392 protein-coding genes, 2 tRNA genes and 6 pseudogenes (1 of these 400 running past the window's edge) are annotated in these 455155 nt (G+C 70.1%); 219 read left to right on the top strand and 181 right to left on the bottom strand.

The genetic code is table 11. The features are described 5' to 3' along the window. Together O1Q96_RS20770 and O1Q96_RS20765 are read left to right on the top strand one after the other, a co-directional pair. On the top strand, positions 1-268 hold the 3' end of the coding sequence (locus tag O1Q96_RS20770; protein WP_269249638.1) for an alpha-L-fucosidase. Its footprint begins 2081 nt before the window's first position; the window shows 268 of its 2349 coding nt (coding positions 2082-2349); the start codon falls outside the window, past its left edge; it ends in the stop codon at positions 266-268. Positions 269-538: 270 nt separating this feature from the next. Further along, positions 539-973 (top strand): MerR family transcriptional regulator, encoded by a 435-nt coding sequence (locus O1Q96_RS20765; protein ID WP_331276105.1) that lies wholly within the window; start codon positions 539-541, stop codon positions 971-973. A 2-nt stretch (positions 974-975) separates the two neighbouring features. On the opposite strand, the gene O1Q96_RS20760 is transcribed toward O1Q96_RS20765, so the two are convergent. Together O1Q96_RS20760 and O1Q96_RS20755 are read right to left on the bottom strand one after the other, a co-directional pair. Continuing rightward, positions 976-1902, bottom strand: coding sequence for an NADP-dependent oxidoreductase (locus tag O1Q96_RS20760; RefSeq protein WP_269249636.1), 927 nt, complete (start codon positions 1900-1902; stop codon positions 976-978). 313 nt (positions 1903-2215) lie between these two features. Continuing rightward, positions 2216-3061, bottom strand: coding sequence for an SDR family oxidoreductase (locus O1Q96_RS20755; protein WP_269249635.1), 846 nt, complete (start codon positions 3059-3061; stop codon positions 2216-2218). Positions 3062-3126: 65 nt separating this feature from the next. Between O1Q96_RS20755 and O1Q96_RS20750 the strand changes: the two genes are divergently transcribed. The 4 genes from O1Q96_RS20750 (at position 3127) to O1Q96_RS20735 (ending at position 5226) form a co-directional block, all read left to right on the top strand. Beyond that, positions 3127-3462, top strand: a complete 336-nt coding sequence (locus O1Q96_RS20750; protein WP_217458532.1) for a winged helix-turn-helix transcriptional regulator — start codon at positions 3127-3129, stop codon at positions 3460-3462. A gap of 365 nt (positions 3463-3827) precedes the next feature. After that, positions 3828-4208: a VOC family protein gene (locus O1Q96_RS20745; RefSeq protein ID WP_269249634.1), complete on the top strand. Its 381-nt coding sequence runs from the start codon at positions 3828-3830 to the stop codon at positions 4206-4208. Between the two features lie 125 nt (positions 4209-4333). Beyond that, positions 4334-4726: a nuclear transport factor 2 family protein gene (locus O1Q96_RS20740; RefSeq protein WP_269249633.1), complete on the top strand. Its 393-nt coding sequence runs from the start codon at positions 4334-4336 to the stop codon at positions 4724-4726. 74 nt (positions 4727-4800) lie between these two features. After that, positions 4801-5226, top strand: coding sequence for a PPOX class F420-dependent oxidoreductase (locus tag O1Q96_RS20735; protein ID WP_269249632.1), 426 nt, complete (start codon positions 4801-4803; stop codon positions 5224-5226). 84 nt (positions 5227-5310) lie between these two features. Here O1Q96_RS20735 and O1Q96_RS20730 read toward each other — a convergent pair whose 3' ends face one another. Continuing rightward, positions 5311-5826: a MarR family winged helix-turn-helix transcriptional regulator gene (locus O1Q96_RS20730; protein ID WP_269249631.1), complete on the bottom strand. Its 516-nt coding sequence runs from the start codon at positions 5824-5826 to the stop codon at positions 5311-5313. 559 nt (positions 5827-6385) lie between these two features. On the opposite strand from O1Q96_RS20730, the gene O1Q96_RS20725 reads away from it, so the two are divergent. From O1Q96_RS20725 to O1Q96_RS20715, 3 genes are read left to right on the top strand one after another with little or no spacing between them, the layout of a single operon-like run. Next, the gene (locus O1Q96_RS20725; protein WP_269249630.1) at positions 6386-6748 is read left to right on the top strand and encodes an ArsR/SmtB family transcription factor; all 363 of its coding nucleotides are present in this window, start codon (positions 6386-6388) and stop codon (positions 6746-6748) included. Next, positions 6732-7268 carry an SRPBCC family protein gene (locus tag O1Q96_RS20720; protein WP_269249629.1) on the top strand — a complete coding sequence of 179 codons (537 nt, stop codon included), beginning with the start codon at positions 6732-6734 and terminating at the stop codon, positions 7266-7268. Before O1Q96_RS20725 ends, O1Q96_RS20720 begins: the two co-directional genes overlap by 17 nt. Next, positions 7268-7933 carry a dihydrofolate reductase family protein gene (locus tag O1Q96_RS20715; RefSeq protein ID WP_269249628.1) on the top strand — a complete coding sequence of 222 codons (666 nt, stop codon included), beginning with the start codon at positions 7268-7270 and terminating at the stop codon, positions 7931-7933. The genes O1Q96_RS20720 and O1Q96_RS20715 overlap by 1 nt, the downstream gene beginning before the upstream one ends. A 510-nt stretch (positions 7934-8443) precedes the next feature. Here O1Q96_RS20715 and O1Q96_RS20710 read toward each other — a convergent pair. After that, the gene (locus O1Q96_RS20710; protein ID WP_269253665.1) at positions 8444-9370 is read right to left on the bottom strand and encodes a DUF6215 domain-containing protein; all 927 of its coding nucleotides are present in this window, start codon (positions 9368-9370) and stop codon (positions 8444-8446) included. On the opposite strand from O1Q96_RS20710, the gene O1Q96_RS20705 reads away from it, so the two are divergent. Together O1Q96_RS20705 and O1Q96_RS20700 are read left to right on the top strand one after the other, a co-directional pair. Further along, entirely contained in the window at positions 9287-9541 is a 255-nt protein-coding gene (locus O1Q96_RS20705; RefSeq protein WP_269253971.1) for a hypothetical protein, read from the top strand. The two genes, O1Q96_RS20710 and O1Q96_RS20705, sit on opposite strands and share 84 nt — an antisense overlap. 404 nt (positions 9542-9945) lie before the next feature. Then, the gene (locus tag O1Q96_RS20700) at positions 9946-10380 is read left to right on the top strand and encodes a hypothetical protein (RefSeq protein ID WP_269253664.1); all 435 of its coding nucleotides are present in this window, start codon (positions 9946-9948) and stop codon (positions 10378-10380) included. A 376-nt stretch (positions 10381-10756) separates the two neighbouring features. Here O1Q96_RS20700 and O1Q96_RS20695 read toward each other — a convergent pair whose 3' ends face one another. Further along, positions 10757-11206: a spore-associated protein gene (locus tag O1Q96_RS20695; RefSeq protein WP_269249627.1), complete on the bottom strand. Its 450-nt coding sequence runs from the start codon at positions 11204-11206 to the stop codon at positions 10757-10759. Positions 11207-12054: 848 nt separating this feature from the next. On the opposite strand from O1Q96_RS20695, the gene O1Q96_RS20690 reads away from it, so the two are divergent. The 3 genes from O1Q96_RS20690 (at position 12055) to O1Q96_RS20680 (ending at position 15705) form a co-directional block, all read left to right on the top strand. Then, positions 12055-12564 (top strand): SigE family RNA polymerase sigma factor, encoded by a 510-nt coding sequence (locus O1Q96_RS20690; protein ID WP_269249626.1) that lies wholly within the window; start codon positions 12055-12057, stop codon positions 12562-12564. A gap of 640 nt (positions 12565-13204) precedes the next feature. Continuing rightward, entirely contained in the window at positions 13205-14422 is a 1218-nt protein-coding gene (locus O1Q96_RS20685) for a bifunctional glycosyltransferase family 2/GtrA family protein (protein ID WP_269253663.1), read from the top strand. A gap of 89 nt (positions 14423-14511) precedes the next feature. After that, complete coding sequence (locus O1Q96_RS20680) at positions 14512-15705, top strand: hypothetical protein (RefSeq protein ID WP_269253662.1); 1194 nt, start codon at positions 14512-14514, stop codon at positions 15703-15705. A gap of 280 nt (positions 15706-15985) precedes the next feature. Here the strand turns inward: O1Q96_RS20680 and O1Q96_RS20675 are convergent. Beyond that, positions 15986-16856, bottom strand: a pseudogene (locus O1Q96_RS20675) (alpha/beta fold hydrolase). Positions 16857-17528: 672 nt separating this feature from the next. Beyond that, on the bottom strand, positions 17529-18128 hold the full coding sequence (locus O1Q96_RS20670; RefSeq protein WP_269249625.1) for an LURP-one-related family protein: 600 nt from the start codon (positions 18126-18128) through the stop codon (positions 17529-17531). Positions 18129-18504: 376 nt separating this feature from the next. Here O1Q96_RS20670 and O1Q96_RS20665 point away from each other — a divergent pair, with 376 nt between their 5' ends. Both O1Q96_RS20665 and O1Q96_RS20660 read left to right on the top strand, forming a co-directional pair. Continuing rightward, the gene (locus tag O1Q96_RS20665; protein WP_331276053.1) at positions 18505-20199 is read left to right on the top strand and encodes a sensor histidine kinase; all 1695 of its coding nucleotides are present in this window, start codon (positions 18505-18507) and stop codon (positions 20197-20199) included. A 128-nt stretch (positions 20200-20327) separates the two neighbouring features. Continuing rightward, complete coding sequence (locus O1Q96_RS20660; protein WP_269249624.1) at positions 20328-20990, top strand: response regulator; 663 nt, start codon at positions 20328-20330, stop codon at positions 20988-20990. 198 nt (positions 20991-21188) lie between these two features. Here the strand turns inward: O1Q96_RS20660 and O1Q96_RS20655 are convergent, their stop codons facing one another. Together O1Q96_RS20655 and O1Q96_RS20650 are read right to left on the bottom strand one after the other, a co-directional pair. Then, a complete protein-coding gene (locus O1Q96_RS20655) occupies positions 21189-22043 on the bottom strand; it encodes an alpha/beta fold hydrolase (protein WP_269249623.1) in 855 nt (284 codons plus the stop codon). An 868-nt stretch (positions 22044-22911) separates the two neighbouring features. Beyond that, the gene (locus tag O1Q96_RS20650; RefSeq protein WP_269249622.1) at positions 22912-23481 is read right to left on the bottom strand and encodes a hypothetical protein; all 570 of its coding nucleotides are present in this window, start codon (positions 23479-23481) and stop codon (positions 22912-22914) included. A gap of 377 nt (positions 23482-23858) precedes the next feature. Between O1Q96_RS20650 and O1Q96_RS20645 the strand changes: the two genes are divergently transcribed. Both O1Q96_RS20645 and O1Q96_RS20640 read left to right on the top strand, forming a co-directional pair. After that, entirely contained in the window at positions 23859-24593 is a 735-nt protein-coding gene (locus tag O1Q96_RS20645; protein ID WP_269249621.1) for a GntR family transcriptional regulator, read from the top strand. 117 nt (positions 24594-24710) lie between these two features. Continuing rightward, positions 24711-26366, top strand: a complete 1656-nt coding sequence (locus O1Q96_RS20640) for a purine-cytosine permease family protein (RefSeq protein WP_269249620.1) — start codon at positions 24711-24713, stop codon at positions 26364-26366. A gap of 1424 nt (positions 26367-27790) precedes the next feature. Here the strand turns inward: O1Q96_RS20640 and O1Q96_RS20635 are convergent. Then, positions 27791-28873, bottom strand: a complete 1083-nt coding sequence (locus O1Q96_RS20635) for an epoxide hydrolase family protein (RefSeq protein WP_269249619.1) — start codon at positions 28871-28873, stop codon at positions 27791-27793. A gap of 140 nt (positions 28874-29013) precedes the next feature. Between O1Q96_RS20635 and O1Q96_RS20630 the strand changes: the two genes are divergently transcribed. The 5 genes and pseudogenes from O1Q96_RS20630 (at position 29014) to O1Q96_RS20610 (ending at position 33139) form a co-directional block, all read left to right on the top strand. Further along, positions 29014-29496 carry a MarR family winged helix-turn-helix transcriptional regulator gene (locus O1Q96_RS20630; protein ID WP_269249618.1) on the top strand — a complete coding sequence of 161 codons (483 nt, stop codon included), beginning with the start codon at positions 29014-29016 and terminating at the stop codon, positions 29494-29496. Between the two features lie 392 nt (positions 29497-29888). Further along, entirely contained in the window at positions 29889-30563 is a 675-nt protein-coding gene (locus O1Q96_RS20625; RefSeq protein WP_269249617.1) for a 2-phosphosulfolactate phosphatase, read from the top strand. Position 30564: 1 nt separating this feature from the next. After that, a pseudogene (locus O1Q96_RS20620) lies at positions 30565-30900 on the top strand (response regulator); the annotation flags it as partial. A 219-nt stretch (positions 30901-31119) separates the two neighbouring features. After that, positions 31120-32007, top strand: a complete 888-nt coding sequence (locus tag O1Q96_RS20615; RefSeq protein ID WP_269249616.1) for a bile acid:sodium symporter family protein — start codon at positions 31120-31122, stop codon at positions 32005-32007. A gap of 151 nt (positions 32008-32158) precedes the next feature. Continuing rightward, positions 32159-33139: a hypothetical protein gene (locus O1Q96_RS20610; protein WP_269249615.1), complete on the top strand. Its 981-nt coding sequence runs from the start codon at positions 32159-32161 to the stop codon at positions 33137-33139. 180 nt (positions 33140-33319) lie between these two features. Here the strand turns inward: O1Q96_RS20610 and O1Q96_RS20605 are convergent, their stop codons facing one another. The 8 genes from O1Q96_RS20605 to O1Q96_RS20570 all read right to left on the bottom strand — a co-directional run bounded on the left by O1Q96_RS20605 (position 33320) and on the right by O1Q96_RS20570 (position 43625). Continuing rightward, positions 33320-35134: a PE-PGRS family protein gene (locus tag O1Q96_RS20605; RefSeq protein WP_269249614.1), complete on the bottom strand. Its 1815-nt coding sequence runs from the start codon at positions 35132-35134 to the stop codon at positions 33320-33322. A gap of 152 nt (positions 35135-35286) precedes the next feature. Further along, positions 35287-35919, bottom strand: coding sequence for a DedA family protein (locus O1Q96_RS20600; protein WP_269249613.1), 633 nt, complete (start codon positions 35917-35919; stop codon positions 35287-35289). A 166-nt stretch (positions 35920-36085) separates the two neighbouring features. Then, positions 36086-37192 carry an FAD-dependent oxidoreductase gene (locus tag O1Q96_RS20595; RefSeq protein WP_269249612.1) on the bottom strand — a complete coding sequence of 369 codons (1107 nt, stop codon included), beginning with the start codon at positions 37190-37192 and terminating at the stop codon, positions 36086-36088. Between the two features lie 723 nt (positions 37193-37915). Continuing rightward, positions 37916-39007, bottom strand: coding sequence for a hypothetical protein (locus O1Q96_RS20590; protein WP_269249611.1), 1092 nt, complete (start codon positions 39005-39007; stop codon positions 37916-37918). A gap of 187 nt (positions 39008-39194) precedes the next feature. Beyond that, entirely contained in the window at positions 39195-39431 is a 237-nt protein-coding gene (locus tag O1Q96_RS20585; RefSeq protein WP_269249610.1) for a hypothetical protein, read from the bottom strand. 334 nt (positions 39432-39765) lie between these two features. Then, positions 39766-40797 carry a Clp protease N-terminal domain-containing protein gene (locus tag O1Q96_RS20580; protein WP_269249609.1) on the bottom strand — a complete coding sequence of 344 codons (1032 nt, stop codon included), beginning with the start codon at positions 40795-40797 and terminating at the stop codon, positions 39766-39768. Positions 40798-40940: 143 nt separating this feature from the next. Next, positions 40941-41630 carry a response regulator gene (locus O1Q96_RS20575; protein ID WP_269249608.1) on the bottom strand — a complete coding sequence of 230 codons (690 nt, stop codon included), beginning with the start codon at positions 41628-41630 and terminating at the stop codon, positions 40941-40943. Positions 41631-41636: 6 nt separating this feature from the next. Then, complete coding sequence (locus O1Q96_RS20570) at positions 41637-43625, bottom strand: sensor histidine kinase (RefSeq protein ID WP_269249607.1); 1989 nt, start codon at positions 43623-43625, stop codon at positions 41637-41639. A gap of 679 nt (positions 43626-44304) precedes the next feature. Here O1Q96_RS20570 and O1Q96_RS20565 point away from each other — a divergent pair. Continuing rightward, complete coding sequence (locus tag O1Q96_RS20565) at positions 44305-45246, top strand: TauD/TfdA dioxygenase family protein (RefSeq protein ID WP_269249606.1); 942 nt, start codon at positions 44305-44307, stop codon at positions 45244-45246. A 58-nt stretch (positions 45247-45304) separates the two neighbouring features. Here the strand turns inward: O1Q96_RS20565 and O1Q96_RS20560 are convergent, their stop codons facing one another. The 3 genes from O1Q96_RS20560 to O1Q96_RS20550 form a co-directional block, all read right to left on the bottom strand. Continuing rightward, on the bottom strand, positions 45305-45991 hold the full coding sequence (locus tag O1Q96_RS20560; RefSeq protein WP_269249605.1) for a response regulator: 687 nt from the start codon (positions 45989-45991) through the stop codon (positions 45305-45307). Beyond that, entirely contained in the window at positions 45988-47319 is a 1332-nt protein-coding gene (locus O1Q96_RS20555; RefSeq protein ID WP_269249604.1) for a sensor histidine kinase, read from the bottom strand. Before O1Q96_RS20555 ends, O1Q96_RS20560 begins: the two co-directional genes overlap by 4 nt. A gap of 165 nt (positions 47320-47484) precedes the next feature. Beyond that, on the bottom strand, positions 47485-48045 hold the full coding sequence (locus O1Q96_RS20550) for a DM13 domain-containing protein (RefSeq protein WP_269249603.1): 561 nt from the start codon (positions 48043-48045) through the stop codon (positions 47485-47487). Positions 48046-48436: 391 nt separating this feature from the next. On the opposite strand from O1Q96_RS20550, the gene O1Q96_RS20545 reads away from it, so the two are divergent. The 4 genes from O1Q96_RS20545 (at position 48437) to O1Q96_RS20530 (ending at position 52170) form a co-directional block, all read left to right on the top strand. After that, the gene (locus tag O1Q96_RS20545; RefSeq protein ID WP_269249602.1) at positions 48437-48958 is read left to right on the top strand and encodes an SRPBCC family protein; all 522 of its coding nucleotides are present in this window, start codon (positions 48437-48439) and stop codon (positions 48956-48958) included. A gap of 35 nt (positions 48959-48993) precedes the next feature. Continuing rightward, entirely contained in the window at positions 48994-51306 is a 2313-nt protein-coding gene (locus O1Q96_RS20540) for an FdhF/YdeP family oxidoreductase (protein WP_269249601.1), read from the top strand. Positions 51307-51553: 247 nt separating this feature from the next. Further along, complete coding sequence (locus O1Q96_RS20535) at positions 51554-51793, top strand: hypothetical protein (protein ID WP_269249600.1); 240 nt, start codon at positions 51554-51556, stop codon at positions 51791-51793. Beyond that, positions 51793-52170: a toxin Doc gene (locus O1Q96_RS20530; protein WP_217458482.1), complete on the top strand. Its 378-nt coding sequence runs from the start codon at positions 51793-51795 to the stop codon at positions 52168-52170. The genes O1Q96_RS20535 and O1Q96_RS20530 overlap by 1 nt, the downstream gene beginning before the upstream one ends. A gap of 127 nt (positions 52171-52297) precedes the next feature. Here O1Q96_RS20530 and O1Q96_RS20525 read toward each other — a convergent pair whose 3' ends face one another. Beyond that, on the bottom strand, positions 52298-53425 hold the full coding sequence (locus O1Q96_RS20525) for an FAD-dependent oxidoreductase (protein ID WP_269253660.1): 1128 nt from the start codon (positions 53423-53425) through the stop codon (positions 52298-52300). Between the two features lie 82 nt (positions 53426-53507). Between O1Q96_RS20525 and O1Q96_RS20520 the strand changes: the two genes are divergently transcribed. The 6 genes from O1Q96_RS20520 to O1Q96_RS20495 all read left to right on the top strand — a co-directional run bounded on the left by O1Q96_RS20520 (position 53508) and on the right by O1Q96_RS20495 (position 59030). Further along, complete coding sequence (locus O1Q96_RS20520; protein WP_269249599.1) at positions 53508-54200, top strand: TetR/AcrR family transcriptional regulator; 693 nt, start codon at positions 53508-53510, stop codon at positions 54198-54200. A 208-nt stretch (positions 54201-54408) separates the two neighbouring features. Continuing rightward, positions 54409-55602, top strand: a complete 1194-nt coding sequence (locus O1Q96_RS20515; RefSeq protein ID WP_269249598.1) for an NAD(P)/FAD-dependent oxidoreductase — start codon at positions 54409-54411, stop codon at positions 55600-55602. Further along, a complete protein-coding gene (locus O1Q96_RS20510; RefSeq protein WP_269249597.1) occupies positions 55599-56507 on the top strand; it encodes an RNA polymerase sigma-70 factor in 909 nt (302 codons plus the stop codon). Before O1Q96_RS20515 ends, O1Q96_RS20510 begins: the two co-directional genes overlap by 4 nt. A gap of 316 nt (positions 56508-56823) precedes the next feature. Then, the gene (locus O1Q96_RS20505) at positions 56824-57597 is read left to right on the top strand and encodes a hypothetical protein (protein ID WP_269249596.1); all 774 of its coding nucleotides are present in this window, start codon (positions 56824-56826) and stop codon (positions 57595-57597) included. A 164-nt stretch (positions 57598-57761) separates the two neighbouring features. Beyond that, positions 57762-58280, top strand: coding sequence for a DUF6153 family protein (locus O1Q96_RS20500; protein WP_331276052.1), 519 nt, complete (start codon positions 57762-57764; stop codon positions 58278-58280). A gap of 120 nt (positions 58281-58400) precedes the next feature. Continuing rightward, positions 58401-59030: a DUF305 domain-containing protein gene (locus O1Q96_RS20495; RefSeq protein WP_269249595.1), complete on the top strand. Its 630-nt coding sequence runs from the start codon at positions 58401-58403 to the stop codon at positions 59028-59030. A gap of 63 nt (positions 59031-59093) precedes the next feature. On the opposite strand, the gene O1Q96_RS20490 is transcribed toward O1Q96_RS20495, so the two are convergent. Further along, positions 59094-60461: a hypothetical protein gene (locus tag O1Q96_RS20490; RefSeq protein ID WP_269249594.1), complete on the bottom strand. Its 1368-nt coding sequence runs from the start codon at positions 60459-60461 to the stop codon at positions 59094-59096. Positions 60462-60908: 447 nt separating this feature from the next. Between O1Q96_RS20490 and O1Q96_RS20485 the strand changes: the two genes are divergently transcribed. Both O1Q96_RS20485 and rph read left to right on the top strand, forming a co-directional pair. Beyond that, positions 60909-61859, top strand: coding sequence for a phosphotransferase (locus tag O1Q96_RS20485; RefSeq protein WP_269249593.1), 951 nt, complete (start codon positions 60909-60911; stop codon positions 61857-61859). A 1502-nt stretch (positions 61860-63361) separates the two neighbouring features. Continuing rightward, positions 63362-65959 carry a rifamycin-inactivating phosphotransferase gene (gene rph / locus O1Q96_RS20480; RefSeq protein WP_269249592.1) on the top strand — a complete coding sequence of 866 codons (2598 nt, stop codon included), beginning with the start codon at positions 63362-63364 and terminating at the stop codon, positions 65957-65959. A gap of 234 nt (positions 65960-66193) precedes the next feature. On the opposite strand, the gene O1Q96_RS20475 is transcribed toward rph, so the two are convergent. The 3 genes from O1Q96_RS20475 to O1Q96_RS20465 all read right to left on the bottom strand — a co-directional run bounded on the left by O1Q96_RS20475 (position 66194) and on the right by O1Q96_RS20465 (position 68465). Then, positions 66194-67156: a phosphotransferase family protein gene (locus O1Q96_RS20475; protein WP_269249591.1), complete on the bottom strand. Its 963-nt coding sequence runs from the start codon at positions 67154-67156 to the stop codon at positions 66194-66196. 159 nt (positions 67157-67315) lie between these two features. Then, positions 67316-67744 (bottom strand): VOC family protein, encoded by a 429-nt coding sequence (locus tag O1Q96_RS20470; protein WP_217453330.1) that lies wholly within the window; start codon positions 67742-67744, stop codon positions 67316-67318. 220 nt (positions 67745-67964) lie between these two features. Next, positions 67965-68465, bottom strand: coding sequence for a hypothetical protein (locus O1Q96_RS20465; RefSeq protein ID WP_269249590.1), 501 nt, complete (start codon positions 68463-68465; stop codon positions 67965-67967). A 372-nt stretch (positions 68466-68837) separates the two neighbouring features. On the opposite strand from O1Q96_RS20465, the gene O1Q96_RS20460 reads away from it, so the two are divergent. After that, a complete protein-coding gene (locus O1Q96_RS20460; RefSeq protein ID WP_269249589.1) occupies positions 68838-69515 on the top strand; it encodes a DUF4232 domain-containing protein in 678 nt (225 codons plus the stop codon). Positions 69516-69631: 116 nt separating this feature from the next. On the opposite strand, the gene O1Q96_RS20455 is transcribed toward O1Q96_RS20460, so the two are convergent. Continuing rightward, complete coding sequence (locus O1Q96_RS20455; protein WP_269249588.1) at positions 69632-72172, bottom strand: sigma-70 family RNA polymerase sigma factor; 2541 nt, start codon at positions 72170-72172, stop codon at positions 69632-69634. A 134-nt stretch (positions 72173-72306) separates the two neighbouring features. On the opposite strand from O1Q96_RS20455, the gene O1Q96_RS20450 reads away from it, so the two are divergent. After that, positions 72307-72729, top strand: a complete 423-nt coding sequence (locus O1Q96_RS20450) for a hypothetical protein (RefSeq protein WP_269249587.1) — start codon at positions 72307-72309, stop codon at positions 72727-72729. Positions 72730-73980: 1251 nt separating this feature from the next. Continuing rightward, positions 73981-74358 (top strand): hypothetical protein, encoded by a 378-nt coding sequence (locus O1Q96_RS20445; protein WP_269249586.1) that lies wholly within the window; start codon positions 73981-73983, stop codon positions 74356-74358. Between the two features lie 193 nt (positions 74359-74551). Here O1Q96_RS20445 and O1Q96_RS20440 read toward each other — a convergent pair whose 3' ends face one another. After that, entirely contained in the window at positions 74552-75001 is a 450-nt protein-coding gene (locus O1Q96_RS20440; RefSeq protein WP_269249585.1) for a DUF6336 family protein, read from the bottom strand. A 384-nt stretch (positions 75002-75385) separates the two neighbouring features. Between O1Q96_RS20440 and O1Q96_RS20435 the strand changes: the two genes are divergently transcribed. The 5 genes from O1Q96_RS20435 to O1Q96_RS20415 all read left to right on the top strand — a co-directional run bounded on the left by O1Q96_RS20435 (position 75386) and on the right by O1Q96_RS20415 (position 82201). Further along, positions 75386-76855 (top strand): FG-GAP repeat protein, encoded by a 1470-nt coding sequence (locus tag O1Q96_RS20435; protein ID WP_269249584.1) that lies wholly within the window; start codon positions 75386-75388, stop codon positions 76853-76855. A gap of 397 nt (positions 76856-77252) precedes the next feature. Further along, positions 77253-79496 (top strand): MMPL family transporter, encoded by a 2244-nt coding sequence (locus O1Q96_RS20430; protein WP_269249583.1) that lies wholly within the window; start codon positions 77253-77255, stop codon positions 79494-79496. A 7-nt stretch (positions 79497-79503) separates the two neighbouring features. Next, positions 79504-80835, top strand: coding sequence for a sensor histidine kinase (locus O1Q96_RS20425; protein WP_269249582.1), 1332 nt, complete (start codon positions 79504-79506; stop codon positions 80833-80835). Further along, positions 80832-81530, top strand: a complete 699-nt coding sequence (locus tag O1Q96_RS20420; RefSeq protein ID WP_269249581.1) for a response regulator transcription factor — start codon at positions 80832-80834, stop codon at positions 81528-81530. The genes O1Q96_RS20425 and O1Q96_RS20420 overlap by 4 nt, the downstream gene beginning before the upstream one ends. Positions 81531-81703: 173 nt before the next feature. Continuing rightward, positions 81704-82201: a peptidylprolyl isomerase gene (locus O1Q96_RS20415; RefSeq protein ID WP_269249580.1), complete on the top strand. Its 498-nt coding sequence runs from the start codon at positions 81704-81706 to the stop codon at positions 82199-82201. 217 nt (positions 82202-82418) lie between these two features. Here O1Q96_RS20415 and O1Q96_RS20410 read toward each other — a convergent pair whose 3' ends face one another. Together O1Q96_RS20410 and O1Q96_RS20405 are read right to left on the bottom strand one after the other, a co-directional pair. Then, positions 82419-82808, bottom strand: coding sequence for a hypothetical protein (locus tag O1Q96_RS20410; RefSeq protein ID WP_269249579.1), 390 nt, complete (start codon positions 82806-82808; stop codon positions 82419-82421). Between the two features lie 93 nt (positions 82809-82901). Beyond that, positions 82902-83048 carry a hypothetical protein gene (locus O1Q96_RS20405; protein WP_269249578.1) on the bottom strand — a complete coding sequence of 49 codons (147 nt, stop codon included), beginning with the start codon at positions 83046-83048 and terminating at the stop codon, positions 82902-82904. Between the two features lie 190 nt (positions 83049-83238). On the opposite strand from O1Q96_RS20405, the gene O1Q96_RS20400 reads away from it, so the two are divergent. Next, positions 83239-83514 (top strand): GlsB/YeaQ/YmgE family stress response membrane protein, encoded by a 276-nt coding sequence (locus O1Q96_RS20400; protein ID WP_269249577.1) that lies wholly within the window; start codon positions 83239-83241, stop codon positions 83512-83514. 171 nt (positions 83515-83685) lie between these two features. Here the strand turns inward: O1Q96_RS20400 and O1Q96_RS20395 are convergent, their stop codons facing one another. Both O1Q96_RS20395 and O1Q96_RS20390 read right to left on the bottom strand, forming a co-directional pair. Next, a complete protein-coding gene (locus O1Q96_RS20395) occupies positions 83686-84798 on the bottom strand; it encodes an ABC transporter substrate-binding protein (protein WP_269249576.1) in 1113 nt (370 codons plus the stop codon). A 123-nt stretch (positions 84799-84921) separates the two neighbouring features. After that, complete coding sequence (locus O1Q96_RS20390; protein WP_269249575.1) at positions 84922-85272, bottom strand: hypothetical protein; 351 nt, start codon at positions 85270-85272, stop codon at positions 84922-84924. Between the two features lie 316 nt (positions 85273-85588). Here O1Q96_RS20390 and O1Q96_RS20385 point away from each other — a divergent pair, with 316 nt between their 5' ends. From O1Q96_RS20385 to O1Q96_RS20375, 3 genes are all read left to right on the top strand, one after another. Then, entirely contained in the window at positions 85589-86038 is a 450-nt protein-coding gene (locus tag O1Q96_RS20385; protein WP_217455827.1) for a spore-associated protein, read from the top strand. Positions 86039-86385: 347 nt separating this feature from the next. After that, positions 86386-86631 (top strand): DinB family protein, encoded by a 246-nt coding sequence (locus O1Q96_RS20380; RefSeq protein ID WP_269249574.1) that lies wholly within the window; start codon positions 86386-86388, stop codon positions 86629-86631. A 750-nt stretch (positions 86632-87381) separates the two neighbouring features. Further along, complete coding sequence (locus O1Q96_RS20375; RefSeq protein ID WP_269249573.1) at positions 87382-88656, top strand: alginate lyase family protein; 1275 nt, start codon at positions 87382-87384, stop codon at positions 88654-88656. 103 nt (positions 88657-88759) lie between these two features. On the opposite strand, the gene O1Q96_RS20370 is transcribed toward O1Q96_RS20375, so the two are convergent. Continuing rightward, entirely contained in the window at positions 88760-89701 is a 942-nt protein-coding gene (locus O1Q96_RS20370; protein ID WP_269249572.1) for a phosphotransferase family protein, read from the bottom strand. Between the two features lie 233 nt (positions 89702-89934). Then, a complete protein-coding gene (gene pdxR, locus O1Q96_RS20365; RefSeq protein ID WP_269249571.1) occupies positions 89935-91395 on the bottom strand; it encodes a MocR-like pyridoxine biosynthesis transcription factor PdxR in 1461 nt (486 codons plus the stop codon). Positions 91396-91441: 46 nt separating this feature from the next. On the opposite strand from pdxR, the gene O1Q96_RS20360 reads away from it, so the two are divergent. From O1Q96_RS20360 to O1Q96_RS20350, 3 genes are all read left to right on the top strand, one after another. Continuing rightward, positions 91442-92380: an aldo/keto reductase gene (locus O1Q96_RS20360; RefSeq protein WP_269249570.1), complete on the top strand. Its 939-nt coding sequence runs from the start codon at positions 91442-91444 to the stop codon at positions 92378-92380. Between the two features lie 643 nt (positions 92381-93023). After that, complete coding sequence (locus tag O1Q96_RS20355) at positions 93024-94463, top strand: glycoside hydrolase family 43 protein (RefSeq protein ID WP_269249569.1); 1440 nt, start codon at positions 93024-93026, stop codon at positions 94461-94463. Positions 94464-94826: 363 nt separating this feature from the next. After that, positions 94827-95879: a Rieske 2Fe-2S domain-containing protein gene (locus tag O1Q96_RS20350; protein WP_269249568.1), complete on the top strand. Its 1053-nt coding sequence runs from the start codon at positions 94827-94829 to the stop codon at positions 95877-95879. Between the two features lie 54 nt (positions 95880-95933). Here O1Q96_RS20350 and O1Q96_RS20345 read toward each other — a convergent pair whose 3' ends face one another. Beyond that, positions 95934-96737, bottom strand: coding sequence for an SAM-dependent methyltransferase (locus O1Q96_RS20345; protein ID WP_269249567.1), 804 nt, complete (start codon positions 96735-96737; stop codon positions 95934-95936). A 276-nt stretch (positions 96738-97013) separates the two neighbouring features. Then, complete coding sequence (locus tag O1Q96_RS20340; protein ID WP_269249566.1) at positions 97014-98270, bottom strand: hypothetical protein; 1257 nt, start codon at positions 98268-98270, stop codon at positions 97014-97016. 440 nt (positions 98271-98710) lie between these two features. On the opposite strand from O1Q96_RS20340, the gene O1Q96_RS20335 reads away from it, so the two are divergent. Further along, positions 98711-99100, top strand: coding sequence for a DUF6083 domain-containing protein (locus O1Q96_RS20335; protein WP_269249565.1), 390 nt, complete (start codon positions 98711-98713; stop codon positions 99098-99100). Positions 99101-99147: 47 nt separating this feature from the next. Here the strand turns inward: O1Q96_RS20335 and O1Q96_RS20330 are convergent, their stop codons facing one another. From O1Q96_RS20330 to O1Q96_RS20315, 4 genes are all read right to left on the bottom strand, one after another. Continuing rightward, the gene (locus O1Q96_RS20330; RefSeq protein WP_269249564.1) at positions 99148-99780 is read right to left on the bottom strand and encodes a hypothetical protein; all 633 of its coding nucleotides are present in this window, start codon (positions 99778-99780) and stop codon (positions 99148-99150) included. A gap of 102 nt (positions 99781-99882) precedes the next feature. Beyond that, positions 99883-100851 carry an alpha/beta fold hydrolase gene (locus O1Q96_RS20325; protein WP_269249563.1) on the bottom strand — a complete coding sequence of 323 codons (969 nt, stop codon included), beginning with the start codon at positions 100849-100851 and terminating at the stop codon, positions 99883-99885. Beyond that, positions 100851-101084, bottom strand: a complete 234-nt coding sequence (locus O1Q96_RS20320; protein WP_217455842.1) for an acyl carrier protein — start codon at positions 101082-101084, stop codon at positions 100851-100853. Before O1Q96_RS20320 ends, O1Q96_RS20325 begins: the two co-directional genes overlap by 1 nt. A gap of 36 nt (positions 101085-101120) precedes the next feature. After that, on the bottom strand, positions 101121-102161 hold the full coding sequence (locus O1Q96_RS20315) for a beta-ketoacyl-ACP synthase III (protein ID WP_269249562.1): 1041 nt from the start codon (positions 102159-102161) through the stop codon (positions 101121-101123). 514 nt (positions 102162-102675) lie between these two features. Between O1Q96_RS20315 and O1Q96_RS20310 the strand changes: the two genes are divergently transcribed. Then, entirely contained in the window at positions 102676-103665 is a 990-nt protein-coding gene (locus O1Q96_RS20310) for a hypothetical protein (protein ID WP_419587054.1), read from the top strand. 148 nt (positions 103666-103813) lie between these two features. Here the strand turns inward: O1Q96_RS20310 and O1Q96_RS20305 are convergent, their stop codons facing one another. Continuing rightward, positions 103814-104080, bottom strand: coding sequence for a hypothetical protein (locus O1Q96_RS20305; RefSeq protein WP_269249560.1), 267 nt, complete (start codon positions 104078-104080; stop codon positions 103814-103816). Between the two features lie 393 nt (positions 104081-104473). On the opposite strand from O1Q96_RS20305, the gene O1Q96_RS20300 reads away from it, so the two are divergent. Continuing rightward, positions 104474-105853, top strand: coding sequence for a chloride channel protein (locus O1Q96_RS20300; RefSeq protein WP_269249559.1), 1380 nt, complete (start codon positions 104474-104476; stop codon positions 105851-105853). A gap of 239 nt (positions 105854-106092) precedes the next feature. Here the strand turns inward: O1Q96_RS20300 and O1Q96_RS20295 are convergent. Next, a pseudogene (locus tag O1Q96_RS20295) lies at positions 106093-106821 on the bottom strand (TetR/AcrR family transcriptional regulator); the annotation flags it as partial. Positions 106822-107061: 240 nt separating this feature from the next. Between O1Q96_RS20295 and O1Q96_RS20290 the strand changes: the two are divergent. Continuing rightward, positions 107062-108036: an ADP-ribosylglycohydrolase family protein gene (locus tag O1Q96_RS20290; protein ID WP_269249558.1), complete on the top strand. Its 975-nt coding sequence runs from the start codon at positions 107062-107064 to the stop codon at positions 108034-108036. Positions 108037-108229: 193 nt separating this feature from the next. Here O1Q96_RS20290 and O1Q96_RS20285 read toward each other — a convergent pair whose 3' ends face one another. Then, positions 108230-108634, bottom strand: coding sequence for a nuclear transport factor 2 family protein (locus tag O1Q96_RS20285; RefSeq protein WP_269249557.1), 405 nt, complete (start codon positions 108632-108634; stop codon positions 108230-108232). 142 nt (positions 108635-108776) lie between these two features. Here O1Q96_RS20285 and O1Q96_RS20280 point away from each other — a divergent pair, with 142 nt between their 5' ends. After that, a complete protein-coding gene (locus O1Q96_RS20280; RefSeq protein ID WP_269249556.1) occupies positions 108777-109244 on the top strand; it encodes an SRPBCC family protein in 468 nt (155 codons plus the stop codon). Between the two features lie 556 nt (positions 109245-109800). On the opposite strand, the gene O1Q96_RS20275 is transcribed toward O1Q96_RS20280, so the two are convergent. Then, the gene (locus O1Q96_RS20275; protein ID WP_269249555.1) at positions 109801-110094 is read right to left on the bottom strand and encodes a hypothetical protein; all 294 of its coding nucleotides are present in this window, start codon (positions 110092-110094) and stop codon (positions 109801-109803) included. A 341-nt stretch (positions 110095-110435) separates the two neighbouring features. Between O1Q96_RS20275 and O1Q96_RS20270 the strand changes: the two genes are divergently transcribed. Both O1Q96_RS20270 and O1Q96_RS20265 read left to right on the top strand, forming a co-directional pair. Beyond that, positions 110436-110843, top strand: a complete 408-nt coding sequence (locus tag O1Q96_RS20270; RefSeq protein ID WP_269249554.1) for an excalibur calcium-binding protein — start codon at positions 110436-110438, stop codon at positions 110841-110843. A 394-nt stretch (positions 110844-111237) separates the two neighbouring features. Beyond that, positions 111238-111693: an ankyrin repeat domain-containing protein gene (locus O1Q96_RS20265; protein WP_269249553.1), complete on the top strand. Its 456-nt coding sequence runs from the start codon at positions 111238-111240 to the stop codon at positions 111691-111693. Between the two features lie 13 nt (positions 111694-111706). Here the strand turns inward: O1Q96_RS20265 and O1Q96_RS20260 are convergent, their stop codons facing one another. Next, positions 111707-111910, bottom strand: coding sequence for a hypothetical protein (locus O1Q96_RS20260; RefSeq protein ID WP_269249552.1), 204 nt, complete (start codon positions 111908-111910; stop codon positions 111707-111709). A 470-nt stretch (positions 111911-112380) separates the two neighbouring features. Between O1Q96_RS20260 and rox the strand changes: the two genes are divergently transcribed. Beyond that, positions 112381-113811, top strand: coding sequence for a rifampin monooxygenase (gene rox, locus O1Q96_RS20255; RefSeq protein ID WP_269249551.1), 1431 nt, complete (start codon positions 112381-112383; stop codon positions 113809-113811). Positions 113812-114060: 249 nt separating this feature from the next. Then, positions 114061-114453, top strand: a complete 393-nt coding sequence (locus O1Q96_RS20250; protein WP_269249550.1) for an SH3 domain-containing protein — start codon at positions 114061-114063, stop codon at positions 114451-114453. Between the two features lie 85 nt (positions 114454-114538). On the opposite strand, the gene O1Q96_RS20245 is transcribed toward O1Q96_RS20250, so the two are convergent. The 4 genes from O1Q96_RS20245 to O1Q96_RS20230 all read right to left on the bottom strand — a co-directional run bounded on the left by O1Q96_RS20245 (position 114539) and on the right by O1Q96_RS20230 (position 119014). Further along, on the bottom strand, positions 114539-115189 hold the full coding sequence (locus O1Q96_RS20245) for an MOSC domain-containing protein (RefSeq protein WP_269249549.1): 651 nt from the start codon (positions 115187-115189) through the stop codon (positions 114539-114541). 98 nt (positions 115190-115287) lie between these two features. After that, complete coding sequence (locus tag O1Q96_RS20240; protein ID WP_269249548.1) at positions 115288-117051, bottom strand: ABC-F family ATP-binding cassette domain-containing protein; 1764 nt, start codon at positions 117049-117051, stop codon at positions 115288-115290. Between the two features lie 482 nt (positions 117052-117533). Further along, positions 117534-118121 (bottom strand): carboxymuconolactone decarboxylase family protein, encoded by a 588-nt coding sequence (locus O1Q96_RS20235; protein WP_269249547.1) that lies wholly within the window; start codon positions 118119-118121, stop codon positions 117534-117536. 158 nt (positions 118122-118279) lie between these two features. Continuing rightward, the gene (locus O1Q96_RS20230; RefSeq protein ID WP_269249546.1) at positions 118280-119014 is read right to left on the bottom strand and encodes a haloacid dehalogenase type II; all 735 of its coding nucleotides are present in this window, start codon (positions 119012-119014) and stop codon (positions 118280-118282) included. Positions 119015-119397: 383 nt separating this feature from the next. Here O1Q96_RS20230 and O1Q96_RS20225 point away from each other — a divergent pair, with 383 nt between their 5' ends. Both O1Q96_RS20225 and fxsT read left to right on the top strand, forming a co-directional pair. Continuing rightward, entirely contained in the window at positions 119398-119856 is a 459-nt protein-coding gene (locus O1Q96_RS20225; protein WP_269249545.1) for a hypothetical protein, read from the top strand. Between the two features lie 152 nt (positions 119857-120008). Continuing rightward, positions 120009-122213 carry an FxSxx-COOH system tetratricopeptide repeat protein gene (gene fxsT / locus O1Q96_RS20220; RefSeq protein ID WP_269249544.1) on the top strand — a complete coding sequence of 735 codons (2205 nt, stop codon included), beginning with the start codon at positions 120009-120011 and terminating at the stop codon, positions 122211-122213. Positions 122214-122277: 64 nt separating this feature from the next. On the opposite strand, the gene O1Q96_RS20215 is transcribed toward fxsT, so the two are convergent. From O1Q96_RS20215 to O1Q96_RS20195, 5 genes are all read right to left on the bottom strand, one after another. Beyond that, a complete protein-coding gene (locus O1Q96_RS20215; protein WP_269249543.1) occupies positions 122278-122706 on the bottom strand; it encodes a cupin domain-containing protein in 429 nt (142 codons plus the stop codon). 332 nt (positions 122707-123038) lie between these two features. Beyond that, positions 123039-124400 carry an NAD(P)/FAD-dependent oxidoreductase gene (locus tag O1Q96_RS20210; RefSeq protein ID WP_269249542.1) on the bottom strand — a complete coding sequence of 454 codons (1362 nt, stop codon included), beginning with the start codon at positions 124398-124400 and terminating at the stop codon, positions 123039-123041. Positions 124401-124686: 286 nt separating this feature from the next. Beyond that, a complete protein-coding gene (locus O1Q96_RS20205) occupies positions 124687-125598 on the bottom strand; it encodes an SGNH/GDSL hydrolase family protein (protein WP_269249541.1) in 912 nt (303 codons plus the stop codon). Positions 125599-125958: 360 nt separating this feature from the next. Then, the gene (locus O1Q96_RS20200; protein WP_269253658.1) at positions 125959-126546 is read right to left on the bottom strand and encodes a tellurite resistance TerB family protein; all 588 of its coding nucleotides are present in this window, start codon (positions 126544-126546) and stop codon (positions 125959-125961) included. 361 nt (positions 126547-126907) lie between these two features. Further along, positions 126908-128188, bottom strand: a complete 1281-nt coding sequence (locus O1Q96_RS20195) for an MFS transporter (protein ID WP_269249540.1) — start codon at positions 128186-128188, stop codon at positions 126908-126910. Between the two features lie 1111 nt (positions 128189-129299). Between O1Q96_RS20195 and O1Q96_RS20190 the strand changes: the two genes are divergently transcribed. Next, positions 129300-129953 carry a DNA-binding response regulator gene (locus O1Q96_RS20190; protein ID WP_419586922.1) on the top strand — a complete coding sequence of 218 codons (654 nt, stop codon included), beginning with the start codon at positions 129300-129302 and terminating at the stop codon, positions 129951-129953. Positions 129954-130051: 98 nt separating this feature from the next. On the opposite strand, the gene O1Q96_RS20185 is transcribed toward O1Q96_RS20190, so the two are convergent. The 3 genes from O1Q96_RS20185 to O1Q96_RS20175 all read right to left on the bottom strand — a co-directional run bounded on the left by O1Q96_RS20185 (position 130052) and on the right by O1Q96_RS20175 (position 133363). Beyond that, positions 130052-131752 carry an alpha-amylase family protein gene (locus O1Q96_RS20185; RefSeq protein WP_269249538.1) on the bottom strand — a complete coding sequence of 567 codons (1701 nt, stop codon included), beginning with the start codon at positions 131750-131752 and terminating at the stop codon, positions 130052-130054. Then, the gene (locus tag O1Q96_RS20180) at positions 131743-132747 is read right to left on the bottom strand and encodes a TIGR03885 family FMN-dependent LLM class oxidoreductase (protein WP_269249537.1); all 1005 of its coding nucleotides are present in this window, start codon (positions 132745-132747) and stop codon (positions 131743-131745) included. The genes O1Q96_RS20185 and O1Q96_RS20180 overlap by 10 nt, the downstream gene beginning before the upstream one ends. A gap of 542 nt (positions 132748-133289) precedes the next feature. Continuing rightward, positions 133290-133363: transfer RNA gene (locus O1Q96_RS20175), tRNA-Met, on the bottom strand. Positions 133364-133745: 382 nt separating this feature from the next. On the opposite strand from O1Q96_RS20175, the gene O1Q96_RS20170 reads away from it, so the two are divergent. The 4 genes from O1Q96_RS20170 to O1Q96_RS20155 all read left to right on the top strand — a co-directional run bounded on the left by O1Q96_RS20170 (position 133746) and on the right by O1Q96_RS20155 (position 137226). After that, positions 133746-133901, top strand: coding sequence for a hypothetical protein (locus O1Q96_RS20170; protein WP_269253970.1), 156 nt, complete (start codon positions 133746-133748; stop codon positions 133899-133901). An 888-nt stretch (positions 133902-134789) separates the two neighbouring features. Beyond that, positions 134790-135599, top strand: coding sequence for an alpha/beta fold hydrolase (locus O1Q96_RS20165; RefSeq protein ID WP_269249536.1), 810 nt, complete (start codon positions 134790-134792; stop codon positions 135597-135599). After that, complete coding sequence (locus O1Q96_RS20160) at positions 135599-136870, top strand: PP2C family protein-serine/threonine phosphatase (RefSeq protein ID WP_269249535.1); 1272 nt, start codon at positions 135599-135601, stop codon at positions 136868-136870. The genes O1Q96_RS20165 and O1Q96_RS20160 overlap by 1 nt, the downstream gene beginning before the upstream one ends. Beyond that, entirely contained in the window at positions 136867-137226 is a 360-nt protein-coding gene (locus O1Q96_RS20155) for an STAS domain-containing protein (protein ID WP_269249534.1), read from the top strand. The genes O1Q96_RS20160 and O1Q96_RS20155 overlap by 4 nt, the downstream gene beginning before the upstream one ends. 85 nt (positions 137227-137311) lie before the next feature. On the opposite strand, the gene O1Q96_RS20150 is transcribed toward O1Q96_RS20155, so the two are convergent. After that, positions 137312-137812 carry a PaaI family thioesterase gene (locus O1Q96_RS20150; RefSeq protein WP_217455871.1) on the bottom strand — a complete coding sequence of 167 codons (501 nt, stop codon included), beginning with the start codon at positions 137810-137812 and terminating at the stop codon, positions 137312-137314. Positions 137813-137904: 92 nt separating this feature from the next. Between O1Q96_RS20150 and O1Q96_RS20145 the strand changes: the two genes are divergently transcribed. Beyond that, positions 137905-138372, top strand: coding sequence for a winged helix-turn-helix transcriptional regulator (locus O1Q96_RS20145; RefSeq protein ID WP_269249533.1), 468 nt, complete (start codon positions 137905-137907; stop codon positions 138370-138372). 64 nt (positions 138373-138436) lie between these two features. On the opposite strand, the gene O1Q96_RS20140 is transcribed toward O1Q96_RS20145, so the two are convergent. The 4 genes from O1Q96_RS20140 to O1Q96_RS20125 form a co-directional block, all read right to left on the bottom strand. Further along, positions 138437-139660: an acyltransferase family protein gene (locus O1Q96_RS20140; protein WP_331276051.1), complete on the bottom strand. Its 1224-nt coding sequence runs from the start codon at positions 139658-139660 to the stop codon at positions 138437-138439. Positions 139661-140131: 471 nt separating this feature from the next. Further along, positions 140132-140545 (bottom strand): peptidase inhibitor family I36 protein, encoded by a 414-nt coding sequence (locus O1Q96_RS20135; RefSeq protein WP_269249532.1) that lies wholly within the window; start codon positions 140543-140545, stop codon positions 140132-140134. 128 nt (positions 140546-140673) lie between these two features. Then, positions 140674-141576, bottom strand: a complete 903-nt coding sequence (locus O1Q96_RS20130) for a hypothetical protein (RefSeq protein ID WP_269249531.1) — start codon at positions 141574-141576, stop codon at positions 140674-140676. Between the two features lie 280 nt (positions 141577-141856). Further along, entirely contained in the window at positions 141857-142597 is a 741-nt protein-coding gene (locus O1Q96_RS20125) for a class I SAM-dependent methyltransferase (RefSeq protein ID WP_269249530.1), read from the bottom strand. A gap of 171 nt (positions 142598-142768) precedes the next feature. On the opposite strand from O1Q96_RS20125, the gene O1Q96_RS20120 reads away from it, so the two are divergent. The 3 genes from O1Q96_RS20120 to O1Q96_RS20110 all read left to right on the top strand — a co-directional run bounded on the left by O1Q96_RS20120 (position 142769) and on the right by O1Q96_RS20110 (position 144427). Beyond that, positions 142769-143263, top strand: a complete 495-nt coding sequence (locus tag O1Q96_RS20120; protein ID WP_269249529.1) for a GNAT family N-acetyltransferase — start codon at positions 142769-142771, stop codon at positions 143261-143263. Positions 143264-143418: 155 nt separating this feature from the next. Further along, complete coding sequence (locus tag O1Q96_RS20115) at positions 143419-143928, top strand: SRPBCC family protein (protein ID WP_269249528.1); 510 nt, start codon at positions 143419-143421, stop codon at positions 143926-143928. Between the two features lie 73 nt (positions 143929-144001). Next, the gene (locus tag O1Q96_RS20110; protein ID WP_269249527.1) at positions 144002-144427 is read left to right on the top strand and encodes a hypothetical protein; all 426 of its coding nucleotides are present in this window, start codon (positions 144002-144004) and stop codon (positions 144425-144427) included. 118 nt (positions 144428-144545) lie between these two features. Here the strand turns inward: O1Q96_RS20110 and O1Q96_RS20105 are convergent, their stop codons facing one another. Continuing rightward, on the bottom strand, positions 144546-145139 hold the full coding sequence (locus tag O1Q96_RS20105; protein ID WP_269249526.1) for a DUF6328 family protein: 594 nt from the start codon (positions 145137-145139) through the stop codon (positions 144546-144548). Between the two features lie 116 nt (positions 145140-145255). On the opposite strand from O1Q96_RS20105, the gene O1Q96_RS20100 reads away from it, so the two are divergent. From O1Q96_RS20100 to O1Q96_RS20070, 7 genes are all read left to right on the top strand, one after another. Continuing rightward, a complete protein-coding gene (locus tag O1Q96_RS20100) occupies positions 145256-146107 on the top strand; it encodes a class I SAM-dependent methyltransferase (protein ID WP_269249525.1) in 852 nt (283 codons plus the stop codon). Between the two features lie 200 nt (positions 146108-146307). After that, entirely contained in the window at positions 146308-146844 is a 537-nt protein-coding gene (locus O1Q96_RS20095) for an HAD domain-containing protein (RefSeq protein ID WP_269249524.1), read from the top strand. A 140-nt stretch (positions 146845-146984) separates the two neighbouring features. After that, positions 146985-148493, top strand: coding sequence for a HEAT repeat domain-containing protein (locus O1Q96_RS20090; RefSeq protein ID WP_269249523.1), 1509 nt, complete (start codon positions 146985-146987; stop codon positions 148491-148493). Positions 148494-148708: 215 nt separating this feature from the next. After that, positions 148709-150169 (top strand): hypothetical protein, encoded by a 1461-nt coding sequence (locus O1Q96_RS20085; RefSeq protein WP_269249522.1) that lies wholly within the window; start codon positions 148709-148711, stop codon positions 150167-150169. Positions 150170-150222: 53 nt separating this feature from the next. After that, a complete protein-coding gene (locus O1Q96_RS20080; protein ID WP_269249521.1) occupies positions 150223-151485 on the top strand; it encodes an AAA family ATPase in 1263 nt (420 codons plus the stop codon). After that, positions 151482-152741: a vWA domain-containing protein gene (locus O1Q96_RS20075; RefSeq protein ID WP_269249520.1), complete on the top strand. Its 1260-nt coding sequence runs from the start codon at positions 151482-151484 to the stop codon at positions 152739-152741. The genes O1Q96_RS20080 and O1Q96_RS20075 overlap by 4 nt, the downstream gene beginning before the upstream one ends. Continuing rightward, positions 152738-153154, top strand: a complete 417-nt coding sequence (locus O1Q96_RS20070) for an outer membrane protein assembly factor BamB family protein (RefSeq protein WP_269249519.1) — start codon at positions 152738-152740, stop codon at positions 153152-153154. Before O1Q96_RS20075 ends, O1Q96_RS20070 begins: the two co-directional genes overlap by 4 nt. Positions 153155-153244: 90 nt before the next feature. On the opposite strand, the gene O1Q96_RS20065 is transcribed toward O1Q96_RS20070, so the two are convergent. The 3 genes from O1Q96_RS20065 to O1Q96_RS20055 all read right to left on the bottom strand — a co-directional run bounded on the left by O1Q96_RS20065 (position 153245) and on the right by O1Q96_RS20055 (position 155594). After that, positions 153245-154255 (bottom strand): winged helix-turn-helix domain-containing protein, encoded by a 1011-nt coding sequence (locus O1Q96_RS20065; protein WP_269249518.1) that lies wholly within the window; start codon positions 154253-154255, stop codon positions 153245-153247. A 126-nt stretch (positions 154256-154381) separates the two neighbouring features. Further along, a complete protein-coding gene (locus O1Q96_RS20060) occupies positions 154382-155032 on the bottom strand; it encodes a peptidoglycan recognition protein family protein (protein ID WP_269249517.1) in 651 nt (216 codons plus the stop codon). Between the two features lie 196 nt (positions 155033-155228). Further along, positions 155229-155594: a peptidoglycan-binding domain-containing protein gene (locus O1Q96_RS20055; protein ID WP_269249516.1), complete on the bottom strand. Its 366-nt coding sequence runs from the start codon at positions 155592-155594 to the stop codon at positions 155229-155231. Between the two features lie 419 nt (positions 155595-156013). Here O1Q96_RS20055 and O1Q96_RS20050 point away from each other — a divergent pair, with 419 nt between their 5' ends. The 5 genes from O1Q96_RS20050 (at position 156014) to O1Q96_RS20030 (ending at position 162374) form a co-directional block, all read left to right on the top strand. Continuing rightward, entirely contained in the window at positions 156014-156478 is a 465-nt protein-coding gene (locus O1Q96_RS20050; RefSeq protein ID WP_269249515.1) for a hypothetical protein, read from the top strand. Positions 156479-156541: 63 nt separating this feature from the next. After that, positions 156542-158824 (top strand): protein translocase subunit SecD, encoded by a 2283-nt coding sequence (gene secD / locus O1Q96_RS20045; protein ID WP_269249514.1) that lies wholly within the window; start codon positions 156542-156544, stop codon positions 158822-158824. A gap of 182 nt (positions 158825-159006) precedes the next feature. Next, positions 159007-160266 (top strand): saccharopine dehydrogenase family protein, encoded by a 1260-nt coding sequence (locus O1Q96_RS20040; protein ID WP_269249513.1) that lies wholly within the window; start codon positions 159007-159009, stop codon positions 160264-160266. Positions 160267-160447: 181 nt separating this feature from the next. Then, a complete protein-coding gene (locus tag O1Q96_RS20035) occupies positions 160448-161941 on the top strand; it encodes an APC family permease (protein WP_269249512.1) in 1494 nt (497 codons plus the stop codon). A gap of 1 nt (position 161942) precedes the next feature. Beyond that, on the top strand, positions 161943-162374 hold the full coding sequence (locus tag O1Q96_RS20030; RefSeq protein ID WP_269249511.1) for a universal stress protein: 432 nt from the start codon (positions 161943-161945) through the stop codon (positions 162372-162374). 155 nt (positions 162375-162529) lie between these two features. On the opposite strand, the gene O1Q96_RS20025 is transcribed toward O1Q96_RS20030, so the two are convergent. Together O1Q96_RS20025 and pepN are read right to left on the bottom strand one after the other, a co-directional pair. After that, positions 162530-163630, bottom strand: coding sequence for a hypothetical protein (locus O1Q96_RS20025; protein WP_269249510.1), 1101 nt, complete (start codon positions 163628-163630; stop codon positions 162530-162532). Positions 163631-163860: 230 nt separating this feature from the next. Continuing rightward, entirely contained in the window at positions 163861-166299 is a 2439-nt protein-coding gene (pepN, locus tag O1Q96_RS20020; protein ID WP_269249509.1) for an aminopeptidase N, read from the bottom strand. 122 nt (positions 166300-166421) lie between these two features. Between pepN and O1Q96_RS20015 the strand changes: the two genes are divergently transcribed. Beyond that, positions 166422-167198 carry a hypothetical protein gene (locus tag O1Q96_RS20015; RefSeq protein WP_269249508.1) on the top strand — a complete coding sequence of 259 codons (777 nt, stop codon included), beginning with the start codon at positions 166422-166424 and terminating at the stop codon, positions 167196-167198. Positions 167199-167328: 130 nt separating this feature from the next. On the opposite strand, the gene O1Q96_RS20010 is transcribed toward O1Q96_RS20015, so the two are convergent. From O1Q96_RS20010 to O1Q96_RS19985, 6 genes are all read right to left on the bottom strand, one after another. Continuing rightward, complete coding sequence (locus O1Q96_RS20010; RefSeq protein WP_419586921.1) at positions 167329-169719, bottom strand: ATP-binding cassette domain-containing protein; 2391 nt, start codon at positions 169717-169719, stop codon at positions 167329-167331. Between the two features lie 306 nt (positions 169720-170025). After that, positions 170026-170445: a VOC family protein gene (locus tag O1Q96_RS20005; RefSeq protein WP_269249506.1), complete on the bottom strand. Its 420-nt coding sequence runs from the start codon at positions 170443-170445 to the stop codon at positions 170026-170028. Positions 170446-170647: 202 nt separating this feature from the next. Next, a complete protein-coding gene (locus O1Q96_RS20000) occupies positions 170648-171196 on the bottom strand; it encodes a TetR/AcrR family transcriptional regulator (protein WP_269249505.1) in 549 nt (182 codons plus the stop codon). An 11-nt stretch (positions 171197-171207) separates the two neighbouring features. After that, the gene (locus O1Q96_RS19995) at positions 171208-171789 is read right to left on the bottom strand and encodes a sugar O-acetyltransferase (RefSeq protein ID WP_269249504.1); all 582 of its coding nucleotides are present in this window, start codon (positions 171787-171789) and stop codon (positions 171208-171210) included. Positions 171790-171854: 65 nt separating this feature from the next. Continuing rightward, a complete protein-coding gene (locus O1Q96_RS19990) occupies positions 171855-173063 on the bottom strand; it encodes an MFS transporter (RefSeq protein ID WP_269249503.1) in 1209 nt (402 codons plus the stop codon). Between the two features lie 250 nt (positions 173064-173313). Next, entirely contained in the window at positions 173314-173898 is a 585-nt protein-coding gene (locus tag O1Q96_RS19985; RefSeq protein WP_217456726.1) for a TerD family protein, read from the bottom strand. Between the two features lie 254 nt (positions 173899-174152). Here O1Q96_RS19985 and O1Q96_RS19980 point away from each other — a divergent pair, with 254 nt between their 5' ends. Then, on the top strand, positions 174153-176582 hold the full coding sequence (locus O1Q96_RS19980; RefSeq protein ID WP_269249502.1) for a penicillin acylase family protein: 2430 nt from the start codon (positions 174153-174155) through the stop codon (positions 176580-176582). A gap of 48 nt (positions 176583-176630) precedes the next feature. Here the strand turns inward: O1Q96_RS19980 and O1Q96_RS19975 are convergent, their stop codons facing one another. Continuing rightward, positions 176631-178241, bottom strand: a complete 1611-nt coding sequence (locus O1Q96_RS19975) for an amidase (protein WP_269249501.1) — start codon at positions 178239-178241, stop codon at positions 176631-176633. Positions 178242-178609: 368 nt separating this feature from the next. Here O1Q96_RS19975 and O1Q96_RS19970 point away from each other — a divergent pair, with 368 nt between their 5' ends. Together O1Q96_RS19970 and O1Q96_RS19965 are read left to right on the top strand one after the other, a co-directional pair. Then, positions 178610-178771: a hypothetical protein gene (locus tag O1Q96_RS19970; RefSeq protein ID WP_331276050.1), complete on the top strand. Its 162-nt coding sequence runs from the start codon at positions 178610-178612 to the stop codon at positions 178769-178771. 146 nt (positions 178772-178917) lie between these two features. Then, positions 178918-179850: an aminoglycoside phosphotransferase family protein gene (locus O1Q96_RS19965; RefSeq protein ID WP_269249500.1), complete on the top strand. Its 933-nt coding sequence runs from the start codon at positions 178918-178920 to the stop codon at positions 179848-179850. A 189-nt stretch (positions 179851-180039) separates the two neighbouring features. On the opposite strand, the gene O1Q96_RS19960 is transcribed toward O1Q96_RS19965, so the two are convergent. Beyond that, on the bottom strand, positions 180040-181020 hold the full coding sequence (locus O1Q96_RS19960; RefSeq protein ID WP_269249499.1) for a helix-turn-helix domain-containing protein: 981 nt from the start codon (positions 181018-181020) through the stop codon (positions 180040-180042). Between the two features lie 110 nt (positions 181021-181130). Here O1Q96_RS19960 and O1Q96_RS19955 point away from each other — a divergent pair, with 110 nt between their 5' ends. Together O1Q96_RS19955 and mraY are read left to right on the top strand one after the other, a co-directional pair. After that, entirely contained in the window at positions 181131-182162 is a 1032-nt protein-coding gene (locus O1Q96_RS19955; protein WP_269249498.1) for a saccharopine dehydrogenase family protein, read from the top strand. 213 nt (positions 182163-182375) lie between these two features. After that, positions 182376-183443, top strand: coding sequence for a phospho-N-acetylmuramoyl-pentapeptide-transferase (mraY, locus tag O1Q96_RS19950; RefSeq protein WP_269249497.1), 1068 nt, complete (start codon positions 182376-182378; stop codon positions 183441-183443). 90 nt (positions 183444-183533) lie between these two features. Here mraY and O1Q96_RS19945 read toward each other — a convergent pair whose 3' ends face one another. Together O1Q96_RS19945 and O1Q96_RS19940 are read right to left on the bottom strand one after the other, a co-directional pair. Next, positions 183534-184394: an SDR family oxidoreductase gene (locus O1Q96_RS19945; RefSeq protein ID WP_269249496.1), complete on the bottom strand. Its 861-nt coding sequence runs from the start codon at positions 184392-184394 to the stop codon at positions 183534-183536. A 208-nt stretch (positions 184395-184602) separates the two neighbouring features. Continuing rightward, positions 184603-187206: a PA14 domain-containing protein gene (locus tag O1Q96_RS19940; protein ID WP_269249495.1), complete on the bottom strand. Its 2604-nt coding sequence runs from the start codon at positions 187204-187206 to the stop codon at positions 184603-184605. A 157-nt stretch (positions 187207-187363) separates the two neighbouring features. On the opposite strand from O1Q96_RS19940, the gene O1Q96_RS19935 reads away from it, so the two are divergent. The 9 genes from O1Q96_RS19935 to O1Q96_RS19895 all read left to right on the top strand — a co-directional run bounded on the left by O1Q96_RS19935 (position 187364) and on the right by O1Q96_RS19895 (position 197423). Continuing rightward, positions 187364-188377, top strand: coding sequence for a LacI family DNA-binding transcriptional regulator (locus O1Q96_RS19935; protein WP_269249494.1), 1014 nt, complete (start codon positions 187364-187366; stop codon positions 188375-188377). Positions 188378-188541: 164 nt separating this feature from the next. Continuing rightward, complete coding sequence (locus O1Q96_RS19930; RefSeq protein WP_269249493.1) at positions 188542-189633, top strand: ABC transporter substrate-binding protein; 1092 nt, start codon at positions 188542-188544, stop codon at positions 189631-189633. Between the two features lies 1 nt (position 189634). Further along, a complete protein-coding gene (locus tag O1Q96_RS19925) occupies positions 189635-191152 on the top strand; it encodes a sugar ABC transporter ATP-binding protein (RefSeq protein ID WP_269249492.1) in 1518 nt (505 codons plus the stop codon). Then, positions 191145-192107, top strand: a complete 963-nt coding sequence (locus O1Q96_RS19920; RefSeq protein ID WP_269249491.1) for an ABC transporter permease — start codon at positions 191145-191147, stop codon at positions 192105-192107. The genes O1Q96_RS19925 and O1Q96_RS19920 overlap by 8 nt, the downstream gene beginning before the upstream one ends. After that, positions 192104-193135: an ABC transporter permease gene (locus tag O1Q96_RS19915; protein ID WP_269249490.1), complete on the top strand. Its 1032-nt coding sequence runs from the start codon at positions 192104-192106 to the stop codon at positions 193133-193135. Before O1Q96_RS19920 ends, O1Q96_RS19915 begins: the two co-directional genes overlap by 4 nt. Positions 193136-193462: 327 nt before the next feature. Continuing rightward, on the top strand, positions 193463-195109 hold the full coding sequence (locus O1Q96_RS19910; protein ID WP_269249489.1) for a serine/threonine-protein kinase: 1647 nt from the start codon (positions 193463-193465) through the stop codon (positions 195107-195109). Then, complete coding sequence (locus tag O1Q96_RS19905) at positions 195106-195804, top strand: hypothetical protein (RefSeq protein ID WP_269249488.1); 699 nt, start codon at positions 195106-195108, stop codon at positions 195802-195804. The genes O1Q96_RS19910 and O1Q96_RS19905 overlap by 4 nt, the downstream gene beginning before the upstream one ends. A 345-nt stretch (positions 195805-196149) precedes the next feature. Beyond that, entirely contained in the window at positions 196150-197238 is a 1089-nt protein-coding gene (locus tag O1Q96_RS19900) for a glutamate--cysteine ligase 2 (protein ID WP_269249487.1), read from the top strand. A gap of 110 nt (positions 197239-197348) precedes the next feature. Further along, positions 197349-197423, top strand: a tRNA-Ser gene (locus O1Q96_RS19895). A gap of 33 nt (positions 197424-197456) precedes the next feature. On the opposite strand, the gene O1Q96_RS19890 is transcribed toward O1Q96_RS19895, so the two are convergent. Next, positions 197457-199271 (bottom strand): ABC transporter ATP-binding protein, encoded by a 1815-nt coding sequence (locus tag O1Q96_RS19890; protein ID WP_269249486.1) that lies wholly within the window; start codon positions 199269-199271, stop codon positions 197457-197459. 50 nt (positions 199272-199321) lie between these two features. Between O1Q96_RS19890 and O1Q96_RS19885 the strand changes: the two genes are divergently transcribed. Next, the gene (locus O1Q96_RS19885) at positions 199322-200740 is read left to right on the top strand and encodes an FAD-dependent oxidoreductase (protein WP_269253656.1); all 1419 of its coding nucleotides are present in this window, start codon (positions 199322-199324) and stop codon (positions 200738-200740) included. A gap of 89 nt (positions 200741-200829) precedes the next feature. Here O1Q96_RS19885 and O1Q96_RS19880 read toward each other — a convergent pair whose 3' ends face one another. The 12 genes from O1Q96_RS19880 to O1Q96_RS19825 all read right to left on the bottom strand — a co-directional run bounded on the left by O1Q96_RS19880 (position 200830) and on the right by O1Q96_RS19825 (position 213006). Continuing rightward, a complete protein-coding gene (locus O1Q96_RS19880; RefSeq protein ID WP_269249485.1) occupies positions 200830-201546 on the bottom strand; it encodes an SDR family oxidoreductase in 717 nt (238 codons plus the stop codon). Between the two features lie 31 nt (positions 201547-201577). Continuing rightward, positions 201578-203200: an MFS transporter gene (locus tag O1Q96_RS19875; RefSeq protein WP_269249484.1), complete on the bottom strand. Its 1623-nt coding sequence runs from the start codon at positions 203198-203200 to the stop codon at positions 201578-201580. Between the two features lie 187 nt (positions 203201-203387). Then, positions 203388-204311 (bottom strand): NAD-dependent epimerase/dehydratase family protein, encoded by a 924-nt coding sequence (locus O1Q96_RS19870; protein WP_269249483.1) that lies wholly within the window; start codon positions 204309-204311, stop codon positions 203388-203390. Positions 204312-204314: 3 nt separating this feature from the next. Next, entirely contained in the window at positions 204315-204905 is a 591-nt protein-coding gene (locus O1Q96_RS19865) for a hypothetical protein (RefSeq protein WP_269249482.1), read from the bottom strand. Further along, positions 204902-206572 (bottom strand): class I adenylate-forming enzyme family protein, encoded by a 1671-nt coding sequence (locus tag O1Q96_RS19860; protein WP_269249481.1) that lies wholly within the window; start codon positions 206570-206572, stop codon positions 204902-204904. The genes O1Q96_RS19865 and O1Q96_RS19860 overlap by 4 nt, the downstream gene beginning before the upstream one ends. After that, positions 206559-207461: a beta-ketoacyl-[acyl-carrier-protein] synthase family protein gene (locus tag O1Q96_RS19855; RefSeq protein ID WP_269249480.1), complete on the bottom strand. Its 903-nt coding sequence runs from the start codon at positions 207459-207461 to the stop codon at positions 206559-206561. Before O1Q96_RS19855 ends, O1Q96_RS19860 begins: the two co-directional genes overlap by 14 nt. After that, on the bottom strand, positions 207458-208798 hold the full coding sequence (locus O1Q96_RS19850; RefSeq protein WP_269253655.1) for a beta-ketoacyl-[acyl-carrier-protein] synthase family protein: 1341 nt from the start codon (positions 208796-208798) through the stop codon (positions 207458-207460). The genes O1Q96_RS19855 and O1Q96_RS19850 overlap by 4 nt, the downstream gene beginning before the upstream one ends. Then, the gene (locus O1Q96_RS19845; RefSeq protein WP_269249479.1) at positions 208788-209102 is read right to left on the bottom strand and encodes an acyl carrier protein; all 315 of its coding nucleotides are present in this window, start codon (positions 209100-209102) and stop codon (positions 208788-208790) included. Before O1Q96_RS19845 ends, O1Q96_RS19850 begins: the two co-directional genes overlap by 11 nt. Continuing rightward, complete coding sequence (locus O1Q96_RS19840; RefSeq protein WP_217456695.1) at positions 209099-209374, bottom strand: acyl carrier protein; 276 nt, start codon at positions 209372-209374, stop codon at positions 209099-209101. Before O1Q96_RS19840 ends, O1Q96_RS19845 begins: the two co-directional genes overlap by 4 nt. Before the next feature lie 109 nt (positions 209375-209483). After that, positions 209484-210866 carry a class I adenylate-forming enzyme family protein gene (locus tag O1Q96_RS19835; protein WP_419587052.1) on the bottom strand — a complete coding sequence of 461 codons (1383 nt, stop codon included), beginning with the start codon at positions 210864-210866 and terminating at the stop codon, positions 209484-209486. Between the two features lie 77 nt (positions 210867-210943). Beyond that, complete coding sequence (locus tag O1Q96_RS19830) at positions 210944-212173, bottom strand: 3-dehydroquinate synthase II family protein (protein WP_269249477.1); 1230 nt, start codon at positions 212171-212173, stop codon at positions 210944-210946. Then, complete coding sequence (locus O1Q96_RS19825) at positions 212170-213006, bottom strand: 2-amino-3,7-dideoxy-D-threo-hept-6-ulosonate synthase (RefSeq protein ID WP_419586920.1); 837 nt, start codon at positions 213004-213006, stop codon at positions 212170-212172. Before O1Q96_RS19825 ends, O1Q96_RS19830 begins: the two co-directional genes overlap by 4 nt. A gap of 550 nt (positions 213007-213556) precedes the next feature. On the opposite strand from O1Q96_RS19825, the gene O1Q96_RS19820 reads away from it, so the two are divergent. From O1Q96_RS19820 to O1Q96_RS19810, 3 genes are all read left to right on the top strand, one after another. After that, positions 213557-214909 (top strand): MFS transporter, encoded by a 1353-nt coding sequence (locus O1Q96_RS19820; RefSeq protein ID WP_269249475.1) that lies wholly within the window; start codon positions 213557-213559, stop codon positions 214907-214909. Between the two features lie 257 nt (positions 214910-215166). Then, positions 215167-216285 carry a hypothetical protein gene (locus O1Q96_RS19815; protein ID WP_269249474.1) on the top strand — a complete coding sequence of 373 codons (1119 nt, stop codon included), beginning with the start codon at positions 215167-215169 and terminating at the stop codon, positions 216283-216285. Positions 216286-216893: 608 nt separating this feature from the next. Further along, complete coding sequence (locus tag O1Q96_RS19810) at positions 216894-217511, top strand: hypothetical protein (RefSeq protein WP_269249473.1); 618 nt, start codon at positions 216894-216896, stop codon at positions 217509-217511. 207 nt (positions 217512-217718) lie between these two features. Here the strand turns inward: O1Q96_RS19810 and O1Q96_RS19805 are convergent, their stop codons facing one another. Beyond that, positions 217719-218276, bottom strand: a complete 558-nt coding sequence (locus O1Q96_RS19805) for a GNAT family N-acetyltransferase (protein ID WP_269249472.1) — start codon at positions 218274-218276, stop codon at positions 217719-217721. 151 nt (positions 218277-218427) lie between these two features. Here O1Q96_RS19805 and O1Q96_RS19800 point away from each other — a divergent pair, with 151 nt between their 5' ends. Further along, on the top strand, positions 218428-219327 hold the full coding sequence (locus O1Q96_RS19800) for a Vgb family protein (protein WP_269249471.1): 900 nt from the start codon (positions 218428-218430) through the stop codon (positions 219325-219327). A 130-nt stretch (positions 219328-219457) separates the two neighbouring features. Here the strand turns inward: O1Q96_RS19800 and O1Q96_RS19795 are convergent, their stop codons facing one another. Continuing rightward, entirely contained in the window at positions 219458-220282 is an 825-nt protein-coding gene (locus tag O1Q96_RS19795) for an alpha/beta fold hydrolase (RefSeq protein WP_269249470.1), read from the bottom strand. Between the two features lie 78 nt (positions 220283-220360). Here O1Q96_RS19795 and O1Q96_RS19790 point away from each other — a divergent pair, with 78 nt between their 5' ends. Beyond that, on the top strand, positions 220361-220963 hold the full coding sequence (locus O1Q96_RS19790; protein ID WP_269249469.1) for a helix-turn-helix domain-containing protein: 603 nt from the start codon (positions 220361-220363) through the stop codon (positions 220961-220963). A gap of 90 nt (positions 220964-221053) precedes the next feature. Here the strand turns inward: O1Q96_RS19790 and O1Q96_RS19785 are convergent, their stop codons facing one another. Further along, positions 221054-222766 carry an IlvD/Edd family dehydratase gene (locus O1Q96_RS19785; protein ID WP_269249468.1) on the bottom strand — a complete coding sequence of 571 codons (1713 nt, stop codon included), beginning with the start codon at positions 222764-222766 and terminating at the stop codon, positions 221054-221056. Between the two features lie 49 nt (positions 222767-222815). Between O1Q96_RS19785 and O1Q96_RS19780 the strand changes: the two genes are divergently transcribed. From O1Q96_RS19780 to ligA, 3 genes are all read left to right on the top strand, one after another. Next, complete coding sequence (locus tag O1Q96_RS19780) at positions 222816-222968, top strand: hypothetical protein (RefSeq protein ID WP_269249467.1); 153 nt, start codon at positions 222816-222818, stop codon at positions 222966-222968. A gap of 163 nt (positions 222969-223131) precedes the next feature. Next, positions 223132-224166, top strand: coding sequence for a zinc-dependent alcohol dehydrogenase (locus O1Q96_RS19775; protein WP_269249466.1), 1035 nt, complete (start codon positions 223132-223134; stop codon positions 224164-224166). Between the two features lie 175 nt (positions 224167-224341). After that, on the top strand, positions 224342-226450 hold the full coding sequence (gene ligA, locus O1Q96_RS19770) for an NAD-dependent DNA ligase LigA (protein WP_269249465.1): 2109 nt from the start codon (positions 224342-224344) through the stop codon (positions 226448-226450). Positions 226451-226588: 138 nt separating this feature from the next. Here ligA and O1Q96_RS19765 read toward each other — a convergent pair whose 3' ends face one another. Beyond that, positions 226589-226960: a RidA family protein gene (locus O1Q96_RS19765; RefSeq protein ID WP_269249464.1), complete on the bottom strand. Its 372-nt coding sequence runs from the start codon at positions 226958-226960 to the stop codon at positions 226589-226591. A 268-nt stretch (positions 226961-227228) separates the two neighbouring features. On the opposite strand from O1Q96_RS19765, the gene O1Q96_RS19760 reads away from it, so the two are divergent. The 3 genes from O1Q96_RS19760 to O1Q96_RS19750 all read left to right on the top strand — a co-directional run bounded on the left by O1Q96_RS19760 (position 227229) and on the right by O1Q96_RS19750 (position 229085). Continuing rightward, the gene (locus O1Q96_RS19760) at positions 227229-227801 is read left to right on the top strand and encodes a dihydrofolate reductase family protein (RefSeq protein ID WP_269249463.1); all 573 of its coding nucleotides are present in this window, start codon (positions 227229-227231) and stop codon (positions 227799-227801) included. Positions 227802-228232: 431 nt separating this feature from the next. Next, entirely contained in the window at positions 228233-228805 is a 573-nt protein-coding gene (locus O1Q96_RS19755; protein WP_269249462.1) for a hypothetical protein, read from the top strand. A gap of 133 nt (positions 228806-228938) precedes the next feature. Beyond that, positions 228939-229085, top strand: coding sequence for a hypothetical protein (locus O1Q96_RS19750; protein WP_269249461.1), 147 nt, complete (start codon positions 228939-228941; stop codon positions 229083-229085). Positions 229086-229401: 316 nt separating this feature from the next. Here the strand turns inward: O1Q96_RS19750 and O1Q96_RS19745 are convergent, their stop codons facing one another. Further along, on the bottom strand, positions 229402-230037 hold the full coding sequence (locus O1Q96_RS19745; protein WP_269249460.1) for a maleylpyruvate isomerase family mycothiol-dependent enzyme: 636 nt from the start codon (positions 230035-230037) through the stop codon (positions 229402-229404). Positions 230038-230385: 348 nt separating this feature from the next. Between O1Q96_RS19745 and O1Q96_RS19740 the strand changes: the two genes are divergently transcribed. Further along, positions 230386-230826, top strand: coding sequence for a hypothetical protein (locus O1Q96_RS19740; protein WP_269249459.1), 441 nt, complete (start codon positions 230386-230388; stop codon positions 230824-230826). A gap of 457 nt (positions 230827-231283) precedes the next feature. Then, positions 231284-232213 carry an endonuclease/exonuclease/phosphatase family protein gene (locus tag O1Q96_RS19735; protein ID WP_269249458.1) on the top strand — a complete coding sequence of 310 codons (930 nt, stop codon included), beginning with the start codon at positions 231284-231286 and terminating at the stop codon, positions 232211-232213. 60 nt (positions 232214-232273) lie between these two features. Here O1Q96_RS19735 and O1Q96_RS19730 read toward each other — a convergent pair whose 3' ends face one another. Together O1Q96_RS19730 and O1Q96_RS19725 are read right to left on the bottom strand one after the other, a co-directional pair. Then, positions 232274-233299: a DUF6745 domain-containing protein gene (locus O1Q96_RS19730; RefSeq protein ID WP_269249457.1), complete on the bottom strand. Its 1026-nt coding sequence runs from the start codon at positions 233297-233299 to the stop codon at positions 232274-232276. A 159-nt stretch (positions 233300-233458) separates the two neighbouring features. Then, positions 233459-233785 carry a hypothetical protein gene (locus O1Q96_RS19725; RefSeq protein ID WP_217456673.1) on the bottom strand — a complete coding sequence of 109 codons (327 nt, stop codon included), beginning with the start codon at positions 233783-233785 and terminating at the stop codon, positions 233459-233461. Positions 233786-234063: 278 nt separating this feature from the next. On the opposite strand from O1Q96_RS19725, the gene O1Q96_RS19720 reads away from it, so the two are divergent. The 12 genes from O1Q96_RS19720 to O1Q96_RS19665 all read left to right on the top strand — a co-directional run bounded on the left by O1Q96_RS19720 (position 234064) and on the right by O1Q96_RS19665 (position 245573). Further along, positions 234064-235032, top strand: coding sequence for an STM4015 family protein (locus O1Q96_RS19720; RefSeq protein ID WP_269249456.1), 969 nt, complete (start codon positions 234064-234066; stop codon positions 235030-235032). Positions 235033-235065: 33 nt separating this feature from the next. Next, a complete protein-coding gene (locus tag O1Q96_RS19715; protein ID WP_269249455.1) occupies positions 235066-236253 on the top strand; it encodes an STM4014 family protein in 1188 nt (395 codons plus the stop codon). A gap of 76 nt (positions 236254-236329) precedes the next feature. After that, positions 236330-237136: an STM4013/SEN3800 family hydrolase gene (locus O1Q96_RS19710; protein WP_269253654.1), complete on the top strand. Its 807-nt coding sequence runs from the start codon at positions 236330-236332 to the stop codon at positions 237134-237136. Then, positions 237133-238488, top strand: coding sequence for an STM4012 family radical SAM protein (locus tag O1Q96_RS19705; RefSeq protein WP_269249454.1), 1356 nt, complete (start codon positions 237133-237135; stop codon positions 238486-238488). Before O1Q96_RS19710 ends, O1Q96_RS19705 begins: the two co-directional genes overlap by 4 nt. Positions 238489-238494: 6 nt before the next feature. Then, entirely contained in the window at positions 238495-239394 is a 900-nt protein-coding gene (locus O1Q96_RS19700; protein ID WP_269249453.1) for an STM4011 family radical SAM protein, read from the top strand. Positions 239395-239585: 191 nt separating this feature from the next. Further along, on the top strand, positions 239586-239867 hold the full coding sequence (locus O1Q96_RS19695) for a zinc-ribbon domain-containing protein (RefSeq protein ID WP_269249452.1): 282 nt from the start codon (positions 239586-239588) through the stop codon (positions 239865-239867). A gap of 83 nt (positions 239868-239950) precedes the next feature. Further along, on the top strand, positions 239951-240421 hold the full coding sequence (locus O1Q96_RS19690; RefSeq protein WP_269249451.1) for a hypothetical protein: 471 nt from the start codon (positions 239951-239953) through the stop codon (positions 240419-240421). A gap of 449 nt (positions 240422-240870) precedes the next feature. Next, complete coding sequence (locus O1Q96_RS19685) at positions 240871-241944, top strand: glycoside hydrolase family 5 protein (protein ID WP_269249450.1); 1074 nt, start codon at positions 240871-240873, stop codon at positions 241942-241944. Positions 241945-242151: 207 nt separating this feature from the next. Then, on the top strand, positions 242152-243354 hold the full coding sequence (locus O1Q96_RS19680) for a hypothetical protein (RefSeq protein WP_269249449.1): 1203 nt from the start codon (positions 242152-242154) through the stop codon (positions 243352-243354). A gap of 1 nt (position 243355) precedes the next feature. Then, the gene (locus O1Q96_RS19675; protein ID WP_269249448.1) at positions 243356-243952 is read left to right on the top strand and encodes a hemerythrin domain-containing protein; all 597 of its coding nucleotides are present in this window, start codon (positions 243356-243358) and stop codon (positions 243950-243952) included. A gap of 335 nt (positions 243953-244287) precedes the next feature. Beyond that, positions 244288-244650: an STAS domain-containing protein gene (locus O1Q96_RS19670; RefSeq protein WP_269249447.1), complete on the top strand. Its 363-nt coding sequence runs from the start codon at positions 244288-244290 to the stop codon at positions 244648-244650. Continuing rightward, positions 244647-245573: an anti-sigma factor RsbA family regulatory protein gene (locus O1Q96_RS19665; protein ID WP_269249446.1), complete on the top strand. Its 927-nt coding sequence runs from the start codon at positions 244647-244649 to the stop codon at positions 245571-245573. Before O1Q96_RS19670 ends, O1Q96_RS19665 begins: the two co-directional genes overlap by 4 nt. A gap of 87 nt (positions 245574-245660) precedes the next feature. Here O1Q96_RS19665 and O1Q96_RS19660 read toward each other — a convergent pair whose 3' ends face one another. Both O1Q96_RS19660 and O1Q96_RS19655 read right to left on the bottom strand, forming a co-directional pair. Next, positions 245661-246521 carry an alpha/beta fold hydrolase gene (locus tag O1Q96_RS19660; protein WP_269249445.1) on the bottom strand — a complete coding sequence of 287 codons (861 nt, stop codon included), beginning with the start codon at positions 246519-246521 and terminating at the stop codon, positions 245661-245663. Positions 246522-246694: 173 nt separating this feature from the next. Beyond that, positions 246695-247153, bottom strand: a complete 459-nt coding sequence (locus O1Q96_RS19655) for an SRPBCC family protein (RefSeq protein ID WP_269249444.1) — start codon at positions 247151-247153, stop codon at positions 246695-246697. A 180-nt stretch (positions 247154-247333) separates the two neighbouring features. On the opposite strand from O1Q96_RS19655, the gene O1Q96_RS19650 reads away from it, so the two are divergent. Then, positions 247334-248374 (top strand): YihY/virulence factor BrkB family protein, encoded by a 1041-nt coding sequence (locus O1Q96_RS19650; protein WP_269249443.1) that lies wholly within the window; start codon positions 247334-247336, stop codon positions 248372-248374. A 91-nt stretch (positions 248375-248465) separates the two neighbouring features. On the opposite strand, the gene O1Q96_RS19645 is transcribed toward O1Q96_RS19650, so the two are convergent. Further along, the gene (locus tag O1Q96_RS19645) at positions 248466-249806 is read right to left on the bottom strand and encodes an aminotransferase class V-fold PLP-dependent enzyme (protein ID WP_269249442.1); all 1341 of its coding nucleotides are present in this window, start codon (positions 249804-249806) and stop codon (positions 248466-248468) included. 281 nt (positions 249807-250087) lie between these two features. On the opposite strand from O1Q96_RS19645, the gene O1Q96_RS19640 reads away from it, so the two are divergent. From O1Q96_RS19640 to O1Q96_RS19625, 4 genes are all read left to right on the top strand, one after another. Continuing rightward, positions 250088-251020 carry a hypothetical protein gene (locus O1Q96_RS19640; RefSeq protein ID WP_269249441.1) on the top strand — a complete coding sequence of 311 codons (933 nt, stop codon included), beginning with the start codon at positions 250088-250090 and terminating at the stop codon, positions 251018-251020. A gap of 320 nt (positions 251021-251340) precedes the next feature. Next, positions 251341-253884 (top strand): discoidin domain-containing protein, encoded by a 2544-nt coding sequence (locus O1Q96_RS19635; RefSeq protein ID WP_269249440.1) that lies wholly within the window; start codon positions 251341-251343, stop codon positions 253882-253884. 218 nt (positions 253885-254102) lie between these two features. Then, positions 254103-255548, top strand: coding sequence for a glyceraldehyde-3-phosphate dehydrogenase (locus O1Q96_RS19630; protein ID WP_269249439.1), 1446 nt, complete (start codon positions 254103-254105; stop codon positions 255546-255548). Positions 255549-255826: 278 nt separating this feature from the next. Further along, on the top strand, positions 255827-256639 hold the full coding sequence (locus O1Q96_RS19625; protein ID WP_269249438.1) for an SAM-dependent methyltransferase: 813 nt from the start codon (positions 255827-255829) through the stop codon (positions 256637-256639). 61 nt (positions 256640-256700) lie between these two features. Here O1Q96_RS19625 and O1Q96_RS19620 read toward each other — a convergent pair whose 3' ends face one another. From O1Q96_RS19620 to O1Q96_RS19605, 4 genes are read right to left on the bottom strand one after another with little or no spacing between them, the layout of a single operon-like run. Further along, on the bottom strand, positions 256701-259082 hold the full coding sequence (locus tag O1Q96_RS19620) for a bifunctional salicylyl-CoA 5-hydroxylase/oxidoreductase (RefSeq protein WP_269249437.1): 2382 nt from the start codon (positions 259080-259082) through the stop codon (positions 256701-256703). A gap of 10 nt (positions 259083-259092) precedes the next feature. Next, complete coding sequence (locus O1Q96_RS19615) at positions 259093-260763, bottom strand: AMP-binding protein (RefSeq protein WP_269249436.1); 1671 nt, start codon at positions 260761-260763, stop codon at positions 259093-259095. 43 nt (positions 260764-260806) lie between these two features. Further along, positions 260807-261733 carry an acyl-CoA thioesterase gene (locus O1Q96_RS19610; protein ID WP_269249435.1) on the bottom strand — a complete coding sequence of 309 codons (927 nt, stop codon included), beginning with the start codon at positions 261731-261733 and terminating at the stop codon, positions 260807-260809. Next, a complete protein-coding gene (locus tag O1Q96_RS19605; RefSeq protein WP_269249434.1) occupies positions 261730-262212 on the bottom strand; it encodes a cupin domain-containing protein in 483 nt (160 codons plus the stop codon). Before O1Q96_RS19605 ends, O1Q96_RS19610 begins: the two co-directional genes overlap by 4 nt. A gap of 324 nt (positions 262213-262536) precedes the next feature. Between O1Q96_RS19605 and O1Q96_RS19600 the strand changes: the two genes are divergently transcribed. The 6 genes from O1Q96_RS19600 to O1Q96_RS19575 all read left to right on the top strand — a co-directional run bounded on the left by O1Q96_RS19600 (position 262537) and on the right by O1Q96_RS19575 (position 270160). Then, a complete protein-coding gene (locus O1Q96_RS19600) occupies positions 262537-262956 on the top strand; it encodes a RidA family protein (RefSeq protein ID WP_269249433.1) in 420 nt (139 codons plus the stop codon). Positions 262957-263035: 79 nt separating this feature from the next. Next, entirely contained in the window at positions 263036-264535 is a 1500-nt protein-coding gene (locus tag O1Q96_RS19595; protein WP_269249432.1) for a metallophosphoesterase family protein, read from the top strand. Positions 264536-264686: 151 nt separating this feature from the next. Then, a complete protein-coding gene (locus tag O1Q96_RS19590; protein ID WP_269249431.1) occupies positions 264687-265049 on the top strand; it encodes a cupin domain-containing protein in 363 nt (120 codons plus the stop codon). A gap of 277 nt (positions 265050-265326) precedes the next feature. Then, complete coding sequence (locus O1Q96_RS19585; RefSeq protein ID WP_269249430.1) at positions 265327-267633, top strand: serine/threonine protein kinase; 2307 nt, start codon at positions 265327-265329, stop codon at positions 267631-267633. Beyond that, positions 267630-268856 carry a hypothetical protein gene (locus O1Q96_RS19580; protein WP_269249429.1) on the top strand — a complete coding sequence of 409 codons (1227 nt, stop codon included), beginning with the start codon at positions 267630-267632 and terminating at the stop codon, positions 268854-268856. Before O1Q96_RS19585 ends, O1Q96_RS19580 begins: the two co-directional genes overlap by 4 nt. 8 nt (positions 268857-268864) lie before the next feature. Continuing rightward, positions 268865-270160 carry an alpha-glucoside ABC transporter substrate-binding protein gene (locus O1Q96_RS19575; protein WP_269249428.1) on the top strand — a complete coding sequence of 432 codons (1296 nt, stop codon included), beginning with the start codon at positions 268865-268867 and terminating at the stop codon, positions 270158-270160. 135 nt (positions 270161-270295) lie between these two features. Here the strand turns inward: O1Q96_RS19575 and O1Q96_RS19570 are convergent, their stop codons facing one another. The 3 genes from O1Q96_RS19570 to O1Q96_RS19560 all read right to left on the bottom strand — a co-directional run bounded on the left by O1Q96_RS19570 (position 270296) and on the right by O1Q96_RS19560 (position 273010). After that, positions 270296-270484, bottom strand: a complete 189-nt coding sequence (locus O1Q96_RS19570) for a YbdD/YjiX family protein (RefSeq protein WP_269249427.1) — start codon at positions 270482-270484, stop codon at positions 270296-270298. Continuing rightward, positions 270481-272658, bottom strand: coding sequence for a carbon starvation CstA family protein (locus O1Q96_RS19565; RefSeq protein ID WP_269249426.1), 2178 nt, complete (start codon positions 272656-272658; stop codon positions 270481-270483). Before O1Q96_RS19565 ends, O1Q96_RS19570 begins: the two co-directional genes overlap by 4 nt. 130 nt (positions 272659-272788) lie before the next feature. Then, positions 272789-273010, bottom strand: coding sequence for a DUF3311 domain-containing protein (locus tag O1Q96_RS19560; RefSeq protein ID WP_269249425.1), 222 nt, complete (start codon positions 273008-273010; stop codon positions 272789-272791). 168 nt (positions 273011-273178) lie between these two features. On the opposite strand from O1Q96_RS19560, the gene O1Q96_RS19555 reads away from it, so the two are divergent. Genes O1Q96_RS19555 through O1Q96_RS44480 form a run of 3 tightly spaced genes read left to right on the top strand, consistent with a single transcriptional unit; the run spans position 273179 to position 275807 of the window. Next, positions 273179-274741, top strand: a complete 1563-nt coding sequence (locus O1Q96_RS19555; RefSeq protein ID WP_269249424.1) for a sodium:solute symporter family protein — start codon at positions 273179-273181, stop codon at positions 274739-274741. Then, on the top strand, positions 274738-275415 hold the full coding sequence (locus tag O1Q96_RS19550; RefSeq protein WP_269249423.1) for a sigma-70 family RNA polymerase sigma factor: 678 nt from the start codon (positions 274738-274740) through the stop codon (positions 275413-275415). The genes O1Q96_RS19555 and O1Q96_RS19550 overlap by 4 nt, the downstream gene beginning before the upstream one ends. Continuing rightward, positions 275412-275807 (top strand): hypothetical protein, encoded by a 396-nt coding sequence (locus O1Q96_RS44480; protein ID WP_419586919.1) that lies wholly within the window; start codon positions 275412-275414, stop codon positions 275805-275807. The genes O1Q96_RS19550 and O1Q96_RS44480 overlap by 4 nt, the downstream gene beginning before the upstream one ends. A gap of 57 nt (positions 275808-275864) precedes the next feature. On the opposite strand, the gene O1Q96_RS19540 is transcribed toward O1Q96_RS44480, so the two are convergent. Next, on the bottom strand, positions 275865-276053 hold the full coding sequence (locus tag O1Q96_RS19540) for a hypothetical protein (protein WP_269249422.1): 189 nt from the start codon (positions 276051-276053) through the stop codon (positions 275865-275867). A 199-nt stretch (positions 276054-276252) separates the two neighbouring features. Here O1Q96_RS19540 and O1Q96_RS19535 point away from each other — a divergent pair, with 199 nt between their 5' ends. Then, the gene (locus O1Q96_RS19535) at positions 276253-276774 is read left to right on the top strand and encodes a bifunctional DNA primase/polymerase (protein WP_269249421.1); all 522 of its coding nucleotides are present in this window, start codon (positions 276253-276255) and stop codon (positions 276772-276774) included. Between the two features lie 484 nt (positions 276775-277258). Here the strand turns inward: O1Q96_RS19535 and O1Q96_RS19530 are convergent, their stop codons facing one another. The 4 genes from O1Q96_RS19530 to O1Q96_RS19515 form a co-directional block, all read right to left on the bottom strand. Beyond that, complete coding sequence (locus tag O1Q96_RS19530; protein WP_269249420.1) at positions 277259-277909, bottom strand: DUF4360 domain-containing protein; 651 nt, start codon at positions 277907-277909, stop codon at positions 277259-277261. Positions 277910-278326: 417 nt separating this feature from the next. Beyond that, positions 278327-278860 carry a GNAT family N-acetyltransferase gene (locus tag O1Q96_RS19525; protein ID WP_269249419.1) on the bottom strand — a complete coding sequence of 178 codons (534 nt, stop codon included), beginning with the start codon at positions 278858-278860 and terminating at the stop codon, positions 278327-278329. A 150-nt stretch (positions 278861-279010) separates the two neighbouring features. Next, entirely contained in the window at positions 279011-279826 is an 816-nt protein-coding gene (locus O1Q96_RS19520; RefSeq protein WP_269249418.1) for an SAM-dependent methyltransferase, read from the bottom strand. A 117-nt stretch (positions 279827-279943) separates the two neighbouring features. Continuing rightward, positions 279944-280948, bottom strand: coding sequence for a winged helix-turn-helix domain-containing protein (locus tag O1Q96_RS19515; protein ID WP_269249417.1), 1005 nt, complete (start codon positions 280946-280948; stop codon positions 279944-279946). A gap of 416 nt (positions 280949-281364) precedes the next feature. Between O1Q96_RS19515 and O1Q96_RS19510 the strand changes: the two genes are divergently transcribed. Both O1Q96_RS19510 and O1Q96_RS19505 read left to right on the top strand, forming a co-directional pair. After that, entirely contained in the window at positions 281365-282399 is a 1035-nt protein-coding gene (locus O1Q96_RS19510; protein ID WP_269249416.1) for an alpha/beta hydrolase family protein, read from the top strand. A gap of 174 nt (positions 282400-282573) precedes the next feature. Further along, entirely contained in the window at positions 282574-284052 is a 1479-nt protein-coding gene (locus O1Q96_RS19505) for an alpha/beta hydrolase (protein WP_269249415.1), read from the top strand. A 173-nt stretch (positions 284053-284225) separates the two neighbouring features. Here O1Q96_RS19505 and O1Q96_RS19500 read toward each other — a convergent pair whose 3' ends face one another. Beyond that, positions 284226-285146 (bottom strand): hypothetical protein, encoded by a 921-nt coding sequence (locus tag O1Q96_RS19500; protein WP_269249414.1) that lies wholly within the window; start codon positions 285144-285146, stop codon positions 284226-284228. Positions 285147-285434: 288 nt separating this feature from the next. Continuing rightward, entirely contained in the window at positions 285435-287678 is a 2244-nt protein-coding gene (locus tag O1Q96_RS19495) for an MMPL family transporter (protein ID WP_269249413.1), read from the bottom strand. Positions 287679-287891: 213 nt separating this feature from the next. Here O1Q96_RS19495 and O1Q96_RS19490 point away from each other — a divergent pair, with 213 nt between their 5' ends. After that, entirely contained in the window at positions 287892-288383 is a 492-nt protein-coding gene (locus tag O1Q96_RS19490; RefSeq protein ID WP_269249412.1) for a carboxymuconolactone decarboxylase family protein, read from the top strand. A gap of 93 nt (positions 288384-288476) precedes the next feature. Here the strand turns inward: O1Q96_RS19490 and O1Q96_RS19485 are convergent, their stop codons facing one another. The 6 genes from O1Q96_RS19485 to O1Q96_RS19460 form a co-directional block, all read right to left on the bottom strand. Further along, positions 288477-289271: an aminotransferase class IV gene (locus tag O1Q96_RS19485; protein WP_269249411.1), complete on the bottom strand. Its 795-nt coding sequence runs from the start codon at positions 289269-289271 to the stop codon at positions 288477-288479. 91 nt (positions 289272-289362) lie between these two features. Next, the gene (locus tag O1Q96_RS19480; protein WP_269249410.1) at positions 289363-290538 is read right to left on the bottom strand and encodes an FAD-dependent monooxygenase; all 1176 of its coding nucleotides are present in this window, start codon (positions 290536-290538) and stop codon (positions 289363-289365) included. A 1-nt stretch (position 290539) separates the two neighbouring features. Further along, the gene (locus O1Q96_RS19475) at positions 290540-292132 is read right to left on the bottom strand and encodes a class I adenylate-forming enzyme family protein (protein ID WP_269249409.1); all 1593 of its coding nucleotides are present in this window, start codon (positions 292130-292132) and stop codon (positions 290540-290542) included. A 41-nt stretch (positions 292133-292173) separates the two neighbouring features. Further along, positions 292174-293760: an AMP-binding protein gene (locus O1Q96_RS19470; RefSeq protein WP_269249408.1), complete on the bottom strand. Its 1587-nt coding sequence runs from the start codon at positions 293758-293760 to the stop codon at positions 292174-292176. Continuing rightward, positions 293757-295904, bottom strand: coding sequence for an aminodeoxychorismate synthase component I (pabB, locus tag O1Q96_RS19465; protein WP_269249407.1), 2148 nt, complete (start codon positions 295902-295904; stop codon positions 293757-293759). The genes O1Q96_RS19470 and pabB overlap by 4 nt, the downstream gene beginning before the upstream one ends. Positions 295905-295932: 28 nt before the next feature. Next, on the bottom strand, positions 295933-296565 hold the full coding sequence (locus O1Q96_RS19460) for an antibiotic biosynthesis monooxygenase (protein WP_269249406.1): 633 nt from the start codon (positions 296563-296565) through the stop codon (positions 295933-295935). A gap of 243 nt (positions 296566-296808) precedes the next feature. On the opposite strand from O1Q96_RS19460, the gene O1Q96_RS19455 reads away from it, so the two are divergent. After that, positions 296809-297579 carry a DUF3050 domain-containing protein gene (locus O1Q96_RS19455; RefSeq protein WP_269249405.1) on the top strand — a complete coding sequence of 257 codons (771 nt, stop codon included), beginning with the start codon at positions 296809-296811 and terminating at the stop codon, positions 297577-297579. Positions 297580-297675: 96 nt separating this feature from the next. On the opposite strand, the gene O1Q96_RS19450 is transcribed toward O1Q96_RS19455, so the two are convergent. After that, on the bottom strand, positions 297676-298755 hold the full coding sequence (locus O1Q96_RS19450) for a LacI family DNA-binding transcriptional regulator (RefSeq protein ID WP_419586918.1): 1080 nt from the start codon (positions 298753-298755) through the stop codon (positions 297676-297678). A gap of 193 nt (positions 298756-298948) precedes the next feature. Between O1Q96_RS19450 and O1Q96_RS19445 the strand changes: the two genes are divergently transcribed. The 6 genes from O1Q96_RS19445 (at position 298949) to O1Q96_RS19420 (ending at position 308442) form a co-directional block, all read left to right on the top strand. Next, complete coding sequence (locus O1Q96_RS19445) at positions 298949-299875, top strand: carbohydrate ABC transporter permease (RefSeq protein ID WP_269249404.1); 927 nt, start codon at positions 298949-298951, stop codon at positions 299873-299875. Between the two features lie 4 nt (positions 299876-299879). Continuing rightward, a complete protein-coding gene (locus O1Q96_RS19440; RefSeq protein ID WP_269249403.1) occupies positions 299880-300827 on the top strand; it encodes a carbohydrate ABC transporter permease in 948 nt (315 codons plus the stop codon). Positions 300828-300910: 83 nt separating this feature from the next. Beyond that, on the top strand, positions 300911-302248 hold the full coding sequence (locus O1Q96_RS19435) for an ABC transporter substrate-binding protein (RefSeq protein ID WP_269249402.1): 1338 nt from the start codon (positions 300911-300913) through the stop codon (positions 302246-302248). Positions 302249-302296: 48 nt separating this feature from the next. Next, a complete protein-coding gene (locus tag O1Q96_RS19430; protein ID WP_269249401.1) occupies positions 302297-304339 on the top strand; it encodes a beta-galactosidase in 2043 nt (680 codons plus the stop codon). Between the two features lie 125 nt (positions 304340-304464). Beyond that, the gene (locus O1Q96_RS19425) at positions 304465-306519 is read left to right on the top strand and encodes an RICIN domain-containing protein (RefSeq protein ID WP_269249400.1); all 2055 of its coding nucleotides are present in this window, start codon (positions 304465-304467) and stop codon (positions 306517-306519) included. Between the two features lie 201 nt (positions 306520-306720). Beyond that, on the top strand, positions 306721-308442 hold the full coding sequence (locus tag O1Q96_RS19420; RefSeq protein ID WP_269249399.1) for a dolichyl-phosphate-mannose--protein mannosyltransferase: 1722 nt from the start codon (positions 306721-306723) through the stop codon (positions 308440-308442). Between the two features lie 140 nt (positions 308443-308582). Here O1Q96_RS19420 and O1Q96_RS19415 read toward each other — a convergent pair whose 3' ends face one another. Further along, positions 308583-308759 carry a hypothetical protein gene (locus tag O1Q96_RS19415; protein ID WP_269249398.1) on the bottom strand — a complete coding sequence of 59 codons (177 nt, stop codon included), beginning with the start codon at positions 308757-308759 and terminating at the stop codon, positions 308583-308585. Between the two features lie 316 nt (positions 308760-309075). Between O1Q96_RS19415 and O1Q96_RS19410 the strand changes: the two genes are divergently transcribed. Further along, positions 309076-309510, top strand: coding sequence for an ATP-binding protein (locus tag O1Q96_RS19410; protein ID WP_269249397.1), 435 nt, complete (start codon positions 309076-309078; stop codon positions 309508-309510). Positions 309511-309637: 127 nt separating this feature from the next. Here O1Q96_RS19410 and O1Q96_RS19405 read toward each other — a convergent pair whose 3' ends face one another. Both O1Q96_RS19405 and O1Q96_RS19400 read right to left on the bottom strand, forming a co-directional pair. Continuing rightward, entirely contained in the window at positions 309638-310090 is a 453-nt protein-coding gene (locus O1Q96_RS19405; RefSeq protein ID WP_419586917.1) for an ATP-binding protein, read from the bottom strand. A gap of 239 nt (positions 310091-310329) precedes the next feature. Further along, positions 310330-310701 (bottom strand): PRC-barrel domain containing protein, encoded by a 372-nt coding sequence (locus tag O1Q96_RS19400; RefSeq protein ID WP_269249396.1) that lies wholly within the window; start codon positions 310699-310701, stop codon positions 310330-310332. A gap of 272 nt (positions 310702-310973) precedes the next feature. Between O1Q96_RS19400 and O1Q96_RS19395 the strand changes: the two genes are divergently transcribed. Together O1Q96_RS19395 and O1Q96_RS19390 are read left to right on the top strand one after the other, a co-directional pair. Next, complete coding sequence (locus O1Q96_RS19395; protein ID WP_269249395.1) at positions 310974-311144, top strand: DUF5670 family protein; 171 nt, start codon at positions 310974-310976, stop codon at positions 311142-311144. A 76-nt stretch (positions 311145-311220) separates the two neighbouring features. Then, a complete protein-coding gene (locus O1Q96_RS19390; RefSeq protein ID WP_269249394.1) occupies positions 311221-311793 on the top strand; it encodes a Dps family protein in 573 nt (190 codons plus the stop codon). A gap of 60 nt (positions 311794-311853) precedes the next feature. Here O1Q96_RS19390 and O1Q96_RS19385 read toward each other — a convergent pair whose 3' ends face one another. From O1Q96_RS19385 to O1Q96_RS19375, 3 genes are all read right to left on the bottom strand, one after another. Continuing rightward, positions 311854-312795, bottom strand: coding sequence for a sensor histidine kinase (locus O1Q96_RS19385; protein WP_269249393.1), 942 nt, complete (start codon positions 312793-312795; stop codon positions 311854-311856). 283 nt (positions 312796-313078) lie between these two features. Further along, complete coding sequence (locus O1Q96_RS19380) at positions 313079-313360, bottom strand: DUF5133 domain-containing protein (protein WP_269249392.1); 282 nt, start codon at positions 313358-313360, stop codon at positions 313079-313081. Positions 313361-313455: 95 nt separating this feature from the next. Then, positions 313456-314376: a SigB/SigF/SigG family RNA polymerase sigma factor gene (locus O1Q96_RS19375; RefSeq protein WP_269249391.1), complete on the bottom strand. Its 921-nt coding sequence runs from the start codon at positions 314374-314376 to the stop codon at positions 313456-313458. 390 nt (positions 314377-314766) lie between these two features. On the opposite strand from O1Q96_RS19375, the gene O1Q96_RS19370 reads away from it, so the two are divergent. The 4 genes from O1Q96_RS19370 to O1Q96_RS19355 all read left to right on the top strand — a co-directional run bounded on the left by O1Q96_RS19370 (position 314767) and on the right by O1Q96_RS19355 (position 323763). Then, on the top strand, positions 314767-315645 hold the full coding sequence (locus tag O1Q96_RS19370; protein ID WP_269249390.1) for an RNA polymerase sigma factor SigF: 879 nt from the start codon (positions 314767-314769) through the stop codon (positions 315643-315645). Between the two features lie 479 nt (positions 315646-316124). Then, positions 316125-320405, top strand: a complete 4281-nt coding sequence (locus tag O1Q96_RS19365) for a HAMP domain-containing protein (protein ID WP_269249389.1) — start codon at positions 316125-316127, stop codon at positions 320403-320405. 94 nt (positions 320406-320499) lie between these two features. Continuing rightward, complete coding sequence (locus O1Q96_RS19360) at positions 320500-323043, top strand: SpoIIE family protein phosphatase (RefSeq protein ID WP_269249388.1); 2544 nt, start codon at positions 320500-320502, stop codon at positions 323041-323043. A gap of 336 nt (positions 323044-323379) precedes the next feature. Beyond that, positions 323380-323763 carry an STAS domain-containing protein gene (locus O1Q96_RS19355; RefSeq protein ID WP_269249387.1) on the top strand — a complete coding sequence of 128 codons (384 nt, stop codon included), beginning with the start codon at positions 323380-323382 and terminating at the stop codon, positions 323761-323763. Between the two features lie 238 nt (positions 323764-324001). Here O1Q96_RS19355 and O1Q96_RS19350 read toward each other — a convergent pair whose 3' ends face one another. Beyond that, a complete protein-coding gene (locus O1Q96_RS19350; protein ID WP_269249386.1) occupies positions 324002-324433 on the bottom strand; it encodes a MarR family transcriptional regulator in 432 nt (143 codons plus the stop codon). Positions 324434-324634: 201 nt separating this feature from the next. Here O1Q96_RS19350 and O1Q96_RS19345 point away from each other — a divergent pair, with 201 nt between their 5' ends. From O1Q96_RS19345 to O1Q96_RS19320, 6 genes are all read left to right on the top strand, one after another. Further along, entirely contained in the window at positions 324635-325807 is a 1173-nt protein-coding gene (locus O1Q96_RS19345) for a PP2C family protein-serine/threonine phosphatase (protein ID WP_269253650.1), read from the top strand. Positions 325808-325955: 148 nt separating this feature from the next. Next, positions 325956-326855: an STAS domain-containing protein gene (locus O1Q96_RS19340; protein ID WP_269249385.1), complete on the top strand. Its 900-nt coding sequence runs from the start codon at positions 325956-325958 to the stop codon at positions 326853-326855. Further along, a complete protein-coding gene (locus tag O1Q96_RS19335; RefSeq protein ID WP_269249384.1) occupies positions 326852-327271 on the top strand; it encodes an STAS domain-containing protein in 420 nt (139 codons plus the stop codon). The genes O1Q96_RS19340 and O1Q96_RS19335 overlap by 4 nt, the downstream gene beginning before the upstream one ends. Then, a complete protein-coding gene (locus O1Q96_RS19330) occupies positions 327271-327711 on the top strand; it encodes an anti-sigma regulatory factor (protein ID WP_269253649.1) in 441 nt (146 codons plus the stop codon). The genes O1Q96_RS19335 and O1Q96_RS19330 overlap by 1 nt, the downstream gene beginning before the upstream one ends. Beyond that, complete coding sequence (locus O1Q96_RS19325; protein WP_269249383.1) at positions 327711-328784, top strand: ATP-binding SpoIIE family protein phosphatase; 1074 nt, start codon at positions 327711-327713, stop codon at positions 328782-328784. Before O1Q96_RS19330 ends, O1Q96_RS19325 begins: the two co-directional genes overlap by 1 nt. Next, positions 328781-330541 carry a PP2C family protein-serine/threonine phosphatase gene (locus O1Q96_RS19320; protein ID WP_269249382.1) on the top strand — a complete coding sequence of 587 codons (1761 nt, stop codon included), beginning with the start codon at positions 328781-328783 and terminating at the stop codon, positions 330539-330541. The genes O1Q96_RS19325 and O1Q96_RS19320 overlap by 4 nt, the downstream gene beginning before the upstream one ends. 18 nt (positions 330542-330559) lie before the next feature. Here O1Q96_RS19320 and O1Q96_RS19315 read toward each other — a convergent pair whose 3' ends face one another. Both O1Q96_RS19315 and O1Q96_RS19310 read right to left on the bottom strand, forming a co-directional pair. Then, complete coding sequence (locus O1Q96_RS19315) at positions 330560-331063, bottom strand: MarR family winged helix-turn-helix transcriptional regulator (RefSeq protein ID WP_269249381.1); 504 nt, start codon at positions 331061-331063, stop codon at positions 330560-330562. Positions 331064-331418: 355 nt separating this feature from the next. After that, positions 331419-332387, bottom strand: a complete 969-nt coding sequence (locus O1Q96_RS19310; RefSeq protein ID WP_217456602.1) for an alpha/beta hydrolase — start codon at positions 332385-332387, stop codon at positions 331419-331421. Positions 332388-332598: 211 nt separating this feature from the next. On the opposite strand from O1Q96_RS19310, the gene O1Q96_RS19305 reads away from it, so the two are divergent. Both O1Q96_RS19305 and O1Q96_RS19300 read left to right on the top strand, forming a co-directional pair. After that, on the top strand, positions 332599-333054 hold the full coding sequence (locus tag O1Q96_RS19305) for a MarR family winged helix-turn-helix transcriptional regulator (protein WP_269249380.1): 456 nt from the start codon (positions 332599-332601) through the stop codon (positions 333052-333054). 314 nt (positions 333055-333368) lie between these two features. Then, complete coding sequence (locus tag O1Q96_RS19300; RefSeq protein WP_269249379.1) at positions 333369-336176, top strand: beta-L-arabinofuranosidase domain-containing protein; 2808 nt, start codon at positions 333369-333371, stop codon at positions 336174-336176. A 117-nt stretch (positions 336177-336293) separates the two neighbouring features. Here O1Q96_RS19300 and O1Q96_RS19295 read toward each other — a convergent pair whose 3' ends face one another. Beyond that, a complete protein-coding gene (locus tag O1Q96_RS19295; RefSeq protein ID WP_269249378.1) occupies positions 336294-337952 on the bottom strand; it encodes an amidohydrolase in 1659 nt (552 codons plus the stop codon). A gap of 26 nt (positions 337953-337978) precedes the next feature. Beyond that, positions 337979-339490 (bottom strand): APC family permease, encoded by a 1512-nt coding sequence (locus O1Q96_RS19290; RefSeq protein ID WP_269249377.1) that lies wholly within the window; start codon positions 339488-339490, stop codon positions 337979-337981. A gap of 220 nt (positions 339491-339710) precedes the next feature. Between O1Q96_RS19290 and O1Q96_RS19285 the strand changes: the two genes are divergently transcribed. Then, positions 339711-340415, top strand: coding sequence for a TetR/AcrR family transcriptional regulator (locus O1Q96_RS19285; protein ID WP_269249376.1), 705 nt, complete (start codon positions 339711-339713; stop codon positions 340413-340415). An 88-nt stretch (positions 340416-340503) separates the two neighbouring features. Then, positions 340504-341454, top strand: coding sequence for a TauD/TfdA dioxygenase family protein (locus O1Q96_RS19280; protein ID WP_269249375.1), 951 nt, complete (start codon positions 340504-340506; stop codon positions 341452-341454). Positions 341455-341634: 180 nt separating this feature from the next. Here the strand turns inward: O1Q96_RS19280 and O1Q96_RS19275 are convergent. Both O1Q96_RS19275 and O1Q96_RS19270 read right to left on the bottom strand, forming a co-directional pair. Then, positions 341635-342270: pseudogene (locus O1Q96_RS19275) on the bottom strand (SDR family NAD(P)-dependent oxidoreductase); the annotation flags it as partial. A 105-nt stretch (positions 342271-342375) separates the two neighbouring features. Continuing rightward, positions 342376-342678, bottom strand: coding sequence for an SCO4225 family membrane protein (locus tag O1Q96_RS19270; protein WP_269249374.1), 303 nt, complete (start codon positions 342676-342678; stop codon positions 342376-342378). Positions 342679-342995: 317 nt separating this feature from the next. On the opposite strand from O1Q96_RS19270, the gene O1Q96_RS19265 reads away from it, so the two are divergent. Beyond that, positions 342996-344750 carry an acyltransferase gene (locus tag O1Q96_RS19265; protein WP_269249373.1) on the top strand — a complete coding sequence of 585 codons (1755 nt, stop codon included), beginning with the start codon at positions 342996-342998 and terminating at the stop codon, positions 344748-344750. Here the strand turns inward: O1Q96_RS19265 and O1Q96_RS19260 are convergent. Next, the gene (locus O1Q96_RS19260; protein WP_269249372.1) at positions 344720-345622 is read right to left on the bottom strand and encodes an endonuclease/exonuclease/phosphatase family protein; all 903 of its coding nucleotides are present in this window, start codon (positions 345620-345622) and stop codon (positions 344720-344722) included. The genes O1Q96_RS19265 and O1Q96_RS19260 overlap by 31 nt on opposite strands. Positions 345623-345707: 85 nt before the next feature. Beyond that, a complete protein-coding gene (locus O1Q96_RS19255; RefSeq protein ID WP_419586916.1) occupies positions 345708-347441 on the bottom strand; it encodes an ArnT family glycosyltransferase in 1734 nt (577 codons plus the stop codon). Positions 347442-347614: 173 nt separating this feature from the next. Between O1Q96_RS19255 and O1Q96_RS19250 the strand changes: the two genes are divergently transcribed. Next, positions 347615-348424, top strand: coding sequence for an NPP1 family protein (locus O1Q96_RS19250; protein ID WP_383207663.1), 810 nt, complete (start codon positions 347615-347617; stop codon positions 348422-348424). Positions 348425-348431: 7 nt separating this feature from the next. Here the strand turns inward: O1Q96_RS19250 and O1Q96_RS19245 are convergent, their stop codons facing one another. Beyond that, positions 348432-349313 (bottom strand): alpha/beta fold hydrolase, encoded by an 882-nt coding sequence (locus O1Q96_RS19245; protein WP_269249370.1) that lies wholly within the window; start codon positions 349311-349313, stop codon positions 348432-348434. A 306-nt stretch (positions 349314-349619) separates the two neighbouring features. Between O1Q96_RS19245 and O1Q96_RS19240 the strand changes: the two genes are divergently transcribed. From O1Q96_RS19240 to O1Q96_RS19215, 6 genes and pseudogenes are all read left to right on the top strand, one after another. Continuing rightward, the gene (locus O1Q96_RS19240; protein ID WP_419586915.1) at positions 349620-351830 is read left to right on the top strand and encodes an RICIN domain-containing protein; all 2211 of its coding nucleotides are present in this window, start codon (positions 349620-349622) and stop codon (positions 351828-351830) included. Positions 351831-351865: 35 nt separating this feature from the next. Next, positions 351866-352693, top strand: a pseudogene (locus tag O1Q96_RS19235) (ThuA domain-containing protein); the annotation flags it as partial. Positions 352694-352825: 132 nt separating this feature from the next. Next, a complete protein-coding gene (locus tag O1Q96_RS19230; protein WP_269249369.1) occupies positions 352826-354730 on the top strand; it encodes an AMP-dependent synthetase/ligase in 1905 nt (634 codons plus the stop codon). A gap of 102 nt (positions 354731-354832) precedes the next feature. After that, the gene (locus O1Q96_RS19225) at positions 354833-355429 is read left to right on the top strand and encodes a hypothetical protein (protein ID WP_269249368.1); all 597 of its coding nucleotides are present in this window, start codon (positions 354833-354835) and stop codon (positions 355427-355429) included. Positions 355430-355601: 172 nt separating this feature from the next. Continuing rightward, entirely contained in the window at positions 355602-355862 is a 261-nt protein-coding gene (locus O1Q96_RS19220; protein ID WP_269249367.1) for a UBP-type zinc finger domain-containing protein, read from the top strand. Between the two features lie 168 nt (positions 355863-356030). Then, positions 356031-359036, top strand: a complete 3006-nt coding sequence (locus O1Q96_RS19215) for a glycosyl hydrolase (protein WP_269249366.1) — start codon at positions 356031-356033, stop codon at positions 359034-359036. Between the two features lie 82 nt (positions 359037-359118). On the opposite strand, the gene O1Q96_RS19210 is transcribed toward O1Q96_RS19215, so the two are convergent. After that, a complete protein-coding gene (locus tag O1Q96_RS19210; RefSeq protein ID WP_269249365.1) occupies positions 359119-359703 on the bottom strand; it encodes a pep a2 in 585 nt (194 codons plus the stop codon). A gap of 306 nt (positions 359704-360009) precedes the next feature. Here O1Q96_RS19210 and O1Q96_RS19205 point away from each other — a divergent pair, with 306 nt between their 5' ends. The 6 genes from O1Q96_RS19205 (at position 360010) to O1Q96_RS19180 (ending at position 368858) form a co-directional block, all read left to right on the top strand. Continuing rightward, a complete protein-coding gene (locus O1Q96_RS19205) occupies positions 360010-360303 on the top strand; it encodes a DUF5133 domain-containing protein (protein ID WP_269253646.1) in 294 nt (97 codons plus the stop codon). 56 nt (positions 360304-360359) lie between these two features. Further along, on the top strand, positions 360360-362408 hold the full coding sequence (locus O1Q96_RS19200) for an alpha-1,4-glucan--maltose-1-phosphate maltosyltransferase (RefSeq protein WP_269249364.1): 2049 nt from the start codon (positions 360360-360362) through the stop codon (positions 362406-362408). Next, the gene (treS, locus tag O1Q96_RS19195; protein WP_269249363.1) at positions 362405-364135 is read left to right on the top strand and encodes a maltose alpha-D-glucosyltransferase; all 1731 of its coding nucleotides are present in this window, start codon (positions 362405-362407) and stop codon (positions 364133-364135) included. Before O1Q96_RS19200 ends, treS begins: the two co-directional genes overlap by 4 nt. Before the next feature lie 14 nt (positions 364136-364149). Continuing rightward, positions 364150-365559, top strand: a complete 1410-nt coding sequence (locus O1Q96_RS19190; protein ID WP_269249362.1) for a maltokinase N-terminal cap-like domain-containing protein — start codon at positions 364150-364152, stop codon at positions 365557-365559. 127 nt (positions 365560-365686) lie between these two features. After that, complete coding sequence (glgB, locus tag O1Q96_RS19185; protein WP_269253645.1) at positions 365687-367849, top strand: 1,4-alpha-glucan branching enzyme; 2163 nt, start codon at positions 365687-365689, stop codon at positions 367847-367849. Between the two features lie 106 nt (positions 367850-367955). After that, positions 367956-368858: a Gfo/Idh/MocA family protein gene (locus O1Q96_RS19180; protein ID WP_269249361.1), complete on the top strand. Its 903-nt coding sequence runs from the start codon at positions 367956-367958 to the stop codon at positions 368856-368858. Between the two features lie 22 nt (positions 368859-368880). Here O1Q96_RS19180 and O1Q96_RS19175 read toward each other — a convergent pair whose 3' ends face one another. After that, positions 368881-370212: an MFS transporter gene (locus tag O1Q96_RS19175; protein WP_269249360.1), complete on the bottom strand. Its 1332-nt coding sequence runs from the start codon at positions 370210-370212 to the stop codon at positions 368881-368883. 162 nt (positions 370213-370374) lie between these two features. After that, positions 370375-370980: a TetR/AcrR family transcriptional regulator gene (locus O1Q96_RS19170; RefSeq protein ID WP_269249359.1), complete on the bottom strand. Its 606-nt coding sequence runs from the start codon at positions 370978-370980 to the stop codon at positions 370375-370377. A gap of 105 nt (positions 370981-371085) precedes the next feature. Here O1Q96_RS19170 and O1Q96_RS19165 point away from each other — a divergent pair, with 105 nt between their 5' ends. Further along, positions 371086-372129 (top strand): DMT family transporter, encoded by a 1044-nt coding sequence (locus O1Q96_RS19165; protein WP_269249358.1) that lies wholly within the window; start codon positions 371086-371088, stop codon positions 372127-372129. Here the strand turns inward: O1Q96_RS19165 and O1Q96_RS19160 are convergent. Further along, positions 372029-372649, bottom strand: coding sequence for a LysE/ArgO family amino acid transporter (locus tag O1Q96_RS19160; protein WP_269249357.1), 621 nt, complete (start codon positions 372647-372649; stop codon positions 372029-372031). The two genes, O1Q96_RS19165 and O1Q96_RS19160, sit on opposite strands and share 101 nt — an antisense overlap. Before the next feature lie 67 nt (positions 372650-372716). Here O1Q96_RS19160 and O1Q96_RS19155 point away from each other — a divergent pair, with 67 nt between their 5' ends. After that, positions 372717-373643, top strand: coding sequence for a LysR family transcriptional regulator ArgP (locus O1Q96_RS19155; protein ID WP_269249356.1), 927 nt, complete (start codon positions 372717-372719; stop codon positions 373641-373643). Positions 373644-373670: 27 nt separating this feature from the next. Here the strand turns inward: O1Q96_RS19155 and O1Q96_RS19150 are convergent, their stop codons facing one another. Next, positions 373671-374204, bottom strand: a complete 534-nt coding sequence (locus O1Q96_RS19150) for a hypothetical protein (protein WP_269249355.1) — start codon at positions 374202-374204, stop codon at positions 373671-373673. Positions 374205-374840: 636 nt separating this feature from the next. On the opposite strand from O1Q96_RS19150, the gene O1Q96_RS44475 reads away from it, so the two are divergent. The 3 genes from O1Q96_RS44475 (at position 374841) to O1Q96_RS19135 (ending at position 378169) form a co-directional block, all read left to right on the top strand. Next, positions 374841-375113 (top strand): DUF485 domain-containing protein, encoded by a 273-nt coding sequence (locus tag O1Q96_RS44475; RefSeq protein WP_419587051.1) that lies wholly within the window; start codon positions 374841-374843, stop codon positions 375111-375113. After that, positions 375110-376759, top strand: coding sequence for a solute symporter family protein (locus O1Q96_RS19140; protein ID WP_419587050.1), 1650 nt, complete (start codon positions 375110-375112; stop codon positions 376757-376759). The genes O1Q96_RS44475 and O1Q96_RS19140 overlap by 4 nt, the downstream gene beginning before the upstream one ends. A gap of 123 nt (positions 376760-376882) precedes the next feature. After that, complete coding sequence (locus O1Q96_RS19135) at positions 376883-378169, top strand: DUF4032 domain-containing protein (protein ID WP_269249353.1); 1287 nt, start codon at positions 376883-376885, stop codon at positions 378167-378169. On the opposite strand, the gene O1Q96_RS19130 is transcribed toward O1Q96_RS19135, so the two are convergent. From O1Q96_RS19130 to O1Q96_RS19100, 7 genes are all read right to left on the bottom strand, one after another. After that, a complete protein-coding gene (locus tag O1Q96_RS19130; RefSeq protein WP_269249352.1) occupies positions 378130-378978 on the bottom strand; it encodes a universal stress protein in 849 nt (282 codons plus the stop codon). The genes O1Q96_RS19135 and O1Q96_RS19130 overlap by 40 nt on opposite strands. A 73-nt stretch (positions 378979-379051) precedes the next feature. Beyond that, positions 379052-380191 carry a glycoside hydrolase family 88/105 protein gene (locus O1Q96_RS19125; RefSeq protein ID WP_269249351.1) on the bottom strand — a complete coding sequence of 380 codons (1140 nt, stop codon included), beginning with the start codon at positions 380189-380191 and terminating at the stop codon, positions 379052-379054. 118 nt (positions 380192-380309) lie between these two features. Further along, positions 380310-381536 (bottom strand): SGNH/GDSL hydrolase family protein, encoded by a 1227-nt coding sequence (locus O1Q96_RS19120; RefSeq protein ID WP_269249350.1) that lies wholly within the window; start codon positions 381534-381536, stop codon positions 380310-380312. Next, a complete protein-coding gene (locus tag O1Q96_RS19115) occupies positions 381533-383902 on the bottom strand; it encodes a glycosyl hydrolase family 95 catalytic domain-containing protein (RefSeq protein ID WP_269249349.1) in 2370 nt (789 codons plus the stop codon). Before O1Q96_RS19115 ends, O1Q96_RS19120 begins: the two co-directional genes overlap by 4 nt. A gap of 28 nt (positions 383903-383930) precedes the next feature. After that, positions 383931-385748, bottom strand: coding sequence for an alpha-galactosidase D (locus O1Q96_RS19110; RefSeq protein ID WP_269249348.1), 1818 nt, complete (start codon positions 385746-385748; stop codon positions 383931-383933). 107 nt (positions 385749-385855) lie between these two features. Further along, entirely contained in the window at positions 385856-387040 is a 1185-nt protein-coding gene (locus O1Q96_RS19105; protein WP_269249347.1) for an ROK family transcriptional regulator, read from the bottom strand. Positions 387041-387192: 152 nt separating this feature from the next. Further along, a complete protein-coding gene (locus tag O1Q96_RS19100) occupies positions 387193-388650 on the bottom strand; it encodes an aminotransferase class V-fold PLP-dependent enzyme (RefSeq protein WP_269249346.1) in 1458 nt (485 codons plus the stop codon). Between the two features lie 357 nt (positions 388651-389007). On the opposite strand from O1Q96_RS19100, the gene ligD reads away from it, so the two are divergent. After that, positions 389008-390018 carry a non-homologous end-joining DNA ligase gene (ligD, locus tag O1Q96_RS19095; protein WP_269249345.1) on the top strand — a complete coding sequence of 337 codons (1011 nt, stop codon included), beginning with the start codon at positions 389008-389010 and terminating at the stop codon, positions 390016-390018. Between the two features lie 146 nt (positions 390019-390164). Here the strand turns inward: ligD and O1Q96_RS19090 are convergent, their stop codons facing one another. The 3 genes from O1Q96_RS19090 to O1Q96_RS19080 all read right to left on the bottom strand — a co-directional run bounded on the left by O1Q96_RS19090 (position 390165) and on the right by O1Q96_RS19080 (position 392538). Then, positions 390165-390851 carry a HemK2/MTQ2 family protein methyltransferase gene (locus O1Q96_RS19090; RefSeq protein WP_269249344.1) on the bottom strand — a complete coding sequence of 229 codons (687 nt, stop codon included), beginning with the start codon at positions 390849-390851 and terminating at the stop codon, positions 390165-390167. Between the two features lie 231 nt (positions 390852-391082). Beyond that, a complete protein-coding gene (locus O1Q96_RS19085; protein ID WP_269249343.1) occupies positions 391083-391256 on the bottom strand; it encodes a CsbD family protein in 174 nt (57 codons plus the stop codon). A gap of 415 nt (positions 391257-391671) precedes the next feature. Then, a complete protein-coding gene (locus O1Q96_RS19080) occupies positions 391672-392538 on the bottom strand; it encodes an RNA polymerase sigma factor SigF (protein WP_269249342.1) in 867 nt (288 codons plus the stop codon). Between the two features lie 320 nt (positions 392539-392858). Between O1Q96_RS19080 and O1Q96_RS19075 the strand changes: the two genes are divergently transcribed. The 6 genes and pseudogenes from O1Q96_RS19075 (at position 392859) to O1Q96_RS19050 (ending at position 396236) form a co-directional block, all read left to right on the top strand. Further along, complete coding sequence (locus tag O1Q96_RS19075; RefSeq protein ID WP_269249341.1) at positions 392859-393029, top strand: hydrophobic protein; 171 nt, start codon at positions 392859-392861, stop codon at positions 393027-393029. Between the two features lie 265 nt (positions 393030-393294). Beyond that, a complete protein-coding gene (locus O1Q96_RS19070) occupies positions 393295-393663 on the top strand; it encodes a DUF6479 family protein (protein WP_269249340.1) in 369 nt (122 codons plus the stop codon). Positions 393664-393701: 38 nt separating this feature from the next. Further along, positions 393702-393965, top strand: a pseudogene (locus tag O1Q96_RS19065) (flavodoxin family protein); the annotation flags it as partial. 30 nt (positions 393966-393995) lie between these two features. Then, on the top strand, positions 393996-394997 hold the full coding sequence (locus O1Q96_RS19060) for an iron-containing redox enzyme family protein (protein WP_269249339.1): 1002 nt from the start codon (positions 393996-393998) through the stop codon (positions 394995-394997). 67 nt (positions 394998-395064) lie between these two features. Then, positions 395065-395283 (top strand): CDGSH iron-sulfur domain-containing protein, encoded by a 219-nt coding sequence (locus O1Q96_RS19055; protein ID WP_269249338.1) that lies wholly within the window; start codon positions 395065-395067, stop codon positions 395281-395283. Positions 395284-395609: 326 nt separating this feature from the next. Next, positions 395610-396236 carry an alpha-ketoglutarate-dependent dioxygenase AlkB gene (locus O1Q96_RS19050; protein WP_269249337.1) on the top strand — a complete coding sequence of 209 codons (627 nt, stop codon included), beginning with the start codon at positions 395610-395612 and terminating at the stop codon, positions 396234-396236. A gap of 35 nt (positions 396237-396271) precedes the next feature. Here O1Q96_RS19050 and O1Q96_RS19045 read toward each other — a convergent pair whose 3' ends face one another. Both O1Q96_RS19045 and O1Q96_RS19040 read right to left on the bottom strand, forming a co-directional pair. Then, on the bottom strand, positions 396272-396667 hold the full coding sequence (locus O1Q96_RS19045; protein ID WP_269249336.1) for a DUF6114 domain-containing protein: 396 nt from the start codon (positions 396665-396667) through the stop codon (positions 396272-396274). Next, positions 396667-397359 carry a DUF6230 family protein gene (locus O1Q96_RS19040; protein WP_269249335.1) on the bottom strand — a complete coding sequence of 231 codons (693 nt, stop codon included), beginning with the start codon at positions 397357-397359 and terminating at the stop codon, positions 396667-396669. Before O1Q96_RS19040 ends, O1Q96_RS19045 begins: the two co-directional genes overlap by 1 nt. A 714-nt stretch (positions 397360-398073) precedes the next feature. Between O1Q96_RS19040 and O1Q96_RS19035 the strand changes: the two genes are divergently transcribed. Further along, the gene (locus O1Q96_RS19035) at positions 398074-398739 is read left to right on the top strand and encodes a Tat pathway signal sequence domain protein (protein ID WP_269249334.1); all 666 of its coding nucleotides are present in this window, start codon (positions 398074-398076) and stop codon (positions 398737-398739) included. A gap of 87 nt (positions 398740-398826) precedes the next feature. Here the strand turns inward: O1Q96_RS19035 and chvE are convergent, their stop codons facing one another. Then, on the bottom strand, positions 398827-399924 hold the full coding sequence (chvE, locus tag O1Q96_RS19030) for a multiple monosaccharide ABC transporter substrate-binding protein (protein WP_269249333.1): 1098 nt from the start codon (positions 399922-399924) through the stop codon (positions 398827-398829). Between the two features lie 1032 nt (positions 399925-400956). On the opposite strand from chvE, the gene melC1 reads away from it, so the two are divergent. Together melC1 and melC2 are read left to right on the top strand one after the other, a co-directional pair. Then, the gene (melC1, locus tag O1Q96_RS19025; protein ID WP_269249332.1) at positions 400957-401313 is read left to right on the top strand and encodes an apotyrosinase chaperone MelC1; all 357 of its coding nucleotides are present in this window, start codon (positions 400957-400959) and stop codon (positions 401311-401313) included. Positions 401314-401340: 27 nt separating this feature from the next. Then, the gene (gene melC2 / locus O1Q96_RS19020; protein WP_269249331.1) at positions 401341-402165 is read left to right on the top strand and encodes a tyrosinase MelC2; all 825 of its coding nucleotides are present in this window, start codon (positions 401341-401343) and stop codon (positions 402163-402165) included. Between the two features lie 76 nt (positions 402166-402241). Here melC2 and O1Q96_RS19015 read toward each other — a convergent pair whose 3' ends face one another. Beyond that, positions 402242-405433 (bottom strand): amidohydrolase family protein, encoded by a 3192-nt coding sequence (locus tag O1Q96_RS19015; RefSeq protein ID WP_269249330.1) that lies wholly within the window; start codon positions 405431-405433, stop codon positions 402242-402244. A 78-nt stretch (positions 405434-405511) separates the two neighbouring features. Next, entirely contained in the window at positions 405512-406729 is a 1218-nt protein-coding gene (locus O1Q96_RS19010; RefSeq protein WP_269253643.1) for an FAD-dependent monooxygenase, read from the bottom strand. 167 nt (positions 406730-406896) lie between these two features. Between O1Q96_RS19010 and O1Q96_RS19005 the strand changes: the two genes are divergently transcribed. Both O1Q96_RS19005 and O1Q96_RS19000 read left to right on the top strand, forming a co-directional pair. Continuing rightward, positions 406897-407172, top strand: coding sequence for a YkvA family protein (locus tag O1Q96_RS19005; RefSeq protein WP_269249329.1), 276 nt, complete (start codon positions 406897-406899; stop codon positions 407170-407172). A gap of 60 nt (positions 407173-407232) precedes the next feature. Beyond that, complete coding sequence (locus tag O1Q96_RS19000; RefSeq protein WP_269249328.1) at positions 407233-407979, top strand: MBL fold metallo-hydrolase; 747 nt, start codon at positions 407233-407235, stop codon at positions 407977-407979. 140 nt (positions 407980-408119) lie between these two features. Here O1Q96_RS19000 and O1Q96_RS18995 read toward each other — a convergent pair whose 3' ends face one another. Beyond that, positions 408120-409103 (bottom strand): aldo/keto reductase, encoded by a 984-nt coding sequence (locus O1Q96_RS18995; protein WP_269249327.1) that lies wholly within the window; start codon positions 409101-409103, stop codon positions 408120-408122. A gap of 269 nt (positions 409104-409372) precedes the next feature. Here O1Q96_RS18995 and O1Q96_RS18990 point away from each other — a divergent pair, with 269 nt between their 5' ends. The 5 genes from O1Q96_RS18990 to O1Q96_RS18970 all read left to right on the top strand — a co-directional run bounded on the left by O1Q96_RS18990 (position 409373) and on the right by O1Q96_RS18970 (position 414394). Beyond that, complete coding sequence (locus O1Q96_RS18990; protein ID WP_269253642.1) at positions 409373-410623, top strand: serine hydrolase domain-containing protein; 1251 nt, start codon at positions 409373-409375, stop codon at positions 410621-410623. Between the two features lie 100 nt (positions 410624-410723). Then, the gene (locus tag O1Q96_RS18985; protein ID WP_269249326.1) at positions 410724-412211 is read left to right on the top strand and encodes a CAP domain-containing protein; all 1488 of its coding nucleotides are present in this window, start codon (positions 410724-410726) and stop codon (positions 412209-412211) included. A 153-nt stretch (positions 412212-412364) separates the two neighbouring features. Next, a complete protein-coding gene (locus O1Q96_RS18980; protein ID WP_269249325.1) occupies positions 412365-413375 on the top strand; it encodes a cation diffusion facilitator family transporter in 1011 nt (336 codons plus the stop codon). A gap of 108 nt (positions 413376-413483) precedes the next feature. Next, positions 413484-413915 carry a hypothetical protein gene (locus O1Q96_RS18975; RefSeq protein WP_269249324.1) on the top strand — a complete coding sequence of 144 codons (432 nt, stop codon included), beginning with the start codon at positions 413484-413486 and terminating at the stop codon, positions 413913-413915. Between the two features lie 71 nt (positions 413916-413986). Continuing rightward, entirely contained in the window at positions 413987-414394 is a 408-nt protein-coding gene (locus tag O1Q96_RS18970) for a helix-turn-helix domain-containing protein (RefSeq protein ID WP_269249323.1), read from the top strand. Positions 414395-414448: 54 nt separating this feature from the next. Here the strand turns inward: O1Q96_RS18970 and O1Q96_RS18965 are convergent, their stop codons facing one another. The 4 genes from O1Q96_RS18965 to O1Q96_RS18950 all read right to left on the bottom strand — a co-directional run bounded on the left by O1Q96_RS18965 (position 414449) and on the right by O1Q96_RS18950 (position 418791). Further along, positions 414449-415054 carry a ClpP family protease gene (locus O1Q96_RS18965; protein WP_269249322.1) on the bottom strand — a complete coding sequence of 202 codons (606 nt, stop codon included), beginning with the start codon at positions 415052-415054 and terminating at the stop codon, positions 414449-414451. A gap of 1 nt (position 415055) precedes the next feature. Beyond that, the gene (locus tag O1Q96_RS18960; protein ID WP_269249321.1) at positions 415056-415733 is read right to left on the bottom strand and encodes an ATP-dependent Clp protease proteolytic subunit; all 678 of its coding nucleotides are present in this window, start codon (positions 415731-415733) and stop codon (positions 415056-415058) included. 130 nt (positions 415734-415863) lie between these two features. Beyond that, on the bottom strand, positions 415864-416562 hold the full coding sequence (locus O1Q96_RS18955) for a GntR family transcriptional regulator (protein ID WP_269249320.1): 699 nt from the start codon (positions 416560-416562) through the stop codon (positions 415864-415866). A 66-nt stretch (positions 416563-416628) separates the two neighbouring features. Further along, complete coding sequence (locus O1Q96_RS18950) at positions 416629-418791, bottom strand: alpha-N-acetylglucosaminidase (RefSeq protein WP_269249319.1); 2163 nt, start codon at positions 418789-418791, stop codon at positions 416629-416631. Between the two features lie 200 nt (positions 418792-418991). Here O1Q96_RS18950 and O1Q96_RS18945 point away from each other — a divergent pair, with 200 nt between their 5' ends. The 4 genes from O1Q96_RS18945 to O1Q96_RS18930 are packed head-to-tail and all read left to right on the top strand — an operon-like array spanning position 418992 to position 422828. Next, positions 418992-419726, top strand: coding sequence for a sugar isomerase domain-containing protein (locus tag O1Q96_RS18945; protein WP_269249318.1), 735 nt, complete (start codon positions 418992-418994; stop codon positions 419724-419726). 42 nt (positions 419727-419768) lie between these two features. Continuing rightward, positions 419769-421115, top strand: a complete 1347-nt coding sequence (locus tag O1Q96_RS18940; RefSeq protein ID WP_269249317.1) for an extracellular solute-binding protein — start codon at positions 419769-419771, stop codon at positions 421113-421115. After that, complete coding sequence (locus tag O1Q96_RS18935; RefSeq protein WP_269249316.1) at positions 421105-422004, top strand: carbohydrate ABC transporter permease; 900 nt, start codon at positions 421105-421107, stop codon at positions 422002-422004. The genes O1Q96_RS18940 and O1Q96_RS18935 overlap by 11 nt, the downstream gene beginning before the upstream one ends. Then, positions 422001-422828 (top strand): carbohydrate ABC transporter permease, encoded by an 828-nt coding sequence (locus O1Q96_RS18930; protein WP_269249315.1) that lies wholly within the window; start codon positions 422001-422003, stop codon positions 422826-422828. Before O1Q96_RS18935 ends, O1Q96_RS18930 begins: the two co-directional genes overlap by 4 nt. Before the next feature lie 28 nt (positions 422829-422856). On the opposite strand, the gene O1Q96_RS18925 is transcribed toward O1Q96_RS18930, so the two are convergent. The 3 genes from O1Q96_RS18925 to O1Q96_RS18915 all read right to left on the bottom strand — a co-directional run bounded on the left by O1Q96_RS18925 (position 422857) and on the right by O1Q96_RS18915 (position 425808). After that, entirely contained in the window at positions 422857-423081 is a 225-nt protein-coding gene (locus O1Q96_RS18925) for a hypothetical protein (protein WP_419586914.1), read from the bottom strand. 100 nt (positions 423082-423181) lie between these two features. Next, on the bottom strand, positions 423182-424405 hold the full coding sequence (locus O1Q96_RS18920) for an IS110 family RNA-guided transposase (protein ID WP_269253641.1): 1224 nt from the start codon (positions 424403-424405) through the stop codon (positions 423182-423184). Positions 424406-424641: 236 nt separating this feature from the next. Then, entirely contained in the window at positions 424642-425808 is a 1167-nt protein-coding gene (locus O1Q96_RS18915) for an ROK family transcriptional regulator (RefSeq protein ID WP_269249313.1), read from the bottom strand. 163 nt (positions 425809-425971) lie between these two features. On the opposite strand from O1Q96_RS18915, the gene O1Q96_RS18910 reads away from it, so the two are divergent. Genes O1Q96_RS18910 through O1Q96_RS18895 form a run of 4 tightly spaced genes read left to right on the top strand, consistent with a single transcriptional unit; the run spans position 425972 to position 430512 of the window. Further along, positions 425972-426943: a carbohydrate ABC transporter permease gene (locus O1Q96_RS18910; protein WP_269249312.1), complete on the top strand. Its 972-nt coding sequence runs from the start codon at positions 425972-425974 to the stop codon at positions 426941-426943. 18 nt (positions 426944-426961) lie between these two features. Further along, positions 426962-427891, top strand: coding sequence for a carbohydrate ABC transporter permease (locus tag O1Q96_RS18905; protein ID WP_269249311.1), 930 nt, complete (start codon positions 426962-426964; stop codon positions 427889-427891). 10 nt (positions 427892-427901) lie between these two features. Beyond that, entirely contained in the window at positions 427902-429263 is a 1362-nt protein-coding gene (locus O1Q96_RS18900) for an ABC transporter substrate-binding protein (protein WP_269249310.1), read from the top strand. A 46-nt stretch (positions 429264-429309) separates the two neighbouring features. After that, positions 429310-430512, top strand: coding sequence for a Gfo/Idh/MocA family protein (locus tag O1Q96_RS18895; RefSeq protein WP_269249309.1), 1203 nt, complete (start codon positions 429310-429312; stop codon positions 430510-430512). A 48-nt stretch (positions 430513-430560) separates the two neighbouring features. On the opposite strand, the gene O1Q96_RS18890 is transcribed toward O1Q96_RS18895, so the two are convergent. After that, positions 430561-431256 carry a L,D-transpeptidase family protein gene (locus O1Q96_RS18890; protein ID WP_269249308.1) on the bottom strand — a complete coding sequence of 232 codons (696 nt, stop codon included), beginning with the start codon at positions 431254-431256 and terminating at the stop codon, positions 430561-430563. A 189-nt stretch (positions 431257-431445) separates the two neighbouring features. Between O1Q96_RS18890 and O1Q96_RS18885 the strand changes: the two genes are divergently transcribed. Continuing rightward, a complete protein-coding gene (locus tag O1Q96_RS18885; protein WP_269249307.1) occupies positions 431446-432870 on the top strand; it encodes a pyridoxal phosphate-dependent decarboxylase family protein in 1425 nt (474 codons plus the stop codon). Here O1Q96_RS18885 and O1Q96_RS18880 read toward each other — a convergent pair. Beyond that, on the bottom strand, positions 432827-434110 hold the full coding sequence (locus tag O1Q96_RS18880) for an MFS transporter (protein ID WP_269249306.1): 1284 nt from the start codon (positions 434108-434110) through the stop codon (positions 432827-432829). The genes O1Q96_RS18885 and O1Q96_RS18880 overlap by 44 nt on opposite strands. 196 nt (positions 434111-434306) lie before the next feature. Between O1Q96_RS18880 and O1Q96_RS18875 the strand changes: the two genes are divergently transcribed. Then, complete coding sequence (locus O1Q96_RS18875) at positions 434307-435272, top strand: SGNH/GDSL hydrolase family protein (protein WP_269249305.1); 966 nt, start codon at positions 434307-434309, stop codon at positions 435270-435272. A 99-nt stretch (positions 435273-435371) separates the two neighbouring features. Here the strand turns inward: O1Q96_RS18875 and O1Q96_RS18870 are convergent, their stop codons facing one another. The 3 genes from O1Q96_RS18870 to O1Q96_RS18860 all read right to left on the bottom strand — a co-directional run bounded on the left by O1Q96_RS18870 (position 435372) and on the right by O1Q96_RS18860 (position 437948). Further along, complete coding sequence (locus O1Q96_RS18870; RefSeq protein WP_269249304.1) at positions 435372-435854, bottom strand: VOC family protein; 483 nt, start codon at positions 435852-435854, stop codon at positions 435372-435374. Between the two features lie 145 nt (positions 435855-435999). Further along, a complete protein-coding gene (locus O1Q96_RS18865; protein WP_269253640.1) occupies positions 436000-436521 on the bottom strand; it encodes a DinB family protein in 522 nt (173 codons plus the stop codon). Positions 436522-436676: 155 nt separating this feature from the next. Further along, positions 436677-437948 (bottom strand): DUF6777 domain-containing protein, encoded by a 1272-nt coding sequence (locus O1Q96_RS18860; RefSeq protein WP_269249303.1) that lies wholly within the window; start codon positions 437946-437948, stop codon positions 436677-436679. Positions 437949-438111: 163 nt separating this feature from the next. Between O1Q96_RS18860 and O1Q96_RS18855 the strand changes: the two genes are divergently transcribed. Next, a complete protein-coding gene (locus O1Q96_RS18855) occupies positions 438112-439389 on the top strand; it encodes a streptophobe family protein (RefSeq protein ID WP_269249302.1) in 1278 nt (425 codons plus the stop codon). 205 nt (positions 439390-439594) lie between these two features. Here O1Q96_RS18855 and O1Q96_RS18850 read toward each other — a convergent pair whose 3' ends face one another. The 4 genes from O1Q96_RS18850 to O1Q96_RS18835 form a co-directional block, all read right to left on the bottom strand. Further along, complete coding sequence (locus O1Q96_RS18850) at positions 439595-440596, bottom strand: serine/threonine-protein kinase (protein WP_269249301.1); 1002 nt, start codon at positions 440594-440596, stop codon at positions 439595-439597. Then, positions 440596-441369 carry a hypothetical protein gene (locus tag O1Q96_RS18845; protein ID WP_269249300.1) on the bottom strand — a complete coding sequence of 258 codons (774 nt, stop codon included), beginning with the start codon at positions 441367-441369 and terminating at the stop codon, positions 440596-440598. The genes O1Q96_RS18850 and O1Q96_RS18845 overlap by 1 nt, the downstream gene beginning before the upstream one ends. 12 nt (positions 441370-441381) lie before the next feature. Further along, on the bottom strand, positions 441382-443718 hold the full coding sequence (locus tag O1Q96_RS18840) for an ABC transporter ATP-binding protein/permease (RefSeq protein ID WP_269249299.1): 2337 nt from the start codon (positions 443716-443718) through the stop codon (positions 441382-441384). Positions 443719-443820: 102 nt separating this feature from the next. Further along, the gene (locus O1Q96_RS18835) at positions 443821-444231 is read right to left on the bottom strand and encodes a hypothetical protein (protein ID WP_269249298.1); all 411 of its coding nucleotides are present in this window, start codon (positions 444229-444231) and stop codon (positions 443821-443823) included. Positions 444232-444853: 622 nt separating this feature from the next. On the opposite strand from O1Q96_RS18835, the gene O1Q96_RS18825 reads away from it, so the two are divergent. Continuing rightward, the gene (locus O1Q96_RS18825) at positions 444854-445141 is read left to right on the top strand and encodes a DUF1905 domain-containing protein (RefSeq protein ID WP_217457553.1); all 288 of its coding nucleotides are present in this window, start codon (positions 444854-444856) and stop codon (positions 445139-445141) included. Between the two features lie 129 nt (positions 445142-445270). Here the strand turns inward: O1Q96_RS18825 and mgrA are convergent, their stop codons facing one another. Further along, positions 445271-446272 (bottom strand): L-glyceraldehyde 3-phosphate reductase, encoded by a 1002-nt coding sequence (gene mgrA, locus O1Q96_RS18820; protein WP_269249297.1) that lies wholly within the window; start codon positions 446270-446272, stop codon positions 445271-445273. 113 nt (positions 446273-446385) lie between these two features. On the opposite strand from mgrA, the gene O1Q96_RS18815 reads away from it, so the two are divergent. After that, positions 446386-447297: a LysR family transcriptional regulator gene (locus O1Q96_RS18815; RefSeq protein WP_269249296.1), complete on the top strand. Its 912-nt coding sequence runs from the start codon at positions 446386-446388 to the stop codon at positions 447295-447297. A 66-nt stretch (positions 447298-447363) separates the two neighbouring features. Further along, positions 447364-448860 carry a carotenoid oxygenase family protein gene (locus O1Q96_RS18810; protein WP_269249295.1) on the top strand — a complete coding sequence of 499 codons (1497 nt, stop codon included), beginning with the start codon at positions 447364-447366 and terminating at the stop codon, positions 448858-448860. A 49-nt stretch (positions 448861-448909) separates the two neighbouring features. On the opposite strand, the gene O1Q96_RS18805 is transcribed toward O1Q96_RS18810, so the two are convergent. Beyond that, the gene (locus O1Q96_RS18805) at positions 448910-449974 is read right to left on the bottom strand and encodes an adenosine deaminase (RefSeq protein WP_269249294.1); all 1065 of its coding nucleotides are present in this window, start codon (positions 449972-449974) and stop codon (positions 448910-448912) included. A gap of 56 nt (positions 449975-450030) precedes the next feature. Continuing rightward, entirely contained in the window at positions 450031-450441 is a 411-nt protein-coding gene (locus O1Q96_RS18800) for a VOC family protein (RefSeq protein ID WP_269249293.1), read from the bottom strand. Positions 450442-450668: 227 nt separating this feature from the next. Between O1Q96_RS18800 and O1Q96_RS18795 the strand changes: the two genes are divergently transcribed. Beyond that, complete coding sequence (locus tag O1Q96_RS18795) at positions 450669-451379, top strand: dienelactone hydrolase family protein (RefSeq protein WP_269249292.1); 711 nt, start codon at positions 450669-450671, stop codon at positions 451377-451379. Between the two features lie 130 nt (positions 451380-451509). On the opposite strand, the gene O1Q96_RS18790 is transcribed toward O1Q96_RS18795, so the two are convergent. Then, on the bottom strand, positions 451510-452874 hold the full coding sequence (locus O1Q96_RS18790) for a phosphoinositide-specific phospholipase C-related protein (protein ID WP_269249291.1): 1365 nt from the start codon (positions 452872-452874) through the stop codon (positions 451510-451512). Positions 452875-453095: 221 nt separating this feature from the next. On the opposite strand from O1Q96_RS18790, the gene O1Q96_RS18785 reads away from it, so the two are divergent. Further along, complete coding sequence (locus O1Q96_RS18785; RefSeq protein ID WP_269249290.1) at positions 453096-453584, top strand: DUF5709 domain-containing protein; 489 nt, start codon at positions 453096-453098, stop codon at positions 453582-453584. A 184-nt stretch (positions 453585-453768) separates the two neighbouring features. Next, positions 453769-454479, top strand: a complete 711-nt coding sequence (locus O1Q96_RS18780) for a GAF and ANTAR domain-containing protein (protein ID WP_269249289.1) — start codon at positions 453769-453771, stop codon at positions 454477-454479. A gap of 88 nt (positions 454480-454567) precedes the next feature. Here the strand turns inward: O1Q96_RS18780 and O1Q96_RS18775 are convergent, their stop codons facing one another. Beyond that, positions 454568-454960 carry a DUF3662 domain-containing protein gene (locus O1Q96_RS18775; RefSeq protein ID WP_269249288.1) on the bottom strand — a complete coding sequence of 131 codons (393 nt, stop codon included), beginning with the start codon at positions 454958-454960 and terminating at the stop codon, positions 454568-454570. Positions 454961-454963: 3 nt separating this feature from the next. Further along, positions 454964-455134, bottom strand: coding sequence for a hypothetical protein (locus O1Q96_RS18770; RefSeq protein WP_269249287.1), 171 nt, complete (start codon positions 455132-455134; stop codon positions 454964-454966). Positions 455135-455155 lie beyond the last annotated feature (21 nt).

Raw genomic sequence — 455155 nt, 5'->3', positions numbered from 1 at the left:
GTCCCGGATGGCCGAACTGGGCGAGGACCTGCGGTTCACCATCCGCCCGGACCAGGCCTTCTACATCCACTCCCTCGCCAAGCCCGGCGCCACACTCACCGTCGAAGCACCGGTCCCGATCCGCAGCGGCGACAAGATCACAATGCTCGGCCACGGCCGGCCCTTGACCTGGACTCTCAGCAAAGGAGCGCTGGTGATCGACGTTCCCGAAGCAGCACGCAAGGCGGGGCAGCACGCGTGGGTCTTCAAAGTGCACTGGCGTGCCTGAGACCCCAGGGGCCCCCTGAGCGCGACCGGCGGCCGCGACGGCATCACGCTGCTCGCGGCACCGGTTCCGCCACGGAGAGCTGCGGGTCGGCTTCGACCGGGTGGGTCGCCTTCCCCTCCGCGGCGAACGTCGACGGCGGGCACGCACACCCGGCCGACGACGATGAGAATGGCGCGTCATGAAGCAGGCCCTTTCCTGGAGGCACCGCCGGCCACGTGCTGGCTAGACTGTCGCCATGCGGAACTGGCTGATGTGCGGGAGGGGCGTCTCATGACTTTGACATCTCCCTCTGTGACAATGCGGATCGGAGAAGTGGCCCGGCTGACGGGGGCCAGCGCCCGATCACTGCGGTACTACGAGCAGCAGGGTCTGATCCGCAGTGCACGATCCGGTGGCGGGCAGCGGCACTACGCCGCGACGGAGGTCGCGCGGGTCCATCTCATCCGGCGGCTGTTCGACGCGGGACTGGGGAGCAAGGTGATTGCCCAGTTGCTGCCCTGTGTGGAGAGCGACGACGCCGACGTTCACGAGGATGCGTTCGAAACGATGGTCAAGGAACGGGACCGCCTGACCGCCGACATCGCCCGACTCGTCGAGACCCGGGACTCTCTCAATGCCGTGATCGAAGTGAACACCCGGCACCGGCTCGGCGCGGGCCGGGCCGGTTCCGTTGCTGCCGGGGGCGGTCATCACTGCGAAGCGTGAGTTCAGAGCCGCATGTCGATGACGAGCTTGCCCGACGCGTGGCCCGACTCGACGAGCGCCAGCGCCTCCTCCGCCCGCGCCAGAGGATAGGTCGCCGTGATGTTGGGATCGAGTCGCCCGGCGACCATCAGCTCGGCGACACGCTCAAGACTGCTCCGGTCGAGACGGCGGTTGACCATCGCTCCGCCGAGCTCGCCGACAGACAGGTCCCCTACCGAAACAAGTGCGTCAGGCCTGGCCACCAGTGGGGCGACGCTCCGCAGGGAATCGCCGCCGACCGTGTCGACGACGGCGTCGAAGCCGTCCGGGGCCTGCGCTCGGAGCCGGGCCACGACATCGCCTGCGGTGTACTCGACGAAGGTTGCACCGGTTGCCGTCGCGCGATCCCGCTTGGCCGCACTGCCGGTGCCGACCACGACCAGACCGCGGTCCCGTGCAATCTGGGCGAGGGCGATTCCGACGCCGCCGCCGATGCCGTTCACGAGCAGCGACGCCCCGGCGGGCAGGGCGAGTTGGTCCAGGACGTCGAGCGCGGTGGTGCCGGCGACGGGGATGGTCGCCGCCCAGGTCTCCGAGAGCGTGTCGGGTATGCGGGCCGTGGACTCGGCGAGCAACAGAGTCGTCCTCGCGTACGTGCCGGCACCGGTCAGGGCGAATCCGGTGACCCGGTCGCCGACGGCCAGGTCAGTCACATCGTCCCCCACCGCAAGGACGGTGCCTGCCGCCTCCATTCCCAGGACCTGCGGAAAAGGCACATGGCCGTTCAACACCTGGATGTGTCCGGACCGGAGTAGGTGATCGAGCGGGTTGACTCCCGCGGCCGCGACGCGCACGAGGACTTCGAGAGGACCGGGCGACGGAACGGGCCGATCGAAGAACTCGTGGACGTCGGCGCTACCGAAGGTGCGATACCCCAGGGCTGTACTCATCAAGAATTCCTTTCGCAGCGTCCTCGTCCGGCGTTCGGCGGGGACATCGCCAAGCTAATTCTTGACATCAATGTCAGGTTCAAGCGGATGTGACGCGAGTAACATCCTTGAACCCGCAGCCACCGAACCCACGGCTGATGCAAGCTGTGCCCTCGGAAGAGCCAAGGTCTGATCGCCTGTTCAACAGGCCGAAGTCGACAGGGAAGACGGGGTGGGCCGGCCTCTGTCCGGCGGGCCCGCACAGCCCGGACGAGTACTTGCGTGGGCGTTCAGCAGTACTTGAGGACTTGGCCGGCCCCGATCGTGGTTACGGTCAGAGGCCGATGCCGGTCAGCCACTGCCCGGTAGTGCGAGGGGTGATGCCGAGCAGCTTCTGGGCGGAGTTCTCAGGTGTGATCGAGCGGTGCGGAAGTGTGCTCATGGCCGCGTAGAATCCGGCGACGTCGGCGGCGGGGCCCTCGCCCAGCAACGGTGCAACGGAGCTGCGGAACTGCTCGGGGGTGATCTGCTCGAAGACCACGTCCTTGCCGAAGTGGGCGCCGAACGCCTCGGCCAGGTCGGGCCCGGTGATCGCCGGGTACTGGCCGACGGAGATCACGCCGGTGATGTCCGTGCGGTCGAACAGGGCGGCGACCGCGTCGCCGATGTCCAAGTGTGACGCCCAAGAAGCCGGGAAGTCGGCGCGGATCGGATAGGGCAGCACGCCTTGCTCGCGGACCGCGTCGAGGACGTACGGCATGAGCAGGTTCTCCAGGTAGAACGTGGGCGCGATGACCGCATGGGACACCCCGCTGCCCGCAAGACCGCCAACCAGTGCCGCCGCCGCGCCACCGTTTTCCGGGTCGATCGGGGCGCCGCTGGTCGAGAACACCACCCGGTCCGGACGGGCCGCGCGGACAGCAGCGACGATGTTGCGCGCATAGGTCAGGCGGTCCTCTTCGGAGACCACCGGCAGGTGGACGAACACTCCGTCAGCGCCGCGGTACGCCTCAGTCAGTTCGGCTGTGGAGCCGTAGCCGGCGGCTACGACGCGCTGCGCGCCGTCCACGGCTACATCGGCGGATCGAGTCAGAGCGGTCACGGACTTGCCCGCGGCGGCGAGAGCGGAGACGACGGGGGCACCCTGGGCGCCGGTGGCGCCGTGAATCACGTAGGTCATGGACGCCATTAGTGCATGGGCAGCACCAGTTACATCAACTGCACTATTGGGGTACGGTCAAAACTGTGACCGATCCCTGTCTCCCCGAGTGCGGCGTCGCCCGGTTCCTCACGCTGCTCAACGGCCCGTGGGCCACTCTGATCGTGCGTGAACTGCTGCACGGACCCCACCGCTTCACCCGGCTGCGCGAGGCTCTGCCCGGCATCAGTCCGCACACCCTGACCAGCCGGCTGCGCCAGTTCGAGCGGCATGGCATCGTCACCCGCACGACCTACGCGGAGATCCCGCCGCGCGTCGAGTACGCGCTGACCCCTCTCGGTGAGGGGTTGCGCGATGTCCTGGACGCCATGGGCACCTGGGCCATGGCAGTGCCCGATCCCGAGGCCGACGTCACCGCGTGATGCGGGCCCGATCACGTAGTCGTTCGACGGGGTCTTCGACCTCTGGATCAGGGTCTTCGCCTCGATCTCGACCGGCTCCATGACCGCTTCCTCCCGACTCGGCCGTCCGCTTCCGAGCCGCCGGGCTCCTGTGATGTCCACGGTTCGGACGACTGAGGACCACCGAACCCATACCCATGGAACAACAATTCATGGAAGTTGCTTCCATGGAATGTAAATGGTTTGCTGGGCGCCGGATCGATGCGCAGCCCTCATTCGTGCCGGTTCCGGCAAGGTGCCCCGCCGCGGGATGCGGTCACCGCCTGGAATCCACCTGACACGAAGAGTCACACGTCTCGCCCCATGAGGCCTAAGGAGTGAGTGCCATGACCGTTCCCGCCTTCAACTCGGTCGCCTGGTTCGAGTTCGGTACCGACCAGCCGGAGAAGGTCAAGGAGTTCTACGGCGAGCTCTTCGACTGGAAGTACGTCCTCAACACCAACACCCCGGGTGTCACCTACCACTCGGTGATGACGCCGGACGCCCAGCAGCCGGCGGGCGGTGTGTGGGAGTCGGAGGGCGGCTTCCCCAACTACGCGATCTTCCACGTCCTCGTCCAGGATGTCGCCGCGACCGTCGAACGCGGCCAGGACCTCGGCGCCGAGGTCCTCATGGAGCCGGTCTCCGACGCTGCGGGCTTCACCTTCGCCCGACTGCAGGACACCGCAGGCAACCACTTCGGCGTCTTCTCCGCGCCCGCCGCCTGACCGGTTCCGCAGGGCCGCATCTCCCCCGTTCACCGCCTGGAGACTCACCGAAGCCTGCCTCGCCGACCGCCTCGACTTCGCCGTATGGCCAACATCCCCGCGCAAGACACCAAGGAGCAAGAGACATGACCAGCGCCAACATCGAGATCGCCCGCACCTACTTCCAGGCCGTGCAGACGGCAGACATGGCCACCCTCGGCGAGCTCCTCGACGAGGGAATCGTCTGGCACCAGCCGGGCGCCCATCAGTTCTCCGGCGAGCACAAGGGCCGGGGCGCCGTCTTCCAGATGCTCGGCGGGATGATGGAAGCCAGCCAGGGCAGCTTCGCCATCGACACGATCCACACGCTCATGGCCAACGGCGACCTGGTCACCGCCACCATCCACTTCAGCGGCCGTCGCGACAACGCGTCGATGAGCATGAACGGCGTCGACCTCCTGCGCATCGCAGGCGGCAGGATCACCGAGATGTGGCTCTTCTCCGAGGACCCGGCCACCGAAGACGCCTTCTGGGGCTGACCTCATGGGTGTCCGGGGCCGAGTCGGCCCCGGACACCCGCAAGTCAAGCCGTACACATGCGAAAGGCACCCCCATGCGGAAGATGACCGAGCAGCAGTGGCGGGCCTTCGCCACGCACGGCACTCGCACCGGCAAGCTGTCCACCGTCCGCGCCGACGGCAGCCCTCACGTGACACCGGTCTGGTTCCTCCTCGACGGCGACGACATCATGCTCACCACGGAGAAGAACGGAGTCAAAGGCCGCAACCTCGCCCGCGACGGACGGTTCGCCCTCTGCGTCGACGAGCACCGGCCACCGTACGCATTCGTCCTGTTCCAAGGACGCGCAGAGATCTCCGAGGCCCCTGACGACATGCTGCGCTGGGGCGGACTGCTCGGCGCCCGCTACATGGGCAACGGCCGCGCCGAGGAGTACGCCACACGCAACGGCGGCCCCGGCAACCTCCTCGTCCGAGGCCGTATCGACAAAGTCATCGCCTTCGCCGGTATCGCCGACTGAATCGTGAACCGAGAGGCCGGGACCGGTGCCCTGTTCGTCCGGCCCTGGCCTGTCGACCCACCGGCACGGCCGACCCGTCGCGGCTCACGGTGCAGGTCGGCCGGGCTGCTTCGGCGCCCGCACAGCCGGTACCGGTGTCTTCGCGGCGGCCTTCCGCTCCGCGTCCAGGGCGCGTCCGGCTGCCCGCAGCGTGCTGAGGACCGCGGTCACCTCGCGTACGGACTGCTCGGTGATCACCGACCCGATCCGCAGTTCCAGCTCCTCCTCGAAGACCTTCAGCGCCCCGCTCACCAGCTTCCGCCCCTCGGATGTCAGCTCGACGATCGAGGAACGGCGGTCGTTCGGATTGGCCCGCCGCTCGCACAGGCCCGCCGCCTCCAGGCGATCGACCACCTTGCTTGTGCCGCCCACCGTGATCGAGAACTTCTCCGCGATGTCCTGGATGCGCCGCCCGGGCCGCTGCAGCAGCAGGTGCAGCACCTCGAACGAGGTCAGCGGCAGGTCGTACTCGGCCCTCAACCGCCCCTCGACGCCGTCCCACAGCTCGATCTCCAGCGAGACCAGCTCCCGGTACAGCAGCTTCAGGTCAGCGTCAGCCATCACTCATCTTCCGAAGAACCATCTTCCATGGATAGATAATTGTAGGCCATCGGTACGGGGAGTCCCGGCTGACACCAGGTGAGGCATGACGCGCGGGTTCATGGTCAGCGCATTCACTCCGCTCCACCTCCTCTCGTTCAGCGCCCACCCTGCTCATTCCCACGAGCCGTTGGACGGACATTTCCGAGCGGGGAGGACGGCAGCGATACCGCCAGCGAAGTCCCCCACATGGTCCGCGACCCATTCGCGGTATGTGCGTGCGGGCCGACCGGTGATCTCGGCCACCGCCGGCGACACCTGCTCCGGCTCCGCCTCCATCAGCCCGTGGGCCCCGACGATGGCACGGGCGTATTCCGGGGGCGGGCCCTGTGCCTCCAACGCGGCGGCCGCCGCGTCTTCGTCCAGTTCTGCAAAGACCAAGGGGCGGCCGAGGGCGTCGCCGATCGTACGGACCTGCTCAGTCAGCGACTGCGGACCGGTCAGGTTGGCGGGACCGGACCGAGCGGGTCGGTGGTCACACAGCCGTTGACGTATTCCGATATGGGCATACGATGGTGTCATGGCACGAGCGGCGACGACCTCGGACGCGTTCAACGCGATCGCCGAGCCGCAGCGGCGGGAGATCCTGATGCTGCTGCGGGGCGGCGAACGACCTGTGACCGAACTGGCGCGGGACCTGGGGATGAGCCAGCCGCAGGCGTCCAAGCACCTGCGGGTGCTCCGCGAGGTCGGGCTGGTGCATGTCCGCGGAGCGGGCAAGCAGCGGCTGTACGGCCTGGACGCCCGCGGGCTGCGGCCGATCCACGAGTGGGTGGGCGGCTTCGAACAGTTCTGGAACGAGACCTTCGACCGGCTGGACGAGTACGTGCGAGATCTGAAACAGGCAAGGCAGGAGGAACCCCCGGATGACGAAGACCAGTAGCAGCGGCGAGCCCGACCACACGACCGCGGACCGCGAGATCGTGATCTCCCGGGCCATCGGCGCTCCGAGGGAGCTGGTGTTCGAGGCGTTCACGCAGGTGCGGCACCTGTCGCGGTGGTGGGGACCGGATGGGTTCACCACCACGACGCGGTCCTTCGAGTTCCGCACGGGCGGGGCCTGGGCCTTCGTGATGCACGGGCCGGACGGGACCGACTACCAGGAGTGGATCACCTGGACAGAGATCGTCCCGCCGACACGAATCGCGCTGGTGCACGGCGAGTCCCGCGACGACCCCAACGCCTTCGAGTCGGTCCTGACCTTCGAGTCGGCCGGCGAGGAGACCCGGATCGTGATGCGCACGGTGTTCCCCACCAAGGAACTGCGCGACGAGGCGGCGGAGAAGTACCACGCGGTCGAGGGCGGCGAGCAGACGCTGCGCAACCTGGCGGCCTACGTCGTTGGCCTCACCCGGAACGACACCGGCCGGAACGAAACCCCACCGAAGGGAGCGGAAGGCTGATGGGCGGGAAGGTGTTCTTCAGCGTGACGATGTCGCTCGACGGCTTCATGGCCCCGGAAGCCGTGCCCGTCGAGCTCGCATTCTCGCCCGAAGGTCAGAACGACCCGAGGGTCCAGCGCTGGATGACGAAGTGGTCGGAGCTGCAGGCGTGGCTGTTCCCGCAGCGGTGGTTCCGGGAGAACCTCAAGCTCGGCGAGGGCGGCGAGGAAGGCATCGACAACGACATCGCACGGGCGACGTACGAGCGCACCGGCGCGAGCGTCATGGGCAAGCGCATGCTCGACGCCGGCGAGTTGGCGTGGCCGGAGGAGGCGCCGTTCCACACCCCGGTGTTCGTCGTCACCCACACCAAGCGTGATCCGTGGGAGCGGCCGGGCGGCACGACCTTCCATTTCGTCAACGACGGCATCTCCAGCGCGCTCGACCAGGCCCGCGAGGCCGCCGGCGACCGTGACGTCCGCATCTCCGGCGGCGCCGAGACGATCCAGGAGTACCTGGACGGCGGCCTGATCGACGAGTTCTCAATCACCCTCGCGCCCGTGCTGTTCGGCACCGGTATCCGCCTGTTCGACCGCGTGGACCCGACCCGCCTCGCCCTCGACCAGTCCCGTACGGACGCATCATCCCGGGTGACCCACCTGACCTACACCGTCGGGAAGCGGTAGCGGGCGCACCACGCCCAGCCGGCGAACCCTGCGACCCTGGTCGCACGGCTGAGGAGGCACTGGTCCGGTCGCCGCACAGTCACAAGGCTCCGTCTTCGGCCACCCTCTCGCGGTACGACTGAAGCGAGGGTCTTCAATCGTCATTCGGGTCGACCGGGCTCAGCAGTGGCATGGCCGGTACCAGGTCATCGCCACGTCGAAACCACATGGCCGTGCGGTGTCTGGCGAACTTCGGTTCCGTTGCCCCTTGGCAGGCAGAGCAGGGTGTCCACGGTGGCAGGGACCATCGACTCGGGCGAAGACCGCGTCATGCAGTGCCTTCCCTGCCGGTCACCGGCAGGGAAGGCACAACCAGTCGCTCCGCCGCCGGTTGGGGATGGCAGTGCCCCTGCACCGCCGTTCGGACTGTGCCTCAAGAGAATCGCGGCACGAGTCCCGTCACGAGACGAATGCCATCGCCGACGGAGCGATCGGATCAGTCTTTTCACGGCCCAAGTTCGCAGCGCCTCATCAAACAGGCCGTTCGGGGATCGTCGGGAGAACCTTCTCAGCGATGTCGAGGAGAACGCTGTCGTTCGGGAGGGCTCCGGACTTGCTCCATACGGTGATGTCGCAGTAGCCGCCGTGATCCTGGCGGTCGAGGGCCACGGTAAGCGTCCTGGCCAGAGGGCCTTGTTCGACCGGTCCGCCGGATCCGCCACCCCCGAGGTTGATCTCGATCTTCATGGTGTGGTCCGAGGCGAAGACCGCGGGCCGTCCGAGAACCTTGAGGGTCCTGACGTCTATCTCATTCCCGTACTTCATCAGCTTCACGTACTGGTCAGTCGTCAGCTTGTTGTAAGTGGCCGAGACATTCACTGAGTACGTGTCGAACGTGACCTCGGCCTCCGGCTGGGCAACCTTCCCATCCGTCAGGGGAGCCGTGTTGCTGCTACCGGAAGCAGCGGTCGCAATCTCTCCAGGCGTTCCGAGGAGCTTGGCCAGGTCCGGCCGGTTGAGCGCCTCGCACAGCTCTTCACCGGTCACCGGCCGAGGCGTCTTCTTGTAGGTCTTCGGAAGCTCCTCGTGTTCTCCGTCCGAACACGAGGCGGGTTGCGGGGTGCTGTCACCGGACGGCATCACGCTCGGCCCCAACCACACCGCGGCCGCCAGTGCCCCGAACACGGCCACGGCCGCGAAGGCCTGGCCCCACGCGTTGGGCTCCTTCTCCAGAGTGTTCGGGCCGGGACGCGGCCCAGCTCCGGCCTGGGCCTGGGCCTGGGGCTGGGGCTGGGCGGCAGCATCGACCGCCGCCCCGCCGGCGGCAACCGCCGGACTCGAGTTCCGGCGTGCACGCAGGGCACGGACCACCACGTGGACGCGCACTGCGGTGAACACGAGGAACACCACGCTGAGACCGGCCGCAACCCGGTCGTGATCGCTGACGGCGAGATACATGATGCGTACGCCGAGGACGGATCCGACCGCGATGAGCAGCGGCTCGCGGACCCAGAACGGCAGGAGACGGAGAAGGAAACCGAGCATCCGGCGATCTCACCAGGTCAAGACCACATTCGCCGTGGTGGAGGCCACAATTCCGGGTACGCGCAGGGCCTGTCGCAGGAATAGCCGCCAAGTCGATACTTCCGGGACCGCTATCGGGGGTGGCAGCTCATGCAAGCGCTTGGAGCCAGGTCCTCGCCTTCGGCTCCTCCCCTGGTCTGGCTCCGCCGTCAGACCGTCCAACTTCACTGCCGATGTCCTGCGACACCGGAGTTGGACCGGTTGTCATGAAGTACGACGGCGGACGACGAGGAGCCCCGGCACGATTGAACAAGGCGACGCCGGCCGAGAGCCTCTTCCGGCCCAACTCGTGTCGCACCTCGATGCCCGGCAACGGCGGTCTGCTCCGGCGCGGAGTACCCGCAACCGACGTCTGCCTGGAAGAATTCGCCTGTGGGGCACGGACCGGGCGAGATTGCGGGCCCTGTCCCGCACCCGCACAGGAAAGCGAACAGAGAGGCGCCATGGGCATGATCGAGTGGGTACGGCTGAGCACAGGTGCCAGAGCAGTTCCGCAGCCCGTCGCGACCCGGCTCGTCTGGTTCGCGGCCTCCATCGGCGCCCTGCTGCTGGTGGCGCTCACCAGCCACCTCGACGGTCGGGGACACCCCACCACGGCGCTGATCGCGCTGTCCCTCCTGGCTGCCCTGCTCGGGCTGTTCGCCCGCCTCACCGCGGCCCCTGGAACCGCCGTACTGTGCTGGCTCTTCCTCAACGGCTTCGCCATCCCACCTGCGGGACAACTCACCTGGGCCGGGCACCGCGACACCACCTGGCTCTCGTGCCTGCTCGCCGCAGCAGTCGCCGGAACCGCCGTCGCCCGCATCGTCAACGCCCGCGCCGCGTACCGGCGCATCCCCGCTCCGGCCGCACCTCATGATCACGAGACGCGTCGTCGCTGGTAGCGGCTGTCGCGGTTTCATCGACCCGTACGGAGAAGGATCACCGACCGCCGAATCGGAGCACGACAGCCACGTACAGACTCCGGGGTACCGTCAGGGCGCCGAGCGGCGAACACCGCGGGGTCACCACTTGCACGGCGAAGACGGGATTCACCCCGCCTGGTGGGACACGCGGAGCACCAAGCGGTTGCGTGTCGTGATCAGCCCGCGCTCGTGGTGGAAGAAGGCACAGCCCCGGCCCCTGGCGGGAAAGTCCACCGACATCGCCCGCCAGGGGTCTTCGTACTCAACTCGGCCTACTCCCAGGCGCGTTGCCCAGCCACATCGGCGGCTGTCACTCAAGGAGAACTACGTGGACGTGTGGCCGTCAAGCAGCAGGTCAGCGGGTGGTGGTGACCCGGTGCTCCTTGCGTGCGGCGCAGTTGGAGTCGTTCACCTGCACGTACACGTTGTTGATGCCGCCGCCCCAACTGACGCAGTATCCCTTGCCGTACACGTAGGCCGGACCCGCGTATGAGGTGTACCGCCCGTAGTCCTCGGCGTACTCCTGGGTGTCAGGAATGTGGACCCAGGTGGACATGTCCACGGCGGTGCCGGGGTTGTTGCGGATGGTGGCCACGCAGTTCTCGCCGTTGGCGGGGTTGTACGTCAGGTAGACCGTGCCCAGCGAGCCGACGGCCGCCGAGTTCACGGTCTTGTAGGCGCTCCCGCAGACCTTCTGCGGCGTGGTGTTGGGTGCCGCGGAGGCGGGTGCCGCCAGGGCGGTCGTGGTTCCCACCGCGAGAGCGGCAAATGCGGCTGCAGTCAGGACTGAACGGTTGAATCTCATATTTCCCCCTTGTGTGCTTCGGAGTTGGTCACTCCCGCCTGATGGGACACGCGGGACAACCAAACAGCTATGCGTCGTGTGCGTGGGGCTGCTCGGACCATCGACGGCCCTGACGGACGGACCGTCAGCCGACCGTGGCCGTGGCTTGCGCATCTCCGGAGCCGGTCAATGGTCCCAGCAGTAGCCGTTCCCGACGGACAGGACCCCGTGGCTGCTGCCAGCAGATACACAGCACTCCCCCAGAACGAGTACCGGCTGATCTTCTTCCCCGTGGACACCCAGATGTCATTGGAGTGGCCGTTGACGGTGATGGTCGCGCCGCCGTACCAACACAGGCCGAGGACTGTTTTGTTGGCGGCGAGGGTGCCTTCCCACCCTCTGTCCGTTCACCGGTCGGGAGAACAGTGGCACACGTCTGTCGGGGCGGCCATGTTTTCAGCAGTCGCCAAAAGGCTGGACTCGACGGGCGACAGAGGCGTATGGCGCGGCGTGGTTCGATCGGGCAACGGTGTTCATCCGATGCTTCATCCATTACGGACCAGTGCGGTGCCGGGACGGAGGTCGCCTCCCGAGACCCGGCGCGCGCCGTACCTGTGGCGGCGAGTCCGGCTTGGTCGTCCTCTGTCGCAGTCACCGGTGAGGAGTCGGACTCCGCATGATGCACCCCCTGGAGGCGGGAGCAGGCCGTGGCCCACACGGCACTCAGAGCGGTGGCGGAGATCGTACCGAGAGCGATCATCCCTCAGCTGAAACGCGATGTGACCCGGATCACGAGGTTGAAGTGAATCGTGGCGCGGTGTCCACAGTCTTTCCCCAAGTAGCGGGCTGACGAGAACGGGGAGGGTGGGATGGAGGAGCAGAGTCGAGCCGAGGGGTTCGACGGGTTTGTGGCAGCCCGCTGGCCCGGCTTGCTTCACCTCGCTCATCTGCTCGTGGGCGGCGACCGGCATCGGGCCGAGGATCTGCTCCAGGAGGCTCTGGTCAAACTCTGGTTCGTCTGGCCCAAGATTGCGGAGGAGGCCCCGGAAGCGTACGTACGCCAGGTCCTGGCACGAGCGGCGGCGCGTTCGGCGCGGCGGCGCTGGTGGGGCGAGCGGCCGGTCGAACAGCTGCCCGACCTGGCTGCGGCCGGTGACATGTCCTCTGCGGTGGCCGAACGTTCGCGTCTGGAGGCCGCGTTGGCGCAGTTGCCGCCGCGGCAACGAGCAGCCGTCGTGCTGCGCTATTACCAGGATCTGCCTGAGAGGCAGGTCGCGGAGGTGCTGGGGTGCCCGGTGGGCACCGTACGGACCCATGCGTCGCGTGGTGTGGCGCGTCTGCGTCGGATTCTGACCGACGTCATCGAGCCGGTGGGGTGAGGAGGAGACCATATGGACCACTTCGAGCGGGAGTTGGCGCGGATGATGCGCGACGCCCAGGAACACACTCCCTTCGAGTCGCGACACAAGGCGCGACTGCGGTCCGCCGTTCGAGCCCGGCGCCGTGTCCGCGCAGCACAGAAGGCCGTCGGCTCGGTAGTGGCCGTCGCCGGAGTGGGCCTTGGCTTCTTTCTCCTGCCCCATACGTCCGACGAGGTCAGGCCGCAGGCTCCCGCTCCGCGGCCTGTGGTGAGCCCGGCACCTTCGGATACAGGCGCTGAGCCGACATCGGACGCGACCTCCACAGCCAACTCCACCCCGACCGCCGAGGGAACCTCCGCTCCTGCCACGGCGCCGGCCACCACCGGGAGTTCGACCACAGGGTCCTCGGATCCGACCGCGCCCCGAACCACGAATCCGCCGCCCTCCACCACCGGAGCACCAAGCGGGCCGACGACGGTGACAAGTCCGCCGACAACACCGCCCACGACGTGGGAGCCGTCTACGTCCGCGGACTCCGGATAGCCGGGGCCGCACCGACCACAACCCACTGCCGGCAATCCCGGCTCGCAGCACTGCCGTGGGCGGCCCCGGCATGCCTGCGACGAACACCCCAATGGATCGAAACGTGACAAACCTGATGGATCAACTGCCGCTGCGCACGCCGCTGTCGGCACACCACCGTGAGCCCGTTCTGAATGTGGTCGTGCCGGTGTACAACGAGCAGCAGGATCTGGAGGCGAGCGTACGAAGACTTCACGCGCACCTGCGCGAGACCTTCCCGTACCCCTTCCGCGTCACCGTCGCGGACAACGCCAGCACCGACGCAACCCCGCTGATCGCGGCCCGGCTCGCTGCCGAACTCCCCGAGACGCAGTGGCTGCGCCTGGCGGAGAAGGGCCGGGGCCGGGCGCTGCACGCCGCCTGGTCCCGGTCGCGGGCGCCGGTCCTCGCGTATCTGGACGTGGATCTGTCGACAGACCTCACCGCGCTGCTGCCGCTGGTCGCCCCACTGATCTCGGGGCATTCCGACATCGCCATCGGCACCCGTCTGGCCCCCGGCTCCCGGGTGGTGCGCGGCCCCAAGCGGGAGGTCATATCGCGCTGCTACAACGCCCTGTTGCGCTCCACGCTCGCGGTGCAGTTCTCCGACGCGCAGTGCGGGTTCAAAGCGGTCCGGCGTGACGTGGCCGAGCGGCTGCTGCCCCTGGTGAAGGACTCCGAATGGTTCTTCGACACGGAACTGCTGGTGATCGCCGAGCGGGCGGGGCTGCGCATCCACGAGATACCGGTCGACTGGGTGGACGACCCCGACAGCCGGGTCGACATCTTCGCCACGGCACTGGCGGATCTGCGCGGCATCGCCAGGATCGGCCGGGCCCTGGCCCGCGGCATGCTCCCGACGACCGCTCTGCGACAGGGCGACGGCGAACCGACGGGTGGACTGGCCGGTCAGTTGCTGCGCTTCGGCGCCGTGGGCGCGGTCAGCACCATCGGCTACGTCCTTCTCTACGCGGCTCTGCGTCCGACAGTGGGCCCGCAGGCTGCCAACGCGCTGGCGCTGCTGGCCTGCGCGATCGCCAACACGGCCGCGAACCGACGGCTCACCTTCGGGCTGCGCGGTCGCGGTGGCGCGCTGCGCCACCAGGCCAAGGGGCTGCTGGTCTTCGGGATGGGCCTCGCTCTCACCAGCGGCTCGCTCGCCGCGCTGCACCACGTGGCGCCCGGCGCCGCCCGCTTGGCGGAGATCGCGGTGCTCGTCGCCGCCAATCTGGCGGCCACTCTGCTGCGCTTTCTGCTCCTGCGGGCCTGGGTGTTCCCCGCCCGACTCCGTGGGACGGAGCACACCGCCGCGTGAACGACACGACAACGCTGACGTCCCTCGCCGATACGGACGCCCCTCATCTCCCCACCCCGCACACGGGCACCGGTACAGAGACAGGCAGGGTGTTTCGCATCCGGCTGCGCCGCGCGGCCAGGCACTACCTGCCGGTGCTTGCGCTGTACGGCGTACTGAAGCTCATCGGCTTCATCGTCTTCATGTACCTGCTGGACTCCGCCGGGGACTTCCGCAAGAAGGACCCGCGTTTCGGTGGCGGCACCCACGCCTGGGACGTGCTGGCCAGCTGGGACGGATGGTGGTACCAGCAGGTCGCCGCACACGGCTACGACCCCGCGCTGGTCCCCGTCCCCGGCGCCACGGGACTGATCACCCTCGAAGGCAACTCAGCAGCGTTCTTCCCGCTCTACCCGGCGACCATGCGACTGGTCTCCGAGTGCACTGGGCTCGGCCTGTACGGCTCCGGCATGCTGGTCTCCGTCGTCGCCTCGTTCGTCGCCGCCCTTGGCATCCACGCCGTCACCGCCCAGCTCGGCGGCAGACGCGCCGGACTCGCCGCGGCCGGACTGTGGGCCGTCTGGCCGGGCTCCGGCGTGGAGTGGGCGGGCTACTCGGAGTCCCTCTACGTCGCCCTCGCCGTCTGGACCTGCCACTCCGTCATGAACGACCGCTGGCTCACCGCGGGCGTCCTCACGTTCACCGTAGGACTGAGCCGGCCCACCGCCGTCGCGCTCATCGCCGCCCTCACCGTCGCCGCGCTCCTGGCACTGCATCGCCGCCACGACGACATCGCCCGCCCCTGGACCGCGGTGCTGATCGCGCCACTCGGGCTCCTTGGCTACCTGCTCTGGGTCGGCAACGCAATGGGCGACCTGGGCGGCTACTTCGAGCTTCAGGACCGTGCCTGGGCCCACTCGTTCGACTACGGCAAACACACGGTGAACGTCTTCACCTCCATGGCGGTGGGCCACTTCGACTACCTCTTCGCCTACCCCTTCGCAGACGTCATCGGCGCCATGGTGACGCTGCTGGCGCTGCTCCTGATCCCCCTCCTGATCCGCCAGCGCCCACCGCTCGTCCTGACCGTCTACACCGTCCTCACCTTCGCCATGGTGATGGGAAGCCAGCAGATCTTCGGCAACGTCTCCCGGTACTTGCTCCCCGCCTTCCCCCTCTTCGTCTCCCTCGCCATCCGACTCCGCAACGTCCCCTTGCCCCTGCTGTGCTGCCTGCTCGGCATCATGGCGGTCGCGTCAGGCTCGTACGCGGGATACGTCCTGTTCGAACTGGGGGTCCCCTAACGGTCCGGGGCCCGTAAACCCCGAGACCCGGGCGGGGCTGCTCTGCTCTGCTACCTCGGCGTGCACGAAAGGCTCCTTCCGCAGCAACACGCCTGCGAACGGGCTCCCTCGGCGCGCAGCATGGCGACGGTGTCGTTGGCGACTTCGACCCAGTGGCGGAAGAACTCGGTCGCGTGCGGGCTGAGAATGAGCAGGGGCTCAACGACGACGCCACACCTCATGCGGACAGCCTCGCGACGTCCTTACTCAAGTCCTCGGAGCTACCCGTCCTGCGCCTGACCTACGAGGCCCCGTCGAGAACCTCCCGCAGGCCGATGCGCGAACTCGTCCGGCTTCCCCGGATATCCGAACTCTCCGTCGCAGAAACCGCCGTGATGGCTCGGGAACACGCTCACCTGCTGCCCGAGAAGGTCAGCAGCCGCAACGGAGGTGCGCTCAGTCAGCACGCCTTCGGACTCCTCACCCACAGCGATCACGACGCGGGTCGGCGCGGCGGTGATCGCTTCGGCATCGGGCCGATAGCTGCTGACGGCCCATGACCGGTCGGACAGCAGCGGATCGTCACGCGAGCCGTCGTCCTGCGTGGGCATCCCGAAAGCGGCGGGATCAGCCTCTGGCTGTGCGAAGTACGCGTCGGTGAACTCTCCCTCCCACGAGGTCATGGCCACGAAGGCGGCCATTCCTGCCCCCCACCCTCGCCTTTCGTACGCCTCCCGGACACCGGCTCGCGCCCGCACGGCCGCCGGGCCGTCCGGCGTGAGTGTGATGAGCGGTGGCTCGTGCGCAACCAATGTGGTCACGTCCTCGGGATATTTCGCCACGACCGCGAGCGCGGTGATCGCTCCACCACTGCTTGCGAACATCTCCACCGGCCCGACCCCGAGAGCCTCGATGACGGCGTGCACGTCGTCAGCCTGGACGTGCGGCGTATGGTCGACCCGACCGTCCTTACGAGTGCTGCGACCGAGCCCGCGCGGGTCGTAGGTGGCAACGGTTCGTTCGGGGAAGCGCGCCGCGAGCGCGGCAAAACCACTGGCGTCCATCGGCTGCCCGATCATGAACAACGGCGGACGTCCATCTGTGGTCGGCAGCGGCCCTCGAACGTCATAGACGAGGTCCGCGTCGGCTGTCTCGAGTGTGTGAGTCTCCATACCCTTACAGACCGGCGCCGGCCCGAAAACTAATCGGCGCGGCGGGCGTCGTCTCACCATGATGTTTTCCCCTCGCCCTGGAGTGCGCCCCACCTCATGGTGGACGGTCAAACGCAAACTCCATCGCCGCTGCGGCCGGGGAACCTGGGGTCACCTCCATCCATACCCGACTCGGTACTGTCGCGCGCACGCCGACAGCCCTGTGCACCGCGCCCTGTGGGCACCTCGGGGTGGCAGGCGACGACTGCTTGCTGCGTAGACGCGCTGTCTGGGCTCCGTCCGCTTTGACGGACGACGAGATCAGGAGGTCGGGCTCGGAAGGCTGCCGGGCGCCCGAACCATCCGGTCACCGAAGAGTCCTCGCTGCCGCCTGCCGACGAGTGGCGCAACTCCCCGTACTTCGTCACGCCGACCGACGCTTCTCTTGCCGGTGGCAACGGCCAACACCTGTCTGACCGACGTGCGAGCGTTTCGTACCCGGTCGTCACGGTGCAGACGAACTGCCGCACGTGCCTCAGGCGCCAGCCGGTCTCCTCCTCGACCACACCTGCGAGGACTTCTGGTCACCTCGGATCGGCGCAAAGGCAGGGTTGCGGAGCATGAGCCGCGCCTGCCCGTTGTGCCGTCGTGCAGCACCTCGATGGTGGCCTCATTACAAGGAGCGCTTGGCCGTCAGCGTGACTGCAGGGCGTCCAGGGCCACGGCCTGTGCGATGGCGAGGCGGCGGTCGAGGTCGGGGGCCGCGATGTCGAGGACGTACCGGTCACGCAGTCCGAACTTCTTGTCGAATGCCATCAACCGCTTGTCACCCACGCCGAAATCGAAGTGGTACGGCCAGATGAACGGCACGAAGTCGGTGAACGGAAGCAGTTCCCAGACCCGGCGCACCACGGCCACCACCCAACTGCGCTCGCGCCCGGTGAGCTCCGTCGTGCCCGGCTGGTCCATGCTCCACGTGGAGCGCAGCAAGGAGGCCACCGGCCTTTTCTGGAACGATCCGATGGTGTTGCCCAGCGCGTCCCGTACGTCGTAGACGGCGTTGAGATCGACGATCTGGCGGGCCTCGAAGGTGCACAGGACGTGGTCCATGGACTCGTCGGTGTAGATGGCCACCTGCTCCTTGAGCGTCATCCGCTTCTGCTCGGCGAAGGCGACGACCTCGCCCTCGGAGCCGTCGGGACGGGCCGCGGTCACCACATACCGGTTCACCATCAGGGCCGTCTTCTGCCGGATGTTGAACCGCTCGTGCCCCTGGAGGTGTGCGTTGTCCACGTGACGTCTCCCGCTTTCCTTCTCTGGCACTGCCCGGCGTACTCGGTCCAGGAGTGCACTGCTCTCGCTGCTGTTCGTGCTCTGCACCATCGTCGCCACGACAGGCGCCCCGGTTCAGTCCCCGAAAGTCGCGGCCCGCAGCTACCAACGACAACAACGCGGGAGCCCTCAACCACGCCTGTCCTGGACGGGGTTGTTCACTTTCGTCGTCCGCCGGCACGACGCAGGGATGATGCGGGCGCTCCCGGAGGCTGTCTATCGTCGGCCCGTGAGAGTGGACGAATCAAACACCGCCCGCGTCGCCCGGACGCTCCGACTCCGGCTCCGGCCTGACGCCGCGATTCCCTGGAGTCGCAGTCGGATCGCCGGAGAGACCGTGCTCGCCGTTGTCCTTGCCGGACTGGCGGGTCTGTTCGATGCCGTGGGGAGCGGGTTCGGCGTGCGAACCGCCGCTGTTGTCACGGGCGTTGCCCTGCTGTCGCTGCTCCGGCGCGCGCGGCCGGCGACCGTCCTGGTCCTCTCGGCGGCCGCTGCCGGGGCGTCGGCCGCCACGGTGCCGCTACTGGTCTACGCGAGTTGGTCGGCGGGCAGCCGCATCATGCGGCCCCGACGCGTGGTCGCCACGTACGCCGTCGCGCTCGTGCTGCATACCGCTGTATTGGCCCGGAACGAGCTCGACGCGGACCCCACTATGTCGCTGGCCGCCGCCGGTGCGCTGGGTGCAGGCGTGTTCCTCGCACTGGCGATCGTGCCAGGGCTGGCCGCCCGGTACCGGGCGCAGCGCCGAGCGCTGCTGGACGCCCTGCAGCGGAACAACATCCAGCTCGTGCGCGAGCAGACCATGGTGGCGCAGCAGGCGCGCCTGCTGGAGCGCGGCCGCATAGCCCAGGACATGCACGACAGCCTTGGTCACCAACTCGCCCTGATCTCCGTACATACGGGCGCCCTGCAGGTCGATCCGGACCTGACCGACCGCCAGCGTGAGGGGGTGCGCATCCTGCGGGACGCCTCGGTGAACGCGATGGCGGAACTTCGCGAGGCCGTTGGCATCCTCCACGAGGACCGGGTCGACAGAGACCGGCCGGACAACCGCACCGAGCGCGTCGGAACAATGGCCGGGCACCCGCCGGGCGCGGAAGCCGGCTCCGGCGGCGGACGTCCGCACTCCCGGTCGGTCGCCTCCCTCGACGGCCTCATCGCGTCGTCCCGGACCGCAGGCGCGACCGTGGACCTGCACCGGTCCGGCACCGTGCGGCCGCTGGCGCCCGCCGCCGACCACGCGGCGTACCGCATCGCCCAGGAGGGCCTGACCAACGCCCACAAGCACGCCCCGGGCGCCCCGATCACCCTTTCCCTGCGCTACGAACTGGACAGCCTGGTCGTCGAGGTCGCCAACGGGCCCGCGCCCGCCCGGACACCGGACGTCCCGGCAGCGGTGAGCGGCGGCCAGGGACTGAGAGGACTGCAGGAGCGAGCCCGGCTCGTCGGCGGCATGGTGCACACCGGGCCCACCCCGGACGGCGGCTTCCGCATCGCGGGCATGCTGCCCTACGGCAGCGGTGTCGGCGAGTCACGGCCCCACCCGGACGGCGCGACCTCCGTATACCAGGACGACGACTTTGGAGGGCAGCCCGGGGCCGGTACGGCGGATCACAGTGGAGCGGTCATCAACCGCGCTGATCCACAAGGGGAGTTCGCCGCCACCATGAGCAGCAGGAAGAACATGGCCATCGGCTGCGGCATCACCGCCGTCGTCCTCGTCGTGAGCCTGATAACTCTGGCCGTCTGGGGGGTGAGCGCGCTGATGGACGAGATGGACAAGGCCATGATCCCGCCGAGCGTCTACGAATCGGCCGAGCCCGGGTCTCCCGAGGCCGACGTGCAGGACAAACTGCCCGACGACGACTCGGTGCTGACCGAGGACTACAAGAACATGGGCCCGCGGCCCCCGGAGGGCGCGACCTGCCGTCACTTCGGGTCCGATGACCCCGATGACGTCACCACCGTCTTCCGCTTCTGCTTCCGCGGCGGAAAGCTGGTCGCGAAACAGACCTTCCAGGACAAGAGCTGACCCACAGGACCGGGACATGACCCGGCTCACGCCTCCTCCCACCATCCGCGCGACGCATCCCACCGGATCAGGGCATGATGGCCGGGCCCAACCATCCCCACCCCGACCGATACCGCCCAGGAGGCCGCGTGATCCGGGTCCTCGTCGCCGACGACGAGCCGCTCATCCGGGCCGGCATCAGGATGATCCTCACCTCGGCCGACGACATCGACGTGGTCGCCGAGGCGAGTGACGGCCGCGAGGCGGTGGACACCGCCCGAAGCACCGCCGTCGACGTGGCCCTGCTGGACATACAGATGCCGGTGATGGACGGCCTGACAGCCCTGGCCGAACTGCGCCGGACCGCACCCGACGTACGAGGACTCATCCTCACCACGTTCGGTGAGCGCGACAACGTGCTGCGCGCGCTCGGCCACGGCGGCGCGGGCTTCCTCCTCAAGGACTCCGCACCCGACGAGCTGATCAACGCGGTGCGGGCGGCGGCAGCGGGCAACGCCTATCTCTCGCCGGCCGCCACCCGGCACGTCGTGGACGCCCTCGCCTCCCCCGGTGCCACCGCCCGCGCGGAGGAGGCCAGGCACCGCCTCGAAGGGCTCACCGCACGGGAGCGCGATGTGCTCGCCCTGCTCGGAGAAGGCCTGTCCAACGCGGACGCGGGCCGACGGCTGCACATGAGCGAGGCCACGGTGAAGACGTACGTGAGCCGGATCCTCACCAAGCTCGGGTGCGACAACCGGGTCCAGGCAGCCCTGCTCGCTCACGACGCCGGCCTGAACCCGGACGGGGTGTGACCGGCCCTGCTCGAATTCGGCAGGTCTCTCCCGATGCTCCGACGGACCGCCGCGGCCACTGGTCGCGGCGCCCACCCTGCGGACGTGTCCCGTCGCGCACAACTGCGGGCGTGGTGGGACTCTGACCTGCGGTACCTACGGTTGAGTGGACGAGCGACTGCCTGCGATCCCACTCGGCCGTAGGCAGTCGCTGGAGTGTCAGCGTGCTGCGAGGCTTGCGAGCAGCTCGGCGGCGGGCTTCGGGTGGACGAGCCAGCGCAGGTGGCTCCCCTCAAGTGTCTGGACGTCGAAGGGGTTGTCAGGTGTGAGCGCGTTGGCTTCGCGAATCATGCGGTCCTGCGCGGCGGGCGGCATGCTGGCATCGGCGGCCAGGCGCACATAGGTCTTGGGAATTCGGCCCCAGGTCGTGGCCTGTGCCCGGTCGGCAGACGTACCGACATCCAGGTTCTCGTCGGGCTGGAAGGTGTTCAGGAAGGTCCGGAACTCGTCATCGGTGAGGTCGGCGGCGAACGCTCGCTTGAAGGCGGCGAGCGACGCAGGGTCGGCGGTGCGGAAGTTGGTCCGGAGCAGACCGAGTTCGGCCGGGTTCCCGACGAGCGTGGCGGCAAAGGCTCCCGCGTCGACGTCCGCCATTTCCGGCTGGGCGTAGTAGTCGGCCACGTCCAGATCGACGGGGCACCAAGCGGAGACGTAGGCGATCCGGTCGATCAGCTCGGGCCGGGCGTTGGCAACGGCGGTGGTCGTGATGCCGCCCCTGCTGTGAGCGACAAGGATCGTGGGCCCGTTCCGCTTGGCCCGTTCAAGGACTTCGATCACGCGGACGACGTTGTCTGCGAGCGTGACTCCCTTGATGCTCCCCGGTTCTGCAGCGAGGGCGTCGAGGTCCTGGGGAGCCTGGTAGGTCGCGGGGAAGGTCGCCTCGAATCCGTGTCCCGGAAGATCGACCGCGACCGAGCGGTGGCCCAGCAGGGCGAGCTCGGCCTGCAGCGGCGCGAACGAGAACGAATTGGCGAAGGCCCCATGGACGAGGACGAATGTCGGAAGATTCTGCATGCCTCAGCCTCCAACAGAACGATCTTCATCACAAGATCAAGGAACCCGGAACCTGCACACCCACGACCGGGACAGCCGCACCTGCCCGCGGCGGAGTCGGACTTGCTCCTCATCGCAGAGCCAGAACAGGACGGGCCCGAACGGCTTGAACGGGCCCGCAAGGAGGCGACGAGAGAGTCACCCTGGCCGACCAGACACCGGTTCGCCGACCAGACACCGGTTCGCCGACCGCACCGGGTGCCGACACGCACCGGCGCCGCCCGCGCTCCGTGACCGACGCAGGGTGAGGGGCCCCGAGGCACCTTCTCGTACTGGCCGATCACGCTCCCGGGCATGGATGTCGGCGAGCCAGGACGAGGATCGCAATGTAGACCGCATCCAGGAGGGTGGCACGGAAGGAGTGGAGCAGCAGGAGAGAATAAGGCCATGGCGATATGCAAGAAGTGCCGTGCGCGCAAGCGCCGTTGGCCCCTTTCCTGCTCCCGGTGCCGTTCCAGGTCGAACCGGACGGACGCTGCGGCCGACGTCGCTGATATTGCTGTGGCGGGAGGGCTGCTCAACTGGATCTGGCGAGGAGTCATGGCAGTTGTACGGCTGGTGCTGCGGGCGCTCAACTGACCGCCCTGTATAGCCCAGTTCGTGCTCCTGATGATGTGGTGCAACGTTTCCCACCAGCGAGCCAACTCGTACATCCGGTTCGCGCCCGTGAGGTCAGTGACTGCCATCCGCAGCGGCGGCCGGCGAGGCACGCCCTGTAAGGCGCCCTGGAAGAGCGAGGCACCCCTTTGTCGCCTTCAGGAAGGCGCCGAAAGCGAGGTGCCGAGGCGCCCTCGACCGCTCAGCACGCCCCGGTCGACCCAGCCAGGAACTACAGCGCGCCCCTTCCCTGGTCATAGAGAATTCCGACCCTGGTAGCGACAAGCGTGCCGTTGACAGCAGGATCCTGGGGCGGAGGAAGGACCTTTTCGCTGCTGCATACCAACTGGACCTTGCCCTCGCTCGACAAAGTGACGGTCCCCGTCGCACTGAGCGAAGCCTCGTTGTAGCCGCTGCCGCGAGGCGTTGCCATGTTGGGGCCACCAGTCACCCTGCAGTTCCCCTTGTCCGCGTAAAGCAAGAATGCGGATCCGGTCAAGGTGTACGTCCCGGCAGGAAGCGACAGAGCGACGACCTGCGTGTCCGTTCTGCCGATGGACTGCACTGCCGAGGCCTTGTAGACGTCGCCCGGAGCCGCAGACGCAGCGGCGGCCGACTGGGAAGCATTTGCTGTGGCTCCCGTATAGGCGGCTCCCAGCGCGGCTATGACGATGGCTGGTATCCCAATGGCCCTGATCTTCGCGATCCTACTCACGGCCGACTCCCCCTGATGAAGTTCCGGATCAACGTCCGCCTCAAAGTACAGGGCGCGCAGCCTTAATGGGCACAATATGGCTCGCACGCTCCGACCGTAACCTGTCCGTAGATGACAGTTTCAACAATGTTCACCAACTCACCTCGCGATTTCATCGGGCAGGCTGTGCAATGCCTTTCCATAAAAGGGAGTTCGTGACGCGCATCCTGACCAGTTCCATTGAACCTGCGGAAGGAACGGCCGCGCCTCGACGCCCTTTTGCGTCTGCCCGACGTAGATCTGCACGCCAGTTGCGGAGAGGGCCCAAGAATCGAGCAGCCTACTCCCACAACTGGTGAAGCAGGACTCTCCGATGCGCAACGCCGACAACGAGAATCTGCTGGCCGCCCGGTGAGATCCAGGAAACGGGCCGTTCACCACGCGAGAGACTTCCAGGAAACAAGCGGTTTCTAGCGTGTCCGGTCATGGATTCGGAGCTGTATACGCAGCCGGACACAACCGCCGCACGGGAGTCGCCACCTGCGCCCTCCCTGCGCGATGCGGTCTACGCCAAGCTGCGCGCATCCGTACTCGACGGCAAATTCGGCCCGCGCGAGCGGCTGGCCGAAATGCGGCTGGCCGGTCAGTTCGGGGTGTCGCGAACCCCGGTGCGCGAGGCGTTGGCGCGTCTGGCCTCCGACAGTCTCATCGAGCGGGGCGCCGACGGCTACTTCGTCACGATCCCCAACCTGACCCAACTGAGCCACTTCTACGAGCTGCGGATCACCCTGGAGCTGCGTGGGATAGCCCGCGCGATCGAGGACTCCGCCCTACGGCACGATCCGGAGATCCTCGACGCAGAGCTGGACCGCTGGTACGCGATGCGTGAGCACCCGCCGACACCGGACCCGCGTTTCGTCGTCCAGGACGAGAGGTTCCACGCCGAGCTCTCCCGTGCTTCCGGCAACCCTGCCCTCACCGGGTCTCTCGTGACGGTCAGTGAGCGCATACGCCGCGTGCGGATGTACGACTTCCTCACCCAGGACCGGGTCGAGACGACCATCACCGAGCACATCCAGATCATGGAACTGGTCCGCGACGGCCGCCTCGACGACGCCTACCGAGCCCTGCACGCCCACGTCGGCGACTCGATGGCCGTAGTCATGGAACACGCCCGCCGCGCCATGACCCAGATGGCCCTGCATGCCGAACTCCTCTGAGACCCCGTCGTTCCCCACCCGGCCCTTCGACTGCTTGGCCAGGCGCCGACCGGGAGTGCCCAACCGCTCACCATTCCCACACCCGCACGCAGCACCCCCCACCCCGAAGGGCTGACCATGAGCGCCACCGAGTCACGTCTGACATCCCCAGAAGCGAACTCCCCGACGAGTCAGGCGACGAAGGAGACACTGGAGGACTACACCCTCCGCTTCGCGCCCCGCAGTTACCGCCGCTGGACCCCCATGGTCGTGGCGACGACCGCACTCGGCGGCATCGCCTACATGGCCGACTTCTCCATCGGCGCCGGCATCGGCCTGGCGCACGGCACCGGCAACGCGCTCGTGGCGATCGCCGTCGCCGCGGTGGTCATCTTCATCACCGGTTTCCCGCTCGCCTACTACGGCGCCCGCTACAACATCGACCTCGATCTGATCACCCGCGGCTCCGGCTTCGGCTACTACGGCTCGGTACTCACCAGCGTCATCTTCGCCAGCTTCACCTTCATCTTCTTCGCCCTGGAGGGCTCGATCATGGCCCAGGGCCTCAAACTCGGCCTCGGCCTGCCACTCTGGCTCGGCTACGCCGTCTCCACCCTGATGGTCATCCCGCTGGTCATCTACGGCATGAAGGCACTCAGCAAGCTCCAGGTGTGGACCACTCCGGTCTGGCTCGTGCTGATGGTCGCCCCGCTGGTCTACCTGATATCGACCGACCCGGGCACCGTCGACCGCTTCCTCTCCTACGCGGGCACCGACGGCGAGGGCGGCATCAACACCGCATCCGTGCTACTCGGCGCCGGTGTCTGTCTCTCGCTCATCGCGCAGATCGGTGAGCAGATCGACTACCTGCGCTTCATGCCTCCCAAGACCGAAGCGAACAAGCGCAGTTGGTGGACCGCGGTCATCATGGCCGGCCCCGGATGGGTGGTGCTCGGTGCCCTCAAGCAGGCCATCGGTGTCTTCCTCGCCGTGTACATCCTTGCCAAGGTCGGCCCGGAGGCCGCGCCGGAGCCGATCCAGCAGTTCCGCAGCGCCTTCGACGCGATGATGCCGTCCTGGCTCGTCCTCCCGCTGGCCGTCGCACTCGTCGTGATCAGCCAGATCAAGATCAACGTGACCAACGCGTACTCCGGCTCCCTCGCATGGACCAACTCCTTCACCCGCGTCACCCGGCACTACCCCGGCCGCATGGTCTTCGTCCTGGTCAACCTGGGCTTCGCACTCGCTCTGATGGAAGCCGACATGTTCAGCTTCCTCAACAGCATTCTCGGCTTCTACTCGAACTGCGCGATCGCCTGGATCGTCACCGTCGCCACCGACATCGGCATCAACAAGTACCTGCTGAAGCTGTCCCCGCTCCAGCCCGAGTTCCGCCGCGGCATGCTCTACGCGGTCAACCCGGTGGGCGTCGTGGCCTTCGTCGCCGCCTCGGGCCTGTCCATCGCCATGTACTTCCACGCCCTCGGCGACACCCTCCAGCCGTACTCCCCCGTCGCCGCGGCCGTCATCGCCTTCGCGCTCACCCCGCTCATGGCCATCGTCACCAAGGGCAAGTACTACCTGCGCCGCACCGACGACGGCATCGACGAGCCCCTGCTCGACACGGACGGCAACCCCAGCGCCACGACGTACGGCTGCCACGTCTGCCACCAGGCGTACGAGCGCCCCGACCTGGCCGCCTGCCAGACCCACGACGCACACGTCTGCTCTCTCTGCCTGAGCACGGACAAGGTCGGCGACCACGTGCTGCCTGCACAACCGTCGGCGGCCTGATCCCGCCGACCGGGCGGCGACGGACATCTTGACGTTCTCTCGCCGCCCGCCCATTCCTCTCGGCCGAAGCACCTCGCCGACGGCATCTGGCTTCTGAGCCGGTCGGGGTATATCCGGCAGCGGGAGGTGGTCGAACCCGGTGTTCAGGCGGGCGGGGTGCTGTCGAGCAATGCGTCGAAGGCCCGGCGACGGTGGGCAGACGGGGTTGCGGATCACCGGCCGGCGTCCCCGAGAACAGATCCCGAACATCGCGATTCTCCAGTTCGCGAGGGCGTCACACGCCGACGACGCGAGCGGCTGACACCGGCCGAGAACCCGCAGCGCGCGGGCGACGCCGCACGCCCCGCCTCAGACAGCCGGAACCGGTCTACGAAACCGCGGTCACAGCAGTCACCGGCACGCATATTCCACCTTGGCCGGGCTGGAACGTAGCCTATGACGCTGCGGCTAGTACGCATTAGAATTCCTGAACTGAAATACTGGTTACCCGTCCGGAAGAGCGGCGGGCCGGCTGTCCTCGCTGCCTCACCGGCACCGGGGTTATCAGTCGGCCGGAGCCCGCCTCCCGCAGCGAACGGTCCGCGGGCTCCGGCTGTGTCCTCGCGGCCGGTTTCGAGTGGGGCGAACTCCCGCACGCCCCAGGCCGCAAGGACGACCCCGCGCGGGTGCTTGCGTCACCGTCGACGCGAGCACTCGTGCACGGCGGTCGTCGCCCGTCACCAACAGAGGGCGGCGGCCGCCCCGTCAACTCTTGCAGCCCCAGCCCGTTTACGCCCCATTCCCTCTCAGCCGATCCGCCGTACATTCTCTCCGTCTGCGTGTCATACACACCAGACACCACCCCGGCACGGCAGGAGTCCGTCACAGGACCACAGTTGGCAGCGACGGCATGATTGCGACGGGATCGGCCGGGCACGTCTCGCAGCTGACGTCGCCCGCCTCGCGCCCCGGCCCATACAGCGCCTTTCCAGCCATGCCATGGCCGCATCATTTCCCTCGTCTGTACGCGTGGCATATGCGGGCGGGATCTCTGGCAGCATCCCGGTGGTAGTGATCTCGTCTCTCGCGTTCGGGACCCACCGCAGGCGACGAAAGGGGCCGGCCAGGACGACGGTGAGACGTCGTCCGCCGGTTCGAGGGGCAAGCCAAGACTGGTCCGTACCGTGGGGCCGGCTCACGTACTCACAGGCGATGGACCTCGCCTGTCGCAGGCGAACAGTCGTTGTCGTAGGTAGCGCGGACTGGCTTCCCTGCGCGGGAGCGCTTCGTGGGGGCCTCAACCCAGTTCGGGCTCGGGCCCGCTTGCACGGAGCGCAGTGCGCGGTGTGGTGTGGCTGGTGCCGCGGACAGGGCCCGGCAGACAGTGCTGAGCGGACGCTTCGCGAGCTCGCGGCCGGCGGTGCCTCCTGGCGGGTCGGGTGGTCCTACTTGGCGTGGGCAAGGAAGAAGTCCCGGACGTCGTCGGCGAGCAGTTCCGGCACCTCCATCGCGGCGAAGTGGCCGCCGCGCTCGAACTCCGACCAGTGCCTGATGTCGTAGAGCCGTTCGGCCAGCGGTCGCACCGACTGCGTGATGTCGTGTGCGAAGACCGCCACGCCGACCGGTACCGGGCACGGCTCGATCCGCCGCGGAGCATCGTGGTGCAGCCGCGCCGAGGAAGCCGCGGTGGCGGTCAGCCAGTACAGCGAGATGTCGGTGAGCATCCGCTCGTCGCTGACCGGTGAGCGAGGGTCGGTCCACTGGGCGAAGCGCTCGGCGATCCAGGCCAGCTGACCGACCGGCGAATCGGTCAGCGCGTAGCCGATGGTCTGCGGAGTGGCGGCCTGAAGAGCCTGGTACGGCGGACGATTGGCCATCAGCTGCCGGACTTTGTCGAGTCGCGCTTCGTCCTTCTCGGACAGTTCGATGCCGGCGTCCGGAACCGGCCGGGTCGGCAGGTAGTTGACGTGGACGCCGACGACCTGGTCGGGTGCCGCCGCGCCGAGCGCCAAGGAGATGCCCGAGCCGAAGTCGCCACCCTGCGCTCCGTAGCGCTCGTAGCCGAGACGGCGCATCAGCTCAGCCCAGGCGTCCGCGACCCGGACCATGTCCCAGCCGCGTTCGTGGGTAGGCCCGGAGAAGCCGTATCCCGGTATGGACGGAATCACCAGGTGGAAGTCACGTGACAGCGGATCGATCACGTCGAGGAACTCCAGGAACGAACCGGGCCAGCCGTGGGTGAGGATCAGCGCGAGCGCGTCCGGCTTCGCAGAGCGGACGTGCACGAAGTGGATGTTCTGCCCGTCGATCTCGGTGGTGAAGTGCGGAAGCTCGTTGAGCTTCTCCTCGTGCTCGCGCCAGTCGTAGCCGGTTCGCCAGTATTCGGCGAGTTCCTTGAGTCGCGCCAGCGGAAAGCCGTAGTCCCATCCCGCGTCGGCGACCTCGTTGGGCCAACGGGTGCGGGCCAGCCGGTCGGTCAGGTCGTCGAGGTGGGTCTGGGGGACGTCGATGCGGAACGGCTTGATCATGGTCTCGACTCCAGGGGTTGCATTCGGCGTTCAGCGTCGGACAGTCAGCGCTTGACGCACCGGATCGTTAGTGACACTAACGCTTCTGTCGCTGGCGAGCGTAGTTTGTTAGTGGGACTAACGCAACGTACGATCTCGGCATGAGCGACAGCACCCCCGACATGACGGGTCCGAGCGGCCGGCAGGACACTGCGGCGCGGCTCCAGAATCTGACGACCCGCCTCCTGTCGCTGGCCGCGATCCATTCGGATCGCCTGGTCAACGAGGAGTTGGCGCGCGCGGACGCCCGCAAATGGCATTACGCGGTGCTCGCCACGCTGGACGAGTTCGGACCCGCCAGCCAGGCCGACCTCAGCCGCCGCACGGGCATCTATCGCGGAGACATGGTCACGGTGATCAACGAGCTAGCCGATCGCAGGCTGGTGGAACGCTCACCGAACCCTGCCGATCGCCGACAGAACGTCATCACCGTCACCGAGCAGGGACATCGGCAACTACTGACGTTGGACAAGATCCTTAGCCAGGTGCAGGACCGGACGCTTGCGCCACTGACCACACCGGAACGCGAGCAGTTGGCCCGGCTCCTCACCACCCTTGTGAATCACCACGGCCAGAGCATGTGAAAGAGGCCGCGCAGGAGGGGTCCGCGACTCCAACATCCCGCACCATCACTCCGGGCCAGTGGCTGTGGGTACGCCCCGGATACACCCAGTCCTGGCACCCACCCGGCAGCGCCCGCGGCCCCTGCATTCCTGTTCGAGAGGGTCGCCCTGCAGGCTCACACCGCCCGCCTGCTTACCCACGTCGCCCCACACGACGCCGCCTTTTCCGCGACCGTACCGGCCCAACCCCGCCGCTTGTGCAGTGCGCGAAGAACATCAGAAGGTCCGATCCAGCGCACCTGGGAGATGTTCCAGCGCCTGCCCGTGAGGGGCCGAACTCAGCGGATCCCGAGTCGCCGATAGATCGTCAATGTGCCTTGTGGACCGCTTCATCGGGCTGCGACCATCCCGACATGGACTCGCGAACAGTCGGAATACCCGAGGTGGACGGCTCCGAGCAGGTGGCCGTTGTGATCGATGTGATGCGTGCGTTCACCACCGCCGCGTGGGCTTTCCACCGCGGGGCAGAAAAGATCGTTCTCGCCGCTGACGCAGACGAGGCACTGGCGATCAAGGCCTCCCACCCGGGATGGCTTGCGCTCAAGGACGGGGCGCCGGTCAGTGGATTCGACCTGGTCAACTCCCCTGGACTGATCCGGGAGGCCGACTTGGCCGACCGCACCGTGATCCAGAAGACCACTGCGGGAACGGTCGGGGCTCTGGCTGTCGTCGAGGCGAAAGTGGCACTGTGCGCCAGTTTTGTCGTGGCCGACGCGACGGCCCGGGCCCTGGCGGATGCCGGCGCGGGCCCGGTGACGTTCGTGGCCACCGGCGATGACGGCCGGGCCGCCGAGGATCTGGCCTGCGCCCAGTACCTGGACCGGCTTCTGGCCGGGGATCGTCCCGACCCCGGCCCTTATCTGCACCGCGCCCGCGCCTCCCAGGCCGCAGACGACCTTCGCCTCGAACGACGCCGCGGTGCTCACCCCACGGATGTGGACTTGTGCTTGGAGGTGGACCGCTTCGACTTCGCCATGAAGGTCGGACTCGAGGCAGGGATGGCAGTGCTGCGGCCACTCCGGAACTGACGCTGTCGAGGAGCACGGTCCCGACATCGTGGTGACGGACGTACGCATGCCGCCGGGCTTCCAGGACGAGGGACTGCATGCCGCGGTGCGGCTGCGCGAGAAGCGCCCCACACTCCCGATCCTGCTCCTCAGTCAGTACGTGCAACGGACGTACGCAGCGGAACTCCTTGACTCCGGAGACGGATCGGGCGTCGGCTATCTGCTCAAGGACCGGGTCGGCCAGGTCGAGGATTTCGTGGAAGCACTCCACAAGGTGGCGAGCGGCGGGACGGTGGCCGATCCCGAGGTGGTGCGCCAGTTACTGCGCCGCCGCCACGATCCCCTGGAGCAGCTCACAGCGGGCCGGTTCAAGCCTTTCGTCGTGCCACCGCCGACCGTGCACATGGGCTCGTGAGGCGTCATGCACCGGGCGCCCCGCCGGCGCCCCGGATCGCCTGTCACACGGCCCAGCTCAAACCTTGTATTAGATGCTGAACAGCTGCTTCACTATGGCGACCTGCGGCCATGCAGCGGCTTTGCCGGCCTTTGCCGCCCGTCATCCAGGAAGGCCTCAGGCATGAGCGATTCAGCGCTGATCACGACTGGCTTGCCCATCGCTCTCGCCATCATCATGTTCGGCCTCGGGCTGTCGCTCACCCCTGCCGACTTCAAGCGCGTCGCCCGTTCGCCCAAAGCGGTCGCCTTCGCTCTGACCGTGCAGATCGTGGTGCTCCCGCTCCTCGCTTTCGGCCTGGTCGAGATCTTCGACATGGACCCGCTGCTCGCCGTGGGCGTGATGCTGCTGGCCGCGTCCCCGGGTGGCACCACCGCCAACCTCTTCAGCCACCTGTTCCGCGGGGACGTGGCGTTCAACATCACTCTCACCGCGATCAATTCCGTGCTGGCGGCCGTCACCATTCCGCTCATCACCAACCTGGCCATCAGCCACTTCGACGCCGAGGGCGACCTTGGACTGCAATTCGGCAAGGTTTTGCAAGTCATCGCCATCGTGCTCATCCCGGTCGTGATCGGCATGCTCGTCCGGAACCGTTCCGCGGACTTCGCCGCCCGAGCGGACCGCCCGGTCCGTGTGTTCTCCATCGCCGTCCTGGTTGCGGTGTCCCTCGCCGCACTCCTGGGAGAACGGGAGAACCTTGCCGACTACGTCCGCCAGGTCGGGCTGGTCACCGGCATCTTCTGCCTGGCAAGTCTCAGCATCGGCTACGGCGGTGCCAAGGCCCTTCGCCTGAATGAGGGGCAGGCCGTCGCCAGTGCCATGGAAGTGGGGATCCACAACACCACCGTGGCCCTCACCATCGCACTGAGCGTCCTGGACAACACCGAAGTGGCAGTTCCCAGTGCTGTCTACTCCGTTCTCATGTACGTACTGGCGACGGCCTTCGGCTACGCCATCACCCGGAACCGCTCGGGGAACTCCTCCACGGCGGAGCAGACCGTCGGCTGACTCCCCGAGGCTCGCGGAAGCGACGTGCATGAGGCACGAACACGACGCGTCTTCCCGTTCCGTGGCACCTACGTACTGCGGTCGACGTGGCTTCTCGGGCTTCTCATGGGAACGGGATACGACGGGCTGCCGTAGGAAAGGTGGGGCGTGCATGCGGCACATGCTGGTCTGGCTGGTGCGTCTGAGCGGGCTCGCTGCGTGGGGAGCAGCCGCCGTCGCCTGCTGGCAGCTGCTCGGGAGCGGGCCTGTGCCGCGGCCCGTTCGTGAGCCCCTGGTGTGGGGTGCCATCGCCATGGGGTGCGCTGTGGTGCGGGTGGTGGCGTTGTGGGCGCTGCGAGTGCCGACAGTAGCGGCATGGTGGAGGCGGTACACCAGCGTCACAGTTCCTCTCACCAAGGCGCCACATGCCTGGAGCGATCCCGGCGCGCTTGCATTCCACGACTCCGTGCTCTGGGTCAAGCTCCGTACCGCCGCTGTATGGCTGCTCGTGGCCTTCTGCGCGGGAGTTTTCCCAGCCGCGATGATGACCTCACCCGACGGAGAGGAACGCATCGACGTGCTACAGGATGCGGGTGCCGAGGTGAGCACCGCGACCGTGGTGGCCCAGCCGGGGCAGGTGCGCAAGGAATTGAGCGACGGTGACCTGGAGGGGTACACCAGTCGCCTCGTCGTCGCCGTACCCGGTGGCCCCGGACGGCTCGCCGTGCCGGACGCGTTCACGTACGACAAGCCCGTCGAAGGGACTGCGGTTGACGTTCTGTGGGCGCGGTCGGACGGTTACATCGACGAGCGAAAGCACCTGCCCACGCTCACGGCGGGACAGTGGGCGGCCTTCCCGGACGACGAGAACGGCGACGCCGCGCTGGCGGCGTTCGTCGTCCTTGCCGTCATCGGGGGTGCCGTTCTGACCCCCTGCTTCACCATCGGGGCCCACGCCGACCGCCTCCAGCGGCTGGCCTGGTCGCCGCTCGCGCAGACCATCCGGGCCGGGCTCGCGGTGGGGGTGTTCCTCGGCTGGCGGCCCCTGCTGCTGGGGCGGGAGCCGACCACAACGGAGATGGCGTTCGCCGGAGGCGGCTTCCTGCTCGTCCTGGCCGTGTACATCGGCACGTCCATGCGCACGCTGCGGTGAGGCCGCACCCACAGTGCGTCCGCCCGGCACACCGACCAGCCAGAGCCGACGGAGACACCCGCCCCTTGTCGTCGCCCAGGCCCGAGGCCGCTGTGCCTTTCGACCTGCCTGCCCAGAGGGCCGCCCCCTGAAAGCCCACCTGCCTGCGGGCGGATCCTTCGGGCAGCCGAACGCCGTTCGTCAGGATTTCGGCTGTGCTCGTGGGCCGACCAAGCCTTGGTACAGGGCCCGCCGTTCCCGGGAGCCGTCCTCGGTCTCCGCCAGTGCGGCGTCCCACTGCTTCTTGATCTCGTCCAAGAAGGTGCGCCAGTTCCCGCTGGCGTGAGCCTTGCCCAACTCCCCCAGCTCGACCAGGCGTTCGTTCTTGCCCAGCCCGCCCGAGCCGACCTTGTCGCCCTTGTGCCCGTGCAGAACCGACTCCGGGTTGGCGGTGGCCTCGGTGGAGCGGAAGTCGCGCTGGTAACCCACCAGGCTGGGGGCGTCCGGCGCGAGGGTCTCGATGCCGATCTGCAGCGAGCCGTCCCTTTTCGTGGTCGGCCGGTGATGGACGAGCAACATGTGGCCGTACGACCCGTTCGGCGGTACCACGTCGCCGTTCCAGTCCTTGGAGCCGAGGCCGCCACCGGAGATGTCCTGACCCCACAGGTCGGGGCGGTCGGCGCCGACGGAAACCATGTTGGTGAGCGATGCGCCAACGCCGCCCTTCTCCTTGAACGCGCCGGGCTTGCCCTCCTTGTTGGCCCCGATGGAAGTACGGTGCGTGGCGAAGCCACGGTCGACGACATCCCCCGCGAGGGTGTTCGTCCGGTCGTCCTGCGTCACGCCCAGGAACTCCGGCAGCGAGTAGGCCGGCTCGGCCGCGGAACTCAGCGCGGGGATACGGATGTTGACCCGTCCGCCGTGGGCGAGGGCGCGGATGACGTCCTTTTCGTAGTCGGCTGCGTGCGCCCCGGCCTCCGGGTCGTACAGCTTCAGCCCGTTCTGCAGGATGAGCAGCACCTTGGTGAGCATCTCGCGGGCCCGCGCGTCCTTCGCCACGAAGTCCGGTGCCGTACTCCTGCCCTTGCCCTTGCCCGTCGTGGGGCCCGTCTCGGGGATGCCGTCCGGGTGCAGGCGCTCGGGCGCGATCCCGGCCGGGTGCAGGGTGTCGATGGCCGTCTCCCGGATCTGCTCGTCGCGCTCCCGCTCCAGGTCCTGCTTCTCCTCCGGCGAGGTGCTGGGCGCCTGAGTGAGCATGAACCGGCCAAGCGTGTAGTCCGGCGAGATCGGCGTGCTCCGGCCCGCCTCCCGCACGGCCGGGTGGTTGGCGCGGACGGCCAGGGTGGCTGTGAGGACGCGCTTGCCCGCAGGAAGCGTCAACCAGTCGTCGAACCGGCCCTTCGTGTAGCTCTCTGCCTGCTCGTAGGTGCCGATGCCCACTTTCTCGAGCCACTGCGCGTTCACCGCGGAGAGGTGCTTGATGTCGTCCAGGTCCTGGTTGTTGAAGGCCTCGCCGCGCATCACCCGCCGGTCAAGGATCTTCCTGAGCCGGGCCGGGCCCTCGACCATCCACTGCTCGGGCCACCAGGTACCCGGCGCGAAGACGCTCTTCTTCATCTTGCTCTGAACCGTGTGCTGTTCGATCGACTGGCTCAGGCGGGCGATGGCCTCCGCCCCCTCGGCCTGCTGCCCGGCCTGCTCGACGGCAGGGTCCTCGGTCCCGGCGCTCTGGTGCATCCGCTGGACGGACACCTGACCGGCGTGCGGGTCTGCGGGGTCGTGGGGCCGTGACGACGACTGCAGGCCTTCGTCCACCGGGGCCCGCTGCACCCGGGGCGGGTCGGCAACCTCGGCCTCCCGGCCGGCTCCGGAGGGCGACGAGGTGGCACCGTCCGCGGCCACTCGCTGCAGATGCCGTACCCACGCACTGCTCATGGCCGTGGGCGGGGGTGTCTGGCGCGACGCGCCCGATGTCCGCTCACCGGCCTGACGGTGCTCCCGATCGACGGAGCGCACAGGTGGTCCTCCTTGGTCACTGGAGTGGTCTGCCTACCCGTTGCAGGCGAGGCTCTTGTCCCGGCGGAAGGGCCTGCGGGGCAGGATCCGATGTCCTCGGGGCCTGGTCTCCGCCCCACGCCCCGAGGCATTCTCGGTGCCGGTGCGGCAGTTCAGCGGTGTCCGGCAGCCATGTCATCCGACGCGACAGGATTCCTGCGGCGCCGAACATGTCGTGAAACCTCCACCGCGCCGGTTACGACCAATGCGAGCCCGACACCGACGGCGATGGCGAGGAGAGTGTTCTCCTGGAAGAAGACGCCCCCTAGATACCCCGACAGGGCGGTGTAGGCGCTCCATGTAGCGGTGGAAAGTGCAACGTACAGCATGAACTTGCGCAGCGGATACCGCACCACGCCCGCCGTACCCGTAGCAAGATAGCGCCCGACCGGAATGAACCGAGTGGAGACGAGTACAAAGCCGCCGCGTGATGCGAGTTCTCGATCGAACCAGTCGTATGCGGACCGGCGTTTGGTCCCCACTGGCAGACGCTTGACCACCCGCTCCCCCATCAGCCTGCCGATGGAATAGGGGACGAGGTCGCCGAGAAAGGCACCGGCCGTCGTAGCGGCGATGACGAGCATGATATTCGCCTGCCCGGTTGCACTGGCGACGCCTGCGAGGATCACGACGGGTTCACTCGGGATCAACGGGAGGAAGGAGTCGAGTAAGGAAACCGCGATGAGTACGGCGTATAGAGCGGGAGACGCCAGTAAGGACTCTGCGAGGCCTATCCAGTCCGGCATTTACTGCCCGCCCCCTGCAATACGAGTATGGAATTTCACAGCTGATCCCTTGATTGATGGAGGGGCTCCTGGGTGGCGGATGGTCAGTCCCCAGGGCTTGGTCCAGATTCGCGCTGGTGTGGCGCGCCCCGCCCGCACAGTGAGCGGCTTGTCCTGCTGAGTGATGTCAGGTGCTGGGTGCCGTGGTGAGCATCCAATGACTGAACGCGGCATAGCGTTGTGCGAATTCGGCTGCGTCACCGGCGTGTTCGATGGCTGCGGAGTGCTCGCGTACCGTCTCGAAGCGGGCGCGGCGGGCTTGCTCGTAGGTCGTGAGGGCCTTTTCCAGGTCGTCCTCGGCTGACAGGCTGCTGCGCAGTACGCCGACGTCTTCGATACCGAGCGTGCCGCCGGAGGCGATGTGGGGGGACAGTCCGTGCGCGGCGTCGCCGATCAGGGCGACGCGCGCGCTGGTCCAGTGGGGCAGCTCCGGGACCAGCGTGACCTGGTTCTCCAGGATGGATTCCTCCGGCGTTTCGGCGATCATGGACAGGAGATCGGCGTTCCATCCCACCTCAGCCAGTTTCCGTGCTCGTTGCAGTGCCCGTTCACGCTTGGTTCCGGTGAGCGGTCCGGCATCGAACTGGTTGACCATCCATACGGTCCGGTCACGATCGATTCGCGCGTACCCGCCGCGGGTCCGGTCGCTGCCGACGGTGAGCACGGTGGATTCTGAGTCCTGGCTGCCGGTCGGCACGATCGCGCGCCAGGCGTGGTGCCCGAAGTGCGGGACGGCGTCGCTCCCCGGTACCAGTTGCTTGCGCACGTGTGAGTAGACGCCGTCGGCACCGATGAGGAGGTCGGTACGAAGTGTCTCGCCATTGGCGAGGTGCACAATGACGTCGGATTCGGTCTCGGTGTATCCGGTCACGTGGGCATCGAGGCGGATTCGGTCGCGACCGACGGTGTCGGCCAACAGGTTGTTCAACTCTGCGCGCGGCACGAGCAGGAACTGGTGATCACTGTCGGTGTAACCAGGAGCGCGGACCGGATCGCCGGCCGGGTTGAAGAACCACGTGTTCTGTTCGACGCCCATGTCGCGGATTGCTGAACCGATACCGAGGTGGTCGAACTCTCTGAACGCGTTGGCCCACAGGCCGATACCGGCACCGACGGCTCGAACCTGCGGGGCCTGTTCCAGCACAATGACGTCGTGGCCGATGAGTTTGAGGGAGGCGGCGGTGGTGAGTCCTACGAGGCCTCCGCCGACTATCACCGTGGTATTCGTCGACACTTCTGTACTCCTTCATGCGATGGACAGGGGGTGCCGGAGTTTCCGCCCACTGGAAGGGCCTCCAAAGGCTCCCGACGACAGCTCAGTTGCCGGTTCGTCGGGGAGTACCTGTACGGCAGGCAAGAATCTTCTCTGCCACCGAAGTGCGGCGCCGAAGCACGTCTCGACACTACGAGCAGACCATCGTTGACTTCAAATGCAATGTAATCAATGAGGCATTTACTCTCATGCAATTGACGCCCGGCACTTGCGCGGCAGCACGCTGCTCGTCCGCGGCGGCACACGGAGGGACCGTCCTGGACCGGAGAGCTCGCGAAGGCGGTTGTTCTGGCTGCGGCCGTGCCCTGCGCTGCATCGAGCATGGCGGGCGAGTCACCACCGCGCCGCCTGCGTGGACAGCTGTGCGCAGCCTCAAGTGCACGCCTCAGAAGCGTCGGCAGCTCGCCGCCAAGCCGACCTCGGCCACCTCACTCGGGCCGCGCAGACGCTGCCACGCAAGCGTGCCGATCACGAAGAGGCCCTACCTGTACCGACCACTACGAGCCGCGGCCTGTCGGGCACGGCAACGCGGTGCCCCGGAGCTTCGTGCGACTTCCGGAACGAGAGGAGCGCCGGGCCGCTGGTCACCCGGACGCCGTCCGCTGAGGGCTGCCGCCCCACTTCGCAGCGAAGACCGGTGGACACGACGCTTCGACGTCCCGTCGAGCCGAGCGCCACCACCGGTCACGCAGTCCAGAGACGGACCACGCCGTCAGCGAGCTGCAGGAACTGCCGGGCGCCCGGGTGGTGATGTGTGGGGGATATGCCGGGGACGACGCCCAAGAGCTTCCCCTCGACCGGGTCCCATATCGACATCGACAGTCCGGCGTCGCCGCAACTGAACAGGTGGGTTCCATCGCTGAAGAAGGGCCCGGTGGGGCCCTCGAACGCAAGGAGTTCAGCGGCCATTCCGTTCTCACCGGTTCGACTCATGTCGAAGATCCGCGCCCCCTGCCGCATCGTACTGCTGGTATCGCCGATTCCCTCCACGGCGACCCGGACCGAGTCGATCCAGGTCATGCCGTGATCCCAGTAGTCCGCTCGGCCGCACACATCGACCCGGCTCGGGCCGTCCTCCGACTCCCACATGTTGCTCTCGATCCATGGGGCAAGGTCCCATACGGAGGGGAAGCCGATCGGATGCCATATCCAGCCGTCGTCCAGGATCCGCTTGCCATCGGGGCTGACATACAGTGCGCCGTGGAAGTAGTCGAGGTGATGCTTCGGCAGGGAATCTCCGTCTGCGGGCGCAGGGAACGACCGATCCGTCAGCAGGACCCCTGACTCCGCGTCCGACACGTCCAGCCGGTTCCAGTCCGTGCGGTGGATCACGACGCAACGTCCAAGGCTCTGCCCGAACGCCAGTGAGAACGGCACGGTCTCTTCCTCGTAACCCTGGTTGTCCAAGGCCAGCGTGACCTCGCCGGTCCGCAGGTCGATCACCTCACCGAACCGCCCGTAGTCGTTGACCACCGCGGCGAACATCCCGTCGTGGGAGGCGTGCAGGCGCCTGCGAAGGAGGCGACCGTCAAATGGTTCGTGGTCGGGTTCTTCCGGAACGATCGTGGTCCCGACAGCCTCGTGATCACCGGTTGCCACGTCCCACCGGCTGATCGTTCCGTCCTCGCCCAGCGCCAGCCACGCCGGCCGCTCACCATCGCGCACCGGTGCCAGAGCGACGACTGCTCCCAGGCGCGGTGGCACGCGCACCTGACGCACACCGTCATAGCTACCGACCACCGTTGCCCCCACCCCCGGTACCAGAGTCGTCAGCATATCCGGGCGCAAGTTGCTGGTTGGCGTTGTGCAGGGTGCCCTCCGTAGGGACTCCCAGGACTTCTCCGAGCGCGCGAGACATCCTGCCGCGGCCAGGAATCCGGCACCACCAGTCGCGTGTGCAAGGGGACCTGGCCGGCCGTCAAGCAGCAGTCGGAACACCTCATCCCCCAGCACCGGATCCGCGTCAGACCCTCTGCCGGGCAGCTTCGGCCTGCGCCCGCTGGGAACGCTCGACCAGCATCCTGGCAAAGCCCCTGGCCCGGTCATCGCTCGTGTACTTGGCGCCGACTGCGTTGACGCTCAGCACGGTTGTGCCCACCAAGATCTCGACATCCACCTGGGCGTCCTTCTGCGCTGCCTTCAGCGTGCCGCGCCGGGCGGCACGCCGCTCCCCGATCGAGCCAACCGATACCTCCCTCATCTCCCGCGTGGCCTGCCTCTTTTCAGACTGTTCCGATACGCGCCGTACGCGGCAGCAGCTGCCTCACTGTCCTTGTAGGCGTACAGAGAGAACGAGACCTGCCCCTCAGCCTTCTTTACGAATTGCGACAATCCAACAGAAACGACATCGACGCACAGTTCCTTGTTCATCTCCCCCCGCAATGCACCCACCCGTGTCATCGTTGATGACCGGAAACGCCTGTCTCAATCTGCCACTCCCCATGTCCACCCCTTGTCTCGAGCCGCTGATCATTGGACAGGCCTGATCAGGCCGCGGACCGGGGATCAACAGTCATCCAATGCCCCGCGATGGCTCACTGTGACTGCGTGGTGGTGGTCAGCGCGTCGATCAACTGCCGTGCGCGTGTCTCCTCCTTGAGGAGGGTCTCGACCAGCGGGCCGGTGCCCGGATCGGCCGTACCCACCAGGTTCGGACCCGCGGATTCGTCGATGTACTGCTCAGCGGGCCGGGCGTCGGCCGTCAGGTGAACGCGATCATTGGTGGTCAGCGCACCGTGAACCATGGCGTAGTCGATGCCCAGGCGTGCCAGTCGCTCGCCGCCCGCGTACTGGGACTCCTGGCCGGGGACGCTCTCCCCCGACAGATGCGGGTACTGGAGTGCGACCTCGTGGGTGGCCACGATCGCAAGCAGTACATGCTCGGTGCCCACCACTCCGTGGCCGAGACGACGCGCCTGCTCGTAGGACTCCTGCCTGACCCAACCTGCGGGCATGGAGGCCCAGTTGACGCCGCCCAGTCTGATCATCCACCGCATCCAGAAGGACATCCGACGGTAGTGGCTACGGCCGAGGAGAACGTCACGGGTGGCGTGCAGCAGAGGGTTGAGGGCATCCACCTGGCTCCCGGAGCCACCATCCATGCGGGCCCGTACGGCCTGCGGTGAGATGCCACACGCCCCCAGCAACTCCACAGCGCGGTTGTCCTCCTCCAGCAGGCCCCTCAGCAGATGCTCGGCGCCGAACTTCACCGCGTCCTGCCGCTGCGCGTGTCCCATTGCGGCGTTCAGCGCTCGGGCCGCCGCGCCCGTGAAGTGGGTGTGCTGATCACCGTCGTCCCCCAGGACGTCCTTCGACGCGACACCTGCGTCCGCGTCGTCGCCGGCGGTCCACGCGTCGTCCCTGTGCATCCTGTTCCGCAACACCGTCAGCAGCACGAGCTTGGTGGCACCTACATCCGCGAGTGCTTCACGTGCCGGTCCCTTGGCCGTGGTGATTCCGGCCAGTAGATGCTCCGTGCCGATGGCTCCCCCGGCGTCCCCCTGCGCGCCCCGAGCTGCCCCCAGAATTCCCACGATATTCCAGTCGGGCGACGTGATCGCTTCCATACGGCGCTTCCCCTTCTTCCTGGTCCTGCGTATCAGCCTCCCTGACCAGGGCAGAAGACCGCGTCGCTCCACGGAAGGATCCGCTCCTGCACCCTGAGGTACACCCGGAGCCCTGCTGGACGACCGGCGCCGCGCCGCCTCCGTCAGCCGAACGACGGTCTCGGCCGCACCAGGCCGACGTCGTACGCGAAGATCGTCGCTTGCACGCGGTCGCGCAGGTCCAGCTTGTTCAGGAGAGCGTTGACATGGGTCTTCACGGTGCCCGTGGCGACGCCCAGGCGGGCTGCGATCTCGGCGTTGGCCAGGCCGGTCGCGATCAGGGACAGGACCTCGCGTTCACGTGGTGTGAGAGCGTCGAGGGCCGCGGGGGCAGTCGATGGTGCGGGGGCGGCGGCCGTGAACGTGTCGATGAGACGGCGGGTGATCGCGGGGGCCAGCATGGCCTCGCCGGTGAGCACCACCCGAAGCGCCATGAGCAGTTCGGCCGGCTGGGCGTCCTTGAGGAGGAAGCCGGAGGCGCCGGCGCGCAGGGCCTCGTAGACGTAGGAGTCGAGGTCGAAGGTCGTCAGGACGAGGACCCGGGGTACGTGGCCCGATGTCGGGCCGGTCAGCAGGCTCGTCGCCGTGAGGCCGTCCATCTCGGGCATGCGGATGTCCATCAGGACGACGTCCGGGGTCAGTCTGCCGGCCAGCGTGACCGCCTCGGCACCGTCACCTGCTTCGCCGACCACCACGAAGTCCGGCTCCGCGTCGATGATGGCCGCGAATCCCGCGCGGACCACGGCCTGGTCGTCGACGACCAGGACCCGGGCGGGGGTGGAGGGTGAGGTCATGGGGCGTCACTTTATCGAGCCCTCGGCGGGAATCGTGAGCGGGACGTCGGCAGGGGTGCCGTCGCGCAGTTTGCCCAGAAGTTCACGCATCGCCGCCAGCGACTCACGGGCCGCCGGGGCCACGTCGTCGAGGCGGCCCTCCTCGGCGGCACCGACCACTTCCGCGGTCCGGTCGAGGACCGCGGCGCGCAGCCCGGCGGCGACCCGCTGCCGTTCCCCATGCGCCGCGGCCAGCGCCTCGTGGACAACCGCGCCCAGTTCGCCGTCCTCGCGGCGGGCGATCCGCCCGCGCCGGGACCGGACGAGAAAGCCCGCCAGCCACGCGCAGACGAACAACGGCAGCAGTATCACCGCCTGGGCGAACACGCTGCCCCCCACGGTGAAAGCTCCGGCCGGCTCTCCGTCGATCATGCCGTCCCGCGCCGCGGTCACGGTCACCGCACCGGCCAGCATCAGCACAGCCAACGGCACCGATGCCCAAGTCGCCCAGGGATCACGGCCGTACGCCCCCACCGCGTACACCCCGCCCACCAGAGCGCCAGTGCCCGCGGTCAGAGCCAGCCAGGGATCCACGGCGGAGCCTGGCGCCACCGGCCACAGCCAGGCCCCCGCCAGCAACGCGGCCAGCACCGGCCAGGGCATCGACCGCCGCCACAGCAACGGCAGCAACTGCACGATCAGCAGCGCACTCAGCAACAACAGGCCGGGCGCGTCACGCTCCGCGGTGAACAGCATCACCGCCGGGACGATTCCGGCCGCCGGCAGCAGGGCGTGGGAGGCGAGGCGCCAGTCCAGCGCCCTGCCGCGCCCGGTCGAGGGACGTGCCGTCTGCCCCGGGTGGGCGGGCAGTTCCGCCCGTACCGACCAGCCGCCGGTCGGCCCCGGCCCGGCCGCCACCGTGCCACCGACCGCCTCGGCGCGCTCGCACATACCGGTCGTCCCCCGCCCCGATCCGAGGCCCCGGCGGCCGGCGCCTGGTACGCCGGTCCCCTGGTCCGTACGGGATCCTCCGTCGTCGTCGACGGTGAGTGCCAACCACCCGTCGCCGAGGTCCCGCAGGCCCACGCGTACGACCGCCCCCGGGGCGTAGCGCAGCGTGTTCGTCAGGGCCTCTCTGGCAATGCCGAACACTGTCTCCGCCACCTGCTTGCCGACTGTGGCCGCGCCCACGTCGCTCGTGATCTCCACTCGCTGCCCGAGGCGGATGAAGCCGCTGGCGAGTTCCTCGATCCGGGGGCCCAGTGGAATGTCGTCACTCTCCTCGGCCGTCCCCAGAGAAGTGACCAGACGCTGCACGGTGGTCAGCGTCTCGCGGCCGGTGCGGGCGGCGAAGTCGAGGGCCTCGGCGGCCAGTTCGGGGCGGCTGGCGGCGAGGTGCCGGGCGGCCTCCGCAGTGACGACCACGGAGGTGAGGTGGTGGGCGCTGACGTCATGCAACTCCCGCGCCAGCCTGCGCCGTTCACTTGCCGCAGCGCCCTGCCCCTCGGCCCGGGCCCGGGCCAGCCGGGCGGCGGCCAGGGCTCGTGCGGCCGACTGGTGGGCGCGGCCCCGGCCGAGCCCGACAACGCCCAGGTGAAACGCGACAGAGACGAGCAGCCCGGCAGCGGCCAGCAGGCTCGCGCCGTCGACGGACACGTCGACCATGCCCTGGTAGCAGACGAGGACCCCGACCGCGCGCAGGGTCACCGGCAGGGTGGTGCGGGCTGCGACCGAGTACACGGCCACCAAGTCGGCCACGATGACGAACGCCAGGAGCGTGTCCGAGGCCACCGTGAACAGGGCCAGTCCGTAGAAGACGGCAACCCCTGCCAGCGCCACCAGCGGCACCCGACGTCGCAGCCCGAGAGCGGTGGTCGTCCCGGCCGCCACCACCAGGATGAGCTCGAGGTCCGCACGCAGGACGTCGTGACCGCCGTCCAGGACCTCCGGTCCCGGCCACACCAGGAGGCAGGCCGTGATGGCCAGGGGCAGCAGCCAGTTCCGTAACGTTTCCATGAGGGCATGAGCCTACGACGGGCCGTCTCGCCGATACCTCCTGCGCCGGACCGACCTGCCCCCGGCCGCCTCCACCTTTCGATAGAGACGGCCGCCGGGGCAACCACCCTCCGGCGGCGGCGAGGTAGGTGCCACCGCACGACGACCTTCCCGCGACGCGACGATGCTCGCGGCATGCAGCTCGATGGCGCCGGCGACCCCATCTCGTCACCGCCGTCGTCGCCGCCTCGCAGGCGCTGAACGTCACCCGGCACTGCCCCGGGCGGAGCACGTCGTGTCACACCGTCACGGGCGGTGACCTGGCAGGTGTCCCCCACTGCGGTACCCCGGGGCCCCGTTGACACGGCGCAGCGGGCCTCGCAGACTCATCGGCATGACCGGGCACTGGTTCGACGTGATGACGGGGCCTCCGCGCGTCCCGAATCGGACCGGGTGCGAACGCTCCGGGCGCTAGCCGGGCATTCGCCGTGACGCTCGCCGCGCCGCAGTCCAGTCGAGCGGTCATCTCCATGATGACCAGGGGAATCCGGACACCTCGTCGTTCTTGCCCGTCCCCACCGTCGGGCAACGACTGATTCATCCACTCCTCATGCCGGACTCGCGCGTTCGCGGCGCCCAGGCACACACGTCTCGTGTCTGTCTGGACTGCCGTCGGGCCATGCGAACGAGGAGGATCTTCATGACGATGACCGCGGCACAGACCGGCACACCGACACTGCGAGAAGCACGCATACCGGACGGCGGGATCTACGAGGGGGTTCGTGAGCTGAGGCGGCTGCCCGAGGACTGGCAGGCACGACCCTACGACCACTTCGAACTCGTCCCCCAGGGCTGCACGATCGGAGCCGAGATCAAAGGCCTCGACCTCGCGCGCCCGCTCAGCCCAGCCCTGCGTGAAGAGCTCAGCCGAGCCCTGCTGGAATGGAAGGTGCTCTTCTTCCGCGCACAGCACCTCACGTCCGCGCAACAGAGCGGCTTCGCCCGCAACTGGGGGGAGTTGGAGACCAACCCGCTGCTCGCCCGCGGTTCCAGCGCCGACGTGGTGCGCTTCGACAAAGGCGCCGGCGCCACGCCGACCTTCGAGAACGTGTGGCACGCAGACGTCACCTTCCGTGAAAGGCCCGCGCTCGGTGCCGTGCTCCAACTGCGCGAGGTCCCGCCCTTCGGCGGCGACACCATGTGGGCGGACATGTCCGCCGCGTACGACAACCTCACGCAGGAAGTGAAGGACCGCATCGACGGCGCCACCGCCGTGCACGACTTCATCGCCGGCTTCACACGCTTCTACGGGCCCGAGCGGCTCGCCCCCTTCCAGGACACCTTCCCGCCCGTGGAACACCCGGTCGTACGCACACACCCGGAGACGGGCCGGCCGTTGCTGTTCGTCAACACCTCCTTCTCCACCCGCATTACCGGCCTGGCACGCGAGGAGAGCGACGCACTGCTGCGGCACCTCGTACAGCAGGCGCACGTTCCGGAATATCAGGTGCGCTTCCGCTGGCAGCCGGGAGACATCGCCTTCTGGGACAACCGTGCCACGCAGCACTACGCGGTCAACGACTACGGCTCGCACCGTCGAGTGGCGGAACGCGTCGCCATCGCCGGTGACCGCCCGTACTAGACACTGCTGCCCGGATCTCCTTACGTGAGGCGGTGTTGGGGGGAATGGGTGGCGGGGGCTACCGATCGCCGGGGGTGACCAGACCGGACTCGTACGCGAGCACCACAGCTTGCGCACGGTCGCGCAGGGAGAGTTTCGCGAGCAGCCGTCCGATGTGGGTCTTCACCGTCTGCTCGGCGAGCAGCAGCGCCGCCGCGATCTCGGAGTTCGAAAGCCCGCGCGCCACCAGCTCAAGCACCTCGGTCTCGCGCGGGGTGAGCGCCTTGAGGCGCAGCTGGGGGTTCTTACGCGGTGACGGGCGCTGCTGCAGGGCGAAGTCGGCGATGAGCCGGCGCGTTACGGACGGTGCAAGCAGCGCGTCGCCCGCCGCCACGATCCGCACCGCCGAGATCAGATCGGCGGGCGGAGCGTCCTTGAGCAGAAACCCGCTCGCGCCCGCGCGCAGTGCCTCGTACACGTAGTCGTCCACGTCGAAGGTGGTCAGCATGAGCACCCTGGGCCGGTGCTCCGCATCGGGACCGGCCGGAGGGCTGAGCAGTTGCCGGGTGGCCTCCAGACCGTCCATTTCAGGCATCCGTACATCCATCAGCACCACATCGGGTTGCGTGCTTCGGCCGATCGCGACGCCCTGTCTCCCGTCGGCGGCCTCGCCGACCACGTCGATGTCGCTCTGTGCGGCCAGCAGGGCCGCGAAGCCCGCCCGCACCATGGCCTGGTCGTCGACGATGAGCACGCGGATCGTCATGCGCTGTGGGTTTCCCTTTCGGTGAGGCCGTCGAGGGGCAGACGTGCAAGGACCTGGAAGCCGTCCGCGGTGGGGCCGGTGTGAAGCGTGCCGCCGAGCAGCCGTACACGTTCACGCAGTCCGACGAGGCCGTGGCCGGTGCCGCTGTTTTCCAGAGGTGGGGAATCCACCGGAGGTGGCCCGTTGATGACGGTTACGGTCAGGTTCTCGTCGTCGTCCAGGCCGACGAGGACGCGGGTGACCGCTCCTGGAGCGTGTCGTACCACGTTCGCCAGTGCCTCCTGCACGATGCGGTAGACGGACAGTTCCACCGCGTGCGGGAGCGAATACCCGGCCCGGGTGACGTGCACCTCGGTGGGCACCCCAGCGCGTTCGGTCGCTTCGGCGAGCTTCGGGATGTCGTCGAGTCCTGGTTGCGGGGCGAGCTCGCCGCCGTCGGTGGTCTCGTTGCGCAGTACGCCCAGCAGCCGCCGCATCTCGGACAGCGACGAGCGCGCGGCCGCCGCTATGCTCCCGAACTCCTCCTTGGCGCCGGACGGAAGGTCATCGATCCGGTACGGGGCGCTGTCGGCCTGAACGGCGATCACCGACATGTGGTGGGCGACCACATCGTGGAGCTCGCGTGCGATCCTGGCTCGCTCCTCCAGCAGGGTCCGGCGCTCTCGCTCGGTCTCGCTGATGGTCTCCTGCTCGGCGAGCTGCTGCCGCGCCTCCTGCCTCTCGCGCAGCGCGCCCCCGACGAGCAGAGCCATGCCGCTCAGCACGAACAGGAGCACGTGGATGCCGTCGCTGCGATCCTGCGAGATCAGCTCGAAGCACAGTCCGGCCACGCCGGTGACCAGCCAGACGGCGATGAGGGTACGGCGGGGCTCGCGCAGTCCGAGCGACAGCATCAACAGGAGGTAGCCCACGACGATCATGGGTGTCCACGGCCAGGACCGGTCCCCGATCACGCCGGTGGGGACGGTCAGCAGCACGAGCGCGCCGACGACATCGGCCGTGAACACGATCCACCACGCCTGCAGCGGGCGGGTCACCGCGAGCAGCAGCGGCGCTGCCTGCCCGACCGCCAGCACACCGGCGATGCCGCCGTTGACTCGGTAGTCCTGGGACAGCACCTGCACGGTGACCGGCAGCAGGATCGCGGTGAAGAGGACGGCCACTTGGTACGGCAGCCTGCGCACGAACCGGCTGTGTGCTTGGGCAAGCAGCGGGGTCGGGGGATGCGACGGGTGCGACAGGTCGTGCACGAGGGCGCGCAACTGCCGATTGAAAACGCCGCCGCGGCGCACCGCGGGCGGCTCGATGTGCGGTGACGGAGCGTTCATGACCCGATCAGCCTAGAGGTGCGGCCCCACGCCTGACGTCATACCTGGGGCCTGGCACTGGGTCATACCTGGGTACCTGATGTGGCCCGGCACCTCGACGCCTGCCCCCACGCCCCGACGTACGCGGAGTCGGGCGTCGGAGGCTTCAGCAGCCCCGGGCCATCGTCAGGCGCGAACGAGTTCAGCGGCTCCGAAGGACACGTCGAAGCGGTCGCACCAGATGCTGACGCTGGTGTAGCGGGATGGGTCGACGTCGGTGGGCAAGGGGTAGTTCTGGCTTCCCTTGTTGCCCTTGAGCTTGCCCAGGCTGACGTATGCGCCGTCGTCGAAGACGTGCCAGCCCGCCCTTCCCTGCTTCACCGGCGAGTCGGTCAGCCACACGCGCAGGTCCGGGCCGTTGCTGGTGTCGAGGTTCTCCAGCCGGACGACGTGGGAGCCGTCTGCGAGCCGGACGAGCTTCACCGTGCCCGACGTCGTGTGCTCGTGGCTGATCAGCCCGCCGCCGGCCAGCGTCTTCGGAACGGGCACCGGGGTGGAGGACGCGGAAGGCTCCGTCACGGGCGCAGCGGAGGTCTTCACAGCCCCGGGCAGGGCCTCCTCCACCGTCTGGTCCTGCCACAACTTCCACGGCTGGAACCAGTACAGCCCGAATCCGGCACCGGCGACAGACACCGCCAGCACCCCGATGACCAGTGGCCTGCCCACTAACATCCGCACACGCCCCATGCCCGCCTCGCTTCCTGAAAGTTCCGTCGCTCCCTCCATTCAACGGGGCGGACGGCCGTCATGTGGGCCGAGGGAGATGACGAAACTCTTACGCCGCCGACACGAAGGGTGCTCGTACATCCGTGGCCAGTCGGCTGAGGACCCGGCAGTCACTGCGGTGTACCGGGGGGTCTCCCTCGCTCCATCGGATCACGTCTCAGCCCGCGTTATGAACCTCGGATGGGGGGTAACCGATGCCCGGCGCAGGACAAGGCGGAGGAAGGACCAGGCACGCAAGAGGTCGGGGCAACCCCAGTCACTCCTGGTCATCGGCGGCGGGAGACGTGGCGTGTGGCGACCGGTCGGACGTGCGGTGAGACTGGGACAAGCGGCGCCTGACGATAGGTGGACCATGCATACCGTTGAGGAAACGATCGAGGTCGCGGTTCCCGTACGTACCGCGTACAACCAGTGGACGCAGCTGAAGAGCTTTCCCCGGTTCATGAGTGTGGTGCAAAAGGTCGAGCAGGTCAGACCCGCCCTCACTACGTGGACCCTCGCGGTCGGACCGCTGCACCGCGAGTTCCAGGCCGAGATCGTGGAGCAGGAACCCGACTCTCACGTGGCCTGGCGCAGTCTCGGCCGGAGCTTTCCGCACCGGGGCGAGGTGTCCTTTCGGCCCACCGCGGCAGACAGTGCGGCGATCACGGTGCGCATCCACATCGAGTCGCGCGGCGCCACCGGAACCCTCTCCGGCCGCGCCCTGAAGCTCGTCGGCCGTGTGGTGCAAGGGGAGCTGCGGCATTTCAAGGCGTACGTCGAAGGGCTGGGCGAAGAGAGCGGGGCCTGGCGGGGCACGATCCGCGACGGACGCGTACGGCCCGAGGAACCGAAGCCGCACCGGAGCCGGGTCGCTTGCTGGCCCGTCGGCTGATCCCAGTGGCAGCAGCGTGACTGAGAGGCAAGTTGATGAAGAAGGCGCCCGGCGATGAGCCGAAAGAGGCTCTGACCGTTTCTCCGCCCAAGAAGTGGGCTGCGGGTGTACCCGCGGTGGTGCACGCGCTGGAGTACTCCCTGGAGGAAACGTCGCCCCGGCGCACCGGGGAAACGCTGCTGACCATGAACCAGGTCGACGGCATCGACTGTCCCGGCTGCGCATGGGCAGACCCTTCGCCGGGCCACCGGCACCGCAACGAGTACTGCGAAAACGGTGCCAAGCACATCAACGACGAGGCGACGACGCGACGCATCAACGCCGACTTCTTCCGCAAGCACACGGTCTCCGAGCTGGGCCGGCGATCTGACGCCTGGCTCAATCAGCAGGGCCGCCTCACCGAACCGATGGTGAAGCGGCCGGGCTCCGACTCCTACGAGCCGATCAGCTGGAACGACGCCTTCGGGCTGCTGGCTTCGGAGTTGAAGTCCCTGGAGTCCCCCGACGAGGCTGTGTTCTACACCTCGGGCAGGGCCAGCAACGAAGCCGCGTTCGCCCTCCAGCTGTTCGCCAGGGCGCTCGGCACCAACAACCTGCCCGACTGCAGCAACATGTGCCACGAGTCCAGCGGCTACGCCCTGCACGAGACGCTGGGCACGGGCAAGGGGACGGTCAGCCTCGACGACCTGCACAACGCCGACCTGATCTTCCTGGTTGGGCAGAACCCCGGGAGCAACCACCCGCGCCAGTTGTCCGCGCTGGAGCAGGCGAAGCTCAACGGCGCCCGAGTGATCGCGGTGAACCCGCTGCCGGAAGCGGGACTTCTGAGGTTCAAGAATCCGCAGAACGCCCGCGGGGTGATCGGACAGGGCATCCAGATCGCCGACCGGTTCCTCCACATCCGCAACGGCGGTGACCTGGCTCTGTTCCAGGGGATCAACCGGTTGCTGCTGGAGGCCGAGGACGCCCGGCCGGGCGAGGTACTCGCCCACGACTTCATCCAGTCCGACACCAAGGGCTTCGAGGAGTTCGCCGAGCACGCCCGCGGCATCGACTGGGACGACATCCTCGCCGCGACGGGCCTGACCCGCGAGGAGGTGGAGCAGGTCCGCGACGAGGTGCTGCGCAGCGACCGCGTCATCGTCTGCTGGGCCATGGGCATCACGCAGCACAAGCATGCCGTCCCCACTATCCGGGAGATCGTGAACTTCCTGCTGCTGCGCGGGAACGTGGGCAGGGCAGGCACCGGCGCCTGTCCGGTGCGCGGGCACAGCAATGTGCAGGGTGACCGCACGATGGGCATCTGGGAGCAGATGCCGGACGACTTCCTCGACGCGCTCCAGGCGGAGTTCGGCTTCGATCCGCCGCGCCCCCACGGGCTGGACTCCGTGAACTCGATCAAGGCGATGCGCGAGGGCCGTATCAAGTTCTTCCTCGCTCTGGCGGGCAACTTCGTCCGCGCCGCTCCGGACAGCGAGATCACCGAAGAGGCGATGCGCAACTGCCGCCTGACCGCGCAGATCTCCACCAAGCTCAACCGCTCCCACACCGTGTGCGGTGAGACCGCGCTCATCCTGCCGACCCTCGGTCGCACCGAACGGGACATCCAGGCCGACGGGGAACAGTTCGTCACCGTGGAGAACTCGATGAGCGAGGTACACACCTCCCGCGGGCGCCTGGAGCCGGCCTCCCCACTGCTGCTCAGCGAAGTCGCCATTCTGTGCCGGCTCGCCCGCCGCACCCTCGACGGCACCGCCGACATCCCATGGGAGCGGTTCGAGGCCGACTACGGCACAATCCGGGACCACATCTCCCGCATCGTCCCCGGACTGCACGACTTCAACCGGCGCGTGACACGCCCCGGAGGCATCCAGCTGCCGAACCCGGTCAACGAGGGCGTCTACCACAACGCTGTCGGCAAGGCCCTGTTCACTGCCAACGCCTGGGAGATGCTGCACGCCCCCGAGGGGCATCTGCTGCTGCAGACGCTGCGCTCCCACGACCAGTGGAACACCATCCCCTACACCTCCAACGACCGCTACCGCGGCATTCGTGGAAGCCGCCGGGTGGTTCTCGTCAACCCGCAGGACGTGGCGGAGCTCGGCCTGGCCGAGGGGCAGCACGTCGACCTGATCAGCGTGTGGTCCGACCAGGTCGAGCGCCGGGTCGAAGATTTCCGTGTCGTGTCCTACCCGACCACCAAGGGGTGCGCCGCCGCGTACTACCCCGAGACGAACGTCCTGGTACCGCTGGAGAGCGTGGCCGACAAGAGCAACCAACCCACTTCGAAGGGGATCGTTGTCCGACTCGAACCCGCGACTCCGCGGCCGGACACAGCCCAGGGCTGACCTCGAGCCGACCCCACCCGCGCCGGCGGCGAGCACTGGGTCTGCCTGAGCCGCTCCTGCGGCCCTGCTCGTCGGACACGAGCACGGCCTGCGCACCGCCAGTCGGCGACGACACCGTCGGCGCCCGCGTACTCACGCTGCAGCGCGGGCGTCGAATTCCGAGCGCCCCTCCCGCCCGATGGCCCGGCCCGATGGCCCGAACAAGAAGAGAGTGGCCACCTTGGCACCAACTAGGTACCATCGAGGTATGCCATCACTCAACGTGTCCTTCTCCGACGAGGAAATGGAAGGCGTCCGCGCGGCCGCCGCAGCTGAGGGCAAGAGCCTGAAGCAGTACCTCCACGACCTCGGTGTGCGCGAGATGCACCGCAAGCAGTTCGTCGCCGGCGCCGCAGCCTGGGCCGACAGGCTGCGCGGCGAGTTCGACGAGGCGTTCCCCGAGGAGGTCCCGCCGACTCGGCGCGCCGATGGAGCCGCGGCCGCCTGATGGTTCTTCATATCGACGTCTCATGGCTGCTCGACGTCCAGGAGGCCGCCCTGGAGCATGAGGACGTCACGGTGACCGACTACTCTGCGCTGGTCGCAGCCGTCGCCCGGCACAAGACCCGCATGCCGACGCTGGAGTCCTCGGACCCCGACGCCGCCTGGCGCGCTGCCGCGCTTCTGCACACGATCGTGCGCCTCGAGCCCTTGCCGCACAGGAACAGCCTTTATGCCGCGTTTGTCGCAGCCCAGTACATGGATCAGTCCGGCGAAGGCATCGACCCGCCCTACGGGGTCCTGTCGGACCTCGTCCGCAAAGTCCGCGACACCCGCCTGAGCGTGTACGCGGTCGCCGAGACACTGCGCTCCTGGAGGATCTGACGCCGATCAGGAGCTGCCCAGCCGATCATGTGGCTACCTCCGCACCTGGTCATTGCTTCCGGCATGGGCGGGGAGGGTCGTCCCGGTGAACAACCGCGAGGGCTGAACCCGTCGGCGGCAGCTGCCCTCACGCCGGCTGTTCGCCCTCGCTCATCATGGCGACCCAACTGTGGGGTGCGTCGTCACCGAGCATCATGCCGTAGACGTCTTCACTCACCGCTTCAGCGGCGCGCGCGAACATGCCCTGCTCGTAGTCGGCCAGCGCCTTCTCGATGTCGTCAGGATGCGCGGCGATGGCCTGGCCGAGTTCAGCGCCGTCCAGCATCGCGAGATTCGCCCCTTCGCCGCTCGGGATTGCGAGGTGGGCAGCGTCCCCGAGCAGAGTGACCCCGGGCGTTCGATCCCAGCGGTGCCCGAGCGGAAGGGTGTAGAGACGTCGCAGGAACGGGGCGGTGTCGCTGTCGGTGAGGAACGCGGTGAGCTGAGGGGCCCAGCCGTCGAATTCTGAAGCGACCCGTGCCGTCACGGTCGCGGCGTCGGTGAGATCGGTGTCGGCGAGCCAGTCGAGTGGCTTCACGAGCTGCGCGTAGGAGTGAAGGGTTCCATCGCCTTCCCGCATGACCAAGAATCCCTTCCCCGGCGCGAGCGCGAACAACGAGCCGGCGCCCACCGCTTCCGCGGCGGCACGATGACGGGCGGCCCCGTCGTACAAGAAGGTTTCGACGGACGTGACGCCCGCATACGTCGGGGTGGCGTCGGACAGCACCGGCCGGACCCGTGACCACGCTCCGTCGGCCCCGATCAGCAAGCTCGTGGTGATCGTGCTGCCGTTGGCGAAGCGCACCTCGTGGCGGCCCTTTTCGAGGGGCTGCACACCAGTGACCTTGTGACCCCAGCGGACGGTGCCGTCCGGGAGGGAGTCGAGCAGCAGTTGCCGCAACTGACCACGTTGCACTTCGGGACGCGAGCCCGTCCCGTCGTCGGGCTGGTCGAGCAGTACGGTTCCCGTCCGATCAAGGACTCGGTAGGACTCACGGCCCTCCAGGACGAGGCCACGGAACTCCTCGAGCAGCCCGGCTGCCGCGAGTGCCGGCAGGCCGTTCCAGGGGTGGATGTCGAGCATGCCGCCCTGGGTTCGTGCGGTCGCCGAGGCGTCGGCCTCGTAGACCCTGACCGATATGCCGCGAATATGCAGAACGCGGGCCAGCGTGAGGGCGCCGAGCCCGGCTCCAATGACCGTGACCGGTGTCGTCATCTCGTTCTCCAAGGTTGACTGGATTGCCACTCCAACAAGCTAGCCCCTTTGGATCGACAATCCAACATGGCAGAATGAGCGTATGGCGACCAAGGACAGCGGGCGACAGCGACGCACTGACGCGCTGTCCAAACAGCTGATCGTCCGGGCCGCGATCGAGATCCTCGACGCCGGCGGCGAGGCTGCGCTGACCTTCAGCGTGCTCACCCGACGCCTGAACACCGGCTACGGGGCGATCTACCACTACGTGGCCAACAAGAGCGACCTGCTCGCGGCGGCCACCGACGACGTCATCACCCGCGTCGCAGCCGGACCGGTCACCGATCCGAAGCCCCGGGAAGGGCTACGTGCCCTCGCGCTCAGCCTGTTCGATGCAATCGATGCGCACCCGTGGGTCGGCGCTCAGCTCACCCGCGAGCCGTGGCGACCTACGCTGCTGGACGTCTACAAGAGCATCGGCGAGCAGCTACAGGCACTCGGTGTGCCCACAGAGGCCATATTCGACTCAGCAGGCGCGCTGATGAACTACATTCTCGGAGTCGCCGGGCAGAACGCTGCGAACGCCCGCATGCTCGCGAGCAACCAAACCGAGCGAGACGCCCTTCTCGCGGACATCGCCGCGCAGTGGGCCCAACTCGACCCCGTCCGACACCCATGGGCACACAGCACGGCGAAGCGCCTGCGTGAACACGACGACCGTGCGCAGTTCCTCGTCGGCGTCGATCTCATCCTCGCCGGTATTGAGGCAGTGAATCGTGAGCGCGAAGGCAGCTGAACCCTCAGCATCGCTCGCCACCAGGGCATAAGGACGTTCCTCAACGCCTGTCGCGTTGCGGTGCCCGGGAGTACTGACGCCGCCCGTCCACCCCAACTCAGGATATGACGCGGGTCACATCCACCCCATGTCACGAACAGAAGGGCAGCTTGCGTCTGGTGGTCGTCCGCACGGCGGGAACGACCGACTCGAAAGAGGCAGCAGAGCGATGAACGCGACAGCAGTGGAGCAGCACGAGGTCCTGGTCCTGGGCGCCGGCTACGCCGGGCTCTCCGCCACGATGCAGCTCGCGGCCCGCACAAGGAAGCGTGGGGACCTGCGAGTGACACTGGTCAACCCCTATGACACCTTCACCGAGCGGCTCCGACTCCACATGACCGCCACAGGCCAGGACACGACCGAGATGCACATCCCGGAACTGCTGGACAACACCGGCGCCGGCTTCGTCCGCGGCTGGGTTACCGCCATCGACGCCGAGGAGAAGACCGTACGGATCGACGACGACCGCGTCCTGCGCTACGACACCCTCGTCTACGGCTTGGGCAGCATCGCGGACACCGTCTCCGTCCCTGGCGTGGACGACCACGCCTACACCCTCAACAGCCCTCAGGACGCTGCCCTCTTCGCCGACCGGCTGACCCGGGCCGGCGGCGGAACCGTCGTGGTCGGCGGCAGCGGACTCACCGGCGTCGAGGCCGCCGCGGAGATCGCCGAGCGGCACCCGGAGCTCCAGGTCGTGCTGTTGGGCCGACAGGAGCCGGGCGCGAGAATGCACCCGAAGGCCAAGGCCCACCTGGCCGCGGCGCTCGACCGGCTCGGTGTGCGGGTACTCAGCGGCGTCGAGGTGGCCAAGGTGCTACCGGACAGCGTCGAGTTCGCGGACGGCACCAACATCCAGGCGACCGCGGTGCTGTGGACCAGCGGCACCCGCGTCTCACCGATGGCTGCCGCCGCGGGCCTGCGCGCCGACGAGCGCGGCCGTGTGATCACCGACAGCGCGCTGCGCTCGGTCTCCCACCCGGACGTCTACGCCGTGGGCGACGCGGCGGCGATCCGCCAGGGCTACGGCGTGATGCACGGGACATGCCAGGGCGGCATGCCCACCGGGGTACACGCGGCCCTTTCGATCCTGCGGGTGCTGGCCGGCAAAAAGCCCAAGCCCTTCCGCTTCGGCTACTACCACACACCTGTCAGCCTGGGCCGCAACGACGCCGTCGTGCAGTTCACCCACCCCGACGACAGCCCGCGCCGAATCGTGTTGACCGGCAAGCGGGCCGCGAAGTACAAGGAGACGGTCACCGCCGCACCGTGGCCGACCTTCGCCCGCATGAAGAAGATGCCCGCCTCGGGCGCGTTCTGGCCGCGCGGCGGCCGCTACACCCGGATACGGAGCGTCAAGTGACCCGGACCGACACCGACCAACTCGCATTCCAGCAGTACCGCACCCTGCTCTTCTCCGTCGCCTACCGCATCCTCGGCACCGCCGCCGACGCCGAGGACGCGGTCCAGGACGCCTGGCTGAAGTGGTCGGCGGCCGACCGTTCTCTTGTCGCCGACCCCAAGGCCTACTTGGCCCGGATCGTCTCCAACCTGGCGATGGAACGGCTGCGTTCGACCCGCCACCAGCGCGAGACCTACGTCGGACCCTGGCTCCCCGAACCGATCCTCACCGGCCCGGACACCGCCGACGGCGTCGCTGCGGCGGATTCGGTCTCCATGGCTCTGCTCGTCGTTCTGGAGACACTGAGCCCCCTGGAGCGCGCGGTCTTCGTGTTGAAGGAGGTCTTCGCCTTCAGCTACGGGGAGATCGCGGAGGCGGTCGAACGTACGGAGCCGGCGGTTCGGCAGGCCGCGCACCGCGCCCGCGCGCACGTCCAGGCCCGCCGGCCCCGTTTCACCGCGGACCGATCCCGCCAACGCGACGTCACCGAGCGCTTCTTCGCGGCGGCGACGGGCGGCGACATCAACACCCTCATGGAGCTGCTCTCACCGGACGTGACGCTGTGGACCGACGGTGGCGGAAAGGTCCGCCAGGCCCTCAAGCCGGTTGTGGGCCTGGAAACCGTGGCCGGTTGGTTCGCCGCACTCGGAACCGTGACCTACCAGGGCATCGAGCCTGGACAGATGCGGGGAGAGCTCACCTGGATCAACGGCGGCCCGGGCGTGGTCTTCCGCGGCCCGGACCGAGTGGTCGCCACACTGACCTTCGATTTCGACCCGGAAGGCCGCATCTCGACCATCCACAACGTGGCCAATCCCGACAAGCTCCACGCCGTCACCGACGGCACTCTGCACGAACTCTCCTGACCGCTGATCGGGTTGCCTGTCTCCTCTGTTGCCGCCGCGCGCGCCACGGGCAGTTCGACGGTGTTCGGACCGAACGCGAGGTCGACCAGTCGGTCCTGACGAGAAGGCCGACTTCCTCGCACGCACGGACACGCCACGCCAGCTCGTGGAAAGGCACAGGGCCCAGCCGAAGCCGACCAGGGCGGCGCGCACGTCGGTGACCGGGCCGGTACGGTCCTCGACGCCTGCACCGCCTTCCATCCGGGCAGCCACTCGTCACGGTCACGCGTGGGCCAATCAGGTGCCGCTCTTGCTGGGCCGCTGCTATAACCCCTTCATGACCGACGTCACACTTGCGAGCGACATAACCGATCTGGTGGGCGCGGTGGTGGCTATAGCCGGAGTCGCCGTGTCCCTCACCGGCATCGTCTACGGATGGCGGGCCGCCGTGCCACAACGAAAGGTGGCGTACTCCTTCGACGTCACACCGCTCCTCAATGGACGTGCGGGCAATGTGGACGATGTGATGGTGTACCGAGGAACGGAGCGCCTCGCACACCCGCACACAGCCACGTTGAAGTTGATCAACGTGGGGAATCGGGAGATCGAGGCTGCACACTTCAACGGTGCGCCGGTCGAGTTTTCACTGAACGCTCGCGTGATTGCCGAACTGGATCGGGAAACCGGGGACAATCGACGGATTCCTCCGACGGAAACCAACGGCAGCGCCTTGTACGTCCAACCCTTCGTGATCCACAAAGGGCAGGAGATCGCGTACAAACTGCTTCTCGACGGCCCTTCTCCGGCAGCGCAACCGCGCCACTCCCTGAGCGCGGACCTCAGGGTTGACCACCGATTCGCGAAGAGTCTTGCAAGCTGGGCGCTTGTCATCCTTGTCGCCTTCGGAGCAGTGTTCGTGTGGGCGGACTGGCAAATCGACAAGCGCCGCTCCATTGAGCGAGTCGTAATTCAGGAAGCCATGCACAAGGCGTACCTGCAGGGGAAGGCGGACGCAGAGCGCCTCCATCGTCTGGCAACCGCCTCGCCTTCCGCCCCGCGCGCTCCCGATTCCGTGGGAAGCCCGCCCACGTCTGTCGGAGGCCCTCCGTAGGCGCTGCCCTCGGTCCGGTCACGGACAGCCGATTTCGGAGATGTCCTGGGCCAGTTCCGCCAGGGTGACCTCTGCGTTCAGTGACGACACAAGTTCGTGGTCCAGGGATCGGTGCGGTCGGCACCGAGTTGCTCGGCAACCGTGCGGGCGACCAGCCGTCTCCCGTGACGAACCTGTATGCGCCCCGGCCAGAGGGCGCGCGGAGCGCTGGTCTCGCGGAGCGCGGCGCGGAGGTCAAGTCCGCACGCCAGGAGCGCTGTTCGACCGCCGCGGCTGCACCCGTACGATGGGGGTATGACAGCAGCATTCGATCGAGCCGCCGCCCCACCGGGCCGCTGTTCGCGCTGCTGGTCCTGACGGTACTGACCGGCATCCTGGGCATGCACGCCCTGGCTCCCGGCGGAGCACCGGCTTCCGAACACACCATGACCATGGCCTCAGCTTCTGCCGCGGTGCAGGTGACCGCGGAATGCTCGCACACCGCCGACGGCTCCGGGCACCTCGCACACGCGGACGGTACGTGCGTGGCAGCCGGTCTCGGTTCCGCCTATGCGCCGCCTGCGCCGGCCGATGACCTGACCCATGCCCCGGTCACTGCTGGTGTTCCGATCGCCGCGCCGGCGTCGGCCGTACAGGGCCGGGCGCCCCCTGACCTTTCCGAACTGCAACTCCTGCGGATATAGAGCGACCTCCACGGCACTCCCTCACGCCCTTTCCGGCGAGGGTGCCGTGTCTTCGCCCGCTCTCACATCCCTGTGATCCCGCGCGCCTGAGACGGGCGTGCGCGAAGGAGTTGCACCACCATGATCCGCACGCGTTACCTGACCCGCCGCGCCACCGCCGTGGCAGCCACCGGAGCGGCCGCAATCATTCTGGCCGCCTGCGTCGGAAGCGGCGACAGCTCGACCGGGCACGACGGCCACAGCGGCGGCTCTTCGCCCGCTTCCACCTCGACGTCCAGCTCGCAGAAGCGGCACAACGCCGCTGACGTCGCGTTCGCCCAGGGAATGATTCCCCACCACCGTCAGGCCGTCGAGATGGCCGACCTGGCACCCGGCCGGGTGCAGTCGGCTGAGGTGAAGAAGCTCGCCGCCGACATCAAGAAAGCTCAGGACCCGGAAATCAGGACGCTGTCCGGCTGGCTGAGCGCCTGGGGCGAACAGGTTCCCGCGGCAGGGACCGATCACTCCATGCACGGCAACAGCGGGATGATGCCCCCCGAGGACATGAGGAAGCTGAAGAAGGCCTCGGGTGCCGCCTTCGACACCGCCTTCATGCAGATGATGATCGGGCACCATGAGGGTGCCGTCTCCATGGCCAGGACCGAGCAGGCCGACGGTTCCTACGCACCTGCCAAGAAGATGGCCGGGCGGATCGTCAGCTCCCAGACGACCGAGATCCAGCAGATGAACGAACTGCTCGACAACCGCTGACCGAGGCACCCGCTGGGGGCGTGCACGCGTATGCGTTCGCCCCCGGCGGGGGCGAGCGCGCCGTCAGTCTCGCCTGCGGGAGCGCCGGACGCCGTAGAAGACCGCTGCCGCCAGAGCGAGGGCACAGACAACCCCGATGCCCGCGGCAAGGCCCCACGAGAGCCCACCGCTGCGGCGGGCGACGCTGCGGCCCCGCCCATCATCCGCACCGGCAACCCGCACCGCGATCTTCGCAACGTTGTTTCCCTTGTCGGAGTCCCGCTGCGCATAGCCTCCCTTGAGGACGACCTTGACCTGGCCCGTACCCGTGGTCCTCTCGTCGATACGGAACCTCAGCACCTGTGTCTCGGACGCGCCCGGCTTCAAGCTCTTGCTCCCGCAGGTGTACCGCTCCTCACCCTGCTCCCACGGACTACAGATCCAGTAGGGAGCCTCGTCGGCCTCCGGGTCCGGCGAGGGCTTCTCCGGCGGGATCAGGGTGACGCCCCGGGGTGGGACCACCTCGTAACGGAGGTAGCGGGCGTCGACACGCCCCGCGCCCCCGTTGCGCAGCCCCACCGCCAGCTGAACGATGTCACCGGGACGCCCCCGGAGGTCCCCCGCCACGGCCCTCACGTCGACCCGTTGGTTCGTGTCGATCGGGATGTGCCCGGACATCTGTGCAAAGCCCTTGGGCTCGGTCGGCTTCAGGCCGAGCTTCGGTCCGGTCCCGGGGACCGTGTACTCGTCCTCGTCGAAGTACGGTCCGGCGTCCTGGCCCGGCGCGAAGATCCGCAAACTCACCGAGCCCTTCGTCAGTTCCGCCGCGCCCTCCACGACGAACGGTGCGTCGAACGCGTAGGCCTCACCCGGCTCCACCTGTGTGTCGAAGTAGCAGTACGCGCGGGACTCGCCGCTCTCGGCGTAGCGGCAGTTGGCGTACCTGCGGTCGATCTCCATACGCGAGGCCACCAGGGTCACGCCGATTCCGCTCGCCGCGACAGGCCCGCGGTTGAGGACCCCGCCCCACAGTTCCACGGGCTTGCCGGCCGCAGCGTCTTCGATGGCGATCTTCTTGCCCCAGAGTTCCGGCGTCCCCGCCGTCATCACCGTTTCGGCCTCTGCCCGTTGTCCGTTCGGGCCGGTGGCGGAGAACCGCACGGTGCCGTGCGCTCCCGGCTCGGCCGCCCTGTCGGCGCCGAGGACGACCAAATCGTAGAGGCGGTAGCGCCGGCTGGATGAGGTGAGGCGGCAGGTGAAGACGTACCCCGTACCCTCCGTGCAGATCCGCTTGGCATCCAGCCGCACCTTGCCGCGGACCTCCGAGGCGTCCACGGTGAGCGTGATGCCACGCACGGAGGAGCCGCTCCCCGCGTCGACCGTCACCGGCAGTTGAACACGGGTCGGATCGGTCACCTGCGTGTGGTACGTCGCCGGGGCATCGACCGTCACGCGTTCTCCATCGGCCTGCGGTGCACCCGCAGCGCCGGGTGCCGAAGCCCCCACCAGCACAGCGGCGGCCGCGACAAGCCCTTTCCATCGCCTCATCCCCTGATCATGCGCAGTCCAGGACACGGAGGAATCACGCCGTCGCCTCAGTACCGCTCCGATAGGAACGGCAGCCAGGAAGCCTGCCCGATCGCCGTCATGGACCTCCCGGCCTCCTGGCACCGCCATGACATCCCCCGGACCGAAGACGTCACGTCACGAACGACGTCCTCGTGCATCCCCGGCCAGTCGATGCGGAGCATCGTCGACCTCGCCGCGCGGGCCCATGGCCAAGGAACAGCCGTCGCAGGTGCCAACCCCTCGATCGTTCTCTTGCGCGGAGCACCCCTCGGCCCTTCCCGCCTCGTTCCGATGTGCCCAACACCCGGAATGTCACTGGAACATAAAGCCATGACCACCTTCCTCACACCACAACAGCTCGCAGGCCGCACCTCAGCCGCCGTGGACGCGGCCGTCGCGGCAGGGCGCGAGCTCGGCCTGACCGTCACGGACCCCGCGGTGCTCCACGACGTCTTCTCCGTCGTCGTCCATCTGGCGCCCTCGCCGGTCGTGGCCCGGATTCCCACTGTCCTGCCGCGCCGGAACGACCTGACCGCCCTCGCGCGCCGCCAGCAGGATGAGCTGGATGTGACCCGTTGGCTCGCCGACCAGGGAACCGCCGTGATCGCGCCCAGCCCGCTCCTGCCGCCAATGCCCGTGCAGCGCGACGGTTTCTCAATGACGTTCTGGCCGTTCGTCCCGGAGAACCAGGACAAGGAGCCCGACTACGTGGCGAACGCCGAGAGTGTCGCCGATCTGCACGCGGCCATGCGCACCTACCCGGGCCGCCTGGAGTTTCTGACAGCGGCCGATCCGCGGTTCATCGCGGAAAGCCTCGCCCAGCTCGACCAACACCCCACCTTGATCGGTGCGGCCGACCTGGACCGTGCCCGCCGAGAGTGGCCGATTCTCCAACCCCTCGTACGCTCACGCACGGCCTTCGAGGCCCGGTTCCCGGGCATCGACCTCCAGCCCATCCACGGCGACTCCCCGCCCGCGAACATCTTCTCCGGGGTCGACGGCGACCTGTACGCCGACTTCGAACTGGTCACGCTGGGGCCCGTCGAATGGGACCTGGCCGCTCTCCGACCCGAGCACGAAAGCGCCTACAACCGTGGCGCGCGACGCAACGGCACGAGGCCGCTCAACGAGGAGGTCCTGAACTTCGTCAACGCCGTGGGCATGCTGCGCGTCGTCGCCACTCTCACGCTGGTCCCGCAGCTGCCCGAGCTGATGGAGTACCTGGAGCCTGCCGTCGACCAATGGCGGACGATGCCCTTCGCGGGCGGCATGAACACCTGACACAGCGCGACCGGCCCGCACCCCGCCACGCGGGGGCCGTGCCATATTCACCACCAGACGCACCGCGCTGCCCGCCGCGCCAAGGACCCAGGCGGAGTCCTCGGCGCGTGGGCTCCGCCTGCTTGACGAGCGCACTCGAGGCCTCGACGGCAAACAAGATCTTCCGCGCTGCGCGAGGATCAGGTGCGGCCGGCCCGCCTGAGCAGAGGTTTCCTCGCAGCCTCAATGGTCGGCACGTACAGACACCCACGGGACTCACTACCGTCGGGACAGGGCACCGCGGTGCATGCGAGTGAGTACAACGGGAACTCGCACGCCATGACGAAATCCAATGACGAAACGCACACGTCCCACGCTCCTGGATCCCAGCCGAGCGTCCGCCCGGATTCCGACGAACCGCAGACGATCACGGCGCCGACACCGCCCGTCGCGTGGAGCGACGACTCCCCGGACCAAACCGACCCGGCCGACGAAGAGAACGGATCGGATCGTCCCCATCCTGCCGAAGAACCGAAGGCGACGTCTCAGGACGACTGAGTCCCGTCTGGGGATGCACTGGCAGATTCCGCAGCGTGCAGTGAAGGGCCGGGCCCCCAGCGGGGAGCCCAGGCCCTCCAGCGCCCAGCAGAACGGCGGACAGCCACCGGACGGCGGGCAGCAGCCTGACCGGACGTTCCGCATGGCAGGAACACGTCACCACTCATCATTTGCAGCCGTAGCTGCCGGTCTCCGCGTTTGGGACGCCCGCCCGTCGGCCGGTGGCAGCTGATCAACAGGATTCGCCGATGAGTGCGGACAGGTCGAGGCACTTTTCGGCCACTGCCCACTGAATCGTCGTCCGGAATCCTTCCAGGAGGCCCCGCCCGCCGAGCGGTGACCAAGGCTCGATCAAGGCGCCGCAAGCGTCGGACACATCACTCCGGTGTGGGGAGACAGCGGCTCACGCTGCCGCGTCCGGGCCTGCCGACAACGGAAGACCTTCTGCATCCACGATTTCGTCCGTAGGCCGTCGGGAGTCCCGCTCGAGCCGACGCCGCGTACCCGTAGGCCAAACGTCACCTCTTCGCGCGCAGTGCGTCAACGCCCAAGGGACGGCAAAAGCAAAAGGCAAGGAAATCGCTCCCCTTGCCGTTCTCAACTTATAGCGCACCCGGGGGCTTGCGGCAAGGCCCAGGTGGTAGCGCAAAATCGTCGACCGAGGCCACAACCTGCGGAAATGGGGAGCACGAGGTGCGTGTGTTGTCGACGTATGGGGGACGCGGTGACGTCGAACCAGGGGTCGGGCCGGCAGTGCGGTCGCGAGCGCTCGGGACGGTGGCGCGGGAGTGCACGTCGCCCGGCTGGACGGAGCGGTCGGCCGACGCGTCACAGGAAGGGCAGCCGGAGACGAGGACACGCCTTTCAAGAGACTCGACGGAGCTCTCGATCCGGGTGAAAACGCCGGTGATGCGCTCGGCCAGCGCACTACCGCCCCGGAAAACGACCCTCTCGGAGGCATCACGATGACCGGGCCGTACGTGTGCGACCTGCAAGAGGTTGACGAGACACAGGTCGCGGTCGTCGGCGGCAAGGCCGCGCACCTGGGCGGGCTGTCGCGGATCGACGGCATCCGTGTGCCAACCGGCTTCTGCGTGACGACGAACGCCTTCCGGCGAATCATGGCGGAAGCGTCGTCGATCGACGATCAGCTCGACCAGTTGTCGCGCCTCGACCCGGACGACCGCGAGGCGATCCGCACTCTCAGCGCGCAGATCCGCCGGACCGTCGAAGGGATCGCCATTCCAGGCGATCTCGCGGAGGCGATCACCCACTCGCTCACCCGGTTCGGCGAGCGGTCCGCCTACGCCGTCCGGTCCAGCGCAACGGCGGAGGACCTGCCGACGGCCTCCTTCGCCGGCCAGCAGGACACGTACCTGAACGTCGTGGGACCGGCAGCGGTCCTCCAGCACATCAGCCGCTGCTGGGCCTCGCTGTTCACCGAGCGGGCCGTGGCCTACCGCCGGCGGAACGGCATCGACCACCGTACGGTCCACATGGCGGTGGTCGTCCAGCAGATGGTCATCCCCCATGCGGCCGGCATCCTGTTCACGGCCGACCCCGTCACGGGCAACCGGAAGGTCGCCACCGTGGACGCGGGCTTCGGCCTCGGCGAGGCCCTGGTCTCCGGACTGGTGAACCCGGACGTGTTCACAGTGCGGCACGGCGAAGTCGTCGCCAAGACGATTGCTGCCAAGCAGCGTGCCGTGCACGCCCTGCCCGCCGGCGGTACGCACGAAGTGCCGATCGACCTGCGGCAGCAGGAGCAGCCGTCGCTGACCGATGCGCAGGTTGTGCGGCTCGTGCAGCTGGGGCGGCGGATCGAAGCACACTTCGGCCGCCCGCAGGACATCGAATGGTGCCTGCTCGATGGTGACTTCCAGATCGTTCAGAGCCGTCCGATCACGACGTTGTTCCCCATCCCCGAGACCGACGACCAGGACAATCACGTCTACGTCTCCGTCGGCCACCAGCAGATGATGACCGACGCCATGAAGCCCCTGGGGTTCTCCATGTGGCAGTTGACTGCCATGGCGCCGATGCACGAGGCCGGCGGGAGGCTGTTCGTCGACGTCACCCAGCGCCTCGCCTCACCCGCGACCCGCGTCGGCCTCCTGGACCTCATAGGGAGAGGTGATCCGCTGGTCAGGGACGCGCTGGAGACCGTCCTCGACCGTGTCGATTTCGTCCCGACACTTCCGGACACGCCTCCCGCCGGGCGGTCGGCCGGCAGCGCGCCGACCCCGATCGAGACCGATCCGGCCATCGTCACCGAGCTGATCGAGCGCAGCCAGGCGTCCATCGCCACCCTGGAACGTGACATCCGGACGAAGACCGGAGAGGCACTGTTCGACTTCCTGCGGGAAGCCTTCGAGGAGCACAAGCGAGTCCTCAGTGACCCGCTGAGCATGCAGGTGATCATGGCCGGCATGGAGGCCACGTGGTGGCTCAACGACAAGCTGCAGGAGTGGCTGGGCGAGAAGAGCGCGGCTGACACGCTCACGCTGTCCGCCCCCGACAACGTCACGTCGGAGATGGGCCTGGCGCTGCTCGACGTCGCGGACGTGATCCGCCCCCATCCGGAAGTGGTGGCGTTCCTGCAGGGCGACCGGGACGAGGGCTTCCTGGACGAACTGGCGAAGCTCGCGGGCGGGGCCGAAGCGCGCGATGCCATTGGGGCCTATCTCGACCAGTACGGCATGCGCTGCGTCGGGGAGATCGACATCACGAGGCCTCGCTGGCGCGAGCGCCCCGCCACGCTCGTCCCCGTGATCCTCGACAACGTCAGGAACTTCGAGCCGGGCGCCGCCGAGCGTCGTTTCGAGGAAGGCCGGCAGAAGGCGTGGGAGAAGGAACAGGATGTGCTGTCACGCCTGCGGTCCCTGCCGGACGGGGACCAAAAGGCCGGTGAAGCCAAGCGGATGATCGACCGGGTCCGCACCTTCATCGGATACCGGGAGTACCCCAAGTACGGCATCGTCAGCCGCTACTTCGTCTACAAGCAGGCTCTGCTCGAGGAGGGCAAGCGCCTCGTGCAGGCCGGCGTCCTTCCTGAGAAGGAGGACATTTTCTACCTCACGTTCCAGGAGCTCCATGACGTCGTGCGCTCGCAAGAGGTGGATGACCAGCTCATCCAGCAGCGCAAGGACGCTTTCCGGTCGTACGAGGCGCTCACCCCGCCCCGGGTCCTCACCTCGGACGGCGAGGCTGTCACCGGGTCGTACCGGCGCGAAGACGTGCCGGCCGGCGCCCTGGTCGGGCTCCCTGTTTCTGCCGGGACCGTCGAGGGCAGGGCGCGCGTCATCCTCGACATGGCGGAGGCCGATCTTGAGGCGGGCGACATCCTGGTCACGACGTACACGGATCCCAGCTGGTCGCCGCTGTTCGTCGGAATCGCGGGCCTGGTGACTGAGGTGGGCGGGCTGATGACCCATGGGGCGGTGATTGCCCGGGAGTACGGCTTGCCGTCCGTCGTGGGCGTGGAGCAGGCCACCCGGCTGATCCGGGACGGGCAACGCATCCGTGTGCACGGGACTGACGGGTACGTTGAGATCCTGGCGTGACGGACCACACCGAGAAGGCCCGCCGGTAGCGTCCGGCGAAAGCAACGCCATCAGTTCATGGCCGTCCCACGCTCGCCGCCCGCCGTGCGCACACGACCCGTCATGGCTCTGAGCCTGGAGAGTGTCTTACGGGGAGTGGCAGCGTCGTTCGACGGTGTGGGATCCGCTCCGCTGCCGGACGTGGCAGCCCGGGTCGGCGCTCGCCGCCGTGCCCGGGCCCCGAGTTGTTTCGGCTCAGTCCGGCGCGTCCATCAGTGCGGTGACATAGGAGTCAAGCCGCTCCACCACGGCTCGCGTCGTCAGCTCGGTCCTCCCCGCCTCGCGCCATGACTGCGCCACCGACTGCACTTCTTCCGAGCACGCCAGCCCGTCCCGCACCCGCCAGTACAGACGCTCGTTCGCGGCCGCGGCCAGCATCCCGCCGGCCTCCTCATACGCCTCAGCGAACCGCAGACCCCACGCCGGGCCGTGCAACAGTGCGAGATTGGTGGAGCAGTGCGCGACATCGAGGTCCGCCGGGCCCCAGGAGGTCGTCGCCCAGTCCACGACCCCGGTGATCCGGGCATCTGCCGGGCTTTCCGGCGGCACGTCGAACAGCACGTTCCCGGGGTGGAAGTCCCGGTGCAGGAATCGCCCTTCGTAGGGCGGCGCGGGTTTGCGGATCACGTCGATCGCCGCGGCCCACAGCGCCGCGTCGGCGCCCTTCGGAACTACCACTGTGTCGGCGGTCGTCAACGCCACATACTCCGGGGGCCGTTCCGCGGGCCGCACCTCGTGGATCGCCACGAGTTGCCGGGCCAGCAGAGGGACGCGCGCCTCCAGTCCCTCGTCGTCGAGGACCGTCCGGCCCGTCAGATGTGTCATGAGGAGCGAGGGATACGCGCATTGCGCGCCGGTCGGATCCACCGCGACGAGTCGAGGCGCCGGCACACCGGTCTCCGCGAGCAGGGGCAGAGCGTCGGCCTCCCTGTTCAGCCAGTCCTTTGCGCGCTCCACGGAGAACGGATCGACGAAGCTCCGCAGCACCAGGTCGCGGGTGCCACCGTCCCGAATGGCGATGGTCAGCCGCCGCGTTTCGGCGGTGATGCCGCCGTGCAGCGCCTCGGTTCCGACGATCCGTTCCCCGGCCGCCAGATGCCGGGCGACCCAAGCCGAGGTCAACGGCCGGACGGCAGCCGCCTCGTCATGGTTGCTCACCGCGCCACCCCATCATCCTGCCGACGGCAGGCACAAGGACTTTTGTCACGGCCCGCGAGCACCAGGCAGCTGCACTGCGGAAACGTCAGGTGCTGCCGCGTCGGTAACACCGCCCTGTGGGACATGGCCGATGACCGACCGGGGCAGGCTCTCGGACCATCAGTCGATACAGAACTCGTTCCCCTCGATGTCCAGCATCGGGATGCACGCATCATTGCCGTCATACAGCGTTCGCACATGTACCGCTCCGAGCGGGACCAGTCGTGCGCACTCGGCCTCAAGTGCGGCGAGGCGCTCTTCACCCACGAGTCCGGTGCCGACCCGCACATCGAGATGCAGCCGGTTCTTGGCCGCCTTCCCTTCGGGGACCCGCTGGAAGTACAGGCGCGGGCCCACCCCTGAGGGATCACTGCAGGCGAACCACGCGTCCTGCTGCTCGGGAGGCTGGGCGCGCTTGAAGTCGTCCCAGGTGGCAAACCCCTCCGGTGGCGGCGGTACGACGTATCCCAACACCTCGCACCAGAAGCGGGCGAGGCGCTCAGGTTCCGCACAGTCGAAGGTGACTTGGAACTTCTTGATCGACATCACCTGGCCACCGTATGGGCACGTGCTCCTCGGCGAAACCCCCGACGGGCATCGCCTCGCTGGTGGATCATCTTGCGCGCGCACCCGTCGGTGCGGGCCGTGCTCGTCCGGCGCGCGCGGCAGGCGCCAGACGCCGGGGAATTGCATTCGATGCGTGAATCGGGGGTGAGCGGAGGGCTACATCCGCACGCTCCACACCGAGGCAATGGCCACGGACAGGCGGTCAGTCATGCCTGCCGGTCTCCATCCGCTGGTCGTCTGCCAGCTCGATCAGGGCGAGCACCGCGGCGTGGCGGTCCTCCTCGGCGCCGAGCCGCTGGGCCTGGGCCGCCTCGGCCTGGATCTGGTGGAGGCCGTGCAGACGCTCCGTCCAGTCGCGCAGGATGGCGCGGGACTCGTCCGGTGTGATGTCGATCGCGGCCGCGACCTCGGACCAGGTGGCTCCGAGCAGGATGGCCTCACGGATGTCGCCCGCGCGGCAGGCAGTGAGGTCGCGCCGGATCGACTCCGACAAGGCGAGCACAGCCAGCACGTCGCCGGCACCTCCACGCTCGACCGGGTCCGGGAAGTCCGCGGGCAAAGTCCTGTTCATCAGCCGGTCGACGTGCCCGGCGCGCTTCTCCATCTGCCAGGAAAGCGGGACCCGTCTACCAGAGATCATGCGGACGTCGTCCGGGCGGCGGACAGCACGGTCGGCCCAAAGCTCGTACTCGGGTGTGCTCATGCGCCCCCCCTTAGGCGGCCGGGCCCGGCCGCGTCGGCGTCCGTTGAACACCCTAGGAGGGAAAGGGGGGACACAGGAATCGGTGGATATCCAATTGACGTTCTTTACGGCGCCATCATGATCGTTAGCAGCCGCTGCAGCCTACGACGGCATGAACGCGAGCATGCCCGGTCGGCGCCGCCCGGCACTCGCACCCTGATCACGATGCGGCCAGGCGTGGCCTCTGTGATCATGTCACCGGCTTGTGACAGCGTTGTCCTGGAACGAACACGCCGGGATCCCTTCGGCCCGCAGCCCTCTCATAGTGATCAAGCAAACGCCGAGAAGCCGACAGCGCTTCGACCTCAACTCACCGATCACCAAGGGGATTCAATGTCCGGCAACCGTCGCAAGGCCTTCCTCGTCTCCGCATCCCTCGTGGGCGGCGCCATGCTGATGACAGCGTGCCAGGACACGGCCAAGGCCACGGACAACGGCGCCGCGAAGGGTTCTTCGTCCGCCACTCCGGCCGGCGACGCGGCCACCCCGTCCGGCTCGTCGACCACGGGCAGCAGCCAGGGCACCGACAAGGGTTCCGATGCCACAGGCAATGGAACCGAGGACGGGGCCGGCTCCGGCGTCGACACCGGCAACGGCGAGCGGAAGCCGGTCGAGCAGGGCTGCGGTGCCAACGACATCTCCTGGAGCACCAAGTCCCAGTCCCAGGCCGGCGGATACGTACTGATCACGGCGAAGGCGAAGTCGGGCATCACCTGTTACCTGCCCGCCGCGCTGCCGACCGTGGCGTTCGGATCCGACGGCACCGAGGCGGGCCCCGCGGAGCAGGCCGTCGGCGAGCAGATCAAGCTGAGCGGGAACACCACCGCCTACGCCGGGGTGAACCCGAAGACCACCAACGCAGACGGCGGCAAGGAACTGGACTTCATCATCGTCGCCGTCGGCAACGATGACCCCAACCCTGTTTCCCTGCCGGTCGACACCATCACCGTCGACAAGCCGGTCGTGACCAACTGGCACACCGCCCCGGCCGACGCCGTTCCTTTCAGCTGAACGGACCCACGCCTCTGGATCCACGCTTGAACCGCTCGACGCGGGAAGCGCCAGGCCCGGAATCGGTTGAGGCGGCACCGTGTCGGACCGAGGCGACTGACGACATCCAGCGTTGTTCAGCCTGTGCACACGTTCATGTACCGGCTCTCATCGAAGCGCTCGTTGCGCTGCGGATGGAACCAGCTGACCTTCCGGTAGGTCCGGACGCCAAAGCAGTCCCCCAGGTCGAAGGCGACGACGGTGCTCTTCTCCCAAGGGCTGTCGGCCACGGACGCCTCACCGGTGACGTAGATGGCCTCTCCCGTGCCGGTGGCCCGCTCACCACCCCAGGACGTCCAGGTCACGTCACGGACCATCCCTGACGGACTGCCGCCGTTGTAGACCGTGGTGGGCTTGGGCAGCCCGTACCCCTTCTGGTACGGGCCCCACAAGGTCCCCAGAACCGGGGCGGGTTTCGAGTCGCTTGGAGCCCAGGCGAAGACCGTGACGGAGTCGTCGAGAGGAACCCGCTGATTCTTGGAGTTGGTGACGACAAGCGGTGAGGCCGGCGGCCGGTAGTCGTTGAGCCCTGCGGTCCCGGCGCGCCGGGCGCTCCACCCGTCCTCGGCCGGCTGGGCCATGACTGCTTCCTGATCGGACTTGGTCCAGGTCCCGTCGTCCAGGCGGTAGACGACTGTGCGCTGCCGTCGGGCCGCCGCCTCTTCCCCGTACGCGACGCAGGCCTCGGCCGGCTGCCGGAAGGCGCTGGCCCACACCTCGCCCTTCGGGCCGAACCAGACTCCTGTGATCCGCAGACGACGGGACGCGTCGTCGTCGGCCAGGGCAGTGGTGGTGTGTTTGCCGGTGTCGAGGTCTACGACGGTCACACCGTCCGAGGCCACACAGGGGTCGCCGCCCGAGTCATTGCCCCCGTAGGCGAACTGTGCGCCGTCCCGGCTGACCACCGTGTACTGGCCGGCCTGACGGGCGCCGCCGGGAATGTGACGGAGAGCGTCGTCGACGACCGTCGTCACCATCTTGTTGGCGGCCATCCGGAACAGCTTGTTGGCGTCTGCCCCACTGACGTTGTCGTCCATCGCGAAGATCAGCAGTGCGCTGTCGGCCGCCGTGCTGCCGACGAGGAACAGTTGCCAGGTGGTGGTGGTGTCTAGGCCCTGGAGTTCCAGGGTCTTGGGGGCCTTGCCGGTGGGCGGGTGGGACAGGATTTGAGCGCCCTGCTGAACGCTGACCAAGTTCGCGCCCTGAAAGGCGATTCCGGAGCAGTTCTGGCAGTCCCAGGTGCGGTTCCGGCCGGTGGACAGGTCCCTGGTGTGCAGGGTGGCGGCCGTGCCCTGGGCGGGTCTGACGAGCCAGCCCAGGCGGCGGCGGTCGGCTGACCAGATCAGATCGGTGACGGTGCTGCCGGCCGGCACCCTGTCGACGGTGGTGTTCCTTTCCCTGGTCTGGACGCGGACCTCCTTGTCCGTGGCGTACGCGATGGTCGGCATGGTGGCGGCCACCGGGGCCGTCTGCGGCGAGGAGTTCGTTTCGGGGCGGGTGAGCAGCAGCGCTCCCGCGACGACGGCCGCGGTGGCCACAGCTGCTGTGGCGACCTTGGCCGTCCTGGCCGCAGGGCGGCGCAGCGGACCGACGGCAGACGGTGGCCCGGGAGGGCTGCTGGGCGGGTTGGCCGGCGGTGACGACAGCACGGAGATGGCCTCGGACCAGGCCTGATTGACGGCTTGGAGGACCACGGTCCGGACCGGGCGGAGGAACAGGAGAAGGACGAGGGCCGGCGCCCACTGGGCCTTCAGATCCACTCGCTCGCTGTCGCACACCAGGCAGCGCCGGCAGCCGGTGGACTTCTCGCACGTGCTGATGGCCAGGACGTCCCGCACCCGGCAGGTGGGACACACCGTGCAGCTTCCGCAATCGGCGCATTTGCGAGCATGTTTGAGCACGTGATCCCGCACTTCGCTGCCGAACTCCTGCGGGTACCGGCCGATGATGGCGGTCAGCCGTCCGCACGACGTTCGGTCGTGCTGCACAAGGAGATACGCCTCGAAGCCGGTCGCGACGACCGCCGCCACCCGCGTGACCTTGTTCTGGACGGTCTTCTGCGACAGCTTCCGGCCGGAGAGGGTGAGCTGCTCCGTCACCTCCGCGACCGAGAGCTCCTGCTCGTAGTAGAGCCGGTAGATCTCCTGCTCGTCCGCCGCGAGCGTGCGCGCCACCCGGCCGGCGATGCCCCGGGCCTGAGCCAGTCGCTCCTCGTCGTCACGCGCCACCCCCACCCGGGAGACGCCCGAACCGAACTCATCGTCGTGGTCATCGGCCGGGCGAGAACGTTCCCGGGTCGCCTCACGGCGCTTGTAGTGGTTGCGTTCGCGGTTGCGGCTGAAGTTGTGCAGCCAGCCACCGAGGCGATCCGGATTCTGCGGGCCCTCCCCCTTCATCAGCTTGTCGCAGACATCGGTGAAGGTCTGCTGTGTGACATCGGACGCCGCCTCCGCGTCCCCCATCCGGCGCGCCGTCGACACCATCACGTCTTGTAAATAGCGTTCTGCGATCATCTCCAGCGCCTTCTTGCGGCGTCGTGGCTGGGACGCGTCCAGCGCCCAGCCGACCAGTTCCCGGTCGCTGACGGGCTCGTTGTCCGGCTCTGCACGGTCCCCCACGGTCACTCCCCTCGTGTGAGCCGCGACAGCAACTCACGAACTCCCGCAAAAGAATCTTCGTGAACTCCGGGAAACGCCCCGTTTCTCGGCCCTGGGCCTCCGTCCGATACCTCACGGCATCAACGGAGGACTCCATGTCCCGTCGCATCCAGCACAACCGCACCGCCTCCCCCGCCGAGGGCGAACAGCACTGCTCCCACCGCCCGCAGCGATTCGTCCACGTCACCGCACTGGCCGGCTCCGGCCTCTCCAGCGCGGCCCTCTCCTGGAGTCTGCTGAGCCACAGCCCGGTGTGGGCCGCGGTCGTGGCCGGGAGCGTCGGCGTCGTCGCGGTGACCGGCACCATCGCCCCTCACACTCCCCACCTCGTCCGTGCCTTGATCTGGCGCCTGACCCTGCGCACAGTGCTGCGGGAAGTACGGCAGTTCGCACGCGAGGACCTCCTGTCGGAGAAGATCACCCCCAAGGACCTGACAAAGCTCGCCGCAACGGTCCACCGGAGCACCTTGGAGAACCACCCCACGCAGTCACGGGACAACCACGGCAACGACAGCTGATCGCCGCGGTCGTGGGGCCCTTCACCCTGAAGGGCCCCACGACCGGCGAGGCCGCCTCCCGTATCCACCCCAACGCCCACACAGGGCCGACAAGAGGACAGATACGGTACAACCGCTCCCAAGAACGAAAGGGCAAATTCGCGAAAGAGCAGTCCTGGACACAGGGCATTCGCTAGGCATGCCGGTCAGGCGCGCGGGACGTGCTCGCACCCGCGCGGCAGTTGTGTGGAGGCGCGCGCTTGCGATGGAGCCAGTTACGTCCGCGTCACTTGGACGACTTGGCTGATCGACGCCTCGTCACATATCCGGTAGGAGAAGCCAGACTTCGGAAAAGGCGAGGCCGTGCTCGTGGGTCGTCATCCCGCATTGGCAGCCCAGCGAGATCAGCCGCCAGTCGCTCGTCACGGTCCACGGACCGTCTGTACCTCCACACGCCGGGCAGGCGACGGTCTCAGCCGTCCACACCCCGGCAGCGGGTCTGCCATAACGACGGAATCGGCCGGCGTATGGGAGCTGCCAGGACTCGGCCGGGGGCGTGAGCGAAGCGGTGCCGGGCCCGCTCGTGGCGGCCAACGCAGCGAACAGTGCGGTCAGATCGGGGAGCAAGGCCTCGCCGGCCGCCGTCGGTGGCCCGGCCGGGCCGTCTGCCGTTCCCGCCGGAGCCCCGTACCTCGGGGCCGCCGCTGCGCCCGGCGGGTTCGGGGTGGCGTACCAAGGCAGGAATGCGCGGGCGACCGCGGCCAGGAGAGCGGCTGAGGGCGGGCTCACGGCTCCTGCGTCGAGGTGGTGGAGGGTCGTGCGCAGGAGACGTTGAAGTCGCCGGTCCCGGTCTGTGGCCGGCATTGATGCGGTCGTTGCCCGCCGGTCAGGGAGCGGGGCCGCGAGGCGGTCCAGGACGGACGCCGCGGCTTCGGAGTCCGCCGTGGAAGGGCGCCACTCCCCCGCTGCCAAGAGCCGCTTCGCCTTCCCGGCCTCGCGCATCAAGGCGCGCGTCTGCAGCGACCTCAGGCCGAAGGCTGTTCCTTGGCTCTCGTGTCCGTTCATCGTCTCCCCCGCTAAGCCGCCCTCTTTTGTCCTCGTCCCGGCGACCGGCGCGATGCACCCCCGTGCCCGCCACCGAGCACCCACCGGCATCCCATCACACCGACGCATAGGACCTCTTGGAGCCACTGCTGAGGTTCGCGTCAGGTCGCCTGACCAGAACTTCGTCAGCCGTCGACGGGCGGAGACGCGGCCTGCGATGATCAGCGTATGCCCCGCCTGCCCCTGCGACCTCGTCCGTTGAGCGACCTGGAGCGAACCGTGCTGGAGCACATTCTCTCGGCCGACTTCGCCGGAGCTTCCGCGCTCCGCAGCCAGCTGGACCGGACGGAAGTGGTAGCCCTCTGGGCTCCTGGGTCCGCGAGCGTCAACCTGCGGGTACGGGAACCCGCGCACCACGCGGCCATGTCCGCCGAACTGGTGCCTGTCGACGCCCATGTCCACGACCAGTCCGGCGAGTACATCGGTGAACTACTGGTGTGGACGGACAGGGGCGCCACCCTGGCAGCTCTGGAGTACTCCTGGCTCACCGACGAGATGCCCAGTTCCCTCCCGCGTGTCGACCAGGTGATGGTCAGCGTGCGGTGACCGGCTCATGTGTGGAAGGGAGGAGGCCAGTGCGCGAGGTCCACCGCTCGCTCTGCCTGACGGCTCACTCGACCCAGGGGGGTCGGCTCATTCAGGCCGTATCACTGCTTGGCCGGGACCTCCAGCCGGCCGGACCCACGGCCGCGAACCACGAGCCCGCAGCACGAGACGCATCGGGCATCAGGCGTCGGGCTCAACTCCCGTACAGCCAACTGTCGTACGCCGCGTCGTCGACGAGGTGGTAGAGCCCGAGGGCACCGGGAAAGAGCACCAGGGCGAGGACACCGACCCGCACGAGGGTCGGTGCCATGATCATGACGCCGCCTGTCTGGCCGGTGATCGTTCGCCAGTCCCGCCATCGCCGGATGTCACCACCGCAGGCCGTCCAGAAGAAGACCCCGAAGACGATCCCCGTACCCGCGAGCACTGCGGAGAAGCCTGCGGTCACGGCGAGGAACGTTTCGCGGTCGTGGTGATCAGCGACGAAGAGCATGCCTACGACGAGCAGGGCGACGGCGGCGATCCCCTGGACCGTCCCCCGTAGCACCACGTCCGTGAAGCGCAGCCGCGGCAGGCGTACTCCATCCTCGTCGGTGGCCACCTGCGAGGTCTGCGCTGCATCGGTGCGTTGTGTCCGCGTCATGGGCGGCACGTTATCGGCTCGCTCAGCCCTGAGGGTTCGTCGTACAGGGCAGCCGGGACAAGGGCTGGGAACCGCCAGCACATCCGCCCCCGGAACAGCACAAGCAGAAGCCCGAAGACCAGGCGGTCGGCAACTCGCCGTTGTCGTGGCCTGTTGGCGCTGCTCCGGGCGCGCCTCATGGGAGAGGTCAGCCGTGTCACGGATCCATGGCCACTGTCACAGCCGTGCCACAGGCCCCCGCGCCACGCCCCGGGAGTACAACTTCTGTTCAGGTTCCCGGGTCTCATCTCCCGCAAAGGCAGCACGCCGTTCACGACCGGTTCGGCGTGCTGCCCGACTCACCGGACTGCGAATTCGACGCAGTGACATACAGGGGGAACTTCCATGCGCTCCACACGCTCTGTGGCCGCCCTGGCGGTAGCACTGCTGGCCGTCACCGGCACAGCGATCGTCAGCGGGCCCGCCTTCGCGGCGGGCGACCAGCGCGCCAAGGCTGTGGCCCACGACGACTTCAACGGCGACGGCTACCCGGACCTGGTGGCCGCGACGCCCGCCGCAGGGGTGGGTGGCAAGGCGGGAGCCGGGCTCGTTTCCGTGCTCTACGGCTCGTCGAGCGGCATCGACACCGCTCGGAGAGTGGTCCTGACGCAGAGCTCAGCAGGTGTGCCCGGCACCCCGGAGGCCCACGACGCCTTCGGCTCGGCCGTCACCTCCGCGGACCTCGACGGTGACGGCTACGCCGACCTGGCCGTCGGATCGCCCGGCGAGGACATCGGCAACGTCGTCGACGCAGGGGGCGTCACCGTCCTGTGGGGCTCGGCCCGCGGGCTGACCGGTACGAGCTCGTGGCTGGAGAGCGGCACCCTGGGCCCGTCCAGCGCGAGGGAGTCGTACGGGACCGGGCTCACCACCGCCGACGTCGACGGCGACGGACGCCCGGAGCTCGCCCACCTCAACGCGGAGGGCACCCTCTACGTGCACGACTTCAGCAACTCCCGCACGCCCGCCGATCCGGAGCAGCTCCACGACCTCCCCTCCGAGAACGGCTTCCGGCCCAGCGGGCTGACCGGCGCCGACTACGACAAGGACGGCTACGCCGAGCTCGTGATCACCGGTTCCGAGCAGCAGCTGGAGCAGCGTCAGGGCCGCTCGATCCTGCTGCGCGGCACCGCGAGCGGGCTCGACCTGGACCGCTCTTTCGGAGAGGGCTGGGTGGGCGCCTCCGGTGACATCAACAAGGACGGATACCCCGACCTCGTGCTCGGCTCCCCCTACACCCTGGAACACGGTGAATGGGATCTGTCCGCCGGCGCTGTGTTTGTGCGCTTCGGAGGTCCGGACGGCCTGTTCGCAGGCAACACCGAGGCCCCCGACCAGGTCTTCGAGCAGGGACAGGGCGGTGTTCCCGGCAGCTCCGAGGTCGGCGACGACTTCGGCGCCGACCTCAGCCTGGGCGACGTCGACGGCGACGGCTACCCCGACCTCGCGATCGGCTCACCGGGCGAGGGTATCGGTGACCTCGGGGACGCGGGCGCGACGTGGCTCCTGCGCGGCTCGGCCCAGGGCCTGCGGTCGGCCGGCGTGCAAACCCTCAACCAGGACACCGCCGGTGTGCCGGGTGCGGCCGAAGCGGGCGACCGCTTCGGTGCACAGGTCCGGCTCATCGACTCCGACCGCGACGGTCGCGCCGAGCTCGTCACCACGGCTCCGTACGAGAACGACTCCGCGGGCTTCGCCTGGGTCTTCGACTCGACGGCGTCGGGCCTGACGACCAGCGGCTCCTGGTCGTTCGGCGCCGCCGCACTCGGCGCGTCGCCGGACAACGCCTTCTTCGGCTACGTCCTCGGCAAGTGACACCCACCGCACCGACTGCCATCGAGCGCTGCACAACGCCCATCGCCTGAACCCGGGGCCCCGCCGACGCACAACTGTCGGCGGGGCCCCGGGCCATGGGCCGCCGACGGCAGCCCCGTCCTGCCACCACGTGGTGAATCGTCGAGACCGCTCCCGCACCCTGCCGCCGAGGGCGTGACATTCCGGCCGTAGCGAACCCAACAGCGGATCGAGCCCCGTTGAGGCCCAGGCCCGCCTGTAGTGCGGTGGCACCAGGGCACCTCAGAGGCTGGTGCGGATGCACCGGGGGAAGACGGCGGCGGGGGACGATGCCCGGCGGGACGCCCGAGGGAAGTCTGGGAGGCGCGTTGAATCTCGCGCATTCCCCTTGCCTAGCGGTGTCTGGAGTGATCTACAGGTGGCGACAATTCTTTACCGGATCGGACGGTGGGCCTTCCGGCGGCGCCGGCTCGTGGGCGGTCTGTGGATGGGCGCCCTGGTGCTGGCCGTCGTGGCCGCCGCCCTGGCGCCGGCCGGGGAGGAAGAGGACATCTCCATGCCCGGCACCGAGTCGCAGAAGGCGTTCGACCTGCTGGACGAGCGCTTCCCCCGCGGCAACTCCCAAGGTGCCGAGGCCCGCTTGGTGTTCCAGGCCCCGGACGGGCAGCGGGTGACGGCCACGGAAAACAAGGCGGCCGTCGAGGACGCGCTCGGCTCGCTGGACGGGGACGCTCAGGTCGCGTCGACCACCGACCCCTATGAGACCGGCGCTGTCAGCGAGGACGGCACCATCGCCTACTCCACGATCACCTATTCCGCGGACGCCGTCGACCTCACCGAGCCGACGAAGAGGGCGCTGGAGGACGCCGCGAGCCAGGCCCGGGGCGCGGGGCTGACCGTGGAGATCGGCGGCTCGGCTCTGGATGCGGAAGAGTCACCGGGCGGCACGACGGAGATCATCGGCGTGACGGTGGCGGCGGCGGTGCTCATCCTCGCTCTCGGATCGCTGGTCGCGGCCGGACTGTCCCTGCTGACCGCCTTCTTGGGTGTGGCCATCGCCTTCGGCCTGATCTCCGCACTGGCCGTGCCGCTGGGCCTGACATCCACCGTGGCCATCCTGGCGCTGATGCTGGGACTGGCGGTCGGCATCGACTACGCGCTCTTCATCACCTCCCGCTTCCGCGACGAGCGCGCCCAGGGCCGCGAGCCGGAGGAGGCCGCCGGCCGGGCGGTGGGCACGGCCGGATCCGCTGTCGTGTTCGCGGGCGCGACCGTCTGCATCGCCCTGGTCGGGCTGGGAGTCGTCGGAATCCCCGAACTCACCAAGATGGGCATGGGCGGCGCGGGCGCCGTGGCTCTTGCCGTACTCGTCTCGCTGACCCTGGTTCCCGCACTGTTCGGCTTCTTCGGCCGACGCGTCCTGTCCCGCGCCGTCCGCAGGACCACCCTGCCGGGAAGCGGGCGCCCGCACCCGGTGCCCGCCACGGCCGGCCGTCCCGGGCTCGGCATCCGCTGGGCACGGTTCGTGCTGCGCCGGCCGGTGGCCGTGCTGCTCGTCGCCGGTCTCGGTCTCGGCGCCGTCGCCCTACCGGCACTGACCCTCGAACTCGGGCTGCCCGGAGACGAGTCCAAGTCCGTGGAGACCACCCAGCGCCGAGCCTACGACCTGCTGTCGGAAGGCTTCGGCCCCGGCTTCAACGGCCCGTTGACCGTGGTCGTGGACCTGTCGGAGTCCACGGACGCGCGCGCCACCACGGACCTGGTCGTCAGGACCGTACGGGGAGTGGACGGGGTCGAGTCGGTCGGTGCGCCGGTCCTCAGCCGGACCAAGGACACCGCCGTCCTCACAGCGGTCCCGCAGACCGCGCCGAACAGCGGTGAGACCAAAAACCTGGTGCACACGATCCGGGGCGCGGTCTCGGACACCGAGGCCTCCACGGGCGCCGGAATCCTGGTGACCGGCACCACCGCGCTGAACATCGACATCTCCGAAGCCATGTCCGACGCCCTCATCCCCTATCTGACCGTGGTCATCGGCCTGGCGGTGCTGCTGCTGATGGTCGTCTTCCGCTCGGTCCTGGTCCCCGTCAAGGCCGCGCTCGGCTTCCTGTTGTCGGTGGGCGCCGCCTTCGGCGTCCTCGTCGCCGTCTTCCAGTGGGGCTGGGCCGCGGACCTGATCGGCATCGAACAGACCGGGCCGGTCATGTCGCTGATGCCGATCCTCATCATCGGCATAGTCTTCGGCCTCGCGATGGACTACGAGGTCTTTCTCCTCACCCGCATGCGGGAGGCCTACGTCGATGACGCGTCCCCCGACGAGGCGATCGTCAACGGGTTCCGGCACAGCGGACGTGTGGTGGCCGCGGCGGCGATCATCATGATCAGCGTGTTCGCCGGATTCATCGGAATGAACAGCCCGACGATTCAGACGATGGGTGTCGGCCTGGCCTCCGCGGTCGCGTTCGACGCCTTCGTGGTCCGGATGGCGATCGCACCCGCGGTCCTGGCACTGCTGGGCCACCGGGCCTGGTGGCTGCCCCGTATCCTGAACCGCGTGCTGCCGAACGTGGATATCGAGGGTGTGGCACTGAGCAGGCATGCACCGGCCTCCTTGACCGAGCAGGACGCGGCGATGCGACGGCTCCCCGTCGGCCGGCGCTGATCCGGCCATGACGAACACGGGTGGCGGCGGCCCGCGACCACGCGGCAGGTGGTGGCGGGAGGCAGCGATCACGGCGACGGCGTTCGCGCTCTGTCTGTTCGGCGGCGTGGTACAGGAGGACGGCAGCACGCTGTCACCGCCGTCCGCCCTCGCCTACTTCATCGCCGTGGTGTCCTGTGCCGTGCTTCCGGTGCGGCACCGGGCGCCCCTGGCCGCCATGGCGATCACGACCGCGAGTGGCATGTTGGCGCCGTTTCTGGGCCTCCTGCTGAGCCCGCTCATTGTGGCCCCCGCCATGGTCACCGCCTATTCCTACGCGCTCACCGCGCGCTCCGAACGGCGCGTGGCGAGCGCGGTGGCGCTCATATCCGTGGCGCTGCTGGTCGCCTCGACCCCCTTGTTCGGGGCCCTGTCGTGGAAGGACGCAAGCAGGGTGGGAGCGGTGGCGGCGTTCCCACTGGTGGCAGGCGTACTCGGGCACTCGGCGCAGAACAGGCGCGCCTACCTGGCGGCCGTGGAGGAGCGGGCCCGGCGGGCCGAGGAGAGCCGGGACAGCGAAGCACGCCGGATGGTGGCCGAGGAACGGGTACGCATCGCCCGGGAGCTTCACGATCTGGTGGCCCACCAGATCACCCTGGCCAACGCACAGGCCACTGTCGCCGCCCATCTCTTCGACACCCGCCCCGAGCAGACCCGCAAGAGCCTCAAGGAACTCGTCGAGACAACCGGCGACGCACTCGACGACCTACGGGCCACGGTCGGTCTGCTGCGCCAGGCCGGAGACGCGGCCGCGCCCGCCGAACCGGCTCCCGGGCTGGAGCGGCTCCCCACACTCTTCGAGTCCTTCCGCCGCGCGGGGCTGGAGGTGGCGGTGCACCAGGAGGGCACCGCCAGGCCGCTGCCGCCGGGAGTGGACCTCACCGCCTATCGCATCGTCCAGGAGGCTTTGACCAACGTGACCAAGCACGCCGGTACCGGCAGCGCCCGGGTGCGTCTCGCCTGGAACGGCGACCAGGTGACCCTCACCGTCGCCGACGACGGAAGGGACGTCCGTACGTCGCCCGCCGCATCCACGCAGGCGCACGGGGCCACAGCAGCAGACCGCCCACCCGGCTACGGGCTGATCGGGATGCGTGAACGTGCCACCGCGGTCGGGGGGCACCTCTCCGCGGGCAGGCGCCCGGAGGGCGGCTTCCTCGTCTCCGCCCACCTGCCCCTCCCACCCGTCAAGGACACGACGCCGACAGCCGGCGGGACAACAGCCACCGGGGGGCGAACGGCCGACGCAACGACAGGCGACGCACGGACGGACGGCGGAGCGCCCGGGGAGGCGCCGTGACGCTCCGGGTACTGCTCGCCGACGATCAGGCCCTCCTGCGCGGCGCCTTCCGGCTGCTCCTCGACAGTGCCGACGACATCACGGTCGTCGGCGAGGCCGCCGACGGCAGAGAGGCGGTGAGACTCACCCGGGAACTGCGCCCGGACGTGGTCGTCATGGACATCCGGATGCCCGAGATGGACGGTCTCACCGCCACGTCCGAGATCTGCGCGGACCCGGAACTGCGTGCCAGCCGCATCCTGATCCTCACCACGTACGAGACCGACGAGTACGTCGCCCAGGCACTGCGGGCGGGAGCCGGCGGCTTCATCGGCAAGGGCATCGGGGCCGAGGCCCTGCTGGACGCCGTGCGCACCATCGCCGACGGCGACACTCTCCTGTCCCCCGCCGCGACCCGCTCCCTGGTCGCCCGCTTCCTGGCCACACCGGACACCGTCACGCCGCACCGGCACCGTCCCGAACAACTCGCCGCCCTCACCCCGCGCGAACGCGAGATGGTCGCTCTGGTGGCGACCGGACTGTCCAACCAGGACATAGCCGAGCAGATGTTCCTCAGTCCTTTCACCGTACGCGCTCACGTGCAGCGCGCCATGACGAAACTGGAGGCCCGCGACCGGGCGCAACTCGTCGTCATCGCCTATCGGACAGGCCTGGCCCGCGCCGCCCCTGACGGCGGCACCGACCGTCTGCCCTAGAAGGGGAGGCGGCAGGGGGCGCGCGTCCTGGGGCGAGCGGCCTGACGCCGCGCGCCACCACGGCGGCATCACGGCAGGGAAGCCCATCCCGATGATGGGGCTGTCTGGTTCTCCTGGCGGACGAACCGGGGGTGGCTCCAAGGCAGTGCGTCGCGTCGTGACAGGATCTCCTCATGTCTACCAACGTCTTCTTCGACATCACCATCGACGGCGCCTCCGCCGGCCGGATCGTCTTCAAGCTGTACGACGAGGTCGTCCCCAGGACGGCGCAGAACTTCCGTGAGCTGGCCACCGGTCAGCACGGCTTCGGATACGCGGGCTCGGGCTTCCACCGTGTCATCCCAGACTTCATGCTCCAGGGTGGCGACTTCACCCGTGGGGACGGCACCGGCGGCAAGAGCATCTACGGCACGAAGTTCGAGGACGAGAACTTCAAGCTCAAGCACGACAAGCCGTTCCTGCTCTCCATGGCCAACTCCGGCCCGGACAGCAACGGCTCGCAGTTCTTCATCACCACGGTTGTCACGTCGTGGCTGGACGGCAAGCACGTGGTCTTCGGTGAAGTCGTCGAGGGCCAGGACCTGGTGACGAAGATCGAGTCCCTGGGTTCGCGTTCCGGCGCCACCCGCGCGAAGATCGAGATCGCTTCCTCGGGCGCCGTGGAGCAGTAGGACCCACGCCCCGGGCCGCTGCGGGGTCGGCTCCACGCCGAGTGATCCCTGCCTCTCCCCCCGCTCGTCCCGGGGCCTCCCACGATCCGACGCACGCAACATCCGGCACCCCGGCGCCTTGGCACGCAGACGCCCGTCGACGTGAGCACGGGTTGTCCGTGGCGAACGACAGGGATCTCCTCCGTCGTCCTGCCGCCTTGAACGTCTCGTCGAGGACTCAGGGATCGACGGCGTTCCGAGCACGGGCCGCGAGCCATACGGCGATCCGCGCCTTGAACTCGCGGTTGACGTAGGGGCTGTCGTGCACCGTGATCCACTGCAGGTGCCGCAGGATGTTCTCCGAGCGGCCCGGGTGGGCTACCGCGAGCACACCGACGCCGGTCTCGCCCGTCGATCCGTGGACGTACACGCTGCTGTCGAGCGCCATCATCGCGAAGCCCGGACGGCCCGCGCCCACGCCGAGAAACGCTGACCCCGCGCCCCGCCCCATGATGTCCCAGCGCTCCAGCAGCCGCACCCGGGTCCAGACAGACGGCGCGGCATCACTGTCGCTGTGCAGGTGCCGCAGGGCAACCCGGTGCGTCCGAGTCCCCTGAGGCAGCTGCACGAGGCACTCGCGTCGACGATCGAGAAGGCCAGAGGAGACGGCGAGGTCGTACCAGTCCTCGTTGAGCCTCTCGACGAGCCGTGGGGTGTCGTATCAGTGGGAGAAGCCGCCGTTCACATCCTCGGCGCCGTATCCGTGGACGAAGGGCATCGTGCCGTCCGGCACTGCGTCCGAGATCACCTCGAGGCCGACGCGCCGCAGCGGTCGGTACACCTTACGGTCACGCTCTCGGATGCCCATCGATGACTGTTCCAGCAGGCTTCAAGGCACACGCCCCGGGCGGCCACCCGAGCCTGCGGGACTCCGGCGTCCGGGCCACCGCACCATCGGCTGCGTACGAACATGCGCGCGGCGCCGCGTTTGAAAACGGCGGCACGGTAAACCCGAAGGCCTTGACACAGTCTTTATACGACCAGCTAGGAGCACAGTCATGGGCATCATCGCCTGGATACTCATCGGTCTGCTCGCGGGCCTCATCGCCAAGGCGCTCATGCCGGGCAAGGACCCGGGCGGCATCATCATCACGATGCTCATCGGGATCGCCGGCGGCCTCCTGGGCGGCTGGCTCGGCAAGGTCCTCTTCGGCGTCGACTCCATCGACGGCTTCTTCGAGATCTCCACCTGGATCGCCGCCATCGTCGGCTCGGTCATCCTCCTCGCCCTCTACCGGGTCATCACCGGAAACCGACGCCGCAGCCACGCCTGACCCCCACATCCCACCATCGGCTCCGCCCCCACCCGGGGCGGAGCCGATTCGCGTACCGCGAGCACCAGCCCTTCCCGGACCCTCTCCCCGGGCATCAGCGTCTGACAGTGGGCCTCGGCTTCGGTCAGACGCGGTTCGGACAGACCCGGTCGGTCGGATCTCCGTGCTGTATCAGCCGGCGTGAAGGATTCGAAAGCGATCGGGCCGTACCGGATCACGGTCAACGATCTGGACCGGCGCCGAGGCCCACTGCCAGACGCTGATGCCCGGCACGCGGGAGAACTGGATCTGGCCGCGGGTCCCCTCGACTGCGACGCGCGGCCAGGATTCGGCGGTGCGCGCCCGGTCCGCGCCGTGAGAACGCAGCACGTCAGCGAGGACGACAACCGTGTCATAGCCCTCGTAGGCGACGAAGGAGGGCGGGTCGGTCAGCCGCTCGCGCAGAGCCGTCTCGACTCGTGCACCGAGAGGGCTGAGACGCTCGGGCAAGTAGCGCAGGAACGGGATCGCGGCGCAGTCGTCGCCCAGCGACGTCGCCCATGCGGCGAACTCCGGTTGCCCCGCCGGCGCGCCGATCATGAGCTCGGCGAGGCGCTGGTCGCGGCGGACGGACTTGACGATCTCCACGGCCGGATCGGGGTGGCCCACCAGAAGGAGGAGGGCTGTCGCACGATGGTCGACGAGTTCGTCGCACACGGCCGCAGGGGTGAGCTCGCTCATGTCGAGCTCGATGACGGTGCCACCGCGTGGAGTGAGGTGCTCCCGCAGAACGCGGGTCCCGGATGCCCAGTACACACTCGGCTGGGTCGCTACGGCGATGCGGTCGTGGCCCTCGCCCAGGAGGAAGTCCGCGTAGATCTGCCAGCCGTGGGACTGCGGCGGGGCGAGCCGCGCGACCCATTCCGTGGGCTGTTCGGTGAGCGCGTCGAGAACCGCGGACGAGCAGAGGAACGGCAGTCCGAGGGCGTCGGCCCTGACGGTAGCGGCGCGAGCGACGACACTGTGGTACTCCCCTGCCAAGGCGGCGACGCCCAGGCGAGCCAGTTCGTCCACCGCCGCGGTGGCCTTCCGCGGATCAGCCGCGGTGTCTCGTACCAGCAGTTCGAGTGGCCTTCCGGCGATGCCGCCGGCGTCGTTGACGTCGCCCATGGCCAGCTCGAGACCGGCGAGCAGATGTCGGCCTGCCTCGACCCAGCCGGGACGGGTGAGCGGGACGAGGGCGCCGATCCGGACCGTTGATCCGTCAGTCCGCTGCGTTTGAGGGGCCACTGGTGGCGTGTTCATGCGTGGGCGTCTCCCGTGTCGCGACCTGTCGGTCTCTCCCGCATCGGCCGGTTCCGCTCCGACCGCGTGATGCCGTTCCCGAAGCCGTCGCAGGTGACACAGGATGCGACCGGACAGCGGAATTCAGAGCCAGCGCTGTGCGGCCTCGACGCTGTCCTCGCCACTGGTGTTGAACGCGATGGCGGCCTGGGGCGCATGGCGGCGGATCAGGTTCACGATCTGCTCGAAGAGCAGGAACAGTTGCTCGGCCTTGCGGATTCCGCCGCCGACGACCACGACATCCCATGGGTGTTCGGTCAGCGACGCAACAAGGGTCGGCGCAGCCGTTTCGTCGAACACGACCAGCGTCATGGCCGCGTCGATGCCATGTTCACCAAACCGGCCCAGCTCCGCATCGAGGGCCCCGCGAAGGGCCTCGCTGTCCACGCCGGGTATCGAGTGCGGGTCGTAACCGACGACGAGTGCAGAGGGCATACGGGCAACCTACCGTGCTCTGCGCATACAGAACCCGCCGGACAGGCCGTGGAGGGCGACGCGGCTTGGTACCGCGCCGTCTGCGGGAACAGCCGTAACGCTGGGGACACGAATCTGCGTCGAGGACCCTCCCCCGACTTGGTCAAGAAGACCCGCCGACTGCCGCATACGGCCTTCGCGCAGCGGAGTCCAAATCCCCCTGCACGGACGGATGTTCAGAACCTCGCATCTTCTGCGGACGGTGCACAACCCTTCCGATGGCTCGCGTGTCACACCAAGCAGGAGCAACCAACTCCAAAGATCACAAGGGGGAAAAATGAGATCCAACCGTTCCGTTCTGACCGCCGCCGCCTTCGCCGCTCTGGCGATGGGCGCGACCACGGCTCTCGCGTCGCCCGCGTCAGCCGCACCCAACACCACCCCGCAGAAGGTCTGCGGAAGTGCCTACAAGACCGTGAACTCGGCTCCCATCGGCTCGCTCGGCACCGTCTACCTGACGTACAACTCCTCCAACGGCAAGAACTGCGTCGCGACCATCCGCAAGAACCCCGGCGCGGCCGTGGACATGTCCACCTGGATCTACATCCCGGACACCGGGGACTCGGCTGAGGACTACGGGCACTACACCTCGTACGCGGGTCCGGCCTACGTGTACGGCAAGGCCCTCTGCGTCAACTGGGGCGGCCACATCAACAACATCTACACCCAGGTATCCGGCTCCAACTGCGCCGCCCTCAAGGAGAACCGGGTCACCTTCACCCGCTGAGTCTCTCCTCCTGACCACCACACTCCAGCGCTGTGCTCACCCCTCGCCGGGCGCACGGGGCCGACTGTCACCGGTAGACCGTCCGCGGTCCCGGTGACCGTACGGGAGTGCAACTGGTCCGGCTCGCCCTGGCAGACTCACTGAGTTCTGCCAGGGCGAGAGCGCGTTCGAGACCCCACTGCAGGGGAGCGTGAGGGTGCGGCGACTCGTTCACGGGGACGTACTCCTGGAGCCGTACGCGCCGACCGGGTGTTCTCGTATGCAGTACCGGCCAACCTCTCATCGGCTGTGCGAGGCAATGACGAACTTCCGCCAGGACCGCGGGACATGAGGAATTCCGAGTGGCCATGACCGCCGACATGCACGACACAACTCCGGACCTCGAGGACAGGACACTTCTCAGGGTCGTGTACGGGCAGCGCCGCCACGTGCTCGGCATCCTCGACGGGCTCGACGCGGAGGCCTTGCGGCGGCCCGTACTGCCGGCCGGGTGCCACTGTCTCTGGGGCTGGCCCAGCACCCCGCGCTGGACGCCGAGCGGTTCTGGTTCCGTGCAGTCGTCGACTGGGACGATGCCGTCATCCATGGTCTGACGAGCGGCGACGAGGCCTGGAACGGCCTGCCGTCACGGCCGACCGTTCGCGACACACCCCGAGCCCAGACCCCCACCACGGTGGCCGGGCCGTGCCCTCTTCAGCTGCCACAGCGACGCCGCAGCGCCTCTCCTGCGCCCGGGACTGCGAGCCTCTGACAGTGCACGCCGGATGCTCGCCGTCGAGTTCGGCCATGCACACCTCTTCCCGCTCCAGGTTGGACGTGGCATGCTCACGCCCGACGCATTCATGAACCTTGTTCATCTACATGAATTCCAGTGTAGGAGCGAGCACCTATGAGCCAAGCAGTCCGCAGCGGGAGCGGAGCCGGCCGGGCCGACTGCCGCCGCGGGACGGCGCGTTCCCGCCGTCTCCCACGCCCGCTGGGCGAGACCGAACGCCATCACCCACCCCACCCTCACAAGCGACCGCGCCAACGCCCCTGACGGCAGGACTGGCGGTGACCTGGCCACCATCCGCCCCGGACACTCAAGGCCACCGCCGCGCCCTGCCAGGCCCGGCCTTACCCATTCCCCCGGCCCGCCACCGACCAGGACGTCGACCGGTCCACCTCCGCGGCCCTGGCGACACCCAAGACGGCGGACGGGCGCGAGAAACGGCACTGCGCACAACATCGCCGACGGATGCCCGCCCGTAGACGCCAGGCCTCTCGTGGCGGCGATGGACCACCGTCCTGGCCCGCCGCAAGAAGCTCACCTCTGCGATTCACATACATGATTGGAGTACCTGATGAGTACTCGCTCGCGCCTGGCTGTCCTCCTGGCGGCCTTGGCCGTGATCAGCGCCGCAGCAGTACCCTCTGCCTCGGCGAAGGTGACGCACCCCGTGCCCGACGCTCCGCACACCGCCGTCCTCGACGGCACCCGTCTGCAGCAGGCGAAGACGCGGCTCGACCGCGGCGACCCACAACTGCGCCGAGCCGCCCAGGCGTTGACCGCCCGCGCCGACCGGTGGTTGAGCCAGGGCCCCTGGACGGTCGTCGACAAACCCAGGCCGGCACCGAGCGGCGACGTCCACGACTACCTCAGTCAGGCTCCGTACTGGTGGCCATCACAACCGCCGACGTCCGGAAATCCGTGGGGTTGCCCGTACGTCCAACGTGACGGACAGCGCAACCCCGAGGTCGACTCCGGTACCGATCGCCGGGATGTCGAGAAGGTCTTCGATTCCACGTACGACCTCTCCCTCGCCTGGTACTACACCGGCGACGAGCGGTACGCCGGAAAGGCCGGACAGATACTGCGCACCTGGTTCCTCGACCCTGCCACGAGGATGAACCCGCACCTGAACCACGCACAGTTCATCCCCTGCACGTACGACGGCCGCGCCATCGGCATCATCGACTTCTCGCAGTCGTACACCGCCGTCCTCGACGCGCTCGCCATCCTGAACTCCGGCGCCCCCAACTGGACCAGGACGGACCGCACCGGCATGGCGAAGTGGAACAAGGACTTTCTCAGCTGGCTCAGGTACAGCGACTTCGGCAAGCAGGAGGCCGCCGCCACCAACAACCATGGCACCTTCCACGACATGCAGGTCGCAGCCCTCGCCCATGCGACCGGCGACAGGCATCTCGCCCGCCGAACAGTCCTCGACGCGCGGAGCCTGCGTATCGCCCCGCAGATCGCCGCCGACGGCAGCCAGCCCCAAGAGCTGACCAGGACGCGCAGTTGGCACTACTCGACCTTCGACCTGGTCGCCTACACGCGGCTCGCGGCCATCGGCAAGCACCTCGGCGTGAACCTGTGGAAGTACCGGGGCCCCGACGGCCAGAGCCTGTTCAAAGCGGTGCACTACCTTCTGCCCGCGTCGACGGCTGCCGCTGTCTGGCCGCACACGGAGCTCGAGTTCCACCGGTACGCGGCCACTGATGTGGTGCATGCGGCCGCCGATGCGGGTGACAGGCAGGCGCAGAAGGCCGTGCCCTCCCTGGAGGAGCCTCCGGGCGGCGACCTGTGGCTCTTGCGCCCGGCAGCGGAGCAACTGGACTCCATCACGGGCTGAGGCCGACCATCGACCGACCACCGGCACGGCATGCCAACTGTTCGCCCTGCCCTGTCTCCTGGACGGCGTGGACAGCTGGAGAGCACACGTCATCGCGAGAAGATCATGCCGTCATACGCCGGATGTCGTCGGTGATGCCCTCCAGCGGAGGCGTGTTGCCGATGGAGGCGAACCAGTCCCACAGCTCCAGAGCGTGGTAGAGGCGGTAGAGGCCGACCCGCTCGCTCCAGTCGGCGGGCAGCGTCCCGTATCCGTCGCAGAGCGCTTCGCGCTTGTCCTGGTCGTCGCGGACGGAGTAGTAGTCGGTCTTGGCCACGTCCATCAGGGGATCCGCCGCGATCGCGTTCTCCACGTCGATGAAGCCGCTGACCTGCCATCCGCCGCCGTCGTCGGCGACCAGGACGTTGCCCTCGTGAAAGTCGTTGTGACACAGCACGGCATGCGGGCACGCGCCGAGCAGCTCGATCTGCCGAGCAACCTTCGCTTCGACGGCCGTCGTGAGCGCCGTATCACCCCCGTGACCGGCGTACTCCCTGAGCTTCTTGTGGAACTGCCGTGTCATATAGGCGGTGTTCGTCGGCTCGGGATCCAGAACATGCGTGGTGAGGTATCCGTAGCTGTCCTGCGGGATCTGGTGGACCGCAGCCATGCAGCCCCCGATCTGACGGTAGATCTCCCGCAGCGATGCCCTCTCCAGGGCATGGCTGACAGCGGACAACGGCTGCCCCCTGAGCATCGTCATCACCGTGTAGCAGCGCCCAAGCACGTTGTCGGCGTCCCCATGGTGCAACACGGCAGGCACCGGCCCGACAGCGTGCTGCTGAAGCAGTCGGTAGACGTAGATCTCCTTCTCCTGTTTCCATCGCCACTGATCGTCATAGATCTTGATGACGACCGGCTCGGCCACCCCGGCGAATCGGACCTCGAAGATCGTGCTCAGCTCCCCGCCAGTACGCAGAACGGTCTCCCCGACGGACGTGGCGGGAAGGACGGGATGCAGGAGTTCCTCGGCCATCGCCGGCGGCAGCACTGCTGTGGCGGTCACGATGAAACCGTAGATGTGCCAGGGCGGTCGTCGCGAGCGAAATAATGGGTGGTTCGGAGAGGCCCAACTGGTGCCTGCTCATGTCGTACGGCAAGGCTGAAGAAGTATCAGCGCGCGCCGCATCGCTGGCCCCCGAACACGGACTCGTCCGCTTCGATCCGCAGGGTGAGTGTCTGCGGCCGTGAGCTGCGTGCCGTCCTCAGCGGACGGACGGGAGGTGGGTACGTGCGGCGTCAGAGACCGTCATCACCCGACTGCGCTGTTCCAGGCGGCCGCGAGGTCGACGGCGAACTCAGTGCCTCACGGAGGAGCGCGACGGCTGGGGCGATGTCCGTGTCGCTGATGTTGCCGTACCCGAGGACGAGCGCGCGCTCCGCCGACCCGTGCACCCGGTAGTCGTCGAGGTCCGTAAGGCGCAGCCCGGCGGCGGCCGCGGCCCGGACCGTCCCGCGGGTGTCGGCGTCGTCCGGTAGGTGCAGCAGGACGTGGAGTCCGGCGGCGGTGCCGGCGACCCGGCCTTGCGGTACTTGGGCGGCGAGCGTGCGGGTCAGCAGGTCGCGCCGCGAGCGGAACCGGCGCCGTGCCGCGCGCAGATGGGCGTCGTACCATCCACGTTCGATGAAGGTGGCGAGTGCGAGTTGGTCCAGTACCGGCGGCGCGACGGTGACCGGGTTGGCGCTCCGGAGCGCCTGGGCCATCGCGGTGGGCGCGACCATCCAGCCCAGACCGAGGGCCGGTGACAGCGTCTTGCTGACCGAGCCGAGGAGGAAGACCCGGCTCGGATCCATGCCCTGCATGACGGCGACCGGATGGCGGTCGTAGCGGAACTCGGCGTCGTAGTCGTCTTCGATGACGAAGCCGTCCGTCTCGCGCGCCCAGCGCACCAGGCGGGCCCGGCGTCGCGGCGACAGAACCGTGCCAGTGGGAAACTGGTGGGCCGCGCCCACGACGACCGCCCTGGCCGGCGTACGTACGAGGTCCTCGACCCGGAGGCCGTCGTCGTCCACAGGCACCGGATGCACACGCAGTCCGGCGCTGGTGGCGGCGTCCCGCAGTCGCCCCCAGCCTGGGTGCTCCATCGCCAGGTCGGTGATCCCCCGGGCGTGCAGCGCGCGGCATGTGCGGACCAGCCCGTCGGTGACACCGGCGCACACGGACACCGATGTGGGGTCGGCGTCCGCGCCGCGCGAGCGCCGAAGGTACTGCGCGACGGTGGTACGCAGCACCGCGTGCCCGGCTGGGTCGGGCAGGCCGAGGTCGTAGTGGACGGCCGAGCCGGTGACCGCCCGGACGGCCTCCGCCCAGCGACGCCGCGGAAACGCCCGCAGATCCGGCAGACCGGGCGCGAGGTCGTACCGGATCGCTGTCTGCGCCGGAACGCGCCGCACACGAGGCCGAGTCGGCGAGGCGTCCGGTGACCACGAGACACGCGTGGCGGAACCCACCCGCGCGGAAAGGAACCCCTCCGCGATGAGCTGCCCGTACGCCTCCGTCACGACCCAGCGGGAGCAGCCGAGTTCCTCGGCGAGCGCCCGGCTCGGTGGCACGGCGGCACCCTCCGTCAGTCGGCCGTCCCGGATCGTGGTGCGCAGCGCGAGCGCCAGACGATCGTGCAGGCGGAAGGCGCCACCGTGCTCCGAAGGGCCGATGTCCAGCAGCGTCGCCCACGCGAGATTGGTCTGGGAAATGGCCACAAGATTGGAGCGTACCGCCGATCCGAATCGGCCTATCGTGAGGGACATGATTACCAACCTGGCTCTTGGCGCCATGATGTTCGGCACGGCTCAGGACGAGCGCCGATCGTTCGAGATCCTGGATCACTTCGTGGACGCCGGGGGCGTCTGGATCGACACTGCCAACTGTTACGCGTTCTGGGCGGATCCGACTGGCTTCGGCGGCCAGAGTGAGGAGTTGCTCGGCCGCTGGCTGGCAAGCCGCCCGGGCGTCCGCGACCGTGTGAAGATCAGCACCAAGGTGGGCTGTGAGCCGACCGTGGCCGGGCGGTTCCCGGAGACGGCCGAAGGCCTCTCGGCCGGAGCCGTGAAGAACGGGATCGAGGGCAGCCTGCGGCGACTCGGTACGGATCACATCGACCTGTACTGGGCCCACAAACCCGATCCGGTCACGCCGCTGGAAGAGACGGTCGCGGCCTTCGACGAGCTCGTCTCCGCGGGTACGGTCGGCCGCCTCGGCTGCTCCAACTACCCCGTCTGGCAGGTCGAGCGGGCCCGGCAGATCGCGCGGGCCCACGGCGGTACCGGTTTCACCGCGGTGCAGCAGCACCACACCTACCTACAGCCGCGGCCCGCGACCCGGCCCACCGTGGTGCACCGGTTCGGTGCGGTCACCGACGAGGCGCTCCACTATCTCGAACACCACCCGGACATGGCGCTGTGGGCGTACACCCCGCTGCTGAGCGGCCGTTACACCCGTACGGACAGGCCGCTGCCGGCCGAGTACGACCATCCGGGCACCGCCCGCCGTCTCGCGGCGCTCGACGAGGTCGCCGCCGAGACCGGCACGAACCGCAACCGGGTGGTGCTGGCATGGCTGACCGGAGGGCCGGCCGCCACGCCGATCGTCGGCGTCAGCACGGTCGAGCAGTTGGACGAGGCCATCGCTGGAGTGTCCCTCGAGTTGACCATCGAGCAGCGCGATCGTCTGGACTCCGCTCTCTGAATCCAGCACATGGTGCCTGGTCAGCCGTGATGGCGGGCGCTGCTCCCCGACTTGCTGAGGAGGCGCAGGTCGACGAGGTCGCTGTCGGGGTACCACGGCGGCGTCCTCGCCGCGGCCGGGCGCAATCGAGGCTGCGGCCACCGAACAGACAGCCCTGCCCGGCATGCTCCGGAGCAGGGCTGTCTGCGGTCAGGATTCCCGGATCAGCGGTTGCAGGTCCTCACGACGCCTCGGCGAGCGTTTCGGCGAAGCCGCTGTTCTCACGCACTTCGGCGACAATCATCATGCTGTCGAGAAGTCCGACGAGGCCCGCACGTCATGGCAGCAGGTCCTGACCATTTTTGACGACCTCGACCACCCCGAATCCGCGCAACTCCACCCCACATTGGGCCACTTGGCGTGATCACCGCCAGCTGAACGAGTTGCGGTCCACGTCGTGTCCGTCAGGACAGGCGCGATCCATCTGGAACCGTACCGGCCAGTTCCATTGACGCCCTCGAGCCTGAAATCTATCTTCTGGCCGAAGCTTCGCACATCGTTCGACATTTCGAACACCAGGCACGCCTCTCGATACGGAGACCGACCCCACCCTCCGCCCTCGCTGCCACCAGAGGCGGCACTCGCAGAACGACAGGAGACATACATGTCCGCGGTTCTCGCCCGGCTGTCGGCGATATTGGTCGCCGCCTGCCTCCTCCTCACCGGCCAGGCCGGGATCTCACCGGACCGGGCCGCGGCCGCCGACCCGGGCTACCTGATGACGCACTTCATCGGGGAGGGGGCGACGGGCCAGCAAATGTACTTCTCCTACAGCACGGACGGTCTGAACTGGAACGATCTCAACAGTGGCGGGATGACCCTGCGTTCCACCGTGGGTACGCGCGGAGTGCGCGACCCGGCACTCGTCCGCTCACCCGACGGCAACAAGTACTGGATCATCGCGACCGACCTGTGCATCGGCTGCGGCCAGTCCTGGGACGACGCCATCAACAACGGCAGCCGCAACCTCGTGGTGTGGGAGTCCACGGACCTGGTCACCTGGTCCAAGCCGTGGCTTCTGAACGTGGCAGGCGCGATTCCCGAAGGACGCAACGCGTGGGCGCCGGAGGCCATCTGGGACTCCGCCACCAACAGCTACGTCCTGTACTGGGCAACGAACGGGAGCCGGAACGGCATACAGAAGCACCGCATCTACTACTCCCGCACGACCGACTTCCGCACGACCACCACTCCCCAGGTCTACATCGACCGTCCTGGCACTCAGGAGATCATCGACACCCAGATCGTCGAGATACCGTCGGGTGTCGGCAACTACCGTTATGTGCGGGCCTCCGGCGACGGCCAGATCACGATCGAAGGCAGCAACTCGATCCTCGGCACCTGGACCAGCCTCGGCAACCTCTCCGGAATCGGTCTTACCGGCTCGCAGGTCGAGGGCCCGATGTGGCTGAAGTTCAAGAACCGTGACGAGTGGGCTCTGTACCTCGATCAGTACGCGGCAGGTAAGGGCTACATGCCGGTCCTGACGACCAGCCCGTCCACCCCGTCCGCCTCCGGCTCCTACCGGCTTCCGGCCGCCGGCACCTTCAACCTGGGCGGAACGAAGAAGCGCCACGGTTCGATCCTGAACCTGACGGCCGCCGAGGACGCACGGATCCAGGCGCGTTGGGCCAATGTCCCGGGCAAGAGGCTGCAGTCCTTCAATTTCCAGGACCGCTACGTGCGGCACAGCAACTTCGACGTGCGCATCGACCAGAACGTCACCAACGAGGACGCCCAATTCCGGCAGCGACCCGGCCTGGCCGGCTCCGGCACCGTCTCCTTCGAGTCGGTGAACTTCCCCGGCCACTACCTGCGGCACGACGGAGTCGACTTCCAACTGGCCCACAACGACGGCACCACCGCCTTCGCCGGGGACGCCACCTTCCGCCAGGTCGCCGGGCTCGCCGACTCTGCCTGGTCCTCGTTCCAGTCGTACAACCACCCCGACCGCTACATCCGCCACTACGCCTTCCAGTTGAAGCTCGAACCGATCACCACCGCCACAGGACGAAGCGACGCCACCTTCCGCCTGACGAGCTGACCTGAGGGTCTTACCGGCGCCCTCTCGCCAACCTCGCACCCACGAGAGGGCGCCCCCGCCACACTCGCGCGACAAACAGGCATCCCAAGAAGGTTCCGTGCCGGAGACGCCGCGCAGGAGATCAGCGCTCCTGGCCGCACCGGCGGCGTCGGTCGCTGGTGGGGCCGCGCCTTCGCGGGGCGGTCGACGGACTGACCGTGGAGGGACGACCGCCTCGGACGACGCGACGCTCCTCCTGATCGGCGATGATCGCCTTCGCCGGTGCGCAGCTCCTGCGGCAGCTAGCATCAGCGCATGCGTCTCCGTCGCAGTCATGACAAGTTGGCGGGCTTGCCCCGCGATCCGCGAGCCGACCAGTATCCGATGCCGACAGTTCCGCACGGGTGGTACGCCGTCCTCCGCAGCAGCGAACTGCGACAGAACCGGGTGGTCAGCCTGCACTACTTCGGACGGGCGCTGATCGCCTTCCGCGGGAGCGACGGACAAGCGGCCGTGAGAGACGCACATTGCCCCCACTACGGTGCACATCTGGGCGTCGGCGGAAAGGTCGTGGGCGGGACTGTCGAATGCCCCTTCCACGGATGGCGATTCGGTGCGGACGGCCGCTGCGTGAACGCCCCGTTCTCGGTCCGGACCCCCAAAGTGTCCCTCGAAGGCTTCCCGGTCCGCGAGCACAGCGGCCTCATCTTCGTCTACACAGGCCCTGCCGCGCCCTCCTGGGAAGTACCGGAAATCCCGGAGACAGAATCCAGGAACTTCGCCCAGCCGATCGACGACACCTGCAAGGCGCGCATCCACGTCCAGGAAATGCGCGAGAACATCGTCGACGAGTCCCACTTCCACTTCATCCACGGCCAGAGCGAACCCCCCGTCCAGGACTGGAGGACGGACGGCCCCTTCGCCGAGGTCCGCGGCCGGATCAGCCGGCGCGTATTCGGCTGGGACATCGACAACACCTTCGACGCCTTCATGTACGGACCCGGTGTGATGGTGGTCCGCACCCATGGGCCGGTCCTGTCGGTGACCGCAGTCGCGCTCTCCACTCCCATCGACGACCACACCAGCGAACTGCGGATGCTGTACTACCTCCGTAAACCGGCCCGGGCCCCGTTCCTGACACCCGTGCTCAAACTTGTCTTCCGCTCAGAAGCCCTGGACGAGGTACGCGAAGAGGTCAGGATCTGGGATCACAAGATCCACCAACCTCGCCCGGTTCTGCTTCCGCACGAGAAGGGCATCAAGGCCCTGCGCCGCTGGTACGCCCAGTTCTACCCGCCCGGCCTTCCCGTCGCGCAGCCGCGCGACGTCAGCCCGCCCGTCGCCGAAGCCGCTGCCGAAGCCGATGGAAGCGATCACCACCGGCAGACGCTGCCGATCGATGGTGACCTCACGTCGTCCTGGCCACTCCGTGGGTGAGCTGTGTCCCAGCAGACAGGCGCGGGACGGGGTACCGGTATCTCTGCCGAGGGTTCAGACCTTGCGAGCGACCCCGGCGTACAAAGGTATCCGCTCATCATGACCGTCCGGTTCGCCGAGCTCGGGGTGCCAGAGCATGGCGAGTTCCACGCCCGGGTCGACGAGTTCAAGTCCGTCGAAGAACGTGGCGAATTCAGTGCGTGACCGCACTTGGGCAGGCGTACCGCCACTGCGGTATATCTCGACGATGCGCTCCCAGGTCTCAGGGTCGAAGTCCCCGGTCGCGTGAGACAACGCCAGGTAGCTACCGGGTGCGAGTGGCCTGAGCAGTTCGGTCACGATGCGGTGGGGATCGTCCTCGTCCCCGACCAGATGGAGGAGGGCTACCAACGACAACGCGATCGGCTGGTCGAAGTCGAGGGTCTCCCTGGCTGCTTCGATGATCTTTTCAGGCTCTCGCACGTCCGCGTGGACGTAGGTCGTACTCCCTTGCCGGGTGCTGTGGAGAAGCGCCTCGGCGTGCCGCAGCACGATCGGGTCGTTGTCCGCATACACGACACGTGCGTCAGGAGCGATCTCCTGGACGACCTGATGCAGATTCGGCCGGGTGGGAATTCCCGTCCCTATGTCGAGGAACTGCCGGACACCTCGCTCGGCCAGCAGGCGTGAGGCCCGGTGCATGAACCTGCGGTTGGTCCGCGCCATCTCCGAGACATGGGGGAAGACGGAAATGACCTTCTCGGCAGCCTCCTGGTCGACTTCGTAATTGTCCTTCCCACCGAGGAAGTAGTCGTACATGCGCGCCGAATGAGGCTTACTGGTGTCGATACCACTCGCGCCACTGCGGGTGTCTGTCATTTCGCCCTTCACCTGTTGCCGTGACATGTTGCATTCGCTCTCCTTGAGATGGCAGGAGAGTCACCCAGACAAGCCGTCGTTGCTCGCGTTTCGACCCTCCCGCATGCCCGCCTTCGGGGTCTTCTTCCTCCGCTTCCCCCGCTGCTGCCCGATGAGCGGTCATGGGGCCATCCTCCCCCGCAAGGTCACGCCCTGAGTGGGATTTCGTTCAGGCTCTTCGAACAACTGCGCCCCGAGGTCGCGGCGGCCGACGGACTCAGGCTCGACTCCGCGAGGTCAGAGCTGCTGGAACAGGACGGGTATCAAGGCAGGCACCGCGGGGACCAGCAAGTAGAGAATGATGCCGGTCATGGCCTTGCGAGTCGTGACCGGAAGCACGGGATCGGCCCAGACCCGCGCGATGGCCGCGTCGCACTCCTCGCTTGGAAGGTTCATCTCGTACAACGACTTGACGTGATCCTGCTTGACCTTCAGTGCGGAGTGATAACCGATCGACGACGGGTAGACGATCACGAGCATGTCGACCAGCATGACTCCCAGCACGATGAACACCATCCATGGTTCGGCCGGCAGCCAGACCGTGAAGAGGACCAGTAAGCCGATCAGGTGGGCCAGCGCGGAGCCGTAGGTCCACAACATGAACTGACGCAGTGGCCGCAGTCCCTGATATCCGTCGCTGTCGAACCGCATGTTCGGCGTGACCCCGAAGCCGAGTGCCTCCGACCGATGCAGGTAGGCGGTGAAGACCACCCCCATGACCAGTTGCTTGGCCAAGAAGTAGAAGGCGTACGTGCCGGCCACGCACAAGGCCACTGCGAGTTCACGGTGGGCGTGCCAGTTCGCCCACCAGCCCGCGTAGACCTCCGAGCGCCAGACCGGATCGGGCAGCCCGGTCGGGTTCCACGTCTCCATGAGGCCATGGGCATTGACGAAGCCGTACAGCGCGGCCGTGCCGATCCCCATGGCCACCGCGATGGCCGCGGACACCTCTCGACCCCCCAACACCTCGAACCACCGGTTGGTCTTGCGGACCAGATCGTTGAGTTCGCGAATCTCATCGACGGTACGCTCCACATCGACAGCGTTACGCTCGTTCATCTGCACGAAGTCCGAGATGGCCAGCACTTGCTGACAGCAGAAGACGGGCGTGATGAAGACGACCGCCAGCACGATCAGCCCGGCCGGGTCCTGGAGCAGAGACAGGCTCACGCCGCCCAGGTCCACGTTGTCCGAGAACACGTAGTCCAGAGCCCACCGTCGGTCGGGCCCGGCCGGCGGTCCGAGCACGCCACCGGCGTGGGCCAGGATCAGCAGCGTCACCGAAAAGACGAAACTGACCAGCAGAACCTTGGTCTTTGCCCTCAACGGCCAGTACGACAAGTGGATCCACAGACGCCACAGCGGGCGTAACACTCTTCGCAACAACCTCGGCACCCTGCGCAGCCGGCACATCGAGGCGCGGATATCGACGGATTCTGACGCACGGAACACTCGTCCGATCAACTGCGGTTTCAGAGCTACCAGTTGCTCCACATCCGCCCCCGATGGTCACACCACGCGATGGTCTTCACAGCCGACACGGGACCCAGCGCCCGGCAGGCCACCCCGTGAGAATTCCGCGGGGCCCCACTGCCGATCGGGCCTCCACCGCTTCCTGACAGCTGGGCATCAGCAACTCCCACTGCCGGAACCGGCGCGCGGCACATGACAGTTCAATGCCCCCGCGCCCCTCCGGATATCCCGACGTCCGACCACCCGATCCGCCGATGTCCACCGCGCCTTCACAGGACGATGACTGTCAATCCCGGGCAGCGTCCTGTTGTCTACGACACCTGTCCGGCCGCTGCAGACGGGACGTATGCGCAAGGAGCGTCCAGGAGTTGCCTCGCCTGTCGTTGCCTGTCCGTGTGGGCGCGTGGGTCCCGTCCGATTGGCGACGTGTGGCGCGCCCTGCCAGGCCGCACGCTCAGAGTATGGGGGCTGTCGACAAGGAGCCACGGCGATGGGGCGACGGACAGGCATCTGCCTGCCCGTACTGCAGGCTGCCGCAGGACCGAGTGCCGACACTGGATCACGACTGGGTGCTCCTGGAACCGGGGCTCGATGTGCTCGCGCATCTGGTACCGGCGGAGCGTCGGTGGATCACGTTGTCGGACGGACGGGTGGCGGTGTACGCCGTGTGTCCGCCGGATCCGCTGCAGCGATGCCGGATCGAGCACCGTCTGGCCTGCTCCGGGCAGCAACTACCGGATCTGTGGCCTTGGTTGACGGCGGTGCGACAGGAGAACGCGCGCCAGGTCGAGCGACGTGCGGGCGCGGAACCAGCGCTGTGGCCCGACATCGAGCTGCCGGACACCGGGTAGGCAAGCCGAAGTGATGCTCCTCGTTGGCCGCCCCCCACAGCACAGCGTCACGTGTCGAGTGGTCTCGCGGCCAGGCGTACGACTGCGTCGACCAGTGTGTCCACCGCCGTGGGCGACGGCGGCCAGCCCTCGAACCGTACGCGCAGCTCGTGGCCGTCCGTCTCCACCGAGTCCACGCCCTGTGGCAGGTCCAGTCGGCGTATGTCCCGGCGACGCAGCTGTGCGGTCGGCCGCTGTTCGGACAGACGGAGCAGGACTGCCGTGATTGACGTGCCCACCTCGCCGACGTCCTCTATGGAGCAGGCGACGCCCACCTCGATGCCCTGGCAGCGGCCCACGGCGAGCAGCTCACCACGAAACCGAGGGCTCGCCGGCAACTCCCACCGCTGCACGTCGCCGGTCAACGCCGCCGAGGTGGTAACGAAGGACCCGCCGTTGCGGCCGGCCCATGTGACCAGGGCCCCTTGAGTCATGGCTCTCCGCTGTGCGGCGCGTTGCACGTCGGCCAGCGTCATGACGGTGATCAGGCCACTGACCGCGACCGACGCCACAACGAACAACACCAACGCTTGCCAGGGAAAATCCCAGACAAGGCCGATCACCACGAGCAGCACCGTTGAGAACACCGCGAGATGGACCCCGCTCGTCAGCACTTCCCGTTCATCGTCCGTGGACGGCATGTAAAGCAGTACACCACCCACCGGGACGTACGGACCCGCCCTTGCGCCTGGCTCCGCCCGAGAGCATCAATGAATCTCCGTGGACGAGAAGCGCCGACGGTGTCAGCCACGCCCGAGGCGTTCCGGTGTGGTCGTGTACTGAAGGCCTTCGAGTGAGAGGTCGGTGAGGAAGCGCAGGACCAGGTCGGCGTACTCGGCTTCCCGTTCGAGGTGCACCATGTGGTCGGCGTCTCGGACGAGCACGAAGGTCGAGCCAGCGATGGCGGCCGCCACGGCGCGGTTCTCGTCCGGAGTGCTGACGTCGTCGTGCTCACCGGTGAACACCAGGGCGCGCACAGCGTCGATGTTCTCGGAGGGCAGCGGATCCGATCCGAGCAGCCGCTGGTGACAGACGGCGTGGCGGCGGGCCTCGGCCGGGGTGATGCGGGCGAACTGCCGGTGCAGCAGCCTTGCCACTGTGGGTGCCTGGCAGACCTGGTCGCCGAGGGCGGTGTTCAACAGCGTCGTGACGGCGCGGGCCGCGATCTCCTGCGACCCGGAGTCCGACAGCGTCCCATCGATGTCGTCCGCGAGTGCGGCGCGGGCGCGCCACACCTGCTCGCACTCGGACACCAGACCCGGGTTCATCCGGTGCGTGGCGCCGGCCAGGACGAGCCGCGCGATCCGCGCCGGTCTGCTGAGGGCGGCACGGTAGGCGATCGGCGCGCCGTAGGAGGCGCCCAGCAGATTGATCCGGTCGAACCCGAGCCGGTCGGGGACGAGCAGAGCGGCCTCGGCGAGCGCGTCGAAACCGTGCTCGGAGGACAGGTCGTCGGCTGTGCCGACACCGGGCAGGTCGACGAGCACCAACGTCATGTGGGCGCTGAGTCTGCGCTCCAGCCGGGGCCAGGCGTACATGTCCTGCAGTGCGCCGCCGAGCAGGAGCAGGGGTTCGGTGACCGGCGGCCGGCCCGAGGTGATGACACGGCAGGTGTAGCGCAGGCCGCGCCATTCCAGGGGGACGAGTTCCTCCTTCGTCTGCTCGGGCGCGTTCCATTCGGGCGGGTTCCACGCGATGGGAGCGGTCGGCATCACGGTTTCCCGGCGGCTCGGCTCGCGATGAGGTCGGCCAGGGCGTTGACGGTGGGGGCGCGCGAGAGTTCGTCCTCGGTGAGGAACAGGCCCATGCGGTCCTCCAGTTGCATGGACAGCACCGTCACGGCCATGGAGTCGACACCTGCGTCGGCCAGGGTCGCGTCGGCGGTGATGGGCGCGGCGGGCAGTCCGGCCTGTGTCGTGAGGATGCCCTTGAGTTCTTCCAGCACGTGCTTTGTTCCTTACGTTCCTGGGCAGGTGGATCTCTACAGCTCAGCGGTGATGCCCGGCGGCCACACGAGGGTGGTGGCGGCCCAGGCGAGCCCGCTGCCGAAAGCGACAACGAGCACGCGGTGCCCGGGTTTCAGCTGACCCTCGTCCGCGGCGTGGGCGAGCAGCAACGGCACGGACGCCGCCGCGGTGTTGCCGACGTGGGCGATGTTGGAAGGCGTGCGCTCGGGCGGGATGCCTAGTGCGTCGGCGACGGAGGCGCCGATGCGTCCGTTGGCCTGGTGGACGATCAGCCGGTCGACCTCGTCGAGGGCCCACCCCGCGGCTTTCACCGCGTCCCGGGCGGCCTGGCTCATGCGACGCACCGCGTGACGAAAGACCTCGTTCCCGCGCATGTGAACGAAGAAGTCACCCGCGGGCGCGCTGTCCCGCCGGTCACGCTCACGGGCTCCGCCGGCCGGGATGACGATGGCGTCGGCGAGTGAACCGTCGCTGCCCCAGACGAAGGGTCCGAGGCTGCCGTCCTGTTTCCCGGATCCGGCTTCCAGGACCACCGCTCCGGCGCCGTCGCCGAAGAGAGGGGCCGTGGAGCGGTCGTCGGAGTCGATGATGGCCGACATCGTCTCCGCCCCCACGACCAACACCTTCCGGGCGCTCCCCGCGCTGATGAGCCCAGCGGCGACCGCCGAGGCGTGTACGAAGCCCGCACAGCCGGCGGTCACGTCGAAGGCGACCGCGTCGCGCAGCCCGAGCCGGTGGGCGACCGCGGGCGCGGTGGCCGGGCAGTGGTGGTCCGGGGTGGTCGTGGCCAGGACCAGGGTGTCGACGTCCGCCACGTCCGCAGAGCGCATCGCCCTCCGCGCGGCTTCCAGGGCCAGATCTCCCGTGGACACCACCGCGTCCGCCCGGCGGCGCTCCTGAATGCCGATTCTCTCCCGGATCCACGCGTCGCTGCTGTCCAGCCGGGAGCACAGCTCGTCATTGGTCACGCGGCGGGGAGGAAGATAGGAACCCACGCCCGTCACCACGGCCGTCGGCCCCGGCGCTGCACGGAGTTCCGCGCTCGAAACGTTCATTGACTAAGCGTACTTGAGTGAAGTCGGAGAGTTATCGATGCGCCGGGAGCCTCGTGAGCCCGAGTTCGCCTCGGTGCGCGGCGTTTCGCTGCACAAGTCGCCGAACGCGCCGGGGAGATCGGACCGTCCGCGGGCGCGGCAAGGCACTCTGAGAAGGTCGCGACCACCGCATCAGAGGGCACTCAAACCATTGCGAACAGGTTCATATAGGCTGCCTGCGCTGCCCTTTGACGCCTCGTTCTTCCTCAGGCCCCAGGAGAGTCTCCCAGTGACCGTAGTGACCGCTCAGCCCGAACCGGCCGTCCCTCCCGTCGACCAGGTGCCCGGACAGGCGACAGCAGAAGCCGAGGAGTTCTGGGTCGAGCCCGGAACATCCGTCGACCCGGTTCCGACGGCCGACACGCAAAACCCGGCCCCGGCGGACGAGACGCTCGACGCGGAGGCCCAGCACGCTGAGACCCACGCCGCTGAGACCCAGGGCACCGAGACCCAGGACGCTGGGACCCGGGACGATGTGCACGCTGATGTCGCGCAGGACGCCAGCGACTTCGGGGCGTACGTGCGGGCCGGCGGCTGGGCGTTCGCGCTCAAGGTGGCGCGCAGCGTGCGGCCCGGCGGAGAGCTGGCGGGGGAAACATCGAAGGTCTCCGCGAAGGGCTTCGCCGAACTGGCCGGGTGCTCGCCCGAGCGGGTCATGCGTTACTACAAGGCGTGGGACAAGGCGGCCGACGACGGCCTCGTCCCGTACTTCGAGGCGCTGACCCCGGGCCAGGACGTGGAACTGCCGGACTCAGACGTGTGGCACTCGTACTACACCTCCCGTTCCAGCGCCGCCTCCGAGCGGGGCACGGCGATCGCCGCGGCGGCCGAGGCCGAGGGCATCCGGCCGACCAAGGCCCTGGAGGTCGCCGAGAATCCCACCGCGCTGCGGGCCGCCATCCTCGCCGACCCCTCCACGGCCCAGGCGGCCCGGACGGCACTTCTCGACCGGCTCCAGGAGGACCCGGCGCTGCAGACGGAACTGGCCCGTGACATCGCCCGCACCGACGACCTGAAGAAGGCGGTCGCCTCCGAGACGCAGGCTGCCAGCCGCATCGGCTACGTCCGGCAGATCGTGGAGAACGGCCAGGTCAAAACCCCTGCCGGACAGACCATCGACGCCCCTGCGGAGCTTCGTGCCGAGGCCGAGCGCCACCTTTCCCTCATCGACGAACTCGACGAGGGTGAAGAGACCAGCGAGTGGGCCTCCGAGGCGTACGACTCCGTGAAGGACCTCGTCGCCCAGACCATCCAGGCCAACCCCGAACTCCGCCTCCAGGAACGCCGCACGAAGTTCTACAGCAGCCTGCAGAAGGCGACCAAGGTCTTCGAGGAGCTGACCTTCGACGACGTCGACGACCTCGACACCATCTACGAGGACGACATGCTGCAGCGCCTGGAGGAACTCCAGGACGCCATCACCACCTGCATCACCGCCCTGCGCAAGGCGGCACCGGGAGAGTGAACGCGGGCGCGCGGTCCGAGCACCACCTGCCCGGGAGGCGGGCCGCGCGCCTCAGCAACGGTCGTGGGCCGTCCTCACGTCCAGAGGATCCGAACTCCTCGCCGACAGCTCTGGGCGACATAGGGGCGTGATGACACTCAGCGTGACGTCACCTCGAGTGCCGATGATGTCGGTGCGAGCGTCGACGCACGGTGAAGAGGCAGGCGAGCATGCCGAGTCCCCAGGCGATCAGAAGGGCACCCCACAGGGGCATGGTCACCTCCGGGACGAGGAGACGGATCTTGACGCTCGAGCGGTTCTCGAAGATGAAGACCAGAGCGATCGCACTGATCAGAAGGAACGGTGCGAACCGGCGGACGCCAGGGCGGGAAAGAAACGGCGTGTGCGCCTTGTGGTCCGTGCCGGTCTGAGCCATGGCGTGTCTCTCCCAACGTTGGCCCCTCGTCCAGCGTCCTCTCCCAGCACGCGACGCGCGACCGATGACCGTTCCTGGGCAGTCCTGGCCGCTGAAGACAGCGCCGCAGGCAAAAGCGGGGTCCGCTGTCCGTGCCCTGCTCCGATCACGGACGCACTGCCTCGTTCACACGGTCGGAGCAAGAGCACCGCACGTCAGTGCACCTATGTCTGTGTTGCACCGGGCGGAAACCACGGGTAGCGATGGACCTGAGCGGCTGTGACACCTGGTTTTGGGCCTGACCCTCGCTCTGCCCACTCAGGCTCCCGGTTCCGAGGCCGACAGCACCGCACTCACCGCAGGTCCGCAGCGGGCTGCGCCCGGGGCACCGGGCCGATGAGGAAGGAAGCACCGATGGCGGAGCCCAGCCCACGATCCGATCCGGCGGTCAGCGGGGCACAGCCTCAGGAAACAGACCGCCTGCGGGATCTACTGCTCGCTCCCGGCTATCTGAAGTTGCTCGTCTTCTGCGCGCTCCTCGGTATCCCGGTTTCCCTCGCGGCGTTCTGGTTCTTGGTCGGGCTGCACGAACTGGAACACGTGTTGTGGGCGGATCTCCCGCAGAGCCTGGGGTGGGGCACTCCCCCGTGGTGGTGGCCGCTGCCGCTCTTCCTCGTTTCGGGCGTGGTCGTCGGCCTGGCCGCCGCGCACCTTCCCGGTGGGGCCGGTCACGCACCGGTCTCCGGCCTGCATACCGAAGGCACCTCACCGAGGGCGCTGCCGGGGGTGGTCCTCGCCGCGACCGCGAGCCTCCCGTTCGGCGCCGTCCTGGGTCCGGAAGCACCACTCATCGCCCTGGGAGGTGGTCTGGCCCTGCTCTTCCGCGACCTCGCACGCGCACCTGCGACCGTGCAGAGCACAGCACTGCTGGGTGCGGCCGGAGCCGGGGCGGCCATCGCGGCGATCTTCGGAAGCCCACTGGTCGCCGCCGTGCTCCTCATCGAGGTCGCGGGCGTCGGCGGACCGCGACTGTTCGCGGTCATGCTGCCCGCCCTGCTGTCCAGCGGGGTGGGTGCCCTGGTATTCACCGGCTTCGGCCGCTGGACCGGACTGGAAACAGGAAGCCTTCGCCTGAAGCTCTCCTCGCCGTTCCCCCGTCTGGACGCCGGAGACGTGTTCTGGTCCCTGCTCCTGGCCGTCGCCATCGCCTTCGTGATGCACCTGGCACTGGCCGCGGGACGACTGGTGGCGGCATACGTCCGGACGGGCGTACGCGTACGCACCGTCCTCTGCGCGCTGGGCGCGGCGACCTGCGCCGCGCTCTACACGCTGTTCACCGGCCGCTCACCTGCCGACGTCGCCTCGTCCGGCCAGGCCACCCTGAGCGAGCTGACCGCCGACCCGCATTCCTGGGGTGTCGGTGCGCTGCTTGCCATTCTGCTGTTCAAAGGCATCGCATACGCCCTGTGCCTGGGCAGCCTGCGGGGCGGCCCCATCTTCCCCGCCCTCTTCCTGGGAGCCGCCACCGGTGCACTGCTGGCGCCTCTGCCGTATCTGGGGCTCGTCCCCGCGATGGCCGCCGGCATGGCGGCGGCCATCGCGTCCACCCTGCGGCTCCCCGTGAGCAGCGTGGTGCTCGTGGCCCTACTGCTGGGCAGCCCCGACATGATGCCCGTGGTGATTCTGGCGGCAGTGGTCGCCTTCGTCACCACCGAGCTCCTGCCCAAAACCCTGCGCCGTCGCACCGGCCGGCGTTCCCGCCCCATGGACAAGTCCGCTGGGACCACCGGATGAAGAAGCGGCGGCCGACAGTGAGCATCCTCGTCCGGTTGCTGCGGAACGCCCGGAAGTTCTCCTGCGGCCCGGTAGCAGCAAACCCGTGCTCACAGTGGCGACCTCTGACCGGCTCCCACGCACAGGTCCCGTCCCTCGTCACCACGCCCACCAGCGGCCGAACCGGAGGGCCGAGTGTGAACACTGTCGTCCGTACTGCGATGGCCGTCTCCCGGTCCCTTGTCCCCCTCCCCCGGCCCGGCGGCAGGGATCCGGCGGTGGATGTCCTCCACCAAGTTCCGCATCGCCATGCGGAAGATCTCGGCCTGATGGTCGCCGAGGAACGAGGTGTGCCCGAACACCTCCAGAACGACGAGTCCATGCATGTGTCCCCACGCGCTCATGACGAGCGCGGTCGCGGGAGGCGGTAGCTCTCGCCGGCCGGTGGGCGGCAACTGACTCAGATACGCCAAGAGCTCAGGCGAGAGAGCAGGGGTATCGGCCGCGGCAAGTTGTGCCGGGGCGAAACCACCGAAGATCTCCCGCTCGAAGATCGCACTCATCCGGCGCAACGCCTGAGTGGTCGGTCCGTCGACAGGAGCCTCGTAGTGCCGCAACGGCGCTCCGTAGAGGAGCTGGAATCGCCCAGGATGAACGAGGGCCCACTGGCGATACCCCTCGGCCGCGATCACCACACGCTCCAGGGACGAGCCGTGCTCCGCGGCGTCGACAGCAGCCCCCACGGCCTCGGCCAGCGCCTCGTACGCCTTGGCGATGAGCGCCGTCACAAGATCGTCCCGGCTGGGAAAGTAGTGGTAGAGCGCCTGCACGGTCATCCCCAGACTCCGGGCCACCGCGCGCAGGGACAGGGCCGCGGGGCCGTGTTCGGCGATATGGCGCTCAGCGGCGTCCAGGATCTCCTGGGTGGCGGCTGCTCGACGCCGTTGGCGCAGGGAGAGCGGGGCAGCTATGTGCTCTTCGACGGGCATGGAACGACCGTACGACGACAAGTCTCCTGGTGTACCGAGAAGTTGCTGATCGTCAGAGAAATCTGACGGTGTCAGATCTTCTGCCGCCTCACCAACGTGGTCCTGGAGATGACAAGCGCCGTCCCACCGCACCTGCTCCATCGGGGACGGGCATTCCTGGCGGAGCACCGCCACATGAACTGCCGGGACCGGTGGCGGTCTCGTACACGTCTTGCACATGGGGTCTCGTACTCTGACGCGATGAGCGCCCCCTTCGCCGACGCCTCTGTCCGCACACGACGAGCCGTCGCCACCATCCTGGGTTCCGCCGTCGGGGACGCGCTCGGCGCGCCTTTCGAGTTCGGCCCGGAGGGCTCCTTCTCCGAGCGATTCCCAAGGGCGGGCAGCGGGGGTGAGATGTGCGGAGGAGGCGGGTGGGAGCCGGGCGAGGCCACCGACGACACACAGATGGCAGTGCTTGTCGGAGAGTCGTTGCTGCAATGCGGCGGACTCGAACTTCCCGATGTCTTCGCCAGGTTCAGGCGCTGGGCAACCGCCGAGCCGAAGGACATCGGCCTGCAGACCGAAGCGGTCCTCTTCAGCGGCGATCCCTGGGACCTGGCCGCGTCCCTGCATTTCCAGGTCAACCAACGAGCCGCGGGCAACGGCGCGTTGATGCGCGCCGCCACGTCCAGCGTGTACTTCGCACCCCACGGCCGGGATGTCACCATGGACGCCGGCCGTCGCCTGGCCGCACTGACCCACGGTGATCGAGCTGCATGGGAAGGCACCGCGATCTTCCACGAGTTGATCCGCGTCGCACTCACCGGAGAGGACCCGCTCTCCGCCCTACCGGACACACTCGCAGAGGTGCACCCGGACCACCGCGCCCGGTACGCCGCCGTACTCGCGCCCGGCTGGCACCCGGACCTCGCCACCGAGTTCAACGCAGCGGTCTGGCCCTGTCTCGGCTCCGCCGTCTGGGCAGTACGGACGACGTCGTCCTACGAGGAAGCCGTGCGCGCAGCGATCGACCTGGGCGGCGACACGGACACCGTGGCCGCGGTGTGCGGAGCGCTGGCCGGGGCAGTGCACGGACTCGACGCCATCCCTCGACGGTGGGCCGAGGCGCTGCATGTCCCCCTACCCGGCTTCGGCGACCGTGTCCTGCACGCTCCCGAACTCACGGAGCTGGCACGGAAACTGGCCGCAAGCGCCGTCTCCACAGGGCGCTGATCCGGACGGGCACGAGTGCCGCGAGCACCGCTCGAACGACGTGAACCACAGGCAGCTTCGCGCGCCGACCGGGGTACTGTCTGCCGTGCCTCGTCCAGGGCACGACGACGCCCTCGGGGCCGGGCGGAGCAGGTGGTCCCGGGCGGACTGCCACGGCCATGTGGTCCGGCTGAGCCGCAGGTCCGCCGGGTGATCAGTCGTCGAAGTAGGCCTTGGCTACAGCATGGGTGTCCTCGTAGAGGTGGTAGCGGGTGATCCGCCCGTCCCGGACCGTGGTGTGCAGGGCGAACGCGGTGTCGATGTCCCGGCCTGTCTTCTTGACCTCGGAGACCATGCGGCCGAGGAGGACCACGTCGTCGCCCTCGGCGATGACCTGACGGAGGTCGAACTCCTTGGCTTGCACATGGCTCTGCAGGAGGTCGAAGAACGTCCGCATGCCCTCCGCCGAGTCGACCTCCGGTACCCATGGAATGCCCGGCGGGTGCGGGATCGAGAAGGACACCGAGTCGGCGAACAAGGCCACCGCCTCCGCGCTCTTCCCCTCGGCCAGCAGCGGGAACAAGCGTTGCACAGTCTGCACCGGTGACTCTGCTGTCATGCGCGTCGACTCTACCGGTTGGGTTTCGCCGTGCAAGCCCCGTCAAAACCTGCGGGAGGCTGAGGCGGAGCAGGCCGATTCGCCGGGGTCTGCCATCGATGACGACGCGCCCAGAAAACCTCCTCGGCCGTAGACTCGGGCCATGGACAGGACCGACCGCGCCAGTCGCAGGATCGCGGCACCCCCGGCGGCTGTGTACGGCGCTCTACTCGACCGAAAATCGCTCGAGACGTGGTTGCCGCCGGACGGTATGAGTGGGCGGGTCGAGCGCTGGGATCCACGACCTGGTGGCGGGTTCCGGATGGTTCTCACCTATCTCGATCCCACCGACAGCCCCGGCAAGTCGTCAGACGCGACGGATGTCATCGACGTCGGGTTCGCCGAACTCGTGCCATCGGAGCGCGTGGTGCAGCGAGCAGAGTTCGAGGCCGACGACCCCTCGTATGCGGGAACCATGACGATGACCTGGCATCTCGCCGCCGCGGGTTCCGGGACCGAGGTGACCGTCACGGCCACGGACGTGCCACCCGGCATCGAGCAGGCAGCCCACGAAGCCGGAATCGCCTCCTCGCTGGCCAACCTGGCGTCGTACGTCGAAAGGGCCGGCTGACACTCGGATCCGCTGCCCCCGAGCCCTGCCACGCCGCCTCCACTCAACCCACGACGCGCCTCGCAGCCCGGCAGCACCAAGAAGGCGACTCCCGTCACGTTTCGTGATTCCTGCGCCGCGCAGACCGGTTGGCGAGCAAAAGGCCGCCCCATAAGAGCACCTGACAAGCTGCCACCGCGACTCTAGTCGCGCCGTCACCGTCGATGATCCGCCACACCAAGAGCCCGATGCTTATGCAGAGCATCGGCCAGTACAACCACGGCCCCCAGCGATTTCCTGCCTTGGCCCATGCCGGCGGGGACTGGGAACGCGAACGCTGCCGCATGTACCTCACTCTCCCTCGGCAGCGCCAGGACTCAACGCACCTAGCGGACTGCCCTCGAAACCGATACCCGCCAGAGCCGACACGATCCCCTCCTCCTCTGCGTCATAGCCTTTGCCGCTTCAACACGACGAGAGCGGTGAAGACTTCGAGTGAAGCCTTCACCGCCAAAGGCCCAACTGCCGTAGGAGCAGAACTCCTCAGCCGGCAGGGCCGCCGGTCAAATTCCAGATTTCAGGCGTTCACGTGCCGGCCAGCAGGCATCCTTCGAGGAGCGGCGTGATGCGCGGGCTTGTCCGCGCCGCTGTCCTGAAGGCGCCGCAGCCACAAGGACGTCACGGTCAGCAGGCCGGCGAAGACCAGCAGGAAGAGCGCGGACACCCACATCTGTCGGCTTCCCGGGTGCGCCCATCCCGCCCAGGCAGCTGACGCCGCCCACAGCAGAACGGCCGCCGCGTAGAAGGCGCGCATCCGATGCAGCTGCCGCACGGCCCGCAAGGACATGGAGTGATCATTCTTCGGTGCCATGCCGCCCCGTGTACCCCCAACGCTCCCGCATTCACCCGACATCCACGGTCCATAACCGAACCGGGCTGGAGCGGTCGGCCCTGCCGCTGTGCCCCTGCGGGATCGATGAGGCTCTGGGGCTCCCGCAAGTCGTACGAAGCCGAGGCACTTGGGCTCAGTCACTGGGAGGCGGAGTTCGTCTTCCGTCCGCCGAGCCGCGTTGCGCCGGGAGCGTGATCAGGCAGGTCCAGCGGCGGCGTGTGTGCCGGCTTCGGTCACCCGTACGGCCCGCCGCCGCGCGCCGCCACACCGAAATCTTTCTAGCGTAGGGATACAAGTCGCCCAGCCAGGAGGAGGCGCTCATGTCACGTCATGCAACCATCGCGGGCATAGCCGCGGCATTCGTGTCCATCGTTCCGCTCGCCGGTCTCGCGCACGCCCAAGACCTCGACTGCCGCGACTTCACCTTTCAGGAAGACGCGCAGGCCGTGTTCGAACAGGACACCAGCGACCCCAATCGGCTCGACGAAGACCAGGGCCCTGACGACAGCATCGCCTGTGAAGTTCTACCCCGGCGCACGTCGGCCCTCGCCACACCAACAGTCAGCACCCCTGCCTCTCTTCTGCCCACTCGCGGCGCACGGGCCGGTACCGGCGGCGCCTCCGCCACCGGCCCGACCCACTGGGACGTCAGCATTGGCATCAGCCTCGCCGCCAGCGGGACACTCGCTGCTGCCGGCTATACGGTGCTGCGCCGCCGACGACGCTGAAGCCAGCCCGAGTGGTCGCTGTCGGCTTTCTGCTTCCCTGACGGCCCGCGCAGAGCGTGAGCTCAGTGCCGCACCCTGCGAACGCCTCCGCGAAGCCCGGCCGAAGCCGTGAGTGTCGCCTTCACCGTAGAGCTGACCTCAGGCAACGCACTTCGTCGTCGACCGGCCTACGATGCCATACGCCCTCCCCGGCCATCTGCAACGCTGCCCCAGCACCCTGCGATGCTCGCGGACAGCATCCGGACTTGAACGTGCCACCGCCAGATGGCGGTCTCCCTCCATGCCCGCAATGCAGTTGTTGCTCCTGCTGGAGCTGCCCTGAAGCAGTGGAGCGGCCGAAGGCGCCACGTTTCCGGTGGCTGCGCCGCACGCCCAGTCGTTAGCCTCGGCACTCATGAATCAGCGGCAGCGCAAGAAGCTTGGCCAGCGCCTGTTCGTAGCAGCTCTCACGGGCGACACCGCCCGGGTGAAGGAGCTTCTCGGGGCCGGAGCCGACCCGGAGTGGTCGGACAGCGATGGGACCACTCCGCTCTATGCCGCGTCCGTGAGCGGGAAGACAGAGATCGCCCGCATGCTCCTGGCGGCCGGGGCCCTGCCGAACGCCGAGAGCAGCGGGCTCGGATCAGAAGGCACACCCTTGTGCGCAGCCGCATGCTGGGGGTACACCGAAACGGTACGCGAACTCTTGGCGCACGGCGCTGATCCGAACCTCAATGAGGATCACGGCACGGGCTGGTCGCCCTTGAAGTGGGCTGTCCACGGCTCCCATGCCGAAACTGCCGAACTTCTCATCGAGGCCGGAGCCACCCCCACAGAGAGCACTGCTCAGCATCAGCATCCGAGAGGCTGATGCCACAGGCCCTTCACATGTAGTCGAAGTACCGGTCGCGCCAATCCGACTTGCCCAACTCCTCCTCGTCGTCCTCGGCCAAGCCCGCAGACACGAGCACCGCCGACAACTCCAGGTCTCCTGCCGCCGGCAGCGTCGACGGCCTGTCGTACGGCTCACGCAGCAGCTCGGTCGGGACGAAGGTGCACCCCATGCGGTACAGACACCGTCGAGCCATGTCACGAACTCTGCGGGCGTGCTTGCTCCTATGTCGGAGTCCCGCTCACCGTGTGCCTACCGTGGCCGCGGTCCGCGGTCCGCGGTCAGGGCTCCTTGCGAAGGGGAGCCCAGATCGTCGACCGCACGCGGTGTACCACTGCCCCGTAAGGTGCTCGTCCGTCCGTACAGGACGCCGAAAAACAACAAAGGCAAGGAGGTTACGCGCTCCTTGCCACTCCTAAGGTATAGCGCACCCGGGGGCTTGCGGCAAGGCCGGGGGCATGCCGCAGAATGACCGGCCAAGGCCAGGACCTGCGCAAATGACTGCTGTACGAAGGACGGGGATGTTGTCGACGCACGGGCTGGGCGGGGGTTGCCGGGAGCTCGCGGCGCCGGCTGGGTCCGCCCGGCTCGAGCGTGCGGGTTGTGGGTGCCGTCGGGCTCCTCCGTGCTGTTGGCCGAAATCCAAACTCTTGAATGGGCGTTGTGATGATTGACGTGATCGTGGTCGGTGGTGGACCGACCGGTGTGATGCTTGCCTGCGAGTTGCGGCTGCACGGCGTGCATGTGGTCGTGCTGGAGAGGTTGACCGAGCCGACCGATCAGTCCCGCGGGCAGGGCCTGCACGCGCGCAGTGTGGAGATCATGGACCAGCGGGGCCTGCTGGACCGGTTCCTCGCAGTCAACGAGAAGTTCCAGGTCGGCGGGCTTTTCGGTGGCATCGTCAAGCCGTGGCCGGCGAGTTTGGACACGGCTCACCCGTACGGCATCGCGACCCCGCAGCCGGTCACCGAGCGGTTGCTCAATGAACGTGCGGTCGAGCTCGGTACCGAGATCCGGCGCGGCTGCGAAGTGGTTGGACTGCAGCAGGACGAGGACGGGGTGACCGTCGAGCTGGCCGACGGCACACACCTCCGCTCGCGTTATGCCATTGGCTGCGACGGTGGCCGCAGTGTGGTGCGCAAGCTCCTCGGTGTCGGTTTTCCCGGTGAGCCCGCCAAGGTCGAAACGCTGTTGGGCGAGCTGGAGATGACCGAGGATCCGACGACGATCGCCGCCGCGGTCGAGGAAGTCCGCAAGACCCAACTGCGGTTCGGGATCGCCCCTCTCGAGAACGGGGTGTACCGCGTCGTCGCGCCTGCCGACGGCGTGGCCGAGGACCGGGCGACGGCGCCGACGCTGGAGGAGTTCCAGCAACAGCTGCGGGCGTTCGCGGGCACCGACTTCGGCGCTCACTCACCGCGTTGGCTGTCCCGGTTCGGCGACGCCACCCGGCAGGCCGAGAGATATCGGGTCGACCGGGTTCTGCTGGCCGGCGACGCGGCACACATTCACCCGCCGACCGGCGGGCAGGGCCTCAACCTCGGAGTCCAGGACGCGTTCAACCTCGGTTGGAAACTGGCCGCCGAAGTCAAGGGATGGGCGCCGCAAGGGCTGTTGGACAGCTACCACACCGAGCGGTACCCGGTGGGCGCCCGCGTACTCGACAACACACGCGCGCAGATCACACTGCTGGGAGCCGATCCGGGCGCGACCGCGTTGCGGGAGCTGTTCTCGAAGCTGATGGACTTCGAGGAGGTCAACCGGTACGTGACGGAGATGATCACTGCCGTCGGGGTTCGCTACGACTTCGGTGAGGGTCACGAACTGCTCGGTCGGCGGATGCGGGACGTGAAGCTGAAGACGGGGCGTCTCTACGAGCTGATGCATGGCGGCCGCGGACTGCTGCTCGATCGGACCGGCCGGCTCTCGGTGGCGGGCTGGGCAGACAGGATCGACCATGTCGTCGACGTCAGCGACGAACTCGGCGCCCCTGCTGTGCTGTTGCGGCCCGACGGGCACGTGGCATGGGTGGGCGAGGACCAGCAAGATCTGCTCGACCGGCTGCCGACGTGGTTCGGCAGCGCTGCCGTCAACTGAACCCACAGACACTGCACGAGCTGATGTGCCCCTGCTGCGACCGAGTCCGGCGCCGTGCCGTCCCCTCCGCCCTGAGTAGTACCGATCCGGCCAGGGGATGAGACCTGTGGTCGGTACTGCACGTCGGACGGAATCCGAGACGTTTCGAAGAAATCCGAAGAGCTGGAGCGGTGGCCCGCGAGAGGCAACGCTGGTCCCACAGGGAAGCCGCCACCTCGGGGGACTCCCGGAACGCAGGGAGAGACGGATATGCAGGGAATCAGCTCGCACTCGATGACCAAGCTCATGATCACGGCAGCGGTGGGCGTCATGGCGGCGGCCGGTATGGCCGCTCCGGCTGCCGCGGCGGAACACCAGCCGGCCGACCGGTCCACGTCCCAGAGCGCGGGCGTCCAGGCTCAGACCGTCACGACCTGGATCAACGGCAACGTGCGGATCGGACCTGACACGGGCTACAGCATCGCCTACACCGTCGCGGCCAACCAGAACCTCTCCGCCGAATGCTGGCTCGAGGGCGGCTTCGTCAACGCCAACGGCGTCTACCACGACAAGTGGGTTCTCCTCTCCGACGGGAACTACATCTGGGGCGGACTGCTGAAGGGCAACGAGGTCGGCAACGTATCCCGGTACTGCTGGGCCTGACACACCGCCCGGAAGTCACGACGCGCGGGCCGCCACGTCCTGGCAGGACGTGGCGGCCCGCGCGTACGTCCCTGGATCGGGTCACCTATGCGGTGGTGCGCCTGCGCACCAGGTTCTTGTCCTCCTCCGGCAGCGCGTCGGCGATCAGAAGCCGTGGCAGCAGTTCCGGTTCGCGTGTCATCGCGCGGAAGACCAGTGCGACCGTCACGTCGTGATCGGGCCGGTGGACGATCTCGACCGGGTCGTCAGCACTGATGTCCCCCGGCTCGATCACGCGAAGATACGCGCCCGGCCGGGCGGCCTGCATGAATCGCCTCATCCAGCCGTCACGTTCCAGCCAGCCTTCAAACGTCGCGCACGGGATCCGAGCGCATGAGATCTCCAGAACGACATCGGGCCCGATGCGCCAACGCTCACCGATCAGGGCGCCGTTGACATCGAGGCCGGCAGTCGTCAGATTCTCCCCGAAGACACCGTTCACCAGCGGCCTGCCCAACTCGGCCTCCCAGCCGTCGAGATCCTCGCGGGCGTAGGAGTAGACGGCCTGGTCGGTGCCGCCGTGGTGCTTCACGTCGTACACCCGGTCCCCGGCGAGACCGACCGCGCCGGTTCCCTTGGGGCCGGGGGCGGCGACGGCGACCGGGCCGTCGACCGGCCGCTTGTCGATGCCTGTGGCGCTGAGGCCCTTCCAAGGGTTGGGACGAGGCTTGCCGACATTGACGGAGAGCAGCTTCATGGGGCGACGGTACGTTTCCGCCGTACCCGGTGGCGACACAATTTCCCTCCGGTGCCGCGTGTCCGGCTGCACGTCACTGGTGTTCGTCCGGCGGCCGGTCAGGGGGCCACCGGGCGGCCCGCCAGCAGATGCAGGTATTCGCCGGAGAAGGCATCCCGTAGTACCTGGTCATGGGTCACCAGGACGATCGCCCCGGAGTAGCGGGTCAGAGCCTCCTGGAACTCGTCCGTGAGCGCCGGGGAGATGTGGTTGGTGGGTTCGTCCAGGACGAGCAGCTCGGTGGGGCGGGACACCAGTCGGGCCAGTTCGATCCGACGGCGTTGACCGGCCGACAACCCTGCGGCGGGGATCAGCAGGTCCTCCGCGCGGAACAGTCCCATGGCGAGGAGTTCCTCCGCGTACTCCTCCGACGGGCCGAGCCGGCCGGCCGCGTACGCGCAGAGCAGGGTGGCTCCGGTGGCGGCGGGCAGCGGCGCCGGTTCCTGTGGGAGGTAGCCGACTCGGGCCCGCACCCGGACGTCGCCCTTGTCGGCCCGTCGTACACGCGCGAGCAGCCGCAGAAGTGTCGACTTGCCGGCCCCGTTGGGTCCGGAGACCAGGAGACGGCCACCGGCCGGGACCCGTAGCTCCGGCACCTGGAGCCGGTCCCCGACCACTACGCCGTCGACCTCGACCCGGGGCGGAGCCGCCACGGGTGGCGCCGGCAAAGGTGAGTCCGCCGGTGTCGAGGAACGGTCCACGAGCGGCTTCGCCGAGCCTGTCCGCAACGCGACGGTGAATCGGAGCGGTTCCGGGGGCGGCGGCACCGGGTGGGTTCTCAGGTGTTCCAGTCGGGCCCGAGCCGCCCGGACCCTGCCGGACAGTTTGGCTTCCGAGGACCGCCGATGTTTGCCGAAGCCCTGCCGGGGGTCCTTGCCGGTACTCGTGAGGCGGGTACCGGTCATGTCGACCAGGGCTTCGGCCCGAGCCGTCTCCTCCCGCCACTCACGGTGTTCCTGGGCCAGTCGGCGCCGTTCGGTCTCGCGGACGGCCCGATAACCGTCCCAGCCGTCGCCGTAGCGGCGCACCGTCCGTGTGTCCGCGTCGACCTCCAGGATCGTCGTGGCGTACTCCCGCAGGAACGCACGGTCGTGGGTGACGACCACGACCGTTTCCTGGTGGGTGACGAGGCGCCGTCGCAGCCATGTGACGGCATCGGCGTCGAGGTGGTTCGTCGGTTCGTCCAGGAGGAGGAGTTCGGCCCCCGCACACAGTGTGCCGGCGAGGGCCAGCCGGGAGCGTTCGCCGCCGGACAGGGTGCCCAGGGTCCGCTCCCGGTCGAGTCCGCCGATTCCCAGCCCGTCGAGGGCGGCGGCGACCCGCGCGTCCGCCTCGTATCCGCCGCGTTCGGCGAAGGTCTCCAACAGCTCGCCGTAGCGGCTGAGTTCGTCGGCGGAGGCGTCTGCGAGGGTTTCCTCGGCCCGGCGCAGGTCGCGCTCGAGTGCGCGCAGTTCAGTGAGGTCGGCGTCGATGGCGTCTCGGACGGTGGCGGTGGCCGCCAGGGCGGAGGTCTGGGCAAGGTGAGCGACCCCGCCCGGGGCACGAAGCGTGATCTCTCCTTCGTCGGGGGTGTCGAGCCCGACAAGGAGACGGACCAAGGTTGATTTACCGGATCCGTTCTCGCCCACGACCGCGACCCGCTCGCCGGGGCGGACGGTGAACGAGACCCGGTCGAGGACACGGCGAGGTCCGTAGTCCTTGGAGAGATCACGGACCGCGAGCTGGAACCGGTCGGCGCCGGCCGGTCGGGGAACAGCCGCCGGAACGGAGGCAGTCGTGGCACCGGCGAAGGCCGACGAGGGCTGATGGGCGCGTTCGCGCATAGTGGTACTTCCCTGACATGGGGCGGCCGGTCCGGATGAAGGGGGCATCGGCCGTGATGGGTACGGGACATGTCGGGGGAACGTGGAGAGCCCCGGCGCACATCACCTGAACCTGACGCGCGAGCGCCGCTGGCCGGTCGCCGCGGAGCGGGCCTGGCACACGACGCGAGAGCGCACACGGAACGGCGTTGTGCAGCACGCTACGCGGCCGTCTGGTCAGGTGGCCGGTACGTCGGTGCGCGGCCGGGGGTCGGCGTGTTCCCGGACCCGGGAATCAGAGGAAGAAGTACAAGCTACCCATATGCCCACCCTAACCGACGGCCACGCAGCCCGGCATTCGATATTCCGGCGGCCTGTCTTTCACGCCCCGCGTCCGTGTCACGGGCGCATGGGGCCTTCGGCCGTGCCGCAGGCCAGGCGCTTGGTCGCCGATCGTCGTCCGCGTGCGGCGCAGGCTGCGTGCCGGACCGTGTCCGGAGAGATCAGAGCATGGGAGGCAGGCCCGGCTCCGGCAGCACCTGCAGGGAGTTCAGCGTGAATGCCAGCAGGTGATAGTGGCCCACCAGCATCGGCAACTCGATCAGCTGGCGCTCCGTCAGGTGACCGCTCAGCCCCTCCCACGTCGAGCCGCTGATCCGTGCCTCGGAGCGCAACTCGTCGGTCGCCCGCAGCAGCAGCGACTGCCTTTCCGTCCAACCCGGTGCGTCAGGACCCGCCGCCACCCGGTTCATGTCGTCCGGCGACAGCCCGGCCTTCGCAGCGATCCCCACATGCTGCCCCCACTCGTAGGGCGAACCGCAGTTGCGCGCCACCCGGAGGATGACCAGCTCGCGGTCAGCGAAGGGGAGTTCGCCCGCGAGCAGCAGCTGGCTGCTGAACGGCAGCCAGGCTGCGAACAGCTCCGGGTGACGAGCGAGCGTGGTGAAGACGTGCGCCTCGCCGAGCGAGGACACACCGAGTCCGAGCGAGCCGATGTCCGCGGACAGCGTCTCCCGCACGGATTCTGCCCATTCCTCGGCAGGCTGCGGAGGAATCCGGGGCGCGGCGGACGGCATCGGCGACTCTGGCACGCGGCCACGCTACGCCACACCCCGGCCGGAGGATACGCCCGCGACAAGCCGCATCGGCGGCGCCGCCGTCGAGTCAGCGCTGCCGCTTCGCGTACGCGGCGACGGGACAACCCGGCCCCGAGGTACAGGAATCGTAGGACTGCGGCGTTCGAGGCTGCCTACCCATCGGGATCGACAACGCCTACCGTCGGAGCGTCACTCCGTGCGCCCGTCAGCGCGTCGGCCAGCTCGTACAAGCTGTTGGCCCGGCAATCGAACGCGTCGGACTCCCTGGGCGGGTCCCCAACTGGTCGTTGCACGTACGCAGTTCGCATGCCGAGCGCCTGAGCCCCGCGAAGGTCCCAGGCGTGGGCTGCGACCATCAGCACGCGCCTTGGCGGGCATCCCGCCGCGTCGATCGCGAGCCGGTAGACCTCCGGGGAGGGCTTGTAGGCCCGCGCGTCCTCGGCGGACAAAGCCTGATGCCAGGACAGTCCGGCGTGGGCATTGAGACGCAACAGGGCCGCGCGACTTGCGTTGGAGAGCCCCATCAGAGGAAACCGCCGCGCGAGCCGCGTCAGTCCGGCGAGAGAGTCGCCCCAGGGTTTCAGCCTCTGTCCCGCGGTAGCCAGTCGCTCGATGCGCCCGAGGTCGGTGAGCCCGGCACGGTCCGCTACCCGCTGAGCCGCCTCGCGGTCGATGATCTCGGTGTTTGCGTATGCCCTGTTGCCCTCTCCGATGCGTCGCTGCTCGCGTTCGACATGTTCTCGCCACTCGGTGAGCAGCTGGTCGACGGATGGTTCGTCGGATACGGGGACCGCGTCGCGGAGGGCGGCTCGGAGTCCGCCTGTCTCGTCGACCATTGTCCCCAGGACGTCGAAGACGACGACCTCGATGTCGCGCGATGGGACCATCCGGCCTCCTTTGTCGCGGGCGGTCACGACGTGGCGGGGCGGCATGTGGGCCGGACGGCCAGGAGGGTCATCCGGCCTGCGTGCCCCTTCGACACTCGCGTGCACGGGCGGGCAATCCGACCCAACCCCGTCACCAGTTCAACGGGTAACGATTGTCACCCGACCCTCATCACCCGTCAAGGCGGTGTGACGCGCACTGTTCACGAGTCCGGAGCGTCAGGGCGCGGCGCCGTGGACAGCGAGGTCCGGACACGCCTCCGTAGGCCCGGTGAAGCACACACTTCCGATGACTACCTGTATTCCAGGGAACACGCTGCGTCCACACCGTCGGACCGATACGGTCTCAAGCCAATCAGTACGGAACGGGCGAAGAGGTGTGGGGCATGCTTCCTGAGGTCTTGGTGTCGTTGGCTGCGTCCGGTGGTGGCGCAGTCGTACAAGCGGCGGGAACGGACGCGTGGTCCCGGCTCAGCAGTCAGGTCGCGCGCTGGCTCGGACGAGGAGACGCGCAGTCGGAACAGGGTGAACTGGAACGGCTGCGTGACAGCGCCTCGGAACTCGTGTCGGCGGGGCAGGCCGAACACGTGAGGCTTCACCACGAAGCCCTGTGGCAGGAGCGCATCGAACGATTGTTAGAGACACTGGGTGACCTCGAACGCCGGCAGGCCGCCGAGGAACTGAGGGGTCTCCTCCACGGGTACGCCCGGCCCGCCGACGACACCGGTCCCACCGTCGGCCGGGACGTGAACGTGCGGGCGGACAACGGATCGATCGCCGCCAATGTGCTGAACGGCGGGGCGCACATCGGTCTCCCTCCGATGCCGGACCCCTCCCAGGGCTGAGCGGGACGGCGCCGGGAGGGTCCCGCCCCGGGCAAGTGCCGTACCCCCGAAGCGAACCGGGAGGCATCAGCGCCAACGCTGGTGGCGTGGCGATCGGCAACTACCATGCCCCGCCTTGCCACGGAGCGTCCGCGCCCGGCCTGCCGGGAAGCATGCCGCGTCAGATCGGAACCATCCCGCGGCAGGCCGAGTGCTTCCAGTACCGCAGCATTGCCGAGGCCATGAAGGGGGCCTCGGACGTCGAGGACGCCGCCGCCTATGTCCTGTCGGGGATGGGCGGGGTGGGCAAGACGCAGCTCGCGGCCGCCTATGCCCGCGACGCGTGGAAGGACGGCAGGCTGGACCTGGTCGTGTGGATCAACGCCAACACCCGCGCCGGCATCGTGACCGTCTACGCGGAGGCGGCAGCGGAACTGCTCGGCGCCGATGCCGGCAGTCCGGAACATGCCGCCGACGCCTTCCTGGCCTGGCTCGAACCCAAGTCCCAGCCGTATCCCTCACGGTGGCTCGTCGTCCTGGACGATGTCTCGCATCCGGACGATCTGCGTCATCTGTGGCCCCCGAGCAGCCCGCACGGCACCACTGTGGTGACCACCCGGCGGCGTGACGCGGCGCTGAGCGGCGACGGCCGACGCATGGTGGGCATCGGACTGTTCCAGCCGGACGAGGCCCTCACGTACCTGTCGCGGGCACTGGCAGCGCATGGCCGTGCCGAACCCGCCGAGCAGCTCGCCCATCTCGCCGGGGATCTCGGACGGCTGCCGCTTGCGCTGTCGCAGGGCGCCGCGTTCATGGTCGATTCCGGCCTCGATGCGGCCGGCTACCGCGATCTCCTGGCGGACGGGGCCCGCAACCTCACCGAACTGCTGCCCGAACCCGGCACTCTCCCGGACGACCAGCATGCCCCCGTCGCCGCAGCATGGGCGCTGTCCATCGACCAGGCCAGCGCTCTTCGCCCTGACGGTCTCGCGCGGCCGATGCTGCAACTCACCGCGATGCTCGACGCGAACGGCATCCCCGTCTCCGTCCTGACCAGCGCACCGGCTCTCGACTACCTCGCCCACCAACGGTCCAACCGCGGACGTCATCGCCGCAGCCAGCGTCGGCACGAGTGCACGGCCGAGGAAGCAGTCGGAGCACTGCGGGCACTGCACCGGCTCAGCCTGATCGATCACACTCCCGGGAACCCCGGGCAGACCGTGCGGGTGCACCAGCTCATCCAGCGCGCGGTCCGCGATGCGCTGGGTCCGGCCCGGTACGAACCGCTGGTGCGTGCCGCTGCCGACGCCGTCATGGCCGCGTGGCCCGACATCGAACGTGACACCACCCTCGCCCAGGTCCTGCGAGCCAACGCCACAGCCCTGATACGGCACGGACACGGGGCGCTGCACCGGACACGCACGCATCCGGTGCTGTTCCGGGTGGGCCGCAGTCTCGGCAAGACCGGGCAGGTCACCGCGGCCCGAGAGTACTTCGAGGACCTCATCGGGACGGTGGCCCTCCACCGGGGACCTGAACACCCGGACACCCTGGCCGTACGCAGCGCCTGCGCACGCTGGCGAGGCGAGGCAGGGGACCCATCCGGCGCGGCCGCGGCAACCTCCGAACTACTGAAAGACCTGTTGCGGGTCCTCGGACCGGATCACGGCCAGACCTTCACCGCCCGCAGCAATCTCGCACGCTGGCGCGGCGAGTCGGGTGATCTCTCGGGCGCCGTGCGGGAAACGGCCGAACTGCTGGAGGACCGGTTACGGCTGCTCGGTCCGGAGCACCCGCGCACTCTGTCGACCCGCAGCAACCTGGAGTACTGGCGCGGCAGGACGGGTGACCCCCGGGCCGCAGCCGCAGCGACCGCCGAAGTGCTGGCGGACATGCTGCGCCGGTTGGGCCCGGACCACCCCCATACCCTCACCACACGCAGTCACCTGGCGCATCTGCGCGGCCAGGCCGGTGATCCGCTTGCCGCGGTCGCGGCCACGGCGGAGCTGTTGGAAGACCGGCTGCGCGTACTGGGACCGGATCACCCCGACACGCTCACCACCCGCCATGAATGGGCCCGTTGGCGAGGTGAGGCAGGTGATCCCGAAGGGGCCGCCGACGCTCTGGCCGACCTGCTCAAGGACCGGTCACGTGTGCTGGGACCGGATCACCCTCGCACACTCGCCACCCGAAGCAATCTCGCCTGCTGGCGGAGCGAGGCCGGAGACCGCCGGGGCGCGGCGGAGATGACCGCCGAACTGCTGGAGGACCTGATCCGGGTACTGGGGCCGGACCACCCCTATACCCGTACGGCGCAGACCAATCTGGCGCGATGGCAGGAGCGGCCCGGACAGGACGGGCTGCCCATCCCCTACTGACCGCACGCTCCAGGTTCGAGCGGCCACGTCTCCCCCCTCGGCTCGGCGGCCCTGCGCTGTGGCCCTATTCCCCGGCGCAGGCCGGGGCGTCCGCGTCGATGGACAGCGGGCTGCCTTCGGGCACGAGGTAGGTGACGTACAACTCGACGGGCTCGGTGCCGAGGTTGCGGCCGATGTGCACGTGACGTGCTCCGGCCGGTTCTATGAACGACGCGCCCGTGGGTGTGGTCTCCACGGAGCAGTCCCGCAGCGTGCGGGTGAGCGTGCCCGACTTGACGACAGCGATGAGCTGACCCGGGTGGTGGTGCCAGCCTGTCGAGCCGCCGGGCGCGATGGTGATGGACCGCACGATGACGTCCGTACGCCCCTTGGCCTTTATTTTCAGGGTGCCGGACGATGTGCCCTTGGCGAGGACCGTGCCGGTGACCCCGCTGCCGGGGGTGGCGAGCGCGGACGTCGACCCGAAGGCCAGCGCGACCACGCAGCCTGTCATGACGAACGCTCTGCGGACCTTCCCTGTCCGAGACGCACTACTCACGGAAATCCCCCTCCGGATCGGCCAACTGGTCTGCGCATGCGGTGACTTGAGCCCGACAGACTCACTGCCCCCGCTCGCCGCCGTCCACACCCCGGTGGCCCTGATCGCTCCCAGCCGCTCGCGAGGGACCAGGCCTTCCCGCTACTCGAACGCTGGCCGTCCGGCGGCAGGCCTCCGTGTGTCGACCCGGTCGGAGGGACAGCCGCTCGGATGCCGGGCTCGGCGGAGCCGCGCCGCACCCGCCGTCCGCCGGGCGGGCACGTCGCCGTCCCTCCGCACCCTCGTCGTCACTCGGCCTCGGTGCGCTCCCGGATCTGCTCCGGAGTCAGATACGCGTTCGTGTATTCGAAGTCCCGCAGTGTGGCGGGCGTACGGGACAGGAACCCGGTGCGCACGAAGTCGTCGCCGGCCACGCTGTTCAGCGCCCAGTTGGTCGCCACCCGGGCCTTCGCCACATTGGTACGCAGCGCCGACCAGTGGTAGCCACGGGCGACGACCAGCGCGGGCAGGCCACGCAGTTCGACACCGAGCGGCTTGGACACGGCGTCGCGGCCTCCGAGGTCGACGACGAGCCCCAGGTCCTTGTGGACGTACGGCGTCATCCGCTGGCCGCGCAGGGACGCGATGACGTTGTCGGCGACGTGCTTGCCCTGGCGCATCGCGTGCTGGGCGGTCGGCGGGCAGACCGCGCCCTCCACGTCCTTGGCCTCGTCCGGTACGGCGGCGGCGTCTCCGAGCGCGAAGACGCCGTCGTGCCCACGCAGGGACATCTCCGAGCTGACCGCCAGCCGCCCCTTGACCGTCTCGGTGCCCAGGGTGGCCATGAGCGGGCTCGCCGCGACTCCGGCTGTCCAGATGAGCGTGTGCGTCGGGATCACCCGGCCGTCGGTGAAGGTGACCTCCTCGGGGCCTGCCTTCGCGATGGAGACGCCCAGCGAGACGTCGATGCCCCGCCTGCGCAGGATCTCCTGAGCGCTGCTGCCGAGTTTGTCGCCCAGCTCGGGCATCAGCTTCGGCGCGATGTCGATCAGGTGCCACTTGATCAGCTTCGGGTCGAGCCTCGGGTAACGCTTGACCGCGTTGTGCGTCAGGCGCTGCAGGCACGCGGCGGTCTCGGTGCCTGCGTAGCCTCCGCCCACCACCACGAACTGGAGTCGCGCCGCCCGCTCGGCCTCGTCCTGGCTGGCGTCGGCGATGTCGAGCTGCGAGATGACGTGGTCACGGACGTACGCCGCCTCGGCGAGCGTCTTCATGCCGCGGGCGTTGTCGGCGAGGCCCGGGATGTCGAAGGTCCGGGTGACACTGCCCGGTGCCAGGACGATGTGGTCGTACCGCTCGTTCACGATCTCGCCCGTGATCTTGCGGACGACGCAGACCTTGGCCTTCAGATCCACGCCGATGGCACCGCCGGGAATGATGCGGGTGCGGTACTTGCGGCTGCGGCGCAGCGACACGGCGATCGACTGCGGGGTCAGGACCCCCGAGGCGACCTGCGGCAGCAGCGGCAGGTAGAGCTGGTAGGAGAACGGCGTCACCAGTGCGAGGTCGGCCTCGTCGGGTCCCAGCTTGCGCTCCAGGCGGCGGACGCACGCCACTCCCGCGAAGCCCGCTCCCACCACCAAGATCTTCGGTCGTCCCACGATGTCCATCCCTTCACCGGCCGCGCACGTTCTGGCTTCCCCCAGTCCCCTGCCCCCTGAGTCCCCTCCTCGCACATGGTGATCCTCTGATGAGACGTGCCGACGCACCCCGACCGGCGAGTCGGGCCCCGGACCTGTGCAGATTCGGGTCGCCGGGTGAGATCCAGGGCGGAATCAGGGGGATCTCGTGTACGTCACGGCCCGGCGACGGCGTCCTGGACACCGTCTTCCGGGCCGCCGTCGAAGGATGCTCCTCGTGTTGTACCGGGCCTGCAGGGGCGCGGGAGGCCGCCCTTCAGCGTCCGTGCCCCTTGCCCAGACGCTTCAGCACGGCACGCGCCATGGCCTCCTCGCCCTTGGCGTTGGGGTGGGCCGGGGCCGCGGGCGAGGCCGGTCGCAGTGGTTCGACCCAGCGGATCGCCGGGTCCTTGCACATGTCGTGGCCGATCGTGGGCCCGTACGTGTCGACGTATTCGGCCCGGTTCAACCGCGCCACGACCCGCATCATCAGGTTGAGGCGCTTTCCGGTGTCGCGCAGATAGGGGAAGTCCTTCGCGGCGAACGGCACCGAGGGGTAGCAGCCACTGCCGTCCTCCGGCAGCAGATCCGGATAGCCGACGACGAGCACGCGAGCGTGCGGCGCCCTGGCGTGCACGGCCCGCAGCACGCGGGCGATCTTGGGTGCCGTCTCGAGGATCTTCAGCGTCAGCTGATCGACCCCGGACGACGTGTAGTGACGCTGGCACGGATTTCCGGCCAGATCCTGCGAGCTCAGCTGGGCGCACGTGCCGATGATGGAACTGAACCCGATGTCGTTGCCGCCTATCTGCACCGTCACCAGGTCGGTGTCACGCTTGACGGCGTTGAGCTGCGGGGGGTTCGTCCCCTGCGTCTTCCACATCTCCACGGTCGTGGCGCCGCCGCAGCTCATGTCCTTGAACGTGGACGTCCTTCGCTCGGCGGCCACGAGTGAGGGGTAGTTGTGGTCGGAGCGGGCGCAGTTCACGTCGACCTGCTTCGGGATGCCCGGTCCCGAGGTGTAGGAGTCGCCCAGGGCGACGTAGTCCGTGCCCCTGCCCTGTCCGTTGCCGTGGGCCGCGACGGGTCCCGCCGACGCGACGACGAGGGCACAGCCGGTGAGCGCGGCTCCGACGGCGGTCGCCCGTCGGCGGTTCGATGCTGTCCAGCCGTACTGGGTGCGGTTCATCGAGGTTCCCCCTGAGTCCGGAACGGCGCGTTGAGGTCGCCGGAAGCGCCCTCGTACGGTGACTGAACTTGTATACCGGCCAGTTCGTTCTCGGGACCAGAGGCGCGGAGCATGGGGCTGCGTCGTCGCGCCGCGAATCCGCCGCACCACGGGCTCCCCCTCGGCACCCCGCCCGCGGTGCCTCCCCGCACGCACGCGGCCGCGCAGTCGACTTCCGCTCCGCCTCGCGCCGCCCTGCTCGCCGCGGCGGGGGCCCGGGACACGGAGGCGGAGCAAGGCAAGGTGATGGCATGCCAGTCGAGCGGCGGCATCCGGGCCGTCGACTCCGCGGAGGGGCAGAGCCGACGGCGGCGGCATCCGTCAGATGCCGAACTCCGCGGGCGACAGACCGAGAGCGGCGCAGGCGTCACGGATGGCCTGCTGCTCGGACAGCTCGAAGTGTCCGTCCGCACCCGCGACCACGATGCCCGTCTGGACGACCGCGCGGGCCTCCTGCGGCTTCTTGGCCGCCTTGGCGATCTCCCGCAGCGCTTCGGCCTTGCCCTGTTCGAAGTTGGCGACGAGCCGGTCCACGTGGCGGTTGAAGCCCTGGCGAAGCTGGTCCGCCGGGAAGTTCTGCAGGACTTCGTTGGAGACGATCAGCTCCTCCACGCGCTGCCGCTCAGCCTGCTCCACATATCCGTCGGCCGCGGCCACCAGGGCGCACATCGCCATGCTGGCGTCCCGGTAGGCACCGCTCTTCAACTCGGTCTTGACCGACGCGAGCTGGGACTTGAGCAGCCCGACCAGCTGGGCCTTGGAGCCACCCGAGCCCGAGGACGAACCGGGTGCGTGGCCACCGCGCTGTCCCTGTCCGTGGGGGGCGTGCCCCTGTCCGCCTCCTCCCCTGCCGCTCTGGGACTGCTGGAGATTCTTGGCCTGGTCCTTGAGCCGGTCCCACATCGCCACTACTGCCACCTCGGCTTCTGCTGTTGCCTGTCCGGTCTTGATCATCGGTCACGCTTCTTCGCGGTCCGCCAGGTGAACGGCTCCCGCGGCCACGGAGGTTCCCGAATGGCAAAGGTAACGTAAAAAAGATCCAGATCAGGCCGGTGAATCCACTGCCGCTCCAAGGGCTTCCCATGTCGTCGCCCTCCGGCACTGCCCGTACCGGCCCCGGTCGGTCATACACCGGCCGGTGAGTCACCGGTCGGCGAGGCGCCGCCCGCTACCGGCCCGCACCGCCCTCGCGCTCGTGCGAGAAGCCTTCTTGACCGCTCGCCGTCCGTGCTTGCTCCGCGCATTGCGGTACTTCGCGGCCATCTCGCCGTCAGGCGGCCGCCTGGGCCATGTTTCCGGAGCCACGGAGTACCGGATCGCCCCGCAACCGCAGGAAGGCGAGGCCGAGGGCGACGGCCTGCAGTACGCCGCACACCAGGATGGCGTGACCGAGGGCCGGCACCGGCGTCAAGGCGACCACGACGCCCGCCACCGGGAAGGGCAGCAGCAGAAGCAGGATGGTCAGCGAGAGGGTGCTGCCGAACGCGGCCGGCGGTATGAGGAGTGAACGAAGCGTGCGTAGCACGACGGTCAGGCCACCGTCCGCGGCCATGAAGAGCGCCATGACCAGGACGTATGAGATGTAGGTGGGAGCCTGGGACAGGGCGAGACAAGCCGCGGCCGCGACCGTGGAGCAGACCACGCCGACTCCCCACAGGCCAAGCCTGTTGAGCGCGATCCGGCAGGCGGCCACCGCGAGGAGGGTGGAAGCCGCCGCCGCCGACCACAGGGTCCCCACCGCTGCCGAGGTCAGCCCGAAACGCTCGATCACGATGATCGGGCTGGCGGCGTGCAACAGCCCGAGCGCGAGGTTGGAGACGACCAGCCCTGCCACGAGCCAACTCAGCACAGGCAGGGAACGGAGCGTGTTCCAGCCCACCTTGAGTCCCGCCTCCAGGCGCGCGCTGTTCTTCGACGAGGCGCGCAACGGCGTCGGCGGGGTCTGCAGAGCGAGACAGGCCGCGAGGACGGACAACACCCCCAGAACGGCGAGCATGTGGGTCGGTCCGAGGAGCAGCAGTACACCTCCCAGGGCGGGCCCGGTGAGGGTGGCGGTCTGGTCTATCCCGATCAGAACGGCCTGCACCTTGTGTGCCTGGCCTGCGGTACGCCGACTGACGATCGCGCCCACGGCCTCGTTGGCGATGAAGCTGAACTGCGTGAGGGCTCCTGTGCCGGCGGCCAGCGCCATCACCGTGACCGTCTCTGCCGTCCCGCCCGGAAGCACGAACAGCGCGACTCCTCCCGCCCCCACGAGCAGGGCCCGCGCCAGGGAGGCGAGGAAGAAGACGATCGCCGCCCCGCACCGGTCGACCAGATCACCCGCCAGGCCGAAGGCCGCCACGCGCGGAATCCATTCGAGCGCGAAGGCCAGCCCTGTCAGAGACGCGGAGTTGGTGGTGGCCAGCACCAGGAGCGGCATCGCGTAGGTACACATGGAGAAGGCGAGCGCGTCGAAGGCGCGGGGTGCGTAGACCCGGCGGAGCAGGCTGCCCTGGGGAACGGCTGCATGCCGACCGGCCGGTCGGCCCTCATGGAGGGAGATGGTCACGGAATGGGGTGCTTTCAGTCAGCGGTGGCGCGACAAAGGTAAAGGGCGACCGGACAGGAGGCCGCCTGAAGGGGTCGGCCGATGGCTCTTCGGCCGTATGCCGGGCAGGCGACGCCGAAGTCGCCCAGGAAAGGACGGCGACCGCGACGCTCAGCGAGCTTCGGTCATCGGACGCGCCGGACGGATGGCGCCGCGTCCGGTCAACAGGGCATCAAGCGCTGTTCGTACGCGGTGCGCGGCCGCCGCACCGCCGGCCGCGCATCCCCTGCGCGAGCTCTCGCACGGCGGCGTGGCTTCGTCGTACCTGTCCCTGGGGTTCTCGCCACCGCACGCTGCGGGAATGCCGATTGCCCCAGTCGTGCCGCTCCGCCCGGCGGTGGGCACGGCTGTGGCGGGGACGCAGTCCGACCACGCCAGGGTGCGAGCTTTGGGGCACGCGGACTCCACTCAAGTGGGGGGCAAGAGGGAAATCGGGCCTGCGGTGTGAAGCGGCACGCCCGACCGTAGTGAAGTGACCTTGCCACACGCCTTGTTGAGTAATCAACCACAGCGTGTACCAAGTTTGCCGCGCCGATCCCGCGCCGGAACCCGCCCGCAGACGTCGGCTCCACCAGCGAGACTTCACCGGCCCGGGCCACGCACACCACCGCGTGGATCAGCCCGAAGAGAGCGCTTGCGCGAGAGTATGGCAGGCCCGGCCACCGGACGGTCAGTGGCCCTCCTGCAACGTGCGCGGGGCGCCCACGGGACCGTCCCGGAGGCGCCCCGGGCACGGAGGGCGACGATGATCCCGTCACCGCACGCACCTGGCGTCGCATCCGGGACGGTCACATCGGCGAGGCAAGCGGCCGTCGGTGGTTCACCGCACTCTCCGAGGGACCTTTCTTCGCCTCCTTCACGCTGGTCACCGTTGTCTGCTCCCGCTGAAGAGCGCCGTCGCGTCGAGCCGACAGCCCGAGGGTTCCGAGGACCTCCTCGCCCTGCGGCCGCGGTCCCGCGGGATCGGCGGCCGCCACCCTGCCGGGAGCCCGCGTGCAGGACCTCGTCCTGCACGGTGCGGAGTCGCGCCGCGCGTCCGGGACAGCCTGCGGCCATGGGGCACAATGGCGGAGTGGCAGAGATCGTGACGATCCGCGGTGACCTGGAGCTCCTCACGCGTACTGCCGAGCTCTTCTCCTCCGTCCAGGAGGAGTTCGTCTGTGTCGCCCGCGATCTCAGCACCTGGTCCCGCCCCGGAGCCCGGCAGGCAGCCCGCGACCGGCTGCGAAGCAGTGGCACGCACCAGATCCGCAAGCTGTACAGCCCGGCTGTGCTCGCTGACGAGCACAGCCGCGAGCACCTCGCCGACCTCCTCGGCAGGGGCGCCCGGGTGCGGATCGCCGCCACGACGCTCCCGCACGAGACGATCATCATCGACCGCCGGTTCGCGATCCTCGCCGGCGTGCACACCCCCGGCGGCCGTGAGTACACCATGGCTTCCGCGCCCGCCCTGGTCGGCGGGATACACGCGCTGTTCGAAGCCGCCTGGGAGACGGCCACCGACATGAGGACCTTCGTACGCGGCGAGCAGCCCGATCTCGACGCCGAAAGCCGTACGGTCCTGCGGGCGTTGGGATCGGGCGCCACCGACGAGACCGCCGCACGCGAACTCGGCCTGTCCCTGCGCACCTACCGCCGCAGGGTCGCCGAACTGCTCACCTCCCTGGACGCGGGTTCGCGATTCCAGGCCGGGATGCGCGCGGGCGAACTGGGCCTGAGCGGCTGACGAGCGGCAGCCGCCTGGCCGGAGCAGGACCTGACCGGCGCCGGACCATGGCGAGTTGGCGCCGACCGCCGGTCGGTGCCCTGCCGACGGGACCCATGTCAGTCGGCCGCGACCCTTTCCGGATCGTCGGCCGGGGTACCGACGCGCAGCCATCGGTAGCCGTAGGCGGGCAGCTCGACACGGACCAGGCCGTCGTCGGGCACCGTGAGACCTTTGTGCTCCTCGTCGAGCAGATCCGTCAGCCTGCCACCAGGTCCGGCCTCGGACAGCCGCAGCCGTACGGTGGCCGGTACGCCGGCGAAGTTGTGCACCGCCAGGACCGTTCCGTCGGCGGTGCAGCCGACATGCGCCAGCACCGCGCTGTCCCCGGTCTCCACCAGCCGGTAGTCGCCCCACGCCAGTTCAGGCGCCTCCCGGTAGCGCTCGATGAAGAGCCGCATACGGCCCAGGAGCGAGCCGGGGTCGCGGCTTTGCTCGTACACGTTGACGTTCTGGCATCCGAAGGCGCCTTCGGCCAGTGGATTGGGCAACGCGTCCGGGCCGGCGGTGGAGAAGCCCGCGCCTGCCTCCGGTGTCCACTGCATGGGTGTGCGGACGGCCTGGCGCCCCGCGGCAGCCAGGTTCTCGCCCATCCCGATCTCCTCGCCGTAGAAGAGCACAGGGGTGCCCGGCAGCGTGAAGAGCAGGCTGTAGGCGAGCTCGATGCGGCGCCGGTCGCCGTCGACCATGGGCGGCAGCCTGCGGCGCAGTCCCCGGCCGTACAACTGCATGTCCTCGTCCGGGCCGAAGGCCTCGAACACCTCGGCCCGTTCGTCGTCACTCAGTTTGTCGAGGGTGAGTTCGTCGTGGTTGCGGACGACCGTGGCCCAGTGTGCGTCCCGTGGGGCGGCCGGACGCTGACGCAGCGCGGTGGCCAGCGGCCCGGCGTCCTCGCGCGCCATGGAGAGGTACATCTGCTGCATCACGACGAAGTCGAAGCACATGGTGAGCTCGTCCCCACGGCCCGAGGCGGGGTCGCCGAAGAAGCGCGCGGTGTCGTCGTAGGGGAGGTTGACCTCTCCGAGCAGGATCGACTCGCCGTTGCGGCGGCCGAGGAAGGCGCGCAGATCGGCGAGGTACTCGTGCGGATCGGGCAGCGCTCCAGCGTCGCTCTGCCCGTCCGTCTCCAGCAGGAAGGGCACGGCGTCGACCCGGAATCCGGACAGGCCGAGCTCCGTCCAGAACCCCATGACACGGGCTATCTCGTCGCGGACCTCGGGGTTGGCGATGTTGAGGTCGGGCTGCTGCTTGTAGAACCGGTGGAGGTAGTACTGGCCACTGCCCTTGTCGTACTCCCACAGGCTGTCCTCCGCATCGGGGAAGACCACGCCCTCGGGGCCGTCCTCGGGCGGCTCGTCCGCCCAGACGTACCAGTCACGGTGGGCGGAGTCCCGGCCGGACCGGGCATCCCGGAACCACGGGTGTTCCTCGGAGGTGTGGTTGACGACCAGGTCGGCGATCACCCGGATGCCGCGGTCCCGGGCGGTGCGGACGAACTCGGTGAAGTCCCCGAGAGTGCCCAGGCGGGGGTCGACTCCGTAGAAGTCCGTGATGTCGTATCCGTCGTCGCGCTCCCGCGTCGGATAGAACGGCATCAGCCACACGCATGTCACACCGAGACGCACCAGATGGTCGATGCGCTGTGTGAGGCCCGCGAAGTCACCGGTCCCGTCGCCGTTCCCGTCCTGGTACGTCTCGACGTCCAGGCAGTACACCACCGCGTTCTTCCACCACAGGTCGGACGTACGGGTCAGACGCATCGGTACTCCTTCGCCGTGGCGGGCACAGGACGGGTGACGTCGAGGCGCGGCAGTACCTCGGCCCCGAACGCGTCGATGAACGGGCCCTGTTCGCGGCCCACGTGGTGGAGCATCACAGCGTCGAAGCCGAGTTCGGCGTACTCCTGCAGCCAGGCCGTGTGCCGGCCCAGGTCGGACGAGATGTTGACCGTCTGCGCCACCTGATCGAAGCTGACGTGTTCACTGACGATGTCGAACAGGTCCGCCGAGTCCAGATCCCAACTGACGGGCGGAGCATGCACGTTGGTGCGCCACTGGTCGTGCGCCAGCGCACCGGCCTCGTCCTCGTCGGGGGCCCAGCTCAAGTGGACCTGGAGGTGCAGCGGCCCTCGGCCGCCCGCGTCACGGTACGCGTCGATGATCTCACGCAGGCGTTCCCGCGGGGCGTTGACCGTGATCAGGCCGTCCGCCCACTCGGCACACCAGGCCGCGGTCGCCGTGCTGCAGGCGGCTCCGATCAGCGGCGGTACGTCGGGCGGCAAGGTCCACAGCCGAGCCCGGTCCACGGTCACCAGTCCGTCGTGGCTGACCTCCTCGCCCTGAAGCAGTGCGCGGATGACGTCGACGCACTCGCCCAGCCGCGCGGTACGGACGTCCTTGCGGGGCCAGCCCGCTCCCGTGATGTGCTCGTTCGAGGCCTCACCGCTGCCCAGGGCCACCCAGAACCTGCCGGGATACATGGCGGCGAGGCTGGCGACGGCCTGGGCGATGATCGCGGGGTGGTAGCGCTGGCCGGGCGCGTTCACGACGCCGAACGGCGTTTCGTCGGTGGCCTGGAGGGCGGCTCCGAGCCACGACCAGGCGAACCCGGACTCCCCCTGTCGTACGCTCCACGGCGAGAAGTGGTCCGAGCACATGGCGGCGGTGAATCCCGCACGCTCCGCGTGCACCACGGCGTCGAGCAGGTCCGCGGGCGGGACCTGTTCGTGCGAGGCGTGTAATCCATAGACAGTCATGCCGGACGAGTACCCCCAGGATGGCCCTCATGCGGAGAAGCGCTCACAACTCCCCCAGACGCCGTACACGGCAGTGCAGATACCCACGCACAGAAGCACCGACGCCGGAACCTGATCGACCCGCCCCCGCACGACACCGACTGCCCGCATCGACACCTTGCGACACCCCTGCCCGTCACCGGACTCCGCGACAGCAGCCCCGAGTTCGCCGGCCCCGCGAACACCCGGAAGTCGTCCCAGGGCTACGGCGCCGGATCCACCTCTTCCACCAGGGCAGGCGGACAAGGATCTTGAGCGCCTCGCCGGCACTGTCGGCGAACAGCACGGCGTCCCCTCGGACGACGCGTGGAGCACGGCCGTCCCTCCTCGGAGGAAGTACGTGCCGCCGGCGTCGTCACCGGCGATCGGCCGCAGCGACGCGCCGGAGGAATGCTCAGCACGCGATCCAGCCGCACGTCGCGTACCCGCGCTTCATCACGCGACGTCGTGGGGCCGGACGGAAAAGGGCCCGGATCCAAAAGGATCCGGGCCCTCTCACGCAGTAGCGGGGACAGGATTTGAACCTGCGACCTCTGGGTTATGAGCCCAGCGAGCTACCGAGCTGCTCCACCCCGCGGCGATGTCCTCCACCGTACGCCATCACGGAGGCCCCGGAGACCACCCTCTCGTGCGTCGGGGTTCTACCCATCGGCACGAGGGAGCCCGCTGGTCGCCGACAAAGGGACGAACGGGCCCTTTCGGCCAAACCCTGCGTGGAGGCCACCGCCGTGCGCCAAGGGTGGATGCATCAGGCACTCGGCATGCGCCGTGACCCGGCACGGAATCCGATCCGGCTCAAACACGTGTGTTCGATCCCGTCTCCCTCGCCGTTGACTCCGGTGACCCATCCGATGGCATCCACCGTGCAGGAGATACGCCGTTGACTTCAGCCGACGCCCAGGGCACGCAGGCCGTGCCGCCTCCCCCACCACCGCCCGCCGAGCTCACGTACTCAGGGCATGATCGTCGTCACGCACCGGCTCGAGAACACGAAGGTGGCGGACGACATCATCGTCATGGAGCAGGGCCGCATCACCGAACAGGGCGACTACGACAGCCTCGTGCACGCGGGCGGTACCTTCGCCGAGCTCCTCCAGCTCTCCCAGGACCGTTAGCCACGCGCCACCGCAGGTGACCGTGTCGTACGGGGCGGCCCGCCGCCGGTAGAACCCGGGACCGGCGGCAGGCCGCCGACGGCGGGGACCGCGCGGGCTCCCCTCCGCGCGGTCCCCGCACCGCGCCCCTCACCTCCAGCGGGGCAGGAAGCATGTCGCCCCGGCCGGCGCCCGCGGGTGAAGGGTGGAACGGTGAGGCCGCGGTCTACGCACGGGCCCGGCTCCAGCTGTTGGGAGCGACCTCAGGACGTGTCGAGCGACCTCACTCCATGGCATGGGTCTCCGCCGGTGTTCTCCGACGCGATGGCTCTCCGCCGGTGTTCCGACGCGACGGAGTGGCCCGTACGACGACACGGACAGCCACCCTGTCCTCACGAAGAGGGCCGGCACGGGTCATCGGGAGAGTCATGAACGGCTCCAGGGCGGCCTGCGGATTCCAGGGCGGCCGCTGCCTGACCGTTTCTCAGGCCACAGAGTAGCTGTGCGGCGCCGGAGAGTGAAGGCCTCCCCTGGGGGCTCTTCCAGCTTCGCTGCAGTGGACAAGGCGGCGAAGGATGTCCTGTCCCGGCGCCCGTCCCGCGAGAGCTGCGCCCATGGGGATCGCGGCGCCACGGCAGAGGACGAGCTCCCCTGGCGATGCCGTCTCGTCCTCTCAAGGTCTTCAGTGAGCCGCGCCACAAGGGACCCCGGGCTGCATGGTCGGTCACCACACCACGCTCGCTCGTGGACGGAAAGTCGGTTCCCGCCCACGACGCCATCCACCGGCTTTGACCTCCGCATGAGCCGAGACCGGGTTCCGGCGGTGCGTCCTCGCGCTGCCGCAACCGGGACATCGCGGCGTTCTTCGGGCAGCGTGAAGGGTCTGCGCGGTCTGCGAGGATGCTTTGTATGGATGTAAGGCACAGGAACCACGTGACGGTGACCGGGCGGGCCGGCGGGCCCGTGGTGATGCTGGCGCACGGGTTCGGCTGCGACCAGAACATGTGGCGCCTGGTCGTGCCGACACTGGAACGTGACTTCACCGTCGTGCTCTTCGATCACGTGGGCGCGGGAAAGTCGGATCTGTCGGCCTGGAGCCGGGAGCGGTACTCCACGCTGGACGGCTATGTCGATGACGTGCTGGAGCTGTGCCGGGAGCTGGAGCTCGGCCCGGTGACGTTCGTGGGGCATTCCGTCAGCGCCATGATGGGCGTTCTGGCCGCCGCCCGGGAGCCCGCGGCGTTCGCGGGGCTGGTGCTGCTGGCGCCCTCTCCATGTTTCATCGACGATCCCGGGGCCGGCTACGTCGGCGGGTTCACCGCGGATGACATCGCGGAGTTGCTGGAGTCGCTGGAGGCCAACTACCTGGGCTGGTCGGGTGCGATGGCACCGGTCATCATGGGCAACCCCGACCGGCCGGAGCTGGGTGAGGAGCTGACCAACAGCTTCTGCCGCACCGATCCGGACATCGCCCGGGTCTTCGCCCGGGTGACGTTCCTGTCCGACAACCGCATGGATCTTGCCCAGGTGGGTGTGCCCACGCTGGTGGCCCAGTCCTCCCGTGATGCGATCGCCCCGCCGGAGGTGGGCGCGTTCGTGCACGCCCGGATTCCGGGTAGCCGCCTGGTCACCCTGAACGCGACCGGCCACTGCCCCCAGCTCGCCGCCCCGCAGGAGACCGCGGCGGCGATCACGGCATTCATGGAAGCAGTCACGTGATGTGCGAGACCAGCGACGAGGAAGAGGCCCGGCGGAAAGGCGACGACGGGCCCGTGGTCGATCAGGAGCAGTTCTCCTCCCTACTGGAGGACAGCATCGAGGACCTGTACGAGCACGCGCCCTGCGGATACCTGTCCACTCTGCTGGACGGCCGGATCGCCAAGGTCAACGCCACTCTTGTGGACTGGCTCGGCTACGCGCGCGAAGACCTGCTGGGCCACAAGTACTTCTCCGACCTGCTGACCGTCGGCGGACGGCTCTATCACGAGACCCATTTCGCTCCCCTGCTCAGGATGCAGGGCGAAGTCAGCGGAATCGCTCTGGAACTCAAGGCCGCCGACGGCTCCCGCCTGCCGGTCCTGGTCACCTCGACCGTGAAGACAGGCAGTGACGGACAGCCGCTGCTGATCCGTACCACCGTCTTCGACGCCCGTGACCGCCGCGCCTACGAAACCGAGCTGCTGCGCGCCCGCCAGGAGGCCGACGAGGAACGCGAGCGGTACAAGCGCCTGGCGACCACCCTGCAGAGGACGCTGTTGCCGCCGGCCCTGGCCAACGTGCCCGGCCTGGATGTCTCGGCGCACTACCACATCGCCTCGGCCGACGAGGTCGGCGGCGACTTCTACGACCTGTTCCCGCTCGCCGCCGGGACCTGGGGACTGTTTCTGGGTGACGTGTGCGGCAAGGGCGCCGCCGCCGCGGCCGTCACCTCCCTGGCCCGGTACACCCTGCGCGCCGCGGCCGTGTACAACCCCGACCCCGTCGCCGTCCTCGGCAACCTCAACACGGTCCTGAACCACGAGTACAGCGGCACCGACCCCCGCTTCTGCACCGTCGTCTTCGGCCTGCTCACCCCCGACCACGACCGGGGCGGCTTCCACATCACCCTGGCCGGCGGCGGGCATCCCCCCGCGCTGCTGATGCGCGCCGACGGCACCACCGACTACCTGCCCACTCCGGGCGGACAGCTCATCGGCGCCCTGCCCGACGCCCAGATCGCCACCACCAGCGTCCACCTGGCCACCGGCGACACTCTGCTCCTGCACACCGACGGACTCACCGAAGCCCACATCAACGCCGGCGCCGACGACGGGGGGCGCTACGGCGACGACGCCCTCCTCGCTTTCGCCCGCGCTCTCGCACCCACCACCGCGTCGGACACCATCGGCGCGATCCGTGGTCTGCTCAAGACCTTCGGCAGCGGCGTGGACGACGACACCGCCGTCCTGGCCATCCATGTTCCTCGACCCCACAGTGGAGATCAGCAGTGACCCAGCACCTGTCCCTCCACATCCGTACCGTTCCCGCCGGAGCGGTCGTCGAGATCGCCGGGGACCTCGACCACCACACCGCCCCCGAAGTCCGCGCCGCGCTGCCCGGGCTCGACCTGCTTCCTGGCCAGCAGCTCGTCCTTGACCTCGGCGGCATCACGTTCTGCGACTCCAGCGGCATCACCGCCCTGATCGCCGCCCGTAATCACACCCTCGCCTGCGACGCGAGCATTGCGCTGGCCGCGATCCCCGACCGGGTCAGCCGGATCTTCCGGATCGTGGGCCTGGACCAGGTCTTTCCCACGCACCTCACGGTCCGGGCCGCCCAAGCCGAATGGCGCCCCACCACAAGCTGACCCCGCGCCCGGACGCTCACCCCCGCGACGTACCCGTACGTATCCGTCGGCCCTGTGCGGCGCCCGCGTAAGCCGTCGGTGCGGCTTACGCCTTCGTGGAAGGCACCGGGAAGAGCAGGCAGCTGCTGGTGGCGTGGGCAAGCAGACGGTCCGTCGCGTCGACCAACTGCGCCTGGGCGAGAGCGGTTTGACGGCCCCGGTTGACGACCGTACCGATGGCGCGCACCCGGCCCGTGTCCACGGTGATCCGCCGCAGGAACTTGACCGTCAGGTCGAGCGAGGTGTACGCCATGCCCTGCGGGAGGGTGGACTGGACGGCGCAGCCCGCCGCCGAGTCGAGCAGAGTGGCGAAGACGCCGCCATGCACACTGCCGATCGGGTTGTAGTGCTCCTCCCCCGGCATCAGGGAGAAGACCGCCCTGCCCGGCTCCACCTCGTCCAGGGTGAAGTCGACCGTGGCACCGATCGGCGGCCCGGGCAGCTTCCCCGCCTGCAGCTCGCGCAGGAAGTCCATGCCTGTCATCCGTCCGGCGGCTTCCGCCAGGAGCGCCGGATCTTCCCATTCGTACGTACGTGTCCGCCCCACGGCCGAGCACCTTCCCTCTGACTTTTACAAATGAAGCTAGATGCGCGCGCACCTGACTGTCAATGAAGAAGCCAGAGCTCTACGATGACCGGATGAAGTGGCTTGAGGCGAGCACGGAGAACTGCCCCGTCCAGCGCACACTCGACGTGGTCGGAGAGAAGTGGACGTTGCTGATCCTGCGCGACGCCGTCAACGGAGTCCGCCGCTTCGACGACTTCCACCGGCACATCGGGCTCTCGGAGGCCGTCCTCAGCGACCGCCTACGGAAGCTGATCGCCACCGGCATCCTCAAGACCGTCCCTTACCAGGAGCCGGGCGCCCGCTCCCGCAACGAGTACCGCCTGACCCGTAAGGGATGGGACCTGTGGCCCGCGCTGATGGCACTGAGTCAGTGGGGCGAGACGTACGCCCTGGGCCCCGAGGGCCCCGTGCTGGACGTACGCCACACCGACTGCGACGCTCCTGTCCGCGTCGTCGTCGAGTGCTCAGCGGAGCACTCCGCCCTCACTCCCGGGGAAGTCACCGCCCGTCTGGGACCTGGAGCTCGCCCTCGGTCGTGATCCAGCGGCCCCGGCGGCGCGCTCTGACGACCGATGCGCTCGGACGCCGGGGGCAGGGGCGCCCTCACGGCGGCTCAGCCCGGCGAGCCAGCTTCCGGCCCCAGGCACGGCTCGGTGCTTCGACGTATCGGTAGGTCAGCACGCACACCGGCAGCAGCACGGCGAAGAACGCCGCTTCGAGCAGGAGACTGTCGCGCTGCGACCGGCCGATCGTGCCGTAGGTCACCGCCAGCAGCACCGGGTGGACCAGGTAGACGGAGTAGCTGATCACTCCCAGTCCGATCAGCCAGTGCGGCACCCGCCGACGCCGCGATGCCAGCCCGACACCGAACGTCAGCACGGCCAGCAGGAACGCCACGATCCAGCCGCGCCTGCTGAAGGGCGCCTCACCGCTGTGTCCGTACGCGCTCCCCACGGCGCAGGCGATCACCACGACGGCGGTGCAGGCTGCCCACCGCCAGGTGCTCTGCCCGTGTTCGGCCCGGTGGACGGCAGTGCCGAAAAACATCACGGCGAGGATCACCAGGCCCTCCCACATGGGGACCGTGCCGTTGCAGGGCACCAGGACAAGCGCCAGTACCCCTCCCAGTACACCCCCGGACACGCGGAGCACCGGTGACCTGGCGCTCGCACAGCAGACGGCTCCCAACATGGCGATGGAAGCCAACGTGATCAGCAGTCCCGTACCGACCGCGACGGAGAGGGCAGAGGTCCGCACGGTGAGCCCTGCTGTCGCGCTCGCGGCGGCGAGGCCGGCCAGAGTGACGGCGACCGCTGCCGACCGCCGATGCAAGCGGACGGTGAAAAGGGCGACGACCAGCAGATAGAACGCCATCTCGTACGAGAGCGTCCACAGGACGAGGAGGAAACTGCGCGTTCCCAGGAGTTCCTGAAGCAGGGTGACATGGGCGGCGGCCACCACGGCAGCGCTCCGCCCGTCGAGATCACGGATCTCCGCAACGCCCAGCGCGTCGAGTACGAGGACCACGGCGACGACGGCCAGACACAACGGGTAGACGCGGAACACCCGTCCGGCCCAGAACGTCCGGACGCAGCCCCGGCGCTCCAGCGAGGCGGGGATGATGTAGCCGCTCACCAGGAAGAACACCATGATGCCGTAGCGGCTGGTGTTGAACTGCGGCGTCAGTTCCCGCCGGAAGTCCGCCATGAAGGCGTACGAGGAGTGATCGAACACCACGACCAGTGCCGCGATGCCGCGCAACGCGTCCAGCCAGCCCCACCTCGCCGGACCTGCCGAGGTGCCGGGCTCCGGTGGCCGTGGCGGCACGGAGGGCGCTCGCTTCTGGGGAGGCGGGACAGAGGGTGGGGGTTCCATGCCTGGACCGGGTCCTAGAGGTGAGGTGTCGAGCGGGGAACTCAGGACCTCCCGATCAGGCGGTCCCCTCCGCGACGGAGTGGGAGGGCGGCCTCCATGAGCGGGTCCTGACTCCGGCTCAACGACGCGGCCTCGCCCACGGCCCCAGCGCCACCTCAACTGCACCCGTTCGAGCGCGAAAAGGAAGGGGTCGGCGCGCCTCCGGCAACCGTCGCCCCTCCCAGCGCGGATCGCGCTCGGTCTCCCGGCCGCCCGACGACGCTCCGACGTCCCTTCGGCGACCCGACGTTCCGCGTGATGCCACACCGCCAGGCCTTCTCGCCCACCGAGTCCCAAGGGGGAGCGCAACCCCGCGCATTCCGGCGGAGGAACGACGACGCCCCGCCCCCGGAAGCACGACGGGGGCGGGGCGGGCGGGGCGGATCAGCAGCCGTTGACCCACCAATTCGCTTCGCCGTCGTCGTTGGCGTCCGGGTCCCAGCTGTTGCCCCAGCCACGGTCGAGGCAGAAGTGGCGGTCCTCGAACGCCTGGTAGCCGAACACGACCACCGAACTGGGGACGTCCGGTGTGCCGTTGTTGAACCAGGACGAGTCGTTGTTGGCCATGTACGCGTTCCTGGTGTCCACCCAACGCGCGTTCGTGTGGTGGAAGTTGGCGACACCCCAGCCGCCCTGGTCGAAGTTGATGTGCCGGTAGACACACAGCGCCCCGGACTCACAGCCCGCCGGGACGGAGCCGTTGTACCAGGTGGGGTCGGCATGGGCGGGAGCGGAGGAGAGCGCGACCAGGGCGGCGGCGGCCGTGCTCATGGCCAGGGCGAATCTGGATCTACGCATGGCTGTTTCCCTTTCGAGGTGGAGTGAGTTGTAGCAAGGTGAAGTGCGGTGCGTTGTCGTACGACAGGGCTGGTGGGCGGCAGGAGGTTCGGCGCATCGGTGAACGAGGTCGGTCGCGGAGGGAGGAATCAGCCGGCTTTCCTCGGTTCCTGTGCCAGGTCCAGAGCCCGGGTCACCGCGACCGTGTAGTCCTCGGCCGCACCTCGCTGGGCCCCGCGTGCCGCCGTTTGGACGTGGCGCTCCTCCACCCGTTCCGTGACCGCCGCGAGGCGGGTCGACCGGCTGCACCGGGCGTCCGCGACGGCCGTACGGCGTTCGCCGGCCGACACCGTGGCAGCGCCGGCGGCGGGCGCGCGCTTCGAAAGGGCTGTACGGCGCGCTTCCGCGGGAGTACGAGCGCTGTGCCCCCGTTCGGCCATGCACGAGCGCCACTCGCTCAGCGCGGCGGTGTACTCCGGGTCGGAGGAGAAGTTTTCGCGCGTGATGGCACGGAGGTTCGTGACCGTGGCCTTGGCACGGACCCAGCGGGCCTGGTCGCCGTACAACCGCGTACGGGCGTTGGCCTGGCAGCCGTCGGCGCTCGTGAAGACCCTGCCCAGCGTGGGCACTTCGACGGACACGGCGGAGGGATTGGTGCCGTCGAGCGCGCGGGAGAAGGCCCGCTGCTTCTCGGGCGTGAGCGACACGATGTACCGGCCGTTCGGGCCGAGGGCCCGCTTCCCCTGACCGGAAGCGGCGTCACCCGGTGCGGTTCCGTAGCCGTTGGCCCGGGCCCAGGCCACGTCGCCCTGGCGGGAGGCGCTGGCGGCACGCGGAGAGGTCGACGACCGCGGCAGCTCCTCTACGACGTAGCGGAAGCCCTGCTCGTCCATGCAGTCGGCGATGAGCCGCTGTTCGGCAAGGTGCAGCAGCGCCTTCTCGTCGCCGGTGAGTTCGGTTCGCAGCTCCGCGTCGGCCAGTGCCGGCGCAGCCGGTGACGAACCTGCCGAACATCCCGCGGCGAACCCCGAGCAGAGCAGTGCGGCCACCATGGTCCGCAGGGACCTCCCGAGGACCCCGGTCGTTCGGCTGCGCGCCGTCGCCCGGCCGGCACGCACACCACTTCTCCTGGACACTCGTCCCCCGATCGCCCTGCCCCACTGGTCGATCGAAGTGTGCAGATGATCCCGGGAGCAGCGCACGCACTTTCGGCCTCACCCGAATCAAGCCCGCCCAGGACCGTACGGGACCACGGAATTGGGTGCGGGCAAGGTCTCCGAGGGCTCTGGACCGGGGTTTCAGCCTTCTGCATCCGCAGCCGGCCGCGGCGGCTCACACCGAAGGGGCGGCGGGACACCGTGCGAGGAACACGAACTCCCGGCCGGGACGGTCAGGTGCGTCTCGAACGCCATGGATCGCGAAACCCTGCGCGAGCAGGTCCGCCTCGACCTCCTGCCGCCCGCGGAAGCGCAGCGTCGAATCCGATGTCAGCACCTGCCCGTCCGCGGCGAAGACGTACGTCGAGCGGAACGTCACGAGCGGCAAACTCACATCGGTCACCTGGAGCCAGCTCTCGACCGGGCCAACGCCCGGGATGTCCGTCACGGAGTACGAGGACTCGCGCTTCCATCCCTCCCAGGCACGCCTGGCCGGATCCCGGGTCTCGAAGATCAGCAGACCGCCCGGGCGCAGTGCTTCACGGGACCTCCGGAGAGTCTGCTGCCAGCTCGCCGGATCGACGATGGCCTGAGCGACGTTCGCCGTCATGGTCACCAGGTCGACCTGGAGCGCCGGGAGCGCAGCCGCCTCCCCGCAGATCCAGCGCACCCGTCCGCTGCCCGGCTTGCTCCGGGCCACGTCGACGGAGGCTTCAGCGGGGTCCATTCCGACTACGTCGATGCCTCGATCGGCCAGGAGCAGGGCAAGAACACCCGTCCCGCAGCCGATGTCCAGCACCCGCCGCGCCTCGAACTCCTCCACCATGCGGACGTACGCGTCGAGATCGCTGCGATCGGGGTCGAGCGGGTCGTAGATCGCGGCGAGCCGGGGATGTCCGAAGCACTCGTCAGCCATGCGTGCGAAGGTATGGGGCACCGAGACCGCAGTACCACTCCTTTTCACTGCCGGTCGGCGGTGTCGAGCCCACACGGACAAGATCGTTCACACGTGGTGGTGGAGGACGGCCTTCGCCCTTCGTCTGCACCCACTGCACGACGCCGTCATCGGATACGTAATACTCCCAGCATGGAACGGAGCATTACGAGCGGGAGTGGGTCGATCTCGGTACGGCGAGCCACCGCGCGGGACGCGAAGCGGCTCACCCGGCTGGTGCGCGGCTCACGCGCCTACGAGGGGCAGTACGCGGCCATGGTGGCGGGCTACCGCGTCGGCCCGGACTACATCGAGTCCCACCGCGTCTTCGTAGCCACCGACGGCGGCGACGGCCACGTTCTCGGGTTCTACGCGCTCGTCCTCGCCCCACCCGAGCTCGACCTGATGTTCGTCGCCGACCAGTCACAGAACCGTGGCGTCGGCCGGCTGCTCGTCGCCCATATGCAGACCGAAGCACGCGCCGCCGGGCTCGACCGCGTCCGGGTGGTGTCGCATCCCCCGGCAGAGGGTTTCTACCGCAGCGTGGGCGCGGTGCGCGTCGGCACGGCGTCCGCGACCCCGCCCGCCGTCGCGTGGGACCGGCCCGAGCTGGAGTTCCTCATTCCCGCCGACGGTTCCGGACCCTGAGGGCATGTATGGCCCTGGCAGGCGTGTCCGCGTGCCGGGCCGGACCCCCGGCCGGACCGCGAACCCATCGGTTCCCGCATCCCCATCACCGGCGTACCGACCCGGGGTAGTGTCCCTACTTGCCAGTAGGTTCAGCGCCCAGGGAGAGAGCGCCCATGCCCCGCACGTTCACCGTCGCTCGCAGCATCCTGGTCCAGGCGTCACCGTCATCGGTGTACGACCAGGTCAGCCGACCCGCCCAGATGGGCCGCTGGAGCCCCGAGAACCTCGGCGCGTCCGTCTTTGGCGGGGACGGACCGGCTCACGTCGGCATGGTCTTCGACGGGCGCAACAAGCGCGGCCGGTACCGCTGGACGACCCGGTGCACGGTCACCTCAGCCGACCCCGGCCGCCGCTTCGCCTTCCGCGTCCACGCGATCGGACTCAAGCAGCCGCGCCTGAAGGCTCCGATCGCGACATGGGAGTACGCGTTCGAGGCACAGGGTGACGCCACCCTGGTGACGGAGACCTGGATCGACGACCGGCGCTCCTGGCCCACGCCCGTGGTCAACGTGTTCGACCGCGCCGTCACCGGTGGCAGGACCTTCGCCGCCTTTCAGACCGCCAACATCGACAGGACCCTGAGCAACCTCAAGAAGGAACTCGAGGCGACGGCGCGCCCCTGAAGCGAGTGCCGCCGCGAGGCGGGAGATCACCGCGCACCGGTGACTGTCAGTGCCGAACGCTTGTATGCGGGTCATGACATCATCGGTATTTCCCGCTCCGCCGGATCGCATCGAGCGACCGGACGTCACCGTCATGCAGCGGGCCACAGCCGACGAGCTGACCTGCATTCAGCAACTCTGGCCGTCGTTCGAGCAGTTGGTCGGCCTGCGTGGACGCAAGATGTACGCGCAGGTCGACGAACGCCGGAACACCTACACGGTCTGTACGCCGGTCAAGGAACACGACGCCCCCGACCTCCTGGGCCTGAAGTCGGGCTGCTTGGCAGGAGGCTCGTACCTACGGGGCCGCCTGGTCGGCGACCCTCCTCAGATCTACGGGCGAATCGCCGAGGGGGTCGCCGAGTTGCAGGCGATGCTGCCGGCCGATGAGGCGCGGCCACTGATCGAGTTCTACCGCCGGCACGACCAGATCGAACTCTGGCTGCCGATCGGGTCGTGACACCGGCTCAGCCGTACGAGGGTGCTCACCCACTCTTCCCGCGCGGGAAAACCGGCACCACGGGTGAAGTGGGCGCGAAACGGCGGAAGTCGGCACCCCGGTCTTCGCGAGTCGGCCCTCAGGCGGCGGTTCCCCTGCGGGACGAGCGCTGTCGCAGCCAGAGCGGCAGTGCGTACCAGCACACGCCGAAGTACAGCATCACCCCGGTGACGAGGATCTCGGCGAGTATCCCCGGCAGGACGACGCGCAGGATGAGCAGCAGGGTGGAGCCGATCGTGAGGGCGAGCAGCACCATTCCGAACATCATCAACCGGTGCGCGGTCTCCACCAGTTCCTCCTTCATCCGCTGGCCGGCCAGGAAGCGGTGGATCGAGACCGGGGCGATGAGGGACCCGGTGGCCGCCGCGCCCAGGACGACGGTGACCACGTAGATCGTCCGGTCGATGGTTCCCAGGTCCTGGAATCCGGGAGTGAAGGCCACGCTGAGCAGGAAGCCGAAGAGGATCTGTACGCCGGTCTGCGCGACCCGGGTCTCCTGGAGCAGTTCGTTCCAGCGGCGGTTCACCCGCTCCGCCGGCGTCTCCACCTGCTCGTGGGTGTCCTGCTGGGTCTGGCGAGCAGTGAAGGCTTCTCCGGGGCGTGCGGAACCTTTCGGCGCGGCCTCTCCGTCCTCGGAGGGAACCGCGGGTGCGGATCGGTCCGTCACGGCCATGATGTCCTCCACAAGTGGGGTGCTGTACGTCGGGCACTTCCAGATACCCCGCATGGCCTGTGACAAGCCCAGGGCCTGGCTGGTGGCAGGGAACAGCGGGGCGTCACCATGTACGCATGACGGACGAGGCAATCGTGAACACGCACCAGGCCGAGGCCTGGAACGGCTATGAGGGCACGCACTGGGCCGACCATCAGGCGCGCTACGACAATCTCAATGACGCGGCCAACGAACCCCTTCTGGCCGCAGGCCGCATCCAGGACCCGGACACGGTCCTCGACATCGGCTGCGGCAACGGGCACCTCACGCGTCTCGCGGCCCGCCGCGGAGCCGGCGCCCTCGGCGTCGACCTGTCCGCTCCCATGCTGGAGCGGGCCAGGGCGAGCGCCACCGAGGAGGGACTCGCCAACGTTTCCTTCGTGCGGGGTGACGCCCAGGTGTACCCGTTCCCGGAGGCGGGCTTCGACGTGGCCGTCAGCCGCTTCGGCGTGATGTTCTTCGCCGATCCGGTGGCCGCGTTCGCCAACATCGGGCGGGCTCTGCGGCCGGGCGGTCGGCTCGCCTTCGTCTGCCCGCAGGCCTTCAGCCGTATGGAACAGTCCGTCGTCCTCGACGCCGTCGCCGAGCATGTGACCCTGCCCGACCTGGCGAAGGAGACGCGCACGGGTCCCGCCTCCTTCGCCGACCCCGCACGCACCACGGCAGTGCTGCGCGACGCCGGGTTCGCCGATGCCGACGCCACCGCCATCGAGCGGCCGCAGCTGTGGGGCGAGGACGCTGAGGACGCCGCCTCCTTCCTCTTCGGGTGGGGACCCATGCGGCACTGGCTGCGGGACGCGGACCCGCAGGCCACACAGCGCGCCCGCCGAGCGGCGACCGACGCCTTCCGCCCCTATCAGTCGGACACCGGCGTCCGGTTGACGGCCCGCCTCTGGCTGGTGACCGCCACCTGGGGCGGAGCCGCGTAGGAAGGTCCGGGCACCTGCCCGGCAAAAGGCTCTCGACTGCCGGTCGGCCGACTTCAGCGACGGACCAGGGCGGCGGACATACCTGTCTGCCCAAGTGGGGATCAGCTACACGGGGCACACACAGATCCGGTGAGGGACGAGCAGTGGCAGGCCTACGCTCACACCACCGCACGGCTTGCCGGGAAGGGGGCATCGGCGTGATGAACCGACCGCTGCTCTACCTGGACGTGGACGGGCCGCTCAATCCCTATGCCGCGAAGCCGCACCGGCGGCCCGAGGGCTATGTGACCCATCGGATGAAGCCGGAGGGCTGGATCGCCCAGCACCCCGGCACGCCCCGCAGCCACGTGAAACCGCTCCGGGTGTGGCTCAATCCCGAACACGGCTCCCGCCTACGGGAGTTGGGCGAGCAGTACGACCTGGTGTGGGCCACCACCTGGGGTGCTGAGGCCAACACGTACATAGGGCCGGTCATCGGTCTTCCGCTGCTCCCGGTCGTGGAGTGGCCCACGACGCACGAGACGCACCCGGACGGCACGTTCTGGAAGACCCGGCACCTCGTCGCACACGCCGACGGCCGGCCGTTCGCCTGGATCGACGACGACCTCGACGACACCGACCGCGCCTTCGTCGCCTCGCACCACCAGGGCCCGGCGCTCCTCCACCACGTCGACGCCCGAGTGGGGCTGCGCGACAGCGACTTCGCCGTCCTCGGCTCGTTCGCCCGCGCGCTGTGATCCTCGGCTCTCACAGGGACGGGTACCGGTGGCCGAAAGCCGCCATGACCTGTCACCGGGGCAGGCCGAAGGGGCGGGGCGGTCCACCACGGCCGTACAACCTCCGAGCGGCTCGGTGGTCTTCCCTTCCGGGGTGCGTCATGGGAACGGAACACCAGATTGCCTTCTTCCTCAGGGAGTTGGCAGGACCGGACGTGCGGCGCCGCACGGCAGCGGCCAAGGGCCTTGGCCGAATCGGACGCCATGAGCACGCCTGGCGACTCGCCGAGACGGCGGGCGACCCGGTACCCGAGGTACGCGAGGCCGCAGCCATCGGCCTCGGCCGGCTCGGGGTACCGGAAGCGGGTCAGAGGGTGCTCCCGCTCCTGATGGCCGACAGGGATCCGTGGGTACGCCGCGCGGCCTCACTGGCCGCGCTCAAACTGGACCTCCGGGGTGACGAGATCGTGCAGGCCTATGCGGACCTGCTCCGTGATCCCGACCACCACCTTCGTATCAACGCTCTGGTCGGTCTGACAGCCATGCGCATCCCCGGCGATGTCCCGGCCCTGGTCAGGCTGCTCGGAGATCAGGACGGCGCCGTGTGGGGACGGGCCCGAAGTCTGATCTACCGCTTGAGGGACGACAGGGCCGTGAAGGCGGAGGTGATCCGGGCGGCCCGGGAGGGCGACGGCGCCATCCGGGTGGAGGCACTGACGCTGCTGCCACGCCGGTGCATCAAACGACTGCTCGACTCGCTGCTCGCGGGGCTGCGTGATCCGTCCCCCGAGGTACGCGTCGCCGTGGCCGACCGGCTGTCCGACGTGGAGACGCCACGGGTCCGTGACGCCCTGACCGCCGCCCTGGACGCCGAACGCGACTCTTCGGTGGCACTGAACCTGCTGGGCATCCTGGAACGGCACAGCGATCAGCGGATGGTCGGCGCGGCACTTCGATGGCTTCGCGACCCCGTGGCCGGCCCGGCGGCCGCCGGCGTACTGGGAGAGGTGGACACCGGGGCCGCTGTCGAGCACCTGCGCGGCGTCATCGACGACACGTCGCTTCCTGGGCCGAACCGTGCCGCCGCCGCGAAAGCCATCGGCGCGTGCGGACGATGGGACGCCGTATGGCTGCTGCTCCCGCTGCTCGACGATCCGGACCCCGACGCGCAGGCCGGCGCCGTCGACGGTCTGGGCTCACGCGTCTACTACGGGCTCCACCTCTGGGAACGCCGCCCCGTGGCCCGGGCACTGGTCGCTCGCCTGACGAGCCACAGCGACTCCACCTGGCGGACCGCCAACGCCCTCAGCGGGCTCGCGGAGGCCTTGCCGGCCCTCCGGCGCCTGGCCGACACCTCCGACGCCGTAGAGGTGCGGGCCGCCGCCCTCTCCCTGCTCGTCCCGGAGGACCTGGACGGCCCCGGTCGTGGCGCCTACGGCACGGAGGCGGACCTGCGCCGCCTGGTGCGGGGCCTCGACGACGACCAGGAGCCCGTCCGCCACAGCGCCGCCCACGGTCTCAAGCAGTGGGTCGCGGTCGGCTTGACGCTCCCGCCCGTCGGCGATGCGGTGCGCGACCGGCTCCTGACTCTCGCTCAGGACCCGTCCCCGCGGGTGCGCTCAGCCGCCGCCGACGCACACCAGGCAGTTGCCTACGGCTGGATCCACTGACTGCCGCAGCCCTGCGGAGGAGAGCGGTACGGTACCCGGCCGGGGTTGGGTGGACCGCCTGGGCCTGCCGGACCAGTCACGGACCGTCCCGGTGGCCTAAATACGCTCCCACGGAAAACCATCTGACATGCCGACGGGAGAGCGGTACTGTCGCTCGCGATGACGACTCACTCTGTTGGCAGAATGGGGGTCCCGTCCGCGCAAGGTGAGTGCTGATGCTCACTGACACCGCGTACGAGGATGCCCGCCTTTCCTTCTGGTCGCGCGTGCGAGAGTTCGCCGTGCCGCCCTCCATGATCGACACCGCGACCGCTCGCCGCCGCGCCGGCGACTGGGCAGGGGCGTGCGCCGCCGCGAACGTCGACGTCGATCTCGATCTGCGGTCCCTGGCACGCACCCATGGCCGGGACTTGGCCGCCCGGGTCCGCGACGATCTACGTCACCTGGCGCCCGACCTGCTGCGCTGGCACATGCCGAGGATCGCTCCCCACGGTTTGCTGCGCCCAGGGCTGACGATCGCTCTGACGCGCTACGACGCCCTGGAACGCGACGGCCCGGGCACGACGTACCTGGTGGTGCGGACGGCACCCGCCTGGGCGGATGCCGGTCAGCGCGCCAGCCTCGCCCTCTGGGACGGATCCCGTGCCGACGCGAGCAGCCGCCGCCATCCGCATCCCCGTCCGAACCGGCGGTTCCGCCTCGATCTGCACCGTCACCTGTGGGATGCCCGCCGGAGCGACGAGCTGCGAGCCCGCTCGGGAGCCGACCGACCACCCGGCGAGGGGCAGCCCCTGGTGAACCCGGAGGTGCTGGACCGGGTACCTCGGGATCGCGACTGCGCCGTCGGCCGGTGGGCTGCCGAGGCGGGGATCCTGCTCGGGGCCGAAGGCCGGTCCGCCGGTACCGTCGCCGTCCGGGTGGGATCCCGGCAGCGGCTGCTTCTGGACCTGGCCGCGGAAGCGGAGGGGTCCGGGTCACCCGGATTCACCGTCGAGGTGGCATCCCGCCCCGGCATGGCCGCCGACCTGCCGGTCCTGCCCGACGCGGCGACCTGGACGCTGCCCGACCTGGAGCTGATCCGCAGCGGTGCGGTCCGGGCCGATCAGCTGCACCCACTGGTCGCCTCGGCGTTGGCACCCGACCGTGCACCGGCCTCCGCGCAGCCGGACGACACGCGGGCCTCCACACGGGCGCCGAACCAGTCACCGCCGGCCCCGCCTCGGACTCCGGGCAGCCCCGGACCACCGCACCTCGTCCTGTGCCGGGGCGCACACCACCGGATCGGCCTGGTCGACGGCGTCCTGTCCCCGATGGACCACGACCCCGTCGAGATCCGCCGCGAGGAACTCCTGGCCGAACTCACCGGCACGCCACTCCCCTGTCTCCAGGCCATCGACACCGCACACCGCCGTCCCGACTGCCTCACCGGTGTCCGGGAGCGCCTCCAGCACGGTGACATCGCCGGGGCCCTGGCCGTCGTCGAGAATCTCCTGGGCCCCGACGCCCTGCTGCGCGACGGCCCACTGCGGGACGAACTCGAAGCGGCCGCGCGGCGGCGCGTCACGTACGGGCTCTTCCGTGCGGACCTCACCCAGCCCGGGCCCGGCGGCATACGCCCGGGTCCCTCTCGCCCTCGGGACCACCGCTCCAACCCACGGCACGCGACCGCCCGTTGACACGCCGTGTGTCGCCCTCTGCCCGCCCCTCCACGAACCCCAGGTGACCCAACATGCCGACTCCCAGCACCTTCGCCACGCCCACCGCACCCTCCGACCCGACTCACCTCCCCCAACTCGACGTCGCCGACGCCCTGTTGGCCCGACTCCGCGACACCGCCACCGAACCGCGCTCCGACATCCAGCTCGAAGCACTCACCCTGGCCGTCGCCGCCGACCTGCCCGTCCTCCTGTGGGGCGAGCCGGGTATCGGCAAGACCGCCGCCCTGACCCAGCTCGCCGCGGCCCTGGACCTTCCCCTGACCACCGTCATCGCCAGCGTGCACGAGCCGTCGGACTTCTCCGGGCTGCCCGTCATCGGCGACGACCCCGCGGAACAGGGCGTCCCCATGGCGCCACCGGACTGGGCGGTCCGTCTGGTGAGGGCAGGCCGGGGGCTGCTGTTCCTCGACGAGCTGTCCACCGCACCTCCAGCGGTCCAGGCCGCACTGCTGCGCCTGGTACTGGAACGGCGGATCGGCGCCCTGCGGTTGCCGCCCGGCGTACGCATCGTGGCCGCCGCCAATCCGCGGTCCTCGGCTGCCGACGGCTGGGAGCTGAGCCCACCCCTGGCCAACCGGTTCGTCCACCTCCAGTGGACCCACGACCACGACGTGGTGGTGCGGGGCCTCGGCGGCACCTGGCCGCGGGCCACGCTGCCCCGGCTGGATCCTGAGCGGCTGCCGGAGGCCGTGAGCTTCGCCCGCCGTGCCGTGTGCGAGCTTCTCTCCGCCCGACCAGGGCTCGTACACCGGCTGCCCAGCAGTGAGACGCGGCGGGGTGGCCCCTGGCCGTCGCCGCGGAGCTGGGAGATGACCCTGTGCCTGATCGCCTTCGCGACGGCGGCCGGCTCCTCCCGGGAGGTGCTCTCCCTGCTGGTCAGAGGGACGGTGGGCGACGGTCCCGGTCTGGAACTCCTGGCCGGTCTGGACCGCATGGACCTCCCGGACCCCGAACTGCTGCTCGCCGACCCGGCGGCCGCCGCCCTGCCCGAACGCGGAGACCTGCGCCAAGCCGTGCTCGACGGTGTCGTGGCCGCCGTCCGCAAACGTCCGGACAAGGCGCGCTGGGACGCCGCGTGGGCACTCCTGGTACGGGCGCTGGACACCGGAGCCCCGGACCTCGTGGTCGTCCCCGCGACCACGCTCGCCTCGCTGCGGCAGCAGGACTGGGACGTTCCGGCGTCGATCGAACGTCTCGCCGGAGCGGTGTCCATCTCCCGGCGGGCAGACCGTGCGGCGGCCCGGGCCACCGCCGCCACGAAGGCCGGCCGGTGATCCCGGAACCGACGGGGGCCCTGGACCTCGACAAACTCTTCGCCGCCCGGCTGCAGGCGGCCCGGGCCCGGCCCTACCTGGCGACGGCGCTCTTCGCCCTGCACACCGTCGAGTCTCCGTCCGTGCCGACGATGGCCGTCGACCGGCACTGGCGGTGCTACGTCTCACCGGCGTTCGTGGACCGCACACCGGTGGAGGAGCTGGCCGGTGTGTGGGTGCACGAGGTGTCGCACCTGCTGCGCGACCACCACGGTCGCAGTGACAGGGTCGCGAAGGAACGCGGGCTGACCGGAGCCGGGGAACGACTTCGGATGAACATCGCAGCGGACTGCGAGATCAACGACGACGTGTACGGAGATGGGCTGGTCCGCCCCCGGGACGTCGTCGACCCCGGCTCCCTCGGGCTGCCCGAGGGAGCCCTCATGGAGGACTATCTGCGGCAGTTCCGGCTCGGACCGCGCACCCAGGGTCACACCTGGCTGGACTGCGGCAGCGGGGCGGACGGTCTGGAGAGGGAGTGGGAGCTGGGGCCGGCCGGCGCGCACGGCCTCAGTGCGCAGGAACGGGACGCGGTGCGGTTCCGGGTGGCCCAGGGCATCAAGGGCCGTCCGGGGCGCGCCTCCAGGGCCTGGCAGCGATGGGCGGAGGAGGCGTTCCAACCCCCGCAGCCGTGGCGGGAGTTGCTGGGTGCGGCGATCCGTTCGGCGACCTCCGGCTCCGGCGCGGGCCAGGACTACAGCTACGGCCGGCCGTCACGCCGCTCGGCCGGGGTGCCGGGCGCCGTGCTGCCCAGTCTCAGACGCAGGCCTCCCCGGGTCTCCGTGGTCATCGACACCTCCGGGTCGGTCAGCGACGCCGAACTGGGCAGTGCGCTGCGTGAGGTCGCCGCGATCTCCCGTGCCGTCGGCGGCCGCCGCGACCTGGTCTCCGTACTGCCGTGTGACGCGGCCGCCGGGGTGGTACAGCCCCTGTGCCGTGCGGAGGGGATCCTGCTGCTGGGCGGCGGGGGCACGGACCTGCGCACGGGCTTCACCAAGGCACTCCGTACCCGGCCCCGGCCGGATGTCGTCGTGGTCCTGACGGACGGTCAGACACCCTGGCCGAGCACCCGGCCGTCCTGCCGGACGGTGGTGGGCCTGTTCCCCCGGCCGTACGGCTCCGGCGCGTGGGACGAGGACGATCCCGAGTACGTCCCTGATTCGCCACCGGACTGGGCTCGCGTGGTGGAGATCGGCTCGGTGCCCGCCGTTCGGTGAAGCAGACCGCGCACTCCTACCGGGCCGACAGGCACGTGGCCGCCTCGGAGGTCGTCGGTGACCGTCTGATCTCCGTCTCCTGGCAGGGCAGGGTCTCGGCCTACTCGCTGACCACGGGAAAGACCCTGTGGACCGGCCCGGTGGGCATCAGGATGCCCGACAGTGACACGGTGTCGGCCATCGCGTCTCCCGTGGTGTCGGCGGGGCAGGGGGTCGTGTACTTCTTCAGCCCGACCGGAGAGCTGTCCGGCCTCGATCTGCACTCGGGTGAGCAGGTCTGGCGTGGCCACGTCGACATGGGCGAACCAGGCCCCAGCTTCAGGGACGCACCCCAGATCCTGCTCTACGAGGATGTGCTGGTCGCCCAGAACCGCGGCAGGATCTTCTCTCTTCTGCCGCGGATCGGAGGCTGACCCGAAGAGTTGTCGGCCGGGGCGGGCCTGCCCCGGCCCGCTCCCGTACTGGCCGGAGGCGCGCGGACCCGCGCCGCACGCCGGGTCCCGTCAGTCGTCCGGCATCGTGCTCCGCCGGTCCTGGTCGGGGAGGCGCAGGAGTGCCGCTCCGACCGGGGTGAGGGTGTGCAGGACGGTGTTCGCGTGACGGTGGCTGGCGATGAGTCCCGAATCGCGCAGCACGGTGGTGTGGTGGCTGGCGTTGGCGGGCGACACCGAGACCGCGCGGGCGATCTCCGCGTTGGTGGCGCCGTGCTTCATCGCCAGCAGTACCGCGGCGCGGGTGCGCCCGAGCAGTGCCGACAGTGGCGTCTCGGCCGAGCACGGCTGGGGCGCGGGGTCGGTCGGAGTCAGTGGGTACAGCAGCATGGGCGGCAGGTTGGAGTCGGCGAAGGAGACCGGCTTCTGCCAGCAGAAGTACGAGGGGATCAGGCGCAGGCCGCGGCCTCCCAGGTGGAGGTCACGATCGACACCGCCCACGTACTCGACTTCGAGGACGGGTGCCCGCCAGCGCATGACGGGCCCCAGTCCCCCGAGCAGGCCTTCCGCTCCGCCGTGCAGCAGGTCGCGCCCTCGGCGGGCGCACTCGGCGTCGATGCGGGCCTGCATGCGGTCGCTGTAGGGCGCGATGGCGGCGTTGTGGTACCTGCGCAGCGCTGAGACCAGTTCAGCGCGGACGTCCTTGTCCGCGAGGCGGTACATGTCCGCCGGCACCTTCCTCACCTGCGCCAGCAGCCCGATCTCGTGCCGGACCCGGTCGGGTGGGGTGTCGAGGATGGCGTCGAGTCCGCTTCCGAGGCCCTGGTCCCCCTCGGCCGGTGTGAGGAAGTCGGGGAAGTACGTCGCGCGGGGGAACAGCGGAAACAGCAGTGTGCGTACCACGGCGCCCAGTTGCTGCGAGGCGATGGCGGCGCGGGCGTCGCGGTACCAGGCGGCGTGGGCCCAGCGTCCGCGCTTGGACTGTAGGCGGTGCAGGCTGGCGGCGATCTCCCATAAGGGATCGGGCCGGGCGGCGAGCCGCGTTCGTGAGAGATCCTCCGCCGTGAAATGGATACGCAGCACGGTCCCCCCATGCGTGATTCCTGTCCGATGCGGCAGAGAATGCCGCGCCGCAGTCCTGAAGACAATGACTGGAACGGATCATCCTCCGGCACGCACGGCGGGGTCGGCGCGGTGCGCGCTGAGATGTCACCCCTGAATCAGGGCGGCGACCTCTTCGCGAATGGCGGGCATGTCCGCGTAGACGGTGCCGGGGCAGTCGGTGGCCGCCCAGTGGCGGTGACCGCCGATGACAGGTGAGGTGCGGCTGGCTCCGCTGACGGGGTTGCGGTAGAGGACCTTCCCCGTGGGGTTGAGCGCGTGGCGCTGGGCAAGGTCGGCCAGGAGCTGGACGAGGGCGGTACGTGCGGCGGTCGACGGGGGCGTGACCGTCAGAGTCCCGAGGAGGGCGATTCCGACGTTCCCGGAGTTGTACCCCTGGACGTGCGCGCCGGTGACGAGCCGTCCCTCGGCGTCGTGTGCGGCCGTACCGTCGGTTCCGGACCAACGCCCTTCGTACACCCGGCCGTTGCTGTCGATGAGGAAGTTGTAGCCGATGTCGCCGTAGCCCTTGCCGACGGTGTCGTTGCGGTAGATCGCGCGTACCACCGCGGCCGGGTCCGGATTGGTGCTCCCGTCGGCGGTGTGGTGCACGGTGAGGGTCTGGACGGGGTAGTACTCGGGCGGCCAGATCTCCGTACCGTCGGCGGCGTATCGCAGGGACTCGTCCGCGCCCCAGTTCCCACGCGACAGCAGCGTGTACGCGGCGGCCGCGGCGGCAGCCGCGGGTGTGTGCGGCACGACGCTCAGTGTGGCAACGGCTCCGACGGCACCCAGGAACACGCGTCGTGATACGGGGCGGGCCGTGCTCGTGCTCTGAGCGTCTGCGGAGTTCGAGGCCGTCATCGCGTGATCCTCCTGTGGGGGCGTCCGGTCCGGGCGAGGCTGCCCGCCCCTCGGACGGGGAGCGGGCAGCCGGTGGGACGAGAGATCGGCGCTACAGGGCGCAGGCGGGCTTGGGGTTGTAGAGGCGGTTCCAGGTGCTCGATCCCACGATGCCGTCGGCACCGCCCGCGGTGCCGTTGCAGGTCTGCACCCAGTAGACGCCCTGCGCGGTGTCCTGACCGTAGTCCCCGTCCACGTCGAGCCAGCCGGGGTACGCGCTGTAGGTGTTGATGAGGCACTGCACCTGACGGACCGCGTTGCCCTCGTCGTTGGGGCGGACCGTGGGCCGCGCCGTGTCGGAGATGTAGTTGCAGTGGGGCTCGGCGACCGCGGCGCTCGCCGTGGGCGCGCCCACGAGGGTCGCTCCGACGGCCAGTACGGCGGTGCTGCACAGGAGTGCTAAGCGGTGGGTGCGCACGACGTGTCTCCCGATGCGTGTGGGGTTTGTGACGAAACCAAGGTTGCTCGGGAACACGACGTTCGGTCTATGAGATTCGACTGGGGCGAAAGAAGGCAGGTCAGGCAACCCGAGACGGCCACGGCGCACACCCCGCCGCCGGACGGGAGGGGCCGGGCCCGGGGGATGCCGAAGAACCCGGGAGGGCATGTGGGTGCATCTGTCGGCCTTGTCGGCACCCGCAGGTCAGACACCTTTCCGGCAGGACTCGAATCCGGTGGGTCGTACCGCTCCGCCGGGCGAACCTTGTGCGTCTCCCGTGCGTTGTCTGTTCAAGGGCCGTCACTTGTGGCGGTCCCGCCCATGAGCGGACCAGATGGTTCCGCTCCCCGTCGACAGTGATCCCTTCGAGTACGGACAGGGTGAGGAGGAGGCATCGCATGGCACAGCCGACGCGTGCGGCCTCCTCGCACAGCGGCGGGCGATCGCCCGTCACCAGCATGGCGCTGGCGGCCCTGTTCGCTCTCCTCTGCGTACTCGGCCTGCAGAACGGCTCCGCACAGGCTTCCCCGGGCACGCCGACACCGGTCGCGGCCGCCGTGCACCACGGTCCGGCCGGCGCCGGAGGGGTCGCCCCGGCCAGGAGCGCCGCCGCCGGCGTCGACACCCGTAGCAGCACCGACGACGCGTGCACGACGGACTGCGGTCAACCACCCCGCGTAGGCCGGACCACCCTGGGCGAGTGGCATGTCCCGTCGCCCGGCGGGGTGCCCGTACCACCCGGGCCCCGACTCTGCCTGCCGGAGCCCGGGCCCCAGCTGCCGCTCGCCCCCGGCGCCCCGACACCGCCCCAGCCCTCCGCGTCCCACAGCGGGCGCGGCCCGCCGTCTCCCACAGGTATCTGACGTCACCCAGTCGATCCCCACCGCACCCTCGTCGAGGCTGCGGTATGCCTGTTGGAGGCACTCTTGACGCGCGCCATCCGCGTGCGGGCGTTCTTCGCCCTGGCCGTACTCGCCCTCTCGCTGTACATCACCCTGACCGTGCCGGTCCGTCTCGGACTCGATCTGCGGGGTGGCACACAAATCGTGCTGGAAACCCGCGACTCCCCCACCGCCGAGGCCGACTCCGCGGCCACCGACCGAACTCTGGAGGTCCTGCGCCACCGCATCGACGCCCTCGGCGTCGCCGAGCCCACCATCGCCCGTTCCGGAGAGAACCGGATCATCGTCGAGCTTCCCGGTGTCCAGGACCCGCGCGAGGCCGCCGACGTCCTCGGCCGCACGGCCCAACTCGCCTTCCACCCGGTCCTCGGCACCGCCGACACCGGTGAGTCCTCACCGCGGTCGCGGTCCGACGGCCCGGCCGGCCGCGTCCTGCCCGACGAATCCGGACAGCCCGTGCGCCTCGGCCCCTCGGCGCTCACCGGCGCGGACGTCGACAGCGCCGAGGCACGCATCGACCAGCAGGGCGGAGTCGGCTGGTACGTCGGGGTCAGCTTCAAGGGGGCGGGCAGCGACGCCTGGGCCGAGCTGACCGGCGAGGCGGCATGTCACCCGGCCGGCGACCCGGCCCGCCGCGTCGCCATCGTCCTGGACGACAAGGTCGTCTCCTCCCCCCAGGTCACCTCCACCGTCGCCTGCCGTACGGGCATCACCGGAGGGTCCACCCAGATCAGCGGCTCCTTCAGCCGGGAGGAAGCCCGCGAACTGGGCCTCCTCATCAACGGCGGCGCACTGCCGGTACCGGTCGAGACCGTCGAGCAGCGCACCGTCGGCCCCACCCTGGGCGCCACAGCCATCGAGGCCAGCGCCCGGGCCGCCGTCATCGGCACCGCGCTGACCTCGCTGTTCATCATCGGCGTCTACCGGCTCCTCGGCGCCCTCGCCGCCCTGGCCCTGGCCTGCTACGGAGTCATCTCCTACGCGGCGCTGGCCGCACTCGGCGCCACCCTCACTCTCCCGGGACTCGCGGGATTCGTCCTCGCCATCGGCATGGCGGTCGACGCCAACGTCCTCGTCTTCGAACGCGCCCGAGAGGAATACGCGACCCGTCGGCAAAGGGGCCTGCGCGCCGCCCTCACGGCCGGATTCCGCAACGCCTTCAGCGCCATCGCCGACTCCAACATCACCACGCTCATCGCCGCCGGTCTGCTCTTCTTCCTCGCCTCCGGGCCCGTCCGCGGCTTCGGTGTCACCCTGGGCATCGGCGTCCTCGCATCCATGCTCAGCGCCCTGGTGATCACGCGTGTCCTCGCGGACTACGCGGTCGCCCGACGATCCGTACGAAACCGTCCACGACTGACCGGCATCGCGGACACCGGAAGGGTCCGCGACTGGCTCGTCCGCCGCAATCCCGACCTGATGCGCCGTCGGCGCGTCTGGCTGGCCGCGTCCGCCGCCGCCCTCGTCCTGGCCACCTCCGGCATCGCGGTCCGAGGGCTCAACTTCGGCGTCGAGTTCACCGGGGGACGACTCCTCGAATACTCCGCCTCCGCGCCGGTCGACGCCGATCGTGCCCGGGACGCTCTGGCCGATGCCGGTCTGCCCCGCGCGGTCGTGCAGACCTCCGGGGACGGGGGCCTCACCGTACGCACCGATCAGCTGTCGAACGCGGAGGCGGCGAAGGTGGACGCGGCGATCGGCGACCTCGCCGACGATGCCGAGAAGGTCCGCGACGAGCTCATCGGCCCCAGCCTCGGGGACGAGCTGCGCCGGGGAGCTCTCATCGCCCTCGCCACGGCCCTCGCGGCCCAGTTGCTGTATCTCGCCGTTCGGTTCCGCTGGGCCTTCGGCGCGTCCGCGGTCGCCGCGATGGCTCACGACGCGCTGATCCTCGTCGGCGTCTTCGCCTGGCTCGGCAAGCCGATCGACGGAGTGTTCCTCGCCGCGCTGCTGACCGTGATCGGATACTCGGTCAATGACTCCGTCGTCGTCTTCGACCGCATCAGGGAACTGTCGGCCGACAAGAGGAGGACAGGCTTCTCGGGCCTCGCCAACACGGCGATCCTGCAGACCCTCCCCCGTACCGTGAACACCGGAATGGGCGCGGTGTTCATCCTCGCCACCCTCACCCTGCTGGGCGGCGACTCACTGACCGACTTCGCGCTCGCCCTGCTCATCGGCATCGTCGTCGGCACCTACTCCTCGATGTTCACCGCGGCACCCCTGGCCATCGAACTGCACGCCCGCAGCTCCCCGCCGCCCGGCCCCACGCATGAACCAGCCCCACGCGGCGCAGCCGTGACGTAGGGACACTGCACAACCGGACTCCACCTGCGACCTGGTCGTACGCAGTCGTTCGCGCCCGGTGCGACATCCCGGATCAGTGCCCTCGCACCGGGCAGTCCGACTGCTATCGTCCTGGCCCACCGAACGGGCAGTGGGAGGTGTCTTCCGCTGACGCCGACAGCGGGACGAAGGAGCGCTGCGCCATGCGAGTCCTCTTGGTCGGAGCGGGAGGCGTCGGCACCGCCATCACCAAAATCGCGGCGCGTCGCCCCTTCTTCGAGCACATGGTCGTCGCCGACCACGACCCCGCACGGGCCGAGTCGGCCGTCGCGGCACTCGGGGAGAAGGGGCACCGGTTCACAGCGGCCCGGCTCGACGCCTCGGACACCGCGGGCGTACGGGCCGCCCTCGCCGAGCATGGCTGTGACGTCCTGCTCAATGCCACCGATCCCCGTTTCGTACTGCCGCTGTTCGACGCCGCACTCACCCATGGCGCCCACTACCTGGACATGGCGATGTCCCTGTCCCGGCCGCACCCGACCCGCCCCTACCAGGAGTGCGGCGTGAAGCTGGGGGACGCGCAGTTCGCCCGGTCCGCCGAGTGGGAGGCGGCGGACCGGCTCGCGCTCGTGGGCATGGGTGTGGAACCGGGCCTGTCGGACGTCTTCGCCCGCTATGCCGCCGACTTCCTCTTCGACGAGATCGAGGAGATCGGCATCCGTGACGGCGCCAACCTGGTCGTTGACGGATACGACTTCGCCCCGTCGTTCAGCATCTGGACGACCATCGAGGAATGCCTCAACCCACCGGTGGTCTACGAAGCCGAACGGGGCTGGTTCACCACCCCGCCCTTCAGCGAGCCGGAGATCTTCGAGTTCCCGGAAGGCATCGGGCCGGTGGAGTGCGTCAACGTCGAACACGAAGAAGTGCTGCTGGTCCCACGGTGGTTGAAGGCCCGGCGGGTCACCTTCAAGTACGGTCTCGGCGACGAGTTCATCGACGTCCTCCAGACCCTGCACAAACTGGGCCTGGACCGCACCGATCCGGTCACCGTGAACGGCAGCACCGGCAAGGCCATGGTCTCCCCGCGGGACGTGGTCGCCGCCTGTCTGCCCGATCCGGCCGGCCTCGGAGAGCGCATGCACGGCAAGACGTGCGCGGGTACATGGGTCAAGGGAACCAAGAGCGGCCGCCCCCGGGAGGTCTACCTCTACCACGTGGTCGACAACCAGTGGTCGATGCGCGAGTACGGCTCCCAGGCCGTGGTCTGGCAGACCGCCATCAACCCCGTGGCCGCTCTCGAACTCATCGCGTCGGGAGCCTGGCACGGCAGCGGCGTGCTCGGCCCCGAGGCGCTGCCTCCCCGCCCGTTCCTCGACCTGCTGACCGAGTACGGCTCCCCGTGGGGAATGCGCGAGGACACCGTCCCGCCCGGAAACGGCACCGTCCGCCCCGCCCCCTGACTCCCGCCTGCCGGGCCTCGGTCCCCCCTCTACGCCGCCGCTCGTACGACCCCGCACCGCCGGTGCCGACACACCCGTCGGCGCGTACCCGGGTGACATGCGTATCCAATCGAGCCTCAATGGCGTAAACACTCCACAACGCCCTGTTGTATGAACGCACGCACAACCGGAGCGAGGGAACATGGCCAACGGCATTCCGGACGCACGCCCACCCGTCGGGTTGAAGGCCAACGCGATCGGGTTCGTCGACGCACTCGTCATCGGGCTCAACTCCACCTCCCCGGCGTACTCGCTGGCGGCGGTCATCGGCCCGATCGTGGCGCTCGTGGGCATCTATGCCCCGGGCGTCATGATCGCCTCCTTTGTGCCGATGCTGCTGATCGCGTCGGCGTTCTACTACCTCAACAAGGTCGACCAGGACTGCGGCACGACCTTCTCCTGGGTCACCCGGGCCATGGGACCGTGGGCGGGCTGGCTCGGCGGCTGGGCCATCGCCATGACCGGTGTCCTGGTGGTCGGCTCGCTCGCCGACGTCGCCGTGAGCTTCGCGCTCCTCGCCTTCGGCCTCGACAGCTGGGCCGACAACGACTTCGTACGCCAACTGCTCGCGGTCCTGCTCATCCTTGTGATGACAGCCGTGTGCGTCGTCGGCACAGAGGTCTCCGCCAAGGTGCAGAACGTCCTGATCCTCGCTCAGGTCGTCTGCCTGCTGGCCTTCGTCGTGGTGGCGCTCTACCGGGTCTACGCCGGCACCAGCACCTTCGATTCCGTCGAACCGTCCCTCACGTGGCTGGATCCCTTCGGGGCCGGAGGCGCGACGCTGACAGGAGCCCTGCTGCTGGGTGTGTTCATCTACTGGGGCTGGGAGTCGGCGGTCAATCTCACCGAGGAGGTCAAGGACTCCGCCACCGCTCCCGGCAAGGCAGGCATCTGGTCGACGGTCGTACTGCTGGTGACCTATCTGTCGGTCGGATTCGCGGTCGTGGCCTATGCCGGGCCGGCCTTCCTCGCCGAGAACGCCGACGAGGAGGAGTTCATCTTCGCCCTGCTCGCCGGCGAGGTGATGGGCGGCTGGGACTGGGTCGTACTGCTCGCGGTGTCGACCTCCGCACTGGCATCGACGCAGACGACAATCATCCCGGCGTCCCGGACCGCCCTGTCCATGGCACGTCGTCACGCGCTGCCCGCGCACTTCGCACACATCCATCCGCGGTTCCGTACACCCGACGTGAGTACGTGGTGGGTCGCCGGCATCGCCATCGCCTGGTACCTGGTCGTCAACCAGATCAGCACCAACGCCCTCTTCGACTCGCTCACCGCGTTGTCGCTGCTCATCTCGTTCTACTACGCCCTCACAGGGGTCGCCTGCGCGGTCTACTACCGCCGCCATCTGACCGAGAGCGTCCGCCACTTCGTCCTCATCGGCCTGGGCCCCCTGGCCGGCGCGGGACTGCTGGCGTGGCTGCTGGTGGAATCGGTCTCCGACATGTCCGACCCCGCGAACTCCTACAGCGGCGTCTCGTGGTTCGGGCTCGGCCCCCCGCTCGTCATCGGCATCGGGATCGCCCTCACAGGCGTGGTCCTCATGGCCGTACGGCGGCTGATGTCACCGGTCTTCTGGTCGGAACGCCCCGGCGTGGCCGACGCCGACCTCGTCCACGGCAAGGAGTCCTGAGATGTCGGTTGTCCTCGGATACGACGAGTCCCCCGGCGCGGCTCGCGCGCTGCGGGTCGCGATCGAGGTGTCCGCCGCGTTCGACGAACCCCTCGTGCTGGTCTACGGCGCCGCGGCCCCGGGAGCCGTGGGCGAGGAGTACGGGGCGCACCACGAAGCCGTCCGTGAGGCAGGACGCCTCGCGCTCGACCACGCCGTCAGGGCGGCCGACGAGGCCGCGGTACGGACGACGGTCGAGATCATCGACCAGAAGCCGGCACAGGCGCTGATCGACGCCGCGGCGCGCCACGCGGCGCGGGTCATCGTGGTGGGCAGCTGGGGGGAGAGTCCGATGCGCGGGGCCCTGCTCGGCTCGACTCCCCACAAGCTGCTGCATCTGTCGAGCGTCCCGGTCCTCTGCGTCCCGACCGAAGAGCCCGGTGTCACAGCATGACCGCTCCCACGACGACCGACGCCACAGCCCAGACAGCACGCCACCGAGACGGTCCACGGCACGCCGAAGCCGAGCAGCTCCCGCGGTCGGACCCGTCGGCAGCGTCGACGTCGTCTGGCCACTGATCGCCCGCAGGCGCCGGCCTGGCCCTGTGATCAGCGCGCATCGGTACGGCGCACCACCTTCCCCTTGCCATCCGCTTCGAGCGAGGCCGCGCCTTCGGGTCCGGCCACGCTGACCCTTATGGCGAGGGACCCGGCCGGCCGGTCGGCGGTGATCTGCCAGGACCGCGGTGCGTCGATCCCAAGAGTCGTCCTGGCCTCCTCGACGAGGGCCGGGAAGCGGTCGTAGGGCAGAGAACCCGGGTCGAACCGCGAGGCCTGTGTGCCCGTGGGAGCGAACACGACCGCCAGCTGGTGTTCCTGCACGACGACCGTGAGGGCCGGACGGTCGCCCTTGTCCTTGGTGAGCAAGTCGATGGCCCGCCGCAACTCACCCTTGTCGAGGAACGACTGGTTCGGGCCGAGGGCGACCGTGCCGGACGCCGACGACACGACCGTGGTGGAGGACGTGGAGGATGTCGAGGAGCCGGAGCGCTCCGAGGGGGAGGACCGTTGCGCGCCGGCGTCCTGGCCGAACAGGTCCGCGCGGAACATCAGGATCACCGCGGCCGCGCCGAGCAGCAGACCGAGGAGCGCGACGAAACCGAAGGGGCAGCCCTCCGGGGGCTCGCTCACCCTGGCCGGCCCGGGCACCGAGTCGATGCGGGCGCCGGCCGCCCGGTCCTCCCATTCCGGTGTCGGCCGCTTCACGATCCTCACCCGCCACGGCCGGTCCGGCGGGTACTGGACCACCACGATGCCGTGGGGCCGGTAGTCCGGGAGGTCGACGAGGTTGATGCCCTGGGTGAACTCGACCCGGTACGCCGGTGCGTCGTCCGGTGCGACGGTGAGTTCGAAACGCACCGGTACGTCGCTGTTCTCGCTCCCGACGGCCCGCAGACTGTCGATCGACGCAAGTGCCGTGCGGGGTACGAGAGCGGCCTCCCGCGCGCGCCGCGGCATGTCGGCCAGGAACAGAAGCAGGCCGTGGACCGCAGGCACGCCCAGGCCTGTGACGAACAGCGGCACGCTCTCGATGATGCCGCCCACGACGAGGGCCGCCAGCGACGTTCCGATCACGCCACCCGTCAGAAATCCACGGGCCAGAGCTCCGGGGCTGTTGTGCGTGGGTGGCGCACTCGCGGTGATCGTCACAGGGGTGATTGTGACGGGCCGAAGTGACGGCCGACAGGCCTCCGAATGACGTTCCGCGGACAGCATCCACGCTGTTCACGGCCACACCACCGGCACCCCCTGCGCCGCCGGCGGTGGCCACGGTGGTGCCCCCGGTGAAGACGGCCGGCCCGGCCAGGATCATGGGCGACCTCGCGAGGCCTCAGGGCGGGCGGGGCCGCCTTGAGGACTCCTCACGAACAGGTCTCCGGTCAGGACTCCGTGGTTCGGGAGCGAAGCATGCGGCTCACCGCGTCCGAGCGTTCCAGGAGCTTGTTGCGGACCACCGGCGTCGCCTCGTGCGAGAGCCGCTGCGCCTGCTCGATGTACGCGGAATCGACGGCGTGCGGTGAGAAGAGGCTGCTCGCGAAGACCATCGCCGGGATCATCCCGCCACGGTGCAGATGCGGGATCAGCTCCAGGTAGCGCTGGGTGTAGGGCGTCAGCAGGGCGTCCTGGGCGGGGCGCCAGAACGCCGCCGCCACCTGGCGGACCGAGTTGACGGGGACCGCGCGTTCCACCGCCAGCTTCTGCCAGACCTCTGCCTTCGCGGCGGGGTCCGGCAGGGCGGCCCGTACGGTGAGGGCGCGCACCCAGGCGTCGGGGTCCGGATCACGCTCCAGCAGGTGCGCGGCCTCGGACGAGACGTCCGCTCCGAATTCCGCCTCACGGGCGAGTACGCGCCAGCGCAGATCCACGTCGTCGCCCGCCTGCTCACGGAGCCAGGCCAGGTCGTCCGGGTGCGTGGCGGTGCGGGCCAGTCCGCGCAGGGCGACCCGGCGGCGGCCGGAGTCCGTGGCGAGGCGACGGCAGGCCTCCGCCACCGCCGCCGTCAGCCCGGGACGTTCGCTGTCCGGCGCCCACAGTTCGGCGATGTCCGCAGCCAGGGTCAGACAGGGCTCGATCACGGCGTCGGACGTCTCGGCGGTGAGGACCGCGGTGACGCAGCGCCCGGCTTCCGCAGCGGTGGCCTCTCCCGTGGTCAGCATGTCCCACACGGTCGCCGTGGCCACGCCACGGGAGATGGCCGTGGGCAGATGCGCGGCCGTGCGGAAGAAGGCGTCCCTGGTCGTGGGGTCGGGCCGGGTCGTGGCGAAGGTGAGGTCCTCGTCGTTGATCAGCAGGATGTCGGCGTCGGAGGGCAGGCCGGTGACCGGGGTGCGGGGCTGCGTCACCTCGACGCGCACCAGAGCCCTGCGCTCCAGGGCGTCCCCCTTCCTGCCGTACGCGCCCACCGCGAGCACCTGTGGGCGTGGTGTGCCGGCCGCCACCAGCGTGACGGCGTCCCCGTCGCGCTCCAGGACGAAGCGGTCGGTGCCGGCCGTCGCGAGCCAGGCCGCGCGCCAGGTGTCCAGGTCCCGTCCGCCGGCCTTCGAGAGGGCGTCGATCAGGTCCTGGAGCGTGGCGCTGCCCCAGGCGTGGCGGGCGAAGTAGGCGGCCATGCCGACCCGGAAGTGCTCTTCGCCGACATACGTCATGAGCTGCTGGAGGACGGAGGCGCCCTTGGGATAGGTGATGTTGTCGAAGATGGACGCCGCCTGGGCGACATCGTGGATGGGCTGGTGGATCGGGTGCGAGACGGGGCCCTGGTCGGAGAGGTACGCCTTGAGTTTGCCGTCCGCCAGGTGGCTCGCCCACGCGTCGGTGTACCGGGTGGCGCGCTCGGCGGCCCAGTTGCAGGCGAACTCCGCGAAGGCCTCGTTCAGCCAGAGGTCGTCCCACCAGCGCATGGTGACGATGTTGCCGAACCACATGTGCGCCATCTCGTGCAGCAGCACCTTCGCGAGCAGCTCGCTCTCGGCGGGCGTCGGCGTGGCCCGCCGCAGGAACCCGTCCGACCAGGTCACGCAGCCGTAGTTCTCCATCGCCCCGCCGAACTCGGGCACGAACACCTGGTCGTACGTGCGCTGCGGGAACGGCATCGCGAAGACCTCGCCGTAGAAGGCGAGGCCCTGGCGGGTGAGGGTGAAGATCTCGTCGGCGTCGCGGTCGAGGATCGGAGCGAGGGAGCGGCGGGCGTACAGGCCCAGGTCGTGTCCGTCGGTCTCGCGGCGGATCTCGTGGAAGGGGCCCGCGTTGATGACGGTGTTGTACGTCGACAGGGGCGGGGTGTCGGGGAAGGTCCAGCGGCGGGTCTTCGACTCCAGTTCCTCGACGCGCGGATCGCCCGAGTTACTGGTGACGGTCCATGCGGAGGGTGCCGTCACGGTGAAGGCGTGCGGGGCCTTTAGGTCGGGTTGGTCGAAGCATGCCCAGACGTACCGGGCCTCGTCCGGTTCGAAGCTCATCCACACGTAGACCTCGCCGTCCGCGGGGTCGGTCGCCTTGTGCACGCCCTCGCCCGTGGCCGTATCGGCCTGGACGCTCTCCACCCGCAGCACGTTGTGCCCGGCGAGCGTGGGAAGGGGGATCCGGCCGTCCCCGGCGGGGGTGAGCGGGTCGCCGTTCAGCGTGGCGCTGCGCACCTCTGCCGCGCAGTCCACGAAGGTCGACGCGCCCGGCTCGTGACAGCTGAAGGTCACGGTGGACACGCACCGGACTTCCGGTCCGTCGCTCAGGCCGGTGAGGTCGACCTCCACGTCGTACCGCTCGACCGTCAACAGTGCGGCCCGGCACTCGGCTTCGGTGCGGGTCAGGCTCCGGATCTCCATGCGTCCTCCCTCGGCAGACAGCGCGGCGTCAGCCTATGACGGAGCGCGACGGCGGGCGCAGGGGTTTTCGGCATGCCGAACGGCCCTCGGAGTCGGTGGGTGCGCTGGCATGATGCGTGGCCATGGGAAAGAGGGATGACAGTGACGAGGCGTATGTGGTCGGTCTCTGTGATCAGGTTCTCGGGGAGCCGGCCTCGCGTCAGCACACCTTCGACTGGCTGCTCGGGGACCCCGGGGCGGGCGGCCGACGTGCCAGGCTGCCGGTCGATGCCCACTGGCCCGGTCATCAACTCGTGGTGGAGTACCGGGAGTTGCAGCACGACGAGGCGGTGCCCCACTTCGACAAGCCGGACAGGCCGACCGTCAGCGGGGTCCACCGCGGCGAGCAGCGCGCCCTGTACGACGCCCGGCGCGAGACAGAGATCCCGGCGCACGGTCTCCGGCTGGTCGTGATCCGGCCGGCCGACCTCGACGCGGACAGCCGCGGGCGTCTGCGCCGCAGCCAGGAGGCCGATCTGGCGGTGCTGCGGAAGATCCTGGCACACGCCGGCGACGAGGACCGGGTCACCGACGCCTTCCGCACCTGGCTGCTGGCCCAGGGCTGGACACCGGTCGAACCCACGGACCGCTGGACCGACCTGGAAGCCGTACGCGGAGCCGAGCGGTTGATCTGTGAGGCCAAGGGCCGGACCAGCGAGAAGGGCATCGACGCGGACATCGCCTACGGGCAGCTCCTGCGCCGTATGACGAGCGAGGCACCGCATGTCCGCTACGCACTGGTCGTGCCGTCCTCGTCCGTGAAGGCCGTCGAGCGCGTTCCTGCCCATGTCCGCAGGCTGTTGCGGATCGACGCGTACGAGGTGACCGACGACGGGGCGGTGCTTGAGCTGCCGGGGTAGTCACCCGCGCCGCCAGCTGTAGGGGAGGCCGGGGCCGAGGAGGCCGGGCCGGGCCCGCCTCCCCCGCAGGGCGGGACGGGGCGAGGCGGCGTGAAGGCTCTCGCGCCACCTCGCCCCGGCGGAAGGGGGATCAGGCGCCGACGTACGCCGCGAGGTGTTCGCCGGTGAGCGTGGAGGGGGACGCGACAAGTTCGGCGGGGGTGCCTTCGAAGACGATCCGGCCGCCGTCGTGCCCCGCGCCGGGGCCGAGGTCGATGATCCAGTCGGCGTGTGCCATGACCGCCAGGTGGTGCTCGACGACGATGACCGACTTTCCGGAGTCGACGAGCCGGTCGAGCAGGCCGAGCAACTGCTCTACGTCCGCGAGGTGAAGGCCGGTGGTCGGCTCGTCGAGCACGTAGACGCCGCCCTTGTCGCCCATGTGCGTGGCCAGCTTCAGCCGCTGCCGCTCGCCGCCGGACAGCGTGGTGAGCGGCTGGCCGAGGCTGAGATAGCCGAGTCCGACGTCGGAGAGCCGCGCGAGGATGCGGTGCGCGGCCGGCGTGTTCGCCTCGCCCGCTCCGAAGAACTCCTCGGCCTCGGTCACCGACATCGCGAGCACCTCGCTGATGTCGCGGCCACCGAGGCGGTATTCCAGGACCGCCGCCTGGAACCGCTTGCCCTCGCAGTCCTCACAGGGAGTGGCGACGCCCGCCATCATCGCCAGGTCGGTGTAGATGACCCCCACGCCGTTGCAAGTGGGGCAGGCGCCCTCGGAGTTGGCGCTGAACAGCGCCGGCTTCACGCCGTTGGCCTTCGCGAACGCCTTGCGGATCGGGTCGAGCAGGCCGGTGTAGGTCGCCGGGTTGCTGCGCCTGGAGCCGCGGATCGCGCCCTGGTCGATCGACACCACGCCCTCGTCGGCGTGGATCGATCCGTGCACGAGCGAGCTCTTTCCGGACCCGGCGACGCCGGTGACGACGGCGAGCACGCCGAGCGGAATGTCGACGTCGACGCCCTGCAGGTTGTGCGCTGACGCGTCCCGGATCTCCAGTGCCCCGGTGGGCGTGCGCATCGTCTCCTTGAGGGCGGCCCGGTCGTCGAGATGGCGGCCGGTGACGGTGTCTGTGGCCCGCAGCCCCTCGACTGTGCCCTCGAAGCAGACGGTGCCGCCCGCCGTTCCGGCGCCGGGGCCCAGGTCGACGATGTGGTCGGCGATCGCGATCGTCTGGGGTTTGTGCTCCACGACGAGCACCGTGTTGCCCTTGTCCCGCAGCCGCAGGAGCAGGTTGTTCATCCGCTGGATGTCATGGGGGTGCAGGCCGATGGTGGGCTCGTCGAAGACGTAGGTGACGTCGGTGAGGGAGGAGCCGAGGTGGCGGATCATCTTCACGCGCTGCGCCTCGCCGCCGGACAGCGTGCCCGAAGGCCGGTCGAGTGAGAGGTATCCGAGACCGATCTCCACGAAGGAGTCGAGGGTCTGCCGGAGCGCTTCGAGCAGTGGTGCCACGGACGGCTCGTCGAGGCCCCGCACCCATTCGGCCAGGTCGCGGATCTCCATCGCGCAGGCGTCGGCGATGCTGATCTTGTCGATCTTCGACGACCGGGCCCCTTCACTGAGCCGGGTGCCGTCGCACTCGGGGCAGGTGGCGAAGGTGACCGCCCGCTCCACGAACTCCCGGATGTGCGGCTGCATCGCCTCCTTGTCCTTGGACAGGAACGACTTCTGGATCTTGGGGATCAGTCCTTCGTAGGTGAGGTTCACCCCGTCGACCTTCACCTTGACCGCCTCGTGGTGGAGGAAGTCCTGCAACTCCTTCTTCGTGTACTTGCGGATCGGCTTGTCGGGGTCGACGAAGCCCGACTCGGCGTAGACCCGCACGGTCCAGAAGCTGTCGGACTTCCAGCCGGGGATGGTGAACGCGCCCTCGGAGAGGGACTTGGAGTCGTCGTAGAGCTGGGTGAGGTCGATGTCGGAGACCGCACCCCGGCCCTCGCAGCGCGTGCACATGCCGCCGGTGCGGTTGAAGGTCGCCTTCACCGTCTTCTTGGCACCGCGTTCGACGGTGATCGCGCCGCTGGCCCGCACCGAGGCGGTGTTGAAGGAGTACGCGCTCGGCGGGCCGATGTGCGGCTTCCCGAGCCGGCTGAAGAGGATGCGCAGCATCGCGTGGACGTCGGTGGCGGTGCCGACGGTCGAGCGGGGGTCCGAACCCAGCCGCTGCTGGTCCACGGTGATCACCGTGGTCAGCCCGTCGAGGACATCGACCTCGGGGCGCGCCAGCGTCGGCATGAAGCCCTGCACGAACGCGCTGTACGTTTCGTTGATCATCCGCTGGGACTCGGCGGCGATCGTGTTGAACACCAGCGAGCTCTTGCCCGAGCCGGAGACGCCGGTGAACACCGTGAGGCGGCGTTTCGGGATCTCGATGCTGACGTCCTTGAGGTTGTTCTCGCGGGCGCCGTGCACGCGGATCATGTCGTGGCTGTCGGCAGCGTGCGGCGCAGGCGACTGCGTGTTTCGTCTGCTGGCCATGCTCATCGTGTCTCCATCTGTTCGCGGGGGCCGCCTGCACGGTCCCCGTGGGCGTCGCCTGGCTCGATCCAACCAGTTTCGAGCGGTACGTCTGGGTCTGCTGCGTCTTTTGCTTCGTCGGCGGTCAGGGCTCGCCGCTCCGGTCCCGCTCTCGTAGGCGTCGCTCTCGCGGTCCGGCTCCCGGCGAACGGCACGGGCGCCGGTCGCGTTCCCGCGGGCCGGGCCGGCCGCCGGGCGCAGTCATCCGCGGGTGGGCGGGTGCTTTCACGGTGCCGCCCGCGGCCACGGCTTCGACCACGGTCGTCGGACCGCTCAGCGCTTCTCCTGGATGCGGATCATGTTGCCCGCGGGGTCCAGGAAGGCACAGTCGCGGACGCCGTACGGCTGCTCGGTCGGCTCCTGGACGACCTCGCCGCTGCCGGCCGACCGCAACCGCTCGAAGGTGGCGTCCAGGTCGGTGGTGGCGAGCAGGACGCGGGCGTAGGTGCCCTTCGCCATCATGTCGGCGACGGTGCGGCGTTCGTCGTCGGTGACGCCGGGGTCAGTGACGGTGACCGGCGGTTCGAGGACGATGGAGGTGCCGGGCCGGTCGGCCGGGCCGACCGTGATCCAGCGCATTCCCTCGTATCCGACGTCGTCACGGACCTCGAAGCCGAGGGCGTCGCGGTAGAAGGCCAGGGAGGCCTCCGGGTCGTGGTGCGGGAGGAAGCTCGCGTAAATGGTGACATCCATGGCGACCACGCTAGGCGTGGCCCGCGGACCGGCGCTTCTCGATTCCTGACCGATCCGGTCGTCCGTGTCGCCCCGCGGGCCGTCGTGCCCGCTGTCGCACGTCCTGTCCGGCGCGGGCAGTCGTGGACCGGCATGCCGGCCGCCCGGTGGGCCGACTCCTGACGGCGGGGCGTCCGGCGGTGAGCGGTCCACCGGCGTGTCCCTACCTGCTCGTGGTGGTGATACGGGTGACGGCCTCAAGGGTCAGGGCGCGGTCGTGGGGCTCGCTGTCCAGTGCGCGGTGCAGGGTCAGGCCCTCGATGAGGGCGTCGAGCTGGCGGGCCGTGTCCGGGTCGAAGTGCTTCTCCAGATGGGTTCGGCTGCGGCCCATCCACGCGTGGGTGAGTTCCCGGTAGGCCGGCTGCCGGGCCGCGAGGATGTACAGCTCCTGGGTGAGTACGAGATCACGCTGACTCCCCTCCGACAGGACGTGGACGAGGTCCGTCACTGCCTCGCGGGCCTGGTCACGGTCGGTCGGCGTGGCGAGGTGGGCGTCGAAGACGGCGACGATGTGGTCGGCGAAGCGGGTGAACGCCTCCCGGAACAGCTGGTCGATGCCAGTGAAGTGGTAGGTCATCGATCCCAGGGGGACGCCGGCACGCGCGGCGATCTTCCGGTGGGACACGCCGGCGACTCCCTCGTCGGCGATGAGGTCGAGGGTGGCGGCGATGATGCGTTCGCGGCGCTGCGGGTCGGTGTGTCCGGTGGCCATGACGGGGGCCTTCAGAGGGTGCGGACCGGGCGGGCGGGGTTGCCCACGGCGACGACGTCCGCGGGCACGTCCTTCGTCACGACCGCACCGGCCCCGATGACGGAGTTGTCCCCGATGCTCACTCCGGGCAGGACGATGGCGCCCGCGCCGAGCCATACGTTGTTCCCGATGGTGATGGGACGGGCGGCTTCCAGTTTGTCGCGCCTGGGCTGCGGCTCCAGGGGGTGGGTGGGGGTGAGCAGTTGGACGTTCGGCCCGATCTGGCAGTCCTCGCCGATGGTGATCGCCGCGACGTCCAGCGCGGTCAGGTTGTAGTTGACGAAGGTGCGCGCGCCGATCGTGATGTTGCTGCCGTAGTCGACGTGGAGTGGCGGCCGCACATGTACCTCCGGGCCCACGAAGCCGAGCAGCTCGGCGAGGACCGGCCGGGCCGCGTCGGCGTCTTCGACGTAGGCGGCCTGGTAGCGGGCGGCGAGGCGTACGGCCTGCTGCTGCCGGCGGGCGATCTCGGGGTCGTCGGCGATGTAGAGGTCACCCGCCATCATGCGTTCGAGGTTCGAGCGCGGGTCCTGCGCGAAGTGGTCCGTCGGCATGCGTACGATCGTACACTTCACGTCGGCGTGCGGCCCGGGAACCCGGGACGCCCCAAGGGCTCCGCTCAACGGCGCCGGGGCTGCAGCACTCCGGCGGACACGAGGACGAGCAGTCCGGCGAAGGGCACCACCAGCAGCCCCACCCGCAGGTCGGCCGCGTCGGCGACCAGTCCGACGACGGGCGGGGAGAGCAGGAAGCCCAGACGCATGAGCCAGGAGACAATGGCCAGCCCCGAGCCGGGCTTCAGGCCGGGCAGTTCATCGGCTTCGTGCATGGCCGCGGGTACCAGTGTCGCCACCCCGAACCCGGCCGCGGCGAACCCGAGAATCGTCCCGGGCACCGTGGGCACGGCCAGCGCCAGGCCCATCCCGACCGCGGCGACGAGACCGCCGGCCCGGGCCACCGTGCGCTGACCGAACCGGTCGACGAGCCGGTCGCCGATGCTGCGGCCGATGAACTGGGCTCCCACCAGCGCGATGTAGCCGCAAGCCGCCAGCGTCACCGACGCGGACAGCGAGTCGGAGAGATAGAGCGCGGCCCAGGAACTGCCCGCGTCCTCGACGAGCGTGCCCGCCATGGCGATGAGGACGAGGGCGGCCAGGACGTACGCGGTGCGTCGGCCTTTCGTCTTCCGTGCGGGCTGCCGCTCCTCACAGCCGGCGGGGTCGGACCCGGCTTCCGGCTCGGTGTCCGGACCGGGCAGGCAGAACCGCAGGGCGACGCACGCGGCGATCGTGAACACGGCTGCCGAGATCGCCAGGTGCTGCCCCCGCGAGAGGCCGAGTGCGATCGCCGCGGCGGCCATGGATCCGCCGACGACGGCCCCTATGGACCAGATCGCGTGGAAGGAGTTGATGATGGAGCGGCCGTATCGGCGCTGCACCCGCAGTCCGTGGGCGTTCTGCCCGACATCGGTGATCGCGTCCATCGCTCCGGCCAGGCACAACGCCGCCGCGAACAGCAGCACGGAGTCGGCGAGGCCCGCGACGAGAATGCCCGCGCCCGTCAGCAGGGTGCCTGCCACGGCCGCCCGCGCCGACCCCAGGCGGCGGATGACCACACCTGCCGCGAGGCCGGCCGCGATGGCGCCCGCCGGGAACGCCGCGACGGCCACACCGTAGGCGGCGTTCCCGATCCCCAGATCCGCCTTGATCTGCGGAAACCGTGGCAGGAGGTTGGCGAACAGGGCCCCGTTGGTGAAGAACAGCACGGCGACGGCCACACGAGCCTGCCGCTCGGCCGGCGCGGGTCGGCCCAGTACGTCAACAGTCATGCGGACGAGCCTATAGTGGAAGCGTACGAACGTACACTCCTGATCGTTTCTGCATACATCCGTCACCGGCGATGAGGGCTGCAACCGCGGGTTCCGCCGGGCCACCGACGCAAGAAGAGCAACATCGCGGCCCGTGGCACGGCCGCCGGAGAACACGGTCGGGCCGCCTTCACCACCCGCGGCGGGAAACGGGGAGGCGGGGCCGGGCCGACGCACAGGCCGGCCCTGCCCCGCCTCGTCCCTGCCTGACCTACTTGCTCGCGGCGAAACGCATCAGGGCCTGCTCGTCACCCTGCTTGATCTTCCCCGTCTCGTTGATCACCTGCAGCTTCCAGGCTCCACCGGCCCGGATCGCCTTGGCCACGGCGCAGCCGTTGTCGTTGCTCAGCAGGCTCGGCCAGATGTCCGCGACCTGCTGTGTGCTGCCCCCACTCGCGTCGTACACCTTGAAGCTGATGTTCCGCGCCTTCTGGAAGGAACTGCTCTTCTTGTACGCGGCGGCGACGAAGACGATCGACGTGATGTTCGCCGGGACGCGGGCGAACTCGACGGTCACCGTCTCGTCGTCACCGGCACCTTTGCCGGTCTGGTTGTCTCCGCTGTGCACCAACGAGCCGTTGCCCAGCGGATCCAGGGAGTCCAGGCCCGCGAGGCGCACCGGGTCCGATCCCTGCATCGCGATGGCGATCAGATCGAGGTCCGTACCCGTCTTCTGGCGCAGCTTGCCGATGAGCCCGCCACTGCTGCCGACCGTCGGGTCCCAGGACACCCCGATCGACAGATGAGTCACTCCGTCCAGGTCCGCCGGGCCGTCTTCCTTCGTAAGCGTGATCATGCCTGTCCCTCTTGATCGTGGAATTGCCTGTATGCAGTGTGCCTCGCCTCCTGCCCCACCCCCTAGCCCAGGCCCCGCGATCCCCCTCCGCCACATGCCGTTTTCCAAGCCGGCAAGGGCGCACCGAACCACCACCGGCCACGACCGAGGCCGCCGACGCCACCCCAGGGTGTACATCCCAGGGCTGACACATCACCCGTAAATCCACCGAAGGCCCGATGCCGGCCGACGCCTCACCCTGAAGGGTGGCGGGCATGGGTGAATCCAGAACGCTGACCAAGCGTCAGAAGAGTTCCCTGCCCGCCCGGTTGGCCGCGATCGTGACCACTCTCTGCCTCACCTCGGCCACCGTGGCCCTGCAGACCCCGTCCTCGTCCGCCGCGTCCGGAGCGGACGGTGAGAGAGTCGCCGAGGGCCGACGCTCGGCCCACATCAGCCGGACCGAGTACGGCATCCCGCACATCCGGGCGCGGGACTTCGACGGACTCGGGTACGGGTACGGCTACGCGTTCGCGCAGGACAACGTGTGTGAACTCGCCGACCAGGTCGTGACGTTGCGGGGTGAGAGGTCCCGCTTCTTCGGTGGCGACGCGCAGTCCGGACAGGACTCCGACCTGGCGAGCGACACGTACTACAAGGGGCTGCTGCGCGCGGGCACCGTCCGGCGGCTCCTCGGGCAGAAGGCACCGCTGGGACCGACGACGGAACTGCGCCGGATGGTCGAGGGGTACGCGGCCGGGTACAACCGCTATCTGCGGGACACGGGCGTCGACAAGCTGCCGGACCCGCGCTGCAAGGGCAGGCCGTGGGTGCGCTCGATCACCGCGCTCGACCTGTGGAGCCTCGTGTACGACGTCAACGGAGCCACCGGAGCGGCCCCGCTGGCCCCGACGATCGGCGACGCGAAACCTCCGGCCGCGGGAGGCGACGGCACGGCGGCCGCGGCCACCTCCGAGACCAAGGCAGCGGTGGCCCTCGTCCAAGGGCGGCAGGACCCTGCCGCGGCCGCCTTCGGCAGCAACGGATGGGCGCTCGGCCGGGACGCCACCCGCAGCGGCAACGCGATGGTCCTGGCGAATCCGCACCTCCCCTGGGTCGGCGGCAACTTCCGCTTCTACCAGGTGCAGTTGACGATCCCGGGCACCCTGGACGTCTCCGGCGCCGGCCTGTACGGCACACCGCTGGTCCTGATCGGCCACAACCGCAAACTCGCCTGGACGCACACCGCGAGCGACGCCCAGCACGCCTCGCTCTACGCACTCAGACTCGTGCCCGGCGATCCGACCCGCTATGTGGTCGACGGCAGGACCGAGCAGATGAAACACCGCACCGTCCCGGTCACCGTCCGCGACAGGAACGGTGAGCTGTCGACCGTCGAGCGGACGCTGTACACCTCACGGTACGGACCCGTCCTGTCGGTCGGCTGGACCACGAAGACCGCCTACGCCGTACGTGACGCCAACGCCGACAACCTGCGTTCGATGAACACCTGGCTGGCCATGGGCAAGGCCGACGACCTCGGTCAGCTGCGCGCGGCCCAGGACACCTACCAGGGCATCCCCTGGACCTACACCCTCGCGGCGGACACCGGCGGCGACACGTACTTCACCGACTCGTCCTCCGTCCCGCACCTGACCGGCGAACAGCTGGCACGCTGCACCCTCCCGGGAAACGAGGAGGAGCCCAGCGCCCTGGACGGTTCGACGTCGGCCTGCGCCTGGGGCAGTGACCCCGACGCGCTCGTGCCGGGCGTCCACGGCCCGTCCCACCAGCCCAGGCTGAGCCGCACCGACTACGTCGCGAACTCCAACAACGGCCCCCGGTACACGAATCCGGAATCCCCGCTCACCGGCTTCCCGGGCACCTATGACGACGCACCGCGCCTCGCCCAGCGCGCCCAGCTCGGACTCGACATGATCGCGGGGCGCATGGCCGGCACGGACGGACTCGGCGCCCCGGGCTTCACCCGGAGCACCCTGCGCGCCTCGATGTTCGGCAACCGCGTCCTGTCGGCCGAGACGGGGCGCGACGACGTGGTCGACATGTGCCGCGCCCATCCCCGCCTCAAGGCCACGGACGGCACGGAGGTCGACGTACGCAAGGCCTGCGCGGCCCTGGCCCGCTGGGACACCCGTGCCGACGCCGACAGCCGGGGCGCCGCGCTCTGGATCACCTTCTTCGACCACCTCTTGGAAGCCGGCCCGCCCGACACCTGGCGGCGCGTCCCCTACGACCCGGCGCAGCCGCTCACCACACCGCGCGGCATCAAGGGCGACGACGTTCGCGTCCGGCGTGCCCTGGCCGACGCGGTCCAGGACCTCACCGCCCGTGACCTCCCGGTCGACACCGAACTCGGCGACGTACAGAGGTGGGCCGGTATCCCCCTGCCCGGCTGCAGCGGCAACAAGGGCTGCTTCAACGTCCTGGCGGCGGGCCCCGACTCGGGCACCGGTACACCGGCCGCGGGCGCCTTCGGCACCAGCTTCCTGATGGCCGTCGAACTGACCCCCGACGGCCCCCGCACCCACACCCTCCTCACCTACGGTCAGTCGGCGAACCCTGTCTCCCCGCACTACACCGACCAGACCCGGCTCTTCTCCCGCAAGAAATGGGTCACCGAACGCTTCACGGCGGCGGAGATCGCACACGACCCCGCCCTCGAGGTGATCACCCTGCGCGACTGACCCACCGGACACCGCCTGGCGGCGGGTGCGACGATCACGTCGGCCGGGTCAGAAGCCGACGTCGGCCTCCCGGTAGGCCGGCCGCCGGCGGACCCGGCCGGCCTGTTCGTAGGCGTAGGCCAGGCGGAGCAGGACTGGCTCGCTCCAGGCCGTGCCCATGAACGTCAGCCCGACGGGCAGGCCGAACGCGAAGCCGGCCGGGACGCTGATCGCGGGGTATCCGGCGAGGGCGGCGGGTGTCGACGCGCCGCCGCCGTAGCTGTCCCCGCGGATCAGGTCGATCTTGGCCGGCGGTCCGGTGGTCGGCATCACCAGGGCGTCCAGGCGGTACCGGCGCAGCACCGCGTCGATCCCCTCGGCACGCGAGAGCCGGTGGTTGGTGGCCAGCGCCTCACGGTACTCACGCTCGCCGAAGTCCAGTCGGTGCACCGCCTCCAAGCCGTCCTGCCGTACATAGCGCAGCTCGCGGTCGGCATGTTCACGGTTGAACGCGATCAGCTCCGCCAGGCTGCGCGGGTGGTCACCGGGGGCGTCGGCCAGGTAGCCGTTCAACCCCCGCTTGATCTCGTACGCCTGGACGACCATCGAGCTGGGGAGGTCCTCCAGCTGCTCGGCCGTCGGGATGTCGGCCGGGTCGACCACCGTCGCCCCGGCCTCGCGCAGCACGGCGATGGCCCGCTCCGCGATCTCGTCGGCATGGTGGCTGTAGCCGAAGTACACCGTCCTCGGTACGCCGATACGCGCCCCGCGCAGCCCGTCGGCGTCCAGGAACCGGGTGTAGTCGCGGTGGAAGTGACCGCGGCTCGCCTTCGTCGCCGGATCACGGCCGTCGACACCGACGAGGGTGCCCAGCAGGATCGCGGCGTCGCGGACCGTGCGCGCGATCGGGCCGACACTGTCCTGACTCGGCACACCGGGGATCACACCGCCGCGCCCGACCAGTCCGACGGTCGGTTTCACCCCGACGACGCAGTTGGCCGAGGCCGGGTCGATGATCGAGCCGTTGGTCTCGGTACCGATCGCGGCGACGCACAGGCCGGCTGCGACGGCGACCGCGCTGCCGGAACTGGACTCGTTCGGCGACCGGTCCAGCTTGTACGGGTTCCGGGTCTGCCCGCCCCGGGCGCTCCAGCCGGCGTGGTGGGTGAGCGACATCCCGCCCGCCCACTCGCTCAGGTTCGTCTTGCCGAGGATGACGGCACCGGCTGCGCGCAGCCTGGCGGCGACGGTGGCGTCGGCCGCCGGACGCAGGCCCCGCAGGGCGAGTGATCCTGCCGTCGTGTGCATCCGGTCCGCGGTCTCCACCAGGTCCTTCAGCAGGACGGGCATGCCGTACAGCGGTCTGCCGCGATCACCTTCGGAGTCCAGCCGCCGGGCCTCCCGAAGCGCGTCGGGATTGACCTCGATCACCGCCCGCAGGAGCGGGTCGATGCGTTCGATGCGATCGAGGTGGTGGCGGGTGAGCCGTTCGGCGTCGAGCCGTCCGTCGTCCATCAGGCGACGCAGTTCGCTGATGCCCAGTTCCTCCAACCCCTCGGACGAGGCCTGCCGCGCATTCGCGGGCCGGGCCCGGGCGGTGGCACCGCCGAGCCAGGGGGTGGCGGCCGTGGCGGTGCCGAGCGCGAGCACGGCGCGGCGTGGGGTGTTTATCCGGTCCATTCGGTGCGGCTCCAGTGGCGAGGTGATCGGTTCAGTGGTGTCCGTGCGCAGAACTCCGACAGCGTCCGCAGTCCCCGGGCGGTGAGCGGCCCGGGCAATCCCCGTCCGGACGCCGCGGAACCGTGGGCACGGGCGGCGGCACGCGGGGTGGACGGTCCGGGTGGCGCGGCGTTCCTCCTGTACCAGCACGCTAGAGGCGCGGTTGATGATTCTCGCTCCGGCTGTCCCCCGACTCTGCGGTGCGAGCAGCCCCCTGCGGCTGCGGGGGCCGGCCGGAGGATCACCCGCACTGACGTCGGCCGCCGGGTCGCTCGGGCGGGCAGTCTGAGCTGTACTGATGGCTATGGGAGCTGCGGTCGGACGGCCCGATGGCGACGACGGTCCGTACGACGTTCACGGCCGTCGCGTCCGGCGGTGTCGCGGGTCTGCTGGCCAAGGTCATGGGCAGCCTTGGCGCGAAGGCCGTCAGCAAGGCCATCGCCAAGGACCTCGAAGACGTCGCCAGGGCCGTGGAGAGCCGCAGCGGCTGAGCTTCGCTGTCATGCCGGAGAGGTGCCTCGGCGCCTGGCCTGTGAAGATCCGGCAGTCTTCCCTCAACTCGGCCTGTGCGCGGTGGAGTTGTGGGGCATGTCGCGTGTCATCGGCGAGGTGGACAGCGTGCGCGTAGGGTGCCCGGATGATCGGGGTACCAGAGACGTTCGCGCGGAGCACCCTCGAGCGTGAAGGGGAGCCGGGAGCGGTGTGGCTCGCCGAGCTTCCAGGGATCGTGGACGAACTGCTGGGGCGCTGGAGCTGTGTGCCGGACGGCGAGGTCATGCACGGGGGTGTCGGGGTCGTCGTCCCGGTGCGACGGCGGGCCGGGGAGACTGCTGTGCTCAAGGTGTCGTTTCCGCATCCCGGCAACGTCCACGAGCCGGACGCGTTCGCGGCATGGGGCGGGCGCGGCGCCGTCCTGCTGCACGAGCGTGACGACGAACGCTTCGCGATGCTGCTCGAACGGGTCCGGTCGTCGACCCTGGCCGACATCGAAGCAGGCGACCGGACGGTGGCGGTCGCGGGGCGGATCAATCGGCGGCTGGCCGTCCCCGCCCCGCCCGGCCTGCCCCGGCTGCGGGACCAGGCCGAGGCCTGGGAGGAGCAGCTGCGCAAGGACGCCGCGGAGCTGTCCCACACGCTGCCGCGCGATGTCGTCGACGCCGCGGTGGCAACCGTTCGCGAGCTGGGCCGCGCCCAGCCGGACACCCTTGTCCACGGCGACCTCCACGCCAGGAACATCCTGCGTGCCGACCGTGAGCCGTGGCTGGCCGTCGACCCCAAGGGGTATGTGGGAGATCCCGCCTACGACGCCGGCACGCTGCTCAAGTCGCAGGCGCTGACGCTCGTCGGAGCCGATGACCTGGGCGCGGCTGTTCACCGTACGTTGGACGTGTTCGCCGAAGCGGCGGAACTCGATCGTGAACGCACCGGTCGATGGGCCCAGTTCCATGCCGTCCAGGCCGCGTTCTGGGGCCGCCGCCACGGATTCCGCATTGCGCGCAGCGGTCCGGCGCTCAGCTGGCTCACCGAATTCGTGGACCGCCTGGCGGAGTTGCTCACCGAACGCTCCTGACCTGCGGAGGGACCGGCGTGGCTCCTCATCGTGCCGCGCGGACGATGGCACCGCGTCACGCTGGACGCTCCCAGCGGCATCATCTCCGTCACCGTGGCGCGAGGCAGCCGGCTCGAGGAGCGCGCCGGGGCCTGACGGCAACTCGTCGTCGGCACGAGCGAACTGCGCTTCTGGAGCCCTTGCCCCGGTTCAGAACTGCCGGTGCTGGTGTCCGTCGCCCCGGCCGACGGCCGGCCGTGAGCGGAAGGTGCGACGGTAGGCGTCCGGTGGCACGCCGAGTGTGCGGTTGAAGTGGCGGCGCAGCGTCGTGGCGGTGCCCATACCGGTGGCCTCCGCGATGGCGTCGACACTGCGGTCGGTGGACTCCAGCAACTCCTGTGCACGGCTGATGCGTTGAGAGAGGAGCCACTGCAGTGGGGTGGTGCCGGTCGCTGCCCTGAAGTGGCGCCCGAGGTGGCGCGAGCTCATCCCTGCCTGGCGTGCCAGGTCCTCCACGGTCAGTGGCTGATCGAGGCGTTCGGCCGCCCACGGCAGCAGCGCGGCGAGCGGGTGGTCGTCGCGGGAGGGCACCGGCGCGGCGACGAACTGGGCCTGACCGCCGGCCCGGTGAGGCGGCACGACCAGGCGGCGGGCGACGGCGTTGGCGACCGATGAGCCGTGGTCGAGGCGGACGAGATGGAGGCACAGGTCCAGGGCGGCGGCCTTGCCGGCGGAGGTGAGCACGCTGCCGTTGTCCACGTAGAGCACGTCCGGGTCGACCTCCACGCGGGGGTGGCGGGCGGCCAGCACTTCGGTGTGCGCCCAGTGCGTGGTCGCTCGCCTCCCGTCCAGCAGACCGGCGGCGGCCAGCACGAACGCGCCCGTGCACAGGGAGGCCACACGCGCGCCCGCCTCATGGGCCGCGCGCACCGCGTCGACCAGATCGCCGGGCGGATCCTCGTCGACATCGGCCCAGGCGGGGACGAGCACCGTGTCGGCACAGGCCAGCCTGTCGAGTCCGCGGTCCGGCTCCAGCCGGAACCGGCCGACCTGTACGGCGCCCGCCCCGCAGACCTCGACGTCGTACCAGGCCACGTCCACGCCTGCCGGAGCGGAGCCGAACACCTCACAGGCCACCGACAGTTCGAAGTGCAGCATCCCGTCGGTGGCTACCACCGCGACAGTTCCCATGTCCGGAATTGTACGCAGCATGTCGTTCCGGACACTCACGATCAAGTACCCGTTCGGGCCAGGATGTTCACAGAAGATCACAGCGGCGCATTCGGGCACGAGGAGCTTTCATGAGACCGGGACACACGGTGGCGGTGTTCGGAGCGTACGGGCACACAGGCCGGTTCGTGGTGGCGGAACTGCTGGAGCGCGGGTTCGTCCCGGTGCTCTCCGGGCGCGACGCCGGCAAGCTCGGGGAGTTGGCGGCAGCGCATCCGGGGCTCGAGGTGCGGACCGCCTCGGTCGACGATCCGGCCTCGCTGGACCGTGCCCTGACCGGCGCCGCAGCTGTGATCAACTGCGCCGGCCCCTTCTCGACGACCGCCGCCCCGGTGATCGAGGCGGCTCTGCGCGCCGGGATCCCGTACGTCGACGTGGCCGCCGAGATCGAGGCCAACGCCGACACCTTCGCGCACTTCGCGGAGCGCGCCCGCACCTCGGGAACAGTGGTCGTCCCCGCGATGGCCTTCTACGGCGGCCTCGGCGACCTGCTGGTCACCGCCGCCATGGACGACTGGACCTCGGCCGACGAGGCACACATCGCCTACGGGCTGAGCAGCTGGCACCCCACCACCGGCACACGCGTCGCGGGCGCAGCCGTCCACGCGCGGCGCAACGGCCGGCGCGTACGTCACCGCAACGGGCAGCTGGAGTACCACCAGGACGACCTGCCCACCCTGGACTGGCCCTTTCCCGACCCGATGGGCACCCGGTCCGTCATCGGGGAGTTCACCATGGCCGACGTCGTCACCGTGCCCAGCCATCTGTCCATCCCCGAGGTACGCACCTACATGACCGCCGAAGCGGCCGGTGACATCGCGGCGCCCGACACCCCGTCGCCGACCGCCGTCGACGAGCGGGGGCGGTCCGACCAGACCTTCCTCATCGACGTCGTAGTGCGCTCCGGCGACACGGAACGTCGTGCCACGGCCGGCGGTCAGGACATCTACGCCGTCACCGCGCCGCTCGCCGTGGAAGCCGTCCACCGCATCCTCGACGGCCGGACGGGGAAGCTCGGTGTCGTCTCCGCCGGTGAACTCTTCGACGCGACCGACTTCCTCGACGCACTCGCCCCGCACATCACCTGGACGGTGAAGCCATAGCCGACGGCCGGACCGCTGACGTCGAGGGCCCGCGCTGTCGTGAGTACGCTCGCCGGAGCTCCGCGCCGGACCTCGACGCACGGAGCCGCTCGCGCCAACTACCCACCCGTGCAGGGGGATCGGGCATGTGCATAAGGTGTGCGTTGTGAGAGCCACCGTCGTCTGCCAGGCAGTCCCGCACCGGAACGCCGCCGAGGGGAACACCACCGTCCGATGAACCAGATCCTCTTCGCCGGGGCCATCGGCCTGTTCCTCACCCTCATCGGTACGCCTCTGCTCATCAAGCTGCTGGCCCGCAAGGGCTACGGGCAGTTCATCCGCGACGACGGGCCCCGCGGTCACCACGGCAAGCGCGGCACACCCACCATGGGCGGCATCGCCTTCATCCTGGCCACCCTCGCGGCGTACGTCCTGACCAAGGTCATCACCGGTGAGAGCCTCACGTTCCCGGGCGTTCTGGTGCTGTTCCTGATGGCGGGCATGGGCGTCGTCGGATTCCTCGACGACTACATCAAGATCGTCAAGCGGCGTTCGCTGGGGCTGCGGGCCGGGGCGAAGATGACCGGTCAGCTCGTCATCGGCATCATGTTCGCCGTACTGGCCATCCGGTTCGCGGACGACCGCGGTCAGACTCCCGCCTCGCTGCGGCTGTCGTTCGTCAGCGACTTCGGCTGGACCATCGGGCCGGTGCTGTTCGTGGTGTGGGCGTTGTTCATGATCCTGGCCATGTCGAACGGGGTGAACCTCACCGACGGCCTGGACGGACTGGCGACCGGCGCGTCGGCGATGGTCCTCGGCGGCTACACCTTCATCGGCCTCTGGCAGTTCCAGAACTCCTGCGCCAACGCGATGAACCTCACCAACCCGGGCTCCTGCATGGAGGTACGGGATCCCCTCGACCTGGCCGTCGTCGCCTCCGCGCTGATGGGTTCCTGTATCGGGTTCCTCTGGTGGAACACCTCGCCCGCCAAGATCTTCATGGGCGACACGGGGTCACTCGCTCTCGGTGGCGCACTGGCGGGCCTGGCCATCTGCTCCCGCACCGAGCTGCTGCTCGCCCTGCTGGGCGGACTGTTCGTCCTGATCACGCTGTCCGTGGTCATCCAAGTCGGCTCGTTCAAGATGACCGGCAAGCGGGTCTTCAAGATGGCCCCGCTCCAACACCACTTCGAACTCAAGGGGTGGTCCGAAGTCCTGGTCGTGGTCCGCTTCTGGACCATCCAGGGCATATGCGTCATCGTCGGCGTCGGCCTGTTCTACGCCGGCTGGGCCACGGGCTGACGCACGGCACCACCCACCCCGAAGCCACGGCCCCTGGGGATCGGCAGCGCGGAGGGCCGCGGTGCCGATGAACGGTGGCCGGCCAGTTGCTCAGGCAGGGGCGGCCGCCGCGGCCCCGAACTCGGCGCGGCCGTCTCCGCGGAGGAACTCGTGGGCGCCCCGGAGCCTGGTCCGCACCCGCTCCTGTGTCGCACGGCTGTCGAGGCGTACGTCGAGGGCCCCGGGCAGGGAGGTGTCGGCCCGGCGCCCGGCGGGGAGCCGTGTGCCGTCAAGTCCGTGGCGCCGGGCGATGAGCACACCGAGATCGTGCCGGCTGAGGGCGTCCGGACCGGCGAGGTGGAGGACCCCGGCCAGGTCGGACAGTGCGACCTCCCACAGGGCGGCGGCCAGGTCTTCTACATGGACCGGGCAGCGGATGTCGTCGGTGAACAGGACCCCGTCGCCGGTTCCGGCCGCCAGGGCGCGCACCTTGCGCTCGTGCCCGGACAGGCCGTGCCCGATGATCAGCGAGGTGCGGACGACGGCGGCGTCCGGCGCAAGGCGCACCGCCGTCTCGGCGGCCGCCTTCGCGGCGCCGTACGGGGTGAGCGGATCGGGCAGGCAGCTCTCGTCGTAGTGAACGTGCCTCCCGGAGAACACCGCATCGCTGGAGACGTGCACCAGACGGCAGCCCCGCCCCACGGCGGCCTGCGCCACGCGAACGGCGCCGTCCGCGGTGACCGCCCAGTCGGACAAGCCGCTCGACGCGTTGACGACGACCGACGGCGCCACGTCGGCCATCACCCGGGCGACCCGCGCAGGGTCCCGGAGATCGAGCGGAAGCCAGGTGACGCCCCCGGCTCCGCCCGGGCGTGTGGCGAACGTCGCGGCAGCCTCACAGCCCGCCGCGGTGACCTGGCGGACCAGCTCGGAGCCCAGGAACCCACTGCCACCGATGATCAGGACCGTCATGGACGACCACGGTACCGAAAGGTGTACCGGTGTCCGGCCCGGTCCCGGCATCGCCAGGGAACGGGCCTGGCGGGCGTCGGCCCAGGTTCCGGGGACCCGGGCGAAGACGGACTCACCGTCGTTCGACGCGGATGCAGGGCGGGGGTGGCCCGGGACCGGGGCCGCCCGGCGAGCGGCGGGGAGGCGTATCGCCGGGCGGCCCCGGGTGTCAGACGCAGCCGGCGGGATTCGCCCGGGACACGTCCTCGATCAGGGACTCGTGCGCCGCCTTGAGCCGCGGCACATCGGGCTTGACGACCTCGCGGTCGTACGTGATGAGTCCGTTGAGCTCGCCCTCGACGTCCGCGATCTGGGTGTACACCGCGCCGTTGCCGCCCTTGCAGGCCAGGGCCCGCACCTCGTCGAGCTTGGTGAGGTAGTCGTCGGTGTACGTGGCCGGATCGACGTCGACGTAGGACTGCTGCACCGACCAGGCGTGGCCGGGCACGGCGAGGCCGAGACCGCCGTACTCCCCTGCCACCAGAGCCCTCTTGCCGTCCGGACGCGGTGGCAGTGCGGGGCTCGGGTAGCCGTGCTCGTCCATGATGTCGCCCGTGCCGCCGTCGGCGCCCAGGTTGAGTCCCGACTGGTTGTTGACCAGGCGGGTCGGGTCCCAGGCCTTGGCCTGCTCGGCGATCCGGCCCACGTCGTACTGGCCCCACCCTTCGTTGAAGGTGACCCACATGACGATCGACGGGCTGCTGATGTGTTCGTCGATCATCTGCTTCATCTCGCGTTCGTACGTGGCGCGGGCGGTGGCGGACGGGTTCACGCCCGCTGTCATCGACGGCATGTCCTGCCACACCAGCAGGCCGAGCCGGTCGGCCCAGTAGAACCATCGGTCGGGTTCGACCTTGATGTGTTTGCGGACCGAGTTGAAGCCCATCGCCTTGTGCATTCTCAGGTCGTACGCCAGCGCCTCGTCGCTCGGGGCGGTGTGCAGGCCGTCCGGCCAGAAGCCCTGGTCGAGGGTGGCCATCATGAAGACCGGCTTGCCGTTGAGGACGGTCCGCGGGGTTCCGCTCACGTTCTCGACGGCGATGGACCGCATGCCGAAGTAACTGCTGACGCGGTCTGCGCCGACGCTGACCCTGAGGTCGTAGAGGAACGGGTCGTCCGGTGACCACAGGCGCGCGTCGCGGATCCTGAGCGTGAGCGGGCTGCCCGTGCGGCCGGATGCCGTGGCCACCTTGCGCTTGCCCGCATAGGCGGTCGCGGTGACCGGGACTCCGTCGCGTACTCCCTTCGGCACGACCGTCACCGTGCCCGCCGCCACGTCCGGGGTGAGTGCGAGCGAGTCGACGTGGTCCGCGGCGACGGGCTCCATCCACACGGTCTGCCAGATGCCGGAGGACGGGGTGTACCAGATGCCGCTCGGGTCGAGGCGCTGCTTGCCGAGCGGCGGGTTCTCGCCGCCCGAGGCGTCCGTCGGGTCGTAGACTCCGACGATCAGCTCCTGGGTGCGGCCCGGCTTGAGCGCGTCGGTCACGTCGGCGCTGAACTTGTCGTAGCCGCCCTGGTGTTCGGTGACCTTGGTGCCGTTGACGTAGACCTCGGAGCGCCAGTCGACCGCCCCGAAGTTGAGCCGCAGCCGCTTGCCGGAGCCGATCCTCCAGTCGGACGGGACGGTGAAGGTGCGGCGGTACCACATCCGGTCCTCGTGCCGTTCGATGCCCGACAGCTGGGACTCGACGGGGTACGGGACGAGGATCTTCTCGGCCAGGTCGCGGCCTACCGGCGGCTGTTCGCCCTCCTGTGCCGCGGCGAACTGCCAGCTGCCGTTGAGGTTCTTCCAGTCCCGGCGGGTGAGCTGGGGCCTCGGGTACTCACGGTGGGCGTTGCCCGCGGTGACCTTGTCACCCCACGGGGTGCTCAGCTGGTAGGTCGACTTGTTGGCGCCGCTGCTCCAGAAGGCATTGACAACGTTGCCGTCCTTGCCGGAGAGGCCGCCTGATCCGTCGTAGCGCACATCGGCGGAGCCGCGCGCGGTGCCGGTCTTGTTGCCGACCACGGGCTCCTTGAGCGCGACCAGCAGCGACCTGGGGTCGGCCGGGTCGAGGCGGACCCGGCCGAGCGGCCAGGTGGCGCCGCCGATCACGGCGTCCAGGTGTTCGGTGAGTCCGGCCGGGGGCGCCGCGAGTGTCTGGGCGAAGTCGAGCCGGAGTGTGCGGCCGTCCTTGAGGACCGTGGCGGCTATGGCTCCGTCGTAGTCGTAGCCCTCGGGCAGCAGGAACGCCGACTGCGGAATGGCGGTCTTGGTGCCGCCGGGCGGTGTCCAGCGCACGTGGAGGTTGGAGCCTCCGACGTGCTCGAAGTACTCGACCTTGATGTCGTAGGCCTTGCCGGCGGTCAGTTCCACCGGCTGCCCGGTCTGTTCGCGGTCCCAGTCGTCGACCCAGTGGTCGATGACGGGTTTGCCGTCCACAAAGAGGCGGAAGCCGTTGTCCCCGATGACCGAGAAGGTGGTGGGACCGGATTTCTCCGGCACGATCCGGCCGGTCCAGCGGACGCTGACGTCGTCCGACCGGCCGGTCGCGGAGCGCAGGCGCGACTCCAGGTTGTCGAAGTCGAGTTGCGAGTCGAATCCGGTGGCCTTGAGCTCGTGGAAGTCGAAGGCGCCGGGGGCGGACTGGGTGTAGTACTCGCCCTTGAGGCCGTGGATCTCGGGGGGATCCTCCACGGCCGTCGCGGCAGGTGCGGCGGCCAGTCCCGCGGCACCCAGCACTGCTGCGACGAGCAGGGCGAGGCGGTCTCTGAATGGTCTGATGCGCACGAATCCTCCTAGGGTGAGGAAGGGTGGCGGCTCGATGCTTCAGTCTGTACAACGTTGGAAGCAGAGGCAGTTGGCATGAGAGCACGACCCGCGGCCGCTGTCCAGGTTCATGACAAAGCTCCGGTCGTGGAGTTCCCGTCGATGCCGAGGAGATCCCTTGCGGGTCAGCCTGAAGGACGTGGCCGAGCGGGCCGGCGTCTCGATCAAGACCGTTTCCAACGTCGTGAACAACTATCCGCACATCACGCCGGCGATGCGCGCCCGGGTCCAACAGGCCATCGACGAGCTCGGATACCGGCCGAACCTCACCGCGCGGCATCTACGCAAGGGCCGTACGGGCATCATCGCGCTCGCCGTTCCCGAGCTCGGCAATCCCTACTTCGCCGAGCTGGCGGGCGCGGTGATCGACGCGGCCGCCGAGCACGAGTTCACGGTCCTGCTCGACCACACGCGGGGCGAGCGCGAGCAGGAGCTGCTGGTCAGCCAGGGATTCCGGGCCCGGGTGATCGACGGACTGATCCTCAGCCCGCTGGAGCTGGAGGCCGAGGACCTGCGGAGCCGGGCCGACGACGTGCCGCTGGTGCTGCTCGGTGAGCGCGAGTACGGCCTGCCCTTCGACCACATCGCGATCGACAACGTGGCCGCCGCCCGGACGGCGGTGCGCCACCTGCTCGACCGCGGCCGGACCCGGATCGCGTACCTCGGCGCCCGTACGGACTCCGCGAACCGTCCCGCCCATCTGCGGCTCGACGGCTGGCGGGCGGAGTTGACGGCGGCGGGCCTGCCGGCCGGGGACGACCTGGTCGTGCCCGTCGGCGGCTGGGACCGGGACGACGGCGCCCGGGCCATGGCCCGGCTGCTGGACGCGGGCATACGGCCCGACGCCGTCTTCGCCTACAACGACCTGATCGCGATCGGTGCCATGCGGGTGTTGCACGAGCGCGGGCTGAGGGTGCCGTGGGACATCGCCATGGTGGGTTTCGACGACATCGCCGAGAGCCGTTTCGGAGCGGTGTCGCTGACCACCATCGCGCCGGACAAACAAGCCATCGCACGCCTCGCGGTGGCTTCTCTGCTGCGCAGTCTGTCGGGCCGTCAGGAGACGGGCGGGCGTGAACTCACCGCGGAATACCGGCTGGTGGAGCGGGAGAGCACCCTCGGGCGCCGCTGACGGCGGTCCGGACCATTGGATCGAGATTTCGGACGGAGGGGTTTACAGGCCCCTTCCAACGATGTAAAAACCTCCCCTGAACGACGTGCACGCCGTGTTGACCGTCAAGTGCCGAACGCCCCGGGAGCGCTCTCCACTCCGGGGCCGCGCCGTTTGGGGACTCCATGAAGCCGATCGCACCTCCTCGACGCACCACCGCACGCACCCTCCTCGCCACCGGCCTCCTCACCAGCCTGGCCCTGACCGGATGCACCAAGTCCGAGGACTCCTCCGACGACAAGGCCTCCACCCAGCAGGGCGACTCCGGCCAGCAGGTCGCCTCGCCGGGCACCGGCTCCGGCCCGGTCTGCACCCTCGACACGTACGGGGGCAAGAAGCTCGACCTCGCGAACGCCACCGTCGGTTTCTCCCAGTCCGAGAAGGAGGCCAACCCCTTCCGGATCGCCGAGACCGCCTCGATCAGGGCGGAGGCGAAGAAGCGCGGCCTCAAGCTCCTCACCGCCAACGCCCAGTCGCAGTTCTCCAAGCAGATCAGTGACGTCCAGGACCTCATCGCCAAGGGCGCCGACGTACTGGTCGTCGCCCCCCTCAACTCGGACGGCTGGGAGCCCGTGCTGCGCACCGCGGCAGCCAAGCACGTCCCGATCGTCACGGTGGACCGCAAGATCAACGCCACCGCGTGCAAGGACTACGTGAGCTTCATCGGTTCCGACTTCGTGGAGCAGGGCAGACGGGCCGCCGACCAGATGATCGAGGCGACCGGCGGCAAGGGCGACATCGCCATCCTGCTCGGCTCCGCGGGCAACAACGTCACGACGGAACGCACCAAGGGCTTCGTGGACCGGATCAAGACCAAGGCCCCCGGCCTCGAGGTGGTGTTCCAGCAGACCGGCGAGTTCGCCCGCGAGAAGGGCCAGTCGGTCACCGAGAACCTCATCCAGTCCAAGCCCGGGATCAAGGGCATCTACGCCGAGAACGACGAGATGGGACTCGGCGCGGTCAACGCCCTCAAGAGCGCGGGCAAGAAGCCGGGCGACGTCAAGATCGTCACGATCGACGGCACCCGCAAGGCCGTCCGGGGCATCGTCGACGGCTGGATCCACGGCGTCATCGAGTCCAACCCCCGCTTCGGACCCCTCGCCTTCCAGACCCTCGACACCTTCACCCGGGGCGACGAAGTGGCTCAGGACATCGTTATCAAGGACAGCTCGTACACCAGGTCCAACGCACAGTCGGACCTCGGCAAGGCCTACTGACATGCTTTCCGTCACCGGTGTGTCCAAGCTCTTCCCCGGCGTGAAGGCGCTGTCCGACGTGGACTTCACCGCCCGCGCCGGGGAGGTGCACGCCCTCGTCGGCGAGAACGGCGCGGGCAAGTCGACCCTGATCAAGGTACTCACCGGCGTCCACCGTCCGGACGCGGGCCAGATCGTCCACGACGGCACGCCGGTCCGCTTCGCCACCCCTCTGCAGGCCCAGCAGGCAGGCATCTCCACCATCTACCAGGAGGTCAACCTCGTCCCGCTGATGAGCGTGGCCCGCAATCTCCTCCTCGGCCGCGAACCCCGCGGCCGGCTCGGTCTGATCGACTTCCGCCGCATGCACCGGGAGGCCGAGGAGGCACTACTGGGCCTCGGCATCCGGGTCGACGTGCGCCGTCCGCTGCGCGAACTCGGCGTCGGGGCGCAGCAGATGGTGGCCCTCGCACGTGCCGTCGCCCTCGACGCCCGGGTGGTGATCATGGACGAGCCCACCTCGTCGCTCGAACCGCGCGAGGTGAGCACGCTGTTCGGCGTGATCCGCATGCTGCGTGAGCGCGGTATCGCCGTGGTCTACGTGAGCCACCGCATGGACGAGCTGTACGAGATCTGCGACGCCGTCACCGTGCTGCGGGACGGCCGGGTGGTGCACACCGGGCGGCTCGCCGGTCTCGAGCGCCTGCGGCTGGTCTCGCTCATGCTGGGCCGGGAGATCGGCGAGGTGCGCAGCGAGGGCCTGACCAAGTTCACCGGCTCCCACCGGGCGGCGGCCGAACCGGTCCTGCATGCCGAAGGCCTGACGGTTCGTCATCAGGTGCGGGACGTGTCGCTCTCCATTCGTCCGGGCGAGGTGGTGGGTCTGGGAGGGCTCCTCGGCTCGGGCCGCAGCGAGACCGCCAAGGCCATCGCCGGAGCGCTGCCGGCGGACTCGGGCCGCGTCTCGGTCGGCGGTGTGCCCGTGCGCACCGGCTCGACTCCGGCCGCGATCCGCGCCGGCATCAGCCTCCTGCCGGAGGACCGCAAGGCCGAAGGCATCGCCCCCGGACTGTCGGTTCGGGAGAACATCGCACTCGCCGCACTCCCCGGCCTCTCACGGTTCGGCCTGGTGGACAACGCCCGCGTCGACCGGATCGTCGACACCTTCGTGAAGCGGCTGCACATCAAGTCCGCCGGCCCGCACCAGAAGGTCGGCGAACTCTCCGGCGGCAACCAGCAGAAGGTACTGCTGGCCCGCTGGCTCGCCCTGCACCCGAAGGTGCTGCTGCTGGACGAGCCCACCCGGGGAATCGACGTCGGCGCCAAGGCCGAGGTGCAGGCCCTCATCGACGAACTCGCCGACGACGGACTCGCCGTGCTGCTGATCTCCTCCGACACCGAGGAGCTGATCGAGGGAAGCGACCGGATCGTCGTACTCAAGGACGGCACGGTCGTCGGCGAGCTGACCGGCGACGCGGTCACCGAGGAAGCGCTGATGCGGGCCATCGCCGCCGAACCCGCCGGGGCCGGCCATGACTGACCTGACGCTCACGCGCGGCCCGGTGGACCGCGCCAGGCTGCTGGGCCTGCTGCAGGAGTACGGCGTCTACGCGGGCGTGGTCGCGCTCGCGGTCTTCAACTTCGCCTTCACCCCGCACTTCGTCTCGGCGGAGAACTTCCGCACCCAGGCCGTCCAGGTCGCACCGGTGCTCATCGTCGCCCTGGGCATGGCGCTGGCGATCGGCACCGAGGGCGTCGACCTGGCGGTGGGCTCGGTGATGGCCCTGTCCACCTCGCTACTGTCCCTGTACCTCGGCTACGGCCCGTGGATCGCCGCACTCATGGCGGTGGCGGGCGGTATCGCGGTCGGGCTGGCGAACGGGACACTGATCGCCTTCCTCGGCGTCCAGCCCATCGTCGCCACGCTCGCCCTCATGGTCGCCGCACGCGGGCTCGCCCTGGTACTGCTCCCCCAGCTCGAGGACGTACGCGATCCGGGCATGGCGGCCCTGGGCTCCGGCGACGTACTGGGCGTGCCCCATCTCGTCCTCATCGCCGCGGCCCTGGCCCTGCTGGTGGCTTTCGTGGTGCGCCGCACCACCTTCGGACGGCAACTGCTCGCCGTGGGTGACAGCAGGCCCGCGGCCCGCCTCGCCGGCCTGCCCGTGCGCCGGGTCCTCATCGTGGTGTACGCGTGTTCCGGCGCCCTGGCAGCCGTGGCGGGCATCCTCGCCACCGCACGGCTGACAGCCAGTGACCCCACCTCGCTGGGCACCCTCATGGAGCTGTCGGCGATCACGGCCGTGGTCGTCGGCGGCACTCCCCTGTCCGGGGGCCGGGTACGGATCGGCGGAACGGTCGCCGGCGCCGTCCTGATCCAGTTGCTGACCACCACGCTCGTCAAGCACGACCTGCCGCCGTCGTGGACGCAGATGGCCCAGGCCGTGGTGATCGTCGCCGCGGTCTACGCGGCCCGCGAACGGGGGAAGCGATGACCACCGAGGCCACGGAAGCCGCCAGGCGGCCCGGCGCGGACCACCAGATCGACGGCAAGGCCGGGAGTCCGGGCCGCGCGGAGCGCCTAAGCGCCCTCGCCCAGCAGCACGGGGCCCTGGTCACCCTCCTGGTGGCCACGGCGGTGGCGTCGCTGGCCTTCGACACCTTCCTGACCGGTGACAACCTCGAGAACATGGCGTTGTCCTCGGCCTTCCTGGCCGTGGTGGCGCTCGGAATGACGTTCGTCATCGTCACCGGTGGCATCGACCTGTCGGTCGGCTCGCTCTTCGCCCTCGGTGGAGTACTGGCGGCCTGGGGCTCGCAGTACGGCACAGCGGTGGCCCTCCTGCTCCCCCTCGCCGTGTGCGGCCTGATCGGCGTGGTCAACGGACTGCTCATCGCCCGCTCGGGGCTGGCCCCCTTCATCGTCACGCTCGCCGCGATGCTCGGGGCGCGCGGCATCCTGCTGGCGATCACCGACGAGGGCTCTCGGACGTATCTCGTGGACAGGGACTCGTTCTTCGCGACGCTCGGACAGGGTTCGCTGCTCGGCATCGGTGTGCCGGTGTGGATCACGGTGGCGCTGTTCGTGGCGGGCGCCGTCGTCCTGCGGCGCACCAGGTTCGGGCAGTACGTGTACGCCGTCGGCGGCAACGAGGACGCGGCCGCCTTGATGGGCGCCCCCGTGGCGCGTACGAAGATCGCCGTGTACGCCCTGTCGGGCCTGTGCGCGGGCCTTGCGGGCGCGCTCAACGCGGCCTGGCTGGTGTCGGGCGTGACGATCCTCGGGTCGGGCATGGAACTGGAGGCCATCTCGGCGGTCGTCATCGGAGGCACCCTGCTCTCCGGCGGCTTCGGCTTCGTCAGCGGCGCGCTGGTCGGCGTGCTCCTGCTGAAGGTGATCCAGAACGTCATCAACCAGATCGGCTCCCTCGACTCCGCCTACCAGCAGGTCGTCAGCGGTGCCTTCCTCGCCGTCGTGGTCGTGGCCCAGACCTGGCTGGGGCGCAGACGACGCGTGCTGTGACCGGACGGTGGCCCCCGCGCCGGGCACGCCCGGGCGGCCTCTCAGGGCGGCTCACGAACGGCCTTGTCCGGGGCGGCGCGGAGGCCGCCCCGGACAAGGCCGTGTTGCGGGTCCCGGCCCAGGAGGCCGGTCCCGGAACCGGCCGATCGGCCGGGAGGCGTCCGCGGCGCGGGAAGACACCGCGTCGCCCCCAGGATCCCCTGCGGCGTGGCGATCGGCGCTAACCTGCCGCAACCGACATGGCCGAAAATGTGTCTCCCATCGCGTGGCCCTCGCCTCCGATGTCCACGGAGGCGCCGGGACCACGACGGCCCTGAGGGGATGCGGATGAACACGTGGGCAGTACCTGGTTACACCGAATCGCTGGAGCTGGGCTCCGGGGCGAGCGGCCGGGTCGTCCTGGCCGTGCACCGGGAGACCGGCATCCCGGTCGCGGTGAAGTACCTCAGCGAGTCGCTGCACACCCGGCCGGGCTTCGTCCACGACTTCCGCGCCGAGGCGCGACTGCTCGCGGGCCTCGACAGTCCGTACGTGACGGGGCTGTACGAGTACGTCGAGAGCCCGGACGGCGCGGCCATCGTGATGGAGCTGGTGGACGGCGTGTCCCTGCGCTCCCTGCTGACCAGGCAGAGTCCGCTGGACCCCGAGGCCGCACTCGTGATCCTCAAGGGCTCACTGCTCGGCCTGGCCGACGCGCACCGGCTCGGGGTGGTCCACCGCGACTACAAGCCGGAGAACGTGCTCGTCCGGCCCGACGGCGAGTCGAAGCTCGTCGACTTCGGCATCGCGGTGTCCACGGGTGAGAGCGCCGGGGTGGCCGGCACGCCCTCCTACATGGCGCCGGAGCAGTGGACCGGCGCGCCCGCCTCGCCCGCGAGCGACGTGTACGCGGCGACGGCCACGTTCTTCGAGTGCCTGACCGGCCACAAGCCGTATCCGGCCGACAACCTCGCGGAGCTCGCGCTACGGCACATCGACTCGCCGGTCCCCGCCGAGGAGGTTCCCGAGCCGGTGCGGTCGCTGGTCCGCCGCGGCCTGGCCAAGTCGCCCGCGGAACGCCCCGCGCACGCCGAGGCCTTCGTCGCGGACCTGGAAGCGGCGGCCGTCGCCGGTTACGGGCCCCAGTGGGAGGAACGCGGCCGAGGCAGGCTCGCCGCACTCGCGGCCCTGCTGGTACTGCTGCGGCCCCCGGTCCGCCCCCGGGCGGAGACGACCACCGACACCGCTCGCACCGTGCTGCGTTCGGGAGTCGGCGGGGGCGGCGGGTGGGGCCACGCGTGGCGGCCCACCCGTCCGGGACTGCTCGTGTCGGCCGCGGCCGCGCTCCTGGCGATCGTGCTGGCCTACGGCATGCCGCGCAGCGACAGCGCGGCGGCCGACCAGGCGGCCGAAGCGTTCGCCACGACCAGCGCACAGCCCGGAGTGGAGTCGGGGCCCACCTCGACCGCCTCACCGGCCTCGTCGAGTTCCCCGGCCGAGTCCCCGGCGCCCGCCGGGTCGTCCGGCGCCTCCCCGTCCGGTTCGCTGGGCTCGGCCTCCGACGACCCCGCGGAGACCTCCTCGCCCCCCGCGCAGGAGGCCACACCCACCGGTGGCGCGACGGCCACGCCCACCCCGACCACCGCGTCTCCCACCGCACCCGTCGCACCCGCGGTCAAGGACGTCGCCGTGTCCGGCTTCCGCCAGACGGGCCCCACCACGGGTACGACCACCGTCTCCGTCTCCACGGACGGCACCGGCCCGATCTCCGTGACCCTTGTCTGGTACACGGGCGACACCAGCGGTCAGCCGGGCACGCCGGACGCGACGCCCCAGACGTTCGACCGCAGTGGTGCCACGCAGTACACGTTCACCGTCGACCACACGTTCCAGGGCAAGGGCTGCTACTGGGCCGTACAGGCCACGACCACTCCCGCCTCCGCCGACGGTGGCGCCTCGCAGCAGATCCTGACGAGGCGGTGTGACATCCGTTGACTTCGGCAGACGATTCCACCACCCCGCCCGGCAGCGTCTCCTGGCCCGTCCCGCCGGACGATTCCCCCGACACCGACGCGGAGTACAGCGCCACCGTGCTGGGGAGTCACTGGTTCCTAAGACCCGAGCCGGACACCACGCCGGCCCAGGAACCAGCCGCCGTGGCACCGGCCACGGCGGAGACACCGCCCGACCGGGTCGAAGGTACGGTGCTGCGCTTCGGCCCCGGGGTGACCGCCGCTCTCGCACACCGTCCGGACACGGCACCGCCCACCGTCGTGACGACGCCCACGCGCCCTCGCCTGGGAGGGCTGCGCCGTCACGTCCTGCCGGGACTGGTGCTGCTCCTGGTCATCGCGTTCCTCGCCTGGCAGCGCTCCGGCGCCGGCATCACGACGGACGAGGTGGCCGTCACCACGACCCGGGCGACCGTGGCCTGCGACAGCACCGCGGACATCGTCGGAGTGATCACCACGAACGGCAGGCCGGGCACCGTGTCCTACCGCTGGGTCCGCAGCGACGGCACGACCTCGGCCGTCCTGCGTGAGGTGATGCCCGCGGGCCGGAAGAAGGCACGGGTGCATCTGCTGTGGTCGTTCCAGGGCGAAGGCCGCTACCGCGCCCAGGCCGAACTGCACGTCCTCTCCCCCGGCCGGCACACATCCACGATCCGCTTCCTGTACGACTGCTCCTGACGGCGGACGAGCGCCGGACACCGCTGCGTCGGCTTCGAAGCCATGGCCATGCCCACCCGAAGAAGCGTCGACCAGGGAATTCCGGGTGTCCGACCGCCGATTCTGGGCACTCGGACGCCGGGAGCACAGGCCGTCACCGCCACGACATCGAGGAAGAGAGAAACGGGAGCGAGCCACCGGCACCCCGACCGGCCCTGCCGGGGCACACTTCCCGCACGCGGACCCCTTCGTGCGGGCGGGAAGGCCTCACGGCCGGACCACGCAGTTCACGGAGGTAGGGCCGGCGATCGCTTCCCCGGCTTCCTCGTCGTTGTCCGTAGCGACCTGCAAGAGAGGCTGTATCACGTGCGTACCGTCGGTGTGGAGGAAGAACTCCTCCTGGTCGATCCTGAGACCGGGGACCCGCAGGCCCTGTCCGCTGCCGTACTCGCTCGTGCCGCCAGGGACTCTCCGGCGGAGGAGACGTTCGAGAAGGAGCTGCACAACCAGCAGCTCGAATTCGCCACCCACCCGCAGTCGGACATGACCGACCTGGGCGCGGAGATCGTCCGCTGCCGGAAGGAGGCCGCGCGCGTCGCCGGCGACATCGGGACGGCTGTCGTGGCACTCGCCACGTCACCGCTGCCGGTCAGGCCGTCGGTCAGCATGAACTCCAGATACCAGTGGATGGCGCGCGAATTCGGCCTGCCGACCCAGGAGCAGCTCGTCTGCGGCTGCCACATCCATGTGTCGGTCGAATCCGACGACGAGGGCGCCGCGGTGCTCGACCGGATCCGCCCGTGGCTGTCCGTGCTGACGGCCATCAGTGCGAACTCCCCGTTCTGGCAGGGCCGCGACAGCCTCTACAGCAGTTACCGCAGCCGGGTGTGGGTCCGCTGGCCCATGGCCGGCCCCACCGAGCTCTTCGGTTCGGCCGACAGCTACCACCGGCGGGTGACCGACATGGTGGCCACCGGCGTGCTGCGGGACAAGGGCATGATCTATTTCGACGCACGGCTCTCCGAGCGGTACCCCACCGTCGAGATCCGCGTCTCGGACGTCTGCCTCGAGGCCAGTACCGCCACTCTGATCGCGACCCTCACCCGTGGACTCGTCGAGACGGCGGCTCGCGAGTGGCGTGCCGGACAGCCGCCGGCCGAGCACACCGTCGACCTGCTGCGCCTGGCCTCCTGGCGCGCCGCCCGGTCCGGGCTGGAAGAGGACCTGCTGCACCCCGTGACCATGAAGCCGGCCCCCGCCGAGGACGTGGTGCGCGCACTGCTGGAACACGTCGGCCAGGCACTGGACGACAGCGGCGACTCGCACCGGGTGCACACGGCCGCCGACGCACTGCTGCGCCACGGCAATGGCGCCCGCATCCAGCGCCAGATCCTGGAACGCACCGGCAGCCTGGGCGACATGGTCACGGAGTGCGTACGCCGCACCCAGACGTGAGCGCGGCCGTGGGCCGGGCCGCGTCGGCCCGGCCCACGTGGTGCCTGCTGTCCTGTGCACCGCAAACGGGTGGCAGGCCGGGGCACGCGGGGCCTACGATCACCGGCAAGGCGGGGTCGTAGCACAGAGGTAGTGCGCCGCGACGACATCTCGGAGGACGTCGGTTCGAATCCGACCGCCCCGCCCCTCACGGCCTTCCCCTGCGGTGAGTCCGAGCGTCAGCGCAGGTCGGCCCCGGCGGGACTGTCGTCGAGGAATCCGCCGGACTGGTGCTGCCACAGCTTCGCGTAGGCGCCGTCCGCCGCGAGCAGCTCCTGGTGCGTGCCCTGCTCGACGATCCGGCCCCGGTCGAGGACGACGAGCCGGTCCATCGTGGCGACCGTACTCAGCCGGTGCGCCACCACGAGCGCCGTCCGTCCCTCCATGAGCCGCCACAGCGCCTCCTGGACGAGGACCTCGCTCTCGGAGTCAAGTGCGCTGGTGGCCTCGTCGAGCAGCAGGATCGGAGCGTCACGCAGGATCGCCCTGGCGAGCGCGACCCGCTGGCGCTGTCCGCCCGACAGCTTCACCCCGCGCTCGCCCACCATGGTGTCGAACCCGTCCGGGAGCGCGTCGGCGAACTCGGTGACGTGTGCGGTCTCGGCCGCGCGGCGGATGTCGGCGTCGGAGGCGTCCGGCCGGGCGAACGCGATGTTGTCCCGCAGGGTCCGGTGGAACATCGCCGGGTCCTGCGGCACGTAGGCGATGAGGCTGCGCAGGTCGGCCTGACGCAGCCTGCTGATGTCCTGTCCCCCGATCAGGATCCGGCCGGCGTCGATGTCCGTCATCCGCAGCAGCAGCCGGCTGAGCGTGGTCTTGCCTCCGCCCGACCGGCCGACGAGGCCGATCTTCGTTCCGCTGGGCACGGTCAGGTCGAGCCCTTCGAAGAGGGGTCCCGCCCCCGCGTGAGCGAAGGTCACGTCCTCGAAGCAAACGTCGGCAGGCCTGGAAAGCAAGGGCTCCGGCGATGTCGGGTCGAGCACGGTCGGCGGCATCAGCAGCAGTTCGGTGAACTGCGCGGCCTCCGTCAGCGAGCTCTCCATACGGCGGTAGATCTGGTTGAACTCGAACATGATCCGCGTCGCGTTCGTGTAGTACGTGAAGGCGACCACGACCGCCTCCACGCCGTGCCCGCTTCCGCCGAGCGCGACCGCGAGCAGCAGGCCCAGCGCGTTGGTGAGCACGGACATCGGCGCGACCAGTGTGTCGATGCGCAGGTTGCCGTAGTCCCACGACCGCAGCATGAGCCGCCGCGACTCCGCGACGCGCAAGCGGTGCTCCGCCGCCTCGCGTTCCTCGGCCGCGAACGCCTGGACCGTGTCCATGTTCATCAGGCTGTCGGCGACATGGCCCGACACCCGGGCGATGGCCTCCTCGCGCTTGGCGACAAGGGCCTGACGGCGGCGGATGAGGGGCACGACGCACAGTGCGGTCAGCGCGAGCATCCCCAACAGAGCGACGACGAGCAGCGGTTCGTACCGCCAGAGCACCACCGACCCGAAGATCAGCGGCACCAGGCTGCCGACGACCTGGAACGTCAGTGTGTCGACCAGCTCCTCGAACCGGGAGGCGAAACTCAGTACCCGCTTGGTCAGCGACCCGGCGAAGTTGTCGTGGAAGAACGCCGCGTCCTTGGCGAACAGTTCGCCCATGCCGATCACGTACAGGTTCTCGATGCCGCGTGCGTCGAGCCGGTTCAGACAGTGCAGTCCCAGGCGCCACAGTGTCTCCGAGAGGAGCAGGACGCCTGCGAAGCCGAGGACGTACGGCAGCGCATCACCGACGCCGATGCCGCCCTCGGTGGCGATCCGGCCGACGAGTTTCGCGACGATCAGCGGCGCGATGTAGCTGATGCCGATATTGCCGAGCGCGGGCAGCAGCATCGCGGGCACCGAGAACCGCCGGAGCCGGCGCAACTCCCGCCCGTAGTGACGAAGCGCGAGGAACACCGCGCCCCTGCCCGGCGGAACCTCACGCGATTCAGGTGATCCCATCCCCACCCCGTGTCGTCGTACGGCAGCCCGTCGCCCGCTTCTTCGGGAGGATGTTGTCGCGTCGGCACCCGTGCGGAACTCCGCTTCGGGTGACGGGGACGGGGGCCAGGAATCGCAGTGTCCCGCGAGGACGCGTGCAGAGTCCAAGCGTTTTCCCGCCTCCTGGGATTCCCGGACACGTGCCGCGGAACCCCAGCGGTCATGGCGGCGTTTCCCGGGTACTTGGGCGGCTGAGGGGCCGTACACACACGAGCGGGGGACACGACGTGGCGCGCATTCTTGTCATCGGTGGCGGGATCGCCGGTACGGCGGCCGCGCTGGCCCTGCACAAGGCGGGGACGGACGTCACGGTGTACGAGGCGCACCCCGACTCGGCCGAGGACATCGGCGCGTTCCTCACACTCGTGAGCAACGGCATGCGGGCCCTCGCCCAGATCGACGCCTCCGCCGCGGTCACGGCCATCGGCTTCCCGCTGTGCTCGATGCGCGTCCTCGACGACACGGGCGCAACCGTGGCACAGGTCCCGCTCGGTGAGGCCGGCGACCCGCTCCTGCGGTACCGCTGCCTGCACCGCGGCGACCTCGCCACCGCCCTGCAGGCAGAGGCCGCTCACCGCGGCATCGACATCCGGCACGGCGCCCGCCTCGCGTCCGTCCAGGACGCCCCGGACCGTGTCACCGCCCGCTTCACCGACGGCAGCACCGCGACAGGTGACCTGCTCGTCGGAGCGGACGGCCTGAACTCCGTCGCACGACAGCAGTTCGCCCCCGCCGTACAACCCCGCTACGCGGGACAGCGCGTCTTCTACGGCTACACCGACGACGTACTCCTGGCCGAGGAGAACGCCGAGGAGAGCGAGCGCATCACCATGGTGCGGGGCAGCACCGCCGCCTTCGGCTACGCGGTGTCGCCGGACGGCCAGACGTACTGGTTCGCGCGTGTGGCCGGTGAACCCCTCGCCGCCGACGAGGTCGCCCATGCCACCCCCGCCCACTGGCGCGATCTGCTCCTGCCGCTGTTGCGCAAGGACGCCACCCCTGCCGCGGACATCGTCGCGGCCACCACCGACCGCATCATGGTCACCAACGCCACCGAGATCCCCACCGGCACACCCTGGCGCTCCGGCCGCACCCTGACCATCGGAGACGCGGCCCACGCGGCTTCCCCCGCGACCGGGCAGGGGGCCTCGATGGCGCTGGAGGACGCCGTCGTCCTCGCGAAGGCCCTGCGCGACGCACCCGACACCGAGACCGCGCTCACCCTCTACGAGACACTCCGCCGCCCGCGCGTGGAGGACAACGTCACCGCCAGCGGCAACATCTCCCGCGGTACGCGCCCGCCGGCCCGACCGGGGCGGGGAGCGCCCGCGCCCCGCCCCGGCGACGACGAACTCACGCGGCACCTGGACTGGCACACCGACCTGTGGACCGAGGCCGGCGGCGACACGTCGGGATCGTCACCTCGATAGCGGCGAGCCGGTGGCACCGGCCCAGCCGGGCACGGCACCGGCCGGGCTCAGGCGCCGTGCGGGCGTCCGTCCGGTCGAGGCGGCATCCCTCAGTGCCCCAGCCCCGCGCCTCCGTCGACCGGGATGACCGCGCCGCGCACATGTCCGGCGGTGGTCAGGAACGCCACCGCGTCGGCGACCTCCTCGGGGTGGGCCGGGCGGCCGGCGGGGGTCCGGCGGAGCAGGTCCCGGCGTTGTCCGTCGGTGAGCGCCCGGTTCATGTCGGTCTCGGTCAGGCCGGGAGCCACGACGTTGCAGGTGATGTCGCGCGGGCCGAGTTCATGGGTCAGCGACCGGGCGAACCCGACCAGGCCTGCCTTCGCCGCCGCGTAGTTGGTCTGCCCGGGTGCGCCGTGCAGCGCCGACGTGGAGGAGATCAGCACGATACGGCCGTGGCCCTCGCGGAGCATTCCGCGCATGGCGCGCTGGGCGACCCGGAAGGCCCCGGTGAGGTTGGTGTCGACGACGCCGGTGAAGTCCGCCTCGCTCATCCGTACCAGCAGCCGGTCGTGGGCGGCGCCCGCGTTGGCGACCAGCACGGTGACCGGACCGTGGGCCGCCTCGGCCTCGTCGAAGGCCCGGTCGACCTGTTGACTGTCCGTCACGTCGCACCGTACGGCGAGGAAACCCTCGGCCGCGGGCGGCTCGTCACGGCGGTGGGTGACGGCGACCCGGTGCCCCGCCGCCGTGAGGCGGCGCGCTATGGCCAGCCCGATCCCCCTGTTGCCCCCGGTCACGAGCACCGAACGGGCCGTCGCCTGCGTCATCGTGCCTTCTCCTCCTCCGACGCCGCGGTTCTCACGCGGTTTCCGCATGGTCGTCCCGCGCCTCCCGCGGTTCCTGTCGCCCTTCCGGGAGGGGTCGCGGTCGCGCCTCTCGCTCCCTCAGCCCCACCACGCACACCCCCAGCCCGACGAAGGCCAGCACGGCGGTCCAGAAGGTGGCCGCGTACATCGCGTCGAGGTAGGCGCGGTCTGCTGTGGCGGCCAGTTCCGGCAGCCTGAGCGAGTCGGCCAGCGAGCGTGCCGCCTCGGCCGAGGTCCGCACCCGTTCCTCGGCGTCAGGCGGCAGCCCTTTCGGCCCTCCGGGCAGCGGGGCGTCCGCCATGCGCTCCCGGTACACGCCGGACAGGATCGAACCGGACAGTGCCACCCCGAGCGTCCCTCCCACCTGCCGGGTCACGCTGTTGACGGCAGATCCGGCGCCCGCGAGACGGGATGGCACCCCGCTCATCATCAGCGCTGTGACCGGCGTGCCGACCAGGCCCATGCCGAAACCCTGAACCCACAACAACGCGGCGACGACCAGGATCGGAGTCCGCTCGTCGAACCACAGATAACCGACGTACGTGGCCGCGGTGGCCAGGATTCCGGCGGCGACCGTCCAGCGGGCCGACAGCAGCCGGCTCGACGCAGGAGAGGCCTGACTGCCCAGGACGATGCCGACCGCGGCGGCGATCATCACGGTTCCGGCATCCGCGGGGGAAAGCCCGCGCGGCCCTTGGAGATAGAAGGCCGCGTAGAACAGGTGTCCCGCCAGGGCCATGAACACGATCAGGAGCACCACGCTCCCGGCCGCGAACCCCGGCTGTGCGAAGAGCCGCAGGTCCAGGCTGGGCGCCGGGGAGCTGCGCTGGCCGGCCACGAACACGGCGAGCAGCGCGCCTCCCAGGAGGAGGGGCAGCAGCACGTCCGGCCCGTTCCAGGCGTGTCCATTGCCGAGCTCGATGATCCCGTAGACCACACCGCCCAGTCCGAGTACCGACAGGGCCAGTCCCCGGAGGTCGAGCACCTGCCGCCCGGGACCCTTGAGTTCGGGGACTATGGCCACCACTCCGGCCAGGCACAGGGCCACGATCGGCACGTTGACCAGGAACACCGAACCCCACCAGAAGTGGCTGAGCAGTGCCCCGCCCGCGACCGGGCCAACGGCCACACCCAGACCGCTGGACGCGCTCCAGATCGCGATCGCCCGGGTGCGCCTGTCCGCCGGTGTGCTCTGCACGACGACCGAGAGGGTGGCGGGCATCAGCAGTGCGCTGCCCACGCCCATGAAGGCGCGCGCCACGACGAGCCAGGCCGGGCCCGTCGCGAACGCACCGGCGGCGGAGGCGACACCGAAGAGCGTGAGCCCCGCGAGAAGGGTGGCCCGGGGGCCGAATCGGTCGGCCAGCGCGCCGCCCGCGAAGAGCGTCCCCGCGAACATCAGCGTGTAGGCGCTCGCCACCCACTCCAGTTCGGCCGGGGTCGCCCCGAGGCCCCTGTCCGGGTCGGCCAGCGTGGTGACGGCGACATTGAGGATGGAGGTGTCCAGCCAGATCAGCATCTGGGCACAGACCACGACCACGAGGACGGTTCGCGGCCGGGACGGGCCCCCGGCGGAGCCGGCGGCCTTCCCTGCCGGTTTGCTCAGCCTGCTCATCGGGGGCCTCCGTTGCCCGGAAAGGTGGCGAGGCGCCCGGCCGGCTCCCCGGTGACGCTGTCCGCCCTCGCCGGTGAGGGCCTCACGGCGGTTCTCGCCCCGGAGTCCGGCAAGGTGCCGGCGAGGACGGCTCTGCCCGCAGCCCCGGTGCCCGACCCGGTCCATGTCACGGCCAGGCACGACACCGTCATTCGGCGCCCAGCCCGTCGCGCCAGGTAGGCCGCAGCGGCTTCCAGCCCAGCACCGTGCGGGCCCGGTCGTTGGCCGCGCCCCGTGCCGCGGTGAGCTGATGGGCCGTGAACCAGCCGAGCAGCCGCGGCGCGAGGTCCGACGGGACCGTCCGCGGAGGGGGCCCGCCCAGCGTTCGGGCGTAGTGCGGCAGCCACTGGGCGGCCGGGGCCGGTTCGTCGTCCGTCACATGGAACACCCCCGCGGCATCCGCCTCGACCGCCGGAACAGCGGCCGCCACGGCGTCCTCCACGTGCAGGAACGAGGTGACACCGGCACCGCCTTCGGGAAGAGGAAAGCGGCCTGCCCGTACCCGCTGAGCGGTCCCGCCGGTACGGGCGTACGCGGTCCCGGCGCCGTACAGCGTGCCGTACCGCAGCACCACACCCGCGAGCTCCGGGGCGCCCAGGACGAGCCGCTCCAACTCGGCGACGGCCCGTACGGTGGCGGCCCAGCCCGGGTCCGGCGCGTCCGTGTACAGCGGTGCGTCCTCGTCGAGGACGGGCCCTCCGGCCGGGGCGGCGGCGAAGGCGATGGACTGCGCGACCAGCCGCCGCGCGCCGGCCGTGCGGGCCGCCTCGACGAGATGTGCGGTGCCCTCGGTACGCAGTCGCGCGGTCTGCGCGAACGCACCGGCCGGGTCGTCGCGCAGCAGCCGCAGCGCAGTCAGCTGGTGGACGACCACCTCCGGCCGGGCCGCCGCCACCGCCGCCGACAGGGCCTCGCGGTCGAGTGCGTCGGCGACCACGACCTCGTCGGCCTCCGGGGCCCGGTCCCGGGAGCCCTCACGCACCAGCGCGCTCACCCGGTGACCGCGCTCCCGCAGCGCGCCCACCAGCGGATGTCCGACCACTCCGGTGGCTCCGGCGACCAGCACCCGCACGCCTCAGCCCTCCCCACCGGGAACGACGGCGCTCGCGGCACCGACGGAACCCTCGGGGTCGGCCGGAGCGGCCACCCGCATCAGCAGGCGGCACGCCTTGTCACCGTCCCGCAGACAGCTCTCGGCACGGTTCTCCGCGAGGGTCACACCCAGCCCCTCGGACCAGCCCGCGTGGATGTCGGTGCACGGGCACCGGTAGCCCTCCAGCGAACCGGCCATCTTCACCATGGTGACGGCGAAGTTGCGCCGCACAGTGAGCACGATCAGGTCGTCGCCCACCACCTCGGTGGAGGCGTTGCGCAGTTCCGGCGGGAACATCCGGTCTCCGCACTCGTCGTACCGGCGGCGCAGCTCCTCCAAGTCCTTGCCGCTGTCACCGCTGCCGGTCAGAGGGCCGGACCGTCTGGCGATCCGCTGTCCGACGTGCAGGGCGACCTTACGCAGCGCCTCGGCGTTGATGTCGTTCGCGGCCTGCTGCCCGAAGCGCGCGGCCACGCCCTGGTACCAGTGCGCGTCGTGCTGCCACCACAGGCGGTAGGCCTCCACCGTCTGCGCTCGGTGGTTGACCTGGTCGGCACCCGTGCCCGTGCTCATGCCTGCTCCTTGGCCGCGAACCGCTCGCGCATCACTCGCTTGAGGACCTTTCCGGTCGCGCCCTTGGCCACGTCGTCGGGCTTCATCCGCAGCGCGCGGGCCACCGGGGGGAATCCGGCGCCGGAGAGGACCGCGTTGACCCGGCCGGTCCATGCCTCGTCGCTGTCACGGCCGGCGTCGTTCTCGTCCGCGAGGTGGAGCAGCGCGTACGCCTCGGCCTGTCCGTCGCCGTCCCAGTCGGCCCGTACGCCCTCGGGGGCGACCCCGACGACGGTGCAGTCGGCCACTTCGGGCATCTCCCGCAGCAGCAGCTCCTCGGTGCGGGTGCTGAACAGGATCCCCTCGCGGGTGCGGACGGCGTCGGGCGCCCGGTCGAGGTGGTAGAAGTTGCCCTCCTCGTCCCGCTGGGCGAGGTCCCCGGTGAGCCAGTAGCCGCCCAGGCGCATCCGGTTCCAGGTCAGGGAGTCGTTCCAGTAACCGGGGGTGAGCGTCGGCGACTTCAGGCCGAGGCGGCCGATCCGCCCGGGCGGCAGCGGGGTGCCGTCCTCGGCGAGTACGGCGGCCTCGGCGAAGCTGATCGGTCTGCCGACACAGCGCGCGTAGGCCGAGGTGTCCTTGGTGTGCCGGTTGTGGAACACCGAGTAGCCGGCCTCCGACGAACCGAGCCCGTCCACGAAGACCGAGCCCTCGACCCGTCTGCGGATCAGGTCCCGGCCGATCTCCACGTGGTTGCCGTGCCGCACCAGGGCCCGGATGTGTGCCTCGTGCGCCGCGTCCCCGGTGTTGAACCACACCTGCACGCTGGACAGGTCACGGCCCGACAGGTCCTGGGCGGCCATCTCGCCGAAGGTCCCGGCGAAGGCCAGCACCGTGGTCGGCCGGAAGTCCTCGACGGCGTCCAGCACATCGACGCCGCGGCGGCTGGAGAGCAGTTTGATGTCGGTACGCAGCAACAGGCAGTAGAGCAGCGTCGCCACCATGGCGTTGTGGGCGCCGGGCAGCCCCACCAGGGTGCGCTCCATGTCGGTGCCCGTGGAGTAGCGCAGCCGGTGCAGTTGCGCGTACATCAGTGTCCGGTGGGTGTGCGGCACGCCCTTGGGCATGCCGGTGGTGCCGGAGGAGTGCGAGATGAGCACCGGGTCGCTGGGGTCGTGCCGGTAGGGGTACGACGGTGGCAGCGCAGCGCGGTGTTCGGGCCGGATGTCGGCGGCGGTCACGCAGAAGCGCAGTCCGGACCCGGGCCCCGCCAGCACGTCGCGGTGTTCCCGGTCGGTGAAGGCGCCGACCGCGCCCTGTCCGCGTACGTACTGCTGGGCGATCCGCGGCGGCAGGTCGCCGTTGACGAAGGACGCGATGGCACCGAGGGCCGTCAGCGCAAGGAAGTTCACCGCGAATTCCGTACTGGAGTGCGCGTGGACGGCGACCGGGTCGCGGGGGCGCACGCCATGGGCCGCGTACCAGCCCGCGTACGTCTCGACGACCTCGTGCAGTTGTCCCAGGGTCAGCACCTCGGGCCGGCTGCCGTCCGGTGCGCGCCAGCTGCCGTCGGTCCGCAGGACGGGTTCGTCCGGCGGGCGGCCGTACGCCCCGAGGCGCTGCAGGACGTTGCCGGCGCCGAGTTCGGTGTCGGAGCAGATCCGTGCCCGCTCCTGTCTACTGATGAGCATGAATCTCCGTCTCGTTGCTTCCGACGAGCGCGTGGCCTGGGGCGTCGGGGTGGGTGGTGAGGACGAAGGCGGCGGGTTCCTGCCCGGCCGGGGGTTCCGCGGGCAGGAGGTGGCTGCCGCCCTCTCGCAGCAGCAGCCGGTGGGCGGCGGCCAGGTCGAACAGGCCCTGGATGCTTCCGTGGTGCCTCGCCGCCGCGGGGGTGCCGGTGCCGCCCACCTCGTCCGTACGGTCTCCGGCCGACCGGACCCGCACCGGTGCCCCGGTTCCGGGACGGCCCAGCAGGACGGCCGCCGCCAGGCCCGCGGCGGGCGGGAGGGCCGGGACCGGGTGTCCGTCGTCGGCGGCCAGCTCGCGGTGGACTCGGGCCAGGCGCTCGCTCCCGCCCAGCTCGACGCCCAGCGCCAGGACACGGTCCAGCTCCGGGTCCTCCAGCAGGAGGTCGGCCATGGCCAGCAGTTCGGCCACCGGGTCCTCGACGCCGGAGAGGCTGAGCATCTGCCCGGTGATCCCGAACTCCTTGCTGATGTGCCCGAGTACGGAGTTGGGGGTGGCCTGCATGAACAGCAGCGGGTTGTGGACCCGCCCGGAGACCATGCGCCGGCTGGCGAGATCCGCGGTGGTGGTGTCCCCCATCAGGCTCGCCAGGGCCACGGCGGTGCGCGTGCCGTCGCCGGGATGTCCGGTCAGGCACTGCCGGGCGACGTCGTACGCCAGCGGGCTGAAGGCCGACTCCACGAAACCGGGCAGTCGCGGCAGCGGGATGTCGTCGTCCTGCCCGGTGCCGTGGGTCGCGGTGGCGCTCGCGAGGATGCCGAGGGCCGTCCGCAGCACCGGTTTCCCGGGCGTTTGGGTCGTCTCGGACGGCATTCGGGTCCGGTGAGTCGTCATGGGCGCTCCAGGACGATTGCGGTGTTGGCGCCCCCGAAGGCGGCGTTGACCGTGAGGGCCCGGCGCAGGTCGGCCGTGCGGGGTCGGTTGGGGACGTAGTCCAGGTCGCATTCCGGATCCGGCCGGCCGTATCCGGCGGTCGGCGGCAGCAGACCGTCCGTCAGGGCCACCATCGTGATCACGAACTCCACGATGCCCGCCGCCTCCAGGAGATGGCCGGTGGTGCCCTTGGTGGAGCTGACCGGTATCGCCTCGGCCCGCCCGGGGAAGGCGGCCCGCAGCCCTCGGGTCTCCGCGCCGTCGTTGTACTTCGTGCCGGTGCCGTGGGCGTTGACGTAGCCGAGAGCGGTCCCTTCCGGATCTCCGGCGAGGCTCATCGCCTGCCGCGCGGCGCGGGCCAGGCCGGCGCCCTGCGGGTGCGGCTGGGCGATGTGGTGCGCGTCGGTGGCCGCTCCCCAGCCCGCGACGGTCGCGAGCGGCCGGGCACCGCGGCGCCGGGCGTGCTCGGCGGACTCCAGCACGACGGCGGCCACGCCGTCACCGAGGAGCAGTCCGCTGCGGTCGAGGCTGAAGGGGCGCACCATGCCGTCTCGGGAGAGTGCCCGGCCGGAGTCGAACTTGCCGAAGGTCTCCTCCTCCACGAGGTATCCGCCGGCGCACACCGCCGTGTGGATCCGGCCGGAGGAGATCAGCCGGCAGGCGTGGATGATCGCGGCGGAGGAGGCGACGCAGGCGTTGGTGAAGGCGAGCCGCGGCCCGTTCAGCCCGAGTCGCCGTGCCAGCAGCTCGGCGAGGTGCGCGGGGACCGCGTCGGCTGCCCGCTCCCCCGATCCGCTCGTGGCGTGCCGGACCGTCTCCCCGTGGGCGCGGGCTCCGGGTGCGGCGTCCGCACCGCTCGCCTCACGGCCGCCACCGCTGCCCCCGCCGTCCGAGCCGTCCGAGCCGTCCGAGCCGTCCGAGCCGTCCGAGCCGTCCGAGCCGTCCGGGACAGGCTTGTCGGATGGGGAGTCGGCGACGGTTCGCCAATGACGGGTGACGCTGGTGTGGTCACCGGCGACGCCGAGCAGCACCGCCGCCTCCGTGCCCGGTGGGAGGCCGGCCATGTCGAGGGCCTCAGCCCCGCACCGGGTGAGTGCGTGGCGCAGTGCCCACTCCTCGACCGCGTCGGGCCCGTCGGGAGCGGCGGCGGCCATCGGCGTGCGGTACGGGCCCGTGTCGAACCTCGTGGTGGGGGCGAACGACGGGGTGCCCGTGAAGACGCCGTGCCGCAGGGCGTCGGCGCCGGTGCCGAAGGCTGTGCGCACCCCGAACCCGGTCACCGTCACCTCACCGCTCATCATGCGCTCCCCTCTCCGCGCGGCCGTCCTGGGCTGCGGCACTCAGAAAGCCGGTGAGCCGCCGCAGCGAGGTGAGCCGGGCGATGTCCTCGTCGCTGGGCTCCACGACCAGGCCGTAGCGCTCCTCCACCACATGCAGCAGCCACACCAACCCGAGGGAGTCCAGTACCAGTTCGGTGTCCTCACCGAGGGTCTCGGGCACTCCGGGGAAGATCTTGCGGTCCGCCAGCAGCTCCCGGACGGCGTCGGTGGTCAGCGGTGACAGCACCGCGTCCGTGTCGCTCGGCGTGGCTTTCGCGCTCATGCCTTCGCACCGCGTCGGACGACCTCGGTGACGAGTCCGCCGAGGGTCAGCGAGGCCAGGGACTCGATGTCGGTGTCGGGGATCTCCACACCGAACCGCGACTCCAGTCGCAGGGTGAGCTCGATCAGGCTCAGCGAGTCCACGTCCAGTCCGCCGACGGTCAGCGGGCTCTCGTCGGTGATGCCGTCGCGGCTCGTCAGGATGTTCATCTCGTCGATGACCGCGCTCAGAACGAACTCGCGGATCTCGCCTTCCAGCGTTGATGTAGTCATGCCTACTCGTCTCCCGTGCTCCGGTGAAAGGTCGTACGAGTCGTACGAAAGGAGTTGTGCGAGGTGTGGGACAGGTGTCGCGCCAGGTGGGCGCGTGGCCGAGGCCGGGTTACGTACCGCCGCCGGTCGCTGCCGCCTGAAGGGTCGCCGCCTGGCGCACGAGCTTCCCGTTGGACGTGCGGGGCAGCGTCTCCAGCAGTCGCACCACCCGCGGCAGCTTGTAGTCGGCCAACCGTTCGCGGCACCAGCGCAGCAGGTCCTCGGCCGACGGCCGGTCGTCCCCGGCGGCCAGCGACACGTACGCCTCGGTCATGCCCTCGTGGACCAGGACGGCCTGCTCGACCGCCGGATGCTGGAGGAGCACGTTCTCGACCTCGGTGAGGTCCACCTTGAGGCCGCCGATCACGACGAGGGAGTCGGCGCGGCCGCGCACCCGGACCGCTCCCGCGGCGTCCACCGTGGCCCGGTCCCGGGTGTGCAGCCAGCCGTCCGCGTACTGCGTGCCGCCCGAGTCGAAGAGGTAGGGCGACTGATCCAGTGCGACGTCCAGTTCGCCGTTGTTCACCCGTATCACCACGCCCGCCACGGCCCGGCCGACCGAGGGCCGCAGCGTGCCGAGGGCGTCCATGGCGACCACACCTGACTCGGTGGTCCCGTAGGACTCGCCGACCGGTACGCCGTACAGGCCGGCGAAGCGAGCCGCGACCTGCGGCGGCATCAGCTCACCGCCCGACACCGCGACCCGCAGGTCGGGCAGTGCGGGGGGATCGATGGCGGCGGCGAGCAGTTCGTAGTGCATCGGCACGCCGAACAGGGCGGTGACGCGATGGCCGACCGCGGTCCTCAGGATGTCGCGGGCGGAGACACGGGGCGCGAAGACGACGGACACTCCTGCCGCCAGTGAGTGCAGCAGGCCGCCGATCAGCCCGAAACTGTGTGCCGTCGAGCTGAGCAGCAGCAGCCGGTCGCCCCGGCCCGGCATGCCGGGGACCGCGGCGAACCGCTCCACCTCGGCGGCGAGGGAGCCGACGGTCCTGCCGATCACTTTCGGCCGCCCCGTGGAGCCCGAGCTGAACTGGACCAGCCGGTGTCCGGTGGTGGCCGGTCTGCCGGTTCCGTGGCACTCGGTGACGACCTCGTACTCGGAGCGGAAGCCGAACGCCGCCCGGACGTTGGAACCGGCCCGGACCATGAACTGCGGTCGGCAGGTGGCGCCGAGCGCCGACACCTCGGCCGGTTTGAGCCGGAAGTCGAAGAGCAGCACCTGGGCCCCGAGCCGCCACAGCGCGAGCAGCACCTCGACCTGGGTGAAGCTGGGCGGGGTCCGCAGGCCCACGGTGCTGCCCGGACCGATCCCGAAGCCCGCGAACACCCGGGCCTGTTCGGCCACCCGGCTGCGTAACTCCCCCCGCGTGACCGTCTCCTGTTGATGCGTCAGATAGGGAAGACTGTCGTCGTGCCCGTCGAACAGCACCTGGACAAGAGTGTCCATCGCGCCGTCCGCCGAGCCGCTGGACACACCGTCCGGCCGGTGGTCCGTGCGGGGCGGTCCGTCGACGAGGTCGCCCATCAGACCTCCTTGCAGAACTCGCCGATGGGCAGGCCCACATGACGCTGGTCCGCGGCGAGATAGCCGAGCAACTCGTCGCCGGACCGCAGCTCGGTGACGTTGAGGACCTTTCCGCCCGGGCCGAGCACCCGTACGTGCCAGTCGTCCTGCACGGTCAGGCTGACCAGCCGGCCGTCCTCGGCGTGGGTACGGATCTCAAGAAGGGGCCGGGACTCCAGTTTCGCCCGGCCGACCACGACCCGCCGGGTGCGGCCGTCGGCCCCGACCGCCAGCAGCGCGCTGCCGGAGCCCACCTCGCTCAGGTAGTTGGTGCGGTTGTCGGGCCCCAGCGTGTAGGAGTGCAGCGCACCGGCGTTGACGCGGAACGGCCGGGTCGGCATGTAGGGCAGCGGGTGGGTCTCGCTGCAGCAGAGGACGAACCCCGAGGAGTACGAGCCGACCAGGATGCCCTCGTCCTCCTCGAAGTGCGAGCAGGTGTCCACGCAGACCCGGTCGCCGAGCCCGACATGCCGGATGCTCTCGACGGTGAGGGTGGACAACTCCAGTTGGGGCGTGGTCGCTTGAAGCAGCCTGGCCAGCGCGAACACGTCGTCGGCGCTGCGGGGCGCGTACAGGATGCCGTCCGAGCCGCGTTCGAGGACGTCGAAGACGATGGCCGCCTCCTCCAGGTCGTCGACGACGGTCACCAGCTGGCCGTCGGCGGGCTCGGCCGCGGCGAGCACGATCTCCAGCGGGATCTTCGTCGGGTCGGCGAAGTGGATGACGGTGTACGGCAGCGCCATGGCGCCCGCGCACGACAGCTGAAGGGTGCGGTCGTCCCGTACGTCGATGAATCCGGCGGCGGGCGTGCCTCCGTCGGCGCGGTTCTCCGCGGCGAGGGCGTCCAGCTCGTCCTGGGTGGTGAACTTCCGCATCAGGATGTCGATTCCGGGGCCGGGCCGGGGGTCGACCCCGCCCGCGGGCGGCTTCTTCGCGCTGCCGGCGTCCTTGCTGTCGTCGGCGTCCTTGGTCGCGTCGTTCGCCTTGGCCTGCTTGTCGGCGGGCTTCTTCGTCCCGGCGGTCACCGGGCTTCCGGGGGCCAGCACCCGGGTGACGGTGGGCGGCAGCGTGCCGAGCAGTCCGGCGTCGGTGGTCAGCACCCCGGCCATCCGGGTGTGGACGGCCGCGTCCACCACCGCCTGGAGCTGCTGCTGGGGGACTTCACGGAGATCGATCCATGCGAACCTCATGCGACACCTGCCACGATCGTCGAGTATTCGGCCATGTTCATGTCGTTCGGCATGCCGTCGGGAGGCGGCTCCGGACGGGTGCCGTGCACCACGGCGGACAACCGTGACACCAGCGCGGCGGGCGAAGGAGCCGAGAACACCCGGCGGCCGATGGCCAGGCCGTGGCAGCCGGAGGCCATCACGGCGGTGGCGTACTCGACGAGGTCGGAGCCGTCCGGCGGGCCGCCCGCCGCCAGGACGGGGATGGGGCTGTTCGCCACCACTTCGGCCATCCGGTCGATCGGAAGGGCCACCGAGGTCTTGACCATGTCCGCGCCCAGGTCCGCGGCGACGTTGACCAGATGGGCGAGGAGGGCGGGGTCGCGCGGGTTCTCGATCCGGGGGCCCCGGGGGTAGACCATCGCGATCAGGGGCATGCCCCACGCGTCGCAGGAACGCGCCACCGCCCCCAGGTCGGCGAGTTGCCGGGCCTCTGTGTCCGACCCGATGTTCACGTGGACACTCACCGCGTCCGCACCGATCCACAGGGCCTCTTCGACATCGGCGACGAGCACCTTGGCATCGACATCTGCGGAGCAGGCGGTACTGGCACTCAGGTGCATGACCAGGGCGCAGCTTCGCAGGATGTCCGGGGTGAAGGCGCGGGCACGTCCTTTGTGGACGATGACGCCGTCGGCCCCGCCCGCCACCAGCGCACGCAGCAGGTCGTCCCACTTTCCTGCGGGGACGATCGGTCCGTCGGAAACGGTGTGGTCCAGCGGGATGAGCAGGTGCCGGCCGTCACCGGCCAGCGAAAGTCTCCTCAAGCGTAATAACTTGCCTGTTTTCAGCACGGGTATTGCGCCTCCCAGTCGTGAGGCCGCATTTCAGAAAGCCGAACCGCAGCAACCCGTTGCGGTCTCCTATGTCCGAAAAACGATGGCTGTAGAACTTTCAAGTTCCGCTCACCCGTCAGCTTTCCCTGCGTGATCGCCCGTTGACAAGGCGACATCGTCACAAATTTTTATACCGAGGAGCGCATGACTATTGACAGCGTTTTGACAGGAATACCAGGGTTGACGGCGACCGCGAGTACTGGTTTGTGGCTGATTGATGCGGCACATGGCGAGGTGGCGGGACAGTGCGCTCTATCCGCATTGAGGAAGTGCGTCACGACGGCATCCTTATGAGGAGCTTTACGTCTCTCACCGGCGCAAAGAGACCCACATTCTTCCGACCGGCCATACGAACCCGTTCGGTTATTCGGACGACTCGGCTTACTTGTCGAAATCGAATTTCCGGGCTTAGGGTGACAGGCGCACTCCGGTTCCTGTTTCATGCGAGGCCGTCCCCCACTTGAACCCGGCCGTCTTTCGGACCGGGCGTACCGGAAGTGACTCCCCCATGCCCGATTCGCCGTCCAAGACCGTGCCCGCGACCGTGGATCCCGGTTCCGCCGCGTTATCGGCGCCGGAAGCGAAGAGCAGGCCGTCGCGAACCGCCGTCGCGAGCCTGATCGGCACCACGATCGAGTACTACGACTTCGCGGTGTACGGCACCGCCGCCGCGCTCGTCCTGGGACCCGCCTTCTTCCCCTCCGGCGACTCCACCGTCTCGACCCTGGCCGCGTTCCTCACCTTCGCCGCCGCCTTCCTGGCCCGCCCCCTCGGCGTCGTGCTGTTCGGCACGATCGGTGACCTGCTGGGCCGCCGACGGGCCCTGGTCGCCTCCCTCCTCCTGATGGGCGTGGCGACCGTCGGCGTCGGACTGCTGCCGACGTACGAGACCGCCGGACTCCTCGCCCCCGTCCTGCTGGTGACACTCCGTCTGCTGCAGGGCGTGAGCATGGGCGGCGAGTGGGGCGGAGCGGTGCTGCTCGCGGCGGAGCACGCGCCCCCCGGCCGCCGCGCCCTGTACGCCTCCATCCCGCAGGCCGGCCCCTCGCTCGGTTTCCTGCTGTCCAGCGCGGTCATCCTGCCCACCCTCCACATCGCGGGCCGCGACGGCTTCGCCGACGGCGCCTGGCGAATCCCGTTCCTGCTCAGCACCGTGCTCGTGGTGATCGGCCTGTGGGTGCGCACGACGGTCTCCGAGTCACCCGTCTTCACCTCCACGGCCCGCCGTACGGCACAGGCGCCGGTGTCCCGCTTTCCGCTCGGCACACTCCTCGCACAACACCCCGGCCGGCTGCTCCTCGGTATCGGCGCGGCGGTCGGCGGCTCGGCCGTCTACTACCTGACGATCGTCTACAGCCTCTCGTACGGACCGAAGTCACTGGGCATCCCGCAGAACACGATGCTGACCGCGGCGAGCATCGGCGCGGCGGCCGGAATCGCCGTCACACTGCCGGCCGCGAGACTCGCCGACCGGATCGGCCGCCGCCCGGTGATGCTCACCGGAGCCGTCGGCTGCGTCCTGTGGGCGGTGCCCATGTACGCCTCGCTCAGCTCGCGCGACGCCGTGGTGATCACCGGCGCCTACACGGTCGGTCTCGTGCTGCTCGCGCTGATGTTCTCCCCGGTGGCGGCCTTCCTCCCGGAGTTGTTCCCCGCCAGGCTGCGCTACACCGGCGCCTCCACTGCCTTCATCCTCGCCAACACCTTCGGCGGCGGCTTCGCCCCACTCGTCGCCACCTGGCTCAACAGTCACTGGGACTCACCACTCGTCCTCGGTTTCTACACCGGCGGACTCTGTCTGGTGAGCCTCATGTGCCTGCTGGCGCTCCCGGAGACCCGGGACTGCGACTTCGACACCTGACGGCCGCATCCTTCGGCACACCTGCGCGCACCTCGCCTCCGCCCGCCAACCCATCACCAACTTACCTACCAGTGAACGCAGTTGGACCGCCCGTCGTGGCGGGCGGGGGCAGTACGGCATCATGGTCGGCCGTCCGCCGCAGAGGTGTTTCGGCCGATTCCGGCCGGGTCACCAGATGCTCACACCCGTACATTGACCTCTTCACCGTCGTGCCCAACGGTGGAACCTCCCCGAACCACGTGAGAAGGGAAGTTCCCATGCGCAGACGGCACTTCATCGGTGGACTGGCCGGCACCGCGGCAGGACTCGGTCTCACCACGGCCACCGGTCCGGCCGCGACCGCCCACAGCACGGCCACCGCCTTCCTCCCCGGCTGGCAGCCGGTCTCCGTACCCGAGGGCCGGACGGCCGCGCAGCTCCTCGGCGTGGCGGCCGGCGGACCGGACGCCGCGTGGGCCGTGGGCGAGGAGGGACGCAACGGCGCCACCCGCGGCAAGCCCCTGGCGATGACATGGGACGGGACGGCATGGTCCCGCACCGTCCTGGACCACCTCGGCCTCACCGGACAACTGCACTCCGTCGCCGCCGCGTCCCCCGGCACCGCGTGGGCCGTCGGCACCGACACCTCCGGCACCGGACATCTCCTGACCTGGGACGGTGGAACATGGCAGCAGGTGCCGTATCCGGGGAAGGGCGACACCGGCACTGTGATCACCTCTGTGACGGCCGCCCCCGACGGACGCGCCTGGGTGTCGGGCCGCAGCAGCAACAACCTTTCGCTGCTGCACTGGAACGGACAGCGCTGGCGCTGGTGCGCACCGCTGCCGAGCACGGTGACCGAGGCCCCGTCAGGTGTGCACCGCACACCTGACGACGAGATCTGGGTGTACGGCACCGGCATCGCCGCCCGCTGGGACGGCGCATGGACCGAACTGGCGCCGCCCACCGGACTCCGCTTCGGTGTCACGGGACTCCTCCCCCGCGCCCACGACGACGTCTGGCTCACCGGCTACGACTACGGGGTGGGCGGACCGCCCGGCAAACCTCCCGGCTGCGTACTGCGGCACTGGGACGGCACCTCCTGGAACAACGTCACCCCACCGTTCACCGTCGGACGCCTCAGCGGAATCACCGGCGACGACCAGGGACGCCCCGACCGCATCGCCGGCTGGGACTTCTGGGACCAGACACGGGCCCACTACCTTCGGTGGGACGGCACGGCCTGGGTGAGCGAGCGCGGACCGCTGGCCACCACGCCGGTCCTCCTCAACTCCCTGGCCCGGGTACCCGGCACCGGCGCGTACTGGTCCGTCGGTACGAACTCCTCCGCGCCCTACCCGCCCGCCCAGGCGCACATGGAGCACTTCGGCCCGTGACAACTCCGGCACCGACGAACCGACGCCACACGCGAGCAGCCGGGCCCCGCCCACGGTCCGGGGCCCCACTCGTGCCGTTGCGCCTGCGTGCGCGGACGTTGTAGCGCCCACCGCCACTCCGGCGTTCCTGCCGTTCCCACCGGAGTTCCTCCCGCTTCCGCACGCCGCTGCCGCTCTCCTGCCCTGAACTCCTGGCGCAGTTCGTGTCGTGCGCGTTGTTCATGGGCCCGGCGGGGCGGATGCCGGCCTGTGCTCGTACGGGGTGCCGCTCCGGGTTCCCGGCCGAGCGGTGCCTGACGCGGAGGGCGCCGGCCGTCGCCCTCTGCGCCGGCTCTCCATCCCTTCCACACGTCATCGCACAGGCAAGGTTGCATCAGCAAGAGTTCGGGGACGGGTCAGGCATCAGGACACGGCAATCGCAGTCAACAAGACACACACAAGGAACAGGCCATTCCACTCGTGCGTACTATCTCTACACTGGCGCAAAGCACGCAGTTGTGTCCCAGGGACGGACTCGTCCTGCCGGACCTCACACCGATCCCCGCTCGCGCACGCACACGCCCCGCTGTTTGCACCCCGTGCCGGCGCACCGAGAAAGGCCCCCAGTCATGGCTGAGAACCAGACCTCCACCACAGAACTCACCTCGCAGTACATCGCGCAGGTGACGAGCGACCTCGAGCGCAACACCAAGGAGCAGGACCGTATCGCCGGAGACATCTCGACCCTGAAGGAGCAGTTGCTGGCCCTGCAGCACGACCACACGGTCCTGGTGCACATGCAGGAGGCTCTGGGCGGCCCGCGCTCCGCCGAGGCCACCCCGGCCTCGCCCTCCGTCCCGAACCAGGCTTCCGCCCCGACGAAGCAGACCAGGCAGGCCAAGCCGAAGAAGGCGGCTGCCACGGGCGTGAAGAAGGCCGCGGACAAGAAGACCACGGCCAAGAAGCCCGCCGCGAAGGCACCCAAGTCGGCTGCCCAGCCCAGCCTTGTGGACCTCATCCGCGGACACCTGGAAAAGCAGAGCGAGCCGCGCTCGGCCGCCGAAATCACCACTGTGCTCTCCGAGGCCCACCCCGACCGCAACATCAAGACGACCGTAGTGCGCACCACCCTTGAGAACCTGGTGGCCAGGAGCAGCGCGCACCGCAACAAGCAGGGCAGCTCGGTCTTCTACACCGCCACCACCGAGCCCGCCGCCGCGCCCCAGTCCGCCGCGACGACCGACTGATCACCTGCGTCGGCGCCACTGCCCCGAGGTGCCGAAACCTGCCGGAGTTCCGTTCACACACACCGTTGTGTGTGCCGGGGCGCCCGCAGGCAGGATCTCAGCCTGCCGACGCAGACCAACGCCGCGAAGGAGCGGGCCGGACGCATCCGCACACGGCCCCTTCCTCGCCGGTCAACACAGGGACCGACCATGCCGATCCCGTAGGGCTCACTGTCCACTCGGCGGGTGCAGTCGGGCGAACTCGTCCGCGAGCATGCCCATCAGGATCAGGTCGTGGTGCCGTCCGTCGAAGAACACATGGTCACGAAGGCGCCCCTCCTCGGTGAAACCGAGTCGGCGTTGCAGTGCCAGGGACGCCTCGTTGTGCGCGAAGACGCGCGCTTCGCACTTGTGGAAACGCCGCTCGGCGAACATGAAGCGCAGCAGCATCACAGCGGCCTCTGTCGCATACCCCTTGCGCCGATGGTCCGCGCCCATCGTGATGCCGTACTCGAACCACCCCGCACATGTGTCGGCCTGGTGCGAAGCGACGACGCCGACCATCTCACCCGAGTCGACGGTCTCGATCGCCAGGGTGAAGCAGTCACCGTCGGACGTGGCGACCGACTGCTCCCTCGCCCGGGCCCGATGGCTTTCAGCGGAACGTGGCGGCTGCAACAGGTCCCCCAACCGCTCCTCGTCCGCGGCGAAGCGCATGAGCAAGGTCCAGTCGTCAGGCTCAACACCACGCAGGCGTATGCGTTCACCGCTCCAGTACGATCCCACCCCTCATTTGATCACGCGGTCTCCAAGGTTGTTTCGCACCAGCCGGTCGGGCCCTCTCGTCCTCCGCGTGCATGGGTCCCCTGTGTCCCCGCGGACACCCCCATGCACGACAATCGAGCACCCAGTGTCCGACCGACCGAGGAAGCCACCGATGCCACATCGTCCTACCGTTTCGATCTCGGAGTTCTCCGTCGCCGACGGGGAGGCCGGGCCCTACGGCATCACCGGCGGGCCGGACGGCGCGTTGTGGTTCACCCTGGTTCACCACGGGCAGATCGGCCGCTTCACACTCGACGGCGGCACCACCACCCACCAACTGGAACCGGCGTCCGGCGGACCCTCACTCATCACCACGGGTCCTGACGACGCACTGTGGTTCACCGAGTTCCGCGGGCACCTCGTCAGCCGCATCACCACCGCCGGGGACATCACCTCATTCCGGTTGCCGACGCCGGACGCCGGGCCGTTCGGGATCGCCGCGGGCCCGGACGGCGCGTTGTGGTTCACCGAGGCCAACGCCGACCGCATCGGCCGCATCACCACCGAGGGACACCTCACCGAGTTCCCCGTCCCGCTCTCGGCCGCCTTCCCGTCCGCCATCGCCGCCGGAGCCGACGGCCGTATGTGGTTCACCATGAACCAGGGGAACGCGATAGGCGCCGTGGGGCCCACGGGAGACGTCGTCGTCCACCCGCTGCCCACACCCGACAGCGCTCCGGTCGGCATCACCGCCGGTACCGACGGCGCCCTGTGGTTCGTGGAGATCGGCGCCGGGCGGATCGGGCGGATCACGACGGAGGGGCAGATCGACGAATTCGCCCTGCCCGACCATGCTTCACGCCCGCACGCCATCATCGCCGGCGCCGACGGCAGCTGCTGGTTCACCGAGTGGGGAGCCAACCGCATCGGCCGGATCACCGCTGACGGCCACGTCGACGAGTACGACCTCCCCAGTCCGTCCTCGGAGCCCCACGGCATCGCTCAGGGGCCCGACGGCGCAGTGTGGGTCGCCCTCGAAACCGGTGCGCTCGCCCGCCTCACGACTGAGTGAACCAGCAGTTCCCCGCAGGCCCACGGCGGCTCCGGCGTCGCCGTCGAGGGGGGCGTCCCGGACGGCGACGCGGGCACGCCCCGTTCCGGTCCGGGCGCGGCGGCTGTCCCGGCGGTGGGGCGTGCGGAGGTCACAGGAAGGCCGAGGTGACCGCCACGAACCGTTCGGCGTCGTCGAGCCAGGGGTAGTGGCCCGCTCCCTGCTGCACCACGAGCGTGGCGTCGGGGAACAGCTCCGCGAACTCGGCCGCCGACTCGGGAGGACTGTTGACGTCGAACTCGCCGGTGAGCAGCAGCACAGGTGCCTCGCAGTCGCGGAGCGCCGCACGAGTTGCCTCCGGGCTGAAGGCTCCCTCGGCCCCGAAGAGCGCGACGGCTTCCGGGTTGGCGGGCCGCCCTGCCCGATGGTGCTGTCGGGCCGCTGCGTCCCAACGACCGTAGTAGAAGGGGGCGATGGCTTCCCAGTCGCTGCCCGTGCCCGCGGTGATCGCCTCCAGCGCGGCGAACGCCTCCGGGAACCACGGTTCGCCCTTCCGCCGCCGCGCGAGGTCGCGACGCGTCCGCGCGGTGACTTCGACGCCCACCGCTCTCGCACCGGGGCCGATCAGCGCGACCTTGCCGACGCGCTTCGGATACCTCGATACGTACTGCGTCACGATGTTCGTGCCCGCGGAATGACCGAGCAGGTCCAGCCAGGGAAGCCCGAGGTGTTCGCGCAGCGCCTCGATGTCGTCGACCATGCGGTCGCAGCGGTAGGAGGAGGTGTCGTCGGGAAACGCGGACCGCCCGGTGCCGCGGAGGTCCAGAACGATCAGCTGCCGGTGCGAGGACAGTCCGCCGAGGTCACCGAGGTAGAGCGAGTCCGCGGGGCCGCCCGGGACGCAGACGAGCGGATGACCGTCCCCGGTCACGCGGTAGGCGAGCCTGGTTCCGTCAGGGGCGTGGAAGGTGGGCATGGGCGGCATCCTGTCAGCCATAACCAGGCTATACAACCCGGTTATGACCGGCTGGGGGCCCTGGTATATAACCGAGCCATGGCAGAGACGGAAAGGGCGCGGCCTACCCCCGACACGCTCACCGACGAACAGGCTGAGCGGATGCTCGCCGACATGAACGAGGTCATCCGCGCGGGCGAGGAGATGCGACGGCTGCGCACCGAAATGATCAAGCTGTTCGCCGACTTCGGCTGGACCCAGGACAGGATCGCCCGCCTCACCGACATGAGTCAGCCCGCCGTGTCCAAGCAGGTGACGAAGTACAGGTCGGGCGAGCCGCTGCCACCGACCCGGCTCTCCCTCGACCAGCACGATGTTCCCTGGCTCGAAGGACGGCTATGGGGCCTCGCCGAGGAGATCTCCGAAACCTGTGGGGAGACCGCCCGCTGCACCCGTCACGTCCACGCCCTGGCCCGGGGAAGGAAACACTTCACCCCCCAGGCCATCGACGAACTGCGGCGCCTCGTCGAAGAGGACCTGAGACGGCACGAGGCACGGATGCCGCACAGCTACCGGGACGCCTACGACGAGATCAGCCGCGGACTCGACGTCCCCACGAAGACCACCACCACGGGGTCGCCCTCCGTGCGCCGCACGCTCGCTCACCGCATCCAGCGCGACCGGCTGAGGGACGACACCTGAACGCCGGTTGGGGCAACGGCACGTACGGATCGGTTCAGAAAACCGTGAACGACCCGGAGGCGACGTCGCCGTAGCGTTCGGAGAAGCCCGTCAGTGCGACTCACGGCTCACCTCGGAACCGCTGGAGCCGATGAGGAAGTCGAGGTCGGCTCCGGTGTCGGCCTGGAGGACGTGGTCGACGTAGAGGCGTTCCCAGCCACGGCGGGGCCTCGCGAACCCGGCGACGGTGGCCTCGGTGGGCGTCCTGCGGGCGAGTTCGTCGGCCGGTACGTCGACCTCGATTCGGCGGGCCGCGACGTCGAGAGCGATGAAGTCCCCGGTACGCACGAGGGCGAGGGGCCCGCCTGCCGCGGCTTCCGGGGCCACGTGCAGGACGACGGTGCCGTAGGCGGTGCCGCTCATCCGGCCGTCGCAGACCCGGACCATGTCACGGACTCCCTGTTCGAGGAGCTTCTTCGGCAGAGGCATGTTCGACACCTCGGGCATGCCCGGGTAGCCCTTGGGACCGCAGCCCCGCAGGACGAGGACGGAGTCGGCGTCCACGTCGAGGTCGGGGTCGTCGATGCGGGCGTGAAAGTCCTCGACGCTGTCGAAGACGACCGCCCGGCCGCGATGGCGCAGCAGGCGCGGGGAGGCGGCGGCCGGCTTGATGAGGGCTCCGTCGGGAGCGAGGTTGCCGCGCAGGACGGCGATGCCTCCCTCGGCGACCAGCGGCTCGGCGCGGGTGCGGATGACCTCGCCGTCCCAGATCGGGGCGTCGTCGAGGCCCTCCACCAGAGGCTTTCCGGTGACGGTCAGCGCGTCCGGGTCGAGCAGGTCGCACACCTCGCGCAGGACGGCGCGCAGGCCCCCGGCACGGTGGAAGTCCTCCATGAGGAAACGGCCGGCAGGCTGGAGGTCGACCAGGACCGGCACGCGGGAGCCGATGCGGTCGAAGTCGTCGAGCGACAGGTCGATGCCCAGCCGTCCCGCGATCGCCAGGAGGTGGACGACCGCGTTGGTCGAACCGCCGATGGCGGCCAGCACGACGATCGCGTTGCGGAAGGACGCCTTGGTCAGGAACGTCGCGGGTCGCCGGTCCGCACCCACCATGTCCACCGCCAGCCGGCCGGTGTGGTGCGCGGCCTCCAGCAGTCGACTGTCGGGGGCGGGCGTGCCGGCCACGCCGGGGACGACCGTGCCCAGCGCCTCGGCCACCAGCGCCATCGTCGAGGCGGTGCCCATGGTGTTGCAGTGCCCGCGGCTGCGGATCATCGACGACTCGGAACGTACGAACTGCTCCTGCGAGAGCGTGCCCGCACGGACCTCCTCCGACAACTGCCACACCCCGGTGCCACAGCCCAGCAGACCGCCGCGGAAGCTGCCGTTGAGCATCGGCCCGCCCGGAACCACGACCGCGGGGAGGTCCACCGAGGCGGCGGCCATGAGCAGCGAGGGGATCGTCTTGTCGCAGCCGCCGAGCAGGACGACACCGTCGATGGGGTTGGCGCGCAGCATCTCCTCGGTGGCCATCGCGGCCATGTTGCGCCACAGCATCGCGGTGGGCCGCACCTGTGTCTCACCGAGCGACACGACAGGCAGGTCCAACGGGATGCCGCCCGCCTCGTACACACCGTTGCGCACCGAGGCCGCGACCTCGTTCAGGTGCGCGTTGCAAGGGGTCAGGTCCGAGGCGGTGTTGGCGACGGCGATCTGCGGCCGGCCGGTGAAGGCGTCCCCCGGAACACCTCTGCGCATCCAGGCCCGGTGAATGTAGGCGTTGCGGTCCTGACCTGCGTACCACTGGTCGCTCCGGAGCTCCACCTGGAACCTCTTCCAACAGTCGGTACGACGGTCTAGAGTCTGGAACGCCATGAAGCATACGCAGACGGACCGGTCCGAGAAGCGTGTCGTTCGCATCGACGACCTCGCCCACGTCGACTTCTCCGACGTCGTCACGGACTTCGACGCGACGTTCTCCGGTACCGGTGGCATCGACCGCGGCCGCCCCGTCGTGGCCGAGTGAACGACGACCTCGGCGACCACGTCGACACAGGCACCCCGCCCGGCGGCGGCGCGGCCTTCACGCCGCCCCCCCGTCTCCAGCCCGGAGACGTCATGGAACTGGGCATCGGGCAGCTCGGTACACGGCGTCGGCACGTCCTGGTTCCCCGGTGCGCGGTCGGCACATGCGTGCCTTCGTACTGACCGCGCCCGGCGAGTACGAAGTCCGGGAGGTACCCGCGCCGGTGGCCCGGCACGGGGAGGTCGTCGTCGACGTCGAACGGGCCGGGGTGTGCGGCACCGACATGGAGTTCTTCACCGGAGAGATGACCTACCTCCACCAAGGCCACTCCTCCTACCCCGTACGGCCGGGCCACGAGTGGGCCGGCCGCGTCACAGCCGTCGGCGAGGGCGTCGACCGCGACTGGCTGGGGCGCCGCGTCATGGGCGACACCATGCTCGGGTGCGGCAACTGCCGCCGCTGCCTGCGCGGCCGGCAGCACGTGTGCGAGAAGCGGAGTGAGGTCGGCATCCGCGGCGCACGGCCCGGGGCTTTGGCGGAGCAACTGGCCGTACCAGCCTCCTCGTTGCACGCCCTGCCCGACTCCGTCGACGCCGTCCTGGGCGCGCTCGTGGAACCGGGCGGCAACGCCCTGCGGGCCGCCCGGGCCGCCGTGCCCCGACCCGGGGAGCGCGCCCTGGTCCTCGGGCCGGGGACCATCGGTCTGCTGGTCGCGCTGTTTCTGCGGGCCGCCGGGGAGGAAGTGCACCTCATGGGCACCACCGACGAGTCGCTCGTCTTCGCCCGCGGTCTGGGCTTCGACCACGTGTGGACGGAGGACTGCCTGCCGGGCCTCCCCTTCGACGCGGTCGTGGACGCCACGAACGCCGTCCATCTGCCCGCGCGGGCACTGGAACTCGTCGAGCCGGGCGGTCGCCTCGTCTGCATCGGGCTGGCCGCCGCACCCAGCCGCGTCGACACCCGCACCCTCGTCCTCAAGGACGTCACCGCGGTCGGTGTCCTGTCCGCCTCCCCCGGCCTCGACGCCACCATCAGTGCGTACGCGAACGGCCATGTCGACCCCAGGCCGCTCGTCGCCGCCACCGTGGGTCTCGACGAGGTCGGCCCCGTCCTTTCGGGAGAGCGCCCCGCGACCGCGGGACCCGGCCCCAAGATCCATGTCGACCCGCGGTCAAGTGCCGCGCCGACGGCCGCATGAGCGATTTCGCCGTCCTCGCCGCCCTCATCGACCTGCCGGACGCGCTCGCCGTCTGACGGACAACACGGGTGTCGGAGCGGTCGGCGACATCGCCCGGAGTGGCGACACGCGGCGGACGCGGGGCCCTCGGCCCGTGACCGGGTGCATTGTCAGTGGTGGCAGGCAGGATGACCCCATGACCACACCAGCTGCAGTGATCGTGGATGCCGCCGCCTACGCGCAGGCGGTCGAAGACGCGGTGAAGGCCTCCGCCGCGTACTACACGGGTGGCACATCGCCCATGGACGACGACACCTACGACCGGCTGGTGCGCGCCATCACCACCTGGGAGACGGAGCATCCCGACCAGGTGCTGCCCGACTCCCCGAGCGGCAAGGTCGCCGGTGGTGCGGTGGAAGGCGATGTGCCGCACACGGTGGCCATGCTCAGCCTGGACAACGTGTTCTCGCCCGACGAGTTCACCGCCTGGACGGCGTCGCTGGCCCGGCGCATCGGCCACGACGTGGAGCGGTTCAGTGTCGAGCCGAAGCTCGACGGCCTGGCGATCGCCGCCCGCTACGCCCACGGCCGCCTGGACCGTCTGATCACCCGCGGGGACGGGACGGCCGGGGAGGACGTCTCGCACGCGATCGGCACCGTCGAGGGCCTGCCCGAAGTCCTGGCCGAGCCCGTCACGGTGGAGGTCCGCGGTGAAGTACTGATGACCACAGCCCAGTTCGAGCATGCCAACGAAGTGCGCACCGCGCACGGCGGACAGCCCTTCGCGAATCCGCGCGGCGCCTCGGCGGGCACTCTGAGAGCCAAGGAGCGCGCCTACACCGTGCCGATGACGTTCTTCGGGTACGGCCTGTTGCCTCTGGCCGACACGGACACCGAACTCGCCGGGCGGCTGCGCGAGCTGCCCCACAGTGAGCTGATGGCCCGTGCCGCCGAGCTCGGGGTGAACACCACCGCGGGCACCGCCGTTCCCAGTACCACCGCGGACTCCGCGGAGCAGGTCCTGGCCCGGGTGCAGGAGATCGCGGCGTTGCGCGCGACTCTGCCGTTCGGCATCGACGGGATCGTCATCAAGGCGGACCTGGCCGCCGACCAGCAGGCCGCCGGATCCGGCACGCGCGCTCCACGATGGGCGATCGCCTACAAGCTGCCGGCGGTGGAGAAGATCACCCGGCTGCTGGAGGTGGAGTGGAACGTCGGCCGCACCGGCATCATCGCCCCCCGCGCCGTGCTCGAACCGGTCGTCATCGACGGGGCCACCATCACCTACGCCACCCTCCACAACCCTGCCGACATCACCCGGCGCGACCTGCGCCTGGGCGACCACGTCATGGTCCACCGCGCCGGTGACGTCATCCCCCGTATCGAGGCACCCGTCGCCCACCTGCGCACCGGCTCCGAACAACTGATCGTTTTCCCCGAAGTGTGCCCGCGGTGCGGTGCCGGCATCGACTCCAGTGAGCAGCGCTGGCGCTGCGAGAACGGCCGCAACTGCCATCTGGTCGCTTCCCTCTCCTACGCCGCCGGCCGCGACCAGCTCGACATCGAAGGGCTCGGCCACACCCGCATCATCCAACTCGTCGAAGCCGGACTCGTCACGGATCTCGCGGATCTGTTCACCGTCACACGCGACCAGCTCCTGAGTCTGGAACGGATGGGTGAGACGAGCACCGACAACCTCGTCGCGGCGATCGGAACCGCCAAGGGAAGACCGCTGTCGCGGGTCCTGTGCGCCCTGGGCGTGCGGGGCACGGGCCGCTCGATGTCCCGCCGCATCGCCCGTCACTTCGCCACGATGGACCACATCCGCGCAGCCGACGTCACGTCGATGCAGCAGGTCGAGGGCATCGGCACCGAGAAGGCCCCGTCCATCGTCGCCGAACTCACCGAACTCGCCCCGCTCATCGACAAACTCGTCGCCGCCGGGGTGAACATGACAGAGCCCGGTGCCACTCCGCCGAGTCCGACGGCCGACGATGACGCCACGGGCGACGCGCAGACGCCACAGGCCTCGGAAGGCCCCGAACCCCCAGGCGGGCCGCTGGCCGGCATGACGGTGGTCGTGACCGGCGCGATGACCGGGGCGCTGGAGAAGCTCAGCCGCAACCAGATGAACGAACTCGTCGAACGCGCCGGCGGCCGCTCCTCCTCCAGCGTCTCCAAGAAGACCACCCTGGTGGTTGCCGGAGAGGGCGCCGGATCCAAGCGCGCCAAGGCCGAGTCCCTCGGCATTCGCCTGGCCACCCCCGACGAATTCGCCACCCTGGTCGGCGACCATCTCGAATAGCCCGCGTCCTCGCGCGGCGGACACCTCGTGATCCGCGGCTCAACTGTCGTACGGCCGACGGCCGGTCGGCCCGTCCCACCCGGGCGATGAGTTCGACCTCGACCAGCAGCTCGGGGAAGGCGAGCCGCGGGGTGCCGATCATCGTGCTCGCCACCAGAGGGTCCGACCGACCGTTCGCTTCCTTGCGCACCGGCCCTGCCGCGGCGTCACCGGCACCGGCACCGGCATCACGTACGTAGACGACGTGTTCACGACGTCGTCCAGCGATGCGCCGAAACGCCTGGGCAGCTCTGGCGCATTGGCGTAGCACAGGCGCAGTTGGTCGCCCATGTTGGCAAAGTCCGTGGCCAGTCCGGCGTCGTCGACCGGAGCGGGAGCCACGAGCTCCGTTCCCTCATGTGCCACCTGCCCGGAGCGATGGATGGTGTCGCCGCGACTGACCGCCTGCACGTACCCGTAGCTGTTCTCCCAGAGCACTTCAAAGCTCTCGACCTGCTCCGCTGCACTCATGCGGGCCGCACAGTGGCTGACAGGTCGACCGGCTGGGGTCCCCGGTGGGCGCAGGCCGTGCTCAGGGGGCACCATGGCCTGCGGGCCGGCGGTCGAGCCCTCAGGGAAAGGCGGCGATGATCGATGAGTTTCTACGAGATCCGCAGTCAGTCAGTAGGAGTTCGCAGTCAGTCGGTGAGAGTGGGCGTACTACAGGCCCGGAACCGGCCGACGTCGACCCGACCGGGCCTGTTCAGAAGCAGATGACGAAACACCTAGGAGACCCTCGATGCGCACCCTGATCAGCACCGCCTTCGTCTCGCTCGACGGCGTCGTGGAAGCCCCGGGCGGCGAGGCCGGCTACCGAAACGCGGGGTGGACCTTCAAGGACGTGGAGTTCCTCCCGGATGCGTTCGCCATCAAGGGCCGGGAGCAGCAGGAAGCCACCGCGATGCTGCTGGGCCGGACCAGCTACGAGGCGTTCAGTGCTGTCTGGCCGGACATGGAGGACTTCTCCGACTACAAGGCGATGCCGAAGTACGTCGTCTCCACCACCCTCACCGACGACGACCTGGTGTCGAACTGGGGCCGGACCACGATCCTGCGCTCGCTCGACGACGTCGCCGCGCTCAAGGAGACCGAGGGCGGCCCGATCATCATCCACGGCAGCGCCACCCTCAACCGCAGCCTCTCGGACGCCGGTCTGATCGACCGTTACCACCTGCTCGTCTTCCCGCTCCTGCTCGGCGCGGGCAAGCGTCTGTTCAGCGACACGGACAAGGACACCCAGAAGCTGCAACTCGTCGAGCACGAGGCGTACGCCAACGGCCTGCAGATGAACGTGCTCGACGTCGTCCGCTGACGATTTTCCAAGCCCGCAGAACGGCCGCCTCGGGGAGAGTGCCCCAGTTCACAGGTCGGGCGGCGCCCGGGGCGGAACAAGCCGGGCTGGTTGACCGTTCATCCTTATGTGGCTGCGGAGGGGACAGTGTCCCCGGGCCTCACCCATAGCCCATGGGGACGATCGTTCGGCTGAAGCCCCATGGAGCCCTCCGCCGAGAGGCGACCGCCCCTCCGCAGTCCACCACACACGGCCCCGGCTGGTCTCCCCCGTCCAGTCGGGGCTTTCCTCTGTGCGAGGCCGGTTCCTCTCACCCTGTTCAGTCCGCCGGGCGACGGCGGACGGAACAGGCAGCTTCCACGCAGGCCTCGCCCCGAGGCCGCTGGCGCGGAACGGTGCCGCATGACAGGCTCGGCGTCGCTCGTGAACAGGCCGTGGGTGAGGGGAACTCCGTGGACACGCAGACGTGGGACGCGCTGGTCGCATCGATGAAGAAGGCGTACACCGCGGATCTGGCCCAGGGGACGGTGCCCCGCCCGGTCATCATGCCGTTGGTGCGCGGCGAACTGGTCGGACTCGTCTGGCTACGCTCGACAGAACCCGGTGAGGACGCCATGACCGGGATCGTCGAGCTCTCCAACGTCGCCGCTGCCGCCGACGCCGACGAGGTCGTCCTCGCCTGGGAGACCCACGAGGTCGCCACCGCGTGCCGGCTTCCGGCCACAGGACCGGCCCCCTGCCTGAACCTGGTACACGCCACCAAGGACGGCCACGTACTGCACCAGCTCCCCTACACGCACCAGCCCCTGGATCCCTCGCTCGGCAGCCCGGCCCCGGCCGGGCTTCTCTGGCTCCCCGCTCTCGGGCCGTACCCGGACGCCGACCTCGCCCCGCCGATCCAGGCCGCCCTCACCTACTCCTTCACCCCGCTGGAACTCGACCACCCCTCGCCCTTCGGCGTCACCGTCCTCCTGATGGAGGACGACGGCTACACCGTCCACCTCACCGACACCTTCACCCCTTGACCAGGCGTGCCGCGCAGGCGACCGGACGACCTCACGCAAGGACGAACGCCGATTGCCGTTGTCGTCCCGCCGCAGCGGGGTATACGGAGCTGTGCACGGACCGCATCACCGCTCCCGCCACAGGAGAAGAGCCATGGCTGGCATTTTGAACAAGATCAAGCAGTTCGCCAGGAGCCCGCAGGGCCGGCGCACCGTCGAACAGGCGCGCCGCGCCTCCGCCGATCCGCGCCGTCGCGCACAGGCCCAGCGGCTCCTGGGAAAGCTGCGCGGACGACGCTGACCCCGGCCGCGGCCCGCCCTCGGCCGCCGAAGCCACCCGGCTGCCCCTCGGTAGTCGCTCCGACCGGAGCAGCCGGGGGCCGCCGAGCCGATCTCTTACACGGTTCTCCCCACGCAAAAACCCCATCCGCAGAATGCGGATGGGGTTTTGTGGAGCGCCGGGCAGGCCTTGCACCTGCATTTCCCCGCAGGAAGCGGGGCGTCTTTCCTTGGACCACCGACGCGAGACGCTTCAGCCGACCGGCCGTGCGCTCAAGATCAAGTGTAGCAGCCTCGGGCAGCCCTCGAACCGCACCGTGACGGGCGGTCAGAATCACCTAGGACAGGACCGCGGCGAGACGCTCGGCGCCCGGCCCGGACACGCTCTTCAGCCCGGCCGGCCGCCCGGTCGTCACGAGCAGCAGGTCCCCCACGGGGCCCCGGGCCTCGTCCGGGCCCTTGCCCGCCGACCAGTCCGCGTCCGTCGCCACCAGCCGAACCCCCTGCAGCCGCTTACGGGCCCCGTAGAACGGGCTCGCCACCACGTGCCCGATCGCCGCGACCACCTGTTCCTCGGGCATCGGGCGCTCTTTTCCGAGGGGACGCGCGATGTCCTGCCCGTGGACCAGGAAGTCGACGAGCGGATCCAACGGCGCGGCCATGGGGGCACGACGGTCCGAACCGGCCGTTTCACGGATCTGCCCGATGAGTTCCGCCGCGCCGAATCGGCCCGCCCGCTCCCGGGCGAGGTCGAACTCCATCCGGTCCCAGTTACCGCGTGCCCGGACGACGCCCTTGATCATGTCCGGCCATCCGGTGCGCGTGGACAGGGTCAGATGGGCCGCCACGTCGTGCACCGTCCAGCCGGCGCAGAGCGAGGCCGACTTCCAGTCGTCGTCCTCAAGACCCTCGAGGAAGTCGGCGATGCTCAGCCGCTCGTCCCTCGTCCAGGAAAGAACTCGCTCACGGTCCATGCCCGACTCTCCTCACGTGGCGTGCGGACCGAAGCAAAGGCCGCACCGTCCTGCCGCCATCCGAATGCGGCGGTAACGCTGTAACGACCCACGTCCGCGGGCAAACTGATCGACCCAGCCACTGTGACCCGCGCCACTTCCGAACGGACGGCATGCCATCGCGGCTCGCGGGCTGTACCCGTCGCAAGCTCTCCCGTTCGCGCTGTCGCCAGCGCTCCCGTTCGCGCCGCTTCATGCCTACGGCTCGTCACCAGCGGGTACACGGACAACCGTTCGGCCCGGAGCCGACGCAAGCCCGTTCAGAACAATGGCCCGTTTGCCGACCGCGGAGGCGGATACCCGGACCCCATGGCTGGATCGAACAATAAAACGACGAACGGACAGTCGCCCACCGCGCATGCGCGAGAGGCGAAGAAGACCGTGACCGAAGGTGCCACGGCACCGGCGAAGGAGTCACAGGAGGCTGCCACCGAGGCGGTGAAGAGCGCCGGGGACACTGCCGGGGCCGTCGGCCGCGGCAGCAAGGAAGCCCTGGTGAACCTCAGCGGAGCCGCATCGCAGAAGGCCAGGGAAACGGCCAAGGTGGTGCAGGGCACCGTCTCGACGGCCGCCCAGCAGACGGTCGGGAAGGCCGGCCTGGCCTGGACGCTGCTCAAGGCCAGGAAGGTCGTGGCAGCCGCCGCCGGCGCGGGGGCCGCCACCGTGGTCGTGTGCTCCTACACGGTGGGCCGTCGTGCCGGTCTGCGGCAGCGCGGTCCGCTCTCCCGCCTCAGTGGTGGCCGTCTCTGAGAGACGACGCCGTCAAGGCACCTGCTCGCAGGCCCGTCGGAGCCCTCGGCTCCGGCGGGCCTGTTCGCGCGCGGGCACTCTCTTCCGGGTACGGAGGGGCACGGTTCCACGGACACCCGCGTGCCGAGCGTCGTGCCTGGCGCCACCACCGCTCCGCTTCCCCCGGACGACTCGTCGCCGGCGGGCTCACGGGCACCCGGCGTCCACCCTGTGCATCGGGGCGACGGTCACACGGTCCGGAACCTGATCTCCCTGCTGTGCGTCGTTACGGGCACGTCGTGCGCTCAGGTCTTGGAGCGAGGACGCATCCGGGACCGACGGTCAGGGCGTGGTGGAGCGAGTGAGCGGCAGTGGGACGACGGGGTCGAGGGCCGAGACGCTCCGGCGGTGGCGGCCCCTCCTCCGGCGTCGTCCGAGCCCGGACAAGGGAGGCCCTTCGCACTGGTCCCGTGGGCGGGTGCTCGCGGCGTCGGCCGTCCTGACCGCTGCTCTGCTGGCGTTCCACTCCGCGGTGCCCAACACGGTCGGCCGCTTGGGCAGCCTGCTGGAGACCTTCCTGCCCTGGCTCGGCCTGGCCGTGCCGCTGCTGCTCGTATGGGCGTTACTGCGCCGCTCGGTGACCGCGCTGGTGGTCCTGCTGCTGCCCGCAGCTGTGTGGGCGCACATGTTCGGCGGACGGTTCCTGGCCGAGGGCCGGGGCGCACACGATCTCACGGCGGTCCAGCACAACGTCAGTGACGAGAACACCGACCCCGCGGGCACCGCCGGCGCCCTGCTCGAGGGTGCTCCGGATTTCGTCGCGCTGGAGGAGCTGACACCTTCCGCCTTGCCGGCCTACGAGAAGGCCCTGGCAACCACCCACCCCTACCGCGCGGTCGCGGGGACGGTCGGGCTGTGGTCGAAGCATCCCCTGTCGGCCGCGCGGCCGGTGGACATCAGACCGGAGGGCATCGACGAGAGTTGGAGCCGCGGGGTGCGGGCCACCGCACGAACCCCATGGGGCGACGTCGCGGTGTACGTCGCCCACCTTCCCTCGGTCCGGCTCGGGTGGAAGGGCCTCGACTCCGGTCGGCGCGACGAGAGCGCCGGGCTGCTGGGGGCGGCCGTCGCGGACGAGAGGCTCGACAGGGTGATCCTGCTGGGCGATCTCAACAGCACGGTGGACGACCGGGGTCTGGACCCGGTCACCTCCCGGATGGACTCGACAGGGCGGGCCTTCGCCTTCAGCTGGCCCGCCTCGTTCCCCGTGTCCCGGATCGACCACGTCATGGCCCGCTCCGGGACCGTCACGAACGTCCGGACCCTGCCCGCCACCGGCAGTGACCATCTGCCGGTCGCCGTGGACATCGGACTCGACCGCGCCTCCGGCAGAGATCGCGGACGATGAGCCCAGGACGGTGACGCCCAGGGCAGCAGCGACGGTCGTCCGCCGGGCCGGCCGAGCCCTCTAGGTCTGCCGCAACAGCTCGTACGCCTCCGCCCCGACGCCGAACGTCCAGGCCACGCCCTCGCGGGCCGTGCGGGTCGTCGGCGGCACCCTCAGCCAGTAGGTGCGGCTCGTACCGTCCGGTTCCGGTGTGGAGTTGACGACCTCGACCATCACCACGTCCTCGTCGCCGACGAGTTCGACCCGCCACAGCACCCCGGTCTCGTCGCGGTGGACAGGGACTGCGCCGGACTCGTCCAGATACCGGTCGTAGCCGTAGTGCTCCAGCATCACCCGGCGCAGTTCGGCGTTCTCCTCGCCGCGGATCCGCTCCGGGGTCAGATGGGTCAGTTCGTCGAGGAAGTCCCGCGGAACGGGCATGCCCCGCCAGGCGTACAGCTCGAACCCGTCTCCGTAGGCGAGCGCCGGGCCGTCGCCGCGGTCCAGCCGCCCGGCTTCGTCACGGTGCAGGGTCAGGGGGCGTTCGCTGACGATCGCCACCTTTTCGTAGGGCCACCACCAGCCCGCCTCACGTGCCACCGCGGCCAGGCCCCCCAGGGGACTGTCGTCCCCGGAGTCGAACGCGCACAGCCAGGCCGCGTCGTGCTGGCCCAGTGCCGCGTCCAGGAGAAGCAGGCGGACCTGGGTCTCCTCCCGGCGGTCGTCGGCGAGTTCGTCGACGATCCCCGCCCGTACCCGGTCGACCAGGGTGCGGGTCGACTCCCACAGGCCCGCTCCCGTGGCGCGCCAGTGGCCACTCCATCCCGTCGGTCCCAGCTCCTCGTGCAGCCGTGCCCGCGCGGCGGCCCAGGGCGCGCTCAGCACGGCGTCGCGGACGCTCGCACCGAACGGGTCCGCCTCCGAACCGGCCGACCGCGCCGCCGTCATGAGTGTCCGCACCGCCTCGCGGGGCGAGCTCGTCCACACGATGAGGCCGGGTGCGGCCAGTCCGGCCTGCCGGTAGGCGAGTCGTACGCCCTCCTCGGCCGCCGCCCGGTCACCCGGTCCTGTCGCCGCTGCCGCCGTCCGCCAACTGCCCTGGTCCATCGACGCCGTTCCTCTCCCGAGTCCTGTGCCGGGCCGCACCCGCGTGCCGTCGCCCGGTCCTGCGCTTCGCCTGTCCGCTCCGGGGCCCTGAGCCCTGGTGCCGTGTCCGCGTCGGCCCACATCCGTGGTGCGGCCGGGGCGGCGGGGGTTGCGTCCTCGTCAGTCGGCGACGATGCGCACCGAACCCGGCACGTACTCCCGTTGCCGAATCACCCGGTACCAGCCTTTCGGGAGCGAGATCGCCGCGTGCTCCTCGTGTACGACACGGGCTCCGTCGGGCACATGCAGCAGCATCGGCCCGAACAGCCCGGCCTCCCGGATCAGCCGTCCCGGACCGACCACAGCATGCGCATGGCCGGTGACTTCACCCAGCGCCAGGACGAGTCTGCCGCGGCCGTCGCGCGGTTCGGACACCGCTCCGGCCGCGTGCTCGGGCACCGCGCTCTCGGCCAGCGCCACGATCAGGACGTCTCCTTGCCGGTACATGGGTCTCCTCCCGGTGCGGCACACCGTGTGCCATGAGAAAGACCGTAGAGGCGGGTACTGACAATCGCCCTCGCCCACAGGTCACCCCGCCCGGCGCCGTACGTGACGTGTCGACCCGGCCCTGTGCGGCGGGGCGGTTGGGCAACGAGAGGGCCCCCTGTCCACAGCGCTGTCAGTGGAGCTTGGTAGAACTCCGTTACCTGGATGCGGTCGGCGCGTACCGGGATCAGGGCCACGACCGCCGATCCACCGACCTCAGCACGAAGGAGCGGGCGCGCATGACCATCGGTAGCCACCTCGAGGAGTTCCACGGCCTGCCGGCCTTCACCTTTCCGGGAGTCGGTGACACATCGCCCGAGGCGCCCTCGCTGCCCTCGCCCGAGTCCGTGGCCTGGCGCATCGGGGTGGACTCCTACGACGCCGAGGAGCAGTGGGAGGAGGCCTTCGCGCGTTTTCTGGAGTCCGTCGACACCGAGCGGGTGCGCGCGTTGATCGTGGGCGCGTGGAGCGAGGCGTACGAGACGGCCCCCGACGAACTGATCAAGGCGCTGGTGGCGGCCCGGGACCGGCTGCCCGCGCTGCGCGGCCTGTTCTTCGCCGACATCGTGATGGAGGAGTGCGAGATCTCCTGGATCGTCCAGGGCGACATGGGCCCGGTTCTCGAAGCCTTCCCCGGCCTCGAGGAGTTCGGGGTCCGCGGCGGCAACCAGTTGGTGTTCCCCGCCGTCCGTCACGAGCGGCTGCGGAAGCTGACCGTCGAGACCGGCGGTATGCCCGCCGAGGCGGTGCGCGGCGTCGCCGCCAGTGACCTGCCCGCCCTCGTCGAACTCGATCTGTGGCTGGGTACGTCCGAGTACGGGGGCGACGCCGACGTGGCCGACCTCGAGCCCGTCCTCGCGGGGACCCGGCTGCCCCGCCTCACCCGGCTCGCCCTGTGCAACAGCGAGATCCAGGACGCCATCTGCACCGCACTCGCGTCCGCGCCCGTGGTGGCACGCCTGGAGGAGCTCGACGTCTCCATGGGAGTGCTCACCGACGACGGCGCGACAGCACTGCTGACCGGTCAGCCGTTGACCCACCTCAAGAAGCTGGACCTGCACCACAACTACCTCAGTGCGGAGCTGCGCACACGGCTCCTGGAGACCCTGGAGCCCGCGGGTGTGCAGGTCGACGCCGACCAGGACGACGCCGAGTCGGACGAGGACGGAGACGGCGAGGTCTGGCGTTTCGTCGCCGTGGGCGAGTAGCGCGCGAAGTCCGGACGAGGGGAGGGAAACGGCATGGGCCGCAGTGGAGCGGCGGACGCACCGCCGAAGTGGGTGGTCGTCGCCAACGGGGACAACCGAAGGGCGGGCCTGTTCACCGCGGCCGCCGAAGCCGCCGGGCACGGCACGCCCCGGGTCGTCGAGTGGCATGACGTACTGCGCGAGGGCGGACACGACTTCGCCGACGACGAGGTCGTCCGCCTCGACTCCCCGGGTGAGAAAGCCGAGGTGGACGCCCTGCTGCGGGGCATGGACGATCCGACGCGGGTGGAGGGTTCCGCACACTGGTACACGCGCTTCCTCGACTGTGTCGCCTCGCTGCGCGGCGGCCGGCGCCTCGACGACCCGGCGGACCTGGCCGTGATGTTCGACAAGCGGCTCTGCCACGACCGGCTCGCGCGCGCCGAGGTGCCCGTGCCGCCGTCCCCCACTTCCGGTGGCCTCACGCCGATCCGGGGCTGGTCGGACGTGCGGGACGTCATGGAGGCGGCGGGCATGAGGCGTGTCTTCGTCAAGCTCGTCCACGGTTCGTCCGCCTCCGGTGTCCTGGCCGTCGAGGCCACCGCCTCGGGCCGGATCCGCGCCACGACGTCGGTGGAGCGCGCCGAGGACGGCCGCCTGCACAACTCGCTGCGGGTGCGCCGCTACACGGCGGAGCGGGAGATCGCCTCGATCGTCGACGCCCTGGCGCCCGACGGGCTGCATGTCGAGCGGTGGCTGCCGAAGGCCTCCCTCGGCGGCAGGTCGGCCGACCTGCGCATCGTGGTCGTCGACGGCCGCGCCACGCACGCCGTGGTCCGCACCAGCCGCACCCCGCTGACCAACCTCCATCTCGGCGGCACGCGGGGCGATCTGGCGGCCGTACGGGCGCTCGCGGGCGACCGGTGGACCGCGGCCCTGGAGACCTGCGAGCGGGCCGCCGCCTGCTTCCCGGGCACACTGTGCGTCGGCGTCGATCTGCTGCCCGCCATCGGCTGGCGCCGCTTCGCCGTCGGCGAGGTCAACGCGTTCGGCGACCTGCTCCCCCGTCTGACCGGCCTGCCGGGCAGCGGGGCGGAGGGCCTGGACACGTACGCGGCACAGATCGCCGCGGCCGGAGCCTTCCTCCGCGGCCCCCGTCCCGACCGACCCGCGACAGGCGGGCAGTCCGGCCCGCCCGCGTCACCGTACGACCTGCCAAGGACAGCCCATGCCCCAGCCTGACCCCGGCCCCGCACCGTCCCCGGCCGACCGCCCTCACACCACCACCGCCACGGCCCGCACGCCCGACGCCCCGGACATGAACGAGGTGGTGGGCCGGGACGACCTGCTGCTCCTCACCCTGGACACGCTCCGATACGACGTCGCGGTGGAACTCGCCGCCGCCGGCCGCCTGCCCCACCTGGCCGCCCACCTCCCGGGCGGCACCTGGGAGAAGCGGCACGCACCCGGGAGCTTCACCTACGCCTCCCACCAGGCGATGTTCGCCGGTTTCCTCCCGACCCCCGACGCGCCCGGTCCGCATCCTCGGCTGTTCGCGGCCCGGTTCGCCGGCAGCGAGTCCACCGCGGACGGCACGTTCGTCTTCGAGACCCCGGATCTCGTGTCCGCCCTGGCGGCGCGCGGCTACCGCACGGTGTGCATCGGCGGTGTCGGCTTCTTCAACAAACAGGGCGCTCTGGGCGGCGTCCTGCCCGGATTCTTCCAGGAGAGCCACTGGGAGCCGGAGTTCTCCGTGGCCTCACCGACCTCCTTCGAGGCGCAGGTCGCACGCGCCGAGAAGACCGTCTTGGAACTTCCCCCGGAACAGCGGCTGTTCCTCTTCCTCAACGCCTCCGCGCTGCACCAGCCGAACTGGTTCCACCTCCCCGGAGCGACCCGTGAGACGGGAGACAGCCGCCTCACCCACGCCGCGGCGCTGGAGTACATCGACCGTCACGTGGGGCGACTGTTCAGCGCGATGAGTTCGCGTCGCCGATGCTTCGCGATCGTCTGCTCCGACCACGGCACCGCCTACGGGGACGACGGTTACACCGGTCACCGCCTCGGCCATGAATCCGTGTGGACCGTTCCCTACGGCCACTTCTTCCTGGAGCCGCCCGCATGACCCTCACCTCCGCGGGCACCTCCGTCTCGCTGCCTCGCCCGTACCAGAGCTATACGTACGCCTATCCGCACAAGACCGCCTACCGGCCCCTCGACCCGGAGCCCCGGCTCGCGGACCTGTGGGCCGGAGAGTCACGGCAGTCGCTGTCGCTGTACCTGCACATCCCGTTCTGCGAGATCCGCTGCGGCTTCTGCAACCTCTTCACCCGCATCGGCGCCCCGGACGATCTGACGAGCCGGTACCTGGACGCGGTGCAGCGCCAGGCCGCCGCCGTCCGCGAGGCCCTGGGCGACGAGGAGCCCCCGCGTTTCGCCAACGCCGCTTTCGGCGGCGGCACTCCGACCTACCTGGAGGCCGCGGAGCTGGAGCGGCTCTGCGACATCGCCGAACAGGAGATGGGCGTGGACCTGCGGGCCGTCCCGCTGTCCGTGGAGGCGTCACCCTCCACGGCCACGGCCGACCGGCTGGCCGTGCTGGCCGAGCGGGGCACCACGCGCCTCAGCCTCGGCGTGCAGAGCTTCGTCGAGGAGGAGTCGCGCGCCGCCGTACGCCCGCAGCGCAGGGACGACGTCGAGGCGGCCCTGGCCCGCATACGCGAAGCCGCCGTCCCCGTCCTGAACATCGACCTGATCTACGGCATCGACGGCCAGACGGCCGCCAGTTGGCGGTACTCCCTCGACGCGGCCCTGTCCTGGCGCCCCGAGGAGATCTACCTCTATCCCCTCTACATACGCCCCCTCACCGGCCTGGGCCGCCACCTTGACCCCCGGGCGGCCGACCTGCAATGGGACGAGCAGCGCCTGCGCCGCTACCGGGAGGGCCGCGACCATCTCCTCTCGCACGGCTACGAGCAGGTGTCGATGCGCATGTTCCGGCGGACGGACGCACCACCGCAGGGGCCGGACGACTACGCCTGCCAGACCGACGGCATGATCGGTCTGGGCTGCGGCGCCCGCTCGTACACCTCCCGGCTGCACTACTCCTTCGACTACGCCGTGTCGATGCGGGAGATCCGCGGGATCATCGACGCCTACACCGCCACCGGGGACTTCTCGCGTGCCCTGCACGGGAGGTGGGTCGACGAGGACGAGGCTCGCCGTCGGTATCTGCTGCAGTCGCTGCTCCAGGCGCAGGGTCTGCCCCTGGCCGACTACCGCCTCCGGTTCGGTTCGGACGCGTACGGCGACTTCGCGGCGGAACTGGACACCCTCGCCGCCCGCGGCTGGCTCGACGACGCCGTGCCGGAGCGGCTGCGGCTCTCCGCCGAGGGGCTCGCCCACTCGGACGCCATCGGCCCCGAGTTCTTCTCACCGGCCGTGCGCGACGCCATGGCCGCCTACGAGACGAAGTGAGGGCCGGTGGACCTGACGCTGCTGTACCGCGGCCCTCTCGCCTCCTGCGACTACGACTGCCCCTACTGCCCGTTCGCGAAGCGGCGGGACACCACGACGCAACTGCGCGCCGACCGCGCGGCATTGGAGCGGTTCACCGCGTGGGCACACGAGCAGGGTGACGACCGTCTCTCCGTGCTCTTCACGCCCTGGGGCGAAGGGCTGGTGCGCTCCTGGTACCGGCAGGCACTGGTGGATCTCTCGCACCGGCCGCACGTCCGGCGGGTCGCCATCCAGACCAATCTGAGCTGCCGCACCGACTGGCTGCGGGACGCGAATCCCGACACCGTCGCCCTGTGGTGCACGTACCACCCGGGACAGACGCCCTACGAGCGCTTCCTCGCCAAGACACACGATCTGGCCGGTCTCGGCATCCGTTTCAGCGTCGGGATCGTCGGCGTGCCGGACCACCTGGAGCACGCACGACGACTGCGGGCCGGACTGCCGCAGCACGTCTATCTGTGGGTGAACGCCGCCGAGGGACACTCCTACACGGACGCGCAGGCCGACGAGTGGACCGCGCTGGACCCCCTCTTCCCGTTCAGCCGGCACCCGCACCGCTCGGCGGGCATGCCGTGCCGGACCGGCGATTCGGTCCTCTCCGTCGACGGTGACGGCACGGTCCGCCGCTGTCATTTCGTCCGCACCGAAATGGGCAACCTCTACGACGGCTCCTACCGTGCCGCCCTCGGCCCGCGCGCCTGCCCCCGGGAGATGTGCGACTGCCACATCGGATACGTCCACCTGGAGACCCTGCCGCTGTACGACGTCTTCGCGGGCGGCGTACTGGAACGCGTCCCGCGCACACTCCCCGGCCGCCCGGCACTGCCCCTGCTGGCTCTCCCGTCCGTCACGGGTCCCGGCTGACGGTCACGGCCGGGTCGCACCGTCGTCGCCGGGCGGCGCGTGCGACCCGGCAGGCGGGATCCGCTGTCCGCGACAATGGGAGGCGAGTCGGCCGAGCGCACCGTCGTGCACGAGACTGTGATCCGTGAGCCCCCCTCCGCTCACCGACACCGCTCCGCCGGACCCCGTCCGCCTCGAAAGGAACCGGCCACATGATCATCTTTGGCACCAAGGGCTACCTCTACCAGCTCGCGATACTGACACTGCTGTGCGGTCAGTGCGGCAACCCCGCAGCGCACACCCTCAGCAAGCGCGTCACGAAGTTCACCCTGTTCTTCATCCCGTTGTTCCCGGTGTCGACGAAGTACGCGACGCAGTGCACGTTCTGCGGCGCGCAGCACAAGATCGACAAGGAGCAGGCGGAGCAGCTTCAGGTGCAGGCCTCGAGCGGCCAGGCGTACGGACAGCCCCAGCAGCAGCCGTACCAGGGCTGACGGGGCCGTGAGGGGCACGGCGAGTTCCCCGGGCGCCGTAACTCGATGGCCCCCACGGACTGTCGTGCCCGATGATCGAGCCCATGGATGCCGTCGTTCAGCGCGTGCGCACGTCGTGGACGAAGAAGTCGCGCGGCGGCCCTGAAGCCGCCCGGAGGAATGCCGCGCCGACGGCCTTCCCGCTGCCTCCGGGGCTGGGCTCCGCAGTCCACGAGATCACCATGGGGGAGTCCGACTCCTTCGCACCCCGAACGCAGGTCGCGGAGCTGCCGGCGGCGGGCGTCATCGTCCGCCGGGCCGACGGACTGCTGCGCGTGGACCCGCCGGAGATCAGCCTGTTCGGGATGCCCCGACGAGTCCGGCGCCCGCCGGCTGTTCGTCTGGCTCCCGGCCAGTGGCTGCAGTGGCAGATCAACTTCCGGTTCGCCGACTGCTGCGACGGGTCCTGGTCCTACCGCCTGGACACGTTCAACATCCTTTGGGGCTCCGCGGCGCCCGGGGTGTTCCTGGGCGTGCCGACGCGGCGCGTGGACGAGCGGGGCCCGCTGCGCTGAACGCCCGACCGAGGGCACGGGCCGTCGGCGGGCCCTGCCTTCTCGGCACGCAGCCTCGGCCGCCGGTCCGCCGCGGGCGGGGGACGAGCCCTCACCGTCCGCAGCGGTGCTCGAACTTGTTCGCAGGCAACTGCCGTTCCGCTGGGCAACGAATGTTACGCGTGAGAAACCTTGACGATCACTGTGGTGGGTGCCACGATTCCGGCGCCGCCATGTTTACGTAAACATGCCTGCCGACCCAACTCTGGCCATGATCGAAGCCGGAGCTTCGCGGACGGCGATGTTTACGTAAACATCGCGTAGGGATCGTGATGCAGGGAGGAGCTCAACGAGGCCTGTCGACGGCGAGCCGACGACGACGCCCGTCCGCCCGGCACATTTTCGACGGCTGCTCGGCAGCGCACAGGCTCCACCACTGTGCCGAGCCGCCTCTCCTGAAAGGCAAGACGATGCGCAGAACCCCCACCCGCTTCTCCCGCCGACTGCGCGCCACACTCGTGGCCATGGCGATCGCCGCGACCAGCGGCACGACCGTCGCCGCCGCCGGCCCCGCCCAGGCTGTGCCGGGCAAGGACACGACCGGGCTCACCAAGGACACGAACCAGTTCAAGGGCGTGAACTGGGCCGACCCCCGTGACAACTTCGCCGACGACCCGATCGTGCTCTCCGGCCTCTCCACCACCGACAGCTACGCCAAGACCTACGCCAAGGCGAGCCGGGTGATCTCCGGCTTCCGCGCGAACCTCGGCGCCAACACCGTCCGGCTGCCCATCAACCCGTACACCGTCAACGGCTCCTACTGGAAGTCCTACCGCGGGGTCATCGACGCGGCGTCGGACAAGGGCTTCAAGGTCATCCTGTCCTACTGGGAGGGCATCGGCCCGCGCAAGGACGGCTTCATCGACGACACCACCACCTACTGGCCCATGTGGAACACCGTCGTCAAGGCCTACAAGAACGACAAGCGCGTCTACTTCGAGCCGATGAACGAACCGCACGGCTACACCGACACCGAGTGGGCGGACATAGCCGCGAAGTGGCTGAACACCTACCGGCACGTCCCCCGCAACCGCGTCTTCGTCAGTGGTGCCGGCTACAACGACCACGTCACCTCCGTCTGCGCCGACCCGCGCCTGAAGGGCACCTACCTGACGCTGCACCACTACGGCTTCTGGAAGGAGTACGCCACCTACGACCAGTGGGTGGCCGACCTCAAGGTGCGCATCGGTGACTGCGCCAACCGGACCGTCGCGGACGAGTTCGGCTCCCCCATGACCACCGGCTTCGACTACAACAAGCCGACCCCGGACAACAACTTCATCAACTACCTGCAGGCGGTCACCGACACCTTCCGTGAGCTCAAGATGGGCTCCGTCTACTGGCCCGGTCTGCGCACCGACGACACCTACTCGCTGCAGACCCTGGTCGGCGACCCCGCCCGGCCCCGCCTGGTGACCACCAACCAGTCCGGCGCCGACCGCCTGGCCTGGGCCTGGGGACGCGGCAAGCCCGTCCGCCCCTGACCGGACCCTCGACGCCCGCAGGACCCAAAGGCCCCGCTCCCCTCGTGCCGGGAGCGGGGCCTCCCGCCGCATCCTCCCGGCGGGGGATGTCGGCGCCTTTGGTGCCCCGTGCGAACGCCTCCGCACTGTGCCGCGCGCGGGCTGTTTGGGATGAGGAAGCAGCGGTACCCGGCCGCTCCTTGAGCCCAGTTTCTGGAGGAGGCTCGGATGACTTTCAATCCCCTTGAGCAGCGGGGCATCCCGCTCGAGCGGCAGTTACGCAACTGGCGTGAACTGGACGTCGAGCCCATCGATCCGGATCACTGCGATCCGTACACCCGCTGCCGCGTCATCACCATGAACGGTATCGAGGTCGAAGCGGTGATGTTCAGTCACCAGTTCGCCCGGCACTGTCCGGACCCGGAGGTCAAACGGCAGCTGGCCGAGGTCCGCTACATCGAGCAACAGCAGCAGAAAGTGGTCAACTGGCTGCTCCCGGGCCTCGCTTCGGTCCTGGAGACCACCATCGCGTACGAACAGGTGGCAGTCGACCTGACCGGCTGGGTGGCCCGTATGGAACCCGATCCGTACCTGAAGCAGGCGTACCAGTTCGGTGTGCTGGAGGACTTCGACCACCTGTACCGGTACGCCAACCTCTACGAGATGATCGAGCACCGCAAGGCCGACTCGATCGTCGAGGGCCTGACCGAGGTCATGCCGGGACGGCCCACGAAGTTCCACCACCGCCACCCCGCCGACAACGTGCGCGAACCGTACGACCGTTCCACCACCAACCCGCTCTCCAAGCTGCACGCGCTGACGATCATGTCGGCCGAGCAGCAGACGATGAACTTCTACATGAACGTCGGCCCGCAGTACATGGAGCCGATCGCCCGTCAGCTCTACCAGGAGATCGGGCTCATCGAGGAGGAGCACGTCACCCACTACGAGTCGCTCGTCGACCCGGGCGAGACGTGGTGGGAGCAGCTCGTCAACCACGAGTACAACGAGTGCTACCTCTACCACTCGTTCATGGAGCAGGAGAGCGATCCCAAGGTCAGGGCGATCTGGGAACTGCACCTGAACATGGAGCTGGAACACCTGCACATCGCCTGCGACCTGATGCGCCGCCACGACGGCCGGGAGCCGCAGGAGGTGCTGGCACCCGAGCTGCCGAACGTGCTCACCTTCGAGCCCAACAAGGCCTATCTGCGTGATCTCCTCGACACTCAGATCGACCTCACCACGCTGGGGACCGGCTATGTGCAGGAGGCGCACGAGCGGTTCGAGCGGCTGCAGGAGCAGCTCCACGGCGGCGAGGAGCCGCCCAGCGAGCGGGTGATGGCACAGCACCGGGAGCTCTTCGGGCGCGAGTACCGCTCGCAGACCGAGGGCGAGCATCCCGACGTGGCGTCGAGGGAGAAGGACTGACATGGCGAGGACGACCGAGCCGTCCGGCCGGGCCGGGATCGCGGAGAGCGGGGCCGATGTGGTGGCGCTGCTCATGCGTCAGCACGGCGACATCCGCAACCTCTTCGACGAGGTCGAGCAGACGAGCGGCGACGAACGCCGGGATGCCTTCCGCCGTCTCGTACGGCTGCTGGCGGTGCACGAGACCGCCGAGGAGGAGGTCGTACATCCCTTCACGCGGATGTCGGTGACAGGCGGCGAAGCCATGGTCGAGGAACGGCTGGCCGAGGAGAGGGAGGCGAAGGAGACACTGGCCCGCCTGGACGACGCCGACACCGACGACCCCAAGTTCCTGTCCGAGCTCGCCGCTCTGCGCACCGATGTGATGGCGCACGCACGGGCGGAGGAACGGTACGAGTTCATCCACATCCGCCGTACCGCGGACGCCGCGCGGCTCGCGTCACTGGCCGGTGGTGTCAGGGCCGCCGAGGCCATGGCGCCGACCCGCCCGCACCCGGGGACCGAGTCCGCGGCGAAGAACCTCGCTCTCGGGCCGGTCGCCGCCCTGGTCGACCGCACGAGGGACGCCATCCGCAAGGCCACGGGAAAGGACGGATGACCGGAAGGGACCAGGACCTCCGACAGCCCCGGCCGCGGCATGCTTCGCCCGACGCGGCCGGGCGCCCGCCGGCTCCGTCCAGGGCCGCGGAGAGACGCCCGGTCTCTCCGCGGCCCTGCCTGGTGTGGTGACTCCGGGCGCGCGGGGCCCCGAGGACGCAGGCCCGGGCGACCACCGGGCCCTGCGGTCCACGAGCCCGCCCGGTGGCTCCGTGGTCATGGGCCGTTGCCGAAGGTTTACTATCGATCAGATCATCGACATGCTCCTGTGGCCCTCGCCGGGCCCCGGACGGGGGATACTGACCGGGAACCGGCGGCATTCCAGGGGTGGTCAGCGTGGACAGAGCGTGGGAGGCGGATCCGCCGGACGTGTTCCCGGCACAGTCCGCGGGCACCCTGCAGGTGCGCCCGTTGGCGGATCGTACGGGCTGGCAGGCGGCCGGCGAGATCAGTCTGGCCACGCGCCCGGCCTGGGAACAGGCACTGGACCGGTTGGCCCGGGAGGACGTGGAGGTGTACCACTTGGAGCTGTCCGCGGTCACCTTCGTCGACGTCGCCGGGGTGTCCGCACTCGCGGTGGCCGCACAAGGGCTTCCCGAGGGGCGTCGCATCATGCTCGAACAGCCACCCGCCGCCGTCGGGCGAGTGCTCGACATGTTCTGGCCCGACCTGCCGGGCGTCGAGGTGGTGTCGCGATGACGGCCCCGGTCACCGAGCCCTTCGTACATCCCGCGCTGTTCTACCGCGGCGAAGAGGAGTACGTGGACGGCACCGTGTCGTTCATCCGGGACGGTCTGGAGGCCGGCGAACCGGTGGCGGTCGCCGTGCCCGGCCCGAACCTCACAGTCCTCCGAACGGCCCTGGGCGAGGCCGCGACGGACGTGCACTTCATCGACATGACCCAGGCGGGCCGCAATCCGGGGCGGATCATCCCCCGGGTGCTGCGCGTCTTCGCCGACGCCCATCCGCGGACGCGGGTGCGGATCATCGGCGAGCCGATCTGGCCCGACCGCTCCGGCCTGGAGTACCCGGCCTGCGCTCAGCACGAGGCGCTGATCAACGCCGCGTTCCAGGGCAGGGACGCGACGATCCTCTGCCCGTACGACGCCGAAGGGCTCAGCGAGCAGGTGCTGACCGACGCGTACGCGACCCATCCCGTCGTGATCTCCGGCGGCCGCGAGCGGACCAGCCCCTCCTACGCGCCCGAGCAGGTGGTCGCGCTCTACAACCAGCCCCTGGCGCTCGCGGAGGCCGCTGAGTCCTGTGACTTCGGCGCGGACGACCTGCCGAGGGCCCGTTGTTTCGTGGTCGAGCGGGCCGCGCGGTTCGGACTGTCCGGCATGCGGCTGGAGGATCTGGCGCTGGTCGCGGCCGAGCTGACCACCAACAGCGTGGTGCACGGCGGTGGCGCGGGCACCGTGCACGTGTGGGCCGAGAACGGTCAGGTGGTGTGCGAGGTCCGCGACCGGGGGCACCTGAAGGATCCGCTCGCGGGACGACGGCCGACGCCGCCCGCCCAGCGGGGCGGCCGCGGCCTGCTGCTGGTCAACTACCTGACCGATCTCGTACGTGTCCACACGGGCCCCGACGGCACCGTCATCCGCTGCTACATCGACTGCTGAGCGGCCGCGCCGGAAGGCCGCGCCCGAGGCCGCGGTGCCGTCCGCGGCCGACGGCGCGTGTCCGCGCCCCCGACGGGGCACGGATCGTCAGGTGAGGAAGAAGTCCCCCAGTGCGGTTGCGAGCGCGTCGGGAGCCTCTTCGGCCACATGATGCCCGGAATCGATTCCGTGCCCCCGCACGTCGGGCGCCCAGTCCGCCCAGATCTTCAGCGGGTCGCCGTAGAGGTCCTCCAGATCGTCCCGGAGCGACCACAACACGAGCGTGGGACACGCGATCCGTATCCCGGCGGCCCGGTCGGCCTCCTCGTGACGCCGGTCGACGGTCAGGCCCGCCCGGTAGTCCTCCAGCATCGCCCGCACCACGTCGGGGTTTCTCATGGCCTCCCGCCACTCGTCGTGGTTCTCCCGGCCCATGCTCCGCGGGTCTCCCTGGTACCAGCTGTCCGGATCGGCGTTGATGACGCGCTCGGGAATGTCCGGCTGGGCGAAGAAGAACCAGTGCCACCACTCGGTGGCGAACTTCGCGGTGATGCGGGACAGGTGCTCGCTCAGGGGCAGGCAGTCGAGGAGCGCCACGCGCGACACCGCCTCGGGGTGATCGAGAGCCAGCCGCAGCGCGACCGCGCCCCCACGGTCGTGGCCGGCGAGCGAAAACCTGTCATGGCCGAGGAAGCGCATCACCTCGACCACGTCCTGCGCGACCGCCCGCTTCGCATGGCCCACGTGATCGGCGGTGGGCGCCGGGCCCCGGGACCGGCCGTATCCGCGCAGGTCGGGGCAGACGACGGTGAAGCCCCGCTCGACCAGTCGGGGAGCGACCCGGTGCCAGGTGGCGGACGTTCTCGGATGGCCGTGCAGCAGCACGACCGGCGTGCCCTCGCCGCCGTGGCGGACGAAGACGGACGACTCCCCGAGCTGAACCAGCTCGCATTCGAAACCCTCGAACATCGCAACCTCTCGGCTCGTCCCGCTGTACCGGTCGCGTACGGCCCCTGAGGGACGGACGCCGAAAGGCTCCCCCGCGGCGGCAGCATGGTGCCGCCGCGGGGGAGCCCGGTCCTCGGTGATTCGGCGCGGAGGGTGAAAGGCCTGCCGCGCGCCGAGTGCGGAGGGAAGAGAGGTCAGCCGGGCGTGATGCGGCCGCGCCACGAACCGGACGCGCCGCCCTGCTGCTCGATGTACTCCTTGAAGCGTCGCAGGTCACCCTTGACACGACGGTCGATCGTTCCCGTCATGTCGGCGGCCTTCTCCGCCATCCCCGTCGGCTCGACGTCCAGCACGAGCTGGACCCGTGTGTGCGTCTCGTCCAGGCGCTGGAAGCTGACCGTGCCCTTCTGCTTCGTGTCACCGCTGGTGGTGCGCCAGGTAATCCGCTCATCAGGGAACTGGTCGACGATCTCGGTGTCGAACTCCCGCTTCACGCCGGCGATCTTGGTGGTCCAGTGGTTGTGGCGGTCGTCGAGCTGCCTGATCTCCTCGACCCCCTCCATGAAGTTCGGGAACTCCTCGAACTGGGTCCACTGGTTGTAGGCGATGCTGACCGGGACGTCGACCTCGACCGACTCCTTGACCGTGCTCATCAGCGTGACTCCTTTCCACTGAGTGCCCCGGAGCAGAAGTTCCGCCCCGGGGATCTCGTTTCACCGCGGCGGGTACCCGATACGCGCCTGTCTACAACCCGGCGGAACCATCGTTTCCGGTCGGCTCCGCCGGACCGCCGACCGGCGCATGGCCGGAGCAGGTCGGGATACCCGGCCGACATGGCAAGGACATCGAAATCCGATCACGACGGCGGTACGGCGTCGGGGCCCGGGCAGGACCAGGCACCGGGCCCGGGAGAGCAGATCGAAGAACGGGCACCGGACGAGCCCACCCAGCTGCCCAAGCGGTCCTGGCTGGCCGTGCTGAAGGGCACGGTGAAGGAGTTCATGGACGACGAGCTCGCCGACAGGGCAGCGGCACTGACGTACTACGGGGTCCTCTCGCTGTTTCCGGCGCTGCTGCTCCTGGTCTCGCTCCTGGGCATCGCGGGGAAGTCGGCGACGCAGGAGGTACTGGACAACGTCAAGAAGCTGACTCCCGGTTCCGCCCGGGACATCATCAGCGACGCGGTGACGCAGTTGCAGGGGCGTGGCGGCGTCGGCTCGGTCATGGCCGTGGTCGGTATCGTCCTGGCCGTGTGGTCGGCGTCCGGCTATGTGGCGGCCTTCATTCGCACCGCCAACGTCGTCTACGACATGCCCGAGGGGCGCCCCGTGTGGAAGGTGCTGCCCATCCGGGTCGGCATCACCGTGGTGCTTCTGATCCTGGCGGTGTTCAGCGCGCTGATCGTGGTGTTCACCGGAGGCCTGGCCAGCCAGGCCGGTGGTGCGCTGGGGATCGGGGACGAGGCACTGACCGTGTGGGCGATCGCGAAGTGGCCGGTGCTGGTCGTCCTGGTCACCATCATGATCGCCCTCCTGTACTGGGCCACACCGAACGTGAAGGGCCGCGGCTTCAAGTGGATCACTCCCGGCAGCGTGCTGGCCCTCGTGATCTGGATGATCGCCTCGGCCGGGTTCGCGTTCTACGTGGCGAACTTCGCCTCGTACAACAAGACCTACGGCACGCTCGCCGGTGTCATCGTCTTCCTGGTGTGGCTGTGGATCAGCAACATCGCGATCCTGCTCGGTTTGGAGTTCGACTCCGAGATGGCCCGCCAGCGTGCCATCGCCGGCGGACTGCCCGACAGCGAGGAGCCCTACGTACCGCCGCGGGACACCCGCGCGTGGAGCGAAGAGGATCAGCGCCGCATGGAGTGAGCTCGCCCGCTCCGGCCGGAGGACGACCGGGCCGGTCCGGGCGACCGGGCCGGTCCGGGCGACCGGTCCGGCCGGGAGGCCTGGGTGGAGGTCAACGGGCCGTACGGGCGAGTTGGGCGACGACCTCGACGGCCCGGTCCAGTTCGGCTTCGGTGTTGTAGTAGTGCGGTGAGAGGCGGACCAGGGGATGGACGTCCCGCATCTCCGTGTCGAACTGGGTGTGTTCGGGGACGGTCGTGGAGACGTTGATCCCCTGCCGCGCGAGCGCCGCGGCGACGTCCGCAGTGGGTACGGCGTCCACTTTGGCGGTCACGATGGCGCAGCGGGTGCGGCCGAGGTCGTACGTGGTGACGCCGGGCAGGGCCTGCAGCCGGTCGCGCAGGTACGCGCCGAGGGCGACGGCTCGCTCACCGATCCGGTTCATGCCCAGGTCGAGGGCCTGGCGTACGGCGGCGTCCAGCCCCAGGACGTTGGCGTAGCTCGCTTCCCAGGTCTCGAAGCGCCGGGCTCCGTGGTGCCACCTGAAGCCGCGCTCGCCGTCCCAGGTGGCCGCCTCGATCTCGCTGACGAAGGGGTCGAGGTGTTCGAGCGCCTCGGGGCGCACCCACAGAAAGCCGGTGCCGCGCGGTCCCCGCAGGAACTTGCGGCCGGTCGCGGTGAGCATGTCGCAGCCGATCTCGGTGACGTCGACGGGGATCTGCCCCACGGACTGGGTGGCGTCCAGCAGGAACGGCACCCCGGCGGCACGGGTGATCCGGCCGATGTCGGCCGCCGGATTGACCAGACCACCGCTGGTGGGGATGTGGCTGACACCGACGAGCCTGGTGCGCTCGTCGATCAGACCGGCCAGGGCGTCGGTGTCGAGCTGTCCGGACTCGTCGTCGGGGACCACCACGACCTCGGCGCCGGAACGCCGGGCGACCTGCAGGTACGCCAGTACGTTGCTGCCGTACTCCGCCCGGCCGGTCAGGATGCGGTCGCCCGGCTTGAAGGTCATGGAGTAGAAGGCTGCGTTCCACGCGTGCGTGGAGTTGTCGAAGAGCGCGATCTCGTCGGGCCGACCGCCCACCAACCGGGCGATGTTCGTGTGGGTGGCGTCGATCCGCTCGCGCTCGTGGTGGGCGGCCTCGTATCCGCCGATGGCCGCTTCGAGTTCCAGGTGAGAGGTCATCGCCTCAAGCGTCTGCCGGGAGAGCAGCGCGGCCCCGGCGTTGTTGAGGTGCACTCGGTTCGCGGTACCGGGGGTGTCCTTGCGGAGGGCGTCGATGTCCATGCCGGTGTCTTCCCACCCGTCCGTGCTTCGCACTCCTCCCCTGCCTTCCCCGAGCGCGGGCGCCGTGCGCAGTGCTCGGCCGGTGTCGTTCGATCCCGCTCCCCCGGGCCCGGACAGCCGCGTCCCGGACATGCAGGCCGTGGTGTCCGGTGGGTTCATCGGCGAGTGGGCTCCTCGCGTCGGCGCCAGATCCCCTTCCACCGCTCGGCGTGGGCGGCGGCCAGCAACGGGTCGTGTGTGCCGACCTCTTCGACGGCGAGGCTTGTGCCGCAGACGGCGCACAGCTGATGGACCCAGTGGCCACGGTGGCATGTGCCGCGGCACTCCCGCCGGTGGGCCTTCGCACCGTCCGACCGGGGTGGATGTCTTCCCACGTGCACCCAAATACACTGCCGCGACGCGTCCGTCACCTCAGTCGCGAATTCGGGGGAACGACAGAAATGAACGCCTGGAATCCGCAGGGCCGGCCACCGTACGACCCCTACGGCCCCAACGCTCCTGCCCCACCGCAGGGCCCGTACCCGAACACCCCGCCGCCGCAAGGCGGTTACCCGCCCCACGTCCCGCACCCCTACCCACCGCAACCCGGCAATCCGCATCCCGGGCCGCCTCCCGCGCCGCGTGTGGGCCGGGCCGGCCGGGTCTGGCGCACGGTGGGGCCCATCGCGATCGGACGCAAGGTCTTCACCCCCTCACGGCCGGGGCGCGTCGACGACGCGGTGGTCGCCCGTATCCAGAAGATCCGCAGCATCGTGGGTCTGGCCGCCGTCCTGTGGGTGATGTTCTCCTACAAGCTGGTCCATTCCGCCGGGGACGTCGCGAGCGACCGCCTCAACCAGTCGTGGATCAACGTCCTCGTCCTCTCGGTGACTTTCCCGGTGATCGTCGGCCTGCTGATCGCCGTGGCCCGCCCTCCGGCCCGCCAGGAGTTGTTGCGCCGCACGGCCAAGCCGGTGGGTTCGGTGCTGGCGATCATCGCCGGGGTCGCCGTGTTCCCGGCGTTGGTGCTCACCGGGTTCGCCAGCGGCGAGTTCGCCACCAACGCCCCGACCACAGTGGTCACCGTCGTCGTCACGCTGCTCACGATCGGCTGGGTCCTGCCGTTCGTCGTCTACGGCATCGGAATGTCCCTCGTCCACGTCTTCCGCACCGCGGACATCCACGAGACGGTGCCTCCGGTACTGGCGACGGCGCTCGTGTGGGAGATGACACTGGTGGACCTGCTCACCGGCGCCCACGACACGCTGCCGGGCCCCACGCGGATCGTGGTCATGCTCGGGGCCCCGCTCTCGGTCACCGCGGTCGCTCTCTGGGAACTGCGGCGCCTGCGCGTCAACTACGGACTGACGCTGCGCGGCGCTCTCATGCGCTGAGGGCGCGACGGTCGCGGGGTTCACAGGGCTCCGCGCGCCCGGCTTGCCGGGCGCGCGGAGCTTCACCCCCTGAAGGCGGGCCGGACCAGGCATCGCGCGCGCCGACTCGCGGATCCGGCGGGGCCACCGAACGAGTCCGCGAAGAAGTCCTGTCCGACGGGTTGCCCGGCCGTTGATTCATTACTTAAATCAACACATGAACTAAGCACTCTCCCAACGGCTTTGGACTTCCGCAGACCTCTCGGGCTCCTCCGGGAGGTCACGGTACCGCGCGCCCGGCAGCCCCAAGCCGCCCCTCCACTTCCGCACGGAGTGAACGTATGAGACTCAGATCCCTGGGAATCGCGCTCGCCACAGCGGCGTCGCTCGTGTCCCTCCCCCTCCAGCTGCCGGCCGCCGCGGCCGAAGTGCCGCTCTCCCAAGGCAGAGCCACCACCTCCTCCTCCGACGAGACCCCCGGTACCCCCGCGGGCAGCGCCGTCGACGGCGACACCGGGACCCGGTGGTCGTCGGGCCGCACCGACGCCCAGTGGCTCCAGGTCGACCTCGGAGCATCGGCCACCCTCACCCAGGTCGTCCTCGACTGGGAGGCGGCGTACGGCAAGTCGTACAAGATCCAGGTCTCCGACACCGGCAGCTCGTGGACCGACCTCACCTCCGTCACCGGCGGCGACGGCGGAACCGACACGCTCGACGTCTCGGGTCAGGGCCGCTACGTCCGTATGCAGGGCGTCACCCGCGCCACCGAATACGGCTACTCCCTCTGGGAGTTCCAGGTGTTCGGCGATGCCGGCACGCCCCCGGCCGGGGACTGTGCGAGCGCCAACGCAGCCAAGGGCAGGCCGGCCACCGCCTCCTCCACGGAGAACGCCGGCACGCCCGCCGCGTCCGCCTTCGACGGAGACACCGGCACCCGCTGGTCCAGTCAGGCGTCCGACCCCCAGTGGGTGCGCGTGGACCTCGGTTCGGTCCAGGACATCTGCAAGGTCGACCTCAACTGGGAGGCCGCCCACGGCAAGGACTTCACCGTCCAGGCCTCGGACGACGGCCAGGACTGGACGACCCTGAAGTCCGTCACGAACGGCACCGGCGGCACAGCCTCCTACGACGTCAGCGGCTCGGGCCGCTACGTACGGATCCACGGGACAGCCCGCGCCACCGGGTACGGCTACTCCCTGTGGGAGGTCGCGGTCCACACCGGCACCCACAGCACGCCTCCCATCGAGGGCGGCGGCGACCTCGGCCCCAACGTCATCGTGGTGGACCCCAACACCCCGGGCCTGCAAGGTAAGTTCGATCAGGTCTTCGCCCAGCAGGAGTCCGCGCAGTTCGGCTCGGGCCGCTACCAGTTCCTGATGAAGCCGGGCACGTACAACGGCATCAACGCGCAGCTGGGCTTCTACACCTCGGTCTCCGGCCTCGGCCTCAACCCCGACGACGTGAGGATCAACGGCGACATCACCGTGGACGCGGGCTGGTTCGACGGCAACGCCACCCAGAACTTCTGGCGCTCGGCGGAGAACCTGTCGCTCAAGCCCGTCAACGGCACGGACCGCTGGGCGGTCGCCCAGGCCGCGCCGTTCCGCCGGATCCACGTGGAGGGCGGCCTCAACCTCGCACCGGCGGGCTACGGTTGGGCCTCCGGCGGCTACATCGCCGACTCGAAGATCGACGGCACGGTCGGCCCGTACTCGCAGCAGCAGTGGTACACCCGCGACAGCTCGGTCGGCGGCTGGACCAACGGCGTGCGGAACATGACGTTCTCCGGTGTGCAGGGCGCCCCGGCGACGAACTTCGACACCGGCCCGTACACGACACTCGACTCCACCCCCGTCTCCCGGGAGAAGCCGTTCCTCTACCTGGACGGCGACGACTACAAGGTGTTCGTTCCCGGCAAGCGCACCAACGCCCGTGGCGTGTCCTGGCCCGCCAACGCCGGCGGCACCTCACTCCCGCTCAGCCGGTTCTACGTCGTCAAGCCCGGCGCGACCGCCTCGACCATCAACGCGGCGCTGGACCAGGGCCTCAACCTTCTGTTCACCCCCGGGGTCTACCACCTAGACCGGACCATCGACGTGAACCGTGCCGACACCGTGGTCCTCGGGCTGGGACTGGCCACGATCGTCCCCGACAACGGCGTCGACGCCATGCACGTGGGCGACGTCGACGGGGTCAGGCTGGCGGGCTTCCTCATCGACGCCGGTGCCGCCAGGTCCGACACGCTGCTTCAGGTCGGAGCGCCGGGCGCCTCCGCCGACCACGCCGCCAATCCGACCACCGTGCAGGACGTGTTCATCCGAATCGGCGGTGCAGGACCCGGCCTGGCCACCCACTCGATGGTCGTCAACAGCGACGACGTCATCGTCGACCACACCTGGATCTGGCGGGCCGACCACGGCGAGGGCGTCGGATGGGAGACGAACCGCGCCGACTACGGGTTCGAGGTCAACGGCGACGACGTCCTCGCCACGGGCCTGTTCGTCGAGCACTTCAACAAGTACGACGTGGTCTGGAGCGGCGAACGCGGCCGGACGATCTTCTTCCAGAACGAGAAGGCCTACGACGTGCCGAACGCCGCCGCCGTCACGCACGACGGCATCGTCGGGTACGCCGCCTACAAGGTCGCCGACAGCGTGGACGTCCACGAGGCCTGGGGTCTGGGCAGCTACTGCAACTTCACGACCGACTCGACGATCGTCCAGCACCACGGTTTCCAGGTGCCGGTCAGGACCGGCATCACACTGCACAGCATCCAGGTCGTGTCGCTGGGCGGAAAGGGGCAGTACGCCCACGTCGTCAACAACACGGGGGCGCCGACGTCGGGGTCGGACACCATCCCCTCGAAGATCACCAGCTTCCCCTGACCGCCCGCCGGACCCGATGGCCGCATGACCGTTCGACCGCGTGACCGTTCGATCGCGTGACCGATGCCGGAGATCCCCTGTGGCCCGCCCTTCCGGCGGGCCACAGGCCTGCGGAGCGGGCTGCCCGGGTGCGTGATCGCGCCCCGGCAGGGCCGCGTGAAGGACGAGATCGACGAAGGATTACCATATGAGCACCGCCTAGCTCGAAAGATAAACCTGTGACTGTCAATGACGACTCGTTCACCAACTGGAAGCACCGCGAGGAGATCGCGGAATCGATGATCCCGATCATCGGGAAGCTGCACCGCGAGCAGGACGTCACCGTCCTGCTGCACAGCCGCTCCTTGGTGAACAAGTCGGTGGTCAGCATCCTCAAGACCCACCGGTTCGCCCGGCAGATCGCCGGTGAGGAACTCTCCGTCACCGAGACACTGCCGTACCTGCAGGCTCTCACCACGCTCGATCTCGGCCCTTCCCAGATCGACATCGGCATGCTCGCCGCGACGCACAGGACCGACGACCGCGGTCTCACGGTGCAGGACTTCACCGCCGAGGCCGTCGCCGGAGCCACGGGTGCCAACAAGATCGAGAGCCGCGAGGGACGCGATGTCGTCCTGTACGGCTTCGGCCGCATCGGCCGCCTCGTCGCCCGCCTCCTCATCGAGAAGGCGGGCTCCGGGAACGGCCTGCGGCTGCGCGCGATCGTCGTCCGTCAGGGCGGTGAGCAGGACATCGTCAAGCGCGCCTCGCTGCTGCGCCGCGACTCCATCCACGGCCAGTTCCAGGGCACGATCACCGTCGACGAGGCGAACAGCACGATCATCGCCAACGGCAACGCGATCAAGGTGATCTACGCGGGCGACCCGTCGGAGGTCGACTACACGGCCTACGGCATCAAGGACGCCATCCTCATCGACAACACGGGCAAGTGGCGGGACCGCGAGGGCCTGTCCGGGCACCTGCGTCCCGGTATCGACAAGGTCGTCCTGACCGCGCCGGGCAAGGGCGACGTCCCCAACATCGTGCACGGCGTCAACCACGACACGATCAAGCCGGACGAGCAGATCCTGTCCTGCGCCTCCTGCACCACGAACGCCATCGTCCCGCCGCTCAAGGCGATGGCCGACGAGTACGGCGTCCTGCGCGGCCACGTGGAGACCGTGCACTCGTTCACCAACGACCAGAATCTGCTGGACAACTACCACAAGGCGGACCGGCGCGGCCGCTCGGCACCACTGAACATGGTCATCACCGAGACGGGTGCCGCCTCCGCCGTCGCCAAGGCCCTGCCGGACCTCAAGGCGCCGATCACCGGCAGCTCGATCCGGGTCCCCGTACCGGACGTCTCCATCGCGATCCTCAGCCTGCGGCTCGGGCGTGAGACGACCCGCCAGGAGGTCCTCGACTACCTGCGCAACGTGTCGCTGACCTCGCCGCTGAAGCGGCAGATCGACTTCACCACCGCACCCGACGCGGTGTCGAGCGACTTCATGGGCTCCCGCCACGCCTCGATCGTCGACGCCGGCGCCACCAAGGTCGACGGCGACAACGCGATCCTCTACCTGTGGTACGACAACGAGTTCGGCTACTCCTGCCAGGTCATCCGCGTCGTCCAGCACGTGTCGGGCGTCGAGTACCCGACCTACCCGGCCCCGGCGGGCTGATCCACCCCTGGGCGGCGCGCCTCTCGATGCGGCGCGCCGCCCGCCCACCACGTCGTTCCCTCCCGTACACCCCCGGCCTCTCCCCCGCCGGGTGCGTTCCCCACGCTGCCGGACCGGCACACTCCCACCGGCTCCCGGCCGTGACCCGGAGCGCGCACCGCGCCGGATCCCGGGACGTCGTGATCAACAGGCGGCAGAATGGCGGCGACGACGGTTCGGTGGCGCCACGGCGGCGGCAGACGCCCAGGACGCGCACACCGTGTCCGGGAGGGGAAGACATGAGTGAGAGCCAGGCCCCGTCCAGCGGTTCAGGGAGGCTCAACACCGGGGTGGCGCACAACGCCCGGGTCTGGAACTACTGGATCGGCGGGAAGGACAACTACGAGGTCGACCAGGCCGTCGGCGACCAGGTCGCCGGAATGTTCCCCGTGATCCGTGATGTGGCCCGCGCGGACCGGGAGTTCCTCGGCCGTGCGGTGCGGTATCTCGTCGAGGACCGCGGGGTGCGGCAGTTCCTCGACATCGGCACCGGGCTGCCGACCCTGGACAACACCCACGAGATCGCCCAGCGGTCCGCACCCGACGCGCGCATCGTGTACGTCGACAACGACCCGATCGTACTGGCCCACGCCCGGACGCTGCTGACCAGCACACCCGAGGGAGCCACCGACTACATAGACGCCGACGTCCACCGCCCCGACACCATCGTCGAGCGCGCCTCGGCGACCCTGGACCTCGGACGGCCCGTCGCGGTGATGATGCTGGGCATTCTCAACTTCGTCCTCGACACCCGCCAGGCGCAGGACATCGTGCGCGAGATCCTGGCAGTGGTCCCCTCCGGCAGCTACCTGGTTCTCACCCACCCCACCACCGACGCGGACCTCGGCGGCGAGGGCAACATCGAGGCCATGAAGTTCTGGAACGAGAACGCCACCCCGCCCATCACCGCCCGCACCCGCGAGGAGATCGCCGCGTTCTTCGACGGTCTGGACCTCCTCGATCCGGGCCTCGTGTCCTGCACGCGGTGGCACCCCGCCGACGGCTCTCCCACCACGGTCCCGCAGTTCGGTGCAGTGGCTCGTAAACCCTGACGCGTGAGCCCCTGCCGGACCCCGGTACCAGGGGTGCTCGGCGGCCACCGGCGGGGCTCGTTCAAGGAACCGTGGCCGGTTCCCGGGGCGGGATCCAGCGCAGGTGGACGGCCTGGCCGGGTTCCTCGGCCCGCAGCAGGGAGAGCCGCGGGCGGACGGCGTCGGTGCGTGCGCTCGGCGGCTTGCGGGCCCCGGCCCGGTACGGGAGCGGCCACTGGGCGGCGGCGTCGGCGTACTCCTGCTCGGCCGCCGCGTGCAGGGTCCAGTGCGGGTCGTAGAGGTGGGTGCGGCCGAGGGCGCACAGGTCGGCCCGGCCCGCCAGCAGGATCGAGTTCACGTCGTCGTACGACGCGATGGCTCCGACCGCGATGACCGCCGCGCCGGTGGCCGCGGCGACCTCGTGGCGGATCCGGTCCGCGAAGGGCGTCTGGTACGAACGGCCGAACGCAGGCCGCTCGTCCTTGGTGACCTGTCCGGAGGAGACGTCGATCGCGTCCGCCCCGTGGGCGATGAAGGCGCGGGCGATCTCCACGGCGTCGTGCTCGGTGTTGCCGTCCGCAACCCAGTCGGTCGCGGAGATCCGCACGATCATCGGCCGCCCGGCCGGCCAGGCGGCCCGCACGGCGTCGAAGACCTCCAGCGGGAACCGGAGCCGGTCGCGCAGCGTGCCGCCGTACTCGTCCGTGCGGTGGTTCGTCACCGGTGAGAGGAACGACGACAGCAGGTAGCCGTGTCCGCAGTGGAGTTCGAGCAGGTCGAAGCCCGCCTCGGCGCCTCGGTGCGCGGCGGCGACGAAGTCGGCGACGACCGCGTCCAGGTCGGCGCGGTCCATCTCGCGGGGGACGGCCGATCCGGGACCGTAGGGCAGTGGCGACGGGCCGACGGTGTTCCAGTTCCCGTCCGGCAGCGGGTCGTCCATGCCTTCCCACATGAGGCGCGTGGATCCCTTGCGGCCGGAGTGGCCGAGCTGGAGACCGATCCGGGCGGTGCTGCGGTCGTGGACGAAGGCCACGATCCTGGCCCAGGAGTCGCGCTGCTCGTCGGTCCACAGACCGGTGCAGCCGGGCGTGATGCGGCCCTCGGGCGAGACGCAGACCATCTCCGTCATCACGAGTCCGGCGCCGCCCATCGCCTTCGAGCCGAGGTGGACGAGGTGGAAGTCGCCGGGTACGCCGTCCACCGCGGAGTACATGTCCATCGGGGACACGATCACCCGGTTCTTCAGCTGCAACTCCCCCAGCCGGAAGGGCTGGAACATCGCCGGCGCGACACCGGACAGTCCCTGGGAGGCCGCGAAGGCCGCGTCGACCCGGTCGGCGAACTCCTGGTCGCGGGTGCGGAGGTTGTCGTACGTGATGCGGCGTGACCGGGTGAGCAGGTTGAAGCAGAACTGGGTCGGCTCCTGGTGGGCGTACATGCCGATGTTCTCGAACCATTCGAGCGAGGCCTGCGCGGCCCGCTGCGTGGACTCGACGACGGGGCGCCTCTCGGCCTCGTACGCTCTCAACGCGGCCTCGGTGTCCGGGTGTTCGTGCAGACATGCCGCGAGGGCGAGGGAGTCCTCCATCGCCAGTTTGGTGCCCGACCCGATCGAGAAGTGCGCGGTGTGCGCGGCGTCACCGACGAGGACGAGGTTGCCGTGGTGCCACCGCTCGCTGCGTACGGTGGTGAAGCCGAGCCACTTGGAGTTGTTGGCGAACACCCGGTGACCCGCGAGTTCCTCGGCGAAGAGCCCGCGGACCCGCTCGACGGCCTGCTCGTCGGAGGCTCCCGGCGGGAATGCGGTCCCCTCGGTGGCGTCGAAGCCCGCCCGGTGCCAGACGTCCTCGTGCATCTCGACGATAAAGGTGGAGCCCGTCTCGGAGTAGGGGTAGCCATGTACCTGCATGGTCCCCCATTCCGTCTGCTTCACGAAGAACTGGAACGCCTCGAAGACCCGGTCGGTGCCCAGCCACATGTACTTGTTGCGCCGTTGGTCCAGCACGGGGCGGAAGATGTCCGCGTGCGCTGCCCGCACCTGCGAGTTGACTCCGTCCGCCCCCACCACGAGGTCGTACGCGGCGCGCAGGTTCCCGGTGTCGGGGGCGGGCGTGGAGAAGCGGACGAGCACCCCGAGGTCTCGGCAGCGGCGCTGCAGCAGCCGGAGCAGCTCCGGGCGGCTCATCGCGGCGAAGCCCTGACCGCCCACGGTGTGGGTCCGGCCGCGGTAGTGGATGTCGATGTCGGTCCAGCGGGCGAAGCGGCGTGCCATGGCGTCGGCGAAGTCGCGGTCCGCGTTCTCGATGCCGCCGAGTGTCTCGTCGGAGAAGACCACGCCGAAGCCGAACGTGTCGTCCGGGGCGTTGCGCTCCCACACGGTGATCTCGTGGGCCGGGTCGAGCTGTTTCATGAGAGCAGCGAAGTAGAGGCCGCCGGGGCCACCGCCAACGATCGCGATCTTCACGGGGTTCCTCTCAGTGCTCGACGGCGGCCGTGGTGGCCTGCTCGTCCTCGACGGCCGCGCGGAGTGCGAAACGCTGCAGTTTGCCGCTGGCGTTGCGCGGCAGGCTCTCGCGGAAGCGCACGTCGCGTGGGTACTTGTAGGGCGCGATGACCTGCTTGACGTGGTCCTGGATCTCCTTGGCCTTGGCGGCGTCGCCGCTCGCGCCGTCCCGCAGCACGACGAACGCGCAGACGACTTCGCCGCGTTCGGCGTCGGCCCGTCCGACGACGGCGCACTCCAGGACGTCGGGGTGGGTGTCGATGGCCGCCTCGACCTCGGGTCCGCCGATGTTGTAGCCGGACGAGACGATCATGTTGTCGCCGCGGGCGTGGTAGTGGAAGTAGCCGTCCTCGTCGCGGTGGAAGATGTCGCCGGTGACGTTCCAGCCGTCCACGACGTAGTCCTTCTGGCGTTCGTCGTCGAGGTAGCGGCAGCCGACCGGGCCGATGACGCCCAGCCTGCCCGGCTCGCCGGGGCCCAGTTCCGTGCCGTCGGGGCCGAGGACCGTGGCGCGGAAGCCCGGCACGGGCTTGCCGGTGGCGCCGGGCCGGATGTCGTCGCCGGCCGCGGAGAGGAAAATGTGCAGGAGTTCGGTGGCGCCGATGCCGTCGATGACGCGCAGCCCGGTCCTGTCCCGCAGCTGTTCCCAGGTGCCGACGGGTATGTGTTCGCCGGCCGAGACACCGGCCCGCAGTCCGGCGAGCTGCTGTTCGCGTCCCTCTCGCAGGATCGCCTTGTAGGCCGTGGGCGCCGTCGCGAGCACGGTGACGCCCTGCCGCTCGACGAGTTCCGCCATCCCCAGCGGGGTCGCCGCCTCGGTCAGCAGTGCGCAGGCGCCGGCCCGCAGCGGGAAGACGACGAGCATGCCGAGGCCGAAGGTGAAGGCGAAGGGGGCGCTGCAGGCGACCAGGTCGTCCGGGAGCAGACGCAGCACGTGGCGGCCGAAGGTGTCGTCGATGGACAGGATGTCCCGGTGGAAGTGCATGGTGATCTTGGGTGCGCCGGTACTGCCGGACGTCGGCGCGAGGAGCGCCACGTCGTCGGCCGAGGTGTCCACGGCGGTGAACTCGCCCGACTTGGCCGTGGCGCGGGCCACGAGATCGTCCGGGCCGGCGCCGCCGAACTCGACGACTCTCAGGGAGGGCAGCACGGTGTCACGGACGGCGTGGACGTCCTCGGCGCACCGGTGGTCGACCAGTGCGAGGGCGGGCCCGGTCCGCTCGGCGACCGGCGCGATCTCGCGGGCGCGGAGCGCGGCCATGAGGGTGACCACCACTCCCCCGGCCTTCAGCACACCGAGCCAGCTCGCCACGGTCCAGGGGTTGTTGGGTGAGCGGAGCATGACCCGCTGTCCCGGGACCAGCCCGAGGTCCTCGGTCAGTACCTGGGCGACCTGGTTGGCCCGCTTCCTCAGCTCTCCGTAGGTCCAGGTCTCCCCCGCAGGCGTGCGCAGCGCCGGACGGTCTGCGCCGAACGCCGACGTGGGCCGGTCGATGAGTTCGGTCGCGGCGTTGAGCCGCTCCGGGTGGTGCAGGTCGGGCGTGGTGAACTCGATCGTCGGCCACAGGTGCGGGGGAGGCAGGTGGTCGCGGGCGAAAGTGTCCAGGTACGCCGAGGACGAGAGGGAAGGCGGAAGAGTCAACGGAGGAGTCCTTCCGGGAGCCCGCCGGTGTCGGGCGGCGGAGTCAGGCGGGGCGGATCATTCCCTCCTGGACGGCGGTGGCCAGGTGACGGTGGTCGCGGGTGAAGAAGCGGCCGGTGCCCAGGCCGCGGCCCGCGTCGGCGGCGACCGCTTCCTGGACGTAGAGGAGCCAGTCGTCGACCGGTCCCGGGCGGTGGAACCACATGGCGTGGTCGAGGCTGGCGGTGACGAGGCCGGGATCGGCCCAGGCCAGGCCGAGTACGCGCAGGACGGGTTCGAGGATCGTGTAGTCACAGACGTACGCCAGTGCGGCCAGGTCCCGCTGGGCGTCGGTGAGCCCTTCGACGGGCCGGAGCGCGTCGAACGGCTTCACCCAGACCGCCTGCTGCGGCAGCTGTTTGCCCTCGACGGTGAGGTAGACCGGGCCGGGCACATGGCGCATGTCGAAGCTGCGGCCGGCGGACCAGTAGGCCTTCGACTCCTCGGTCATCGAACCGCCGTCGCGCTCCGCGAGATACGCCCGTGAACTGTGCAGTTCCTCGGGGTCGGGTACGACGTCGGTGAACTCGGCGTGGAAGGACCCGCCGGGTTCCCCCGCAGCGAAGTTGGCCAGACAGACGTACAGCGGTTTGCCGTTCTGGTAACCGCGTACCTGCCGGGTGCTGTAGCCGCGGCCGTCGCGCAGCACCTCCACCTCGTAGTGCACCTGGGCGCCGATGTCGGCGGGGCGCAGGAAATAGCTGTGCATCGAGTGCAGGGTCTTGGGGCCGGTCACCGATCGCATCGCCGCCGCGGCTGCCTGGGCGACCAGGTCGCCGCCGTACGCCTTGGGCCACGGGCAGGGCTGGGTGACGGCGGTGAAGGCGAGGTCGAAGTGCTCCGGCGGGGCGGGGGCCAGTGTGACGGCGTCGGTGAAGAACGCGGAGGTCGCAGGCGTCCCGGCCGGCGTCGGGCCGGGCTGTGGCGTCACCGGTCGAGCCAGTCGCGCAGGTCGGCGTCGCTGACGTCGGCCAGGTTGACGACGATGTTCTCCGGTGTGCGGGTGGTCATCCACGTCAGCGGTGCGGTCCGGGAGAGATTGCACTCGATGTGCGGCATGAAGGGCGGGACGAAGACCCAGTCGCCCTCCGACATGTCGACGTAGTCCTCGAACTTCTCGCCGAAGTAGATGCGTGCCCGCCCGGACAGGACGTAGCCCCCGGTCTCGGCCTCGCCGTGGTGGTGGGTGACCGAGCGGTAGCCGGGTTCGTTGCTGACCTTGCCGAACCACAGCTTCGTGGCGGGCGTGTGCTGGATGCTGACGCCCGAGACGCGAACGGCCCCGCCGGAGTCGGCGGTGTTCGCGCTCTCCGATCCGGCGCGCGTCACCACGGGAGCGACGATCCCACTGGGCAGCCGGTACATCGAGGCGTCGCCCTCCAGTCGGTACTTGCTGAGGTCGGGCTCCATGGGGGCGGGCTCCGTTCCGGTCGTGGCGGCTCAGGAGGAGACGTGTCGTACCCGGTCGGGCAGGGGCGCCCCGGTCCGGTGATCGCTGCTCTGCCGACGGCGTCGCGCCCGGCAGGGCGGGACGGATCCGTCACGGCGGGACTGTGCCCCGGAGGCTCCCCCGGGCAGGTTCCCCGACGGACGGCGACGTGACGGTCGGGAGAGCTGGTCTGCGACTGTGGAGTTGACGTTGTATCTCGTTTTTTTCACGACCGTCATTTATTGTCAATACAACGGACCGGACGACTCGTCGGGCCGGGCCGCGTCCACCCGACTGGAGGCCTCGTGACGCCCATCGCAGTGAACCCGGGCACGCTGCCGACACCCCGCGGCTACTCGCACGGAACGCTCGCGGGAAACACGCTCCACCTCGGCGGGCAGACCGCGCTCGACGCCGACATGAAGATCGTGCAGGGGGGCATCGTCGAGCAGTTCCGCCAGGCGTTCGGCAACGTCCTGACGACACTCCGCGAGGTGGGCGGCACGCCCGAAGACCTGGTCAGCGTGACGCTGTACCTCACCGACATCCCCGACTACCAGGCCCACGGCAAGGAGATCGGCGCCGTGTGGCGCGAGCTCGCCGGACCCGTCTATCCGGCGATGGCGGGCATCGGCTGCACCGCTCTGTGGCAGCCCGAGGCGATGATCGAGATCCTCGGTGTGGCCGTGATCCCCGAGGAACGGCTGGTCCGGCCGCAGAGTTGAGAAGTCAGGCCGGCGGCCGGACCAGCGGCCCGGCCGCCTCAACTCTCGCTTCTCGGGAGATCGTTGTTACCGTTCACCGATGTCTGACTCTTCACGCGACACAGCGGCGGGCGCCGGATGGGGCACCACGGAACGCGGCGACTACCTACGCCTGATGCCGAACCGGGGCGAGAAGCTGTCGTGGCTCAACCCAAGGACGCTGTGGCCGGCCCGGAACGGCGTGCTGGCCTCACTGTTCGGGGACCCGACGGGCCACACCCGCGGCCGCTGGGTGGAGCAGCGGACCGCGGCCGGGGCACCGGCCGACAAGGTGGTCAGGCACAGCGCTCCGGACCACTTCTCCTTCATGGTCATCGGGGACACCGGCGAGGGCGACGACCCTCAGTACGCCGTCGTGCCGGGCTTCCTGAAGGTCGGCCGGGACACGGAGTTCGCCGTGCTCGCCAGTGACGTGGTCTATCCGGTCGGCAGCACCGACGACTACGGCACGAAGTTCTTCCGCCCGTACAAGGACTACCAGGCGCCGATCTACGCGATCCCCGGCAACCACGACTGGTACGAGGACCTCGACGGTTTCATGCGCGTGTTCTGCGACGCCCCTCCCCTCGCGGAACCGGCCGCGCCCCGGCGGCTGACACCCGCCTGGTGGCGGTCGCTGCTGTGGCACAAACCGCGCAGGCACGACGAGCAACGCCTGGCCGAGGCCCGGAAGTTGCGCTCGGCTCCCGCTCAGCGGACCGTCCAGCCGGGCCCCTACTGGGCCATCGACGCGGGACCGGTACGGATCGTGGGCATCGACACCGGCCTGACGGGCACCGTGGACGCCGAACAGGGCCGCTGGCTGCGCGAGGTGTCCAAGGGGGACATCCCCAAGATCCTGATCACCGGCTCCCCCCTGTACGTGGATGCCGAGCACCACCCGGGCCCCATCGAGGGCGGCGGAACCGTCGACGACATCGTGCGCGATCCGGCCCATCACTACGTGGCCGCGATAGGCGGCGACATCCACAACTACCAGCGCTACCCGGTGGAGGTGGACGGCCGCACGATCCAGTACGTGGTCGCCGGCGGCGGCGGAGCCTTCATGCACGCCACCCACACCATGCCGCGGGTCTCCGTCGCCGGTGTATCCGAAGGCGACTTCCGCTGCTATCCGCTGCGCGGCGACTCGCTGGCCTTCTACAGCAGGCTCTACGGAAACCGGCTGCACATGCGGCGCTTCTTCACCCTCACCGAGGCCGAGGCGACCGCCGTCGTCGCGAAGCGTCTCGGCATTCCCGCGACCCGCGTCCAGGAGCGGCCCGCCCGCATCACCCTGCGCACCCGCGTCGTCGCGAGCCTGCTGGGTGCCGGAGGCCGCCCCGACCGCACGTCACGCCTGCGCCTTCCGGTGCGCAAGGCCTACACGCAGCTCTTCTCACCGGGTTCGGCGACGTACAGTCCGCCGTTCTTCAAGTGCTTCCTGCGCCTGGACGTCTCGCCGGACACCGTCCGGCTGCGCTGCTTCTCGGCGACGGGGAACCGCCCGCAGGAACTCGACCCGCCCGTCGAGGACGAGGTGTCCATCCCCCTGACCTGATCCGGCGGCGAACCCCCGAATGGCGGAGCCCGGCTTGCGGGCAGACGATGGAGGTGAGGGGGCTCCGGCCACCTGCTCGGCCGTGGATGTCACACGAGCAACGACCAAGCCCCGAGGCTGCTGGACAAGGCCAGACAGGAGGCGATCGTCAATGATCGAGATCAAGGCGGTCGAGAAGCCGGACGAACGGCGGGACTTCCCCCGCGGGCACCTCGAAGCCGTCCACCTCTCCGGGCTCGACTTCGCCGTGGCCACGTTCGAGCCGGGCTGGCGCTGGTCGGAGTCCGTCGCTCCGATCGCGGGGACCGAGAGCTGCCAGGTCCATCACAACGGTTACGTCGTCCAGGGCCGCATGCGGATCCGGATGGACGACGGCGCCGAGAGCGAAGTGGGGCCCGGCGACGTATTCGTCTGCCCGCCCGGCCACGACGCCTGGGTCGTGGGGGACGAGCCCGCGCTGGTGTACGACTTCGCCGGAGGCATGGCACAGGACTACGCGAAGGCCAAGGACTGACTCCGGTCGGCCACCGCGCAGACCCCACGGGGCGGCTCCCCTGATCGGCCACCCCGTGGATCCCCGGCATGCCGCCGGCCCAGGGGCGCGGCTGCGGCCCCTTCGACCTGCGGTGAGACACCGCCGCCTCCCGTGCCCGGGGCGTGGTGGCTCACCGCACACCACGCCCCAAGGACCCCGAGCCGGCACGGTCCACGGCCACGGCGGGCAACTCCGACACAGCATCTCCCCCTCGGCACGGGGTCATTCCCGGCCTCCGCGTCTATTCTGGGGTCGCATGGAGGGGGCAGCGGGCAGAGGGTCGACCGGTGAACTGCCGGAGTCCAGTGGGTCGTTCGGTCCACTCGTCGTCGCGTCGCCGATCCTGCGGGCCGCCCACGTGGAGCTGCCCGAGGAGAGCCCAGACCCGGTGCTGCTGCCGTCGATCACCCTGCTGGAGCCGACCGCGTCCCGCGGCCGTGACCCCGACCGGCTGCCTCTGCCCTCAGGACAGCTGCTCGCGGGCCAGTACCGGTTGATCCGGCCCCTGGGCTACGGCGGTATGGGCGAGGTCTACCTCGCACTCGACACCAAGGTCGACGACCGCGAGGTCGCGATCAAGATCCTCCACCCCCAGCAGGCGGCGGTCTCGGCCGGGGCGCTGGCCCAGGAGCGGCGCGCGCTGGTCGACCTCAGCCACGACGACATCATCCGCGTCTTCAACTACGGGCACCATCCCGACGTCGGCGACTTCCTCGTCCTGCAGTACGTGGACGGCCTCACCCTGGAGGAGGTACGGGCACGGGTCCAGGTGAACCCGGCCGAGTTCGGCGGCGGCCGCTTCCACGAGTTCGTACTCGCCTACGGGGTGCGGATCCTCGCCGCGCTCGGGCATCTGCACGCCGACCGTCCCCGCAAGGTCTACGGCGACCTCAAACCCGACAACGTCATGCACGACGGCACCACCACGAAGATCATCGACGTGGGGAGCGTCCGCTCCGCCGGCCTGCCCGGCCACACCACGGAGGCGTTCCGCGCCCCGACCGTCGGGCCGAACGGCGAATCCACCGGCCAGGACGACCTGTTCAGCCTCGGCGAGACACTGCGGCGGCTGAGCGGGCTGGGACACTCGCCCGACGATCTGGCGGAACTGGGCCGCCTGGACATGATCAGCCGGCCCGAAGCCCCCACCGTGACCGGAACACTCAGAGCTCCGGGGCCCCACTCGATGACGGCCCCCGCTCCCCACGGACTCGGCCTGGTCTCACTCGCCCGGGTACTGCACCGCGCCACCCGGTGCGCACGGGCCGAGCGATTCGCCACCGCACGGGAGATGGAGGAGCAACTGCGGGGAGTTTTCAGGGAGTTACGGTCGCTGCGCACCGGAGTAGAGACCTTCGAACCGTCGCCGCTCTTCTTCCAGTCGCCGTACGCGCTCGACGCGGCCCTCGGCTCCGCGCCGCCTCTCACCCGGTGGGCCGCCCCGGACGCCCCGGCCCCGTACGCACCCCCGTCACCCGCCGAGGTCGCCCAACGGCTGCCCGTGCCGCGGCCCGACCCGTTCGACCACCATCACGCCGAACTGAGCAGGCTCGCCGACGCCGCTCCCGAGGCGCTGCTGCAGCACACCGGGGACTGGCGGGACTCACCGGAGGTGCATCTGCTGCGCTGCCGGCTGCGGCTGCGCAGCGCAGGCGGCGGGACCGAGGCCGCCGAGCGTGAACTGCGCTCCGCCGAGACCCTGATCGGCGCCGAACACGCCCCCTACGACTGGCGGCTCGACTGGCACCGCGGGCTCCTCGCGCTCGGCCGGGACCAGGCCGACGCGGCACGGCAGCACTTCGACCAGGTGTTCGCCGCGATCCCGGGCGAGTACGCCCCGAAGCTGGCACTCGGCTACTGCGCCGAGCGCCTCGGCCGCTGGCAGGAGGCGCTGACGTTCTACGAGGCGGTGCGGCTGCGCAACCCGTCCCTCGGCAGCGCGGCGTTCGGCGCGGCGCGGGCGCGCCTCGCGCTGGGCGGGGAGCGGGTGTGGGACGACGCCGTACGAGCCCTGGACGCGGTACCGCAGCACTCACGACACCGGACCGCCGCGCGGACGGCCGCCGTACGCGTCGGCGTCGAGCACGTGCGTACCGCGGAGCGTACGGACGAGGTGGCCGAGCGGCTCCGCGAGGTGCTGGCGCGGCTGGCGCGGCTGTTCCACGCCCACGGGCTGACGGACGAACAGGCCCGGGTCCGGATGACCGCGGAGGTGTGGGAAGCGGTACGGGGCGCGCTCGCCCGAGGGGCCGTGGGCGCCGCGGGCCTGACGGCGCTCGCCGCGACCGCCGACGCCCGTCTCGGCCTCCCGCCCGACGAACCGGGACTGCGCAGAGAACTCTCACGCCTCTACCTCACCCTCGCGCACCAGGCCGCCCGTTCCGCCACCGCCGAGGACAGAGCCGTCGCCGAAACCCTGCTCGACAGGGCCTACGAGGTCCGCCCCCCGTCCTTCCGCCACCACCGGGACAGCCCGTGGCTCGGAAGGAGAGTCACCACCTGGCTGCGGACGATCGCCCATACGCCGACGCAGGGGAACAGCTCCGGGACGGTCAGCGAGTGACCGGAACGGCGTGGCGCGGGCGCGCGGCCCGGGGCTCGGATGCCGAAGCCCCGCCGCTCACACGTCCGCGCCGCGTGGCGCGGGGCGCGGTGGTCGTCGTGGCCGAACTCGCCCGCCGGCTCTGGCGCTACGCCTGGCCTTCGACGACGGGCCGTCGCAACCGCGCGTACCTGCGGGACCGGCTCGTCGCGCTGCCGCTGCTCGCCGTGGTGGCGTTCGGTTCGCTCGGCTGGGCGTACGCGGATGTGCGGGACGACTCGGAGTACCTGCGCGATCGTCTGACACCCGCGCTGGTCGGCCTCGCGCACGTCAAGGCATCGCTGTTCATCGCGCAGGGAGAGGCCCAGAAGAACCTCGACACGGCAGGGGCGAGCGAGCTCGGCGGGCTCAGCGAGCGGTACCGCACACGGGTGGCGCGGGCGACACAGAGCCTGAACCAGGTCACGCGCAGCGGAGCACTGACCGTGGCCGAGGAACAGGAACTGCGCGTGGTGTCCGCGCTGGTCGTGGACTACACCGGGTGGATCGGCCGGGCCCAGGGACACGCGAACGACGCCGTGCTGCGGGACGCCGAGCTCACCTACGCGCGCAGCATGCTCTGTTCGGAGCCGGTCGCCGCCGCGGACCGGCAGGACCGCTATCCGCCGTGTCCGCCGACGACCGGGTCGGGCGCGACCTCGATCGTCGACCGCGTCGCGGCACTGGAGCGGCAGTTGCGCGAGCGGCTCGCGGACCGGGCGGCCTGGGGCGAAGGCGTGCTCGCCGCCGCGGCGGTCGCCGGGATCGCCTTCGTGCTGCTCGCCGTGGGTCTGTGGCGCACGGTGTCCTTCCTGCGCCGCCGCTTCCGGATCCGGCTCAGCATTCCGCTGGCTGCCGCCGCTCTGCCGCTGCTCGCCGTGCCGCTCCTGACGATCGACGCGCTGCTCGCCCAGCACGCCCAGGCAGAGACCGTCCCGCTGGCCGGACTGCTCGCCGAACGGACCTCGCCGGAGACCGAGACGATCGCCGAGGAGCACCCTTTCGACGGCCCCGACCCGGAGGTCATCGAGGTGCTGGAGTCCCGGATCGACGAGGTGCTGTCCGAGGGGCGGCTCGCCTTCCTGGACGGGGCAGCCCCCTTCGTCCTCCCGGCGGGGCTGGTCGGCGCAGGCCTGGTCGGCGGCGCCCTGCACGCGTACCGCCGCGAGTACCTCGTGGTCGCCCGCCCGGGAGCCGTCTCATGACTCGTCTCATGTCCCCTCTCCCAACCCGTTTCATGACGCGTCTCCTGCGCGTCCTGCTCGCCTCCTGCCTGCTCGCCCTGGTCCCCGGCTGCACATCGGACAGCCCCAAACCCCTCGTCGTCCTCGGCCCGTGGACCGGCAAGGAGGGCGAGGCTTTCGAAGACGCGCTCCAGCGGCTGGACGACGGGACCGGCAGGACGTACACCTACGAGGGCACCCGCTCGCTGCGCGAGACCCTCGTCTCACAGCTGGAGGCCGACGCACCGCCGGATGTGGCGGTCCTCAACAGCATCGGCGAACTCACCGAGTACGCCCGCCGCGACAAGCTGAGACCGCTCGCCCAGGTGACCGGCGAACGCGCGTATCAGCCGTGGGCGCCGAGCATGCTGGTGGACGGCAAACGCCGCACCTACTGGGTGCCGCTGAAGGTCGACCTGAAGAGCCTGGTGTGGAGCAAGGAGGGCACGCCGAGCGACGATCCCACGTGGTGCGTGGGACTCGCCTCGCAGGCCACCTCGGGCTGGCCCGGCACGGACTGGATCGAGGACATCCTGCTCCACCAGGTGGGTCCCGACCGCTACGCGGACTGGGCCACGAGCAAGCTCAGCTGGCGCGACCCGGACGTCGTACGGGCCTGGACGACGTGGGCGGGACTGCTCGCCGACCGCGGGGCGTCCGTCGAGCGGTCCCTGACCACGTCGTACGAGGGCACGTCCGGACCGGCCGGGCCCCGCGGTCTGCTGGACTCCCCCGGCTTCGAGTGCACGCACGAGCACCAGAGCGCCTTCATCCGGTACGTGTACGCGGGCGACGACATCCGTGTGGAGCCGTCGGCGCGGTTCCTGGGCGGGCGGGCCGAGTACCGCGACGCGTTCGAGGTCTCCGGTGACATGGCCGCCGTCTTCAGCGACGACCCGGCGGCCCAGGAGCTGGTGGAGCGGCTGTCGAGCACGGCCGGGCGGGAGCTCTGGCGGGCCGAGGCGGACCCGGCGGGGCGTCCGCTGTTCCCGAACACGACGGGGCTGTCGCCCGCGGAGCCCGTGAACCCCATCGAGCAGGAGATCGACGACCTGCTCAACTCACGTGCCCACATCCTGTGTTTCGACGCCTCGGACGTGATGCCGCCCGAGCTTCGGGACGCCTTCCACCGGGCGGTGCTCGAGTTCTTCCGCGATCCCTCGAAAGAGCATCTCGACTCGCTGCTCCAGCAGTTGGACATCGTGCGGGCCCAGACCGACGAGAAGTCGGGCGACTCCCGCTCGTTCCGGCCGCCCGAGGACATCTGCGACAGCCCCGGCGGATGACCGGCGCCGCCCGCGACGGCGGACGGCCCGGTCCTCGGCACCGGACGACCCGGGCCGCGTGGTGCACGGCCCCGGGCCGCTGACGCCCGCGCTCCGCAGGCCCCGTCTCGGGAACTCCCCCCCCGCGACGCCTCGTCAGCAGCAGCGGCTCTGGGGATGTTCCTCACGGTGCCGGGTGCGCAGCGCCTCGTACGCGCGTCGCGACGGCACCGGCGCCAAGGGGTGGTCGTGCAGATGGCGCTCGCGGTAGCGGTCGTACTGCGCCTCTCCCGTCAGTTCGCGCAGATACCAGTGCACGGCACGCGCCCACCGCCGCGGGCTCATGTGCGGGCCTCCGCCATCGGCTCGGCCGACTCCTTCGGCACGCCGATACGGGACTCCACATACGGCGCCTCGGTGGTCGGCAGTGGAACCGGGGACCGCACCGCGCGCACGCACACGACGGCCGCGTTGACGATCACCACGGCGACCAGGAGCAGGAACAGGGCGATCAGGACGCCGTCGACCGTGGAGTTGGTGACCACGGTGTGCATGTCGTCGAGGGTCTTGGCGGGCGGCAGGACCTGACCCGCGTCGATGCCGTCGGCGTATCGCGCGCGCTGGGCGAAGAAGCCGACCCGGGGGTCGTCGGAGAAGATCTTCTGCCAGCCCGCCGTGAAGGTGATCGCGACCACCCAGGCCAGCGGGATCCCGGTGACCCACGCCCAGCGCAGCCGCCCCGACTTGACGAGGACCGTGGTGCAGACGGTGAGGGCGATGGCGGCGAGCAGCTGGTTGGCGATGCCGAAGAGGGGGAAGAGCTGGTTGATCCCGCCGAGCGGGTCGGTGGCACCGCTGTGCAGGAAGTAGCCCCAGGCCGCGACGACGAGTGCGCTGCACAGCCAGATCCCGGGCTTCCAGTTGACCCGGCCGATCGGCTTCCAGACGTTGCCGAGCATGTCCTGGAGCATGAACCGTCCGACGCGGGTGCCCGCGTCGACCGTGGTCAGAATGAACAGGGCCTCGAACATGATCGCGAAGTGGTACCAGAAGGCCTTCATGGCGGTGCCGCCGAAGACCCCGGAGAAGATCTCCGACATACCTACGGCGAGGGTCGGTGCCCCGCCCGAGCGGGCGATCAGGGTCTGTTCCTCCACCGCCTCGGCCGCCTGGGTCAGCTGGTCCGGGGTGATGGTGAAGCCGAGGCCCGCCACCGCCTGCGAGGCGGACTCGGCGGTCGTGCCGAGGAGTCCGGCGGGCGCGTTCATCGCGTAGTACAGGCCGGGTTCGAGGGTGGCCGCGGCGATGAGCGCCATGATCGCGACGAACGACTCCATGAGCATGGCGCCGTAGCCGATCATGCGGACCTGGGACTCCTTCTCGATCAGCTTCGGGGTGGTGCCCGAGGCGACCAGGGCGTGGAATCCGGAGAGCGCCCCGCAGGCGATCGTGATGAACAGGAACGGGAACAGCGACCCGGCGAAGACCGGGCCGGCGCCGGAGGAGGCGAAGTCGCTGACCGCGTCGGCGCGCAGCACGGGTGCGGCCACCACGACCCCGACCGCGAGCAGTGCGATGGTGCCGATCTTCATGAAGGTGGACAGGTAGTCGCGGGGCGCGAGCAGCATCCACACGGGCAGCACCGAGGCGACGAAGCCGTATCCGATCAGGCAGAACACGAGCGTCGTCGGGCTGAGCGTGAAGGTGTCGGCCAGCGACGACTCCTGGACCCAGCTGCCGCCGACGATGGCGAGCAGCAGCAGCGCCACACCGATGAGGCTGGTCTCGACGACCCGGCCCGGCCGGATGCGGTGCAGCCAGAAGCCCATGAACAGGGCGATCGGAACCGTCATGGCGACGGAGAAGGTGCCCCACGGCGAGTGGGCGAGCGCGTTGACCACGACCAGGGCCAGCACCCCGAGCAGGATGATCATGATCGCGAAGACGGCGATCAGGGCCGCGGCCCCGCCCGCCCTGCCGATCTCCTCGCGGGCCATCTGCCCGAGCGACTTCCCGTCCCGTCGCATGGACAGGAACAGCACGATCATGTCCTGCACGGCCCCGGCGAAGATCACGCCGGCGACGATCCACAGGGTGCCCGGCAGGTATCCCATCTGGGCGGCGAGCACCGGCCCCACCAGCGGTCCGGCGCCGGCGATCGCCGCGAAGTGGTGGCCGAGCAGTACCCGGCGGTCGGTCGGCTGGAAGTCGACGCCGTCCTCCAGGCGTTCGGCGGGGGTGGCCCGCCGGTCGTCGGGCTTCAGGACGCGCCGCACGAGGAAGCGGGAGTAGAAGCGGTAGGCGATGGCGTACGAGCCGAGCGCGGCGACCACCAGCCAGACCGCGGAGATCTCCTCGCCCCGGGCCAGCGCGAGGACGCCCCAGCCGATCGCGCCGACCAGGGCCACCGCGGTCCACAGCAGCATCGTCCTTGGTGTCGTACGGGAGCGTGCGGCGGGCGGGTCCTGGCGCCCTCCTGGCGCCGGAGAACCGGATTCGGGCATGACGGACGTGGGCATGGCGGCTCCTCACCTCGACGGTGACGTGGGGTGGTGCGACTGCGGACCCGTGGGCGTCAGGGACGCGCCACGGCCGGTTCGGGCTTACGGACGAACGGTGTACGGGTCAGGGACCCGGCAGGTGTACGGGTCAGGGGTCGTGACGGCCCTGCCTGGTCAGGGCGTAGGCGCCCAGCAGACACAGGCCGCATCCGGGAACCCAGGCGAGCTGGTACCAGTAGAAGAACGGTGTCCCGGCGAGCCGTGGGCTCTCACCGGCGTACCAGGGGACCCACAGCAGTCCCGCGGCGGGCGCGAGGAGCAGCACGGCGGTCGCGACGCGCCGTAGCCGGTGATGACCCATGGGTGTCATGACCTGCGCTCCTCTCCCGTTCACTGTCGGCCTGTGCAAGAGTTGCCCACCCGCCGGAAGTGGTTGACAGCGAATTTCCAGAAGATTTCCCGCCGGTCGTGCGTCCTCCGATCCGGCCACGTGCGCAACCAACGGGTGAAGGCACAGGAACACCAAGGGCGGTGAGCCATGGCGGATGGCGCCATGACGGCGACGTTTCTCGCCGTGACGGGCGGAGCGTCGCTCCTCGCCGTGACCGCGCGCCGTCTGCGCCCCACCGACCGGCTGCCGTCCCTGGAGGGCTGGGCGCTGGCCGACCGGAGCCTGGGCCCGGTGTGGACCTGGCTGTTGCTGGGCGGCACGATCTTCACCGCCTACACCTTCACGGCCGTCCCCGGGCTGGCCTATGGGAACGGCGCGCCCGCCTTCTTCGCGGTCCCCTACACGGTGATCGTGTGCCCGCTCGCCTTCGTCCTGCTGGCACGACTGTGGTCGGTGGCCCGCCGGCACGGCTATGTGACCGCGGGCGACTTCGTCCGCGGACGGTACGGTTCGCCGCCGCTCGCCCTGGTCGTCGCGCTCACCGGGATCCTCGCGACGATGCCCTATCTGGCTCTTCAGCTGCTGGGTATCCGCGCGGTGCTCACCGCCGGGGGTGTCTACCCGCGGGGAGCGAGCGGCGACCTGGTCATGGTGGCGCTCTTCGCGGGTCTCGCGGTGGCGACCTACCGGCACGGGCTGCGCGCGCCCACGGTCATCTCCGCGCTCAAGGCGGTGGCCGTCTTCGTCTCGCTCACCGCGGTGTGCTGGCTGGTCCTCGCGCGGCTCGGCGGACCGGGCGCGGTCTTCCGCGGCGCGGCGCACCGGCTCGGCGGGACCTCGGTCGCCGACTCGGCGCTGCTCCTCTCCCCCGAGCAGCAGCCCGCGTACGCCACGCTCGCCCTGGGATCCGCGCTCGCCCTGCTCATGTACCCGCACGTGCTCACCGCCGGTTTCGCCGCCGACGGCCCGCGCACCCTGCGGAAGGTCTCCGTGGCGCTGCCCGCCTGGACGGGCCTGCTCGCCCTGTTCGGGTTCCTCGGTGTCGCGGCCCTCGCCGCGGGGGTGCGGGCCCCGGCCGGGGGCGCCGAGGCGGCCGTGCCGATGCTGGTGGACCGGTTGATGCCGGGACCGCTGGCCGGGCTGGTGTTCGGGGCCATCACGGTCGGGGCGCTGGTTCCGGCCGCCGTCATGTCGATCGCGGCCGCCACCTGCTTCGTACGCAACGTGTACGTCGAGTACGTGCAGCCGACCGCCACGCCCAAGCGGCAGGTGCGCATCGCCAAAGCGGTGTCACTGACCGCGAAGGTGGGGGCCGTCGCGTTCGTGTTCGGGCTGCGTGACCAGGACGCGATCAACCTTCAGCTGCTCGGCGGGGTGTGGATCCTGCAGATCTTTCCCGCCGTCGCCGTGGGGCTGTTCACGAGCCGGCTGCATCCGCGGGCGCTGCTGGCCGGCTGGGCCGTGGGGATGGCGGCCGGCACGTTCCTGGTGGTGCGCGGAGGCTTCTCGTCCATCGTGAACCTGGGTTCGGGCGGCCGGCCTCTGGAGATCTACGCCGGCATCGTCGCCCTGGTGCTCAATCTCGCCGTTGCACTGGTCGCCACCTTGGTCCTGGAGCGGCTCCGCGTGCCGCGCGGGGCCGACGCCACCGGCCTGCCGCCACGCCTGACCGTCAGACGCCGGCCCGAGACGGGAGCTCCCCAGCCGTGAGACGCAGACAGCACACCCGCGCGACGATGGCGCAGGCCGCCTCGCCCGCCGTCCCCGAGGCGCGCGTTCCGCGGCCGGGGACGGTCCGGCCGGCGGTGGCGGACCCCGTCACCCTCGAAGGACAGGCCGGGGCCGGGGCGCCGGAGGGTGCGGCGCTCACCCCTGCGGCCGGTGATCCGGTCGACGCCGAACGGGAGGCCGCCCTGGCCCAGCTCTTCGAGGTGCACTACTCCTCGATGCTGCGGCTGGCCGTGCTGCTCGGCGCGGACGACCCGGAGAACGTGGTCGCCGAGGCGTACTACCAGATCTACCGGAAGTGGCGCCGGCTGCGGGACGCCGGGGCCGCGGAGGCGTACCTGCGCTCCACGGTGTGCAATCTGACCCGGATGCGGATACGTCACCTCCAGGTGGCGCGCAAGCATGTCGAGAAGCCGCCGACCGACGTCGTGGCCTCCGCCGAGAGCACCGCTCTGCTCCATGACGACCAGCGGGTGCTGATCGACGCACTGCAGCAACTGCCCGCACGGCAGCGCGAAGCACTCGTCCTGCGCCACTGGCTCGGTCTGAAGGAGAGCGAGATAGCCGCCGCGATGGGAATCTCCGGCGGATCGGTCAAGACCCACACCGCGCGCGGCATCGCCGCCCTGACCCAGGCCATGGAGGCCCGGCGATGAACGACACCTCCCCGGACCGGACCGGGAACCAGCCCACGGAGGAGGAGCCGTCGCGCCGGCACGCGACGGGCCGGACGCCCGCGGAGACCGAGGCCGAGCAACAGCCGCACGCGGACCGGGACCGGACGGAACAGGAGTTGCGCGCGGCCCTGGAGCTGCTGGCCTGCGGGGTGCGTGCCGCCCCCGACGCCTACCGCACCGCCCGTGGCGACTGGGTGCGCCGTGAGCGTCGCCGCCGGCTCGTGCTCGCGATCCTGATCGCGGTCGTCTTCACCCTCGCCACGCTGATCGGGCTGTGGGTCCTCAACCAGGCCCCCTCCGGTCCCGGGGTGATCTTCTCGGGCACCGGGCATGCGTCCGCTCACGGCCTCCCGGTGGACACCTCGGGGTGACCGCCCGCTCCGGGGCCGGTGAGCGACGGTGTGTGGGCGGTCGCGCAGGACGGCCCTTCATCTGTCGCGGTCGTCCGGGCCGAGGAACTCACCGCCGCCGTAGTTCAGGCTCCGTGCGGTCTTCACCAGGGGTGCCAGCGGGTCCCGGCACGGGAGTCGCGGGCGCCGACGCGTCGCGCGGCGGCAGATGTGGACGAGCAGGGCCCGTGCCGCGACCGCGGCGTTCGCGGCGATGCCTCCTCCCACGCACACGGATCGCACAGCCGTCCCAAGTCCGGGTGTTCTACGGACAAACGCCACGGCGCGCCACCCCTTCCATGGGATAGATATATCTACGAATATGACTCTGGGCATCGCCTCGGGAACTTCGCTCAGGCCCGGGCCGTGCCCGTACAGGGGGGAAGCACTGTCCGCTCGCACCGGACACCGGTCGAAGAGGAGTGACATGAGAAGCGCTTCCCAGCACCAGGCCGTGGAGTGGCTCGCAGCCGCCGCGGTGGACCCCCGGGCCTGCAAGCGCGAGTGGGAGCACGGGCCGAGCGGCGCCGTCCTGCTGCCGGCCGGGCGGTTCTGGGACGTCCTGAGCGTGCCGGAGGAGATCGGCCTTCTCGCCCTCGACGCCCTTCTGCGCCTCCCGCTGCCGATGCCCGGTCCCACACTCGCCGACTTCGGTGCCCACCGCGTGGGCTTCTTCCTTCCCCCGGACCCGGAGAGCTACTGGGTGGGGCAGGACATCCACTACTCGGGGAAGGGGGCCTGGATCGCCGCGCCCTCGCCCCGCCGGACGAGTGGGACCCTGCGCTGGCTGATCCCGCCGGACGGCCACGGCACCCTGCATCTGCCGACGGCCCTCGAAGTGGCGCTCCACCAGGCCGTCGGAATGCTCGCCGACCTGGTGAACGGCGAGCCCGCGCGTTCCGGCGGCCGTGCGACGCGCTCCGGCTCACGCCCCGGACACCTCGGCTGACATCCCGTCACCGGCCGGTCACGATCCCTGGGTTCCACCCGGCCCCGGACCGCCCCTTCGTCGCCTTCCCGGCTGCGCCGGGCGCAGGGCGGAGCGCGCCGGCCACTGCGCCTCGGGCCGCCCGGGGACCATGCGTCCACGCGCGCGCCAGTCGGCGACCAGCGCGGCGTAGATCGGTGGATCCGTCCATGGGGTGCCTGCGAGTTCCACGGACGGCTGAGAGCGGCCCGCGCGACCCAGGAAGGGTCCCGTTGTGGCGAATGTGCTGTCCATGTCCGTGCAACGGGGCTCGTGCGCCGGTGGTACGCCCTCGTCCGCCAGGGCACCGGAAAGAGCGAGCACACGCCCCTCGTTCGGGGCCGTGTGCTCATCGGACGAAACGATGTGTCCCGCCGCCGGAACACGGCGGGACCGCTGCCTCGGGCGCGCCTTCCCCTGGCCGGCTCCCGGTGCGGAGGAGCCGGCCAGGGGGACCGGACACGGGTCAGGAGCTGGGGCACTCCTTCCAGGCCAGATGGTAGATGGTGCTGATGTCACCGTCGGTCGAGTCCATGGTCATGAAGCTGGTGCTGCCGGGAGTCGACGTGCCCGCGTTGACGCGCAGTTCGGTGTTGATGTTGAAGTTCCGCTGGACACCGCAGGGCGCCCAGACCAGTTGGGCCCATTCCGTCGTGTCCGTGGCCTGCCAGTTGTCGTCGTAGGGGCCCCTGAAGGGGTGCGTGATGGAGGCCGTGTTCGACGATCCCTGGAAGTAGTACGAGGCCTTCTCCGTGGCGGTGGCGCCCCCCTGGAGCGAGGCGAAGCCGCGGTAGTCCGCGCGGGCGATGGCGTACGTGAAGCCCCCCGGCACGGCGACGATCAGGTTGAGCTGGCAGTTCTTGCGGAACGCGGTGGGATCCGAGTTGCCTCCGACCTGGGCGAGGTAGTCGCTGTAGGTCACCGTGAAGGCCGTGTTGTCCGGGGACACGGCGACGGCGGCGGTGCCCTGGGGGCAGCCGGAGCCGTTCACCGTGGCGACCTTGATGACGATCTTGTCCGGGGGCGGGTCGACGATCCCGGTCGACGGGTCGTGCGCGGGGAGTGCCGTGGCGAACAGAGCGGCGATCGCGCCACTCAGAAGCAGCCCACCAGCCATGGGTGTTCCAATCCGTTGCGTCGGTGTTCCGGCGGCGGGGACGTGACCCGCCGTGAAGAGGGGGGTGCGGCTCTTCGCGTACACGAAGGGCCGTCGCGGACCAGGTGCGTTGGATCAGACAGCGAACGAAAAGTCATGCACATGTCAACTACATGCGCACAGCGACCCGGCCCTGTGAAGGAGCTGTGAAGGCCGGGAGCGATCGCATCGTACGTAGCCTGAACCGGACCGGCCAGATAGAACTCCGGCCATTCCGTCGGCCACTTCCGGCCCCGCCCCCGGCGCCCCTCGCCACACCGCCTGCGCCTCGGCCTGTCGGCCCAGCTCAACGCACGTGTCGACCTGGGCCCGGCTTTCCGGGCGCCTCTCCGGCAGGGGTTCCACTCGCCCGCCTCCGCGCGGCCGCCGTTGCGGGGGTCAGCCCTGGAACTCCGTCAGGTCGATGGCGTACAGCCTCAGGTCGTGCCCGTGAACCGGGTCCTGCACGGTGCTCTCCGCCTGCATGCCGAGCTTGTCCAGCACGTTGGCGGAGGCGCTGTCGCCCGGCCTGGACGCGGCGACGACCCGGTCGATACCCCGGTCCTGGACAGCGAATTCGAGCGCGGCGTGAGCGGCCTCCGACGCGTACCCCTGCCCCCACAGGACCCGCGCGAGCCGCCAGCTGATCGCGATCCGGTCCGCGATCTCGGCGGGAGAGTCCGCGACGTACAGACCGACCGCTCCGGCCAGCTCTCCGGAACCCAGGAGTTCGACGGCGAAGAGCCCGAAGCCCTCCTCGTCCCACTCCTCCTCCCACTCCTCGATGTCCTGCGCGGTCTCGTCCAGGGAACGCGGGCGGCCGTCGCCGATCCACTGCATCACCACCGGGTCGGACTGGATCTCGGAGAGGGGAAGGAGGTCGTCGTCGTGCCAGCGACGCAGCAGCAGGCGGGGGGTACGGATGTCGGTCATGACCCCATCCTGTCGATACGCGGGCGTGAGTGCGAAATCGACGGAGCCGGGGCGCGCGTCCGTCGTCCGCGGTCCCGCCCCGCCCGGCGCGTGGCCGCCTAGCACCGCGCGGCCCGACACTGGTTTCACGGGGTCACGGCCGCCGCCCGTTCACGGTTTGCGCGCGACACCGCACAGGGCGATCACTTCGCCGGCGGCACCGGCGGTCGCGGGGTCGGGCCGCCAGTCGGTGAGGGGGACGACACCCGGATCCAGCAGCTCCAGACCGTCGAAGAAGCCGGCCAGTTGCTGGGGGCTCCGCAGGTGGTACGGGGCCGCGCCGCTCTCGTTGTAGAGACGGGTCGCCTCGACGTTGGCCTTGTTGGTGTCCACGCTGTCGTTGAACGCCAGGTAGCTGCCGGAGGGAAGCGCCGCCATCAGCGCGTCCACGATGCGTCGCGCTTCGTCGTAGTCGGCTATGTGTCCGCTGACCTGCATCAGGGTGAGCGCGACCGGCCGCGTGAGGTCCAGCGTCCGCGACGCCTCGCGCAGCACGGTGCCGGGATCGTGCAGATCCGCGTCGACGTAGGCCGTCGCCCCCTCGGGGGTGCTGGTCAGCAGCACCCGGGCATGGGCCAGCACCAGGGGGTCGTTGTCCACGTAGACGATGCGCGCCTCGGGTGCCACCCCCTGGGCGATCTCATGCGTGTTGTCGACGGTCGGCAGACCGGTGCCGATGTCGAGGAACTGACGGATCCCGGCCTCGCCGGCCAGGTGGCGTACGGCGCGCCCGAGGAAGGCCCGCGAGTCACGGGCGAGATCGGTGATGCCGGAGAAGACCTCGCGGAACGCGTCACCCGCCTCGTGGTCGACGGGGTAGTTGTCCTTGCCGCCGAGCCAGTAGTTCCAGATCCGGGCCGAGTGCGGCACCGTCGAGTCGATCTTCGCGAACGCCGCCTTGCTGGGGGCGGACGAGTCCTGCGTCACCGGCAACCTCCTTGAGGGGAACCGTCGTTGGCCGTGGCACACAACCTAGTGCCGCGAGGGGCAACGACCGTCGCGACAGCGGCGAGATCCGGGCACGGCGCGAACGGTTCCCGTCGCTCAGTGCACCGGCTCCATGACGCTTCCGTCCTCCATGCGCAGGCTCCCGGGGCTGCCCCCCGCGCCCGACGCGGCCGGGTCGTGCAGCTCCGCAGGGGACGGCAGGTCTTCGGTCGTCTGGTGTCCCTCCAGCAGCGCCCGGCCGAGCGGAGTCAGCGTGTGCCGCACGGTGTTGGCGACGCGGTGCGTGTCTATCAGGCCGGTGGTCCGCAGAACGGTCGCGTGCTCGCTCGCCGAAGCCGCCGACATGCCCAGGCGTCGCGCGATGCCTCCCCCTGTCGTGCCCCCGGTCAGGGCGATCTCCTCCAGGACGGCGGCACGGGTGCGCCCCAGCAGCCGGGCCATCGCCGACCGCCCCGGCCGTGCGGGCCGGGTGAGCAGGTGCAGGCCACGGTTGGCCGGATACACGAGGACCGGCGTCAACTCGTCGTCGAGCAACGTGATCGGCCGACGCCAGCAGAAGTACGAGGGGATCAACAGCAGTCCCCTGCCCCTGAGGTGGAGCTCCTGGTGAATCGGATAGTCCACCTCCAGCACCGGAGGCTCCCAGCGCACCAACGGGTGGAGGCTGCCGAGCAACCGCTCGACGCCGCCGTGCAGGAAGTCGCGTACCCGCAGGGTGCGTTCGGCCTCGGTGATCGCGCGGATGCGATCCCACCGACGGGCGAGCACGCGCGCGTGGTAGCGGTTCAGCGCGACGCCGAGCCGCCGCATCGTCTCGAGGTCGCCCTCCGCCATCAGACGCGTCCAGGAAGGTGTCCGGCGCCGGGCGGCGAGCTGCGCGAGGTCGGCGCGCAGTCGCCCACGGCCCGTGCTCAGCACGGCGTCGACGATGGAGTCCACGCCGGTGACACCGGCCGGAGTGAGGAAGTCGGGCGAATACCCGCGCGGTGGCGCCAGTTCGAGCAGCATGCGTGTCGAGGCGTCGAGGCCGGTCAGTGCCTCGGACCTCCACGGGCCGAAGACCACGTGATCCGCCGAGCCCCCGAGTGCATGCAGGCTCAAAAGGATTTCCCACGCCGGATCCGGCTCCGTGGCAATGCGAACACGGCTCAGATCCGCCGCAGAGAAATGAATGTAGAGCACAGACAAGCCCCCCGAGTCATATGGCCCTTCCCACAGGATCGCACGATCGCGCCATGAACCCGAGACCTCGACGGCACCCCCGCCCTCGCAGCTCGGCGTTTCGGTTCAGGCCGAAAGACGGTGCGGGAACAGACATGGTTCCTTCGGCACACCGGAATTCATATACCGGAGCGAAAGCAGTGAAATGCCTGCCGCGTTCGGTTAACGCCTCACCTGAGCGAAATGCCCGGCAGGGAAGGAACAGCGCGACGGCCGCCGCGTATCCGCTTCGGATCCGGCCCTTTCCGTTCGTCCCGGACTCCCGCCGACCCGCCGAACCGGGGGATACTGGACCCATGCGGTTGCGGAGCACGGCCTGTGCCGCCGCCGGACTGGTGCTGGTGGCCGCGATCGGCTGCACCGGGGGCGGTGACGCCGAGCGCGCGGATTCGCCCTCCCCGGCCCGCAGTGCGAGCGGAACACCCAGCAGCCCTCCGCCTCCCACCTCTGCGCCGGCGCCGGCGAACCCGGTGTCGATCCCGGGCCTCATCGAGCGCGACCATCGCGGCTCGGACCTCAGACTCGGCGACGTACTCGCCCGCACGAACGCCTACACCCGGTACGCCGTGACGTACGAGGCCAACGGGCTCACCATCTCGGGGATCATGAACGTTCCCGAGGGCAAGGGCCCTTTCCCCGCCCTGGTGCTGGCACACGGCTACATCGACCCGGCCGTCTACACCACGGGCCGCGGGCTGGCACGCGAACAGGATCTGCTGGCCCGCGACGGCTACGTGGTCCTGCACACCGACTACCGCAACCACGCGGGCTCCGACAAGGATCCCGACAACGACGTGAACCTTCGCCTCGGCTACACCGAGGACACCATCGGTGCCGTCCTCGCGCTGCGCGGGTCGGGGCGCCCTGAGATCGACGGTGACCGGATCGGCCTGCTCGGGCGGTCGATGGGCGGCAGCGTCGTGTACAACACCCTGGTCGTGGCACCCGGCCTGGTCGACGCCGCGGTGGTCTTCGCTCCGGTGAGCTCGCGGCCGGACGAGAACATCGACCACTTCCAGCGCGGTGAGGGCGACCCGATCGCCTCGAGGATCGACGCCACGCACGGCTCCCCCGAAAAGAACCCGAAGTTCTGGCGGGAAGCCGCCGCCGTCACCTACGTGGACCGGGCGAGCGAGCCGCTGCTGATCCACCACGGCACCGCCGACGAGACCTGCCCCCTGGCCTGGTCGGAGCAGACCGCGGCCGCGTTCGAGGCGGCGGGCAAGGACGTCGAGCTGGTGAAGTGGAGCGGCGAGGGGCACACGTTCGGCCCGCGGTGGCCGGCCTCGATGGACAGGACGACGGCCTTCTTCGAGAAGCATCTGCGCTGAACCCTGCACCGATCCACCCGGGCCCGGCCGGTGCCTCCTCGGGGGCATCCCGGCCCGCCTTCGCCCACACGAACACAATGAACGCAAATGATCAAGCCGTGGGAATCCGTCCCGGCCCTCCCTAGCATCGGGCCCGCCGCGCAACGGAGCGCCGACGAGGACAGGGAGACACCCATGGACTGGACGAGGCCGAGCACAACGGGCATCCGCGAAGGAACCCGTGCCCTGCGGTCACTCGGGCGCCGCCGCGCGGCAGTGGCCGCGGGCATCGCGGCAGTCCTGGCCGGCACGCTCGCCGGACCTGTGTCCGCCTCCCCGGCCGCTGGTGAACCGACAACCGCCGAGTGCCCAACCAACCTGACGGGCAAGGCCACTTGCTACACCGGACAGGATTCCCACGGCGCCCACTACGCGATCGCCGTGCCGAAGGACTGGAACAGATCACTCGTGGTGCACGCGCACGGAGGCCCCGACCTCGGCGCGGAGTCCGACCCGGACCGCAGTACCGGTGACCTGGAGCGCTGGGCGGTGATGGTGGACGAGGGCTACGCGTGGGCCGGCTCGTCGTACCGGCGCGGCGGGTACGGGACGCGGATGGCCGCGGCCGACACGGAGAACCTGCGCCGTCTGTTCGTCGAGGAGTTCGGAACGCCGAAGCGCACGTACGTGCACGGCCAGTCCTGGGGCGGCAACGTCGCGGCGAAGGTCGTGGAGACGTACGGCGCCCACAAGCACGGTCCGTACGACGGAGCCCTGCTCACCAACGGTGTCCTCGGGGGTGGTTCGCGCGGATACGACTACCGCGTGGACCTGCGCGTGGTGTACCAGTACTACTGCGGCAACCACCCACGCCCCACCGAGCCCCGGTACCCGCTGTGGGAGGGACTGCGAGCGGGGTCGACCATGACGTCCGCCGGACTGCGCGCCCGCCTGCGGGAGTGCACGGGCTTCGAGTCTCCGGCGCTGGAGCGGACAGCCGTGCAGCAGCGGAATCTGGACGACATCCTGGCCGTCACGGGCCTGCCCGAGCGCGCCCTGGAATCGCACCTGCGGTTCGCGACGTTCACCTTCCGCGACATCGTGCACAACCGGCTCGGCGGGCGCAATCCGTTCAGCAACGAGGGTGTGCGGTACTCCGGATCCCACGACGACGAGGCGCTCAACGCGGGCGTGGAGCGGTTCGCCGCCGACGCCACCGCCGTACGCGACCTCTCCTACGACAGTGACATCACCGGCCGGGTCGCGATTCCCGTGCTCACGCTCCACGCCATCGACGACCCCACGGCGTTCGTCGAGCACGAGGAGGCCTATCGGGACAGCCTCCGGGGCGCCCACCGGGAGAGGAACCTCGTGCAGACCTTCACCCGGGAGAGCGAACACAGCGGGCTGAGCACCGCCGAGTACGCCAACTCGCTTGCCACGCTGGACACTTGGGTGCGCACCGGCAGGAAGCCGACGCCGGAGTCGACCGCGGCCTCCTGCGCCGCCTTCGACGCCGAGTACGGCACCGGCTGCTTCTACGCCCCGGCGTTCCGTCCCGGTTCGTACGCGTCCCGGGTCAACGCCCGCCCTGGCGGGCTGCGTTGGCCGGCCATGACCGCGTCCCAGGAGCGGTCCTGGAGCCGCATCGACGGTGTGGGCATCGCTCCCTGAGCGCCGCCGCCCCGCCCGGGCAGAGCCGTCTCGCCTGCAATGCGGCGTCCTCTCCCCGCCGTTCTCCGGTGACAGCTCCGCCTCCCGGTGGCGTGGATCGTGCCACCGGGAGGCGGAGTCGCGGGTGCGGGCCTACAGCACGGGGGTGATGCCCCGCAGGTCCGTCACGGGTGTCACGTGCGACGCGAGCGGTTCGCCGCGTACACGGCCCCGGCGCCGAGGGCGACCACCAGGGCTGCCCCGCCGGCGATCAGGCCGACCGGCGCGCTGGAACCCGTCTCCGCCAGCGGCGGCGTGCTGTCACTGGGCGACGGCTCGGGCGTGGTGGGCGGCTTCGACGACAGCGGCGGCACGTCCGGTGTCGTGGGAGGCGTCGTGGACGGCTTGGGTGTGGTGGGCGTGGCGGGCGGAGTCGTCTCCTCGGCGGGCGGCGTGCTGCCCGCGGGACCGGTCGGGGTCGGCTCCGACGGGGTGGGCGTCGGGGTGGACGGCTCCGACGGGCCGGGGGTGCACGACTTCTCGCCTCCGTTCCACGCGGCTATGAGGTGGTAGGGCGTGACGACGCCGCCCGGCTGGTAGGGAGCGGGCCCGTGGCCCTCACCCGTCTTGCCGTCATAGGCGATGTCGTCGCCGTACAGGTCGATCTGGCCGTAGCAGTCGGGGGACTTCACGGCCAGCTTCTGCCAGGTCTGCTTCGCGTCGTCGCCGGCCACGTCCGCGGCGGTGAGGTAGACGGTGGCCTTGTCCACCATGACCTGGCGACCGGAAGTGGCCCAGTTCGGGCCCTCGGTGGTGTACTCGGCAAGGGAGACGGGGTACTTGCAGCTGTCCCCGACCTTCTGGCCGGGAGCCAGCCGGACCTGGACGGTGCCGGGGACGGTGTCCCAGGCACGGAATCCGCCCTGCGAGGTCCAGTCCGCGCCCACGACACCTCCGTCGGCGCCGACGATGCGGTACTGGACCGTGGCGGACTGGCACGCCCCGCCGGGCGTGGCGCTCGCGACACCGGCTCCCCACACGGGTACGGCGGCGACGGCGAGGAATGCGGTGGCGGCGAGGGCAGCCGGAGTTCTGGATTGTTGCGAACGCGACAAAGTGAGCCTCTGCGGGATCGAAAGGTGTGGGAGGTGGCTGAGCACGGGTGACCGACGCGGGCGGACGCAACGAAGGCGTGCGCGACCGAGTCACTCGCGTCACTTCGTTCGCTTCAGACGCAGCGGAGCGAAGTGATCCGCATTCTTGTCGCCTTTCACAACTCCCGTCAATCCTTCACGAGTTCCCCACGTCAAGAGTTGAGTGAAGTCGTGGTGTTCCACACCATTCGGCCGAAAGGCACGGCGAGTTCGTCCGCGGCGGCGACGACAACGGTCTGCCGTGGCGGTTCAGCCGCGGTCCCCTTCCGGATCCAGGTGCGGCATGATCCGGTCGAGCCGGCGCGGGGTCCACCAGGCGCGTCGGCCGAGCAGCGTCATGACCGCAGGAACGAGCAGCAGGCGCACCACCGTGGCGTCGATCAGCACGCTCACCGCCAGCCCGAGGCCGAGCATCTTGACGACGATGTTGTCGCTGACGACGAACGCGGCGAAGACACTCACCATGATCAGGGCGGCGCAGGTGATGACGCGGGCGGTGATCTCCAGGGCGTGGGCGACGCTCGCCCTCGCGTCGCCGGTGTGCAGCCAGGCCTCGTGCACCCTCGACAGCAGGAAGATCTCGTAGTCCATGCTGAGGCCGAAGATGATGGCGAACATCATCATCGGCACGTAGCTCTCGATGGGAACCTTCCCCTCCACGCCCAGCGCGGGGCCGCCCCAGCCCCACTGGAAGACGGCGACGACCACGCCGTACGAGGCGGCGATCGACAGGACGTTGAGGACCGCCGCCTTGAGGGCGACCAGCAGTCCGCGGAAGACCATCAGGATGATGAGAAAGGCCAGGGCGACGACCACCGCGATGATCAGGGGGAGGCGTTCCGCGACGATGTCACGGAAGTCGACCTGGGCGGCCGTGGTCCCCGTGACGTACCCCTTGGCGTCGGTGCCGGAGACGGCCTGGGGCAGGATCCGGTCGACGAGGCGGTTCGTGAGGTCGGTGGTGTCCGCGCTCTGCGGGGCCTGCTCGGAGTAGACCGTGGCGACCAGCACGTCTCCGTCCTGGGTGGTCGAGAGCGGTGTGGTCGTGGCGGCGCCCGGCACGTCGGTGAGGGACTTCTGCACCTGCGACTGGAGCGATGAACGCTGGTCGGACGGCACGTTCGTCTGGTCCACTACGACGGTCAACGGGCCGTTGGAGCCGGGGCCGAAGGCGTCCGCCATGATGTCGTAGGCCCGCCGGTCCGTGAACGACTTCGGATCCGCACCGTCGCCGATGTGGCCCAGCTGGATCGAGAGCAGCGGAATCGCCAGGACGAGGACGGTGACGGTGCCGCCGGCCAGGAACCACCAGGGCCGCCGCTGCACCCGCTGGGCGTAGCGGTGCCAGGTGCCGTGGGCGGGGGCGCCCGGAGCCGCGTCCGTCTCCGCGACGGGGCGGCGTACCCGGTAGCGGTCGATGCGGTGACCGATGAGCCCCAGGAGGGCCGGGACGAGCGTCAGTGCGCCGATGACGGCGGAGACGACCGTGACGGCCGCCGCGACGCCGAGTTTCGCGATGAAGCCCACCCCGGAGACCGACAGTCCGGCCAGGGCGATGATGACCGTGCAGCCGGAGACGAGTACGGCCCGGCCGCTGGTGGCTGTGGCCCGCCCCGCCGCCGTGACCGGATCGGCGCCGTCCATGAGGTTCTGCCGGTGGCGGGTGATGAGGAAGAGCGCGTAGTCGATGCCCACGCCGAGCCCGATCATGGTGGCCAGCGTCGGCGACACCGTGGCGAAGGTGAAGGCCGCGGCCAGCAGCCCCAGACAGGCGAGCCCTCCCACCGCGCCGATCAGGGCGGTCAGCAGGGGGATGCCCGCCCCGAGGACGCTGCCGAAGCCGACGAGGAGGACGACGATCGCCACGCCGAACCCGATCAGCTCGCTGACGCGGTCGTCGGGGGCGGGCCTGGCGAGTTCGCCGAGCGGTCCGCCGTACTCGACCTCGACGCCCGCCCCTCTCAGGGGCTTGACGGAGTCGTCCACCCCGTCGAGGTACGAGTCGCCCAGCGTGGACGGCTGCACGTCGAAGCGGACGGTGATGTAGCCGGTCTTGCCGTCACCGGAGAGGGGGCCCACGTTCTGCTGCTGGGACTGGCCCGAGGACTGCTGCGAGTTCTGTGCCGTCAACGGGTTCTGCACCGCGAGCACGTGGGGCAGCTTCTGCAGATCGGTGACCGTCTGGCTCATCTGCGAACTCACGGAGCTCAGCGACTGCTTGTCGTCGCGCAGCACGATCTGGCTGCTGTACCCGCCCGCTGTCGGGTCGTGCCGCTTCAGGACCTCCTGCCCCTGCTGCGACTGGACGCCGGAGAGCGAGAAGTCGTCCGAGTACTCCCCGCCGAACGAGCGGTTCAGGACCTGCAGAGCCGCGAGTACGACGAGCCAGCCCACGATGACGATCACGAAGTGCCGGGCACACCACTCCCCCAGCCTGCGCAGTTTCCCGGCTGCGCCCGGTCCGCCTGCCGGACTGGGCCCTGTCGGCGACATAGGCACTCCTGTGGGGGGGATTTGCCGGACTTGTTCATTAAACGACGCCCTGATCACGTCGTCCTGCGGAAGTCCCGCCCACCGCGTCACCCGGAGCCCTCACCGGCGGTCCCCGCCCGGCCCACTTCAGCTGCTCCGCCCTCGTACGAATCAATACCGCTATTCGCACTGTTTCCTTTTCATCGCGCTCATCGCGAAGATAGAGTCACTCCCATGCCCCACAATGAATCCACACCTCGCGTGGCCCTCAAGAAAATAACCCCCGACGTGTCCGGAGCAATGGGCGCGCTGCACGGCGCCGCCGTTTCCGCGGCGCAGGACGCCAAGCTCGAACCGGAACTGCTGGAACTGGTGCGGATTCGCGCCTCGCAGATCAACGGCTGCGCGTTCTGCATCGACATGCACACGAAGGACGCCCGCGCGCAGGGCGAGAGCGAGCAGCGCGTGTACGCGTTGAACGCCTGGCGGGAGATGCCGTTCTTCAACCAACGGGAGCGTGCCGCGCTGGCGTTGACCGAGGCGGTGACGCTGGTGCACGACGGGCACGTCTCGGACGCGGTCTACGCGCAGGCCGCGGAGGTCTTCGACGAAGCCCAGATCGCGGCGCTGATCTGGGCGGCCACGGTCATCAACGCGTACAACCGCATCGCGATAGCCACCCGTATGGTCCCGGGCGGCTATCAGGCCGCCCAGAAAAAGGCCTGAGCAACCTCGGGGAATTACTGATCCGGATATGGCTTTACGCGCCGGGCCGAATTCAATTCGGTCCGGCGCGTGCCTTTTCGGTGCGCTCTCGGTTCAGTCGGCGGGCAGGGCCTCCATGAGGCCGTCCAGCCATTCCCGCCATTCCTTGGCGCGCGGGGCCGCACCCACGTCCATCTGCCTCCCCTCCCAGCCCGCCACCGGACGGATCCCGTGCAGGGCGTTCAGCAGCCACACCTCGCGGCCGGCCAGCTGCGCCAGGGTCCGTTCACGGTGGGCCAGGCGGATCCCGCCGCGCAGAGCCTGCTCCTGGACAAGCCCCGAGGTGACGCCGGCCAGGATGGGCAGCTGCTGCGGAGGCAGACACAGGGTGTCGTCCTCCCACCACAGCACGCTGGAGGTCGCCGCCTCCAGTACGAAGCCGGACGGGGCGATCAGCACCGCCTCCTCCGCGCCCTGCCCGGCCGCCCGCTGACGGACCCGGGCCAGGACGTCCAGGTCCGGTCCCTTGCGGCGCGGCACGGTGCGTGGATCGAGCTGGCCCGCGGCCCACACCCGTACCTCCGGGGCGAGCGGCGGGGCGTACCGCAGGAGCAGCCGCAGCTGGAGGGAGCCGGCCACCAGCTCGACGCGCGGGAACCAGGTCCCCGTACGGGGCAGCGCGGCCGTCATGTCCCGCCAGAACTCGGTGAGCTGGTCCAGGGAGGGCCCTCCGCAGTCGCCACAGGCCCGCAGGAACCGCTCCCGGTGCCGGTCCAGGCCGCGCACCCGCCCGTCCCGGAGCAGCCAGGAGTCCGCAGCCAGCAGCTGGGTGTCGGCCGCCAGGCCCGCGATCAGTCCGCGGCCGGGTATCCACGCCAACAGGCCCTCTGCGGTTGCCGGTTGTGTCATCAAAGAAATCTCTCTCCTCTCAGTACATCCCTCAGTACGTCCACCCGGGCGTCCGGATTCATCCACCGGACCCTCTGGTGACGTGCCGCGGTCAGTACTTCCGGCCGGCACTCGCCGGTGAGCCGTGTCTGGGGCCGTAGGGAGCGTGCTCCAGCCAGGCCCCGCACCACGGCAGTACGGGCGCGAGGGCCGCGGCCGCTCGCTGTTTGGCTCGTACGATCCGCCGCGGCCGCAGATGGTCCAGGGCCGCGCCGGCCGCCTCGCTGTTGAACAGGGCCGCCGTGCGCCGGTCCGTCGCGAACCGTGCGACCGCCTCCGGCGTGCCGGCGGCCACGGCTTCGGCTGCCGCCGCCGCGTCCGCGATGCCGCTGTTCATCCCGCGGGCGCCGAACGGAGGGAACAGGTGGGCGGCTTCGCCGACGAGCAGCACCCGGCGCCCGGGGTCGGTGAAGTCCGCCGCCACCTTGCGCAGGAACCGGTACGTCGACACCCACAGGATGCGCTCGGCGTACCCCTGCCCCACGACCCGGGGCAGCCACTCCCGTACCGCGTTCTCGGTCCCGTAGGACTCCAGCGGGTCGTCGTCCCGGCACTGCAGGTCGACCTGGAACCCCCCGGTGAACGGCACCCGCATGACGCTTCGGCCGCCGGCCCCGGGGTGTTCGTAGTGGAAGACCCGCTCCAGCGGGAGCTCGGCCCCGGGGATGTCGGCCACGTCCACGACGACGTGGAAGCCCGCCGCGCTGGTGCCCTCCATGGGGATGTCCAGCTCCCGTCGGACGGCCGAGCGCGCTCCGTCCGCGGCGACGACGTGGCTGCCCGTCCAGCCGCGCCCGTCGTCCGCGCTCACCATGACCTCGGCGTCCGTGACCTTGACGGCCGCCACCCGGGCGTCCCAGACGAACTCCACCCCCGCGCTCTCACAGGCGTCGAGCAGCAGCCGCTCGGTGTCCACCTGGCGCAGGCTGGTGAAGGGCGGCGGGAACGAGGGGGGCGGAAACGTGCGGGCGTACACCTCACGGCCCCGGTACAGGGTGCGTCTGGTGTGCCAGGTCCTTCCGAACTCCGCGATGCGGGCGGCCAGCCCCGGGCGCATCTCGTCGAGCAGCCGCAGTGTCTCCTTGTGCACGAACAGAGCGCGGCTGCCGGGCCGTTGGCGCCCCTGCGGATCGGCTTCGAGGACGGTGACCGGCAGTCCGCGGGCGCGCAGGCCGAGGGCCGCCGACATGCCCACGGGGCCTGCGCCCACCACGATGACAGGAGTCATGTCAGGCGCCGCCGGCGGAGTCGGCGGTCACCGTGGTGCTCCCGGTGAGCATGCGGGTGATCTCCACCCGCTTGACCTTCCAGGTGGAGGTCATCGGCAGGTCCTCGAAGCGCCACTGGAGAGGGTCGGCCATCGCGGGCAGGTCCGCGGTGGCCTCCCGCCAGCGCCGCAGGTCGAGCGGCTCTTCGCGCCGCAGGCACACCACCGGCACGGGCTCACGGTCGGCGCCGGGCACGATGACGACCTCGCGCAGTTCACCGAGGCGGGACATCAGCATGTCCTCGATCTCCAGGTTGCTGTGCACGGCGTCGATCTGGTCGATCTCACGGTCGATCAGATACAGCGCGCCCCACCGGTTCCGGTAGCCCATGTCGCCCATCTGCCACCAGCCGCCGTCCAGTTGACGGTCGTACTGCTTCTGGGCGCCGAGGTAGGTGAGAATCCGGCCCCTGGTCCGCGCCTCGATGCGGCCGGCGGTGCCGGGCCTGGCCCGTCGTCCCCCGCTGTCGGCGATCCGGACGCCGGTGAAGCCGGGAATGCCGATACCGACCCGGCGGCCGTCGGCGCGGGCCGCACTGCGCCGCGTGTACCACTGGAAGGCGACCGGACCCGTCTCGCTCTGCCCGTACAGCTGCATCAGCCACGGCGAGCGCCGGTTCGACGCGCCGAGCAGCCTTTGCACGGTGCGCGGGTGGATGGCGTCGAAGGTGCTGCTGAACGAGCGCACGCGGGCCAGCGGAGCGCCGGGCGCGTCGGCCAGCTCCTCCCACAGCACGAAGGTGTTGGGGTGGGTCTCGACGATGCCGGGACGGTGCCGGGCCAGCAGCGGACCCGCGGCGGCGGGCTCGGGGTCGGTGATGAACAGCAGCGGGCTGCCGAAGTGCAGCAGCACACCGAGCAGATGGTAGAAGCGCGAGTGCACGAACGACAGGTGCAGGGCCGCGGTCTCGCCCCGGGTGGGCCAGCCCATGGCCTTCTGCGGGACGAGCCGGTTCCACATGGTGTTCGCGCAGTGCACGGCGAGCTTGGGGTCGCCCGTCGTGCCCGAACTGTGGGTGATGAGCGCGGGTTCGCGGGGATGCAGCCGGACGGGAGCGTGGAGCGGGGCGCCCGCGTACTTGTCCAGCGCAACGGCAGCGGGCGCGTCGTCCACGCTGAGCGTCTGCCGCACGAGCGCGGCGACCTCGATGTCCTTGAGCGGGCCGGTGAGCTTCGCCCGGTCGGTGATGAGCCACGGCTCGTTCAGCCGCTGCAGCATCCGCCCGACGACGGGGCCCTGAAGACCCGGCGAGAGCAGGACGGGCACGGCGCCGATGTGGGAGACGGCACAGGCCAGCAGGACGATGTCGAGGTTGTCCGACTTGTGGACGACGACGTGTTCGGAGGGCCGGACTCCGGCCTCCCACAACCGCCCCGCCAGGTCGTCGACCAGAGCCGCCAGGAGCGGATAGGTGAGGTCGAGTCCGAGGCCGGGATGGACGTCCAGCGGGCGGTCCAGGGTGACCGGGACGGCTCCGTGCCGGTCGGCGGCCTGCCGGAACAGCGGGCCGAGGTAGAACCCACGATCGAAGAGCAGGGGCTGCGATGGTGGCATGGGCCCTTTCCTTTCTGCGGTGTGCGCGTTCACGGCCACGGTCACCACGCCCCTCGGCGTACGAGGTGACGGCGGAGCTTGCCGGTCGGGGTGCGGGGCAGTGACGGCACGACGTGGATGGTCCTGGGCACCTTGAACGCGGCCAGGTGTTCGCGGGCGAGGGCGAGGAGCGCGGCCTGCAGGTCGGACTTGGTGGCCGCGAAGGTCGGGGCGGCCGTGGCCGCCACGCCGATGACGACGTAGGCCCGCAGGGCGGTCGCGCCGCGTTCGTCGGCGACCGACGCGACGGCGACCTCCCGTACCGCGGGGTGCCTGCGCAGGACGGCCTCCACCTCCAGTGGGGAGACGGTGATGCCGCCGACCAGCTCCATGTCGTCGGCCCTGCCGAGGATGCGGTACGTGCCGTCCGCCTCGCACCGCGCGCGGTCCCGGGTGGCCAGCCATCCGTCGGCCAGGGCGCGCTCCGTCTCCTCGGGCAGGTTCAGGTATCCGGGGGTCAACGTCGGCCCCCGTACCCAGAGTTCGCCCTCCGTGCCGTCCGGCACCGGGTGCCCCGTACGGTCGCGGAGCTCCAGGTCGAAGCCGGGCACCGGCCGGCCCACGGTGCCCGGGGTGTTGGCGTCGAGGCTGTTGGCGCAGAAGGCGTGTCCGGCCTCGGTGGAGCCGATCTGTTCCAGTACGGGCGCGCCGAGCAGCTCGGTGACGCGTTCGCCGAGTCCGGCGGGCATGCCTTCGCCGGCCGACACCGCGGCGCGTACGGAGGCGAAGCAGGCGGCGTGTTCGTCGGCGCGGTCGGCCACCAGCGCCGCGTACGCCGAGGGGACGGAGTAGAGCAGGGTCACCCGGTGGCGGGCGACGAGTTCGTCGACCGCCGCGGGCGAGGGGCGCCGGTCGACCAGTACGGCCGAGGACCCCGAGAAGAGCGGAAAGACGAAGGCGTTGCCGAAGCCGTAGGCGAAGAACAGTTTGGACACCGACAGGGTCACGTCGTCCGGGGTGATCCGCAGCAGGCGGTCGCCGATGAGGTCGTGGTATTTGCCGGGGTCGCCGTGGCAGTGCACGACGCCCTTGGGGGTGCCGGTCGTGCCGGAGGTGTACTGGATGTAGAGCGGGGTGCGCGGGCCGGCCGGATGGGCCCCGGTGGTCGGCGGGGCACCGCGGGTGAGCGCGACGAGCTGGTCGGCGCCCAGTCGTGTCCGTCCGGCGAACCGCTCCTCCAGGCCCGGTCCGGTCACGCACAGCTCGGCCTCGGCGTCGGCGGCCATGAACTCGTGGTTGGCCGGGGTCAGTTCGGGGTTGACGAGGACCGCGACCGCGCCGAGCCGGGCGGTGGCGAGGAAGGCCGTCACCCAGGCGAGGGAGTCGGGCAGCGCGAGCAGCACCCGGTCGCCGGGGCGGACGCCGTGGTCGGCCAGCACCCCGGCGGCCCGGGACGCGAGGTCGTGCACCTCACCGTGGGTCCAGGCCCGGTGCCCCTGATGGAAGGCGGGCCGGTCCGTCCAGCCCTTCCGCTCGGCCAGCGCGGCGAGCGCGACCGCCAGGTTGCCGCCCTCGGTGTCCTCGGCGGTCTCCGCGGTTGCGGGACGGGCCGTGTCGGTGGGGCTCGGGGCGGAGGCGGGGGGCGTCATCGGACCTGCTCCGGCAGCGAGCGGGGCGCGGTGGCGGTGGCCTCGCGGTGGGCCCGTAGCTGAGCGGCTGTCTTGAGCAGCATCTCGTCGTACTCCGCCTCGGAGTCGGAGCCGAGGACGATGGCGCCGCCCGCGCCCAGACGCATCCGGCCGTCGGTGAGGACGGCGGTGCGGATGACGATGTTGAGGTCGGCTCCGCCGCTGCAGCCGAGGTAGCCGACGGCGCCGGAGTAGACGCCGCGGGCCTCGGTCTCCAGCGTGTCGATGATCTCCATGGTGCGCAGTTTCGGTGCTCCGGTCATCGAGCCGCCGGGGAAGCAGGCGCGGACGCAGTCCACCGCGTCGACGCCCTCCCGGAGCCGGCCCTCGACGGTGGAGACGAGCTGGTGCACGGTCGCGTACGTCTCGGTGGCCATCAGACGGGGGACGCGGACCGTCGCGGTCTCGCAGACGCGGCCCAGGTCGTTGCGGAGCAGGTCGACGATCATCAGGTTCTCGGCGCGGGTCTTGGGGTCGGCGGCGAGCGAGTCCCTGAGCCGGGCGTCCTCCTCCGGGCGGCCGTCGCGGGGGGCGGTGCCCTTGATGGGCTTGGCCTCGGCGACACCGTCCCGGGTGATCCGCAGGAACCGCTCGGGGGACGCGCCCGCCACGGCCAGGTCCCCGAACTTCAGGTACGCGGCGTACGGGGCGGGGTTGATGCGCCGGAGCACCCGGTAGTAGGCCAGCGGGTCGGGCGGGGCGGGTAACTCGGCGGCGTTGGTCAGGCAGATCTCGTAGCTGGTGCCGGCTTCGAGTTCACGACGGCAGGCCTCGATGTCGGCGAGGTAGGTCGCCCGGTCGCGGATCAGCCACGGTTCGGCGGCACGGAGGTCGGGCTCGGCGGCGGACGGCGGCGTCGGGGCGGGTTCCGGCGACGACACGAAGCTCAGCTGTGCCACGGCGCCGTCGAGCCAGTCGGTGGCCTCGCGCGTGCCCTTCGGGGTGTTCTCGGCCAGGCAGACGGCGTAGGTGAATCCGTCCCGGTGGTCGACGGCGACGAGCCGGTCGGCGAAGAGCCAGCAGGCGTCCGGGGTGTCGGCCCGGTGGCGGTTCGAGGCACCGCAGTCGGCCTTCAGCTCGTAACCGAAGTAGCCGACGTAGCCGCCGGTGAAGTCGAAAGGCAGCTCTCCGGCGTCCACCCGACGGGTCGCCAACTGCCGCTTCAGGTAGTCGAAGACGCTGGCCCGGACCTTCCGTACGGGCCTGCCCGCCCGCTCGATCTCGCAGACGCCGCTGTCGACGTCGTAGCGTACGAACTCGGCCAGCGGGCCGGCGCCGTCGCCGAAGAACGAGAAGCGCGACTGCCCCTCCTCGACCCGTGCGCTGTCCAGCCAGAACGCTCTCGGTGCGTTTGCGCACATCCGGGTGAAGGCCGTCTCGGCATCCACGGCGGCCGCGATCCGGCGGGTGTGCAGCCGGTAGCCGGCCGGCGCGGGCCGCCGGGGCCGGGGCACGAAGACCGTGTTGGCGGTGTTCTCGGGACGCGGCCTCGGCACCCGGGACTTCGCCAGCCGGACCGGGCGGGGCCGGGCCGCCGTGAGACTGCGGAAGTTGAGGAACAGCCGGTGGCCGAACTCGGTGAGGACGGACTCCGGGTGGAACTGCACGCCCCACAGCGGCCGGCTGCGGTGCCGCAGTCCCATGAGTACGCCGTCCTCGGCCCAGGCGGTGCCCTTGAGGCTCGCGGGCAGGGGTTCGCGCACGGACAGCGAGTGGTAGCGGACCGCGGTGAAGTCCTGCGGCAGTCCGCGGAACAGGTCCTCGCCGTCGTGCCGGATGCGTGAGAGATGCCCGTGCCGTGGTTGCGGTGCGGCCGCCACCCGGCCGTGCTCGGCCGCCGCGATGCCCTGGTGCCCCAGACAGACGCCCAGGACGGGGACGGTGGACTCCGCGAGCACGGTGGCGCTGATCCCGAAGTCACGGGGCCGGCCGGGGTGTCCGGGCCCCGGGGACACCACCACGTTGTCGAACTCCCGGAGGTCCGGGCGAGTGCCGGCCGGGGCGTCGTTGAGGACCACCGTCGGCTCTTCGCCGTTGACCTCGGCCATCAGCTGGAACAGGTTGTACGTATACGAGTCGTAATTGTCGATGAGCAAGGTCTTCAACCTGCCCACCCCCCTTTATTTGTCTTTCTCAGCCTTGCGCGGTGCGGCGTTTGTGCCGTCCACGGATCGCCTGCAGGGGCGGGTACAGCCATTTCTTGAAGAAACGCTGGAGTCGCGGCATGAGGATCCACGTGACAATGGCCGTGACGGCCAGGCACAGCAGCAGGGTACGGATGAGAGGGTTGAGGCTGCCGAGATAAGGAAGAATTGCCAAATTGAACAGGAGCACGGGAGGGAAGACCGCGCTCATATTCACGAACCATAACTTCCACTTCGGTGGCGGACGAGGGGCCGCCGCAGCCGCGGAAGCGGTTTCGTTCTGCGAATCGAACCAGACCCTGGAGCCTTGCACGGTCCGCCGCCCGGTCTCCCGGGCAAGCGTCTCGCCGCGGGCCTGCCACTGCACCCGCTCGGGCGAAGAGTCCCAGGCCAGGACGGAATCTTCGCTGGTGAAGCGGTAAACCACATGCCACTCAGCCTCTCCGTCGACGAGTACGCCACCACCGAGAAAGCCCGGTTGCCGCGCACCGGCACGTAGTACACCCCACCCCCAGGAGTGGAACTCGGCCTCGCGGCCCGGCACCACTCGATACGCGACGGTGACGGTCACGGGATTCCTGGTCACGCCCTGGAATACGGAAAGAGAAGGCTTGCTGTTCAACTCTCAACGGAGTTTTTGCCGCTGCCCGGCTCACATGCCTTCGTCACCTTTGTGTCCGATTCGACACACTTTGCCGGACACTCTCCCGCGCTACTTTCCGGGATTCCCGGAATCGCTTGCCCGACGCTCGAAAAGAGCGGCACCATCACTCTCGGGGGCACCGTTCACCGGCGACGCGAAGAGCCGAATCAGCCAGACCTGTAAAGAGCTATGAGGAGATCCATGTCCAGGTATGACTGGAGCATGACCCACGCAGGGATCGACAGGGTGCGCGCGGGGATCGAACCGGCCCGTAAAGAGGTGACCGCCCATCCGATCTACCAGCGGATAAATACGCGGGAACAGATGGCGACCTTCATGCAGCACCACGTCTTCGCGGTGTGGGACTTCATGTCCCTGCTGAAGTCCCTCCAGCGGGAGTTGACGTGTGTGGACGTCCCCTGGGTGCCCCGCGGTTCGCAGGTGAGCCGGCGTCTGATCAACGACATCGTGCTGGTGGAGGAGAGCGACGAGCTGGACGGCGGTTTCACCAGCCACTTCGAGCTGTACCGGGCCGGAATGACCGAGGCGGGCGCGGACACCTCACGCCTGGACACGTTCCTCGCGCTGCTCACGGAGGGGCACGACGTGCCCGCCGCGCTGCGGGTCGCCCAGGTCCCCGGCCCCGCCGCCGAGTTCGTCCGTACGACGTTCGGGATCATCCACGACCGCCCGCTCCACGCCCGGGCTGCGGCCTTCGCCTTCTCCCGGGAGGACCTCATCCCGGACATGTTCGACCAGGTGATCAAGAAGGAGGGCGCCGACCGGTTCCCGGTCTTCTGCGACTACCTGGCCCGCCACATCGAGGTCGACGGCGAGGAACACACGCCCATGGCCATGGCCATGGTGGCCGACCTCTGCGGCGACGACGACACCCGCTGGCAGGAGGCCGCGGAGACCGCGGCCCTCGCCCTGGAGGCCAGGTCCCGGTTCTGGGACGCGATCGTGGAGGCCATGGAGCACGCCGGCGGCTGAGGCCGGGACGAGGCCGGCCTCCAGGCGGGCCCTACGGGGGCGTGTTCGGCGTTTGGTGGGCCGACGGCGGTTGCCCCGGGAACGTGAAGACAGGGCCTACCGCGCTCGCGGACCCGCCGTACTGTCGCGCACCACCAGCCGCGTGGGCACGAGCGTGGTCCCGTGCTCCGGCACGTCCTGGTGCATCTGCCGCAGCACGCCCTCGACGCAACGGCGGCCCACCTCGGCGAAGTCCTGATGGACGGTGGTCAGGGGCGGCAGGAACGAACCGGCCTCGGGGATGTCGTCGAAGCCGATGACACTCACGTCGTCGGGCACGTACCGGCCCCGCTCGTGCAGAGCACGCAGCAGGCCGAGCGCCATCTGGTCGTTGGCCGCGAACACCGCCGTGCAGTCCCGCTGTTCGGCCAGTTCGAGGCCGGCCCGGTAGCCGGACTCGGCCGACCAGTCGCCGCGCACCACAGGGGGCGTGGCGCGGCCCGCCTCGGTGAGTTCGGCGCGCCAGGCATCGGCCCGGCGCTGCGCCGCGAAGGACTCCTCGGGGCCCGCCAGGTGCCAGACCGTGTCGTGGCCGAGGCCGAGCAGGTACCGCACGGCGTCGCGGCTGCCGCCCGCCTGGTCGGTGTCGACCACCGTGTAGCGGTCACCGGCGTCGGAGTCGGCCACGACCACCTTTATGTGCGGCGGCAGCGAGAGGGTCACCGCGTCGAGCAGGTGGACCTCCAGGATGACGATGACGGCGTCGACGGCCAGTTCCCCCAGCCGGGAGAACGCCCCACGCACCTCGTCCTGGGTCGGGACGGCGACAGGCAGAAGCGTCACGGCATAGCCCTCGTGCGCCGCGGAGGTCGCGATCGCCTCCAGCGTGCGGACGTTGCCGGTGGTCGACAGCCCGAAGGTGATGACACCTATGGTGCGGAACTCACCGCGCTTGAGCGCCCGGGCGGCGCTGTTGGGCCGGTAGCCCAGCTCGCGCATGGCCTCCAGCACCTGCTGCCGGGTCTCCTCGTTCACACCCGCGTAACCGTTGGAAACACGTGAGACGGTCTGCGAGGAGACGCCGGCCAGGCGGGCGACGTCCGCCATGGACGCGCTCTGCGTCCGACGGGAGGCCCGCTTCCTGCTACGCGCCGCGGCCTGCGGTCTGCTCGCCGAGGCGCTGTCCGTCGTGTCCACCCGTCTCCCTCGCTGAACGAACCACAGTTTCCTCAAATGACCCTTGACCACCGTCAACGGGGCAGTGTAGACATGCCGCCATCAGATGTTTACGTAAACATAACAGGCCACAGGCTCTTCCGGACCTGGATGTTTACGCAAACATCAGCGGCGTGCGACGCCGGGTTCGCGAGAGGGACGAGCGAGGAACGACATGACGACGCTACAACCGCCGGCGGCCGCGAAGCGGCGCCCGGCCCGGCCTCCCGCGCAGGGGAACCGCCGCTCCTGGACGGGGTGGGGGTTCATCGGTCCCTTCGTGGCCGTGTTCGCCCTTGTCTTCCTGGCACCGATCGTGTACTCGATCTACCTCAGTCTGTTCCGGGACCAGCTGATCGGCGGCACCACCTTCGTCGGCCTGGACAACTACACCCAGGCGCTCAAGGACGAACGGTTCTGGGACTCGCTCGCACGGGTCTCGCTCTTCCTGGCCGTACAGGTGCCGATCATGCTCGGCATCGCCCTGCTGATCGCCCTCGCGCTGGACAGCGGACGCCTCTTCGGCAAGGACTTCTTCCGCATCGCGATCTTCCTGCCCTACGCCGTGCCCGCCGTGGTCGCCACCCTGATGTGGGGCTTCATGTACGGCACCAAGTACGGGCTGGTGGGTGACATCAACGACGCGTTCGGCGTCACCCTGCCCGACCCGCTCTCCAGCGATCTGGTCCTGGCGTCGATCGGCAACATCGTCACCTGGGAGTTCATCGGCTACAACATGCTGATCTTCTACTCCGCGCTACGGGTCATCCCGCTCTCCCTCTACGAGGCCGCGGAGATCGACGGCGCCGGGCAGTTCCGCGTCATCACCGCCATCAAGCTCCCCGCGATCCGTGGCGCCCTGGTCATCGCGACGATCTTCTCGATCATCGGCAGCTTCCAGCTCTTCAACGAGCCGGCCATCCTGCGGCCCCTGGCGCGCAACGCCATCACGACCGACTTCACCCCGAACTTCTACACGTACTCGCTGTCCTTCAACGGCCAGCAGCACAACTACTCCGCGGCGGTCGCCATCATCATGGGGCTGATCACCATGGTCATCGCCTATGTCGTGCAGCTCCGCGGCATGCGCAAGGGAGCGTGACCTCATGAGCAGTTCCATCACCACCCCCTCCCAGAGCGCATCCGCCCAGGCCGCCGACGTGAAAAAGAGCGCGCCTCGTCTGCGCACCCGCCGCAAGCACGCTCCCGGCCGTCCCAAGCGCAGCGTCCTGCTGACCGTGCTCACCGGCCTGATCCTGCTCTACACCGTGGTGCCCCTGCTGTGGCTGGTCATCAGCGCCACCAAGACCCAGGAAGGGCTCGCCGACTCGTCGGGCCTGTGGTTCAGCAACGACTTCGCCCTCTGGGACAACATCAGCGAGACGTTCTCGTACAACGACGGGATCTTCGTCCGCTGGCTGCTGAACACCCTGCTGTACGTCGTGCTCGGCGCCGGCGGCGCCACCCTCCTGGCGATCCTCGGCGGTTACGCGCTGGCGAAGTTCACATTCCCGGGAAAGCGCGCCGTCTTCGCCGTGGTCATCGGGGCCGTCGCCGTCCCGGGCACCGCCCTGGCCGTGCCCACCTTCCTGATGTTCAGCAAGATGGGGCTCACCGACACCCCGTGGGCGGTGATCATCCCCTCGCTGGTCTCGCCCTTCGGCCTGTACCTGATGTGGGTCTTCGCCACCGAGGCGATCCCCACCGAACTGATGGAAGCCGCCCGCATCGACGGGGCCGGCGAGGTGCGCACCTTCTTCCAGGTGGCCCTGCCGCTCCTCGCCCCGGGCACGGTGACCGTGCTGCTGTTCACCACGGTCGCCACCTGGAACAACTACTTCCTGCCGCTGATCATGCTCAAGGACCCGGACTGGTATCCCCTGACCCTGGGTCTGGACGCCTGGAACAACCAGGCGCAGACGATCGGCGGCGACGTGATCTTCAACCTGGTGATCACCGGGTCGCTGCTCACCATCGTGCCGCTCATCGCCGCGTTCCTGCTGCTCCAGAGGTTCTGGCAGTCCGGACTCGCGGCCGGAAGCGTCAAGGAATGACCCGCCCCCAGGCCCACACCCCTCTCAGGCCCATCTCCTCCACCCTCACCCTGTCCCACCCACGCAGAAGTGGAAGCACCTCCATGCGCAGAACGTCACACCGCCTGATGCGCGGCCTCGCCGTCCTCTCCGTCCTCGCCCTCGGCGCCACCGCCTGCGGCGGCTCCGACGACGACAGCTCCGGCCAGAAGCCGGTCTCCGCCGACAGCATCCAGGCGGCCCTCAAGAAGGGCGGCTCGGTCACGGTCTGGGCCTGGGAGCCCACCCTGAAGACCGTCGCTGCGGACTTCCAGAAGAAGTACCCCAAGGTCAAGATCAACCTCGTCGGCGAGCGCTCCGGTGACAAGCACTACACCGCGCTGTCGAACGCCATCTCGGCCGAGAAGGGCGTCCCCGACGTCGCACAGGTCGAGTACTTCGCGATGAGTCAGTACGCCCTCACCAAGGGCCTCAGCGACCTGGCCCCCTTCGGCGCCGACAAGCTCAAGTCCAAGTACACCCCCGGCCCCTGGAACGCCGTGAGCGAGGACAAGGCGGTCTACGGCCTGCCGATGGACTCCGGCCCCATGGCGCTGTTCTACAACAAGAAGGTCTTCGACAAGCACAAGGTCGCGGTCCCGACCACCTGGGACGAGTACGTCGAGGCGGCGCGCAAGCTGCACAAGGCCGACCCCAAGGTCTTCATCGCCGCCGACGCCGGCGACGCGGGTCTCACCACCAGCCTGCTGTGGCAGGCCGGTTCGCGCCCCTACAAGGTCGACGGCACCGACGTGAAGATCAACTTCGACGACGCGGGCGCCAAGAAGTACACCGACACCTGGCAGAAGCTCATCGATGAGAAGCTCGTCGCGCCTATCAACGGCTGGACCGACGACTGGTACAAGGGCCTGGGCGACGGCACCCTCGCCACGCTGCCCAGCGGCGCCTGGATGCCGGCCAACTTCGAAACCGGCGTGAAGAACGCCTCCGGTGACTGGCGAGCGGCCCCGATGCCGGCCTGGACCAAGGGTGACAAGGCGAGCACGGAGAACGGCGGCAGCGCGCTGACCCTGCCCGCGCTGGGCAAGAACAAGGAACTCGCCTACGCCTTCGTCGAATACGCGAACTCCGGTGCCGGCGTCGCGTCCCGTATCAAGGAGGGCGCCTTCCCGGCGACCACCGCGGAGCTCCAGGACAACGCGTTCCTCAACAAGGAGTTCCCGTACTTCGGCGGCCAGAAGGCCAACGAGATCTTCGCCGAGTCCGCGGCCAACGTCGCCTCGGACTGGTCGTACCTGCCCTTCCAGCAGTACGCCAACTCGATCTTCAACGACACCGTGGGCAAGGCGTACATCTCGAACACCAAGCTCCCGGCCGGCCTGAAGTCCTGGCAGGACGCGTCCGTCAAGTACGGCAAGGAGCAGGGCTTCACCGTCGAGTAGTCGACGCCCGACCCCGCCGCCCCCGCGCAACACTCCGGAAGGACCACGATGATCTCCACCCTCCTGTCCCAGCTGAACGGGCCGGACGGTGACTCCACCCCACGCCTCGCGTACGGCGCCGACTACAACCCCGAGCAGTGGCCTCGCGAGGTGTGGGAGGAGGACGTACGGCTGATGCGTGAGGCCGGCGTCAACCTGGTGTCCGTGGGGATCTTCTCCTGGGCCCGCATCCAGCCGGCCCAGGACGAGTGGGACTTCGGATGGCTCGACGAGGTCATGGACCTGTTGCACGCGGGCGGCATCGGGGTCGACCTGGCCACCGCCACCGCGTCCCCGCCGCCCTGGCTCACCACGGCGCACCCGGAGATCCTTCCGGTGACCGCCTCCGGTGAGACGGTGTGGCCGGGGGCGCGGCAGCACTGGCGGCCCACCTCGCCCGTCTTCCGCGACCACGCGCTGCGCCTGGTACGGAAGATGGCCGAACGGTACGCGGGCCACCCCGCGCTGGTGGCCTGGCACGTGTCGAACGAGCTGGGCTGCCACAACATCTACGACTTCTCGGACGACGCGGCCCGTGCTTTCCGCGACTGGCTGCGCGCCCGCTACACCACACTCGACGCCCTCAACCACGCCTGGGGCACGGCCTTCTGGTCGCAGCGCTACAGCGCCTGGGAGCAGATCCTGCCGCCGCGGCTGACCGGCTCGCACCCCAATCCCACGCAGCAGCTGGACTTCAAGCGCTTCTCCTCCGACGCGCTGAAGGAGTACCTGCGCGCGGAGCGGGACGTGCTGCGGGAGATCACGCCGGGCGTGCCGGTCACCACCAACTTCATGGTGATGGGCGGCACCAAGGGCATGAACTACCCGGACTGGGCGGGCGAGATCGACTTCGTCTCCAACGACCACTACGTCCACCCCGGACCGCAGGACCGGGACGAGCTGTCGTTCTCCGCGAACCTCACCAGCGGTATCGCGGGCGGCCGCCCGTGGTTCCTGATGGAGCACTCCACCAGCGCGGTCAACTGGCAGCCCGTCAACGTGGCCAAGCGGCCCGGCGACCTGGCCCGCGACTCCCTGCTGCACGTCGCGCACGGCGCCGACGCCGTGTGCTTCTTCCAGTGGCGCCAGTCGGCCGCCGGCGCCGAGAAGTACCACTCGGCGATGGTGCCGCACGCCGGCGCCGACAGTGAGGTCTTCCGCGCGGTCGTCGGCCTGGGGCAGACCCTCAAGACACTGGCACCGCTCGCGGGCTCCGAGCGCGAACCGGCGCGGGTGGGCATCGTCTACGACTGGGAGTCGTGGTGGGCGAGCGAGCAGGACTCGCACCCCACCGCCCTCCTCGACTACCGCCAGGAAGCCCTGGACTGGTATTCGGCGCTCCTCTCACTCGGTGTCCGGGCCGACGTCGTGACCACCACGACGGACCTCGACCGGTACGACGTCCTGATCACACCCGTGCTGCACGTGATCCCCGCGCCGCTGGCCAAGGAGCTCACGCGGTACGTCGAGACCGGCGGGCACCTCGTCACCACGTACTTCTCCGGAGTCGTCGACGAGAACGACCACATCTGGCTCGGCGGCCACCCCGGAGCCCTGCGCGAGCTGCTCGGTATCCGTATCGAGGAGTTCGGCCCGCTGCTCGACGGTGACACCGTCGAACTGGACGGCGCCGGTACGGGCACCCTGTGGACCGACCGGGTCACCGTCACCGACCCCGCGGTGGACGTGCTGGCCCACTACCGCAGCGGCACGTACGCGGGCCGGCCCGCCGTCACCCGGCGCGCGGTGGGACAGGGCTCCGCCGCCTACGTCTCCACCCGCCTCGGCACCGACGGACTGGCCGGTCTGCTGCCGGCGCTGCTCGGCCCAGCCGGCGTCGAGAGCGAACTGCCCGAGGACGCACGGGGATCGGTCGAGCAGACCGTACGCCGTGGACCCGACGGCCGGTTCCTGTTCCTGGTCAACCGGACCGACGAGAACGTGTCGCTGACGGACCTCCCCGGAGAGGTCCTGGTCGGCGACACCGACGCCGGGGGCGGTCTCGTCCTGGGGCCCAGGGACGTCGCCGTGGTGCGACAGCCCGCCATCTGAACCGTACACAGCACTTCCCGCACCGACTCCTCGAACGGCACCACGCCTGTCCGAGAGCCCTTCCTCCTGCCCGACGGGCGGGGGGTCCACCGCGCAGCTACCACCACCGCAGTTGGGAGCACACGATGGCACGCCGTACCCGCAACAGACGGCTCCTCGGAGCCGCCGGCCTCACCGCCCTGGCCACCGGGGCCGCTCTGGTATCCGCCCCGTCGTCCACGGCACAGGTCACGGCGGCGGACACCGCGTCCGTCACCGTGAAGCCCGACCCGTCGTACCAGCAGGAGAAGTTCGAGGGCTGGGGCACCAGCCTGGTCTGGTTCGCCAACGCCACCGGCGACTATCCCAAGCCGGTACGCGAGAAGCTCGCCAAGCTCCTCTTCGGCGACGACGGTCTCGCGCTGAACATCGCCCGCTACAACATAGGCGGCGGCAACGCCCCGGACGTCAAGGACTACCTGCGCGCCGGCGGTGCCGTCGAGGGCTGGTGGAAGGCCCCCGCGGGCACCACGCGCGAGGACACCGACTGGTGGAGCGCCGACGACCCGGCCGACTGGAACAAGAACGCCGACGCCACCCAGCGCTGGTGGGTCGACCACATCAAGGACGACATCGACCACTGGGAGACGTTCAGCAACTCCCCGCCGTGGTTCATGACCGAGAGCGGCTACGTCTCCGGCGGGTTCAACGCCACCGACGACCAGCTCAAGACGGAGTCGGTCGACGACTTCGCGGCCTACATGGCGGGTGCGACCAAGCGGCTGGAGAAGGCCGAGGACATCAAGGTCGACACCGTCGACCCGTTCAACGAGCCCAACACCAACTACTGGAGCACCCGTCTGGGCGCCGACGGCCAGCCAGTCGGGGGCCGTCAGGAAGGGGCGCACATAGGCCCCGAGCTCCAGCAGAAGGTCATCAAGGCCCTGGCCCCCGCGCTGAAGAAGGCGAAGACCAAGGCGGAGATCTCCGCGATGGACGAGACCAACCCGTCCATCTTCTCGCAGAACTGGAACACCTACCCGCAGGACGTGCGGGACCTCGTCGACCAGATGAACGTCCACACCTACGGCACCGGTCAGCGCACCACCGTGCGTGACCTGGCCAAGGCGGCCGACAAGCCGCTGTGGCAGAGCGAGGTCGAGGGCGACTGGGGCGACGGGCAGAGCTTCACGGACATGCGACCGGGTCTGGGTCTCGCCCAGCGCATGGTCGACGACCTGCGTGAACTGGAGCCCAAGGCCTGGGTGTTCTGGCAGCCCGTCGAGGACTACGACAACATGAAGCCGGGCGGCGAGTCCGCCAAGGGCGGCAACTGGGGCAGCATCCAGCTCTCGTTCAGCTGCACCTCGAAGGACACTCTGAAGTCCTGCCCGATCTACACCAACACGAAGTTCGACACCGCCCGCAACTTCACGCACTACATCAAGCCCGGTGACCGGCTGATCAAGACGGACGACACGTCCAGCGCGGCGGCCGTCTCCAGGAAGGGTGACGGCGCGACCGTCGTCCACGTCAACAGCACCACCGAGTCCCGCGCGGTCACGGTCGACCTGTCGAAGTTCGGCAAGGTCAGCCGCAACGCCACCGTCACTCCGGTCGTGACGAGCGCCGACGGCAAGCTCGACCGTCACAAGGCCGTCAAGGTCAGTGACCGCAAGGCCACCTTCACCGTGCCGGCACAGTCGGTGACCTCGTTCGTGGTCAAGGGCGTCTCCGGTGTCGCGAAGGACGCCGCCGAGCTGCGGAAGGGTCACACCTACGAGCTCACCGGCGTCCAGAGCGGCAAGGCGCTGACCGTCGCCGACAACGGCACGGGCCTCGTCATCAGGACGTCGACGGGAGACGCGGCCGGCCAGCAGTGGAAGCTGCGCCAGATCTCCGGCGACACCGGCAACCGGCAGCGGTACGTGTTCAGCAACCCGGTGGAGGGCAAGCGCCTGGCCGTCCGGGACGGCTCCCCGGTACTGGAGGCCGACACCGGCCCGCGTGACAAGGCCACCCAGTGGATCATGTCGACCACCGGTGACGGCACCTGGACCCTCGTCAATGCGGCCACCGGGCGACTTCTCGAGGTCGGCGGCCAGGCCACGAACGAGGGAGCGGCCGTGACGCTGTGGACGCCCAACTCGGGCAACAACCAGCGCTGGAAGGTCTCGGACGTGTCCAACCAGGCCGACTAGCAGCCGCCCTGGCGCCCCCACCGCCATCCACCTCTGTGCCCGCCGTCCCGTACGGCGGGCACAGACGTATGTCCACCCGCCTTTTCCATCCGGCCCCGGAGGGACGAACGACGACGCCGTACCGGCCGATGTCTCAGCGCCTCGCGCCGAGACCGTGACAGACGAGGACCGTCTTGAACATCCGTTCCCTACGATGACCCGGTGACCAGTGACACCGCGGCAGAGGCGGGCCCCGACGCCGACGCCCACACGAAGACAGAGGCCGGCTCCTGGCCGGAGCGGCTGCGCCGGTTCGGGTTCGCGGGACACCCGCGGACCGACACCCGGGAGCTACTGGTTCCGCCCTTCCCCGAACCAGGCACCCGCGCCGGGAAGTTCATCGGCCTCAGCCCCGTAGCGGCGTACCGCGTCGCGAAGGCGATGGGCTGGATCGGTCCGCTCCTCGTGACCGTCCTGGCCGCGGCGATCCGCTTCTGGAACCTGGGCCGGCCCCGGAACCTCGTGTTCGACGAGACGTACTACGCCAAGGACGCGTGGGCGCTGCTCAGGCTCGGCTACGAGGGGACCTGGCCGGACCGCAAGGTCGCCGACCCGCAGATCGTGGCGGATCCCCAGGTGATCCCGCTCTCCGACGCCGGAAGTTTCGTCGCGCACCCGCCGATGGGGAAGTGGGTGATCGCCCTCGGTGAGTGGATGTTCGGCCTCGATCCGTTCGGCTGGCGTTTCATGGTCGCGCTGCTCGGCACGCTGTCGGTACTGATGCTGTGCCGCATCGGGCGCCGTCTGTTCCGTTCGACGGCGCTGGGCTGCCTGGCCGGACTGCTGATGGCAGTGGACGGCCTGCACTTCGTGATGAGCCGGGTGGCGTTGCTCGATCTCATCGTCATGTTCTTCGTCCTGGCGGCGTTCGGGTCCCTGCTCGTCGACCGGGACCGGGCCCGGGCCCGTCTCGCCGCGAGTCTGCCCGTCGGCGCGGACGGCTTCGCGGGCCCCGACCGGCACACGGGCGAGCAGGTGGGAACGGGTTGGCGGCCGTGGCGTGTCGCGGCCGGCGTCCTGCTGGGGCTGGCCGCCGCCAGCAAGTGGAACGGCCTCTACTTCCTGGCGTTCTTCGTGGTCATGACCCTGCTGTGGGACGTCGGGGCGCGCCGTGTCGCCGGAGCACGGCGACCGTATCTGGCCGTCCTGCGCAAGGACGCCGGGTGGTCGGTGCTCTCCGTCGTGCCGGTCGCCGTGGTCGCCTACCTCGCCACCTGGACCGGCTGGTTCCTGACCGACAAGGGCTACGGACGGCACTGGGCGGAGGACCGCGGCGGCCCCTGGTCGTGGATCCCGGCCGCGCTGCGCAGTCTGTGGCACTACGAGAGCGGGGTCTACGACTTCAACGTCGGGCTGCACACCCCGCACCCCTACGACTCGAGTCCGTGGAGCTGGCTGGTACTGGGGCGCCCCGTGGCCTACTCCTACGAGACGGACTTCGCCCAGGACGGCTGCCGCACCGCCGACGGCTGCTCCCAGGCCGTCCTCGCACTGGGCACACCGCTGCTGTGGTGGTCGGCGTGTTTCGCGCTGCTGTATCTCCTCCACCGGTGGGCCATGCGCCGCGACTGGCGCGCGGGGGCCGTCCTGTGCGCGGTGGCGGCGGGCTACCTGCCGTGGTTCCAGTACCAGGACCGTACGATCTTCTCCTTCTACGCGGTCGCCTTCGTGCCGTATCTGTGCCTGGCCGTCGCGATGGCGGCGGGGGCGCTGCCGGGGCCACCGGGGGCAGGTGAGAGGCGCCGGGTGTCGGGCACGGTCGCCGCGGGCGTCCTGGTGCTGCTCGTCGTCTGGAACTTCATCTGGTTCTTCCCCGTCTACACGGGCGAGACGATCCCGCACGCGAGCTGGTACTCGAGGATGTGGTTCGACACCTGGATCTGAGCGTCGTGGCCCTCAGAGGGTCCGGCCGGGGCGGCGGTCACGGCAGAGAGGGCCCCTCCACGAAAGAACCGCACGGTGACAGCGGGTCACCGTACGGTCCGTTCTCGTGCTGCGTGCGTGCCAGGGTGGTGTCCGGCACGTCACCGCCGGCGGCTCCTGCTTCCCCACCCGCTGCCCACCCCGGCGACATGCAGAGCCAGCAGTGCCAGCCCGATGAGCATGACGTTCGTCGACGTGAATATGTCATTGGTCGCGATGTCCGCGGCATTGATCAGGAACGCGATGAGGAACAGGACCGCTGCTGCGATGCTGAGCACGGATTCCCCTCTCTTAGGTGGTCGGGGCGTGATCGGCTCACACCCCACACCTCCCGTGTGCCCCCTCCCGGCCGGAACAGGCACGGGGGACGCTCCACGGTGCGAGTCCGGCTGCCGCTCGGGGATGGCCGCAGACCGGCACCCATGAATCGCGTCGATCGTGGTACTCGCCCACCACACGGGAATCACCAGAGTCCATCGCATTCTGGATTACCTAGCATCCCCACCAGACCCGGACGAGTAAGCCCCCCACCATCGGGAAGGTGGAAGCACGGAATCAGCACAGCCCTGCGGGGAGCGGGCTGGGGAAGGCGCAATGGCGACCGAGCCGCGTTGGGACGACAAACTGCCTTCTGAGGAGACGTACACCCGGACCACGACCTTCCCCGGCGAACTGCCCAATGTGACGGGCGCCAGACTCGCCGCGGAGGAGTTTCTTCTTGCGCTCACGCGCACTTCACCGCCGACCGCCCCGGAGCACTGGGACGACATCCTGTTGGTCGTCACGGAGTTGGCGGCCAATGCGGTGCAGTACGCGCCGGGCCCCTTCGAGCTGCGCCTGCGGCGGACGTTCGACGGTGTGCACGTGACGATGCGCGACACCAGCACCACACCGCCCGCGCCTCGTCCCTTCCATCCCGGCCGGGGGGGCGGCGGAGTCGGATGGCACCTGATCCACACGTTGTGCGACCAGGTGAGCGTCGTGGCCACCGACAAGGGCAAGGACATCCACGTGTTCCTGCCCTGGTGAGGGCATCGACCCGCGTACGTCACGCCACGGCACACCGCGGAAACGGGATGACCGGATCATTCGGACAAGGCCTCGGACGAGGGCGGTCTCCGCCCGTCCGAGGCCGTTCGCGGTCGGCCGCCCCCGGTCAGACGAGCGGTACCAGCACGCTGACGGTCTTGCCGCCCCCCGGACGCCTGTCGATGGCGATCTCACGTGCCAGCCGGATCACCAGCGGCCAGCCGTACCCGTTGACCTGGTGCTTGGGCGGAAGTGCTCCGGGGCCGAAGGCGACGGCGGGGACGACGTCACTGTTGTCGTGCACAGCCAGCCGCACTCCCTCCGGCGTGGGCGTCACGTCGAACCCGGCCAGACCGCCCCCGTGCCGAATGGCGTTGGTGACCAGCTCCGAGACGACCAGCGAGAGATCGATGAGCCCCGCCTCCGTCGCCGTGCGTCCGGCGGAGTTCCAGCGCTCGACCACCACGGTCCGGGCATGCGTACGGGCCGTCGCCGCGGTCGTGATGGGGGCTGCCGCCATCGACATCCCCCCGGGGGTGCGGTCCGCCGACGCGAAGGCGGTCATGTGGATCGGGTCCATGTGCGTCGTGCCCCTGAACTCTGCTTCTTCGGTGCCGGGTGCCGGCCTGCTACCCCCGGGCGGCTTCACGGCCAGGTCACCGCGTACGCCACCGCCCTTACTGCCGGGCCCCGTCGCGGGGGCGAGCCACTCGCCGTCGGCTTCGCGTCCGTTCCCTCGCGCGGGATCCCGTCGGGATGCGTCTTCCCCCTGACCCGCATCCAGTGCCGGCAGATCCCCGGGCCGTCCACCGCGCCCGATCAGGCCGTGGTGGACGGCCGGGGCGGAAGGCTCCGGTAGTAGTCACCGACCCCGGCGAGATACCCGGGGTCCAGCGTCTCGCGGTCCGTGTGGAACCGGGGCGCGGCCTTGATCTCCTCCTCGGTGCACGCCACCTTGATCTCCTGGGCCGTCGGGTCGATGGCCGTGACGACGCCCACGGGTATCAGCACGCTCCTGCCGAACAGCCAGACCCCGGTGTCGACGATCAGATGCCGCATCCCGGATTCGTCCGCCTGCCGGTCCACACGCCCGATCGTCCCGTCGACCGCGGCGACCGTGAACCCCGTGAGCCGCTGTCCCTCCGTGTGCCCGCTGACCGATGAGTACGACCAGATTCCGTCGGTGGTCACGCCGCTCCTGCCTTCCCCGTGTTCGAGTCCGTGAGGAGTACCCCGGTCGGCATCCGCCGTCCGCCTTTCCTCACGGGCAGCCAATACCCCGCTGCCGGACCGGCATTCGTGACGGCTTCCTCACAACGGCCACTTCCGGCCCCGGGCGGGCCGTGGGGTCCATGGGGGGACTCCGTATCCGCGCGACGAACGGACGAGATATCGCGCCGCGTCGAAAACGGGTGGCGTACCCCCCGGAAAGCAGGGCACCAGAAGTCCTGGAGGTTGAAACAATGGTTCCCCTTATTCTTGTCCTTCTGCTCGCCCTGCTGCTTTTCGGTGCGGGTTTCGCACTCAAGGCGCTGTGGTGGATCGCGGTCATCGTGCTGGTGCTGTGGCTGCTCGGCTTCCTCGTGCGTCCGACCGCTTCCGGTGGCCGCCGCGGACGGTGGTACCGCTGGTAGCAGGGCATGAGCTCCGGAGTGCCGGCCACGGCACCCGTCATCCGGAACAGCGAGAATTCCCAGGGAGGAATGAGGAATGACGTCGTCTCGAACCGAGCCCAAGTACACCGTTCCCGGACTCAGCACCCAGGACGGCGGCAAGATTATCGAGCAGCTCCGCGTGCGGCTGCACGCGCTCAATGACCTTTCGCTGACTCTGAAGCACATTCACTGGAATGTGGTCGGCCCGCATTTCATCGCCATCCACGAAATGCTCGACCCGCAGGTCGAGCAGGTCCGCGGCATGGCCGACGACACCGCCGAGCGCGTCTCGGCGCTGGGAGGTGTGCCCGCGGGCACACCCGGCGCCCTCGTCGCCGAGCGGACCTGGGACGACTACGACGTCGGGCGGGCCGATGCCATCGCGCATCTCGGCGCCCTCGATCTGGTGTACACCGGCATCATCGAAGGTCACCGCGCCACGCTCGCCGAGGTCGGCGAGGTCGACCCGGTGACGGAGGACCTCCTCATCGAGCAGCTGCGCGCTCTGGAACAGTTCCAGTGGTTCGTGCGTGCGCACCTCGAGAGTTCCGGCGGCGCCCTGTCGACGGCAGGCGCACACACCGAGAACCAGGCAGCGCGCTCGGCTCAGCAGAGCAGCACCCAGTAGCAGGGCGGGCGCACGAGTGGGCCCCGGATCCTCTGTGGATCTGGGGCCCACTGTGTTGCGTCAGGCGCGTGACACGTAACTGCGGATCGTCGTGCCGTCGTCGTCGGTGTGCAGGCGCACCAGGTCCGAGAGGTAGTGGACGAGCAGGAGACCCCGACCGCCGAGCTGGTCGGGGCGCGCGGGGCGGCGGCCCACCAGCGGGTCGGACAGCCGGCCGACGTCCCTGACCTGACAGACGATCTGTTCACTCTGCGCCCACAGGCACAACGTCCCCGCGCCGCCCGCGTGGACCACGCTGTTGGTGGTCAGTTCGGCGACGATCAGGGCCAGGTCCTGCAGACGCACCTCGCCCATCCCCCGCTCCCGCGCCTGCGTGAGCGCGAAGTCCCGGACCGCTGGCAGCGCCTCGGCGTCGAAGTCGAAGGTCGCGGCGCCCGGCGGCCGGCGCAGCGGTTCGTTGCAACGGGCGAGCACCTTCCCGGGGTCGTACGCGTCGCTGGCCCACTCCCGTCCGCCGATGATGAGGACGGGATGGGTGGCGTGGGCGTCGGTGAGCACGTCCTCCGAGAGCGACCGGGCGTCGTACGGGCACAGGATGATCACGTCCCGGCCGCTGAACGCCTCGTTGATGAGGGCCTCGTGCTGGACGCAGGCGGGGTACTCCGCGGCGGTGCGGCCGGGCCAGATCGGCTCGCCGATGATGCGCACCCGACGGTCCGTCCGGGAATCCGCGAAGGCGCGCAGGACGGAAGGGATGATGCGGCCCGGATTGCGGCCGGCCATGGTCATGTCGACGAGATGCACGGCTTTGGCCGCCGGTCCCAGTGCCGTGGTGATCAGCTCGAGCCGCGGGGCCGGGGCGGCCACCGCGACGGGTTCCGCCGCCGCCAGCCCTTCCAGCACGAAAGGCACCGTGCCCGCCAGGTACTCCTGGTCGTCACGGTAGAAGAGCGCCGGGTGCACGAAAGAGGCATCGGATCCCGGCGCGGTGGCCGTCGTCATGCAGGCGCTCCCGTCGGCGGCGGTGCGGGGCGGCCTTCCGGACGGTTGCGTCGGCGCGTCCGCGCCACCTGCGCGAAGGCCGCTGCCGACCGGTTCGGCCGGGGCGGCTGGCCACCGCCCGGCTGCGGGATCGACGACGAATTGTCCTTGCTGCCCAACAGGTCCACCGGTCTCACCTCGGGAGCCACCATACGCCGTCGCACTGGCGTTCTCTCATCGTCCTCGGACGATGCAGGGCGCACGGGCCGGGCCGGCCGCACCCGAGTGCGACCGGCCCTGGGGTTCACCGCGACACGGCCTCGCCGGCTTCACGGACCTCGACGATCCCGGCACCGGTGTGCCGGACCGGCATCGGTGCCACGGGCCGTTGCGCCGCGGCGAGCTGGCGGCGCGCCTTCTCCAGGGCCAGCCGTACGTCGCGTGTGCCGGTCGACACGCAGAGGGTGTAGGCGAGGTCCTGCGACCGCTGGTTCGTCTTCGCCGCGCCGTTCTCGGCCTCGCGTGCGATGAGCGCCTCGTACTCCTCGACGAGCTTGCGCAGTGTTGCGGGGTGGGGCATCAGCATGTGTCTCACTCCTTGATGACGTAACCGTGAATCAACCGCGGGTTCGAGCGGTTCCGGCGGGGCACCACATGCGGCGCCGGGGCCACGGGGCCGCGTCACACGGCCCCCGGCCGGCCCTTGGAGCCACCGCGGCCGGAGCGCGGCGGCCGGCCCAGCGCCTCTTCCCGCACGCGTGCGCAGCTGCGGCTGATGAGTCGCGAGACGTGCATCTGGGAGATGCCGAGTTGGTCGGCGATGTGGTTCTGCGTCATGTCCTCGAAGAAGCGCATGTAAAGGATGTTCCGCTCGCGTTCGGGGAGCCGACGGAGTCCTTCCTTCGCCGCTTCGCGGTCGACGACCACGTCGTAGGAGGAGTCCGATTCCCCCAGGGTGTCCGCGAGGCTGTAGTTGTCGTCCGCGGACGACAACTCGGCGTCGAGGGACAGCGTGCTGAAGCTCTCCATCGCCTCCATGCCCGCGCTGACCTCGTCCTCCGTCAGCCCGGTGTGTGCCGCGATCTCGGCGACCGTCGGCTCCGGGGCCCCGGGGTTCAGCGTGAGATCCCGACGGGCGAGCCGGACCTTGTTGCGCAGCTCCTGCACCCGGCGGGGCACTCTCAGCGCCCACATGCGGTCGCGGAAGTGCCGCTTCACCTCACCGGTGATGGTGGGCACGGCGTAGCTCTCGAACGCCCCGCGGGAGGGGTCGTACCGGTCTATCGCCTTCACCAGCCCGACCGCCGCGACCTGGCGCAGGTCCTCGATGGACTCGCCCCGGTCGCGGAACCGGCCCGCGATGCGGTGGGCCATGGGCAGCCACGCCGTCGCCAGCTCGTCACGGACGGCATCCCGTTCCGGTCCGTCCTCCAGCCCGGCCAGCCGGACGAAGTCGGTCGCGGAGTCAGGGGCGTCGTCGTGCGGATGCCTCGTTGTGGACCGGACGGACGGGCCTGGTTCGGTTGCCGCCCCCGTGGACACGGGCTTCGCCTCGGTAAGCACAGGCTCCTCGAGGCGGCTTGTCGACAAGTCGATACGCATGCGGATTCGCTCCTGAACAAGTGGCTTGCGAGGGGATGCCGCAGGAAGGATGGCCACCGATACGCCGGAGGGCCACCGCAGCGGGCTGAGCCGCTCCTGCGGGGTGTGCCTCCGGTCCGAAGCACGAAATTCCGCTTGCCCTTGCTCACGGAGGAGAAACACCCCGTCTCGAAATCGATGGTGCGGCGTACTGACGGCCCGTCACCCCGTCCGCCTCGCCGCCCGCACGTACGCACGGTCGACGCCCCCTCGACGGAGAGCGGCCGGCGTCGACTTCTGGCCAGATCACCCACAGACCCCGCGTTCTTTTTCAAATCAGGGGGAATGAGTCGCGTGAAGCGGGGCAGACGGCGTGTGTCATCAACAGCGACGACGAGTGGGGTGGACGGCATGACAGCCGTGACGGCAGGCGAGGCAACGGCCACGGCGCAGGGGACTCAGGCGGCGCACGAGACGGGGCTCCCTTTCATCGACGACCCGTCGCGCGTCAAGCCGAAGGACGCCCGGGAACTGTCCCGGCAGTTCTTCGACCGCTTGGCCGTGCTCGAAGAGGGCACGCACGAGTACCAGTACGCGCGCAACACCCTGATCGAGATGAACCTCTCGCTCGTCCGGTACGCGGCCTCGCGCTTCCGCGGCCGGGGGGACTCGATGGAGGACATCGTCCAGGTCGGCACCATAGGCCTCATCAAGGCCATCGACCGGTTCGAGCTGACCCGCGAGGTGGAGTTCACCTCCTTCGCCGTTCCGTACATCGTCGGCGAGATCAAGCGCTTCTTCCGTGACACGAGCTGGGCCGTCCATGTGCCGCGCCGGCTGCAGGAGGCCCGGGTCGAGCTGGCGAAGGCCACGGAGGAACTGCGGACCCGCCTGGGACGTACCCCCACGACCAGCGAGCTGTCACAGCTCATGTCGCTGCCCGAGGAGGAGGTCATCGAGGCCCGCAAGGCGGCGAACTGCTACAACTCCTCGTCGCTCGACGCGGCCCTGGCCCCCGACAACGGCTCGCACGGCGAGTCCGTCCTGGCCGACTTCATCGGGGAGGACGACCGCTCGCTGGAGCTCGTGGACGACCTGCACTCCCTGGCTCCCCTGATCGCGGAGCTCGACGAGCGCGAGCGCCTGATCATCCACCTGCGGTTCGTCGAGGAGCGCACCCAGGCGGAGATCGGCGAAATGATCGGCATCTCCCAGATGCACGTGTCGCGCCTGATCAGCCGCATCATCAAGCGCCTCCGCGCCGGTCTGCTCGACCCCGCGGTCGCCTGACGCCCCACCCCGCCTCGTCCGACCGGCCCCGCACCGGTGTCCGAGCCCGCGGTCGCGATCCCCGATTTCCACTCACCGGGACCGCGACGGCGGGCTCAGTCGTGGGCTGCGGCGGTTCACGGTGCATGGCTCGGCCCGACGCTGCGGGGCCCGCGACGGACGGGTCGGCCAGAAGATCCGTGGGCCGCGGACGTCCGGGATCCACGGCTCCACAGTGCGTCGGCGCCCGGGCCTTGAGCCGCCCTCACCGCGTTCCGGCTCGCACCGGCCAGGCAAGCCCTCACCCTCGGCATGTCCTCGGTTTGGCGATTTTGTCGCCACACTTTGTTCACACCCTGACCTACGGGTTAGCCTGCGGCGTATTTTCCAGTCGGCGGCCCCGTGGAGCGGGACACACCGACGAGGAATTGGTCCGGCAGTGGGCCTGATGTTCCGAGTCCCTCCACCGGGGACCCATGAGGCATGGAACGAGGGTACGCATGACCAGCCAGACGACCGACGCCGTCGACCGGACGCCGGGCGAGCAGGAGCTGAGGCAACTGCTGGCCGGCCTGACGGCGGTGCGGGACGGAGACTTCGGCACGCGACTGCCGGACGACGGGGACGGACTCCTGGGCGACATCGCCACCGTCTTCAACGGCATGGTCGACCAGTTGTCCGTGTTCACCTCCGAAGTCACCCGCGTGGCGCGAGAGGTGGGCACCGAGGGGACACTCGGCGGACAGGCGGAGGTACCGGGCGTCTCCGGGACCTGGGCCGATCTCACCGACTCGGTCAACGCCATGTCGGGCAACCTGACCACCCAGGTCCGTGACATCGCCCAGGTGGCGACCGCGGTGGCCAAGGGCGACCTGTCGCAGAAGATCGACGTACCGGCGCGGGGCGAGATCCTCCAGCTCAAGGAGACCGTCAACACGATGGTCGACCAGCTGTCGGCCTTCGCCGACGAGGTCACCCGCGTCGCCCGCGAGGTCGGCAGCGAGGGCCGGCTCGGCGGCCAGGCCCAGGTGCCCGGGGTCGGCGGCGTCTGGCGCGACCTCACCGACTCGGTCAACCTCATGGCGGGCAACCTCACCGCACAGGTCCGCAACGTCGCCCAGGTGACGACCGCGGTGGCCAAGGGCGACCTCTCACAGAAGATCACCGTGGACGCCCGCGGCGAGATCCTCGAACTCAAGAACACCATCAACACCATGGTCGACCAGCTGTCCGCCTTCGCCGACGAGGTCACCCGCGTCGCCCGCGAGGTCGGCACCGAGGGACGCCTCGGCGGACAGGCGGACGTCAAGGGCGTCAAGGGCACCTGGCGTGACCTCACCGACTCGGTGAACTTCATGGCGGGCAACCTCACCGCGCAGGTCCGCAACGTCGCCCAGGTGGCGACCGCGGTGGCCAGGGGCGACCTCTCCCAGAAGATCACCGTGGACGCCCGCGGCGAGATCCTCGCGCTCAAGGAAACCCTCAACACGATGGTCGACCAGCTGTCGGCCTTCGCCGACGAGGTCACCCGCGTCGCCCGCGAGGTCGGCACCGCCGGCAACCTGGGCGGCCAGGCCACCGTCCGGGGGGTCTCGGGAACGTGGAAGGACCTCACCGACAACGTCAACGTGATGGCGTCGAACCTGACCGGCCAGGTCCGCTCGATCGCCCAGGTCGCCACCGCCGTCGCCCGCGGCGACCTCTCCCAGAAGATCACCGTCGAGGCCAAGGGTGAGGTCGCCGCCCTGGCGGACGTCATCAACACGATGGTCGACACGCTGTCCGCCTTCGCCGACGAGGTCACCCGCGTCGCCCGCGAGGTCGGCACCGAGGGACGCCTCGGCGGACAGGCCCAGGTGCCCAACGTGGCGGGCACCTGGAAGGACCTCACCGACAACGTCAACTCCATGGCCAACAACCTCACCGGCCAGGTGCGCAACATCGCCCTGGTGACGACGGCGGTGGCCAAGGGCGACCTCTCCAAGAAGATCGACGTCGACGCCCGCGGCGAGATCCTCGAACTCAAGACGACCATCAACACGATGGTCGACCAGCTGTCCGCCTTCGCGGCCGAGGTCACCCGCGTCGCCCGCGAGGTCGGCAGCGAGGGCCGGCTCGGCGGACAGGCCGAGGTGGAGGGCGTCTCCGGGACCTGGAAGCGCCTGACGGAGAACGTCAACGAACTCGCGGGCAACCTGACGCGCCAGGTGCGCGCGATCGCCGAGGTCGCCAGCGCCGTCGCCGAGGGCGACCTGACCCGCTCGATCAACGTCGAGGCCTCCGGCGAGGTCGCCGAGCTCAAGGACAACATCAACTCCATGGTCGAGTCCCTGCGTGAGACCACGCGGGCCAACCAGGAACAGGACTGGCTCAAGACCAACCTCGCGCGGATCTCGGGCCTGATGCAGGGCCACCGTGACCTGCCCGTGGTCGCCGAGCTGATCATGGACGAACTCGCACCCCTGGTGGTGGCCCAGTACGGCGCGTTCTACCTCGCGGAGGACACCGGCAGCGGCGCCGAACTGCGGCTCGTCGGCTCCTACGGGTACCCCGACGAGGTCGGCCGGCCCGACCGCATCCCCTTCGGCCGCTCGTTGGTCGGCCAGGCCGCGCGCAGCCGTCGCGCCGTCACCGTGGACGAACTGCCGCCGGGATACGTGACCATCTCCTCGGGGCTCGGCCGGACGGTGCCGACCGCCCTCGTGGTGCTGCCCATCGTGGTCGAGGACCAGGTGCTCGGAGTCATCGAACTCGCTTCCATCACCCGCTTCACCCAGATCCACCACGACTTCCTGGGACAGCTGATGGAGACCATCGGCGTCAACGTCAACACCATCGTGGCCAACGCCCGGACCGACGAACTGCTCGACGAGTCCCAGCGTCTGACCGCCGAGCTGCAGGCCCGTTCCGAGGAGCTGCAGGTCCAGCAGGACGAACTGCAGCGCTCCAACGAGGAGCTGGAGGACAAGGCCTCCCTGCTGGCCGCGCAGAACAGTGACATCGAGGCCAAGAACCTGCAGATCGAGCAGGCACGGCAGGAGCTGGAGACCCGCGCCCAGCAACTGTCGCTGGCCTCCAAGTACAAGTCGGAGTTCCTGGCGAACATGAGCCACGAGCTGCGGACTCCGCTGAACAGCCTGCTGATCCTCGCCCAGCTCCTGGCCCAGAACCCGTCGCGCAACCTCACTCCGAAGCAGGTCGAGTACGCGGGCATCATCCATTCCGCCGGGTCGGACCTGCTCCAGCTGATCAACGACATCCTCGACCTCTCGAAGGTCGAGGCCGGCAAGATGGACGTCAGCCCCGAGGTCGTCCCGCTGCGCCAGTTGCTGGAGTACGTCGAGGCCACCTTCAGGCCGATGACGACGCAGAAGAGCCTGGACTTCACCGTGCGTACCGCACCGGGGGCGCCCGCCGACCTGCTCACCGACGACTCCCGGCTGCGCCAGGTCCTGCGCAACCTGCTGTCGAACGCGGTCAAGTTCACCGAACACGGCGGCGTCGAGCTGCGGATCGAACCGGCGGCCGACCACGAGGTGCCCGCCGGTGTGTTCCGGGGCGGCACCATCGTCGCCTTCCGGGTGCAGGACACGGGGATCGGAATCCCCGAGCAGCATCTGGAGACGATCTTCGGTGCCTTCCAGCAGGCGGACGGGACGACGAGCCGCAAGTACGGCGGCACCGGTCTGGGTCTGTCCATCACCCGGGAGATCGCCCACCTGCTCGGCGGTGCCGTCACCGTCGACAGCACGCCAGGACAGGGCAGTACGTTCACGTTGTTCCTGCCGGTGGCACGCCCCGACTTCGAGAACCTCGTGATCAGTCCCCGGCTCCTCGAGCAGTCGCCGGGAGCGGTGGTTCCGAACGAGGACTCGGCGGCACATGCCGCGCCCTCCGGTCCGGCTGCCCCGGCCAGGCACCCCAGGCGTCGCCTCCTGGTCGTCGAGGAGCGTCAGCGCGGGCTGCTGACGCTCGTCGCCGAAAGCGCGGTGTCGGACGTCACCCGCGGCCAGGACGCCGGTGATCCGCGTGGCACGGTCGACATCGTCACCGCCGCGGGAGCCCCCGAGGCGGCGAGCGCGCTGGCAGCCGGAGCGTGCCACTGTGTCGTTCTCGAACTCGGGATGCCCGGCGGCGAGGCGCCCCGGTTCCTCGACGCGATGCAGGGTGACTCGGCGCTCGCGAACGTCCCCGTGCTCGTCCACAGCGGTCACCGCGCGGACCTGGCGCAGGAACAGGCGCTGCAGGCCCGCTCCGGCACGCGTGCCCTGGAGTTCCTGTCCAGCCTGGACGAACTGCGGGAGCGCATCGCCCTGCACCTCTCCGCCGAGGAGCTCGGGGACGTGCCGTCCCTGGCCCGCGCGGAGGAGCCGCAGTCCGAGACGCCCAGGCCCGTCGAGGACGCCTTCCTCGGCCGTACGGTCCTGGTGGTCGACGACGACGCGCGCAACCTCTTCGCGCTGAGCGGGATCCTGGAGCTCCAGGGATTCCACGTCCTGCACGCGGACAACGGCCGCAAGGGCATCGAGGCGCTGGTCAACAACCCCGACATCGCGCTCGTCCTGATGGACGTGATGATGCCGGAGATGGACGGCTACGCCGCCACGGCGGAGATCCGGAAGATGCCCCAGTACGCGGAACTTCCCATCATCGCGGTCACGGCGAAGGCGATGCCCGGCGACCGGGAGAAGAGTCTCGCCTCCGGGGCCAGTGACTACGTGACCAAGCCGGTCGACACCGACGACCTGATCGCCTGCGTCCGCCGCTGGCTGCCCGCGTGAGTGACGGCACCCGGCCGGCGATCACCGTACGCCGGCCGGGTGCCGTCTCCGCGCCCCGCCCCCATGGGCATCCCAGCCGAGGAGCATTGGCATCGTGAGCCTTTCCGAACAGCGCCCCGATCCGGCCGACGACGCGTCGACGCCCGGATCCGAAACTCCCGCCCAGCCACCGTTCGCACAGTCATCGCCCGCACAGTCGTCACCCGCACAGCCTGCGAGCGCCGAACCGGTCGACACCGCCGACACGGACGACGTACCGGAGGACGAGCAGACCGCGCTCACCACCACCTATCCGGTGGGGAAGCTGGCCGCCACGGTCGAGCGCCTGCGCCACGAGGTGCGAGCGGCCCAGGCCGAGGCCGACGGGCGTGCCCTGATCGAACTCGCCAAGGGCATCCTGGTCGAGCGGCTGGGGTGCGGGCCCGCCCAGGCCGCCCGCCAGCTCGCCGAACTGGCCGAACAGGCAAGGGTGTCGCCGCTCGAACTCGCCGTCGACGTCATCAACCAGTCCGCCCGTGACCGGCTGTCCGACGTGGCCGGCGCCTTCCTGGCCGGCGCGAGGGACGGCGACGCCCCGGCGGGCGAGCCCGTGGAGAGGGCCCCCTCCCCCGCCGTACGGCTGCGGGAGGCCGAGAGCGGGGCACTGGCGGCACCCGACACACAGGCGGTCGCCGACTCCCTGCTCCACCACGCGCTGCACCCGCTCGGCGCGGTGGCCGTGGCCATCTGGACTGCGCGGCCCGACGGTTCCCTCACCCTGGCGGGCAGCGCCGGCTTCTCACCGGCGGAGGCCGGGCGCTGGCACTATGTGCCCCCCGGGGTCGTGACGGTGGCCCGCACGAGCCTGACCGAGCGCGCGGGGCAGTGGATCGGATCCCTCTCCGAGACCGGCCTGCCCTCCATCGGCCAGCACCACTTCCCCGACGGGGGAAGGGCCGCGCTTCCCGCCGGTACCGGAGGCCGCGTCCACGGAGTCCTCGAAGTCGTCTGGGCCTCTCCCCTGGCACCCCAGTCTCCTCAGGTGGTCCGCCAGGTCGAGGCGCTGGCGGAACTGTGCGCCCACACCCTGGAGACGTACGCATTCGTCAACGGCGGCGACACCGTCAGCGAACCCCGGGTCCTCCCGGACGCCACCGAACTGGTGGACCTGGCCGACGGGCTGCACGACCCGGCGCTGGTCCTCGTCCCGTACGTCGACGACGACGGGCATCTCGTGGACTTCCACATCCATCACGTCAACAGCCGTTTCCTCGATCCGGCCGGCCGGCCGCGCGGCCTCATCCACGGCGCCCTGTTGCTGGAGGCCTACCCGATGGCCGCCGGGGAGAGCGAGCTGTTCCAGCGGATCGAACGCGTCTACGCCACCGGGGAGCCGTTCCGCGCGCGGCGTATGAACCTCATGGCCCTCGTCGACCAGGTGCCGCTGTCGTCCGTGGCCGACATCAGCATCAGCCGCCACGGCAACAGTGTGCTGCTCATCTGGCGCATCGAGGACGAGACGGCACGGCTCGCGAGCCTGCTGCAGCACGCACAGCGGCTGGGCCGCATCGGCGGTTTCGAGGAGAACCTGCTCACGGGTGAGATCACCTGGAACGGCCAGCTCTTCAGCCTGTACGGCAGGTCGCCGTCGAGTACGCCGGTGCCGCTGGAGGAACTGGCCCTGCACGCGCACCCCGACGACGCCGTCGCCATCGGCCGTTTCCTGCGCACGCTGCTCCACCACCGGCGGCCCGCGTCCGCGGCGTTCCGGCTCCAGCGTCCCGACGACGTGACCCGCCACATCCGCGTGGTGGCGGAGCCGGTGCTCGACGCCGACGGCCGGACCTTCGTCGTGCGCGGGGCGTACCAGGACATCTCGGCCCAGCACTGGACGGAGGTCGCGCTGGCCGCCACGCGCGACCAGCTCGCGCACAGCGAGCAGCAGGCGACCGAACGCAACCGCCTGACGCTGCAGTTGCAGCACGCGATCATGCCCCCGACCCAGGCCCCGCTGCAGGCTCCGCGGCTCGACGTGGCCGTCCGCTACCGGCCCGCCGAGACCGAACAGCTGGTGGGCGGCGACTGGTACGACGCGGTCGTCCTGCCGTCGGGGATGGTGCTCCTGTGTGTGGGTGACGTGGCCGGTCACGGCATAGAGGCGGCGACGAGCATGGTCGTGCTGCGGAACGCGCTGCGGGGGCTGGCCGTGACGGGCGCGGGCCCCGGCCAGCTGCTGTCCTGGCTTAACAGCGTGGCGCACCACCTGACGGGGTCCATCACCGCCACGGCGGTCTGCGGCCTCTACGACCCGAGCCGCCGTACGCTGCGCTGGGCCAGGGCGGGCCATCTGCCGCCCGTGCTGGTGCGCGACGCGGAGGCCGTGTCCCTGCCCCTCGTCAAGGGCCTGCTGCTGGGCGCCGTACCCGAGGTGACGTACGACGAGGAGGAAGTACAACTGGCGGTCGACGACACGCTGTTGATGTACACGGACGGCCTGATCGAGCGTCGGGACCGCTCGATGGAGGAATCCATGACGCAGCTGCTGACCACGGTCCGTACGGCGCCGTGCACGCTCGACCAGCAGCTCGACCGGCTCCTCACGTACAGCAGGTCGGACACCGACGACGACACCTGCATCGTCGGGATCCGCGTGTCGTAGCCCCTGCCCGCACCGGTGCACGCGGCCGGGCCGCGGCCCGCGTGGCCGACGTGCCGGTCTCGTGTGCGTCCGCGGGAAACTCCCCCGCATACGCAGCCGATGCGGGGGTAGACGCGCGGGCATGTGCGACGAGAGACACAGACCCCCGGGCGAGGGGCCACACGTGGACGGCGTGGTGCGTCACGCGCGTGTCCGCCCTCCGCCCGAGGTGTCCGACGTGTGCCGGGAGCATGCGCGGACGAGAGCTTGATCACGTCGCGCAGGCCGGTACCGACGGCATCGAATCCGCGTGCGGGGGTAGCCAGCCCAAGCCGTCAACACCTGTGGGAGGTACCTGTGTCCATAGCCCAGAACCCGTTGTCCGTCGAGGTCACTCTGCCGCGCGAGGGAGTCGTCCTGCTCACGGTCGAGGGCCACTTGGACATCGACACCGCGACGGGACTGCAGCATCACCTGGCGAACCAGTTCCAGCACGGCCGTCGCCACTTCCTGCTGGACCTCGCGTCGGTTCCCTTCATGGACTCGTCCGGTATGAACATCATCATCCGGGCGTACCAGCAGACCCGCGAATCCGGGGGAAGCGTGCACATCGTCTCGCCGGCTCCGGCCGTGCGACGGGTCCTCGACCTCACGGGTGTGAGCATCACCGTCCCCATCTCGGACAGTGTCGAGGACGCACTCGCCCTCGTGGAGAAGCAGCAGGGCGAGCCCAGCGCCTGAACCACGCTTCCGCGCGCTCCGCCGCCAGAGGGACGGCGGAGCGCAGTCACGTACAACAGTTGCCGTTCGACAACAATGGACCGAAACAAGAAACAGTGGGTCGAAGCGAGAAGGTGAGCGGCGCGCGGGCGCGGGAGGGATCCGGGATGCAACGGTCGACCGGGACCCGCCCCCGCACGGAGCGCCTCCTGTGCGGGTTCCCGCACCTGCCGGTGCCCCGGGGCGGTCGGCGGGACGGTCAGGCCGTCCTGACGTCGGCGGCGGCGTCGTCGTGGATCTCCTGCGCCGCGGCGGCGCAGAACGCCATCAGGCCCTGCAGCAGCTGGGTCCGTCGTACCGCCGGCATCTGCTCCAGCACGGACTGCAGCGCCCGCTCGCGGCGCGAGCGCAGGTCGGTCAGGAACGCACGCCCCCGGCGGCTGAGGTACAGCCGCAGTTCGCGGCGGCTGGTCGCGCCTGGCCTGCGTTCGACGAACCCCACGGCCTGGAGGCGGTCGCACAGCCGGCTGGTCGACGGGGGCGTGGACCCCAGGGCGTCCGCGAGCGTGCGCAGGTTGATGCCCTCGTTGTGCTCAAGGATGAACAGCACGCGCAGCTGGGACGCCGAGACGGGCGCTGTCGAGGCGCGCCCCCACAGGACCTCGAGCAGCTCCGCCGCTTCGGAGGTCACTCGCGCCACCTCATGGGGCTGCGGGCGCGCGGAGGAGGAAGTCACGGTGACACTCTTCCAGGCTTCACGAACGCTGTCAGCCCGCCGCTTCGGACCGCACGCGCTCCCCACCTGCACGGGCAGGCACAGGCCCTCGCCGTCGCGTACACGACGGCGCGAACACGAGACCACCGACGCGGAGAGAACGGCGTGTCCGACATCGTGAACAGATTCGTGGCAGCCGAGCGCGCACTGCGCTCCGCGGCTCCGCACCAGTTGCTGGACGCGGTCCGGGAGGTGCTGTGCGGCCGCTACGCGGCGCAGGAGGTCGAACTCTTCATGGCCGACTACGGACTGACCGTGCTGCAGCCCGTGTCCGCGCCGCCCCACACACTGGCCCCCCTGTCCGTGCACACCGGTCCCGCCGGCCGGGCCTTCGGGGCCCAGGAGCCCGTCACCGAGGAGTGCGCGGGCGGCGCGGCGCGCGTCCACCTGCCCGTGACCGTGCGCGGCGACAGGCTGGGGGTCCTGTCCGTCACCCTGCCCTCCGCGGACACGGCCGCCGGGTGTGCGGCCGAACTGGGGGAGGTGGCGGAGGCCCTGGGCCACGAGGTGGTCGTCGCCGAGCGTGACACCGACCTGTACCTCCAGGCGCGGCGCAAGGACCGGCTCACGCTCGCGGCGGAGATGCAGTGGCAGCTGCTGCCGGCGCGCTCCTGCGCCGGTCCCGAGTACGCGCTGGGCGCCCAACTGCAGCCCGCCTACGCCGTCTTCGGCGACAACTTCGACTGGTGCGCCACCGCCGACCACCTGATGCTGTACGTCACCAACGGCATGGGCGAAGGCATCGAGGCCTCGCTGCTGACCAGCCTGGGCATCAACGCGCTGCGCAACGCACGCAGGGCGGGCATCCCCATCGCGGACCAGGCGGCCCTGGCCGACCAGGCGATCCACGCCCACTACCGCGGTGACGCGTATCTGTCCGTGCTGCTGCTGGACCTCGAGCTGTCCACCGGCCGCCTGCAGGTCGTCGACGCCGGTTCACCGCAGATGCTGCGCCTGCGCGACAGGACTGTCACGGCCGTCGACTTCGACGCGCAGCTTCCGCTGGGCATGTTCGAGGAATCCGACTACGTCGCCCAGGAGTTCACCATCGAGCCCGGCGACCGGCTCGTTTTCGTCAGCGACGGGGTCCACGCGGTCGCGGGGCCGGGCGGCGAGAGGTACGGCGACCGCGCGCTGGCCCGGGCCATCTCGTCGACGAGCCTGGTGCCGCCGGCCGAGGTCCCCGGGGCGGTCCTGAGGGAACTCACCGGTCACCGCGGGGGGCCCGAGCCGGACGACGACGCGCTGGTCGTCTGTCTCGACTGGTACGGAGGGCAGCCGGAGCCCTAGGCCGGCGTCGGCCCGAACCTCCGAAGCCGGACGAGGTGTTGTGCCGGGTGGGGCCGCAGCTACAGTTGTCGTCCGGCAATGGTTTCATCGCCGTCTCGTTGCTTCCAGCGAGGTCGAAGCGATCCGAAGCAGTGAGGAGTCAGACAAGGTGCCGGAGCACGAAACGGCAGGACAGCACGGATCGCCCGCGCAGGAGGTCGGGGACTTCCTACGGCGTCGACGTGAGCAGATCGCCCAGCGGTGGGCCGACGCGCCGCTGTTCCGCTCGGTGTTCACCGTCTCCAGGGACGAGGCGGTGGAAGCGGGCAAGGCGGTGATCGAGGCGCTGGCCGCGGTGGCCGCGGCCGGACGTGTCGAGGACACCGAGGCGGCCGGTTTCACCGTGGTGCGCGAGCAGCTGACGAGGACGGCGGCCGCGCGGTCACGCGCCGGCGCCGGCCCCGCCCAGGTGTCCAACGAGGTGGACGCCCTGCGGCCGCCCGCCGTGGAACTCCTCGTGGCCGACCTGCCGCAGGCGCCGGCCGAGTACGTACGGGAGTGCGCCACCGCGCTGACCGCCCTGATGGGCACCCTGCGCCTGGTCGTCATGGAGTCGGCGCTGAACGAGGGCCGGGCCCTCATCGACCGGCAGCGGATGGAGCTGCTGGAGGTCGCCACCCCCGTCATCAAACTCTGGGACGGCATCGTGGCCGTGCCGCTGATCGGCATGCTCGACAGCGCCCGCAGCCAGGTCGTGATGGAGACGCTCCTCGACTCCGTCGTCGAGCACCACGCCCGGTTCGCGATCCTGGACATCACCGGCGTGCAGACCGTCGACTCGCTCGTGGCACAGCACCTGATGAAGACGGTCGCGGCCGCGCGGCTGATGGGAGCGGAGTGCGTCGTCTCCGGCATCCGGCCGGCCATCGCGCAGACCATCGTCCACCTCGGGCTCGACCTGGGCACGGTGATCACCCGTGCGAGCCTCGCCGACGCGTTGGCGTACGCCCTCGACAAGCAGGGCACCGACATCGTGAACCCGGCGCCCTACGGTGCGGGGACGCGGTGACGGACGCGCACTCCAGCCCTCCCTGGGGACACGTCCCGGTTCTCCGGCTCGGCGACGTCCTTCTGGTCACCCTCCAGGGCGATCTGCACGACAGTACGGCGGAGCAGCTCCAGCAGGAGATCAGCGAGACCATCGCGCGCAGCTCGGCGACCGGAGTGATCATCGACATCTCCGGTGTGGAGATCGTCGACTCCTTCCTGGGGCGTGTCCTGGCGGAGATCGCGGCGAAGGCCCGGCTCCTCGCGGCACGGACGGTCGTGGCGGGCATGCGGCCCGCGGTGGCGATCACCCTGGTGGAGCTGGGACTGACGCTGCCCGGCCTGCTGACCGCGCTCAGCACCGAGGAGGCCCTGAGCCTCCTGGCCAAGGAAACGTCGACATCCCGTCCCAGCGGCACACGCCAGGAGAGTCCGTGATGCAGACAGCCGGCTGTGTCGACGCCTGCTTGCCGATCCACTCGGACATGGATCTGGTGTGGGTACGGCAGCACGTGCGGCAGAGTGCCGCTCAGCTCGGTTTCGGCTTGGTGGAGCAGACCAAGCTGGTCACCGCGGCGAGCGAGCTGGCCCGCAACACCCTGGTGCACGGCGGAGGCGGACAGGTGGAGGCCACCTGTCTGACGAACGGCCATGTCCAGGGGCTCCGCCTCGTCTTCTCCGACGAGGGCCCCGGCATCCCGGACCTCGACCGGGCCCTCACCGACGGCTTCACGTCCGGCGACGGCCTCGGGATGGGCCTGGGCGGTGCCCGGCGCCTGGTGCACGAGTTCGCGGTCGACAGCAGCCCCTCAGCGGGCACCAAGGTCACCGTGACGTCCTGGGCCCGGCGTCCGCCGCGCCCGCGTGAGGAGATGTGATGCCGCGGGTCTGGGACGTCCCGGTGCACGACTCGACGCGCGTGCGCGACGCCAGGGTCGCGGCGGAGCTCGCGGCCGGCCTCGCCGGTCTCGACGGCAGGCGCACCGCCGCGGCCGCCCTCGTGGCGACCGAGCTCGCCACGAACCTGCTCAAGCACGGGCGCGGAGGCCAGTTGCTCATAGAGAACGTGGCTCCGGCGACGGGGCCGGGCGTGCCCGGCGGCATGTCCGTCGTGCAGATCGCCGCGATCGACCACGGCCCCGGCATGGCCGACGTACCGGCAGCGCTGCGGGACGGCTTCTCCACGGCGTCCTCGCTCGGCGCCGGGCTCGGAGCGTGCCGGCGCGTCACCGACGACTTCGAGCTGCACAGCGTGCCGGGCCGGGGCACGGTCGCGCTGGCCAGGGTCGGTGCCGCCCGCACCGGTGGCACCGCGGACACTTCGCTGCCGGCCGCCGCCGCGGTACGGGCGGGTGGCGTGAACGTTCCCTTCGCCGGCGCCGAGTACTCGGGGGACGCCTGGGCGTGGGTCCGGGACGGCCGCCGCACCACCCTCATGCTGGCCGACGGGCTGGGCCACGGCCCCGAGGCCGCGTTCGCCTCGTCGGCGGCGGTCGAGGCGCTGCACCGCTCGGGCCACCTGCCGCCTGCGGAGATGCTCCGGCACCTCGACACGGCGCTCCGGTCGACCCGGGGCGCCGCGGTCGCCGTGGCCCAACTCGACGCCGACACGGGGCGACTGCACTTCTCCGGTGTCGGCAACATCGGTGCCCGGCTGCGCACGGGTGACGGCTGGCGGCCACTGCTGTCCCGTCCCGGCATCGTCGGAGCCCACCGGCCCCACACCCTCCCCGAACAGCAGGTGCCGTGGGGCGCCGACTGCCTGCTGGTCCTGCACACCGACGGCCTGCCCAGCCGGTGGGCCTCGCCCTCCGACGCGCGCCTCTCGTCCTTCGACCCTGCCGTGATCGCCGCCGTGACGGTGCGCGAGGCGAGCAGCTCCGCTCGGCCGGTAAGGGACGACACCGCCGTCGCCGTGCTGGCCCCCACCCGGCCGGACCGCACCCCATGACTCGTACCTGGCACATCACCACCGTCACCGACGCCGCACGGGCCCGAATCGACACGGCACGCCTGGCCGCCGCGTACGGCGTGCCCGGCATGGAGCGGACCCGTCTGACGGCCGCCCTCAGCGCGCACCTGCGGCAGTGCCTCACCAAGGGCGGCACGTGGCGGCTCGACCTGGCGGCGGCCACGACGCCGCAGGACGGCCGGCTGCGGGCCGAGGTGACCTCGTGCGACGACACGGGCACCGAGGCGCGGACACCGTGGCACATGACGGTCGCCTGCGCCGAGGGCGTGGAGCCGACGGACCTCGCCGGGCTCGTGGCGGACGACCCCGAGACACTGGCCGGGGCACTGCTGGGCGCCGACGAGGACACGGCCCTCGTCCTGCGGAAGCTCGGCGAGCAGGAGGACCTGGTCGCCTTCCACCGTGAGGAGCTCCACCAGACCAATCAGGGCGTGCTCGCCCTGCACGCCGAACTGGACGCGGCCGGCCGCACCCAGCGCGACCTGTTCGCGGCCGAGCGCACAGCGCGTACGGAAGCGGAGAACGCCCGGCGCAGGCTGACGTTCCTCGCCGATGCCAGTGCCGTGCTGACCGCTTCGCTCAACCACGACGAGATCGTCCGCCGTCTGCAGAGCCTCCTGGTTCCCGAGTACGCCCGCAGCGTCGACGTGTGGCTCTTCGACGGTGAGGACGACGAGCGGGTGCACACGCCTCGTCCCGCCGCTGCGGTCGTCGCGGCCCGCAGCGGGCGACCGCAGTACGCCGCGGACCATCCGGGCGGTCTGTCCGGCGTCGACGACCAGCCCCCGTCCGCGCTGCATCCCGCGGTGCCCCTGCTGTGTATTCCGCTGCCGACGCGACGGTCACCCCTGGGGGTGCTGATCCTCTCCCCGCCGGGTGAGCGGTGGGACGCCGACGACGCCGTCATGCTGATCGAACTCACCCGCCGTGCCAGCACCGCGATGGACAACGCCCGCCGCTACGAGCACAACCGGGACATCGCCGAGACCCTGCAGAGAGCCCTGCTCACGGACCTGCCCCCCACCCCTGGACTGCGTCTGGCCGCCCGGTACCTGCCGGCCACCCACGGTCTGAACATCGGCGGTGACTGGTACGACGCCTTCCGTCAGCCCGACGGCAGCCTGATCACCGTCATCGGCGACGTGACGGGACACGGGCTGCACGCCGCCGTCATGATGAGCCAGCTGCGCACGGCGCTGCGCGCGTACGCCGTCGACGGAGGCTCTCCCGGCCAGCTCCTCACCCGCCTGCACATCTTCCTGCACCACCTGCAGCCCGACCTGTACGCCACGGCCGTGATCGCACGCTTCCACCCCGAGGACCCGACCCTCACCTGGGCCGCCGCGGGCCACCCGCCGCCCGTGCTGCGTACCCCCGACGGGCAGGTGCACACGCTCGACGCCAAGCCCGGGGCGATGCTGGGCATCCCGCTGAAGCAGGAGATCCACGACCACACCGTGACCCTCACGCCCGGTTCGACCCTGGCCCTCTACACGGACGGTCTGGTGGAACGGCGTGCGCAGGGCATAGACCCGGGCATCGAGCGTCTGGCCACGGCGCTGGGAACCTTCCGGTCGGCCGACCTCGACGGGGACCTGGACGGCTCCGCCGACAGCCTCCTGCATCCGCTGCTGAGCGACTCCGAGCGGGACGACGACGTGTGTCTCCTGCTGTGTCATCTGCACAGCAGGGCGGCGGAGATGGCCCGGCCCTCCCCCACCGGGCTGTCCTCCTGACAGTGCCTCGGCCGCCGGTCACCGCTGTTCCCCGGGCCGGGTGTCCTGCCCCTGCGTGGCCGGCTCCGCCCGCAGGAGGGAATGGGCCTGGTGGAAGGCGCGCAGCCCCCGCTGCATCGAGGCACGTTCCTCGGGTGTCATCGCGTCGAACACGACAGCGAGGCATACGGACCGGCGCTCGGTGACGTCCGCCAGGAGGCGGCGTCCCTGCGGGGTGACCACCAGCTGTACCTCACGTCGGTTGTGCGGCTGAACGGTCCGTTGCAGCAGGCCGGCGGTCTCCAGCCGCCCGCACAGCCGGCTCGCGGTGGGCAGCGCTATGCCCAGGTGCTCGGCCAGTGCGGTCAGGTTGAGCTCCGGCCGGCGGCGGACCGTCTGCAGTGCGAGCAGCTGCCGCATGGACAGGCTGGGGGTGACGTCCTCGGCCGCGTCGAACCACAGCGCGACCAGGGTCTCCACCGTGTCGAGTACCTGATCGGCGAGCGGGTCGGGCCGGTGACCCGGGCCTTGTCCGCAGCTCACGGCGCGGTCAGTATCCACGAGCCCTGTCGCGCTCCTGCCGGGTCCGCCCCGGAGCGGGGGCAGGGGAGACGGGTGAACGGATCGGCGCCGCACGGGGGAAGCGAGGGAACCCGCCTCGACGGGTTCGGCGGAGATCCGGCACGGGAGTGGTCACACGCACTTCTCTTTCAGTCAACTCCGGCCAGGACAGTGGTCATGTACGTCGGCCCTACCCGAAGAACCGGACCGTACACAGCCTGACTTCCTTCAATGCGTGTCCCTCGTGCCGCCGAGGACCGCGAACGGCCCCGGCCCTCCCCTCCCCCGTGTGCGTGGTGCGGGGGCGAAGAGGGCCGGGTTCCGGTGGCCGGGAGGGTCAGCCGGCGGTCAGGGCGCTCCTCAGCACGGCGACGGCCTGGCCGACGGCGGCGCGGGCCGCGTGGGTGCCGGCCAGGGCGTCGAGCATCACGAAGTCGTGGATGACGCCCTGGTAGCGGACCGCGGTGACCGGGACGCCGGCCTCGCGCAGCTTGCCGGCGTAGGCCTCGCCCTCGTCGCGCAGGACGTCGGCCTCGGCGGTGACGACCAGGGCCGGCGGCAGACCGGTGAGCTGCTCGGTGGTGGCGCGCAGCGGGGACGCGGTGATCTCGGCGCGCTGCTTCTCGTCGGTCGTGTACTGGTCCCAGAACCACTGCATCGCGTCGCGGCGCAGGAAGTAGCCCTCGGCGAACTGCCGGTAGGAGCCGGTGTCGAAGGCTGCGTCGGTGACCGGGTAGAAGAGGACCTGCTGGACGAGCGTGACGTCGCCGCGCTCCTTGGCCATGAGGGTCAGGGCCGCGCTCATGTTGCCGCCGACGGAGTCGCCCGCCACCGCCATGCGGGAGGCGTCGAGCCCGTGGCCGGCGCCGTCGGTGGTGACCCAGCGGGCGACGGTGTAGTTCTGCTCGATGGCCACGGGGTAGCGCGCCTCGGGCGAGAGTTCGTACTCGGGGAAGACGACCGCGGCGCCCGTGCCGACGGCCAGTTCGCGCACCAGGCGGTCGTGGGTGTGGGCGTTGCCGAAGACCCAGCCGGCGCCATGGATGTAGAGGATCACCGGAAGGGTGCCGGTGGCACCCGCGGGGCGGACGATCCGGGTGCGGACCTGGCCGGTGGGGCCGCCGGGGACGGTGATCCACTCCTCGTCGACGGCCGGCTTGGCGATGTCGCCCGACTGGACCTCGTCCACGGCCTTGCGGCCTTCGGCGGGGCCGAGGTCGAAGAGGTACGGCGGGTTCGCGGTCGCTTCGGCGAAGGCCGCGGCGGCGGGTTCGAGGACGGGACGGATACCGGTCGTGTCGGTCATGGCGATCTCCTCGGATCTGATGCCGTGGGCAGGCTCCGCGGGCGGACTTCGCCGGAAGCGGCGGCACCACATGACAGTAGCGCACGACTAAGTCGTGCACAACTTATTAGGGCACGATATGATCGGGTCGACGTGAACGATAGGGTGGAGATCGCCGCGGCCGGGTGGAACGGGACCCCCGGACCCGGAGTGCGGATCCAGGAGGTACACCGTGAGCGCTGCCGGAGCCGAACCGACGCAGGAGGGCTCACTCCTGCTGGACGACCAGCTCTGCTTCGCCCTCTACGCAGCCTCCCGGGCGGTCACCGCCCGCTACCGGCCACTGCTGGACGAGCTGGGACTGACGTACCCGCAGTACCTGGTCATGCTCGTCCTCTGGGAACAGGACGCGATCTCCGTACGGGACCTGGGCACCGCTCTGCAACTGGAGTCCAGCACCCTCTCGCCGCTCCTCAAGCGCCTGGAGGCGAACGGACTGCTGCGGCGCGAGCGCCGCACGGAGGACGAGCGCTCCGTCGCCCTGCGGCTCACCGACGCCGGAGCGCATCTTCGGGAACGGGCGAACGCGGTCCCCCTCGCGATCGGTGACGCCATGGGCCTGAGCCCCGAACAGGACGCCATGGCCAAGCAGTTGCTCCGCCTGCTCACCGCCAACGTCACACGCTGACAGCACAACCCGAAGCGGGGGTCCGGTCCTTGCCGGACCCGGCCCCCGCGATTTCGTGGCGTCAGGCCACCGGGCTGCCGCCGCGTCCACTTCTGGTTCGAGGCCCCGCCGCACGTCCACAGGACGGTCTTCGTGCCGTTGGCGGTCGCCCCTCACGTGAAATCAACCGGAACTGAACCTGCCAGAAGCGTTGACGTGATCGCACCCCAAACCTATGTTTTGGTCGAACTTCCGCACAGCGTACGGGATTTCGAACACCCGCGGCCTCCGCCCATCGCAGCCCGGCCCTCACCCCGCGCAGAGACGAGGAACGCATGCCCCCCGCCCTCCCCCGCCGCAGACTCCTCCAGGCCGCCCTGTTCGCCACGGCGACCCCGGCGTTCTCGTACGCCGCGGGAGGCGGCGGCTCCGCCATGGCGGCCACGCTGCCCGCGCCGTCCGCCTGGACGCTCCGGCCGTTCGAGCTCAAGGACGTGAAGGTCGGTCAGGGCCTGTTCGCCTCGAAACGCCAGCTCATGCTCGACCACGGCCGCGGCTACGACGTGAACCGGCTGCTCCAGGTCTTCCGAGCCAACGCCGGTCTCTCCACGGGCGGTGCGGTGGCCCCCGGCGGCTGGGAGGGCCTGGACGGCGAGGCGAACGGCAACCTCCGCGGCCACTACACCGGCCACTTCCTGACCATGCTGTCGCAGGCCTGGGCGAGCACCGGCGACCAGGCGTACGCCGACAGGATCCGGACCATGCTCGGGGCGCTCACCGACGTGCGCGCGGCCCTGCGCAAGGACCCGGCCGTTCTCGCCGTCACCGGGAAGTTCGGCACCGCCGCCGAGAACGTGCGCGGCTCGTACCAGTACGTCAGCCTGCCGGCCGCCGTACTGAACGGGTCGGCCGCGATCACCCTGTCGGCCTGGGTCAAGCCCACCCACAACGCCAACTGGACCCGGGTCTTCGACTTCGGCAACAACAACACCCGCTACATGTACCTCGCCGCCCGCAACGCCGGCGGCGTACCGCGCTTCGCCATCACCACCAACGGGCCCGGCGGCGAACAGGGTCTCAACGGCACCGCCGCGCTCCCCCTGAACCAGTGGAGCCACCTGGCCGTCACGATCTCGGGCAGCACCGGCACCCTCTACGTCAACGGCGCCTCCGTCGCCCAGAACACCTCGATGACGCTCAACCCCTCGTCGCTGGGCGCCCTGACGAACAACTGGCTCGGCCGCTCGAACTTCGACGACCCGGTCTTCGCCGGCGCCTACGACGAGTTCAACGTCTGGTCACGGGCCCTGACCGCCGCCGAGATCACCTCACTGCAGAACAACCGCGCCGCCGCCTCCTCGGCGGGGCGCGGCACCCTGGCCTCGTACACCTTCGACGAGACCACCGGCGGCACCTTCGCCGACGCGTCCGGCCGAGGGCTGACCGCCACCCTGCGCCGGACCTGGGGCGGACCGAGCCACGCCGGGTTCCTCGCCGCGTACCCGGAGACGCAGTTCATCGACCTGGAGTCGAGGACCAGCGCCGACTACACGAAGGTGTGGGCGCCCTACTACACCGCGCACAAGATCCTCAAAGGGCTGCTGGACGCGTACCTCGCCACGGACGACCCCCGGGCGCTCGACCTCGCGTCGGGCATGTGCGACTGGATGTACTCCCGGCTGTCCAAGCTGCCCGACTCCACCCTGCAGCGGATGTGGGGCATCTTCTCCAGCGGCGAGTTCGGCGGCATCGTCGAGACGATCGTCGACCTGTACGCGTTCACGGGCAAGGCCGATCACCTCGCGCTGGCCAGGCTGTTCGACCTCGACAAGCTCATCGACGCCTGCGCCGCGAACACCGACACCCTCGACGGTCTGCACGCCAACCAGCACATCCCGATCTTCACCGGCCTGGTCAGGCTGTACGACGCGACGGGCGAGGCGCGCTACCTCACCGCAGCGAAGAACTTCTGGGGCATGGTCGTCCCCCACCGGATGTTCGGCATCGGCGGAACCAGCACGGCCGAGTTCTGGAAGGCCCGCGGGGTCGTCGCGGGAACGATCAGCGACACCAGCGCCGAATCCTGCTGCGCGTACAACCTGCTCAAGCTCAGCCGGATGCTGTTCTTCCACGAGCAGGACCCCAAGTACATGGACTACTACGAGCGGGCCCTCTACAACCAGGTCCTCGGCTCGAAGCAGGACAGGGCCGACGCTGAGAAGCCCCTCGTCACCTACTTCATCGGCCTGACGCCCGGGCACGTCCGGGACTACACACCCAAGCAGGGCACCACCTGCTGCGAGGGCACCGGCATGGAGAGCGCCACCAAGTACCAGGACTCGGTGTACTTCAAGAAGGCCGACGGCAGCGCGCTGTACGTCAACCTGTACAGCCCCACCACCCTGACCTGGTCCGAGAAGGGCGTCACCGTCACGCAGACCACGGACTACCCGAGGGAACAGGGCTCCACCCTGACCATCGGCGGCGGGAGCGCGGCGTTCGAGCTGCGGCTGCGGGTGCCGTCCTGGGCGACGAGCGGCTTCAGGGTGACGGTCAACGGCAGTGCCGTGAGCGGGACTCCGGCCGCCGGGAGCTACTTCGCCGTCTCGCGGACCTGGCGCGCCGGTGACGTCGTGAGGGTCACCATCCCCTTCCGGGCCCGGGTCGAGAAGGCACTCGACGACCCGGGACTCCAAACCCTGTTCTACGGTCCGGTCAACCTGGTCGGCCGCAACAGCGCCACGAGCTACCTGCAGTTCGGGCTCTACCGCAACGCCGCTCTCTCCGGCGACCTGCTGCCGAGCCTCGCCCCCGTGGCGGGCAAGCCGCTCCACTACACGCTGAACGGCACGGAGTTCGCCCCGTTCTTCGAAGGCACCGAGGACCCGACCCACGCCTATTTCCGGCGCTCCGAGCCCAAGGTGGTCTTCGGCACCAGCGACTCCGGTGTCACCAACCCGGCCAGGTCCGACGGCACTACTCTCCTGGACGAGATCTGGGCAGGCGCCCCGTTCACCGGCAAGGCCGCCCTGGTCTCGCGTGTGCAGAGCACGGTGAACTCCTGGGTGTCCGCGGGCCTCCTGGGCCAGGCCGACGGCCAGAAGGTGGTGACCACGGCGCAGAACGCCTCGTACGCGTCCTGATGCCCCGGCCGTTCACGGACGACCTCCCGGGAGCCATGGAACCGGTGCTGTTCAGCCTGCCGGCCTCCGAGTGGTCGCCGTCCGGCAGGTCGTCCTGGTCCGCCCTGGTCCGGTCCGTCACGCGTCGGCCGCCGCGTACACCCGGCGGCCGTCGACGAACGTCTGGAGCACCCGCGTGGCGGCGATCTCCCGCGGCGGCCCGGCGAAGGGGTCGCGGTCCAGGACGACGAGGTCGGCGAGCCTGCCGACGGTGATGCTGCCGGTGCGGTCGTCGAGGTGGTTGGCGTGGGCGCTGCCCGCGGTGTACGCGGCGAGGGCGGCGCCGAGGTCGAGCTTCTGAGCGGGGAGGAAGGCCGGCGTGCCGTCGTGCGCGTCGGGGGCGATCCGGTTGACGGCGACATGGATCGCCGCCAGTGGGTCGGGGCTGCTGACCGGCCAGTCGCTGCCCGCCGCGAGGGTCGCCCCGGCCCGCAGGAGGTCCCCGAACGGGTACTGCCACGCGGCTCGTTCGGGGCCGAGGAACGGGATGGTGAGTTCGTCCATCTGCGGTTCGTGGGCCGCCCACAGCGTCTGCAGGTTGGCGGTCGCGCCCAGCGCCCGGAAGCGCGGTACGTCCTCGGGGTGCACGACCTGAAGGTGTGCGAGGTGATGGCGGGTGTCGCGCCGTCCGTTGGCCGCGCGGGCGGCCTCCACCGCGTCCAGTGCCTCGCGCACCGCCCGGTCACCGAGCGCGTGGAAGTGGACCTGGAAGTCGAGCGCGTCCAGTTCGGTGACGTACTTCTTCAGCTCGTCCGGCTCGACGAAACTGATGCCGGAGTTGTCGGAGGCGCAGCCGCAGCCGGTGAGATACGGGCCGAGCAGTGCGGCCGTGTGGTTCTCGGCGATGCCGTCCTGCATGACCTTCACACTGGTGGCGCGGAACCGTCCCCGGCCCGACTCCGCCCTGCGGGCGACGAGTTCGGGGATCTGCTCGGCGCCGCGTCCCCGGTCCCACCACAGCGCGCCGACGACCCGGGCGGTGAGGAGATCCCGGTCGACGGCCGCGTGGTAGGCGGGCGTCGGATCGGTCATGTTGGCGAACTCGCCGACGATGGCATCCTGCCAGGCCGTCACGCCGTACGAGTGCAGGACTGCCTGGGCCCGCAGCAGCGCGGTGAGCTGTTCCTCGGGTGTGCGGGCGGGCATCAGACGGGACACGAGATGCGCCGCGCCCTCCTGGAGCATGCCGGTGGGGTTTCCCTCGGCGTCCCGCTCGATGCGTCCGTCGGCCGGGTCGGGGGTCCGGGCGTCGATGCCGGCCCGTCGCAGCGCCAGGGAGTTGACCCAGGCGCCGTGGTGGTCGCGGTTGGGCAGGAACACCGGCCGGTCGGCGACGGCCGTGTCGAGCAGCGCGGCGGTGGGCGTGCCACCGGGGAACGCCTCCATGGACCAGCCGCCGCCGGTGATCCACTCGGCCTCCGGATGCTCGTCGGCGTACGCCCTGATCCGCCGCAGGTACTCCCCCGGGTCGACGGTGTCGTTCAGATGGCACAGGCCCAGTTCGGTGCCGGCGCCCAGGGGGTGGACGTGGGCGTCCTGGAAGCCGGGCAGCAGCAGGCGTCCGGCGAGGTCGACGACCTCGGTGCCGGTTCCGATCAGTTCGTGGACCTCGTCGTGTCCGACGGCGACGATCCGCCCGCCGCGCACGGCCACGGCGGTGGCCCGGCTGCGCGCGGCGTCGACGGTGTGCACGGGTCCGCCGGTGAGGACGAGGTCGGCGGCCTGGGGGTGGGACATGGGTTCGGCGCTCCAGGGGAGAGTGGTCAGACGGCTGTGCGGTCCATCGGGAGGGCGAGGGCGTCGGCGTCGGTACCGCGCCCGGAGGTGAAGTACGGCGAGCGGCGGACGTACTTGGCGACCGCCGCCATGACGAGGCCGCTGAGCACGATGGTGACCGGCAGGGAGAGCATGAACCAGCCGTTGTCGGGGCTGAGTTCGATGTGGTCGGTCATGGTCAGGTACGAGTAGCCGAGGTAGCCGCCGAGGCCGAGGAGGATCAGTCCCGAGACGGCCGGCACGCCGACGGCCAGCAGTGCCTCGCGCGGTCCGTCGTGGCGGGCACCGCGGAAGCGGACGGCGCAGGCGAGCGCGGTGAGGCCGTAGTAGAGGGCGACGACCAGCCCGATGGCGTTGACCGCGGCGAGCAGCATGTCGCTCAGCTTGGGGAGGGCCATGGCGAGCAGGGCGATGGCGGCGGCGATCGACATGACGACCACCGTTCCGGCGGCGGGCGTGCCGTACCGGGGATGGACACGGGTCCACACCGGGCCCATCGTGCGGTCGCGGCCCATGGCGAGCAGTCCCCGGGCGGTGGGGATGACGGAGGACTGGACGGAGGCGACGGCCGAGAACATCAGGGCGAGCAGCGGCAGGCTGGCCCAGGGTTCGGCGGCCAGCTTGGCGCCGAGGTACGGCAGTGCCTGCGGGCCGTTGCGGACGAGTTCGGTCAGGCTCATCTCCCGCTGGAAGGCGACCGAGGCGAAGATGAAGAGCCCGAGCATGGCGAACAGGGCGATGAATCCGCCGCGGGCCGAGTCGCCCGGGCTCCGTGTCTCCTCGGTGACGCTGAAGGCGGCGTCCCAGCCCCAGAAGAAGAACACCGCGAGGACCATGCCCTGGGCGAAGGCCGTACCACTGGAGATCTCGAACGGGTTGAACCACGACCAGGAGAAGTCCTGGTGGCCGGTGACCAGGGCCCAGGTGCAGAAGACCAGCAGGACGGCGTACTCGAAGACGAGCAGCCCGAACTGGAGCCGGGTCGCGCTGCGCACCCCCGTGATCGCGAGGACGGTGACGGCGGCGAGGACGAACAGCCCGACGACCGTGCTCGCGGCGGTGGACGTGGGATCGAGGGCGATCCCGGCGAGGGTGTCCAGGCCTGCCTTGTTGGCGAAGATCAGGACGACCGAGCCGGTCACCGCGCTCGTGTAGGCGAGGAAGATGATCGAGCCGACGAGCGTCACCCAGCCGGCCAGGAAGCCCGGCCAGGGGCCGAGGGACTTCCCGACCCAGGTGTAGCCGTTGCCGCAGTTGGGCTCCGAGCGGTTCAGCCGGGCGAAGGCCGTGGCGATACCGAGCACGGGCAGGAACGCCAGCAGCAGGAGCGCCGGGGCCTGGAGCCCGACGATCGTGGCGATGGTGCCCATGCCGATGGCGATGCTGGTCGTGGCCGCCGTGCTGGAGGCGGCGATGGCGACGCCGTCGACGACACCGAGGGAACGGCGCAGTTCCACCGGCGGGCGGTCCGGGACGGCCTTGCCTGGGGCGAGAGACATCAGGGCTCCTCACGAGGAGGGAGAGGGACAGGGAGGAAGAGCCGTGTGGGGATGCGATGGATGGAACAACGTCGGCACACTTTGCGTCAATGCCGTTGACATAAGGCTGGGGCCGGCCGTTCACTGAACCCGCGCAGCTCCCTCGACAGCCGCGCCGGTGACGCACCCGCACCGCAGCGGGCCGCCCGGCGGTCCCACGGCGCGAAAGGAACCACTCGCCATGTCCACCCGAGCCCCCCAGCAGGGCCGACGCCGCCGCCCCACCGCCACGGGCGCCCTGCTGTCCAAGGAACTCATCACGGAGACCGCGCTGCGCCTCATCGGCGAACACGGTCCCGAGGCCCTGAGCGTGCGCCGCCTGGGCGCGGCCCTGGGGTGCGATCCGAGCGCGCTCTACCGCTACTTCCGCAACACGGACGACCTGCTGCTGGCCGTGTCCGACCGGATCATCGGCGATGCCATGGCCGGATTCGCACCCGGCCCCGACTGGGTCGCCTCGCTGCGCGAGATGGCGATGCGGGTGCGCGCCGGGTATCTCACCCATCCGCGCGCCGCCGCCATGGCCTCGTACCGCGTCACCCGCGCAGACAACGAGTTCCGTGCGGTGGAGACCGGGGTGGGGCTGCTGCTCACGGCCGGGTTCCCGCCCGCCCAGGCCGTCCGCCTCTATCTGGCCTTCATCGACACGGTCCTCGGCCACGCGGCCCTGGACGCCGCGTGCCAGGCACTCCCCCGGCATCAGCGCGAGGCCGACGAGCAGGCGTGGACGGAGGCCTACCAGGCGGTCGACCCGGAGACCTATCCCGCCCTGACCGAGGTGCGGCACGAGCTGCACGCCATGGCCGGCAGTTCCTTCGAGCACGCGGTGGACCTGCTGCTCGACGCCCTCGCGGCCCGGGCCCGCGCCCACCGGGCGCAGCCGTGACCCGCCGCTCCGAGGCGCACTGTCGCACGCCGGGCGGAAAGGTCATGCTGGCCCCGACGAACGGCCACGCACGACCGACGGAGTACGCATGACGACGGACAGGGGCACACGGATCGAGGTCAGGCCCGCCGCCGGCCACATCGGCGCCGACATCACGGGCGTCGACCTGGCCGGGGAGCTGGACGACGCCGTGGTCGCCGAGATCCGGGCGGCGGTGCTGCGCTGGAAGGTGGTGTTCTTCCGCGGGCAGCGACTGGACCACGCCGCACACGTCGCTTTCGCCCGGCGCTTCGGCGAACCGGTCCGTTTGGCCCGCCGCGGCAGCGCGTCACCCGCCGACGTCCCGGAGATCGAGACGACCGCCGACCGGCTGGAACTCGGCGGACGGTACGGAATGGACCAGGACGAGTGGCTGCGCAGGCGCCGCCACTCGCTGCTGCGCGGCTGGCACTGCGACCACGGCGCCCGCGTCGATCCGCCGGCCGCGACCGTTCTGCGTGCCGAGTCCGTGCCCCCGTACGGCGGCGACACCACCTGGTCCAACCTGGCGGCCGCCTACGCGGGACTGTCGGCGCCGCTGCGGGACTTCGTCGACGGGCTGCGCGCGGAGCACCGCCTCGGGGTCGGGTACCAGACGCGGCCCGGCGAGGACGCGTACGCACGCCATCTGCTGGACCGGCAGATCGCCTCGGAGCATCCGCTGGTGCGGGTGCACCCGGAGACGGGCGAGCGCGTGCTGTTCGTCAACGGCTACTACGTCGAGCAGATCCTCGGGCTCTCCCGCACGGAGAGCGCGCCGCTGCTGGAGATGCTGCTGGGCCAGGCGACCCGGCCCGAGTACACGGTGCGCTTCCGCTGGGAGCCGGGCAGCGTGGCCTTCTGGGACAACCGGGCCACCATTCACCTGGCTCCCGGCGACACGGCGCACCTCGACCATCCACGCGTCATGCACCGGGTGATGCTCGCGGGCGACGTCCCGGTCGGCGTCGACGGCAAGCCGTCGGTTCCCCTCGTGGGCAGTGAACCGCAGCGTTGGTGAGGACGGACGGCCGGGCCGGGCCGGACCCGAGGCGGATGCTCGTACCCGGCCGGGCGGTCGCACGGCTCTCAGCCGGCCTTGGCCTGCGCCGAGATGCCCCCGTCCACCGGCATCGCGGTACCCGGTGACGAAGGAGGAGCGCCCGCTGCACAGCCCCGCCGCCGCCTCGGCGATCTCCCGTGGCGACGCCATGCGTTTTTGGATCTGCGGCGCGATGAACGCCTGTTCCAGGTCCGGGAACTGCCGCACCGCCTCGTCGATCGTCTCGCTGCGCGTCGTTCCGACCACGAGCGCGTTGACCCGGATGCCGTGCTCCCCGTACTCGGAGGCGGCCCCCCGTGTGATGCCCAGGATCGCGTGCTTGGCCGCCACGTACGGGACGGAGGCACCGGTCGCGTAACGGCCCGCCGTGCTGCTGGTGTTGACGATGGATCCGCCCTTGCCCCGGGCCAGCATCACCGGCAACTGGTGCTTCATGCAGTTCCACACGCCGCGGACGTTGACGTCCATCGTGCGGTCGTACACCTCGTCGTCCGTCTCGTGCAGGAGGGTGCCGACCGTGGCGTAACCCGCGTTGTTGAAGGCGGAGTCGAGGCCCCCGAAGTGCACCACCGCCGCCTCGACGACACGGCCGACGTCGGCCGAGACAGCGACGTCCCCCGGGACGGCGAGGGCCCGGCCGCCGCCCGCGGTGATCTTCTCGGTGAGCTCACGCAGCCGCGCCGCGCGGCGCGCCATGAGGACGACCGCGGCGCCCTCCTGCGCGAAGAGGTGTGCCGCGGCCTCGCCGATACCACTGGACGCACCCGTGATCATGACCACCTGGTCCGCGAGCAGACCCCGGTGGCTCCCCCTGCTTGATCTCTTGTCCGGTCATCGAGCGAGCATACGCATCCCGAACCAGACCTGAGCAGGGGCGAATCAGCCCCTCCGGCTGCCGAGCCGCCGCCAGATCACATCGATCACCCAGGCGTTGACCACGGCGGACACGACGAGCACGGCGTACAGTCCGGCCGTCACCCCGTCCGGTACGGCCAGTACGAGCAAGCTGGTCGGCGCCGTGAAAAGGACCGGGACCACGGCGGCGAGCGAGGCGTCGTCCTGCGGCTGGGACGAGACGACCGCGAGCCAGACGATCAGCGCGGCGCACACCGCGAGGTACACGCGGGCGGGCCACGTACCGAGCGGTGTACCGGACATACGGGCTTCGAGGACCGAACTCATGCCACGTGCTCCCCTGTTCGAAGGGTTCCGGCTTCTCCGGCCCCGTCGGGGTCCACTCTGCTCGCGGAAGGTCGCCGGGTCCTGAGCGTGCGTACTCATGGCGACGGCGCAGGTACTCATGCACGCACGAGGGCCGGAGGTGGGCTACGGGACGCGGCCGCCGCCGGCCGTGAAGGCGGCGCCCCCTTCCCCTTCCGGTCTTCCAGTGGCCACGCCGAGGCCCGGGCCTCGAACAATCCGGCTGACACGACCGTCCGGGTCCGTGCCGGTACAGGGAGCATTGCCGGGACAGCAAGCGCTCTCTATGCTCGCGTGCGATGGATCCGGAAACCACGTACGAGGACTCCTACTTCGACTACTGCCCCTGGGACTTCGGCCCTCGGGCCTCCGCCGCGCAACGGGACGCCCAGACCGAACGTCAGGAGCGGCTGGCCGACAGCGGGGCGAGCTTCGGCCCGCACTGTTACGTCTCCCCCGCCGCCGGGGTGTTCACCGACGTGCTCCGTCTCGGCGAGAACTCCTACATCGCCGGCCATGCCTACGTCACCGGCGAGGTGACCACCGGCGCCGACTGCACCGTCAACCCGTACACCACCGTGCGGGGGCGGATCGCGCTGGGTGACGGGGTGCGGATCGGCGCCCACAGCTCGCTGCTCGGCTTCAACCACGGTTTCGCGCCCGGCCTTCCGGTGCACCGGCAGCCCCTCACCGGCAAGGGCATCACCGTCGGCGACGACGTGTGGATCGGCTCGAACGTCGTCGTCCTGGACGGGGTGACCATCGGCGACCACTGCGTGGTGGGCGCCGGCGCGGTCGTGACCAAGGATCTGCCGGCCTGGTCGGTCGCCGCGGGCAATCCGGCCCGTCGGCTGCGCGACCGGCGCGACCCCGCCCCCTCCCGCGGTCCCTCCCGGAGCGGGGCGGCGGACGATGGGCTCGGGGACGCGGCCGCCCGGTTCGCCGACCGGGCCAGGACGCAGGCCGCGGGCCTCCTCGCACGTGCCTGGGACGCCGAATCGGGCCGGTACCGCGACCGGCCCGGCACGCCTGCGACCGTCCGCGCCCACTGCGACGCCGTGGAGATCGCCGACCTGCTGCTGGACTCCCCTCCGCCGCAGCTGACAGCCGCCGCACACGCCGAGCGGCTGCGCGCCCTGCAGGACCCGGCCGAGGGACTGGTGCCCGAACTCGCCCCCGACGGCGGCCCGGGTGTGCTGCCCGCCCCCGCGGCGGACGGCTGGACCGACGACGGCGCCGCCGAGTACCACGTGCTGTCCGTGGGGTACGCGCTGGAGCTGCTGGGCTCCCGGTTCGCCCATCCGGTGCATGCGGTGGGACGGATGACGGCCAGTCAGCTGTTCGCCCGTCTGGAGTCGCTGCCGTGGGAGACCCGCACCTGGTCGGCCGGTGCCTGGGTGGACTGCTGGGCGACCGGTGCGCACCACAACCTCGGGATGGGCGCGACGGCGGGTGAACCGGGCGCGCTGGAGGCGCTGTTCGGCTGGCTGAGCACCCGGGTGGATCCGTGGACGGGGATGTGGGGCCGGGCACCTTCGCCCGCGGCGGGCCGGCTGCAGCTCGTCAACGGCCACTACCGGCTCACACGTGGCTCGTTCGCGCAGTTCGGCCTCCGACTGCCGTACCCGGAGCGGGTGGTGGACACCGTCCTCGCCCACGGCCGTGATCTGCGCTGGTTCGCGGCGGGCCGTCAGAACGCGTGCAACGTGCTGGACGTGGCACACCCGTTGTGGCTCGCCGGCCGGCAGACAGACCACCGGACGGCCGAAGCACGGTCGTGGGCCGGGGAGCAGCTGGCACACGCTCTGCGGGGGTGGCGGGACGGAGCCGGGTTCGGGTTCGGTCCGCCGGGCGAGGGAGGTTCGGGCCCGGGCCGGGATCCCGGCCTCCAGGGCACCGAGATGTGGCTGGCCATCATCTGGCTGCTGGCGGATCTGGTGGGGGTGTCGGACCGCCTGGGATACCGGCCGCGAGGCGTCCACCGCCCCGAGGCCGCCCGCTCACCCGCGCCGGAATTCCCTTCTCATCGGGTGCCCGTCGACACCTTGCCGTAGTAGAAGCTGTGGTCCGAGTTGACGGTCCGGCGGACCCCGGTGCCGTGCCAGCGTGCGGAGCCCCGCGTGCCCCAGGCGAACAAGTAGTCGATCTTGCGTCCGTCGTCGTAGGTCGGCCGGGCGTACCGCGGTCCGCTCTCACGGGGGCCGCTCGCCTCACTGCTGTTGCCGCCGTACATGACGTCCATTTCCCGCGCGTCGGGCGGGGCGTTCAGGTCGCCCGCGAGGACGACCGGGCCGTCGGCGCCCAGTACGTGGACGCCGTCCGGTTTCCAGTCCTCGCGGATGAACGCGGTCTGCGCCTCCCGTTCCCCGTTCTTCGTGACGCCGACGCTGAGGTGCGTACTGCACGCCGTGACGTACGGGCCAGGCCCGTTCGTATGTCCCGGAGCGCGGACGACCGCGCAGATGATGCCCCGCTCCCCGCTCCTGTTGTCCGGGTTGGGCAGCAGCGCCGGTGGCAGGATCCGCACGGCCGAGTGGAACAGGACGGCGTTCCCGTACGGCTGGCCGTCCGCACACTTCGTGCCGGTGTCGACGAACGCGCTGCGCAGCCCCAACCCCCGGGCGAACCGCTCCCCTTGGGCCTTGCAGACTTCCTGCAGGCCGATGAACAGCCACCGGTCCATGTCACCGGGGGTGAGGTCCCTGATGGCGTCGGCCTCGTCCTTGATCCAGTCGCCGGCGTCGCCCCGGTGGCCGATGTTCCCGTAGATGTTGAACGTGCCGACGTACAGGCCCCGGTCGGTCTTCGGCGCGGCGGCCCTGTCGGGCGCGGCGCCGCTTCTCGCGGGGAGTGCCACCAGTACGCACATGAGGGCCGTCGCGATCGCTCGGGCCCCACCGCGCCTCCTCGTACGACGCGTTGTCATGACATCGACGATACCGGCGACTGGGCTCAACCAGCGGGGCCGAAGTGACAGACGTGACTGGCCCATTCCTCCATGGCAGTTGGCGTCAGCGCCGTCGGTAGACCGTGATCGAGTGGCCGACCTCGCCGATCGGCGTACTGGTGTCGAGCAGTGCGGCAAGCCGCCCGTCGGCCTTCGCGGCCGAGGAGTTGGACACGACGAGCAGCCCGTGCACCTCACCGAGGGGCGCCTGCAACGGCTTGGACGCGTCGATCCCGTAGGCGGCGGGCACGCCCGCACCCTTGTAGACGAGCCATACCCGCTCGCCGGGATGGTGCCGGCGGAGGTGGCCGGCGAGGCGGCCCAGGTCCTGACCCCAGTCGACGTTCGAGTCGTGCAGCCGCAGATGGGTCTTGGACGGTCCGCCGAACGCCTCGTTGGAGTACGGCAGGTAGTACGGATAGGTGCGCAGCGAGCTGACCGCCACGAAGCAGACCAGCGCGGCCGTCACGAGGTGGGCCGCGCGACGTCGGGAGAGCGCCACCCCCGCGGCGGCGACCGCGAGGAACATCGGCATGAACACCACGTATCGCACGCCGAGGTCCCGGGCGCCGTTCATGGAGATCACCAGCAGTACGCCCGCGGGGACGAGGACGTACGGAGCCGCGGGGCGCAGCCGGCGTACGGTCAGGACCGCGACGGCGCCGCCGAGCCACAGGGCGAGCATGCCGAGCGGTGTCTTCACCAGGAGCGCGGCCGGCAGGTAGTACCAGAGGGACCCCTCGTAGAGCCGTCCGAACAGGAAGCCCTTCCAGATGTCGTACTCGAAGCCGAACTGGATGCGCATGCCGTCCCGGTAGGCCTCGGGGAACGGCAGCCACGCCGCGACGCGGCCGCGCGTCCCGCGGATGTCCGGCACGTTCTCGGGCTGCACCCAGCGCAGCCGGGGGTCGACGACGAGATAGGTCGCCCACACGACGGCGACCGCGACCAGTGCCATACCGACGGCGGCCGCCGCCCCGTACGCGAGGAGCCGCAGCCGGGCGCGGACGTCGGGGTCGGAGGGCCGACGGGCCTGCCGGCACGACAGGACGCCCAGCAGCAACAGCACCGGAACCACCGGCAGCACACTCATCTTGGTGGCCGCGGCGGCACCCAGCGCCACCCCGGCGAGCGGGAGCCACAGGCCCGGACGCCGGCGCGCCCGCCACAGCAGCCAGACGGACGTGAGGAGGAACCCGGCCGCGGGCACGTCGAGCGTGGCCAGCGATCCGTTGGCGATGACGTCCGGGGAGAACGCGTACAGGGCCAGTGCCACGAGCCCGCCGGCCGGTCCGGTGAGATCCCGGGCGAACGCGAGGACGACGAGCCCGAACAGCAGCGTCAGGACGATCATCGGCAGGCGTGCCCACAGCATCAGATGTCCGGGGTCGTTGCCCGACTCGTACAGCAGGTGCCGCCCGAGGGCCTGCTGGCTTCCGGCGAATCCGGAGTCCAGGCGTGCGTCGGCGAACACCAGGCCGGACCCGATGATCAGTTTGCCCAGGGGCGGGTGTTCGGGATTCGGGCGGAGGCTTCGTTCCTTGAGGTGGACCTCGGCCGTGGCCACGTACACGGGTTCGTCGATGGTGGGGGTCTGCTCGACGGCGGTGGTGACCATCGCGACCGCCATCTGGGCGAGGAGCGCGACGACGGTCAGCACGTACGGCCACCGCCGGTGCCGCACATACCGTATGAACGCGGCGGATCGGTCCGGCTGTCCACCCGTGGCCGTCGGTCCGGGCAGGAGGGGGGCGGTGGCCTCGTCACCGCCGAGCCGGGAGATCCGCGGCGCGCTCATGGCAGACACCTTCCCACCAACCCCCCGCTTCCGTGGCGCTCTTCCGCCCGGCGGGGCTCCAAGTGTTGTGCGGGCCGTAACCGTTGTGACGCCTGTGACCTCTTGGCACGGGGGTGAAAACCCGGGACTCTGAACTGCACATGTCAGAGAGGGCGTTGGCCTGCAGAGGGCCGATGAGGAGGACGCTTGTGAACGGCAGACCGGCATCGAGGCTCTTCGGATCACGGCGCGCCCGCCGAAGGACGCTCGGCGTCCTCGCGGGCGCCGCCGCTCTGGTCCTGGCTTTCCCGGCGACCGCCCTGGCGGCCCCGCCCGGCGCCCTGCCCGCCAGTGCCGACGGACTGGACCAGACGTTCCAGCCCGCCTACGACTACGACACGGACGGCTGCTACTCCTCACCCGCCATCGGCCCCGACGGGACCGTCAACGGCGGACTCAAGCCGAGCGGTGCCCTCAACGGCCAGTGCCGTGACGCGTCGGACCTGGACAACACCAACGGGTACTCGCGCTCCAAGTGCAACAACGGCTGGTGCGCGATCGTCTACGCCCTCTACTTCGAGAAGGACCAGGCCCTCGCCGGCAGCGGGCTCGGCGGGCACCGGCACGACTGGGAGCACGTCGTGGTGTGGGTGCAGAACAACCAGGCCGAGTACGTCTCGACGTCCAACCACGGCTCGTTCACGGTCCACAACCGTTCGGCGATCCGCTTCGACGGAACGCACCCCAAGATCGTCTACCACAAGGACGGGATCAGCACGCACTGCTTCCGCGCCGCGGGCTCGGGCGACGAGCCGCCGGAGAACCACAAGGGAACGTGGCAGTACCCCTCACTGGTCGGCTGGAACGGTTATCCCGCGGGCGTGCGCGACAAACTGACCGCGTACAACTTCGGCAGCGCCACGCTCGGCATCAAGGACAGCACGTTCAACTCGCACCTCGCGTCGGCCAAGCCGGCGGGGATCGCCTTCGACCCCAACGCCTGACCGCGCGTCACACCGAAGGACCGTCCCGGCGGGGCCGGGGCGGTGCCCCGGCCCCGCCGGGAGCGCCGCCGTCGGGACGGGCCGGCAGGACCGCCGCGGCGAAGGCGGTGACATCCTGCACGAGCCGTTCGGGCTCCTCCCAGTACAGGACGTGACCGGCTCCCTCGTACACGACGAGTGTCGCGCCGGGAATCGTGTCGAGGATCAGCTGCTGATCGGCGCGCGGCAGAAGGCTGTCGGCGTCGCCCCAGAGCACGAGCGTGGGCACGAGGATGCCCCTCAGCGTGGCCGCGAGGTCCGTCTCCAGCAACCCGCGCATGGTCTCCCGCCACACCCGCGCGGGCACTTTGAGGTTCTCCTCGGCCAGTGTCGCCAGGAGCCCGCGTGCCAGTGGCCGGGCCGTGAGACCGTCGAGCAGTTCCTCCACGAAGGCACGCGGCACGGGGTCCGCGAGGTTCTGGATGCTCTCTCCCAACGCCGTGGCGCCCGGCTTGTCGGCGAGTGTGGCCGGGACGCCCGCCAGGACGAGACCCGCCACCCGGTCGGGGTGGCTGCCCGCGACCAGCCGTGCGGCCACACCCCCGCTCGACGCTCCGACCAGGACGGCACGCCGGATGCCCACGGCGTCGAGGAACTCCACGAGATCGCCCGCGAAGTCCTCCGGGCCGTAACCCTCCTCGGGCCGTTCGGCGTCGCCGTGGCCCCGCTGGGTGGGGGCGTATCCGTGCAGCGCGCCGGGAAGCTGCCTGAGCAGCGGCTCGAACGTCCACCAGGAGTCCGCGAGACCGTGCACGAACACGACGGGAGCGCCCTCCGGGTAGCCCGCCTCGGCATAGGGGAGGACGAGTCCGCTCTTCAGCTGGGCGGCCCTCACCGCGATCGTGCTCACGGCGGCCCTCCTGACGTCGGTCGGCCCCCTCGCACGCGCCCCGCTGGGCGGTACGACGATCTCAATCGTAATGAGGGCCCGAGCGGACCGCCCGTCCACACAGAGGCGGACCGGCGGCTTCGCGTAGCCGAGACGCCTTCACTTCCTTGTGGATTCCGGGCGATTGCCCACCGTCTTTGCTTCACATCTTGACGAGCTTGGTTCAGACCTTTAGGTTCACCGATCGCCGAGATTCCACGAATGCGCTCATCGTTCACGTCCATGGACGACGATTTCTCTCCCTCCCCCCACGTCACAGGAGAATCCGTGTTCAGATCGACGAGATCACCAAGCCGTCGGATACCCACCCTCCTCACCGCCCTCGCCCTGGTGGCGTCGGCCGCGTCCGCCGTGGCGGCGGCCCCGCCGACGCGGGACGCCAGGGCCGCCGCCCTCCCCACCGGCTGGGCCACCGTCGTCAACGCGGGCAGCGGCAAGTGTGTCGACGCCCGGGCGGCCGCGACGGCCGACGGCACCGCCGTCCAGCAGTACGCGTGCAACGGCGGCCAGGCCCAGCAGTGGGAGCTCCGCGACACCACCGACGGGCACGTCCGGGTCGGCAACCGCGGTGACGCCACGAAGGCCTGGGACGTCACCGACGTCTCGGCGGCCGACGGCGCGCTCGTGCAGCTGTGGACGTACGGCGGCGGCGCGAACCAGCAGTGGCGGCCCGTCGCGGAAGCGGGTGGGGCCTATCACTTCGTGAACCGGCACAGCGGCAAGTGCCTCGACGTACCGGGTGCGTCGACCGCCGACGGCACACAGCTCCAGCAGTGGACGTGCAACGGCTCCGCGGCCCAGTCCTTCCGCGTCGATCCCGTCGACGTCCAGCAGCCGCCCGGAACGCCGGACCTCGGCCCCAACGTGACCGTCTTCGACCCGTCCACCCCCGCCGCCACCATCCAGCGCAGCCTCGACGCGGCCTTCGCGCAGCAGGAGACCAACCAGTTCGGCTCGGCCCGCAAGGCCTTCCTCTTCAAGCCCGGCACGTACGACGCGAACGCCAACGTCGGTTTCTACACCCAGGTCGCGGGCCTCGGCCTCTCCCCCGACGACGTCACCATCCGCGGCGCGGTGCACGCCGAGGCCGACTGGTTCCAGGGCAACGCCACCCAGAACTTCTGGCGTTCGGCGGAGAACCTGTCCGTGACACCGACGTCCGGCACCGACCGCTGGGCCGTCTCACAGGCGGCTCCCTACCGGCGGATGCACCTGCGCGGCAACCTCCAGCTCGACGACGGTGGCTGGTCGAGCGGCGGCTACATGGCCGACACCAGGATCGACGGCCAGGTCAGGTCGGGTTCGCAGCAGCAGTGGCTGTCGCGGAACACCGAATGGTCGAGCTGGACGGGCTCGAACTGGAACATGGTCTTCGTCGGTGCGCAGAACGCCCCCGCCACCAGCTTCCCCAACCCCCCGCACACCACGGTCGACCGCACACCCCTCTCGCGCGAGAAGCCCTTCCTGTACGTCGACGCGGCCGGCGCCTACAAGGTGTTCGTGCCCGCCGTACGCACCGACTCGCGCGGCACCACCTGGGGCGCGGGCACGCCCGCGGGAACCTCCCTGCCGCTGTCCGACTTCTTCGTCGTCAAGCCGGGCGCGACCGCGGCCCAGCTCAACGCCGCTCTCGCACAGGGCAAGAACCTGCTGGTCACCCCCGGCGTCTACCACCTGGACCAGACCCTCAAGGTCACCCGCCCCAACACCGTCGTACTCGGTCTGGGCCTCGCCACGCTCATCCCGGACAACGGCATCACGGCCATGACGGTCGCCGACGTGGACGGCGTCAAACTCGCCGGCATCCTCGTCGACGCGGGGACCACCAACTCGGCGCAGCTCCTGGAGATGGGTCCGAGCGGCTCCTCGGCCGACCACAGCGCCAACCCCAGCTCCCTGCACGACGTGTTCTTCCGTGTCGGGGGCGCGGCCGTGGGCAGGGCCACCACCAACCTCACGGTCAACAGTGACGACGTCATCGGCGACCACCTGTGGATCTGGCGCGCCGACCACGGCAACGGCGTCGGCTGGAACACCAACACCGCCGACACCGGACTCGTGGTCAACGGCGACGACGTCACCATGTACGGCCTGTTCGTCGAGCACTACCAGAAGCACCAGACCATCTGGAACGGCAACGGCGGCCGCACGTACTTCTACCAGAACGAGATGCCCTACGACCCGCCCTCCCAGTCGGCCTGGATGAACGGCTCCACCCAGGGCTACGCCGCCTACAAGGTCGCGAACTCCGTGACCAGCCACCAGGTGTACGGCTTCGGCAGCTACTGCTATTTCAACGTGAATCCGGCCGTCACCGCGGAGCGCGCCATCGAGGCGCCGAACAACGCGAACGTGCGCTTCCGCAGCATGGTGACCGTCTCGCTGGGCGGCACCGGCACGATCCGCCACGTCGTCAACGACCGCGGCGGCCCGTCCGACTCCGCCACCAACGTCGCCAACCTCGTCAACCACCCGTGACCGCCTACAGGAACGCCCACAAGAAGGGGCGCACCATGCACGGAATCAGACCGTCCGGACCGGTACGCGTGGCTCTGCGGGTGCTCGTGCTGCTGGCGACCCTGCTGGGGCTCGCGGCGCCGCCCGCCCACGCGGCCCCGGAGGCGGCACCGTTCAAGGTGCTCGCCCTGCACAGCGGGACGTGGGACGCCGCGCACATCAGCTTCGTCCGCGAGGCCAACCGGTGGTTCCCCGCCCGAGCCGCCGAGAACGGCTTCTCCTACACCGCGAGCACCGACTGGAATCTGCTGGCCAACGGGGGTGTCGACGCCTACCAGGTCGTCCTGTTCCTCGACGACCTGCCGCAGAGCGCCGCCCAGCGGTCCGGCTTCGAGCGGTACATGCGCGCGGGCGGCGGATGGCTGGGCTTCCACGTCGCCGCCTTCACGACGGAGGCCCAGCGGTGGCCCTGGTACCACCAGCAGTTCCTCGGCGGCGGGAACTTCAGGTCGAACACCTGGGGCCCGACGACGGCCACCCTGCGGGTGGAGGACCGCGTCCATCCTTCGACCCGGAACCTGCCCGCCACCTTCACGTCGTCGGTCAACGAGTGGTACAGCTGGTCGAACGACCTGCGGCGCAACCCCGACATCAGGATCCTGGCCTCGATCGACCCCAGCAGCTTCCCGCTGGGCACCGATCCGAACCAGACCTGGTACAGCGGTCACTACCCGGTCCTGTGGTCCCACACGAAGTACCGGATGCTGTACGCGAACGTCGGCCACAACGCGATGGACTACGCGACCGACACCCCGCTGTCGTCGACCTTCGCCGGCGCGTCCCAGAACCGGTTCCTGCTCGACGGGCTGAAGTGGCTCGGCGGCACCCTGAAAGGCCGTCAGGCCGGGCCGATCGACCGTTCGTGACACAACCCCGGCCGTCGTGGGCTAGATTTCGAACGCCCTCGGTTCCGGACTCCATCGGAGGGGCGCTCTGAGGAGATTCTGGAGCGGTACATGCACCCCTTGGAAGTATCCAGACCGGCTCCGCCGCTGATGCAGGGAGGACTCGCCGACAGTCTCTTCGAGACGGCGGACCGCGACCCCCTCCTGCCCCAGTTGGCGCGCCGCTCCGACGCCTCTCCCCCAGTCTGGTCACCGGTGACCGCGATCGAGCTGCGGGACGAGGTGGTCGATGTCGCGCGGGGCTTCATCGCCGCCGGCATCTTCCCGGGCCACCGCGTGGCCGTGATGGCGCGCACCCGCTACGAGTGGACCGTCCTCAGCTACGCGCTGTGGACGGTCGGCGCCGAGATCGTGCCGATCTACCCGACCTCCTCGCACGAGCAGGTCGGGTGGATCCTCCGCGACGCGGGCTGCGTGGCCGTGGTGGTGGAGGACGAGCAGAGCATCATGACGGTCGGCTCGGTGTGCGCCTCGCTGCCGGCCCTGCGGCACGTCTGGCAGCTCGACGCCGGAGCGCTGGCGGACCTGGCGGAGTCGGGCCGGTCGGTACCGTTCACCACGGTCGAGTCCATGCGCCGGATCGTGCTGCCCGATTCGACGGCCGTCATCGCCTACACCTCCGGCACGACGGGGCACCCCAAGGGGTGCGCGCTGAGCCACAGCAGCCTGGCCAGCCCCTGTGACACGCTGCTGGCCGGATGGGGGCACACCGCGGCGCCGCCGGGACAACAGCCCGCCATCCTGGCCTTCCTGCCTTTCTCCCACGTCTACGGCCTCATGATCCAGGGGCTGTGCATGCGCGGCGGAATGCTCATGGGCCACGAACCCGACCTGCGCGCGGAGACCCTGGCCGACGCCCTGCTGTCCTTCCGGCCGACCTATCTCTACGCCGTCCCCTTCGTCTTCGAGAAGCTCTACAAGAACTTCCTCCGCAAGGCCCAGGAGGCGGGCCGGGGCGCCCTGTTCGAGCGCGCGGTCCGCACCGCGCAGGACTTCGCGGCGGCCGCCGAACGGCACCGGCTCGGGACCGGCCCGGGGCCCGGCTTCGATCTACGGATGCAGCACGCCCTCTACGACAAGACGGTGTACCGCAAACTCCGCGCGGCACTGGGCGGAAGGGTGTGCGGCGCAGTGTCGGGCGGCTCTCCCCTGAACCGTGAACTCGCCCTGTTCTACTCGGGAATCGGGATCTTCGTCCATGACGGGTACGGACTCACGGAGACGAGCGGCGGCATCACGGCCCAGCCCGTCGGCCGGGAGAAACTCGGCACCGTCGGACAGCCTCTGCCCGACACGGAGATCCACGTGGCCGACGACGGGGAGATCCTCGTGCGGGGCCCCTCGGTCTTCCAGGGCTACGTCAACGACGCGGCGGGCAACCGGGCTGCGCTGCGCGACGGCTGGCTCGCCACCGGTGACATCGGCCGCCTCGACAACGAGGGGTATCTGAGCATCACCGGCCGCAAGAAGGACATCGTCATCACCAGCGGCGGCAAGAGCGTCGCACCCGCGGCCCTCGAAGAGCGCCTGCGGGTCCATCCGCTCATCCACCAGGCGGTGGTCGTGGGTGACAACCGGCCCTGCGTGGGGGCTCTGATCACCCTCGATCCCGAGTTCCTCGCGCACTGGCGCTCCGTCCACGCCATCCCGGGCGAGGCGCACGACCGCGAGACGCGCGAGGAGAACGCCCTGCGCGAGGAGATCAACCGCGCCGTCGCCGCGGCCAACAGCACCGTGTCGCGCTCGGAGTCCATCCGCGTGTACCGGGTACTGCCCGAACCGTTCGACCTCTCCAACGGGATGCTCACCCCGTCGATGAAGTTGCGCAGGGACGCCATCGCGCACCGGTACGCCGCCGAGATCGACGCGATGTACCAGTCGTCCACGCGCGCCCCCAGGAGCCTCATGCCCGCCGATCCGTACAACTGGGACGACGCGGACAACGTCTTCAGATGAGCGATGCGCCGTCCACGGGTGCCGCGTACCTCCATGCGGCCGGGGCATGATCACATGGACCGTTCGCGCAGAACCTGACGTGGTGAGGGCCGGGAGAGACCTATGCGACGAGTACACAGGGCCCGGTTGTCGGCCTGGGTCGGCACGTCGGCAGTGCTGGTGGCGGTGACCGCGGCCTGCGGCAGCACGGAAGCCGGAGCCGAGGGATCCGGCTCCGGCTCCCCCACCGCCTCTGCGTCCCGTCCTTCGCCGTCGCACGCCCGCTTCGTCGAGGAGATCGAGTGGGCCGACGGCCGCCGCGTGGGTATGTACTACGCCGCCGGACGAGGGCTCATGGAGCAGCACCAGGACACCGCGGGCGGCCCGTGGAGCAAGCCCCGTCTGGTGTACGCGACCGAGGGCGACTCCTGCCAGGGCATCACGCTGAAGGCGATCCGCGGCACGGTCGCGGTCATGGCGAACTGGGGTGTCTACTGCTCGGACGGCGAACCGCCGACGGAGTCCCTCGCCGCGGTCGGCACCCGGAACCTGTCGACGTGGGACACCAAGGCCACCAAGGACTTCGACGGCTGGGAGAAGGCCCGGGCGGTGACCGGCACCGAGGACCTGCTGTTCTCGCGATCGTCCACCGAGTGGCTCACCCGGTTGCGCTGGAGCCCGGCGGGCGGTTTCGGCGAGGTGGAGAACATCCGCCGCTAGGCCCTGTCGTCACGAAGGCCGTCGGCCGCGGGCGGGCCGGAGCCGCGTGCCGGAGCAGGTCGCGCGGGAGTGCGCCGGACAGGTCACGCTGGACGAGGTGGACGTCGACCGGGCCGGACGAGGATCGGACCACGGACCACCGGTGTCCGCCCGCTCCGTGAGGAGGCCCGCCATGCCGCAACCCGATCCGCATCTCGCGCTCGTCCGGGCCGTTACGGCCCGCACCCCTCAGGGCTGCGAGGAATGCCTTCGTCTCGCCTCGCCCTGGACACATCTCAGGTTGTGCCTGACCTGCGGACACGTCGGATGCTGCGACTCCTCTCCGCTGAAGCACGCCCGCCGGCACGCGGCCGGAGCCGGCCACCCGGTCGTGCAGTCGCTGGAGCCGGGCGAGAACTGGCGCTGGTGCTACGTCGACGAGGCCATGGTCTGACACGGGCCGCGCAGGCGCCGGAAGCGGGCCGCGCCTCCAGGAATCCGTGTCGTGCACGCTTCTTGACGCCTCGTGATCCAGAAGCTTACTTTCGCAGCGATTAAAACGATTCAAATCCGGCCCCCAAGGGGGCCTCTTCGTGCTGCCCCCGGGGAGTGGACAGGAACCATGAACGACCTCACCGCAGTTCACCGGACGGGTCTCCGGCGCCGCACCCTCCTCGCCGCGGCGGCCGTGACGGCCGCCGTCGGAGCCGTCGACCGGGCGGCACCCGGCCGCGCGTCGGCCACCGTGTCGGGCGACACCGGCGCATCCCTGCGCTTCGCCGAGCCGGCCCCCGCGGTGCGCCCGAAGTTCCGCTGGTGGTGGCCCGACGGCCTGGTACGGCCCGACGAGATCAGACGGGAGATCGACCAGATCGCCGACGCGGGTTTCGGCGGCGCGGAGATAGCCGCCGTCCACCACAGCGTCACCGACACCGCGGTGCTGGACACCGCCCGGCACGGCTGGGGAACCGCCGCCTGGGTCACGGGAGTCGAGGCCGCGCTGAGCCAGGCCGCCCGACGCGGTCTGACCGTCGACCTCACCGTCGGCCCCAGCTGGCCCGCCGCCGTACCCGGCATCACCCCCGACAGCGAGGCCGCCGTCAAGGAGCTCGCCCACGGAGCGACCACCGTGGCCTCCGGCGCCACCTACACCGGCCCCGTCCCGGAGCCCGTCCACGAGGCGGCCTCCGGTGTGAGCGGGCAACGGCTGCTCCTGGTGCAGGCGGCGCGGGTGAACACCGCGCACTCCACCCGCAAGGAGACCGGCCTCGACCAGGACTCGGTCCGCGATCTCAGCGCCGCCGTCACCGACGGCGTCCTCGACTGGACCGCGCCCGACGACGGCACGTGGGTCGTGATCGCGTACTGGGTGCGCGGCTCCGGCCAGACCCCGGAAGCGGGACCGCACACCGACCCGCCCGCCTACGTCGTCGACCACTTCAGCGCGGCCGGTACACGCGCGGTGACCGACTTCTGGGAAGCACACATCCTCACACCTGCCGTCCGCAGACTGCTGAAGGTGTCCGGCGGGGCGCTCTTCGAGGACTCCATCGAGCTGGAGACCGACGGACTCCAGTGGACACCCGGCCTGCCCGACGCGTTCAGCGCACACACCGGCCGCTCCCTGCTGCCGCTGCTGCCCGCCGTGATCCTCGACAACAGCAACCAGGTCTACGCCTTCGAGGCGGCCGTCACCCGCCAGATCCGCCACGACTTCTGGGAGACGGTCTCCACCCTCTTCAACAGGCACCACCTCACCGCGCTGCGTACCTGGGCCCACTCGCTCGGTCTCCAACTGCGCTCCCAGCCCTACGGTCTGCAGACCGACGCCATCGCCTCGGCCGCGATCCTCGACATCGCCGAGGGCGAGTCCCTGGGCTTCAAGAACCTCGACGACTACCGGTGCCTGGCCGGCGGCCGTGACATGGCGGGGCACACCGTGCTCTCGTGCGAGGCGGGCGCGTACGCGGGCAGCGCCTACAGCACCACATGGCAGAGGTTCCTGCGCACCATGGGCGGCGCCTACGCCGCCGGGGTCAACCAGACGGTCGTCCACGGCTTCTCCTACGCCGAGCTGCCGGGCGTCGACTGGCCCGGATACGCGGCCTTCACCCCGTACAAGGGCACGGCGGGTTACGGCGAGTCCTGGGGTCCCAGGCATCCCACCTGGAAGCACGTCGCGGACGTGTCCGGCTACCTCGGCCGCGTCCACCAGGTGCTCCAGACGGGTCGGCCCCGAGCGGACGTCGCGGTGTTCCGGCAGACCGGGTACACGGCCACCGGCATCGGCGCCTCGTGGTTCACCGCCACGGGCGTCACACTCGGCTGGACCCATCAGTTCCTCAGCGGGCCGCTGCTCGACCTGCCTGCCGCGACCGTGCGCGGGGGACGGCTCGCCCCCGACGGCCCCGCCTACAAGGCCCTGTTCGTCGAGGGCGACTTCTTCCACGGCTCCACGGTGACCCTCGCCCTGCGGGACGCGCGCACCCTGCTGCGGTTCACCCGCGCCGGGCTGCCGGTCGTCCTGCTCGGCGCCTGGGACACGGTGACCCCGCCCGGCGTCCCGGACACCGGTGAGACCGACGAACTGCGCTCGCTGGTCGGGGAGTTGCTGGCACAGCCACTGGTTCGCCGCGTCACGGAGAAGACCGCGGTCCCCGACGCGCTCGCCGCACTCGGCGTGCGGCCCGATGTCCGCCACGCGACCGCCTCGACACTCCTGAACGCCCACCGGGTCGCCGACGGTGTCGACTACTACTACCTGTGCAACGGCAAGCACGCCGAGACCGTCAAACCGCCGGTCGCCGCCATCGACCACGAGGTCACCCTGCACCGCACCGCGGCCAAGGGCGTGCCGTACCTCCTGGACCCCTGGACCGGCAAGGCCGAGCGGATCGCTCAGTACACCGAGGACGGCGGCTCGGTCACCGTACGGGTCACCCTTCAGCCCGCGGAGACCCTTGTTGTGGCGATCGGCCGGCCGGGCCTCTTCGGTGACCGGCGCGGCACCCGACCGCACGCCGTCACCAGTGAGGCGGGCGAGGTGCGCTGCACGAACACCGGCCTGGCCGTCCGCGCCACGGCCACGGGCACGTACCGGACCGTGCTCTCGGACGGGCGTACCGCACGCACCTCTTTCAAGGACGTCCCGGAGCCGATGGAACTGGCCTCGTGGCGCCTGCGTGTCCAGGACTGGCGGCCCGGCGCCTCGGCCACCCGGACCAGCGTCGTCGGCCACGAGCTGACGCTGGACGCGCTGGTGCCCTGGTCGCAGATCGCCGAACTGGCCGACGTCTCGGGCATCGGCCGCTACCGCACCACGGTCACCCTCGGCCGCGGCTGGACCGGCGGACACGGCGCACGTCTGGAGCTGGGCACGGTCACCGACACCTGCCAGGTCACCGTCAACGGCCACCGGCTCGACCCGGTCGACCAGATCCATCCGGTGGTGGACCTGGGCGGTCTGCTCGGACGTGGCCCGAACGTCATCGAGGTGGAGGTGGCCACCCCGCTCGCCAACCGCCTGCGGGTCAGCGATCCCGGCGTGTACGGCGGCCTGACCCGGGGGGCGTACGGGCTGCTGGGCCCGGTACGGCTGATCCCGTACGGGGAGGTCCGTATCGGCTGACCGCAGGTCGACGCCGCCGGCCCGCGACCACCGACGCGGTCGCGGGCCGGCGGCGTTCCACCCGGATGCCGTACTGCGGAACTCACCCGGTCGAAGAGCCGACCGGTCGGCGCAGCACGGTGGTGAGCGCGCCTGGTTCGAGGCCCTCGGAAGGGCCGCACGCGGCCGCGGCCACGAGCGGATCCTCGGGCACCGGACCCGCCAGAGCCGGTACGGGCACCTCGCGGGGCGTCCGCCGGGCCTCCCGCAGGCTGGGCTCGGGGACGGGCGGGACCAGTGGGGCGCGTTCCATGGCACGGGCCCGGCGTGAGAACCAGACGATCCTTCCGCCGCTTCCCGTGGTGCAGCACCCCCAGCCGTCGCTCAGCGCGGCGATGCGGGCCAGGCAGCCGCGCGTCGCCGATTCCGGGTGGAACTCCCCGTCGTGGTCCGCGATGGCGGTGATGAGGTGCTGGCCGTTCCACCACATCTCGATGGTGGTGTTCTTGTCCGTCGCGTGCTCCGCGATGGTTCGCAGCAGCGTCTCGGCGCAGTGACAGACGGGTTCGACGAGATTCTCCAGGTTCCAGTACCGGAGGTGGGCGGCCAGAATGCGCCTGGCGTGATCGACCCGCTCGGGACTGACTTCCACGTCGAGGTGGTAGTAGCAGGGCACTACGGTCTTCATCGTCGTTGGCTCCTCACCGGCGAAGCTCCCGCTTCCTCCCGGCCTTCGCGGGCCGGGCCCCGAACACAAAGCGTGAGCAGTGATCGCTCCTGAGTCACTCCCATCAGAGTGGGAGTGGTACTCCATTCGTGCAACACGAAAGCCGGTCACATGTCGTTGAATCGACAACAGGACGTTCGGTGCCCGCGCGTGCACCATGAGTGAGGGTGTCGGCCGTTGTAGTCGGCCGGTGTCTCCGCGTGCACGGCCTTCCCGCACATCCGAGCGAACCGTGCGCATCCGAGGGAGTGGAAGGTGACCAGTGAGATGCTGCTGCCTGCCAAGGACGAGGTCGCCAGGCACCTGGAGTTGTACCGGGCCTGGGAACGCATGATGCTCGCGGCCCCCGCCGACCGTGCCGCGCGGGGCAACTTCGAGGACACGGGCTACACACTCTGTGTCCTGATGGGCAAACGCTGCGCCCGGGAGGCCGTGCACGCCGCCGAGCGCTACCTGGCGGCCACCTCGGCCGCCCGTCGCCGCGAACGGGCCAACGCCGGCCCGAAGAGCGGCGAACGCCCGGGCCGTCCCGACGGACTCGCGGCGAGCCCCGTGGCCTAGGGCTGCGACCCGACGGCCGGCCACGGACCAGGACAACGACGACGGAGGTGAATCCCATGACCGAGAACCCGGCAGACGGCCGCGTCCCCCCTGTTGGCCGCATGCCCGTCGTTCCGATCGGCCGAGTCCCCGTCGTCGATGTCCGTCCGGCCGTCGACCGCGGCAACCGCCCGGCGAAGGCGGTTCCGGGCGAGACGTTCCAGGTCTCCGCCACTCTCTTCGGGGAGGGCCACGACGCGGTCGCCGCGAACGTCGTCCTGCGCGATCCCGAAGGCCGCACCGGCCCGTGGACGCCCATGCGGGAGCTCGCCCCCGGAAGTGACCGCTGGGGCGCCGACGTCACTCCCGAGACGGTGGGCGACTGGTCCTTCTGGGTGGAGGCGTGGTCGGACCCCGTGTCCGCCTGGCGCCGGTCCGCCCGCATCAAGATCCCGGCCGGCATCGACGTGGGCCTGGTCCTGGAGGAGGGCGCCGAGCTGTACGAGCGGGCCGCCTCCGGAGTGCCGCGCGAGGCGGGACGGGCGGCCGTGCTGACCGCCGCGGCCGCCCTGCGCGACGAGTCCCGCCCCCTGGCCGCGCGTCTGGCCGCCGCGCTGACGCCGGACGTGGACGCGGCGCTCGCCGGACACCCCCTCAGGGAGCGGATCTCCCGATCGGAACCGCTCCCTCTGCGCGTGGAGCGGGAGCGGGCGCTGTACGGCTCCTGGTACGAGTTCTTCCCGCGGTCGGAGGGCGCGCTGGTCGAGCCGGGCAAGCCGCCGGTCAGCGGCACGTTCCGGACCGCGGCGCGACGGCTGCCGGCCATCGCCGCGATGGGCTTCGACGTGGTGTACCTGCCGCCGGTCCACCCCATCGGCACGACCTTCCGCAAGGGACCGAACAACAACCTCTCGGCAGACCGTGGGGATGTCGGGGTTCCGTGGGCGATCGGTTCGCCGGAGGGCGGGCACGACGCCGTCCATCCCGATCTCGGCACGATCGACGACTTCGACGAGTTCGTCCGCGCCGCGACCGCTCTGCAACTCGAAGTCGCCATGGATTTCGCGCTCCAGTGCTCACCTGACCACCCGTGGGTGGAGAAGCACCCGGAGTGGTTCCACCACCGCCCCGACGGGACGATCGCGTACGCGGAGAACCCGCCGAAGAAGTACCAGGACATCTATCCGATCTCCTTCGACAAGGACATGCCCGGCCTGATCCGGGAGACGGTCAGGATTCTTCGGTTCTGGATGGGTCACGGCGTACGGATCTTCCGCGTCGACAATCCGCATACGAAGCCGGTCATGTTCTGGGAGCGCGTGATCGCCGACATCAACGGCACCGATCCCGATGTGATCTTCCTGGCCGAGGCCTTCACCCGCCCGGAGATCATGCACACTCTGGCCCGCGTCGGTTTCCAGCAGTCGTACACGTACTTCACGTGGCGCGACACCAAAGAGGAACTGACCGAGTACCTCACCGAGCTGTCGGGTGAGGCGGCCGCCTATATGCGGCCCAACTTCTTCGTCAACACCCCTGACATTCTCCCCGGGTTCCTCCAGCACGGAGGCCGGCCCGCTTTCGAGATCCGTGCCGTCCTGGCAGCGACGCTCTCTCCCGCCTGGGGAATGTACGCGGGATACGAACTGTGCGAGAACACCGCGGTCAGGGCAGGGACCGAGGACTATCTCGACTCGGAGAAGTACCAGCTTCGACCGCGGGACTGGGAGGCGGCCGAGCGCGCGGGAACGTCCATCGCGCCGCTCATCGGCTCGCTCAACAGGATCCGGCGGGAGCACGGTGCGCTGCGCCGGCTCAGGAACGTCCATTTTCACGAAGCCGACAACGACGCCGTGATCGTGTACAGCAAGCGCACCGGTCATGACGTGGTCGTGGTGGTCGTGAACCTCGACCCTCACCACACCCAGGAAGCGACCATCTCGTTGGACATGCCACGACTGGGCCTCGACTGGCACGAGTCGGTGCCGGTGCGCGACGAGCTCACCGGCGAGATCTACCACTGGGGCAGGACCAACTACGTACGCCTCACGCCCGGACAGCGGCCCGCGCACGTCACCACCGTCCTGCGACCGTCCTCACCGCCCACCGGAGGGTCACCCACATGATCGTCAACGAGCCCGTCCCGGACACATTCGAAGACACCCCCGCCAAAGACCGGGACCCCGAATGGTTCAAACGCGCCGTCTTCTACGAAGTCCTCGTCCGCTCCTTCCAGGACAGCAACGGCGACGGCATCGGCGACCTCAAAGGCCTCACCGCCAAACTCGACTACCTCCAATGGCTCGGCGTCGACTGCCTCTGGCTCCCCCCCTTCTTCAAATCCCCCCTCAAAGACGGCGGCTACGACGTCTCCGACTACACCGCCGTCCTCCCCGAATTCGGCGACCTCGCCGACTTCGTCGAATTCGTCGACGCCGCCCACCAACGCGGCATGCGCGTCATCATCGACTTCGTCATGAACCACACCAGCGACCAGCACCCCTGGTTCCAAGCCTCACGCAACGACCCCCAAGGCCCCTACGGCGACTACTACATGTGGGCCGACGACGACAAGCAATACCCCGACGCCCGCATCATCTTCGTCGACACCGAAGCCTCCAACTGGACCTTCGACCCCATCCGCAAGCAGTACTACTGGCACCGCTTCTTCTCCCACCAACCCGACCTCAACTTCGAAAACCCCGCCGTCCAGGAAGAAATCGTCTCCGCCCTCCGCTTCTGGCTCGACCTCGGCATCGACGGCTTCCGCCTCGACGCCGTCCCCTACCTCTTCGCCGAAGAAGGCACCGACTGCGAAAACCTCCCCGCCACCCACCACGTCCTCAAACGCGTCCGCGCCGAAATCGACGCCCACTACCCCGACACCGTCCTCCTCGCCGAAGCCAACCAATGGCCCGAAGACGTCGTCGACTACTTCGGCGACTACACCACCGGCGGCGACGAATGCCACATGGCCTTCCACTTCCCCGTCATGCCACGCATCTTCATGGCCGTCCGCCGCGAATCCCGCTACCCCGTCTCCGAAATCCTCGCGAAAACCCCCGCCATCCCCTCCGGCTGCCAATGGGGCATCTTCCTCCGCAACCACGACGAACTCACCCTCGAAATGGTCACCGACGAAGAACGCGACTACATGTACGCCGAATACGCCAAAGACCCCCGCATGCGCGCCAACATCGGCATCCGCCGCCGCCTCGCCACCCTCCTCGACAACGACCGCAACCAGATCGAACTCTTCACCGCACTGCTGCTGTCACTGCCAGGATCACCGATCCTCTACTACGGCGACGAAATCGGCATGGGCGACAACATCTGGCTCGGCGACCGCGACGCCGTCCGCACCCCCATGCAATGGACCCCCGACCGCAACGCAGGCTTCTCCTCCTGCGACCCCGGACGCCTCTTCCTCCCCACGATCATGGACCCCGTCCACGGCTACCAGGTCACCAACGTCGAAGCCTCCATGAGCAACCCCAGCTCACTGCTCCACTGGACCCGACGCATGATCGAAATCCGCAAACAGAACCCCGCCTTCGGCCTCGGCTCCTACACCGAACTCCCCTCCTCCAACCCCGCCGTCATCGCCTTCCTCCGCGAACACGGCGACGACCTCGTCCTGTGCGTCCACAACTTCTCCCGCTTCGCCCAGCCCACCGAACTCGACCTCCAGACCTTCAACGGCCGCCACCCCGTCGAACTCATCGGCGGCGTCCGCTTCCCCGCCATCGGCGACCTCCCCTACCTCCTCACCCTCGCAGGCCACGGCTTCTACTGGTTCCGACTGTGTGGGGCCACTCCCCTCACCAAACGCCGATTGATGGTGTGCTCCTGAAAGGACGGGTCGTCATGCGCAAGGTCGTATCACCCCGCCCCAGCGGCCACAGTCCGGCTCTTCTGCTGACGTCGCTCGCCGATCTGCTGCGGACGTGGCTGCCCCAGCAGCGCTGGTTCGCGGGCAAGGGCCGGGACATCACCGAGCTGTCCCTGCTCTCGGTGACCGAGCTGCATCCGGCATGCCTGCACCTGCTGGTCAGCACCCGGCACGGCACTTCGCCGTCCCAGCCCGGGGACTGCTACCAGTTGCTTCTCGGCGTCGGGGACGTCCTCCCTCCCCGGCTGGCGCACGCCCGTATCGGCCGGGCGAGCGAGGGACCGTTGGCCGGTCTCACGGTGTACGACGCCCTGCAGGAACCACGGTCGGCCGACCTGCTGCTGGAGCGGCTGCGCACCCCGGGCACGGCGGGTCCGCTGCGGTTCGAGCGTGACGCGAAGGTGGCGGTCCCCGCCGGTCTGACACCCCGCCTTCTCGACGTGGAGCAGTCCAACTCCTCGCTGGTGTACGGGGGTTCGTACATCCTCAAGGTGTTCCGACGGGTGCAGCCCGGCATCAATCCGGACCTGGAGGTGCCCTGGGCCCTGGCCCGTCAGGGATGCACCCGTGTGCCGGCCCCCGTGGCGTGGATGCGGACCTCACAACCCCAGGTGGCGACGCTCGCTGTGCTCCAGCCGTTCCTGCCGGACGCCGTCGACGGATGGACCCTCGCACTCGAATCGCTCACCGCGGGACGGGACTTCGCGGACGAGGCGTACGAACTGGGGCGGGCGACCGCCGAGGTGCATCTCGCGCTGGCCGCCGCGTTCGCCCTCGGCGCGCCGACCGGGCGCGGGAACAGGCGACTCGCGGCGGCGATGATCGAACGGCTGGACACGACGAGCCGGTCGGTGCCGGAGCTCGTGCCCCATGCGGACGGGCTGCGGGCCGCCTTCGACGCGCTCGCCGTGCTCGACTCGGGCCGTCCGGCTCAGCGGATCCACGGCGATCTGCACCTCGGTCAGGTGCTGTGGGCCGGGGAGCGGTGGTTCGTCATCGACTTCGAGGGCGAACCTGCCCGTCCCATCGCCGAACGCCGACAGCTCCAGTCCCCCGTACGCGATGTCGCGGGCATGCTGCGCTCCTTCGACTACGCCGCCCGCAGCCGCCGCCCGTGGCGTCCGGAGTGGGCACGTCGCTGCCGGGATGCCTACTGCGCCGGGTACGCCGCCCAGGCGCGGTGGGACCCGCGCGCGCAACCCGAACTGCTGAGGGCCTACGAGACGGACCGAGCCGTGTACGAGGCACTGTACGAGGCGCGGCACCGGCCCGACTGGCTGCCCGTGCCGATGGCGGCGATCGCCCGGCTGGCCGAGAACTCCCCCGTTCCCTCCGGCAGTCCGCACACACCCATCCCTTCGTTCCACAGCGCTCAAGGAGGCTGAAACCGTGGCAGCCCGCAATATCTCCGTACCCCTGACCCCGCCGCCGTCCAAGGACGTCCGCCCCGCCGAGGCCGGTTCGTCCGCGCCGGGGCAGGACGGTCCCGGAGAACGGCGGCCGGTGTCCTCGATGGACCCGGCGGACCGGGAGCGGCTGCTGTCGGGAACCCATCACGATCCGCATGCACTGCTCGGGGCGCATCCCGTGTCGGAGGGTGTCGTCTTCCGCACGCTGCGGCCGTTCGCCGAGGCCGTGTCCGTGTCATTGCCGGACGGGCTGCGGATGAAGCTGGACAGCGAGGGCGACGGCCTCTTCTCGGGAGTGCTGCCGCTCGACGTCGTGCCCGAGTACACGTTGCTGGTCAGGTACGCGGACGGCACCGAGCTGGAGGTGGAGGACCCGTACCGGTTCCTGCCCGCGCTCGGCGAGCTCGATCTGCACCTCGTCCGTGAGGGCCGGCACGAGCAGCTGTGGCAGGCACTCGGGGCCGAGCCGATGACGCACCAGTCAGTGGCGGGCACCCGCTTCACCGTGTGGGCGCCGAACGCCCTCGGCGTGCGGGTCGCCGGGGACTTCACCTTCTGGGACGGTACGCAGTTCCCGATGCGCTCGCTGGGCGCGGCCGGTGTGTGGGAGCTGTTCCTGCCCGGCATCGGCGAGGGTGCGCGGTACAAGTTCGAGATCACGTCCCGCCACGGCGGCCGGTTCCTCAAGGCCGACCCGATGGCACGCCGCGCCGAGGTGCCGCCCGACACGGCGTCCGTCGTCACGGCCTCGCACTACGAGTGGAACGACGCGCAGTGGCTGGCGCACCGCGCCGACACACCGGTGCACGAGGCGCCGTTCTCGGTGTACGAGATCCATCTCCCCTCCTGGCGCCCCGGATTGACGTACCGTCAGTTGGCGGACGTGCTGCCCGAGTACGTCGCCGACCTGGGCTTCACGCACGTCGAGCTGATGCCGGTCGCCGAGCACCCCTTCGGCGGCTCCTGGGGCTACCAGGTCACCGGCTTCTACGCGCCCACCGCCCGCCTCGGCAGCCCCGACGACTTCAAGTACCTCGTCGACGCACTGCACCGGGCCGGCATCGGCGTCATCATGGACTGGGTGCCCGCGCACTTCCCGAAGGACGACTGGGCGCTGGCCCGCTTCGACGGGGAGCCGCTCTACGAACCCGGGGACGACCGGCGTGCCGAGCATCCCGACTGGGGAACGTACGAGTTCGACTTCGGGCGGGTGGAGGTGCGCAACTTCCTCGTCGCCAACGCCGTCTACTGGTGCGAGGAGTTCCACATCGACGGGCTGCGCGTGGACGCGGTCGCGTCCATGCTCTACCTCGACTACTCCCGGGACTCCGGCCAGTGGACACCCAACGTCTTCGGTGGGCGCGAGGACCTCGACGCGATGGCGTTCCTCCAGGAGATGAACGCGACGCTGTACCGGCGGGTGCCGGGGATCGTGACCATCGCGGAGGAGTCGACCGCCTGGGACGGGGTGACCCGTCCCACCGACAGCGGCGGTCTCGGCTTCGGCCTGAAGTGGAACATGGGCTGGATGCACGACTCGCTGGAGTACATCCAGCACGAACCCGTGCACCGCAAGTACCACCACAACGAGATGACGTTCTCGATGGTGTACGCCTACAGCGAGAACTACGTGCTCCCCATCTCGCACGACGAGGTCGTGCACGGCAAGCAGTCACTGGTGTCGAAGATGCCCGGCGACTGGTGGCAGCAACGGGCCACCCACCGCGCCTACCTGGCCTTCATGTGGGCCCACCCCGGCAAGCAGCTCCTCTTCATGGGCCAGGAGTTCGCCCAGGGCGCGGAGTGGTCGGAGGCGCACGGGCCCGACTGGGGGCTGCTCGATCCCGCGTACGGCGCCGAAGCGGACCACCGGGGAGTGCGCGACCTCGTCCGCGAGCTCAACCGTCAGTACCGGGCGGCCGGCGCACTCTGGGAGCGGGACACCGACCCTGGCGGGTTCGCGTGGGTCGCCGGGGACGCGGCGGACGACAACGTCCTCGCCTTCCTGCGGTTCGCGGCGGACGGGGAACCGCTGCTGGCCGTCTCCAACTTCTCGCCGGTCGTACGGCACGAGTACCGGCTCGGAGTACCGGACCACGTACCTGCCTGGCAGGAGGTCCTGAACACCGACGCGGAGTGCTTCGGAGGCGGCGGTGTCACGCACGCCGACGCCGTCAAGGCCGACGGGGAGGGACTGAACGGGTGGGCGGCCAGTACGCGGCTCACGCTGCCGCCACTGGCGACGGTGTGGCTGCGGCCGGCATAGGAAGGGCGCGTTTCCCCTCGCGTCCCGTCGGGCACGTCTCGTCCCGGCCGTTCGTTCGACGGTCGCCGCTTCCCGGTACTGGTGCCGCAGCTCAGATTGGACTTCCGTGGCCGACATCGTGTCCCCTTGGCCCCATTCCCCCGTCAGGGTCGGCCTGGTCGGAGCCGGCCCCTGGGCCCGCGGCGTCCACGCGCCCGTGCTCGCCGCCGGACCCGAGACGGAGCTGACGGCCGTGTGGGCACGGCGCCCGGAGGCCGCGCGGGAGACCGCCGCACCGCACGGAGCCGTCGCGGTGTCGCGTTTCGAGGAACTGCTCGACGTCTGTGAGGCGGTGGCCTTCGCGGTGCCCCCGAACATTCAGGCGGACCTCGCGGGCCGCGCCGCGAAGGCGGGCAAGGCGCTGCTGCTGGAGAAGCCGATCGGGCTGGACGTGCCGTCCGCGCGGCGGCTCGTGGACACGGTGGACGAGGCGGGGGTCGTCTCCCAGGTCGTCCTCACCAACCGCTATCACCCCGCCGCCCAGGAGTTCCTGCGGGCCGCGAAGGGCATCGAGGTGTCGGGAGCCCGTTCGAGCTGTCTGAGCGGGGCCTTCCTCGGCGGTGACTTCGCGACTCCCTGGCGGCTGGAGCACGGTGCGCTGCTGGATCTCGGACCCCACATCCTGGACCTGCTGGACGCCGCCGTGGGGCCCATCGTGCGGGTCCGCGGCACGGGCGACCCCCGCCGATGGGTCGAGCTGACCTGCGAGCACGAGGGCGGTGCGGTCAGCCAGGCCTCGCTGTCCGGATCGGTCGACGTGCAGCCCGGGAGCATGCGCGTCGAGCTCTTCGGGCCCCGGCCGGGGCTCGTGTACGACAGCGCGGACCTCGATCCCGACGCGTGCTGGCCGGTGCTGCGCCAGGCCTTCGCCACGGCGGTACGCACGGGTGTCCCCGGTGAGCTCGACGCCCGGCGGGGCCTCTACCTCCAGGAGTTGATCGCGCAGGCCGCGGCAACCGTCGAGAGCTGAACCAGCTCGACGCGAACCGCCTTCAGACGGACTCCCTGTAGCAGCGCAACGCGGGCATGGTCACGGCCAGTACGAGCATGGAGAGGACGACGAGCAGGCCGCCGCCCACGACCGCCGTACGAGGGCCCAGCGCCGATCCGGCCGTGCCGTGCAGGACGTCGGCCAGTCGGGGGCCACCCGCGACGACGACCGTGAACACGCCCTGCATCCGGCCGCGGAGCTCGTCGGTGACGGCCGAGAGCAGGATCGCTCCGCGGAAGACCATGGAGACCATGTCGGCGACTCCGGCGGCCGCGAGGAACGCCACGGCCACCCACAGGTTGGCGCTCAGACCGAAGCCGGTAATGGCCACGCCCCAGGAGATCACCGCGACGATGACCATGAGGCCGTGCCGGCGCGCCCGGGAGAAGGTGCCCGACATGAGCCCGCCGAGCACCGCGCCGATGGGAATCGCCGCGAACAGCAGCCCGAGCGCCAGGCCTTCGCCGTACGGCGCGTACGTCTGCGCGGCGAGCTGGGGGAAGAGCGCGCGGGGCATGCCGAAGACCATGGCGATGATGTCGGCGAGGAAGGACAGCAGCAGCACCTGGTTGAGCGAGATGTGGCGGAAGCCCTCCGCGATCCCCCGCAGCCCCGCCCGGCCGGCCGTTGCTCCGGCGGTGGCGAGGGGCGGCAGCGAGGGGAGCCGGTGGACGGCCCGGACCGTGGCGCACAGGGCCAGCGCGTCGATGAGATAGAGCTCGGCGAGGCCCACGACGGGAATGAGGGCTCCGGCGAGCAACGGGCCCGCGACCAGGCCGGTCTGCATGACGGTCGAGCCGAGTGCGTTGGCCGCGGCCAGTTCCTCCTTGGGGACCAGCCGGGCGATGGAGGCCTGGCGGGCCGGGGAGTTGAGGCCGAAGAACGCCTGCTGGACCGCCAGCAGCACCATCAGGACGCCGACCGACCCGAGCCCGGTGACGGCCTGTATCCAGAAGAGCAGGGAGGTGACGGCGATACCGGTGTTGGTGACGAGGAGAAGCTTGCGCCGGTCCACGCTGTCCGCGATCGCGCCGCCCCACAGGGCGAAGACGACGAGGGGCAGCAGGCCCGCGAAACTCGCGTAGCCGACCCAGGCCGAGGATCCGGTGATGTCGTAGATCTGTTTGGGTACGGCGACGGCGGTGAGCTGGCTGCCCACGGCGGTGACGACGGTCGAGGACCAGAGGCGGCGGTACGCGGGTCGGCGCAGCGGCCGGGTGTCCATGGCCCAGCGGCGCCACCCGCTTCCCTTCCGCTCCTCCGGGTCCGCGGGTTCCCCGGTTGCGGTCCGGGGTTCCGCGGGGTTGTCCGCACTGCCCTTGCTCGTGTCCACGCCCGTCCTGGTTGCTCGATACATCTTTCTGTTCGAGGGTCACTATCGCGGATGCGGCGCGGTCTTCGTCGGGCGGGCCGGTCCGTGGACAGGCGTGTTGGTTCACGACGGTCCGCACCGGGCGGACCAGCGGATTCCTGGGACCGGTTCGGGGACCCGCGGTCAGTTCACAGGGGGCGGGTAGACGGCCCCGGCCAGGAGAAGCGCCGCCTGCTCGCGGGCCTGGTCCAGCGCACCGGGGAAGATGCGCAGGCCGTGGGCGACGAGGGCTCCCTCATGGAGCAGCATCAGGGTGCGGCCCAGGGAGTCGGCCGTGGTGGGAGCGGACGGGCGTACGAGATCGGTGAACAGTGCGAGCATCCACTGCTTCTGGCCGGTGACGACCGCGTACGCCGGGTGGGACGGATCCTCGATCTCCGCATGGGCGTTGACCATGCTGCAGCCCCTCGGGCTGGTCGTGTCCATCCAGTCCCGTGAGGCGGCGAAGACCTCCAGGACCCCGTCCCGCGGCGACTCGGCGGCTTCGAGCCGAGGTGCGAGGAAGGCGCGCCAGCGCTCGTCGCGGTCCGCGAGGTACTCGACGACGATCTGGTCCTTCGAGCCGAAGCGGTCGTAGAGCGTCTTCTTCGTGACGCCGGCCTCCGCGGCGATCAGATCGACGCCGACGGCGTGGATCCCCCGGTCGTAGAAGAGCCGCCCGGCCGCTTCCAGCGCGCGGCGGGCGGCGGGGGTCATCGGTACGCGGCGGGGGGTGCTCGTGGTGCTCATTCCCCCATAGTAGACCGATCTGTATAGTCGATGCCATGTATACAGATCGGTCTACTCCCTGTCGGCCGTTCTGTCGGCCATCCACTTCTGGAGGTGTGCGGTGCCGTGAACATCCTGCTGTCGATCGCGTTCGTAGGGGCCTGGAGCTCCGGTTTCATCGGGGCCAAACTCGGGTCGGGCAGCGCGTCCGCCGTGACGCTCCTGCTGTGGCGTTTCCTGCCGCTGGCGCTCGTCCTGGGCGTCGTCGCCCTGACCGTCGCCCGGGCGTCCTGGCGTGGGCTGCGGCCACGCGACCTGTTCCGGCAGGCCGTCGTCGGGGCCCTGTCGCAGAGCGGGTACCTCCTGACCGTCTACTACGCGATCGAGTTGGGCGTCTCCAGCGGCACGACGGCCCTCATCGACGGCACGCAGCCGCTCGTGGCCGGAGTACTGGCCGGGCCCCTGCTGGGTGTGGCCGTGTCGCGTACGCAGTGGCTCGGGCTGGGGCTGGGCGTGGCCGGAGTCGCCGTCGTCACGGCGGCCGACGCCGACGCCGGGACGGGTGTCGCGTGGTGGGCGTATCTCGTGCCGTTCCTCGGCATGCTGTGCCTGGTCGCGGCGACCTTCCTGGACCGCCGCAGCCGTACGGACGTCCGCCCGATGGTGTCCATGACGGTCCACGCGGTGACGAGTGCGGTCATCTTCACGGCACTCGCCGCCGTCACCGGAGGCGTGACGCCACCGGCGAGCGCTTCCTTCTGGACCGCCGTGGTGTGGCTCGTGACGCTCTCGACGTTCGGCGGATACGGGCTGTACTGGCTGCTTCTGCGACGGTCCGGGGTGACCGCGGTCAACACCCTCATGTTCCTGATGGCCCCCGTCACGGCCGTGTGGGGTGCGCTGATGTTCGGCGAGCCCTTCGGGACACAGACAGGGGCGGGCCTCGCGCTCGGCCTGCTGGCCGTCGCCGTCGTCCACCGCGGGGAGCGCCGACATCGCCGAGACGGCGACGAGCGGCGCGGCCCGAGCGAAGGTCACTCGGGCCGACGAGACCCGGAAGCAGGCCCGTTCACGCCCCGGCGATCAGCGTGGCGCCGAGCGCGATCATCGTCGCGGCGACCAGAGCGTCCAGTACCCGCCACGCCGACGGGCGGGCCAGGAAGCGGCTGAGCAGCCGGGCGCCGAAGCCGAGAGCGGCGAACCAGACCAGGCTGGCGAGCACGGCGCCGAGACCGAAGGTCCAGCGCAGGGGCCCGCGGTCGGCCGCGATGGAGCCGAGCAGGAACACCGTGTCCAGGTAGACGTGCGGGTTCAGCCACGTCATCGCCAGGCAGGTGAGTACGGCTCGGCGTCGCGAACCCGCCACCCCCTCGGTCCCCGGCGTCACCGTCAGCGCCGAGGGGCGGAAGATCCGGCGCACGGCGAGGCAGCCGTAAGCGATCAGGAACAGGCCGCCGACCAGGGCGACCGCGGTCAGTACCGAGGGCCAGGCCACCACCACCGCGCCGACACCGCCGACGCCCAGCACGATGAGCGCCGCGTCGGACAGGGCACAGATGCCCACCACGGCGAGCACCGCCTCCCGGCGGATGCCCTGGCGCAGCACGAAGGCGTTCTGGGCGCCGATGGCGACGATCAGGGAGAGGCCGGTGCCGAACCCGGCGGCCGCGGCGGCAAGAGTGCTGGTCACGGCGCCCAGGCTAGGAAGCCGACCGGGGAGAAGTACAGCTAAGGATTCTTACGTATCATTAGCTGGCGTGATGACAGAGCTTCCTCTCGACCAGGTGCGGACCCTGCTGGCCGTCGTGGACGAGGGCACCTTCGACGCCGCCGCTGCCGTGCTGCACGTGACGCCGTCCGCGGTGAGCCAGCGCGTCAAGGCACTCGAACAGCGCACGGGGCGCGTGCTGTTGATGCGTACGAAGCCGGTCCGGCCGACCGAGGCCGGTGAGGCCGTCGTACGCTTCGCGCGTCAACTCTCCCGGCTCGAACGCGACGCCCGCGCCGAGCTCGGTATGTCCGGCTCCGAAGATCCGGCCCGGCTCTCCATCGCGGTCAACTCCGACTCGCTGGCCACCTGGTTCCTGCCGGCGCTCGCCCGCGTGCCGGAGGAACTGGGGCTCTGCTACGAACTGCGCCGCGAGGACCAGGACCACACGGCCGCGCTGCTGCGCGAAGGGCTGGTGATGGCGGCCGTCACCTCCTCGCGGGACGCGGTGACGGGCTGTTCCGTGCGCAGCCTGGGGCGTATGCGGTACGTCCCGGTGGCGAGCCCCGCCTTCGCGGCGCGGTGGCTCGGCGGCCGGCCGCACACCCCGCTGCGGGACGTGGTCCACGACGCGCCCGTGGTGGCCTTCGACCAACGCGACGATCTCCAGGACGCGTTCGTCCGCAGACTCGGAGGCGGCCGCCGTCGCGGCGCGAGCCGGTTGCGGCATCTGGTGCCGACGTCCGAGGGCTTCGTCGACGCCGTGGCCGCCGGGATGGGCTGGGGCATGGCTCCCGAGGTGCAGGCGGCGCCCCTGCTGCGCGAAGGGCGGCTCGTCAATCTCGCACCTGACCGGCAGATCGACGTTCCGCTGTTCTGGCAGCAGTGGCGGCTCGACTTCCCGGCGCTGGCGGCCGTGGCCGAAGCCGTCACCTCGGCGGCGGCCGACGCCCTGGACGGCGACCCGGTCGGCTGACGTCGGCGGACGGGCTCGCCGGGCGCCTCAGGAGGCCGGGCCGGGCCCCGCTTCCCGCTCCAGGAAGCTGATCACCTGGGCGGCGAGGCTGTCCTGGGCGGAGTCGGAGCGGGCGCCGACTCCGACGGCCGTGTCGTGCGCGCCGATGCCGCCCGACCAGAGGTACCGCTCGGTCCACTCGTCGTCGACCTTCAACTGCACCTGGATGTCCACGAGGGACAGGCAGCTGTCCGGAGCCGCGGCGTACAGGACGGAGGTGACCCGGCGCAGGGGGTAGACGTCGAAGCCCTCGATGAACTGGGAGTTGCGCCAGTCCAGAAACGCGCTCTCGCCGTCGCTTCCGATACGGATGTCGAGTTGACCGTCCTCGAGGTGAATGCCGAAATGTTCGGTCGTACGGTTTTCGACGGTCACCCGGAATCGGAAGTAGACCAGGCCCTCGGCCGCGTCGTCCCGCCCGCGCGGCGGCTCGGATTTCTCCAGGCCATGGACGCGGACACGCAGGCCGGCATGCCCGTCGTCGTACTCCTGCCAGTCCCCGACCACATTCGGCTCGTACACAGTCCACCTCTCGACCTCAGAGGAGTGCTTCCTATCTGTGCGCGCGACGGAGTGTCAAATGAGCAGAATGGGCAGTGGCCAGGGATTTTGCCCTGCTTGATCGCCGATCAAGCCGTGCGCAGCCAGAACCCTCATCCCAGGCGTCACGGCCATCACCCGGGCGTGCTGCACATCACGTCCCGCCGCAGGGGCCGGCGAGGCGGCTCCCGACGGCCGGGGCGAGGGACGCTGTGCAGTGCATTCGAGCCAGCGCAGAGCGGTCCGCAGGCCAAATGACACCGCTTTCATTTCCCTCACATTCCCACTGTTGATTATCGAATCGATTGAATGCCAGAATCCGTTCTGCCGCGCTGACATACCCCACCAGCGAGGCAGCCCGGCTGCGCCGGATGAGGATTACGGCGGAAATTCGGGCCGATTCCCGATCTACGCGATCCGAGAACTTGAGCCGCGTTCAGCAATGCATCTTGAGCTGCACTTTTATTGATGAGGCACGGTATGCCACCACACCTGAGCTCTCACCACGGTTCCCCTCCGGACGGGGCTCCGGCCGGGCCCGCTCCCCGGCCCACGATCGGTTCCCACCCCGACTTCCGCTCCGTACGCGGCGCTCACCGCAGGTTCGCAGCGGTGGCGATGTCGGTTTCGGTGGGTGGGTTCCTGCTGTTCGTGCTGCTGTCGAGTTTCCTGCCCGGCGTGCTCAACCAGCCGCTGTTCGGCCATGTGACGCTGGGACTCGCGGGCGGTGTGGGGCAGTTCGTCGTGATGGCCGTGACCGCCTGGCGCTACTGCGTGCACATGGACCGGCGGATCGACCCGACCGCCGACCGCCTGCGTGCCGAACTGCACCGCCACGCGGCCCAGCGGGCCCGAGTCCCCCAGCCGCAGAGGCGGTTCAGGACGTGGTGACCTCCGCCGCCGCCCTCACGGCGGCCACCTCGGAAGGCGGCACGGCGCACCTCTCCGCGGGTGTGGTCGGCGGCTTCAGTCTGAAGCTGACCTTCATCCTCTTCGTGTCGGTCGTCGTGGTCAGCATGTTCACCGCACTCATCACCGCTCCGCAGGGCGACGAGATCGCCGAGTTCTATCTCGGCAACCGGACCATGTCGCCGCTGCGCAACGGGCTCGCGATGTGCGGGGACTACCTGTCCGCGGCCACCCTGCTGGGCAGTACCGGCCTGGTCGCGCTCACCGGCTACGACGGCCTGCTGTACCTCGTCGGCACCAGCGTGGCCTGGGTGATGGTGCTTTTGCTGATCGCCGAACCCCTGCGCAACTCCGGCAGATTCACACTCGGCGACACGCTGGCCCTGCGTCTGCCGCGCAGCCAGCGTTCGGTCCGCCTGGCCCTCGCGTTCTGCACGCTGATCATCACCGTGCTCTACCTCGTCGCCCAACTCGTCGGCAGCGTGGCCCTGCTGACACAGTTCGTCGGGCAGCCGGACAGCACCACCCGCACCCTGTGCGTGGTGGCCATCGGCACCCTCGTCGTGCTGTACGTGGCGCTCGGCGGCATGCCCGGGGCGACCTTCATCCAGATCGTCAAGGCCGTCATGCTGGTCGTCGGAGTCGCGGTGACCGCCGTGATGGTGCTGCACCGCTACCGGTGGAACATCGACGGCCTGCTCGGCGCCGCCGCCTCGGGCAGCGGGCTCGGACAGCGCTTCCTGGAGCCCGGGCTGCGCTACGGCGCCAGTACGACCAGCAAACTCGACTTCTTCAGCCTGCAGATCGCCATCGTGCTGGGACTGGCCGCGCTCCCCCACGTGATGATGCGGCTGCTGGCGCCGAGCGCCACCCGGGTGCTTCGCCGCTCCATCCTGTGGGCGATGGGCCTGGTCGGCTTCGTCTGTCTGGCGGCGGGCGTGCTCGGGCTGGGCGCCACAGCACTGGTGGGCCGGGACGAGATCGCGGGTATCGATGCGAAGGGCGACGCGGCGGTACTCCTGCTCGCCCAGGAGATCGGCGGCGCCGTACTCACCGCGCTCATCTCCTGTCTGGCCTTCGTGACGCTGCTGGCCGTGGCCGCGGGGCTCACCCTCGCGGCGGCCTCCTCGCTCGCGCACGACCTGTACGGAGAGGTGATCCGCAAGGGGCAGGCGCGCCAGCGCGAGGAGCTGACCGTGGCCCGGCTGGCCGCCGTCGTCATCGGTGTCCTCGGCATACTGCTCGCGCTCGTCTCCTGGGGGACGAACACGGCGACCCTGGCGTTCCTCGCCTTCGCGATCGCGGCGTCCGCGATCCTGCCGACCATGGTCTACAGCCTGTTCTGGCGCCGCTTCAACGCGCGTGGGGCGCTGCTCAGCCTCTACGGAGGCCTCGTCACCTCCGTTCTGCTGGTCGTCTGCTCCCCCGTCGTCTCCTCGAAGGCCGCCTCGTTCTACCCCGGCGCCGACTTCGCCTTCTTCCCGCTGCAGAACCCGGGGATCGTCTCCGTCCCCGCCGGATTCCTGCTGGGCTGGCTCGGCACGGTCATGTCCCGCGAGCCGCAGGACACCGAGACGTACGAGAACTTCGAGGTCCGCGCGGTGCTGGGTGTCGATCAGCCGGCCTGAACACCGACGGGGCGCATCTCCCACCTGGTGACGAAACGGACTCCCGTGTTGACGAGGAGGCCGTCCAGGTGCGGAGATGCTCCTGCGACATGACGGCCGACCGTGAGGCAGGGCAAGCGAGCGATGGCTTTGCAGATCAGCGCCACCAACCCGGAGCATCCCGCGCTCCTGCTCGACCTGCCCTGGCATCTGCCCCTGGAGGAGTGGCCCGAGCACTACCTGGTGCCGCTGCCCCGGGGTATCTCACGGCACGTGGTGCGGTACGCGCGCGCCGGCGCGGAGGTCGTGGCGGTCAAGGAACTCGCCGAACGGCCCGCCCTGCGCGAGTACGAGCTGCTGCGCGGACTCGACCGGCTGAACATCCCCTCGGTCGACCCCCTCGCCGTGGTCACCGGCCGCACCGACGGGAACGGCGGACCGCTGGAGTCGGTGCTCATCACCCGGCATCTGGGTGGTTCGATGCCCTACCGGTCGATGTTCGAGACGACGATGCGGCCCGCCACCATGCACCGCCTCATGGACGCGCTGGCCGTGCTGCTGGTCCGGCTGCATCTCGCGGGGTTCGCCTGGGGGGACTGCTCGCTGTCCAACACGCTGTTCCGGCGGGACGCCGGGGCGTACGCCGCGTATCTCGTCGACGCCGAGACCGGAGAGGTCCACCCGCAGCTGAGCCCCGGCCAGCGGGAGTACGACCTCGACCTGGCACGCGTCAACATCAGCGGGGAACTGCTGGACCTGGAGGCCTCCGGCGCCCTCCACCCGTCGGTGGACCCCATCGAGTTCGGCATGGAGATCTGCAAGCGCTACACCGGGCTGTGGCAGGAGCTGACCCGGACGTCGGTGTACCCGGCGGGCAAGCACCACTACATCGACCGCCGGATCCGGCGCCTGAACGAGCTCGGTTTCGACGTCGCCGAGATGCAGATCGCGCACTCCTCCAACGGTGACACCGTCACGTTCGTGCCGAAGGTCGTCGACGCCGGGCACCACCAGCGCCAGTTGCTGCGTCTGACCGGGCTGGACGCCGAGGAGAACCAGGCGCGGCGACTGCTGAACGACCTGGAGAGCTGGATGGCCACCCAGGACGACTACGCGCCGGGCGATCCCCTCGCCGCCCGGCCCGAGGTGCTGGCCCACCGCTGGGTGCGGGACGTCTTCCGGCCCACCGTGCGTGCCATACCGCTGGAGCTGCGCGGCTCCATGGATCCGGCCGAGCTCTACCACGAGCTTCTCGAGCACCGCTGGTACCTGTCGGAGCGGGCGCAGCACGACATCGATCTGGACACGGTCGTCGGGGACTACGTCAAGAACATCCTCCCGGCGGTGCGGGACTCGCTGTCGCCGACGGCGGACGCCGCCGAGGCGGCCGGTCAGGCCGGCGGGACGACCGCCACCGGGGACGGCGCGTGATGTACGACCCCGTGGGCGACCGAACCGATCCGTGAGCCCACGGCCGAGCGGTGCGCGCGCCGGCCGACCACCATCAACTGGGCCCCTGCCGCCACCGAGAGCAGCACCTCGCCCGCACTGCCCATCTCGACGTGCCGGGTCACCGGCACGTCGGGGAACCGCTCCAGCCACGGCTGAAGTGCTTCCTCGAGTGCCTTCTGCTCGTACGGTTCCAGGCCGCCGGCCTCGTCGAGGAGCTTCAGGGAGCCGGGGCTGTAGGTGAACACGGTGGGCAGGCTCCAGGCCCGCACGACGCGAACGGCGGCGCCGCGTACCGCCGCCGTCTCGAACGCGAACCCCAGGGCGGCGGCGCTGTCCTGCGGACCGCCCTGCTGTCCCACGACGATCTCGCGGCCGGCCGCCTCGGACTCGGCCCGGTCCTCGGCGCGTACGAGCACGACGGGCCGGGTGGACTCGGCGATCACCTGCTGGCCGACCGAGCCGAGCAGGAAGCCGACGATCGCGCCGTGGCCGCGCGAGCCGAGCACCAGCGTCTCGGCCTCGTCGGCGGCGGCGACCAGTGCCTCGACCGGGTCGCCGTCGATGATGTCGGTGGTCACCTGCAGACCGGGGTGGCGTCCGGTGATCTCCCGTGCGGTCTGCGCGAGCGCTTCCCGGACACCTGCCGCCCGGCCCTCGTCGTCGGACTTCTCCCCGGCGTGCACGACACGCAGCGGAAGTGCACGGCGTACCGCCTCCCTGGCCGCCCAGTGCACGGCGGCCAGGGATTCGGCAGTACCGTCTGCTCCCACGGTGATCGGGCGGGTCATGTGATGGCCTCCGTCGAGTCGGTCGAGGTGCCCACGCTACCGACCGGTCGGGCCCGCCCGTGCGGCGGTGCCGTCAGCGGGCCAGACGGGCGAGTTCGGTGCCCGCGAGCAGGAAGGCGCCGACGCCGAAGTCCGAGGTGCTGTCGTACGTGACGGGCTGGTTGGACTCCGGGCGGTCGCCCACCTTCTGGACGTAGCCGAGGAAGCCGTCGGGATGGACGGCCGTGGTGACCAGGCCGTGCCAGGCCCGGACCGCCACCGGCAGGAACGCGGACCCGTCCACGAGGCGGGCGCGGATCGCGTAGGCCGTGCCGTAGAGGAAGAAGGAAGTGCCGCTCGTCTCGGGGCCGGGCAGGTGCCCGGGGTCGGCGAGGTTGACGTTCCAGAAGCCGTCCGTGCGCTGCACCGTTGCCAGTGCGGTGACCAGCCGCGTCAGGGTCTCCCTGTACTCGGCGGCATGCCGTTCACTCCGGGGCAGGGCCTTGAGGGTCTTGACGTGTCCGCCGGCCACCCAGCCGTTGCCGCGCGACCAGACCACGGGCCGGCCCGTGGGGGACACGATCCCGCCGGGCAGGAATCGCTTGTCGCGGTACCAGAGGCCGGTGCCGGCGTCGTACAGTCCTGGCCCGCCCTCGGTGCGTTTGGTGTGGTCGTAGAGGGCGTACAGCTTCTGCCAGTACTGGGGGTCCCCGCGCAGGGCGCCGATGCGGGCGAACGGCGGCATGGCCATGTGGAGGGCGTCGTCCCACCACCAGTCGTCGTGCTTCGCCGGCTGGTCCGTGTACACCATGCGGTGCAGGGACTCCTCGATCGCGGTGAGTTTCTGTTCCTCCGGTTCGATCTCGTAGAGGTCGAGGTAGGCCTGTCCGGCGTTGTGGTTGTCGGCGTGCCGGGTCGTCACTCCGCCCCGCAGGCCGTAAGCATGCTTCTCGGCCCAGCCGCGCGCGTAGGCGAGGTATCGGGGGCTGCCGGTCAGCCGGTGCAGGGCGAGCAGACCGCTGAAGAACGTGGCATTGGCCCAGCCGTTGTCGCCGGGGTCCGTGTGGGCGCCGATCCAGTGGTCGGCGACGCGGCGCAGGTCCCGGGTGATCGCGGCTCTGGACGGTGGGGCGGCCGCGGCGCGCGCGGGAGCCGCGGCGGCGGTGTGTAAGGGGAGCAGAGCGGCTGAGGCTGAGAGAGCGGCACCGCCGACCAGCAGATGGCGTCTATCCATGTGAACGACTCCTCTCCATGTGAAACTCATCCTGAACTCCCGCCCCGGCAGGTGTCCATGAGCACGCGTCAACTTGGCCTGAACCAAATCGGGTTCAGATCACCGGACAGCGTTCACGTCAACGGCTGCCGTCCGGAGCGGCGGACCGGCCGCAGCGCAGACTGTCCAGGTCGACCGAATCGGCCATCGCCTGCATCCCCTTGTCGTTGGGGTGCAGATGGTCGCCACCGTCGAAGACTGGGAGAATGCGCTCGTGGTCGTAGGGACTGCGCAGGAGGCGGTCGAAGTCGCTGACGGCGTCGAACTCCCCGCTGGTCCTGATGAACCGGTTGACCTCCTGGCGTACGGACTCCGCGGCCGCGTCCCACTCGTACCAGCCCTTGAAGGGCGCGACGGTGGCGCCGACGACGCATTTCCCCGCCCGGTGAGCGCGGGCGACGATGTCCCGGTAACCCGCCACGAGGTCGGCAGCCGTGACGCCCGTGTGCGCCTTGATGTCGTTGACACCCTCGAAGAGAAAGACCGTACGGACGCCGGACTGGGACAGGACGTCACGGTCCAGCCGGTTCAGGGCGCTCTGCCCGGCGCCGTCCGCCAGGACCTTGTTGCCCGAGATCCCCTCATTGGCGACTCCCCTGACGGGACTGCCCGTTGCCTCCAGACGGCGGGCCAGGTAGTCGGGCCAGCGGCGGTTCAGGTCGCCGCTCGACTGCCAGCCGTCCGTGATGGAGTCCCCGAGCGCGACGACCGCCCCCACGGAGGCGGCCGTCCGTACGGTGACCGCGTCGAGGTAGAACCAGGAGCCGGTGCGCTCGGTCCAGTTGACCCCGCTCTCCTCCCCCGTGTGGTCGCCGGAGGCGGTGTACGACGTCTGCATGGCCATGCCGTGGCCGGTCGCCGGCCCACCCGCCGCCCGCGTGTGCAGGCTGACGACCAGGTCGGCCGCGGCGGGCAGTCCGCCGGGCAGCGGGTCGCTGTACGCGACGGCGCCCGCCGGGAGGGTGACCACGTGGGCGCCGCCGAAGGTCAGTCGCCGGTTGCTGCCGCGGACCAGTTCGGCGCCCGACCGCTGGATGCCGGCGTAGACGCTGTCGAAGGTCACCGGCCTGTCCCCGAAGGCGTTGGTGAGCCGGATACGGGTGTTGTCCCCCGCCACGCTGGTGCGCACGACCAGGCGGTGGCTGCGGTCGGGGACCGCGTCTCCCAGACGGTCCGCGCTCGCGCCCCAGGTGACCACGTCGGGCCGGTCGGCGGAGCCCCGGGCGGCCGCCGGAGTGCCGGGAAGGGTGGCGGCGATCGTCAGCAGCGCCGCCAGGAGGCCCGCCCAGGCGAGGCGGGGCGTCATGCGAGGCCCCGCAGGGTGACGGAGGCGCCGGGTTTCAGGGTCACCGTGCGGGACGTACCGCCGTGGGCGACCGTTGTCGTCCGGCCGCCCACGCTGCGGATCCGCACCTCCGTCGGCCTGCCGTCACGCCAGCGCAGGTCGACGACGAAGCCTCCCCGGGCGCCGACTCCCGTGACGGAACCGGACTTCGCCCATGCGTCGGGGAGAGCCGGGAGCAGTTCCAGACGGCCCGGGCGGGAGTACAGGAGCATCTCGATCATCGCCGCGGGCGTGCCGAAGTTGGCGTCGATCTGGAAGATGCCGCGGCCCTTCTCGACCTCGTAGATGTCGAAGAGGTTCGGTGCGGTGCCGTTGCCGCCGCCGGTCGACGGGCGGAGGTTGTTGACGACGAGCCGGTAGGCGTTCTCCGCGTGCTTGAGCCGGGCCCAGCACAGGCTCCGCCATGCGTTGGCCCAGCCGAAGCTCTCCATGCCGCGTGCGGCGAGCAGGGCCGTCGCGCCCTCGACGATCTCGGGCGGGGTGGAGTCGTCGGGGCGGATGCGGTCACCGGGGAAGAGCCCGACGAGCGGGGACAGATGCCGGTGGGTGGTCTCGCCGAGGTTGTCGGGCGACATCCACTCCTCCAGCCAGCCCGTCCTGGCACTCACCTTCGGCAGGTACAGCCGCTCCTGGAGACCGCCGACCGTCTTCGCGTAGGCAGCGTCCTTCTTCAACTCCGCTGCGGCGGTGCGGTAGTTGTCGAACAGCGCCCACACCAGTTCCTGAGCGTAGGTGATGCCCTTGGCGTCGAGCGGGCCGTGCTCGGGCGACCAGTCGCTGTCGGCGACGAGCACCTCCCGCGAGGTGCCGGGCAGTGTCGTGGTGAGCAGCCGCGCCTCCCAGAACTCGCAGGCGCCCTTCAGGAGCGGGTAGATCCTCGCCAGGTGCGCGCGCGAGCCGGTGAACTCGTAGTGCTCCCACAGGGTGGTGCACAGCCAGGCGTTGCCCGCCGGATGCCACCACCAGCCGTTCCCACCGTGGATGTTGGTGGAGATGGCGACGGTCCAGCCGGCGATCCTCCCGGTGGAGTTGCGGTAGCGGTTGCGCGGGTCGTTGAAGAGGTCGTGGGTGAGCTTCGTCCAGGACGGGAGCTGGGCCAGGCAGTAGTCGGTGAGCGCGTCGAAGCACTGGGACAGACCGGCCCGGTCGGCCATCCAGTAGTTCATCTGGATGTTGATGTCCGTGTGGTAGTCGCCCATCCAGTCCGGGTCGTTGCCGTCCAGCCACAGCCCCTGGAGGTTCAGCGGGAGGCTGCCGCGGGACCCGGAGATCATGAGGTAGCGGCCGAACTGCAGGTAGGCGGCTTCCAGTTCGGGATCGGGCGCGTCGTCCCGGGCGCGTGCCCTGATCCGTTCCCAGGTGTCCAGGGAGCGCTGTGCGGCGGAGGAGGCACCGAGTGAGATGTCCAGTTGCCCGAACAGGGCCCGGTGGTCGGCCACATGGGTGCGCAGCAGGGTGTCCGCCGCATGGGTCGCCGCCGCGTGGACCTTGCTGCGGGCCAGGCGCTCGGGGTCCAGGGACGGGTCTCGGTACCGGGCCGAGGCGTCGGGCGCGTAGTTGGTGCCGCCGCTGACCACCACGGTGAGGTCCTCGCAGCCCGCGAAGTCGATCCGCGAGCCGCGCACGCGGACGCTGCCACCCCTGCCGTACGCCTTCACCGCCGCGCCGTAGCGCAGGCCGTTATGGAAGGCCGCGCCGAAGGAGGTGCCCTCCACGGTCTCTCCGTGGGTCCCTTCGAGGGCGATGCCGCCGGTGTAGCGGCCGCCGCCGCTCTGGGTGAAGTGCAGGACGATCACGTCGTCGGGCCGGCTGGCGAAGACCTGCCGCCGGTACGTGACGTTGGAGCGTACGTACGACGTGGTCACCACACCCTGCGCGAGGTCCAGCGTGCGGCGATAGCCGTTCACGGCGGACAGGTCGTGGTCCGGGATGTCGACGGTGAGGCGGGCGAGCAGCGTGAAGGAGCCGAACTTCTCACGGTCGTAGGGGAACTGGCCGTCGGCGTCGAGTGTGTCGTTGAGTCCGCCGGTCCACATCGTGGCGTCGGTGATCAGGAGGAGCTCGCGGCCGGGGTCGTTGCTCGTGAGGGCGCCCAGACGGCCGTTGCCGATGGGCAGACCCTGCTCGATCATCGAATGCTCGTCCGCGGGTGCCTGCCACCACAGCCGGTCGCGTGAACTCCCCTTCAGGAGCGGCGAATCGGTGGGCCGGTGCGGGGCCGCGGTCGCGGTGAAGGCGGGCATGCCGCCGAGTGCGGTGCCGACGCCGGCCGCAGCGGCGAGGGAGAGGAGTCTTCGTCTGCCGGGGTCGGTGGGGCTGCTGTCCATGGTGCGCTCCAGGGGAAGAGAACGGCGGTCAGGACGACTTCGGCACGTCGATGCGGTCGATGTCCGGGGCGTAGCCGGAACCGCTGTCGAAGGTGATGGTGTTGACGCCGGCCTTGAGGGAGACGGGCACGCTGACGGCTTCGGTGGTCCCCCAGTCCCCGGTGGAGGGGAACTTGTGGCGGGTCGCGCCGTTGCCGTTCGCGGAGATGTCGACCGGGCGGGGGTCACCACTGACGTAGGCGACCTTCACCTGGTACGTACCGGCCTTGGCGACGACGACGTCGTTGAAGCGGAGCTTGCCGCCGACGTACAGGTTCCCCACCTTGTGCTCGCCGGAACAGGCGGAGCAGTCGGCCACGGAGGCGTTGCCGCTGAGGGTGTTGGCGTCGGACTCGGCCTCGTAGCCGGTCGCGGTGAGCTTGCCGCCTCGCGGGGTCACGGTGAACAGACGAGAGCCGTGGGCGGGCAGGGCCTGCGTCACCTTGTTGCTGTACGTGCCGAGGTTCTCGCGGTTCCACAGGTCCCGTACGCCGGCCTTGCCGGTGAAGCCGAGTGCCGCCCAGTCGGCGGTGACGGCGGCGGGCGAGTCGGCGAGGTTGAACAGGGCCACGGTGTAGCTGCCGTCGGTGTTCCTGGCGGCCCACACCTGCTGAGGGTCGGACGAGGTGACGGGGCGGGCCGGGGGTGTGCCGCCCTGGTTGAGGGCGATGACCTCACGGTTGGTCAGCAGCGACAGGCCGTAGGAGTCGAGCCTGGTCAGGTCGTCTCCGGTGTAGAGCGGGGACTTGGCGATGGCCCACAGGGTCGCGTAGCTCTGGCGTTCCGCCTTGGTGAGGCCGTCCATCGCGCCGTTGCCGACGTCGAGGGAGTCCAGGTCGTTCCAGCCGCCGGGGCCCGCGTGACGGGTCCAGCCGGGGGCGTCGTCCCAGCGGTCGTCGACCGAGTTCTCCCAGCTGACGAGGGTGTTGCAGTAGCACTCGACGTCCGTGTCGATGCGCCAGCCGTTGGAGTACTTCTTCCAGTCGGCGACCCGGCCGATGTCGAGCGACCAGGAGACCTCCAGGTGGATCGGGCGGCCGGTGGCGGCGATGGCCTTGTGCCAGGCGGCGACGTCGGCAACGTTGTCGTACTGGTCGCCGCTCTTGCCGGAACCGGGCCCGACACCGTCGAGCTTCAGGAAGTCGTAGCCCCAGTCGGCGAAGAGCCGGGCCTGCGAGTCGACGTACTTCTGCGCGCAGGGGCGGGAGAAGTCGAGCTTGTAGGCACTGTCCCAGCCGTTCGTGGTGCGCAGGTCGCCGTACACGATGTCGGCGGTCGTACAGTCACCGGCGTTCCAGACCGGGACCTCGCCCTCGCCGTAGGCCTCCTTCTCCAGGCCGACGGGCAGGTAGATGCCCGCCTTGAGGCCCTTGCCGTGCACATGGTCGGCGACCGCCTTCATGCCGCGCGGGAAGCGCTCCGGGTCCGCCTTCTGGCGGGCGTACTGGTCGAAGCCGGGCTTCCAGTCCTGGTCGCGCCACCATCCGGCATCGAGGTTGACGTACTCGTATCCGTACGGCTTGAGCTTGGCCGCCAGGGCGTTCGCCTGCTTGAGGACGTTCTTCTCGGTGAGGTAGCTGTAGTCGCCGTCGGGATTGAGGCCGGGGTACTTCGAGGACTGCATGCTCCAGCTCGACCAGCCCATGTACGGCTTGGCCGCGACGGCCTCGGTGCCCGCGGTGGGGGTGGGCGTGGCCGCCCGGGCGGCCGGGAGGACCGCGGCCGTCGCGGCGGTCAGGGCCAGGACGAGCACGGTTCTCAGGGAACGGCGTGCGGGGGTGCCGGGCGCGTACGAGGATGACCGCATGGTCGGACCTCCTGTGAAGGGTTCGGGTGTGCGGTGGCGGGTGGCGGCTCGGTAACCGCTGTGCGGGGTACGGATTCTGAGGTGTCGTCAGGTTGTGGCACGGAGGTTCAGCCCGTGCCGCGCGTGGGACCGCCGATGAAGGACTGGATCGCGGTCGCCGCGGCGCCGCGGGCCCATTCGTCGAAGGGCAGCGGACGCGTCAGCAGGTCGCAACGGGCGGCCGTGCCGAAGGCGGAGGCGGCGAAGGCGTCGCGGATCTGTTCGGCGAACAGGTCGTACGCGGCGAGGCCCTCGCCGGAGATGATCACGCGTTCGGGTCCGACGAGGTTGGCCACGGTCGCGATGGCCCGGCCGATCGCGTCCCCCGCCCGCGCGTAGACGGCCCGCGCGCCGGGGTCGCCGCGGCGCGCCAGGTCCACGGCCTGTGACGCGTCGGCCACCGGGAGGCCCGTCGCGTCCCGAACCGCGGTGACGATCGCGGGGTCGGCGGCGATCGCCTCGGCGCAGCCGCGGCTTCCGCAGTGACAGGGCGGGCCCGTGGGGTCGATGACCACGTGCCCGATCTCGCCGGCCACGCCGTGGGCCCCCGAAACGACCTTGCCGTGCACGACCAGGCCGCAGCCGATGCCCGCTCCCACCGTGACCACGGCGAAGTCGGAGAGGCCGACGCCCGCGCCGAACCACTGCTCGGCGACGGTCAGGGCCCGGACGTCGTTGTCGACGGTGGCCGGCAGTCCGGTGGTCATCTCCACGAGCTCCGCGAGGGGCAGGTCGCGCCAGTCGAGGAAGGGCGAGAGGCGGACTTCTCCCGCGGCCCGGTCCACGTCACCGGAGACTGCGACGCCGATTCCCTGGACCCGCACGCCGAACCCGTCGGCCTCCGCGAGGAGTTCCTGCACGAGGGCGGCCACGGAGGCCAGCACCGACTTCGGCTCACGGGTCGGCAGGGGCACGTGCCGGGCGACACGGATCCGGCAGCACAGGTCCGTCAGTACGGCGATGATCTCGTCGCCGGTCACCTTGACCCCGATGAACAGGGCCCGTCCGCCGTCCACCCGCACGACGGTGGCCGGCCGCCCCAGCGAGGGACGCGACTCCTCCCCCGCTTCCTCGACCAGGTATCCGGCTTCGATCAGCGGCCGGACCGCTTTGGTGACGGCGGCCGCCGACAGCCCGGCCCGCCCGGCCATGTCCGACCGGGTGAGCGGACCGTGGGACAGCACGGTGGTGAAGATCTGGGCGGCGGCCGGCGTGTGGGCCAAGAACGCCTCCGTACGAGGAGTCGAACGCATGCCCCGGAACCTAAGGTGATTCTTTTCCACCGTCAATGAAAGAAGCAGAGATCTTTTGAAGTCGCCCCCTTGGGTACGCCTGGCCTGCAAATGTGCTCACGGGTCGCGGTGTTGGGGGCGCAACCACGGAATCAAGAGTTCCACACCAGCAGTCAACAACCCCCTCTCGTCTCCAGACCGGACACTCCGGGCGTCCGGTCGCGGTAGGTCTCCCGCACGAAGGTGAGGAACGTGACGATGTCCCTGGGCTGCGACGACAGACCGAGCGAGACACGGACCGCGCCCGCCGAGGGCAGGTGCAGCAGCTCCAGGTACTCCTCCATCGACCGGAGTCGGCGGCGGGCCGCCGAACGCAGTCGGCGCGGTGACACGGCGAAGGCCGCCTCGCCGGCGCCCGGGTTGCAGAAACAGCCCGTGCGCAGCGAGATGCCCCGCGCGGCGCTGTCGCGGGTGACGACCCGCTCGTCGATGACACGGCCGTCGGCGCCCAGCAGGTTCAGCGCGACTGTCCCGCCGCGGGCCACGAGATCCCACGGGCCGTACACCCTGGCCAGCGGGGAGCCGTCGCTGTGCCGCAACGCCCGCAGGCCTGACAGGAGTTGGGCGGTCAGCGCGTTCACGTGGGCGTGCACGCGGTCCATGCCGATCCCGTCGATCCACTCCAGTCCGGCCGTCACGTCGGGGATGGCGAGGAAGTTGACCGTCCCGTCCTCGAAGGCCGCTTCGTCGTCCGCGAGGACGTGCCACTGGGCCTGCGCGCCGGCCGCGTAGATCGTGCCTCCGGAGAACCAGGGACGCCGCAGCCGGGCGAGCGCCTCCCGGCGGGCGATGAGACTGCCGACGCCGGTGGGGTGGCCGAAGACCTTGTACCAGCTGACGACCGTGAAGTCGGGGTGGTACCGGCTCAGATCGAGGGTGTTGGCGGGTACGAAGGCGGCTGCGTCCAGCAGGACGTGGTAGTCGCGTGCCTGGGCCGCCGCGATCCAGGTCAGGGGATGCTGGACTCCGGTGAAGTTGCTCTGCGCCGGATACGCGAGGAGCCCGCGTCCCCGCTCGCCGCCGCGCGTCGAGCGTCCGCCGGCGCCTCCCCGGGCGGGCAGGGCGGACCGCAGCCGTCGTTCGTCCACACGGAGCCCGGGACCGGCCACCGGTACGTACACCGTGCTCGCGCCGCCCGAACGCGCGTACTCCCGCAGGCCGTTGACCGAGTTGTGGTTGTCGAGCGACATGACCAGCCTGCTGCGGCGGGTGAAGGGATACGCCTCGCCGACCAGGCGCAGGGCACCTGTCGCGTTCGGGGTGAAGATCACGGCGTACTCGTCCGGGTCGGCGCGAAAATGGCGGAGCACCGCCCGGCGCGCCTGGGCCAGCAGCGACCCCGAGGCGCGGGAGGCCGGGCTCGCGGAGTGCGGGTTCCCGAAGACCCCGCCGGTGATCCGTGCGGCGCTTCCCCGGACGAGCGAGGCCGGTGGAAGGCCCGCTCCCGTGTGGTCGAGGTAGGTGTGCCCGTCGGCGTCGAGGTAGGCGAAGTCCCGGCTCCGCAGGTTTGCCAGATCCCTCGCGTACGCGTCGCCGTCGGGTATGTGTCCGGTGGTCTCTGTCCTGTCCACGGATCCTCCCCCATGATGCCGGTCCGCCCCCGCGTGCCGGGGCCGGGCAGGGCTCTTCCCGCATCATTCTGCTGTCCTCCCCCGCAGCGAGCGGTTGCCGCGCACCGGTGCGTGCCCCGGCCCGGGCGTCCGGGCCGGGGCGGGCCGGGCCCGCACACTCCGGCACCGCCCGGACGTCGCACCTGCGCGCCCGGCATGATCATGAGGCGGTCGTGCGCTCGCGGGACACCAGGGACGTGCGGGACGATACGTACGGCAGCAGAGAAACCGGACACGGGCCACTGCGATCCGCTGGGGGCCGTCCGGTGCGCGGTCGCCGGAGCCCCGCGGCAGGTCGCCGGGAAGGAGTGAGCGGCGATGACCGATCTCCTGGGCGCGCTGCCCGGGCATCACAGGAAGCTGCTCCGTGACGCGGTTCCCGGCGTGGAGCTGGCCTCCCGGCCGATGCTCGCCACCCTGAGCGACCAGCACGACTTCCCCGGTGAGTGGATCTTCGAGCGGAAGCTCGACGGTGTCCGTGTACTGGCGGTGCGCGAGGGCGGCCGGCTCGTTCTGCTCTCACGCTCCGGCAACCGGCTCAACGAGACGTACCCGGAGATCGTGGAGGCGCTCGCCGCCCAGCCGTGCACCGACTTCACCGTGGACGGGGAGATCGTCGCGTTCGTACACGGCCGCACCGACTTCTCCCGCCTCCAGCAACGCATGGGGCTGACCCGGCGCCGGGACGTCGAGGCGAGCGGGGTGGCCGTGACGTACTACCTCTTCGATCTGCTCCGCCTCGAGGGCGCGGACATCACTCGGCTGCCGTTGCGCGCCCGCAAGTCGTTGCTCCGCCGCGCCCTGACGTACCGGGCACCCCTGCGCATGACGACGCACCGCAACGACGGCGGCGCCGATCTTTTGGCCGACGCCTGTGCCCGGGGATGGGAAGGGCTGATCGCCAAGCGGGCCAAGAGCCTCTACCAGCCACGCCGTTCGTCCGACTGGCTCAAGCTGAAGTGTTCCCTGGAGCAGGAGTTCGTGATCGGCGGGTTCACCGAACCGGGTGGGAGCCGTGTCGGGTTGGGTGCGCTGCTGCTCGGCCACTTCGAGGACGACAGGCTGCGGTACGCGGGCAGGGTGGGCACGGGTTTCGACCGCCGTACGCTCCTCGCGCTGCGCGGGCGTCTCGACGAACTCCGCGTCGCCGCCTCGCCGTTCGGCGACCGGGTGGCTGAGGCGGGCGCGTGCTGGGCCCGTCCGGTGCTGGTCGCGCAGATCGCTTTCACCGAGTGGACGCGGGACGGGATGTTGCGCCATCCGCGGTTCCTCGGGCTGCGCGACGACAAGCGGGCGCCGGAGGTCGTCCGCGAACGGCCGGCCGGCTGACCTGTGGGCCCGGTGGCAACCGCTCGCCTCTGCGCGCGCCCCGCTCGCCGTCGGCTCGTGCCTGCCGTGCAGATCGTCCGGCGGCGGACGTCCGCCCGCGCTGACCGCCGCCCCACTTCCCGCTTCCCCGCCGTCCCGGTGCGCCGTCAGTCCCGCTCCGCCCGAATGATCACCAGTTCCTCGTCCTCGTCGCGCTCCGCGATACGGCCCGACTCCCTGAGCCACGGCAGGCGCGAGCGGAGTACGGGCCCGAACGGGATGTACGCCCGGTCGCTGACCGCGGCCCGCAGTCCGGATCGCGCCAGACGCTCCAGCGTCTCCTGTGTGCCGCTCAGCCCCGACTGGGCGAGGAGCAGGACGCCACCGGGCCGCAGGACCCGGGGCGCCTCGGAACAGATGCGGTCCAGGACCGTTCGGCCGTCGACACCGGCGTTCCAGGCCCGCTCGGGACCCCGGCCGCCCGAGGGCTCCGAGGGCGGGGTGGGGACGTACGGCGGATTGCTCAGCACGATGTCGAAGGACCGGCCGCGGACCGGTTCGAGAAGGTCACCGCGGTGCACCGTCAGGCGCTGCCGGGACCGCAGGGCGTTCAGGCGTGCGGTGAGCACGGCCCTCCAGGCGATGTCGACCGCCGTGACGCGGGCACCTTTGCGGGCCGCGCAGATCGCCAGCGTTCCGGTGCCGGTCCCGAGGTCGAGGACGTCCATTCCGGGACCCGGCCCCTCGCGGTGGAGAGCGCGGGCCAGGAGGAAGGTGTCGGCCTGCGGCGCGTACACGCCCGGCGGTGCCACCACGGTGGCGGAAGGGCGTGCTGCGTCTAGGAGAAAGGCCATGAGGGTGGTCCTCCGTCCGGGCGCCCTCTCGGGTGCGGGAGGTGAGTGCCCTCGGCCGGAGATCGCCTGGTCGGGCACGTCTTTCAAGCCATCGAGTGCCCCTGGATCACTGCTCCACACCTCCTCCGTCACGGGCACCCCGCCCGTTCGGGCACACGGGAACGCCCCCGGCGGTCGCGGGTGAGACCCGGTGCGACCGCGCGGGGGCGTGCCACGTGTGAGTGGGCCGCTCTACCGGCCGGACTTCCTCGTGTGATCGGCGGCCTTGGCCCTGAGCTCCTCGGCCTTGCCCGTCATCTGCTCGCCGCGGCCCTCGCTCTGCGTGGACATGTTGTCCGTGGCCCTGCCGGTGCTCTCCTTCATCTTGCCCTTCATCTGCTTGGCCTTGCCCTTTGACTTACCCATGATGTTCCGTCCTTCGAATGAGGGTTGGACTGCGTTTCCACCCTGCGCCCCACACACAACCTTCGCAATCCGTGACGGATCAGACACCCACGGCTACCCGACCTCACTGCGGTGGCTCGCGGGTCGACACGCGCCGGTGGATCGAGGAGGACGGCGGGGAGCGGTGCGCCGGGCCGGAAAGGGCCCCACTCGACCCGTTCGACCTCGCGTTCGACTGCGAGGGACGGGCCGCGGTGAGCGTGTTTTGATCAGCCGCTGCTGGTTAGTCCGGAGAGTGGCAGGCCGCTGGCAAACCGCTCCCGGGAGGGTTCGGCAGTGAGCCCGCCACCCAGCCGCCCGTCCCGGGGAGACCCGCGACGGGCGGCCGGGTCTGCCGGAGCCAAGGCCCCTCGCGGGCGCCGGCCGCACGGACTCATCAGGAGCGGGCGCCTCCCGGGGAGTGCGCGGACCCCGGCCCACGCTCGGATCCGGGATCGGCCTCGGCCTCGGCCTCGGCGTAGGCGAGCGCCTCCTCGCGTACCTTGGCGCAGCAGCCGCTGAGCAGCCGAGAGACGTGCATCTGCGAGATGCCGAGGCGCTCCGCGATGTGACTTTGGGTCATCCCCCTGAAGAAGCGCAGGTAGAGGATGGTCCGCTCACGTTCCGGAAGGGCCGCGATACAGGGCTTCACCGCCTCACGGTCGACGACCAGGTCGAATCCGGTGTCGGACTCACCGAGGGCGTCCCCGAGCGCGTAGCCATCGTCACTGCCGGGCAGTTCGGCGTCCAGGGAGAGGGCGGTGAAGCTGTCGAGGGCCTCGAATCCGGCGCGTACGTCGTCCTCGCTCATCTGCGCGTACGCGGCGATCTCGGCGACCGTGGGCCGGCGGCCGGGGATGGTCTGCGACAACTCCTTCGCGGCCGCGCGAACCCGGTTGCGCAGGTCCTGGACGCGGCGCGGCACATGGAGCACCCACATGTGGTCGCGGAAGTGGCGCTTGATCTCGCCGGTGATGGTCGGGATGGCATAGCTCTCGAAGGCGTTGCCGCGCGCGGGGTCGTAGCGGTCGACCGCCTTGACGAGGCCGAGTGCCGCCACCTGGGCGAGGTCCTCGGTCGACTCACCCCGCCCCCGGTACCGCATGGCGATGCGGTTCGCCATGGGCAGCCAGTCCCGCACCAGTTCGTCTCGCAGGGCCTGCCGTTCGCCCCCCTCCGGCAGGGCGGCGAGCCGCTCGAAGGCGGCAGCCGTGTCCGGGGCGTCGTCGTGCGGATGCTGCTTCGTCCTGACGGTGATTGGCATGGTGCGTCGCATCTCCTCAGAGAACTGGCGGGACAGTCACCATGGGAGGGCGTAGACACGGACCGGCCGGAACACGCCGAGGTCTGGCGAACCAGCTCCCACGGACGTGCCTCCAGTCCGAAGCACTAGGTTGAAATTCCCCGAAATGGACATCAACAAACTAATCATCCCATAGCATGACTTTCCGATACTCGTTGGTCATGCAGAGTGACTGCCGGAGAGGCCCTTCCCGCGCCTCCCGGACGGCGGTAGCCCGCCGCGTTCAGGGCCGCGGTACTAAACAGCGATTCGGGGAACCCAGCCTCCAGGAGGTGGAGGTCATGGTTCCCATTCTGCTGGTCCTGCTACTGGTTCTGATTCTCTTCGGAGCCGGGTTCGCGCTGGAGATCCTGTGGTGGATCGCTATCGCCGTGCTCGTCATCTGGCTGCTCGGCTTCCTGATGCGCAGCACCTCGAGTTCGGGAGGCAAGTCGCGTTGGTACAGATGGTGAGGGACAACCCCGCCGAACCGGCTCCGGAGCACACGCTGCCCCGGAGCCGCTTCGCGTGGCCACACCGGACAGGCTTCCGGACGGAGGCCTTCCGGCCCGCGCACGCGGGGGACGCGGGTCCTCCCGCTGCTTCCGCGGTTCCGGCGCCGGCTGTGCGTCGCCGTGACCCGGACCTCCCCGGCAGGGGCAGAGGCTGATCGAGTGCCGTGAGAGCGCGGTCGGCTGCCGCGCTGTTTCGGTCGGTGGCACAGGGTACTCGCGGGCCATGGACTTCATCGCGACACCCCTGGCCGTCTCCGGCTCCGCAGTCGGCGCGATAGTGCCGTTCCTGGTGGGCGTCGTCCTCGTCGGCGGTCTGATCTGGGCCGTGTGGTGGGGACGTCGGCTCCGTTCCCGGGAATCCGCGCCGCCGCGCCCCGAAGAGCAGCCCCGCCTTCCCGACTCGGGCCCCGTGGGCGAGGTGCGTGAACGGCGCGAGCCCTCCGAGGTGCCCCGAAACGGGACCCGGCTGAACCCGAACCAGGTGCGCGCCGAAGGCAACAGCTCGTCCCACCGCGCCGCTGATCAGGAGGCGCCGACCTGGGACGAGAACAGCAGTGGCGGCTTCGGCAGCGGCGGCCCCGGCCGCACCTGACCTCCACCTCTCCTCTCTCCTCCTGATGCCGGGCACGGGTGACCGGGAACGAGGACGGCGCCCACCACGTGATCAGCGAGATCTCGGGCTCGCTCGCCGACATCGGTCACACCTTTCCGGGCCAGGCGGGGACGTACTGGACCTCGGCCCCGGCCCGGGCCCGGACCGTCCGGACGACGGGCGCGGCCGGGACTGGGCGCACAAGGACGGGCCACGCCATGGCCGCCAACCTGCACGGGATCGCCCCGGCGCCCGCCGCCCGGCCGCTCGCCGCACCCCCTGGACAGGGGTTCCGCAGGTGAGGAGCTGTCGATCACGGGTACCCGTGGCGCATGGAACGTGTGGATCAGCGCCCGACCGCGGAACCGGAACTCCCGCCGAGCCGGGGAGACCTCTCCGCGGCACTCATCGAGTACCTGCGTGGCACGGGACCACTGCCGGACGACGCCGCTCTCGCCGACGCCGCGCCCCTCGGTGAGGATCTGCAGCTCGCTCTCTATCTCTGCTACGAGCTGCACTACCGGGGCTTCGCGGGCGTCGACTCCTCCCGTGAATGGGACCCGGAGCTGCTGCGGGTCCGCGCGGCGATGGAGAAGCCCTTCCTCGCGGCCCTGCGCGCCGGGGCGACCAGGCACGACCACGCGGACGACGCACTGGACGAACTGCTCGTGGAACCCGTCGACGGCCAGGGCGTCTCCCATTTCCTGCAGGACAAGGGCGAGTTGTGGCAGCTGCGCGAGTACGCCGCCCAGCGCTCGGTCTACCACCTGAAAGAAGCCGACCCGCACGCCTGGGTTCTCCCGCGCCTGTGGGGGCGCGCCAAGGCCGGTATGGCGGCGGTGGAGTTCGACGAGTACGGAGCGGGGCGCGCCGAGCGCGTACACGCCAAGCTGTTCGCCGACCTCATGGCCGACCTGGACCTGGACCCGACGTACGGGCGCTATCTCGACGCGAGTGGCGCGGAGGCCCTCGCCGTCGTCAACCTGATGTCCCTCTTCGGTCTGCACCGCGCGCTGCGCGGAGCGCTGGTGGGGCATTTCGCCGCGGTGGAGACCACGTCCTCCCCCGGTTCCAGGCGGCTCGCCCGCGCCATGGCCCGCACGGGCGCCGGACCGGCGGCCGAGCACTTCTACCGCGAGCACGTCGAGGCCGACGCGGTGCACGAGCAGGTCGTACGCCGCGAGGTCGTCGCCGGTCTGCTGGAGGAGGAACCGCACCTCGACCGCGACATCGCGTTCGGAGTCGACGCCACCGAATGGCTGGAGGACCGCCTCGCCGACCGGCTGCTCGCAGCATGGCGTTCGGGCGAGTCCTCGTTGCGCACAACCGTGTGACCGCGTGACGCACACGCGCCCCGTGGATTCTCGGACCGGATCGTCGAGAGAAAGGTGGTGAACGGCCGTGACGGACACCCCAGCCGAACGCCCGCGCCGGATCGTCGCCCGGCGTGAGGGCCCCCTGCTCGTCGAAGGGCCGGTCGAGATCGTTCTGGAGGACGGTACGACCGTGACCTCCGAGCGTTTCTGCGTGGCTCTGTGCACGTGCCGGCGCAGCCGCATCTATCCCTGGTGCGACACGAGCCACCGCCGGCACTCCCCGAGCACCCGCCCCGACTCCTGACACCGAGGCTCTGCCGCCCCGCAGGACATCGATCCGCCTCCGCACGGGCGCCCGGGGCGGATGGGCGCTCTTCTCGCACCGGCGTCGGCGGTCTGCCACGGCGTCGTCGACTTCGCCGGCGTGCTGGCCTCGCTGTACCCGGCGATTCCAACGTGCTGGGGCTTGCGCTGCTCCACGAGAGGTGAGCCGGCAGCAGGTGGCCGGGCTGCCGGCCGCCGCGGGCGCCGTCGTCCTGCTGACCCTGGGTTGACGCGTCAGCCTGCCCGTCTCGCCCTGCCCTCGCTATCGATAGCACACACATTCGAATCTGCGGGTAGCCTGGAGGCATGTCCACGCACCTCCAGGGTTCACTGTTCGACCAGAGCGACGCCATCCGTCTCGGTCCGCTCGGCGGGCTGCGCCGGACCGTGCTCGGCGACGGGGCGTGGATCGACCTGCTGCCCGGCTGGCTCCACGGGGCGGACGCCCTCTTCGCACGGCTCGCGGACGAGGTCCCGTGGCGGGCCGAGCGGCGCCAGATGTACGAGCACATGGTGGACGTACCACGGCTGCTGGCGTTCTACCGGGCGGCCGACGCCCTGCCGCATCCCGTCCTCGACGAGGCGCGGGACGCCCTGTCCGGCCACTACGCCGAGGAGTTGGGCGAACCGTTCACCACGGCCGGGCTCTGCTACTACCGGGACGGCCGCGACAGCGTGGCCTGGCACGGGGACCGGACCGGCCGCGGTGCACACCAGGACACGATGGTCGCCATCCTGTCCGTGGGGGCTCCGCGGGATCTGCTGCTGCGGCCCCGGCGCGGCGGCGCAGTGGTGCGGCGCCCGCTCGGACACGGCGACCTGATCGTGATGGGCGGTTCCTGCCAGCGCACCTGGGAGCACGCGATCCCCAAGAGCGCGCGGGCCGCGGGCCCTCGCGTCAGCGTCCAGTTCCGGCCGCACGGAGTGCAGTGACCGCGGGGGCGCCACCCGGTGGCACCCCCGACACGTCACGGCTGACGCACGGGCTCCCTGCTGCGGCGCCGCCACGAACGGGCGGGGCGCGGCTCCTGGTTCGGCAGCCAGCCGAAGGCGAGACAACTGCCGACGACGCCGAGGAGGAGACCGATGAAGAATCCGCCCAGGTTCGAGGTGAGCCAGGTACCCAGGGAGAACAGGACGCCCAGGACCGAGTAGAAGAGGCGCTGCGCGGGGTTGAAGAGGATCAGCAGCCCGCAGATCAGCATCAGGAGCGGCAGGAGATATCCGGCCAGGCCCTGCATGCCGATGTGCATGACGACCTTCAACGACGCCTTCTGCGTGAGCAGGATCTCCGCCCCGCCCAGAGCGAGCAGCAGCCCGCCCCAGAACGGGCGGGCCGCACGCCAGCGCCGGAAGGCGACCATCAGCAACCCTTGTCGCTGAAGCGCAGCTTCAGACCGGGAAGCTTGAACACCGCTGCCGTGGTGGCGTAGTTGGTCTGCCGCAGGTTGGCGATGTGGACGGTGTCCGCCTGCTGGCTGAAGACGCCCGCCGAGCCCCGCGTGTGGGACTTGTTGAGCGTGCTGGCGTCGTTGCCGATCTCGATGTTGTCGAAGGCCGCGTCGCCCGACAGCTCGGTGGAGTCGGTCGTGAGGTTGGTCGCGGACACCGGCTGCGAGCCCGCGCCGGCAGTGATGAGCAGGTTCGTGCCACCGAGGTCGACGCTCTGGCAGAGCTTGGTCAGGGTCGCCTTCTTGATCGCGGACACGACCACCAGGACCTGGCCGCCGGTGTCACCCTCGTTGGGGCTGCCCTCGGCCATCTGGTCGAGGGAGCCGAACTGCGCGAAGCCCTCGCCGTCGAGGTTCGTCGCGGTGACGGTGAAGGGCATGCCGGATATCGCGAACTGCACACCCAGGGCCCCCTCGGCGGTGAGGATCATGAGTGTGGCGGCGATCGCGGTGGCGGGGACGCCCATCACCGCGGCTCTGCGCAGCCGGACCCGCCCGCGTCTCTCGGGGCTACCAGGGGTCTCTGACATGGAACCGCTTTCCGGTACTTCGGAAGGCTCAGTGGTGGAACCGGCGGACGAGACGGCGTCCGAGGACGAGGCCATTTTCTGCTCCCAGGGGCATGGTCAACGCGGGTAGGGCTTCAGCTGGCACGTTGTCCTGGCGCGGACAGCGAATGCCGCGCACGCCTCCCCACACCTCCCGGCGGGTGCAAGGGCTTTCACGTTACGCAGCAGTAGCCGCGACGGAAGTTACCCGCGGTAAGGGGCGAGGGTCAAGCACCTTGTGCGAAAAGGACGTTGGAGATGTGACGAAGGCGTGGAGAGCCCTTCCCGTAGCTCCGGGAAGACACTCCCCCGCAGCCCGGAGCCCTCGCGGCACGCACCGGCCGAGCATCGAGCCCGTTCCCTGATTCAACGTCAACTTCCTTACAGCATCTTGACGTTGAACATCACTCAGGTCTAGAACTCTCCCTGGTTACGCACGGATCCGTGGCGCCGGATCCGTCCAGCGGCGCACGTCGACTCCCGGGCTCCATCCCGCCACACGGCCGACAGGCCGGTCAGGCGGTCGACCGACCAGTACCAGCAGGCCGACCGCACGTGCGATCCGCATCCACCCCTCCATGGCACCGGCACGGTCGCTTCCCCTCCGGGACCGCGTCCGGTCGCCCTACCGCCGGTCCCGTGCCGGAGGCCGTCCATCGACGCCCCCGGCCAACCACCCGGCAGCCACCGCCGGCCCGTCGCGTACGGAGAAGGCGCGACGGGCCGGTGTTGGCACCCTCTCCCACCCCACCTCCAGAATGAGGCACCCTCATGCGTACTCGGACTTCCCTTGCCCTGGCCGCGGCGGTCACGGCCCTCGCCCTCTCCGCGGCCGGCCCGGCCTCGGCCGCCGACGGCTCGGTCCTGACCACCGGCGGCCCCGCCGGCACGGCCGTCGCCGCCGGTGACGTCCTCAGCGCCTCCCTGGCCACCGGCACCAACGCCACGCTCTACTCCAGCGCCACCGGCACGAGCGGCCTCTCCTGCTCGTCGTCCGCCTTCATCGCCGAGGTCGTCGACAACCCGGCCGCGCCGGGCACGGCCACCGAGTCGGTCACCAGTCACACCTTCGACAGCGCCAGTTGCACCAGCAACGTCATCGGCGTGCTCGGCGTCACCCGCATCACGGTCGACAACCTGCCCTACACCACGGCCGTGACCTCTGAGGGCGCTGTCACCATCACCCCGGCCGCCGGCTCGTCCATCCAGACGACCGTCGTGCTGCGGACGCTGCTCGGCAGCATCAACTGTGTCTACCGGGCGCCCAGCCTGTCGGGCACGTCGAGCAACGTCGACAACAGCATCGCGTTCACGAACCAGCAGTTCACGAAGTTCTCCGGCTCGTCGCTGTGCTTCAGCAACGGCTTCTTCACCGCCAAGTACGCCCCGGTCACCGACACGACGCAGGAGGGCAGCCCGACGGTCTTCGTCAACTGACGGCGGCCCGGACCGACAGCGCCCGCCCGAACGCGTGCGGGGCGGGGAGACTTCTCTCCCCGCCCCGCACGTGTGCACCGGCTCAGTTCACTTCAGGTCGCTCTTCTTGAGGTAACCCGAGTCGACGAGCACCTGCTCGTAGTTGGCCTTGTCGACGCTCACCGGCTCCAGGAGGTACGCGGGAACGACCTTCTTCCCGTTGTTGTACGTCTTCCTGTCGTTGAGCGCCGGCTTCTTGTTGTGGACCATCGAGTTGACCATGTACGCGGTCACCAGGGCCAGCTCGCGGGTGTCCTTGTAGACGGTCTGGGACTGGTCACCCTCCATGATCGACTTGATCGAGGGCACCTCGGCGTCCTGACCCGTGATGATGGGCAGCGGCTTCCCCGGCGTGCCGTAGCCGTGCTCCTTCAGCGCCTTGATGATGCCGATCGACATGCCGTCGTACGGGGAGAGGATCGCGTCGACGTCCTGGTCGGTGTACTCCGAGTCGAGGAGCTTGTTCATGCGCTTCTCCGCCGTGGGGCCGTCCCAGCGCAGGGTGGTGATCTCGTCGAGCTCGGTCTCCCCGGATCTGACGATCAGGTCGCCGTTCTGGATGTACGGCTCCAGGACCTCCATCGAGGCCTCGTAGAAGTAGCGCGTGTTGTTGTCGTCGGGAGAACCGGCGAAGAGCTCGACGGTGAACGGGCCCTTCCCGCTGCCGTTGACGAGTCCGAGGCTCTCCGTGATGAAGTCGGCCTGCAGCGTGCCGACCTTCACGTTGTCGAAGGTCGCGTAGTAGTCGACGTTCGGGGTCCCGAGTATCAGCCGGTCGTAGGCGATCACCGGGACGCCGGCGGATTCCGCCTTCTCCAGGACGTCGCCGAACACCTTGCCGTTGACCGAGGCGATGACCAGGGCGTCGACGCCGCTGTCGATCATGGCCTGAACCTGCGCGACCTGGTTCTTCGGGTCGTTGTCGGCGTACTTGAGGGTGGTGGTGTAGCCGAACCCCTTGAGCTCGTCGACCATGTTCTGACCGTCGTTGATCCACCGCTGTGACGTCTTGGTGGGCATGGCGATGCCGACGGACGCTGCCTCGCCGCCGCTGCCGGTGTCGGAGTCCTCACCGCAAGCGGTGAGGGAGATGGCCAGGACCGTCGAAATGGCCGCAGCTACGGTGGTGCGGGCGCGCATGCTCATCGTTCCTCACTGGATGACAGGCAGTCGGTGGAACTCGGCGGCCGGCTGCGCACCGGGAGGGCGTCGCCCGATCCCGGCCGGACCGGCAGGTCGCGATGGAGCCGCCCGCGGCACACGGATCCTGGCGGAGTCCCTGGTGCGTTCTGTTCGGTGCCGAGGTCGAGCCGAGGCTGCCCTGACGGGGGTTCGGGGCGCCGTACCCGAAGGGCCGTACTGCGCGTACGGACCGGAGGCGGGGCGCCGAGGTTGACCGGAGCCCGGCTGCGTGAAGCCTTCCGGGATCGGCTGGGCTCACCGGGTCACGGTGAGGGTGGTGCGTCAGACCGGACGGTATGTCTCTCGCGTTGGGGCTCCGCTGAACCCGCACACGAGCAGGCCGGGATGACCGGCCCCCACGTGCGCGGACTCGAACGTGGGGTGCGCCGGGCAGCGTATCCCGACGTAGGGCCGCTGTGGCCCTCTTTCATCACATTAGTTGCGGCAGCGCACGATCGGCCTCGACGAGGCGTGACGACTCTCGGTGCGTTTGCGGATGATCCGGTTCCAACTGCCCTTCCCGAAGCGCTGGTTGCCCGATCGCGCGGAGGCGATGGCGGGCGCCGCCGCGAGACCGGGCGTCGGCCCAAGAGTGAATCCACGTCGGAACCGGGGGCGGGTCCCACGGTTCGTTCGAACGCTCGCGAGGCCGTGCGCCACAGCGGGGGAAGGCCGACCGGTGGTGGGAATTCACGTCAGTTTCCGGACGTGAGCGACACCACGGACATGTCCGGGAACCCGCAAGATCGTCACCACGGACCCCCCTGGGGCGCGAAGTTGCGCCCCCAGGCCCTTCGGAGGCCTCCACGCAGCAAGATCACCCTTGTTCAATCCTGTATGACATGTGGGGAATTGTCCTGATCGTAGCCAACCAAGCAGTCACGGCTTCCCTGCTCCCCCAAAGGATCGATAGGCATACGAATCGCCAATCGATCCATTCCCGGCGGCATATGCGACCGCTTGTGCCGCCCGGACCGAGTACGAGGACGTCTCCGTATGCCGAATCCCACCCGCCGCCGTGCCCTGCAGGGCGCGGCCGGACTGGCCGTCACCGCCGGCACCCTGGCCGCCGCCCCGTCGCGTGAATCCGCAGCGGACCGCCACGACGGGCCCACCGCCTTCGACGAGGTCTACAGGGGCCGTCGGATAACGGGCCGGCCGACGGGCGGCCATCACCACCACGGGGCCGGCTACACGGTGTTCGTCGACGGCGTCGAGCTGCACCTGATGCGCAACGCCGACGGCACCTGGATCAGCGTCGTGAGCCACTACGACCCGGTGGCAAGCCCGCGCGCGGCGGCCCGCGCCGCAGTGGTGGAGCTCCAGGGAGCCCCGCTCGTCCCGTTCAACTGACCTTCCCGGCACTGGAGTTCATTTCTCATGACCGTACGCAAGAACCAGGCGGACCTGACCGCGGACGAGAAGCGCCGGCTGGTCGCCGCGTTTCTCGAACTCAAGCGGGCCGGCCGGTACGACGCCTTCGTCACGACCCACAACGCGTTCATCCTCAGCGACACCGACACCTCCGAACGGGTGGGCCACCGTTCACCCTCGTTCCTGCCCTGGCACCGCCGATTCCTCCTCGAGTTCGAACGGGCCCTGCAGGCCGTCGACGCCTCCGTGGCGCTGCCGTACTGGGACTGGACCACCGACCGGACGGCCCGCTCCGCCCTGTGGGCGCCGGACTTCCTCGGCGGCACGGGACGCGCAGTCGACGGACGGGTGATGGAGGGGCCGTTCGCCGCGGCCGCCGGAGACTGGCCCATATCCGTGCGGGTCGACGCCCGCACGTATCTGCGCCGCTCGCTCGGCGGCAACGGGCGGCCTCTGCCGACCGGCGCCGAGGTCGAGTCGGTGCTCGCCATGTCCACCTATGACATGGCGCCGTGGAACAGCGCGTCCGACGGCTTCCGCAACCACCTCGAGGGCTGGCGCGGAGTCAACCTGCACAACAGGGTCCATGTGTGGGTGGGCGGGCAGATGGCCACGGGCGTCTCCCCCAACGACCCGGTCTTCTGGCTGCACCACGCCTACATCGACAAGCTGTGGGCCGAGTGGCAGCGCAGACACCCGGACTCCGGCTATCTTCCGGCCGCGGGCACACCGGACGTCATCGACCGCGACGAGTCCATGAAGCCGTGGAACGACACCACACCCGCCGATCTGCTGGACCACACGGCCCACTACACGTTCGACACCGCCTGACCGGTCGGCGGGGCCGTCCGCGACCCGGTCGGGGGCGGCCCCGCCAATTCCGTGGCGGGTCTGTGCCCGTGGCTCCTCAGTGGCCCACGCCGCAGCACCCGTCCCGCCTCATCAGCCGTCCCGCCTCCAGCCAGTCCTCCTCGTCCGTCGCCCGCCGGGTGGCGGGCGAGGACGGTGGATCGTACGCGGCCACCAGGCCGGCGGTCGTGTACGGGACCCCGCCCCGGAGCACGGCGACCGTCCGTACGAGCGTGTCGAAGTCGGTGAAGGGGTCGCCGTCCACCACGGTCAGGTCGGCGAGCCTGCCCGGGCGGACCGTGCCGAGGTCGTCGTCCAGCCCGAAGAGCCGGGCGGGCAGCACGGTCACCGTGCGCAGGGCCTCGGCCGGGGAGAGGCCGCCCCGGTGCAGCGCGCGCAGACCGAGATGCAGGGAGAGACCGACGGGCAGGAGCGGCTGGTCGGTGCCGAGGGCGACGAGACCGCCCTCGGCGAGGATCCGCCGGTAGATGTCGGTCTCCGCGCGCAAGGTGGCGAGTTGGGCCTGTGTCGGTGCCACGCCCGCCCCCTGCCGGACGAGAGCGGCGTCCCAGGGCGGCATCACGGTGGTGACCCGGGGGTCGTCGGCGAGGGCCGGATCCGCCCCGAGGAGGGGCGCCGAGGTGAACGGGGTGGCGATGAGCCCGAAGCCGACGCCCCGCGCGGTGTAGATCTCCAGCAGATCCTGATGGGCGCGCCCCGACGAGGTGATCGCGTGCCCGGACTCGGCCCGCTGGGTGGCCTGCAGATGGGTCGTCAGATCCTGGCCGAGCTGCACGCCGGGCGAGAGCAGGTGACTGCCCGAGCGCACGCCGAGCCGCTCGTGCCCGAAGCTCGCCGCCTCCTTCATCACCCAACCGGGCGCCCGTACATAGGTCTTGACGAAGTCCCAGTCCAGCGCGGCGCCACGCTCCAGCGAACGCCGCAGCCCGTCCCTCGTCCGATGGGCGCGCCCCATGCTGTAGGCGACCCGGGAGCCGTCGAGGAGTTCGCCGGTGGTCAGCAGCCGGGGCCCGGCGAGCTGACCTGCCGTCACAGCCTCGCGGATGCGGGCCTGTTCGTAGGCGAAGCCGCCGAGGGACACGGCGGTCGTAATGCCGTAGGTGAGCTGACCGACGGTCTGCCGCCCGCCGTAGGTGACCTGCCACGGATGGGTGTGCGTGTCCCACAGCCCGGGCACGACGGTCCGCTCGGACGCGTCGATTCTCGTCAATGCGCCGCGTCGGCGGTGGGGTTCGACGGCGGTGACGCGTCCGCGGCGTACGACGATGTCGACGTCGTCCCGGACGGACTCGCCCGTGCCGTCCCAGAGCCGGCCGGCGTGCACCACGGTGTCGGCCGGTACGGGCCGGCGCTGGTCGAGCGGCACCCGGACTGTACGGGCCGGGCCGCCACCGACGCCGATCAGGCGCAGCCGGGCGCCGGAGAGGTAGAGCAGGGTCTTCGAGTCGCCGGACCAGGAGGGATGGTCGGCCGGTTCGGTGGCGAGGGTGCGCAGGGCTCCGCGCGGCGTCCCGTCGGGTGCGACGGGCAGCAGACAGAGCGCGGATTCGACGATCACCGCCATCCAGCGGCCGTCGGGGGACCAGACGGGCCCCGAGTCGTACCGGTCGGCGAGCGAGACATGAGGGGCCACCGCGTGCAGGCGGGCCGTCCCGGTCGTGGTGTCGACGACCCGGACGAGGTTGTAGCCCTCCCGGAAGCGGAGGTTGAGCCGGTTGCGGTCGCAGAACGCGAGATACCGGCCGTCGGGCGACCAGCTGGGCCGCCCGGGCAGCCCTCCCGCGCCGAGCGGGGTCGCGAGCACCCGCTCCGCGCCGCTGTCGAGGTCACGGACGACGAGCCGCCCGGTCAGGTCCAGGCAGGCGAGCCGCGTCCCGTCGGGTGAGAGCGCGGGATGGACCCGGCCACCGGTCGCGAGCGCGGTCTCCTTGCCGGTGGCCGGATCACGCCGGTACACCCCGAGCAGTCCGTCCCGGTCGTCCGCGTACAGCAGGGCACGTCCGTCGCGTGACCACGAGGGCCCGAGCAGGTACTCCGTGGCCGCCGCCCGGCGCAGCCTCCGTGGCGCCCTGCCACCGGAACTGTCGGCCAGCCACAGCGAGTTGAGGGCGGCGAAGGCGATGTGCCGGCCGTCGGGTGAGAGCGCGGGCAGGTGGATGCCCCGTACGGGTCGGGCTCGCCCCTCCCCCAGGTCGTACTCCTTGACCCGGTAGCGCGGCCGGTCCACGGGCAGTACACCCTCGAAGGGGATCACGTCCGTCTCCGCCGGGGTCTGCGGTCGTACGAGGGTGAAGGCGCCGTCCACGGTCAGCAGAAGCCGGTCGGGCGCCGTCCAGCGGGGCGGTACCGGTGCGATGTCCCCGGCGACCGCGACGGGTTCGCCGTCGACGACGAGCGTGCAGGAGCCGAGGGGCGCCGCGGTGGTCCGCAGATACGCCAGACGGCGGCCGTCCGGGGCGAGGGCGGGGGTCAGGACCTGCGCGCCCGTGGTGTCGGTGTGCTCGACGGCGACCGGGCCCGCGCCGTCGGCGGGGACGGCGGCCACGGTCCGGGCGTCGAGTCCGGCGCCGTTGGCCGTCGTGACGCCCTTCGCGCGGACGAACAGGATCCGCGTGCCGTCCGGCGACCAGGTGGGGTCGAAGTCCTCCCAGGTCCCGTCCTGCAGCGGTCCCGCCTGACCGGGCAGGCCGGTCACCCGGCGGATGTCGCCGGTGCGCAGGTCCAGTACGTGGACCCGGTACGGGCTGCCGGTCACCGGGTCGCCGCCGCGCTCGGAGGCGAAGGCGATGCGGGTACCGTCGGGCGACCAGGCCGGGCCGCGGTCGTCGAAGGGTCCGTCGGTGCGCCGGCGCAGCTCCGAGCCGTCGGGCCGCATCGTCCAGATGTGGAACCCGCCGCCCCGGTAGGCGCAGAAGGCGACGAGCCCGCCGTCCGGCGCGTACACGGGCCGGTTCGGTTCGAGGTCCGCGGGCGTGAGGGGGACGGCGCTGCCTCCGGCACGCGGGAGAGACCAGAGCACGTTCTGGATCTCGGCGATCAACCGGTCGCCGCCGGGCGCGAGGGTCGCCGACCCGTTGGTCGCTTCGGTGAAGGTCAGGGAGAGTCCGGCGGGCGGCGACGCGGCGGCGGACGTGCCACCCATGGCGGTGACGGCACCTGTGGCGCCCGCGGCCGCGAGGAGCCGGCGGCGGGTGAGGGAGAGGGCGGCGTCGCCCCGGTCTCGGTCCATGACCCAGCACGCTCGCGCATCTGCCGGCCCATGGGCAACACCGCCGTTTCCGCCAGGGGGCGTCCCGTTGACGTGGCGTCAGCCCCTCTTCGCGTGCAGGGTCCGTGCCACCTTCGGGCCCAGCCAGCGCTTGAGTCTGCGCAGGGATTCGAGCCTGCCTGCCGCCCGGTCGATCCGGTAGTAGAGCTGCGGCGGCACGTACGGCAGCAGCGGTGAGTGCCGTTGGCCGAGGAGCGCGAACATCTGCGCCGGAGGGAGGGCGATGTAGCGCGGCAGGTTCTCGTACCACTGGGCGCTGTGGCGGGCCGCGCTCTGCACGGGCAGCAGCGCGGACCTGCGTTCCTCCTCGTAGGCGGCGAGGGCCGGGGCGAGTTCCGCCGGTGCGGAACCGGCACGCTTGCTCAGGGCGTCGGCCAGGGCGATGGCGTCCTCCAGGGCGAGCGTGGTGCCCGCTCCGATGGAGTAGTGCGTCGTGTGGGCGGCGTCGCCGAGCAGGACGACATTGCCGTGGGACCAGGTGCGGTTGGTGAGGGTGCGGAAGTTCAGCCACTGCGCGCTGCCGCCGGCACTGGCGCGGCCGATCAGCCGATGGCCGTCCAACAGCTCGGCGAACAGTTCTTCGAGGAGGGCGAGCCCTTCCGCCTCGTCGGCCCGGTCGAGGCCGAGGCCCGTCCATGTCCCGGGCGAGCACTCGACGACGCAGGTGCTCCGGTCCTCGCCGAACCCGTAGGCGTAGCACCAGATCCAGCCGTGCGGTGTCTCCACGAAGGCGAAGGTGAACGCGTCGAAGACCTTCGTGGTGCCCAGCCAGATGTACGTGTTCCGGCCGAGTGCGACCTCGGTGCCGAAGTGGGCGGCGTGCCGTTCGCGCACTCCGCTGCGGACGCCGTCACAGGCGACGACCAGGTCGGCTTCGGGCAGTTCGGCCCCGTCGGCGATCTCGTCCTCGAACTCGACGCGCACGCCCAGCGAGCGGGCCCGTTCGGCAAGGATGTCCAGCAGTCGGCCGCGGCCGATGCCGAAACCCTCGTCGCCGTGATGCCTGGTCGTACGGTCGCCGACGTGCGCGACACCGTCGCTCCAGCGGACCGAGCTCTCCTTCACGGCGCGAGCCGACTCGGGGTCGCCCGCTTCCAGTTTGTCGAGCAGGCTCGCCCAGTACGTCACCCCCCATCCGTACGTCGATCCGGCCGGGTTCCGTTCGTGGACGGTGATCTCATGGGCCGGGTCCTGACGCTTCATCAGGATCGAGAAGTACAAGCCGGCGGGCCCGCCGCCGACACAGGCGATCTTCACGCGCACATCCCACTTTTCACTCAAGGTGGCCGATCGAATGCACAGAGTAGGTGCGCGGCGGGTGGCGTTCCGACGCACCGCGCCGCGTGTCGGTCCGGCCGGGCGGTGATGACGGGGCGAACCTGGGCATCCGAACAGCAGCACCGGACGAGCCGGAGGAGGGGCTGATGGACAGCAACACGTGGATTCTGGTTCTCGTCGTCGCGGCCGTACTGGCGGCGGCCCTCGCGGCGGCGGTCGTGCTCACGGTGAGGCTGGTCCGCACCCGGCGCGATCTCCGCCGCGCCGGACTGCCGACCGGGCCCCGCTGGGTCTTCTGGGGAGCGGTCGCCTATGTCGTGCTGCCGACGGACCTGTTGCCCGACCCGGCCTACTTCGACGACATCGCCGTACTGCTGCTGGCGCTGAAGTCGATGCGCGCTTCGTCCGATCCCCTGCGCTGAGGCCCCCGGGGGTCTGCTTGGGTGTGTCCGTCAGGCAGGGACCTCCAGATCGGGACGATCATGCAGGCAGACATCCGTCAAGTCGCCGACGGCATCCACCTCGTGCACGGCAGCAGCACCAACTGGGTGATCCTCGCCGAGGGGGACGCCGTCACCCTCGTGGACACCGGCTACCCCGGTGACCGCGACAAGGTCCTCGCGTCCCTTGCCGCCGTGGGCAGTTCGCCCGAGGCGGTCACGGCCGTCCTCGTGACCCACGCCCACAACGACCATCTCGGTTCGGCCGAGTACTTCAGCCGTACGTATGGCACACCGGTCCACACCCACGAGGCCGAAGTCCCGCACGCGCGTCGGGACTTCCTCCACCAGGTGTCCATCGGGCAGGTCCTGCGGAACGCGTGGCGGCCCGGTGTGGTGCCGTGGGCCGTGCACGCGCTGCGGTCCGGCGGCACCGCCCACATTCCGGTCGCCGACCCCCGGCCGTTCCCCGGGGAGGGACCGCTCGACCTGCCCGGCCGCCCCGTCCCCGTGCACACGCCCGGCCACACGGCGGGGCACTGCGCCTTCCATCTGCCGGAGGCGGGCGTGGTGATATCGGGCGACGGGCTGGTCAGCGGCCATCCCACCTCACGTGTGCCGGGACCGCAGCTGCTCCCCGTCATGTTCCACCGCGACCGGGGCGGTGCGCTGGCCTCGCTGGACACCTTCGAGGCACTGCCGGGTGACGTCCTGCTGCCGGGGCACGGCCCCGTGCACCGCGGTTCCGTACGCGAGGCGGCGCAGCGGGCGCGGGAGCGGGCGGTCTGACGCGGGGCGGGGTGCCGTTCCGGGTGGCCCGGGCCCGTTCGCGCGGCCTGCCTCTCGGCGCTCGGCCGAGGGCGGGGCGGTGGCCACCGGTCCGCGGGTGATCCGTGACTCGTCGGCCCAGGACCACCCGCGGACCGGAGTCACCAGCGGCCCTCCACCTGCTCCTTGATCCGCCGCTCGTACAGGTCGGAGATCGCCGACAGGGTCTGAGCCGACAGCGGCGGCAGCTTCCCGGCCGCCGCGTTGGCGCGGGCCTGCTCGGGCGAGCGGGCGCCGGGGATCACCGAGGTCACGCCCGGCTGCTGGACGATCCAGGCCAGCGCCAGCTGCGCCGGGGTGACGCCCTCCGGGGCGAGCGCGGAGAACTCGGCCGCCGCCTCGACACCGCTGGCGTAGTCGACACCGGAGAAGGTCTCACCCTGGTCGAAGGCCTCGCCGTGACGGTTGAACGTGCGGTGGTCGTTCTCCGCGAAGACCGTGTCCTTCGTGTACTTGCCCGAGAGCAGGCCGGAGGCGAGGGGCACGCGGGCGATGATGCCCACGCCGGCTTCACGCGCCGCGGGCAGGACCCGCTGGAGGGGCTTCATGCGGAACGGGTTGAGGATGATCTGGACACTGGCCACGCCCGGCCGGGCGATGGCGGTCAGCGCCTCGTCGCAGGTCTCGACGCTCACGCCGTACGCGGCGATGCGCTCCTCCGCGACGAGGGTGTCGAGGGCGTCGAACACCTCGTCCGACGAGTACACCGGGGTCGGCGGGCAGTGCAGCTGCACCAGGTCGACGCGGTCGACGCCGAGATTGCGACGCGAACGGTCGTTCCAGGCACGGAAGTTGTCGAGGACGTAGTTCGCCGGGATCTGGTCGACACGGCGGCCCATCTTCGTGGCGACCAGCACGTGCAGGTCCGGCCTGCCCCGCAGGAACGTGGCGATGGTCTCCTCGCTGCGCCCGTCGCCGTACACGTCGGCCGTGTCGAAGAACGTCACCCCCGACTCGGCGGCCGCCTCCAGGACCGCCAGGGCGTCCTTGTCGTCCACGTCGCCCCAGTCGGCACCGAGCTGCCACGTGCCGAGTCCCACTACCGATGCCCGCTGGCCTGACCTGCTGAATACGCGCTCGTCCATGGGGTCAGTCTGGCACCCGGGCGGCGTCGTGCCGGACGCCGCCCCCGTTCGACGGGTCCGTTCAGGCGACGGCGTGGCGCGGTCAGAGCGCGGATGCCGGGCCGCCGGCCCGGGCGTCACGCAGGCGACCGGAAATTCATCCCTGCCGGTGCAACCTGCCGGCCCGTCCGGCGCGTAGAGATGGTGCCGACGCCGTGACCGCGGCGCGGCTCGACGTGAATCCGCTCGGCGGACGACTACGGGGAGAACGACACATGGTCTCAGGAATGATGAGCAGAGGCGGTACGGCGGCACTGGGAGCGGTCCTGCTGTCCGTCCTCGCTGTTCCCGCCCACGATGCGGCGGCGGCACCTGCCGACGTCAACAGCGCGGCCGTGCAGGCCGGTTCGGCCGCCAAGGCTCAGAAACTGCCGGCACCCGACGTCGCGGGGCTGCGCGCGGTACTGCGTACGGCGCTGACGCAGGGAGCGCCGGGAGCCGTCGCGCGGATCGACGACCGCGGCACGGTCCACAAGGTGGCCGAGGGCGTCGCCGACAAGGGGACCGGACGTGCCATCAGCACCGCCGACCGCTTCCGGGTCGGCAGTGTGACCAAGAGCTTCTCCGCCGTCGTCCTGCTGCAGCTGGTCGACGAGGGCGTGCTCGCCCTGGACACCTCCGTCAACACGTATCTCCCGGGGCTGCTGCCCGACGACAAGATCACGGTGCGCCATGTGCTGAGCCACCGCAGTGGTCTGTACGACTACACCAACGACATGTTCGAGCACACGGTCCCGGGCTTCGAGGCCGTACGCAACAAGGTCTTCAGCTACCAGGACCTGGTGGACCTGTCCCTGAAGCAGCCCCTCGGCAGCGCGCCGGGCGCCGCCTACTCGTACTCCAACACCAACTTCGTCGTCGCGGGCATGCTCATCGAGAAGCTCACGGGGAAGCCCGTGCGGTCCGCGTACCAGAGCCGCATCATCAAGCCGCTGGGCCTCAAGGACACCTTCTACGTGCACCCCGGGACGGCCGTCCCCGGCAAGCACGCCAACGGCTACCTCACCCCCGACGAGGCCGGTGCGCCGCTCGTCGACTCGACCGAGCAGACCGTCTCCTGGGCGCAGAGCGCGGGCGCGGTCATCTCCAGCACCCGGGACCTGAACACCTTCTTCTCGGCCCTGCTCGGCGGCGACCTGACGTCGGCCGAGCAGCTCGCGCAGATGCAGCAGTGGGTACCCGTCAACAGCACCCAGGGTTACGGGCTCGGTCTGCGCCGGCGTGATCTGTCGTGCGGCGTCTCGGTGTACGGCCACACGGGCACCGTGCAGGGCTACTACACGTATTCGTTCACGTCGAAGGGGGGCGGGCGCACCATGACGGCGCTCGCCAACACGTCCAACAACGGGACGGTCCTCACCACCATGGCGGGCACGCTGGAGTCCACGTTCTGCGGCAAGCCGGCGAAGGCCGCCGCGGCTCGCGGTGAGGCGCGTGTGGAGCGGTACGAGGACATCGCTCCCGGCATCGCCCGCGACTGACCGCCGGCCGGTCCGAGGAACCCGTGCACACCCGTGGGGCGTTGTCGTACCGACGCCCCACGGGGCGCGCACAGTGATCCGGCACCCGACAGGCGGCGCGATGAGTGAGTTGGTCCCCGGCGGCAATGTGCCCCTGCCCGATGGCACCCTGACCCTCCGGGTGCCCGGCCCCTTCGACCTGTCGGCGCTCGTCACGGACGACGGCGGCACGGTGCGCGGGGACGGCGACTTCGTCTTCTACAACCAGCCGGCCGCTCCCGGTGCCCGGCTGAGCGGGGAGACCCTCACGGTGGACCCGGCCGCGCTGCGGGCCGGCGCGAGCCGCGTCACCGTCGTCGTCAGTCCCGCCGAGCCCGGCACCCCACTGGGGCGGCTGCCCGCTCCGGCCCTGCTGGTCACCGGCTCGGGCGGCCGGATTCTCGCCCGGTTCACCCCGCCGCGTCCGCAGCGGGAGACCGTGTTGCTGCTCGCCGAGATCTACCGCCGCGGCACCGCCTGGAAGCTGCGCGCCCTGGGCCAGGGGTACGCCGACGGGCTGGCGGGGATCGCCCGGGACTTCGGGGTCGAGGTGAGCGAGGACTCCGACGCGGGAGCGGGCACTCCGGCCGGATCCCCCGGTCCCGGCGCCGCTCCCGGGGGATCGGGTGCCACGGGGTCCGGGCCTTCCGGGCCGGCCACCGCCCGGGGCGCCGCGCGCGCCGCACTGGGAAGGCTCAGGGACGCGGGACGCGCACCGGCACGCGGCGGCTCCGGTACGACGGCGACACCGGGCACTCGCGGCTCGTCCACCGGTCCCGGACCTGGCGGACCCGGCGCCGACGGCTTCCTGCGCCTCGTGAACTCCGCCCGCGGCGCGGCCGGTTCCCCGCCGGTCGCCCTCGACGCCCGTCTGACCGACGCCGCGCGGGCGCACGCCGCGGGGATGGCGGCGCGCGGCCGCCTGGACTCCGAGGGCGCGGACGGGCTCTCCGTCCACCAGCGCGTCACCGCGGGAGGCTACGCGTACCTCACGATCGGCGAGCACCTGGTCTCCGGCCCGCGTGACGCGGCGGAGTTCGTGGAGTACTGCCTCTCGGGCGAGCGGTCCCGGCGGACGCTCCAGGACAGCGCGTTCACCGAGGCGGGCGTGGCCTGTGTGCCCGACGACCGGTCCGGCACGCTCTACTGGACAGCGCTGTGGGCCCGCCCCCTCACCCCTGGTGGCCTGGCCCGGACCGCCGCCGAGGTCGTCGCGCTCACCAACGCCGAGCGGGCCGCGGCCGGCCTGCCGCCACTGGCCGAGGACCCCCTGCTCACCAGGGCGGCACAGGCGCACAGTGCGGACATGGTCGCCCGGGCCTTCTACTCCCACACCTCCCCGGACGGCAGCGAACCCTGGCACCGGGCGTCCGCCGCGGGCAGTACCCGTCGCACCATCGGCGAGAACATAGCCTGCGGCCAGCGCTCCCCCGCCGAGGTCGTACGGGGCTGGATGGACAGCCCCGGGCACCGCGCCAACATCCTCAAGCCCGCCTTCACCCACATAGGCGTCGGCTTCGCGGGCGGCGGCTCGGCGGGCACGTACTGGACACAGCTCTTCGGCGCCTGACCCCAGCCCCGTCGGGACACCTGACCGCAAGACCGTCATCGCAGGTCAAGGGCCTGTTAACGATGATGACAACGGTCACCGGTGCAGCCTTTGCCGATCTCCGCGAGGTGCGCTTCACTGCGGGGGTCGGACACCGGATCGAGGGGGACACTCATGACCAGCGCGCACCACGGCCACGGCCACGACCACGGGTCGGGCGGGCACGCGGGGCACTCGCACGGTGTCGCCGCGGACGCGGACAGCCGCTGGCTCGCGATCGCGCTGACCCTCATCACCTCGTTCATGGCGATCGAGGTCGTCATCGGCATCCTCGCCCGGTCGCTCGCCCTGATATCCGACGCGGCGCACATGCTCACCGACGCCGTGTCCATCGTGCTGGCGCTCATCGCGATGCGGCTGGCCGCGCGTCCGGCCCGTGGCGGTTTCACGTACGGCCTCAAGCGGGCCGAGATCCTCTCCGCCCAGGCGAACGGACTCACCCTGCTGCTGCTCGGCAGCTGGCTGGCGTACGAGGCGGTGCGGCGGCTGATCGATCCGCCCGAGGTGGAGGGCGGGCTGGTGTTCGGCACCGCCCTGGCCGGGATCGTGGTGAACATCGCGGCGGCCTGGTGCATCTCGAAGGCCAACCGGTCCTCGCTCAACGTCGAGGGCGCCTACCAGCACATACTCAACGACCTGTTCGCGTTCATCGGTACCGCGATCGCCGGTCTCGTCGTGGTGCTCACCGGGTTCGCGCGGGCGGACGCCATCGCCACCCTGGTCGTGGTGGCCCTCATGTTCAAGGCGGGCTACGGGCTCGTGCACGAATCGGGGCGGATCTTCCTGGAAGCGGCGCCCGCGCACCTCGACCCGGACGGCATCGGCGACCAGCTGGTCGCGCACCCCTCGGTCCGCGAAGTGCACGACCTCCACGTGTGGACCATCACGTCGGGACAGCCCGCACTGTCCGCGCACGTCCTGGTCGAGCCCGTCGCGGACTGCCACACGGTGCGCCGGGACCTCGAGAAGATCCTGCAGTGCGACCACGAGATCAGCCACACCACCCTTCAGGTCGACCACGCTCCCGAGGACGTCCTGGAGGTCCGCACCGGCGCCGCCGACGACGACGCGCACTGCGAGGCCGCACACGGACCGGTGCACCGGGACGAGCCGCACGCCCACTGAACGCCCGTGCCACCGACAGGAGTTCACGGAGCGGGTGCCGTTGATATTCGGTGGCGCCCGGCGGGGCGAGCGTGCAGGATGCGCGCATGACCTCGATCAGAAAGGGCCGTGCCGCGTAGGCGGCCGAGTGCCGTCCGCGCCGAGCGGTGGCAGCCCTCCCGACATGTGACCGTCCGCCGGATCACCGGTGTCTCCGCGCTCACCCGCGCGGCGATCCGCCGCCTGGAGGCGGAGTATCTGTGGCGCAACGCCGTCGCCGACTCCCTCGCCACGTACGAACACGCCGTGCGCCGCCCCCGGCACGACCTGACCGCGCTGATGGACGCGGACTGTCCCTGCTGCTGCCCGTGCGAGGCGCGGGACACGCTGGAGGACGCCCTGTACCGGCTGCCGTCCGGTGCCCGCACCGATCTCCTGCGCCGACTCGCCCGCGCCGACGAGCGGTTCGTACGCCGGACCCTTCCCGAACCGTGGCGGCGTGAGACTCCTCAGTGGCAGCCGCCCGGGGCCTGGTGGCGGCAGCGGGTGATGGAGCGTTGAGGGCCCGTGCTTCGCCGAGGGCAGAACGCGATGGCCTCCCCGAACCGGGCCGCGCTTCCTAGGGTGGAGGGGTGAGCAGCCACGCGTCCGACCAAGCCCGCGTCATTCCTCTGCGACCCGTGCCGGCCGAGCCGGCCGAACGGGAGGAGCCGACACCCAGGGAGCCCCTGTGGCGGGACGTCGTGGGTGACGTCCTGCGGCGCGAGAGGCTCGCCCAGGAAAGGACCCTCAAGGATGTCGCCGACGCGGCCCGCATCTCGATGCCGTACCTCTCCGAGCTGGAGCGCGGCCGCAAGGAGGCCTCGTCCGAGGTCCTCGCGGCCGCCGCGCACGCGCTCGGGCTCGGCCTCGCCGATCTGCTCGCCCTGACGCACCGCCGTCTCACCCTCCAGGCCCGGCCCCGGCCGCTCGGGTCCCGTACCGCGCCGCGGCGCACGGAGGCGAGGTCCCGGCCGGGCGACGTCCGTCTCGCTGCCTGAGGCCCGTAGCGCCACGGCCCGCAGCGGCACAGCGCGCCGCCTGAGGCGGACCCCTCAGGCGGCGACGGCCAGACGCCGGCTCAGCACCTCGTCGGCGAGCCCGTACGCCACTGCCTCCTGCGCGGTGAAGACCTTGTCGCGGTCCATGTCGGCGCGCAGGCTCTCCACGGAGTGGTGGGTGTGCAGGGACAGCACCTCCTCGACCTGGGCACGGATCCGGATCATCTCCTTGGCCTGGAGGCTCAGGTCGGAGACCGTGCCCCGTGCGCCGCCGCTCGCGGGCTGGCCCAGCAGTACCCGCGCGTGCTCCAGGATGAAGCGCCGCCCGGGGTCTCCCCCGGCCAGGAGCACCGCCGCGGTCGAGGCCGCCTGTCCGACGCAGAACGTCGAGATGGGCGCGCTGACGAAGCTCATCGTGTCGTAGATCGCCATGAGGGAGGTGAACGAGCCGCCGGGCGAGTTGAGGTAGATCGCGATCTCCCGCTCGGGTGCCGACGACTCCAGATGGAGCAGCTGCGCGATGACGACGTTGGCCACGCCGTCGTCGATCTCGGTGCCGAGGAAGATGATCCGCTCGGACAGCAGCCGGCTGTAGATGTCGTACGAGCGCTCGCCCTGGGGGGTGCGCTCGACGACGCTCGGGATCGTGTACTGGCTCATGTCAGAGTCCCATCCGTCGCTTCGAGGACGCCGGGCGGACGTCGTCGAGGGATTCGACGACCCGGTCGACCATGCCGTACTCCCTCGCCTGTTCGGCCGTGAACCAGCGGTCGCGGTCACCGTCGCGGGAGATCGTCTCCTCGCTCTGGCCGGTGTGCTCGGCGGTGATGCGCTCGATGGTCTCCTTGGTGAACTGGAGGTTCTCCGCCTGGATGGCGATGTCGGCGGTGGTGCCGCCGATACCGGCCGACGGCTGGTGCATCATGATCCGCGCGTTCGGCAGCGAGTAGCGCTTGCCGGGAGTGCCGACGGTGAGCAGGAACTGCCCCATGCTGGCGGCGAATCCCATGGCCAGGGTCGAGACGTCGTTCGGGATGAGGCGCATCGTGTCGTAGATCGCGAGGCCCGCGTGCACGGAGCCGCCCGGGCTGTTGATGTAGAGGCCGATGTCGGTGCGTGCGTCCTCCGCGGAGAGCAGGAGCAGTTGCGCGCAGACGCGGTTCGCGGACACCTCGTCGACCTGGGTGCCGAGGAAGACGATGCGCTGGTTGAGGAGTTGGGCGGCGAGGTGGTCGTCGAACCGTGACGCGGGGGTGTCGCCTTCCTCGGCCCGTGGCGTCGGGGCCCGGCCGAGGCCGGTCAGGTGCCCGAGGGCGGGTCCGGTGCTGCTGAGTGCCATGGCTCCTCCTGGTGGTGACGCGGCCCGGAGCGCCGCGGTGTCTCCACCCTCGGTCCGCCGGCGACGGCACGGAAGGAATCTCGGCCCGCAGCAGATTCGCCGACGGCAGAGCGTGCGCCACGCGGTGGCGCTACTTCGTCACCACCAGCGAGAACTCGTACAGGTCACCGCGGCACAGCGACTCGCCGTACTCCACGACGTGTCCCGTCTCGTCGAACGCCGTGCGCCGTACCAGCAGGGCGGCGGAGCCCTCCTTGACGCCGAGCAGTCCGGCCTGGCGGCCGGTCACGTTCACCGCCCTGATCTGCTGGGTGGCCCGCACGACCCGGACGCCCTGGGTGATCTGCAGGGCTTCCGAGAGCGATCCCTTCAGCAGCGACTCGTCCAGGGCCGGGAATCGCTCGGCGGAGAGGTAGACCGTCTCCAGGCAGATGGGGAAGTCGTCGCCGAGGCGCAGCCGTTCGATGCGGTGGAGGGTGGTGCCGGGGTCGACGCCCAGGGCCGTGGAGTGGTGCAGGTCGGCGTCGACGAGCTCCGCGGACAGGAGTTCGGCGCTGGGCCGGTAGCCGCGCGAGCGCAGGTCCTCGGAGAACGAGGTGAGCGTGGACGTCTTGGTGATCTGAGGGTGCGAGACGAACGTTCCCACCCCCCGCACACTGCGGATGAGGCCGTCCTCGCGGAGTGCCTGGAGCGCGCGCCGGGCGGTCGCCCTGCTGACGTCGTACCGCTCGGCGAGCTGCCGTTCGGTGGGCAGCGCCTCGTCGGGGCGCATCCGGGCGATGTCGGCCTGGAGTTGTCGCCGCAGCGCCTCGTGTTTGTAGGACTCCATCGCCGGGCCGTCGTCTGAGCGCCTGTCCTCGACCGTCACATTCACTCCGCGGTTCGCACGTGTCCGCTATCCCCCGGGGACGCGGTAGCGGGGCATCAGCGTACGCACCACGTCCAGGGTCGCTGCGGCGGTGTCCGGTCCCGGTGCCGCCGTCGGGCTCCGGCCGGCCACCCACCGTTCCTCCTGGGCGAGCAAGGACTCCTCGAACTCCTTTGCCGGGTACGGGGATCCGCTCTCGAGCGCCCGGGCGATGTGCTCGTACCAGCTGCGCCAGCGGGGCAGGTAGAAGGTGCGGACCAGGCCGGCCCAGTGGCGGCCCGAGTAGTCGTGCAGCTTGCTGTGGGTGTGGCCCCAGAGTGTGAGGACGCGTCGTGCGTTGGCCTCGTACAGCTCGGCCTCGGCCGGGGTGGTGGCCCAGCTCCTGGCGTCGGCCAGCCAGGTGTCCAGCCGGTGTTCGGGCCGGGTGGCCAGCAGGGTGTCCAGGTCCTCGATGACGTCCAGCAGGTCACCTGCGGCCCGGTGGAAGTCTTCGGCGTCCCGTGCCAGGGCCGCGTCCGCCGCCCGCCACTGCCTCTCGCACGCGAGGTGGGTGAGGACCTGGGCGGTGACGTCGCACAGGTCCCTGCCGAGCGGGCCGGAGCTGTCCTCGCGGCTCGCCTCACCGGCCAGCAGCGTCCACGCCTCGGCCAGGCCCGGCGGCACGGTGGGGGACGGGGGCCCGGCGAGGTGCACCGGGAGCTCGTGCCGCAGTTCGCCCTCCAGCGTGGGCCGGCAGACGACGACCGAGCCCGACGGCCCGGGGGCGTCCGCCGAGTAGACGGTGTCGTGCAGCAGCTCCCAGGCGCGCAGCAGTCCGGGCGTCGCGCGGCCGTACCGGGCCCGGGTCCAGGTTTGCAGCCATGCCCGTACGTCGTCGACGGCGCCCTGCCAGGCGACGTCCGCCAGCAGCTCGTACAGGACCGGGTCGCCGCCGAACGCCTCCATGCCGGCGCCGACACCGGCGAGGGACCTGCCGCGTTCGTCCGTGCGGGCCCGGGCGGCGCCGGTGGCGATCTCGTCGAGCTTTCCGTACAGGCCGGGGCGCCCGCCGAGGCTGTGCAGCATGCACCACACCCAGGGCTTTCCCCGGTAGCCGTCGGTGTGCGGCCAGACCGGCCGGTGTTCGGCCCACAGGTCCAGGATCAGCATCCGGTCGTCCGGGACGGCGTCGAGGAACGCCCGGGTGCGGTCCGGTGTCCAGTAGTCCGAGCGGTAGGAGAAGGGCCACGCCTGGAGCACCCAGGTGGCCCGGTCGTCCACGGCGGTCATGGCGCCGTGCACGGCCCGCGCCACCCCGGCGATGTCCGCGGGGTCGCTCACCGGGGGTGTCGTCTCGATGAACGGGTCGGCGGCGTAGAGGTGGTCGGTGCCGAACAGCCGGGTCTGCTCGGTCAGCAGGGTGGTGCCGAACTCCTCGAACAGCGGGTCGCGGGGGTCCAGGACACCGACTTCGAAGTCCCACCAGGGAAGGGTCGTCGCCCGGGCGCCCCTCTCCGCGATCAGCTCCCGCGGGACGTGTCCGGAGAAGCCCTGGAGGATTGGCCGCATGCCCAGGGCGCGTTCCCGGTCCAGGATGCGCAGGCCGAGTTCCGCGTGTGCGTCGATCCAGCTCTGCGGCAGGGGGCCGCCCCAGCCGTCGAGCGAGGCGAGCCAGTTCCACGGCAGGTAGGCCGGTCCGCCGAGGAAGCGCCGGGCGGTCCCGTCGTCGAGTCCCGCGTCCAGCAGGGCCCGTTGCCAGGCCGCTTCCAGACCGGTCATCGCCAGCGGGGTGGTCACGCCGTGCAGGGCCATCCAGTCGATGTGGCGCTCCCAGCGCGCCCAGTCCCAGAACGCCGTGGTGTAGCCGAAGGTGCAGACGTTGAAGTGGTAGCGGTGCAGGTGGGGGGAGACGGTCCGGGCGGCCGTCCCGGTGCGCGGCAGACGGTCCGGCAGGTGGGGGGCGGGGGCGTCCCAGGTGATCTGCGTGCCGCAGACGGTCCGCAGATACCACCGCAGCGCCGAGGCGACCGCGACCCCGCTGGAGCCGCGCAGGGCGACGCCTCCCGGGCCGGCATCGACCTCGTACCAGTCAGGTCCGCCTCCGCCGGGGACCACCTCGGCGGAGAACTCCGCGGCCCGGTCCCCCAGCACCCGTCGCAGCAGCTGGCGGGCGGCCGGGCTCGGGGCACCTGGTTCCTGGGGCAATCTCATCGTCCGGACCGCTCCTGACGAAAATCGGCTGTGGTACGTACCACGGATCTGTCGAAGCTAGACGCACGACGCGGCACGGTCAAGGAAGTCGACCGGAAGGAAGGCTGGTTGACAGTGGGGCTGTGCATCGCCATACCCCTCTGGTACGGTCCACAGCCACGCAAGCGGCTCCGTTCGACACCTCGGGTGGCCTCGACACGATGAACGCCGATCTCGTCTACTTCGCCGCACTCCAGGAGAACCTCACCGCGTTGGCCACCGTCGAGCGGCCCGCGATCGAGCGTGCCGCCCGGGCCGTCGCGGACAGCGTCGCCGCCGGGGGCGTCGTCCACTACTTCGGCAGCGGACACTCCCAACTCGTCGCCATCGAACCGCTGTTGCGCGCCGGCGGCCTGGCACCCGTCAACGTCATCGCCGACCCGGCGCTCTCCCCCGTCGCCCCCCGTCACGCGGGCGCGGCCGAACGCGTCAGCGGCTACGCGGCGGCGATCCTGAGCACAGCGGACATCAGGGCGGGCGAGGTGGTGGTCGTCGTCTCCAATTCCGGGATCAACGCCGTGCCGGTCGAATTCGCCCTGGGTGCACGGGAGTTGGGGGCAAGCGTGGTCGCCGTCACGAGCCGGGCCCACTCGCTTGCCGCCGAGTCCCGGCATGTCGGGGGCCTGCGCCTGCTCGACGTGGCCGACATCGTCATCGACACGCACGGCCGCCCGGGTGACGCGGTGGTCCCCCTGGGCGACCTCACGGTGGGCGCCCTGTCGACCGTCGTTGGGGCGGCGATCGTCAACGCGGTGACGTGCCGGGCCGCCGAACTCCTCGCCGAACACCACGGCCAGGCACCGCCGTTGATCGTCAGTCAGAACACCGCCGACGACGCCGAACACCACAACAACGCCCTGCTGGACAAGGTCAGGGACCGCTGTCCCCGGGGCTGACGCACCGATCCGCATCCGCACGCCGACCACGCAAGGAGGCCGATGATGGAGAGGACGCACCGGGTGCGCCGCCGAGTCGCGGCGGCGGTCAGTGCCGTCGCCCTCGTGCTGCCGCTCACCGCCTGCGACGCCCTGACCCCCGGCAGCGCGGCCGCGGCGCCGGGACCCGCCAGTGTGCCGTCCTCGACCGCCGTGCCGGACGAGGACATCACCCTGAAGCTCCAGTTCGCCGACGCCCCGCTGATGGTCGACGCGCTGATCGCCGCGTTCGAGAAGAAGCATCCCCGCATCGGCGTCGAGCCGCAGTACAAGACGTTCTCGGACTACGTGCAGAACCTGAAGCTCACCATGACCTCCGACAGCGCCCCGGACATCGCGCAGTACGCGGTCGGGATGACCGACCTTGCGGCGGACGGGCACATCCTGGACCTCGCGCCCTACCGGGAGGCCTACGGCTGGGACGACGCCATCCCCCCGGTCAGCCTCGACCAGCTGACGGCGGGGCAGACCAGCGAGGCCACGGGCGGACGCGCGCTGTTCGGGGTCCCCGCCGGTCTGTCGATGACCGGCATCTACTACAACAAGGAGCTCGCGAGGAAGGCCGGGATCGACGGCCCGCCGACGACGGTGGCGCAGTTCGAGGAGCAGCTCGCCGCTGCGAAGGAGGCGGACCTGACGCCGCTCGGCGTCGGCGCCCTCGACTCCGGGGGCCTGCATCTGTGGGCGGCCCTCCTGAACCAGACCATGCCCACGGACGACTACTGGGACTGGGTCAACGGCACCAGGGGCGCCACCATCGAGACACCGGCCGCCGTCACCGCCGGCGAGCTCGTCATCGACTGGGGCCGCAAGGGCTACTACAACGAGTCCGCCAACGGCACCGCACAGGTCGACTCCACCGCCCAGTTCGCGAAGGGCGACAGTGTCTTCCTGATCAACGGCAACTGGGCGGCCGGGCAGCTGGCGACCGTCATGGGCGAGAACGTCGGCTTCTTCCCGATGCCCGGGGAACAGGCCGCCGACCCCACCGTGGCCTCGGGCTTCAGCGTGTCCTACGCCGTCGCGTCCCGTACCGAACACCCCGAGGCGGCAGGCCTGTTCCTCGACTTCCTGACCTCGCCCGAGGCCGGGCAGATCATCAGCGACAACGGCTTCCTGCCGCCCAACCCGGACGCCGTCAAGAAGCCGGCCGGCGTGCTCGCCGACATCGCGGACGGCCACCGCCGGGCCGTCGCCGACGACGGGATCACCACGTTCCCCGACTTCGCCGCCCCCGCGATGCTCGACCGGCTGCGCTCCGGCGTCCAGAAACTCGTTGCGGACCGTATCGACCCCGCGGACTACCTCGACTCACTTCAGGACGAGTGGGAGGAACACCATGCCGAGTAGGCCGCCGAACCAGCCTGCGGGCGGCCGCAGGCGCAGCCCGTACCGCGGCTATGTGTACGTGCTGCCCGCGTTCGCCGTCTACTTCGCCTTCGCGGTGCTGCCCGCCCTGCACACGGCGTACCTCTCGCTGTTCGAGTGGGACGGCGTGACGCTGGGCGACTGGGTGGGCCTCGGCAACTACCAGGAGATCTTCCAGGACTCCGTCCTTCGCCAGTCGGTGCTCAACGCCCTGGTGCTGGTGGTGTTCTTCTCCTTCGTCCCCATCGTGCTGGGCCTCGCCATGACCGGCCTGCTCGCCCGCTTCCGGCGTCCCGGCATGGGGGCGTACCGCTTCCTGTTCATGCTGCCGCAGGTCGTCCCGCTCGTCGCGGTCGGTGTGACGTGGCGCTGGCTGTACGGGGACGACGGGCTGGTCAACCAGACGTTCCGCGCGGTCGGCCTGGACGGTGTGACCCGTGCGTGGCTCGGCGACTTCGGCGCCGCCCTGATCGCAGTCGGACTCGTCGGCACCTGGGTGCTGAGCGGCCTGTGCATGATGCTGTTCCTCAGCGGCGTGCAGAAGGTGGACCCCAGCCTGTACGAGGCGGCCCGGCTCGACGGCGCGGGCCCGGTCCGTGAGTTCGTCTCCGTGACGCTGCCGCACCTGCGCGGTGAACTCGCCGTCGCCATGACCGTCACGACGGTGGCCGCGCTGGCCAGCTTCGACATCGTGTACGTGACGACGAACGGTGGCCCGGGCGAGCAGACGACGGTCCCCGGCCTCCTCGTGTACCGGCTGGCGTTCTCCGAGGGCAAGGTGGGACTCGCCGCGGCGCTGGCCGTCGTCCTGGGCTGTCTGATACTCGCGATCGTCTACCTCATCAACCGTCTGTCGAGGTCGGAGACATGAACACGGCCACCCGATCGGAACGCTGGTCCGGCTACGCGCTCCTGACCGTCATGGCGATCGCCGTCGTGATCCCGTTCCTGAGCGTCTTCCTCGCCTCGCTGCAGCCGGCGGGCACCCCGGTGGTGGGCCTGACGTGGCCGGAGCGGTGGAGCTGGGACAACTACGAGCAGGCGTGGTCGGTGGCCGGGTTCTCCGACCTCATCCGGCACAGTCTGACCATCGCGGTGGGTGTCGTCCCCGCGTCCCTGGTCCTCGCGGCGCTGGCGGGTTACGCGCTCGGCACCATGAGGCTTCCGGGCGGCAACGCGGTCGCGGCCTTCTTCATCGCCGGCCTCACCATCCCGGTCGAACTGATCGTGGTCCCCCTCTACTTCGATCTGCGGGGCCTCGGTCTGACCAACTCGTACCTGGGCGTGATCCTGGTGGAGATCGCGCTGTTCATGCCGTTCAGCGTGTTCTGGATGCGCACCCATTTCCAGTCCACGCCCGCGTCGCTGGTGGAGGCGGCCCGGATCGACGGTGCCTCGTCGGGCACGATCCTGCTGAGAATCCTGCTGCCGCTGGCGCGCCCGTCCCTGATGACGCTCGGTCTGCTGGTCTTCATGTGGTCGTGGAACCAGTTCCTGCTGGTGCTGGTCCTCATCCAGGACACGACCAAGCACACGGCGCCGGCGGGGCTCGGCTTCTTCGTGGGTCAGAACAGCACGGACATCCCCACCCTCGCGGCGGGGACGATCATCGTGATGCTGCCGATCCTGATCCTCTTCGTCGTCTTCCAGCGCAGCTTCATCGCCGGACTGCTGCAGGGGGCGACGAAGGGATGAGGAGGCGCTCGCCGGGCGGACCGGCCGGTCAGGCCGCCTTCGACGATTTCGAGTGCGAGGCGGGCCGGGGAGCGGCCGACGCCCACTCCAGGACGAGGCGCTGGTACGCGCGCCGCTGCTCGCCGCTCAGCGTCCCACCGGCCCGCAGCCACAGGGCCCTGATCTCGTCGTTGACCTCGTCGGACGAGCGGTGCGTGGCTCCCGGCGCACGATGGTCGGTGGTGGAGTGAGTGGTGGACATACCGTGAATCATACGGGGCTCTGCGTGAAGACCATGTGAGTGGCCGACGTCACCCGCGCTGCCTCCCGGTGGCCGTTGGGCTGCGGTGTCAGACACCCCATGTCGTTTGGTGTCAAGCGGCTTGGGTGTGTGCGTGGTGCGACCAGGCGGTCGCTTCGTCGTAGAGGGTGCGGGTTTTGAGGCAGCCGTGGAGGATGCCGACGAGGCGGTTGCCGACCTGTCGGAGGGCGGGGTTGTATCCGGCCTCGCGTGCTCGCTGTTTGTCGTAGTAGCGGCGGGCGCCGGGTGATGCGCGCAGGGCGGCGAACGCCTGGCGCTGGAGGGCGTCGGCGAGGCGATTGTTGCGGACGTAGCGGGCCTGGACGGTGTGGCTCTTGCCGGAGGCCCGGGTGATGGGGCTGGTGCCGGCATAGTTCTTGCGTGCCTTCGCGGATGCGTAGCGGGCGGGGTCGTCCCCGAATTCGGCGAGCACCCGGGCACCGGTGATCTCCGCGATGCCGGGCATCGAGAGGTATGTCTCAGCGTCCGGGTGCGCCAGAAAATGGGCCTTCACCTGCACCTCCAGCGCGGCTATCTGCTCGTTCAGCGCGATGATCAGCCGTGCGTGGGCGGTGGCGGCCGCGTAGGCGGCCGTGACCGGCTCGGGCAGGCCCAGCTGCGGCTCACGCAGGGCGGTCTGGATGGCGGCGGCCCTCGCCTCGCGGTGACGGCGGCGGTGTCGGGCCAGGACCGCAACGATCTGGGTGCGCGTCAGCTTCGCCCCGGCCGCGGGGGCAGGCGCCTTGATCAGCAGTTCCAGGACGTCCGTGCTGGTCAGTTCCAGGTCCGCGTAGGCGGACAAAGCTGCGGGGAAGTACTCCCGCAGTGTGCTGCGCAGCCGCTGGAAGGTGCGGGTGCGCTCCCAGATCAGACTCTGGTGGGCGCGGGCGACGACCTTGACGGCCTGCGCCTGCTCACTGTCCCCAGCCACCGGCCGCAGCTGGTCGCGGTCGATACGGACCATGTCCGCGAGCGCGTGCGCGTCGCCCTTGTCGCTCTTGGCGCCGGACGTCGCGTACCGCTCCTTGAAGCGGGCGGCCTGCCTCGGGTTGATCGCGTAGACCTGGTAGCCGGAGGCGATCAGTGCCTGCACCCACGAGCCCCGGTCGGTCTCGATCCCCACCATCACCGCGGCCGGATCCAGGTCCCCGCCGCCGTGCTTCGCGAGGAGCTCGTGCAGCTTCGCGATTCCCTGCACCCCTTCGGACAGCCTCGCCGCAGCGAGTTTCCGGCCCGCCTCGTCCTGGACCTCGACGTCATGGTGGTCTTCGGCCCAGTCATCGCCGATCAGCAGCAACTTTCCCTCCTCGCTCGGCACTTCGCTTCCTGCAGCCCGCGGAAGGCGGCGCGCGGCCCAATGGATCCAGTGCTCACGCCCCACTGCCCGGCGGGCACGCCACCCCATCAGCGGTCCGGCCTCCCGGCCGACCAGCAGGGGCACGGTCTGACACCAGAACTCGACTGCTTCCGGCGATGGAAGTGCTCACCTGCTGGCGGCTACGGCACCGAGTCTCTCCGACCCGGCAGCTCCCATTAGGCGGTGGCGGGCCCGGAACCCAGCACGAGCACCTGGATGGCCAGTACCGCGCCGCCCCGTGCCCAGTCGTGGAAGTCGGACACCTTGGTCTCCAGGTTCACCGGGTCGGCCTGCGGGTGGCGGTTGGCGAGGACGGCCTGCTCGACCACCGGTCCCGCCACGTCGACGAGGCCCACGCCCTCACCCGCGAGGAGGATCTTCTCGGGCATGGCGAAGTTGGCGATCTGCGCGACGAGGGTGCCCAGGGCACGCGCCGCCTCGTCGATGACGCGGGCGGCCATGGGTTCGCCCTCGGCGGCCAGGGCGAGGACCTCGTCGTACGAGACGTCGCGGCCGGTGGCGGCCCGGACCTGGTAGCGGATGCTGGGGATGGTCAGCAGGGAGATGGCGCTGCCGCGCTCGCCCTCGGGGGTGAGCGGGCCGTGCGGGTTCACGATCCAGAAGCGGCCGACGCCTCGCCCGTCCTCGGCGGTCACGACTCGCTTGCCGCCGCTGACCAGGCCGTAGCCGAGGCCCGCGCCGATGGTGAGCACCGCGAACCGGTCGAGACCGCGGCCCGCACCGAACCAGCTCTCGGCCTCGACGAGCGCGTTCACGTCGTTCTCCACGACGACGGGCAGTCCGGCGCTTTCCTCCAGGAGCCGCGCCAGGGGGACGTCACGCCAGCCGAGGAACGCCGACTCGTCGACGACGGAGCGGTCCGAGGCGCGCCCGCCCAGCCCGATGCCGATTCCGGCGAGGCCGGGGAAGTCGCGGGCGAACTCCTGCGTGACGGCCCGCATCACGTCCACGACGTGCTGCGGGTCGTGGCCGGCCAGCGGCAGGTCGTGGCGGGCGACGATGTCGCTCCTGAGGGTCGTGACGACGCCGTAGACCATGTCCTCGGTGATCTTGAATCCGACGAAGGTGCGGGATTCGGCGACGATGTCGAGGGGCTGGGAGGGGCGGCCCTGCCGCGCCTCGGACAGGGTGCTGCCCTCGGCGACCTCGACCAGCAGGCCCGACTCGATGAGCGGCTTCGTGAGCCGGGTCAGGCTGCCCGCGGACAGGTCGAGCCGCCGGGCGATGTCGCTGCGCGACAGGGGACCGTGCGTGAGGACCTCGATCGCCACGGAGCGCTCACCGGGACTGAGCGGAAGCCAGCTGGCGGCGCGTGCTGTCATGACCCGACCCCCACAAGATTTCTTTCGGTGCAGAAGTAATGTTGCCACCCTAGGCCGCTCAGCCCCCTAAGAAAAGATATGCGCACACCTCTTGACGGTGGGATTCTTTCGCCCCAAAAGTAAGTGGGGCCCGAGGACGAGCCGCAGACGAGGGAGTCTCCCGATGACCGTCGCCTCCAGCAGCCCCCCGTCGCGTCTGCCACTGCGCGACGCCGAGGGGACAGCAAGCAAGCCGAGGACCGTCAGGAAGCGAGAACGCCACGGTGGCGGCCGCGGTGACGGAGCCCTCGCGGCCCTGTTCATCGCCCCCGCCATGCTGGGCTTCCTGGTCTTCCTGCTGTGGCCGACGCTGCGCGGCATCTATCTGAGCTTCACCCGCTTCAATCTGCTGACCCCCGCGGAGTGGGTGGGCCTCGACAACTACCGGCGCATGATCGACGACCCCATCTTCTGGGACTCGCTGAAGGTCACCCTCGAGTACGTGTTCATCAACATCGGTGTGCAGACGGTCTCCGCGCTGGCCATCGCCGTTCTCCTCCAGCGGCTCACGCAGTCGGCGGTGCTGCGGGGCATCGTGCTGACGCCGTACCTGATGTCGAACGTCGTCGCGGGCATCGTCTGGCTGTGGATGCTCGACACCCAGCTCGGCATCGGCAACGAGATCATCGCGGGCCTGGGCGCCGACCGCATCCCGTTCCTGGCGGACGAGACCTGGGCCATCCCCACCATCGCGCTGATCAACGTGTGGCGGCACGTCGGCTACACCGCCCTGCTGCTGTTCGCCGGGTTGCAGGCCATCCCGGGCGACATGTACGAGGCCGCGAAGGTCGACGGCGCGAGCGAGTGGCGGATGTTCTGGCGCATCACCATGCCGCTGCTGCGGCCGGTGCTGGCCGTGGTTCTGATCATGACCGTGATCGGCTCGTTCCAGGTCTTCGACACCGTCGCGGTGACCACGGGCGGCGGCCCGGCGAACGCCACCAACGTCCTCCAGTTCTACATCTACGGCTCGGCGTTCGGCCGCTTCCAGTTCGGCTACGCCTCGGCGATGTCCGTGGCACTCCTGGTCGTGCTCAGCGCGATCACCATCCTCCAGTACCGGCTCACCCGCGCCGGCCAGACCGACCTCGGCTGAACGGAAGGAGACACCGTCATGGCTGCTGTGACAACGACACCACCGACCGGCGCGACCGTGCGCCGCACCCGGCCCAGGCCCTCCTTCGGGCGAGTGATGGCATGGGTGGTGATGGGGGCGATCCTGCTGGTCACCCTGTTGCCGTTCTACTGGATCCTGCGCACCGCGCTCTCCTCCAACGCCGGCATCGCGGCCGACCCGACCTCGCCCCTGCCGGTCGACGCGACGGGCGGCGGCTTCGCCCGGGCGCTCGGCATGCAGTCGACCAAGGAGGCCATCGCGCAGGGCGGCGCCGGCGGCGGGCTCGACTTCTGGCGCTATCTCCTCAACTCGGTGGTCGTCTCGACACTGATCACCGCCTGCCAGATCCTCTTCTCGGCGATGGCCGCCTACGCCTTCGCCCGCCTGCGGTGGCGCGGCCGCGACACGGTCTTCGCCCTGTTCCTGGCCGGACTGATGGTCCCGACGATCTTCACCCTGCTGCCGAACTTCGTCCTCATCAAGCAACTCGGCCTGATCGACTCGCTGCTGGGGATCGCGCTGCCGACGATGTTCATGACGCCGTTCGCGGTGTTCTTCCTCCGCCAGTTCTTCATGAACGTCCCGCGCGAGGTCGAGGAGGCGGCGCTGCTCGACGGCGCCGGGAAGGTCGGCATCTTCTTCAAGGTGCTGCTGCCGATGGCCTCCACCCCCGTGATCACCCTGGCGGTGCTGACGTACATCACCTCCTGGAACGACTACTTCTGGCCGCTGATGGTGTCGTACAGCGACAGCTCCCGGGTGCTCACCGTCGCGCTGGCCATCTTCCGGGCGCAGACCCCGCAGACCGGCGTCGACTGGTCGGGGCTGATGGCGGCGACGCTCATCGCCGCGCTCCCGATGCTCGCGCTCTTCGCGTTCTTCGCGCGGCGGATCGTCAGTTCCATCAGCTTCACCGGAATCAAGTAGGAGGCACCTGATGCGATTCCGTACGCCCCCGAGGCACTCCCGTACGCTCGTCGCGCTGACCGGAGCGCTCGCGCTGACCCTGGCGGGATGCGCGAAGGACGACTCCGCCGGGTCCTCGTCGAACACCGTGACGTACTGGCTGTGGGACGCCAACCAGCTGCCCGCGTACGAGGCCTGCGCCAAGGACTTCGAGAAGCAGAATCCCGGCCTCGACGTGAAGATCACGCAGATGGGCTGGGACGACTACTGGACCAAGCTCACGGCGAGCTTCATCGCGGGCACCGAGCCCGACGTCTTCACCGACCACATACAGAAGTTCGGGCAGTTCGCCGACCTGAAGGTGCTCGAACCGCTGGACGACCTCCCCATCGAGGACTCCTCCTACCAGCCGGGCCTCGCGGCCAACTGGGTCGGCCAGGACGGCCACCGCTACGGCGCTCCGAAGGACTGGGACACCGTCGGGCTGTTCTACAACGAGAAAATGGCGAAGGCCGCCGGGATCTCCGCCGACCAGCTGAACGGCCTCAGCTGGAACCCGAAGGACGGCGGCACGTTCGAGAAGACGATCGCCCACCTCACCGTCGACCGGAACGGCAAGCGCGGCGACGAGCCGGGCTTCGACAAGAATAACGTCAAGGTGTACGGCCTGGCCACCAACGGCGGCGGAGACGGGGACGGGCAGACGCAGTGGAGCCCCTTCACCGGCTCGGCGGGCTGGACGTACACGGACGCGAAGCGCTGGGGCAAGAAGTACAACTACGACAGCGGGACCTTCCAGTCGGTCGTCAAGTGGTACTTCGGCCTGGCGAAGAAGGGGTACATGACGCCCTTCACCGACTGGAACTCCCAGTCCAACCAGGCCAACACGCAGGTGGCGGCGGGCAAGGCCGCGACCGCGTTCGACGGCGCCTGGATGATCTCCACGTACGCCGGGTTCAAGGGCCTGGACATCGGCAGCGCCGTCACCCCGGCCGGGCCGACGGGCAAACGGGCGACCATGATGAACGGCCTCGCCGACTCCGTCACGAAGGGCGCCCGCAACAAGGCGGGCGCGAAGAAGTGGGTCGCCTACCTGGCCTCGGACGCGTGCCAGCGGACGGTGGGCACCTACGGGATCGTCTTCCCCGCGACACCGGACGGCACCGAGGCCGCAGTCGCCGCCTACCAGAAGAAGGGCATCGACGTGTCGGCCTTCACGAGGCCGATCGCCGACACCGAGGACTTCACGACCTTCTCCTACCCGATCACCAACTACGCGGCGGACGTCCTCGCGCTGATGAAGCCGGCCATGCAGGACGTCTTCGGCAACGACGCGCCCGTCGGCGGGCTCGACGAGACCAACGACCAGATCAATCTCGTGCTCGACCAGTGAGCATTCACCACCCGTGAGCATTCACCCCAGTGAGAGGCATGCCCCTATGACGTTCTCCCTCGGCATCGTCGGCGCCGGGCAGTTCTCCGGCCAGTTCGCCAAACTGTTCCTCGCCCACCCCGGCGTCGGCGATGTATATGTCACCGACCTTCTCCCGGAGCGCGCCGAGCAACTGGCGTCCGCCGAAGGGCTGTCGGGAACCTTCCCCTCGTACCAGGCGATGCTGGAGTCGGAGGCGGTCGACGCCGTCGCGATCTTCACCCAGCGCTGGACCCACGGCCCGCTGGTGATCCAGGGGCTCAACGCCGGCAAACACGTCTACTCGGCGGTGCCGATGGCGATCAGCCGCGACGAGATCGCCTCGATCATCGAGACGGTACGGGCCACCGGGCTCACGTACATGATGGGTGAGACCAGCCAGTACAACCCGGCGACGGTCCATGCCCGCAACCAGATCGCGGACGGCTCGTTCGGGCGGCTCTTCTACGCCGAGGGCGACTACGTCCACGACATGGACCTCGGGTTCTACGAGGCCTACCAGTACAGCGGCGGCGAGAACTGGAAGGCGACCGCCAGCTATCCCCCGCTGCTGTACCCCACGCACTCGGTGGGCGGGGTGCTCGGCGCCTGGCAGACGCACGCGGTGAGCGTGTCCGCGATCGGGGTCAAGGACGATCGCGGGGACGGTGTCTTCGACGAGGACGTCAGCCAGTTCGGCAACGACTTCTCCAACGCGACCGCGCTGTTCGAGGTGGCGGGCGGCGGCTCGTTCCGTACGAACGAGTTCCGGCGGGTCGGCTACCCCTCGCAGATCCGGGAGTCGCGTTTCCGCTTCTTCGGGACGGACGCCAGCATGGAGCAACTCGCCACGGTGGCCTTCTGGCAGGACAAAAAGGGGGTGACGGACATCAGCGAGCTGCTTGAGCCCAAGCCCACGATGTCTCCCGACGACCCCTCCCTCCAGCACATCGCGCCGGAGCTGCGGGCCGCCTTCACCTCCGGGTCGGCTCCGGTGCACGACCGCTCACGCCTGCCGAGGGAGTTCGACAACCTGCACAACGGCCACGAGGGCAGCCACCACTTCCTGGTGGACGACTTCGTGACCGCCGTCAACACCCGCACCCTGCCGTCGGTGAACGCGTGGGTGGCGGCCCGCTACACCCTGCCGGGCATCGTGGCGCACGAGTCGGCACGGCAGGGAGGGGCGAGGCTGGAGATCCCGGACTTCGGGGACGCACCGCAGGCGTGACGTTTCCGTACGGTCCGGCCGTTCCCCGGAGCGGCCGGACCGGACCGGTCAGGTGCCCGGCTTGCGGCCGTACACGTAGACGTCGTCGTTCTTCTTCAGGAGCGACCAGTACTTTTTGGCGTCCGTCTTCGTCATGTTGACGCAGCCGTGCGAGCCGGGCGGGTTCCACATGCTCACGCCGACCGAGTGGAAGGCCTGGCCGCCGTCGAAGAACTGGCTGTAGGGCATGGGCACGTCGTAGATCGACGAGACGTGGTCGATGTTCCGCCAGTAGATCTTCTTCAGGCCGGTGCGGGTCTCGTAGCCGTTGCGGCCCGTACGCACCGGCACCGGTCCGTACACGAGGGTGTTGCCGTCCTGGATCCAGCTGAGCTGGAGCGTCAGGTTCACGCAGGCGATGCGGCCCTTGTTGACCGGGCACTTGCCGTCCTTGTTGGGCTTCTTCCCGACGGCCTTCTGCTTGGTCATCAGGTCCATCACGCCCCAGGTGACGGAGCCCGCGTAGCCGATGTTCGGGGTGATGCCGTGCTTGGTCTGGAAGGCCTTGATCGCTTTGCAGTCGGCGGCGGACTGCCTGCCGTCGACGGGCCGGCCGAGGAACTTCTCCACCTGCTTCTGATACGGCCCGCTCTGCGTGGTGCAGCTGGCCGCCTGCGCGGGCGCCGCGCCCAGTGCGACGGTCAGCGGCGCCACCAGGCCGGTGAGCCCCAGTACGACGGCTGCCCGTCTACGAATGTCCCCCATGATCAGGCCTTTCCCCTTCGATCCGATCCATCTCTCCCACCTAGACCCACGTGGGGGGACTTCGGTTGTGGAGCCGGGCCGGCTGGAACAAAACGGTGACATGATCTTGAATTCGCCCATGCGGCACGCCGGCCGGTCCCCCCGGATCGGCCCCCAGGTTCCGTGCGGCGGGCAGCCTACGCTGCCGCCATGCATCCCGCACTCGCCGACGACCTCTCGCGGCTCCCCGAACTCCTCCAGTCCGCCCGTGACTTCGCCGCCCGTGAGATGTCGGGGCTCGAAGCCCGGCCCGTCGCCCACCTGGGCAGGGTCCCGGACGCGCGGCCGCTCCCGGCCGAGGGCGTCGGTGCGGAGGGCGCCCTGACATCGTTCGCCGAGCGGTGGGCGCCCGGTTTCTCCGCCTCCGCGGGCCCTCGCTATCTCGGTTTCGTGACCGGCGGCGCGACTCCGGCCGCCCTCACCGGGGACTGGCTGACCAGCACCTACGACCAGAACGCCACCGGGAGGGGCGACTCCTTGGCTACCGGCCTCGAACAGGAGACGCTGGGCTGGCTGCGGGAGCTCTTCGGGCTGGGAACGGACCACAGCGGCGCGTTCGTGACGGGCGCGACCGTGTCCAACACCGTCGGGCTGGCCCTGGCGCGCGAGTGGGTGGGCGAGCACCTCGGGGTCAGCGTGTCCGAGGCGGGCGCCGCCGCTCTCGGCCCCGTCGACGTGCTCTCCGGCAGCCCGCACTCCAGCATTGCCAAGGCCCTGTCCGTCCTCGGCATCGGCCGCGACCGGCTGCGTACGGTGCCGTTGCTGCCCGGCGGCCGGGAGGCCGTCGACGTGGCACGGCTGGCCGACGCGCTCGAAGCACTGGACCGTCGCCCGGCCGTTGTCGTCGCCAACGCGGGGACCGTGAACACCGTCGACTTCGACGACCTGCGGGCGATCGCGGAGCTCAAGGAGCGGTTCGGCTTCTGGTTGCACGTGGACGCCGCCTTCGGCGGTTTCGCCGCGCTGTCCCCCGCGTACGCGCATCTCACCGACGGCCTCGACGCCGCCGACTCGGTCTGCGTCGACCTGCACAAGTGGCTCAACGTCCCGTACGACGCCGCCGTGCAGTTCACCCGCCGCCCGGATCTCCAGGTGCGGGTCTTCCACAACGCGTCGCCGTATCTCGGACTGCCCACCGACGAGCCCGACTTCGTGCATCTCACGCCGGAGAACTCGCGTCGGCTGCGGGCGCTGCCGGCCTGGTTCTCGCTCGCCGCGTACGGCCGCGAGGGTCACCGGGAGATCGTCGAGCGGAACACGGCCCTGGCACGGCGGCTCGGCGACGGGATCGCGGGCACAGCGGGGCTCCGCCTGCTCTCGCCGGTCCGGCTGAACGTCGTGTGCTTCACGCTCGCCGGGTCCGCCGGCCGGGAGCGGGTGCACGCGCTGGGCCGGGCGGTCGCGGAGTCCGGCGAGGCCTTCCTGACACCGACCTTCTACGAGGGGACGCACGCGCTGCGTGCCGCGTTCAGCAACTGGCGCACGACCGAGGCCGACACCGACCGTGTGCTCACAGCCCTGGCACGGGCGGTCAGCTCCGTGGGGCCTTCGGAACCCTCGGAGCGGGAGACCTGACAGGTGGCGGCTGCTGGTCCGGCAGGACGCGCCGGGTACGGACCGGGGAGAGGAAGACCGGCAGGAAGGCCGTCGCGAGGAAGGCCGCGCCCACCCACAACGTCGTCCGTACACCGGCCAGTTCACCGATCAGGCCCGCCACGGCGGCGCCGACGGCGAGCGCGCCGGTGAGAACGAACCTGAACGTGGCGTTCATCCGGCCGAGGAGGGCGTCCGGGGTCATCCGCTGGCGCAGGCTCACCCCGAGCACGTTGTCCATGCCCGTCTTGAACATCGCGAGCACCCCGCCGGTCCCCGCGATCCACAGCCACGGTCCGCGGTCGATGAGCGGGACGAGCAGTCCGGCGGGGGCGAGGCACAGGCCCATGACGCCGAGGGTGCGGCCGTAGCCGAGGCGCGAAGCGAGGGGGAGGGCGCACCGGGCACCGAGCAGCAGACCGACGCCGCCCGCCGCCCAGTACAGGCCGAGCGCGCTCGCGGGCAGGTCGAGTTCACGAACGAACAGGACCGGGAGCATGGTGTTGATGATCTGGGAGCCCAGGTTGGTGAGGGCGGCGGTGAGCGCGAGCGCGCGCAGTTCCCTGTTGCGGAAGACGTGCCGCAGGCCCTCGCCCACCTGGGTCCGCAGGCGGGCCGCCTCGGCCGGCACGGGCGGCGCCCCGGCCCCGCGGATGGCGGTGAGCCGGAGCGCGGAGGCCAGATGGCTCGCCGCGGTGCAGAGGACGGCCACCGGCGCGGTGAGCAGTTGGACGAGCGTCCCGCCCGCGCTCCGGCCGGCCACGTTGCTCACGGCCAGGAGGCTCATCATGGCCGCGTTGGCGGGTACGAGGGCGTCGCGGCCGACGAGTCCGGGCAGGGTGCTCTGCGAGCCGACGTCGAAGAAGACGGTGGCGCAGCCGCTCAGCAGCACGACCGCGTACAACTGCCCCAGTGTGAGCGCGTCCAGCCACCAGGCCAGCGGCACGGACGCGAACAGGGCGGCCCGCGCGAGGTCCGCCGCGATCAGCACCCTGCGGTGACGCATCCGGTCCACCCAGGCTCCCGCGGGCAGACCGATGAGCAGAAAGGCGAGCGTGCTCAGGGTGGCGAGGGCGCCGACCTGGCCGGGGCTCGCGTCGAGTTCCGCCACGGCGACCAGCGGGACGGCGACATAGCTGACGTTCGTACCGAGCTGGCTGAGCGCGGTCGCACCGAAGAGAGTCCTGAAGTCGGCTGTACGCCATGGGGAGTTGGGCTGCATGATCTACGACGGTGCCCGATCGAACCCTGCAGCACAAGTGAATTGATCTACATGGACGGTTAAGCAGAGCTACGACATTCTCCGCGTCCGGAGTTCAGGAGCCCGGAGGCTCGAAGTGGCCCTCAACCCCTTCCGCCCAACGGCCCGTTGTGCTTGTCTGGGGGCCGTTTTCGGTGGCTGGGGCGGGAGTTGCCGCATGAGCAAGCCGTGGATCGTCGTGGTGCTGGCAGTGTTACTGCTGCTCACCGCATGCGGAGACCCTTCATCGGCCCCCGAGGCCGCGCCCACGCCCGCGTCGCCCGGATCCGGCTCGACCACGCATCAGCGCCCCGCCGTCACACCCGGGGCCGGCACCGGACCCGCAAAGCCGACGGCGCCGAAGTCAGGCTCCCCTTCCGAGGCGGCCGCGGACACCGGGCGCCCCCGGCCCAGAGTCCTGTACCTGGGCGACTCCATCGCCACGGAGAACCAGAAGGTCCTCGGCGGACTCCTGCGCGAGGAGGCGAAGGCGCGCTACACCAGCGCCCCGTACTCCGGCACCACCCTGTGCGACTACCTGGAGGGCACCGGCGAGGACTCCCTCGTACCGGCGCAGGACAAGGCGGCGGCGCTGGTCCGCCGGTTGCGTCCGGACTTCGTGGTGCTGCAGTTCTGGGGCAACGCGTGGGACTACACGCCCTGCATGGACGGCGTCTCGTACACCACCTCGCGGGACAAGTACTTCGCGCGCTACACGGCCGACGCCCGGCGGCTGACCGACCAGATCGCGGGTGCGGCGGGCGGCGGCGAGGCCAAGATCGTGTGGGTGCTCCAGGGACCGGACGCGGTGACCCCCGACCGGATCCGGCGCGTCAACGCGGTGTACGAGCGGCAGGCGAAAGCCTCCGGCGACCTGCTCGCGGACGCCGGAAAGGCGGTGAGCCCGGCCACGGCCCGCTACACCTGGGCCCAGTACCTGCCGTGCACCGCGTACGAACGCGAGCACGCGTCCTACTGCACGCAACCGGGCAGCGGGCGAACGGCCCTGCACCGCGACGACGACTTCCTGCACTTCTGCCTGGCGCCGAGCAGCTCGAAGCCCAGGCCGTGCCCGGTCCGCTCCCCCGGCATCCTGCGCATCACCAAGGCGATCAGCCGGGCCGTGGTCTCCGCGGCCCGCTGACCGCCGTGCACGGCGGCCAGGCTCGACCGGTCCCGAGGATGGCGGACGGTTGCTGCCAACCGGGTCCGGGGAGCAGGCCGTCATGCGGCGTCGGTCGCCTCACTCACCGGCGTAGGCCTTCTCCAGAGCAGCGATGTCGAGCTTGTGCATCGTGAGCATGGCCGCCATGGCGCGGTTCACCTTCTCCTGGTCCGGGTCGGTGATCATCTCGGTCAGCCTGGTCGGGACGACCTGCCAGGAGACTCCGAACCGGTCCTTCACCCAGCCGCAGGGGCCCTGCTCTCCGCCGCCCTCGGTGAGAGCGTTCGAATAGAAGTCCACCTCCGCCTGATCCCCGCAGTCCACCTGGAAGGAGATGGCTTCGGTGAACTTGAACTGGGGTCCGCCGTTCAGTGCGACGAACCTCTGGCCGTTGGCCACGAAGTCGACCGTGATGACGGAACCGACGGGTCCGGGCCCGGCCTCCGTGTACCGGCCGACCCTGCCGAGCTCGGAGTTCTTGAAGACAGAGACGTAGAAGTTCGCGGCCTCCTCGGCCTGGCCGTCGAACCAGAGACACGTGGTGAATCCGTCGGTGGTCATGAGTACCTCCTGGGGCGGGAACGCAGTCATCTGTATCGACTGATCCTCGACGGGAAACTCATCGGTGGCACGGGCAGCCGTTCCGGACGGGTGACTCCGGCCGCCACCGCGCAGAACAATGGCGGTGGCGGTGGCGCGATCGGGCCTACTGGCCGACGCGTCCGTCGATGCGCTCCCGCAGGAAGTCCGCGTGACCGTTGTGCCGCGCGTACTCAGAGATCATGTGCACCAGCACCACCCGGAGGGTGACCGGCTCCTCGTCGTTGCCGCCGGCGAGGTCGAGGTCGGCCGCCTTCTCCACGAACCGTTCGGCGAAGGCGACTTCGGCGCGCCAGGCGTCCCAGGCCTCCGCCACGACCGCGGGGTCGGGCACCGCGCCGTTGAAGTCCGCGTTCGGGTCCTCCTCGGTGCGGTAGTGCGGGGGTACGTCCTCACCGGCCATGACCCGGCGGAACCAGGCCTGCTCCACCCTCGCGTGGTGCCGCAGCAGCCCCAGCAGCGAGAGGTTCGACGGCTCCACCGAGCGCCGTGCCATGTCCTCGGCGTCGAGCCCGGCGCACTTCATCTCGAACGTGAGCCGGTGGTCCCGCAGATAGCCGACCAGCGTGGCCCGCTCCCCCACGAACTCGTCGTCCGACCGCGGATCCTCGTCGGGATGGACGAACATGTCCCACCACCCGAAGCTCCGCTCGGGTTGCGCCTGCTGGTTCGGCTCGGGTTCCGGGGCGTCGGCCATGCGAGAAGCATCTGGGCTCCCTCACGAATGCGCCACCCGTTTTCCCTTTCCCCGGTCGTCGGCGGGATTCCCGTACCCACTGCCGGTCAGGTGGCGCCCGAGTCCGGGACGCTCTGGCTGGCGGCCGATTCCGTCGTCGTGTCGGCGTCGTCGGGCGCCGGGTCGGAGGGCTCCGACGGCGGCAGTTCGGACGAGGGCGAATCGGACTCCGCGGACGGCGTGGCCGACGATGTCGAGGGGCAGGGGCTCTCCGAACCGCTCGGCGTCGCGGTCGCACCCTCCGGCACCGGCACACAGGAGGCCGGGGGCACCGACGAAGGAGGCAGGGAACTCGTCGACGGGGACGGCCGGCTCGCCGGAGGATCCGTCTTCCGGTCCTTGCCACCGGTGTCACCCTTGTGCCGCTCGAACCAGTCGCCACTGTCCGGGTCGAAGATCACGAAGATGTTGATGACCTGGGGCGCGGGCGTGACGACCACGACGTTCGACGGCCGGTAGGACGGCCAGGAATCGCCCGTCTTCTTGGGTGTGGACTTGAGCGCCACGGGCGGCAGCAGCGGGTTGCCGCAGGCGCAGCGCACCCGGGGGACGCCGCGGTCGTCGACGAGGACCGCGGTGCCGGACTGCAGGACCGCCTGGTAGCTGGTGGCCTTGCCGTCGCTGTAGCCGTGGTTGGTGACGCGGGTGTCCATCCGCAGCTGTACGGGGGTGAGCGAGCGCAGATACGCGGGCACGCCGGAGGGCTGGAGACCCAGCACCGAGGCGAACGCCCTGTTCTTCTCCGGAGCCCCTTCGAGCGCCGAGATCTGCTTCTCGACGTCGCAGCTGGCCACCTTCCGTGTGCCGCCGTAGAGGCCCGGGGCCGAACCGTCCACGCCCCGCGTCACGTTGTCCGACTCGGGGGCGTCCGTGGGCGAGGGCGTCACGGGCGCGGTGGAGCTGTCCTTCGCCGTCGACTCGGTGAACGGGTCGGGTCCCGACTTGCCCGCCGACTGGAGGAAGACCTCGCCGCCCGAGCTGGTGGTGCTGTTGTCGTCGGGCCGGGTGAGGACGACGACCAGGACCACCGCGGCGACGACCGCGGCGGCGATGACGGCGACCCGCGGCGCCGACCTCCACCAGGGCCGGTCGGGTCCCCTGCCCGTGCCCCCGCCGGGTCCACCCGGTCCGCCGGACCCACCGGATCCTCCACCCGAGGGGCCTGAGGGGCCGGAAGGGCCGCCGCCCGATCCACCGCTCGACGGGCCCGCGGGGGTGCGCTCGTCGGGCGGCGGCGTGGGGCTCGGCCTGGTCGGTCCCGACAAGGGGCCGGAGGGTGGTCCTGTGGGGCGGCCGGAGGACGGCGGTTCGACGCTCACGAGCTCTTCTTCCCGGCGTAGGGACAATGCGGCACTTCAACCGATTAGTACAGCTTTCTTCCGCAATGAGCACCTTGTGTGCTCCGATCCTGTATCGCCCGCGAGCCGACGCGGTCGGCCCTCCCGGCAGGCGCACCACCGGCAGGCTGCTTAGCGTGGCAGGGTGAGCCTCCAGACATCCCCTGACCAGGCAGTGGCCCGGCACGGCTGGGTCCAGGCCCTGGTGACGGTCCTCGCCGGACTGATCGCCATGCTCGTGGTGGCGGCGCTCGGACTGTGGGCGGCCGGGGCCGTCGACCTGCCCGACGGCGCGTTCCCGCGTGTCGTGGCCGCCACGGTGGTGGTGGCGGTCGGCGGTTCGGTGGAGTTCGCCGGGGACGCCGGAGCGATCGCGGAGACCCGGGCGGGCCTGACGGTGACTCCCCTGTCGGTGACCCTCACCGGAGTTTTGGTCGTCGCCGCCGGTTTCCTGCGGCCGCTGCGTCACCGGGCCGTGGCGGGCGCGCCCGAACTGGCGGGCTGGGCGGGCCGGATCGCCGTCGTGTGGCTGCTCGCCCTGGCCGGCCTCGCGCTGTCGGCCCGCCAGACCTTCGCCATTTCCCTCGGCGAAGGCACGCTCTCCGACGTCGGCGACCTCTTCGGCGCCTCGTCACCGCGGGTCGGTTTCAAGGCCGATGTGCCGGTGACGCTGGCCTTCGGCCTCCTCTGGCTGGCCGGTGTCCTCGTCCTCGCGCTGCTCGTCTCGCCCAGGGCCCCGCTCCCGCCCCGCCTGCTGCGTTTCCAGGAGTCGGTACGGCCTGCCGCGTACGGCATGGTCGTGCTGCTGCTCGCGTTCGTCGCCCTGGGTGTGGTCGTCGCGCTGGTGGTGGCGGTGACCCGCGGCCATGCCAGGGAGACGCTCGCGGTGATCCTCCTCGGGCTGCCGAACCTCGTATGGCTCGCCTTCACGATCGGTCTGGGCGTCACCTGGGAAGGCCGCGTCGAGGGGCCGTTCGGGCTGCCGATGCCCAAGGTGCTGGACACCGTGCTGCGTACGCCGGACATCTCGACCCTCAACCTGCGGACGCTCTCCGAGCAGGACGGCAGGGTGTGGTGGCTGCTGGTCGTGAACGCCGTGCTGCTGGTCGGCGTGGCGTTCCTCATGGCCTCGCGCTCACCGGGCCGGATGCGCGCCTGGCAGCACGCCGTGCACATGGCTGTCGCACTCGTGCTCACGGTGCTCACGGTCTGCCTCCTCGGCCGGATCGACGCGCACTACGGCCTGTCGCTGCTCGGCATCGGGGACGTCGGCGGCGGACTGTCCGGCGAACTCTTCCTGCGGCCCGGGCTGTGGGCCACGCTCGGTCTCGCCCTGCTCTGGGGCCTGGTCACCGGCTTCGCGGGCGCGCTGCTCGCCTCCCGGATGCGCCACCACGGCGAGGTGGAGAAGCCGAAGGCCTGACCTCGGCCGGGCACACGGGCATTGCAGCGCACCACACGAACGGACTACCGCATCGCGGTCCCCGGCCCGATGGCGACGCTTCGCTGCCGATGCCCGGAAAGGGCGCGGGGACCGTGCGAACGGCCCGACGCAACTTTCGCCCATTCACCCGTCCGGGCGGGTCCGCTCCCGTCTGTTCCGGGTCCGTTCCTGCCCGGGCGGAGCCTCACCAGCGCGAGCGAGGAAACACGGGCAGAGCCCATTCCGGCGGCTCGGGCGGCGGCCCCGGCCGCTGGGGCGTCCCGGCAGCTCGATGGTCCACCTGGGTGGGCGCGTGCCCCACCACCTCGGTCCCCGTCGCCGCGGCGCGCAGCGCGGCCACGAAGGCGAGGCACGACTCGTACCGGTCGTCGGGGCTCTTGGCGAGTGCCTTCGCCAGCACACCGTCGACGGGCGCGGCGAGTCCGGGCCGCTCGCCGGTCAGCGGCGGCGGCTGGTCGTACTGGTGTGCCCACAGCAGGGCCATGTCGTCGTCCCGCTGGAAGGGCGGGCGGCCGGCCAGGGTCTCGTACACGACGCAGGCGAAGCTGTAGACGTCGCAGCGGCCGTCGACCGGCCGCCCGGAGATCTGCTCGGGTGCCACGTAGTCGAGCGTGCCGACGAACTGGCCCACCGTCGTGAAGCCGGTGAGGGACAGTGACTTCTTCGTGAGACCGAAGTCGGTGAGGTAGACGTGCTCGGGGTGGTCGCTGTCCGTGCCCGCCGCGACCAGGATGTTGCCGGGTTTGACGTCCCGGTGGACCAGACCGTGGTCATGGGCGGCGTCGAGGGCGGATGCCACCTGCACGGCGATTCGGGCGGCCACCGGGAGGGCCAACGGCCCCTCCCGGTCGAGCAGATGGCGCAGGTCAAGGCCGGCGACGTACCGCATGGCGATGTAGAGGACACCGTCCGTCTCGCCCGCCTCGAAGACCGGCACGATGTGCGGGTGGTCGATGGCCGCGGCCACGCGCGACTCGTGCGTGAAGCGTTTGCGGAACGTGTCGTTGCGGGCGAGTTCCGGGGCGAGCAGCTTCAGGGCGACCGTGCGGTCCAGGCGCAGGTCCTTGGCCCGGTAGACGACGGCCATCCCTCCGCGGCCGACCTCGCGCTCGATGCGGTAGCCCGCGATCTGTTTGCCGATCAGGTCGGAGGGCCGCCCCGAGTGCAGACTGGTGTCGTGCGGCATCACTCGTCACCGTCACCCGTGACGAGCCGGGTGGGGGCGTGACCGGCGTCCTCCCCGCCCCGTGGCCGGTCCGGTCCGGTGCCTCGCACGACCTGCGTGGGTTCCGGCCCCGCGCCCGGCGCCCCTCGGCCCCGCTCGGGCCCGAGACCCGGTACGACCTGCGTGGGCTCCGGGCCCGCACCCGGTACGACCTGTGTGGGCGGACGGCCGGGTCCGGCGGGCGGCCTGGTCCCGGCCGGGGCGGACGGGGCGGGAGGCCGGGCGGACGGCGCGGCGCCGGCCGCGGCGGGCGGCTCCTGCGTCGCGTACGTGCTCATCCGGGTGCCGTCGCAGTACACCCACCGCTCGTGCTCGGCCTCGTACAGCCAGACGGCCTCGCCCTCGACGACGATCCCGACGCGCATGCCCTGTGTCCTGCCGTGGAACGCCTCGCCGTCCAGGTGGCCGGCCGCCAGTTCCTCGACCGTCTGCCGGTAGCGGCCCAGCGTCTCCTCGACGCGGGCGAGCAGCGGACGCGGGTCGGCGGTCCGGGCGAGCGGCTGCCCGGCGGCGGGCGGTTCCTGCGGGACGGCGACGAGCAGGCGGCCGTCGACCCACGCGGACCATCCGTTGGCGCACAGGACGTGCCCCCAGTCGCCGAGGCGCTCGACGAGCCGGACCGGCAGGAGGGCGTCGAGGGGCACGGTGGGCCGGACCGGGTCCGGGGCGTCCCAGGCGGGCATGCCGTCCTGCGGGACCACGTGCGTGGGACGGAAGTCGGGAGTCGTCGTCATCGCGCCTGCTTCCTACTTCCGCATGACTTCGGGTTCGTGCCGCCTGAGCAGCCGGGCCACCAGGTAGCCGAAGACGGCCGAGAGGACGACGAGCATGCCCATGTTGAGCAGCCACACGCCCACCGAGTGCCGGAACATCGGGTCGGCCGTCAGGTCGCCGGGGACCAGCCGGGCCAGCCCGATGGTGCCCGCCATCGCGCCGAGCGCCCAGCGCGACGGCACCAGCCACGACAGCTGCTCGATGCCGGGGACGCCGTCGAGCTTCAGCAGCGCACCGCAGAACACCACCTGGACGATGGCGAGGAGGACGAGCAGCGGCATCGTGACCTCCTCCTTGCGCACCAGTGCGGAGACGAGGAGGCCGAGCATCATCGCGGTGAAGGCCAGCAGCGCGACGGCGAGCGTGATCTCCACGAGTGGCGGCAGGACGACTCCCTCGCCGCCGGGCGCGTTCAGGTCGACGCCGAGCAGTGCCACCAGGGTCAGCACCACGGCCTGGAGCACGGTGATCGTGCCGAGGACGACGACCTTGGACATCAGGTACGCCGATCTGGACAGGCCGACGGCCCGCTCCCGCTGGTAGATCACCCGTTCCTTGACCAGTTCCCTCACCGCGTTGGCCGCGCCGGTCAGGACTCCGCCGACGCAGAGGATGAGCAGCGCGTTCATCGCCGTCTCCTGCGTCAGTTTGCTCCCCGACAGGGCACGGGCCATCGCTCCCATGACGAAGGGCAGGGCGATCATGATGGCGAGGAACGTCCGGTCGGCGCTGAGCGCCGCCGCGTACCGGCGCACCAGTGTGCCCAGCTGCGATCCCCAGCTCTGTGCCTTGGGCGGGCGGGCGACCGTACCGGGGGCCGGGGCGGCCTCGGGCAGGCGCGGCTGGGCGCTGGAGTTCACGATGTACTGCCTGTGGTGCGGTGACTCGCGGTAGTCGCCCGCCCAGTCCCGGTCGTGATCCCGCTCGAACGCCTCGAACGCCTCCGGCCACTGCTCGTAGCCGAAGAAGGCGAGCGTCTCGTCGGGAGGTCCGTAGTAGGCGACCTTGCCGCCGGGCGCGAGGACGAGCAGCCGGTCGCAGACGTCGAGGCTGAGCACGCTGTGCGTGACGACGATGACGGTCCGCCCGTCGTCGGCCAGTCCGCGCAGCATGTGCATCACCGAGCGGTCCATTCCGGGGTCGAGTCCGGAGGTCGGCTCGTCGAGGAAGAGCAGGGACGGCTTGGTGAGCAGTTCGAGTGCCACGCTGACCCGTTTGCGCTGGCCGCCGGAGAGGCTGTGGATGGGCTGCCGGGCGCGCTGTTCGAGGCCCAGCTCGTGTATGACCTCGTCGACCCGGGCCTTGCGCTCGGCCTTCGCGGTGTCCTGCGGGAAACGCAGCTCGGCGGCGTAGGCGAGGGCGCGTCGCACGGTCAGCTGGGAGTGGAGGATGTCGTCCTGCGGGACGAGGCCGATGCGCTGGCGCAGCTCGGCGTAGTCCCGGTACAGGTCGCGGCCGTCGTACAGGACCGTGCCCCGGTCGGCGGGGCGCTGTCCGGTGAGGGCGTTGAGCAGCGTGGACTTGCCGGCGCCGCTGGGTCCGACGACGGCCAGCAGGCACTTCTCGCCGACGGGGAAGGAGACCTGGTCGAGGAGCGTCTTGCGGCCCCGGTCGACGGCGACGGACAGGTCCTGCACGTCGAGCGAGACCTCGCCGGTGTCGACGTACTCCTGGAGCTGGTCGCCGACCAGGCAGAACGCCGAGTGGCCGATGCCGACGATGTCGCCCCCGTCGATGCGGGCGCGGGTGACGGGCTGGCCGTTGAGGAATGTGCCGTTGTGGCTGCCCAGGTCGACGATCTCGTACGTCCCGTCCGGCATCGCCCGCAGTTCGGCGTGCCGCCGGGAGACGCTCAGGTCGTCGACGACGAGGTCGTTGTCGTCGCCACGGCCGATACGGACGGAGCGGGCGGGCAGCGGCCGCACGGTGGTGGGCTGCCGGAAGGTTCCGGTCGCCGCGGGCATCGAGACGGCAGAGGGCCGCTCGGGGGCGGGCGGCGGCCGGTCCGCGAGCACGGCGCACGGGCCGTCGGCGGGGTTGCCGAAGCGGATGACACTGCCGGGCCCGACGTCCCACGCACGGACGCGGCGGCCGTCGGCGTACGTGCCGTTCGTGCTGTTCTCGTCCTCCAGCGTCCAGTGGTCGGCGCCCGGCCGCAGGACCGCGTGGTGCCAGGACACCCGGGCGTCGTCGATGACGATGTCGCAGAGTGGATCCCGCCCCACGCGGTAGGCGTGGTTCGGGGTCATCACCGTGGATCCCGTCTCGGTTTCGAGGACGAGTTCGGGCGCCGCAGACCGCTCTCCCATGCCTGAATTCTAACTATTTACCCGTGTATGCGCCTGCCGCGCGTGCGGGACGAGGGGATCCGGGGCGGTGGGATCCGGGGCGGCGGCGGGATTCCCGGCGGCTCAGGCGGCCGGGACGGACAGGAAGGGCTGGGTGCGCCGCATCCTCAGGGCGTCGACCGACTCCGCGAGCAGCTCGTACTCGGTGGTCTCGTCGTGCGTGGCGATGCGCAGCAGGTGCCCCGCGGCCAACTCCTCGGCGGCCAGATCCTGTTGTGCGATGTCGCCGCACCAGGTGCGCAGCATGCCGGGCACGTCCGGAGACGTGAGGGCGACGGGCGCCATCGAGTTCGGCGGGAAGTACGGGGCGTCGGGGTTCGGATCCAGGCGTTCGGCGATCCAGGACGCCCGGTCCCGTAACCACCACATGGCCAGGGCCAGGGTGGGCGCCCGGTAGGTACCGAGCGGTACTCCGACCCACATTCCGCCGCAGACTCCGTACGCGGTGACGTGGCACAGGAATTCGTCGTGCACGATCACTCCCCCATTGCATCCGCTTGCTGCCGGGCCGGCCTCTCTTTCCTGCGGCTCGCTTTGCAGTGCACTGTGGCGCTGTTCTCATGCGGTTCACCGGAGGGATCTCCGGGCGGCTCTCAGTACGCGCGCTCCGGGCGGTTCACCGGGACGCTCCCGGGGCGTTCTCTCGGGAGGTTCTCCGAGCGGCTCTCCGGGTGGTGAATGGTTCTAGCATTCAAGTATCGCCACTCCTGAAACAGTGTCACCATAACTTTCCGGCCAGTCTCCTGGCATATTCACGGCACTGTTTGGCCGAAACCGCGCGGCCACCACTTCGAGGCCTGGAACGCGATCGGCACCGCGCCCGAGCAGTTTCCCGGTCACTTCCTTCCGGCCGGCCGACACCGTGGACGGCCGCCACGGCATCGCCCGCTTCGGCTGGGGACCGGCGAACACCGCCGCCGGTTCCGCACCTGTCGCCGGATTCGACGTCGTCTCCCTGGACGAGTACGGCCGGATACGGAGCGTGTACGGGTTTCTCGACCGGGTGCCCGCGGCGGAGTGCCCCGGCGATCGCGATGAGTTCTGCCCCGTCGGGTGGTCTTGTATGAGAGAGACCACCGGGAAAGCGGAGGACATCATGAGCACGGACACCGCACTGGACCAGCAATTCACGGCCGAACTGCGGAAGAGCCCCGAAACCGGTGGCTGGACGTATGTCGTCTGGCCCGATTCGGTCGCGTTCTTCGGCACCCGCGGCCTGGTCAAGGTCCGCGGGACGATCGACGGCCACCCCTTCAGGAGTTCGTTCATGGCGCTCGGCGACGGCACCCACAAACTCCCCGTGAAGGCCGACGTGCGCAAGGCGATCGGGAAGGAGGCCGGGGACACCGTGACGGTACGGCTGGAGGAGCGCGTCACGGACTGACCGACGGCGTCGGCGTACGACGGGGTCCGGGCCGTGCGGGTCCCGCGCGGCAGTGCCGACGGGAACCGGGTCGGGCCCGCCGGTGTGACACCGGCGGGCCCGGCCCGAGACCCCGACAGGGGCCGCGACCTAGGCGGCAGCCTTCCGCACGATGTCGTCGATCCGGGTGAGCTCGTCCTGCGAGAACTCCAGGTTGCCCATGGCCGCCACGCTGTCCTCCAGCTGCTGCGGGCTGCTCGCGCCGATGAGCGCAGAGGTGACCCGCTCGCCGCGCAGCACCCAGGCCAGCGCCATCTGGGCCAGGGACTGGCCGCGCGACGTGGCGATGTCGTTCAGGGCGCGCAGGTGTGCGACGAGTTCCCCGGTCACCTTGTCCGCGCTCAGGAAGGGGCTGTCACTCGCGGCCCGCGAACCCTCCGGGATCCCGTCCAGGTAGCGGCCGGTGAGCAGGCCCTGCTCCAGCGGCGAGTAGGCGATGGACCCGATCCGCAGCTCGTCGAGCGTGTCCAGGAGTCCCTCCTCCTCGGGACGCCGGTCGAGCATCGAGTAGCGCGGCTGGTGGATGAGGAGCGGGGTGCCCAGCTCGCCGAGGATGCGGGCGGCCTCACGGGTCTGCTCCGGCGAGTAGTTCGACACACCGACGTACAGTGCCTTGCCCTGCTGGACGGCCGAGTGCAGCGCGCCCATCGTCTCCTCCAGCGGAGTCTGCGGGTCGGGGCGGTGCGAGTAGAAGATGTCGACGTAGTCGAGGCCCATGCGGTTCAGGCTCTGGTCGAGCGAGGACAGCAGGTACTTGCGGGATCCCCACTCGCCGTACGGGCCCGGCCACATCAGGTATCCGGCCTTCGACGAGATGACCAGCTCGTCGCGGTACGGCGCGAAGTCCGCCTTCAGTGCCTCACCGAGGGCCGACTCGGCGGCGCCGGGCGGGGGCCCGTAGTTGTTCGCCAGGTCGAAGTGGGTGACTCCCAGGTCGAACGCGCGGCGCAGGATCGCACGCTGGGTGTCCACCGGCCGGTCGGGGCCGAAGTTGTGCCACAGGCCGAGGGAGAACGCGGGCAGCTTCAGGCCGCTGCGTCCGGTGCGCCGGTAGGGCATGTCCGCGTAACGGTCGGTGTGTGCGGTGTACAACGCGGTCTCCAGAGGGGTCGGTACGGAGTGGACCGGTGTCCACTCTCGCCTGCCCGGTGGACAGCGGTCCAACAGGAGAATCGGATGGGATTCAGCGGATACGCTTCTCAATCATGGAACTGCGCCACCTTCAGCACTTCGTCGCGGTCGCCGAGGACCAGCACTTCACCCGGGCAGCGGAACGGCTCATGGTGTCGCAGTCCGGCCTGTCCGCCTCCATCCGCGCCCTGGAGCGGGAGCTGCGCGCTCCGCTGTTCGTCCGTACCACCCGCCGCGTCACGCTCACCGAGGCCGGCAGGGCGCTGCTGACCGAGGCGGAGCGGATCCTGGCCCAGGTCCGCGCGGCCGAGGACGCGGTGGCCGCCGTGCAGGGGGTGCTGCGCGGCCTGCTCTCGGTCGGCACCGAGCAGTGCATCGCCGGGGTGCCCGTCGCCCAGCTGCTCGCCGCGTTCCGGAGGCAGCATCCCGACGTGGAGATCCGGCTGCGGCAGGCGGGGTCCGGGGCGCTCGCCGAGGACGTCGCCGCGGGCCGCCTCGACCTGGCCTTCGCCGTGACGACCCGCGCCGACACGGAACAGCTCCGCTGCCTGCCCCTGACCAGCGAACCGATGACCGTGCTCTGTCACCCCTCGCACCGTCTGGCGGGCGGCGGGCCCGTGACGCCGGACGAACTCGGCGGCGAGTCCTTCGTGGACTTCCACCCCGACTGGGGCCCGCGCCGCACCACCGACGCGGCCTTCGCGGCCGCGGGTGTGCACCGCACGGTCGCGCTGGAGGTCAACGACGTGCACAGCCTCCTCGACCTCGTCGAGGAGGGCCTCGGCATCGCCGTCGTACCGCGCCACTTCGCCCACAAGCGTCAGGCACTGCCGGCCCTCGCACTCAAGGCCGACGCCGAGACGCCGTACGAGACCGTCGCCATGCTCCCGCCGCCGGAAGCGACCAGTCCGGCCGCCCGGGCACTCATGTCACTGCTCGAAACAGGGGGCCTGGCACCACCCCATGAGGGGTTCCAGCCCTCCTGACCGGCCCCTCGTCCGCCAGCAGACTCGTGCACACCGACACGACAACTGCGAGGCAGGGGTAAGAAGATGACTGAGCACAGCCGACGGAACGTACTGCGCGGGGCGGCCGCCATCGCGGCGGCGAGCGGACTGGTGGGGTCGACCGGAGGATTCGCGGCAGGCGCTCCCGTCGGCGACAAGGGTCGCCACCATCCTTTCCTGGAGGGGGCGTTCGCTCCCGTCACGGAGGAACTGACCGCCTTCGACCTCCCGGTCACCGGCAGGATCCCCCGCGAGCTGAACGGCCGATATCTCAGGAACGGGCCGAACGTCCTGGGCCTGGAGGACCCCCGCGCACACCACTGGATGCACGGCGCCGGCATGGTGCACGGCGTGCGGCTGCGCGACGGCCGCGCCGAGTGGTACCGCAACCGCTGGGTCCGCTCCGCCGGTGTCGCGGAGCAGCTCGGCGAGCCCTATCCGGGACCGGTGCCCCCGGACGACTTCCCCTGCAACACCCATGTCATCGGGCACCGCGGACGGGTCCTCGCCATCCAGGAGAGCGGCCCGCTGCCCTACGAACTCGGCTACGAGCTCGACACCGTGGGCACGTACGACTTCCGCGGCACCCTGGAGGGCGCGTTCACCGCGCACACCAAGCTGGACATGGAGACGGGCGAGCTGCACGCGATCACGTACTACCCGACCTGGAACCACATACGGCATGTGGTGGTGAACGCCGCGGGGCGGGTCGTGCGGACCACGAGGATCCCGGTGTCGGACAGCCCGATGATCCACGACTTCGCGCTCACCGAGAAGTACGTCGTCATCCTCGACATGCCGGTCACCTTCGACCTGGCGGCCGCGGAGCGGGGCGACCTGGTGCCGTACGTGTGGAACGACCGGCATGCGGCGCGGGTCGGCGTCCTGCCGCGGGCCGGCGGGAAGATCCGCTGGATCGAGGCCGAGCCGACGTACTACTCGCACACCCTCAACGCCTACGACGAGGGATCGTCGGTGGTCGTCGACCTCACGGCCTACCCGGCGCCCTTCTTCGTCGCGGGGCGCGGCTCCGGCGGGCCCTACGGCGCCGGGACGCCGCGGCTGCACCGCTGGACCGTCGATCTCGACCGGGGCTGTGTGCGGACCAGGGTTCTGGACGACCGGCCGCAGGAGTTCCCGCGCGTCAACGAGGCGCTGCTGACGCGGCGGCACCGGTACGGCTACTCGGCGGCCGCCGCGGAGATGATGCTGGCGTACGTGACGCCCGACGGGAATCCGCCCGACCGTGCCTTCAGCAACGAACTCATCAAACACGATCTGCTGCGTGGTACGACGCAGGTGCACCGGCTGCCCCGGCACTCGGCGGCGGGCGAGGCGGTGTTCGTGGCCTCTGATCCGACGGACCCGAGGGCGGCGGAGGACGACGGCTACACGCTGGCGTACGTGCACAATCCCGACCGGGGCGCCGCCGATCTGCTGATCCTGTCCGCCCAGGACTTCACGGGTGAGCCGGTGGCCCGGGTCCATCTCCCCGCGCGGGTGCCGCTGGGATTCCACGGCAACTGGGTGCCGGACGCGTGAGGACGCGGTCGGCCGGACCCCGCGGCGGGGCCCGGCCGGCCGCCGGCGCTCAGAGCGCGTACCCCGGCAGGACCACGTCCCGGATCAGGGCGTTGCGCTCGTCGAACGGGATGAACGCGCTCTTGAGGGCGTTGACCGTGACCGTGCGCAGGTCGTCGAGGGTCCAGCCGACCTCGTCGACGAGCAGGGACATCTCGCGGGTCATGGTCGTGCCGGAGACCAGCCGGTTGTCGGTGTTGAGGGTGACGCGGAAACCGAGGTCGCGCAGGTGCGTGATCGGGTGCTCGGCGATCGACGTGGCCGCACCCGTCTGGAGGTTGGAGGTGGGACACATCTCCAGAGCGATGCGGTGGTCGCGCACCCAGCCCGCGACGCGGCCGAGCTTGCCGTCCACGATGTCCTCGGTGATCCGGACTCCGTGGCCGATGCGCTGGGCACCGCAGACCTGGATCGCCTGGTGGATGCTGGGCAGGCCGTGTGCCTCACCGGCGTGGATGGTGAACGGGACGTTCTCCTCGCGCAGGTGCCGGAAGGCGGCGAGGTGGTCGGCGGGCGGGAAACCGTCCTCGGCGCCCGCGATGTCGAAGCCCACGACGCCCGCGTCGCGGAACGTCACGGCCAGGTCCGCGATCTCGCGGCTTCGGTCGAACATGCGCATCCCGCACAGCAGCGTGCCGACGCGGACCGGGGTCCCGGCGGCGTCCGCCTTCGCCATACCGGCGGCCAGGCCCTCCTGCACGGTCGCGACGACCTCGGGCAGCGTGAGCCCGCCGTTCAGCATCAGCTCGGGGGCGTAGCGGACCTCGCCGTAGACGACACCGTCCTCGGCCAGGTCGAGGACGTACTCCTCGGCGGTCCGCAGCAGGCCTTCCCGGGTCTGCATCACGGCGAGGGTGTGCTCGAAGGTGGCTATGTAACGGACCAGGTCGCCGGAGTTGGCCGCCTCGTAGTACCAGGCGGCGAGCGCGTCGGGGTCGGTGGTGGGGAGTGTGTGGCCGACCGTGGCGGCGAGTTCGACGAGAGTCGCGGGGCGCAGTCCGCCGTCGAGGTGGTCGTGGAGAACGGCCTTGGGGAGCCGGCGGATGGTGTCGATGTCGATGCGTGACGCGGTCATGCGGTGATTCCTCGGCAGGTTGTCTGTGGGTGTGGTCCGCGGGTGGGGACGGCCGGTCAGTGGTCGGTCGCGTCGGGAGAGGCGGGCTGCAGCAGGTCCCACCTGTTCCCGTACAGATCCTGGAAGACGACGACCGAGCCGTACGTCTCGTGGCGGGGTTCCTCCAGGAAGGTCACGCCCGCCGCGGCCATCCGTGCGTGGTCGCGGGCGAAGTCGTCGGTGTGCAGGAAGAAGCCGACCCGGCCGCCGGTCTGGTCGCCGACCCGGTCGCGCTGCGCCTCGCCCTTGGCACGGGCCAGCAGCAGCCCGGTGCCGGTCCCGCCCGTGTCCGGTTCCACGACGACCCAGCGGGACCCGTCGGGGCGCGGGGCGTCCTCGGCGAGCCGGAACCCGAGCGCCTCGGTGTAGAAGCGGATCGCCTCGTCGTAGTCGTCGACGACGAGGGTGACCAGGGCGACGCGTTTCATCGGGGCCTCTCGGGAGGGTGGGTTCAGCGACGGGAGTTATACGTAACACGCGAGGATACGGCATCGGCGGGGACGGTCCGCGCGGGTGCCCTCGGCTCCGGTCCGGGCGGGGCGTGCGGCCGAGAGCGTGCGGGGCCGGACCGGGCAGGGGCCGCTTGCCGTCGTCTTACCCGCCTCCTGCATGCTGGACGGCGGCAGGATCAAGCGACAGGCAGGAGCGACACACCATGTCCGAGACGCCCAGGTCGACCGGGGCACCCGCCCACCAGAACGTCACCTTCCCGAGCGGCGGGAGCACCGCGCACGGTTACCTGGCACTGCCACCGGCCGGACAGGGGCCCGGCGTCATCGTGATCCAGGAGTGGTGGGGCCTGACCGACCACATCGCGGACGTCACCGAGCGCCTGGCGAAGGAGGGCTTCGTGGCGCTGGCCCCCGATCTGTACGGCGGCAATGTCGCCCACGAGAGCTCCGAGGCGCTGCGCATGATGCAGGACCTGCCCGTGTCGCGCGGCGTCGAGCTGCTGTCCGGCGCCGTCGACCATCTGCTGGCGATGCCCGAGGTCACGTCCGGGGCCGTCGGCTCGGTCGGCTTCTGCATGGGAGGCGGCTTCGTCCTCCATCAGGCGGCCACCGACGCCCGCGTCCGTGCCGCCGTTCCCTTCTACGGCGTCATCCAGGGCGAGACGCCCGACTTCTCCGGGCTCAAGGCGCAGATCCTGGGCCACTACGGCGAACGTGACACGAGCATCCCCGTGGATTCCCTCGCCCCTCTCGCCGAGACGATCCGCGAGCAGTCCGGCATCACCCCGGACCTGCGCGTCTATCCGGCCGACCACGCGTTCTTCAACGATGGCCGCCCGGCGGTCCACGACCCCGAGTCCTCCGCCCTCGCCTGGCGGAGCACGGTGGACTTCCTGCACGCCCAACTGGGCTGACCACAGGCCTCGTCGAGCGGTCCGTACGCCGCTTCCCCCCCCCGGAGCTCACCGGCGGAAGCGGCGTACGGCAAAGGGTCCGGTGCTCTCGCGCTCGGACCCTCCCCACCGGTACGTGGGCGTGTTCGGCTCAGTACGTGTACGTGTTCAGCGTCGCCACCGCCGAAGCGGGTGAGCCGAGGTCGTAGTGGTCCACCGCGAGGAAGTTGGGCTTCTTGCGGGCCGCGGGCTGGCAGAAGCGCTGGGCCCGGTCGGTGAGCTTGGTGTTGTCGGTGGCGGCGGTGGAGGCTATCCCCGCGTCGCGGAAGTGGTTCATGACGAAGAGCGGCCGGAAGGGCGGCGCCGCGGCGGTGAGGGGAATGTTGGCGTTGGCGTCGTACCAGCGGCTGTAGCAGGCCCAGTTGGAGCTCCCGAGGCCCGAGCCCATGGACCAGTAGTTCTCCACCGTCCACTCACGCTGGTACATCACGCCGAAGCTGTCGCGGGTGAGCCCGGCGGCCTGGTCGGCGGAGCGGCTGTGGTCGGTGAACAGGAGCAGACGGTCGTTGGCGGCGATCAGGTCCGCCATCCGCGGCCAGCCCTTCGCGCGCACGCCGGTCTGGTCCGGGCGGTAGAGGACGTCGGACAGGCCGTTCACGCGGGCCAGTTCACTGCGCAGGACGCCCGGGTCGACGTAGTCCTCCAGGAACACGGTGACGAACTCGTCCGGGTTCCGCTTGAGGAAGTCGACCATGCGCTGGATGTCCACCCACAGCGCCACCGGCCTGCTGACGAGCGTGCAGCTGTTGTGGCACAGGATCGCGCCGTCCGAGGTCTGGTGGATGTCCAGCATGAATCCGCGTACGCCGTCGGTGAGTTGCCGGTCGATGCCCCGGGTCTGGTTCGGGACGAGGTTCACGAAGGGCGGGGCGAAACCGCCGTCCACGCCGTTCGCGTAGGCGTTGTGGGAGGTGAGGAACGTGACCTGGTCCAGGGTGCGCCGGTCCTGGGAGGGCATCGGAGCGACCGGGGACGTGACCGGAGTCAGGTACCAGGCCGCGGGACCGCCCGCCCCGCCCACGACCAGCTGTGCGGGGTAGTTGGCGCCCGAGGCCTTCGCTCCGACCGTCAGGTACTGGTCGGCGCCGGGGACCTTCAGCCGGTACTGGTCGGTGCCCGTCGACGTGATCTCCCACAGGGCGTCGGCGCCCGCACAGGCCACGGTTCTCGCCTGACCACCCGAGCGGCCGAGGCAACTGCCCGCCGTGTCGGTGCTTTCGAGGACGTACGACGCGCCGCTGGACCGCAGCGACCACTGCTGGCGGTCCTCGTTGCCCTTGGGGTTGCGCTGGACGACCGCTCCCCCGTTGTCGGCGGCGTTCAGGCCGGTGACCGCGCTCTGCACGTAGAACACTCCCGCCGTCGGCACCTCGGCCGCTTGGGCGGGAGCGGCCAGGGCGGTGGTCAGTGCCGCTCCGGCGGCGGTGAGAGCGAGCAGGGGGCGATGGCTCCGCATGACGGTCGGGTCCCTTCGGCAGCACGGCGACGCCGGAACGGCGGCCGGAAAAAAATGGGGGGTCTGCGCGGGACACTCAATCGGCTTGGTATGTACCGGTCAATAGCTCGGACGGGGCGGGCACGGCTCACCAGGTCGTCCGGTGTTTCGCGGGTTGCATGACGGGCACCGCGGTACTCCTACGGGGAGCACCGACCGATCACCGGGCCAGGAGGGTGAACATGAACGACGACAGCATGGCGGACGACGCCTACCAGCCCACGGGAACCAACGAGGAGCAGGCGGACGCCGCGCCGCTCGATCTCCAGGACGCGGTGGACGAACGCACGTACGACGACATCCTCGACGAGGGCTACTCCCCGCCCGAGAAGCCCCTGGGTGTCACCAAGACCGGTGTCACGGCGGCCGAGCAGCACGAGGGCGAGACCCTCGACGAACGGCTGCGCCAGGAGGTCCCCGAGGAGGAGGCACCGCCCGGCGACGGCATCGGCGACCTGCCCGGGGGTGAGGGCGAACCGGTCGGCCCGGAGGTCGGCGCCGACCGTGCGGGCCGTCTGGTGGCGCCGGACGAGGGCGCGCACACGGACACGACGAAGGAAGCCGTCGCCTCCGACATGGGCATCGACGGCGGAGCCGCGGGCGCCGAGGAGGCCGCGGTCCACGTCGTGCCCGAGGAGGAGCTGCCGACGGCATCCGAGCGAGGGGTCTGACCTCGCCGGACCGGCTCACGAACAGGCTGCCCGCGGCCGCCTCGCCGGCAGCCTCCGGCTCGTCCCGGTCACGTGGACCGTGGTGCCCGACGACCGAGGTCGTCGGGCACCACCACGTTCCGGACGCCTGTGAAGAGGTACCCGCACCGATGACGGCTCGGATGCGGACAGGGCGGAGACTCCGATGGAGGCACGGCGCTTCTCGGCGGCACAGACGGTTGCGGAGGCTGCCCGTCATGCGAGGGCCGACGACCTGCCACGTACCCTCTGCGACACGGCGTGCGAGGTCCTGGCCGTCGACGGAGCCGCCTTCTCCCTGCTCACCGACACGCCGTCCCGGCAACTGCTGTGCGCGTCCAACAGCACGGCCCTGCGGCTGGAGGAGATCCAGTTCACGGTGGCGGAGGGCCCCTGCATCACCGCCGCCTCACAAGGGGTTCCCGCCGTGGGCAGTGGTCTGCGGCAACGCGTCACGCCGTGGCCGTTCTTCGGGGCGACGGTCGCCGAGCAGCTTCCCGAAGTGGGCGCCGTCTACGCGTTTCCGCTGCGGCTCGCGGACCAGACGCTCGGTTCGATGGAGCTCTTCACGCGAGCCTCCGACTGTCTCGACGCGTCCTCGATGCGCGCCGGGGCCCAGGTCGCCGACGCCGTGGTGACGGCTCTCCTGCCGGCACACCGCGAGCTCTTCGACGACTTCGCGTATCCCCTGTGGAAGCCGCAGGACGTGGCACGGGCCCACTGGTCGTCGACCCATCAGGCCATCGGGGTCGTCGCCGCCCGCTTCGGCATGAGTGTCGAGTCGGCTCTCGCCACGATGCGGGCGGAGGCCTTCCGCACCGGGCAGACACTCGCGGAGATCACCACGGCCGTTCTCAGGCGTCCGCCCCGCGGATAGCCGACCGTGCAGACGTCTGCCGTCTGCCGTCTGCCGTCTGCCGGACCACGGCGGACGGCGTGGTCCGGATCGGCGTGGTGGCGACCGGTCAGAGCCGGAAGGCGTCGGCCCGCACATGCTGCATCACCTGACTCGCCACCCGGTACCGGCCGTTGGGCACGTCGCGGGACCTGGTGACATGCACCGCGAGCGGGCCGGCCCATTCGTAGCCCCGGTCCTGACCGTGGCGAAGCAGGCTGTCGGTGAGGATCTGGTCGACGCGGGCGCCGCGACGCTCGAGTTCCTCGTAGGCGAACTCGGCCAGCTCGACGTCGTAGGCATTGGGGACGACGGTCCGGTTCTCGCTGCACACGACCGTGTTGTCGTCGCACTCCTTGCGCAGGGCCTCGACCAGTTCGACCGGTTCCTTGTGCCGCAACTGAGCGAGCAGTGACCCTCCGAAGCGCTCCAGCGCTCGTTCCAGGCCGGTGAGTGAACTCATGCCCTACCTCGCCTCCCGCTCCGCGAAGTCGCCCGGCCGGACCCGGGCCTCCTCCAGGGCCTCACGCAGCGTACGGCCGGTGCCGCCCCGCTCCTGGGGCTGTGCCCGGTCCTGCTGCGCCGGCGCCCGGTGTGCGGCCTCGGTCCTACGACGGTCGTCCTCGGGAACGGTCATGCCGGGAAGCTCCTCACTCGT

This window comes from Streptomyces aurantiacus (assembly GCF_027107535.1).
GTDB lineage: Bacteria > Actinomycetota > Actinomycetes > Streptomycetales > Streptomycetaceae > Streptomyces.
The sequence above is the reverse complement of the archived record's forward strand: the minus strand, read 5'-3'. Positions and strand labels throughout refer to the sequence as shown.

What these genes read in the sequence shown, in the direction of transcription:
- O1Q96_RS19845 (WP_269249479.1), bottom strand. Translation starts at nt 209,102, where the DNA reads ATGAGCGCGAAAGCCACGCCGAGCGACACGGACGCGGTGCTGTCACCG.
- O1Q96_RS20005 (WP_269249506.1), bottom strand. Translation starts at nt 170,445, where the DNA reads ATGGATGTCACCATTTACGCGAGCTTCCTCCCGCACCACGACCCGGAG.
- O1Q96_RS19495 (WP_269249413.1), bottom strand. Translation starts at nt 287,678, where the DNA reads ATGTCGCCGACAGGGCCCAGTCCGGCAGGCGGACCGGGCGCAGCCGGG.
- O1Q96_RS18940 (WP_269249317.1), top strand. Translation starts at nt 419,769, where the DNA reads ATGATGGAGAGGACGCACCGGGTGCGCCGCCGAGTCGCGGCGGCGGTC.
- O1Q96_RS18960 (WP_269249321.1), bottom strand. Translation starts at nt 415,733, where the DNA reads ATGGCACTCAGCAGCACCGGACCCGCCCTCGGGCACCTGACCGGCCTC.
- O1Q96_RS20760 (WP_269249636.1), bottom strand. Translation starts at nt 1,902, where the DNA reads ATGAGTACAGCCCTGGGGTATCGCACCTTCGGTAGCGCCGACGTCCAC.
- O1Q96_RS20580 (WP_269249609.1), bottom strand. Translation starts at nt 40,797, where the DNA reads ATGGAAGCGATCACGTCGCCCGACTGGAATATCGTGGGAATTCTGGGG.
- O1Q96_RS19720 (WP_269249456.1), top strand. Translation starts at nt 234,064, where the DNA reads ATGACCATCGGTAGCCACCTCGAGGAGTTCCACGGCCTGCCGGCCTTC.
- O1Q96_RS19130 (WP_269249352.1), bottom strand. Translation starts at nt 378,978, where the DNA reads ATGACCCGCCCGATCACCGTGGGAGCAGACGGTACTGCCGAATCCCTG.
- O1Q96_RS44475 (WP_419587051.1), top strand. Translation starts at nt 374,841, where the DNA reads ATGTCGGTTTCGGTGGGTGGGTTCCTGCTGTTCGTGCTGCTGTCGAGT.
- O1Q96_RS19385 (WP_269249393.1), bottom strand. Translation starts at nt 312,795, where the DNA reads ATGACGACGGCCACCGCGCCGGGATCCGATGCCTCTTTCGTGCACCCG.
- O1Q96_RS19200 (WP_269249364.1), top strand. Translation starts at nt 360,360, where the DNA reads ATGACCGAGAACCCGGCAGACGGCCGCGTCCCCCCTGTTGGCCGCATG.
- O1Q96_RS20170 (WP_269253970.1), top strand. Translation starts at nt 133,746, where the DNA reads ATGATCGTCGTCACGCACCGGCTCGAGAACACGAAGGTGGCGGACGAC.
- O1Q96_RS19715 (WP_269249455.1), top strand. Translation starts at nt 235,066, where the DNA reads ATGGGCCGCAGTGGAGCGGCGGACGCACCGCCGAAGTGGGTGGTCGTC.
- O1Q96_RS20010 (WP_419586921.1), bottom strand. Translation starts at nt 169,719, where the DNA reads ATGAGCATGGCCAGCAGACGAAACACGCAGTCGCCTGCGCCGCACGCT.
- treS (WP_269249363.1), top strand. Translation starts at nt 362,405, where the DNA reads ATGATCGTCAACGAGCCCGTCCCGGACACATTCGAAGACACCCCCGCC.
- O1Q96_RS20610 (WP_269249615.1), top strand. Translation starts at nt 32,159, where the DNA reads ATGCGGCACATGCTGGTCTGGCTGGTGCGTCTGAGCGGGCTCGCTGCG.
- O1Q96_RS19910 (WP_269249489.1), top strand. Translation starts at nt 193,463, where the DNA reads ATGAACACGTGGGCAGTACCTGGTTACACCGAATCGCTGGAGCTGGGC.
- O1Q96_RS20655 (WP_269249623.1), bottom strand. Translation starts at nt 22,043, where the DNA reads ATGCAGAATCTTCCGACATTCGTCCTCGTCCATGGGGCCTTCGCCAAT.
- O1Q96_RS20215 (WP_269249543.1), bottom strand. Translation starts at nt 122,706, where the DNA reads ATGACAGGCTGCGTGGTCGCGCTGGCCTTCGGGTCGACGTCCGCGCTC.
- O1Q96_RS19925 (WP_269249492.1), top strand. Translation starts at nt 189,635, where the DNA reads ATGCTTTCCGTCACCGGTGTGTCCAAGCTCTTCCCCGGCGTGAAGGCG.
- O1Q96_RS20440 (WP_269249585.1), bottom strand. Translation starts at nt 75,001, where the DNA reads ATGACGCGGACACAACGCACCGATGCAGCGCAGACCTCGCAGGTGGCC.
- O1Q96_RS19930 (WP_269249493.1), top strand. Translation starts at nt 188,542, where the DNA reads ATGAAGCCGATCGCACCTCCTCGACGCACCACCGCACGCACCCTCCTC.
- O1Q96_RS18935 (WP_269249316.1), top strand. Translation starts at nt 421,105, where the DNA reads ATGCCGAGTAGGCCGCCGAACCAGCCTGCGGGCGGCCGCAGGCGCAGC.
- O1Q96_RS20685 (WP_269253663.1), top strand. Translation starts at nt 13,205, where the DNA reads ATGGATCAACTGCCGCTGCGCACGCCGCTGTCGGCACACCACCGTGAG.
- pepN (WP_269249509.1), bottom strand. Translation starts at nt 166,299, where the DNA reads ATGGAGATCCGGAGCCTGACCCGCACCGAAGCCGAGTGCCGGGCCGCA.
- O1Q96_RS19285 (WP_269249376.1), top strand. Translation starts at nt 339,711, where the DNA reads ATGTCCACCCGAGCCCCCCAGCAGGGCCGACGCCGCCGCCCCACCGCC.
- O1Q96_RS18900 (WP_269249310.1), top strand. Translation starts at nt 427,902, where the DNA reads ATGCGATTCCGTACGCCCCCGAGGCACTCCCGTACGCTCGTCGCGCTG.
- O1Q96_RS44480 (WP_419586919.1), top strand. Translation starts at nt 275,412, where the DNA reads ATGAACGACACCTCCCCGGACCGGACCGGGAACCAGCCCACGGAGGAG.
- O1Q96_RS19790 (WP_269249469.1), top strand. Translation starts at nt 220,361, where the DNA reads ATGGCAGAGACGGAAAGGGCGCGGCCTACCCCCGACACGCTCACCGAC.
- O1Q96_RS19410 (WP_269249397.1), top strand. Translation starts at nt 309,076, where the DNA reads ATGGCGACCGAGCCGCGTTGGGACGACAAACTGCCTTCTGAGGAGACG.
- O1Q96_RS20450 (WP_269249587.1), top strand. Translation starts at nt 72,307, where the DNA reads ATGTCCCGTCGCATCCAGCACAACCGCACCGCCTCCCCCGCCGAGGGC.
- O1Q96_RS19690 (WP_269249451.1), top strand. Translation starts at nt 239,951, where the DNA reads ATGGATGCCGTCGTTCAGCGCGTGCGCACGTCGTGGACGAAGAAGTCG.
- rph (WP_269249592.1), top strand. Translation starts at nt 63,362, where the DNA reads ATGACCGGGCCGTACGTGTGCGACCTGCAAGAGGTTGACGAGACACAG.
- O1Q96_RS19170 (WP_269249359.1), bottom strand. Translation starts at nt 370,980, where the DNA reads ATGAGCACCACGAGCACCCCCCGCCGCGTACCGATGACCCCCGCCGCC.
- O1Q96_RS19875 (WP_269249484.1), bottom strand. Translation starts at nt 203,200, where the DNA reads ATGAGCAGGCTGAGCAAACCGGCAGGGAAGGCCGCCGGCTCCGCCGGG.
- O1Q96_RS19260 (WP_269249372.1), bottom strand. Translation starts at nt 345,622, where the DNA reads ATGACAACGCGTCGTACGAGGAGGCGCGGTGGGGCCCGAGCGATCGCG.
- O1Q96_RS19115 (WP_269249349.1), bottom strand. Translation starts at nt 383,902, where the DNA reads ATGGACAGCAGCCCCACCGACCCCGGCAGACGAAGACTCCTCTCCCTC.
- O1Q96_RS19035 (WP_269249334.1), top strand. Translation starts at nt 398,074, where the DNA reads ATGCGTACTCGGACTTCCCTTGCCCTGGCCGCGGCGGTCACGGCCCTC.
- O1Q96_RS19800 (WP_269249471.1), top strand. Translation starts at nt 218,428, where the DNA reads ATGCCACATCGTCCTACCGTTTCGATCTCGGAGTTCTCCGTCGCCGAC.
- O1Q96_RS19435 (WP_269249402.1), top strand. Translation starts at nt 300,911, where the DNA reads ATGCGCAGAACGTCACACCGCCTGATGCGCGGCCTCGCCGTCCTCTCC.
- O1Q96_RS20260 (WP_269249552.1), bottom strand. Translation starts at nt 111,910, where the DNA reads ATGGCTCGACGGTGTCTGTACCGCATGGGGTGCACCTTCGTCCCGACC.
- O1Q96_RS19215 (WP_269249366.1), top strand. Translation starts at nt 356,031, where the DNA reads ATGAACGACCTCACCGCAGTTCACCGGACGGGTCTCCGGCGCCGCACC.
- O1Q96_RS20730 (WP_269249631.1), bottom strand. Translation starts at nt 5,826, where the DNA reads ATGGCTGACGCTGACCTGAAGCTGCTGTACCGGGAGCTGGTCTCGCTG.
- O1Q96_RS20085 (WP_269249522.1), top strand. Translation starts at nt 148,709, where the DNA reads ATGCTCACTGACACCGCGTACGAGGATGCCCGCCTTTCCTTCTGGTCG.
- O1Q96_RS20115 (WP_269249528.1), top strand. Translation starts at nt 143,419, where the DNA reads ATGCCCCGCACGTTCACCGTCGCTCGCAGCATCCTGGTCCAGGCGTCA.
- O1Q96_RS19320 (WP_269249382.1), top strand. Translation starts at nt 328,781, where the DNA reads ATGACTCGTACCTGGCACATCACCACCGTCACCGACGCCGCACGGGCC.
- O1Q96_RS18805 (WP_269249294.1), bottom strand. Translation starts at nt 449,974, where the DNA reads ATGACCGCGTCACGCATCGACATCGACACCATCCGCCGGCTCCCCAAG.
- O1Q96_RS19555 (WP_269249424.1), top strand. Translation starts at nt 273,179, where the DNA reads ATGGCGGATGGCGCCATGACGGCGACGTTTCTCGCCGTGACGGGCGGA.
- O1Q96_RS18955 (WP_269249320.1), bottom strand. Translation starts at nt 416,562, where the DNA reads ATGGAGTCCTACAAACACGAGGCGCTGCGGCGACAACTCCAGGCCGAC.
- O1Q96_RS20590 (WP_269249611.1), bottom strand. Translation starts at nt 39,007, where the DNA reads ATGCTGACGACTCTGGTACCGGGGGTGGGGGCAACGGTGGTCGGTAGC.
- O1Q96_RS19205 (WP_269253646.1), top strand. Translation starts at nt 360,010, where the DNA reads ATGCTGCTGCCTGCCAAGGACGAGGTCGCCAGGCACCTGGAGTTGTAC.
- O1Q96_RS19440 (WP_269249403.1), top strand. Translation starts at nt 299,880, where the DNA reads ATGAGCAGTTCCATCACCACCCCCTCCCAGAGCGCATCCGCCCAGGCC.
- O1Q96_RS19370 (WP_269249390.1), top strand. Translation starts at nt 314,767, where the DNA reads ATGACAGCCGTGACGGCAGGCGAGGCAACGGCCACGGCGCAGGGGACT.
- O1Q96_RS19375 (WP_269249391.1), bottom strand. Translation starts at nt 314,376, where the DNA reads ATGCGTATCGACTTGTCGACAAGCCGCCTCGAGGAGCCTGTGCTTACC.
- O1Q96_RS19220 (WP_269249367.1), top strand. Translation starts at nt 355,602, where the DNA reads ATGCCGCAACCCGATCCGCATCTCGCGCTCGTCCGGGCCGTTACGGCC.
- O1Q96_RS19015 (WP_269249330.1), bottom strand. Translation starts at nt 405,433, where the DNA reads ATGGACCGAGACCGGGGCGACGCCGCCCTCTCCCTCACCCGCCGCCGG.
- O1Q96_RS20400 (WP_269249577.1), top strand. Translation starts at nt 83,239, where the DNA reads ATGGGCATCATCGCCTGGATACTCATCGGTCTGCTCGCGGGCCTCATC.
- O1Q96_RS20330 (WP_269249564.1), bottom strand. Translation starts at nt 99,780, where the DNA reads ATGCCGTCCACGGACGATGAACGGGAAGTGCTGACGAGCGGGGTCCAT.
- O1Q96_RS19775 (WP_269249466.1), top strand. Translation starts at nt 223,132, where the DNA reads ATGCGTGCCTTCGTACTGACCGCGCCCGGCGAGTACGAAGTCCGGGAG.
- melC1 (WP_269249332.1), top strand. Translation starts at nt 400,957, where the DNA reads ATGCCGAATCCCACCCGCCGCCGTGCCCTGCAGGGCGCGGCCGGACTG.
- O1Q96_RS20285 (WP_269249557.1), bottom strand. Translation starts at nt 108,634, where the DNA reads ATGACAGCAGAGTCACCGGTGCAGACTGTGCAACGCTTGTTCCCGCTG.
- O1Q96_RS19840 (WP_217456695.1), bottom strand. Translation starts at nt 209,374, where the DNA reads ATGACTACATCAACGCTGGAAGGCGAGATCCGCGAGTTCGTTCTGAGC.
- O1Q96_RS20395 (WP_269249576.1), bottom strand. Translation starts at nt 84,798, where the DNA reads ATGAACACGCCACCAGTGGCCCCTCAAACGCAGCGGACTGACGGATCA.
- O1Q96_RS20735 (WP_269249632.1), top strand. Translation starts at nt 4,801, where the DNA reads ATGCGGAAGATGACCGAGCAGCAGTGGCGGGCCTTCGCCACGCACGGC.
- O1Q96_RS19890 (WP_269249486.1), bottom strand. Translation starts at nt 199,271, where the DNA reads ATGGGATCACCTGAATCGCGTGAGGTTCCGCCGGGCAGGGGCGCGGTG.
- O1Q96_RS20265 (WP_269249553.1), top strand. Translation starts at nt 111,238, where the DNA reads ATGAATCAGCGGCAGCGCAAGAAGCTTGGCCAGCGCCTGTTCGTAGCA.
- O1Q96_RS19975 (WP_269249501.1), bottom strand. Translation starts at nt 178,241, where the DNA reads ATGGACCGGATAAACACCCCACGCCGCGCCGTGCTCGCGCTCGGCACC.
- O1Q96_RS19455 (WP_269249405.1), top strand. Translation starts at nt 296,809, where the DNA reads ATGACCCACGCAGGGATCGACAGGGTGCGCGCGGGGATCGAACCGGCC.
- O1Q96_RS20445 (WP_269249586.1), top strand. Translation starts at nt 73,981, where the DNA reads ATGCCCCGCCTGCCCCTGCGACCTCGTCCGTTGAGCGACCTGGAGCGA.
- O1Q96_RS18775 (WP_269249288.1), bottom strand. Translation starts at nt 454,960, where the DNA reads ATGAGTTCACTCACCGGCCTGGAACGAGCGCTGGAGCGCTTCGGAGGG.
- O1Q96_RS20110 (WP_269249527.1), top strand. Translation starts at nt 144,002, where the DNA reads ATGACATCATCGGTATTTCCCGCTCCGCCGGATCGCATCGAGCGACCG.
- O1Q96_RS19915 (WP_269249490.1), top strand. Translation starts at nt 192,104, where the DNA reads ATGACCACCGAGGCCACGGAAGCCGCCAGGCGGCCCGGCGCGGACCAC.
- fxsT (WP_269249544.1), top strand. Translation starts at nt 120,009, where the DNA reads ATGCCGCGTCAGATCGGAACCATCCCGCGGCAGGCCGAGTGCTTCCAG.
- O1Q96_RS20030 (WP_269249511.1), top strand. Translation starts at nt 161,943, where the DNA reads ATGTCGGTTGTCCTCGGATACGACGAGTCCCCCGGCGCGGCTCGCGCG.
- O1Q96_RS19490 (WP_269249412.1), top strand. Translation starts at nt 287,892, where the DNA reads ATGCCCCACAATGAATCCACACCTCGCGTGGCCCTCAAGAAAATAACC.
- O1Q96_RS20550 (WP_269249603.1), bottom strand. Translation starts at nt 48,045, where the DNA reads ATGGGGCGTGTGCGGATGTTAGTGGGCAGGCCACTGGTCATCGGGGTG.
- O1Q96_RS19230 (WP_269249369.1), top strand. Translation starts at nt 352,826, where the DNA reads ATGCACCCCTTGGAAGTATCCAGACCGGCTCCGCCGCTGATGCAGGGA.
- O1Q96_RS20145 (WP_269249533.1), top strand. Translation starts at nt 137,905, where the DNA reads ATGAAGTGGCTTGAGGCGAGCACGGAGAACTGCCCCGTCCAGCGCACA.
- O1Q96_RS19060 (WP_269249339.1), top strand. Translation starts at nt 393,996, where the DNA reads ATGGAACGTGTGGATCAGCGCCCGACCGCGGAACCGGAACTCCCGCCG.
- O1Q96_RS19470 (WP_269249408.1), bottom strand. Translation starts at nt 293,760, where the DNA reads ATGACGCCCCCCGCCTCCGCCCCGAGCCCCACCGACACGGCCCGTCCC.
- O1Q96_RS20315 (WP_269249562.1), bottom strand. Translation starts at nt 102,161, where the DNA reads ATGAACGTTTCGAGCGCGGAACTCCGTGCAGCGCCGGGGCCGACGGCC.
- O1Q96_RS19685 (WP_269249450.1), top strand. Translation starts at nt 240,871, where the DNA reads ATGCGCAGAACCCCCACCCGCTTCTCCCGCCGACTGCGCGCCACACTC.
- O1Q96_RS18815 (WP_269249296.1), top strand. Translation starts at nt 446,386, where the DNA reads ATGGAACTGCGCCACCTTCAGCACTTCGTCGCGGTCGCCGAGGACCAG.
- O1Q96_RS20360 (WP_269249570.1), top strand. Translation starts at nt 91,442, where the DNA reads ATGATTACCAACCTGGCTCTTGGCGCCATGATGTTCGGCACGGCTCAG.
- O1Q96_RS19645 (WP_269249442.1), bottom strand. Translation starts at nt 249,806, where the DNA reads ATGAACCCACCGGACACCACGGCCTGCATGTCCGGGACGCGGCTGTCC.
- O1Q96_RS18905 (WP_269249311.1), top strand. Translation starts at nt 426,962, where the DNA reads ATGGCTGCTGTGACAACGACACCACCGACCGGCGCGACCGTGCGCCGC.
- O1Q96_RS18965 (WP_269249322.1), bottom strand. Translation starts at nt 415,054, where the DNA reads ATGAGCCAGTACACGATCCCGAGCGTCGTCGAGCGCACCCCCCAGGGC.
- O1Q96_RS18990 (WP_269253642.1), top strand. Translation starts at nt 409,373, where the DNA reads ATGAGCAGAGGCGGTACGGCGGCACTGGGAGCGGTCCTGCTGTCCGTC.
- O1Q96_RS19860 (WP_269249481.1), bottom strand. Translation starts at nt 206,572, where the DNA reads ATGCTCATCAGTAGACAGGAGCGGGCACGGATCTGCTCCGACACCGAA.
- O1Q96_RS20380 (WP_269249574.1), top strand. Translation starts at nt 86,386, where the DNA reads ATGACCGCCGACATGCACGACACAACTCCGGACCTCGAGGACAGGACA.
- O1Q96_RS20740 (WP_269249633.1), top strand. Translation starts at nt 4,334, where the DNA reads ATGACCAGCGCCAACATCGAGATCGCCCGCACCTACTTCCAGGCCGTG.
- O1Q96_RS20250 (WP_269249550.1), top strand. Translation starts at nt 114,061, where the DNA reads ATGCAGGGAATCAGCTCGCACTCGATGACCAAGCTCATGATCACGGCA.
- O1Q96_RS19040 (WP_269249335.1), bottom strand. Translation starts at nt 397,359, where the DNA reads ATGGCCTCGTCCTCGGACGCCGTCTCGTCCGCCGGTTCCACCACTGAG.
- O1Q96_RS20040 (WP_269249513.1), top strand. Translation starts at nt 159,007, where the DNA reads ATGCGAGTCCTCTTGGTCGGAGCGGGAGGCGTCGGCACCGCCATCACC.
- O1Q96_RS18845 (WP_269249300.1), bottom strand. Translation starts at nt 441,369, where the DNA reads ATGACGACGACTCCCGACTTCCGTCCCACGCACGTGGTCCCGCAGGAC.
- O1Q96_RS18880 (WP_269249306.1), bottom strand. Translation starts at nt 434,110, where the DNA reads ATGCAGCCCAACTCCCCATGGCGTACAGCCGACTTCAGGACTCTCTTC.
- O1Q96_RS19835 (WP_419587052.1), bottom strand. Translation starts at nt 210,866, where the DNA reads ATGGACACTCTTGTCCAGGTGCTGTTCGACGGGCACGACGACAGTCTT.
- O1Q96_RS20100 (WP_269249525.1), top strand. Translation starts at nt 145,256, where the DNA reads ATGACGGACGAGGCAATCGTGAACACGCACCAGGCCGAGGCCTGGAAC.
- O1Q96_RS19970 (WP_331276050.1), top strand. Translation starts at nt 178,610, where the DNA reads ATGGCGACGACGGTCCGTACGACGTTCACGGCCGTCGCGTCCGGCGGT.
- O1Q96_RS19085 (WP_269249343.1), bottom strand. Translation starts at nt 391,256, where the DNA reads ATGGGTAAGTCAAAGGGCAAGGCCAAGCAGATGAAGGGCAAGATGAAG.
- O1Q96_RS19075 (WP_269249341.1), top strand. Translation starts at nt 392,859, where the DNA reads ATGGTTCCCATTCTGCTGGTCCTGCTACTGGTTCTGATTCTCTTCGGA.
- O1Q96_RS19635 (WP_269249440.1), top strand. Translation starts at nt 251,341, where the DNA reads ATGAGACTCAGATCCCTGGGAATCGCGCTCGCCACAGCGGCGTCGCTC.
- O1Q96_RS20625 (WP_269249617.1), top strand. Translation starts at nt 29,889, where the DNA reads ATGGACTCGCGAACAGTCGGAATACCCGAGGTGGACGGCTCCGAGCAG.
- O1Q96_RS20120 (WP_269249529.1), top strand. Translation starts at nt 142,769, where the DNA reads ATGGAACGGAGCATTACGAGCGGGAGTGGGTCGATCTCGGTACGGCGA.
- O1Q96_RS20385 (WP_217455827.1), top strand. Translation starts at nt 85,589, where the DNA reads ATGAGATCCAACCGTTCCGTTCTGACCGCCGCCGCCTTCGCCGCTCTG.
- O1Q96_RS18865 (WP_269253640.1), bottom strand. Translation starts at nt 436,521, where the DNA reads ATGTTCGTCCATCCCGACGAGGATCCGCGGTCGGACGACGAGTTCGTG.
- O1Q96_RS19740 (WP_269249459.1), top strand. Translation starts at nt 230,386, where the DNA reads ATGGCTGGATCGAACAATAAAACGACGAACGGACAGTCGCCCACCGCG.
- O1Q96_RS20240 (WP_269249548.1), bottom strand. Translation starts at nt 117,051, where the DNA reads ATGCGCGAACGCGCCCATCAGCCCTCGTCGGCCTTCGCCGGTGCCACG.
- O1Q96_RS19605 (WP_269249434.1), bottom strand. Translation starts at nt 262,212, where the DNA reads ATGGAGCCCGACCTCAGCAAGTACCGACTGGAGGGCGACGCCTCGATG.
- O1Q96_RS18915 (WP_269249313.1), bottom strand. Translation starts at nt 425,808, where the DNA reads ATGACAGCACGCGCCGCCAGCTGGCTTCCGCTCAGTCCCGGTGAGCGC.
- O1Q96_RS19560 (WP_269249425.1), bottom strand. Translation starts at nt 273,010, where the DNA reads ATGACACCCATGGGTCATCACCGGCTACGGCGCGTCGCGACCGCCGTG.
- O1Q96_RS20515 (WP_269249598.1), top strand. Translation starts at nt 54,409, where the DNA reads ATGAACGCGACAGCAGTGGAGCAGCACGAGGTCCTGGTCCTGGGCGCC.
- O1Q96_RS18780 (WP_269249289.1), top strand. Translation starts at nt 453,769, where the DNA reads ATGGAGGCACGGCGCTTCTCGGCGGCACAGACGGTTGCGGAGGCTGCC.
- O1Q96_RS18875 (WP_269249305.1), top strand. Translation starts at nt 434,307, where the DNA reads ATGAGCAAGCCGTGGATCGTCGTGGTGCTGGCAGTGTTACTGCTGCTC.
- O1Q96_RS19865 (WP_269249482.1), bottom strand. Translation starts at nt 204,905, where the DNA reads ATGAGCACGGGCACGGGTGCCGACCAGGTCAACCACCGAGCGCAGACG.
- O1Q96_RS20280 (WP_269249556.1), top strand. Translation starts at nt 108,777, where the DNA reads ATGGACAGGACCGACCGCGCCAGTCGCAGGATCGCGGCACCCCCGGCG.
- O1Q96_RS19270 (WP_269249374.1), bottom strand. Translation starts at nt 342,678, where the DNA reads ATGAGTTCGGTCCTCGAAGCCCGTATGTCCGGTACACCGCTCGGTACG.
- O1Q96_RS19210 (WP_269249365.1), bottom strand. Translation starts at nt 359,703, where the DNA reads ATGAAGACCGTAGTGCCCTGCTACTACCACCTCGACGTGGAAGTCAGT.
- chvE (WP_269249333.1), bottom strand. Translation starts at nt 399,924, where the DNA reads ATGAGCATGCGCGCCCGCACCACCGTAGCTGCGGCCATTTCGACGGTC.
- O1Q96_RS19660 (WP_269249445.1), bottom strand. Translation starts at nt 246,521, where the DNA reads ATGTTCGAGGGTTTCGAATGCGAGCTGGTTCAGCTCGGGGAGTCGTCC.
- O1Q96_RS19920 (WP_269249491.1), top strand. Translation starts at nt 191,145, where the DNA reads ATGACTGACCTGACGCTCACGCGCGGCCCGGTGGACCGCGCCAGGCTG.
- O1Q96_RS20185 (WP_269249538.1), bottom strand. Translation starts at nt 131,752, where the DNA reads ATGCGTCTGACCCGTACGTCCGACCTGTGGTGGAAGAACGCGGTGGTG.
- O1Q96_RS20565 (WP_269249606.1), top strand. Translation starts at nt 44,305, where the DNA reads ATGACGATGACCGCGGCACAGACCGGCACACCGACACTGCGAGAAGCA.
- melC2 (WP_269249331.1), top strand. Translation starts at nt 401,341, where the DNA reads ATGACCGTACGCAAGAACCAGGCGGACCTGACCGCGGACGAGAAGCGC.
- mraY (WP_269249497.1), top strand. Translation starts at nt 182,376, where the DNA reads ATGAACCAGATCCTCTTCGCCGGGGCCATCGGCCTGTTCCTCACCCTC.
- O1Q96_RS18925 (WP_419586914.1), bottom strand. Translation starts at nt 423,081, where the DNA reads ATGATTCACGGTATGTCCACCACTCACTCCACCACCGACCATCGTGCG.
- O1Q96_RS19120 (WP_269249350.1), bottom strand. Translation starts at nt 381,536, where the DNA reads ATGACGCCCCGCCTCGCCTGGGCGGGCCTCCTGGCGGCGCTGCTGACG.
- O1Q96_RS20225 (WP_269249545.1), top strand. Translation starts at nt 119,398, where the DNA reads ATGCTTCCTGAGGTCTTGGTGTCGTTGGCTGCGTCCGGTGGTGGCGCA.
- O1Q96_RS19365 (WP_269249389.1), top strand. Translation starts at nt 316,125, where the DNA reads ATGACCAGCCAGACGACCGACGCCGTCGACCGGACGCCGGGCGAGCAG.
- O1Q96_RS20275 (WP_269249555.1), bottom strand. Translation starts at nt 110,094, where the DNA reads ATGGCACCGAAGAATGATCACTCCATGTCCTTGCGGGCCGTGCGGCAG.
- O1Q96_RS20160 (WP_269249535.1), top strand. Translation starts at nt 135,599, where the DNA reads ATGTGCGAGACCAGCGACGAGGAAGAGGCCCGGCGGAAAGGCGACGAC.
- O1Q96_RS19695 (WP_269249452.1), top strand. Translation starts at nt 239,586, where the DNA reads ATGATCATCTTTGGCACCAAGGGCTACCTCTACCAGCTCGCGATACTG.
- O1Q96_RS19190 (WP_269249362.1), top strand. Translation starts at nt 364,150, where the DNA reads ATGCGCAAGGTCGTATCACCCCGCCCCAGCGGCCACAGTCCGGCTCTT.
- O1Q96_RS19395 (WP_269249395.1), top strand. Translation starts at nt 310,974, where the DNA reads ATGGTTCCCCTTATTCTTGTCCTTCTGCTCGCCCTGCTGCTTTTCGGT.
- O1Q96_RS19665 (WP_269249446.1), top strand. Translation starts at nt 244,647, where the DNA reads ATGACGGCCCCGGTCACCGAGCCCTTCGTACATCCCGCGCTGTTCTAC.
- O1Q96_RS20135 (WP_269249532.1), bottom strand. Translation starts at nt 140,545, where the DNA reads ATGCGTAGATCCAGATTCGCCCTGGCCATGAGCACGGCCGCCGCCGCC.
- O1Q96_RS19570 (WP_269249427.1), bottom strand. Translation starts at nt 270,484, where the DNA reads ATGAGCCCGCGGCGGTGGGCGCGTGCCGTGCACTGGTATCTGCGCGAA.
- O1Q96_RS20245 (WP_269249549.1), bottom strand. Translation starts at nt 115,189, where the DNA reads ATGAAGCTGCTCTCCGTCAATGTCGGCAAGCCTCGTCCCAACCCTTGG.
- O1Q96_RS20615 (WP_269249616.1), top strand. Translation starts at nt 31,120, where the DNA reads ATGAGCGATTCAGCGCTGATCACGACTGGCTTGCCCATCGCTCTCGCC.
- O1Q96_RS20050 (WP_269249515.1), top strand. Translation starts at nt 156,014, where the DNA reads ATGGCACAGCCGACGCGTGCGGCCTCCTCGCACAGCGGCGGGCGATCG.
- O1Q96_RS19725 (WP_217456673.1), bottom strand. Translation starts at nt 233,785, where the DNA reads ATGTACCGGCAAGGAGACGTCCTGATCGTGGCGCTGGCCGAGAGCGCG.
- O1Q96_RS20600 (WP_269249613.1), bottom strand. Translation starts at nt 35,919, where the DNA reads ATGCCGGACTGGATAGGCCTCGCAGAGTCCTTACTGGCGTCTCCCGCT.
- O1Q96_RS19750 (WP_269249461.1), top strand. Translation starts at nt 228,939, where the DNA reads ATGGCTGGCATTTTGAACAAGATCAAGCAGTTCGCCAGGAGCCCGCAG.
- O1Q96_RS20755 (WP_269249635.1), bottom strand. Translation starts at nt 3,061, where the DNA reads ATGACCTACGTGATTCACGGCGCCACCGGCGCCCAGGGTGCCCCCGTC.
- O1Q96_RS19300 (WP_269249379.1), top strand. Translation starts at nt 333,369, where the DNA reads ATGCCCCCCGCCCTCCCCCGCCGCAGACTCCTCCAGGCCGCCCTGTTC.
- O1Q96_RS19295 (WP_269249378.1), bottom strand. Translation starts at nt 337,952, where the DNA reads ATGTCCCACCCCCAGGCCGCCGACCTCGTCCTCACCGGCGGACCCGTG.
- O1Q96_RS20125 (WP_269249530.1), bottom strand. Translation starts at nt 142,597, where the DNA reads ATGGCTGACGAGTGCTTCGGACATCCCCGGCTCGCCGCGATCTACGAC.
- O1Q96_RS20180 (WP_269249537.1), bottom strand. Translation starts at nt 132,747, where the DNA reads ATGACTGTCTATGGATTACACGCCTCGCACGAACAGGTCCCGCCCGCG.
- O1Q96_RS20520 (WP_269249599.1), top strand. Translation starts at nt 53,508, where the DNA reads ATGGCGACCAAGGACAGCGGGCGACAGCGACGCACTGACGCGCTGTCC.
- O1Q96_RS19990 (WP_269249503.1), bottom strand. Translation starts at nt 173,063, where the DNA reads ATGACTGTTGACGTACTGGGCCGACCCGCGCCGGCCGAGCGGCAGGCT.
- O1Q96_RS19330 (WP_269253649.1), top strand. Translation starts at nt 327,271, where the DNA reads ATGCAGACAGCCGGCTGTGTCGACGCCTGCTTGCCGATCCACTCGGAC.
- O1Q96_RS20035 (WP_269249512.1), top strand. Translation starts at nt 160,448, where the DNA reads ATGGCCAACGGCATTCCGGACGCACGCCCACCCGTCGGGTTGAAGGCC.
- O1Q96_RS20390 (WP_269249575.1), bottom strand. Translation starts at nt 85,272, where the DNA reads ATGCCCTCTGCACTCGTCGTCGGTTACGACCCGCACTCGATACCCGGC.
- O1Q96_RS20695 (WP_269249627.1), bottom strand. Translation starts at nt 11,206, where the DNA reads ATGAGATTCAACCGTTCAGTCCTGACTGCAGCCGCATTTGCCGCTCTC.
- O1Q96_RS20130 (WP_269249531.1), bottom strand. Translation starts at nt 141,576, where the DNA reads ATGGTGGCCGCACTGCTCTGCTCGGGGTTCGCCGCGGGATGTTCGGCA.
- O1Q96_RS20465 (WP_269249590.1), bottom strand. Translation starts at nt 68,465, where the DNA reads ATGAGCACACCCGAGTACGAGCTTTGGGCCGACCGTGCTGTCCGCCGC.
- O1Q96_RS19995 (WP_269249504.1), bottom strand. Translation starts at nt 171,789, where the DNA reads ATGCCGACGGACCACTTCGCGCAGGACCCGCGCTCGAACCTCGAACGC.
- O1Q96_RS20015 (WP_269249508.1), top strand. Translation starts at nt 166,422, where the DNA reads ATGGGAAAGAGGGATGACAGTGACGAGGCGTATGTGGTCGGTCTCTGT.
- O1Q96_RS19405 (WP_419586917.1), bottom strand. Translation starts at nt 310,090, where the DNA reads ATGGACCCGATCCACATGACCGCCTTCGCGTCGGCGGACCGCACCCCC.
- glgB (WP_269253645.1), top strand. Translation starts at nt 365,687, where the DNA reads ATGGACCCGGCGGACCGGGAGCGGCTGCTGTCGGGAACCCATCACGAT.
- O1Q96_RS19820 (WP_269249475.1), top strand. Translation starts at nt 213,557, where the DNA reads ATGCCCGATTCGCCGTCCAAGACCGTGCCCGCGACCGTGGATCCCGGT.
- O1Q96_RS20270 (WP_269249554.1), top strand. Translation starts at nt 110,436, where the DNA reads ATGTCACGTCATGCAACCATCGCGGGCATAGCCGCGGCATTCGTGTCC.
- O1Q96_RS19765 (WP_269249464.1), bottom strand. Translation starts at nt 226,960, where the DNA reads ATGAGTGCAGCGGAGCAGGTCGAGAGCTTTGAAGTGCTCTGGGAGAAC.
- O1Q96_RS20640 (WP_269249620.1), top strand. Translation starts at nt 24,711, where the DNA reads ATGAGCGCCACCGAGTCACGTCTGACATCCCCAGAAGCGAACTCCCCG.
- O1Q96_RS20435 (WP_269249584.1), top strand. Translation starts at nt 75,386, where the DNA reads ATGCGCTCCACACGCTCTGTGGCCGCCCTGGCGGTAGCACTGCTGGCC.
- O1Q96_RS19650 (WP_269249443.1), top strand. Translation starts at nt 247,334, where the DNA reads ATGGCAAGGACATCGAAATCCGATCACGACGGCGGTACGGCGTCGGGG.
- O1Q96_RS20485 (WP_269249593.1), top strand. Translation starts at nt 60,909, where the DNA reads ATGACCACCTTCCTCACACCACAACAGCTCGCAGGCCGCACCTCAGCC.
- O1Q96_RS20375 (WP_269249573.1), top strand. Translation starts at nt 87,382, where the DNA reads ATGAGTACTCGCTCGCGCCTGGCTGTCCTCCTGGCGGCCTTGGCCGTG.
- O1Q96_RS20090 (WP_269249523.1), top strand. Translation starts at nt 146,985, where the DNA reads ATGGGAACGGAACACCAGATTGCCTTCTTCCTCAGGGAGTTGGCAGGA.
- O1Q96_RS20715 (WP_269249628.1), top strand. Translation starts at nt 7,268, where the DNA reads ATGGGCGGGAAGGTGTTCTTCAGCGTGACGATGTCGCTCGACGGCTTC.
- O1Q96_RS19810 (WP_269249473.1), top strand. Translation starts at nt 216,894, where the DNA reads ATGGCTGAGAACCAGACCTCCACCACAGAACTCACCTCGCAGTACATC.
- O1Q96_RS18795 (WP_269249292.1), top strand. Translation starts at nt 450,669, where the DNA reads ATGTCCGAGACGCCCAGGTCGACCGGGGCACCCGCCCACCAGAACGTC.
- O1Q96_RS19850 (WP_269253655.1), bottom strand. Translation starts at nt 208,798, where the DNA reads ATGAGCGGTGAGGTGACGGTGACCGGGTTCGGGGTGCGCACAGCCTTC.
- O1Q96_RS19390 (WP_269249394.1), top strand. Translation starts at nt 311,221, where the DNA reads ATGACGTCGTCTCGAACCGAGCCCAAGTACACCGTTCCCGGACTCAGC.
- O1Q96_RS20540 (WP_269249601.1), top strand. Translation starts at nt 48,994, where the DNA reads ATGAAGAAGGCGCCCGGCGATGAGCCGAAAGAGGCTCTGACCGTTTCT.
- O1Q96_RS19265 (WP_269249373.1), top strand. Translation starts at nt 342,996, where the DNA reads ATGGATCCGGAAACCACGTACGAGGACTCCTACTTCGACTACTGCCCC.
- O1Q96_RS19425 (WP_269249400.1), top strand. Translation starts at nt 304,465, where the DNA reads ATGGCACGCCGTACCCGCAACAGACGGCTCCTCGGAGCCGCCGGCCTC.
- O1Q96_RS20230 (WP_269249546.1), bottom strand. Translation starts at nt 119,014, where the DNA reads ATGGTCCCATCGCGCGACATCGAGGTCGTCGTCTTCGACGTCCTGGGG.
- O1Q96_RS19000 (WP_269249328.1), top strand. Translation starts at nt 407,233, where the DNA reads ATGCAGGCAGACATCCGTCAAGTCGCCGACGGCATCCACCTCGTGCAC.
- O1Q96_RS19565 (WP_269249426.1), bottom strand. Translation starts at nt 272,658, where the DNA reads ATGCCCACGTCCGTCATGCCCGAATCCGGTTCTCCGGCGCCAGGAGGG.
- O1Q96_RS18895 (WP_269249309.1), top strand. Translation starts at nt 429,310, where the DNA reads ATGACGTTCTCCCTCGGCATCGTCGGCGCCGGGCAGTTCTCCGGCCAG.
- O1Q96_RS18930 (WP_269249315.1), top strand. Translation starts at nt 422,001, where the DNA reads ATGAACACGGCCACCCGATCGGAACGCTGGTCCGGCTACGCGCTCCTG.
- O1Q96_RS20555 (WP_269249604.1), bottom strand. Translation starts at nt 47,319, where the DNA reads ATGAACGCTCCGTCACCGCACATCGAGCCGCCCGCGGTGCGCCGCGGC.
- O1Q96_RS20585 (WP_269249610.1), bottom strand. Translation starts at nt 39,431, where the DNA reads ATGAGGGAGGTATCGGTTGGCTCGATCGGGGAGCGGCGTGCCGCCCGG.
- O1Q96_RS20725 (WP_269249630.1), top strand. Translation starts at nt 6,386, where the DNA reads ATGGCACGAGCGGCGACGACCTCGGACGCGTTCAACGCGATCGCCGAG.
- O1Q96_RS20710 (WP_269253665.1), bottom strand. Translation starts at nt 9,370, where the DNA reads ATGTATCTCGCCGTCAGCGATCACGACCGGGTTGCGGCCGGTCTCAGC.
- O1Q96_RS18850 (WP_269249301.1), bottom strand. Translation starts at nt 440,596, where the DNA reads ATGCCGCACGACACCAGTCTGCACTCGGGGCGGCCCTCCGACCTGATC.
- O1Q96_RS20530 (WP_217458482.1), top strand. Translation starts at nt 51,793, where the DNA reads ATGGTTCTTCATATCGACGTCTCATGGCTGCTCGACGTCCAGGAGGCC.
- O1Q96_RS20165 (WP_269249536.1), top strand. Translation starts at nt 134,790, where the DNA reads ATGGATGTAAGGCACAGGAACCACGTGACGGTGACCGGGCGGGCCGGC.
- O1Q96_RS20080 (WP_269249521.1), top strand. Translation starts at nt 150,223, where the DNA reads ATGCCGACTCCCAGCACCTTCGCCACGCCCACCGCACCCTCCGACCCG.
- O1Q96_RS19080 (WP_269249342.1), bottom strand. Translation starts at nt 392,538, where the DNA reads ATGCCAATCACCGTCAGGACGAAGCAGCATCCGCACGACGACGCCCCG.
- O1Q96_RS20505 (WP_269249596.1), top strand. Translation starts at nt 56,824, where the DNA reads ATGACCGACGTCACACTTGCGAGCGACATAACCGATCTGGTGGGCGCG.
- ligA (WP_269249465.1), top strand. Translation starts at nt 224,342, where the DNA reads ATGACCACACCAGCTGCAGTGATCGTGGATGCCGCCGCCTACGCGCAG.
- O1Q96_RS20560 (WP_269249605.1), bottom strand. Translation starts at nt 45,991, where the DNA reads ATGACGATCCGCGTGCTCATCGTCGACGACCAGGCCATGGTGCGGGCG.
- O1Q96_RS20745 (WP_269249634.1), top strand. Translation starts at nt 3,828, where the DNA reads ATGACCGTTCCCGCCTTCAACTCGGTCGCCTGGTTCGAGTTCGGTACC.
- O1Q96_RS19485 (WP_269249411.1), bottom strand. Translation starts at nt 289,271, where the DNA reads ATGACACAACCGGCAACCGCAGAGGGCCTGTTGGCGTGGATACCCGGC.
- O1Q96_RS19760 (WP_269249463.1), top strand. Translation starts at nt 227,229, where the DNA reads ATGCGCACCCTGATCAGCACCGCCTTCGTCTCGCTCGACGGCGTCGTG.
- O1Q96_RS18950 (WP_269249319.1), bottom strand. Translation starts at nt 418,791, where the DNA reads ATGAGATTGCCCCAGGAACCAGGTGCCCCGAGCCCGGCCGCCCGCCAG.
- O1Q96_RS19730 (WP_269249457.1), bottom strand. Translation starts at nt 233,299, where the DNA reads ATGGACCAGGGCAGTTGGCGGACGGCGGCAGCGGCGACAGGACCGGGT.
- O1Q96_RS19675 (WP_269249448.1), top strand. Translation starts at nt 243,356, where the DNA reads ATGGCGAGGACGACCGAGCCGTCCGGCCGGGCCGGGATCGCGGAGAGC.
- O1Q96_RS20700 (WP_269253664.1), top strand. Translation starts at nt 9,946, where the DNA reads ATGATCGAGTGGGTACGGCTGAGCACAGGTGCCAGAGCAGTTCCGCAG.
- O1Q96_RS18870 (WP_269249304.1), bottom strand. Translation starts at nt 435,854, where the DNA reads ATGACCACCGACGGATTCACCACGTGTCTCTGGTTCGACGGCCAGGCC.
- O1Q96_RS19590 (WP_269249431.1), top strand. Translation starts at nt 264,687, where the DNA reads ATGATCGAGATCAAGGCGGTCGAGAAGCCGGACGAACGGCGGGACTTC.
- O1Q96_RS19430 (WP_269249401.1), top strand. Translation starts at nt 302,297, where the DNA reads ATGATCTCCACCCTCCTGTCCCAGCTGAACGGGCCGGACGGTGACTCC.
- O1Q96_RS20350 (WP_269249568.1), top strand. Translation starts at nt 94,827, where the DNA reads ATGCCGACAGTTCCGCACGGGTGGTACGCCGTCCTCCGCAGCAGCGAA.
- O1Q96_RS18945 (WP_269249318.1), top strand. Translation starts at nt 418,992, where the DNA reads ATGAACGCCGATCTCGTCTACTTCGCCGCACTCCAGGAGAACCTCACC.
- O1Q96_RS20355 (WP_269249569.1), top strand. Translation starts at nt 93,024, where the DNA reads ATGTCCGCGGTTCTCGCCCGGCTGTCGGCGATATTGGTCGCCGCCTGC.
- O1Q96_RS18790 (WP_269249291.1), bottom strand. Translation starts at nt 452,874, where the DNA reads ATGCGGAGCCATCGCCCCCTGCTCGCTCTCACCGCCGCCGGAGCGGCA.
- O1Q96_RS20525 (WP_269253660.1), bottom strand. Translation starts at nt 53,425, where the DNA reads ATGACGACACCGGTCACGGTCATTGGAGCCGGGCTCGGCGCCCTCACG.
- O1Q96_RS20305 (WP_269249560.1), bottom strand. Translation starts at nt 104,080, where the DNA reads ATGGCTCAGACCGGCACGGACCACAAGGCGCACACGCCGTTTCTTTCC.
- O1Q96_RS19325 (WP_269249383.1), top strand. Translation starts at nt 327,711, where the DNA reads ATGCCGCGGGTCTGGGACGTCCCGGTGCACGACTCGACGCGCGTGCGC.
- O1Q96_RS20290 (WP_269249558.1), top strand. Translation starts at nt 107,062, where the DNA reads ATGAGCGCCCCCTTCGCCGACGCCTCTGTCCGCACACGACGAGCCGTC.
- O1Q96_RS19005 (WP_269249329.1), top strand. Translation starts at nt 406,897, where the DNA reads ATGGACAGCAACACGTGGATTCTGGTTCTCGTCGTCGCGGCCGTACTG.
- O1Q96_RS20345 (WP_269249567.1), bottom strand. Translation starts at nt 96,737, where the DNA reads ATGACAGACACCCGCAGTGGCGCGAGTGGTATCGACACCAGTAAGCCT.
- O1Q96_RS20405 (WP_269249578.1), bottom strand. Translation starts at nt 83,048, where the DNA reads ATGGGCATCCGAGAGCGTGACCGTAAGGTGTACCGACCGCTGCGGCGC.
- O1Q96_RS18785 (WP_269249290.1), top strand. Translation starts at nt 453,096, where the DNA reads ATGAACGACGACAGCATGGCGGACGACGCCTACCAGCCCACGGGAACC.
- O1Q96_RS19125 (WP_269249351.1), bottom strand. Translation starts at nt 380,191, where the DNA reads ATGGATAGACGCCATCTGCTGGTCGGCGGTGCCGCTCTCTCAGCCTCA.
- O1Q96_RS19575 (WP_269249428.1), top strand. Translation starts at nt 268,865, where the DNA reads ATGTCCCCTCTCCCAACCCGTTTCATGACGCGTCTCCTGCGCGTCCTG.
- O1Q96_RS18840 (WP_269249299.1), bottom strand. Translation starts at nt 443,718, where the DNA reads ATGGGAGAGCGGTCTGCGGCGCCCGAACTCGTCCTCGAAACCGAGACG.
- O1Q96_RS20545 (WP_269249602.1), top strand. Translation starts at nt 48,437, where the DNA reads ATGCATACCGTTGAGGAAACGATCGAGGTCGCGGTTCCCGTACGTACC.
- O1Q96_RS18800 (WP_269249293.1), bottom strand. Translation starts at nt 450,441, where the DNA reads ATGAAACGCGTCGCCCTGGTCACCCTCGTCGTCGACGACTACGACGAG.
- O1Q96_RS19745 (WP_269249460.1), bottom strand. Translation starts at nt 230,037, where the DNA reads ATGGACCGTGAGCGAGTTCTTTCCTGGACGAGGGACGAGCGGCTGAGC.
- O1Q96_RS20415 (WP_269249580.1), top strand. Translation starts at nt 81,704, where the DNA reads ATGTCTACCAACGTCTTCTTCGACATCACCATCGACGGCGCCTCCGCC.
- O1Q96_RS19070 (WP_269249340.1), top strand. Translation starts at nt 393,295, where the DNA reads ATGGACTTCATCGCGACACCCCTGGCCGTCTCCGGCTCCGCAGTCGGC.
- O1Q96_RS19830 (WP_269249477.1), bottom strand. Translation starts at nt 212,173, where the DNA reads ATGAGGTTCGCATGGATCGATCTCCGTGAAGTCCCCCAGCAGCAGCTC.
- O1Q96_RS19090 (WP_269249344.1), bottom strand. Translation starts at nt 390,851, where the DNA reads ATGGCCTTTCTCCTAGACGCAGCACGCCCTTCCGCCACCGTGGTGGCA.
- O1Q96_RS19530 (WP_269249420.1), bottom strand. Translation starts at nt 277,909, where the DNA reads ATGGCTGGTGGGCTGCTTCTGAGTGGCGCGATCGCCGCTCTGTTCGCC.
- O1Q96_RS19290 (WP_269249377.1), bottom strand. Translation starts at nt 339,490, where the DNA reads ATGTCTCTCGCCCCAGGCAAGGCCGTCCCGGACCGCCCGCCGGTGGAA.
- O1Q96_RS20105 (WP_269249526.1), bottom strand. Translation starts at nt 145,139, where the DNA reads ATGGCCGTGACGGACCGATCCGCACCCGCGGTTCCCTCCGAGGACGGA.
- O1Q96_RS19510 (WP_269249416.1), top strand. Translation starts at nt 281,365, where the DNA reads ATGCGGTTGCGGAGCACGGCCTGTGCCGCCGCCGGACTGGTGCTGGTG.
- O1Q96_RS19680 (WP_269249449.1), top strand. Translation starts at nt 242,152, where the DNA reads ATGACTTTCAATCCCCTTGAGCAGCGGGGCATCCCGCTCGAGCGGCAG.
- O1Q96_RS19655 (WP_269249444.1), bottom strand. Translation starts at nt 247,153, where the DNA reads ATGAGCACGGTCAAGGAGTCGGTCGAGGTCGACGTCCCGGTCAGCATC.
- O1Q96_RS18980 (WP_269249325.1), top strand. Translation starts at nt 412,365, where the DNA reads ATGACCAGCGCGCACCACGGCCACGGCCACGACCACGGGTCGGGCGGG.
- O1Q96_RS19945 (WP_269249496.1), bottom strand. Translation starts at nt 184,394, where the DNA reads ATGACGGTCCTGATCATCGGTGGCAGTGGGTTCCTGGGCTCCGAGCTG.
- O1Q96_RS19965 (WP_269249500.1), top strand. Translation starts at nt 178,918, where the DNA reads ATGATCGGGGTACCAGAGACGTTCGCGCGGAGCACCCTCGAGCGTGAA.
- O1Q96_RS19135 (WP_269249353.1), top strand. Translation starts at nt 376,883, where the DNA reads ATGGCTTTGCAGATCAGCGCCACCAACCCGGAGCATCCCGCGCTCCTG.
- O1Q96_RS20575 (WP_269249608.1), bottom strand. Translation starts at nt 41,630, where the DNA reads ATGACCTCACCCTCCACCCCCGCCCGGGTCCTGGTCGTCGACGACCAG.
- O1Q96_RS19280 (WP_269249375.1), top strand. Translation starts at nt 340,504, where the DNA reads ATGACGACGGACAGGGGCACACGGATCGAGGTCAGGCCCGCCGCCGGC.
- O1Q96_RS20495 (WP_269249595.1), top strand. Translation starts at nt 58,401, where the DNA reads ATGATCCGCACGCGTTACCTGACCCGCCGCGCCACCGCCGTGGCAGCC.
- O1Q96_RS19250 (WP_383207663.1), top strand. Translation starts at nt 347,615, where the DNA reads ATGAGGAGGACGCTTGTGAACGGCAGACCGGCATCGAGGCTCTTCGGA.
- O1Q96_RS18985 (WP_269249326.1), top strand. Translation starts at nt 410,724, where the DNA reads ATGAGTGAGTTGGTCCCCGGCGGCAATGTGCCCCTGCCCGATGGCACC.
- O1Q96_RS19535 (WP_269249421.1), top strand. Translation starts at nt 276,253, where the DNA reads ATGAGAAGCGCTTCCCAGCACCAGGCCGTGGAGTGGCTCGCAGCCGCC.
- O1Q96_RS19380 (WP_269249392.1), bottom strand. Translation starts at nt 313,360, where the DNA reads ATGCTGATGCCCCACCCCGCAACACTGCGCAAGCTCGTCGAGGAGTAC.
- O1Q96_RS19985 (WP_217456726.1), bottom strand. Translation starts at nt 173,898, where the DNA reads ATGATCACGCTTACGAAGGAAGACGGCCCGGCGGACCTGGACGGAGTG.
- O1Q96_RS18890 (WP_269249308.1), bottom strand. Translation starts at nt 431,256, where the DNA reads ATGGGGGACATTCGTAGACGGGCAGCCGTCGTACTGGGGCTCACCGGC.
- O1Q96_RS19475 (WP_269249409.1), bottom strand. Translation starts at nt 292,132, where the DNA reads ATGCCACCATCGCAGCCCCTGCTCTTCGATCGTGGGTTCTACCTCGGC.
- O1Q96_RS19105 (WP_269249347.1), bottom strand. Translation starts at nt 387,040, where the DNA reads ATGCGTTCGACTCCTCGTACGGAGGCGTTCTTGGCCCACACGCCGGCC.
- rox (WP_269249551.1), top strand. Translation starts at nt 112,381, where the DNA reads ATGATTGACGTGATCGTGGTCGGTGGTGGACCGACCGGTGTGATGCTT.
- O1Q96_RS18885 (WP_269249307.1), top strand. Translation starts at nt 431,446, where the DNA reads ATGCATCCCGCACTCGCCGACGACCTCTCGCGGCTCCCCGAACTCCTC.
- O1Q96_RS19225 (WP_269249368.1), top strand. Translation starts at nt 354,833, where the DNA reads ATGCGACGAGTACACAGGGCCCGGTTGTCGGCCTGGGTCGGCACGTCG.
- O1Q96_RS19525 (WP_269249419.1), bottom strand. Translation starts at nt 278,860, where the DNA reads ATGACCGACATCCGTACCCCCCGCCTGCTGCTGCGTCGCTGGCACGAC.
- O1Q96_RS20690 (WP_269249626.1), top strand. Translation starts at nt 12,055, where the DNA reads ATGGAGGAGCAGAGTCGAGCCGAGGGGTTCGACGGGTTTGTGGCAGCC.
- O1Q96_RS19885 (WP_269253656.1), top strand. Translation starts at nt 199,322, where the DNA reads ATGTTGTCGCGTCGGCACCCGTGCGGAACTCCGCTTCGGGTGACGGGG.
- O1Q96_RS18810 (WP_269249295.1), top strand. Translation starts at nt 447,364, where the DNA reads ATGACTGAGCACAGCCGACGGAACGTACTGCGCGGGGCGGCCGCCATC.
- O1Q96_RS19585 (WP_269249430.1), top strand. Translation starts at nt 265,327, where the DNA reads ATGGAGGGGGCAGCGGGCAGAGGGTCGACCGGTGAACTGCCGGAGTCC.
- O1Q96_RS20300 (WP_269249559.1), top strand. Translation starts at nt 104,474, where the DNA reads ATGGCGGAGCCCAGCCCACGATCCGATCCGGCGGTCAGCGGGGCACAG.
- O1Q96_RS19045 (WP_269249336.1), bottom strand. Translation starts at nt 396,667, where the DNA reads ATGGTCGCCTTCCGGCGCTGGCGTGCGGCCCGCCCGTTCTGGGGCGGG.
- O1Q96_RS20425 (WP_269249582.1), top strand. Translation starts at nt 79,504, where the DNA reads ATGACGAACACGGGTGGCGGCGGCCCGCGACCACGCGGCAGGTGGTGG.
- O1Q96_RS20095 (WP_269249524.1), top strand. Translation starts at nt 146,308, where the DNA reads ATGAACCGACCGCTGCTCTACCTGGACGTGGACGGGCCGCTCAATCCC.
- O1Q96_RS20765 (WP_331276105.1), top strand. Translation starts at nt 539, where the DNA reads ATGACTTTGACATCTCCCTCTGTGACAATGCGGATCGGAGAAGTGGCC.
- O1Q96_RS18910 (WP_269249312.1), top strand. Translation starts at nt 425,972, where the DNA reads ATGACCGTCGCCTCCAGCAGCCCCCCGTCGCGTCTGCCACTGCGCGAC.
- O1Q96_RS20335 (WP_269249565.1), top strand. Translation starts at nt 98,711, where the DNA reads ATGGGGGCTGTCGACAAGGAGCCACGGCGATGGGGCGACGGACAGGCA.
- O1Q96_RS20205 (WP_269249541.1), bottom strand. Translation starts at nt 125,598, where the DNA reads ATGAACCGCACCCAGTACGGCTGGACAGCATCGAACCGCCGACGGGCG.
- O1Q96_RS20460 (WP_269249589.1), top strand. Translation starts at nt 68,838, where the DNA reads ATGTCCGGCAACCGTCGCAAGGCCTTCCTCGTCTCCGCATCCCTCGTG.
- O1Q96_RS19980 (WP_269249502.1), top strand. Translation starts at nt 174,153, where the DNA reads ATGGGTGAATCCAGAACGCTGACCAAGCGTCAGAAGAGTTCCCTGCCC.
- O1Q96_RS20210 (WP_269249542.1), bottom strand. Translation starts at nt 124,400, where the DNA reads ATGGACATCGTGGGACGACCGAAGATCTTGGTGGTGGGAGCGGGCTTC.
- O1Q96_RS19705 (WP_269249454.1), top strand. Translation starts at nt 237,133, where the DNA reads ATGACCCTCACCTCCGCGGGCACCTCCGTCTCGCTGCCTCGCCCGTAC.
- O1Q96_RS18825 (WP_217457553.1), top strand. Translation starts at nt 444,854, where the DNA reads ATGAGCACGGACACCGCACTGGACCAGCAATTCACGGCCGAACTGCGG.
- O1Q96_RS20535 (WP_269249600.1), top strand. Translation starts at nt 51,554, where the DNA reads ATGCCATCACTCAACGTGTCCTTCTCCGACGAGGAAATGGAAGGCGTC.
- ligD (WP_269249345.1), top strand. Translation starts at nt 389,008, where the DNA reads ATGACCGATCTCCTGGGCGCGCTGCCCGGGCATCACAGGAAGCTGCTC.
- O1Q96_RS19595 (WP_269249432.1), top strand. Translation starts at nt 263,036, where the DNA reads ATGTCTGACTCTTCACGCGACACAGCGGCGGGCGCCGGATGGGGCACC.
- O1Q96_RS20720 (WP_269249629.1), top strand. Translation starts at nt 6,732, where the DNA reads ATGACGAAGACCAGTAGCAGCGGCGAGCCCGACCACACGACCGCGGAC.
- O1Q96_RS19310 (WP_217456602.1), bottom strand. Translation starts at nt 332,387, where the DNA reads ATGACCGACACGACCGGTATCCGTCCCGTCCTCGAACCCGCCGCCGCG.
- O1Q96_RS18770 (WP_269249287.1), bottom strand. Translation starts at nt 455,134, where the DNA reads ATGACCGTTCCCGAGGACGACCGTCGTAGGACCGAGGCCGCACACCGG.
- O1Q96_RS19855 (WP_269249480.1), bottom strand. Translation starts at nt 207,461, where the DNA reads ATGACGACTCACCGGACCCGAATGCCGTCCGAGACGACCCAAACGCCC.
- O1Q96_RS20325 (WP_269249563.1), bottom strand. Translation starts at nt 100,851, where the DNA reads ATGCCGACCGCTCCCATCGCGTGGAACCCGCCCGAATGGAACGCGCCC.
- O1Q96_RS18995 (WP_269249327.1), bottom strand. Translation starts at nt 409,103, where the DNA reads ATGGACGAGCGCGTATTCAGCAGGTCAGGCCAGCGGGCATCGGTAGTG.
- O1Q96_RS19955 (WP_269249498.1), top strand. Translation starts at nt 181,131, where the DNA reads ATGAGACCGGGACACACGGTGGCGGTGTTCGGAGCGTACGGGCACACA.
- O1Q96_RS19110 (WP_269249348.1), bottom strand. Translation starts at nt 385,748, where the DNA reads ATGCGGTCATCCTCGTACGCGCCCGGCACCCCCGCACGCCGTTCCCTG.
- O1Q96_RS19445 (WP_269249404.1), top strand. Translation starts at nt 298,949, where the DNA reads ATGACGACGCTACAACCGCCGGCGGCCGCGAAGCGGCGCCCGGCCCGG.
- O1Q96_RS20635 (WP_269249619.1), bottom strand. Translation starts at nt 28,873, where the DNA reads ATGATCAAGCCGTTCCGCATCGACGTCCCCCAGACCCACCTCGACGAC.
- O1Q96_RS19960 (WP_269249499.1), bottom strand. Translation starts at nt 181,020, where the DNA reads ATGGGAACTGTCGCGGTGGTAGCCACCGACGGGATGCTGCACTTCGAA.
- O1Q96_RS20570 (WP_269249607.1), bottom strand. Translation starts at nt 43,625, where the DNA reads ATGGAAACGTTACGGAACTGGCTGCTGCCCCTGGCCATCACGGCCTGC.
- O1Q96_RS19880 (WP_269249485.1), bottom strand. Translation starts at nt 201,546, where the DNA reads ATGACGCAGGCGACGGCCCGTTCGGTGCTCGTGACCGGGGGCAACAGG.
- O1Q96_RS19780 (WP_269249467.1), top strand. Translation starts at nt 222,816, where the DNA reads ATGAAGCATACGCAGACGGACCGGTCCGAGAAGCGTGTCGTTCGCATC.
- O1Q96_RS19640 (WP_269249441.1), top strand. Translation starts at nt 250,088, where the DNA reads ATGAACGCCTGGAATCCGCAGGGCCGGCCACCGTACGACCCCTACGGC.
- O1Q96_RS20630 (WP_269249618.1), top strand. Translation starts at nt 29,014, where the DNA reads ATGAGCGACAGCACCCCCGACATGACGGGTCCGAGCGGCCGGCAGGAC.
- O1Q96_RS19625 (WP_269249438.1), top strand. Translation starts at nt 255,827, where the DNA reads ATGAGTGAGAGCCAGGCCCCGTCCAGCGGTTCAGGGAGGCTCAACACC.
- O1Q96_RS19050 (WP_269249337.1), top strand. Translation starts at nt 395,610, where the DNA reads ATGTCCACGCACCTCCAGGGTTCACTGTTCGACCAGAGCGACGCCATC.
- O1Q96_RS20000 (WP_269249505.1), bottom strand. Translation starts at nt 171,196, where the DNA reads ATGGCCACCGGACACACCGACCCGCAGCGCCGCGAACGCATCATCGCC.
- O1Q96_RS20645 (WP_269249621.1), top strand. Translation starts at nt 23,859, where the DNA reads ATGGATTCGGAGCTGTATACGCAGCCGGACACAACCGCCGCACGGGAG.
- O1Q96_RS19815 (WP_269249474.1), top strand. Translation starts at nt 215,167, where the DNA reads ATGCGCAGACGGCACTTCATCGGTGGACTGGCCGGCACCGCGGCAGGA.
- O1Q96_RS19795 (WP_269249470.1), bottom strand. Translation starts at nt 220,282, where the DNA reads ATGCCCACCTTCCACGCCCCTGACGGAACCAGGCTCGCCTACCGCGTG.
- O1Q96_RS19480 (WP_269249410.1), bottom strand. Translation starts at nt 290,538, where the DNA reads ATGACTCCTGTCATCGTGGTGGGCGCAGGCCCCGTGGGCATGTCGGCG.
- O1Q96_RS19505 (WP_269249415.1), top strand. Translation starts at nt 282,574, where the DNA reads ATGGACTGGACGAGGCCGAGCACAACGGGCATCCGCGAAGGAACCCGT.
- O1Q96_RS19710 (WP_269253654.1), top strand. Translation starts at nt 236,330, where the DNA reads ATGAACGAGGTGGTGGGCCGGGACGACCTGCTGCTCCTCACCCTGGAC.
- O1Q96_RS19255 (WP_419586916.1), bottom strand. Translation starts at nt 347,441, where the DNA reads ATGAGCGCGCCGCGGATCTCCCGGCTCGGCGGTGACGAGGCCACCGCC.